Here is a 456989-nt window from a genome sequence, read left to right on the forward strand (position 1 = left end):
GACGTAGTCCGTCCTCAGCCTGCGCATGGCCGGAGCGAAGGCGGAGGTACGCCTAACGCCCGATCCGTGCGCAGGTCGCCCGGCGACGCGCTCGTCCCCGGCGCGGCCTCACCGTCGATTCGCGGCCGTGGTGAGCCCGAAGTGAGCATTCCGCCCGCAGCCGAATCGGGACAGGCGGTCATAATGGACGTGTGACTCTGGTCGAGATCGGGATTCCCGCGGTGCGTTCCGGGCGTCCCTCGCTCGCCGGCCGTCCCGACACCCCCTACTTGCTGGATCGTTTCGGACGCGTCGCCCGCGACCTACGCGTATCCATCACCGAGAAGTGTTCGCTGCGCTGTACCTATTGCATGCCGGAGGAGGGGCTGCCGGAGATTCCCCGGCACGAACTGCTCACGGTGGACGAGATCGTGCGTCTGGTCAGCCTCGCGGTGCGCGAACTGGGGGTGCGTGAGGTCCGCTTCACCGGGGGCGAGCCGCTGATGCGCCGCGAGCTGGAACAGATCATCGCGGGCTGTCACGCCGAGGTGCCGCACATCCCGCTGGCCATGACGACCAACGGCATCGGGCTCGAGCACCGCGCGTTCGGCCTCGCCGCCGCGGGACTGCACCGGGTGAACGTGTCGCTGGACACCGTGGACCGGGCCGGTTTCGCGCGGCTGACGCGCCGCGACCGCCTCGAATCGGTGTTCGCGGGTGTTCGCGCCGCCCGTGCCGCCGGGCTGGCGCCGATCAAGGTCAACGCCGTCTTGATGCGCGAAACCCTCTCCGGTGCATCGGATCTGCTGCGCTGGTGCTTGGACGAGGGTTGCGAACTGCGTTTCATCGAGGAGATGCCGCTCGACGCCGACCACGAGTGGGCTCGCGCCAATATGGTCACCGCCGCCGAGCTGCTCGACGTGCTCGGCGCCCGGTTCGGGCTCACCGAGGCCGGCCGCGCCGATCCGTCGGCTCCCGCGGAGAAGTGGCTGGTCGACGGCGGCCCCGGCACCGTGGGCATCATCGCCACCGTGACTCGCAAGTTCTGCGACACCTGCGACCGCACCCGGCTCACCGCGGACGGCATGCTGCGCTCCTGCCTGTTCAGCGACCAGGAATTCGACCTGCGCCAGGTGCTGCGCTCCGGCGCGGGCGATGACGAGGTCGCGACCCTCTGGCGTGGTGCGATGTGGAACAAATGGGCAGGTCACGGCATCGATGCGGAGGGCTTCGTCCCCCCGGAGCGGACGATGGGAGCCATCGGTGGTTGAGATCCGCTATTTCGCCGCGATCGCCGACGCCGTCGGCAAGGACGGCGAAACCCTCGACCTCCCGGCCGGAGCGACGGTGGCCGACCTGCGCGCCGCCCTGTCCGCCACCTACGGCCCGGACCTGGACAAGATGCTGTCGGTGTGCGCCTATCTGATCGGTGACGAGCTCACCCGTGATCCCGCCGCCGCGCTGAGCCCGCGCGTCGACGTCCTGCCCCCCTTCGCCGGGGGATAGCCTGGCGCGACGCGTCCGCACCGGCGGGCACGCCGCCGGAGCCGATGGCTTCAGGGACGGCGGTTCCCGGCGCGCCGTCTCGCGCCGGGTGAGTCGGAGCCGACGCTCAGCGCCACCAAGTGTCCAGCGGAGTCACCGGGACGGTGCGCTTGTGCCGGGTGTTGCGGAAGATGCCTTCCAGCCGCTCGGCGACCTCGGGGGTCACCTCTTTGCCTTCCAGGTAGTCATCGATCTCGCTGTAGCGCAGGCCGAGCGCCTCCTCGTCGGGCAGGGCGGGGCGGTCGTCCTCCAGGTCGGCGGTGGGCACCTTGGACCAGATGCTGGCGGGTGCGCCCAGCTCCTGGAGCAGGGCGGCGCCCTGGCGCTTGGTGAGACCGGTGAGCGGGGTCAGGTCGACACCGCCGTCGCCGTACTTGGTGAAGAATCCGGTGACCGCCTCGGCCGCGTGGTCGGTGCCGATCACGAGCAGGTTCTCCTGCCCGGCCAGCGCGTACTGGAGCACCATGCGTTCGCGCGCTTTGATGTTGCCGCGCACGAAGTCCCGCAGCTGGTCCACCTGCAACGCCGACGCCGCCTCCGCGGCCGCGGCACTCGCGCTGGGCCGGATGTTCACCACGACCTGCCGGTCGGGCCGGACGAAGGCCATGGCGGTGAGCGCGTCGGCCTCGTCGGCCTGCACGCCGTGGGGCAGCCGGACGGCGAGGAAGATCGCGTCTACACCGTCGGCGCGCAGTTCCTCGACCGCGAGCTGGCACAGCCTGCCCGCGAGAGCGCTGTCCTGTCCACCGCTGATGCCGAGAACGAAACCACGTGCGGGAGTGGCGTTCAGATAATCCTTGAGAAAATCGACCCGGCGGCGGATCTCTTCCTTCGGTTCGATCGTGGGCTGGACGCCCAATTCACTGATGATCTGTTCGCGCAGGTTCCCCATGGCGCCCGAGTGTACTGGCGATTCAGCGGGTGACAACGCGACGGACGACGTCCTCCCAGTTGTCGCCGATCTGCTCGCGGGTGTAACCGAGCACCTGCATCTGGTGCATGACCAGCGCCGCGCCCAGCATCGCCAGCAGCCAGTCGGCGACGAGCGGGACCTCCCCGGGCATGTCGGCCTGCCGCAACAGCATCGCGACGTGAGCGCGCAGCAATCCGTAGGGCGCACCGGAATACCGGTCACCCGCCTCGCCGAGTTCGGCCGCGCGGTGCAGTTCGCCTTCCACTTCGATGTCGAGGAGCCTGGCCCGCCCGAAGGCGACCAGTCGTTCCACCGGAGGTGCGCCAGGGCCGAGCGGCGGCGGGCCGAAGATGAACGACTCCTGGTACTTCTGCTCGGAGTGGTCCAGTAAGGCGAGCATCAGGCCGGATCTGCTGCCGAACCGGCGGAAGACCGTGCCTTTGCCGACCCCGGCGCGTTTCGCCAGCGCGTCCATGGTGAGACTGTCCACGCCGTGCTCGCGCACCAGCTGTTGCGCCGCGTCCAGCAGCAGCCGGCGATTGCGCGCCGCGTCGGCGCGCTCGGCGGGCTCCGAGGTGCCGGGCAGCGGGGCGCCGACATCGAGCAATCGACGGGAGCCGTCGGAGGTCGAGTGGGGTGTGGGGTAGTTCACAGCGCTCACGCAGGCTCCGCGGGAAGTAATCGGACCATGGTCCGGTTAGTGTGTGGTGAACGTACGGACACCATCTAATTCAGTACACCAGGAGTGTTCATGAGCCAGACCCGCATTCTCGCACTCGTCGGCAGCCTGCGCGCGGCCTCGGTCAATCGGCGGCTGGCCGAAGCGGCGGCCCACGCCGCGCCGGAGGGCGTCGAGGTCACCCTCTACGACGGACTCGCCGACATTCCGTTCTACAACGAGGACATCGACGTCCCCGGCTCGGTTCCGGCGGCGGCCCAGGCGCTGCGCGACGCGGTCGCCGAGGCCGACGGCCTGCTGGTGGTCACTCCGGAGTACAACGGCACGCTGTCGGCGGTGCTGAAGAACGCGATCGACTGGGCCTCTCGCCCGTACGGCGCCGGCGCCATCAAGGGCAAGCCCACCGCTGTGGTGAGTGCGTCGATCAGCCCGAACGCGGCGCAGTGGGCGCACGGCGACGCCGTCAAGGCGCTCGGCGTGGCGGGCGCGCGAGTGGTCGAGGCCGCGCACCTGCACTTCGGTGTCATCGGTGAGCGCTTCGGCGCCACGCATCCGCGCGACGACGCCGAGGCGCTCACCCAATTGGCCGGCACCGTGCGCGAACTGGTCGAGGCCACGCGGGGCGAATTCGCGTCGGTGTAAGCTCCATCTCCGGTCTTCGACGAGGGTCATCGCTGCGAGCGCGGCGGTGGCCCTCTTCGTTTGCCAGATAGTTTGCTGAAAGTATGCTGACCTGCTGAACAGTGATCTGCGCCACTGTTTGTTCCGGGGGTGAATCGAGCGTCCTGGTACTTCTCTCGATGGAATTTCATCAATGTGACTCGCTACATGTCGTGTTGTAGGAATCTGTCGGCCACTAGGTGTAGTGTCTTCGCTACTGGAAGACGGTGCGAGGCCCCACCCGGTAGGAGTCGGTCACGAGTGGCTGATCAGGGGATTCGAGTCCGGCTCCAGAAGTTTGCGCAGCATACGTCGATCGTGTATTGCAACGGATCTCAGGCTGTGGATCAGGCACAAGGAGAGAGGGACATCAATGACCGTCACCGTGTACACCAAGCCCGCTTGCGTCCAGTGCAACGCCACCTACAAGGCCCTCGACAAGGCCGGGGTGGACTACGAGGTCATCGACATCTCGGAGAACGACGAGGCGCGTGACTACGTCATGGCCCTGGGCTACCTGCAGGCGCCGGTCGTGGTGGCCGGAGACGATCACTGGTCGGGCTTCCGGCCCGACCGCATCAAGTCGCTCGCGACCGTGGCGGCCTGACCCTCCACCGCATCCGAGGTGCGAGTGCCGGGCGGTCCGCCGCGGCACTCCCGAGAAGAGGAAGGCGACCATGCCGGAGACGACGGCGCTGGTCTACTTCTCCAGCGCTTCGGAGAACACGCATCGTTTCGTCGAGAAGCTGGGGCTCCCGGCGACTCGCATACCACTGCACACCGCCGACTCGCTGCGCGTAGACGAACCGTACGTGCTGATCGTCCCCACCTATGGGGGCGGTCGGCACGTGCTCGGGGGCGATCGTTCCGACAAGGATTTCGTGCCGCGGCAGGTCGCGAAGTTCCTCAACGATCCGCACAACCGGGCGCTGCTGCGCGGCGTCATCGCGGCGGGGAACACGAACTTCGGCGACACCTTCTGCTATGCGGGCGAACTGATCGCGCGCAAGTGCGGCGTGCCGTACCTGTATCGCTTCGAACTCATGGGAACCGCTGAGGACGTCGAACGCGTCCGAGAGGGATTGGGATTGTTTTGGCAACAGCAACGACAGCACCGGCCGGAAAAACAGCTCGCTTAGAGCAGCCCCCGGTCCGTGGCGGCGACGCGGGCAAGGTCCTCGACTACCACGCCCTCAACGCGATGCTGAACCTGTACGGTCCGAACGGGGAGATCCAGTTCGACAAGGACCGTGAGGCCGCCCACCAGTACTTCTTGCAGCACGTCAATCAGAACACCGTCTTCTTCCACAACCTGGACGAGAAGCTGGACTACCTGATCGACGAGAACTACTACGAGGCGGAGGTCCTGGAGCAGTACAGCCGCCCGTTCATCAAGAATCTGTTCAAACAGGCGTACGCCAAGAAGTTCCGGTTCCCCACCTTCCTCGGCGCCTTCAAGTACTACACCTCGTACACGCTGAAGACCTTCGACGGCAAGCGCTACCTGGAGCGGTTCGAGGACCGGGTGTGCATGGTCGCGCTCACCCTCGCCGCCGGTGACGAGGCGCTGGCGGGCCGGTTGGTCGACGAGATCATCGACGGCCGTTTCCAGCCGGCCACCCCGACCTTCCTGAACTCGGGCAAGAAGCAGCGCGGCGAGCCGGTCAGTTGTTTTCTCCTTCGCATCGAGGACAACATGGAGTCCATCGGGCGCTCGATCAACTCCGCGCTGCAGCTGTCCAAGCGCGGCGGCGGTGTCGCGCTGCTGCTGAGCAACATTCGCGAACACGGCGCGCCGATCAAGAAGATCGAGAACCAGAGTTCGGGCGTCATCCCGATCATGAAGCTGCTCGAGGACTCGTTCTCCTACGCCAACCAGCTCGGCGCGCGCCAGGGCGCGGGCGCGGTCTACCTGCACGCCCATCACCCGGATATCTACCGGTTCCTGGACACCAAGCGGGAGAACGCGGACGAGAAGATCCGCATCAAGACGCTCTCGCTCGGCGTGGTCATCCCGGACATCACCTTCGAGCTGGCCAAGAAGAACGAGGACATGTACCTGTTCTCGCCCTATGACGTGGAGCGCATCTACGGCAAGCCGTTCGCCGACATCGACGTCACCGAGAAGTACTACGAGATGGTCGACGACAAGCGCATCCGCAAGTCGAAGATCAAGGCCCGCGAGTTCTTCCAGACCATCGCCGAGCTGCAGTTCGAGTCGGGCTACCCGTACATCATGTTCGAGGACACGGTGAACCGGGCCAACCCGATCGCGGGCAAGATCACCCACTCCAATCTGTGCTCGGAGATCTTGCAGGTCTCCACGCCGTCGGAGTTCAACGACGACCTGTCCTACGCCAAGATCGGCAAGGACATCTCCTGCAACCTCGGGTCGCTGAACATCGCCAAGACGATGGACTCGCCCGACTTCGCGCAGACCATCGAGGTGTCCATCCGGGCGCTGACCGCCGTGTCGGACCAGACCCACATCTACTCGGTGCCGTCCATCGAGCAGGGCAACAACTCCTCGCACGCCATCGGCCTCGGGCAGATGAACCTGCACGGCTACCTGGCGCGTGAACGCATCCACTACGGGTCCGAAGAGGGCATCGACTTCACCAACATCTACTTCTACACCGTGGTCTACCACGCGATCCGGGCGTCGAACCGGATCGCGATCGAGCGAGGCTCGTACTTCGGCGGCTTCCCCGAATCGAAGTACGCCAGCGGCGAGTACTTCGACAAGTACACCGATCAGGCGTGGGAGCCGAAGACCGATCGCGTCCGGCAGTTGTTCGCCGACGCGGGCGTGCACATCCCGACCCAGGACGACTGGCGTGAGCTGAAGGCCTCGGTCATGGAGCACGGCATCTACAACCAGAACCTGCAGGCGGTCCCGCCGACCGGATCGATCTCCTACATCAACCACTCCACCAGCTCCATCCACCCGGTGGCGTCGAAGATCGAGATCCGCAAGGAAGGCAAGATCGGGCGCGTCTACTACCCGGCGCCCTACATGACCAACGACAACCTCGAGTACTACGAGGACGCCTACGAGATCGGCTACGAGAAGATCATCGACACCTACGCCGCGGCCACCCAGCACGTGGACCAGGGCCTGTCGCTGACGCTGTTCTTCAAGGACTCCGCCACCACCCGCGATCTCAACCGCGCCCAGATCTACGCCTGGCGCAAGGGCATCAAGACCCTCTACTACATCCGGCTGCGCCAGATGGCACTGGAGGGAACCGAAGTCGAGGGTTGCGTCTCCTGCATGCTGTGATCCCGTAGCGAACAGGGTGGCTTCCCACTGGGCGGCCACCCTGTTTCGCGTTCTCCGGCCACCGAGGTGTTCCCATGCCGGGCTTCCGTCGCGGTGCGATGCCCAGTCGGCGCCTGGAATATGCTGGCGCAGAGGCGATCCGGTAGTGATGGGAACGACGATGACCGATCTCGGCGGCAACGGTGAGCCGCTCCGTCCGATTCACGACGCGAGCGTGCCGAGCAGCGCGCGAATATACGACTACGTGCTGGGCGGCAAAGACCACTATCAGGTGGATCGAGACGCGGCCGAGAAGGTGATCGCGGCCTTTCCCACCACCCGGGTCGCGGCTCGGCAGAACCGGCTCTTCATGCACCGTGCGGTGAACGCGCTCACCGCGATGGGCGTGACCCAGTTCCTCGACATCGGCACCGGCATCCCCACCGAGCCGAACCTGCACCAGGTGGCGCAGGCGCCGACACCGGAAGCGCGGGTGGTCTACGTGGACAACGACCCGATCGTGTTGTCCCACGCCCGGGCCTTGCTCACCGGTACGCCGGAGGGCCGCACCGCCTACGTCGACGCCGACCTGAAAGATCCCGCGGCGATCCTGTCCGCCCCCGAACTCCTCGACACCCTGGACCTGAAGCGTCCGGTGGCGCTGAGCCTGGTCGCCGTGCTGCATTTCCTGTCCGACGAGCAGGACCCCTACGGAATAGTCCAGACGCTGCTCGGCGCCCTCGCGCCGGGTTCGTTCCTCGTGGTCTCGCACATCACCGCCGACCTCGAACCGGAGATGATGACCGAGGCCCTGAACGTGTACAGGCAGAGCGGGGTCTACGCCCAGACCCGCACGCGAGACGAATTCGCCCGATTCTTCACCGGGCTGGAACTGATGGACCCGGGCATCGTCGTCTCCAACCGATGGCGCACCCACGGTGAGTCACCGTCCTGGCTCGACTCCCAAGTGAACTGCTGGAGCGCGGTCGGCCGGAAGCTGTGATTTCGGCCGTGCCTGCGGCACGGCGTGTTCGCGGCCCTTTATGTCTCGCGCCCGAGCGACCGAGACTCGCGCCTGCGGCGCATGCGCTGTGTTGGTTGGCCGTGCCTGCGGCACGGCGTGTTCGCGGCCCCTCATGTCTCGCGGCCGAGCGACCGAGACTCGCGCCTACGGCGCATGCGCTTCGGTCGCTCGGCCGCGAGACGGCCGCGAACGGTCGCTCGTAAGACTCGCTCCGTTGTGGGCGGGTGTGTGGGGATGCCCAACTTTTGCAGGCGGGGCAGGGGGTTTGTACTCGGTTGGTGGGACTCACCCCAGGCGCAGCGGATCGCTCGGCTGCGGGTAGACCTGCCTCAGTGCACTCAGCTCAGTGCGGGGAGCACTTCGCGTTCGAAGAGTTCGATGCCGGAGGTGTCGTAGGCGGATTCGGGGAAGTTGAAGATGGCGTAGCCGAGGCCGAGGTCGGCGATTCGGCGCAGGTTCTCGGTGATCTGCTCGGGGGTGCCGGTGGCGGCGCCGCTGTTGTACAGCTGTTCGAAGTAGGACTTCGCCGCGTCTTCGCCGATGACGGGTGTGAGGCGGGCTTTCAGCGCCGCGAGGCGATCCTCTACTTCGGCCTGGGTCGAGCCGATGACGACGTTGAAGTTCGAACTGCGGACGATGGCGTCGAAGTCGGTGCCGACGTCGGCGCAGTGGGCGCGCAGCACCTCGGATTTGTGGGTGAACTCCTCGGGGTTACCGCTGAAGTTGGTGTACTGGGCGTATCGCGCGGCGATGCGCAGCGTCTTCTTCTCGCCGCCGCCCGCGATCCACAGCGGAATACCGTTCTCCTGCAACGGGAGCGGACGGACGATGGCGCCGTCGACCTGGTAGTACTTGCCGTCGAGGGTGGCCGAACCCGTGGTCCAGGCCTGCCGGAAGATCTGCACACCCTCGTCCAAGCGGCCCAGCCTTTCGCCCGCGGACGGGAAACCGTAGCCGTAGGCGCGCCACTCGTGTTCGTACCAGCCACCGCCGATGCCCATCTCGACGCGGCCGCCCGAGATCAGGTCGACCGTCGCGGCCACCTTGGCCAGGTAGGCCGGGTTGCGGTAGCTGATCGCGGTACACATCTGGCCGAGGCGGATGCGTGCGGTGGTGGCGGCGAAGGCCGACATCAGCGTCCATGCCTCGTGCGTCGCCTCCTCGGTGGGGACCGGGACGGTGTGGAAGTGGTCGTACACCCACAGCGATTCCCACGCCGGGTTCGCATCGGCGCGCTGGGCGAGGTCTCGCATCACCCCCCACTGGTCCGCCGGGTCGACGCCCACCAGATCGAGCCGCCAACCCTGCGGAATGAAGATGCCGAAGCGCACGAATATCTCCTTCGTGTGTACCCGAACCACCGCGGCGAGCGCCGCGCTTTCCTACCTCACTGTTCCCACTTCGCCGCACTCCGGCAACCGTTCGGCGCTCGACGCACCGAATTCGGCCACGTGCGGCGCTGTCTCGATCGACCTACCACCAGATCGTCGCCAGCCAGGTAGCAACGCCCGCGAGAGCGAGCAGCAGCAATGACGTGGAGCGCGCTGTGCTGGAGACGACGGATCCGCCGCCGGTGTGATCACCGGCCGGAGCGAGGCACGCGAGATCGGCCGACTGCTTGCAGGCAACCGGCCGACCTCGCGTGTCCGGACCCTAGGCGCCGGTGAACTTCTCTCCCGCGATGGCCTTGGACGGCGCACCGTCGACGCCGACGGGAATGTCACCCTCGAGTGTGGTGCGGTACAGCACGCGGGTGACATCGAGGTGGTCGAGGTCGCTCGGTGCGAGGTGCGCGGTGGCGCGGTTGTCCCAGAACGCGATGCTGCCCTTCGCCCAGCGGAACCGGACGGTGTAGGCCGGGTTGGTCACCTCGTCGAACAGCAGCTTCAGCAGTGCCTCGCTCTGGTTCGGCCGGAGCCCGACGATGCGGGTGGTGAAGCCGGGGTTCACGAACAGCGCCCGCTCGCCGGTCACCGGATGCACCCGGACGACCGGATGTTCGGTGATCAGCGGCGCGGCCGCGACCTTCTTCGCGTAGTCGCTGCCGGAGTCCCAGGCCGGCCTGCTGCCGCCGAAGCGGTGCTCGGCGCGCAGACCTTCGACGAATCGCTTGAGCGACTCGGGCAGGTTCTCGTAGGCGGCGACGAGGTTCGTCCAGCCGGTATCGCCACCCTGCGCCGGGGCGATCTCGGCGCGCAGGATCGAGGCGGCGGGCGGGTTGATCAACGCGGAAACATCGGTGTGCCAGTGGTTGGTGTAGCTGAATTTCCGCACACCGAAACGCTTCTCGTACAACCGGCTGTCGACCGCGAGGATCTCCGGGTACTCCGTCGGCGCGTCGTCGTCGTACGGGTGTGACGGCGTGACCGCGCCGAACCGGCGGGAGAAGGCGATCTGCTGTGCGTGATCGATGTGCTGATCGCGGAAGAACAGCACCTTGTAGGTGTGCAACGCGTCGGTGACGGCCGCGACCTGCTGATCGGTCAGCGGCTCGCGGAGATCGACGCCGGAGACGTCGGCGCCGATGTACCCGGCGACGGGCGCGACGTGCACCGGGTTGTCGGTGACGGTCGAGATGGGAGTTTCGTGGACTGCGGTCATCGGAAGAACTCGTTTCGGATCAGAGGATCGGGCCGGTGGCAACCGGAGGGGCGGGACGTGCGGCAAGGCGACAAGCGCTGCCGCACACCCGCATGAAGTCCACGACGCGCCGTTTGGTCAGCGCCCGCACGGCGACTGCCTTCCGAATGTGAGACGGGCGGCCATGGTTCAGGCGTTCGCCGGGGCGCGCCACCGCGACAGGCGGCGTTCCAGGGCGACCAGCACGCCGTTGAAGCCGAGGCCGAGCAGCGAGATGGCGAGGATTCCCGCATACATGTTCGGGATCGCGAAGTTCTGCTGCGCGGCGGTGATCAGATAGCCGAGCCCGGCCCTCGCCCCGAACATCTCGGCGGCCAGCAGCACGAGGATCGAACTGGCGGCGGCCATCCGCAGACCGGTGAAGATGGACGGCAGCGCCGCGGGCAGGATCACCTTCTGGAACAGGCGCAGCGGCGAGAAGCCCAGGGAAGCGGCGGATTTGACCAGCAGCGGGTCGACGGTGCGCACGCCGGTGATGGTGTTCAGCAGAATCGGGAAGAAGCTCGCGTAGACGACGATGGCCACCTTCGAGGTTTCGCCGATCCCCAGGATCAGCAAGAAGACGGGGAGCAACGCCAGCGCCGCGGTGTTGCGGAACAGTTCGAGGATCGGATTCAGGAAGTCCGCCACCGGCTTGTACCAGGCGATCGCGATGCCCACCGGGATACCCGCGACCAGCGCGAGGGAATACCCGGCCAGGGAACGATTCAGGCTCGCGGAGATGTGCGTCCACATCTCTCCGCTCGCCACCAGGTCGGCGAACGCCTGGGCCACCACCGAGAACGGCGGCAGGAACACCTCGTCCACCAGCCCGAGCGTGGGGGCGAGTTGCCACAGCAGCAAGAACAGCACGATCACGACCGTCGGTTTGAACACCCGCCAGGCGAACCGGCCCACCGCCCGCAGGGCCTGCGTCACGGCGGTGGGCGCGGGCTCGGCCCGCTGCACCGGGGCGGGCCGGGTGGGCTGGACCGCACGTTCCCGTACCGGCCGCTCGCTCAGCTGAATGGCACTAGACATGAGCCGTCCTCTCGGTGGTGGATTCGATATCGGCCGGGTCGGTGAGGGATTTGAGTTCCAGGCTCGCGGCCCGTTGGACCTCGCTGTGCAGCAGCGTCCAGATCTCGTGGCGGTAGTCCCGGAAGCGCTGGGAGGAGCGGATGTCGTCGTCGGTGTCCCGGTCGAGCTCGACGTCGACGATGGCCTTGATCCGGCCGGGCCGTGAGGTCAGCACGGCCACACGCTGGCCGAGATATACCGCCTCATCGATGCCGTGGGTGATGAACAGGACGGTCTTGCCGGTGGCGCGCCAGATGCGCAACAGTTCGTCCTGCAACGATTCCCTGGTCTGCGCGTCGAGCGCGGCGAACGGCTCGTCCATCAGCAGCACCTCGGGATCGAACGCGAGACTGCGCGCGATCGCGACGCGCTGTTTCATGCCGCCGGACAATTCGTGCGGGTAGCGGTCGCCGAAACCGGAGAGCCCGACCAGTTCCAAGTAGTGGTCGGCGAGCTCGCGCCGCGTCCTGCGGCGCAAACCCTTGGCCTCCAAACCGAATTCGATATTGGACCGGGCCGTGCGCCAAGGCAGCAGGGCGTACTGCTGAAAGACGATGCCGCGGTCCAGGCCCGGGCCGGTGATCGGCTTCCCGTCCAGCAGGATCTCACCGGAGGTGGGTTTGCTCAATCCGCCGAGCAGGTCCAGCAGCGTCGACTTGCCCGAGCCGCTCGGCCCGACCAGGACCAGGAACTCGCCTTCCCGCAGTGCCAGCGAAATGTCCTCGAGTGCGGTGAACCGCTCCTGGGAGCCGCGCACCGCGAACTGCTTGCGCACTCCGGTGAGCGCTAGTTTCGTAGCCGTGGTCATTTCGCGGCCACCACCTCTCCGGTCGGTCCCGCTTCCGGCGTGAATTTGCCGTTGGCGTACGGGTTGTACTTGTTGGTGAACAGGTCCGCGGCCTTCAACTTGCCGTTGGGCAGTTCGCCGTTGCGCACCAGCCAATCGATCCAGATCTGCAGTTCCTTGTCGGCGACCACCGCGCCGGGCACCGGGATCCCGGAGCTGAGCCAGTACGGCACCAGGCCGGCGTTCTCGTTGCGGCCGCGCTTGCCGATGATCTGGACGAACCGCTCGCGCACCTGATCGCGCGGAGTCACTTGCAGCCAGCGGACAGCGCGCGCGGTGCCCTGCACGAAGTCCTCCACCGCTTCGGGATTCTTGGCGATGTAGTCGTTGCGGAAGACGTAGGTGCCGTAGTCGAACGTGCCGAAGATGGCCTTGTCGGTGTACAGCGGGTGGATACCGCCGCGCTGGAGGGCGTTGTCGCGGAAGACGCTGCCCAAGGCGGCGACGTCGACCTGTCCCTTGCGCAGCGCGTCCTCGGTGTTGGCAGGCGGTACGACGACCAACTGCACCTGCTTGATCTCGTCGTCGGTCAAACCTTGCTGATGCAGCCACTCCCTGGTGATGAATTCGTGGTGCGCGCCCAGCGTGTTGACCGCGACCTTCTTGCCGATCAGATCGCGTGCCGAGGTGATGCCGGAGTCGTCGCGCACGTAGTAACCGGTGAACGACTGCTCGTCCGCGCCATAGGAACTGAGCACCGAGGTGACCTTCGCCCCGCCCGCGATCAGTTTCACCACCGCGCCGTTGAACGCGCTGCCGAACTCGACCTGGTTCGTCGCCGCCGCCTGGATATTGGCAGGCCCGCTGGTGGTGTCGCCTTCCCAGTGCAGGCTGATCTTCGTGAAGTAGCCGAGATCGTCGGCCAGTTCGAAGGGGCTCACCTGTCCGGTGGCGCCTTGGTAGCGCAGCACGGTCTTGCCGTCGGCGGTCTTGGCCGGAGCGGACGCACCGCATCCGGTGAGCACGGACAGGCCGGCGAACACCGCTACCGCGGCGGAGAAAGCGCGGGCGACGCGCCGGGAGGATGGGGAGAGAGGCATTGTTGTTCTTTCGAAGAGAAGACGCCGTGCAGTTCGATGCAGGCATCCGGCGACACCACAGCGGAGCGATGCGGCGGTGGACGACCGCGCGAGCCGGAAAGGAGGCCGCGCCGCCTCAGCGGCAACAGATTCCGTGCGGAACGCGCATGAAGTCGACCGCACGACGGCGGATCAATGCTGTTGCTGTCGACACTTCGAAGACTTCCGTGAGCTGTATATCGGTGCGGGGCAGGCGCGGTGACTTCCGACGCCGCTTCGAAACACTGTCCCGGTTCCCAAGCATGGGAGCAACAGTTCGACGCCGACTGCGTATAACCCTGTCGTCAGGGCGTCGTGCGTTCCGGGGACCGTGGTACCGCGGAAGCCGGAGCCGGTCGACCGCCATTCCGATCGGCGTGGAGCGGCTTGGGTCACAGTGCGCTGTCGTAAGGTGATCATCGTCCCCGAAGCCATGTAAGCTGCACGAGGACGTTTCCTGTCCGCGAGATGTTGATCCGAACGGTGCGGATATCCGAGATCCGCGGCGACGACGAGAGGGAGGTGGGGTAGCGATGCGCAGCGAACCTCCCAGTCGAAGGCCGCGCGGCGCCGCCCCTTCGCATTCCTGATCAGGTCGCGACGGCAGGGGCCGGCGCCCGCGGTGTGAATTTCGCGCTCTCCGTTCACTCACGCATGTGCTGAGGTCCTCTCATGTCGCAGACCGACATCATCGAAGTACGTCCGACGCTGTCCGAATCCCTCCAGGACATCGTCGATACCCGTCGCGTGGACGCCGCGCTGGACTGGCTCGGCAACCATCCGCCGCACGTCATCGCCGATCAGCTCGCCCGCATGGACGCGGTGCGAGCCGGGATGGCGTTCCGCCTGCTCGACAAAGACCTGGCGCTGGCCGTCTTCGAGGAACTCGAGCCGGTGGACCAGCAGCAGATCCTGCAAGGACTGCGCGATCAGAGCTTCCGCGACCTGGTCGAGGGCATGGCGCCCGACGACCGCGCCCGCATGCTGCGCGAGGCGCCCGCCAAGGTGGCCAAGAAGGCGCTGGCCGGGCTGAGCCCGCGGGAGCGGCGGATGACCGCGAGCCTGCTCGGCTACCCGGAGGGTTCCGCCGGTCAGTTCATGACGCCGGAGGTGGTGGCGCTGCCGCGTGACCTCACGGTGGCCGAAGCGCTCGGCATGGTGCGCGCCAAGGGCGGCAACGCCGAGACGGTGTACACGCTGCCGGTGGTCGATACGGGCAGGCGGCTGACCGGCATCGTCGAACTGCGCGAACTGGTGCTCAGCAAGCCCGAGACGATGGTGTCGGAGCTGGTCGTCACCGAACCGGCCTTCGCGCGCGCCACCGATTCCGCGGAGAAGGCCGCTCGCTTGATGCGCGAGACCAACGACATCAATCTGCCGGTGGTGGACAGCGAGGACCGGCTGGTCGGGCTGCTCACCATCGACGACGCGGTCGAGGTGATCGAGGCCGCCGACAGCGAGGACGTGGCGTTGCAGGCGGGATCGGCGCCATGGGAGGGCCACTACATGGCCGCCGGGGTGTTTCAGCTGGCCCGCTATCGCGCGCTGTGGCTGCTGCTGTTGCTCTTCGCCGCGACACTGACGGTGAGCGTGACCGACTTCTTCGAGGGCACCTTGCAGCAGGCGGCGCATCTGGCGCTGTTCATCCCGCTGCTGATCGGCGCGGGCGGGAACGCCGGCGCGCAGGCCGCCACCGCCTGCGTGCGCGCGGTAGCGGTCGGCGAGGTCAAGGCGTCGGACCTGTTGAAGGTGATCTGGCGGGAATGCCGGGTCGGCCTGGTGCTCGGCTCGCTGCTGGCGTCGGTGGGCTTGGCGATCGGCGCCCTGTTCGTGGGTCCGCGCATCGCCTTGGTCGTCGGCATCACCCTTGTGCTGATCTGCGGCTGGGCCGCCACCATCGGCGGCACCATGCCGCTGCTGGCCAAGAAACTGCGCATCGATCCCGCGGTCGTCTCCGCGCCGATGGTCACCACCTTGGTCGACGCCACCGGCCTGATCATCTACTTCACGACGGCCAAGCTGGTCCTGGGGATCTGAGGGTCGGCGAACGCGAGGGGTCGACCACCTCGAGCCCGGCTCCGCGGTCGCGTCGCCGGGCTCGGTGGGCTCAGAACTCCCAGTCCTCGTCCTCGGTGTTGACCGCCTTGCCGATGACGTAGCTCGAGCCCGAACCGGAGAAGAAGTCGTGGTTCTCGTCGGCGTTGGGGGACAGGGCCGAGAGGATGGCGGGGTTGACCTCGGTTTCGTCCTTGGGGAACAGGCCCTCGTAGCCGAGGTTCATCAGCGCCTTGTTGGCGTTGTAGCGCAGGAACTTCTTGACGTCCTCCGTGAGGCCGACCTCGTCGTAGAGATCCTGGGTGTAGTCGACCTCGTTGTCGTAGAGCTCGAACAGCAGCTCGAAGGTGTAGTTCTTGAGTTCGTCCCGCTCGGCCTGGGTGACCAGCTCCAAGCCCTTCTGGTACTTGTAGCCGATGTAGTAGCCGTGCACCGCTTCGTCCCGGATGATCAGGCGGATCATGTCGGCGGTGTTGGTGAGCTTGGCCCGCGACGACCAGTGCATCGGCAGATAGAAACCGGAGTAGAACAGGAAGCTCTCCAGCAGCGTGGAGGCGACCTTGCGCTTGAGCGGATCGTCGCCGTTGTAGTACGACAGCACGATCTCGGCCTTGCGCTGGAGGTTGCGGTTCTCCTCCGACCAGCGGAACGCCTCATCGATCTCGCGGGTGGAGCACAGCGTGGAGAAGATCGAGCTGTAGCTCTTGGCGTGCACCGACTCCATGAACGCGATGTTGGTCAGCACCGCCTCTTCGTGCGGGGTCAGCGCGTCCGGGATGAGGCTCACCGCGCCGACGGTGCCCTGGATGGTGTCCAGCAGGGTCAGGCCGGTGAAGACCCGCATGGTCAGCTGCTTCTCGTCGGCGGTCAGGGTGTTCCACGACGGGATGTCGTTGGAGACCGGCACCTTCTCCGGCAGCCAGAAGTTGCCGGTCAGCCGGTCCCAGACCTCGGCGTCCTTTTCGTCGGGCACCCGATTCCAGTTGATGGCCGACACCCGATCGATCAGTTTCATCCTGCCTCCACGCCTTTCCCGAGCACGCTGCCGTCACGGAATGTCTACCCTCGGAACACTACTCCTAGTGGCTGACATGTCCGCGTAGCACAACACCTTGTGTCGCCGCGACACGCGTCCTACGTGCGGAAGAACGCCAGGGCGCGCCGCGCGCGGCCCCCTATTGTGCGGTACGCGCCTTCCGGCGCCTACATCGGCACCGGCGGGTCCGATTGATCGCTGAAAGTTTGCCAATAGGTGTCACATCAGGCGGGGGCGACGGGCTGACGACGCGGCACACCAGGTGTGGATGCCTGCCTCCGCTCGGCCGCGAAAGCGTTGCCGGGCTCGCTGATCCTTCGTTTCCCCGGTGCGCCGGGACGGCGGCAGTGCCGCAAGTCACCGCCGCCCGGGGACCGAGCCGCTTCGACGCGCGGTGGTCCACCTGTCCCGAATCGATCATCCGAGCGGCTACACCTGGCCCGGCATGGGGGTTCCTGATCGCTACCGGTTCCGGGCGTTGGAGATCGCCGTGGACGTCGTGGTCATCCGGGGCCGACCGACGCCCGGCCGCAGAGCCCGTGGCGGACGGGCGCAGGACCGATCGCTACCGCGGAGGCCTGCCGCCGGGTGCGCCGCCGCCAGGCGGTCGCCCACCGGGCTGCGCGGAACCGTTGCCCGACTGCGTGTTCTGCGATTTCTCGGCGACGCCCACGGTGAGCGAGACGCGCAGCCCGGAGGACGGCGCGCCCGTCACGGTCGCCAGTTCGGCGTCCCAGCCGTCGCCGAAGACGCCGTCCGAGGCGAGCGAGACCTCGGCCAGATTGGTGACGCTGCGCGCGTAACCGGAGTCGTAGGCGAACACCGCCTCGCAGGTGTCCTGGGGCAGCGCGATCTGCGAGGTCAGCCGCGCGTTCTGGCCCGCGACCGCGGTTTCCAGCGAGTCGTAGACCTCGAAATGGATGTGCGGCCACCGGCCCGAGTAGCAGGCCGGGAAGATCGAGGTGAAACTCACCTTGCCGTCGGCACCGGCCACCTGCACGCCGCGCAGGTAGTTCTGCTCGGTGACACCGCTGCTGTAGAGCGAGTAGTTGCCGTCCCGGTCGCAGTGCCACACGTACACCGCCATGCCAGCGCCCGCCGCGCCGCTGTTCGCCAGATCGCGCAGCGTGAGTTCGAGCGTCATCGGAACGCCCTGCGCGACGCCGGAGTACGAGCCGAACGAGCCGGTGATGTCGCTGCGCACCACGCCGGACTCGATGAGGACGTTGGGTCCGTTCGACCCGTCGCCCGGATACGGTCCCTCGGTTTCCTGCGGAGCGGCGGTGACGCCGCCGGATTGCGCGGTGGTCGCCGACGCGGTCCCGGTCGCGGCGGCTGTCGTGTCGTTCGAGCCCGACGCGCAGCCCGCCGCGACCGCTGCCGCGCCCGCGGTCGCTCCGAACAAGAGCAGGGCGCGGCGCCGGGACACCATCACCTTCATATCGTGTGTGAGGCCGAGATCGTGTTCGTGCACCTCATCGCGCCGTGCGCCCACCGTCTGTCCTTTCGTTCGCCGACATCGTTCTGCACGACGTTAGGAACGGGCGCTCGTGTCCGGCTGGGTTCGCGCTGGGAGTTCGCTGTGAGCCCGGGTCAGCGCCTGCTCGCCCGGCGGTAGCCGATGGTCGCGGGCACCGCGAACAGGACGATCGCGCCGATCGACCACACGACGGTGAGGGTGAGCGGGCGGGCGAGCGGTCCGCCGAAGGCGAGCGCGCGCATGGCGTCGACCCCCGCCGACAGGGGTTGGTTGCGCACCACCGGCTGCACCCACTTGGGGAAGGCGGCCAGCGGGACGAAGCCGGTGCTGAAGAACATCATCAGGGATGTGAGGATCGTGATGCCCTCCACCAGCGTCGATTTCGCGGTGAACACGGCGACCGAGGTGACGACGGTGGCGAAGGCCAGGCCGAAGAGCACCGGGACGAACAGGAAGACGATCGCCGCGGCGACGCCCTGGTGGAAGCGGAACCCGAGCACCGAGCCCACCAGCACGACGGCGAGAGTGCAGACGAAGATGCGGCAGCCCTCGGCGAGCACCCGCGAGGCCAGGCCGGAGGCGCGGTGCACGGGCAGTACCCAGAAGCGCGCGAGCAGGCCCGCGTCGCGTTCGCGGCCGAGCAGCACGCCACCCGCCACCGCGCCGGACAGCGCGCCCACCAGGGCGACCATGGGCACCGAGCCGTACAGCGCGCTCTCGCCGGTGAACTTCCGGATCTGCCCGCCGATCACGGTGTTGAGCATGATCAGCAGCAGGCACGGGATGATCAGCGTCTCCAGCAGGGTGACCGGATTGCGTGCCCAGCGCAACAGCAGGCGCTGGGTCTGGATCAGCGTGTGCGCGATCAGCGCAGACACCGACACTTCCGAGCCGGTCCACGACTCGTGCCTGTGATCGGCCAGCAGCGCCATCACGCCCTCCTCGAGCTCAGCCGCAGCGACAGCGGGACGCAGATGATCAGGATGACGAGCGCCCACGCCACCGGCGGCCCCAGCAGCGACAAGCTCACCTGGCCCGCGTTCGGTCCGCGGTCACCGGCGAACGCCCGCAGGCCGATGGCCCACTGCGACACCGGCTGGTTGCGCACGAACGGCTGCACCCATTCCGGGAATTGGTCGGCGGGCGCGATGCCGGTGGACAGCATGCCGAAGATCAACGGCGGCAGTACCAGTGCCTGCGCGGTCGCCTCCGGGTTGCGCGACACGGTGCCGATCACGTCTCCGGCCCAGATCAGCGCGAGCCCGATGAGCATCGAGAACAGCACGAACCCGATCGTGTGCGCGGCGCCGAGGTAGAAGCGGAAGCCGATGACGTGGCCGCAGATCAACGCGGTGATCAACGCGATGACCAAGCGGAAGATGTTGCCGGACAGGCGCGCCGCGACCGGCACCAGCGGGCCGATCGGCATCGCGCCGAAACGCCGGTTGAGCCCGGCGACCGAATCGGTGGCGGCGCGGAAGGCCGCCGAGACGGCGGTGAACGCGGCGGCTTGCAGGATCACCAGCGGCATCATGTACTGCGCGTAACTGCTGAAGCCGGTGCCGATCACGGTCATGATGATCTTCAGCGGAATGTAGAAGCTGGCGGTGAACGTCGCGGGCGCCAGCACCGAGGTGAGCACCTCGCCGCTGCGTACCGAGGGCACGACCAGCCGGCTGGTCAGCACCCACCACTGCTGCGGCCGCAGCGGCGCTGCGCGGGTCTGGCTGAGCCAGGTCGCCGCCGTCACGACACGGCCTCCCGTTGCGCGATCTCCGCCGTCGTCGCCAGATGCCCGGTCAGCTGGAGGAAGACGTCGTCGAGCGAGGGGCGGCGCAGCGCGACGTCCACGAGGTCGACCCCGGCGCTGTCCAGTCGGCGCAGCGCCTCCAGCAGTGTCTTCGCGCCGTCGGGGGCGGGTATGGCGATCCGATCGGAATCCGGACCCAGCGCGTCCCGATTCTCCTGCGGCAGCAGCGGACCCAGGGCCGCGGCGATGGCGGGCAGGTCGCGCAGGTTCAGCGGCACGACCTCGCAGTAGCTGCCGCCGGTGCGCGACTTCAGCTCGTCGGCGGTGCCCTGGGCGATCACCACGCCGTGATCGATGACGATGATCCGGTCGCTGAGCGCGTCGGCTTCCTCCAGGTACTGGGTGGTGAGCAGGGTGGTGATGCCCGCCTTCTTGAAGCCGGAGACCAGATCCCACACGCCTTGCCTGCTGCGCGGATCCAGTCCGGTGGTCGGCTCGTCCAGGAACACCACATCGGGCCGGACGACCAGACCGCAGGCGATGTCGATGCGCCTGCGCATACCGCCGGAGTAGGTGCCCACCCGGCGGCCCGCCGCGCGTTCGAGATCGAACTCGGCCAGCAGTTCGTCCGCGCGGGCGCGGGCGGCCCGCTTGCGCAAGCCCATCAGCCTGCCGAACATCACCAGGTTCTCGTAGCCGCTGAGCATGTCGTCCAGCGCGGCGTACTGCCCGGTAAGCATGATGCTGCGGCGCACCGCCGCGGGATCGTCCACCACGTCGTACCCGGCGACCGTGGCCCGGCCGCGGTCCGGCCGGATCAGTGTCGAGAGGATATTCACCGTGGTGGTCTTGCCCGCGCCGTTCGGTCCGAGGATGCCGAGCACCTCGCCCGGCTCGGCCGCGAAATCGACCCCCCGCAATGCCTTGACCGCGCCGAAGGATTTCTCGATCCCCTCGACGACGACGCCTTGATCGGAATTCATCCTCGGCCTCCCAGATGTGCATCGAGCACGCGCGCGATGACCGGCAGCACCTGCGGCGCCGTCAGTTCGTCGTGGGTGACCTCGATGTCGTGATTGATGATGTCGCCGGTCACGTACGGCCGCCAGCCGTCGGGACCGAAGATGTCGGAGGTGTCGACGGTCGCGCTGAAGTACACGATGTCGCCGTCGTACACGGGTCGGCGGTATCCGGTTCTGGTCCGGGCGGCGGCGTTGTAGGACCCGGCCATCCGCTCCAGCGTGGCGGCGTCGATCAGCGAGACCCCGCCGAGTTTGTCGCGGATCAGCTCGGCCGCCTGTTGCGCGGTCGCGTCCGCGGGCACATCGTGGATGCCGAACACCGCGCCGAAGCTGTTCACGAACGAGCCGGCGGTGAGCCGCTCGATGCTGTCGCCGTCGATGTCGGCGGTGTCGGCGTCCAGCAGCGCGACCACACCGACCTCGGCTCCCGCGGCCTTCAGCCGCACGGCCGCCGCGTGGGCGATCAGGCCGCCGAACGACCAGCCCAGCAGGTGGTACGGCCCTTCGGGTTGCAGCGTCCGGATCTCCCGCACGTAGCGGTCGGCGAACTCCTCGATCGAGTGCGCGGGCGGTTCCTGGCCGCCGAGGTCGGGCGCTTGCAGCCCGTAGATCGGGCGGCCGGGCGCGAGCGCGTCGGCGAATCCCAGGTAGGTCCACGACATTCCGGACGACGGGTGGATGCAGAACAGCGCGGGTTGCTCCCCGCCGAGCCGGATCGGCAGCACCACGTCCAGACCGAGCCCGCCCGCCGCCGGGACGGCCGGCGCCGCCGTGGCCGCCGCTTCCTCCTCGGCGGCGGTGCGTGCCGCCGGGGTCTGGGCGAATCGAGCCGCCGCGCGCAATGCGCCGATCCACAGATCGGCCAGCTCGGCGACGTCGTCCTGATCGAGCAGGGTGGACGGGAAGCCGAAGCTCGCCCGCAGCCGGTCTCCGATGACGACGGCGTTGACGTCGATCGCCGATTGCAGTGGTACGCCGGGATCTTCGGCCACGTGCACGTCGCCGAGTTCGTCGGTCGGCAGCCAGCCCAGCCCCTCGAGCCCGGCCGGGATATCGCCGGTGGAGTATCGGCCGAGATAGTTGAAGCCGACCCGCCCCGGCAGGCGTTCCGGGAGCTGCCGCGCGGTCTCGGCGTTGAGATAGCGCAGCAAGCCGAAGCCGATGCCCTTGTCCGGCACCGCCAGCAGTTGGTGCTTGACGGCGCGGATCGCCGCGCCCAGCGCCGGGCCGCCGGCCAGCGCGTCATCGATGTCGATTCCGGCCAGGTCCAAGCGCACCGGGTAGATGCTGGTGAACCAGCCGATGGTGCGGGAGAGGTCGGCGCCGGGCACCACTTCCTCTTGGCGGCCGTGACCTTCCAGGCGCACCAGCGCCGAGGGGTCACAGGTCCGCCAGCGCACCAGCGCCAGCGCCAAGGTGGCCAGCAGTGCGTCGTTGACGCTGCCCTGGAACAAGCCGGGCAGGGTGGTGAGCAGCGCGTTGGTGACTTCCGCTGACACCTCCCGCTCGACCATGCGCAGTGTGGCGGTCCGGTCCACCGCGGGATCGAGTTCCCGGCCGCCGATCACCGGGTCGGGTGCGGCGAGCACGTCGCGCCAGTAGGCCAGTTCGGCGATCCGCTGCGGTGAGCGCGCCTCGTCGGCCAGCGCGTGGGCCCACCGGCGCATCGAGGTACCGGTATCCGCGAGCACGGGGGTGTTCCCCGCCGACACCTGGGCCCAGGCGGCCACCAGGTCCGGCACCAGGATGCGCCAGGACACGCCGTCGATCGCCAAGTGGTGCGCCAGCACGATCAGCCGGCCCGATCCGGTGCGCGCGCCCGCGTCGCCCACCGGGTCCAGCCAGATGAATTGCAGCACCGTGCCCTCGGCGGGATCGAGCCGGTCGGCGGCGGCGTCCAGCTCGGTCATGGCGAACTCGTGCAGTTCGATCGGGTCGAGGGTGGTGAACTCGATGCGGTGCAGCAGCGCGTCCACGTCGACCGATCCGGGCGGGCCGACCAGCAGGCGCGGCCCGTCCTCGCCGTCGGGCAGCAGCCGGACGCGCAACATGTCGTGCCGGTCCACCGCTGCGGTGAGCACCGCGATGATCTGCGCGCGCTCGATACCCACCGGCAGTTCCAGGACTGCCGTCTGGGCGAAGCGATCGTAGTTCCCGCCGCGCTCCAGCATGTAGTGCGTGATCGGCGGGAGCGGCAGCTCGCCGACACCGCCGCCGGGCAGTTCGTCCAGGGTCACCGCGGTGCCCGCCGCGTCGGCGGCCGCGGCCAATGCCGCCACCGTGCGGTGCTCGAACACCTGCAGCGGGGTGCAGGTGATGCCCTGCTGCTTGGCGCGCGACACCAGCTGGATCGCCAGGATGCTGTCCCCGCCGAGCGCGAAGAACGAATCGTCGGCGCCGACTCGCGCCTCCCCGAGCAGTTCGCCGAAGATCGCGGCCAGCTGCTGTTCGGTCGGCGTTTCCGGCGCGCGGTACGCGGTGCGGTCGGCGAGGAACTCCGGTCCCGGCAGCGCCTTGCGGTCCAGCTTGCCGACCGCGTTGAGCGGGATCTCGTCCAGCACGACGAATGCCGTTGGCAGCATGTAGCCGGGCAGGATGTCGGCGGCGAAGGCGCGCACCTTCGCCACGTCGAGCTCGTATCCGGGTGTGCGGACCAGGTAGGCGGCCAGCGCGGTCGCGCCGGTGGGACCGGGCACGCCGAGCGTCACCGCGAAGTCCACGCCCTCGGCCCGGCCGAGCACCGCGTCGATCTCGCCGAGCTCGATGCGCTGTCCGCGCACCTTGACCTGGAAGTCGGTGCGGCCCAGGTACTCCAGTTCCGGGCCCGCGTCGCCGCGAATCCAGCGCACCAGGTCGCCGGTGCGGTACATCCGTTCACCCGGAGCGCCGAACGGGCCCGCCACGAAGCGGGCGGCGGTCAGGCCCGTCCGCGCGTGGTAGCCGCGTGCCAGCGCCGGTCCGGCGAGATACAGCTCGCCCGCCACGCCGAAGGGGACCGGGCGCAACCGATCGTCGAGAACCAGCACTTCCGCGCCCTGCACCGGCGTGCCGATGGACACCGGGGCGCCCACCTCCAGTGGCGCCGAACCCGTCGCCCAGATGGTCGACTCGGTGGGGCCGTACAGGTTGACCATGCTGCGCCCGGTGGCCCAGCGTTCGACCAGTTCGGCCCCGACCGCCTCGCCTGCCACCGCGAGCACCCGGACGCTGGTCACCTCGGCGGGATCGAGCGTGGCCAGCGCAGACGGGGTGATCACCACGTGGGTGACCTGCTCGGTGTCGATCAGCTCGGCCAGCGCGCTGCCGCCGAACACCTCCGGCGGTGCGACCACCGACGCGCCGCCGGAGCCGAACGCCATGATCGCCTCGAACACCGACGCGTCGAAACTCGGCGACGCCACCTGCAACACCCGGGAGTGTTCGTCCACACCGAGCGAAGCCTGTTGCGCCGCGACGAGATCGGCGATACCGCGATGGGAGACCGAGACGCCTTTCGGCGTGCCGGTGGAGCCGGAGGTGTAGATCATCCATGCCGCGTTGTCCGGCCGGACCGGCGCGGGCAGTTCGCGCTGGCTCAGCGGACGGCTGCTCGCGGCGCTCCAGCGTTCGACGACGGCGAGGTCGTCGAGCACCAGCCACTCCGTGCTGTCGGGCAGCATCGGCCGGAACGCGGCCAGGGTCAGGCCCAGCGCCGCACCGGAGTCGGTGAGCATGTGGTCGATGCGCTCGACCGGGTGCTTCGGATCGACCGGAAGGAACGCCGCGCCCGCCTTCGCCGCGGCCCACATCCCGGTGAGCAGTTCCGCGGAGCGTGGCAGACCCAGCGCGACAACGGTTTCCGGCCCGCCGCCCGATTCGAGCAGGACTCGGGCCAGGCGGTTGGCGTGCGCGTCGATCTCGGCGTAGGTGGTGATGTGCCCGCCGACCACGAGGGCGACGCGATCCGGGTACCGCCGCGCGGTCTCGCTCAGCAGGTCCGGCAGGGTCACGGCCGCGACGGACGCGGGCCCGCGCACGGGCACCAGCGTGGCGAGTTCGGCCTCGTCGAGGATGTCGATATCGGCGATGCGAACGTCCGGCCGGGAAAGCACCGTCGTGAGCACGCGCCGCCACCGGGCGGCGAAGGAGGCCGTCGTCGCCTCGTCGAACAGATCGGTGGCGTAGGTCAGCACGGCGTCGATGCCCGCGGGCCCGCTGTCGGCGAAGCGCTCGCGCAGATCCAGGGTCAGGTCGAACTGGGAGGCGTCGCGCTCGAAGTCCTCCACCTCGAACCGCAGGCCGGGCAGTTCCAGCACCGGTTCGACGAAGTTCTGCAGCGACAGCGAGACCTGGAACAGCGGGTGGTGCGCGGTCGATCGCGCCGGATCCAGCACCTGGACCAGCCGCTCGAACGGCACATCGGCGTTGGCGAAGGCGTCGAGGTCCGCGGACCGCACCGTGTCCAGGAACGTCGCGAAGCCTACTGCCGAATCGACCGGAGTGCGCAGCGCGAGAGTGTTGACGAACATGCCGACGAGCTGGTCGAGCGCCTCCTCGCCGCGTCCGGCGACCGGGGTGCCGATCAGCACGTCGTCGGTGCCGCCGAGGCGCGCGAGCAGGACCGCGAGCGCGGCGTGCACGACCATGAACGGGCTGACGCCGTGCGCGGCGGCGAAATCCACCAGCGCCCGGTGTGTCTCGCCGTCGACGGTGAAGCCGAAGTCGGCGCTGTGCATGGTCTGTACCGCCGGGCGCGGCCGGTCGGCGGGCAGTTCCAGCACATCGGGCGCGCCGGCCAAGGTCTCGCGCCAGAAGCCGATCTGGTGGGCCGCCAGCGAGTCCGGGTCGGTCTCGTCGCCGAGCACCTCGCGATGCCAGAGCGCGAAATCGGCGTATTGCACCGGCAGCGGAACGCGGATGGCGTGGCCGCCGCAGGCCCGCTCGGAGTAGGCCGCGACAAGGTCGGCGGCCAGCGGCGCCATCGACGCGCCGTCCGCGCTGATGTGGTGCACCACCAGCACGACGACGTGCACCGGCGCAGTGGCGGCCGAGATGTCCCCGGGGCCCGCGGTATAGCTCGACGTCACCGGCGCGGTCCCGGCTACGGGCCCGGAGGAGACCGGCGCTTCACCCGTGGCGGGAGCCGACGACACCGGTGCCGCACTCGCGGCGGGCCCGGCGCCCCCGTGGATCCGGAACAGGCCCACCCGCAGCGGCGGCTGGGCGGCGAGGTCGAAGCCGGTTCCCGCCAGCTCGGTGATCCGCCCGCGCAGCGCGTCGCCGTCCTCGGTGTCGACCACCGGCATGGCGGGCACGGCCACGTTCGCACCCACCACCACCTGACGCGGCCCCTCCGCGTCCGCCGGGTACAGCGTGCGCAGGCTCTCGTGCCGGTCGACCACGTCGACGAGCGCGGCGCGCAGCGCCTCGACGTCCAAATCGCCGGTGAGCCGCAGCGCCACCGCGATGTTGTAGGCGGGTGAGGCCGGATCCATCCGGTTGAGCACCCACATGCGCTGCTGCGCGGGGGACAGCGGAACCCGATCCGGCCGGATGCGCGGCGCGAGGGCGAACCGGCCGGGCGCCGCGCCGGTGGCGGGTACCACCCGGGCGGACAGCTGGGCCACGGTCGGCGCGTCGAACAGATCGCGCAGCGCGATCCGCGACCCGAGCGCCGCGTTCACCCGCGCCACCACCTTCGTCGCGCTCAGCGAGTTGCCGCCGAGCTCGAAGAACGACTGGTCGACGCCGACGCGCTCGCGGTCGAGCACCTCGCCGAACACCGCGGCCACCGCCTCCTCGACCGGCGTGCTGGGCGCGAGGTAGGGCCGGTGGCTCTCCGCGAAGTCCGGCACCGGAAGGGCTTTGCGATCGAGTTTGCCGACCGGGGTGAGCGGGATCGAGTCCAGCACGATGAGGTAGCCCGGCACCATGTAGCCGGGCAGCTCGGCGGCCACCTGCGCGCGCAGCCGCTCGACGTCCAGTCGCACGCCCTCGGCGGGCAGTACGTAGGAGACCAGCACGGTGGTTCCGGCCGGGCCGGTGCGCCCGATGGTCACCGCGTACTCGACCTCGTCGTCGTGGGAGAGCACCGCGTCGATCTCGCCCAGCTCGATACGCAGGCCACGGATCTTGACCTGGAAGTCGCTGCGCCCCAGATACTCCAGCTCGTATCCGCCGTCGTCCTCGACCCAGCGCACCATGTCGCCGGTGCGGTACATCCGCTCGCCGGGTTCGCCGAAGGGGTCGGCGACGAACCTGCTCGCGGTCATCTCGAACCGGTTGAAGTAGCCACGCGCCAGCGCCGGGCCCGCCAGGTACAGCTCACCGGGCACCCCCACCGGCACCGGCCGCAGCCACGCGTCCAGCACCACGGTGGCGGCGCCGCGGATGGGTCCGCCGATCGTGATCGGCTCGCCGGTGCGGAGTTCGCCGGGCCCGGTGGCCCAGATGCTGAATTCGGTGGGGCCGTACAGGTTCACCATGCGCCTGCCCGGTGACCACCGCTCGATCAGCTCCGGCGTCGCCGCCTCGCCCGCGACCGCGAGCACGCGCAGGTGCTCCAGGCCGGTGGGTTCCATGGTGGCCAGCGCCGAGGGCGTGATCACCGCGTGGGTGACGCGCTGGGCGCGCAGCAGGGTTTCCAGTTCCGTCCCGCCGTAGACGTCCGGCGGCGACACCACCAGCCTGCCGCCCGCGCCGTGGGCGATGAGCAGCTCGAACACCGAGGCGTCGAAGCTGGGTGAGGCCACCTGGAGCACGCTGGCGGTGGGCTCGAGCCCGAGCGTCTCCCGCTGCGCGGCGACGAGATTCGCGATGCCGCGGTGGCTGAGCAGCACGGCCTTCGGCTTGCCGGTGGAGCCGGAGGTGTAGATCAGGTACGCCGTCTGGTCCAGATCGATCGGCCCGCCGCGCTCCTCGTCGGTGATCGGCGCCTCGGAGACCGTCATCACCCGGCGGATGGTGTTGAGGTCGTCGAGCAGCAGCCAGTCGATCGTGCCGGGCAGCGTCTCGCCGGTGGCGGTGACCGTCACGCCGATCGGGGCCTTGGAGTCGCTGAGCATGTGCTCGATCCGTTCCACCGGGTAGTTCGGGTCCAGCGGCGCGAAGGCCGCGCCGGTCTTGGCCAGCGCCCACACGGCGATCACCGATTCCAGCGAGCGCGTCAGCGCCAGCACGACGAACACCTCGCGCCCGACCCCGCGGCGCAGCAGCACCCGGGCGTAGCGGTTGGACCACGCGTCGAGCTCGCCGTAGGACATGGTGAGTTCACCGGCGGTGATCGCGATCGCGTCCGGATCGATGCTCGCGCCCGCGCTGAGCAGCTCGGGCAGGGTGGCCTGCGGCACCGACTCCGGGCCGCGCACCGGCACCAGCGCGGCGCGCTCGGCGTCGTCGCAGTACTGCAGTTGGGAGACCAGCGCGCGCGGGTTGTCCCCGAGCTGGGTCAGCAGCCGGACGAAGCGATCCAGCAGCGGACGCGCCTGCTGCTCCGGAAGCTGGCCGGCCATGTACTTCAGCGTGATCCGCAGCGAGTCGCGGCCGTCGTCGCCGCGCAGCGGGATCACCATCAGATTCAGCGGATACGGCGTCGCGTCGGTGCCCTCCACGTCGAGCACCCGCATGCCCGCGATGTCCAGCGCCTGCGACAGCGCTTCGCGATCGATGGGGTAGGACTCGAACACCGTGAGTGTGTCGAACAATTCGGCCAAGCCCACCGCCTGATGGATGGCGGCCAGTCCGACGTGCTGATGATCCATCAGGCGCGCCTGCTCGGACTGTACGCGGGCGAGCAGGTCGGCCACCTTCTCGGCCGGATCGAGCCGCACCCGTACCGGCAGCGTGTTGATGAACAGGCCGACCATCTCCTCGACCCCGCCCAGTTCCGGCGGACGCCCCGAGACGGTGCCGCCGAACACCACGTCGGTGCGGCCGGTGAGCATCGCCAGCAGCATCGCCCACGCGGCCTGCACCAGGGTGTTCACCGTCGCGCCCGCCTCCCGGCCCGCGGTCTCCAGCCGGGCCACGGTGTCGCGGGACAGGTCGACGGAGAGCATTCCGGTTTCGGTCGATTCGATCCCGGCGAGGGTGGGCACCGCGCGGGTCGGCGTGTCGATGCCGGCCAGCGAATCGGTCCACGCCGCGAGGGATTCGGCGTCGTCCCTGGTCGCCAGCCAGGTCAGGAACTCGCGGTAGGAGTGCGCGGGCGGCAGGGCCGCGGCGTCACCGTCGGTGACGTAGAGGGTGAGCAGTTCGCGCACGAGCAGCGGCGTCGACCACCCGTCCAGCACCAAGTGGTGGTTGGTGAGCACGAAACGGTAGGTGTCGGGGGCGATCCGGATGAGCGTGCAGCGCAGCAGCGGGGGACGGGTGAGTTCGAACCGGGTGCGGGCATCCAGTGCGACCAACCGGTCGAGTTCCCCGGCGCGTTCCTCCGCGTCGGTGATACCGGTGAGATCCGCTTCCCGCCAGTCGATCTCGGCGTCGGCCAAGACGAGCTGACGGGGGCCGTCCTCGGTCTCGGCGAAGGCGACGCGCAGGTTCTCGTGCCGGGTCACCAAAGCCTGTGCGGCGCGGCGCAACCGGGCCGCGTCGACGGTGCCCGCCAGGGTGAGCAGCGACTGCACCGTGTAGCCGTCGGCGGTGTCGGAGTCGTACAACGCGTGGAACAGCAGCCCGTACTGCAACGGCGAGAGCGGCCACACGTCGACGAGGTCGGGGTAGTCGCGCTCCCAGGTGTCGATCTGCGCCTGGGTGACGGCGATCAGGTCGAAATCCGACGGCGTGCGTCCGCCCGCGTTCGCGGATCCGGCGTGCCCGGCCAGCGCGCCGAGCGCCTGCCCCCACAGCGCGGCGAGTTCGCCGAGATCCGCCTCGTCGAAAAGTCGTCCGGCGTAGGCCCAGGTCACCTCGAGGCCCGCGTCGGTGAGCACGGCGTTGATGTCCACCGCGGCGGCCAGCGGCGCGCCGTCGTCCTGGGTGGCGGCGAACCGGCGCGGCAGCCACGGTTCCGCCTCCCCGCCGGTGGACGCGCGGCCCAGGTAGTTGAAGCTGATCTGCGGGGTGGGCGCGTCCGCGAGCGCCGCCGCCGTCTCCGGGACCAGGTAACGCACCATGCCGTACCCGATGCCCTTGTCCGGCAGGGTGCGCAGCTGTTCCTTGGTCGCCTTGATCGCGGCGCCCGCCGCGGCCCCGCCTGCGAACGCATCCGCCACATCGATGCCGGTCAGGTCGACCGCGGCGGGGTAGACGCTGGTGAACCAGCCCACCGTGCGCGCGACATCGGCGCCCGGCACAACGGTCTCCGAGCGGCCGTGACCCTCCAGTGTGAACAGCGTGGAGGTACGTCCGCGCCACCGCGCGAGCGCCAGCGCGAGTCCGGCCAGCAGCACGTCGTCGGCGCCGCAGTGGAACCGGTCGGGCGCGGTGCTGAGCACCGTGTGCGCGACATCCGGCGGCACGACGGTGGACAGATGCGCCATGGTGCCCACCACATCGAGGGCCGGGTCCATCGGCGCCGACCCGAGCGCGGGGTCGGGGGTGGCCAGAACGCGTTGCCACAGCGGCAATTCGCCCGCGCGGGTTACCGCGTGCTCGCGTTGCCCGTGCGCCCAGCGCCGGAAGGAGGTGCCGACCGGCGCGAGTTCGCCGCCCAGCGCGGCGGTGGCCAGATCCGGCAGCAGGATGCGCCAGGAGACGCCGTCGGTGACCAGATGATGTAGCACCAGCCACAGCAGCGGCGCCGCGCCCGCGCGGTCGATCCACACGAAACGCGCGACCACGCCCGCCTCCGGGTCGAGGTGGTCGGCGGCGCGCTGCAACGCATGCTCGCAGGTTGCCTCGGCATCCGCGCCCACGCTCTCGACCTCCAGCAGGGCGCCCGCGTTCACCGCACCGGCTTCGGCGACCACCCAGCTCCACCCGTCACCGGTGCGGCGCAATGTCGAACGCAACAGGTCGTGCCGGTCGAGCAGTGCTTGGAGCGCCGTGACGAGACCGGCGTGCTCGGTGCCCGGAGGCAGCTCGATCAGTACCGCCTGGGCGAAGCGCCGCCAGGTGTCACCGGCCTCGAGCATCGCGTGCACGATCGGCGTGAGCTCCACCTCGCCCACCCCGCCGCCGGGCAGTTCGTGCACCACCGCGCTCGGGACTTCGGTGGCCACCGCGGCCAGCGCCGCGACGGTCTTGCGTTCGAAGACATCCCGCGCGCCGAATCCGAGTCCGGCCGCCTTCGCCCGCGACACCAGCTGGATCGAGACGATGCTGTCGCCGCCCAGCGCGAAGAAGCTCTCGTCGACACCCACCGATTCCAGGCCGAGCACCTCCGCGAACAGCGCGGCGAGCGTCTCCTCCCTCGGCGTGGACGGCGGCCTGTTCGTCGTCGTGCGCGCGCCGAATTCCGGTGCGGGCAGCGCCTTGCGGTCCACCTTGCCCAGCGGTGTGAGCGGCAGTTCGTCGAGCACCATGACCACGGCGGGAACCATGTAGGCCGGAAGAGATTCCCCGGCGGCGGCTTTCAGCGCCTCGGGATGCAGCTGCGCTCCCGGCTTCGGCAGCACATACGACACCAGCGCGGTGGCGCCCGAACCGGTTTCGACGCCGAGGGTGAGCGCGAAGTCGACGTCCGGATGCCGCTGCAGGGCGGCGTCGATCTCGCCGAGTTCGATGCGGAACCCGCGCACCTTGACTTGGAAGTCGCTGCGTCCCTGATACTCCAGTTCGACGCGCCCGTCGTTGTACACCCAGCGCACGAGGTCGCCGGTGCGGTACATGCGCTCACCGATCGCGTACGGATTCGCGACGAAACGATCGGCGGTCAGCCCGTTGCGCCGGTGGTAGCCGCGGGCCACACGGGGTCCGGCGAGGTAGAGCTCACCGGTGGTGCCCGGCGGCAGTGGACGCAGCCACGGGTCGAGGACCACGGCCGCTACGCCGCCGGCCAGACCGCCGATGGTGACCGGGCCGTCCGGCGTCAGCGGGGCGCTGAGCGTCACGGTGATGGTGGTCTCGGTGGGGCCGTAGCCGTTCAGCAGGGTCCGGCCCGACCACTTCGTGACGAGTTCGGGCGGGCAGGCGTCACCACCGACGATCACGGTGCGCAGGTCGGGCAGGGTCGCCGGATCGAGCGATCCCACGACGGCCGGGGTCACGTTGAGGTGGGTGACGCGGTGGGCGCGCAGCACCCGGGCCAGCTCCTCGCCCGCGTACGCCGCGGGCGGCACGACGGCCAGCGTCGCGCCCGCGGCGAGCGTGACCAGGATTTCCTCGACCGAGATGTCGAAACTCGGCGATACGGCATGGGCGACAACGGAACTCGCGTCGACACCGAATCCGGCGCCGGAACTCGCCACCAGGTCGGCCAGCCCTCGGTGCGGCACGGCCACGCCTTTGGGGAGCCCCGTGGAGCCGGAGGTGTAGATGATGTAGGCGACCTGGTCCGGCCGCACCGCGGTGAGCCGCTCGGCGTCGGTCAACGGCGCCGCGTCCCGCTCGGCCACTTTCCGCTCGGTGTTCTCCTCATCGAGGACCAGCCAGGACACCCTGCCCGGCAACGCCTTTCGGGCGGACGAGATCGTGATGCCCGCGACGACGCCGCTGTCGCCGACCATGTGCTCGATCCGGTCGGACGGATAGGTCGGATCGATCGGCACGAAGGCCGCGCCGGTCTTGACCACCGCGATCGTCGCCAGGACCGACCGGAGGGACCGTGGGATCGAGATCGCCACCGTGCGCTCGGGGCCGGCGCCCGCGGCGATCAGCACCCGGGCCAGCCGGTTGGTGTAGTCGTCCACCTGCCGGTAGGTCAGCGCGGTCTCGTCTTCCACGAGCGCGGTCGCCAGCGGGTCACGGGCCGCGCCCTCGGCGAGGATGCCCGGCAGCGTCCGTGCCGTCTCGCCGAGCGGCCCGCGAGCGGGAGCGAAGTCGGCGCGTTCGTCGTCCGACAGCACCGACACCCCGGCCAGCGGCGCGTCCGGCCCCGCGGCGAGGAAGCGGTGCAGGAACGACAGGAAACGGCGATGCTGCCCGGTCAGCTCGGCGTCGGAGTAGAGGTTGCCGTTGGCCTGGAAGTCGATGTGCGTGCTCTCGCCGCCGACGCCCGGATACAGGTTGACGAACAGGTCGTCGATCAACCCGGAGGTCAGCACGTGCAGCCGTCCGGTGACCGGGCCGAGCTGGATCCTGGTGTCGACCATCATCAGGTTCACCGTGGGGCCGAACGATCCGGCCTCGTCCATCGGCCAGCCCAGATCCCGGAAGATGTCCTCCTGCCGGTAGCGCTGGCGTCGCAGCGCCCCGGTCAGCTCACCCTGGGCCGCCCGGATGACGTCGCCGATCGTGGTGGCCGGCGTCATCCGCAGCCGCAGGGGGACGACATTGGCGATCATGCCGCCGGAACGCCGCAGCGTCGCGGTGGTGCGCGCGGAGACCGGCAGGCTCAGCACGACCTCCGGCGAGCCGGTCATCGCGGACAGATACGCGCCGAACGCGGCGACCACGGTCGGCGCGACACCGGAGGAGAGCTGCTCGGCGACGGCGTCCAGCAGTCGCGCGGTATCGGCTGGCAGCGCGCCCGCGACCCGGCTCGGATGCCCGTTCACGCCCGCGGTGCGGCCGGCCAGGCTCACCGGATCGGCCATCCCGTCCAGGTGCGCGAGCCAGTGCTCCCGGTCCGTGCCGAACCGCTCCGAGCTGCGGTAGGCCAGATCGGCCTCGACGATCTTGCGCAGGTCCTCGGCCTTCGCCGGTGGCGCTTCGCGGCCCTCGACGGCGGCGTTGTACAGCGCGCCGGTGCGCTGCACCATGGTCAGCGCGCCCATGCCGTCGAGCACGATGTGGTGGATGCGCGAGTACCAGAACCAGCGCTGCGCGCCGACGCGCAACATCGCGATCCGCACCAGCCGGTCGCGGGTCAACTCCAGCGGTGCCTCGTACTCCGCGCGCATCCACGCGCGCGCGGCCGCCTCCGGATCGGGCTCGGAGCGGAAGTCGAGCGTTTCCAGGCTGTCGTCGAGGGTGGTGTCGACGAACTGGAACGGATGCCCCTCCACTTCGATCAGGCGGAGGTAGCCGGTGCCGAACTCGCGCCCGGCCTGCCGCGCCGAGCGCGCGAGCAGGTCGAGATCGATCGGTCCGTTCAGTTCGACGTACTGGGCGATGGAGATCGGAGTGTCACCGGCGACGTGCTGGGCGAACCAGATGCCGCGCTGGGCCGCCGACAGGGCGAAGGCCCCGGCGGGAAGCGCTGTGTCCGAATCTTTCACCGAAAGGGAAGGCTGTTGCATGACGTGTCCTACGTTCTGACCGTGGTCGGGCTACCCGGCGAGGACCGCCCGCAGCCACCGCGGTAGCGGTAGTACCTGCCGCCGCACAGCACGCGGCACCTCAATTCTGGACCGGCGTGGTCGGCGCTGCGGGGGTATTGCGCACACTGCGCGACCCGAACATCGCTGTTCGGGTCGCGTTCGGAGGGGTATGCCCGCTCAGGCGGCGGTCGGCAGAAGATCCAGGTCGGCCGCGCGCAGCGGCGCGGCGGAACTGGTCAGGTAGCGCTGCAGGGTGGAGCGCTCGTCCAGCACCAGCCAGGTGATCCGGTCCGCGTGCTCGGGCTGCTGATCCTTGGTGGTGATGCCCACCGGGGTGCCGAGCGCGTAGGAGCCGTCATCGGTGACCGGGACGGTGATGGCGCCGATCTTGGTGGCGGCCCGCTCGGCCACCACGGCCTCGATCGGCTGGTCGATCGCCACCGCGATACGGGTGCCCGGCCCCGCGCCGATGCGCAGCAGCAACCGGGCCAGGCGGTTGGACCAGCGATCGAGCTCGGCGTAGGTGAGGTCGCAATCGGGGGTGGACACCACGACCGCCTGCGGGTCGACCTCGGCGACGGGCTGCGCGATCGGCAGGGCGTACAGGTTGTCGGCGAGCGAATCGGTCAGCGTGTGCATGTCGTGTCCTCGAGAGTCGATTGAGAGGTTCTTGGCGTACCTCTGAATCTCGTCCTCGAAAGGGCTTTCCGACAGCAACCCCAGCGCTGGTCCGCGCACTCCCAGGGTGGGGGAAACCGCACCCAAGGGGGTGGTGGCGGTCAGTCGGTCACGTAGCCGTTCAGCGTGTTGCGCAGATCGGTGAGCAGGGCGCGGGCGGCGGTGAGGCCGTCGCCGTGCCAGACGCTGTCCTCCACGGCGAACACCCGGCGATCGGTGGCGGCGCCGAGTTCCTTCCACTCGTCGGTACGCAGTACGGCTTCGGCGTGCTTCTTGCCCTCCGGGCCCGCGAGGATCACGTAGATCAGGTCGCCATCCACCTTCGTGGCGAACGCGTCTTCGTGCACGTCGAACGAAGCGCCGCGCTGAGCCGCGGGACGCTGCACGCCCGCGTCGGCGAGCACCTGGCCGGAGAAGCTGTCGCCGCCCTGCACCCGCTCGGCGTCGGCGGTGAACCTGACCACCGACGCCTGGGTCTGGCCCGCCGCCAGCGCCACACCGGTGTCGCGCGCCTCGGTGCGGTAGTTCTGCAACGCGGTCTCCGCCGCGCCGCGACGACCCAAACCGGCCGCGAACGCCGCGAATTCGGCCTGCCAACTGTCGTTCGATCCGACCAGCACCGTCGGGGCGATGGCCTGTAGCGCCGCGAAACTCGCCGACTGCGTGGGGATCTCGCCCAGAATCAGGTCGGGGTGCAGGCTTGCGATCCGCGCCGGGTCCGGCTGCGCGGCGGTGCCGACGGCGGGGATCTTCAGCACGCCGGTGCCGAGGTAGTCCGGCTGCGAATGGGGCCCGTCCATCGTCACCGTGCCCACGACTCGCTCCCACAGACCGAGTGCGCAGACCGCGTCCAGCGCGGAAGTGCTGAGCACGACGACGCGCTGCGGGTCGGCGGGCACCTCGGAGACGCCCGCCGCATGGGTGACGCTGCGGGTTGCCTCGCCCGCCGGATCCGGCGCGCTCGGCAGCGCGCATGCCCGGGTGGTGTCGCGCTCGAGTCCCACCACGCCCGCGCCCGCGATATTGGTGGTGGTGCGCACGATGGACGCGGCGTCGTCGGTGGTGCCGCCGCACCCGGCCACGAGGAGCGCGGCGCACCCTGCCACGACCGCCCGGAACCGGTGACCGCCCGCGCTGCTGCGGGACCGGACCGCGCGAATTCGGCCGCGTACATGCAAAACGTCGCTCACCGGCATGCGAGTGAGGGTACATGTCGGCGCCGGTCGTCCCATGGGTGAGGTCGGAGCCGTGAACGTCCGCGCACCGGGGTTCGGCGTGCGCCGGAGTTGGACCGTCCACGGCTCGAAATCGAAGGAATTCAGGCTCGATTGCCGCCGATGCTGAAGCGGGCGCCGGTGGCGTCGGTGACCGCGGACATGCGGCCGTAGGGGGTGTTCTCGGGCGGGGAGAGCACCGAGCCGCCGAGTTCGACGACGCGTTCGACGGACTTGTCCACGTCGTCGGCGCCGAAGTAGACCGTCCACCCGGCGGGGGCGCCCTCGGGCAGGAAGGCCGAGGCGTCCATGACGCCGCCCAGCATCGGGCTCTCGGCGTGGATCGTGGAGTAACGGAATTCCGGAGCGTCGGAGATGGTGAAGACGTCCGACCAGCCGAAGACTTCCCGGTAGAACGCCAGCGAGGCGTCGTAGGCGCGGGTGTGCAGCTCGAACCAGGACGGCGCGCCCGCGTGGTCGCGCCACTGGCCGCCCGACACCAGACCCATGGTCTCGAACCCGGGGAACGTCCCGGCCTGCCAGATGCCGACGCCCGCGCCTCCGACGTCGCCGAGCACGGCCATCGTGCCCAGTTCGCCGACCGCCATCGGCGGCACCACCAGCGACGCCCCCGCCGCGCTCGCCGCATCGGCGGTGGCCTGCGCGTCGGGACGGGCCAGATACACCGTCCACTGCTCCGGGCTGTCGGTGTCGCCGGGCATCCTGGCCATCGCGCCCGCCACCGCGCGCCCGTCCTTGCGGAAGGTGACGTACCCGCCGAACTCCTCGCCCGCGCTCTCGGCGGTCCAGTCGAACAGGTCGCGGTAGAACGCGATACTGCGATCGAGGTCGGAGGTGTACAGATCCACCCAGCAGGGATCGCCGGGCTTGCGGCCATTCGGTGTCGTCATCGCTGATCTCCTGGTCGAGAGGGAAGTCGTGTCACCGATACAGACGGCTGTCGCCCACGGAACTCATCGGTGACATCGAAGGTCCCGGCCCACCGCGTACGCTGTGCATGAGTAAGCGGCGGCCGCTCGAACGCGGCCACGAGAGCGCCGCGAACAGACCGCGCCGCGGGCGCCGCCAAACAAATACGACAGAGAGTAGGACCCGTTCGGTCGGCCCGGGAGGCGCGGGTTTACGATTCGAGGAGCGCAAGCGAACTGTCGTCTGTCCCGACATAGGGATGGATGCGATCAGCGGAGCCTGCGGAGCGAATTGAAGGCACCTTTCAGGAGGATCAGTGACTGCCGTAGAGCCCCAGCCAGTCCCTCAGTTGGAAGCGACTCGGCCTTATCCGGCTCGGACCGGGCCGAAGGGCTCGTTCATCTACAAGATGGTCACCACCACGGACCCCAAGGTCCTGGGTGTCATGTACCTGACCACGTCGATGGGCTTCTTCCTCATCGGTGGCCTGATGGCCCTGCTGATGCGCGGTGAGCTGGCCCGTCCGGGCCTGCAGTTCCTCTCCACCGAGCAGTTCAACCAGCTGTTCACCATGCACGGCACGATCATGCTGCTGTTCTACGCGACCGCGATCGTGTTCGGCTTCGCCAACATCATCCTTCCGCTCCAGATCGGCGCCCCCGACGTCGCCTTCCCGCGGCTGAACGCCTTCAGCTACTGGCTGTACGCGTTCGGCGCCAGCATGGCGACCGCGGGCTTCATCACCCCGGGCGGCGCGGCGGACTTCGGCTGGACGGCGTACGTGCCGCTCACCGACATCCTGCACTCGCCCGGCGTCGGCACCGACCTGTGGATCCTGGGCCTGGCGGTGTCCGGTCTGGGCACCATCCTCGGTGGCGTGAACATGCTGACCACCGTGGTCTGCCTGCGCGCTCCCGGTATGACCATGTTCCGGATGCCGATCTTCACCTGGAACATCGCCGTCACCAGCGTCCTGGTGCTGCTGGCCTTCCCGCTGCTGACCGCCGCGCTGTTCGGTCTGGCCTACGACCGCCACCTGGGCGGCCACATCTACGACCCCGCGACCGGCGGCATCCTGCTCTACCAGCACCTGTTCTGGTTCTTCGGCCACCCCGAGGTGTACATCATCGCGCTGCCGTTCTTCGGCATCGTCTCGGAGATCTTCCCGGTCTTCTCGCGTAAGCCGATCTTCGGTTACACCACGCTGGTCTACGCCACGCTGGGTATCGCCGCGCTGTCCATCGCGGTGTGGGCGCACCACATGTACGCGACCGGCGCGGTGTTGCTGCCGTACTTCTCGTTCATGACCTTCCTCATCGCGGTGCCCACCGGTGTGAAGTTCTTCAACTGGATCGGCACCATGTGGCGCGGTCAGCTCACGTTCGAGTCGCCGATGCTGTTCTCCATCGGCTTCATCGTCACCTTCCTCTTCGGTGGTCTGTCCGGCGTCATCCTGGCCAGCCCGCCGCTGGACTTCCACGTCACCGACTCGTACTTCGTCGTGGCGCACTTCCACTACGTGCTCTTCGGCACCATCGTGTTCGCCACCTACGCGGGCATCTACTTCTGGTTCCCGAAGATGACCGGCCGGATGCTGGACGAGCGCCTGGCGAAGTGGCACTTCTGGACGACCTTCATCGGCTTCCACACCACCTTCCTGGTCCAGCACTGGCTGGGCGCCGAGGGCATGCCGCGCCGCTACGCCGACTACCTGCCCGGCGACGGCTTCACGACGCTGAACACGATCTCCACGATCGGCGCCTTCGTGCTCGGCGCGTCGATGCTGCCGTTCCTGTGGAACGTCTTCAAGAGCTACCGCTACGGCGAGGTGGTCACCGTGGACGACCCGTGGGGCTACGGCAACTCCCTCGAGTGGGCCACCACCTGCCCGCCGCCGCGGCACAACTTCTACGAGCTGCCGCGCATCCGCTCCGAGCGCCCCGCGTTCGAGCTGCACTACCCGCACATGGTCGAGCGCATGCGCGCCGAGGCCCACGTGGGCTGGGGCGCGGGCAAGCACGCGACCGAGCTGCACGAGCCGAACGCCCTGGCGAAGTAGGGCGTTTCCGCGCCGGGGCAACGCACCGGCGACGTCCGGCCCCGCCGTAGGATTCATCGCGACGAGTGTGCACCCGCTGGTCATCAGCGGGTGCACACTCGTTTGTGGAGATCGTTTGTGGAGATCAGTACGCACCGTGCGTTGCGACAACGACGTCCAGCACAGCGACGGCGAACATCGAACATGGAGCGCATCAGTTGGCCGACACCACCGTCCTCGTCACCGTCACCGGACCCGACCGCCCCGGTGTGACCTCCGTGCTGCTCGCGGCCATGTCCCGCCACCACGTGAGCCTGCTGGACGTGGAGCAGGTCGTGATCCGGGGCAGGCTGACCCTGGGCGTCCTGGTCACCTGCCCGACCGACGCCGAGGCGTTGCAGGACGAACTCGAAGAGGCCATGAACACCGTCGGCATGCACGTCGACGTGGAGGTGGACGCGGCGATCGGCAGGCAGCCGATGTCCACGCACGCGGTGGTGATCCTCGGGAGCCCGGTCACCGCGCGGGCGTTCAGCGCGGTGTCACGGCAACTGGCCGTCCTGGGCGCCAATATCGACACCATCCGCGGTATCGCCGACTACCCGGTGACCGGCATGGAGCTGCTGGTCACCGCGACCGACTCCGGCCCGGACACCGACTCGCGGCTGCGCACGGCGCTGGCCGAGGTCGCCGTGGCCGAGCAGGTGGACGTCGCCGTGGAGCGGGCCGGGCTGGCCCGCCGGGGCAAGCGGCTGATCGTGTTCGACGTCGACTCGACGCTGATCCAGGGCGAGGTCATCGAGATGCTCGCGGCGCACGCGGGCGTGGAGGACGAGGTCCGCAAGGTCACCGAGGCCGCGATGCGCGGGGAGATCGACTTCGCCGAATCGCTGCGGCAGCGGGTCGCGACGCTGGCCGGGCTGGACGAGTCGGTGATCGAGGAAGTGGCCGACCGGATCGAGCTGACCCCCGGCGCGCGCACGACCATTCGCACCCTGCGCCGGATCGGTTTCCGCTGCGGCGTGGTGTCGGGCGGCTTCCGGCAGGTGATCGAGCCGCTGGCGCACGAACTCGAGCTGGACTTCGTGCAGGCGAACACGCTGGAGGTCATCGAAGGCAAGCTGACCGGCCGCGTCGTCGGCGAGATCGTCGACCGTGCGGCCAAGGCGACCGCGCTGCGCAAGTTCGCGGCCGAGGCCGGGGTGCCGATGGAACAGACCGTCGCCGTGGGTGACGGCGCCAACGACATCGACATGCTCAACGCCGCCGGGCTCGGGGTCGCCTTCAACGCCAAGCCCGCGCTGCGCGAGGTCGCCGACGCCGCGCTCTCGCATCCGTACCTGGACGCCGTCCTGTTCATCCTCGGGGTAACCCGGCACGAGGTGGAGGCCGCCGACGCCAGGGACGGCCTGCTGCGCCGCGTTCCGCTGGGCTGAGCGGTCCGGAACCGAGCATTCGGACGACTCGCGGCCTGGCCGCCGCGCGGATCGCCGATCGGTAGGCTCGCTGCGAGTTGATCATTCGCCGATCGGAGGACAGGTGCGCAAGTCCCTGCTGGTTCTGCTGCTCTGTTCGACGGTGGTGGGCTGCGGCGACGACTCGCGCGAGGCCCATCCCGCCGAGGACGCGAAACCTGTTGTGCGAGTTGGGGATGCCGACGACGGGCAGCAGCGACGGCTGCTGGTCGGACAGCGTCTCGTGGTCGCCCTGTCTGCCAACCCGTCGACCGGATACTCCTGGAGTGTCGCGCAGATGGATTCGTCCGCGCTGCGGCAGGACGGCGAGGCGGATTACGAACCCGATCCGGCCGCGCCGGTCGCGCCGGGCGCGGGTGGCACCGCCGTATGGAACTTCGTGGGAGTCGCGGCCGGTGCCACGCCGTTGAAGTTGGAGTACACGCGTCCGTGGGACCAGGGCTTGGCGCCGGCACGGACGTTTTCGTTGACGATCGAGGTGCAGTGATGACGCGCATTCCGGAATGCGGCGCCGAAGTCGGGCGCGGCGCGGAGAATTCCACGGCCGCCCCGCCATCGGACCTCGCCGCGGCGCCATCGGATATCGCGACATTCCCTGCCCGGCATGCGGAGCTGGCGCTCGGCTACCACGGTGCGGGCGATCCGGCCGACCCCGCCATGGTGCAAGCGATGCAGATGGTCCTGCACCTGCCCAAGGCCGATCCGCCCCCGCGCAGCGCGCTGCTGGCAGCTGCCGCGGCCGCCGCGGTGGCGCTGTGCCTGGACGAGCGGGTCGGGCCGGGCGGCGCGTGGGAACAGCCGTATCTCGCATGGAAGCGGTCGCGCATTCGCAAGGTGGCCCGGCGGGCGCGCGGCGCTCAGTGGCAGGCGACCTGCGCGGTGCCCGGCGTCACCGTCGAGATCGACGGCGCGCAGGCGCGCGCGTTGGTCCCCGGACCGGTGGGCGAGGTCGATCCGCGGATCAAGCGTCTGCAAATCGGCGGCACCGATCTCGAGCACGACGCTCCCGGGCCGCCCGATCCGCTCCTGCCCGTGCTGTGGGTGAACGCCGCGCTCGGCATGACGCTGGGCAAGACGGCCGCGCAGGTGGGTCACGCGAGCATGCTGCTGGCCGGTGCGCTGCCGGTCGAGCACGCGCTGCGCTGGGCGGAACTGGGCTTCGGGTGCGCGGTGCGCGAAGCCGACCCGCCGCGCTGGGCGTCGCTGACCGGGCAAGTGGCCGAGGGCGGTGCGGTCGCCGTGCGCGACGCCGGATTCACCGAAGTGGCGCCCGGCTCGATGACGGTGATCGCGGTGCCCGCCCGATCCTGGTGAAACCTCCTGCGGCGACCCCGCGGTGGGCGTGTCGGCGCGGCGGCCGACGCGGCCGTGACGGCGGCGTTCCGGCGTAGATCCGACCGACCGGCTCGGTTTTCCCTCCCCGCGTTGGCAAGTGTCCCCTCAGGTGGGCCAAGATGGAGCGCGTGCCGCAACCGGATCCCGATCTGCTCATCGATTTCACCGACGTGACCGTCCGCCGCTCGGGCCATACTCTCGTCGGTCCGGTCACCTGGCAGGTCGAACTCGACGAACGCTGGGTGGTCCTCGGCCCCAACGGCGCGGGCAAGACCTCGCTGCTGCGGATGGCCGCCGCCGAGATGCACCCCACCGCGGGCGTCGCCCATCTGCTCGGGGAGCGGATCGGGAAGGTGGACATCAACGAGTTGCGTCCGCGCATCGGCCTGTCCTCGGCCGCGGTGGCCAGCCGGGTTCCGATCGATGAGAAGGTCAGCGACCTGGTGGTGTCCGCGGGCTACGCGGTGCTCGGCCGCTGGCGGGAGCGCTACGACGAGATGGACACCGACCGCGCCATCGACATGCTGGAAAGCCTCGGGGCCGAACATCTCTCGGACCGCACCTACGGCACGCTGTCGGAGGGCGAGCGCAAACGGGTGCTCATCGCCCGCGCGCTGATGACCGATCCCGAGCTGCTGCTGCTCGACGAACCGGCGGCGGGCCTGGACCTGGGCGGCCGCGAGGAGCTGGTGGAGCGGCTCGGCGATCTCGCCGCCGACCCGGACGCCCCCGCGATCGTGCTCGTCACCCATCACGTGGAGGAGATTCCCCCCGGCTTCACCCACGGCCTGCTGCTCAACGAGGGCGAAGTGGTCGCGCAGGGCCTGCTGTCCGACGTGCTCACCTCGGAGAACCTCAGCGACGCCTTCCGTCAATCGATCGCGCTGGATCGAGTCGACGGACGCTACTTCGCGCGCCGCTCGCGCCGCGCGGGCCGGCACCGCACCCGCTGACTCGGACGGTGTCCGTCGCACACCAAGCGCGCGTTAGGGTGCAGGGGTGAGTGAGAAAGAACCGCAGGCAGACTCTCAGCAACCGATCAAAGACGCGTCGACGGTGATGCTGGTGCGCGACGGCGCCGACGGGCCAGAGATCTTCCTGCAGCGCCGGGTCGGCGCCATGGCGTTCGCCGCGGGCATGACCGTGTTCCCCGGCGGCGGCGTCGACCCGTCCGACGGGACCGCGGACATCGCCTGGTCCGGGCCCGAGCCCGCGTGGTGGGCCGAGCGGTTCGCCACCACCGAGGCCAGGGCCAAGGCGCTGGTCTGCGCGGCCGTCCGGGAGACGTTCGAGGAGTGCGGCGTGCTGCTGGCAGGCCCGACCGCCGACAGCGTCGTCTCCGACACCACCGGTTACCGGCACGCGCGCGGCAGGCTGGAGCGCAGGGAATTGTCGCTGGCGTCCTTCCTCGCCGAGGAGGAACTCGTCCTGCGCGCCGATCTGCTACGGCCGTGGGCGAACTGGATCACCCCGGTCATCGAGCCGCGCCGCTACGACACCCGGTTCTTCGTCGCCATCCTCCCGGAGGGGCAGCTCGCCGACGGCGCCACGTCCGAGGCGGCGGAGGTGCGGTGGAGCACCCCCGCCGAAGCGCTGGCGCGCTGGCGTTCCGGCGCCGACGTGCTGCTGCCGCCGACCTGGACACAACTGGTCGAACTTGGCGAATTCCACTCCACCGCCGATATCCTGGCAGCGCAGCGGGCGATCGATCCGATCCTGCCGGTGCTGGCCGATTCGGACGGCAGGCAGCTGCTCTCCTTCCCGGACAACCACCGCTACTTCGCCGATCTCCCCGACGCCGGGCGTCTCAAGGGTTCCGTGCGGCCCTGACGGGCCAGTTGGGCGTCGGGCCTGACCGCCGGTGCCGGTGCGCACCCGGTAGCGTGGCCTGCCATGGCCGAATTCGTGACCCTGGAGCTGCCCGAGGGCGATGCCGCGCGCGGCGTGGCCGTCCTGCGGTTCGCCCGCCCGCCGATGAATCTGCTGAACGCGCAGCTGGTGCGGGAACTGGCCGAGGCGGCCGACGCCGTCGCCGCCGACCCGGGCGTCGCCGCGGTGGTCGTGTACGGCGACGAACGCGTGTTCTCCGCGGGCGACGATGTGGCCGAATTGTTCGGTCTCGGCAGTGACCAGGCCGCCGCCATGGCGGCCGACCTACAGCAGGACCTCGGTTGCCTGGCCCGGATCCCGCAGCCCACGGTCGCGGCGATCAGCGGTTATTGCCTCGGCGGTGGGCTGGAGCTGGCGCTGGGCGCGGACCGCCGCGTCATCGGTGACAACGTCAAGCTGGGTCTGCCGCAGATCAAGACGGGCTTGATCCCGCTCGCGGGCATCCGTCGGCTCGCCCTGCTGATCGGACCGGGCCCGGCCAAGGACCTCGTCTACACCGGTCGTTTCGTCGAGGCGGACGAGGCGAAGGCGCTCGGCCTCGTCGACGAGGTCGTCGCGCCGGACGACGTGTACACCGCCGCGATGCGGTGGGCGCGCCAGTTCGCCGACGGTCCCGCCCGTGCGCTGGCCGCCGCCAAAGCGGTCTTCGAAGCAGGTCCGCACGGCCTCGATCGCGCCCGTGGCGAGTGGTCGGCCCTGTTCACGACGGAAGATCGCCTGATAGGAACAGGTTCCTATCTGACCGACGGTCCCGGGTCGGCGGAATTCGTGGGGCGATAGCAGGCGTCAACTGCGGATTTGGGTAGGCTTGCCGACCATGACGGTACGTCCCGACGACCCCGCGCCGAACCCGCACGCCACCGAGGCAGAGGTCGAAGCAGCGCTCAAGGATACGAAGCTGGCCCAGGTTCTCTACCACGACTGGGAGGCCGAGACCTACGACGACAAATGGTCCATCTCCTATGACGAGCGCTGTATCGAGTACGCGCGCGGCCGGTTCGACTTGGCCGTGGGTTCCGCGCCACTGCCCTACGGCAAGGCGCTGGAACTGGGTTGCGGTACCGGCTTCTTCCTGCTGAACCTGATGCAGGCGGGCGTGGCGAAGTCCGGCTCGGTCACCGACCTGTCGCCGGGCATGGTCAAGGTCGCGCTGCGCAACGCGCAGCACCTCGGTCTGGACGTGGACGGCCGGGTCGCCGACGCGGAGACCATCCCCTACGACGACGACACCTTCGATCTGGTGGTCGGCCACGCGGTGCTGCACCACATCCCCGACGTCGAGCTGGCGCTCAAGGAGTGCCTGCGCGTGCTCAAGCCGGGCGGCCGCTTCGTGTTCGCCGGTGAGCCGACCACGGTCGGCAACTTCTACGCGCGCTGGCTGGGCCGGATCACCTGGAAGGCCACCACCACGGTCACCAAGCTGCCGATGCTCAGCGACTGGCGGCGTCCGCAGGAGGAGCTGGACGAGTCCTCGCGCGCCGCCGCCCTGGAGGCGGTCGTCGACCTGCACACCTTCGATCCGCGCGCCCTGGAGGCGATGGCCCGCTCGGCGGGAGCCGTCGAGGTGGCCGCCAAGACCGAGGAATTCGCGGCCGCGCTGTGGGGCTGGCCGGTGCGCACCTTCGAGGCGGCCGTGCCCGCCGAGAAGCTCACCTGGCGCTACCGGATGGCGATGTACCGCGCTTGGCTGGGATTGAGCTGGGTGGACGAGAACGTCATGCGCCGTGTGGTGCCGCGCCAGTTCTTCTACAACGCCATGATCACCGGCGTGAAGCCGAGCTCCGCCGGAAAGTAGTGGGCCGCGCCACCTCTCGCGACCGCATCGCCGACCTGGGCAGCGACCATGCTGCCCAGGTGCGTCGGCCCGCGTCGCCGCGCCGGAACCCGGAGATGGAGCGCCACCGAAACGGTGACCGGATCAAGGCTCGCGGCATCGCCACAGAAGTTCGGGAACAGGTCGCCGTCGCGATCACCGGCACCGGCAACCCGAGCCGGGCCGTCGCGACAGCTCAGGTGACGGTCCCGACACGTGGACTCACGCCGGTCGGCATGGTGCGGACAGTTACGGGAGCTCGGTAGTGGGCTACCGGTTCACCCGTGATGATGTCGGGTACCTGGGCAGCGCGATCGGCCGGGACGCGCTGGCCGAGGCGGATCGGCTGGCGCTCACCCCGGCGACGCACCTGCGGGATCTCGAGCTCGTGCGTCGCGCGCACGGCGACCGGGCGGCGGCCCTGATCGAGACCGTGCGATTGCGGCGCAGAGCCGCCGCGAAACTCCTCGACGCCGGGCAGTGGCTCTTCACCGACGACGCGCTGCAGCAGGCCACCCCGACGCTCGTGGCACGGCAGCGGGCCACCCGGCTGGCCGGGCGGACGGTGCACGACGTCACCTGTTCGATCGGAGCCGAACTCGTAGAGCTGGCCCGGGTGTGCCCGGCGGTGCTCGGCAGCGATCTGGACGAGGTGCGGCTGGCGATCGCCGCGCACAACCTGGGGGCGCACCGGCTCGGAGCGGGGGAGCGGGACTCCCGCACGTCCGCCACCTGCCCGTCGGAGCTGACCCGGAATGTGATGCTGATCAGGGCGGATGCGCTGCGTCCGAGCAGTCGCGACGCCGTGATCATCGCCGACCCGGCCCGGCGCGCCGACGGCCGCCGCACGCACGACCCGGCCAAACTCCAACCGCCGCTGCCGGATCTGCTCGCGGCCTACGCCGCCCGTGATATCGCCGTGAAATGCGCTCCCGGTCTGGACTTCGACCGGCTCGACTGGTCCGGTGAGGTCGAGGTGGTCTCGCTCGACGGCTCGGTGCGTGAGGCGTGCCTATGGTCTCCCGGGCTCACCGAGGCCGGGGTAACCCGTCGCGCGAGGGTGCTCTCGTCCAAGGGCGGCGGGTGGACCATCACAGATGCCGAACCCGACGTCATCGAGGAGCGCCCGCCGGGGCAGTGGATCATCGACCCGGACGGCGCCGTCGTGCGCGCCGGACTCGTCCGTAATTACGCCGCGAAACACGGCTTGTGGCAACTGGATCCGCGCATCGCCTATCTCACCGGAGACACCGTCCCCGAGGGGGTGCGTGGCTTCCGCGTCCTCGACCGCATGGACTTCCGCGAGAAATCCCTTCGCGCCGAACTCCATCGCCGCGACTGCGGCGCTCTCGAAATCCTCACGCGAGGTGTGGATATCGACCCCGATGCGCTCCGTTCGCGCCTCAAACTCCGTGGCACTCGACCGCACACGCTGGTGATCACACGAATCGGCCGCGCCGCGACGGTCTTCCTCTGTTCCACCCCGTGACGATCCGGCTGCGTCTCGCTACACCGGGAGTTTCGCGACGACGAGTCGCGCTGCGGCGGCCCACCGTTGGTCTGTCGGCGGGGCGGACAGATTGCTGCCGACGAGAAAGACGCGGACGACGAACCGGTCGGTGAGGATCCAAGCCTGCGGGAACTCGGCTTTCGCTTCGATGAGGACCGATCGCCCGATCCCGGGGAGTTCCCGCGTGGTCGGACTCTTCAGCCGCGCGATGGTCGCCTCGGTCACCGAACCCTGTTGCGGCCGCATCACCTTGACCGATGCGGTGAAGGACAGAATCCCACCGGCGGTGAGGTAGTAGGTGCAGCTTCGGCCGTAGGAACCGTCGTCGCGCTTGGTCTTGGTGTCGTGCCCATCGCCGAGGCTCACCTCCGCCAAGGCACTGATTTCCGCCCCGCTCAGGACACACTCGTCATCGACGGCGTGTTCCTGGAACGGCTCATCGGCGACCGGCGCCGGTGTGGTTGTCGCGGCCCGGCTCTGCGACGCTGCCACCGGACGCCCGTCGACCGTGCCGGCGCATGCCGCGGTAGACATGAGGAGAGCGACAGCGACGACCGTCGCCCTGCCGAGACGCGCAAGAATCCCACTCTTCGTCAAAGTTCCCCCCTCGAACCTGCACACGACAAGATCGAGGCGACTCTACCGCCGACTCGGCCGCGCCGACCAACCGCGGCCCCGAGATCCAATTCGCCACTTCGCGGTCCATGTCAGCCGAAGACCCGCACGACGTGCGAGCGGGGTGAGAGAACTGAAGGTGCTTACTTCTCCGGCGCGAACGCGAAGATCTCGCCGATCCGGGTGGCGACCACGACCTCGCCCTTCGCGCCGACCGAGGTGCCGGTGGTGGTGCCCTTCGCGCCCGGCAGCACATCGGAGTCGAGGGTGGCCCCGGTCTGCGTGTCGAAGGTGACGAGGTTCAGGCCGTCGCCGATCGCCGCGACGGCGTAGCCGGTGTCGCCCGCGGTCTGCGCCGCGGAGCCGCGCAGCGCCAGATCCTTGCGCTCCCAGACGGTTTCCACCGCGTCGCCGTTGTCGCGCAGTCCGAGCAGGTAGCCGTCGTCGCCGGAGGGGATGATCAGGCCGTCGTCCGACACCGAGATGCCCCCGCGCGGCGTCCAGTCCAGCCGGTGCACCCACTTGGTTCGCCCGTCGGCGGTGTCCAGGGCGATCAGGCGGTTGTTGTTGTCGCCCACGTAGAGGGTGGCGCCGTCGGCGGACAGGGCCGGGCTGGTCGCGCTGCCGCCGAGCAGCAGTTCGGCGCTCCACTCCCGCACGAGCTTCTCGCCGGTGTAGCGCAACGCGACCACGGCCGCCGCGGGCCGCCCCGGCTGCCAGAGCGTCACGTAGAAGCGGCCGCTGTCGGCGTCGACGGCGGAGATGGTCGCGACCGGGCACTGCGGCCCGCCGGTGGCGCAGTCGTCCAGGCCCTGGCTCGCGTCGGGCCAGCTGAGGCCCGCGTGCACGAGGAAGTCCGGTTCGCCGAGCAACTGCACGGTCGGCACCGTCCGGTCGCCTGTCTGCCTCGACAGCACGTCGACCTGGCCGGATCGCGTGACGGTCAGCAGCTTTCCGTCACCGGTGAACTGCACCGAGGCCGGTGTTCCCGCGACGGGCGTGGCCCACCGCGGCTGCCCCAGGTAGTTGAACGAGATCACCCGGCTGTCGTCGCCGACGTAGACATTGGTCATCCCGTCGACCGACGAGGGCGCGGTGATCGCGCTCGGGCCCAAGGCGTTGCAGAACCGTTTGCGGCCGGTGGCCATCTGGAAGGAGAAGATCGAGCAGTTCTGCAGGCGGGTGGTGACGAACAGCTGGCTGTCGGGCCCCAGCGTGATCGGCTGGGCGATCGGGCCGCCGACCGGCCGCTGCCAACTCAGCTCGAGCTTCCGCGATCCGGTGACCGGGCCGGTGCCGCTGTTGCGGCCGTCGTGATAGGCGGCGGTCCAGCCCTTGCCGGTGCCGACGGTGATGTCGTCGTAATCGGTGCCGCACCCGGCCAATGCCAGCGCGCCGACCGCGGCCAGCGCGGCCGCGGCACGTTTCCGGGACGGTCGCCACATGGAAGTAGCCAGTACGCCGCCGCTTCGCACCTGCCGCACTCCTGTCGTCGTTGGCGTTCGCCGTCGCCGTCTCCGGCGCACGAGTCACTGTACGGGAGGCCCGCGCGCGGGTGAACGCGTCCCGGCGTTCTCGTCGCGGGTGCTCGTCGTGGTGCTCACCGCGGGCGATAGGCTCTATCCGTCGCCGCCGAGGCGCGCGACGGCCGGTAGGACCACGACAGGAGAACCGTTCGTGACGAGCATGTGGGGCGCACCGTTGCGCTCGCGCTGGCGGGGATCGCGCCGCCGGGATCCGCAGCAGGCGCGTTTTCTGACGCCGGCGTCGCTGCGCTGGGTGCTCGCGAATCGGGCGTACACGCCCTGGTATCTGGTGCGCTACTACCGGCTGTTGAAGTTCCGCCTGGCGAACCCGCACATCGTGCTGCGCGGCATGGTCTTCCTCGGTCGCCGCGTGGAGATCCACGCCACCCCGGAACTGGCCCGCATGGAGATCGGCCGCTGGGTGCACATCGGTGACGGCAACGCGATCCGCTGCCACGAGGGTTCGCTGCGCATCGGTGACAAGGTGGTGTTCGGCAAGGACAACGTCGTGAACACCTACCTCGACATCGAGATCGGGGAATCGACCTTGGTCGCCGACTGGTGCTACATCTGCGACTTCGACCACAAGATGGACGACATCAACGTTCCGATCAAGGACCAGGGGATCGTGAAGAGCCCGGTACGCATCGGCCCCGACACCTGGATCGCCGCCAAGGTGACCGTGCTGCGCGAGACCAGTGTCGGCCGCGGCTGCGTGCTCGGCGCGCACGCCGTGGTCAAGGGTGAGATCCCGGACTACAGCATCGCCGTCGGCGCACCGGCGAAGGTCGTCAAGAACCGCAAGGCGGCCTGGGAGGCGGGCGCCGAACAGCGTGCGGAATACCTCGCCGCGCTCGAGGACATCGCCCGCAAGAAGAACGGGGCCACGCAGACCGCCTGACGGGTACAGCTGGACGAGTCGCGGGGGCCTCACCTCGGGGCCGTCGAGGGTCTACGCAGTCGCGCCCGAGCGCGTCGCGCGTTCATCCGCGGAGTTCGTCGCGCCGAGCCGTGCGCGGCTGTCGCTGGGCGAGTGTCGCCTGCTCGGGTTCCCCGCGCCCGTACCTCCGATCCGAGCGGACACCTGAGGCTGCCCGATCGAGGCCCGGATTCGTCGGCGCGGGCGAGTAGGTTCGGCGCTATGACTGCCTACGCCGCGCTGTTGCGCGGGATCATGCCGAGCAATCCGAACATGAGCAACGCCAAATTACGCGGGGTTTTCGAATCGCTCGGCTTCGAAGGCGTCGGTTCGGTACTGGCCAGCGGCAATATCGTGTTCCATACCGCGGAGTCCGACGTGCCCGAGCTCGAGGATCGCATCCAGCAGGCGCTGATCCGGGAACTGGGAATCGGCGGCGGCACGATCATCCGCAGCCACGACGAACTGCGCGCGCTGCTCGACACCGACCCGTTCCACGGTCTGACCCACGGGCGAGGTACGTACCTGATCGCGACGTTCCTCAAGGACACCGCCGAGCCGCCGCCCAGCCTGCCCGAGCACCCAGACCCGCTCACCCGAGTGGTCGGCTACAACGAGGCCGCGCGCGCCTTCCTGGCGGTCATCGACAACAGCGAGCCGGGCAAGACGCCGGACTTCATGGCGTGGCTGGAGAAGACGTACGGCAAGGACATCACCACTCGCACCTGGCTCACCGTCGAGCGCATCGTCAAGAAGCTCGCGGCCTAGCCGGGCCGGGGTTACTTCGGATCGCGTTCCGGCAGTGGACGTTCCACGATCGAGGGGCGGCCGAGCGGGTTGCGCACCCGCCGCTTGGCCGAGTGGTACACCTGGGCGGTCTCCGCGGCCACCACGTCCCACGCGAAATCGGCGGTGAGCCGTTCCCTGGCGGCGTAGGCCCGCTGCTGCGCGGCGGCGGGGTCGTCGAGGGTGGCGCGGACCGCCTCGACCAAGCCGTCGACGTCCGCGGGCGCGAAGGAGGCGCCGGTGACGCCGTCGATCACCGCCTCGCCCAGGCCGCCCGCCGTCGAGGTGATCAGCGGGGTGCCCGCCGCGGCCGCCTCGAGCGCGACGATGCCGAAGGGTTCGTACCGGCTGGGCAGCACGATCGCGTCGGCGCCGTGCAGCCAGCCGAGCAGTTCGGCGTGGTCGAGCTGACCGGCGAAGGTCACCGCTCGGGCCACGCGGTGCACCCGGGCGCGCTCGCGCAACCACTCGAACTGGGTGCCGACGCCCGCGACGGTCAGGGTGGTGCCGGGATGGGCGCGGCGGATGCGGGGCAGCGCGGCGATCGCGTCCTGCACGCCCTTCTCGTACTCGAGCCTGCCCACGTACAGCAACCGGGGCGGACCGCTGCGCGGCGAGCGCGGGCGGAAAGTCCACGCGCCCACATCGATTCCGTTGCGGATCACCGTCATCGGGATCCGCTCCGGACCGTAGAGCCGTTCGACCTCGTCCTGCATGGACGACGAACAGGTGATCAGCGCGTCGGACTCGTTGGCAAGCCACCACTCCACCGAGTGCACCTGCTTGTTGACCTTGCCCGCGACCCAGCCGCTGTGCCGTCCCGCCTCGGTGGCGTGGATGGTCGACACCAGCGGCACGTCGTAGTACTCGGCCAGGGCGATGCCGGGGTGGGCGACCAGCCAGTCGTGCGCGTGCACCACGTCGGGCGTCCAGCCGTCGCCGATGCCCGGCTTGCCGAGCGCGACGCCCGCGCGCACCATCGCGTGCCCCATGGCCAGCGTCCAGGCGAGCATGTCCTCGCCGAAGTCGAAGACCGGCGGGTCCTCCGCGACCGCCACCACCAGCACGCCGTCGGCGATGTAGGAGTGCGTGGGATGGGTCGCGGCGTCGGTGCCGGAGGGACGCCGGGACAGCACGACCACCTCGTGACCGGCCGCGGCCAGTTCGACGGCGAGGTGATGCACGTGCCTGCCGAGCCCGCCCACCACGACCGGCGGGTACTCCCACGACACCATCAAAATCTTCATGCAAGTCCTTCTGCGGCCGAGCCCGGATCCGCCGGAACCGGCCCGTGGTCCGCGGTGGCGGAGCCCGGTCCTGGCACGGCGGCGGATACTGCCCCGGTGGCGCTGGGTACGGACCCCGCGGAGGTGAGTCGTCGCGCGTCCACGCCGGGGAAGAGTCCGTCAGCTGCCCCCCATCCTGCCGCCAACTGCCGTGCTTTCGCGAGTTGGCCCGCCCCGACGGCCGCGGCGATTTCCCGGACCGCGTGGGCGTGCCGGTGCGCCCGGTCGCGCGCGTAACCCGCGGCGGAGTCCTTGCTCACCATGAACGCCCAGTCGCTGGAGACGGTGAGGATCGCCTCGCGCAGCAGCTGATCGGCGACGTGGTCGCGCAGCCCGGGTGCGCCGCCCTGCGCGGCGCGCATCTTGTCGATGGTGTCCATGGTCAGCCGCACGATGTCGTCGTCGAGTTCGACCAGATCGCGCACCTGCTCGCCTGCCCACACCCGCCAGTCCTTGCCCGAACCCCAGGACGAGTCGGCCAGCGGCACCGGTTCGCCCAGGTAGCCGCGTGTTCGCGCGTCGGCCAGGGTGCCCACCGTGACGCCCGCTTCCGGCAGCGCGCGCAACACCTGCGCCAGCCACTGCGGCCCCTCGTGCCACCAGTGGCCGAACAGTTCGGTGTCGAACGCGGCGACGACAAGGGCGGGGCGGCCGATCCGCTCGGACTCGGCGATCAATCGTTCGCGCACGGTCCGCACGAAGTCGTCCACGTCCCGCGCGACGGCCGCGGCGGCCAGTTCCGGATCGTAGGGAGCCTTGTCCGGGCCCGCCACGGTCTTGCCGGTGACCCGCGCGGGTTTGAGACCCGTCGCGTGGTCATAGTGATGAAAGTCACGGTAGGCGCCGTGGCCCGGGTAGCCGGATTTCGGGGACCAGACCCGGTAACTCACCTGCAGATCGCGGCCGAACGCGACCACGTCGGAATCCCGCACCGGACGTCCGAGCGTCGTGTCGCCGCGCAGCGCGGGACCGTCGACCATGAAATGCGTCACACCGGCGGCGGTGTAGTCGGCCTCCATGCCGGGCGTGTATCCGCATTCCGGCGCCCAGATGCCCGTCGGTGTGTGACCCCAGCGGTGCCGCGCGTCGGCCAAGCCCTCGGTGAGCTGGAACCGGCGCATCCGCGGATCCAGCAGCGGCTGGAACGGGTGGGCCAGCGGGCCGCCGAGCAGTTCGATGGTCTCCGCGTCGATGAGCGTCCGCCAGACCGGCGCCGCGCCGTGCCGCCAGTGCTGCTCGAACTCGGCCAGGGCGGCGGCGGCCAAGCGATGTTCGTGCCTGCCCAGCGCGACATTGCCCGCCATGGCGGCTTCGTCGGCGCGCAGCTGCCAGTTGCCCAGCCAGTGGTGCATGCCCGCCAGGCAGTGCGGGTCGTCCAGCTGGGCCGCGAGCACCGGTGTGATGCCGAGGCTGAGCAGATGCGAACGTCCTTCGGCCGCAAGGGTTCGCAGGACCTCGACGAGGGGCAGGTAGGACGCTGCCCAGGACTGGTAGAGCCATTCCTCGCCGACCGGCCAGCGGCCGTGATGGGCCAGCCAGGGCAGGTGGGAGTGCAGGACCAAGGTGAACTGGCCCGGCACCGGGCTCGCGGCGTGCCCGCCGGGCACGGTACTGCGATCGGTCAAGGCTTCACCGCGATGGCGACCAGATCCAGACTCGCGTCGATGTCCGCGGCGACCAGCGCGAAATCGTCCACCGTGACGCTCGCGACGTCCGCGGTCAGTTCAGCGGGCCACGGTTCGCCCGCCAGCGCCCGTTCGATCTGCGCGTCGATGAACGACCCGCCGTGCTTGGCGTCCAACGCTTTCAGGCCGGGACCGTGGTGCACGCCGATCATCTGCGTGACCTCGAAACCGGCGTCGACCAGCAATTCGGTCAACTCGGCCGCGTTCAGTTCCCTGGTGTGGAACGGGTTGAGCGGAGTGTCGCGGCCGGGGGAGAAGGTGATCCGGTTGGGCGTGCTGATCAGCAGCTCGCCGCCGGGGCGCAGCACCCGCAGGCATTCGCGCAGGAACTGGGACTGGTCCCAGAGATGTTCGATCACTTGGAAGTTCACCACGACGTCGACCGAGGCGTCCTCCAGCGGCAGTTCGGCGAGGTTGCCCTGGATCATCTCCACGCGGGGGTAGCGCGCGCGCACGTGCTCGACGGCGCTGGTGTCGTAATCCACGCCGATCACCTTGGTGGCCACGCCCGCGATCATGTCCGCGCCGTAGCCCTCGCCCGAACCTGCCTCCAGCACGGTCTTTCCGGTGCAGCGGTCCAGCAGGCGGGCGTAGGCGATCTCGTGCCTGCGGAACCAGTAGTTCTCCTCGGCGATGCCGGGAACGGTGCGCTCGCCGGTCAGCGGCAGTGGTTCGACGGCGCCGACGGCGGCCTCGGTGTCCACGGAGATGCCGGACGGGTCGCCCACTGCGGCAGGGATCACAGCCTCGCTCATCACTCCGACGTTACTGGCACCGCGTCCGCGGGAATCACCCCACCCGGTCGGCTCGGAAGTGCGGCTCTGGCAGGCCGGACCCGGGGCCGCCGAACCGGGGCACTGTAACGCGTGGTACCCACTTGTGAGAGAGAAGCCACTAAGTTACCCACGGGTAACTTAACGTAAGGTAATGTCACGGCCTGAGCCACCCACCCGGGCGTACGGCGCAGCTCGTGCGACCACCATTTACGTGTAACCAGAACAGGAGGTCGACGAAGACCGATGCCGAACATCGTCGTACTCATCAAGCAGGTTCCCGACACATGGTCGGAGCGCAAACTCACCGACGGTGACTACACGCTCGATCGTGAGGCCGCCGACGCCGTCCTCGACGAGATCAACGAGCGTGCCGTCGAAGAAGCGCTGCTGATCAAGGAAGCCCAGGGCGGTGAGGTCACCGTGCTGGCCGCCGGTCCCGACCGCGCCACCGAGGCCATCCGCAAGGCGCTGTCCATGGGCGCCGACAAGGCCATCCACATCAACGACCCGGCCATCCACGGCTCCGACGCCGTGCAGACGGCGTGGGTGCTGGCCAGTGCGCTCGGCCAGGTCGAGGGTGTCGAGCTGGTCATCGCGGGCAACGAGGCCACCGACGGTCGCGCGGGCGCGGTGCCCGCGATCATCGCCGAATACCTCGGCCTCCCGCAGCTGACGCACCTGCGCAAGCTGACCGTCGACGGTGACAAGATCACCGGCGAGCGCGAGACCGACGACGGCGTGTTCAAGCTGGAGGCCACCCTCCCGGCCATCGTCAGCGTCACCGAGAAGATCAACGAGCCGCGCTTCCCGTCCTTCAAGGGCATCATGGCCGCGAAGAAGAAGGAAGTGCAGACCTTCACGCTGGCCGACCTGGGCGTCGACCCGTCGACCGTCGGCGTCGCGAACGCGGGCTCCACCGTCACCGCGGCCACGCCGAAGCCTCCGCGCACCGCGGGCGAGAAGATCGCGGACGAGGGCGACGGCGGCAGCAAGATCGCTCAGTACCTGATCGGCCAGAAGATCATCTGATCTCGGTAGCGCCTGCAGACTTCCTAGGAGAGAACAAATGGCTGAAGTACTCGTGCTCGTCGAGCACGCCGAGGGTGCGATCAAGAAGGTCAGCACCGAACTGCTCACCGCGGCTCGCGCCCTGGGTGAGCCCGCCGCCGTCGTGCTCGGCACGGCGGGCACCGGCGAGAAGCTGGCCGACGCGCTGGCCGCCGCGGGCGCCGAGAAGATCTACATCGCCGAGTCCGACGATGTGGAGAACTACCTGGTGACCCCGAAGGTCGACGTGCTGGCCGCGCTGACCGAGTCGGTCTCGCCCGCCGCCGTGATCGTCGCCGCCACCGCCGAGGGCAAGGAGGTGTCGGGTCGCCTGGCCGCCCGCATCGGCTCCGGCCTGCTGGTCGACGTCATCGACGTGAAGTCCGACGGCACCGCGGTGCACTCCATCTTCGGTGGCGCGTTCACCGTCGACGCCAAGGTCACCGGCGATGTTCCGGTGATCTCGGTCCGCCCGGGCGCCGTCGAGGCCTCGGCGCAGGCCGGCGCGGGCGAGAAGGTGACCGTCGAGGTGCCCGCGCAGGAAGACGGCGTGGTCAAGGTGACCTCGCGGGAGCCGGTCGTGGCCGGTGACCGTCCGGAACTCACCGAGGCGGGCATCGTGGTCTCCGGTGGCCGCGGCGTCGGCTCCGCCGACAACTTCTCGGTCGTCGAGGCGCTGGCCGACTCGCTCGGCGCGGCGGTCGGCGCCTCGCGCGCCGCCGTCGACTCGGGCTACTACCCGGGCCAGTTCCAGGTGGGCCAGACCGGTAAGACGGTCTCGCCGCAGCTGTACATCGCCCTCGGCATCTCCGGCGCGATCCAGCACCGCGCGGGCATGCAGACCTCGAAGACCATCGTCGCGGTCAACAAGGACGAAGAGGCGCCGATCTTCGAGATCGCCGACTACGGCATCGTGGGCGACCTGTTCAACGTCGCACCGCAGCTGACCGAAGCGGTCAAGTCGCACAAGGGCTGACGCTCTTCGGCTGGTCGAAAGGCGGCCCCGACCTGAAGGCCGGGGCCGCCTTTCGCTGAGTTGGCACAGCTGCGGTTCTGATGCTCGATCTGCTACAGCAGCGCTTCCACTGCCCGCCCATGTCGCATGTGATCGGCTGAAGTGCAGTGGCATACCCGCCAGATGGCCCGACACTGCTCGTAGTCGGCATGTTTGACGACGCCATCAGCCGATCTCATGCGTTGCCTGCTAGTTTCATTGGCGTCAAGTCCCCCGAAGGGGGGGAGTCATCGACACTAGGGGATCAGAAGTGAAGAAGACGGTTACGGGACTGCTGATGGGTGCGCTGGCCACGGGGGCTTTGATCGCCTCGGCACCTGCGGCGCAGGCAACGGTGTATCCGAACGAAAAGGCATGCTTGGCCGCCGCGAAGCAGGAGGAGGCGCGGCGCGTTTCCGCGGGCGACATCAACGTCCCTCATTACAGCTGCAAGGCAGAAGGAAACGGCTGGCGAATGGGCATCTTCCGCTGATCGAAGTGGTGAGGGCGGGCTGACCTGGTCTGCACCACCCTCGCCGCACGATCTGCCGCACAACCCCAGGACCACCGCGTCGATCGCTGCGCGGTGGTCCTGTTCCGTTTCCACCACCGCCGAAATACTTGCCTCCGACCGTCATTCGGCCCTGGACCAGCCGCCGGAGCTCTCTTGTGAGACCGATGATGGCCTGTCGATGAGCATGTATCGGCGCTGATCTTCGAGCGCTTGGTTCGTTGTGCTCGGTCGGAGAAGGTCGCCGCGACATTGGTGCGAACTCTCGAGGCCAGGTGAGCAAAAATAGTGACCGATGCGAAAGAAATTACGGCGCAGTCGATTCGCGTCGAAGTCGCAGGTTACGGACGTACACTCGCCCGGTGAGCATCCCCACGGAACCGATCGGTAGCATCCCTCGACCTCACGACCTGTTGGCCGCCATGGCCGACGAATCCGGCGACCCCGCGCTCGCCGAACTCCAGCAGCGGGCGGTCGCCGAGACCATCCGACGCTTGGAGGAACTCGGCTCTCCCGTCGTCACCGACGGCGAGCAGTCCAAGCCGAGCTTCGCCACCTATCCGCTCGCCGGGCTGGACAATCTGGCCCCGGACGGGGCGATCATCCCGTTCGCCGACGGGCACCAGCGGCAGTTGCCCCGCCTGAGCACAGGGCCGTTCCGCTACGCGGCGCACGCGGCGGACTATCTGCGCGCCGCGCAGCAGCACGCCACCGTTCCGGTGAAGCAGGCCGTCATCGCGCCGTCGGCACTGAGCCTGCTGTATCCGGCCGAGGGCATCGAGGGTTATCCGCGCGAGCAGTTCCTCGCCGATCTCGCGGACGCGGCCGAGGCCGACATCCGCGGCTGTCTGGAGGCGGGGGCGCACCTGGTGCAGCTCGACTTCACCGAAGGGCGGCTCTCGCTGAAGCTGGACCCCAGCGGCGGCGTGCTCGACCAGTTCATCGAGCTGAACAACACTGTGCTCGAACGCTTCTCGGACGAGGAGCGCGCCAGGATCGGCGTGCACACCTGCCCTGGTGGCGACCAGGACTCGACGCACAGCCTGGACGTGGACTACGTCGATTTGCTGCCGAAGCTGCTGCAACTGCGGGTGGGCGCGTTCTACCTCCAGTTCGCCAGCGAGCCCGACCCGGAGAAGGTGCTGGCCGTGGTCGCCGAACACCTGCCGGCCACGGCGCGCGTGTTCATCGGCGTCACCGACCCGATCGATCCGCGAGTAGAGACACCCGAACAGGTGCGTGACCGCGTGCTGCTCGCCGCTCGCTTCCTGCCCGTCGATCGGCTGGGCACCTGCGACGACTGCGGCTTCTCGCCGTTCGCCGACGACACCTCCACCTCACGGGAGACCGCGTTCGCCAAGATCCGCGCGCGTATCGAGGGCACAGCGCTGGCGGCCACGGAATTGGGCGTCTGATTCGCAATCGGGACTCGAGTGAACAGCCCCGGCAACTCCCGGGGCCGTTCTCGATCGGCTCGGCAGGCTCGTAATGAGATTCCGCTGACGCACAGCGGAGCCGGTGCGCTGTAGCGATATTCGACGGTCGCGGGGGACCGGCCCCGCTCCTGGCCGTGTGGCGGGGCGAGGCCGGTCACGGAGGCGTCGGCGCTCAGCTGCCTGGTGCGGGCGGGCAAACTCGTTCCGCCGGTATCCAGCCCCCGCGAACGCGCCGCCGCCCGTGGCCTGGCGTTCGATCCGCCCGCCGGTCCACTGCCCGTATCGCCCGGCCCCGATCCGAAAACACTGCTGCATGTGCTGGACGCGCTCAGCGACTCCATCGCGGACTTCCGCAGCCCGGCATCCCGTCTCTCGGGCGTCACGCGAAGCGAGCGGGACTGATGTGGACGCACGAGGTCCATCACACCGAAGCCGGCGGCTATCAGGCGATGTGGCGGCTGATCTGCTCCCGCGCCATGGCCTTCCTCGGCTACCGGATCAATCTGAAAACGGAAGAAAACGGATGAGGGAACTATTGCCCGCGTACCTGTCAAGGCGTCTTACTGAATAGAGTCAGGACCAAGCGAGTTCGCGATCCTGGCGCAGCGGAACCATTCCCGCCGTGGCCGAGGAGGTCGCAGGATGTCTACCACTACTTCTCCTTCCGCGGCGCCGACTCTGATCTCGGTCGGCCCGCGTTCCGGTCCGGTTGCCGGTGGCATAACGGTCACCCTGACCGGGACGAACCTGACCAGTGCTACGGCGGTCGAATTCGGCGCCATTCCAGCGATCTCGTTCGCGATCGACTCCGAAACGCAGATCACGGCTGTCTCTCCGGCCGCGACGGGAGTCGTGCGTATCACCGTCACAACGCCGAGCGGGCGGAGTAACGGTGTCCCGTTCACTTATGTCGGCACGCCTCCACCATCCGGGGTGAACTTCGGTCCGGGAACGTCGATCGTCTCCGATGGCGGGCCGCCCCGCGGAAGCTGGGGCACGGTAGGGGCGGTCGGATACGACGAACTCGGCAATCTGGTGGCTCTCACGGCCGGGCACATGATGACCCGGAACACCAGAACTCAGGATGTATTCCTCACGGGGAATCGCAGACTGGGTCCGATCGGGTGTTACGTCACGTGGTGCACGAATTGGCCCGGCTTTCCGTCGATGCGGTTTCCGGCCGACTCATCCAGGGATTACGCGGTCATCAAACTGGACGAAACGAAGATCAATCCGGTCAACACGACGCCGAACGGCACCGTGATCAGCCGGATCGGTGCGCATCCGGTTCCGCTCACGGACATCATGTGCAAGTACGGCCAGGTGTCCGGAACGACATGCGGTCTCGTGATCGAGTACGAGAACAACGTCATCCGGTCCTGGGCTGCGGTCATTCCGGGCGACAGCGGTGGACCGGTGACCACGCGAAGCGGTCTGGTCGGCATCACCTCCGCGATCAATCCGCTCAAACCGTGGGCGCCGTTCCAGTTCACCGGTATCCACGGCATTCTCGACGACATCGCAGCGCAAGGACCGCGCACGATCGGCATCGGATTCACTCCGCTCCCGTGATCGTGGAGCACGAACACGATCGCGCGCTCGACCGACCCGTCGCTGTGAGCGATTGCGGAAGTCCGGTTACCGGTGGCACGGACTGTCTGCGCCGAGTCTCGCAGCGCGGACCTGACCGCCGCCGCACCGCCGTGCTCAGCAGCGGTGCAGCGCCAAGAGCAGGGTGTCCAGGATCGGTGATCGCCTGGCGTCGGCGCGCAGTACCGCCGAGACCGGGATGCGCAACTTGGATTCGGCCAGCCGCAGCACCACCAGTCCCTCGGTGGTGCTCTCGGCGTACAGGACCGTCCACGCGTCGGGCCGGTTGATCAACTCCATCGTCGCCGTGTGATCGGGCGGGATCGGCGGTCCGAACGTCGGGCCGGTGGGCAGTTCGGCGAAGGCGTTGCGGATCACGGTGTGCAGCAGGACCTGTTCCTGCTCCGGCGGCAGAAGCAGCGGATACGAACTCAGGTCCGCCAGGGTCACCGTGTCTCTGGTCGCCAGCGGATGCGCGCTGGAGGTGGCGATCACCAGGTCCTCCACCCACAGTTGTTCCACCACGAGGCCCGGCTGGTCGACGCGGCCGCGGATGAGCGCCAGATCACAGTCCCCGTCGGCCACCGCGGTGATGCGCTGACGGAAGGGTTTGATCACGAACTCGATCTCCGCCTCGGGATGCGCGGCGCGCGCTCCCGCGATGGCCGACAGCGAGCGGGTGGCGAAGGACATGTTCGCGGCCAGCCGGATGCGCGGGCCCACCGTTCGCACGGCGGCCCGGATCGCCGATTCCAGGCTCAGCATTTGTTTCGCCAGGGGAAGTAGCCGGGCGGTCGCGTCGGTGGGGACGACGGAGCGGGTCGAGCGCTCGAACAGTTGCACGCCGAGGTCGCGCTCGAGCCGGGAGATCTGGTGGCTGATCGCCGACTGCGAGATGAAGCACCGCGCCGCGGCGCCGCTGAAGCTGAGCTCCTCGCACACTGCGACGAAGTAGGTGAGCTGCCGAAGTTCCACAGCGACCTCCTATTAATTACGAATCGAGATAAGACTCATCTGAATTATGCGCCCACACACCTGAAATATCCGTCCTCCGGATCGCGGTTGGTAATGAGAGAAGGAGGCTGTCATGCAGTACGTGGAAGCGGGAATCGAAACCGCGGGTGTCGTCATTGTCGGATCGGGGTTCGGCGGGCTCGCCGCCGCCAAGCAGCTGGCCAAGTCGGGGGTGGACTATGTGCTGATCTCCAGCACGCCCGAGCATCTGTTCCAACCGCTGTTGTACCAGGTAGCGACCGGTGTGCTCGCATCGGATGAGATCGCGCCGCCGATCGCGGGGATTCTGCGCCGCCATCGCGAGGCGGACGTGCGCCTTGGCACGGTGGTCGACATCGATCCCGACCGGGCCGTCCTCACCTACGAACACGAGGGCGAGCGCCGCCGCATCCGTTACGGCTCGCTGATCGCGGCCACCGGGGCCAGCCAGTCCTACTTCGGCCGGGACGATTTCGCCGAGAAGACCTTCTCGCTCAAGACCATCGACGACGCGCGGCGGCTGCGCGCGCAGATCCAGCGCGTCTTCACCGAAGCCGCGCAGGCCGACGAGCAGACCAGGCGCAGGCTGCTGAGCTTCGTTGTGGTCGGCGCGGGGGCGACCGGCGTCGAGGTGGCGGGACAGCTGAAGGAACTGGCGAAACGGTATTACCACCAGGAGGTCTCGGTCACGCTCGTGGAGGGCGCGGGCGAGGTGCTCCCGCCGTTCGGGGGCGGGCTGTCGGAATACGCGAAGAAGTCGCTCACCCGCAGCGGCGTGGATGTGCTGCTCGGCACCTTCGTCACCGACATCGAGCACGGCAAGGTCACCGTCAAGAGCGCCGACGGGGTCGAGCACGGCATCGCGGCGGAGACGGTGGTCTGGTCGGCGGGCGTGCAGGCGGGCGGGTTCGCGAAGATCCTGGCCGAGGCCACGGGCGTGGCGACCGACCGGGCGGGCCGGCTGCTGATCAACCCGGACCTCACCGTCGGCGGCTACGCCGATATCTACGCCATCGGCGACATGACCTCGCTCAACGGCTACCCCGGCCAGTCGCCGGTCGCCATGCAGGAGGGCAGGCACGCCGCCGACATCATCCGCCGCAAGAAGCAGCCCGGCACCCCGTTCACCTACTGGGACAAAGGCAGCATGGCGGTGATCAGCCGATTCAGCGCCGTGACGAAGCTCAACGAGCGCATCACCTTCCGTGGCGTCGTCGCCTGGGTCATATGGCTCGCGGTGCACTTGTTCTATCTGGTCGGCTTCCGCAACCGCTTCGCCGCGGTCGCCTCGTGGTTGGTCGCGTTCATCGGCACCGGACGTCCCGGTTTCGCCGAAGAGGAGACGACCGCGCCGACGGTACGCGCGTCGGAAAGCCGAGCGGCCTGAGTACTTCCCGCACCTGACGAATCGCGCGGCTTCCAGCCGGAAGCGGCGCGATGCCCGGTGTGCGGCGTGCCGGCCGAGAACGACGACCCGCGCGACAAACCGCATGTCGGAAGCGTTTGCGATGCTGATGGACGAACACGGTGGAACCGTTCGGTGAACGCTCGGTGTGACCGCCGTCTCGTTAACCCAACCGGCATCGCGGCGACACTTCGAGGTTGCTGAGGCGCATTGTCGGACTGGCTTCATCATGGATATGACTATTTCGTCCGTGTTGACAGCCCCGGCTCGAGCGACGGACTCCGGCGAGGGGCGGTCGCGCTACTCGCTGGTGGTCTCCTCCGACCGCGACCACCGTGTCGCCGCACAGCGCCTGCGCTACAACGTGTTCGCGAACGAGCCGGGCTTCCGGATCCCGGACGCCGGAACCGGCCTGGACGCCGACCGATTCGACGAGCACTGCGACCACCTGCTGGTGCGCGACGACGCCAGCGGCGAGTTCGTCGGCTGCTACCGGATGTTGCCGCCGGACCGAGTCGCCGCCGCGGGCGGGTACTACACGGCGACGGAATTCGATCTCGCCCAATTGGATCCGGAGGGAATGCGGATCGTCGAGATGGGCCGCGCCTGCGTGGTGCCCGACCACCGCAACGGCTCGGTGCTCACCCTCATGTGGGCGGGCATCCTGCACTACATCCAGCTCACCGGCTACGAGTGGGTGATGGGCTGCGTGTCGGTACCGATGCAGGACACCCCGGCCGACCCGCCCGGGGTGAACGTGCGCGGCGTGCGCGACATGCTGCTCGGCAGGCACGCCTCCGACCCGGAGCGGCGGGTGCACCCGCACAACCCGGTGATCGTCGACGGCAAGTCCCTGGACGAACTGACGCCGCCGTCCCGGCCGAAGCTGCCCCCGCTGGTGCGCGGGTACCTGCGGCTGGGCGCGGAGGTATGCGGCGAACCCGCCCACGATCCCGATTTCGCGGTCGCCGACTTCGTCGTGCTGCTCGGGTTGGACACCATCAACACCCGGTACCTCGACCGACTACAAGACGCGGCCGCGTCGCTCGACGGGGGACGGTGAGGACCGTGGTTTTCGACGCGCCGCCCGCGATGTCCACCGCACACGCTTGGATGCCGTCGAGCCCCTGCGGGCCCGGCTGCCTGGATTCGATCGATGGGGTCGGACCGGCGCGGGTGGCCGCCCGGTTGGCCGGGGTCGCCGGACTGCTGCTCAGCTTCCCGTTCGCGAACGCGGTGACACCACGGGGCAAGCGCGTGCCGTTGCAGCGCGGCTACGCTCGCCTGCTGCTCGGTTGCCTGGGCCTGCGGCTGCGGATCGTCGACAACCGAGGGGTCGTGGACGAGCGCGGTGTCGTCGATGAGGGCGACGCCGCGCGCACACCCGCGGGCTTCGGGACGGCGGGTCATGGCGTGCTGGTCGTCACCGGACACATCGGGTGGACCGACATCGTCGCGCTGGCCTCGGTGCAGCCACTCGGCTTCGTGGCCCGCGCGGACATGGTGGACTGGCCGCTGATCGGCAAGCTCGCCAAGTCGATGCGGGTGATCCCGATCGAGCGCGAGAGCCTCCGGCAGCTGCCCGGCGTGGTGGCCGCGGTGGGAGCGCGACTGGCCGCGGGCGAGCGGATCGGCGTCTTCCCCGAGGGCACCACCTGGTGCGGCCGCGCCTACGGCACCATGCGTTCCGCGCTGTTCCAGGCGGCCGTGGACACCGGCACCCCTGTGCAGCCGGTGCGATTGCGGTATTTGGACCGGCACGGCGTGTCGTGCACGGTGCCCGCGTTCGTCGGCGCCGACACCTTCGCCTCCTCCGCGCGGCGGGTGCTGCGCTCGCGCGGGATGGTCGCCGAGGTGGTGCTGGAACCGGTGCTGGAACCCGGCACGGACCGGCGCGAGCTGGCCCGTCGCTGCGAGGCCGTCGTCCGCGGGACCGCGGTGTCGCGCCGTGGCGCAGTCGAAGCCACGGAGTGGATCGAGGCCGGGCACACGCGGGTGCAGGATCCGTCGCTCGCGGCCGACGCCCCCGAAGTACGCAGGCCACGCCGCGCGATGCTGCGCGGCCGCCGGAGCGCCGCCGCGCGGTAGCGACTCGGCGACGCGATGGCCGAGACGCCCTGGTCCGCGACATCGCTCTTCCCGAGACACCGCCCGCCGCTCTTCGAGCCGGGTCCCGCACTCGCGCCCATCCGGATGTACCGGTGCCGCGCCGTGTGCACCCGCGTGCGCCGCGCCGCGGCCACACACGGGAGGCTCGGAGCGGTTACCAGCGGACTACGACCCCCGGTGTCCGGGCCACGCCATTACCGAGACACGCGGTGAGCCGCATTCGCCGCTGGCTCCACACAGTTTCCGGGGCGGGCCGACATCGGCCCGCCCCGGAAACAGGGGAAGAACTCAGAAGCCGCTTCCGGTCGGCGGGCGGAAGCCGTTGTGCCAACCGGGCCTGCCGTGGTCCCAGTCGTCGTGGCGGTCGCGGCCGCGGAACCAGTCGTCGTGACGTCCCCGGTCCCAGTCGTTGTGCCGTCCGTTGTTCCAGCCGTCGTGACGGTGACCGCCGTGGCCGTGCCCGGGGCGGCCGTGGGCCGCGTCGACCTGGTCGGCGGGCTCGAGCACGATCGGGTCGGCGAGCGCGGGCACCGCGACGGCGGTGAGCGGCATCAGGGCGAGTACGGACGCGGCGGCGGCGCGTGCCAGTACACGTCGCGTACGTCCATGGGTGCGTGGGTCCATCGGAACTTCCTCACTGATCGATTCGTCCGGTAGTCGACCGCCCGGCGTCCCGGTCCCGGATCCGGCTTGCGAACGGACCGACCGGCGATCAATACGCTGAACAACGTACCGCTATTCAGCGGCACATTCAATAGGTGAGAACCCTGAGATCCGGCCGGTCACATGGCTTTCGCGGTCCCGTGCGGGCGCGTGAGCAGGGGGGAATAACGGGCAGACGGTGACGGCTATCCTTAACTGGTCATGAAGTCGGCTTTTTCGGGTCCGGTCAACGGTGCTGCGCCCCACACGGTCTACCTCGATCACGCGGCCACCACACCGATGCTGCCCGCGGCCATCGAGGCGATGACGGCTGCCCTGCGCACCACGGGCAATGCCTCATCCCTGCACGGCTCGGGGCGCGCCGCCCGGCGGCTGCTCGAAGAGGCGCGCGAGTCGATCGCCGCCGACCTCGGCGCCCGGCCCTCGGAGGTCATCTTCACCTCCGGCGGCACCGAGAGCGACAACCTGGCGGTGAAGGGCATCTTCTGGGCGCGCCGCGACGCCGATCCGCGCCGCAACCGGATCATCGCCAGTTCGATCGAGCACCACGCGGTGATCGACGCGGTGGAGTGGCTGGAGCGGCACGAGGGCGCCGAGGTCACCTGGCTCCCGGTGGACGCAGAGGGGATGGTCGCGCCCGGCGCGCTGCGTGCCGCGTTCGCCGCGCATCCCGACGACGTCGCGCTGGTTACCGTGATGTGGGCGAACAACGAGGTCGGGGCCATCCAGCCGATCACCGAGCTGGCCGCCGTGGCAGCGGAATTCGGCGTGCCGATGCACAGCGACGCGGTGCAGGCGGCGGCGCAGCTGCCCATCGATTTCGGCGCGAGCGGTCTTTCCGCCGCCAGCTTCGCCGGGCACAAGGTGGGCGGACCGCACGGCGGCGGGGTGCTGCTGCTGGGCAGGCAGGTGCCGTGCGTGCCGCTGCTGCACGGCGGCGGCCACGAGCGTGACCTGCGGTCGGGGACCTCGGACACCGCGGCCGCGATCGGGCTGGCCGCCGCGCTGCGTCAGACCGCGGTCGAACTGCCCGTCCGCACGGCCGAACTCGTCGCCTTGCGGGACGCGTTGATCGACGGAATCCGCGCCACAGCGCCCGACGCGGTGCTCAACGGTCCGGCGGACGAACGGCGTCTGCCGGGCAACGTGCACGTCACATTTCCCGGCTGCGAAGGGGATTCGCTGCTGATGCTGCTGGACGCGGCGGGGATCGAATGCTCGACCGGTTCGGCGTGCACCGCGGGCGTCGCCACGCCGAGTCACGTGCTGATCGCCATGGGCGTCGAGCCGTGGCAGGCGCGCGGCTCGCTGCGCTTCTCGTTGGGGCACACCTCGACGCGCGCCGATGTGGACGCAGTGCTGAAAGTTTTGCCGCAGGTGGTGGAGCGGGCCAAGGCCGCGGGCCTGGCCGGTGCGAAAGGAGGTGTCTGATGCGGGTACTCGCCGCGATGAGCGGTGGTGTGGATTCGGCCGTGGCGGCGGCGCGTGCCGTCGACGCCGGTCACGAGGTGGTCGGCGTGCATCTGGCGCTGTCGGCGACACCGGGCACGCTGCGCACCGGATCGCGCGGCTGCTGCTCGAAGGAGGACGCCGGTGACGCCCGGCGCGCCGCCGACGTGCTGGGCATCCCGTTCTACGTCTGGGATTTCGCCGACCGCTTCAAAGAAGACGTCATCGACGATTTCGTCGCGGCCTACGCGGCGGGTGAGACGCCCAATCCGTGCCTGCGCTGCAACGAGAAGATCAAGTTCTCCGCGCTGGCCGACCGCGCGGTGGCGCTCGGCTTCGACGCCGTGGTCACCGGGCACTACGCGCGGCTCGAGGACGGCGTGCTGCGCCGCGCCGTCGACGCCGACAAGGACCAGTCCTATGTGCTGGCGGTGCTGACCGCGCAGCAGCTTTCGCGCGCGATGTTCCCGGTGGGCGACACTCCCAAGCCGCGGATTCGCGCCGAGGCGGCCGAGCGGGGCCTCGCCGTCGCGAACAAGCCGGACAGCCACGACATCTGCTTCATCCCCTCCGGCGACACCCGCGCGTTCCTCGGCGCGAAGATCGGCATCCGGCCCGGCGCGGTCGTCGACGCCGACGGCCAGGTGCTCGCGCGGCACGAAGGTGTGCACGGATTCACCATCGGCCAGCGCAAGGGATTGGGATTGCCGGGTCCGGCCGCCGACGGCAAACCGCGATACGTCACCGGCATCGATCCCGATTCCGGCACGGTGCACGTCGGCTCGGCCGAGGAGCTGCGGGTCCGGACGATCGAGGCGGAACGCGCGATCTGGACCTCCGGTTCCGCGCCCGCGGGCCCGATCGAGTGCGTGGCGCAGGTACGCGCGCACGGCGGCACCGCGCCCGCGGTCGCCGAGTCGGTCGATGACGGACTGATCGTGCGGCTGCGTGAGCCGCTGACCGGCGTCGCGCGTGGCCAGGCGGTGGTGCTCTATCGTCCGGACCCGCAGGGCGACGAGGTGATCGGCAGTGGGACCATCTCCGGTACCGTGCGGGAATCCGTCGCCAGCGAAACGGGGGCCGAGGCGGCGCGGTGATCCGGCCCGCCCGGCGCCGTCCTCTCCCTCGCAGCCCCCTGTGGTGTGGGGACCGAAAGACCCGGTAGCTGTTGCGGACAACGCAATCCCGGAATGGCGGAATCGAACGGACGGAGTACGGCGACAGTGGACGAGACCGGCACGGATGGCGTGACGCGAGACGGCGGGACGGACGTGGCGATCGAGCCGGTGCGCCTGCGGGGCGGAATCGCCACCGGTGTCGGCTCCTGGCCGGGCGCCGACCCGCGCGAGGCCGCCGCGACGATCGTCGGTGAACTCGGCGAGCTACCGCATCTGGTGGAATTGCCCGCTCGCGGCGCGGGCGCGGACCTGATCGGCCGGGTCTCCGCGCTGCTGGTGGACTTGCGATTCGACACAACGCCCCGGGGCTACCGGCTCGCGCCACGCCCGGGTGCGGTCTCGCGGCGGGCCCATGACCTGCTGCGGACCGATCTGGACGCGCTCGAGGAAGCGTGGGAGAACGCCGGTCTGTCCGGCCGCGGCCATCCGGTGAAGGTGCAGGCGGCGGGCCCGCTGACGTTGGCCGCGCAGGTCGAGCTGCCCGGCGGGCATCGCGTGCTCACCGATTCCGGCGCGGTGCGTGACCTCGCGGAATCCTTGGCCGAGGGGCTGGCCCAGCACGTGGCGGAGGTGCGCAAGCGGCTCGGCGCGCAGGTCGTCTTGCAGTTGGACGAGCCGTCGCTGTCGGCGGTGCTGGACGGCTCGCTGCGCGGGGTGAGCGTGCTGAACACCGTGCGCGCCCTGCCAGAGCCGGAAGCGCTGGCCCTGCTCGACACGGTGATCACCGCCCAGTCCGCGCCGGTGCTGGTGCACAGCTGCGCAGAGCCGCCCGCGCTGGGGCTGTTGCGCCGCAGCGCCGCCGACGCGATCGGTTTCGACCTCAGCGCGATCGGCACCGAGCAGCTCGACGATGTCGGGGAGGCACTCGAAGCGGGCAAGCAACTGATGCTCGGCGTCGTCCCGACCAAGGCACCGGCCACCGAGGTCACTTGGCGGACCTTCGCCGAGCCGGGCGTGCGGCTGATCGATCGGCTCGGCTTCGGCCGCCGCACGCTCGCGCAACGGGTGGCGGTCGGTCCGGCCTGCGGTCTGGCGGGCGTCCCGCTGGAGTGGAGCCGGCGGGCGCTGCGCCTGGCCACGGATGTCGCGCGCGCGTATGCCGAGGAGCCGGAAGAGCTTTCGTTCTCCTGATGTCCGGGGGCGTGCGTCGCTCGATGCGCGGTGGGTTCCTGACGAGCGCAGCCGCCGAGTGACTCCCGCGGGGCGCGGGCGCACCAGGATCCGCAGCGCTGGAACGACTACCTCGCGAGCATCCCGCCGGAGAATCACGGGCCCAGCCCGGCCGTTCGGTCATCGCGATCGGTGCCCCCGCCCGGTGGCGCTGCCGCACCGTTCCGAACGGCATGTCGTGGTCTCGCCCAGAGCGCCATCGATGCCGCCGCTTCGTTGCCGGGCCGGGAAACGGACCGGCCGGAATCCGTGCCCGCGAGTGCGGCGACGTGCGCGAACACGGCGATGTGCTGTCGGTGCCCTCCGCTAATGTGCGTTGGGTGAGTGACAGCGACAGCGCGGCGGCCCCAGCATCGGCAGAGCAGCGGGTGGAGTGGCAGCGACTCGCGGACGAGGTGCGTGAGCATCAGTTCCGCTACTACGTCCGGGACGCGCCGATCATCTCCGACGGCGAGTTCGACGCGATGTTGCGGCGGTTGCAGGCCATGGAGGACGAGCATCCGGACCTGCGCACGCCGGATTCGCCGACCCAGCTCGTCGGCGGCGGCTTCGCGACCGATTTCACCGCCGTCGACCACCTCGAGCGGATGTTGTCGCTGGACAACGTGTTCGACGTCGACGAGCTGCGCGCCTGGGCCGCGCGGGTGGAGGCGGAGACCGGGCCGGACCTGCACTACCTGTGCGAGGTGAAGATCGACGGCGTCGCGCTGAATCTGGTCTATCAGAACGGGCGGCTGGTCCGCGGCGCCACCCGTGGCGACGGACGCACCGGCGAAGACGTGACGCTCAACGCGCGCACCATCGATGACATCCCCGGCGAGCTGACCCCCACCGAGGAATTCCCGATCCCGCGGTTGCTGGAGGTCCGCGGCGAGGTGTACTTCCGGCTGGAGGATTTCGAGACGCTCAACGCCGCCATCGTGGCCGAGGGCAAACCGCCCTACGCCAACCCGCGCAACACCGCGGCCGGGTCGCTGCGGCAGAAGGACCCGTCGGTCACCGCGCGGCGCAGGCTGCGGATGATCTGCCACGGCTTCGGCCGGATCGAGGGCTACACGCCGACCTCGCAGTACGAGGCGTACCGCGCGCTCGCCGCGTGGGGTCTGCCGGTGTCCGAACACACCAGGCGGGTGCAGGGCATCGACGCGGTGATCGAACGGGTCGCCTACTGGGGCGAGCACCGGCACGACATCGAGCACGAGATCGACGGCCAGGTCATCAAGATCGACGAGACCGCGCTGCAACGCCGCCTCGGCTCCACCTCACGCGCCCCGCGCTGGGCGATCGCCTACAAGTACCCGCCCGAGGAGGCGACGACCAAGCTGCTGAACATCCAGGTGAACGTGGGCCGCACCGGCCGGGTGACGCCGTTCGCGGTGATGGAGCCGGTGTCCGTCGCGGGATCCACGGTCGCGATGGCCACCCTGCACAACGCCGCCGAGGTCAAGCGCAAGGGTGTGCTGATCGGCGACACGGTCACCATCCGCAAGGCGGGCGACGTGATCCCCGAGGTGCTGGGGCCGGTGGTGGACGCGCGTCCCGAAGACGCGCGCGAATTCGTCATGCCGACGCACTGCCCCGAATGCGGCACCGAACTGCGCCCGGAGAAGGAGGGCGACGCCGACATCCGCTGCCCGAACCAGCAGTTCTGCCCGGCGCAGTTGCGCGAGCGCGTCTATCACGTGGCCGGCCGCGGCGCCTTCGACATCGAGGCGCTCGGATACGAGGGCGCGATCGACCTGCTGAAGTCCGGCGCCATTACCGACGAGGGCGACCTCTTCGACCTGGACGAGGCGGCGCTGCTGACCACCTCGCTCTACGCCAACAAGAACGGCAGCCTCTCCGCCAACGGCAAGCGGCTGCTGGAGAACCTGGCCGTGGCCAAGGACCGGCCGCTGTGGCGGGTGCTGGTCGGGCTGTCCATCCGGCACGTCGGGCCCACCGCGGCGCGGGCGCTGGCCGCCGAATTCGGCAGTGTGGACCGTATCGAGCAGGCGTCGGGCGAAGAGCTGGCCGCGGCCGACGGCGTGGGCCCGACCATCGCGGCCGCGGTGGCGGAGTGGTTCACGGTGGACTGGCACCGCGCCGTGGTGGCGAAATGGCGGGCCGCGGGTGTGCGGATGGAGGATGAACGCGACGAATCCATCGAGCGCAACCTGGAGGGCCTGTCCATCGTGGTGACCGGCTCGTTGCAGGGCTTCACCCGCGACGGCGCCAAGGAGGCGATCCTGATGCGCGGCGGCAAGGCCGCCGGCTCGGTGTCGAAGAAGACCGCGTTCGTGGTGATCGGTGACGCACCAGGATCCAAGGCCGCCAAAGCGGAAGAACTCGGTGTGCCGATCCTCGACGAGGAGGGGTTCCGGCGGCTGCTGGAGGGCGGCCCCGTAGCGGTCGCGCCGGAGACGGCCGCGGAGGATGCCGAAGCCGAGGAGTGATCGGCGCTTGACCTGAAGGACCGTTGAGGTATGAGGATCGACTGGTAGGCGACTACCAGGAGGTCCATCATGTCTCGTCCTACCGCACTGGTCACCGGCGCGTCGGCCGGATTCGGCGCGGCCCTCGCGCGGGCGCTGATCGAACAGGGGTGGCGGGTGCTGGGGACCGCGCGTCGTGCCGACCGGTTGATGCGGGTGGCCGCCGAACTCGGACCGGAGTTCCGCGCGATCCCCGGTGACGTCACCGATCCCGCGGATCGCGCGCGGCTGGCGGATGCCGCGCGCGCTGCGGGTGAACTGGACTTGGTGGTGAACAACGCCAGCCGCCTCGGTCCGAGTCCGCTGCCTCACCTCGCGGACTATCCGCTCGACGAATTCGAGCGCGTGCTTCGCACGAATGTGCTTTCGCCACTGGCGATTCTGCAATTCACGCTGCCGCTGCTGCGCCAGGGCGGCGCCGTGGTGAACATCAGTTCCGACGCCGCGTCGGAGCCGTATCCCGAATGGGGCGGATACGGGTCGTCGAAGGCGGCGCTCGACCAACTCACCGCGATCCTCGGCGTGGAGCGTCCGGACCTGTCGATCTACGCGTTCGACCCGGGTGACATGCGCACCGAGATGCATCAGGCGGCGTTTCCCGGCGTCGATATCTCCGACCGGCCGGAGCCCGCGACGGTGGTGCCCGCGCTGCTGCGGCTGCTCGCGCAGAGACCCAGGAGCGGGCGGTATGCCGCAGCCGATTTCGTGGCCGGACGGGCGTCATGACGGTGCGCACCACCCTGCCGTCCTTCGACCTGTCCCCGGAACGCAATGCCGCCGTCCCGCCCGAGGCGCGGGGGATCGCGCGCGACGACGTCCGCCTGCTCGTCGCCGATGGGGAACTGACCCACGGCATGTTCCGTGAGCTGCCGGACCGGCTGCGTCCCGGCGATCTCGTGGTGGTGAACAACTCGGCGACCATGTCCTCGGCCCTCGACGCCACGCTGGAGGACGAGCCGGTGGTGCTGCACTTCTCCACCTGGCTGGACGACGGCAGCTGGGTGATCGAGGTACGGACCACGCGGCGCACTCCCTATCCGGCGCAGCGGCTCTCGTCCGGGACCGTCCTGCGACTACCGGGCGCCACGGCGACGCTGCGCACGCCCTGGTTGCCGGGCGGACGACGTCTCTGGAGCGCGGACGTCACTACCGACGTACCTCGGCTACTGGCCGCGCACGGCAGACCGATCACGTATTCGTATGTGCCGCAACGATGGTCGGCGTCCTACTACACGACGGTTTTCGGGCGGGTGCCGGGCAGCGCGGAAATGCCCAGTGCGGCACGCCCTTTCACGGAGCATCTGGTGCTGGATCTGATCGCCGCGGGGGTAGCTCTCGCGCCGATCACCCTGCACACCGGGGTCTCCTCGCCGGAGGCCGGGGAACCGCCGAGCCCCGAGCGGTTCGTCGTGCCGCCCGCTACGGCGCGGCTGGTGAATGCCACGAAAGCCGCGGGTGGACGCGTGGTCGCGGTCGGTACCACGGTGACGCGGGCGCTGGAAACCGCCGCCGACCCCTCTGGTCTGGTGCACGCCTCGCGCGGATGGACGGAGGTGGTGCTCGGAGTGGATCGCCCGGCCCGGGTGGTGGACGGACTGATCACAGGTTGGCACGCGCCCGGCGCGTCACACCTGGACCTCCTGGTCGCGGTGGCGGGGGAGGAAACCGTCGCCGCTGCCTACACCGCAGCCGTGGACACCGGCTATCTGTGGCACGAGTTCGGCGACAGCGCGCTGCTGTTCGGTCCGGGCGGTCGACTCAGCCGACCGTGACCGTGGCGCCCAGCTGACCCGCGATGTCGAATCGTCCGCAGCGGCCGCCGCTCAGGTCGAGCTTCTGGGTGATCAGCTTGCCGCGGCGATTCTTGAACGTCGCTTCGGCGGACACGTCGGCGCTCGCGGTCGAGCACACCTTCGACACCACGCCGGGCGGGTCGTAGCTGACCGTCCCGCCGCCCTGGCAGGTGTTCGTGCTGTTGGCCAGGAATACCCGCGCGGCGCCCTCCGGACACGGCGCGTCCGCCACCGCTTCCGGCGCCACGACCAGCGTGCCGAGCGTGAGCGCGGCGATCACCGAGCTGCCAACCACAAGACGACGAACCGTCGGTTCCATCGATACCCTCATCCCATCGAACATTCCGGCAGTACGCCGCGAAACCACCGCAGCGTGCAGGCATGCTAACCCGCTATCACCGGCCTTGTCCCGGCGACCGCGGCGCGGACAGCGGTGCGTGCGCCCGGCCCCGGGCCTGCTCGCGCGAGGCGGCGTGGGCGCGGATCGCGGGTGTCAGCGGGGTGATGTCGCCCGACACGGGAGCGGACGGAAGTATGGCGGCATGCTGCGCAGTTTTCAGGTGACCAATCACAGATCGCTGGCCGATGAGCAGGAGCTGCGGCTGACCAAGGGGAGCGGGCCGGTGGCCGTACCGGTGACCGCTGTGCACGGCGGCGCCGCTGCGGGAAAGACGAACCTGATCGACGCGCTCGGGCAGATGCGCGACGCGGTGCTGCACTCGGTGACGGGGTGGGATCCGTACGCGGGTCCGGTGCGTGCCCCGCATCTCGGATTCCCGGAGCGGCCCTCGGAATTCGTGGCGGCGTTCGTCGCCGAAGGCGTGCCGTATACCTATGGTTTCCGGCTGGACAACGCCGATGTGACGGCCGAATGGCTGCACACCCACCCGCGCTCGCGCAAGCGAATCGTGTTCGAGCGCAGCGGCGAACAGATCAAGATCGGCCCGATGTTCGAAGCGGCGCGGTACGGGATCACCGCGCTGGCTCCGCTGGTCCGTCCGAACGCCCTGCTGCTCAGCCTCGCGGGCCAGATGTACTCCGACGCGCTGGTGCCCGCCTACCGATGGTTCGAGTCCATGCTCGAGGTGCAGCGCGGTCCCGCCGAACCCGACGCCATCGCCCACCGGCTGGGCAGCCACATCTCCCGCTCCCCGGACAACGCGGTGCGGCTGCTGATGCTGCTGCGTACGGCCGAGCTGGGCATCACCGATCTGCTCGTCGCCGAGCCCGACCCCCTGTACGCCGATTACCTGCGCGAATTGGACGCCGACATCACCGGCCTCGGCAAACAGATCGACCTGTGCGCCACCTCGCCCGGCTATGCCGACCAGTTGCTGCGCGACAACGGCGTGACCGCCGTGCTGCTCGAGCGCGAGCTGACCAACCTGAAGGCCGCGCGCGACGCCCTGTACGCGCGGATGGTGGCGCGGCGCGGGGTCGGCCTGAACCTCGTGCACGACGGCATCGACACCCCGTTCGGGATCGCCGACGAATCCTCCGCCACGCTGTCGTTGCTGCGGGTGCTGCCCGCCATGCTCGACGCGCTGGACGCGGGCCGCGTGCTCGCCGTCGACGACATCGGCGCGTGCCTGTCGGCCGAGGAGACCGATCGGTTGATCCAGCTGTTCCAGAACCCGGAGACGAATGCCCGTGGCGCTCAACTGATCTTCACCACCGACAACCGGATGCTGATCGATCGGGGCAACGGGCGCTCGCAACGCACCCGCATGTCGGTCTGGCAGGTCCGGCGCACCGGCCGGGGCACCAGCGAGCTCGCCCCGGTGTGACGCGCACCTAGCATGGGGACATGCTGGAGTTCGTCGCGCTGGTGACCCTGACCGCGGTGCTCGTGTCGCTGATCGTGTTCGCGATCCGCGGCAGGCGGGGCTATCGACCGGCGAACCCGGAGGAGGGGACGCTCTACATCACCGGTGTGAGCCCGCGCCCCGATGCTCCGGGCGAGCAGTACGTGACCATCACCGGGAACCTGACCGGTCCCTCGGTCTCCGGCAAGGTCGTGTACGGCCGCTTCGTGTGGGACACGAGTTCCTGGCCGGAGACCGGCGATCTGCTCCCGGTCGTCTATCCGCCGGGCAAGCCCGATCGCTGGCAGATCGCGCGGTCCGGCTGAGCGGCCTCCGCGCACCGACGCCACGCCGCACTCGGGGCAGCGCGGTCGCGCGAGGTGGACGTGCCACAGCCCGCGTGACGCGAACCGGGCTACGGATCCGCGGGACGCCGATGCGGCCCGGCGGAGGGGAATGCCGCAGTCGAGTCGCTACGACAGCCAGGTGGCGACCGGTGATCACACGGCGGCGCGGATGGCTCGGTCCCACGGCGATGGCGGCGGCCGGCCTTCTCGCCCAGACCGGGTATGGCAGCGACGAAGTGGACTCGTGCTCGCCGCGGGGCGCGGGCACCCGCTACGGAAAACCCGAGGCGCTCGCCGAAGACGGCGCCTGGCTGCGAGCGACCGTCACCGCGCTGCGCGACGGTGGCTGCGACCCGGATCGTGGTGCTCGGCCCGACACCGCGAATCGTCGATCTGCTCACCGAGGCAGGAGTGCCGGGCATCGCGGCTGTACCGCCGGTGCTCGTGGCATGCACCCTCGCAGGAGGACGTGCCGTAGCCCACGTCATGGTCGATGGCATCATGCCGGGTATGGATGTGCGGGACGCGGGCGTCGTCGTCCGGGAGGCGCGGCCGGACGAGTACGACGCGGTCGGTGAGCTGACGGTGGAGGTCTACGTCGGCGAGGGCTTCGTGCAGGCGGGCAGCTGGTACGCGGGCGAGCTGGCCGACACCGCCCGCCGTGCCGGCTCGGCCCGGATCCTGGTCGCCACGCACGCGGGCCGGATCGTCGGTTCGCTCACGGTCGCACCGGCGGGCAATCCGTACGCGGAGATCGCGCTGCCGGGTGAATTGGAGTTCCGCATGCTCGCCGTCGCGAAGTCCGCGCGCGGACTCGGTGCGGGAACGGCGCTGGTGCGCACGGTGCTCGATCAAGCTCGCGCGGAAGGCCGCGCCGCGGTCGCTCTCACCACCATGCCCGCCATGGTCGACGCCCGCCGGATATACGACCGCTTCGGCTTCCGTCCCGTGCCGAGCCGAGACTGGCGCACCAGCGCGGGAGAGCTGCTGCACGTGCTGCGGCTACCGCTCGACCCTTCCGGCGAATCCGTCTGAGGGAAGTATCGATTTCGAGCCGGAGGCGGCGTTCGCCCAAAGCGCTCGGCCGTGTCGGGCAGCGGCTGCGCCCCGGCGGAACGATTCTGCCCGACTCGACTCGGGCGGCATCCACCGCGCCGGGACCGGAACGAGGTAGGCGGCGAGAGTTCGCATCGGTGTGCGCTCCCGGCGCGAAACCCGCGGCGCTGCTGCGGAATCAGCCGAGGACGGTGGCGACGATCCCGGAGAGGTAACCCAGCCGGGCCACCTCGGACGGCCGGAAGTCGGGGCCGCCCGGCCTGCCGAGCAGCAGTACCTTGCCGGTGTTGCCGAGTGGAGCGGCGGCCAGTTTGGTGTCCATGTCGCGCCAGATCTCCGGCACCCAGTCGGCTTCGGGATCGAGCACCGAGGGCTTCTCCAGCGGCATCCACGGCGCCGAACCCGCTTGCGTCTGCGGCGCGCTCGGGCTGCCCACCACCCGGTAGGCGCCCTGCGGCCCGATGTCGATGATCGTGCTCCAGCCCACCCGCAGTACCCGCGGCACACCGTCCACCAGTACTTGCATCCGGTCGTCGCGAGCGCTGGCGACCTGATCGATGAGTTCGAGCTCACGGTGGGTGTCGAGCACGCCGGAGTACGGGCGGATCGAGTCCACGTGCACGTCGCCGATCGATTCGGCGGCGGTGATGAGGGTGTCGGGGAGCGCTCCGGAAGGCACCTCGACGACCAGATCGTCGACGGCGTAGCCGGCGCCGCGCTCGACCACATCCAGCGAGAGGATGTCGGCGCCGACGGAGCCGAGTGCGAGAGCGAGAGAGCCGAGGCTTCCCGGTCGATCCGGAAGTTGCACGCGGAGCAGATACGACACGTGCGTTTCCTTTCTTAGAGCGGCCGAGGCTCTGAACGAATACCCGGGTCACGCAATACTTACACCCCTTACGGCCGGTTATCGAGTCGAAGACCCGCCAGTGACACACGCCACTCGGCGAATTCGCGCCAAAGCGGCGTGTCGGGCTAGTCCGATCGGACGTGTCGCGGGCGGGAAGGGGTTGCCGAGCGCCGTCCGCGCCGCCGCGCCGACGAAGCGCGGGTGCCGGAAGGCGACCTGGCCGCCGGTGGCTAGGCTGTGTGGGTTGAGCACAGTCGATAGTTGATACCGAAGCCGAAAGGGGTCCCGCGGTGCCCGCCATCTCCCGCGACGAGGTCGCACACCTCGCCCGGCTGTCCCGGCTCGCGCTGTCCGATGCCGAACTGGATCAGTTCGCCGGACAGCTGGATTCGATCCTGAGCCACGTGCGGACCATCTCCGAGGTCACCGCCGCCGACGTCCCGGCCACGGCGTCGCCGAACCCGGCGACCAACGTGACCCGGCCCGACGAGGTGGTGCCCGGCCTGACCCCGCGCGAGGCGTTGTCCGGCGCGCCCGCGGTGGAAGAGCAGCGGTTCATGGTGCCGCAGATCCTGGGAGAGGGCGAATGAACGCAGCATCGCACGGCCGGGAGACGGGTGGGTCCGACCTGACCACGCTGTCCGCGGCCGAGCTGGCCGGCAAGATCCACGGCCGCGAGCTGTCGTCGGTGGAGGTCACCCGGGCGCACCTGGACCGGATCGCCGAGGTCGACGGCGACTACCACGCCTTCCTGCACGTCGCGGGGGAGCAGGCGCTCGAGGCCGCGGCCGCGGTGGACGCCGCGATCGGTTCGGGCGCCGCGCCCGCCTCGCCGCTGGCCGGAGTTCCCTTGGCGCTCAAGGACGTGTTCACCACCACGGACATGCCGACCACCTGTGCGTCGAAGATCCTCGAGGGCTGGGTCTCGCCCTACGACGCGACGGTCACCAGGCGGCTGCGCGAGGCGGGCATCCCGATCCTCGGCAAGACCAACATGGACGAGTTCGCCATGGGCTCCTCCACCGAGAACTCCGCCTACGGCCCGACCCGCAACCCATGGGACACCACCCGCATCCCGGGCGGCTCGGGCGGCGGCTCCGCGGCGGCGCTGGCCTCGAACCAGGCTCCGCTGGCCATCGGCACCGACACCGGCGGGTCGATCCGCCAGCCCGCGGCCGTCACCGCCACCGTCGGCACCAAGCCGACCTACGGCACGGTGTCGCGATTCGGCCTGGTCGCGTGCGCGTCGTCGCTGGACCAGGGCGGCCCGTGCGGCCGGACGGTGCTGGACACCGCGCTGCTGCACGAGGTGATCGCCGGATACGACCCGCGTGACTCCACCTCGCGCGACGTGCCGGTGCCGCCGGTGGTGGCCGCCGCCCGCGAGGGAGCGCAGGGCGATCTGCGCGGCGTCAAGATCGGTGTGGTGAAAGAACTGCACTCCGACAGCTACCAGCCCGGCGTGCTCGCCTCCTTCGACGCCGCCGTGGCGGTACTGAAGGATCTCGGCGCCGAGGTGGTCGAAGTGTCCTGCCCGCACTTCGAGTACGCGCTGTCGTCCTACTACTTGGTGATGCCGTCGGAGGTGTCGTCCAATCTCGCGCGGTTCGACGCCATGCGCTACGGCCTGCGCGTCGCCGACGACGGGCAGCACAGCGCCGAGCAGGTCATGGCGGCCACGCGCGCGGCCGGGTTCGGCCCGGAGGTCAAGCGGCGCATCATGATCGGCACCTACGCGCTGTCGGCGGGCTACTACGACGCCTACTACGGCCAGGCGCTCAAGGTGCGCACCCTCATCGCCCGCGACTTCGACCAGGCCTACGAGCAGGTCGACGTGCTGGTCTCCCCGACCAGCCCGTTCACTCCGTGGAAGCTGGGCGAGAAGGTCGACGATCCGCTGGCCATGTACCTGTCGGACCTGTGCACGCTGCCGACCAACCTGGCGGGCCATCCCGCGATGTCGGTCCCCTCCGGTCTGAGCAAGGACGACGGCATGCCCGTCGGCCTCCAGATCATGGCGCCCGCCCTCGCCGACGACCGCCTCTACCGGGTGGGCGCGGCCTACGAGGCCGCCCGCGGCCCGATCGCCTGACGTTCTTCGCGGGAGCCGCTCGCTCCCCGCACGGGTTGTGCGGAAACCGAGCGGCTCCGCGGGATCGCTATGCGGGCCAGGTGAATTCGGGGTCTTCGGCGTAGTCGCGGCGGCGTTGATCCAATGCGAGCGTGACCATGTGGTGTGCGCCAGGCCCGATGATCTTGCGTAGCGGGGGATTCGGCATGTCCACCAATGCGATCAGGCCTGCCGCGCCGACTTCGGGCGGAGCTTCGGTCCACTCGGATCCATCTTCCGGTGCGGATTCCGCTGTGGGAGATGTGGGTTCGTTCGCCTCCGGCAGGTCCGCGCCGCCCTGGGTGGGTGCCGGATAGTCCGGCATACCGAGGATGGCGGTGCGCAGCTGCGCGTAGGCGGGGATCGCCGAGGCGAACCGCATGCTCGACTTGGCCCACTCGGTGTCGAAGCCGCCCAGCTGCGCGAGCGTGACCCGGATGCCGAAAGGCCGCAGTTCGTCGGCGAGCGCGGCGCTGAATCCCTCCAGGGCCCATTTGCTCGCGTTGTAGAGGCCGAACAGGGGCAGGCTGCCCACGGCGCCGACGGTGGAGATCTGCACGATGTGCCCCGAGCCCTGCGCCCGCAGGTGCGGCGCGGCGGCTTGGGAAACCCAGAGGGCTCCGAAGAAATTCGTCTCCATCTGGTCGCGGATCTGCGCTTCGGTCAGTTCCTCGACGGCGCCGACCAGACCGTAGCCCGCGTTGTTCACGATCACATCGATCGTGCCCATCGCAGCGAACGCTTCGCCCACGGTGGCGAGGACGCTCTCGCGGTCGCGAACGTCCAGGGGGAGCACGGTCAGGCGGTCGTCGGCGAGTTCCGCGAGGGCTTCGGTATCCCGCGCGGTCGCGACGACGCGATCGCCCTGCGCGAGAGCGGCCGTGGTGAATGCGCGGCCGAGTCCCCGGCTGGCGCCGGTGATGAACCATGTTCTGGTCACGGGAGATCCTTTCGTCACGAGACGCTCCGTCTCGTGGGATACCGTGCCAAGTCGAGTCTCGCTTGTCAAGACGAGACGTTGCGTCTCGTTGTGTGCTACCGTCACGGCATGCCCGACACTCCCACTGCCGCGCGCCGTAGCGAGCGCGCCCGTGCGGCGATACTCGCCGCGACAGCCGAGCTGATCCGCGAGGTGTCCTACGCGAAGTTGAGCATCGAGGCGATCGCGGCCCGCGCCGGGGTCGGTAAGCAGACGATCTATCGCTGGTGGCCGTCGAAGGGCGCTGTCGTATTCGATGCCATGCTCGAATCCGACTCGGGTCCAGCGGGTCTCGCGCTACCCGACACCGGCGACATCGCCGCGGACCTGCGCCCGCTGCTGCGCGGTTCGGTCGTCGCGCTGACCGATCCCGGGTTCGAATCCTTCCTCCGCGCGATGTACATCGAGATCCAGCAGGATGCCGAATTGGCCGCCGCCTATCGCGAGCGCCTGCTGTTGCCCCAGCGCGCCGCCGTGGCCGACCGGTTGGCCGCCGCCGTCGCCGCCGGGGACCTGCGCGCGGGGCTGGATCTCGAGCTCGCCGTCGATCTGTTGTTCGGTCCGGCGCAGATGCGGTGGTCGCTGGGGCTCGGCGGGCTCACCGAGGCCTACGCCGACGCCGCGCTCGATGCGGCGCTGGCCTATCTGCGCGGGTGAAGCCGCTCGTGAGTGCGCTTCGACGCCTTCGGGCCGATCGCGCTCAGGAGGCCCGCAGCGATTCGGCCTGCTTCTGGACGCCGTCGGTCATGCCCTCGAAGCCGCGCCGCAGGTTCTTGCCGAGTAGTGCGACGACCACGGGATGCAGCCATCCGCCGAGTTCGAAGTGCGACTCGTAGCGGGTGCGGCCGTCCGGGAGCGGCGTCACCGTGTGCGAGCGCAGGCTGTGCAGCGCGCCGGGAGGCACCGGTTTCATCGAGTAGCTGAGCTCCCGGCCCGGCGTGTGCGAACGAATCCATTCCCGCTGCTTGCGCGGGCTCGACCCGGAGACCCGGACGAGCATGTCGATCGGCTCGCCGGGCACCAGTGAGCTGCGGCACTCGGTGACGAAGGGATTCCACTCCCCGTAGCGGGGGAAGTCGGTGATCACCTGCCAGACCAACTCGGCGGGGGCGTCGATGTCGGTGGCGAGGTCGATGACGAAGGCCATGCAGAAATTAGAACACGTTCTATGACGGTCCCGCGCGGGCGCCGCGCCGAACGGCTCAGCAGGAACCCATGGCGGTGCCCTGATCGGTGCCGTAACGGTGGCCGTGGCCCGGCGGAGCGTGTAACGCGCCCAGCAGATCGGCGGTCGTCTGCGCGAAGCTGATCACCGGAAGCCACTGCGGAATCGGGGCGTCGACGCGGGCCCCGGTGAGGTCGGGCGCGCGCCACAGCTGCGCGAGCGACCAGTGGATCACCGGGTCGGAGGTGTTCGCCAGCACGGTCGCGCCGCCATGGTGGACGCGGTTGGCCGGAGGTCCGGCCCACAGCGCCGCACAGGTCCGGCCGTCCTGCTCGGCGTCGCCGGAGAAGACGGCATTCCCGCCGAGGGCCCCGAGGCTCTGCCCGTACAGGTACAGCTTCGGCGGGTGCGCCATTCCCTGGATATGGCGTTCCACGGCGGTGAACAGCGTGCGAGCGGCGGTGACGGCCGCGTCCCGGCCGAACACGAACGTCGCCCAGCTCGGGAGATAGGAGTACTGCAACCCGACCAGCGCCACGTCGCCGTCGAAGCGCTGATCGAACCCCGCCACGGCGTTCGCGTCGATCCAGCCCGAGCCGGTGGGTACCGTGACGACCAGGTGGGAGCGCGTGAAGCCGCCCGAGCGCTCCAACTCCCGGATCGCCAGCGCGACGCGAGTGTCCAGGTCGGGCGCCGAGGCCACCCCGATGTAGACCCGCACGGCTCGAGTCGGCGAATCGCTGACGAACTTCCGCCCCTCGGCGCCCAGCGACGTCCAGCTCACCGCGGACTCGGCGTCACCGGACCCGGAGTACGAAACCGGGCGCACCAGAGCGGGATCCAGCTCGGCGTTGGCCCGCGCGTACACCGACTCGCGCCATCCGACCATCGCGGGTACGCCGACGAGATACAGCAGAACCGCGACGACGGCGGCCAGCGAAACGCCCCGCGCCCAGCCCAGTTTCCGCGCTGCCCAGGCGATCGAGCGGGTGGCGCAGGCGAACAGTCCGATGATCAACGCGGCGCCGAGCGCGCACCGCAGCCAGTAGCCCGTGCCGATCGGCGGGGTGTTCATCGCCGCGCGAAGCCGGTTCTGCCAGTGCCCCGCGTTCGCCGTCGCGCCCACCACCAGCACCGCCGTCGCGATCAGCAGCGGCAGCCGGGCCCACGCCTGGCGCTCGTCGATGTCGAATCCGCAGCGTCGCAGAGTGATCCGCAATACGCCCGCCACGCCGAGAGCGAGCGCCGCGAGGAGCCCGGTCAGTACGGCTTGCGCGCTCGGCGTGCGAGGAAGCAGTCCGGGTGCCAGCGAGGCCAGGACACCGGTCCCGATGCCGAGCGTCGTGCCGATCCGCGGCGGCGCGACCCGGCCGACCCCGGCGGCGAACCATGCGCGGCGATCCGAAGACTTCAGGACGGACCAGGTCATGGCTGTACCGCGCCCGTGGCGTACGACAGGGCCGTCGCGGGTACGGGGCCTCGCCGCCGGTTGCGCAGCACGAGAACTGCCGTCAGCCCGGCGATCCCGGCGCAGAGCGTGCCCAGTAGCTGCCAACTCGTCGTCGAATCGGCGTCCGCCGCGCCGAGCAGGGGCTCGACCACGGGCGCGCCGTAGTCCTGCCTGCGCGAGTTCAGATCGACGGCGGTGTTCGCGATCGATGCCATCGCGTCGCAGCGGGCGCGGGAGAACGAGTCGACGCGGGCGGCGCATGCCTGGTGCATCTGCCGGTCCAGCGTCGCGTCCAAGGCTTGCCGTGCCCACGGGCCCAGCGGTTCGCCGCGCCGGTCGGCGTAGCGCAACAGGTCGTAGCCGAGGTCATGGGCTTTGCACGCGGTATCGAACTCCGCGGGCAGCGTCACCGGAGAAGAGCAGTCGCCGTTCGGATCGACCAGCAGCCCGTCTATCGTGCTCGGCCGATAGCCGAACGACGCGACGAAATCCGCCGGGATCGCGGTGAGTGCGTCGGGGCCGCCCGCGGCCAGTTCGGCGACAGCGGCGCCGGCCTGCGCGCTCTCGATCGGCGCGGCCGCCGCGGCGGCATGCGGAGCGGGGGCGAGAAACGCCGTCGCCGCGACGGTGGTCAACGCCGACGCGGTGAGCGCCGCGTAGCGTCGCGTCTGCGCGGTGACGGATGATATTGCGGCGGAATGGATTCGGGCTCCTGCGGCCGATGCGTACCGGGTCTCGCGCCCGGCGCTGGTCGGTGTGCTCATGGCGACGACGTTAGGGAATCGCTTCCGGCGGCCGCCTCACGCCCGGGGACGTTTCCCGTGCCGTGCCGCCGGGGGAGCGGTCGCACGGTCTCCCACCGGGGTAGCGGGCCGGAAATCACCCGTGGGTATGAGGCCGCGGTGAACTGCGAGTTCCTAGTGTCGTAGGCATGAACGGAGAAAGTCGCGCCTGGACGCGACGGCTGGACGCGCGGACCTGGTTCGACCTCGGCACGGTGCTGGTCGCGCTGATCTGGTACTCGGTGGCTTGGCCGACCCTGCACCTGACCCACGCCGTCCCCACCGCGGTGCAGCCGTTCATCGCCGCGCTCGCCGCGTTCCCGGTGCTGCTGGTACGGATCAACCCGGCGCTGGGCTGGTCGATCTCGGCGGGCTCCGCGCTGGTGATCGCGCTGGCTATCCCGCATCAACCGAACAACGACCTGCCGTTCCAGGTCGTCCACGTGCTGTGCCTGCTCGTGCTGCTGCTCGCGGTGGCGGTGCGCGCCCCGGGGCAGATCGTGGCGGTGGCGTGGGCGGCGACGGCCCTGCTGTTCGCGACCACCATGCCCGGCGAAGGGGAGGCGTTGGCGAACGCCGCATGGGGCTGGCCGATCGCGCTGGCCGCGCTGGTGCTGTTCGGCCTGCTCATCCGCTGGCTGGCGCTGTCGCGGCGGCAGCTGGTGCGCCAAGAGGAGGCCAACGAACTCGAGCGGGCCCGCCGGGCCATCCTGGAGGAGAAGGCTCGCATCGCCCGCGATCTGCACGACGTCGTGGCCCACCACATGTCCCTGGTGGTGGTACAGGCGCAGACCGCGCCGTACCGGGTGGAGGGCGTCACCCCGGCCGCGCGCGCCGAGTTCGAGTCCATCGGCGCCACGGCCCGGGAAGCGCTCAACGAGATCCGCGGCATGCTCGGTGTCCTGCGCAGCGACGGCCAGCTCCCGGAACACGCGCCCCAGCCGAAGGCGGCCGACGTGATCGCCCTGTTCGAGGGCGCGCGACGCGCGGGCGTCCACATCGAGTGGACCGTCGACGGCGCGCTGGAGACGATCGCGGAGACCACCGGCCTAGCCCTCTATCGCGTCGTGCAGGAATCGCTGTCCAACGCTTCCCGCCACGCCCCGGGCGCCCCGGTCCAGGTGCGCATCACCCACGGCGCGGAACTGCTGCTCGACGTCGAGAACGGCCCGGGAGCAACGCCCGCCCGGCCGGTCGGCAACGGCGGCCACGGCATCGCGGGTATGCAGGCGCGAGCCCTGGCAGTCGGCGGTGAGGTGACGGCGGGGCCGCGGGCGGACGGTGGGTTCGGAGTCCACGCGCGCTTCCCCCGCACCGCGCCGGACGCCGCCGTTGCCGCCGTCGCCGCCGCGCCCGGCGAACCCCAACGCTGAGTGCCGGGCCGCTGGGGCGGACGAGTCGTGGAGCGTACGCGCCGGTCGATGCCGGTGTGGCGTTGTCGGCAGCCGCCGCCCAGATGCCGACGGCCACCCGACAGGTTGCCGTCCGACGTGGCGACGAAGGGACAGCGCCGCCGGGCGAACGGCTCGGCGGGCGGAGGCCAGAGGCAATTAGGGTGAGCGGGTGGCAATTACGGTGTTGATCGCCGACGACCAGGCGATGGTCCGGCAGGGGTTCGGGGCGTTGCTCGCGGCGCAGCCGGATATCAGTGTGGTGGGCGACGCGGCCGACGGGAAGGCCGCGGTGGCCGAGGCGAAGCGGCTGCGCCCGGATGTCGTGCTGATGGACGTGCGCATGCCGGAGATGAACGGGCTGGACGCCGCCCGCGCCATCCTGGCCGCCGGATTCGAGCCGCCGGTGCGCGTGTTGATGCTCACCACCTTCGACATCGACGACTACGTCTACGAGGCGCTCGGTCTCGGCGCCAGCGGGTTCCTGCTCAAGGACGCGCCCGCCGAGGAGCTGGTGCGCGCGGTGCGCGTGGTCGCCGACGGTCAGGCGCTGCTCGCGCCGACGGTCACCCGCAGGCTCATCGCCGACGTCACCCGCCGCCGCGGCGCGGCCCGCGCCAAGCCCGCGCCGCAACTGTCCGCGCTGACTCCCCGCGAGCGGGAAGTGCTGGAACTGATCGCGAAAGGCATGTCGAACTCCGAGATCGCCGAAACCCTTTTCGTGGCCGAGCAGACCGTGAAGACCCATGTCTCCAAGGTCTTCTCGAAACTGAACCTGCGGGACCGGGCGCAAGCGGTGGTCCTGGCCTACGAGACCGGCCTGGTCACCCCTGGCTGAGCCGGATCACAGCGGCGGGCAGGACCCGCCGCGCAGTTCGCCCAGATGACGACCGAGCATCCGCGCCATCCGGCTCAGGATGGTGGTGGAGTCGTCGAAGCTCCCGGAATCGGCCGTCGCCGCCATGGCCACGGCGATCATGCCGGACCGCACCGGCACCAACCCGAACTGGCGGACGGTGTAGACGCCGGTCATGTCGTCGGGGCCCCAGCCGCCTTTGAACGCCGTGCCCTCCAGAACGCCCAGGCCCCACGCCTGCTCGGGGGTGATCTCCGTCATCAGCTCGGTGACGTGGAACGATTCGGGCAGGCAGGGCAGCCGGGAGGCGAAACGGGCCTGGTTGGCCAGCGTCCATTCGGTGCCGCCGAAGGAGTTGTAGTCCAGGGTGGTGCGCGGGCCCGCCACCCCGGTGGTGGCGTCGCCCGCCTCGTCGATCACGTCCTGGACCGCCTTGGCCGCTGCCAGCCCGTCGCCGAGCGATTGCCACAGCGCCTCGGCGGCGTCGTTGTCCGACCAGGTGATGGCGGCCTCCACCTCCTGCCGGATCTCATCCTGGGAGTCGTGCCGCAGCGCCGCGATCGCGAGCGGCACCTTGATGGTCGACCACGCGATGCCGCTGACCCAGTCGCCGTAGACGGTCATCCGGCCACCGCCCACGGGCATGATCGCCATGCCGACCTGTCCGCCCAGCTGCGGCTGCAACTGGGTGAAGTCGGCGGCCAGCGAGTCCGGCACCGACACCGCGAGGTTCGGCCGCCAGGCTCCCGCCGTGTCGACGACCACGGCGGGTGTCTCGGTGGCGGCCCGATCGACGGGGAACAGAGTGCACGAGGTCAACGTGAGCAGCACCACCATCGCTCCGGCGCGTAGCGCCGCACGACACGTCGAAGCGGATCTCGTCGACCTCACCACCGAGTCCTCCCCACCACCGGTGACGCGGTCACACTGTAAATCGGCGGTGCAAAATAGCTCATCGGGCTCGTCCGGCCGGTGACCGGGCGAGAGACATCGCCGCGGCGCGACGGCGTCGACGGCGCGATGTCTCGACCATAGTTTTGCCGATCTTCCCGGAGAATTCGAAACTCCGTGGCCACGGCGTCACCCGGTAGGCTCCAGGATCGGTATGAAAGCGCCCGGACGTGCTGTCCGGTCGCCGCGGTCACCTGAAGGGGGCGTGTTGCTCAACAGCGGTGCGGTGTTCGCCGGGTTCACCATAGAGAGGCTGCTCGGCCAGGGCGGCATGGGATCGGTGTATCTCGCCAGGCACCCCAGGCTGCCACGGCAGACCGCGCTCAAACTGCTCAACCGGGAGTTGTTCACCGACGCGGAGGTCCGTGCCCGGTTCGAGCGGGAGGCGGACCTGGCGGCGCAGCTGGACCATCCGAACATCGTCGCGGTGTACGACCGCGGCACCGAGGACGAACAGCTGTGGATCTCCATGCAGTACGTCGACGGGGTCGACGCGGCGACGGTGAACCCGCAGAGCCTGCCGCCGGAGCGGGCCGTGCAGATCATCGAGGGCGTCGCGTCCGCACTGGATTACGCGCACGGGATGGGCGTGCTGCACCGTGACGTCAAGCCCGCGAACATCATGCTGGCGCGGGCGGTGGGCGGCCAGGGCGAGCGGGTCTTCCTCACCGATTTCGGCATCGCCCGGCTGCGCGAGGATTCCACCCACCTGACCCAGACCGGCATGTTCACCGCGACGCTCGCCTACGCCTCGCCCGAGCAGATGACCGGTGCGCACCTGGACCACCGCTCCGATCAGTACTCACTGGCTTGCGCGCTGTATTGGTTGCTGACCGGCATCGCCCCGTTCGACGCTCCCGCCCCGGCCGACATCATTCGCGGACATCTCCAGTTGCCGCCGCCCTCCGTCGCGGCACGGCGCGCCGGTCTGTCACCCGCGCTCGACGCGGTGATCGCGAGGGCCATGGCGAAGCGGCCCGACGACCGATTCGCCTCCTGCGTCGAATTCGCCTCCGCCGCACGGCGCGCGCTCACCGAGCCCGCTCCGACGGTGGTGGCCGCGCAGTACCAGCCGCAACCTGCGCCCACCGTCCTCGCGCAACCGGCGTACCCCGGGCCGGAGGCGAGTCCGCCGACCTACGTCCCCACGGCCTCCACCCCGAGCTACACCGCGCCGCCGCAGTACCACCCGAATCCGACCGGCGGACAGCAGTTCCCGCCGTCCAACGGCTATGCCGCGCCGGCTCCGCAGCCGAGTTATCCCGTGGCGCCGCCACATTCCGCCCCGCCGCCGATCGGCTACCCGTCGCACCAGCCGCCCGGCTATCCGTCGCAAGGGCGCTCCAACACCGGCCTCATCGTGACGATCGTTCTGGTGATCGTGGCGCTGCTGGTCGGGGCGGGCATCATCGTCGCGAAGGTGGGATTCTCGGATTCCGCGTCGCCGCTGGACCTCGGCACCAAGACGCCCGCGGGACCGTCGGATGCGGACAAGCTCGCCAAGGCGTTTCCCGAACTGCTACCCCAGGGTGTCGACACGAAATACGACATCGGTTCCGGCCCGGGGTATGGCGGTAAGACCTGTTTCCTCGGCACCGCCAAACCGGGTGGCAAGGTGTCCAGTGCCAACGGCGTACCCGACTTCCCGAACTGGGCGAGGGCCTGGAACTGCTGGGGCACGCCGATCGCCGACCCCGATTACGTCCTCATCGGCTTCAAGTCGCCGCAGGACGCCCAGGCCGCGGTGCGGGACCTGCCGTCGAACACGGCGGCCACCGAACGCAACGGCGGCAAGTCGTATTCGACCTACCGCTGGCAGGAGAAGACCAGCGGGTTTCCGGACGGCTATCTCGTCGTCGACTTCGACGACGATCCGGCCCGGTCGAGCTACCTGCTGTTCGCCACGGTGACCCTCACCGACAGCAACCCGGGCTCCGGCTTCGGCATCACCGCGGCGAAATTCAAGACGTGGTTCGCCGACCTGCCGCTGTGAACGCTCAGTCGACCGCGAGCGCCTCCACGATGGGCAGCCGGGCCGCGCGCAACGCGGGCGGGATCGACCCGAGCAACGCCAGCGCCAGCGCGATCATGCCGTAGACCAGCAGCATCGGGCTCGGCCGGTAGGCGACGTCGATGGTCAGGGCGTGCCCGATGGCGACCGTACCCAGGAACTGCACCGCCGCGCCGAGCGCCAGACCCAGCACCGCGCCGACGATCCCGATTCCGGCGGCCTCGGCCAGCACCGAACGCATCAGGAATTTGCGCCCGGTGCCCATGGCGCGCAACACGCCGAGTTCCCTGCGGCGCTCCAGCACCGAGAGCATCAACGTGTTGAGCAGTGCCACCGTGGCCACGAGCACCACGATCCACAGGATGGCGTTGCTCATCGCCATGCCCTGCTCGATGCTCGACGACGCGGCAACCACGGTGTCCGCGCCGGTGTCCACGTTCAGCTCCGGCGGCACCACCCGCCGGATCGCAGCGAGCACCGCCGCGCGATCGGCGCCGGGCGCGATGTCGGCGGCGATCACCGTCTCGCCGGGCCGCTCGTACCAGGTGCGCAGCAGGTTCAGGTCCATCATCACCACGCCGGCGATGGCGGAGAAATACGGGATCACCTGCAGCACCCGCACCGTGTGCGGGCCGGTGGGCGTCGGCAGGGTGAGTTCCGCGCCCACACCGACGCCCAGCGAGCGCGCCACGTCGCGGGAGATCGCCACGCCCTCTCCGGCCGACAACCGGGCGACCGAATCGTCGGTGAGCATGCGCATCCGGGTCTCGCGCGCATCCGGCGGAAACCCTTGCAGCATCACGCGAGTGCCGCCGAGGGTGGCGAAGGCCATCTGGGCCGGGCTCAGATGTGCGACGCCGGGCACCGCCGCGAGCTTGTCCCGCAGATCCGCGGGCAGCAGCGGTCCGGTGGGGAACTGCGCCATCGAGGCGGGGCTGATGTAGACGTCGTTGCGCGCCAGATCCGTGAAAGTGACCGTGGCCGAGTCGATCATGTTGCTCGAGGCGCCGCTCATGCCGACGGTGGCCCCGACGCCGATCATCACCGTCATCGCCGTGGCCCACACCCGCCGCGGCGCGCGTTCCAGGGTGGTCGCGCCCAGTGCGCCGGGAGCGCGGAACCAGCGCGCGATGCCCGCGGCGGCCCGCACGATGGGACCGGTGGCGGCGAAGCAGAGCAGGATCGCGGCGATGAACGAGATCGAGATGGCGGTCAGCGAATAGCGGCCGAGATCGCTGCTCGCGATCAGCACCGCGGCCCCGGCCAGCCCGCCGCCCGCCATGACGGCCAGCCAGCGCAACAGCGGGCTCGCCGTATCGGTCCGCCCGGCCCCGACCGGTGCCAGCGCCTCGATGGGCTGGACCTTGTACACCTGGCGGGCGGCCAGCGACGCCGCGAGCACACTGGTGAACACACAGGCCGCGACGGCGAACGGAATCACGTACCAGGGCACCGAGTATTCGGTGCGCGCCTCCACCGACTCCACGATCGCGGTGGGCAGCGTGCCGATCGCGACGCTGCCCATGAACACGCCCAGCGCCGCGCCGACCGCGCCGCCGAGCACGCCGAGCAGCGCGGCCTCGGCCAGCAGATCGCGCACCATCGGTCCGCGTTTGCCGCCGATCGCGCGCAACAGCGAGAGCATCGGTCTGCGCTGGGCGATCGCCATGCTCATCGCGTTGTAGATGAGGAACGCCGAGACGATCAGCGCGGCGGCCGACGCCATGGTGGTGGAGTAGCGGACCATTTGAATCGCCCCGCCCGCCTGCGCGGTGCGCAGGCTCGGCTCGGCCACCACCGCGCGGCCGTCCACCGCCTCGGTGAGCGCCGCGCGCACCTGCGCGAGGTCGGTCCCCTCGGCGGGAATGATCTGCACGGAATCCAGCCGTCCCGCGCGATCGGTGACCTTCTGCGCGAGCCCGAGCGGAGCGGCGATGAGGTGACCGCCGTTGAGCTTGCCGGAAGTCTCCTCATCGAGGACGCCCGCGACGGTGACCGTCGTAGCGCCCAGCGTGAACTGCTCGCCCTCGGCGCGACCCAGTCCCGTGCCCACCAGCACCCCGTTGGGCACCGAGAGCAGCTTTCCCGTGAAAGCGCTCATCGGCGTGGTCAATTCGCTGCCCAGCGCGCCGATATTCGAATCGGCGCCGATCAGCAGCGCGCGGTCGGCGCCGGTGCCGATCTGCGTCCGCAGCATCGGCACCGCCACCGCGACGCCGGGTGTGGTCGCGATCCGCCGCAGCAGTTGCTGGTCGAAGCCCGCGTCGGTGATACCGCTGACCTCCAGCTGCGCCTTGCCGCCGAGGCCGCGGGTCAGCTTGTCCACCGAACCGGTGACCGAGCCGGAGATGCTCAGCACCGCGACCAGCAGCGATGCCGAGACGCCCATCACGATCAGCGACATCAGGGTGCGGCCGCGATGGGCGAGCAGTTCGCCGATATTGAACAGCCGCAGACGATCCCACGCCGCGCCGATCACGCGGTGACCTTCCCGCTTCGCTGCCGCCTCCGGCCCTGACCGCTCAGGCGGTGTTGGTTTGTCGCCTGAGCGGGGTCCTGCGTGGTCACGCTTCGCTGCCGCCTCCGGCCCTGACCGCTCAGGCTCATGCGTTGACCGTCCGCTCGACCTTGTCATTGGACCCGATCCGGCCGTCGCGCAGCGTGATCACCCGGTCGCAGTAGGTCACCGCGCCCATGTCGTGGGTCACCATCACCACCGAACTGCCGGCTCCGGCGATCTCCCCGAGCAATTCGAGGATGGCGGCGCCGGTCTTGGAGTCGAGGTTGCCGGTGGGCTCGTCGGCCAGGATCAGCGGCGGGTCCATGATCAGCGCCCGCGCCACCGCCACTCGCTGCATCTGCCCGCCGGACAATTCGGCGGGACGGTGTTCGGCCCGCTCGGCGAGCCCGACCCGGTCGAGCAATTCCAGAGCGCGCGGCTTGGCCTTACGCAAACCCGTGCCGTCCAGCAATTTCGGTATCGCCACGTTCTCCCACGCCGAGAGCGTCGGCAGCAAATTGAAGAACTGGAACACGAAACCGACCTGGTGGCGCCGGAATGCCGACTGCTGTTCCTCGTCCAGCGCGCCGATCTCCTCGCCGCGGAACCGGATCGAGCCCGCGTCGGGACTGTCCAGCGCGCCGAGCAAATGCAACAGAGTGCTCTTGCCGGAACCGGAAGGCCCGATGATCGAGGTGAATTCCCCCGTCTCGATACGCAATCCGACGTCGTCGAGCGCGCGGACCGCCTGGCCGCCGACCCGATACTCCTTCGTCACGCCCGATAGTTCCAGCATCGCCGGTTCCGGCATCGTTGTCCCCCGCTCCGTACGGTCGATCAATTCTTCGTTCCTCGTCGCGCGTTACCGCGCCATGGCCTCCGACGCGAGTTTGCGGCGACGATACTGCGCGTCGAGCACCGCGCGCAGCACCGGCTGTTCGGCCGACAGTTCCAGATAGGCCTCCATCGCCGTCAGCCCTTGGTCGAGTTTCGTGGCGAAATGCAGGTTCCACCGGTAGCGCAGCGTGAGCAGGAGCCCCTCCGCGCCGCCGAACAGCCGATCCAGGTCATCGAACCCCTCGAACAGGTCGGGATCGGCCGGGTCGAGCGCCGCGCGGGTGAGCACGGTGTGCACGATGTCGGTTCGAGCGTGCTGATCCGTCCAGGACATGGCCATCGCCTTCCTCTGTGAACTATCGCCCACGCTACGGACGCGGCGGTCTTGTTGTCGTCGTGCCAGGGACCCGAATGCGTCTCCGCCCACGGTAGGAGCGGCGGCCCGCTCGCGGGACGATGTACCGGCCCGGATGCGGCGGCTAGCCTTACAGAATGGGTTCGATCGGCGTAGCCGAAGCACCGCCCGGTACGCCTCGCGCGGGCCGCGTGCGGGCCTCGATGCGGCGTGTGCTGGAGCGGTGCGCCGAGTTCGCGCGCGATCCGATCGCCGCGTTCCGGCGCAGCGTGGAAGAGCTGCCCTACGACTATCCGCCGTCGGTCATCGTCAGCGTCGATATCGCGGTCTTCGCCGTGGCGGTCGCGGCGGCGGTGCAGCGGCACAGCTACTTCCCGACCCCGCTCCCGATCATCGCGGTCCTGTTGACCTGTGCCTTCGGTCCGTTGCACGCGTTGCTCGGCGTGCTGCCGCGCCCGGTGCTGCTCGGCGTGCTGGCCATGGCGGCCGAGGCGCTGTTCCTCGCCCAACCGGTCGCGGCCGACTTCGCTCCGTTCGTCCTGGTGGCCGCCGCGGGGGAGATCGCGGCGATCGCGCCGAAACGGGTGAGCATCCCGGTCACGGTCGCGATGATGCTGCAACTAATCGCCTTCGATGCGATCGGCCACGTCCCGGAGGGGTTGCCCACCTACCTGGTCGGCATCGCGTTCGGCTGGATGGCCGGGCTGATGCTGCAATATCAGCGCCGCTTCCTCTACCAGGAACGCGGCTACCAGGACATCCGCGCGGCGCAGGCCGCCGACGAGGAGCGCCACCGGATCGCCAGGGAAGTGCACGACGTGATCGCGCACTCGCTGAGCGTCACGCTGCTGCATCTCACCGCAGCCCGCCACGCGTTGCAGACCGACCGCGACGTGGACGAAGCCGTGGAAGCGCTGACCGATGCCGAGCGGCTCGGGCGGCAGGCGATGGCCGACATCCGCCGCACCGTGGGCCTGCTCGACGCGCGACCTTGGAAGCAGGTGCCGGAACCGGGCGTGGAGGACATCGAGGACTTGGTCGGCGATTTCGTGCGGGCGGGTCTGGACGTGCGTTACGACCGCGACGGCGATGTGGGCGCGGTGTCACCCGCGGTCGGGCTCGCGCTGTACCGGATCTGCCAGGAGTCGCTGGCGAACGTCGTCAAGCACGCGCACGGCGCGTCCGCCAGCGTCCGGCTCGCGGTCGACGCGACGATGGTGACCCTCACGGTGGACAACACGGTGCCCGGCGAACTGCCCGCCCACCGCGGCGCGGGCATGGGACTTTCCGGCATGCGCCAGCGCGCCGAACTGCTCGGCGGCCGCATGACCGCGGGCCCGTCGGACCGCGGCTGGTCGGTGCGCGCCGGTATTCCGCTCGCGCCCGGTAGGGGCGGGCTGTCGTGTCCGGTGCTGCCCGGGTCCACGACGAACGGACGGGAGGGGTCGTGAGCGAGCGTCAGCGAGTCGACCGGGAATACGGCGTGTCGTCGTCGCGAACGATGGAGCCGGGCTTCGGTGAGGTGGTTGTGAGTGAGCGCCGGTGGGTGAGCCGAGGAGGCGGTGTGCCGTCGGGCACGGTCGAGCGGGGCGTGGGTGAGGTGGTTGTGGCTGAGCGTCGGTGGGTGAGCCGAGGAGGCGGTGTGCCGTCGCGCACGGTCGAGCCGGGCGTCGGCGAGGTGCGGTCGTGAGCCTGACCTCGCCCGCGAGTGGCGAAGAGGCCGTGACGGTGCTGGTGGTGGACGACCAGGAGCTCGTGCGCGGCGGGCTGCGGCGAATCCTGCGCAGGCGGGACGGATTCGTGGTCAGCGAGTGCGCCGACGGGGACGAGGTCCCGGCTGCCGTGGCCCAGGCCCGCCCCGACGTGGTGCTGATGGACCTGCGGATGAAACGGGTCGGCGGCATCGACGCGACCAGGATGCTGCGGGCGCGCGAGGGTGCTCCGCCGGTTCTCGTGCTCACCACCTTCGACGACGATCAGCTGCTGTCCGGGGCGCTGCGCGCGGGCGCGGCCGGATTCATCCTGAAGGACTCGCCCGCCGAGGACCTCATCCGCGCGGTGCGGATGGTCGCGGGCGGCGGAGCCTGGCTCGACCCCGCGGTGACCGGCCGCGTGCTGTCGGCCTATCGCACGGTGCGCCCGGTGCGCACCAACACCGATGCCCGCCTGTCCGACCTGACCGCCCGCGAGTACGAGGTGCTCGAACTGATCGGGCGCGGCCGGGTGAACGCTGAGATCGCTCGCGAGCTCGGCATCTCGGAAGTGACCGTGAAAAGTCATGTGGGACATATCTTCGGGAAGCTCGAACTCCGGGATCGCGCCGCGGCGATCGTGTTCGCGTTTGACCACGGGGTGGTGACACCCGGAGAATCCACTGTGTGACGGGTGGGCTCCGGTCGCGTACCGCGTGATCTCGGTGTGCGATCCCCGCCCGGGATGCGGAGGATGACGGGTGCAGGAACCTGGGCCGAGAACCGGCACGCGTTTCGGGCCGTACGAACTGCGGTCGCTGCTGGGCAAGGGGGGAATGGGGGAGGTCTACGAGGCATACGACACGGTCAAGGACCGCGCGGTCGCGGTCAAGCTGCTGTCGGAAGAACTCGCCAAAGACCCGATGTACCAGTTGCGTTTCCGGCGCGAATCGCAGGCCGCCGCCCGGCTGGCCGAACCGCACGTCATCCCGATCCACGACTGGGGCGTGATCGACGGCGTGCTGTTCATCGACATGCGGCTGGTCCGGGGCGCCGACCTGCGCACCATGTTGCGCGGTCAGGGGCCGCTGAGCCCCGCCCGCGCCGTCGGCATCATCGAGCAGATCGCCTCCGCGCTGGACGTCGCGCACGCGAGCAATCTGGTGCACCGCGACGTGAAACCGGCGAACATTCTGGTCACCGACGCGGATTTCGCGTATCTCGCCGATTTCGGCATCGCGCACACCGAGGGCGACAGCGCGGTGACCTTGGTCGGCATGGCGGTCGGCTCCTACATCTACATGGCCCCGGAACGCTTCGACGTCGGACCGGTGACCGGCCGCGCCGACGTCTACTCACTGGCCTGCGTGCTGCACGAATGCCTGACCGGAGCGACGCCGTTCCCGTCGGCCAGCATGAACGTGCTGATCAAATCGCACATGTCCGATCCGCCGCCGCGGCCGAGCGCACAGGCCGCCGGCATTCCCGCCGCGTTGGACGAGGTGGTGAGCCGCGGTATGGCCAAGGACCCCGCCGACCGCTTCCCGACCGCGACCGCGTTGGCCAGGGCGGCGCGCACCGCGCTCACCTCGGCGCCTGCCACCGGGCCGATGCTGGTGGTGCGGGCACCCGACCGGTCCCAGCGCCCCGGTGCGGCGGCCGCGCCGGAATCGACGGGCGAACTCTCGCTTCCCGCGGTGATCCATCCGAGCGCGCCGACGGTGATCCGGCCGGCGGAATTCCAGTTCACGCCGCTTCCGCCCGCGGAAACGACCCCGCCCCCCTCGGGGCCGCGAGCGCCGTCGACGCCGGAGGTGGAATTGCCTCCGATGCGCCCCTTCCCGGACGCGCACCTGTACCCGGCAACCCAGGCATATCTGGAATCCGCGGGATACCCGCAGGCACCGGAGCATCCGGCCCCGCCGACGCAGGTGTATCCGCAGAATTTCACCGATCCGGCCGCGCGGGACTACTTCGATTCCGGGCACGCCTATCCGGGACAGCCGGATGACTTCGCGCAGGCCGATCCGGATGCCACGCGAAGCTATGCGGAGCCGACCGCGGTTCGGGCGTATTCCGATATGCCGCCGCAGGCCTACTCCCAGGCGCCTGGTTACGCCTTCGCCGAGGGACCGCATCCGGGAGTCGAGAACTACCCGGAGGCCGCGACGTATCCGGATCGAGGACCCGGCTCGGTCGCCCCGCAGGGCACGTCCGGTTATCTTCCCGCACCGGACGCGGCGCCGACCCAGTATCTGGAACCGGCAGGGCAGGACGGCTACGCGGCGCGTACCGACTATCCGCCACACGGCGACTACCCCGCGCGCACCGGCCATCCGGTGGGCCGCGACGAGCCGGAGTACGGCTACGACGATTACGACGAGTCCGATTACTCCTCGTCGCGTGCGGGTCGCTCGATAGCGCTGCCCATCATGGTGGCCGTCTTCGCCATCGTCGCGCTGACCGTCGGCGGCGCGATCGCCTGGCAGTCGTTCGGCTCCCGCGAGGTCGAGCCGACCTCCGCCGCCGCCCTTTCCGAGGCGCCCGCGCCGGCCGCGCGGCCCAGCACCCAGGCGCCGACCCGCACGTCGTCCTCGCCCGCGACGTCCACCTCGGCGAAGACGACTCCGGTGACGCTGCCCCCCGGCGCGAAACCGTGCGGCCAGGGGCAAGCCGCCTCCGGGACGTTCACCCAGTCGGCGACGGGTACCCCGGTGACCAGTTGCGCGTTCGCGGAAGCGGTGCGCAGCGCCTATGCCGCGAACGGTGCGGCGCAGAACGCGACTCGCGACGCACCACGCACGGTCGTCGCGACCAGCCCGGTCACCGGCCGGTCGTACACGATGAACTGCCTGCCCGAGGGGCCGCTCGTCACTTGCAGCGGCGGTGAGAACGCGGTCGTCTACGTCTACTGAGGGCTGCCCGATTGATGCCGCGTCGCCCGGAGTGGGGGACCGGCTAGGGCACTGCCGGGGTTCCGCCCGCGACCACCGGCAGGCCCGCCGCCTTCCACGCCCGGAAACCGCCCACGAGGTCGGTCACCCGCCGCAGCCCGAGGCGTAACCCGTCGGCCGCCGCGAGACTCGAGGCGTAGCCCTCGTTGCACACGATCACCACGGGAGTGTCCGCGGTGAGGCTCGGTAGCCGGTGATCGCCGTTCGGATCCAAGCGCCACTCCAGGACGATCCGTTCGACCACCACCGCGCCGGGTATCTCGCCCTCGGCGATCCGGTTCGCGTGCGGCCGGATGTCCACGATCAGTCCACCCCGGGACTGCACCGCGGCGGCCTGCTCCGGTGTCACCCGCTCCAGTCGCGCCCTGGCGCGCGCGACCATGTCCTCGGCGCCTGTACTCATCGTGCTCCCACTCCGCTCACCGACGTTCCTGCGAAGTCCGCCAGCGTACGGTATTCGCGGACCGGACGGAGCGGCGGCGAGTACGCGTGCACCGACGCGGCCGGCCACAGCTTGTCGTTGCGCAGCTGGTGCGCTCGATCGGGGCCGAAGCCGACCGTGTCGCCCGCTCGCCGTTCCGCCTTCCGGATCGAACCGCCGAGATGCAGATACTCCTCGCTGAGTTCCCCCACGGTCATGGTGAACGCGCCGGAGGCGCCGCCGTGGTCGTGCGGTTCGGTGCCCTGTCCCGGCGCCCAGGACAGCAGCCACAACTCGACGCCCATGGTCAACGCCAGGCGGGTCCACCAGCGCTGATCGGCATCGAAGCGCACGATGTCCAGCAGCGGCGTCGCCAATTCTGCGGCCACCAGGCTGGTCAGCCGGTGTAGTTCCGCAGCCGACCACAGCGCCCGCTCCGGGTGGATGGCGTCTCGAACCAGCGGCACGTCGATGTCGGGATGGATGTCGCGCGCGTGCTTGAGGTTCACCGGAAGGGAAGTGGTCACATGTGCTCCTGACGGGATCGGTCGGATGAGCGCTTCGCGGCTGCCGCGTGGATTCTGCGCCGTCGCGGCGCGTTTGACACCAATCACGATCAGCGCGAACAAAATTCGATCGATCGCGGTCAGGGCGCGGTCGTACGGCCCGGGGGCGGCGCCCCGGCGAGCGCGGTTCGCTACCCGAACGTGGGCATCGGCGGGGATTCGGGGAACACGACGGGCAACGACACGAGGGCCCGGTGGAACGGACCCGGTCGCCAGGTCAGCTCCTCCGCCTGGACCGCGAGCCGCATCTCGGGCAGCGCGTCGAGAAGCTGGTCGATAGCGTCCTGCGCGATCAGGTAGGCCATCGATCGGGCGGGGCAGGCGTGCGGTCCGGCTCCCCAGGCGAGGTGCGCACGGCTGTCGGTGTACTCGCCGGTGTGGATCGCCGGGTCGTGGTTACAACCGGCCATGCTGATCACGACCGGCTGGTGCGCGGGCAACCAGACGTCGTCGATCAGGATCGGCTGCTTCGGGTAGCTGAAGCAGTAGTTGGCCCCCGGCGGGTCGTCGAACAGCACCTCGTCGAGCGCGTCGCGGGTGGAAAGACTACCGCCGAATATCCCGCCCGCGAACCGGCGGTCGGTGAGCATCAATCGCAAAGTGTTGGCGATCAGGTTCTGCTGGGGTTCGATGCCCGCCCCGTACAAGGTGACCAGCTGGTGGATCATCTCCATGTCGTCGAGCGCGGCGGGGTGGCGCAGCAGTCGCGAGGTGATGTCGTCGCCCGGACTTCTCCGCTTCATCTGCACCAGGTCGTACAGCGCGTCGGCGAGCATCGCGTTGCCCTTGTCCGCGTTGACGCCTTCGAAGATGGCGGCCATGCCCATCGCGACTTGCTGCCCGATCTCCGGCGGGCAGCCGAGCACCGAGTTGAGCACCGCGAACGTCAGCGGAAACGCATACTGGCTGATCAGGTCCGCAGCGCCGTCCTGGCAGAAGGCATTGATCAGCGGGCCCGCGATCTGCTCGGTCGTCGCATGCAACGCGTGCAGATCCACGTCGCCGATACTCGCGACATTCACCTGCCGGTAGCGCTGGTGCTCGAAACCGGTGCTGCGCAACGCGTTCGGTCGCCACTCCATCATCGGCAGGATCGGGCAACCCGCGGGAATGTCCTGCTGCCAAGTCCGCGGGTCAGCGGGAAAATGCACAGGGTCGTTGAGGATTCGCAACGCGGTGTAATAGCCGATCACCAACGTGGCGGGCACGTTCGGCGCCAGTTCGATCGGCACGAGCGAGCCGTATCGGTGGCGCATCTCTCGATAGGCGCGATGGGGATCGGCGGCGAATGCCTCCGTATACAGCGGGAACCGGGGCCCGTCGGAGTCGAGTGGCGAACCGTGCTGTACGGGGCAGCTTTTCGTGCTCTCGGAGGCGGATTGCGGGGACTGTGGCGTGGACAAAGGTCATGACTCCAGGGGGAGGCACTTCACCGACGCGTACTGTCACGCGGTCGGTTTCGCGCCGAGCAGGTGCATGTTTCGCGATGTGCTACGGGATCGTAAGCAGTCGGCACCCGGTGGTGGGGTCGTTTGAGCCGCTCGATCAGTGAATGCGGAGCTATCCGCTGGGCACGCGGCGCGGTGATCGAGCCGCGGCGGCCGAATCCGGCCGGGGCGCGGCCGCCGGATCACTTTGCCGAGAATGCACCGGCCGCGCGAATCGCCCTTCGTGCGAGATGGATTCGCGGGCCGGTGACGGTCGGGGATGCGGTTGCAGGTTCAGGCGATGGGCCTGCTCATTCGCGGAGGTCCGCCGCGTACCGCTCGGCCAGCACGGCGACGCGCTCGGCGGGCCAAGGGCAACGGATGTCCCCTCGGGTGGCGGCGAAGAAGAGTTCCAGGTGTACCTGCCAGGCGGCCAGCAGTTCCGGCCGTAGCGCGGCGAGTTCGGCGGGCAGGGTCTGGGTGAGCACCACCCGCACGCCCAGGTCGGAATCGGCTTCGAAGGCCCAGCGCACCGTGCCCGCGACGGCGCCGTCGTGCCGCCACCGGTACTCCATCGACCGGGGCGGCTCGACATCGAGCAGTTCGCCCGCCTCGACATGCGGGTTTGTCGCCCGGACGGGCGGGTGGGCGCCCACCGACGGAGTGTCCCGTTCGACGAGCAACGACCACACCCGTTCCAGCGGCTGCCACACCAGGTCGCGGGCGAACCGCAGCACGTAGCCGTCGGCGACCTCTTCGCAGTCGCCCGTGTCGAGCCCGAAATCCGCGATGTAGCCCTCGATGTCGGCGAGCCAGGTCGCGTCCGGCTCGGTGCGCGTGCCGTCGAGTGCGGCCGTGAGGGCCGACAGGCAACGGTCCCAGCCGACCGCGGACCTCGCCGCGCCGAGTCGCGCCTCCGGTCCGCCGCCGAGGACGTGGGTGAAGATCAGCAGCGTCCCGTCGCCGTCGGCCACGAGTTCGAATCGCAGCACATCCCGGTTCCATCGGAACATGTAGACCTTGGGCGGATCGAATTCGAGCACCTCGCCGCCGGAGGTGCTATCGATCGTCTCGGGGGCGTCGGCGAAGGTGAAGCGCATCGCGGCGCCGGGCCGCGGTTCGGTCGTGACGGCGGCCGGGAACCAAGCGGCCATCTCGCCCGGCTCGCTGATCGCGCGCCACACCTTCTCCGGGGGATGGGCCAGCCTGCGTTCGAACCGCAGTGTGGGGGCTCCGTCGACGGTGCGCAGTTGTGCTCGGGAATCGCTCATGGCTGTCCTTCCTCGTCGGGTATGGCGTCGAGATGACGTTCCAGGGCGTCCAGACTCGATTCCCACATCCGCCGGTACGGCGCGAGCCAGGCCTCGATCTCGGTCAGCGGTTCGGGCCGCAACCGGTACCAGCGGCGCTGCGCGTCCTGGCGCACGTCCACCAGGCCCGCGCCCCGCAGGGCCTTCAGGTGCTTGGACACCGTGGGCTGAGCCAAGCGCAGCTCGGCGACCAAATCGCCGACCAGTCGTTCCCGTTCGCGCAACAGGTCGAGGATCTCCCGGCGGCGAGGCTCGGCCAGCGCCTCGAACGTAGATGCCATATCGGCAATATAGCCGAAATGGAATATAATCGCCATCGGCTACGAGCGCTCGCGCGGTGTGCGGGAAACGCATGTGGCTGCGGACTCCTCGGCCAGCGCCTACACGATGGCGGTCGGTCCGGTGTGTGTCGGCCGTCCGATCCTCGGATTCGCGGGCGCGTGCCGGCAGTGGCGCACGCGGGTGGGTCCGAGGCGCCATCTCGTGAAGCCCGCCGAACGTGCTCCCCGAAAATCGGACCAGCGAATCCCTCCTCTCGGCACCCGATAAATCCTGCGGTAATACTTCAATGCTATTGAGCGGGACCGGTGTGCGGCGCGCGGTTCGGCAGTGCGGGTGGCGGTCAGGAGTTTTCGGCGAACTGGGGCGTAATCAATTCATCTAGTACGTTCTCCGGGATAACGAGAAGCAGTTCTCGGGTGAGGTCGCGGCGAGCAGCGCCGCTGCCGACCCCGGCCGCTCGGCGACATCGGGCGGGTAGGTGGAGGTGTCCATGCTTGTTGACCACGCCGTCGTCACCTGGCGGGGCCACAAGGATCAGCCGACCCGTGGCCGCGCCCCCGCCGTCGCGGCCGACGGCCGGCGAGCCGGGCAAGTACGGTATCGGGACGCCGTGCCAGTGGCGCGGCCCGGCGGAGCTCGCGAAAAGAATGTGTCGAGAATGTCTATTGATCTATTCCGCAGAACTCGAACCGTCCTGGGTTGTGCGGCACTTGTCGTAACTCTGGTAGCCGGATGCGGAACCAACCGCGCGGAAGATCCGGCGTCGACCGAACCCAGCATCACCGAGGCCGCGGCGCGTACCGACCAGAAGGGCTTGTCACTCATCGTGCCGGGCACGCTGGCCGCGAGCTACGCCGAACTGGCGGCGGGTGTGCGCGGGAAGCTCGGCATGGCCATCATGCCGGTCGGCGGCGAGCAGGTGGTCACCTTCGGCGAATGGACCAGTGGCCCGGCCTGGTCGACGATGAAGGTCCCGCTGACCATCGCCGCGCTCCGGCGCAGTTCGAGCAGCTCCAGCTACGCCGCGTCGGCGGCGATCATGCAGTCCGACAACGCCGCCGCCGACGCCCTCTGGCAGTCGCTGGGCACCGCGCAGGAGGCGGCGCAGGCCGTGCAGGCGGTGTTGCGCGAGGGCGGCGACAACAGGACCGTCGTCCCCGCGACCCGTGCCCGTGCCGAGCATTCGGCCTTCGGGCAGGCGGAATGGTCGCTGACCGACCAGGTGCGGTTCGCCTCGCGGCTGCCCTGTCTGCCCCAGGCCGATCGGGTGACCTCGCTGATGGAACAGGTCATAGCAAGCCAGCGCTGGGGTCTCGGCGAGTTCGGTGGCGCCGAGTTCAAGGGCGGCTGGGGGCCGGACACCTCGGGCGCCTATCTCGTGCGCCAGTTCGGGGTCATCGACATCCCCTCGGGCAAGATCGCGATCGCGATCGCGGTGCAGCCCGAGTCCGGATCGTTCAGCGACGGCATGAACATCCTGGACAAACTGGCCACGGTCGTCTCCGAGCATCTCGACGAGCTGGCCGGGGGGCGCTGCCCGGCCGCATGAGGCCATCCGTCCAGGTCAGTGTTACACGCCGTTCACGGGGGCGGGGCTGCCCAGATCGGACATGAAGGGCAAGATAGCGGCCATGCGCATCGGAGTTCTGACCGGAGGCGGAGACTGCCCAGGACTGAACGCGGTCATCCGCGCCATCGTTCGTACCGCGAACGGCCGCTACGGAGACGCGATCGTCGGCTTCGAGGACGGTTGGCGCGGTCTATTGGAGGATCGCAAGATCCAGATCCGCAATGACGACCGCACCGACCGGATCCTCACCAAGGGCGGCACCATCCTCGGCACCGCTCGCACCAACCCCGACGTGCTGCGCGCAGGCCTGGGCCGGATCAAACAAACCCTGGACGACAACGGCATCGAAGCGCTGATCCCGATCGGCGGCGAGGGCACGCTGACGGCCGCGAGCTGGCTGTCCGACGAGGGCGTGCCGGTGGTCGGCGTGCCGAAGACCATCGACAACGACATCGACTGCACCGACGTCACTTTCGGCCACGACACCGCCCTGAACATCGCCACCGAGGCGATCGACCGGCTGCACACCACCGCCGAGTCACACCAGCGCGTCATGCTCATCGAGGTGATGGGCCGGCACGCGGGCTGGATCGCGATCGGCGCGGGCATGGCGGCCGGCGCGCACCTGACTCTGGTGCCCGAGGTCCCGTTCGAGGTGGACGAGGTGTGCGCGATGATCAAGCGGCGCTTCCAGCGCGGCGACAAACACTTCATCTGCGTGGTCGCCGAGGGGTCGCACCCGGCGCCGGACTCCGGATTCACCTTGCGCGAGGGCGGTATCGACGAGTTCGGCCACGAGCGGTTCACCGGCGTCGCCCAGCAACTGGGCGTGGAGATCGAGCGGCGCATCGGCAAAGAGGTACGCACCACCGTGCTCGGCCACGTGCAGCGCGGCGGCAGCCCCACGCCCTACGACCGGGTGCTGGCCACCCGCTTCGGCCTGCACGCGGCCGAGGCGGTGCACGCGGGCAAGTTCGGTCAGATGGTCGCGCTGCACGGCACCAGCATCGACCTGGTTCCGCTGTCGGAGGCCACCAAGCAGCTCAAGCGGGTGCCGCCGGAACGCCACCGCGAGGCGGAAGCGTTCTTCGGGTAGGCGCGGTACGCGCGCGGCGAGTAGCCGGAGACGGTCCGGATCGTCGGTACTGTGAGTCGCATGCGCAGTGGACGACTGATCGCGTTGGCTCTGTTGGTCATCGCGGCGTTGGTGGCAGGGTGTTCGGAGTCGAATCCGCCCGAGCCGACCACCGGTGACTGGCACGGCGCCATCGAGGTCCCCGGTCAGCCCCTGCAAGTCGGAGTGAGCTTCCGCGACGACGGTACGGCCACCATCGACATTCCTTTGCAAGGTGTGGCGGACAAACAGCTGAAGGACGTCAGCACCGACCGCAACGGCGTGTCGTTCGCGATCCCCGATTTCCCGGGCGACCCGGTGTTCCGCGGCGAGTACGAGTCCGGAAGCGACCGGATCACCGGCGATTTCACCCAGGCGGGCCAGAGCTTCCGGCTCACGCTGAGCCGAGGCAAGGTGACGCCGCCCGCCCGCCCACAGGAACCGAAGCCGCCGTTCCCCTACAAGACCGAGGACGTCACCTACCGCGACGGCGACATCACCATCGCGGGCACATTGACCGAACCGCAGGGGCCGGGCCCGTTCCCCGCCATCCTCATGATCTCCGGGAGCGGCCCCCAGGACCGCAACGAAGACCTCATGGGCCACAAGCCGTTCCTGCTGCTGGCCGACACCTTCACCCGCGCGGGCTACGCCGTGCTGCGCACCGACGACCGGGGCGTCGGCGGCACCGGCGGCAAACTGGACGCCGCGAGCTACGCCGACTTGGCCGAGGACGCCGCCGCGGGTGTCCGCTTCCTGCGCGCCCGCTCCGAGGTCGATCCGGCCCGGGTGGGGCTCTTCGGGCACAGCGAAGGCGGCTACCTCGCACCGTTGGTCGCCGCGCGCCCCGACAGCGGAGTCGCGTTCGCCGTCCTGATGGCCGGGCCCGGTGTCCCCGGTGCGGATGTGCTCATCGAGCAGACCCGCTTGCTCGCCGCCGCGAACGGCACTCCTGCGGACCAGGTGCAGACCCGGGTGCGCGACACCACCGAACTGGCCGCCCTGCTGAAAGCGGGTGACCTGGACGGCGCTCGGCAGTTGGCCATCCGGCAGAACCAGTCGCTGCCCGCCGACCAGCGCGTGCCCGACGACCAGGCGGCCGCGCAGATCACGCCGTATCTGGCCGCCCTGGTCGCCTACGATCCGGCGCCCGCCCTGGCCGCCCTGCGCGTTCCGGTGCTCGCGTTCTTCGGCGGCAAGGATCTCCAGGTGCCCCCGGCGCAGAGCGAGCAGCCGATGCGCGACCACCTCGCCGCCGACCCCGATGCGACCGTCCACGTCTTCCCGGGGCTCAATCACCTGATGCAGCCCACCGAGACCGGCCGTCCCAGCGAGTACAGCACCATCGAGACGACCATCGCCCCCGAGGTGCTCGACTACGTCACCGGCTGGCTGCGTCAGCGGGTCCCGGTGAAGTAGCGCGCCGCCACACGACGCGAGAGCCGCTGCGCTGCGGCGGGAGCGTTTACCTAAACTGATGGCCATGAGCGCACCCACGGTCGACCTGATGGATTACTCGGATGTCCTCGCCCGGTTCGAGCCGGTGCTCGGCATGGAGGTCCACGTCGAGCTGAACACCGCGACGAAGATGTTCTGCGGTTGCCCGACCGAGTTCGGCGCCGAGCCGAACACCCAGGTGTGCCCGGTGTGCCTCGGTCTGCCGGGCTCGCTGCCGGTGGTGAACCAGAAGGCCGTCGAGTCCGCGATCCGGATCGGGCTGGCGCTGAACTGTTCGATCACCCCGTGGGGCCGGTTCGCGCGCAAGAACTACTTCTACCCCGATCAGCCGAAGAACTATCAGATCAGCCAGTACGACGAGCCGATCGCCACGAACGGGCACCTGGACGTGCTGCTCGACGACGGCAGCACCTTCCGCGTGGACATCGAGCGCGCCCACATGGAGGAGGACACCGGCAAGTCGGTGCACGTCGGCGGCGCGACCGGTCGCATCCACGGTGCCAGCCACTCCCTGCTGGACTACAACCGGGCGGGCGTGCCGTTGATCGAGATCGTCACCAAGCCGATCACCGGCGCGGGGGAGCGGGCGCCGGAGGTGGCGCGGGCCTACGTGACGGCGCTGCGGGATCTGCTGAAGTCGCTCGGCGTGTCCGACGTGAAGATGGAGCAGGGCTCGCTGCGCTGCGACGCGAACGTCTCCCTGATGCCGGTCGGCGCAACCGAATTCGGCACCCGCACCGAGACCAAGAACGTCAACTCGCTGCGCAGCGTCGAGGTCGCGGTGCGCTACGAGATGCGCAGGCAGGCGGCGGTGCTCGCGAGCGGCGGCACGATCGTGCAGGAGACCCGCCACTTCCACGAGACCGACGGCACCACCTCGCCCGGCCGCCGCAAGGAGACCGCCGAGGACTACCGCTACTTCCCCGAGCCCGACCTCGAGCCGGTCGCGCCCGACGCGGAGTGGGTGGAGCGGTTGCGCGACACCATCCCCGAGTACCCCTGGCTGCGCCGCGCGCGCATCCAGTCCGACTGGGGCCTGTCCGACGAGGTGATGCGCGACCTGGTCAACGCGGGTGCGCTGGACCTGATCATCGCCACCGTCGACGCGGGCGCCCCGGCCAACGAGGCGCGCTCCTGGTGGGTCGCCTACCTCACCGAGAAGGCCAAGGAGCGCGAGGTCGCGCTGGACGAGCTGCCGATCACCCCGGCCCAGGTCGCCGAGGTGATCAAGCTGGTCGACGCGAAGACGATCAACAACAAGGTGGCCAAGCAGGTCGTCGACCACGTGCTGGCCGGCGAGGGCGACCCGGCGCAGATCGTCGAAACCAAGGGCCTCGGCATGGTCAGCGACGACAGCGCCTTGCAGTCGGAGGTGGAGAAGGCCCTGGCCGCCAACCCGGACATCGCCGACAAGATCCGCTCCGGCAAGGTGCAGGCGGCGGGCAAGATCGTCGGCGACGTCATGAAGGCGACCCGGGGGCAGGCCGACGCGGCCCGCGTCCGGGAACTCGTGCTCGCTGCTTGCAGCTGACTCCCTATCGGGGTCGATCGACCCCGATAGAGGTGTAGAGCGTGCTCGAGGTCGGCGGCGTGGTGTAGCGGGCGTTCGGCAGGTACAGGTATTCGCCGAACGCGGCCACGGTCGTCGGTACGTCGAAACGCGGGTCGGTGACCCGCCGTTCGATCGTGCCCGTCGTGCCCGCGGGATCGAGCGCGACGACGGCGATCGCGTTGGACCGGTTCTGGACGACGAACAATGTGCTGCCGCACAACAGCAGTCCGTCGCCGTCGGGCAGCGACTCGGCGCCGAGATCGATCCGCCGCGTCGTACCGGTCGCGGGGTCGACACGGAACAGCCGGCCGGTCACCGACTGCATGATGATCAGCCCGGTACCGTCCGGCGTGCGCACGATCCCGTTGGCGTTGATCGCTCCGGGCTCGTAGCGGATGTCGCCGGTCAGCGGGCGGCGCACCACCGCCGTGGGTGGCGGCAGGGCAGCGTCGTCGCCGATGGGTAGGTGGTACAGCACGGGCGTCCGCGAGTCGGTGAACCACGCGCCCGCGGGCGTGAGTACGACGTCGTTGACGAACGTGTCCGGCGGCGTCGCGAGCCGGTAGTTCGCCTGCACCGCGCCGGTGCGGGTGTCGATGACGCGGGCGTCGCCTCCGGTGCCTCCGGCGACGAACAGCCGGTCGCGGTGGTCGAGCCGCATCCCCAGTGCCGGGGTGCCCGGCCCGGGGCTCAGGATGTCGCCGCGACCGGTCACCAGGTCGGCGCGGTAGATGGAGCCGTCTGTCCGCGAACCGAAGTAGGCCACCGGCCGCGACCCGACCGCGATGCCCTCCGGCTGGAATCCGGCGGGCAGGTCGATCGCGGTGCGGACCGGGCGGTGTGCCGCTGTTCGATCGGTGGATACCAGCGCGGTAGCGCCGAGACAGGCCAGTGCGGCCGAGATCACGAGGATTCGCCTCATCCCATCGTCCCTCCGTCCCGGGGCCGCCGATCGCGGATGACGTGCGGCAGTCCCGGAGTCCGCGCTCAGTAGCCGACAGTGAAATGCCTGCTCTCACCTGGGTTCTCGAGTTCGTCCAGCACGGCAACGGCGAAGTCTTCCGCCGAGATCCGGGACGCGCCGTCGGCGCCGGTGATCAGGGTGGTGGTGCCGCGTCGATACTTGCCGGTGCGCTGGCCGGGTTCGAGGAGGGCGGGCGGGCTGAGATAGACCCAGTCGGCCGGATGCGCTCGACAGGTTTCCCATTGCGTGACGCTGGCGGCGGCGATCGGGCGGATCGCGGGCGGTACGTACTCCGGACTGTCGAGGACCAGCCGATCGGGACGCTCCGGATTCCGGAGCGGGGCGGCGCCGCCGATAACGAGGATGCGCGTCCGGGTAGCCGTGGCCGCGTCCAGCAGGGCGGTCGTCGTCGCCGCGACGGTGTGTTCCTGGCCGGGGCCCGGGCGGGTCGCGGCCACGATCACGTCGGTGGCGTGGAACAGGTCACCCATCCGGGCGGGGTCGTTCGCGTCGCCCTCGACCGCGGTCACCCCGGGAGGCAGAGCGCTCGGCGGCTGTTTGCGGAACACGGCGACAACCTCATGGCCCCGGCTCGAGGCTTCGCCGGCGACGCGGGAGCCGACCATGCCGCTTGCTCCGACGACGGTGATCTTCATTTCAGTACTCCTTCGGGTGTCGAGACAATGTGGGATGAGCGGCTGGGCGCGGGGAGCTGTCCCGCGACGATCGCGGCGAGCGCGAGCCCGAACCCGGCGAGCTGGATCGGGCCGAGCGTCTGGCTGAGCAGGATCGCGCCGAGAACCGCGGCGACCAGCGGCGAGAGCAGGACGAGAACCGCGACCGAGGTGACCGGAAGTGTCCCGATCCCGCGGAACCAGAGGACATAGGCGAGCAGACCGCCGACCAGGCCCAGCCAGAGGTAGCCGAGGGCAGCGGGCGGGTCGATCGCGGGAGGCGAACCCTCGACGAGGAACGTGAGGGGCAGCAGGAACAGGCCTCCCGCGGTGAGTTGCCAGCCTGCGAAAGCGGTGGGGCTCGCCTCGGCGGGGCGTCCCCACTTCTTCGTCAGCGTCAGGCCCAGCGCCATCGACGCCGCGGCGGCGAGGCCCGCCACGATCCCCGGGAGGTCGAGGGCCGCGTGCGGCCCGATCACCACCATGCCGACGCCGACGACGCCCACCGCGCCCCAGACCAGGCGCCATGCCGATGGGCTCTCGTGCAGGACCACCACGGCCAGGACGGCCACGACCAGCGGCTGGGCCGCCGCCAACGTCGCGGCCACCCCGCCCGGTAGGCGTTCGGCGGCGAGGAACAACAGTGGGAACAGCAGCCCGATGTTGAGCACGCCCAACACCGCGGCTTTGCCCCACCAGGCTCCGCGCGGCAGGGTCCGCGTGAACGCCAGCGCGAGCACACCCGCGGGCAACGCGCGCAGGAGCCCTGCGAAAAGCGGGTGCCCCGGGGGAAGAAGCTCGGTGGTGACGACATATGTCGTGCCCCAGGACACGGGGGCGAGCGCCGTCAGGACGGTGCGAGGGAGACTTCCGTCTCTGCCGGAAACCCTCTGTGCTGCTGAACTTTCCACATTCGCAGTCTCGCCCGCTGCGATCAATGAGTCCAACACATGTTTGTCACTTCATCGATCTCGATACACGATTGATCCATGGAGCTTCAGCAGATGCGGTACGTCCTCGCCGTCGCCGAGACGAACAGCTTCACTCGGGCCGCCGAGCGATGCCTGGTCGTCCAGTCCGCGCTGAGTCATCAGATCGCGCGCTTGGAAAGGGAATTGGGCGCGAGGCTCTTCGAGCGCACCAGCCGCCGGGTGCGATTGACTGCGGCCGGTGCGGCGTTCCTTCCGGCCGCCCGCCAATGCCTGGATGCCGCCGAGCGCGCGGCCGCCGAGGTCGCCGCGGCGGTCGGCGAGGTACGGGGAAGGCTCGCCGTCGGCCTGATCCCCACCGTCGCCGCGGTCGACATCCCGGAGGCGCTGCGTGATTTCCGGCAGCGGTACCCGCACGTGCGCATCAGCCTGCGGGTGGGCGCGAGCGAGGAACTCGTCGAGCGCGTCACCCAGGGGGCCCTCGACGTGGCTTTTCTCGGATTGCCCACCACGGCCCGGCCACGGGGTGTCGCCGCCCACGAACTCGCCCGTGACCGGCTCGTCGCCGTGGTCGCCCCCGACCATCCCCTCGCCGGTGCGCCCACGGTCGATCTGCGCAGACTCTCCTCCGAGGTTTTCGTGGACCTTCCGGCCGGAACCGCCGGACGCCTCCAATCCGACCAGGCCTTCGCGGCCGCAGGCCTGGACCGCGACGTCGCCTTCGAAGTGACCAGCGCCGACTACATCGCCCGCCTCGTCCGCCCCGGCCTCGCCGTAGCCATGCTGCCGTCGGCCTACGCGCCGCAACTCGACGGCGTGGTCACCATCGAGGTCTCCGACGCCCCGGCGCGCGTCGAATACATCATCTGGAGCCGCAGCCGCCTACCAGCGGCCACCGCCTTCCTCACCGTCCTCGGCGTCCCGGTAGATCGTGACGACTCCTGACAAATCGCCGAGGAATCGGGCTGCGTCCGACGGCCGGGACCGGCAGCACCACCCTGAAAGGGTGAGCTGCGGGGTCGTGCCATCACCGCCTCACGCACCCCACCAGCTCAACCACCTGTTTCGAGCGAAGCGAGACCGAGCATGCGCCGTTCGCGGCCCGGTTCGCGTCCGAGTGGCCACTGCGTCCGCGACGAAGTCGCCAGCGGTGGCCACTCGGACGCGAACCATGAAGGGGCCGCGAACACGCCGCGACGGAGTCGCGGCAGAACAAACACAGCTCAGTCCGGGCCGCCGCCTCCGGCCTGCGGGGGCGGGATGCGGACGACGCGGTCGTCGAACGGGCCGGGCTGGCCGTCGGTCTTGTTCACCGTGGTCACCCAGATGGTGCCGTCGGCGCCGACCGCCGCGCCGCCGAGCTGCCCGTACTTGTCCTGCGCCATCAGGGTCGGCGCCGCGGTGACCGCGTGGGTGTTGGGGTCGGCGGCGGCGATGGCGAGGGCCTTCGCGCCGGTCAGCGAGATCGCGACACCGTCGGTCGCCGCGGCGCAGCCCGCGACGCCGGGCCGGTCCGGCCAGGTCCACGTGGTCGTGACCACGCCGTCGCCGCCGAGCCGTTGCAGCCGGTCCTCGGCGGGGGTGCGGTCGGTGATCCAGATGCTGTCCTTGCTGTCGCGGCACACGTCCCCCGCGGTGCCGATGCCCGAGACGGCGATTTCCGGCGCGGGCGTGCGGCCGGGCACCGGAGACTTCACGCGCAGCAGTTTGCCCGCGAGCGAGCCCGCCGAGGCCGCCGCGCCGGGGTTGCCCGCGTCGCCGGTCAGCACCAGCATCTGGTCGGGCGCGGCGAAGTCGATCGCGCCGTGATTCCCGGTGGCGCCCTTCGGGATACCGGTGAGGACGTCCTTGGGGGAGCCGCCTTCGGCGATGCGGACCACCCGGTTGTCGCTGCCGGTGGTGATGTAGGCGTACATCAGGCCGTCTTCGTGGTAGGTGGGCGACAGCGCGATGTCGCTGAGGCCGCCGTCGCCGGAGCCGTCCACGTCCAGCTTGGCGATCTCGACCGGCGGTTGCTCCGGAGCCACCTTCATGATCCGCCCGGTCCTGCGCTCGGCCACCAGCGCGCCGTCGGCGAGCGTGACCAGGCCGCCGGTGGTGTCCAGGCAGGTGGCGACCACCGCCGGATCCGGATCGATGCACGGGCCGCTCGGCCGGGTGGTCGAGGTGGGCGACTGGCTCGGTTTCTTCGGGTCGATGTTGGCTCCGCGCAGGGTCGGTTCCGGGGTGAACGGACTGGACGCCGAATCGTCGAACCGGGCGCACCCGACCAGCAGGACGGAGCCGAGCGCCAAGCTCGCCGCGACGCGGCCCACGACAACCAAACTCATAGCTCAGACGTTACGGAAATACCGTTGCCCGCGCCCCCTCCGGGTGCGTGTTGCGCGCGCACTGACACGCCGTGCGGTACTTGCCCGCCGTGGCACGGTGCGGCATAGGGTATTGGCCGTGACCGACAAGCCGAAAGACACGCCGGAATCCAAGGCCGGGGAGGCCACTGCCGCTACGGCCGAGCAGTCGGCGGTGTCGTCCACCGGTCGAGGGGTGACCAGCCCGTACGACTCGCCGACCGAGCAATTCGCGCGGGTGGATGAGGCCCAGCGTCCGCGGATGTCCAAGGACGTCCCGCGCACCGACGACGAACTCGGGCTCGACCCGGAGGTGCCGACCACCGCCGAGAGCAAAGCCGCCGGGGGCAAGGGGTCCACCTACGAGTACGCCAGCATCCCGCCCGCCCCCACTCCACCGAACGACACCGGCCGCCTGCGCAGGCGCACCGGCGAGACCAGGCGCGGCACACTCGATCTCGGTTTGTTGCTGTTGCGCTGGGTGGTCGGCGGCACCTTCCTCTACCACGGTCTGCAGAAGCTCACCGGTTGGTTCCACGGCCCCGGCCTGGACGGCACCCGCGACATGATGGAGCGCGGCGGCTGGGATCACCCGAGCGTGTCCGCCATGCTGGTCACGGCGGGCGAGGTGGGCGGCGGCGCGCTACTGATCCTCGGGCTGGCCACCCCGCTGGCCGCGGGCGCGGTGCTCGCGGTGATCCTCGACGCCTGGGCCTGGAAGCAGGGGATGGCCCCGGGGTTCCAGTACAAAGCCGGGCCGGGCGCTGTGGAGTTGGAAAGCATCCTCGCCGGCACCGCCGCAGCGATCATCCTGACCGGTCCGGGCCGCTTGTCCTTCGACCGCAACCGGGGTTGGGCCGTTCGCCCCGCCGCAGGGTCCTTCGTCGTCCTTCTCCTCGCCGTGGCGGCCGCGGTCGGCGCTTACTGGTACCTGCACGGCGGCAACCCGCTCACCGGCATCGGCCCCTTCGACTGAATGCGGACGCCCACGCAAAACGCTCGGCTGGGGTACCCCAGCCGAGCGCCTACGTGATCTACTCACCATCTGAGAAACCAGGCAGTGTTGCGACAACCCCTGGAATCCAAAATCTCTCCTGGGGAGGGGGCTTTTTGCGTTTACGGGTTCTTGCGCCTGAGCCGATGCTTCAAGCGCCACAGCGCGTTTTGGATGCGGACCGGTCCCCAGAACTTCACCCGGTGCCAGAGGCCGGGATCTTCATACTCCGCGTACCTGCCGTTGAACGTCGGCATGGGGCTCATCCTCTCGGGCATTCGTCGGACGAGACCTTCTTGGTGTCGCCGACTTCGGTGTAGTCGAACGGACGTCCTTGCAGCTTGCCATAGACGTGCACCGTGTGCCTCCAGTCACCGGTCGCACACTCCGCGCTGACACGGACCTCATGCCCTGAGCGGGAAGGGATCTTGGAGTCCACCTGGATCGCCCAGCGCACCCACTGGTCAGTCTGGTAGTGCTCCAGGCTCAACTCCAACGTATGCGACTCCGGAGGCGCATCGCAGGAGACCTTCGCTTCGGTGTAGATGACCGGATGCAGCACGGTCGGCTTGCGGAAGAAGGTGGTGAAGTCACACGACTTGGCCGCGGCCGGTGTCGGTGCGGCAGCCGCAGGCACGGCACCTGTGAGAGCGAGAGCACCCGCAGAACCGAGGATGGTCGCGAATCGAAATGCGCTGTTCTTCATAGGATTCCCCTTTCTGCCTGAGCGACGACGACGCTCAGTACTCCCTTGACGTGTCCGGCTTCATGCGTCCGGCTTTGATCAGCGTTTGGCGAGCCGCGTCCTTACGCGGGCACTCGGCGGCGCGGCAGCCTCGATGCTGCTGCATGGTCACGTGGGCTTCTTCGACGCTCAGTGGCATCTGTGGGGCGACGTGGGACCATCCGGACAGACCCTGCTGGCTCGCCCTCCACTCGGCCTGCACGCGGTCCACGATGTCTTGGACGCTGGTCCCCCGTTGGGCGTCCTCTTCCTGCCACCAATTGAAACCCATTGCGGCATCGATCCTCACCTGAATTGCGCACGATTTCGCGGCTGGAAGACAGTTCGGCGAAGCTGACGTTGGAAGACGCCGTCCAGATTTCCGAAGCCTGTCAAATCTCGCTCACTGAGCTGTCCGGTCGGAAGTCGTCGGTGCTGGACCTGTCCGGCGATTGGTGGGCCGCCTGGCAAACGCTCGAGGACGACATTCCGCGTGTCGACATCCACGAGCTTCACGTCAAGCAGGAGGGTGTGTTCTTCGAGTTCCTCGGCGATCGAGCGCGGTCGGTTGAGGAAGGTTCGTACGCCTGGGTTGGGGAAATGCAGCTGTGGGATTCCGACCTGCTGATGGGCTGGTATCGCGCCACCGACGGCGCAGTCCGCTCGAAGGGCGTCATGTTCATGACGTTGCACCCGCACGGCACGCACATGATGGGCGGCTGGATCGGACTCAGCTACCAGGGTCCAGCGGTCCGAGGATGGGCCGCGATCGACCGGGATCGCGACCACCTGGAGGTCATCATGGATGACATCGGCAACCAGAGTAGGCGAGACTGGCTCACATGGCCGACCATGATCTCGTAGACGTGAGCATTTCCGCCGACGACGCCGACTGGCTGGCAGATTTCACCCGCAGCCTCGTAGAAGACAAGCTGGCGGCGTGCGGCAACCTGATCCCAGGTGTCCGTTCCGTCTACCGGTGGGACGGTGCAATCCACGACGACCAGCAGACACTCGTCATCCTCCACACCAGAGCCGACCTCGTGCCCGCGATCATCGAACGGGCCAACACGGACCACCCCGACACCACGCCCCAGGTTCTTGCCGTCCCCGTGCTCGACGCACACCCCGGTTATAGACAGTGGGTCATCGACTCGACCAGTTGAACGCGAAGAACCCCCTGGAATCCAAGATCCAAGAGTGGGACGAGGGGGCCTTCGCGTTCGGTCGGCGGGGAGACGCGGGAGCTACGGCACGTGCCGCACGGCGCCCTTGTCCGCGGAGGTGGCCATGGCGGCGTAGGCGCGCAGCGCGGTCGTCACCGGACGATCCCGGTTGACCGGCTGCCAGGGCCGTTCGGAGGCTTCCATCTTCGCGCGGCGCTCGGCCAGGACGGCGTCGTCGACGAGGACCTCGAGCGTGCGGGTGGCCACGTCGATGCGGATCTGGTCGCCGTTCTCCACCAGGCCGATGACACCGCCGCTGGCCGCCTCGGGCGAGATGTGCCCGATCGACAGGCCCGAGGTGCCGCCGGAGAACCGGCCGTCGGTGATCAGCGCGCACTGCTTGCCGAGTCCGGAACCCTTCAGGAACGCGGTCGGGTGCAGCATCTCCTGCATGCCCGGGCCGCCCGCGGGACCTTCGTAGCGGACCACGATCACGTCGCCGGGCTTGATCTTCTTGCCGAGGATGACCGACACGGCCTCCTCCTGCGAGTCCACCACCACCGCTGGCCCCTGGAAGGTGAACAGTTCCTCATCGATTCCCGCGGTCTTGAGCACCGCGCCGTCGGGCGCGATGTTGCCGCGCAGCACGACGAGGCCGCCTTCGGTGGTGTAGGCGTGCTCGAGGTCGCGGATGCAACCGCCCTCGGCGTCGGTGTCCAGCGACGACCAGCGGTTGTCGGTGGAGAACGGCTCGGTGGTGCGCACTCCGCCCGGCGCGGCGTGGAAGAGTTCGACGGCTTCCTGGGAAGCCTTGCCGGAACGGATGTCCCAGGTGTCGAGCCACTCGTCGAAGCTCGCGGTGTGCACGGTGGTGACGTCGGTCTCCAGCAGGCCCGCGCGGCGCAATTCGCCGAGGATGGCGGGGATGCCGCCCGCGCGGTGCACGTCCTCCATGTGGTAGTCGGAGTTCGGCGACACCTTCGACAGGGTGGGCACCCGGCGGCTGGTCTCCTCGATGGTGTGCAGATCGAAGTCGATCTCACCTTCCTGCGCGGCGGCCAGGGTGTGCAGCACGGTGTTGGTCGAGCCGCCCATCGCGACGTCCAGCGCCATCGCGTTGCGGAAAGCCTTGGCGTTGGCGACGTTGCGCGGCAGCACGGACGCGTCGTCCTCGCGATACCAGCGGTTGGCGATGTCGACCACGACGGTGCCGGCCCGCTCGAACAGCGCTCGGCGCGCGGCATGCGTGGCGAGGGTGGAGCCGTTGCCGGGCAGCGCGAGGCCGAGCGCCTCGGTGAGGCAGTTCATCGAGTTCGCGGTGAACATGCCCGAGCACGAGCCGCAGGTCGGGCACGCCGACCGCTCCACCTCCGACAGCCCCTCCTCCGACACCGCCTGGTTCGCGCTCGCGGAGATCGCCGTGATCAGGTCGGTGGGCGCCTGTGCGACGCCGTCGACGACCACCGCCTTGCCCGCCTCCATCGGCCCGCCGGAGACGAAGACCGCCGGAATGTTCAGCCGCATGGCCGCATTGAGCATGCCCGGGGTGATCTTGTCGCAGTTGGAGATGCAGACCAGCGCGTCGGCGGTGTGCGCGTTCACCATGTACTCGACGGAGTCGGCGATGATCTCGCGCGAGGGCAGCGAGTAAAGCATGCCCCCGTGGCCCATGGCGATGCCGTCGTCGACGGCGATGGTGTGGAATTCGCGCGGCACGCCGCCTGCGGCGCGCACCGCGTCGGCCACGATGTCGCCGACGTTCTTCAGGTGCACGTGCCCGGGCACGAACTGGGTGTAGGAGTTCGCGATGGCGACGATCGGCTTGCCGAAGTCGGAGTCGGTCATGCCGGTGGCGCGCCAGAGTGCGCGTGCGCCTGCGGCATTGCGGCCGATGGTCGTGGTTCGTGAACGAAGCGGTGGCATGTGGATGGTCCTCGGGTCGCGGGGGCTGACGTGCGACGGCGCAGAGCCTGCTCGGCGGTCCACCACGTTACTCCCGGTGGGCGTGTCCACCGGTCGGTGGTGCGCCGGGCGCGGCGGCCATGGCTGTCGGCCGGATCGGGTTTGTCGCTGTGCGTGGTGTCGCAGGCGACGACGGGTCGCCGGAGGTGCCGGACCGTCGAGGGGTGGGGACGAGAAGGAGGATCACTGCTCCGGAGAAATCATCCCATCACTCGGCCGCAACAACCTAACCGCGGTGGATGTTCCGCGCATCGCTCGAGCCGGTCGGGGACACGACCGACTTCTAGCGCGTGTCTTCGCCGGTGGCGTCCTCGCCGGACTTCGCGACCCCGTCGGTCGGCGCGCTGTCCTCGCCGCTCGGGCCCGCGTCGTGCCCGGTCGTCTCGGTGCGGGACTCTTCGGCCGCGGGCTCCGCGAACGGGTCCGGAATCCGTCCGCCGGAGAACGCCGCCAGATCGCGCAGCCGGTCATAGCTCACCGCGGGCAACTTCACCTCGGTGCCATCGGTCAGGTCGGCGCGCACGTATCCGCGCTTGGGGATCCGCACACCCTTCACCTGCGCCCAGTCGAGATGGCGCGATCCGAACAGCGTCCGCAGCTCCAGCCCCGCGTCCGAGACGGCGGTCTGCGTCCGCAGCACCCACGCCAGCACGGCGACCGGGACGAGCAGCAGCCACCACAGTCCGGCGGGCCAGCCGACGAACGGGAAGAACACGCACATCAGCAGGATGAACACGCCCAGGAAGGCCAGCCGTGGGATGCGGATCACACGGGCGTCTGAGGCGCTACCCGTATCCGTCGCCGCCGCGGGCGTGTGGGACGATTCAGAAGGTGGCACGGACTGATGCGGTGATGACACACCACCATCCTCGCATCCTGGTGAACGGACACAAGCAACCGCACTGTCCCACATAATGGGACGCACGGGGTCATCTGTTTGACTCTTCGGTTCACACCCGCTTAACGTCGTGCGCGTGAATCGAAACGAGTTGCTCGTAATCGGCCGGCGCGTCCAGCGTTGAGCCTGACACACTGAGTCGAATACGTCAGCTCGCGTTGCGACGCGCCACCCTCGATCAGCCCTGTGCTGTCGGGGGCTTTTTTATGTTCGGACTAACCTCCAGCATGGCGAAGCGCAAGACACCGCTGGCACAAAAATCCGGGGTCAGAACGACAACCAGTAAGGAACGAAGACGGTGAGCGCACCTACCGCACGGCCCGGGCCTTCCGCCCGTAGGCCAGCGCCTTCGGCGAATCAGCAGGCCACGCCCGCTGCCAACGCGATCTCCGCGGCCAACCGCCGTCCGGTCCCGCCCGAGCGGGTCACCGGCGCGCAGTCGGTCGTCCGGTCGCTCGAGGAGCTGGGCGTCGACACCGTATTCGGCATTCCGGGTGGCGCGATTCTCCCGGTGTACGACCCGCTGTTCGATTCCACCAAGGTGCGCCACGTCCTGGTCCGGCACGAGCAGGGCGCGGGTCACGCGGCCACCGGTTACGCGCAGGCGACCGGCAAGGTCGGTGTGTGTATGGCCACATCCGGCCCCGGCGCCACCAACCTGGTGACCCCGATCGCCGACGCGCAGATGGACTCGGTCCCGATCGTGGCCATCACCGGCCAGGTCGGCCGGAGCCTGATCGGCACCGACGCGTTCCAGGAAGCCGACATCTCCGGCATCACCATGCCGATCACCAAGCACAACTTCCTGATCACCGACGGCATCGACATCCCGCGGATCATCGCCGAGGCGTTCTACCTCGCCGCGTCCGGCCGCCCGGGCGCCGTGCTCGTCGACATCCCCAAGGACGTGTTGCAGGCGCAGACCACCTTCAGCTGGCCGCCGGAGATGCGGCTGCCCGGCTACCGTCCGGTCACCAAGCCGCACGGCAAGCAGGTGCGCGAGGCCGCGCGGATGATCATGGAGGCCAAGGCCCCCGTGCTCTACGTCGGCGGCGGTGTGATCAAGGCCGACGCCTCGGCCGAGCTGCTGCAGCTGGCCGAGCTGACCGGCATCCCCGTGGTCACCACGCTGATGGCGCGCGGCGCGTTCCCCGACAGCCACACACTGAACATGGGCATGCCCGGCATGCACGGCACCGTGGGCGCCGTCGCCGCGTTGCAGCGCTCGGACCTGCTGATCACCCTCGGCGCGCGGTTCGACGACCGCGTCACCGGCCAGCTGGACTCCTTCGCGCCGGGCGCCAAGGTCATCCACGCCGACATCGACCCGGCCGAGATCGGCAAGAACCGGCACGCCGACGTCCCGATCGTGGGCGACTGCCGCGAGGTGATCGTCGAGCTCATCGAGACGCTGAAGGCGGATCCGGCCGCGGGTGACGCTCTGCCGCTGGCGCTGACCGACTGGTGGACCTACCTCGGCGGCGTGCGCGACTCCTACCCGCTGGGCTGGACCCCGCCCGCCGACGGGTCGCTGTCGCCGGAGTTCGTCATCGAGGCGCTCGGCCGGCTGGCCGGACCCGACGCGATCTACTGCGCGGGCGTCGGCCAGCACCAGATGTGGGCCGCCCAGTTCATCAAGTACGAGAAGCCGCGCACCTGGCTGAACTCCGGTGGCCTCGGCACCATGGGCTACGCCGTCCCGGCGGCCATGGGCGCCAAGATGGGCGCGCCGGACAAAGAGGTGTGGGCGGTCGACGGTGACGGCTGCTTCCAGATGACCAACCAGGAGCTGGCCACCTGCGCCGTCGAGGGCGTCCCGATCAAGGTCGCGCTGATCAACAACGGCAACCTCGGCATGGTGCGCCAGTGGCAGACGCTCTTCTACCAGGAGCGCTACTCCAACACCGACCTGGGCACGCACTCACTGCGCATCCCCGACTTCGTGAAGCTCGCCGAAGCCCTCGGCTGCCACGGCATCCGGGTGGAGCGCGAGGAGGACGTGGAAGCCGCCATCCGCGAGGCGCAGTCCATCACCGACCGCCCCGTGGTGATCGACTTCATCGTCGGCAAGGACGCGCAGGTGTGGCCGATGGTCGCGGCGGGCACCAGCAACGACGAGATCATGGCCGCGCGCGGCATCCGCCCGCTGTTCGACGAGGACGAGCAGGCCGCCGAGCCGGCGGTCATCCACGCGGCGATGTCGCAGGAACAGAACAGGGTGAACAACGGATGAGTACCACGCATACCCTCAGCGTTCTCGTCGAGGACAAACCGGGCGTGCTGGCCAGGGTCGCGGCGCTGTTCTCCCGCCGCGGCTTCAATATCGAATCCCTGGCGGTCGGCGGCACCGAACTGCCCGAGATCTCGCGCATGACCATCGTGGTCACCGTCGAGGACCTGCCGCTCGAGCAGGTCACCAAGCAGCTCAACAAGCTGGTGAACGTCATCAAGATCGTGGAGCAGGACTCCGACAGCTCGGTGGCCCGCGAACTGATCCTGGTGAAGGTGCGCGCCGACGCCAGTGTGCGGACCCAGGTGATCGAGGCGGTCGGGCTGTTCCGCGCGAAGGTCATCGACGTGTCGCCGGACGCGCTCACCGTCGAGGCGACCGGAACCCGGTCCAAGCTCGACGCGCTGCTGCGGATGCTCGAACCGTATGGCATCCGGGAGATCGTGCAGTCCGGTGTCGTCGCGGTGGGACGTGGACCGAAGTCCATCACCGCCACTCGATGAGGTAGCGAGCGGCACACCGATGGGGCCGACCGGCCGAAGGCGGCCACGCGCTAGTCTTTCTGCGATCGACGGTTGGCGTGCCGCCCTCCCCGCCTACGCGGGAATGATCCCCTCCCGCTGCTGCGGGGGTTGATCCGATCCAGAACAACGAAAATCAACACCGGCGCAAGCACGGTGTGCCCCGCCTCGCGCGGGGATGATCCCGGAAGGAACCACAGTGGCAGTCGAGATGTTCTACGACGACGATGCCGACCTGTCGATCATCCAGGGCCGCAAGGTCGCTGTCATCGGCTACGGCAGCCAGGGTCACGCGCACTCGCTGAGCCTGCGCGACTCGGGCGTCGAGGTCCGCGTCGGTCTGGCCGAGGGTTCGAAGTCGCGTCCGAAGGCCGAGGAGGCCGGCCTGACCGTCGGCACGCCCGCGGAGGTCTCGGAGTGGGCGGACCTCATCATGGTGCTGGCGCCGGACACCGCGCAGGCGTCGATCTTCACCAATGACATCGAGCCGAACCTGAAGGACGGCGACGCGCTGTTCTTCGGCCACGGCCTCAACATCCACTTCGGCCTGATCAAGCCGCCCGCCAACGTCACCATCGGCATGGTGGCGCCGAAGGGCCCCGGTCACCTGGTGCGTCGTCAGTTCGTCGACGGCAAGGGCGTTCCGGCTCTGATCGCGATCGACCAGGACCCGAAGGGCGAGGGCCAGGCGCTGGCGCTGTCCTACGCCAAGGGAATCGGCGGCACCCGCGCGGGCGTCATCAAGACCACCTTCAAGGAAGAGACCGAGACCGACCTGTTCGGTGAGCAGGCCGTGCTGTGCGGTGGCACCGAGGAACTGGTCAAGACCGGTTTCGAGGTCATGGTCGAGGCCGGTTACGCGCCGGAGATGGCCTACTTCGAGGTGCTGCACGAGCTGAAGCTGATCGTCGACCTGATGTACGAGGGCGGCATCGCGCGGATGAACTACTCGGTCTCCGACACCGCCGAGTTCGGTGGTTACCTGTCGGGCCCGCGGGTCATCGACGCCGACACCAAGAAGCGCATGCAGGACATCCTCAAGGACATCCAGGACGGCAGCTTCGTCAAGCGTCTGGTCGCCAACGTCGAGGGCGGCAACAAGGAGCTCGAGGCGCTGCGCAAGCAGAACGCCGAGCACCCCATCGAGGTCACCGGCGCCAAGCTGCGCGGCCTGATGAGCTGGGTCGATCGTCCGATCACCGAAACCGCCTGACACATCTCCTGATTCACGGGTGGCCCGCTCCGGATTCCGGAGCGGGCCACCCGCGTCTTCACGGCTTCCCAACTGCTGCCGAACATCTCCCGTTGCGGGTCTGCCCACGGCCTACCCCCGCGACACCCCCATTCGCGTTGCTCATCGATCGCCGAAGACCATTCGCGGGTCGGCCGATGCGGCCGTTTCGCATGGCTGGTGATTCGTTACTCGCTCGTACCGATGTCGGGGCCTAAGGTTCTCCCGGACAACGAGGTCAGGTAGCCGAAGATTCTCTGACCGAACGGATGGTGAGCCTTGCCCAACCCGACCGATACCGACCCTCGCGCGACCGTCTCGCATCCGGCCTCGGCCGGTCGGCGTCCCGAGGCGATCCACCGCTTCCTCGTTCAACCCGCCGACGCGGGCATCGTGGGGGCGGTCGACGGCGGCAAGCTCCTCGAGTGGATCGACAAGGTCGCCTACGCGGCGGCGGCCCAGTGGAGCGGTCGATACTGCGTCACCGCCTACGTCGGGAACATCCATCTCGACCGGCCCATCGCGGTCGGTGAGCTGGTCGAATTGCATGCCAATCTGGTCCACACCGGCCGCACCAGCATGCACATCCTCGTCACGGTCTATTCGACCGATCCCACCCGGGTGAAGCCGGTGCAGTCGGCGCAATGCCTGACGATCTTCGTCGCGGTGGACGACGATCGGCGCACCGTCGAAGTCCCGCAATGGAATCCGACAACGCTGCTCGAATCGCAGCGGCACCGGCAGGCCCGCGCCCGCGTCTCGGTGCGCAAGCACATCGAGGAGGCGATGGCCGCGCAGCGCTACACCTCCGCGGGCACCGCGCCGAGCGCCACGCTGCGTTTCCTCGCCGCGCCCTCGGACATCAACTGGGGCGGCAAGGTGCACGGCGGCCGGACCATGCGGTGGATCGACGAGGCCGCGTACGTGTGCGGCGCGGACTGGGCCGGGCAGCGCGTCCTCACCTCCTACTTCGGCGGGATCCGCTTCTATCGGCCGATCGTGATCGGCCACGTCGTCGAGGTCACCGCGCGACTGATCCACACCGGTCCGCGCAGCATGCACGTCAGCGTGCACGTCACCTCCACCGACACCCATTCCGACGAACCCGCGCTGGCGGCGCACGGCCTCGCCGTGGTCGTCGCGATCGACGACGACGGAAAGGCGCGAGCCGTGCGGCAGTGGGAGCCGGTCTCCGAGGAGGATCGGGCGCTCGACGCGCACGCCCGGCACCTGATCGAGCTGCGGTCGCTGGTCGAACCGTTCACCACGGCAGGCGCCGTGCCGTCCGACGCCGAGCCCAGTCATTTCCGGATACCGACACCGAGCTGACCCCGGCTAGACTAGTTACCGATGAGTAAGTTCTTCGCGTCGGTGGACGAGGTGACCGAGCGCCTGACCGAGGCCGGGTATCTCCCGTCTCTCGATATCGCCACCGCCGTGTTCCTCGCAGGCCACCTCGGCAAGCCCCTGCTGGTCGAGGGTCCGGCGGGCGTCGGCAAGACCGAGCTGGCCAAGGCCGTCGCCACCGCGACCACCTCCGACCTGGTGCGCTTGCAGTGCTACGAGGGCATCGACGAGGCCCGCGCGCTCTACGAGTGGAATCACGCCAAGCAACTGCTCCGCATCACCGCCGCGGACGACGAAGGCTGGGACAGCACCCGCGACCACGTCTTCACCGAAGAGTTCCTCCTCGCCCGCCCGTTGCTGGCCGCCATCCGCAACCCGCGTCCGACGGTGCTGCTCATCGACGAACTCGACAAGGCCGACGTCGAGCTGGAAGGGCTGCTGCTGGAGGTGCTCGGCGACTACCAGGTCAGCATCCCCGAACTCGGCACCGTCACCGCGGTGCGCAAGCCGTTCGTCATCGTGACGTCCAACGCGCACCGTGAGCTGTCCGAAGCGCTCAAGCGGCGCTGCCTCTATCTGCACATCGATTACCCGACGGCGGAGCTGGAACGGGCGATCGTGCGGATGCGGGTTCCGGAGCTGGACGAGGCGCTGGGGGAGCCGGTGGTCCGCGTGGTCGGCGCGTTGCGTCAGCTCTCGTTGCGGAAGGCGCCTTCTATCGCCGAGACCGTCGACTGGGCGAAGACATTGGTCGCGCTCGGTGCGCGGAACCTCAGCGGAAGCGTCGTCCGGTCGACGCTGGGAGTGCTGTTGAAATATGAATCCGACCACCGCCTAGCGGTAAAGCGGCTCGGACTCGATCCGGATGCCGAGCAAGGGGGGTCGGCGAGATGAAGTTCGGACTCGGTCAACTCCCTTCGTGCCCACCACCGGGCCGTGCGGCAGGTTCGGCCTGCCCTCCAGCGGATGCCGCAGCGCCGCCGCGCAATCCGGCCTCGCATGCGCCCACCGGCTGCTCCGGTGTTGCGAAGCCTCTGCCGGGCAGCACCGTCAGGCCTACGCACCCTCGCACGCCGTCGCTTCTGGCATCCGCCATTCGACTGCCGTTCGGGCCGGTCACCGTGCCGACTGCGAGGCGGAGCTACCGGAGTCGGGCATGAGCCTCGCTGAAGACCGCGCCGGTGAGGCGGGGCGCGACCTCTCCGGTTCGCTGACCGATCGGCTCGTCGAATTCGTCGGCCTGCTCCGCGATCACGGCATCAACGCGGGGCCGAGCGAGACCATCGATGCGGCTGAGGCGATGCTTGCCCTCGGTATCGAGGATCGCGCTCGCCTGCGCTCCGGCATGGCCGCCTGCCTGCTGCGGCGCAATGGTCAACGCGCCGTGTTCGATCAACTCTTCGACCTCTATTTCTCGACCGCTCGGCAGCCACAGCCTGTTGATCCGTCGACGCCCGAATCCATCGAAGCCCTGCGTGATCGCCTCGCCTCGGCACTGGCACAGGACGATTCGGAGTCGGTCGCCGAGCTGGCCCGTCAAGCGCTGACCGAACTCGGCGCCTACGGCGGGGCGGGAACCGGGCAGTCCTCCGCGCCGGTCACCACCGCATCCGGCGCGGGCTGGTCCTCCTACCTGACCATGAAAGCCCTACGCGCGGAAGACCTCATCGATCGCATCGTCGCGGGCATGAACGGCTCCTCCCAACTCGACACGACCGTTCACACCATCGAAGCCAATCGCCGCCTCGCCGCCTTCCGCACCGCCGTCCAGACCGAGGCCCGGCTGCGTTCGGCGCAACTGCGCGGCACCGAATACATCGCCCGCCGCGGCGTCGAATCCAGCACCGACCAGATCGATTTCCTCGGCGCCCGCGAACAAGACCTGGCCGAAATGCGCCGCCTCGTGCACCCTTTGGCTCGCAAACTCGCCACCCGACTGGCCGTCCGCCGCCGCAAAGCCGTTCGCGGCCGAATCGATCTCCGCCGCACCCTGCGCCGCTCCATGTCCACCGGCGGCGTCCCCATCGACCCGGTCCTGCGCGCCCGCAAACACGGCCGCCCCGACCTGGTCGTCCTCGCCGACATCTCCGGCTCGGTCACAGGCTTCGCCGAATTCACGTTGCAGCTGATCCAGGCCCTGCAAGACCAGTTCAGCAGGGTCCGCAGCTTCGGCTTCGTCGACACCTGCGACGAGATCACCCACTTCTTCACCCCCGGCGAACCACCGACCCCCGGCACCGCCGCCCGAATCGTTCGCTCCACCAAGGTCGCCCGCTTCGGCAGCTCCAATTACGGCGAAGCGTTCCAAGGATTTCTCGACAACTACGCCGACGCCCTCGGGCCGCGCACCTCCGTACTCATCCTCGGTGACGGGCGAACCAACCGCACGGACCCGAATCTCGCTGCGGTGCAAACCATTGTCGACCGCGCGAAACACACCTACTGGCTGAATCCGGAGCCGTCGCGGTCCTGGTCGACGGGGGATTCCGCCGCCCACGTGTACGCGGACTGTGTGACGATGCACGAGTGCCGGAACGTCAAGCAGCTGGCCGAGGTCATCGCGCGGCTGCTGCCTGCGTGACTCGGCCGCCGGAATGGTGCCTCAGCGGGATGCCCGCTCACTGCCCGCAGGGCGCAACTTGTGGACCACGGCGGCCGTCGCGGTGGCGATGACGTCATCGACCCAGTCCGGAATGGGCGCCGCGCCCGCGATGTACTCGCGAACGAGCCCGTAGGGAATAGCCTTGACGGCAGCCACCGCGATCGCCATGCGATGCTCGTCGGCTTCGCCGAACTCCGTCGCGACGGCGGCGCGTAGCGCGTCGTTCATGCGGTCGTTGACCGCGGCGATGTCGGCGCGCAACTCGGCAGAGCCCACCTGGAGCAGTTCCTCACGCCGGAACATCTTCATCGCACGAGCTTCGGTGGGATGTGCACGGCAGTATCGCGGCAGGTGCATCGCGGCGGCGAGCAGCGGGTCGGCTCCCGACAGCGCGGCGACGAATCCGGTGTGGAAGCGCTGGATCGAGCGCAGCCACAGTCGTGCGAGCAATTCTTCGCGGGAGGCGAAGCGCACGTAGATCGATCCGGTGTGGACGCCGGAGGCAGCGGTGATCGCGGCGATGGTCGGCCTGGTCGTCGCCGGATCGGCGAGCAAGTCGCGCGCGGCATCCAGGATCTGGTCATCGGTGAATCGCCGGGGTCTTGCCATAGGGGAGAGCCTAGGGCAATGTTTAGGAATATGGATTCAAAAACTCCGTTCCCGGTGACGGGCAGCCTGCTCGCGTTCATCGGGTCGGCGCATACCGCACTCGGCGTCGTCATCTGGGCGACCGGCCGAGAGCAGACCGAACTCGCCTTCTGGTTCACCGCGTTCGGAGTCGCCGCCGTCGGCTTCGGTATCGCCGTGATCGAGACGGAGCGAACGCGCGGCTACGTTCCAGCGCCGATCCTCGCCGCGATCGCTGTGCTCACCGCGTTCGGCCTCGCATTCGAGCCGGTCTCCGGGTTTCTCACCGTCCTGCTGCCGCTGGCCATCGGCCTCCGCGGATGGTTACGCCATCGCCGCATCGCCGCGGTTCCGGCAGGGTAGTACGGCCACGCGTCACCGGAGGTGAGCCGACTCTGTATCCGCCGCAGCGAGCCCGACCGAAATCGCTGTCGCGATCGGCTACAGGTCGACTACGAGCCGACGCCGCCGATGTCGGGTCGACCCCGGCCGAGCACGCCGCGCTGGATTGTGCCGCCCGTGGTCGGAACGCCTCGGTCGTGGACTTCGGTTCCGCTCGGGCGCAGGAAGGTCCCGGCGGCGAGGGCCACCGCGGCGCCGACCGCGGGGTATATGAGGGCATCGGCGTGCCGGTACCAGAAGGTGGCGTAGCGGCTGTCGGTGGTGTCGCACAGGTCATCGATCGACCGGGTATTCGTTGTCTGGTCGACACAGATCCCGACGTAGATCGGTTGCGCGGTGTCGGTGGTCGGCGTGGTCGAGGGGATCCGAGAAGTGGTCGTCACCGGTGGGGTAGTCGTGGTGGTCACCGGCGGAGTTGTGCGAACCGGAGGCTTCGAGGTGGTGGTATAGACCGTGGTGACGATCGGGCGAGGAGCGGCGGCGCCACCAGCCCCGCACCCACTCGACACCAGCGTCATGGCCACCAAAGCGGGCAGTGTGTACGAGACACGGCGCGACGCCATGACCCGCTTCTGCCGACGACCGCAGCCCGATGTGCCGCTCATGCATCCCCTCCCAGGTCCATACGAACCACTGTCACGAACCGCCCGATGCTAGCAACGCGCCAGCGCGCGCACCGTCGATCCACGGTTCGTGAAATGCCGATTGCCAGAATGTTTTTCCCCCTCGAGCCCCGGATTCGTTCCAATATCGACGTACGCGCTTAACCACCGGGAGAACTCATCGACGCGGAGCGCGTGATGATGCGCGCGTGCCGGAACGCTACGCAGTTGACCGAGGTCACCGCGCGGTTGTGGCCGACGTAGAGCCGCAGAAACTTCGCACGGTAATTCGCAAATTCGTCCGGCCGGTCTTCACTGCCACCCGCGCCCATGCGGTCAGACGGCGCACTCTTTGTCGGCGATCAGTCGGTTGCTTCCCGTCGACCTCGCTCGAGACCACGCATCAGAACATCGAATCGCGGGGCTTCCGGCCAGCTCGGTCGCAAAGTGCCGACGCGGTACCACCCCCACCGGCGATAGTTGTCATATGCCCGATGATTATCCGGGCGGACCAGCAGTGTCGCGCGCTGCTCGGGCCGACCCGCGAGCAATTCGTCGTGCAGGGCCCGCGCGATACCCCTCCCGGTGAACTGCTTGCGCACCATGATCTCGCTGAAGGCGAATGTGCGCGAACCGTTCTCGGCGGTGAACGCCGCGTGGTCGCCTTCGTCGAGCCGCAACCCGTCCCACCACGCGGTCTCGGCGGTGAGCGGCCAACCCCACGCCTGCCCGCAGAGTTCGCCGTCGAGCCGAGCGATCACCAACTCGAACGCGCCGGCGCGGGAGGGGTCGGTGTAGGCATCGAACCGGCGCATGAACGCCTCGGGCGACTCGAATTCCTCACCGGACTCGATCGCATCGACGTAGGAGTCTCGGAAGATAAGCTCGACTTCGTCGCGGAGGTCGCGAGCCTGTGCGGCGGTGTAGTGCTGAAAGTCGATGCCCTCTATCGAGCCGGACTGCCCAGGACTCACGCGGTAGCCGCCCGTCTTGCCAGTTCATCGAATCGGGTCGTGAACTCTTCGGATCGGCCTTCGGCGGCGGCGCGCACCGATTCGAGCCTCCGCAGTATGCGAGTAGAGGACACCGATCCTTCCAGGTCTGCAAGGACCGATAATCCCTGATCGACCGCAGCATCGACGTCGCCGACCTTCGCCAGCGCCGTGGCCGATCCTGCACGATAACCTGCGGAATTGCGGGCTCCAGCATGTTCCAGAGCTAGGCCGGCATACAGATCAGCTGACTTTGCTTGATCGCCCAAACGTCCGTGGGCTCGAGCTTCGTGGTACCTGATTTCGGTGGCGCTGACGAAGCGCAGCCATGGCGGGCAATCATCGAGTGACTCGTGGTCCACCGCAAAGTCGAATTCCCGCCATGCGGTCGCAATAGCTTTCCGGTACGCGGCCCGATCGCCGAGTACTCCGTATGCCTGCGCCTCGCGGGTGGCGATGAGCGCATGGATACGGCTAGGGCCGTGGGCGTGGCCGCGTGCGAGTTGTCGAGCGCGGCCGGCGAGGTTCAGCGCGCGATGTGGGTTCGGCTCCTCGTTGCGTACGCGTGAGACCGCGAGCAATGCGGCGTTCATGCACACATGCACGGTGAGCGGGTCGTCACCTGCCTGGTTCGCCAAGCTGAAAGCGTCGGCGTAGCAGCGGCGAGCGAGTGGGTACAGGTCGGAGTCGTAGGCGAGCCATCCGGCGATCGTCGCGAGATCCCCAGTGGCCCTCATGAATGCGCGGCCCGCCTCTTCGGAGAATGCGCATGTGTCGAGCAGGTGCTTCGCAGTTCCGAGGGCTTGAACGGCGGATTCGACAAGCGAAACACCGCCGATGTGTTGTTCGCGGCATTCGAGGTAGGCAACGAACTCGTTGAGCCTCCGCGCGTCGGCGATGCCGATAAGGGTGGGGCCGGTGTCGCCGCCTGCCGTCAGGACGAAGGCCCCCGCTAGCATTCCGAATTCGCGTCGCTTCACATCAACCTCGACTTCCGCCGCGCTATGTTGGTCGCCCACAACCAGGCTATCCCTCGCCGCTTCGGCGGGTTGGCGAGCCAGCGACATCGCAGCCTCGCGCACCTCGTCGATCTCTGCGCGGAAGCGGGCACGCTGTTCGTCGGTGAGTCTGGCGAGTTCGGTGTCCAACGCCTCCGCAGACTCGTTGCGCACCGGTTTTCCCGGTGTGGCGCGCTCCCATTTGCGAATTGTCGCGACCTGGAAGCCGATTCGTTCTGCAAACTGTTCCTGTGTCAGCCGGAGGGCTGCCAAGCGCAGCGCCTTGACCTCTACCTTCGTCCATCTGCTGACAATCATCCGCACCCCCTGATCAACCCTGCAATGCATGGCGGCGCAAGCGTATTACTTCTATGCGAGTCCTGTGTCTGGGATCGCGCACCCGGCCCGGCGAAGCTGGATGAGGCCCCGCCGCCGGGTTGAGATCGAATCTTCACGGAGTCCCCGGCGGTGGGCGCCCACCACGTTGATCAGGCGGAGGGGACCCAAATGAGTTCATCGAACGACACAGGGGATACACCGTTGTCGGTGTGCCACTTCTATCGCAAGGTCTGTGATCTGCCCGCGGTGGTCGACCCGCCGCATATGGGACGGATCGTGATCCGCACCGGTGTCGTGTGCGGGTTGATGATGCCTGCCTTCATCGGTTCTGAGGTGAAAGCGCGACTGGGGAGTCTGGGGCAGGAGGCGGGGCCGATTCTGACGCACCCGCGCTCGCAACGCTGGGCATTCCTCACACGTACCGACTACCCGGACGACATCGGTTTGTATGCGGAGATGTCGCGGGTGCAGGTCTCCATCATCCGGGGCGGAGGGCTCATCGCCTTGCCCGGCCCAGGACAGCGACGAGGTCTGTTCCGCGCGTGGGTGCAGCCGCCACGCAACTCGTTCCGGCCGTCCGGCCGCGTCGTGATCGATGCGATTCGGGGATGCGTCGTGCAGCACACGAGCAAGCGAAGGGGACTGGTGAACTATGTCTGATGGCGCGCACGGCTGCGGCCCGGAATGCGAGCCGTGGATCACCGCAACGCACTGCGGTCTGACGAAAGTCGATCATGCGACCGGTGAACTGCTGGCGGTCCGCTGCCCATCGAAGTTCTGCTGTGATCTCGTTGTGCCGCTCGTAGCGGGCCGGATCGCGCCACATGCCGCCCCAGCCGGATCGGCTCGCGGTCGCTGCCCATGGATCGGCACCCGGGTGGTCGATGACTGCCCCCGTCCGGTGGCGAACTCGCCGAGCTTCTGGGCACCCCCGATGACCGGCGGTCCGGATCATGAACTACGACGCACGGGCCGTGGCGGAAATCGACGTCCTAACGGACGTGCTGACCGCACTCGGCGCAACTACCAGTACCGCTTGCCGCAAAATAGGCGACGCCGACTGTGTGCGCCTCTTTGCCGTGGTGCTATACGAGCTGATCGTCAGTGCGCGTAGCGTTGCCGGCCCTGATGCGGGCCGGTTGTACGCCGCGCCGATCCTTGATCCGATTATCGAAGGTGTCACGATCGCGGACGAGGTATCACCGTTGGACCTGCTGATACCGGCACTCTTCATCCACCGGGCCCCGCCTTGAGGTAGCGGTCGCGCTGGACCTGCCGTGGAGGCCCACCAGAAACTGCGGTGCGCTGCTTTCGGTGTGACCGCATCGGTGAAAGGACGTGAGACGAGAGTTCATCTCTACTCACCGAATACACGCTGTGCGCGGTTACCGGCTTCCTCGAGCGACATCCGGCCGCCTGCGGACAGTGCACCGATGACGGTTTCCTTCGCGATCTCGACGAGTTCCTCGTCCAACGCTGCTTCGTCCATTGCCTCGAAGACGACGAACGGTGCCAAGCGCAGCAGTCGCTTGAGAAAGTCCCGCAATATTTCTCGCTCTGTCATACCTCGGAGATCCATGCGTCGCCACACTCGCAGGATCGACTTGATCAAGTGTGGACTGCCACCCAAGGCCGCGCGCCGCGCGTAGATCTGATCGAAAGCCGCTTCACCTAGGACATGCAGCGCCGCATACGGGTCGGAATCGGCCGGGGAATACACCAGATGCGCTCGCCACCACATCCGGCCGAAGGCATGACGAGTGAGATCGGAACCGACGACGCGGTCGGCCGGCGGTTTCGGGTAGCGCCAGTGAGCGACGTCGGGGAGAACGATCAAGGCGAAAAAAGCCCAGACGTCGCCGGCGGCAGCTTCTGCCGGGGCGATGCGCATTTCCTTGTGCAACGCAACGGCGAGGCTGAGGTCGAAGGAAACCTTCTGGCGCGCGTCAGGTGGCTCCGGAAAGCCGGATTCCTTGGCCAGGTCGATGACCACGTCGCGAAGGAACTGCAATTTGTCACGGTCGACACGGGTACCGCCGGTCGCGACGAACACCGCGGATTCGTCAGCGATGGCCCAACGGTTGTGCAGGTCGAGCGGGCTGAGTTCCTTGTATTCGGCCGCCAATAGTTTTGCACGGTGGCGCAGCAACCGAGGGTACAGAAGTGTCACGCGACCCCCTCGAAGATTTTTACGGCCGCCTGCAGTTCGGAGGCGAACAAGTTCGGGGCTTCCTGTGCTGCCAGTCGGATATCCGTGATGGACCGGCCCGGGAAGAGTCGGCCGAACAGTTCCTGCAGCGTGGCACCCAAGGTTTCATCGACGTAGTGTGAGTCGTCATCGAACTCACTCAGGCGCAGGGCGTGGTCCACCATAGTGCGGGCTACGTCGGCGTAGAGCGCCGACAGTGCGACCTTGTCTTCTATACGCGGACTGCTCGCGCGTTGGAGGGCTTCGGTGACGACGGTCTTCTTCTCATTGACGAGCAGGAGGAGAGAGCCCATCGTCGCCGCATCGAGGTTTGTGCCGATCTCCAAGTGCCACGCCGCGTCACCGGGATAGTCGGTTCGGTCGAAATCGACTATGGCGATCGGGAACTGCGGAGCGTCACCTTGTAAGCGAATCTGCCTTCGATCACTCCACAGGACCGAGCCACCACGGCGGGGGGCTACCGGACGACCACCGCCGTGTCGACGCCGAGCGAGTACCAGGGCGGTGTCCAATAGCACGACACCACCGAGATCCGCACCTGGAAGATCGGCGCGTAATTCGACTTCGCCGCTGCCGGGGACCACCGCGCGCATCACTGTTCCCCTAAGTTTCGATCCCGTCGATGTCCAGATCGCGGCCAGAGTGAGTTCGGTACCCGGGTCCAGGGTCGATTCCGCCAGGGCGCGGCGCAGATCGACCTTGATAGTGCGGCGCAGACTCAGTGTCGTCTGATAGTCCCAGTGGGGGTAGGACTCCGGCAGCGGCATTTCGTTGCCGTCGACCGACAACAACCACTCACCTGCCTGTATGACAGCCTGCGACGGCTTCTTGTAGGGAAGAACGCGATGGGCCATCAGCCGACCGCCTCGGTGTAGAGCACGATGTCGGTCATGGTGTCGGCGGCAGGCTTCACCACGGCCTTCCAGATCTGGCCGTCGCCGCCCTCGATGACATACGACGGTACCTGGTGGATCTCGCCGTGCGGATCCTGCCAACCGACGAGGCCAGGCATATCGGCACCGGCGGGTGGGTCCATCTCCAGGCCGCCGTCACTGTTCAGGGCAACGGCCAAATCGACGGTGACTCGTTGCGGAATGCCGACCGGCACACGGAAGCGCTGCACCACCACGGCATTCCCCCACAATTCCTCTGGCTCCGGATCCCCGATGTATTCGATCTTCGGGCGTCGCCGTCGCTGTTTGACCGGCTTCACGGCCTCGGCGTACGGATCGGTGTCGGTCGAGTTCGTGCTCTGCCCATACTCGAGCGATCCGGGAAGCTCGTGTCCCGCTATGCCCGCAGTGTCGGGAATTTCCACCTCTTCTATTTCATCGACCTCTTGTCGTCGACCACTCGGGCGACGTGCGGGTGTCGGCCGAGCGGGCGGTGCTGTGTCGCCTGGCTTGCCGTAGTCTGTGGCCGCACCGATACCCCACGCGCCGCCCACCAGAGGCGAAAGGCGTTCGCTGGCTGCCCCGAGCGACACTTGTGCAACCTCGACCCCACTGCTGCCACGCGGGCCGAACATCTGCTCGATGGCCTCCTTCATGCGTATGAAGGTCATCTTCACGAAGGAGTAGTCAGGATAGTCCAGCGATTGGTAGTTCCAGTTGTCGTGGGTCGGCGGCTCGGCTGCCGCATACGCTTCGTCCATCGCAGTATCGGCTCGGAAGACACCCGCATACGCGGAGTACTCGCTAGCGGGCTTGGGTCCGGGCCAATACGTCACCACAAGTTCGGCCGGGCGCATCAGGCAGACATGATGCACCATTCCATGTTCGAACCCGGCCATCCGCTCGGCGTCGGTCGGCTCGAACCGCTGCGCCATCGACTGGTGTACGGCAAAGCGCCCGAGTAGCTTCTTCGGCCTGCGGCAATGCAATTCTTGTGCCTCGTTGCCCACCATTTTGCGATAGGCAGAGACGAACAAGCGCAGAGACTTCATCTCGGCGGGTTGCGGCACTTTGTATTCGATACCGTCGCAGGTCACGGAGAATCGCATGGGAACAACGCCGTTGCCGTCGGGCATCATCTTCGGCCACAACTGGCATGTGATCGTCTCGGCGAGATATCGGGCTACGGCGGCAGGCTCTGCCCCTTCCAGATCGGGGTCGAGGATGGCGATCGTCGTACCTGTTTCGGTGTCTTCGAACGGTCGAAGTCCGAGCTTCCGCGCCATCGCATCGGCCTCGGCGCCGACGAGCGGCTCGATCACGTCCCCGGAAGTGTCTCCCCACCAGTGCCTGCCGGTATAGCGGCGATCGCGGTCGGACTCTCTCGCGTCATAGCTCTTCCACAGCGCCGCCCCCATCAATCGGGTCTCGTAGCGCCCCTCGTACTGGCACCGGGTGTGCACCAGGATCGTTCCCGGTCTCGAGACGAGATAAAGAATGCCTTTGCCGAAACCGTAGGTGCCTCCGCCCAACGCTTGGTCACGTGGTTCACCGATATTGCGAAGGAATGCAACGAAGTCGCGGCGGTTCTCGGTGACCGCATCGGCTCGGGTCGGTCCGCCCAGCCCCCGAGTGCCCCGATCCGAGATCGACAACACCCGGATAGTGGGATGCGCCAATGAGTCGCGGAGGGGAAGAACCTGCTTGACAGGAGCCCGCCGCAGTAAATTGTCCCTCCATGCCGGCGCGTCGGCGGCGCTGACTGTCTGCAGATCGATGTGGTAGTCCACCGAAACGCCATCACTGCTACGAGCATCCCAGCTGTTCTGCGCCGATTCGCGGACCAGGATGGTCAGATGATCGAGTTCGGGCTTGCCGAGTTGATTTCTTATTCCCTCCGCAGCGCTGGCGCCTTCCGGAGGAAAGGGCTGGGAAACCCAAGCAGGCGCAGTCACACATGCTCCTCGATCATCATCCGAATATGTCGCTCCACTTGGCTGTCCTCCATCGGGTCTGGCGTGTCCCCTGACAGGTCGATCGTGTAGTTGACCTCGCGCACGTTCGAGGAGATCGCGGCCGCTGCCAGGTCGACGGTGGTCAGTCGTGGAAACGCGACATCGACGTTGTACCAGCGTTGTTCGTCGACTGCGTACCGGGCGTGGCGATAATGGTCGTCGTCGGCTTTGCGGTAGCCGATCGATGCCAGCTTGTTGAGTACGGCCGTCTCGTCGTCGGAAAGCTCGAGTACGCGATCGATCAGGTCGAGGAAGCCGATGCCCTCGCGCACGGTCGGTTCCAGCCGAAGCCAGACCAGCCCCAATACACCGTTGATCGGCGGCTCCAACTGATCGAGGCCGTGGATGCGAATCCGGCGACCGTTTGGACTTGTCGAGGTTTTCACCTCGAGAGCTCCCGCGTCGGTCGCGAAGTCATGACGATAGCCTGACGGCCCTCGCCACAACAGGTGAGCGCTGCTGTCCTGCTCGAGTAGCCGCGCCAACACGATCAGTTCACCGAACAGTCCGGCTCGTTGCTCCGGGCCCAACGGCGGACCGGGATTTTGAAACAGCGCCTTCCACCGATCGAGTACTCGGTTGAGAACCTTCAGCGGATTTTCGGGGGCTGCCTCGGTTGCGATGAGGACATCAGCGCATAACGTCGTGAAGATATCGCTGAGATCGGATCGAAGACAGGCCAGATCGGCATAGTCGTGCCTGGTCCTGTCGTCATCGAGGGTCCGCTTGTTCAGCATCAGGACCGGGCCGTTGAGCCCCTTGCGTACATTCTGATGCGCGCCGACCGGCACCAGCAGGTGCCGATTCCGCCCGCTGTCGATCGCGGCTGCCAGCGATCCATTCGGTGTAGGCACGGGTAGCTCGGAGACGGCAACGACCGACGACATCGAGGGTGGGCAATTTTCGAGGCGTCGCCAGTGATCGTCCAGAACATCCCTGATCTCTGTCGACATCAGACGTCCTCTGCTTCGAGGGCGCTGAAGTCCTCCTCCTCCATCTCGACGCCGGACAGGTCTGCCGAGATGTAGTTGGCTTCCCATGCGACGGTGCTGTCGTCGTCCTTGGGCTTCGGGAACACCAGCCCTACGCCGATGACATGCTCCGGTGCGTTCAGCGGTTGACGCTTGTCTTTCGAAGGCTCTGGCTCCGAAACCTTGTCGATCGGGTACAGCACCAACAGGCCGGCGTCGGCTTGTTGTGCAGCACGAGCCTTCTGAATATCTCCTTCGGTCGTGCTGGTCGTGATGCCCTCGAGGTCCAAACCTGCATCACGCCGGCTCATCAGCGTCTTGATATCGGAATAATCCGATCCCGAGGAGAACTGCGAGCGAACGATTGTCCCGACGCGAATCCCTGGCGCGAAGTCGAACTGCTCTGAACTGTTCTCGGCTGGTTTCCCGACCACCGCGACGTTCCAACGCCGCAGTGTCCCCGCGTTTCGGATACGCTTCTCGATGTATCCCGCCATCAGTTTCGCATCGCACTCCTGCGACCGCTCGTGAAACTGGTAATTTCGCAGGAACTCCAGTACGGCATCACTGAGGACATCTCGAATGAGGAAGCGTCCATCTGTAGGGCTTCCCTCGACGCTACCGATCCGGATACCCTCGTTCACGAGCTTGCGTGCTGCCGATTGATTCTGCCGCAGCCACTCGGATTCCAAACGGAAGTATCTGGTCTGGACGCGTTGTCCACCATAGGACGACGACGCCGATACCGCGTCCTTCATTTTCGCGGCTGCCGTCACACGCAGCGCTGGGTGTGTTCGAAGGCGTACCGCGAAGTTCATCGGTGTCTTACCTTCGGTCATATAGACATCGATGTCGCGCCGCATCTCGGTCTCGACCGTCGCCAGGTGGCGGAACCAGTCCTCGAGTTCCTTGGTCATCCAGATGCGCGGCAGGTCGGCGTAGCCCTTGCGATAGCCGAACCAGCGGCCCATCTGTAGCAACGTGTCATACGTCGAGACCGAACGCACGAAGTAACTGACGGACAGACCTTCGAGCGTCAGACCGCGCGACAGTGTGTTGCCACCCACCGCGATAGCGACCACAGGGCCATTCTCGTAGTCGAGGCGGTCGGTGCTCTCCGAGTTGTCCATCACCACACGGCAATCACGCAGTACGCCGGGCAGTTCTGCCTCGAGTTCCTGGAAGGAGACGAACTCCTCATCGAACTTGGCAGCAGGCACGCGAGAGGTCTCCTCGTCCCACAGCGCACGCAACTCGCTCTGTAGCGCGATATCCCCCAGGTTGCGGCCGATCTTGGCTCGTAAAGACAGCAGGGGGTCCCGGAAACTGTTGTGCACGGCGGTGCGAACGCTGGTGTGGATCAGCATCGTGCAGTGCGGATTTCCCCCGCCGCGCACGCGCCGCGCAGCAGTCGTCAGCCAGAAATACAGCACCGCCCGACGCAGGGTGTCCGTAATAGTCGGGTAGAAGCCTTCGGCGTCTGCCCTCGTCTTCGGTCGAACGAGTTCCACATCGCCGTCGGGCACGGTGCGGATCATGTCGTAACCGTCATCGACGTCGTTGGGATCTTCGCCATCCAACGCGTACCGGCCGAACAGCACCTCCGTACCGAAATGCTCCTGCGGCTGAGGAAGATTCACGATGAAGTGTTCGGGATACAGATCCTCAGCGGCAGGATTGATCAGCAAGTTGGCGAACGGGGACGCCGTGTAGCCGACATAGGCCGACTTCGGCAGAGTGTTGAGGATCTGGCGGATCAACGGGTTGATCGACTTCGTCGCGACAGTCGCTTGGTCGGCCTCGTCATCGATGATCAGCGCCGGGCAATCTGCCAGATACTCCGAAGCGTCCCCGAGCCACTTCACCAGTTTGCGCAGCACGGTGGCGTTCTTCTTGACGACACAAAGGACGTGGGTCTTATTCGACTTGCCGAAGAAGCTGGCGGGGTTCGCGGTCGGTCGGAAATCATGATCCAGGTCGGTGATCTGAGACCACAGCGTGGGATTCGGCTCTACGAGCTGCTGAACCAAGCGGGCTTGGGTCTGCCTGCGGAGACCGTTGTGAATTCCCGCGAGCACGATGAACAGCTTGTAGCCGCGGTCGGCCGCCTTGGCCATCACGGCCGTGAAGTTGGTGGTTTTGCCGGACTGCACGTAACCGACGACGAGACCACGCGTCGAGAAGGAACTCTGTCTCGGATGCTGTAGAAGTGAGACGACTCGCGTCGAGGATCCGTCCAAGCTATCGATGGATGTCTGCGGCCAGCCATCCTTGGCCAGTCCGGCGGTGATGGATGGCCACAGCTTGTCATCGGGGTGAGGCCCGGCGTACCAGGTCTCGTAGTTGTCGATCACGACAGACGGTGGCTCACGCATCTCTTTGATGCGCACTACTTCCCGCTCGTGACGGTCCACAATCCGCTTGATGACGTCATCGGGCGTGGAGAACAGTCGGAGCTTCTTGATCGCCTCGGCCGGTGTGTACGTATCGAGCAACAACCTGAATACATCGAACAGTTCGTCTTGCTCGTCAATCACATCGCTCACCGGCATCTCCCACTGCGTGCTACCCCTACGTCGACGATGGGAGGTTTGGCTCCCCCGTGTTGCGGGTAACAGTATCGGCTCGATCCGATGATTTTTGGCTAAGTGGATGAAGTGTTACCCCGCTGATGTCAGGTATCGGACGCTGACGCGGGATCGCTACAGGCCCCGGTGGATCCGATGGGTTCGACACAGAAGTTGCGGCGAGGACGCCAGGTTCACCGTGAGGACGGTCAGACGAACAGCTGGCCGACTCGCGCGAAGTGGTCAAGGGGCGCTGAGTCACGCGTGTCGATCCATGGACGATCGACAACCTTTCGCGCATCCTCATGACTCACTTGCTTCCCGAGGGCAGCCGACAGCACGTGCAGAGCCAGTACGGGCGGAATTGCGTTGCCGATCTGCTGGGCGATGTCGTTACCCGACCATGGATAGTCGAGCGGGAATGTTTGGAGTCGGCCGGCCTCCGCCAGGCTGAACCGCGGACTTTCGATCCCGGCGCCGTCGACGATCTTATTTCGCGACACTTTGCCAGTGATAGTCGCCGACGGTTCTCGAGAACCGCGACGCCCTCGTAATTTGGGATCGCCACCGGTGCCGTAGTTCGAGATGACGTGGAAGTCGTAGCCGCGATCGAGCGCGCTGCCCATCGTCTCCCAGGGAAGGAGATCGGAATCACCCGCCGCACGTTCGACGCCCTTGCGATAAGGGCGGTGCGTTGGTGCCGGGAGTTCGCGCGCACCATCGAGGCTGGCGATCAGGATCGCACGGCGACGGGTTTGCGGGACGCCGAACTGTTCGGTACGCAGGATGCCGCAGCGGACGTGATACCCGATCTCCTCTAGGACGGTGCGTATCTTTTGCCAGATAGGCAGAACTGCTGGAACCTGCTCCAGCACAATCACTTTGAAAGGGTCGTCGCGTCGGTGTGCGGCCAACGCCCATCGCAGGGGCTCCAGAACGAGACCGGTTCGCTCGTCCTTCAGCGTAGCGAGGTCTTCAGAGACGTCCTCGCCCTGACCCATCCGGGCGACGTAACGCAAAACCTCGTCGAGGGCCTTGCGGCCGGCTCCCGAACCAGCGACAGTAAACGTCTGGCAGGGTGGCCCACCGGCTAGTATCCAGGCGCTCGGTGCTGTCCCAGGTCCGAAATCACGTACATCGTGCGGGCGATCGTTCAGGCCGGCAGCCGACCTTGTCGCGCATGCATTCCGGTCCCACTCGAATCCATAAACGCTCAACCCCAACCACCGCGCGGCCACATCGAGCCCACCGGGCCCGGCGAACAGGTCGATCATGTCGACTCGGCGCGGTCGGGGTTGCTCGTGCAGATCGGAGGGCATGACTCGCGATCTTAGCGGCGTGACACCGCGTCGCTATAGTGCGTTCAACAGCCGGTCAACGCTGCCCGCAGGGCAAGGCCGACCGCGCACGCGGCGGGTGGCGGGGTCGCATTTCCTACCTGGCGATATCGCGCGGTTTTGCGGCCTTCGATACGCCAGTGCGCGGGAAACCCCTGCAATACCGCGACCTGTTCGATGGTGAGTTTCACCATGTGTTCCGGCCCGAGAGCGGGGTTCCACACGAAGTCGACGGATGGTAGGTCGTCGTTGATCGACCGAGCGTTGACGCCGATTCTCGCCCAAGCTTTGACAGAACCCTTTGGCCCGAGGTCCCCACCGCCGCGGTCCCATGAACCACCGACGATCGTGGGCGCGACCTCGTTGGCCTGTGCCGCCCACTCGTCGGCCTGAGGCCAGCCGCGTGCACCCATGGAAGGCCGCAACACCGTGCCGACTGTCAGGGTCAGGCTGGGCGGCAGAGCCGTCAAGTTCATCTCGAAGCGTGTGATGTCGCCGCCGCGCAAGGCGACGAGAATGCCCAGAAGTCGGTGCTGCGGTACCCCGAAGTCGCGCGCATCGATCACCAGCCATCGGTACTCGTAACCAGCACTATCGAGGTACTTCTCGACCCGGGACCGGCTGTCACCGTACTCGGGTCGAGTGACCATGTCGGGCACGTTCTCGATCAGCAAGGCACGGGGTCGCAGTTCCGACGCCAACCGGCCTGTGGTCTCGAGCAACTCCAACTCCCAGCCGCTGCCACGGCGTCTCGATGCCGTTGCCGCAGACTTCACTCTCGGGAGGCCTGCGGCTAAGAGATCGATATCGATCGACTGTGGTAGATCCCACCGCGGTTCGAACTTCAGCAGGTCTGTGTTGAGCACATTCCAGTGAGGCCGATTCGTCCGTAGCGTCGCGCACGCGACGTCACGATTGTCGAGGAGCAGGATGGGATCGAAGCCCGCCTGCTCGAGACCGAGAGCGAGTCCACCGGCACCTGCGCAGAGTTCCACAGAACGCATTCGCCGACCTGTCGGCACCACTCGCCGGTCAGTGTGTTCTGGATTGGACAATTCCTACCTCCCCACCTGGTAGACGTTCTTATTCATGATAGTGCGCGGCTTTTCACGTATGGCGCTGCTCGTCCAAGGGTCGCCTTCCGCTGATCGGGCGGACGACCCAGGTGTCCGACCGGCGGCGCGGCCAGGGTGTGTGCGGTACTGCTGACCATCGCTTCGTGATGTGGTTGGGAGCGGACCTCGCCGCCGCGGCTCGGTAGCGATGGATGGAATCTCCGCAACGATAGGTTGGTGTTCAGGCCGACGGTGCGTTCTGCGCCGCACCACGCAGCCGCACCCTCACCGGAAGGTGGTTCACCTCCAGCGTGGCCCGCGCGACCTCGTGCACTCCGGCTCCCGGAGCCAGCTCCAAACGCGCCCGTGCGACGACCGTGGCCAGGATGGTGACCGCTTCGTACCACGCGAATGGCTCGCCGATGCAGTTTCGGTTGCCGATGCCGAATGGCTGATATATCCCGGACCGGGTGACGGTCTTGCGGTATTCCGGCGTCCACCGGTCCGGGTCGAACCGTGCCGGATCGTCGAAGTACTTCGGGTTGTTGTGCAGCGTGTACGGCGAGTAGAAGAGCGTGGTGCCCGGGGGCAGCGTGACTCCGGCGAGGTCGATCTCCTCGATCGTCTCGCGCGTGCCGAGCCAGGTGGGAGCGTAGCGGCGCAGTGTCTCCGCCATCACTCGCTCGGTGTACTCGAGACGCTGGATGTTGTCCGCGGTGACCGGACCGCCGCCTAACACCTCGGCGACTTCCTCTTCGACGCGCTCCCGCACATCCGCCCGCCGCGCCAACTCGTAGAAGGCGAAAGCCAAGGTGTTGGCGGTGGTTGCGAACCCTGCGGCATAGAGCGTCATCACCTCGTCGTGGAGCTCGCGGTCGGTGAGTCCGGTGCCGTCGTCGAAGCGCGCCGCGAGCAGCATCGACACCAGGTCGCCGTAATCGGTGTCGCTCGAACGGTATTCGGCGATGATGCGGTCGATCGCGTCGGAGAGTCTGCGCACCGCGGCGTCGAACGTGCGGTTGCGCAGCGGTATGCGCGCCAGCCAAGGCATCATGGTGCGTTTCGGTAGCTCGTCGACGATGATCGGGAACGAACGCAGCGACTCGGCGACCACCTCTTCGCCGAGTTCACTGGCGAACAACGCCTTTGCGACGATTCGCATGGCCAGCACCCGCAACCGGTCGTCCAGTTCCAATCGGGCGCCGTCGCTCCAACTGTCGACCATGGCATCGGCTTCCTGCTGCATGATTCGCACGTAGTCGGCGATCTTCTCGTAGTGAAAGGCTGGTGCCATCAGGCGGCGGTGCCGCAGATGCTTGGGTTCGGCCGACACCGACAGACCATCGCCCAGCAGCACCCGCATGGCTTCGAAGAACGCCCCCTTCTCGACGCTGTGCGCCGCCTTGCCGCGCAGTACCGAATCGATCAGCTCAGGGGCAGTCAGCAGGTATGCGTCTCTACTGCCCAATCGGATCAGCGCCAAGGGTTCCGGCATCCGGTGCAATTCCGCGAAGAACTCCAGTGGCCTACGGCGGAGGGCTAGTCCGTGACCGACGACCGGCCACGCTCGCTGGACAGGGCGGGCAACAGCCGTACGCGCACTCATGGAGGCCCCTCGTAAGTTCTTGTGCCATCTTCGCTTAGCCGTTCGGGTTTGTCGCGCTCCTCGGCGAATCTCGATCGGCGGATATCGGATAGGTTCGGGATGAGTTTCAGACCGGCGGCGTATGCCGTAAGCCGTCGAGGACGGGGAGGATCCGCTCGACGCGGTGACCCATCTCGGCGACTCCTCAGCGCCGAACCTCAGCTATCTCGACAGCCCGGCCCTCACGCCGCGAAAGCTCGCACGCCTCGGCGACGTAGAACGCCTCCAGCGCTTCGTCCGGTGTGCAGGGACTGTCGAGCTGCCCCGTGGCGACATCGACGAACGCCGCCAGTTCATCGGCATACGCCGCACGGAACCGTTCCATGAACCCCGCGTAGGGAGGAGAGGGGGAGGGGCTGTGGTCGGGCTCGACGGAAGTCAGGGGCGCGCGGTCGTCCAGTCCGGCGATCGCGTTCCCTTCAGAGCCCAACGCCTCCAATCGCACGTCGTACCCCGCCCCGTTGTAGCGGGTCAGCGACACGGTCGCGAGGGTCCCGTCGTCCAGGCGTAGCAGCACCGCCGCTGTGTCGACGTCGCCCGCTTCGGCGAAGAACGACGCGCCACGGTTCGCCCCGGTCGCGTAGACGGAGGTGATCTCGCGCCCGGTCACCCACCGGATGATGTCGAAATCATGCACTCCGCAGTCGCGGAAGATGCCGCCGGAGCGGGCGATGTATTCGGCGGGCGGGGGAGCCGGGTCGAGGGTCGTCGCGCGCAAGGTGTGCAGCCGGCCGAGGCGGCCGGAACGGATCGCTTCGCGGGCCGCGCGGTAGCCCGCGTCGAAGCGGCGTTGGAAGCCGATCTGGACGGGGACGCGAGAGTGGCGGGTGCGGTCGATGACGGCGAGGGTGCCGGTGATGTCGGCGGCGACCGGCTTTTCGCAGAAGACGGGGATGCGCGCGTCGACGGCGCGGATGATGAGGTCGGGGTGGGAGGCGGTGGTGGTGGCGATGATCAGGCCGTCAAGGTCGGCGGCGAAGAGGGTGTCGAGGTCGGGGGCGAATTCGACGCCGAGGTCGGTGGCGGTGGCGCGGGCGCGGGCGGGGTCGGCGTCGGCGACCAGGACGGTGGCCACGTTCGGGAGTTTGCTCAGGATTTCGGCGTGTGCGGTGCCGATGCGGCCGGTTCCGGCGAGGCCGAGGGTGACGGCTCGGTGGGAGGACATCGGCTCTCCTTCGTAGGGGATCGCGACGGGCGGTGCGGCTCAGCGCCCCGGTGCGGTCGTGGTCGAGCGGACGACGAGCGTGGGTTCCAACCGGCGGCGGACCGGTCTCGTGCGGCCGTCGCGAAGTCGTTCGGCGATGGCCTCGATCGCGAGGCTGCCCATTCGGATACGCGGTTGATCGATGGTGGTCAGCGCGACGTGACGCAGGGCGGCCAGCGAGGTGTTGTCGTAGCCGATCACCGAGACGTCCTCCGGCACCCGCAATCCCGCTTCCTCGAGCGCGGACATCGCCCCGACGGCGTTGAAGTCGTTGCCGCACACCAGTGCGGTGGGAAAAGTGTCGCGGGAGAAGAGGTTCAGCAGTTTGCGCACCGCGGCCATGCCCGCGGAGTCGGTGTGCTCGCTCGGCACGACCATCGGTTCCAGGCCGTGGCGTCGCATGGCGGCCCGGTAGCCCTTGCGTCGCGGCGCGGAGGTGAACGCGCCGCCGCCGTCGAGGTGGACGATGCGCCGGTGCCCGAGCGAGACCAGATGATCGACGGCGAGGGTGGCGCCCGCCTCGCCGTCGTCGTTGACCGTGTCGATGCCTGCGACGGTGGAGGTGCGCGAGACCAGCACCAGCGGAGCCTGTTGCGCCGCCGCGCGGATGGCGGCGGCGGGCAGGATGGGAGACAGCAGGATGACCCCTCCCGGCCGGAACGAGAGCAGGCTCTCCAACGCGGTGTGTTCACGTGCGGCGCTGCGCCGGCCGGTATTGAGGATCAGTTCGAGGCCGGACTCCTGCGCGGCGGCGTCCATGCCTTCGACGACGTCGGCGAAGAAGGCGTTGCGCAGGTCGGAGACGAGGACACCGACGATGTTGGAGGTCCGGCTGGCCAGCGAGCGGGCCAGGATGTGCGGTTGGTAGCCGAGGTCTTCGGCCGCGTCCAGCACGGCGCGGCGGCGGTGCTCGCTGACCTTCGGGGAGTCGCGCATGACCAGCGAGACGAGGGCGCGGGAGACGCCCGCGCGCGCGGCGACGTCCTCCATGGTCGGTCGTGCCACGGCGCCTCCGTTCCGCGTCCACCAGCCCTGCCGGGACGGACGATACGCGGTGCGCCAGAAGGGATCAATAGAGCGCTCCAATCCGACTTCGGCGCACCGCAGTCTTCTATGAAAGACCGAATAATCGCTGGTAGAGCGGCTTTGACCGGCACGCCGCAGGCCCTTGACACGCTATGACCCACGTTACATAGTTGGAGCGCTCCAACTACGGCGGCGTCAACTCGATATCGAAGGTCGGAGAAGTGCCGATGCCCGAATCCCTGCACCCGCTGCGCCTCGCGGCCGCGCCGATCTCCTGGGGAGTCTGTGAGGTCCCCGGCTGGGGTCACCTGCTCGGCGCACGCACCGTTCTGTCGGAGATGGCCGCGCTCGGCCTGTCCGCCACCGAACTCGGGCCACCCGGCTATCTGCCGCGCGACCCGAGCGAACTGCGACGACTCCTCGCGGACTTCGACATCACCGCGGTCGGCGGCTTCCTCGCCGTCGTGTTGCATCGCGACCGGCACGCCGCCCTCGCTCGGGCGCAGGAGACCGCCGCGCTGTTGGCCGCCACGGGCGCGGAAGTGCTCGTGCTCGCCGCCGCGACCGGACTCGGCGGATACGACGAGCGCCCGCCACTCGACGACGCGCACTGGCGCGCCGTGATCGACACCGCTGCCGAGATCCGCGCTATCGCCGCCGCGTACGGCCTGCGCACGGTGCTGCATCCGCATGTCGGCACGCATGTGGAGAGCGAGGCCGAGGTCGAGCGGTTCCTCGCCGATTCCGATCTCGACCTCTGCTTGGACACCGGGCATCTGCTCGTCGGCGGCACCGACCCGGTTCGGCTCGCCCGGCGGCACGCCGAGCGGATCGGGCACGTTCATCTCAAGGACGTCCGAGGCTCGCTGGCCGATCAGGTCCGTGACGGGACGCTCGAGTACAGCGAGGCGGTGCGCCGTGGGCTGTACGTCCCGCTGGGCGAGGGGGACGTCGACATCGCGGCACTCGTGCACACCATGCGCGGCGCGGGGTATCGGGGCTGGTACGTCCTGGAGCAGGACGCCGCGCTGCGACCGTCCGACTCGGCGGAGAAGCCGAGCGGCGACACCGCGCGCAGCCTCCGGTTCCTCAGCGACATCGCGCTCGCCGCGGCCGGAATCTAGGCGATGCGGATGCTTTTGCGAGCACGACGCGGCGCGACCGCTCGGCACCGGACCCGCCTGCTGCCGTGGATCGCCACCGCCGCTCTCCTGGCGGCATGCAGCGGCCCCGGCGCCGACGCGCCCGCTCCGTCACAGGCACCGACCGAGGTCGGCACGGTGCGATCGGTAGCGGTGGTGACCCACGGCAGCCCCGGTGACGCGTTCTGGAACGTCGTCAAGAACGGCGCGGAGGCCGCGGGCAAGGATTTGGGGATCCGTGTGGAGTACAACGCCTCCGGTGATCCCGGTCAGCAGGCGAAGCTGATCGACAACGCCGTTGCGCAAGGCGTCGACGGCATCGTCGTGTCCATGGCCAATCCCGAGGCGCTTCGGCGCTCGGTCGAAAAGGCTGTCGCCGCGGGGATTCCGGTGGTGACGATCAATTCGGGGGAGTCGGAGAGCGCGCGGTTCGGCGCGTTCGTCCATGTGGGGCAGAGTGAATCGCTGGCCGGGCAGGCCGCGGGCAGACGGCTCGCGGAGGCCGGGCGCGGGAAGATGCTGTGCGTCATCCACGAGGCGGGCAATATCGGCGCGAACGAGCGTTGCGCAGGCGCGACGAGGGCGTTCGGCACCGCGACCACGCTTCAGGTGGACATCAACAATCCGACCGACGCGCAATCGAGGATCAAGGGCGCGCTGGAGGCCGACCGGTCCATCGACGCGGTCCTGACGCTCAACTCCCAGGTCGCCGCACGCGCTGTCGACGCCGTCCGGGAGGCCGGGTCGCCCGCCACCGTCGCGACCTTCGACCTGAATGCCGATGTGGTGGAGGCGATCAGGGCGGGAAAGCTGCTGTTCGCGGTGGATCAGCAACAGTACGAGCAGGGTTATCTTCCGATCGTGTTGCTGAAGCTGTATCGGACGAACCTGAACACCGTCGGAGGCGGCGCGCCGGTGCAGACCGGACCCGGTTTCGTCGACAAGAACAATGTGGACGCCGTCGCCGCGCTCGTCGCGCAGGGTACGCGCTGAGGTGGATGAAATGACCGTTGCCACACGAGCCTCCGACTCGACACAGGACCGTCCTGGCCTCTCGCCGCTGCAACGTCTGGCCGTGCGGCCGGAGATCGGCGCTGCGCTCGGCGCGTTGCTGGTGTTCGTGTTCTTCTCGCTGGTCACCGACCGGTTCCTGAGCCCGCTCGGCGTCGCGACCTGGCTCGACGACGCCTCCACGCTGGGCATCATGGCGGTGGCCGTGGCGATGCTGATGATCGGCGGCGAGTTCGATCTGTCGGCGGGCGTGATGACTGCCTCCACGGCGCTGGTCACCGCGTTGCTGGCGGTGCACGCCGGATGGAACGTCTGGCTCGCGCTGCTGGCCTCGCTGGTCTTCGCGCTGGCCGTCGGCGCGTTCAACGGCTGGGTGGTGATGCGCACCGGCCTGCCGAGTTTCATCGTCACGCTGGGCACCTTCCTGGCCCTGCAAGGGTTGAACCTGGGCGTGACGCGCCTGGTGACCGACACGGTGCAGGTGTCGGGCGTGCGGAGCGCGGGCGGCTACCAATCGGCGGGCTGGGTCTTCGCCTCGACCCTCGACATCGGCGAAGCGCACATCCAGGCTTCGGTGGTCTGGTGGATCGTGCTCACCGCCATCGCGGCGACGATCCTGGTTCGCACGAGGTTCGGCAATTGGATCTTCGCCGTCGGCGGTGCGCTGCCGAGCGCCCGCGCGGTCGGTGTGCCCGCCGACCGCACCAAGATCCTGCTGTTCATGGGCACCGCGTTCGCGGGCTGGGTGGTGGGCTCCTGCGACATCCTGAGGTTCGCCAGCGTGCAGGCCAACCAGGGCGTCGGGCTCGAATTGCACTACATCATCGCCGCCGTGGTCGGCGGGTGCCTGCTCACCGGCGGCTTCGGCTCGGCGGTCGGCGCCGCCATCGGTGCGTTGATCTTCGGCATGGCGCGCCAGGGCATCGTGTTCGCGCGCTGGGACAGCGACTGGTTCATGCTGTTCCTCGGTGTGCTGCTGCTGGCGGCGGTGCTGGTCAACAATAGATTCCAGAAACGAGCCGAAAGGGTGCGCCGATGACTTCCCTCATCGAGGCGGTCGATCTCGGCAAGAGCTACGGCGGCGTCGTCGCCCTGCGCGAGGTGTCCACGGTGGTGAACGCAGGCGAGGTGACCTGCGTGCTCGGCGACAACGGCGCGGGCAAATCGACGCTGATCAAGATCCTGGCCGGGGTGCACCAGCACGACCGCGGCGAACTGCGTGTGGAGGGCGAAGCGGTCCGGTTCGCCTCGCCGCGGGCGGCGCTGGATCGCGGCATCGCCACGGTCTACCAAGATCTCGCGGTGGTGCCGCTGATGAGCGTGTGGCGCAACTTCGTGCTCGGGTCCGAGCCCACCTTCGGATACGGTCCCTTCCGGCTGCTGGACCGCAAGAAAGGCTGTGAGATCGCGCGGACGGCGTTGGCCGACATGGGTATCGAGATCCGGGATATGGAACAGCCGGTCGGCACGCTGTCGGGCGGCCAGCGGCAGTGCGTCGCTATCGCGCGTGCCGTGCACTACGGCGCGAAAGTGCTGATCCTCGACGAGCCGACCGCGGCGCTGGGCGTCAAACAGGCCGGGGTGGTGCTGAAGTACGTCGTGCAGGCGCGCGAACGCGGGCTCGGCGTCGTGCTCATCACGCACAACCCGCACCACGCCTATCCGGTGGGCGACCGGTTCCTGCTGCTGAAGCGGGGCGCGATGCTCGGCGCGTACGAGAAATCGGAGATCGACCTGCCGGAGCTGACCCGCCAGATGGCAGGCGGGGCGGAATTGGAGGCATTGCAGCACGAATTGCAGCGTGTGGTGACGCCGTGAACAAGCGAGCAGGCGAGCTGGAAGCGTTGACGATCGGTCGCGTCGGGGTGGATCTGTATCCCGAACAGAGCGGCGTCGCCTTGGCGCAGGTGCGCAGTTTCGCCAAGTTCCTCGGCGGCACCGCCACCAACGTCGCCGTGGCCGCCGCCCGGCTCGGCCGTCGCTCCGCGGTGCTGACCAAGGTGGGCCCCGACGGCTTCGGCGACTTCGTGCGCGCGGCGCTGGAGGACTTCGGCGTCTCATCGCGCTACGTGACGACCGCGCCGGACCTTCAGACACCCGTCGTCTTCTGCGAGCTGACGCCGCCGTCGGATCCGCCGCTGTTGTTCTACCGTGCGCCGATCGCGCCGGACCTCACCCTCACCCCGGTCGAAGTGCCCTGGGATGTCGTGGATGCCGTGCCGCTGCTGTGGGTGACGGGCACCGGAGTGAGCGCGGAACCCGGCCGCAGTACACAGCGGGAGATTCTGCTTCGTCGCGCACGACGTGGGCACACGGTGCTGGATCTGGATTACCGGCCGATGTTCTGGCCCGACGTGGACACCGCGCGGGCCGAGATCGGATGGATGGTCGACCACGTGAACGTGGTGGTCGGCAACCGTACCGAGGTCGAGGTGGCGGTGGGCACCGCCGACCCGGAGACGGCGGCGGATCGGCTGCTCGCGCGGGGGGTGCGCCTCGCGGTGATCAAGCAGGGCGGTGACGGCGTTTTGGTGGCCACCGCCCAGGAACGCTGGACGGTGCCGCCGTGCCGCGTGGAAGTGGTCTGCGGGCTCGGCGCGGGCGACGGATTCGGTGGAGCGCTGATCCACGGCCTGCTCTCGGACTGGGACCCACGGCGCGTCGCCACCTATGCCAACGCGGCGGGCGCGCTGGTCGCTTCGCGTCTCGCCTGCGCCGACGCGATGCCCACCGGCGCGGAGATCGAGGAACTGCTGTGCGGCTGAGCCGGCGCATGCATTTGACCGACGAGCGCTGGCGCGAGCTGCTGCACACGCGGGCGACGGACTCCGCCGCGGTCGAGCGGGCCTACGCGAAACGGCTGCGCCGCGCCGACCTGCTGGCGGGTAAGCAGACCTTGTTCCTGGTCGCCGCCGATCATCCTGCTCGCGGCGCGCTCGGTGTCGGCGAGGACCGTACCGCCATGGCGGATCGGCGCGCGTTGCTGGAACGGCTGCTGATCGCGCTGGCCGACCCGGATGTCGACGGTGTGCTCGGCTCGCCGGATGTGGTCGAGGAACTGTTGCTGCTGGACGCCCTGGACGACAAGGTCGTGATCGGGTCGATGAACCGGGGCGGACTGGCGGGCGCGGAGTGGGAGATCGACGACCGCTTCACCGGATACGACGCCGACTCTCTGGCGCGGTTCCGGCTCGACGGCGGCAAGATGCTGCTGCGCCTGGTCGATTCCGACGCGGGAACCGTCCCGACCCTGCAAGCCTGCGCGCGGGCGGTCTCGGAACTGGCGGCGCACGAGCTGATGGCGATGGTCGAACCGTTGCCCTACCACCGGGACGAATCCGGTGCGCTGGTGATGAGCAAGGACGCCGTCTCGCTGTCGCGGGCGATCACGGTGGCCTCGGGGCTCGGCGTCACCTCGGCCTATACCTGGCTGAAGATCCCCGCACCACAGGACATCTCGGTGCTGGACGCCACCACGCTGCCGGTTCTCGTGCTGGGCGGAGCGCCGTCCGGAGACTCGGCGGTGGATCGCGCGCTGTGGGGCGGGGCGCTCGGCCACGACGTGGTCCGCGGTCTCGTCGTCGGGCGCACCCTGCTGTACCCGCCGGACGGCGATGTCGCCCGGGCGGTCGAGAGCGCCGCCCGCCTGTTGAAGGAAGCCCGATGACGCGCGGACCCCGTCGGGTACGTCTGGGCGTCGGCACGGCCGCGAGCAAGAAGTGCCGCTCGGCGGTCGAATTCGTCTGCCGACGGAGCGATCGGATCGAAGGTATCCGGGGAATCTGTATCGAGGAGGTGTGATGACCCTGCATCGTCCCGAAGGAACATTGCGCCATGACGGTGACCCGATCCTGCTGACCCCGGAGGACGCCGGATGGACCTACGCGGGCCTGCGGGTGCTGCGGATCGGCGTGGGCGAATCGCGGATCGTTCGGACGGGCGAGTTCGAGGCGTTCGTCCTGCCGCTGGCCGGAGCGTGCACGGTGCGCGTGGACGGCGCGACCTTCATGCTGGCCGGGCGGGATTCGGTCTTCACCCGGGTCACGGATTTCGCCTACGTCCCGCGAGACGCCGAGGTGTGGCTGACGGCCGAGGATGTCGACCTGGAGGTGGCGCTTCCGATGGCCCGTTGCACGAAACGGCTGGAGCCGCGATACGGCCCCGCCGAGCAGGTGCCGGTCGAAGTGCGCGGGGCTGGACGCGCGACGCGCCAGGTCACCAACTTCGGGATACCCGGCGTGTGGGAGCACGCGGACAAACTCAACGCCTGCGAGCTGATCACCCCGGACGGCAACTGGTCGTCCTACCCGCCGCACAAGCACGACTCGGCCGGTGCCTGCGAAGTCGTCAACGAGGAGATCTACTACTTCCGCATCGCCGGACGGGACGGGATCACGCCATCGCGCGAGGGATTCGGCCTGCACCGCACCTATACGGCCGACGGCACGGTCGACGAGAATGTGGCGGTCCGCGACGGTGACGTCTTCCTGATCCCGCGCGGCTATCACGGCCCGTGCGTCGCTGCGCCCGGTTACCCCATGTACTACCTCAACGTATTGGCCGGTCCCGCGCCGGAGCGATCGATGGCGTTCTGCGACGACCCCGCCCACAGCTGGGTGCGGGCGCGCTGGGCCGCCGAGCCGCTCGATCCGCGCTGCCCGGTCACCTCGCACGAAGGACGGACGGGATGCGACTGACCACGGCGCAGGCGCTGGTGGCCTGGCTGATCGCCCAGCGCTCCGAGACGCTCGACGGCCGCGCGGCGCCATTGTTCCCCGCCGTGTTCGCGATCTTCGGCCACGGCAACGTGCTCGGCCTCGGCACCGCGCTGCACGAGCGGCGCGCCGAACTCCCGGTCTGGCGCGGGCACACCGAAGAGGGAATGGCGCTCGCGGCCGTCGGCTACGCGAAGGCTGCCCACCGGCGTCAGGTGGGCGTCGTGACCTCGTCGATCGGTCCCGGCGCGCTCAACATGGTGACGGCGGCGGGCGTCGCGCACGCGAATCGGCTGCCGTTGCTGCTGCTGCCCGGCGACACCTTCACCGGCCGGGCGCCGGACCCGGTCTTGCAACAGGTCGAGCACTTCGGCGACCCGACCGTCACGGTGAACGACGCGTTCCGGCCGGTGAGCAGGTACTTCGACCGCATCACCCGCCCGGAGCAGCTGATCTCGACCCTGCCGCAGGCGGTCGGCGTGCTCACCGATCCGGCCGATGCCGGTCCGGTCGTGCTCGCGCTCCCACAGGACGTCCAGGCCGAGAGCTACGACTTCCCCGACGCGCTCTTCGAGCCGGTGGTGCACCGTCTCGCGCGGCCGCGCCCCGATCGGCGAGCGCTCGCCGACGCCGTGGCCGCACTGCGCGCGGCGCGCCGTCCGCTGCTGGTGCTCGGTGGCGGCGTCCGCTATTCGGGCGCGGGGCCCACCGTGCTCGAATTCGCCGAGCGCCACGGCCTCCCGGTGGTGGAGACCACCGCGGGCCGCACCCTCGTGCCGCACGAGCATCCGCTGTTCGCGGGACCGCTCGGCATCACCGGCTCGGCGTCGGCGAACGAGATGGCGGCCGAAGCCGACCTGATCCTCGCGGTCGGAACCCGCTTACAGGACTTCACCACCGCGTCCTGGACGGTATTCGCGCCGGACGTTCGCCTGGTCACGATCAACGTGGCACGCTTCGACGCGGTCAAGCACGGCGCCCGCGCGGTGGTCGGTGACGCCGAGGCCACCGTGCGCGAGCTGGCCGCGCAGGTGGGGCAATGGCGAGCCGACCCCGACTGGACCGCGCGAGCCGCCGAATTACGCGGCTCTTGGGACGCGCGCATCGACGAATCGCGCGCACCGACACCGGGCGCGCCGAGCTATGCCCAGGTGGTGGGCGCGGTGAACGACCTGAGCGAGCCGAGCGATTACGTGATGACGGCCTCCGGCGGCTTGCCCGGTGAACTCGTCGGCGGCTGGCGGGCGACCGGCGGCGCACCGACGATGGACGTGGAGTACGGCTTCTCCTGCATGGGCTACGAACTCGCGGGCGCGTGGGGCGCGGCCATGGCGCGGGACGAAGGCGTGGTGACCACCCTGCTCGGCGACGGCTCGTATCTGATGCTGAACTCGGAACTGTTCTCCGCGGCGTTCGCCGGGCATCCGTTCGTCGCCGTGGTCTGCGACAACGACGGGTACGCCGTGATCGCCCGGCTGCAAGAGGGGCAAGGCGGCGAGCCGTTCAACAATTTCTACGCCCACTGCCACACCACACACGAACATCCGCCCCGTGTCGATTTCGCCGCCCACGCCGCCGCGCTGGGATGTTCGGTTTTCACGGCGTCCGGCCTGGACGAATTCCGTGCCGCCTACCCGCGGGCGCGGGCGGCGGCGAAGGACGAGCGCCGGCCGGCGGTGCTCGTCGTGCGTACGCAGCCGTCGGCGTGGACCGACGCGGGCGCCTGGTGGGAGGTCGGAGTGCCGGAGCATCTGCCCGGCCGCGCCGCGTACGACGAGACGAAACCGCGCCAGGTGCGCTACCTCCGGCCGTGAACAGAACTTAAAGAACGGTGCGGCCGGTGCACCCCGGACGTAGGCTGACTTGTCGTATTCTGTGTCCGGTACACTGAAATCAATTGTGGCACAACACAATTGGTAGCCGATGTGCATCGGTGCCGAGCCGCGTCGAAGAAGGAGTCCCATGATGCCGGGCGCGGTGGTCCCCTGCGCGTGGGGTGTGCTCGACCGGGCGCGGCGGCGGACGTTATTCGAGGCGAAGTGCGGGTATCCGCCTGATGGGCCCGGCGAAATCGCACGGACCGGGACCCGACCGAACGTGGGAGGTGACAGACCCAGCCCCCTGGGCGAGCGTCGCGCACGACGGAGCCGAGCGTCGTCGTGAGCGTTAGCTCACAGTTGGTGGTGCGGAACGTGAGTAATTCGTCGGATCGTGGCATCGTTGATCTACGAGGCCAGGGCATCTCATAACACCTACCTGGCTCGTCTACAGAAAGTATGAAATGGCTCAAGGCATTGTGAAGTGGTTCAACAGCGAGAAGGGCTTCGGCTTCATCGCACAGGACGGCGGGGGGCCCGACGTCTTCGTGCATTACTCGGCTGTGAGCGGCTCGGGTTTCCGGTCCCTCGATGAGGGGCAGCGCGTGGAGTTCGAGATCGGCCAGGGACAGAAGGGTCCGCAGGCCCAGGACGTCCGCGTTCTCTGATCGCGACTTTAGCTTCGAAAGGCCCCGCACCGGGATGGGTGCGGGGCCTTTCCCCTGTTCAGGACATTTTCACGCTGCGGAGCGGGTGAGGTCACGTGGATGAATCCGGCCCCTGGTTCGGGCCGGCGACGTAGCCGTCCAGTGCGATCGCGAGGTTGTGTACGCGCAGCTCGGGCATCGGTTCGCTCATTCCACTAAGTGATTGCAATTCGCAACTGGTTGTGTGCAGCGTCCGGCTTACCGGTTGTATATTGCAAGCAGTGGTTGTCGGACCGAGAGGAGTGCCGGGTGCGCGAGGACGGACGTTCGGGGTGCCCGATCAACGCGACGATCGAGGTGATCGGCGATCGGTGGACGCTGCTCGTGCTGCGCGACGTGATGTTCGGCGACCGGCGGCACTTCCGCGAGCTGCTGGCGGGCTCGGAAGAAGGCATCGCCTCCAACATCCTGTCCGATCGGCTCAAGCGCCTGGTGGCGGCGGGGCTGCTCAGCCGCGCGGATACCCGGCCCGGTCAGAAAGCCGAATACCGGCTCACCGAACCGGCCATCCAGTTGGTGCCGATCATGGCGCAGCTCGGCGCGTGGGGATTGCGGCACCGCCCGACCACCCGGACTCTTCGGGTGCGGGCCGAATTGCTCGAGGCGGGCGGTCCGCGGCTGTGGGCGGACTTCATGGACGAGCTACGGGAGAGCCACCTCGGCATCCCGCGCCCGGACCCGGATCGTCCGACCGCGACGCGACGACTCGCTCAGGCCTACGCCGACGCGGTCGCCGAGTCGAGCGAAGCCGACGAGCCGAAAGCCGCCTCGTAGACCTCTTCGGGCCGCTCAGCCCGCCAGCGCCTCGGAGCGGAAGAACTCCGCGGTGATCGCGCGGGCCCGCGTGTGGTCGCGGCCCCCGGACCTGCGGAACACTTCGGCGGCGCAGGCGAATTCGGCGGCGATGAACCCGGTGATCGGCGCGGGCACCGACCCGCTGCCCATCTCCCTTGTCCGCGACTTCAGGTCGGTCAGCTCGGTCACCGCCGCCGTCAACTCGGCAGGCAGCTCGCACTGCCGCAACAGCGTCGGCAGATGCATCGGCGCCACCGCCGCCGCGGGATGCTCGCGCAGCCACCGCAGCGCCATCGCGGGGCGCAGCGCGTAGAACACCTTCTTCAACGATCCGGTGCGCTCGTACAGCGCCCACTGCTTGGCGCCCAGGTGCAGATAGTGCCGCGCGACCTTGTCCCGGTCGGCGACCTCGTCGGCCACCGCGCGCAATCGGTCGCGGAAATCCTCGTCGCCGCGATAGACGATCGGCGACATCAGCCACTCGATGAGCACCGCGTTGCCCTGCACCAGCAGCCGCAGCGCCTTGGCCAGATCCCAGCCGTTCACGTCGAGCAAGTCCGTCAGCGGCGTCTCCACCACGTCGCGGGTGCGCCACGGGGACAGGTAGGTCTCCAGTGTCGCGACATAGACGAACCGGCAGTCGTAGTCCGAATCCGGAGACGGGAATCCCCAAGCGCGACTACCGCTCTCGATCGCCAACCGGATCGACACCCGGTGCTCCCGCTCGATCCGGTCCAGCTCACGATCGATGGACCCGACCACCGCCGGGTCCATCGAAGCCGGAATCGCGCGCAAAGACATGAGCGTGATGGTAGGTGCCGAAAAAGGTTGTCGCAGCTGCTTTTCACCGCCACTCACGGGCGAGGCGCGACGGGCCCGAACGAAGCGACGAGTACGGCGACGACGGCCAGCGCGCCACCCAGCCACAGGGCGGCGGCGAGGCCGATCCCGTCCGCGGCCAGGCCGCCGATCAGCGACCCCAATGCGATGGCGGCGTTGAAAACTCCGGCGAATAGAGCGGACGCGCCTTCCCTGTGCTGAGGCGACGCGGCGAAGACCCAGCTCTGCGTGCTCACCGAGACGCCACCGTAGGACAGCCCCCACACGATCATCAGCGCGGCGGCCTGCGGCGGCGAGACGCCCAGCATGGGCAAGGCGATCGCCGCCCCGGCCAGGATCGATCCGATCACGATCAGCGTCTTCCGTGGTGTGCGCGCCGCCGCCGCTCCCGCAGCGAAATTGCCCGCGACTCCGGCGATCCCGTAGACCAGCAGTAGCGCGCCGATCGTCCGCGCGCCGACGCCGGTCACCTCCTCGAGCACCGGCCGCACGTAGGTGTAGGCGGCGAAGTGGCCGGTGACCAGGAACGCGACCACGAGCAGGGCGACGCGCAAGCCCGGCTGCCCGGTCAGCCGCAACACGCCACCCAGCGCCATGGTCTCGATCGCGGGTAACGGCGGGAGCAACGCCGCCATGGCCACGAGCACCAGCAGCGCCACAGCGGCGGCGGCTACGAACGTGATCCGCCACCCGGCCAGCGCGCCCAGGAACGTTCCCGCGGGGATGCCGAGCACCGAGGCGACCGCGACGCCGGAGAAAACCAGCGACGTCGCGGCGGCGACCGATCGCGCGGGCACCAGCCGCGCCGCCAGGCTCGCCGCGATCGCCCACACACCCCCCATGCCGACGCCGACCAGCACCCGCGCCCCGATCAGCACACCGAACGTGGGCGCCGCCGCCGCGCCGAGATTGCCCAGCGCGAGCACCGCCATCAACCCGCACAGCACCAGCTTGCGCTCGAGCCGGCCCAGCGCCGCGGTGACCACGGGCGCCGACACCGCGGCGACCAGGCCGGTCACCGTCAACGCGAGACCGGCGCGGCCCTCGCTCACCCGCAGCGCCGAGCCGATCGGAGTGAGCAGACCGACCGGCAGCATCTCGGAGGTGACCACCGTGAACGTGCCCGCTGTCACCGCGCCGACGCCCAGCCAGCCGCGCAGCACCGAAACCGGTCGCACCGCAACGATTTCCCGAACCTCTGTCATGTCTTCCAGCCAAGGGTTCGTGGCCGGAGGAAACAACGGCGAAGGTCTCATAGTTCTATGAGCTGAACTCATCGACCGTGGAAGGGAGTCTGATGGGCGGCTTGGAGATCCGGGAACTGGAGGCGTTTCTCGCGCTCGCCGAGGAGCTCCATTTCGGGCGGGCCGGTGCCCGGCTGTATGTGTCGCAGAGCCGGGTGAGCCAGCTGCTGCGTGCGCTGGAGCGGCGCGTCGGCGGGGCTCTGGTGGAACGGACCAGCCGCACCGTCCGGCTGACCCCGCTCGGCGCGGATTTCCTCGCCGAGCTGCGGCCCGCCTATGCCGCGTTACGCGCGACAGTCGACGCCGCCCGTGCCGCCGCCCGGGGTATGGACGGGATTTTGCGCATCGGGTTCCAGGGTGCGGGCAACGATCACCTGATGGCCGCGGTCGAGTTCTTTCAGCGGCGGCACCCGGACTGCTCGGTCGAGTTGACGGAGATCCCGCTCGCCGATCCGTTCGGGGCGGTGCGACGCGCCGAGGTCGACGCCGCGGTGGTGCTGCTGCCGATGGGTGAGCGTGATCTGGTGCTCGGATCGGTATTCGCGGGACAGCCGCAGACGCTCGCGGTGCCCAGTTCTCATCCGTTCGCGGGACGCCCCGCACTGTCGGTCGAGGACATCGCCGAGGTCTCCTTGGTCGGAGTGCGCGCTCCCGCGCCGGAGTACTGGCGCAGGGCGCAGACGCTGGATGTGACGCCGGAGGGCCGGACGGTGCGCCCCGGTCCGGAGGTCGGCACGTTGGAGGAGGGCCTCGCCGCGGTGGCGGCCGGCCGTGGCGCGATGTTGCTGTGCCATCCGACCGCGGAGTCGCACCGCAGGCGGCCGGTGACCTTCGTGCCGGTGACCGGGATCGCCGAGTCCCGGCTCGGGTTGGTGTGGCACCGCTACCGGGAGACGCCGCGGGTGCGTGCGTTCTCCCGCGCGGTGGCCGCCACGAAGGCTACCGAGGGTGTGCCGTTGGTCACCGTGGACGCTCCCTGACCTCCCCGGCGATCGAGATCGCGTCGGTCACCGAATCCCGTGCCGACAGGGCGCGGCTGTTTTCGGAGCCGCCGAAAAGGGATACGGAGAGTTATTCGGAAGCTCTATCGGTCAGCTCGGAAAGGTGTGCCGGGGTAGGTGTTCGTGCGCCCCTATTGCCGGGGTGGCGAAAACTCGCTTCGACTTTGTTTCGAGTTTCGTCTACGCATCCGTTAGCGGGGGAAATTAGCGGTGCAGATTCGGCTCTCGACCTGGACGTATGACTAGAACAGCAGCTCAAAGCCGCTATTCCAGGTGTCGTGGACCACATATCGTGCTTATATGTGGTCTGCATCTCCATATTATCGAAATTTGTAACCGCCACCGAGTCGCCGCCGATGTCCCCCGTGTCAGCCAGTTCGACTGGATAATGTTTCGAGGAAGAGGTATTTCCATGATCCCCGTTATCATCGACACCGGCAGCGCTGCTCTGAACGGTCTTTTCGACACGCTCGGCGCCGCACTGCACGGCCTCGTCGACACCCTGTGGACGGGTTCCTTCGGCGGCCGCTGACCGACGTGACGGTCGAGGAGATCGACCGGGTTCCACGCCGACCCGAGGCGTGACCGAGCGGGCCCCCGCACCGAATGGTGTGGGGGCCCGCCGCTGTGCGGGCCCGCTCGCACGGCGAAACGAACTGTCCGGCCCCCGTAGCGCGGGCGACCTCGGGCGGCGGCGACGCCGCGGGGCAGTCCGGGCCGCCGGTAGCGCGGGCGACGTCGGGCGGCGGCGACGCCGAGGCAGTCCGGGCCGCCGTAGCGCGGGCGATGTCGGGCGACGCCGTGGCAGTCCGGCCCTCAGTAACGCAGGCGACCCCGGTGCGGGCCCTATCAGTGCAGCGCCCCGACGGCGCGGACTCGGGCGATCTCGGCCGCGAGCCGCGCGGGATGGGTCAACTGCGGGTAGTGGCCCGTGTCGGGTATCGCGATCGAGTCGCGAGCGGTCGCGACCGTCAGCGGATCGGCCGAACCGGTGACGATCCGCACCGGCACCTCGATCCGCGCGAGCAGGGCACGCAACTCCTCGCGCCGCGCGGGGGCGCTCGCGCGGCGCAGCGCGGCGACGGTTCGTGCGGCGACGCCAGGCCTGCGCAGGTTCGCCGCGGCGCTCGCGAGCGCGGCGCTCTCCGGCACGCCGAGCCGATCGGCGAGGGAACCGGCCGACATCCGGCGCATCGCCACCGCGGCCAATGGTGAGCGCAGCAGCGGGCCGGACCGCGGTTGCAGGAACGCGGGAGCCACCAGCACCACCCCGGAGACCCGCTCGGGATGCCGCGCCGCGTACCGCAGCACCGGACCGCAGCCGAGCGAATGGCCGACCAGCACGGGACGGCTACGGACGGGGGCGAGCAGTTTCGGTAACACCGCATCGGCATCGCCGGGCGCCGAGCGCCCCAAGTCCGGCAGGTCGACGACCAGACTCGGCCCGTCCAACTCGGCGCGCACCTCGTTCCACGACTCCCCGTCGAGCGGAAGGCCGTGCACCAGAACGTAGTCCGGACGGCTCCGTTCGCCACTCACCCATACGCCGTCGACGAACCCGGCGGTCGGATCGTCGGCCACCGCGCCGAACCGGCTGGCCACCAGATGGTCGGCCCACGTGAGCAAGGTCGCCTCGGTCGGAGGCATGGTGAGCCCGGCGCGGCGGGCCACGTCCTGCGCCGCCGAGGTGTCGTAGCGGTCCTCGGCGATGAAGGTCATCGTTTCCGGATCGGTGCCGGTCAGCGCGCGCGGAAGTTTCGCGATGACGCCGACCGGAATGGACAAGCGCGGAGCGCGGACGCCGAGGTGCCCGGCCAGCAGGCGAATCAGCTTCGGCAGCTCGGGTGTTCGATCGTCCAGAACCGTGTAGGAGCGACCCGCGGTATCCGGCAGGGCGGGCAGGCTGATCAAGAAATCGGTGAAGTAGTCGAGGTCGACGATCGGCACGAAGGTCGCGGGGCCGCCGGGGACGGCGGGGAGCCGTCCGTTCCACAGGTCCTCGACGACGCTCGACAGCCCGACGTATTGACCGGGTCCGATCACGCTGCTCGGATTCGCGATGGTCAGCGCGACGCCGAGCTCCGCCGCCCGGCTGCGCAGCAGCGGGTCCGATTCGAACTTCGAAGCGCCGTAGGCGCCCCTCTCGTAATGCTGCTCCTCGGATTCCTCGACGGTGATCCGATATCCGGTGATGTGCACGACGCGTCGAAGCTCGGGCCGGGCGGCGGCCCACTCCAGCACCCGCAGCGCGCCGGTGACATTGACCGCGTACGCGTCATCACGAGCGAGCCCGAAGGCGAAGCGGGCGGCGCAGTTGTACACGTCGCGAATGCCGGAGGGGTCGAACCCCGCGGGCAGGCCGAGGTCAGGGGCGGTGACATCACACGAGACGATCTCCAGTCCGCTCGCGTCGACGCCGCGGCGGCGCAACCACCCGGTCAGCCGCTCCTCGCTGCCCGGCCGCAAGGCGGCGGTGACGGAATGCCCCTGCTCGAGTAAACGGGCGACCGCGTTGCGGCCGAGGAACCCGGCGGCTCCGAAGACGATGCTGTCGGACATGACTTCTCCTTACTAGACCGGTCTACATATTTTGTGGACACGTCGAAAATGCGCAGCGGGACATCCGCCGTCAGATCAGGGTGCGCAGGGTGCGTTCCACCCGTTCCAGGGGTTCACGACTGCGTTGGGCGCGGGCAAGCAACAACGCGCCCTCGACCATCGCCAGCACCGTGGCGGCCAAATCGTCGGCGTTCGCGCGGCCGTCGGCGCGCAGCCGCAGCCGCAACGCCTGTTCCCATGCGGCGTACGCGGCGGCGCACTCCGCTTGGATCGGGTCGTTCCCTGCCGCGACGTCCAAGGCCACCGTGGCTACCGGGCAGCCCTGTTGCCAACCGGACGCTTCCAGCCGGTCGCCGAACGCGCGCAGCAGCATGCTCGCGGCCGCGCCGGCGTCGCCGGGCTCGATCGTGTCGATCAACGCCGTGATCTCCTTGCCCGCCTGGGCGATCGCCGCCGCGACCAATTCGTCCTTGCCGCCGGGGAAGTGGAAATACAACGACCCACGCGGTGCGCCGCTGGCCGCCAGGATCTGGTTGAGTCCCGCACCGTAGTAGCCGTGCCGCTCCACCAGCGTGCGGGCCGCGTCGACGAGTTTGCCGCGGGTTTCGGTGCCTTTGACGCCCATGCGTCGACTGTAGACCGGTCTTCATATTTTTACCAGGAGGGTGACTGAGGACGCCCGCCTACCAGGTGGTAGCGGGGATGGAAATCGCGCGCACTAAGCTGTTCGGCGGTAATTGCCGACCCCATTCCCCAGGAGTACTCCACGTGAGCCAAGCAGGCCGTCCTGTAGTTCTGATCGCCGACAAGCTCGCCCAGTCGACCGTCGACGCGCTCGGTGACGGTGTCGAGGTCCGGTGGGTCGACGGACCCGACCGCCCGGCCCTGCTGGCCGCGGTGCCCGAGGCCGACGCGCTGCTCGTGCGCTCGGCGACCACGGTCGACGCCGAGGTCCTGGAAGCCGGGAAGAACCTGAAGATCGTCGCCCGCGCGGGCGTCGGCCTGGACAACGTCGACGTGCCCGCCGCCACCGAGCGCGGTGTCATGGTCGTGAACGCGCCCACCTCGAACATCCACACCGCCGCCGAGCACGCGGTCACCCTGCTGCTGGCCGCCGCCCGCCAGGTTCCCGCCGCCGACGCCACCCTGCGCGAGCGCACCTGGCAGCGCAGCAAGTTCAACGGCGTCGAGATCTTCGACAAGACCGTCGGCGTCGTCGGTCTGGGCCGCATCGGCCAGCTGTTCGCCGCGCGCCTGGCCGCCTTCGAGACCAAGATCGTCGCCTACGACCCGTACGTGTCGCCCGCGCGCGCCGCGCAGCTCGGCATCGAGCTGCTGACCCTCGACGAGCTGCTCGAGCGCGCCGACCTGATCTCGATCCACCTGCCGAAGACCCCGGAGACCAAGGGCCTCATCGGCAAGGAGGCCATCGCCAAGACCAAGCCGGGCGTGATCATCGTCAACGCCGCCCGCGGTGGCCTGGTCGACGAGGCCGCCCTGGCCGAGGCGATCAAGTCCGGCCACGTGCGCGCCGCCGGCCTGGACGTGTTCGAGACCGAGCCGTGCACCGACAGCCCGCTGTTCGATCTGCCGCAGGTCGTGGTGACCCCGCACCTGGGCGCCTCCACCTCCGAGGCCCAGGACCGCGCGGGCACCGACGTGGCCAAGTCGGTGCTGCTGGCGCTGGCGGGTGAGTTCGTGCCCGGCGCGGTGAACGTCACCGGCGGCACCGTCGGCGAAGAGGTCGCCCCCTGGCTGGACATCGTCCGCAAGCAGGGCGCCCTGCTCGGCGCGCTGTCCAACGAACTGCCGGTGAGCGTGGAGATCCAGGTGCGCGGCGAGCTGGCCGCCCAAGAGGTCGGCGTGCTGGAGCTGTCCGCGCTGCGCGGCATCTTCTCCGCGCTGGTCGAAGACCAGGTCACCTTCGTCAACGCGCCCGCGCTGGCCAAGGACCGCGGGATCACCGCCGAGGTCACCACGGCCTCGGAGAGCCCGAGCCACCGCAGCGTCGTCGACCTGCGCGCCGTGTTCGGCGACGGCAGCACCCTGAACGTGGCGGGCACGCTGACCGAGCCGCAGCTGGTGGAGAAGATCGTCAACATCAACGGCCGCAACTACGACATGCGCGCCGAGGGCCTCAACCTGGCCATCCTGAACTACGAGGACCGGCCGGGCGCGCTGGGCCGGATCGGCACCAAGCTCGGCGAGGCCGAGGTCGACATCCTGGCCGCGCAGCTGACCCAGGACGTCGACAAGGAAGGCGCCACCGTCGTGCTGCGCGTGGCCCGCGAGGTGCCCGCCGACGTGCAGGCCGCGATCGCCGAGTCCGTCGGCGCGGCCAAGGTCGTCCAGGTCGACCTGTCCTGATTCCACCGGGGCGCGATGCCCCGGCCGAAGCGGAATCGGCGCCGCGCGCGAAGCACTCGTGCGCGGCGCCGGTCGCTCGTCCGGCGCGCCACCGGCGCGGATCGGGACGAGTTCGCGGTGCGCCGCGTGCTCGCGCCCGGTGCTCGGCGATCCGGCCGCGCCGAGTACCGTGACGGTGCTGCGGTCACCCGGCCGGAATGTCGTGCGCACCCGACGGTCACCTCTGGGCCGCATGATGCGGCGGCCGCGACCGGCAACATCGAACGGAGCATTTGTCATGAAGCTTGCTGTCATCCCGGGTGACGGGATCGGGCCCGAGGTCATCGCCGAGGCGCTCAAGGTGCTCGACGTGGTCGTGCCCGGCGTCGAGAAGACCGAGTACGACCTCGGTGCGCGCCGCTACCACGCGACCGGCGAGATCCTGCCGGACTCGGTGCTGCCCGAGCTGAAGCAGCACGACGCCATCCTGCTCGGCGCGATCGGCGACCCGTCGGTGCCCAGCGGCGTGCTCGAACGCGGCCTGCTGCTGCGTACCCGGTTCGCGCTGGACCACCACGTGAACCTCCGGCCGTCCAAGCTGTTCCCCGGGGTGACCAGCCCGCTGGCGGGCAACCCCGACATCGACTTCGTGGTCGTGCGCGAGGGCACCGAAGGGCCCTACACCGGCACCGGCGGCGCGATCCGCGTGGACACTCCGCACGAGGTGGCGACCGAGGTCAGCACCAACACCCGCTTCGGCATCGAGCGCGTGGTGCGCTACGCCTTCGCCAAGGCGCAGGCCCGGCGCAAGCACCTGACGCTGGTGCACAAGAACAACGTGCTCACCTTCGCGGGCTCGCTCTGGCAGCGCACCGTTGACGAGGTCGCGGCCGAATTCCCCGACGTCAGCACGGCCTACCAGCACATCGATGCCGCCACCATCCACATGGTCAACGACCCGGGCCGGTTCGATGTGATCGTCACCGACAACCTCTTCGGCGACATCATCACCGACCTCGCCGCGGCCGTGAGCGGCGGCATCGGGTTGGCCGCCAGTGGCAACATCGACGCGTCCGGGACGAACCCCAGCATGTTCGAGCCGGTGCACGGCAGTGCCCCCGACATCGCGGGCCAGTCCAAGGCCGACCCCACCGCCGCGATCCTCTCGGTCTCCCTGCTGCTCAACCACCTGGGCCACACCGAGGAGGCCACGCGCATCGAGTCGGCGGTCGCCAAGGACCTCGAGTCGCGCTCCGGGGCCGCGTCGACCGTGGAAATCGGCGACCGGATCGCCGCCACCCTCTGACCGTTCCTCACGAAGGCCCCGTTTCCCATGGGAAACGGGGCCTTCCTGCCTTCAGCCTGTGTATACGCACCCACTGTCTCGGACATCAGCGTCGCCGGTGTGAGACCGATCGCCGCGCGAAGCGGCCCCGGGTGGGGCCACGACATCGCGGGAGTCCGCCTGCTACATACTCCGGCGGCTGGGCTTTGTCCGCGGTTCGACTTCGGCCGCGCGACGGAACTCCTGGTAGATCAATGGCGCCGACATCGAGACCCGAACATGACCGGACTACTGGGAACTTCGGGATTGCTCGTCCGCCTTTGCAGTTCGCCTACTGCTGTGTCGTCGAGTTCCGGCTAATCGGTGGGCCGAGGTCGAGGCGCGGTGAGGACGCTCGGCAGGAGAATCCGGTGCGGTTCGGTCGTCCTTGCGGCTCGGTCGCGGCTGGGCTGTCGGGTTCCGGTAGATCGCTGGTGCCGAGGTCGAGAGCGTCTCGTGCGCTTGGGCGCCCTTCGGCCGGGACGGGCGAAAGTTCGGGGCGCTGGCCTAGTCGGCGTCTCGGGGGACGAGGGGGACTGCCGCGACAGCCGTGACGGCGGCCAGCAGGAAGGCGGCGGGGAAGCCGCTCGCGGTGATCAGAGCGCCGAACACCGGCGGGACGGCGGCCATGGCCAGGTTCTGGCCGGTGTTCTGGATGCCGAGGCCCCGGCCGCTCCAGTACGGGCCCGCGATCTCGGCGACCGCCGTGAAGGCCAAACCGTTGTCGGAGACGGTGATCACGGACGCGGCGATCAGCAGCGGGATGGCCGCCCACCACCACTCGGTCCATGCGGTCAGCGCCAGCGCGGCCATCGAGAGCACGGCGGCCACGGCGACGGTACGCAGCGGCCCCATCCGGCTGCCGACCCGATCCGACCACGCACCCGCGCCGATGCGGCCCAGCGCACCGAGAATCTGGGTGACCGTCACCAGCGCGCCGGCGGCGGCCAGGGACCAGCCGATGTCGCGGTGCAGCCACAGCAGCGCGAAGGTCCACACCGTGCCCTGCGGGACGACCAGCAGCACCGAGACCAGATGGATGCGCCACAGTGTGGCGTCGTCGCGATAGGGATTGGCGCGCAACGCCGGATCGGCGGCGGAACCGGCGGGGCGCGGCGGATCGACGATGCCTGCCAGACAACCCACGGCCGCCACGCCCGCCATGAGCGCGGGAACGAGGATGGCCGCGGGCACGCCGTGGGCGGCGGCGACGGCCGGAATCGCCAGCGCGCCGACGCCCACGCCCAGCGGCTGCGCGGTCTGCCGGATCCCCATCGCCAGCCCGCGCCGGTGCGGCGGGAACCAGCCGACGATCACCCGGCCGCTGGCGCCATTGGTGCTCGCCGCCCCGACGCCGCCGAGGAAGAGCAGCGCACCCAACGCGATGTCGTCGGTCGTGGCGGCCGCGGCGCACCCGGCCGCCAGCATCAGCAGCGGACCGCCGATCAGCACTTTGCGTTCGCCGATCCGGTCGACCAGGTAACCCCACGCGATCAGGGTGCACACCAGGCCGACGGTGGGCATCGCCACCAGCAGGCCTGCCGTCGCCAGCGGCATGCCGCGATCGGTCAGCGCGGGCAGCAGGAACGGGACACCGTGGATGAAGACCGCGCTGGAGGCCTGGGCGAATACCCCGAGACCGAGCATGGACCAGCGCCGAACCTCGTCGATCTGCGTAACGGTCGCCATCGGCCCCACCTCAAATCTCATTATTTGGGATAATCTTCCCACTTTATGAACTGCTTCGCTCACGGTACACCCCGGTGGCCGCTCGATTCGACGACAGCGGCTGTCGAACTCCTCACAGCGCGGGCACGGCCGCGTCCGCATGGGATCCGACCACTCGGTCGGGCGCGTTCGGGCTGGTGACGGCGGGTCGATAGACTCCGGGCATGCGTCTAGGTCGAGTTGCCAGTCCCGATGGAGTCGCCTTCGTCAGCATCGAGGGTGACGGAAGCGACAGCGTGGCCAAGGAGATCGCGGAACACCCGTTCGGCACACCGACGTTCACCGGCCGGAGCTGGCCGCTGGCCGATGTGCGGCTGCTCGCGCCGATCCTGGCCAGCAAGGTGGTCTGCATCGGCAAGAACTACGCCGCCCACGCCGCCGAGATGGGCGGGCCCGCCCCCGCCGACCCGGTGATCTTCCTCAAGCCGAACACCGCGATCGTGGGCCCGAACGCCCCGATCATCCTGCCGCCCAGTTCATCTCAGGTCGACTACGAAGGGGAGTTGGCGATCGTCATCGGCCGCCCCTGTAAGGATGTGCCCGCCGCCCGCGCGCTGGACGTGGTGCTGGGTTACACCGCCGCAAACGACGTGACCGCCCGCGACCAGCAGCGCCACGACGGCCAGTGGACCAGGGGCAAGGGCTACGACACCTTCTGCCCGCTCGGTCCCTGGATCGAAACGTCTTTGGACCCTTCGGATCTGGAGATCGTCACCGAGCTCGACGGCGAGGTGCGCCAGCGCAGTCGGACTTCGCTTCTGCTGCACGACATTCCGAAACTCATCGAGTGGGTCACCACCGTGATGACGCTGCTGCCCGGTGACGTCATCCTCACCGGCACCCCCGAGGGCGTCGGCCCGATGCGCGAGGGTCAGCAGGTGTCGGTGGCCGTCGAGGGCATCGGAACCCTCACCAATCCCGTTGCCGCCAAACGCTGATACGAAAGAGAGCCATGACTGAAGTACGGGTCCGATTCTGCCCGTCACCGACCGGAACGCCGCACGTCGGCCTGATCCGGACGGCGCTGTTCAACTGGGCCTACGCCCGCCACCACGGTGGCACATTCGTCTTTCGGATCGAAGACACCGATGCCGCACGCGATTCCGAGGAATCCTACCGCGCGATTATCGACGCGCTGCGCTGGCTCGGGCTCACCTGGGACGAGGGGCCGGAGGTCGGCGGCCCTTACGAACCATATCGCCAGTCGTTGCGAAAAGATCTGCACCTGGACGTGGTTCGGCGTTTGCTGGAGGCCGGTGAGGCGTATGAATCGTTCTCCACGCCGGAGGAAGTCGAAGCTCGCCATCGTGCCGCCGGACGCGATCCGAAGCTCGGTTACGACAACTACGATCGCGATCTGACGCCCGAGCGGATCGAGGCGTACCGGGCCGAGGGCCGCCCTGCCGTTATCCGGCTGCGGATGCCCGACGAAGACCTCTCCTGGAACGATCTGGTGCGCGGCGAGACCACCTTCAAGGCGGGCAGCGTGCCGGACTTCGCGCTCACCCGTGGCAACGGCGATCCGCTGTACACCCTGGTCAACCCGGTCGACGACGCGCTGATGCGGATCACCCACGTGCTGCGCGGCGAGGACCTGCTCTCCTCGACACCGCGCCAGCTCGCGCTGTACGCCGCGCTGCGCCGGATCGGGGTCGCCGATTTCACTCCCGAGTTCGGTCACCTGCCCTTCGTCATGGGTCAGGGCAACAAGAAGTTGTCCAAGCGTGATCCGGAGTCGAATCTGTTCGCCCACCGCGACCGCGGCTTCGTTCCTGAAGGTTTGCTGAATTATCTCGCGCTACTCGGCTGGGGACTGTCCGAGGACCGCGACGTTTTCTCCATGGCGGAGATGGTCGAGGCCTTCGATATCTCGAAAGTAAATTCGAATCCGGCCCGTTTCGACCAGAAGAAGGCGGACGCGCTCAACGCCGAGCACATCCGATTGCTGGCGCCGGGTGATTTCGCTCACCGGCTGCGGGAGTATCTCACCGAACACGGTCATATCGGCGCGGAAATCGACGAGAAGGTGTTCGCAGAGGCGGCGGAACTCGTACAGACCAGGATCGTCGTGTTGTCCGACGCCTGGGAACTGTTGCGTTTCCTGTTCGCGCCCGCGGACGAGTTCGCGATCGACCCCGCCGCGGGTGCCAAGAATCTCGGTTCCGGCGCCGCAGAGGTATTGCAGTCCGCTATTACCGTGTTGGAGCCGTTGACCGACTGGACCGCCGAAGCGATCGAAGAGGCGCTGAAAAAGGCGCTGATCGATGATCTGGGTCTGAAACCGCGCAAAGCCTTCGCACCGGTGCGGGTCGCGGTCACCGGGTCGCATATCAGCCCGCCGCTGTACGAATCGCTGGAACTGCTCGGCCGCGGCGTCACCCTGGACCGGTTGCGCTCGGCGTTGCACTGGAAGGAAGCGGGCCCGGACTCGTCCGAAGGCTGAAAACATGGCTTTGACCAGGCGATTTGTAGTTCCCCCTCACCCGTTTGGTACTCTTCTTCTCGGCCCGGAACACGGTCTCGAGTCATCCAGACGCGAGGCTGAACGCCTGGTCATTGGGGTATGGTGTAATTGGCAACACAGCTGATTCTGGTTCAGCCATTCTAGGTTCGAGTCCTGGTACCCCAGCGGAGTGGGTTGTTCGACTTCGGTTCGCGGCCGAAATCAATCAACACCTGGCGATTTGGTCGCCGGGCCTCGGCCGGTTAAGCTAGCCGAGCCTCCTGATCGAAAGATCACCACGGCGCTCCTCGCGACAGCGAGAAGCAGTCCTGGCCCCGTCGTCTAGCGGCCTAGGACGCCGCCCTCTCAAGGCGGTAGCGCGGGTTCGAATCCCGTCGGGGCTACGCGAGTGAAAGGCCCATGCTCATAGAGCATGGGCCTTTCTCGTTTCACTATGTCTTGTGGGGTGCGATCCGGACCCCCAGCCGGAGGGCTTCGCCCCCGGACCCTGGCGAGGGCCGCCCCCGCCTGCGAACTCTGGCCCATGGATCAACTCCGTGCCCCGAGAGCCAGGTATCCGCTGCGCCGCGACGGCAGCGTGGATGCCGGATGGTCAGGCCGAGGCCAGGGCGCTCCGAGATGCGGCGCACCCTTTGGGGCATCTCGTGAACAGGAGCAGACCGGGCTCGCGGACACGGCGTGCGCCGGTCAGGTCGCGCTCATGGCTTGCGCCGTACTCGAGGTCGAAGTGCGCATCGCTCACGGTCGCGCGGTCCAGTAGTGAGCGGTGTAACCCTCGCGCTCACAGACCTCGGCGCCGGCCCGGACTCGCTCGGGTGGGGTGCGTTGCCACGTCTCGTGGTTCCGCCCCGCGACTGTTCGCGCTACTCCGGATATCGGGCTGCTGTCGGCGCGCCGCTGGCATGACGCCTTCGCCGGTCCCGATACCGCGCTGCCGGAGAAGCCGAGCCGGGGTGGTTCGCCGAGAACCGGGTGCCCCTCGGCTCGTCCGGCCCGAACCGGCGCAAAAGTAAGGCCCTCCAGCGATCTTGCTGGAGGGCCTTCGCCGTCTGCGCGGACTATCCGCTCTTGCGCCGGAATTCCCGCTTGTGGCCGACCGCGGTGTGCGCCCCGGACGCCTTGGACCGCCCGTCGAGGTGGTCTGCCGCGCGGGCGTTCTGCTGGTTCTTGCGCTCCAGTGCCTCCCGGAACTTGCGCTTCACCTCGTCGGCGCCATTGGACTTACCCGAATCCGCCATCGCTGCTCCTCGTCGTCGCGGTCGCGCAGCGCGTCCTCGCGGGCGGCGCTGCCCGGCCGATTCCTGTCGAACACCCCGACGCTAGCCCGTGCGGGGCGGTTGTGTCAGTTGGATTTCGGGCGCGTCGCGCGATCCGGGCGCGGGCGGGTCAGTCCAGCGCCCGCGCGGTGCTGCCGCCGAGGGGCATGGCCGGGAGGCCGAGCTTGCGGTGATCCCAGCTGCGCGTGCGCTCGGGCACGACGCGCACGGCGACCCGCTTGTGCAGCATGGCCTCGACCATCGGCCGCACCTCCTCGCTGTAGGGGCCGGTGTAGCGCTCCCAGACGCTCACACCGACGGCGAAGAGTTTCTCGGCGTCCTCGATGATCTCGGCGCGGCCCTCGATGGCCACGCCCCTGAGCTGGTCGTAGGTGTCGCCCGCTTCGACCATGCAAGTGACCCGGGCATCGCGGCGCAGGTTCACCGCCTTCTGCGACTTGGCCTTGGTCTCGAACCAGATCTCCCCGTCGATGAGCGCGTACCACATCGCGGTGAGGTGCGGCGTGCCCATCGGGCCGATGGTCGCCAGCGTCGCGATCCGGCTGCGCTGCAAGAAATCGGTGATCTCGGTATCGGACATCACGATCTGTGCCCGTTGGTTGACTCCCATGGGCCCACTGTAGATAGCCCGATGTGAAACGGGTTACAGGCGCTTGTGCAGGGCCTCGGCCGCCGCGACCAGATCCGCCGCCCACCGGGCGCCCGGCCTGCGGCCCATCCGATCGATCGGCCCCGACACCGACACGGCCGCGACCACGGTGCCGCCGGCGTCCCGCACCGGTGCGGAAACACTGGCCACGCCTGCCGCGCGCTCGGCCGCGCTCTGCGCCCACCCGCGCTTGCGCACCTCGGCCAGCGCACGCTCGCCGAACACCGCGTCCGTCAGGATGGTGCGCTGCAGTTCCGGGTCGGCCCACGCCAGCAGCACTTTGGCCGCCGAACCCGCGGTGAGCGGCAGTCGGGCACCGATCGGCACGGTGTCGCGCAGTCCGACGGGGGGTTCCAGCGCCGCGACACAGACGCGGGCGTTGCCGTCGCGGCAATAGAGCTGGACGCTCTCGCCGGTGATCTCGCGCAACCGGGGCAGGATGGCCGAGGCGGCCTCGAGCAGCGGGTCATCGGCGCTGGTCGCGAGCTCGGCGAGCGCCGGACCCGGCCGCCAGGTGCCGTTGCTGTCGCGAGCGAGCAGGCGATGCACCTCCAGGCCGACGGCCAATCGGTGTGCGGTGGCGCGGGGCAGGCCGGTGCGCGCGCAGAGCTCGTTGAGACCCGAGGGATGCTCGGCTACGGCGTACAGGACCGCCACTGCTTTGTCGAGGACGCCGATGCCGCTATGCTGTCTCATAGAACGATACTAGCGTCTCGAATGTTGAGAAATCCACCTTCACCGGTACGTGCCCTCGGCGTTCGGACCAGGCGCAGCTATCCCAACTCGTGCAACCGTCGCCGCGTCGGAGTCCAGATCGCGGAACGGCTGCTTCGTCCGAAAGGTGATCGACAATGGCCGAACCGCGCACGCTGGCCGAGAAGGTATGGGACCAGCATGTCGTCGCTCGCGGAGAGGGTGCGGGTGCCTCGCGCGAGCCGGACCTGATCTACATCGACCTGCATCTCGTCCACGAGGTGACCAGTCCGCAGGCCTTCGACGGGCTGCGCGCCGCGGGCCGGCCGGTGCGGCGGCCGGACCTCACCATCGCGACCGAGGACCACAATGTCCCGACGATCGATATCGACAAGCCGATCGCCGACCCGGTTTCGCGCACCCAGGTGGAGACGCTGCGGCGCAACTGCGCGGAATTCGGTGTGCGGCTGCACCCGATGGGCGACCTCGATCAGGGCATCGTGCACGTGGTCGGGCCGCAGCTGGGCCTGACCCAGCCGGGCATGACCGTGGTCTGCGGCGACAGTCACACCTCGACGCACGGCGCGTTCGGGGCGCTGGCGATGGGCATCGGTACCTCCGAGGTCGAGCATGTGCTTGCCACCCAGACCCTCTCGCTGCGCCCGTTCAAGACGATGGCGATCACGGTGGACGGCACCATGCCCCCCGGCGTGACGAGCAAGGACCTGATCCTGGCCGTCATCGCGAAGATCGGCACCGGCGGCGGCCAGGGCTATGTCCTGGAGTACCGCGGCGAGGCGATCCGGGCCATGTCGATGGAGGCCCGAATGACGATCTGCAACATGTCCATCGAGGCGGGCGCGCGGGCGGGCATGATCGCCCCGGACGAAACGACCTATGAATTCCTCAAAGGACGGCCGCACGCCCCGCAGGGGGCCGATTGGGACGCGGCGGTGGCCGCCTGGGAGGCGCTGAAGACCGACGAGGGCGCCGTTTTCGATGCCGAGGTGCACATCGACGCCACCGAGCTGACCCCGTTCGTCACCTGGGGCACCAACCCGGGCCAGGGCGCCCCGCTGGGCGAGACGGTGCCCGACCCCACCGCCTTCGCCGACGAGGTGGCCCGCGAGTCCGCGGAGAAAGCTCTGCGTTACATGGACTTGGAGCCGGGTACTCCGCTTCGACAAGTACCGATCGACACAGTATTCGTCGGTTCATGCACCAACGGACGCATTGAGGATTTGCGTGCGGTGGCCGGGATTTTGAAGGGACGCCATGTCGCCGACGGCGTGCGAATGCTGGTTGTACCGGGGTCGATGCGGGTTCGCGCACAGGCGGAAAAAGAAGGACTCGGCGAGATTTTCACCGCGGCGGGCGCCGAATGGCGGCAAGCGGGCTGCTCAATGTGCCTGGGAATGAATCCGGACCAGCTCGAGCCCGGCCAGCGTTGCGCGTCCACCTCGAACCGCAACTTCGAGGGCAGGCAGGGTAAAGGCGGCCGTACGCACCTCGTTTCCCCCCTCGTAGCGGCCGCGACAGCGGTCCGCGGAACACTGTCGTCGCCTGCGGATCTGGACTGACCGGCCCCGATTCCCTCGAACAAACCCAGGAGATTCGTAATGGAAGCCTTCACCGTGCACAAGGGCATCGGAGTGCCGCTGCGCCGCTCCAATGTCGATACCGATCAGATCATCCCGGCGGTCTACCTCAAGCGGGTCACGCGGACCGGATTCGAAGACGGCTTGTTCGCCGCGTGGCGGTCGGATCCGGACTTCATTCTGAACATCGCGCCTTACAACAGCGGTAGTGTGCTGGTGGCGGGTCCGGATTTCGGTACCGGGTCGTCTCGTGAGCACGCTGTTTGGGCGCTGGCGGACTACGGCTTTCGGGTGGTCATCTCATCCCGGTTCGCCGACATCTTCCGCGGCAATGCGGGCAAGGGCGGTGTGCTCGCCGCTCAGATGTCACAGAACGATGTCGAAATGCTCTGGAAGTTGCTCGAGGAACAGCCCGGCTTGGAATTGGTTGTGGATCTCGGGGCGCGCACGGTGACGGCCGGAACCGTCGTGTTGCCGTTCGATATTGATGACTACACCAGGTGGCGTCTGCTGGAGGGATTGGATGACATCGGGCTGACGCTGCGCCAGGAGGACGCGATCACCCGGTTCGAAAAGGCAAGGCCAACATGGAAACCCACTACCCTCCCGGCACATATTTCGCAGACGTAATCACCCCGGTCGGTTAGCTGGACAGCCGGAGTTGCGGTAGCTGGACGTGTGCTAAACCACATGAATTTTGGCGTGGCACATAGACTCTTGCCCAAAGTGGGTTTACCGTGGTACCTAGTCGGTCCGACGACGGGCCATTAGTCTGCGGAGGATTCAATGAACAAGGCGGAACTGATCGACGTTCTGACCGAAAAGTTGGGTACGGACAGGCGCACGGCCACCGCGGCAGTCGAGCATGTGGTCGACACCATCGTGCGCGCGGTGCACAAGGGTCAGAGCGTCACTATCACCGGTTTCGGTGTGTTCGAACAGCGTAAGCGCGCGGCTCGCGTCGCACGGAACCCGCGTACCGGCGAAACCGTCAAGGTCAAGCCCACTTCGGTGCCCGCGTTCCGCCCCGGCGCTCAGTTCAAGGCGGTGATCGCGGGTAAGCAGAAACTGGCCGCGACCGGGCCCGCCGTCAAGCGTGGGGTGAATGCGCCGGTGGCCGCGAAGAAGGCGGCGGCGAAGAAGACGGCGGCGAAGAAGACCGCCGCCAAGAAGTCGACGCCGACCAAGGCTCCGGCCAAGAGCACGGCCCGTAAGGCCGCCGCCAAGGCCCCGGCGAAGACCACCGCGCGCAAGACGACCGCTACCAAGACCGCTGCGAAGAAGGCGCCCGCGAAGAAGACCGCGGTCGCGAAGAAGGCTCCGGCCAAGAAGACGGCCACCAAGGCCACGGCGGCCAAGAAGACCACCACCGCCGCCAAGAAGACCCCAGCGAAGAAGACCGCGGCCAAGAAGGCCTCGGCTCGCGGAACCCGCTGATCTCGAGCCACCGCCGGATCGGCGCTGAATGCGCGGCCCCACCACCGGGCCCATTCGCCTCAACGTCGAGACGGCCCCGGGAGACACCCGGGGCCGTTTTCGGCTGTCCGCCTACCGTGGCCTCATCCTCGCGGCGCCGTTGTCGTCATCGGCGCCCGCCGACCCGCGCGGTGACGGGGAAGTTGCCGTCGTATCAGGACTCCGCGTCGTAGGCTGACAGCGATCGATCCAGATGGTCGGCGGCCACCAAGCGGTGGCCGACGAACGACAGCACCCACACACTGCCCTTGCGATTGCGCGCCGACGGCAGCGCGATCCCGTCGCGTTCGGCCAACCAGCCCAGCAGATCCGGAATCACCTTGCCCTGACTGCAGACGACGCGAACGGCCTTGTCCGATACCAGGGCTCGAAGACATTCCCGGGCCTCGTCCGGGTGTTCGGCGTACCCGGTCTCGGAAAACACTGGCTCCTCGATGATTTCGGCGCCGAGCTTCTCCGCCAGCGGCGCCACGGTCTGCACGCAACGCAGGGGAGGGGCCGAATAGACCTGAGATGCGCCGAATGCCAAGAGATTCGGCGTGAGCGCGCGCGCCTGCGTCTCACCCTCGCGATCGAGCGGACGCTGCTCGTCGGGACCGTTGTAGCGGTCCCTGCGGCCTGCTTTGGCATGCCGGACCAGAAGGAGGGTGTCGGTGCGTGCGGGCAGCCGGGTGAAGGCGCGCACCACTTGCCGATCCATCGGATAGGACAACTGGTCCATCACCCGATCCAGCGGGTGCCAGCTGAGCACGTCCACTTCGGAGTTGGCGGTGAACTCCCCGCCCGCCTGCTCGGCGGCCCAATAGTCGACCCGCTTGAGCTTGCGATGGCCCGGAATCGGATAGGTCACGTGGCCGAGGTAGCGCCCGAGCCTGCACTCGAGCCCGGTCTCCTCGCGGACCTCGCGAACCGCGGCCAGCACCGGGGTCTCACCCGGATCGAGCTTGCCCTTGGGCAGCGACCAATCCTCGTACTTGGGGCGATGGACGAGCGCGATCTCGATCGTCCCCGCCGACGATTCACGCCACAGCACCGCCCCGGCGGCGTAGATATTGGCAGTCACCCGGGGATCCCAGATCGGGCCCCCCTCCTGCTCGAACCCCGTTTTGGCGTTCACTGCTGTTCTGGCCTCCGCAGCCGCATCAAGAACTCCTGATGATCTCTGATCTTGTCCCCGTCGCCGGACGTCCCCGGCGATGCCCGCCAGGTGCCGTCCGGTTGCAACACCCAGCAGCGCGTGGTCGGCGACAGCGCGGAGTCGAACACCCCGTGCAGTTGCTCGGTCAACCGCGGGTCCTTCACCTGCGCCATCACCTCGACCCGTCGATCCAGGTTGCGGTGCATCATGTCGGCACTGCCGATCCAGTACTCGTCCTGCGCCTGGAAGTGCAGGACCCGGGAATGCTCCAGGAACCGGCCGAGGATGGAGCGGACTTCGATGTTCTCGCTCATACCGGCCACGCCGGGGCGCAGCCCGCAGATGCCGCGCACCACGATCCGCACCGGCACGCCCGCCTGCGAGGCCCGGTACAGCGCGTCGATGATCTCCTCGTCGACGATCGCGTTGGCCTTGATCAGGATCCGGGCGTCCTCGCCCTGACTCGCCAGTTCGGTCTCGCGCTGGATGCGCTCGATGATGCCGGAGCGCACGCCGTGCGGGGCGACCAGCAGATTGCGGTAATTCTCTTTTCGCGAGTAACCGGTCAGCGAATTGAACAGGTCGGTCAGGTCGGCGCCGATTTCCGGTGCCGCGGTGAGCAATCCGACGTCCTCGTAGAGGCGAGCGGTCTTCGGGTTGTAGTTGCCGGTCCCGATGTGGCAGTAGCGGCGGATTGTCGCGCCCTCGCGGCGCACCACCAGGCAGGTCTTGCAGTGCGTCTTCAGGCCGATCAGGCCGTACACCACATGCACGCCGGCCTGTTCCAGCGCGCGGGCCCATTTGATGTTGGCCTGCTCGTCGAAGCGCGCCTTGATCTCCACCAGGGCGACCACCTGCTTGCCCGCCTCGGCCGCGTCGATGAGCGCGTTGACGATCGGGGAGTCGCCGGAGGTGCGGTAGAGGGTCTGCTTGATGGCCAGCACCTGCGGGTCGGCGGCGGCCTGTTCGATGAAACGCTGCACGCTGGTGGAGAACGAGTCGTACGGATGGTGCACGAGCACGTCGCCCTCGCGCAGCGCGGCGAAGACGTTGCGCGGCGTCTCGCGCTCGCCGAACGCGGGTGGTGTCGCGGGGACGTAGGGTGTGTCCTTCAGATTCGGCCGGTCCACGCCGTACACCTGCCAGAGGCAGGACAGGTCGAGCAGGCCGGGCACCTCGATGACGTCGCCGGGGTCCACGTCCAACTCCCGCAGGAGCAGATCGAGCATGTGCTCGGTCATGTCGTCGGACACCTCCAGCCGCACCGGCGAACCGAACCGCCGCCGGGCCAGCTCGCGCTCCAGCGCCTGCAGCAGGTCCTCGTCACGATCCTCGTCGACCTCGAAGTCGGCGTTGCGGGTGATCCGGAACGAGTGGTGCTCGACCACCTCCATGCCGGGGAACAGCAGATCCAGGTGCGCGGCGATGAGCGCTTCCATCGGCAGGAAAGCGGCGATCGGGGAGCCGGATTCGGTGCGGCGCACGCGGACGAACCGGTCGACGTTGTCGGGCACCTTGACGCGGGCGAAATGCTCGCCGCCGGTCGAGTAATCCTTCACCGTCACCGCGAGGTTGAGACTCAGCCCGCTGATATAGGGGAAGGGATGCGCGGGGTCCACCGCGAGCGGGGTGAGGACCGGGAACACCTGATCCTGGAAGTAACCCGAGAGGCGCTGGCGCTCGCTGTCGTCCAGGTCGCTCCAGTGGATGATCGCGATGCCCTCGGCCGTCAGCGCGGGCAGCACGCTGTCGAGGAAGACACGGGCATGCCGCACCGCGATCTCCTGCGTACGCGCGGCGATCAGTTCCAACTGCTCGCCGGGAGACCGGCCGTCGGCCGAGCGCACCAGCAGACCGGTCTCGGCGCGGCGTTTCAGTCCCGCGACCCGCACCATGTAGAACTCGTCGAGATTGGACGCGAAGATCGCCAGGAACTTCGCACGCTCCAGCAACGGGAGCGACGCGTCCTCGGCGAGGGCGAGCACGCGGGCGTTGAAGTCCAGCCAGCTCAATTCACGATTGAGGTAGCGATCGCGTGGCAACCGCGCAGCCGACTCGTCGGCGGACAGGGGTGTCGCCGCCGGGGGTGGCGTGGGAAGCAACGGCTGCTGCTTGACGGTTTCCGTATCGCTCACGCCAACGATCATCCCCTACCGGAGAGCACCCGCGCATCCCGCGAGCACGATCGACGTGTGTCTCACACCACCATGGCGACCGGCTAGCACACGTGTGGAACGGGTTCGTGAACGCCGCCCGGCCAGCCGATGTCGTGCAGGACAGCACGGGTCGCGTTTCCGGCCCCGAGCGCCACCGCGCGGTCCAAGTCGGCGGCGGTGTCGACGTCCAGGCGCAGCCCCGGCCAGTCCCCGGCGAGATCGACCGCCCCCGCCTCGATGTGGCTGCGCGCCGAACCGGGGCCGAAGCGGGGGTCGAGCGCGGCGACCGGGTCGCGAACCACCAGCGCGGCGGTACCGCTGCCCTCGTGGTCGACCACGATCGAGCGCAGTCCGCGCGGGGCGGCGGCGAGCATGTCCGAGAGTTCTTCCGGGCGCAGCGCGGGCAGATCGGCTTGCAGCGCGAGCAGATCGATCGGCCCGTGCGCACCGCGCAACGCGGCGGCGGTGGCGGCCAGCGCGGCGTTCAGCCCGTCGGCGTGCGGTCCGCGCGGTTCCGGATGGACGTCGGCGCCCAGCGCGCGGGCCCGGTCCGCCACCTCGGGATCCGGCGTGACCACGGTGACCGACACGACCTCCCCGACCGCCGCGGTGGCGGTCACGGTGTCCGCGAGCATGGCCAGCACAAGGCGTGCCCGGTGCTCCGGGCGCAGCCGGTCGGCCAGTCGGCTCTTGGCCTGATCGAGGCTCTTGACCGCGATCACGGCATGCACGGCGTGCGGGCGCATGCGAGCAATCCTTCCATGGCATATTGGGCTGATGACGAGGGTGGCAGTGCTGGGCGCGGGATCGTGGGGCACCGCGTTCGCGAAGGTGTTGGCGGACGCGGGAACCGAGGTCACGATCTGGGCCAGGCGCCCCGAGGTCGCCGCGGCGCTGGCCTCCGAACATCGCAATCCCGATTACCTGTCGGATATTCCGCTGCCGCCGATCGCGGCGACCCACGACCCGGCGGTGGCGCTGGACGGAGCCGACATCGTCGTGCTGGCGGTGCCGTCGCAGTCGCTGCGCGCGAACCTCGCGGCGTGGAAGGGACTGATCGGGGCCGACGCCACCCTGCTGAGCCTGGCGAAAGGGATCGAGACCGGCACGCTGCTGCGGATGAGTCAGGTGATCGAGGAGGTCACCGAGGCGGATCCGAGCCGGATCGCGGTGCTGTCCGGGCCGAACCTGGCGCGCGAGATCGCGGTGGGCCAGCCCGCCGCGACCGTGATCGCCTGCTCGGACAACGACCGCGCCGTGGCGGTGCAGCTCGCCAGCGCGACCGGATACTTCCGGCCCTACACCAACACCGACGTGGTCGGTTGCGAGATCGGCGGCGCCTGCAAGAACGTCATCGCGCTGGCCTGCGGTATCGCGTCCGGAATGGGCCTGGGCGACAACTCGATCGCCAGCCTGATCACCCGCGGTCTTGCCGAGATCATCCGGCTCGGGGTGGCCCTCGGCGCCGAGCCGGTGACGCTGGCGGGCCTGGCCGGAGTCGGTGACCTGGTCGCCACCTGCACCTCCCCGCTGTCGCGCAACCGGTCGTTCGGTCATGTGCTCGGCGCGGGCGGGTCCATGGAGGCCGCGCAGTCGGCCACTCATGGCCAAGTCGCCGAGGGTGTGAAGTCCTGCACATCGGTGCGCGCGCTGGCCGAGCGGCAGGGCGTGGAGATGCCGCTGACCACCGCCGTGCATCAGGTCTGCCATGAAGGACTCTCCGTGCGCGAAGCGGTCGGCAACCTGCTCGGGCGGCGGATGAAGCCGGAGTGATTCCGGCTGCGCCCCGCGCGAACGGAGGCCGGAGTGTCCGGGACGGTCAGCGGTGGGAGCGCGTACCGAAACGGGTACGGTTCGGAGCATGACGAACCGGATCAGGGTGGCAGTGGTCTTCGGCGGGCGCAGCAACGAGCACGCCGTGTCCTGCGTATCGGCCGGTAGCGTGCTGCGTCATCTGGATCCGGAGAAGTACGAGGCCGTGCCGATCGGCATCACCACGGAGGGCCGCTGGGTACTCGGCGGTGCGGAGGTGGCCGCGCTCGGCATCCACGATCGCGCCCTGCCCTCGGTGGACGCCGCGGGCACGGCACTCACGCTGGCCGCGGACCCGAGCCGCCCGGGGGCGCTGATCGCGCTCGACGATCCGAGCGCCGCGCTCGGCGCGGTCGACGTGGTCTTCCCGATCCTGCACGGACCGTTCGGCGAGGACGGCACATTGCAAGGAATGCTGGAACTCGCCGGAGTCCCCTATGTCGGCCCCGGTGTGCTGGCCAGCGCGGCGGGCATGGACAAAGAGTTCACCAAGAAACTGCTCGCGGCCGAGGGACTGCCCGTCGGCACCCAGGTGGTGCTGCGGCCCGGCACCGCGACGGTCGCCGAGGAGGACCGGCTGCGCCTCGGCCTGCCGGTGTTCGTCAAGCCCGCCCGCGGCGGTTCGTCGATCGGCATCACCCGGGTCGGCGAGTGGAACGACCTCGATGCCGCCATCGCGGCGGCGCGCCGGCACGACCCGAAGGTGATCGTCGAAGCGGGCATCGTGGGGCGCGAAGTGGAGTGCGGGGTCCTGGAATACCCGGACGGCCGGGTCGCGGCGAGCGTGGTCGCGGAGATCCGGATGCCGGAGACCGGCACCATCACCGACGCGCCCGCCTTCTACGACTTCGACACCAAGTACCTCGACGACGTCTGCGAATTCGACGTCCCCGCCAAGCTGGACGACGAGGTCTCCGACCAGATCCGGGAACTGGCCGTGCGAGCCTTCCGCGCGCTCGACTGCCAGGGCCTGGCGCGGGTCGATTTCTTCGTCACCGAGCAGGGACCGGTGATCAACGAGATCAACACGATGCCGGGATTCACCGCCATCTCCATGTACCCGCGCATGTGGGAGGCCACCGGCGTCGACTTCGCCGGACTGATCTCCTCGCTCATCGACACCGCGCTCGCCCGCGGCACCGGCCTGCGTTGAGCTCGCTCCCCTCGGAACTCGGTCCCACTCCGGTTCGCGTTCGGCACTGATCGCCTGCGCTGTGCGCCACCGGACGAGTGGTTCGCCCAGGCTTTCGCGGACGGATCGGCGCACGTTGCTCGCCGTCAGTTGGGCAGCGGTCCCGGGTCGATCGGCTGCGCCGGGAGGTGGGCGGTGATGGTGTCGGAGACTTCTTGCAGCGGCGTGGGGCCGGAGCCGTCGGGGACGGTGAGAGCGACGTAGGTCCCCCGGTCGACGGCGAACCAGGTGCTCGCCGCGGCGGCCTGGTCGCGGACCTCGAACCACTGCACGCCGTCGACGATCTGCAACGGCGAGGCGCGGTTGAATTCCAGCGGGCGATCCAACCCGCAGCGCAGGACGATGGCGTCGCCGCCTTCGGCGCGCTGCCAGGCGCGGGTGGCGGGCGGGGCGGGCTCGACCAGGGTCGATTTGGTGAACTCGCCCAGGTTCGCGGGCAGGGCGGGCAGCAGCTCGGCGCAGGCCGGACCCTCCGCCGCCGGGGCCGGAACGGGGCCGAGCACCAGCGGTTCACGCTCGACGGGCGCGCGGCGCGCGAGCACGGCGGCCACGATCACGGCGACGACCAGCACGACCGGAAGCGCCACGGCGGTGGCGATGAGCGCGGGCGAGTACTGGTGCGCGGGGGCAGGCGGGTTGTCCGGTTCGCCCGCTGCCGCGGAGTCTTCGGCGTCGCTCTCGTCTGCTGGGGCGGGCGAGTCCTCGGTGCCGTTGTCCGGTGTCGCGGCGTCGGAGGAAGCGGCGTCGGCGCTACCCACCGCATCGTCCGTGTGCTTGCGGGATTCGGTAGCGGCTTCCGGGTGTTCGTCCCGCTGCTCCGAATCACGGTCCGGCGAATCCGCCGCCATGGTCACCGATCCTTTCTGGTGCGCGTCGCCCTGGTCGGCAGCCGCGCAGCGGTGGACCGGGCCGGAAGTACTCGAATGCCTCCGAAAGGGTACCGTCGGGCTCGTTCCAGCAAGCACCGCGCCGGAGAGGATCGGTCATCAGCGCCAGCAGGGCCCCGAGGACAGTGCGTGAACTGGGGGAGTTCGCGCTGATCGACCGCATCAACGCGGGCCGGGTGCAGGTGCCGGGTGTGCTGCTCGGCCCCGGCGACGACGCGGCGCTGATCGCGGCTCCCGACGGCCGGTTCGTGGTGACCACCGACATGCTCGTGCAGGACCGGCATTTCCGGCTGGACTGGTCCAGCCCCGAGGACGTGGGCCGCAAAGCGATCGCGCAGAACGCCGCCGACGTGGTCGCCATGGGCGCCACGCCGACCGCGTTCGTCGTCGCGCTCGGCTGCCCCGCCGACACCCCGCTCGAGGTGGTCGACGGACTCGCCGACGGCATGTGGGCCGAGGCGGCCAGGGCGGGGGCGTCCATCGCGGGCGGCGACCTGGTTCGCAGCCGGGAACTGGTCGTCTCCGTCACCGCCTTCGGCGATCCGGGCGGTGGCGCGCCGATCACCAGAGCGGGTGCGCGCGTGGGGGATGTCGTCGCGGTGGCGGGCCGGCTCGGCTGGTCGGCCGCGGGCCTGGCCGCCTTCACCGCCGGGGTGACCGGCCCCGAGGTCGCCGAAGCGCTTGCCGCGCACCGTATCCCGCAGCCGCCGTACGCCCTCGTCCTGGACGCACTGCGCGGTGGTTCTCCCGCCGGAGCGGAACTCGGTGCGGCTGAGTCATTTTCGGATCGCGTCGCATCCGGTGTGGCCGCGCGGGATTCCGCGACTGTCTCGCTCGAAGCCCGAGACCCGGAATCGTCGTCCCCGCCCGCGCCGCTCGGTGCCGAACCGGAAACGCGCACCGCGTCCGGAAGTCCAGCGCCGGGAGTGCCCGGCCTCGGGCTGCACGCGCTGACCGACGTGTCCGACGGGTTGCTCGCGGATCTGGGGCACATCGCATCGGCCTCGGGCGTGGCCATCGACCTGGATTCGGCCGCCCTGCGCGATCCGGCGCTGGAGCTTGTCGCCGCTCGGCTGGACGCCGATGCGGCGCAATGGATCCTGACCGGCGGTGAGGATCATGCCTTCGCGGGCGCGTGGGCGCCGGGCCGCGCGCTGCCACCCGGATGGGTCGTGATCGGGCGAGTCGTGGCCGGTCGCGGGCTTACCGTCGACGGCGTCGCGCACACGGGCGGCGGTGGGTGGGAATCGTTCCGTGGGGCGGAATCGCCGTCCGGCGGCGAGCCACGCTAAGTTGTGCGGTCATGGGCGCGAAACCACTGTCGGAAATCATGGATCCGGGCTGGGCGAAGGCACTCGAGCCGGTGGCGGATCGGATTTCCGCCATGGGCGAATTCCTTCGTGCCGAGAACGCCGCGGGCCGTGGCTACCTACCGTCCGGTGAGAACGTCCTGCGCGCCTTCCAGCGTCCGTTCGACGCGGTGCGCGTGCTCGTGGTCGGCCAGGATCCCTACCCGACGCCCGGCCACCCGATGGGGCTGAGTTTCTCCGTGGCGCCGGATGTTTCGCCGATCCCGCGCAGCCTGGCCAATATCTTCGCCGAATACAGCAAGGATCTCGGCCACCCCACGCCCTCCTGTGGCGATCTGAGCCCGTGGTCGGACCAGGGTGTGCTGATGCTGAACCGCGTGCTCACCGTATCGCCGGGTAAGCCCGCTTCGCACCGGGGCAAGGGCTGGGAGGAGGTCACCGATCAGGCGATCCGCTCCCTGGTCGCCAGGGACGAGCCGTTGGTGGCGATCCTGTGGGGCCGCGACGCGGCGACGCTGAAGCCGCTGCTGGCCGAAGCCGAGGTCCCGTACATCGAGTCCGCGCATCCGTCGCCGCTGTCGGCGTCTCGTGGGTTCTTCGGTTCCCGCCCCTTCTCTCGAGTGAACGAACTACTCGACGAACTGGGTGCCGAACCGGTTGACTGGCGCCTGCCCTGAATCGGGCGTCTGTGTGTGATCGACCGAGAGTTAACGAGTGAGGAGCTGTTCCATGCACAACACCACCGTTCGCGGCGCGCTGCGCGGCACCACCGCGACCTTGGCCTTCTGTGCCGCTTTGACCAGCGGCGCGGCCATCGCGGGAGCGGCCCCCCTGCGGCTCGAGCCCGCCACGGAGACCACGACGGCTCCGGTCGCCGAGGAATACACCTCCAGCGGCTCCTCCACCCTGTCCGCGTCGGTGAACGCCAAGATCGCGTGCCTGTTCTTCGTGGGCAATCTCGGCTGCTGAACCCTCGATTCGCCGGGTTCGCGCCGGCGCGGAACAGCGTTGTGCGATCCTACAGATCGTGAGTAATGCGAACAATCTTCTCGAACCGTCCCGGCTCCGGCTGCGCGGTTCGGGCGGAATCGAGCTGGCCGCCGATCAGTTCGGCCCGGTCGACGGCCCGCTCGTCGTCTTCTTGCACGGTGGTGGGCAAACCCGGCATTCGTGGAAGAAGACCGGCGCCCGGCTGGGCGCGTCGGGGATGCGGGTCGTCACGGTCGACGCCCGCGGCCACGGCGACAGCCAGTGGGCGCCGGATCGCGACTACCGGCGCCAGACCATGGTCGACGACCTGTTGCTGGTGCTGGAACAGCTGGGCGCCCCCGCGGTGGTCGTCGGGGCCAGCATGGGCGGAATCACCGGGCTGCTCACCACCGCGCGGCCCGGCGGAGCGGCGATCAGCGCCCTGGTGCTCGTCGACATCGTGACCCGGCCCGAGCCGGAAGGGGTCGCCCGGGTGATCGACTTCCTCGGCAAGCACCGCGATGGCTTCGACAGCATCGAACAGGCGGCCGACGCGGTCGCCGAGTACCTGCCGCACCGCCCGCGGCCCAAGAGCGCCGAAGGCCTGCTGCGCAACCTGCGCGAGCGCGACGGTCGCTGGTACTGGCACTGGGATCCCGAGATGCTCGGCGACCGGCCGGAGGACCCGTCCGCGATGATCGAGCCGATGGAGGACGCGGCGCGGGCGCTGCGCATTCCGGTGCTGCTGGTCCGCGGCATGCGCTCGGATGTGGTGAGCGCCGAAGGAGCCGAGGCGTTCCAGCGGCTGGTGCCGCACGCCCAGCTCGTGGAGATCGGCGGCGCCGCGCACACCGCCGCCGGTGACGACAACGACTCGTTCACCGACGCGGTGGCGAAATTCGTCCTCTCGACCCTCGAGTGACGGCCGATCAGGCCGTTGCGGCGTAGTCGGGCTTGCGCTTGGCGACGAAGGCGTCGACGCCCTCCCGTCCGGCGGGGGAACTCGCGGCCGCGGCGATTCCGTCGCGCTCGCTGTCGAGCTGATCGCTCAGCGTCGCGGTATCCGACTGCCGCAGCAGCGTTTTGATGCTCGCGTGGGTGGAACGCGGTCCGGCGGCGATGGTGCGTGCGAGGCGCTGCGCCTCCTCGGCGATCTCGCCGTCGGGGACCAGCCTGCTCAGCACGCCGAGGCGCACCGCCTCGTCGGCGTCCAAGACGGCGTCGGTGAGCAGGATCTCGCGGGCGCGCGCCCGCCCGACGACGCGCGGCAGCGTCCAGGACATGCCGCCGTCGGGGCTCAGGCCGATGCCCGGATACGCCGGGCGCAGCTTGGTGCCGGGTCCGCCGAGGGCTATGTCGGCCAGGCAGACCAGGCTCATGCCCGCCCCGGCCGCCCAGCCCTGGACGGCGGCCACCACCGGGACCGTGACCGCGTCCAGCGCGCGGACGAATTCGTGCAGGTCGGTGGCCAGACCGTGGATGTGCGCCGAGCGATCCCGCGCGGCGGCGAAGCCGCGCACGTCGCCGCCCGCGCAGAAGTTGGCGCCGGAGCCCCGCAGCAGTACCGCGCCCACCTCGGAACCGAGCGAGTGCAGTGCGGCGGTGCCTGCGTTGATGCCCGCGAAGTCCATGGACGTGCCGTTGGCGGAGGTGGCGATGGTGATCTGGAGGACGCCGTCGACGGTTGTCACGTACCCTGCTTGCTCGCTGGAGGTCATGATCTGCACCTTAACGGGCACGGTAGGACACGTCCGTGGGTGGCCGACGCGGAGGTGAGGTCGCGGATAGTGGGGGATGCGGGCGCCGGGCGCAGCTGCGCAGCACGTACGTGTGAGCGGAGGCGTAGGTGTGCCTAGTGGATGTCATCCCGGGTGAAGTCCGCGTGCTTCGTCGGGGTGCGCACCATGCGCACTTCCATCGCGGCGGTGAACGGCTCGACCTTGCGCGTGCCGTCGAGCACGAACCCGTGCTTGCGGTAGAACGCCTGGGCCCGCGCGTTCAGCTCGAACACCCACAGCGAGCACGGGGCGGCCGGATCGAGGGCGGCGCGGATCAGGTCGTCGGCGACTCCGCTGCCGTGCCAGCGGGACCGCACATAGAGGGCGTGCAGCTCGAGCGGGGTCACCGCGTCCGCATCGTCGGGCGGGCCCGCGCTGGAGAATCCGATGACCAGGTCCTCGACGACAGCGACATGTGTGCGGCCCGGATAGCGCACCCGGTCGCGCTCCCACAGCTCGGCCCGGCGCTCGATGTCGAACGCGTCGAGCACGTGCGCGGGCACCAGCCCCCGATACGCCTCGCGCCAACAGTCGATGTGGCATTCGGCCAGGCTGTAGACGTATTCGCCGGCCAGCGGCTGGACCCGCCACGGATGCTCGGTCACCGCTGCCGCGCTCGTCGGAGCGCCGCAGTCACGACAACGCCCCGGACCACCCGATACGGGTGCCGGGGCGTGTGCCGACGGTATTGGTCAGCCGGGAAGCGGATCAGCCGCGGACGACCTTGCCCGCCTTCAGGCAGGAGGTGCACACGTTCATGCGGCGGGTGTTGCCCGGAGCGACCTGTGCACGCACGGTCTGGATGTTCGGGTTCCAACGACGGTTGGTGCGCCGGTGCGAGTGCGAGACCGACTTCCCGAAGCCGGGGCCCTTGGCGCAGACGTCGCAGACGGCAGCCATAGTCGCGAACTCCTTCATGTCAATGGTGGGGACCGCCGCTTTCGCGGTGCGACGCGTCCTCGTTGCAATGTCGAGTGTGCCCTGCCGACGGAGAGCCGACCAGCGCAGACCGGCGACGGCCACGCGAGGCAACCCTGCAAGGGTAGCTGTGCAGGCGCCGATCCACCAAACCGGTCCGCACGGACGAGTGCCGGATCCGTTGCCGGGCATCCCCAGTGTAGGAGCGCGGTCTTGCCGGTCGCCTGTCGGGACCGCCCGCTAACCTGGCGGACGGCGAGGGTGGGCAGGTGGCGGAAGGGAGTGCGGTGACGGTGTCCGGAGTGCGGGATGTAGTGGACGGCACGGCATTGCTGCGCTGGGGCCGTACCTGTCTCGCGGGCCTGGAACACCGGCGCGAGGAGATCAACGCACTCAATGTCTTTCCTGTCCCGGACGCGGATACCGGTACGAATCTGCTGGCCACCATGCGCGCCGCGGTGGAGGCAGGGGAGGCGGCGGCGAACGCGGACGGGAGCGCGGCCCGCGCCGTAGCCGTCGCCATGGCGCACGGCGCGACGGTAGGCGCCAGGGGCAACTCCGGGATCATCTTGTCCCAGGTGCTGCGTGGCGTCGCGGACGCGGTGGACGGTGGCCCGTTCACGGCCGACAGCCTGCGCGCCGCGCTGGCGCGGGCCTCCGGACTGGTCCGCGAAGCGCTGAGCGTGCCGATCGAGGGGACCATTCTCACCGTGCTGGACCGCGCGGCCGCGGCGGCCGCGCAGTGCCCGGACCAGGAGCTGGCGAACGTGGCGCTGGCGGCGGCCGACGGCGCGGCCAAGGCGCTCGGCGACACGCCGTTCCAATTGGGTGTGCTGCGTCGGGCCGGTGTCGTCGACGCGGGAGCTCGCGGATTGGTGGTGCTGCTGGACAGCTTGGTCACCGTGACCCGGGGTGAGGCGCCCGCGCGACCGGAGTACCCACGGCCCGCGGCGGCGCGATCGGCGGCCGCCGACGACGCCCAGCCGCAGTACGAGGTGATGTACCTGCTGGCAGGCTCCGACGAGCGGAAGGTGGCCGCCCTGCGCGCCCGGCTCGGCGAACTCGGCGACTCGGTCGTGGTGGTCGGTGACGGCGGCGGGTCCTGGTCGGCGCATGTGCACTGCGCCGACGCCGGAGCGGCGGTGGAGGCGGGCATCGCGGCGGGCGAACTCAGCCGGATCCGCATCGAGAATGTCGTTCGCACGCCGCAGCGAGACACCCCGGCCGGGTCCGGCGAACGCGTGGAAGCGGCGAATCCCCTCGCCGGTGACGGTATCTCGGACTCGCGGCCCCGGCCCGTCCGAACCGGGGGTATCGCGTCGTCCGCACCGGCTGCCGATTCGACCCAGGTGGTGGCCGGTGGGCTCTCCTCGAGCGAGGGGGCGACGCCCGAACTTCCGGCCGATCGGGGGATTCTGGCGGTGGTCGCCGGCGCCGGTGCCGCGACGCTGTTCGAGGACGCAGGCGCCGTGGTGCTGGCGGGCGACGAGCCGGTCACCGCGACGACGCTGCTGACCGCGATCCGGCGGATGCCGAACCGCGAGGTACTGGTGCTGCCCAACGGCGCCCTGCCCGCGCATGAACTGGTCGCGGTCGGCGTCGCCGCGCGTGACGCCCATCGGGACGTGCTGCTGCTGCCGAGTGCGTCGATGGTGCAGGGTCTGGCCGCCCTGGCCGTGCACGACCGAGGACGATTCGCGGTGGACGACGCCTTTGCCATGTCGGAGGCGGCCGCCACGACTCGGTGGGGCTCGCTGCGCCCGGCGACCGAGCGCGCGCTCACCATGGTCGGCACCTGCGAGCCGGGCGACGGTCTCGGACTGGCCGGGCACGATGTCGTCGTGATCGAGCCCGACGTGCGCGCGGCGGGGCGGACGCTGTTGGATCGGCTGCTCGCCTTCGGCGGCGAGCTGGTCACCCTGCTGATGGGAGCGGCGGCGCCGGACGCTCTCGGCGACGAACTCGCCGCTCATATCGCGCAGAACTTCCCCGGGGTCGAGGTGATCGTGTATTCCGGTGGGCAGCAAGGCGATTCGGTGCAGATCGGAGTGGAGTAGCGCATGGCGGCACTGAGCGATCGGCTCGACCACATTCTCGGCGCGAAGGCGGCGGACTCGCTGGCGGACGCGTTCGACATGCGGACCGTCGAGGATCTGCTGCGGCACTACCCCCTCCGGTACGCGACGCAGGGGCAGCCGCTCACCGAGGAGGCGCCCGAGGACGGTTCGCACATCACCGTCATCGGACGGATCACCAAGGCCGAACTGCGGCCGATGCGCAACCGCCGCGGATCGCTGCTGAAGGTGGTTCTCGACACCGGTTCCGGGCGCGGCGTCGACGTCACCTTCTTCAACGGCGACAAGGTGAAATACGTGGTCCGCGAAGGTCTGCGCGCGATGATGTCGGGCACGGTGAACTACTGGCGCCCCGGCCAGTGGAACCTCAGTCATCCCGGCTACCTGATCCTGCCGGAGGCCGAGGGCGACGACGATTCGGTCGGCGCGCTGACGAAGGTGCGCGGCGGCGGAGACCTGCGGGGTCTGGCGCAGAGCGCCGCGGGCGCGGGGGGAGTGGACACGTCGTTCATGGAACGCGAGTTCATCCCGGTCTACCCGGCGACCGCCAAGGTGCAGAGCTGGGACGTGCTCGCCTGTGTGCGGCAGGTGCTCGACCAGCTCGATCCGCTCGATGATCCGCTGCCGGAGGATGTGCGCGCCGAACGGGCGCTGCCGAACCTCTCCGACGCGTTGCGGCTGATCCATCTGCCCGAACGCAAGTCCGATATCGATCAGGCCAAGGATCGGCTGCGCTTCGACGAGGCGCTGGCCCTGCAACTGGTGCTGGCCGAGCGCAGGCACGAGGTCTCCGGCCGCCGGGCGCGTGCCTGCGCGCCGCGCGCCGACGGCATCGCCGCCGCGTTCGACCAGCGGCTACCCTTCGAACTCACGGCGGGGCAGAAGCAGGTCGTGGCGGAGATCTCCGCCGATCTGGGCCGCGAGCAACCGATGCACCGGTTGCTGCAAGGCGAGGTGGGCTCCGGCAAGACGATCGTCGCCCTGCACGCCATGTTGCAGGTGGTGGACGCGGGATTGCAGTGCGCGCTGCTCGCCCCGACGGAGGTGCTCGCCGCGCAGCACTATCGGTCGCTGCGCGCCATGCTCGGTGAGCTGGGGGCGGCGGGCGAACTGGGCGCGGCCGACCACGCCACCCGCGTGGTGCTGGTGACCGGGTCGATGTCGGCCGCGGCCAAGAAGGCCGCGCTGCTGGAAGCGGTGACCGGCGAGGCGGGCATCGTGATCGGCACGCACGCGCTGATCCAGGACAACGTCGAGTTCTTCGATCTCGGCATGGTGGTGGTCGACGAGCAGCATCGTTTCGGCGTGGAGCAGCGAGATGCCCTGCGCGCCAAGGCCAAAACCGGTGTCAGCCCGCATCTGCTGGTGATGACCGCGACGCCGATTCCGCGCACCATCGCCATGACCACGCTCGGCGATCTGGAGACCTCCACACTGACCGAGCTGCCGAAAGGGCGCTCGCCGATCGTCTCCAAGGTGGTGCCGCGCAGGCAGCATCCGAACTGGGTGGATCGCGCGTGGGAGCGGATCGTGGAGGAGGTCGCCGCCGGGCGTCAGGCGTACGTGGTGTGTTCGCGCATCGGCGACGACGAGGAGACGACGGGCAAATCCCGCAACGGGCGCTCGAAGTCCGGCGACGGCGAGAAGGAGGGCCCGACCACCCAGGCCGCGCTGGACGTATACGAGATGCTGCGCGGCGGCCCGCTGGCCGGCGTACGGGTGGGCCTGTTGCACGGCAGGCTGCCCGCCGACGAAAAAGACCAGGTGATGCGTGCGTTCAACGACGGATCGGTGGACGTACTGGTGTGCACCACCGTGGTCGAGGTCGGCGTGGACGTGCCCAACGCGACGGTGATGGTCATCGTCGACGCCGACCGGTTCGGCGTCAGTCAGTTGCATCAGCTGCGCGGCCGGATCGGCCGGGGACGCCACCCCGGGTTGTGCCTGCTGGTCACCGATGCCGCGCCGGGCGGGTCGGCGATGGCGCGGCTGGACGCCGTCGCCGCCACCACCGACGGCTTCGAACTCTCGGTGCTCGACCTGCGTACCCGCCGCGAGGGCGACGTGCTCGGCGCCGCCCAGTCCGGCACGGCCCGCTCGTTGCGCCTGCTGTCGCTGCTGGACGACCTCGAGGTCATCACCGCCGCCCAGGAATTCGCGCGCGCCGTGGTGGCGTCCGACCCGGGCTTGCGCAAGCATCCCGGTCTGGCAGGGATGATGCACGCGGCCGTCGATTCCGAGCGGCTGGAGTACCTGGCCAAGTCCTGATGCCCCGGCGAAGTCAGTGCCCCAGCCGTGGGTAGGGCAGGTCGGTGCTGGTGTGCTCGGCGACCGCCAATGGGCTGCCGATGTGCGGGAAGGCGCGCTGCGGGCACGCGGGGCGCTCGCACACTTTGCAGCCCGCGCCGATCTGCACCGAGGCCGCCGGGTCGTCCAGCTGCAACCCGGCCGAATACACCAGACGGTCGGCGTATTCCACATCGCAGCCGAGGCCGATCGCGAAATTCTTCGCCGCGCTCCCGAACCCGTGCGGGGCGATCGCGGCGGTGCGCGCGACCCACAGATAGCGGCGGCCGTCGGGCATCTCGGCCACCTGGGTCAGGATGCGGCCGGGGTTGGAGAAGGCCTCGTGCACCACCCACAGCGGGCAACTGCCGCCCACCCGGGAGAAGTGGAAGGCGGTGGCGGACTGCCGTTTGGAGATGTTGCCCGCCCGGTCGGTGCGCACGAAGAAGAACGGGACGCCACGCTGGCCCTGCCGTTGCAGGGTGCTGAGCCGATGACAGATGGTCTCGAAGCCGACCTCGAACCGCAGACCGAGCAGATCGATGTCGTAGTGCAGCTCCTCGGCCGACCGCAGGAATCGGCCGTACGGCAGCACCAGTGCGCCCGCGAAGTAATTGGCCAGCCCGATCCGCGCCAGGGTGCGGGATTCGCCGTTGAGCGCCGGGCTCTCGGCCAAGACCGCGTCCAGCTCGGCTCCGTAGAGCAGAAGGCCGAGCGTGGTGGCGATCTGGAAGGCGCGCTGGCCGGGCCGCAACCGGCGAGCCAGCGTGAGCGTCCGGGTCTCGGGGTCGTAGTGGCGCTTGGGGACGGTGGGGTCGGCGCCGTCACCGCGGACCAGAACGGTGACTCCGGCGCGTTCCTCGGCGATGCGGGCGAGCTGACGATCGAGCGAGCCGATGGTGAGCCCGGAGTTCTCGAACAGCTGCTCGGCGGCGATGTCGAGCTGCGCGATGTGGTTGTGATGGTCGTAGAAGAAGTCGCGCACGTCCTCGTAGGGCATGGGCACGCCCGGCGCGCCCGCGGGCGCGGACACCCGCGCGGAGAGCAGGTCCAGCTGATCGGTGGCGGCGCGTAGTCGCCGATGCATCGCGACGACGATCCTGGCGACCTCCGGCTGGCGGGTTGCCAGTTCCTCCACCTCGGTCAGCGGCGCGGTGTGCCCGCCCGCGGCGTCGATGAGCACCTCGTGCAGGTCCGACACGAGCCGCGCGTCGGAATCGGCGGCGAAGAACTGGACGTCGAGATCGAAGGTGGAATTGAGTTTCAGCAGTACGGGAATGGTGAGTGGGCGCTGGTCGCGCTCGAGCTGATTGAGATAACTCGGCGACAGGTCCAGCGATTTCGCCAGAGCCGCCTGGGTCATCCTCCGTTCTTCACGCAATCGCCGAAGCCGGGCGCCCGCATACATCTTGCGCACGTGCACGATGGTAGCTGCGATGATTCGCAATCATCGCAAGAACGCGCGTTCTTACCCGCATGAATATGCTTTTGCGAGGTATCCAGCAATGCCTTCGATCTGCGTAGCGTGCGAAGAGAGGTTTGCCGTCGCATTGTGGATCGGGCATGAAAATGGCCATCGATCCCCTTCCCTACCGAGCGATTGCTTGGTTGAATCGAGAGGTCCGGCACCCGCCTTCCGGCAGCAGGAAAGTGAGCAGAACGAATGCCCGATCCCGACGAACTCGTGCGTGCGATGTGCCGAAGCTGGTCCGACCCCGATCCGGATCGGATCAGCGCGTATTTCGCCGAGGACGCCGTCTACCACAACATCCCGATGGAACCCATCGTCGGCCGCACCGCCATCCGTGACTTCATCGCAGGTTTCCTGACCACCTTCGAGGCCATCGATTTCGATATCCATCACCAGATCGCCTCCGGCAATGTGGTGATGAACGAGCGCACCGACACCCTCCGATCCGCGGGCCGCGAGACACCGCTGCCGGTCATGGGCTTCTTCGAGGTCGCCGACGGCGAAATCACCACGTGGCGAGACTACTTCGACATGGCCGCGATCAACCGGGCCTTCGGACTGTAGCGCGGGACTCGATCGAACAGGTCGTCCCCGAATTCGGCTGTGGGTGACCGAGTTCGACCGGCCTCGGTGGCGGCGATGATTTCCGGATCGGATGGAACCGAATCGAGGGGTGGGCACGTCGAAGTAGGTAAGAGGGGAACGATTGTCCGGTGGTCGACATGCGAGGAGGGGTAGCCGATGGAGCGTTGTTCCGGGTGTCATACGGCGTGGCGGCGGGGGATGCGGGCGCGGGCGCGGGAGTTGCCGGTGACGCGGCGGGAGGAACCGTGCGATCGGTACACGCTGCGCCGCAGGCAACCACCGCGGCCGGAGCCGGAAACGGACTGCGGCTCTTGACCGTTCGGTGCCCCCTTCGGGAAGGAAGGGGGCACCGAACGCCGATGTGCGGGAGAGGGTTACCGGACGGCGGCCGCCGCGGTGACCATGTTGCGCAGTGCGGCTTCCACCTCGGCGCGTCCCCTGGTCTTCAGCCCGCAGTCGGGATTGACCCAGAGCCGTTCGGCCGGAACAGCTTTCAGTGCCGCACGCAACGAAGTGGTGATCTCGTCCACGCTGGGCACCCGCGGAGAGTGGATGTCGTACACGCCGGGGCCGACGCCGAGGTCGAATCCCGCCGCGTTCAAATCGTCGAGCACCTCCATGTGGGAGCGCGCCGCCTCGATCGACGTGACGTCGGCGTCCAGCCCGGCGATCGCATCGATCACCTCGCCGAATTCCGAGTAGCACAGGTGCGTGTGGATCTGCGTCGCGTCGGACACTCCGGAGGTCGCGATCCGGAACGATTGCACCGACCACTCCAGGTACCCGGGCTGGTCGGCCGCGCGCAGCGGAAGCAGTTCACGCAGGGCAGGCTCGTCCACCTGGATGATCCGGATGCCCGCCGACTCGAGGTCGACGGTCTCGTCGCGGATCGCCAGCGCCACCTGGCGGGCGGACTCGCCCAACGGCTGGTCGTCGCGCACGAACGACCACGCCAGAATGGTGACCGGTCCGGTCAGCATGCCTTTCACGGGCTTGTCGGTGAGCGACTGCGCGTACGCGATCCACTCGACGGTCATCGGGTCCCGCCGCGCGACGTCACCGAACAGGATCGGCGGCCGCACGCAGCGGGTCCCGTAGGACTGCACCCATCCCTGCTCGGTCGCCGCGAACCCGTCGAGTTGCTCGGCGAAGTACTGCACCATGTCGTTGCGCTCCGGCTCGCCGTGTACCAGCACGTCCAGCCCCAACCGCTCCTGTAGCGCGATGACCTCCGCGATCTCGGCGCGCATCCGGCGGACGTATTCCGCCTGGTCGATCTCGCCCTTGCGCAGCGCGGCGCGCGCAAGCCGGATGGCCGAGGTCTGCGGGTAGGAACCGATCGTCGTGGTCGGCAGCGCGGGCAGCCGCAACCGGTCCCTTTGCAGTTCCCGGCGTTGTTCGGCGGGTGCGCGGGGGACGGCGCCGGGCCCGAGCGCGGCCAGTCCGGCCCGCACCCGCGGATCGTTCAGCCGCGGATCGGACCTCCGCGACGCCAGCGCCGCACGCACCTCGGCCAACTCGGCGCCGATCGCTTGCGCACCGTCGCTCAGCGCGGTCGCGAGCAGGCGGATTTCGGTTACCTTCTCCGCGCCGAACGCCAGCCAGGAGCGCAGCCGCTCGTCCAAGCTCGTCTCCGCGGCCAACGTGTAGGGCACGTGCAGCAGCGAGCACGAACTCGAAACAGCCACCTGCGCAGCGGATCCCCGCAACGTATCGAGGGTGGCCAGAGCGCGGTCGAGATCGGTGCGCCAGACGTTGCGACCGTCCACGACCCCCGCGACGATCAGCTTCCCGGTCAGCGCGGGCACGTCGGCCACCGCGGCGACATCGGCGCCGGAGGTGAAGTCCAGGGCCACTCCTTCTATACCGGTGCTCGCCAGCGCAGGCAGCGCGGCGTCCGGCTGCCCGAAGTAGGTCGCGACGAGGATCGCCGGACGCTCGGCGGCGTCGGCGAGTTCGGCGTAGGTGACCTGCACCAGGCCGATCTCCTCCGCCGTGAGGTCGGTGACCAGCACCGGCTCGTCGATCTGCACCCACTGGGCCCCGGCGAGCCTGCGCAGCAGTTCCCGATACAGCGGCAGCAGTTCGATCAGCCGGGCCAGGGCCGAGCCGCCACTCGCCTTGGCCAGTTTCAGGAAGGTGATCGGGCCGATCACCACCGGTCGCGCAGGCACGCCCAGCTCGAGCGCCTCCCGCAGTTGCGCCAGCAGCTTCTCCGGGTGCAGCGAGAACGCGGTCTCGGGGCCGATTTCCGGCACCAGGTAGTGGTAGTTGGTGTCGTACCACTTGGTCATCTCCAAGGGCTCCACCGTTTCGGTGCCGCGCGCGGCGGCGAAATACCGATCCAGTGGGTCGGCGATCCCGGCGACCCGGGGCGGCAGCGCGCCCAGCAGTTCGGCGGTGTCGAGCATCTGGTCGTAGTAGGAAAAGGTGCCGACCGGAATCGAGTCGAGGCCCGCGGCTCGCAAATCGATGAGCTGGGCCCGCCGCAGGTCGCGCGCCACGCCGTGCAACCGGCCCGCGTCGATCTCGCCTGCCCAATAGGCTTCGGTGGCCCGCTTCAGTTCACGCCGGGGCCCTACTCGCGGAAGCCCGAGAACCGTCGCGGTGAACGGCTTCTGCTGTGCAACAGTCACGATGTTTCTCCATTGCTGTGGACGAAAGCCATCGCCGTACGGGCAGGCGGAGAACCCTGTGACATGCCGGTGAAATCTCGGCCGAGGAGCCCGACACGTCAGCTGGTGATCCGCACGCCCAATCCACGAGGCGATGGCCGCCGGGTACGGCGTACCCGGCACGACTGGCAGGTCTTCGGACTCGCGGGCACCGGCCGTGCGGGCCGGCGTACGCCGGAGTGCTCCCGATGGCCGACCTACTGGCCGTCGCTTCCCGGGTCGCGTAGCCTTCCGGCTCGCTGAAACCCAGTGCCTGGTGACGGCGGTCGTTCCTGCATACCGCTGCGGGACAGTCCCGGATTCCCACCGGGTTCCCTCTCGCCCGCCGTAACGTCGCCGCACGGGCGGGCTCGACTCCGTCGCGCGACGTCGGGGCTCCATCTCGTCGTGCTGCGGTGAACCAGCTGCACTCTCAGCATAGGACGCGGTGCGGCCGCCGGGAACGACCGACCCGCGATCGGGAGCCGCTGCCGCGGCCACCTGCGGTCGGATAGGGGCCGCACCGGTCGGCCCCGCGGACGCGAAGTTGTCCGGTGGCGCGCCACGAGCGGCCTCGCATTTGCCCGAGACGATCGCCGCGTACCGATTCGGCGCCGGCTTGCGTTCCGGCTATCGGCAGGACCGGGCACGCCGATTCGTATCGACCGTTCACGGAATTCCCCGAGTCGTGCGCGGAATCGGATCGGATCTTCGCCGATACCCGCAGCGGCTACCGGTGATCCGCCTCCCGAACTCGTCGTGCGCGTGGTTCGCTTCGTGCGTGGCCGCGGCCGCGTGTCGAGGTATCGAGGCCGAGCCCGGTCGTCGGTCGACCGCACGGCGGCCACCCGCACCCCACCTCGCACCGGCTCCGGCCGCCGGGCAGCACACCGGTTGCTGCGGCGCCGCCCATGTGTCGGCGCTGTGAACGCAACTTCGCAACGATGCTAGGCGGTCTTGTGAAGAGGTTTGCGAAGGGGGATTCCATGTCGGTGCGGTTCACGCGGCCGGGTACCTTAGGTCAATGTTCTCGAAAGTCTTGGTTGCCAACCGTGGCGAGATCGCCATCCGAGCCTTCCGCGCGGCTTACGAACTCGGCATCGGGACGGTCGCCGTGTTTCCCTACGAGGACCGCAATTCGGTCCATCGGTTGAAGGCGGCGGAGTCGTACCAGATCGGCGAGCCCGGTCATCCGGTGCGGGCCTACCTGTCGATCGAGGCGATCATCGAGGCGGCCAAGTCGGCGGGCGCGGACGCGATCTACCCGGGATACGGGTTCCTGTCGGAGAACCCCGATCTGGCGGCGGCGTGCGCCCGCGAGGGCATCACGTTCATCGGCCCGTCGGCAGAAGTGCTCGAACTCGCTGGTAACAAGGCGCGCGCCATCGAGGCGGCCAAGGCGGCCGGTCTGCCGGTGCTGCGTTCGAGCGCGCCGTCGTCGGACGTGGAAGAGTTGCTGGCCGCGTCGCGCGAGCTGGAGTACCCGATCTTCGTCAAGGCGGTCGCCGGTGGTGGCGGTCGCGGAATGCGCCGGGTCGCCGCGCCGGAGCAGTTGCGCGAGTCGATCGAGGCGGCCTCCAGGGAGGCGGAGTCGGCGTTCGGTGACCCGACGGTGTTCCTCGAGCAGGCGGTGGTGAACCCTCGCCATATCGAGGTGCAGATCCTGGCCGATCAGCAGGGCAATGTGATGCACCTGTTCGAGCGGGACTGCTCGGTGCAGCGTCGGCATCAGAAGGTGATCGAGCTGGCGCCCGCGCCGAATCTGGACCCCGCGCTGCGTGAACGGATCTGCGCCGACGCGGTCGCCTTCGCCAGGCAGATCGGTTACTCGTGTGCGGGCACCGTGGAGTTCCTGCTGGACGAGCGCGGCAACCACGTCTTCATCGAGATGAACCCGCGCATCCAGGTGGAGCACACGGTGACCGAGGAGATCACCGACGTGGACCTGGTGCAGTCGCAGCTGCGCATCGCAGGCGGGGAGACGCTCGAGCAGTTGGGTTTGAGCCAGGACGCCGTGACGATCAGGGGCGCGGCCTTGCAGTGCCGGATCACCACCGAGGACCCGGCCAACGGGTTCCGTCCCGACACCGGCCGCATCACCGCCTACCGCACCCCCGGCGGCGCGGGCATCCGGCTGGACGGCGGTGCGAACCTGGGCGCCGAGATCGGCGCCTACTTCGACTCGATGCTGGTCAAGCTCACCTGCCGCGGTCGCGACTTCGGCGCGGCGGTGGCGCGGGCGAGCCGGGCGCTCGCGGAATTCCGCATCCGCGGTGTGGCCACCAACATCCCGTTCCTGCTCGCGGTGCTGGACGATCCCGACTTCAAGGCGGGCCTGGTCACCACCTCGTTCATCGAGGAGCGTCCGCAGCTGCTGACCCTGCGTCAATCCGCCGACCGGGGCACCAAGATCCTCGACTACCTGGCCGACGTCACAGTGAACAAGCCGCACGGCGAGCGGCCGACCACGGTGTACCCGCACGACAAGCTGCCCGCGATCGATCTGAGCGTGCCGCCGCCGGACGGCTCGCGCCAGCGGCTGCTGCGGCTGGGACCGGAGGGCTTCGCGCAGGCGCTGCGTGCGCAGAAGGCGGTCGGCGTCACCGACACCACCTTCCGCGACGCGCACCAGTCGCTGCTGGCCACCCGCGTGCGCACCAACGGCCTGCTGGGAGTGGCGGGGCATGTGGCGCGGTTGACGCCGGAGCTGCTGTCGGTGGAGTGCTGGGGTGGCGCGACCTACGACGTGGGATTGCGATTCCTGTACGAGGATCCGTGGGAGCGGCTGGCCGCATTGCGGGAAGCGATCCCGAATATCTGCTTGCAGATGCTGCTGCGTGGCCGCAACACCGTCGGCTACACCCCGTATCCGGAAGCGGTGACCCGCGCGTTCGTCTCCGAGGCGACTGCCACCGGTATCGACATCTTCCGTATCTTCGACGCCCTCAACAACGTCGACCAGATGCGCCCGGCCATCGACGCGGTCCGCGAGACCGGCACCGCGGTCGCCGAGGTCGCGATCAGCTACACCGGCGATCTGGCGAATCCGGACGAGACGCTCTACACCCTGGACTACTACCTGAAGCTGGCCGAGCAGATCGTGGACGCGGGCGCGCACGTGCTCGCGATCAAGGACATGGCCGGACTGTTGCGCGCTCCCGCCGCGACCAAGCTGGTCACCGCGTTGCGCAGCAATTTCGATCTGCCGGTGCACGTGCACACCCACGACACCCCCGGCGGGCAGTTGGCCACCTACCTGGCCGCCTGGCAGGCCGGCGCCGACGCCGTGGACGGCGCGAGTGCCGCGATGGCCGGTACCACGAGCCAGCCCGCGCTCTCGGCGATCGTCGCCGCGGCGGCGCACAGTGAGTACGACACCGGGTTGAACCTGCAGAACGTCTGCGACATGGAACCGTACTGGGAGGCGCTGCGGAAGGTGTACGCGCCGTTCGAGTCCGGGCTGCCCGCGCCGACGGGGCGCGTCTACACCCACGAGATCCCCGGCGGGCAGTTGTCGAACCTGCGTCAGCAGGCCATCGCGCTCGGGTTGGGTGACCGGTTCGAGGAGGTCGAGGCGAAATACGCCGCCGCCGACCGGCTGCTCGGGCGTCTGGTGAAGGTCACCCCGTCCTCGAAGGTCGTCGGCGATCTGGCGCTGGCGCTGGTCGGCACCGGCGTCGAGGTCGAGGACTTCGCCGCCGACCCCGGCCGCTACGACATCCCGGACTCGGTGATCGGGTTCCTGCGCGGCGAACTGGGCACCCCCGCCGGTGGCTGGCCCGAACCGTTCCGCAGCAAGGCACTCGCCGGGCGCGGTGCGGCCAAGCCCGAGACACCGTTGACGCCCGCGGAGGAGAAGGCCCTGGCCGGTAGCTCCGAGGAGCGGCGGGCGACGTTGAACCGGCTGCTGTTCCCCGGCCCCACCGCCGAATTCCTCGCCCACCGCGAGAAGTACGGCGACACCTCCGGGTTGTCGGCCAACCAGTTCTTCTACGGCCTGCGCCGCGGCGAGGAGCACCGGGTGCAGCTGGAGAAGGGCGTCACTCTGCTCATCGGCCTGGAAGCCATCTCCGAACCCGACGAGCGCGGTATGCGCACGGTGATGTGCATCCTCAACGGGCAGTTGCGGCCCATCTCGGTGCGCGACCGGTCGATCGCCAGCGAGATCCCCGCGGCGGAGAAGGCCGACAAGACCAATCCCGGCCATGTCGCGGCGCCGTTCGCTGGTGTCGTCACTCTCGCGGTGTCCGAAGGCGATTCGGTGGCGGCGGGTGACACCATCGGCACCATCGAGGCCATGAAGATGGAAGCCGCGATCACCGCGCCCCGCGCGGGCACCGTCGGCCGCGTCGCCATCGGCGCCGTGCAGCAGGTCGAAGGCGGTGACCTGCTGATCGAACTGGCGGTCCGGGAGTCGTCCGCCGGATGACGCGGATCGTCGCGGGAACGGCGGGTGGGCGGCGCCTGCGGGTGCCGCCGTCGGGCACCCGCCCCACCTCCGACCGCGTGCGGGAGGCGCTGTTCAGCGCGCTGGACGCCCGGCTGGATTTCGCGGGCGCGCGCGTGCTGGACCTGTACGCGGGTTCCGGCGCGCTCGGGCTGGAGGCGCTGTCGCGCGGCGCCGAGCACGCGCTGCTCGTCGAGTCCGACCGCAAGGCCGCGGCCGTGGTCCGCGGCAATATCGCCGACCTCGGGCTGCCGGGCGCCGAACTGCGGGTCGCGACGGTGGCCGGCGTACTGCGACAGGGCGGGGCGGGCCGCTTCGACGTGGTCTTCTCCGACCCGCCCTACGCGGTGGACAACGCCGCGGTGCTGGCCGATCTGCGGGCGCTGACCGAGCACGGTTGGCTGAGTCCCGGGGCGTCGGTGGTACTGGAGCGTTCGGCGCGTTCGCCCGAAACAGCCTGGCCCGCAGGCTTCGTCCCGGCCAAATCGCGACGGTACGGCGAAACACGCATCGATCTCGCCGAGTTCGAGCCGGACGGGTAGGCGCGGATCCGGCCGCGCGTGCCCGCCTGCGGTCGCCCTGCTAGCGTCGCCTCATGGCAGGAGCACTGTGCCCCGGGTCGTTCGACCCCGTGACCTACGGACACCTCGACGTCTTCACCCGGGCCGCGGCCCAGTTCGACGAGGTCGTCGTCACCGTCTTGATCAACCCGAAGAAGCAGGGCATGTTCACCGTCGAGGAGCGCATCGAGTTGCTGCGCGAATCGACCGCGCACCTGGCCAACGTGCGGGTGGAGTCGTGGCAGGGCCTGCTGGTCGACTTCGCCCGCGAGCAGGGCGTCACCGCGATCGTGAAGGGCCTGCGCGACGCGGGCGACTTCGGCTACGAACTGCAGATGGCGCAGATGAACAAGAAGCTGTCCGGGGTGGACACCTTCTTCATCGCCACCAACCCGTCGCTCAGCTTCCTGTCCAGCTCCCTGGTCAAGGAGGTCGCGGCGTACGGCGGCGACGTCGCCGACATGCTGCCGCCTTCGGTGCACAAGCGCCTCCTCGACCGCTTGGCCGAGCGCGAGAACTGACGGAGAAACAAGCCCTGAACATGGCCGAGTCCCGCCACACCGGTACGCCCTGAGCGCTCCAGAAGAGGCGGACCGGCTCAGAACACCAGGCCGCGCAGGGCCAGGAAGCGCATGCCGCCGACGGCGGCGGTGATGGCGAGGATCGCGGCGGCCTGGGCGGTGTCCCCGAGGCCGGGGGCCCACACGCCGAGTGCGGCGAGCGCGGCTGTCGTGACCCCGAGGCCGACCATCGCCAGCCCGCCGCCTTCCCACTGTGCCGTGAACCAGCCGACCCGTCCCGCCGCGTGGAAGGTGAGCTGACGGTGCAGCTCGTTGGCGATCATGGTGCTGACGACGGAGCCGGCGACATTGGCGAGCAGCGGCCCGGCACCGTGCATGGCGAAGAACAGCAGGACGTAGGCGATATTGCTGGACCCGCCGACCAGCGCGAACCGGATCAGCTGAGCGAAGGCGCGATCGCCGCGCAGGTACTGGGCGAGCTGTCCGAACTTGCTCGCGACCGCGGTGGCCGGCAACGCGGGGTAGGGGCCGCCCCATGGCACGAAGAAGCTGGTGGCGCTCACTCCCGCCGGTCGCGGTAGTTCCAGAACAGTCATCGTCTTTCCGATCGAACACAAGGTCTTGGTCGGCCTTCCAGAAAAATGTAACACGAAGCGGAGAGGAGGTCTCCACTTGATTTCTGTGGCGTGCGAGACACTGGCACGACACACCGGAAAGTGACTCGGCACGAGCCGTGACGACGGGCACACTGGGCTGGGCGGAGAGTTTCGCCGTGAGTCCGCAGGAGGGTAGTGAGCATGTATCGCGTATTCGAAGCGCTCGACGAACTTGTCGCCATCGTCGAAGAGGCGCGTGGTATCCCCCCGACCCGAAGCTGCATCGTGCCGCGTGGCGACGTACTCGAACTACTCGACGACGTCCGCGACGCGCTGCCCGGCGAACTCGACGACGCCCAGGACGTGCTCGACCATCGGGACAAGATCGTGTCCGATGCCAGGACCGCGGCCGAGACCGCCGTGACCGGAGCGAACGAGCAGGCCGACCACACCATCACTTCGGCGCGCGAGGAAGCCGATCGCATCCTCGCCGACGCCAAGGCGCACGCCGACCGGATGGTCGCCGAGGCGAGTGCGCACGCCGATCACCTGGTCGCCTCCGCTCAGGAGGAGGCCGCTCGGGTGGTGGCCGACGGCAACGCCGAATACGAGGCGGTGACCGGCCGGGCGCGCGCCGAGTCGGACCGGATGATCGAGGCGGGCAAGGCCGCCTACGACCGCTCCGTGGCAGAGGGCCTCGCCGAGCAGGAGCGGCTGGTCACGCAGACCGAGGTGGTCCGGGCCGCGCACGCCGAGTCGGCCAGGGTGATCGACGCCGCGCACGCCGAAGCCGATCGCCTGCGCGAGGAATGCGATCACTACGTCGACTCCCGGCTGGCCGATTTCGAGGAGACGCTGACCAGCACGCTGCGCACGGTCGGACGGGGACGTCATCAGCTGCGCAGTGGCACGGGCGTACCCGACTACGCCAGCGAATTTCGCAGGTAGCGGCGCCGAGCGTGCGGGGCTGCGTTTGGGAGCGCTCCGCCTGATCGCGTATTGTGGAGTGGTTGCCCATACCCCTCGAGCGTGAGTGAGTTCGTGATGTCCGCCGGTTCCGGTTCCGCGTCGCGTCCCAAATCGGCCAAGCGCCGGTTGCCGGACGCCGGTTTCGTGCTGGACGCCCGCAGCCTCGGCCGCAGGCCGGGGACCATGCGCGAGCTGCGCCGGACCGTCACCACCGAGGATCGGATCGGTCTGGATCTGATCGCCGTCCCCGTGGGCGCGCAGGTGGAACTCGACCTGCAGCTGCAGGCGGTATCCGAAGGTGTGCTGGTCACCGGCACGGTCACCGCGCCGATCGAAGGGGAGTGCTCGCGCTGCCTGGAGCCGTTCGGCGACGAGGTCACCCTGCGGGTGACCGAGCTGTTCGCCTACCCGGACAGCGCCACCGAGCAGACCACCGAGGACGACGAGATCCACCGCCTGATCGACGACACGATCGATCTGGAGCCCGTGGTGATCGACGCCGTCGGCCTCGAGCTGCCGCTGCAGCCGCTGTGCTCGCCGGATTGCGCGGGACTGTGCCCGGAATGCGGCGTGCGGATGGCGATTGCGGGATCCGACCACGGGCATGAGATACTTGACCCTCGCTGGGCCGGACTGGCTAAGTTCGCCTCCGGATCGCCCGGCACAGGCAGCCCCGGCAGCCCCGATCAGGGTGCGGCCGACCGAGACCACTGAGCAAGACCGATCAGCCGAACCGGCAGAGCAATTAGACAGAGGAGAAGTAGTCGTGGCCGTTCCCAAGCGCCGGATGTCCCGTTCCAACACCAGGTCGCGGCGCAGCCAGTGGAAGGCCACCGCGCCGACCCTGATCACCTGCCCGAACCGCGCCTGCGGCGAGAAGACCCTGCCGCACATCGCCTGCCCGTCCTGCGGCACCTACAAGGGCCGCCAGGTCACCGCCGCGGTCTGATCGTTAGACCTGTCGTAGCGACGTGACCGACGAACCCGACTCGTCCGGTGAACACGCGAGCCTGCTCGCCGCCCTAGGCGTCGATCTGCAGCCGGATCTTCTGCGTCTCGCGCTGACCCATCGGTCGTACGCGTATGAGAACGGCGGTCTGCCGACGAACGAGCGTCTCGAGTTCCTCGGCGACTCCGTGCTCGGGCTGAGCATCACCGAACGGCTGTATCACGAGCATCCCTCGAAGTCCGAGGGTGAACTGGCCAAGCTGCGCGCGAGCGTGGTGAACATGCGCGCGCTTGCGGAGGTAGCCCGTGGGCTCGGCGATGGCGGCCTCGGTGTGCACCTGTTACTGGGCAAAGGCGAAGAACTCACCGGCGGCCGGGACAAGGAGAGCATCCTCGCCGACGGCATGGAGTCACTGCTCGGCGCCGTGCACCTGGAGCACGGCATCGAGGTGGCTCGTGCCGTGGTGTTGCGGCTGTTCGCCGAGCTGCTCGAGCGCGGACCGCGAATGGGCGCCGGACTGGACTGGAAGACGAGCCTGCAGGAACTCACCGCGGAGCGTGGTCTCGGCGTGCCCAGCTACGAGATCACCTCGACCGGGCCCGACCACGACAAGGAATTCACCGCAACCACGGTGATCGGTGGGCGGGCCTACGGGCAGGGTGTCGGCCGGTCCAAGAAGGAAGCCGAGCAGAAGGCCGCGGGGGCCGCCTACGAGGCGCTGACCGCCGAAACCTGACGTGCCCGAACTACCCGAGGTCGAGGTCGTGCGACGCGGCCTCGCCGAGCATGTGGTCGGCCGGGTCGTGGAATCGGTGGCGATCACCCATCCTCGCTCGGTGCGCCGCCATCTCGAAGGCGCCGCCGATCTCGCCGCGCGGTTGACCGGCCTGCGGGTCGAGTCGGCCGAGCGGCGCGGCAAATTCCTCTGGCTCACCTTCGACGACCCGGAAGCCGCCTTGGTCGTGCATCTGGGCATGAGCGGTCAGATGCTGGTTCAGCGCGCCGACGCGCCGCTGGAGAAGCACGCCCACATCCGCGCCACCTTCGGCGACGGTACCCAGCTGCGTTTCGTCGACCAGCGCACCTTCGGTGGCTGGGCGCTCGCGCCGCTGGTCGAGGTGGACGGCACCCTGGTGCCGCAGCCGGTCGCGCACATCGCCCGCGACCCGCTGGATCCGCGTTTCGACCCCGAGTCCGTGGTCGCCGTCGTCCGGGGCAAGCAGAGTGAGATCAAGCGCGTCCTGCTCGATCAGGGCGTCGTCTCCGGGATCGGCAACATCTACGCCGACGAGGCGCTGTGGCGGTCGAAGATCCACGGTGGCCGGCTCGCCTCGGGACTGTCCAGGCCTGCGGTGCGCGGACTGCTCGCCGACGTGGCCACGGTGATGGGCGAAGCGCTCGACGCGGGCGGTACCTCGTTCGACGCGCTCTATGTGAACGTCAACGGCCAGTCGGGCTACTTCGAACGCGCCTTGGCCGTATACGGTCGGGAGAACGAGCCGTGTCGCCGGTGTGGAGCGCCGATCATCCGGGAGCGGTTCATGAACCGCTCGTCCTACTCCTGCCCGCGCTGCCAGCCGAAGCCTCGCCGTCGCTAGCGCGGGCGGGCTACCGTTTCCTCAGGGCGGTTCGGAATGTCAGCCGGCCGTGAGGAAGGGAAGCATGCGCAAGCTCACCTATTACGTCGCGTCGACGATCGATGGATTCATCGCCACCGAGGACGGCTCGGTCGACTTCTTCCCGGTCGGCGGCGACCACGGTCCGTCGATCAATGCGCAGTACCCCGAGACGCTGCCCACCAAGGTCCGCGAGGCGCTCGGGGTGGAGGAGCACAATCGCTATTTCGACACCGTGCTGATGGGGCGCAAGACGCACGACTTCGGCGTCCGCACCGGCACCTCCACGCCGTACGCGCACCTGCGGCAGTTCGTGGTCTCGACCACGCTGCCCGAGAGCCCCGATCCGGCTGTCGAGCTGATCTCGCAGAACCCGGTCGAGAAGGTTCGTGAACTCAAACGGGAGAGCGGGCTGGGCATCTGGTTGTGCGGTGGCGGCGAACTGGCGCAGGTGCTGCTGCCGGAGATCGACCAGATCTTCCTCAAGCTCTACCCGATCGTGCTCGGCTGCGGCCGCCCGCTGTTCGGCGCCGGGTCGCGGCTGCCCGAACCCGCCAAGTTCCGGGTGATCACCAGCACCGTGTTCGAGGACGGCGTGGCCTTCGTCAAATACAGCCGGGTGCGCTAGCACGGTGCCCGACCAGGATCCGAGCGGGCTGCCGGACCGGGCCGCGGTGCCCGGTCCGGAGGCGGCGCTGCGGGAGATCGGCTTCTGGCTGGAGCGCTCCCGTGCGGAGACCCACCGGGTGAAGGCCTATCGGCGCGCCGCCGACGTCGTCGCGGGATTGCCCGCCGACGAGCGCGCGGCGCGCCGAGCGGCCGGCAGCTGGACCGAACTGGCAGGCATCGGGCCCAAGACCGCCGCCGTCATCGAGCAGGCGTACGCCGGTGTGGTGCCGCGATACCTGGCCGAGTTGCGCGCGGCCGCCCAGCCGATCGGGGCGCCGGGCAAACCGTTGCGCGAACAGTTGCGCGGCGATCTGCACACGCACTCGAACTGGTCCGACGGTGGCAGCCCGATCGAGGAGATGATGCGCGTCGCGGCGGCGCTCGGGCACGAGTACTGCGCCCTGACCGACCATTCGCCGCGCCTGACCGTGGCCAACGGCCTGTCCGCCGACCGACTGCGCAAGCAACTCGACGTGGTCGCCGAACTCAACGACCGGATGGCGCCGTTCCGTATCCTCACCGGCATCGAAGTGGACATCCTCGACGACGGCACGCTCGACCAGCAGGCGGATCTGCTCGCTCGCCTGGACATCGTCGTGGCCAGCGTGCATTCGCACCTGCGCGACGACAGCGCGACGATGACCAAGCGCATGGCGTACGCGGTCGCCGACCCCAACGTCGACGTGCTGGGCCACTGCACCGGCCGCCTGGTCGCGGGTGGACGCGGCACCAGGCCGGAGTCGACGTTCGACGCCGAGGTGGTGTTCGAGGCGTGCCGCACCTACGGCACCGCCGTGGAGATCAACAGCAGGCCCGAACGACTCGATCCGCCTTCGCGATTGCTGCGACTGGCCGCCGAGATGGGGTGCTACTTCTCGATCGACACCGACGCGCACGCTCCGGGACAGCTCGACTTGCAGGGCTACGGTTGTGAGCGCGCGGTCGCGAACGGTGTCGCGCCGGAACGGGTGATCAACACCTGGCCGCTGGCGGATCTCTCGGCTTGGACTCGCGCGCGAGCGTGACCGCCGGGTTAACTGTTGCCGAACACTTCGACTTCGCCTGGGTCGGTAGGCGATCGCCGCCGAGAATGAGGGCCACACGGATTGCTGGGGGGATCGACTGGTGGGCGACTTTCCGCTCGAAATCGTACTGGCGCTCATCGGTATCGCGGTGCCGATCGGCGCGTTCCTGTGGGAGTTCGTCTTCGCGGGCCGCAGGCGGCTCGGCTATCGAGTGCAGATGGACACGCCGGTCACCGGCGAGATCGAGTCGGTGTTCCCCGGTGTGCTTCCGCAGCTGCGCCCCTCGGCCGACGGCGCCAGCCCGGACCTGAAGGACATCTCGGTCGTGCTGGTGCGCATCGAGAACAGCGGCGTCACGACCATCGACAGTCATGACTACAAGGCGCCGGAAGCCGCGCGGATCGGTCTGCACCTGCGCTTTCCGCAGCGCCGCGTAATCGGCATGGCGGTCAACGAACTCAGCGATCCCGCGTTGGCCGACAACCTCGACGCCGACTCCGGCATCGCGGTACGCGAGGACACCGACGGGCACATCGGTGTGATCGACCTGCCGAAGGTGCCGCTCGGCCCCGGCGATCACTACAAGATCCTGGCGATCCTGCAGCGTTCCGAAGGTGTGGGCGAATACCCGCAACCGGTGCTGCGCGGCGGCATCAAAGCCGGCCGGATCACCGAGACCCGCAGCCGCACTGGAATTCCGCTGATGATGGTCGCGCTCACGATATTCCTGGTGCTGGTGATCGTCGTCCAACTGGTAGTGGCCGCGCTGGAGCCGTCGCCGACGCCACTGGAGTGCGCCTCGGGCAAACTGACCGTGACCGGGTCGTCGGCGTTCGGCCCGGTGGTCAGGGAAGCCGCCGAGCAGTATCGGAAGCGTTGCACCGGTGCGGAATTCGCGTTCGGTTTCGAGGGCACCGAGCGTGGACTGGACCGGCTCGCCGAGGAGGGTGCGGGCAACTCCGGATTGCTCGCCATCACCGACGGCGCGAAGGGCAGCGGTTATCCGTCGTTGGTGCACCGTCCGCTCGCCTTGTCGTTGTTCACCATGATCGTGCATCCCGGCGTCGGCGTCCGGGATCTCACCGTCGCCCAGATCCGGGATCTGTACCGGGGCGGCATCGGTAACTGGCGCGAGGTGGGCGGACCCGACCTGCCGGTGGTGCTGGTCAACCGCACCCCGGGTTCCGGTTCGCGCAACACCTTCGAACGCAGGCTGCTCGACGGCACTCAGCCGGATCGCCCGCACGTGAGCTGCACGGCGCTGAAGGGCACCGTCACCACCGCGCCCGCGCACTGCGAGGTCCAGGTCACGTCCGACATGCGCAAGGCGGTGGCCGAGATACCCGGAGCCATCGGCTATACGGAGTTCTCCGAGGCCGTCGACGCGGGTCTGCCGACCCTGGTGATCGAGGGCGTCGGCGCAGGCCGCGACGCCGCGGTGCGCCGCGCCTACCCCTTCTGGGGGGTCGAGTACGCCTACAGCAACGGCGAGTTGCCCGGCGACTCGCTCGCCGCGAGCTTTCTGCACTTCCTGACCGATCAGACCGGCAAGGAGGTGCTGCGCGCGCACGGCAACGCGCCGTGCGCCGACTTGCCCGATCCCGGCCGCTGCCTACCGGATCAGTGAACCCCGGACGCCGTCGCGGGCAACCCGTGGCACGGTGCGCACGCTTCGCGAGGAGCGTCGAGATGTCGGTGGGCTCGGCGAAGATGGGCGCATGACGGAACTATCACTGCGCGAGCTGAATCGGACGCTGCTGGTGCGCCAGAAGCTGGTGGAGCGGGTGGCGCTGCCCCCGCTCGAACTGGTCCGGCATCTGGTCGCGGTGCAGGGCCAGGAGCCGAACTGGCCCTATGTGGGGCTGTGGTCGCGCCTCGCGGAGTTCCGGCACGACGATTTGGCCGCGCTGCTGCGTGACCGCAGGCTGGTGCGCTCCACCATGATCCGCCGGACCGTCCATCTGGCCGACGCCGCGGACTACCGCTGGCTGCGGCCTACGGTGCAACCGGTGGTCGACGCCGCGCTGAAAGCGCCGTATTTTCGCGACGAGATCGACGGCGTCGACCTGGGAGCACTCGCGGCCGCCGGACGTGAACTGCTGGCCGGACAGCGGCTGCGCCGCCGCGAACTGGGTGACCTGCTCGCCCGGCGTTTCCCGGACCGGCACACGCGCAGGCTCGCCGAAACCGTCGAGTTGCTGGTCCCGTTGACGCACGGCCCCGAGACCGGCGCGTGGGGGCGGTGGCGCAATCGGCAGGTCACGGTCGGTCTGGCCGAGGAATGGACGGGCCTGCCCATGGCCGAGGTGGCCCAGCCCGAGACGCTGATCCTGCGCTATCTCGCCGCGTTCGGTCCGGCCACGGTAGCGGACATGCAGGCGTGGGCGGGTATCACCCGGCTGGCCGAGGTCGTCGACGACCTGCGCACCCGGCTGCGCGTGTTCACCGACGACCAGCACCGCGTGTTGTTCGATCTGCCGGACGCGCCGTTGGCCGAGCCGGATCTGCCCGTGCCCGTACGCTTTCTGCCCGCCTTCGACAACGCGCTGCTGGGCCACAGGGACCGCCGCAGGATCATCAGCGAGGAAGACCGGAAGCGCACCGCCAGGGAGGCTTCCGCGGGCGTGCCCATGTATCTGGTCGACGGTTTCGTGCACGGCCGCTGGGCACTGGACGGCACCACGCTGCGCATCATGCCCTGGCATCCGCTGTCCGCGACCGAGGAGGCGGCGGTGCGCGCGGAAGCGGAGGATTTGCTGTCGTTCATCGTGGCGGGTGGCGACGCCACCGCCGCCGACCGCGATCCGCAGGTCGTCCTCGAAGGGTGAGACACGCGGCGACCGGCTGTCGGAGAAGGCGGGCCACCGGACTACCCATCGGTAGCTGAACAATCGCTGGGCGACGGGATTTTTCCCCAACTGTGGTTTGAACCACACCGCCTGAGGTACCTCCCACTCGGCCCCCCTGATCATGCCGAAAGCGTGACCAGGCCAACCAAGCCCCATGGACGGCGGTGCAGCTAGGTCTTCACCTCCGCCGCGGGGGCCACTTAGTTCAGTTCGGCGCCCGGTACTCCGAGTGCTGGGTGAATGCGAGTGCTACTTGGTTGTCCCTGGAAGGAGGGTCATGAGCGCGCTTTCCGTGCCGATTTCCGCGCAGGCGTCGTCCGATCTGGAGATGCCGTCGTGCGACTACGTGTCGACAGATCGCTCCAGCGGTCCGTTCCGGATCGCGATGGTCGTGCCGCCGTACTTCGACGTCCCGCCCAAGGCATACGGCGGTGTCGAGGCCGTGGTGGCCGATCTGGTCGACGCACTGGTGGCCCGTGGCCACGACGTGACTCTGCTTGGCGCGGGGGAACCGGGGACGAAGGCCAAGTTCGTGCCGGTGTGGGATCGGGCGCTGCCCGAGCGCCTCGGGGAGCCGTTTCCCGAGGTCGTGCACGCGTTGCGGGTGCGCCGCGCCATCGAGAAGCTCGTGGCCACATCGGGTGTCGACCTGGTGCACGACCACACCTTCGCAGGCCCGCTCAACGCGTCCGTCTTCCAGAGCATGGGCCTGCCGACGGTACTGACCGTGCACGGGCCGGTGGAGGACGACATCTACCGCTATTACCAGGATCTGGGCGACGAGGTGGCGCTGGTCGCGATCAGCGACCGGCAGCGCGAGCTGGCGCCGGGCCTGAATTGGTCCGGGCGCGTGCACAACGCGCTGCACGTCGACGACTGGCCGTTCCGTGTCGAGAAGGACGACTACGCGCTGTTCCTCGGCCGGTTCAACGAGTGCAAGGCCCCGCACTTGGCGCTGGAGGCGGCGCACGCGGCGGGCATCCCGCTGGTGCTGGCCGGTAAGTGCAGCGAACGTCCGGAACAGGCGTACTTCGAGGAGAAGGTGCGGCCGATGTTGACGGACAACGATCACGTGTTCGGACTCGCCGACGCGGCTGCCAAGCGTAAGCTGCTTGCGAATGCGCGTTGCCTGTTGTTCCCAATCCGCTGGGAGGAACCGTTCGGCATGGTGATGATCGAATCCATGGTTTGTGGCACGCCGGTGGTCGCGTTGCGCGGCGGGGCGGTGTCCGAGGTGATCGTCGACGGCGTGACCGGCCGCATCTGTGCGGATCCCGCCGAATTGCCCGCGGCCATCGAAGAGGTCCGCGGCATCGACCCGTATGCCTGCCGAGCCCACGTGCAGGCCAATTTCGGGTCCGACACGCTCGGCTTCGGGTACGAGCAGGTGTATCGCCGTCTGCTGCGTTCCAAGCAGCGGTTCGGCGCCGCGCCGCTCGATATCGCGGCGCCCGCGGCCGCGCCGCTCGACGCCACGGCGACCGGCTCCGCGCCCGTCCGGATCGCGGCGAGCGGATTGGCGTGAGCGGTGCCACCCCGTTGACCCCGGCCCCCCTGATTTCCGGTGAGTCCACCGGGTTCGGGGGGTGCGGTTCGGTGACCCTGGTCGAAGGCGGCACGTTCTGCCTGTCCAATCGGCTCGGTGACGTCGAACCGGGCAAGCCGCACGGCTTGTTCTTCCGGGACGCACGCGTGCTGTCGCGCTGGGAGTTGCTGGTGAACGGCAAACCCGCCGAGTCGCTTTCGGTGCTCAGTCCGGAGGCGTTCGCCGCCAGGTTCGTGTTGCGCAGGCCCCCGCAGGCGGGCCTGGCCGACAGCACGCTGCTGGTGGTGCGCGAACGGATCGTGGCCGACGGCATGCACGAGCTGATCACGCTGGAGAACATGGGCCGCGAGCCCACCGCGGTGCTGCTGGAGCTGCACGTGGACGCCGACTTCGTCGACCTCTTCGCGGTGAAGGAAGGCCGGGCGGGGCACGCACGGGCCGACGTGACGGTCGCCGACGGCGAACTGGTGCTGCACGACCACGCCGACCGCAGCCGGGGAATATCGATCTCCGCCACGGTGGAACCCGAGGTTCTTCCAGGTTCACTGCTGTGGCGGGTGATCGTGCCGGTCGGCGAATGCTGGCAGACCGAGATCATCGCCCAGCCGACGGTGGGAAACCAGCGATTCCAAGCCGTGTCGCCGGGGGAGCACTACAACGTCAGCGCGCCGGGCCGCAAGATCGAGGCGTGGCGCGACACCGCCACCGACATCGCCGCGTCCGACCCGGCGCTCACCCGCGTGCTGCGCCGCACCGAGAGCGACTTGGGCGCGTTGCAGATGCACGACGAATCCGGCAACGCCCGCCCCTTCGTCGCCGCGGGTGCGCCGTGGTTCATGACCCTGTTCGGCCGCGACAGCCTGCTCACCGCGTGGATGGCGCTACCGCTGGAGGTCGATCTGGCGCTGGGCACCCTCGAGCAGCTGGCGGAACTGCAAGGGCAGGACGTGAACCCGCTCACCGAGGAGGAACCCGGACGCATCATGCACGAGATGCGCCGCGGCCCGGCGGGCGGGCAGGTGTTCGGTGGCAACATCTATTACGGATCCGCCGACGCCACGCCGCTGTTCGTGATGCTGCTGGCCGAATGCCATCGCTGGGGCGCCGACTCCGAGGTGATCCGGCAACTGCTGCCCGCCGCCGACGCCGCGTTGCGCTGGATCACCGACTACGGCGACCGGGACGGCGACGGCTTCGTCGAGTACCGCCGCGCCACCGACCGCGGCCTGATCAACCAGGGGTGGAAGGACAGTTTCGACGGAATCAACTACGCCACCGGCCATATCGCCGAGGCGCCCATCGCGCTGTGCGAGGTGCAGGGCTATGTGCACGCCGCGATGCTGGCCCGGGCCGAGCTGGCCGAGGCGTTCGACGACCCGCGCCTGGCCGGCCTGCTGCGCGAACGAGCCGCGGAGTTGCGGGTCAAGTTCGCCGAGCAGTTCTGGCTGCCCGACCGTGGCTGGTACGCCGTGGCGCTGGACGGTGGCAAGCGGCAGGTCGACGCGCTGACCAGCAATGTGGCGCACTGTCTCTGGTCGGGTATCGCCACCGACGAGCACGCGGCCGAGCTGGTGGCGCGCATGGCGGCTCCCGAGATGGACTCCGGCTTCGGGCTGCGCACCTTGGCCTCGAATATGGGCGCCTACAACCCGATGAGCTATCACTGCGGTTCGATCTGGCCGCACGACACGGCGATCGCGGTGGCGGGGCTGCTGCGCTACCGGCACGTGCCCGGTGCGGTGAAGCTGGCAACCCGGCTGGCCACGGGCCTGCTGGACGCGGCGGCGGCGTTCGAGGGGCGCCTGCCGGAGCTGTTCTGTGGTTTCCCCCGGTCCCGATTCGCTACGCCCGTGCCGTATCCGACGTCCTGCTCGCCGCAGGCGTGGGCGAGCGCGGCGCCGCTGTTGCTGGTGCGCTCGTTCCTCGGACTCGACCCGCACACGCCGAGCAGGACGCTCACCGTCCGGCCGCAGCTACCGGCGCGGTGGGGCAAGGTCTCGCTGCGCGCGCTGCGGCTCGGTGCGACCACCGTCGACCTGGAGGCCGAGGGCGCGCAGATCACCGCGGCACGCCTGCCCGACGACTGGCGGCTGGTGACCCGGTGAGCCACACCGGTTGCCGAGAGGCCCGAGCGGGTATGCCTCCGGCGTAGGGACATTGCAAGCCTTCTCGCACTGATACGCGGCACGGGAGGTGCACGATGCAGACATCGCTGGATACGCAGGACCTCTGGCGGAGCCGATACCGGGACTGTTCCGCGGACCCGACAGATCTCGACCTCGATCGCGCGCTGTTCGTCCGCGGTGTGCACGCCGGTCACGGTCCGGAGTGCCGCCAGTACCTCGCCGCGGCGGCGTACTGTCTCGACCACGGAGACGCGCACTGACCCGCGGCCGCGCCGCTGCGAGGGATGTCGGGTCGGTGCCGGACGCGGGGCCCGATGAGTTCGCGGATACGCCTAGAGGATCGCGAAGGCGACGACCAAGCCGAGCGCGAAATGCGCGGCCGCCACCACGAGTACCTCGGTGGTGTAGGTGTCGGCGTGCAGCGCGGTGCCGATGTCGATGCCGAGCGCCCGCTCGATCACGCGCACCGAGATGACCTGGGCGACAATGCCGACCAGGCCGAACACCAGCGCGGCGATCAGTCCCTCGGACAGCTTGCCTCCGCCGCCGACGGCGAAGATGGCGAGCACGACGATGAACGCCATGCTGATCATGCCCGCGGCAGTGACGATGACGGCGTTCGGCTTGCCCGCCACCACCAGTTTGCGCAGCTTGCCCGGCGTGGTCAGGTCGATGGCGTAGAAGCCGACGAGCATGAGCACCAAGCCGACGAGGGCGTAGAGGATGATCGCTCCCACACCCTCGCCCAGCGAACTCCAGTACCCCGATTCCAGGGCGACTGCGGTCATCTTGATCCTTCCGAGAGGGATTGGCGGGCGGCCGAGATTATTTCGTGCTTGCCGGTGACGAGGTTCAATCGGTGATGCGGTGCGGGACGAAGGCGGAGCCGTCGTCGGTGATCAGTCCCGCGGTCTCGCGGATGCCGAGTCCCGCCGCGGCATCGCCGACGATCCACGCGCCGAGCACCGGACGCATGTCGTCGAATTCCGGCAGCGGGTCCAGCAACTGGTACACGTAACCTTCCTCGCCGTAGACGCCACCGGTCGCGGTCTCCAAACCCGCGCCGACGATCGTCATATTGGCGCCCTCGCGTCCCAGCTTCGGTTTACGGATGTACTCGGTGAGCTCGTTGGGCTGGTCGAGATAGGCGGGCAGCAGATTCGGGTGGCCCGGATACATCTCCCACAGCACCGCCAGGATCGCCTTGTTGCTCAGCAGCGTCTTCCACAGCGGCTCGATCCACATGGTCTCCGGCAGGCTGTCCACGACGCGCTTGCCGAAATCGTCGTCGAGCGCCCACTCCCACGGGTAGAGCTTGAAGATCGCCTCGATCGGAGCCTCCGCCAGATCGACGAAGCGTTCCAGCGCGGAATCGAAGCCGATCTCCTCGATCGGCAGCGCGATGGTGTCGAACCCGGCCTCGGCCGCGGTCTCCTGCATGTAGGCGGTGGTGACGTTGTCCTCACCGGTGGCGTCCGCGCCGGACCAGGTGAAATGCAATTGCGCGCTGGGCAGCACGTCGCGCAGCTCGCCCCACCGCTCGACCAGCTTCTCGTGCAACGAGTTCCACTGGTCGCCGCCGGGGTAGCGGTCGGTCAGCCAGTGCCACTGCACGATCGCCGCCTCCAGCAGCGAAGTCGGCGTGTCTGCGTTGTACTCCAGCAGTTTCGCCGGGCGCCGCGCGTCGTAACGCAGGTCGAAGCGCCCGTACACGTGCGGGTCGGAGCGCCGCCAGGATTCGGCGATCGGGCCCCAGCTCCATTCGGGCAGGCCGAAATCGGCGTACCGCTCGGTCAACACGATGTGCTCCACCGCGTTCAGGCACATCGAGTGCAGCAGTTCGACGTCGGCCTCCAAGGCGAGGATCTCCGGCATCTCGAACTCGTAGTGCACCGACTCGTCCCAGTACGGCCGCGGCTGACCGCTCGCGTCCCGTCCCGGCGAACCGTAGACCAGGCCCTGGCCCTCGATGATCTGCTGCCAGCCCGCCCGGGGCGTATCCCGCACGCGCCGCATCTACGACCCTCCGCCGGTGCTCTTGCTGCCCAGGCCGCCGCGCTGGATCGTGGTGCCGCTCTTGGTCTTGATCTCGGCGCCTTTCGGTTTGATGGTGGTGCCGCCGGTCGGCGGTCTGCCGACGGTGCCGGTGCCGCCGTAGTAGTAGCGGTACTGCGGTCCGCCGCCGAGGATGATCAGACCGGGACCGACGCCGGTGTCGCCGATGAAACCGGGACGACCGTCGCCGCAGTAGGAGTCGTCCACCACGACCTCTTGGCCGTTCTCGACTTTCACGCACTGAGCGGTGACCCGGTCCGGCGCGGTCAAGGCGCGATAGGTCAGGTAGCCGCCGCCGACCAGCGCGGCTACGCCGACAATGGCGGCACCGCCGATCATGACGCGCTTGCGGGTGCGCTTCTTGGCCTCCTCGGCCGCCGCGGCCGCGCGCTGCGCTTCCTCGGCGCGCTTGCGGGCCTTGTCCCTCGCTCGCAGCTCGGCCACCGTGGGCGGGCGGGGCTGGGTCACGCCGGCTTCTTGCCGCTGGATACTGCCGGGACGCGGCGGGTGCTCGGCGGGTGGTTGCTGGTCGGTGGGACCGCTCGGGCTGCCGGCCGGCACCGAAGTGGGCGTGGACCAGTCGGTCTCGGACTGCTCGGGGCCACCCGGTGTGGAAGCGGGTTCGGTGCCACCGGAGACGGGCGTCGACCAGTCCTGTTCGTCGCCGGACCCGGGCGCGGCGGGATCGTTCTCGCCGGGGCGTGGCGTCCCGGGCGGCCGCTGGGGATCGTCCCGGCGCTCGTCGTCACCCGGATGCCGCGTGCTCACCGCTGTTCCCCCCTCGTCGCCCGAACCACCACTACCGCTCCTCGAAACCGGTCAAATCGCCCCGCGCGGGCTCCCAGCTTTCCACAACCAACCTGACCTGACCAGGAGTATCGCCGGAACGCAGCTGTGCGAGCAACCGCTCGCAGGCCGGTCGCGGCCCCTCGGCGACCACGTGCACCCGGCCGTCCCTGGCATTCCTCGCCTGCCCGACCAGCCCCAGCTCCAGCGCCCGCGACCGAGTCCACCAGCGGAAACCCACGCCCTGAACCAGGCCGTGCACCCAGGCGCTCAACCGAACGGCCTCGTCCATCAGGCCTCGATGTCGAACGACAGCGTCACCTTCGATCCCGCCTTCAGCGTCCGTCCCACCGTGCAGACCTTGTCGATCGCACGCTGCACGGTGACCAGCAACCGCTCACGGGCCTCGTCGTCGAGTTCGCTGAGATCGAGTTCGAACACTTCGTCCAGCTGCGGGTAGACCTCGTTCTCCCGGTCGGCGTCACCGGAGACGCGGATGGTCGCGTCGAAGTTGTCGCCGAGTTTGCGCGACAGCGGGAAGTCCGCGCTCAAGCCGGAGCAGGCGGCCAGCGCGATCTTCAGCAGCTCGCCGGGGGTGAACACACCGGGGACGCCCTGCGAACCGATCAGGACCTCGGCGCCACGGGAGCTGCGTCCGGTGTAGGCCCTGGTTCCGGTGCGCTCGACCCACAGCGTGGTGGGCTCCGGCGCGCTCGGCGCCGCGGTGGCGGTGGCGGGTGTAGCGGTGTGTTCAGCCATGGGTTCGATCCTGCCATTGTCGTCGCAATCAACTCGCGCGCCTGGCAACGCCGCGACCCGTCGCGCCATTCCACGCCGCCGGTGGCCCGTGGCCGGGATTACTCCTGGAACCGATAACCCATGCCCGCCTCGGTGAGCAGATGCTTCGGGTGCGACGGATCGTCTTCCAGTTTGCGGCGCAATTGCGCAAGATAGACCCGCAGGTAGTGGGTCTCGGTGGCGTAGGAGGGGCCCCAGACCTCGCGCAGCAGTTCGCGCCGCCCGACCAGCTTGCCGCGATTGCGGACCAGCATCTCGAGCATGCCCCACTCGGTGGGCGTGAGGTGCACGGTATGTCCTCGCTTGGTGACCCTCTTGGCTGCCAGGTCGACGGTGAACGAGTCGGTGGTCACCACCGGGGCGGAGGCGTCGGAGTCGGTGGCGCCGCGCCGGACGGCGGCCCGCAGCCGAGCCAGCAGCTCGTCCATGCCGAACGGTTTGGTCACGTAGTCGTCGGCGCCCGCATCCAGCGCTTCGACCTTGTCGGCGGAATCCGTCCGCGCCGACAGCACGATCACCGGCGCCGAGGTCCAGCCGCGCAATCCCGCGAGCACCTCGATGCCGTCCATATCCGGCAGGCCGAGGTCGAGGATCACGACGTCCGGGTGCCGGTCGGCGGCCGCACGCAGACCCGCGCCACCGGTCGCGGCGGTGATCACCTCGTAGCCGCGGACCGACAGGTTGATTCGCAGCGCGCGCACGATCTGCGGTTCGTCGTCGACCACGAGTACCTTCGTCGCCATCGCCTCGGGCGTCTTCGTCACAACCGCCGCCTCCTGTGTCGTCACGGACACCTCACTCACCCGCGTTCGTCGTCTCGTGCGCCACGGCCGCGCCGCCGGCATCCGGCGGCTCCCCGCTGGGCAAGTCGACCAGCATGGTCAATCCTCCCCCCGGGGTGGGCTCGGCATGCACTGTGCCGCCCATCGCTTCGACGAACCCGCGCACCACCGACAGACCCAGGCCGACGCCGGTGGTGTTGTCGCGGTCGCCGAGGCGCTGGAAGGGTTCGAACAGCTGCTCCTCGGTGCCGTGCGGCACACCGGGGCCGGTGTCGACGACCGCGATCGCGACCCGGTCGCCCGCGCGTTCCGCAGTGATCCGGACCGTGTCCGCGCGGGGCGCGTGCCGCAACGCGTTGTCGATCAGGTTCGCCAGCACCCGTTCCAGCAGGCCGCTGTCGGCGCGCACCGAGACGTCGCCGACCTCCACCCGGATCCGGTCCACTGCCGCGCGCCGCAATCCCCGCGCGCCCATCCCGACGCTCACCAGCGCGCGGTGCACCGCCTCGTCCAGGTAGACCCGCCGGACCTGCGGCGTGACCACGCCGACCGCGAGCCGGGAGGAGTCGAGCAGATTACCGACCAGCGCAGTGAGTTGATCGACCGATTCCTCGATCGTCTCCAGGAGTTCGGCGGTGTCGTCGGGGGAGAATTCGATGTCGTCGCTGCGCAGGCTGGACACCGCAGCTTTGGCGCCTGCCAGCGGGGTGCGCAGGTCGTGGCTGACCGCCGAAAGCAGCGCACGCCGCAGGCGATCGGCCTCCAGCAGGGCCGCGGCGGCGCTGGCTTCCTCGGCGAGGCGCGCCTGCCGCACCAGGGCAACGGCCTGGTTGGTGACCGCGTTGAGCACCGGGCGGTCGGCGGCGGCCAGCGGGCGGCCGGACAGCAGCAGCCAGTGGCGGGCATCGCCGGCTTCCACCACGGTGTCCGCGTCAGAAGGCTGCCGTGGCGGGTCGACGCCCACCTCAGCGAGTATTCGGTCGCCCGCCACCAAGCCGACCGCGCGCTGCGCGAAGACCTCCCTGATCTGGTCGAGCAGCCGGGGCAGATCCGCGCCGTGCAGGATCGCGCCGGAGAACATGGTCAGCAGCTCGGCCTGCCGGGACGCCTTGCGCGCCTGAGCTGTTCGCTTCGCGGCCAGATCGACCAGCGCGGCCACCGCGACGGCGACGATGAGCAGCACCACCACGGTGATGAAGCTGTTCGGCTCGGCGATGGTGAGGCTGTAGCGCGGCGGTGCGAAGAACCAGTTCAGCAACAGCCCCGACAGCAGCGCCGAGAACGACGCGGGCACGACGCCGCCGAGCAGCGCCACCGCGACCACACCCACGACGAAGACGGCGCTGATGCCGCCGAGGTCCAGCACGTCGTCGAGGTACGCGGCGCCCAGCGCGCAGACCAGCGCCGGCACCAGCACGGCCGCGAGCCAGGCGGCCACGGGGCGGCGCGGGTGTAGCGCCGAGTACCGCAGCCCGCGGTGGGCCTCCTCGTGCGTCACCATGTGCACGTCGATCTTGCCGGAGCGCTGCACGACGGCGGAGCCGATGCCCTCGTCGAAGATTCGTGCCCAACGGGAGCGGCGGGACGTGCCGAGCACGAGCTGGGTCGCGTTCGCCTCGTGGGCGAACTCGAGCAACGCGGTGGGCACGTCCTCGCCGGTGACGGTGTGCAGCGAGGCACCCAGACCGGCCGCCAGTTCACGCAGCCGCGCCAGCCGCTCGGTGGACACCCCGGCCAAGCCGTCGCCGCGTACCACATGCACGACCACGAGGTCGGCACTGGATTTGGCGGCGATCCGGCCGGCCCGTCGCACGACGGTCTCCGATTCCGGACCACCGGTCACCGCCACCACGACCCGCTCGCGTGCCTCCCACAGCTCGGTGATGTGGTGGTCGGTGCGGTAGGCCGCCAGTGCGGCGTCCACCTGGTCGGCCAGCCAGAGCAACGCCAATTCGCGCAGCGCCGTGAGGTTTCCCGCGCGGAAATAGTTGCGCAACGCCGCGTCGATCTTCTCGGCGGCGTACACGTTGCCGTGCGAAAGTCTGCGCCGCAGCGCTTCCGGGGTGATATCGACCAGCTCGACCTGATCCGCCCCGCGCACCACCGCGTCCGGCACGGTTTCGCGCTGCTGGATGCCGGTGATCCGCTCCACGACGTCGTTGAGGCTGTCCAGATGCTGCACGTTGACCGTGGAAATCACGTCGATGCCCGCGTCGAGCAGTTCCGCCACGTCCTGCCAGCGCTTCTTGTGCTTGCTTCCGGGGGCGTTGGTGTGCGCCAGCTCGTCGACCAGCACCACCGCGGGCGCGCGCCGTAGTACCGCCTCGACGTCGAGTTCCGCGAACGTGCTGCCGCGATACTCGATCGACTTCGGCGGTATACGTTCGATGCCGTCGAGCAACCTCGCGGTCTTCTCCCTGCCGTGGGTTTCGACCACCCCGGCCACCACATCGCGGCCGCGTTCCAGTCGCCGGTGCGCCTCGCCGAGCATGGCGTAGGTCTTGCCGACTCCCGGCGCGGCGCCGAGGTAGATACGCAGCTGACCGCGTTTCACGTGTTCATCATCGCGCGTCGCGCTGCCGGGGCCGCACAAGGCTCGATCACCACGGCGTGCTGCCACGGGCACGGTGCTGCCGCGCCGCGTCGCCGGTCCCCGTCACCGGCGCGCATCGTCCGCCTCGATCATGACCGGTAGCGGCCGCCGCGTCTGTTCACGAGTTCCGAGCGCGCGGATGACCAGCGCGCAGCAGACGAAGGTGGCGACGAGGACGACTACCGACATTGTGATCCCTCTCTTCTCTCCCAGCCGTTCGGCGCCGGTCGCGCTGGAATGGTCCGCGTGGTCCGGCTCTCCACTTCTACCGCCGACGGACCCGCCGACCTCGATCTTTACGGTGTGCTGACGGTTCACCGGGATTCCTTGACGGGTTACTTGCGGGACGTCGCGCGGCCGTCAACGAAGCGCAAATGCCCGGCAGCGGAGCATCAAGAAGTCGTCAGGAACCGGTCGGCGGGGCCGGACGGGCGGTTCACTCGCTCTGATGCGCCGCGTCCCGGCGCGTAGAGGGAGGTTGTGGAGTCATGTCGGTCGTCGTGTTCGCCGCGCTCACCGTGGCGGCGTTCGCGCTGCTGGGGTTGGTCCAGCGCGGGGTGGAGAAATTGTGACCGCGAATTCGATCGGTCTGGTCCTCGCTGTCGGCGTGGCGATCTACCTGATCGCGGCGCTGCTGTTTCCCGAGAGGTTCTGAGTGAGCACGACAACCGCCGGGGCCGTTTTCGTGGCGGCCCTGATCCTGGCGCTCGCGCTGGTGCACGTGCCGCTGGGGGATTACATGTACCGGGTGTACGAGGGGCGAAGACACTCTCGTGTCGAACGCCTCGTCTACCGCGCGATCGGCGCGCAACCGGAAGTCGAGCAGCCGTGGCCGGTGTACGCACGCAGTGTGCTGGCCTTCTCGGCGGTCGGCATTCTCTTCCTGTTCTTTTTCCAACTCCTGCAAGGTCGATTGCCGCTGCACCTGAACGATTCGGGCACCACGATGACGCCCGCGCTCGCCTGGAACACCGCGGTCAGTTTCGTGACGAACACCAACTGGCAGAACTACTCCGGTGAGTCCACCCAGGGGCACCTGGTGCAGATGGCCGGGCTCGCCGTACAGAACTTCGTCTCGGCGGCGGTCGGCATGGCCGTGGCGGTTGCGCTCGTGCGTGGGTTCGCCCGCAGGCACACCGGCGACCTCGGCAACTTCTGGGTGGATCTGGTGCGCGGCACGCTGCGCATTCTGCTGCCGATCGCGTTCGTGTTCGCGGTCGTGCTGGTGGCGGGCGGTGTGATCCAGAACTTCCACCTGCACGATCAGGTGGCGCAGACTCTGAACGGCACGGAGCAGACGATCCCCGGTGGGCCGGTCGCCAGCCAAGAGGTGATCAAGGAACTGGGCACCAACGGCGGTGGGTTCTACAACGCCAACTCCGCGCACCCCTTCGAGAACCCGGCTGCCTGGACCAACTGGGTGGAGATCTTCCTGCTGCTGGTGATCAGCTTTTCGCTGCCGCGCACCTTCGGCCGGATGGTGGGCAGCCGCAAGCAGGGCTACGCGATCGTCGCGGTGATGGGGACGATCGCACTGATCAGTGTCATGTCGACCAATCTTTTCCAGCTCCAGCACCACGGCACTGTGCCGTCCGCGATCGGCGCGTCCATGGAGGGCGCCGAACAGCGCTTCGGCGTGGCGAATTCGGCGACCTTCGCCGCCTCGACGACACTGACCTCCACCGGAGCCGTCGACTCGTTCCACGACTCCTACACCAGCCTCGGCGGATTGATGACGATGTTCGATATGCAGCTGGGGGAGGTCGCACCGGGCGGCACCGGATCGGGTCTGTACGGCATGCTGATACTCGCGGTGATCACCGTGTTCGTCGCGGGCCTGATGGTCGGGCGCACCCCGGAATACTTGGGCAAGAAGATCACGCCGCGCGAGATCAAGCTCGCGGCATCCTATTTCCTGATCAGTCCGCTGATCGTGCTGGTCGGCACCGCCGCCGCTATGGCAATGCCGGGCCCGCGCGCGAGCATGCTGAATACCGGGCCGCACGGTCTGTCGGAGGTGTTGTACGCGTTCACCTCAGCCGCCAACAACAACGGCTCCGCCTTCGCGGGCCTGACCGGCAACACCGAGTGGTACAACACCGCACTCGGTCTCGCCATGCTCTTCGGCCGCTTCCTGCCGATCATCTTCGTGCTCGCGCTGGCCGGTTCACTGGCCCGGCAGGGCACCACCCCCGCGTCGATCGGCACGCTGCCGACGCACCGGCCGCAGTTCGTCGGCATGGTCGTCGGCGTGACGGTGATCCTGGTCGCGCTCACCTTCTTGCCCGCGCTGGCGCTCGGGCCGCTCGCCGAAGGAATCCACTGACATGTCCAGTTCTGTGATGGAGGGGAAGGTTTCGGCCCATGCCGAGCCCGAGCGGCGGCGGCGGGGCGAGAGCGTCCCGAGGGGAGTGCTCGATCCGAGGATGCTGCTGACCTCGTTGCCGGACGCGTTCCGCAAGCTCGATCCGCGCACCCTCTGGCGCAACCCGGTGATGCTCATCGTCGAGCTGGGCGCGGTGTGGGCGACCGTTCTCACACTGGCGGATCCGTCCTTTTTCGCCTGGGCGATCGTCGTGTGGCTGTGGCTCACGGTGATCTTCGCGAATCTGGCCGAGGCGGTCGCGGAGGGGCGCGGCAAGGCGCAAGCCGACACACTGCGCAAGGCGAAGACCGACACCGTCGCACGGCGACTGGTCGAATGGTCATCTGGCGCGCGGGTGGTCGAGGAGCGCGTCGCCGCTGCAGGACTGTGCCGCGGCGATCACGTCGTGGTCGAAGCCGGGCAGGTGATCCCGGGCGACGGCGACGTCGTGGAAGGCATCGCCTCGGTCGACGAGTCGGCGATCACCGGTGAATCAGCGCCGGTGATCCGGGAATCCGGCGGTGACCGGTCGGCGGTGACCGGCGGCACCACGGTGCTGTCGGACCGGATCGTCGTGCGGATCACCCAGGAGCCGGGGCGCAGCTTCATCGACAAGATGATCGCGCTGGTGGAGGGCGCGAGCAGGCAGAAGACCCCGAACGAGATCGCGCTGAACATCCTGCTGGCGGCGCTGACGATCATCTTCGTCTTCGCGGTCGTCACCCTGCAGCCGATGGCGATCTTCAGCAAGTCGAACAATCCGGGGGTGCCGGACAGCGCGGCGCTGGACACGCATGGTGTCACCGGCATCGTGCTGGTCTCGCTGCTGGTGTGCCTGATCCCCACGACCATCGGCGCGCTGCTCTCGGCGATCGGCATCGCGGGCATGGATCGCCTGGTGCAGCGCAATGTGCTCGCCATGTCCGGTCGTGCCGTCGAGGCCGCGGGTGATGTGAACACGCTGCTGCTGGACAAGACCGGCACCATCACCCTCGGTAATCGACAGGCCACGAACTTCGTCCCGGCGCCGGGCGTGAGCGAGGACGAAGTGGCCGACGCCGCACAGCTTTCCAGCCTGGCCGACGAGACGCCGGAAGGCCGCTCCATCGTCGTCTACGCCAAGCAGGCCCATGGGTTGCGGGAGCGGACGGCAGGCGAGCTGGCCCACGCGCGGTGGGTCGAGTTCACCGCGCAGACTCGGATGTCGGGTGTCGACCTGGACGGCCGCCGGTTGCGCAAGGGCGCGGCGGGCGCGGTCACCGACTGGGTGCGGGCCGAGGGCGGTGCGGTGCCCGGCGAACTCGGCGCGACCGTCGACGGGATCTCCGCGGCGGGCGGCACGCCGCTGGTCGTGGGCCGGGTAGCCGATGGTGTCGCGCGGGTGCTGGGTGTGATCCAGCTGGAGGACGTGGTGAAGCAGGGGATGCGTGAACGGTTCGACGAGATGCGCCGGATGGGCATCCGGACCGTGATGATCACCGGTGACAATCCGTTGACGGCCCGGGCGATCGCCGACGCGGCCGGCGTCGACGACTTCCTCGCCGAGGCGACGCCGGAGGACAAGCTGGCCCTGATCAAACGGGAACAGGAGGGCGGACGGCTGGTCGCGATGACCGGCGACGGCACCAACGACGCGCCCGCGCTGGCGCAGGCCGACGTGGGCGTCGCGATGAACACCGGCACCTCGGCCGCCAAGGAGGCGGGCAACATGGTCGATCTGGACTCCGATCCGACCAAGCTGATCGAGATCGTGGAGATCGGCAAACAGTTGCTCATCACCCGCGGTGCACTGACCACGTTCTCCATCGCCAACGACATCGCCAAGTACTTCGCCATCATTCCGGCGCTGTTCGTGACGCTGTTCCCCGGTCTGGACCGGCTCAACGTGATGCGCCTGGCCAGTCCGCAGTCGGCGATCCTGTCGGCGGTGATCTTCAACGCCCTCGTCATCGTGGCGCTCATCCCGCTCGCGCTGCGCGGGGTGCGCTACCGGCCGTCCCACGCGTCGAAGTTGCTCAGCCGCAATCTCACCGTCTACGGGCTCGGCGGCGTCATCGCGCCGTTCCTCGGCATCAAACTCATCGACCTCGTTGTCCACTTCCTCCCCGGGATGTCCTGAGATGCGCCTTTCGACCTGGATCCGACAGCATCTCGCCGCGTTGCGCGCCCTGCTCGTGCTCACGGCGATCACCGGAATCGGCTATCCCTCGGCGGTACTCGCTGCGGCGCAGCTACCCGGGCTGCACGACAAGGCGGGCGGTTCACTGCTCGAGGCGAACGGATCGGTCGTGGGCTCCGCGCTCATCGGTCAATCATTCGCCGACGCCGACGGCGCCGCCCTCGCGCAGTATTTCCAGAGCCGCCCGTCGGCCGCTGGTCACGGCTACGACCCGATGACCACGGCGGCGAGCAATCTCGGACCGGAGGACATCGTGGACACCGCATCGCGGCCGAGCTTGCTCACCACCGTGTGCGCGCGTAGCAAGGCGGTCGGCGACCGTGAGGGGGTCGACGGCAGTCGCCCGTTCTGCACGAAAGACGGCGTTGGCGCGGTCCTCTCGGTGATCGGTGCGCGCGGCGCCGACGGCGACGTGGCGCATCCGGTGCAGGTCGTCAGCGTCAACCAGGTCTGCCCCGCGCGGCCGTTCCTCGCCACCTATCGCGGAGTGCGTGTCGAATGTGCCGAACCCGGACGGGACTACACCCTCGGCCGTATCGTGCCGATTCGCGGTGACGCCCCCGATTCCCCGGCGGTGCCCGCGGACGCCGTATCCGCGAGCGGCAGTGGGCTGGACCCCCATATCTCACCGGAGTACGCGACCATTCAGGTGGCGCGTGTCGCGAAGGCACGCGGGATCACCGAGGGGCAGGTGCGGGCACTGGTCGACGAACACACCCGCGGCCGGACCCTGGGTTTCCTGGGTGAGCCGCGGGTCGACGTCCTGCGCTTGAATCTGGATCTGGATCAGCGCTACCCGTACCGCGGCTGAGCGGGATCGCGGGCGGCCGCGCTCGATCCACCCGCGATCCTCGAGGTCTCAGTGACCGCGGGCGATCCACTCGGCCAGGAACGGTTTCTCCGCGCCGATGGTGGTGGAATCGCCGTGCCCGGTGTGCACCGCGGTTTCCTCCGGCAGCGTCAGCAGGCGTTCGCGAATCGACTCGATGATCGTTCCGAAATCGGAGAACGAGCGACCGGTCGCGCCGGGGCCGCCCGCGAACAGCGTGTCGCCCGTGAACACGGCTTTCGCGTCCGGCAGGTGCAGGGCGACCGATCCGGGGGAATGCCCGGGCGTGTGCAGCACCTGGATCTCGGTGTCCGCCACGGCGATCCGATCACCGTCCGTGAGCGGCTGGTAGCCGGCGTCCGGGTGGGTCATGCGCCACAGCGGCTCGTCGCCGGGATGCAGCAGGACCGGTGCGTTCAAGCGTTCGGCGAGTTCGGGCGCCACCGTCACGTGATCGTTGTGCCCGTGGGTGCACACGATCGCGCGGACGGCGCGGCCCGCGACCGCCGCGACGATCGGGCCCGCGTCGTGGGCGGCATCGATGACGACCACCTCGTCGTCATCACCGACCAGCCAGATGTTGTTGTCCACCGCCCAGGTGCCGCCGTCCAGGCAGAAGTCACCGGAGGTGACGACGCGGTCGATGCGCGCGGTCACCAGACCACCACCGAGCGCAGCACATCGCCGGTGTGCATCTCGGCGAAGGCCCGCTCCACCTGGTCGAGCCCGATGCGTTCGGTGACGAAGCGGTCCAGCGGCAGCCGTCCCTGGCGGTGCAGGCCGATCAGGGTGGGGAAGTCGCGTTCCGGCAGGCAGTCGCCGTACCAGGAGGACTTCAGCGCGCCGCCGCGGGAGAACAGGTCCAGCAGCGGCATCTCGATGGTCATCTCCGGAGTCGGCACGCCGACGAGCACCACCGTGCCTGCCAGGTCGCGGCCGTAGAACGCCTGCTTCCAGGTCTCCGGTCGCCCGACGGCCTCGATGACGACGTCGGCGCCCCACCCGCCGGTGTACTCCTGGATCTTCTCGACCACGTCCTCGGTGGTGGCGTCGATCGTGTGGGTGGCGCCGAAGTCCGTAGCCCAGCGCAGTTTCCGGGCGTCGCGGTCGACCGCGATGATGGTTTGGGCCCCCGCCAGCCGGGCTCCGGCGATCGCCGCGTCCCCGACGCCGCCGCAGCCGATCACCGCGACGGTGTCGCCGATCGAGACGTTGCCGGTGTGCAGCGCCGCGCCGATGCCTGCCATCACGCCGCAGCCGAGCAGACCTGCCACCGCGGGGTCGGCCGCCGGATCGACCTTGGTGCACTGGCCCTCGTGCACCAAGGTCTTGTCGGCGAACGCTCCGATGCCCAGCGCGGGGGTCAGTTCGGTGCCGTCGGCGAGCGTCATCTTCTTGCTCGCGTTGCGGCTGTCGAAGCAGTACCAGGGACGGCCCCGTTTGCACGCCCGGCACTCGCCGCAGACCGCGCGCCAGTTGAGGATCACGTAGTCACCCTCCGTCACGTGGGTGACCGCGGCGCCCACGGTTTCCACCACACCCGCCGCCTCGTGACCGAGCAGGAACGGGAAGTCGTCGGTGATACCGCCTTCGCGATAGTGCAGGTCGGTGTGGCAGACACCGCAAGCCTGCACCCGCACCACCACGTCGTGTGGTCCGGGATCCGGGATCACCACCTCGACGATCTCGACCGGTGCGCCTTTGCTGCGGGCCACGACCCCGCGGACGGTTTCCGACACCTGTTCCTCCTCCAGCGAGTTGGTCGGGACGCGGAGCCGGCCGTTCGGCGGGCCCGCGAGCCGAACACCTGTCCATACAGTTGTTCTCGTCCATCCGAACATTACCGCTGCCGGGTGTGAAGTCCCCGGTTTCGGACGGTGAACGCCATGGGGTTGACATTCCACTTTGGAGGGTTATGCTGAAACCATATTCCACTATGGAGTGTGGAACCGTCGATAGGACCAGGCATGGACATCTCCACCGGTACCCGCGCCTCGAATGCCGAACGCGACGCCGTGGTGCACCTGCTCGGCAGGCATATGGCAGACGGGCGGCTCGATCTGCCCGAATACGACCAGCGCGTCGCTCAGGTGTACGCCACCACCGATCGTGAGGACCTGCGCTCGGTGCTGTCGGATCTGCCCGAACTCGGCAAGGATGCCGTCGCACCGGCTTCCGCGCGCCCGCGTATCCCGATCTGGCAGCGCATCGAGGGCAGCACCTGGCTCGCCGTGAGCCTGCTGGTGCTCGTCATCTGGGGTGCGATCTCGCTGAGCGTCGGCGCCTTGACCTACTTCTGGCCGATCTGGGTGATCGGCCCGTGGGGCGCTGTCCTCGCCTTTCGTATGGTGGCCGGCTTCGAGAACGGCCGGTTCACCCACCGCGCGAACTGAGTTCCGCTTCTCGGCGCTGTCACCCGGAGCACCGGGTGACAGCGCCGATTTCGTGTCCTACCACCCGCGCCGTGAGGTGGACTCGTGCGAGGGGGACGGGGTTTCGCGCCGTGAGCGCTGATGGCGGCGGTCGGGTGGCGGTTGGTCGTAGGTCCGTTCCGGGACTCGTTCGGACGGTATGGGCCGGTCTCGTCGGCTGGTCCTCGGCTCGAAGTCCGGAGGCGGCTGAAGGTTGCGCCCTGGCTGGCGACCCGGTCGTGAACGAGGGGAATCGGTCTCGTCGGGGTGGCGATCCGGCTGCCGGGCGACGTGCTGGTCGTCGTCGGCGAGGTCGCGGTGTCGACGTCTCGGGAGGTCGGGACGGCCGGGGGTGGGCCGGGTGGGCACTTGCGGATCTTCCGCACCGGGCCACCGATCGCCGCGCTGCGCCAATTCGGGTTCGCCGCGTCGACGGCGCGCCGGGGGCGTTCGCGCGCCCGAGCCGTGGTCGTCGGACCGGAGGTTCTGTTGCCCCACGTCGTCGCGTGATCGTCGATCGGCGCCGGAGCGGCGGGATGAGGGCCGGGCGGCGCTTGGTGGGGAGCGGTGCTCGGAGGGTCTCGGAGCGGCCGGAGGTCGTTCGCGACCGGACGAGAGCCGGGCATGGTCGTCGTCCACGGCTTTGGCCGACCGGCGTGCGATCCCGGTCCCGGACGCGTCATCGGGCAGCTTACGGAGGGACTTGCCCCCGCGCGGCGGCTGCGGTGGACGGCCCGGCTGGAGGACGGGTAGTTCGCGGGTGGTCTGCGCGGCGTTGACGCCCTTCTCCCGGTAGGTCGCGGGAATGTCGTGGGCGCGCAGCCATGCGCCGGGGTCTAGGCGGGCGCCTGCGTCCAGCCAGGGAATGGTGTCCTCGAGCAGATTGAGGAGGTCGCCGGGCCCGTCGCCGAGGGCGCCGCGAATGGCGTGGAAGGCGTCGGGGTGGAACGTCCACTTCCATTCGGAGGGCGGATGCGCGCCACCGTGCCACCGGCCGTGCACGACGAGGTCGCCGGAGCGGCCGAATCTGGCTCGCACCGTTCGCCTGCTCGATTCGATGACGAGTTCGCCCGCCTCGGTGCGGGTGATCTGCTCTGTCTCGTCCTGGTCGTCGAGTTCGCCGGGGTCGGCTTCGTCGTCGGGGTCGACGCGGCGAATCCATTTCGTCATCGCGTTCAGGGCCGGCAGGGGCAGCCGTTCGCCCGAAGCGCCGAGGCGGGTGATCCGCAATGTCCGCGCAATCCCGGCGACGAGATCGGCGCGCCCTGCGGATTCCTCGGGTTCGAGCTGGTCGTCGTCTTCGAGGTCGGCCAGGGGAGCAGGCCTGGCGGCCGCATCCGTGCGCCGCGCTCGCTCGCCCCTGCCGTACGCCGTGTCCGCCCGACGCCCGGTTCGACCGGGAAAATTCCCAGGACTGGGAGTTTCGTACCGCTCGGCGTCGTCCCACGGCGGATCGGCGTCCTGCTCCAGCCCCCGCAGCTTGATCTCGAACCATGCCGCGGCCAGGGCGGCCGCACCGAGAGCGGCCGCGAACGCCACCTCCACCCGCACATCGCCGAGCAGCGCGCTCTTGCTGCGCTCGCAGGCGTGCAGGAACACCAGGCTGCCGAGTACCAGCCCCGTGATCCGGGCAAGGCGCAGCCGCGTGCTCGTCCCTGGTGAGGGGGCAGACATCGTGGTGCGCTCCCGAACGTTCCGCTGGCGAATCAGAGGGATCGTATGTGGCCGGAGCGCGCGGCGTCAGTGCCAGTTCGAGACCGCCCGGAATCGGCGGGTCGACGAGCCCGGAAGCGGACCGGCGATCGAGCGAACACGCAGGGGCGTCGCGCCGTCGCGGGTGAGAGCCCAGTGGTTCGCGGTGCGCGCGCCACCGGTCTCGACCGGGTGCCACGAACCGTGCGGCGCGCCGTCCGGGCAAACCCCGGGCACATCGAAATGCGCGCGAAGCGGCGGCGAGTCGATAACCTACGGATATCGCCGAACCGCCACTCGGCGGCGTGCGCCCTCGGGGCCCGGGAGCGCCCGGCACGCGACGGATACCATGACTGGTCGCCGGATGCGCTGCCTCGACCGCGCGGAACGCCGACCGGGCAGAACACGGAAAGGTCGTCGAACTTGCACCTGAAGAGTCTGACGTTGAAGGGCTTCAAGTCCTTCGCGTCCGCGACGACGCTGCGGTTGGAGCCGGGCATCACGTGCGTGGTCGGTCCGAATGGATCGGGCAAGTCGAACGTCGTCGACGCGCTCACCTGGGTGATGGGCGAGCAGGGTGCGAAGGCGCTGCGGGGCGGCAAGATGCAGGACGTCATCTTCGCGGGCACGGCGGGGCGCGCGCCGCTCGGCCGCGCCGAGGTCACGTTGACCATCGACAATTCCGACGGCGCACTGCCGATCGACTACGCCGAGGTCTCCATCACCCGCCGCATGTTCCGCGACGGGGCGGGCGAATACGAGATCAACGGCAACTCCTGCCGCCTGATGGACGTGCAGGAACTGCTCAGCGACTCCGGTATCGGCCGCGAGATGCACGTCATCGTGGGGCAGGGGCAGCTGTCGGCGATCCTGGAGTCGCGCCCGGAGGACCGCCGCGCGTTCGTCGAAGAGGCCGCCGGTGTGCTCAAGCACCGCAAGCGCAAGGAGAAGGCGGTCCGCAAGCTGGAGGCCATGCAGGCCAATCTGGCCCGGCTCACCGACCTCACCACCGAACTGCGCAGGCAACTCAAACCGCTGGGCAGGCAGGCCGAGGTGGCCCGAAGGGCGCAGACCGTGCAGGCCGATCTGCGTGACGCGCGGCTGCGCCTGGCCGCCGACGACCTGGTCACCCGCCGCGCGGAGCTGGCTGGCCAGCAGAGCAAGGAGGCCTACGCGCGCGAGCAGCAGATCACCGTGCAGTCCGAGCTGGACGCCGCCAACGCGGCGCTGGCGCAGCAGGAATTCCAGCTGTCCCGGTTGACGCCCAGCGCCGAGGCCGCCGCGCAGATCTGGTTCCAGCTCTCCGCGCTGGCCGAGCGGGTCAACGCGACCATCCGCATCGCGGGCGACCGGGCGCGGCACCTGGACACCACCGCTCCGGTCGGCGCGGGCCGCGATCCCGAGCAGCTCGAGGCCGAGGCCGATCGTGTCGAGGCAGAGGAAGCCGAGCTGCGCGAGGCGGTCGAGATGGCCACCGAGACGCTGGAGGCGGCCCGAGACCAGCTGGCCGAACGCGAACACGCCGCCAAGGCCGCCGAGCAGGCGCACCTGGCCGCGGTGCGGGCGATCGCCGACCGGCGCGAGGGCGTGGCCCGGTTGGCGGGCAAGGTGGACACCTTGCGGGCCAGAGCGCAGTCGGTGGACGCGGAGATCGCGCGCCTGTCGGTCGCCATCGCCGACGCCCGCCATCGCGGCGAGTCCGCCCAGGCCGAATTCGACACGGTGCAGACCGAACTCGACGAACTCGACGCGGGCGAGGCCGGTCTGGACGCCCAGCACGAGCACGCGGTACAAGCTCTGGAACTGGCCGATCAGCGCGTCACCGAACTGCGCGAACAGGACCGCGACGCGAGCAAGCGGGTCGCCTCGCTCGGCGCGCGCATCGAGGCGCTCGGGATGAACCTGGCGCGCCGCGACGGAGTCGCCTGGCTGGTGGAGCACCGCGAACAGGGCTTGCTCGGTCCACTCTCGGCGTTGCTGCGCGTGCACGGTGGGTATGAGGCCGCCGTCGCCGCCGCGCTCGGCCCGCTGGCCGACGCCGTCGCCGCCGACACCGGCGAGTCCGCGCATGCCGCCATCCAGGCGCTCAAGGACGCCGACGGTGGTCGCGCCGCGGTCGTCTTCGGCACCGAGAGCGCCGAGGGGCCGCACCCGGGCGCATTGCCCGGCGGCGCCCGCTGGCTGGTCGACGTGGTGGAGTGCCCCGACACCGTGCGCGGCGCGATCGCGGCGCTGACCGCGGGAATCGCCGTGGCCGAGGATCTGCCCGCCGCCCGCGCGCTGGTCGCCTCCCGGCCCGGCCTGCGCGTGGTCACCCGCGACGGCGACCTCGCCGGAAACGGCTGGCTGCTCGGCGGTTCCGATCGGGCGCCCAGCCAGCTGGAGATCCAGGCCGACATCGATGCCGCCCAGGCCGAGCTGGTGTCCGCGCAGCGGCGCGCCGAGGAACTCGAGGCCGCGCTGTCCGGTGCGCTCGAGGAACAGGCCGACCGCAAGGACGCCGTCGATCAGGCACTGCTCGCCCTGCACGAATCCGATCAGGCGCTGGTGGCGATCTACGAGCGGCTGGGCAGGCTCGGCCAGACCGCCCGCACCGCGCACGCGGAGAGCGAACGGCTGCTCGGCCAGCGCGACGACGCCGAGGCCAACCGGGAAGAGGCGCTGGCCGCGCTGGCCGACCTGGAGGATCGCCTGCGGCACGCGGAATTCGAACAGTCCGAGGTGGATGCCGACGGCGCGGGCGCCGCGGGTACCGAAGCCGCGGGCCGCGCGCGCGAGGAGGCGGCGTCCGCGCTGGCCGAGGCGCGCGCGATGGAGGTCGAGGCCCGGCTCGCCGTGCGCACCGCCGAGGAACGCGCGGAATCGGTACGCGGCAAGGCGGAGTCGCTACGCCGCGCCGCCCGTGCCGAGCGGGAGAACCGCGCCCGCGCCGAACGCGCGGCGGCCGCGCGCAAGAAGGCGGCCGAGGTGGCCGCCGCTGTCGCCGAATCCGGTGCGAAGATCGCCGCCGAGCTCGAACGGGTGGTCGCGGAGGCGGGCGCCCGCAGGGACGAGCTGGTGCGCAAGCGCTCGGAGTGCGCGGCGCAGGTCGAGCAGATCAAGGAGCGGGTGCGCGCGCTCACCGCGCAGCTGTCCCAGCTCACCGACGCCGTGCACCGCGACGAGGTCGCGAAGGCGCAAGCGGCGCTGCGCATCGAGCAACTGGAGGCGACGATCGCCGAGCAGTTCGGCATCGCGCTGAACGATCTGATCGCCGAGTACGGTCCGGACGTGCCGCTGCCGCCCTCGGCGCTGGAACTACAGGAGTACGAGCAGGCCAAGGAGCGGGGCGAGCAGATCAGCGAGCCCGCACCGATGCCCTACGACCGGCAGACCCAGGAGCGTCGCGCCAAGCGCGCGGAGAAGGATCTGGCCACCCTCGGCAAGGTGAATCCGCTGGCGCTGGAGGAATTCGCGGCGCTGGAGGAGCGCTACAACTTCCTGGCCACCCAGCTCGAGGACGTCAAGAGCGCGCGCAAGGATCTGCTCGACGTGGTCGCCGAGGTCGACGCCCGCATCCTCCAGGTCTTCACCGAGGCATACGCCGACGTGGAGCGCGAGTTCGTCGGGGTGTTCGCGAAACTGTTCCCCGGCGGCGAGGGCAGGCTGTTGCTCACCGACCCCTCGGACATGCTCACCACCGGCATCGAGGTGGAGGCCAGGCCGCCGGGCAAGAAGGTCAAGCGGCTCTCGCTGCTGTCCGGCGGCGAGAAATCGCTCACCGCGGTCGCGTTGCTGGTGGCCATCTTCCGCGCCAGGCCCTCGCCGTTCTATGTGATGGACGAGGTCGAAGCCGCGCTCGACGACACCAACCTGCGCCGCCTGATCGGCTTGTTCGAGCAGCTGCGGGAGAAGAGCCAGCTGATCGTCATCACCCACCAGAAGCCGACGATGGAGATCGCCGACGCGCTCTACGGCGTCAGCATGCGCGGCGACGGCATCACCCAGGTGATCTCCCAGCGGCTGCGCGGGGAGAATCTGGCGCCGGTCGGCGCGGCGGGCTGAGCCGCCGCACGGTCACCCGCCGGTCGCGGGGAGGGTGACCGTGCCGGCGTCCAGGTCGACCAGCGGATCGTCACCGGAGACGCGGTCGTCGAGCTTCGCGACCGCCACCCATTCCTTGCGCTCGTGGATGTGCTTGCGCGACGGGCCGAATATCTCGTCGACTTCCGCGCTCACCGGGTCGCGCCGGGGACGGCGGGATGCTCGGCGCATGCGTAACACCGTGCCGAGGGTACGCCTGGCGGGGCGATCACCCCGGCGAGCTGGGCGGCGGCCGAGCAGACGTCTGCGGCATCGTCCGCCGACCGGTCACGCCGTCACATACGGATCGGCCGTGCCCTTGTCAGCTGACCGCGGCGGTGGCCTTTTCGCCGTCCAGCAGCGCTTTGATCTGCGCCGCACCGGTTTCGGCGAGCCAGGTGTCGAATGTCCGCAGGCCGGGATGGATTTCGCGGGTCTCGTCGACGTCGGCGCGCCAGCCGCCGGTGTGGCGCATCGAACGCCAGGTATTGCCGATCTCCGCGCCGATCGCGTCCGCCTCGGCCTCGCCGACCTCCTGATACCGGACGGAGTGGCCGGTGGCCGCGCTGATCGCCGCGGCGGCCGCGGGCGGGGCGAGCAGGTCGCCCGCGAGTTCGAGGACGCGGCCGTGGAATCGATCCGGGTCGGCGAAGACGAGACCGGCGATATCGCCGATATCCGCCAGGGCGATCACCTTCATCGGCCCTTCGGCCGGGAAGAGATGCCGGTGTACACCGTCGAAGATGCCGTCGACCGGTGAGGTGCGCAGCAGGTAGTTCTCCATGAACCGCACCGGGCGCAGCAGGGTGTAGCGGGCGCCGCTGGCGATGACGGCGTCTTCGATGCGCTTCTTGCCCGTCACGCCCCACGACGCGTTGTCGCCCATCGAGGCGATGCCGGTGAACACGATCTGCCGAACGCCCGCGTCGCGCGCCGCGTCCACGACCGCTCGTCCGCGCGCGGCTTCCAGATCGACATCCCAGCCCTGCGGGCTGTATGCGGCCGGCGGGACCAGGAACAGCCCGGTGACACCGGCCAGCGCCGCGGGCAAGGTCTCCGGGGCGTCGAAGTCGCCGACGACGAGTTCGGCGCCCGCCGCGGCCAAGTCCTGTGCGGCCGGTGCCTGCGGGTTGCGGACCAGCGCGCGCACCGCCCTGCCATCCGCCAGCAGCCTGCGGGCGGTCACGCCGCCCTGCTTGCCGGTGGCGCCGGTGACCAGGATGAGGTTGTGCTGAGGGGACATGCTCCGCCTTCTCTGTTCGTTAGAATCGGGTCGGTCAACCCGGATTCGGACGATACGGGTGGCTCGACCCGATTCACCAGGTCGCTTCCCGGAAGGCCGTAACGAAATGACCACCTCGCTCGCCCCGGACGGGCTGTCCCGAGCCGATGCCCGGCGCAACCGCGCCCTCGTACTGGCGGCCGCGCAGCGGGCCTTCGCGGAGCAGGGCGCGTCGGTGTCGCTCGCCGAGGTCGCCCGCCGTGCCGGCGTCGGCGCGGGCACCGTCTACCGCCACTTCCCGACGAAAGCCGCTCTGCTGGAAGCCGTAATGCAGCAGCGCATCGACCGCTTGGCGAAAATGGCCGCCGACCGTCTCGGCGCGGCCGATCCCGGCGCCGCCTTCTTCGACCTGTGCACCGCCGTGATCGCCACGACCCCCGGTAACCAGGCGCTGTGCGATCTGGTCCAGTCCGACGACGGGTGGCCGCGTGCGCTGTTGCAGGGCGCGGGCGTGCGTTTCCATCGAGCGCTGGGCGCACTGCTGGCCGCGGCCCAGCGCGAGGGGGCGGTCCGGGCCGACATCGAACTCGACGACGTGCTGGCGATCTTCACCGGATGCGTTGCGATTCAACAACTCCGCAAGGCGCGGGGCGAAGTGGACCGCACCGCGGCGCTCGTGCTCGACGCGCTGCGCGCCCGGCCGGGTGGTCCGGCAGTGACGAAACGGGATGCCGGGATCGAAAACCGTAACGAATCAGGCGAACGTAACGAAACCGCGGACGGTCGCTGCCCGGTGTGCCACGCGGCGGTGCCGCGGGCCGGAACGGGCCGCCGGGCCAGGTATTGCTCCGCGGCATGCCGCCAGAAGGCGCATCGACGGCGTGTCGCGGCGGCCCGGTAGGAGAATGGCGCATCTGTGCCATTCGGTGCTCTGCTGCGCCACCCATCCGATCGGACGCCGGTTCGCCGTCAGGGGCGGTGGTTCATCGCGGCGACCCGCCGCGGGCCGAGGAGGAAAATTCCCCCTCGCTCAGAGCAGGTCGCTGACGTCGTCGGGTACGTCGACGGCGTACTTGCGCAGAATGTCCATCGAGATCACTTCCAGGGCGTTCTCGTGGGTGGCCGCCAGCACCACGGGCGCGGCTACGCCGTCCTCGTGTGCGTGCAGCCACCGCACGGCCACCACGCACCACCGATCGCCGGGCTGGAGGCCAGGAAAATTGTTCTCCGGACGCGGAGTGCTCAAATCATTTCCGATGGAAGCTTGATGCTCCAGGAATTCTGCCGTGACGACGGTGCACACGGTGTGGCTGCCCAGATCCTCCGGCCCGGTACTGCAGCAGCCGTCCCGGTAGAAGCCGGTGAGAGGATCGGTGCCGCACTCTTCCAGCGGCCCCCCAAGCACGTTTCGATCGGTCACGTCGCCGATCCTATTGTCCCTTCGCGAGAAGTTCCGCAGGACAAGAAATCTCGGGGGCTGTGTCGGTGCCGGGCCGGGCTCGCGCACGGCCCGGTACCTGCGGTGTTCCCCGAGGTCACGCCGTCGCCCCGGTGGTGCGACTCGCGCGGCGGGTGCGGCTCGGGGCCCGGCACGTGACGGTCGGTCTGCAAGGATGGTCCGCGTGAGTCCCGAAGTCTGGATCCTGATCGCCGCGGTCGCCGCACTGCTGCTCGTCGTGCTCGTCGCCGGGTTCGTCCGGTACCGGCGCGGCCGCGTGTCGCTGACACCGCCCACGCAGGACAAGGAGGTGACCGATCGGTCCGGCGGTTACACCGCGTCCGGCGGATTCACCTTCAGCCGGGGCGGCACGGCGACCGAGCCGCAACCGGTCGAGCGCACCGACACCGAAGGACAGCCGCACGTCGGCGACGACGCCGCGATCCCGCGCGACGCGCCCAGACGCGGCATCACTAACGTTCCGTTGCCGGAAGCGGACGTCGCCGAGGCCCCGCCCGCGTCCGGTGCCGCCGCTCCTGCCGAACCGGAGACGGCGGAGCCCGCCACCGGCGAGGCGGCAGCGCCGGAGAGCCCCGTGACCGGTACCGCGCCGGTCACCGCCGACGCGACCGAGGTCGCGGACGCGACCGCCGAGCCGGTCGCCGACACCGCCGCCCCGGATGCCACCGCCACCGGAGTCGTCGCTCCCGACACGCCCGCCGGCGTCGAGGCGCCCGTCGCGCTGGAGGAGATCGAGCCCACCGCCGGACGCCTGGTCCGGCTGCGCGGACGGCTGTCGCGTTCGCAGAACGCCGTCGGCAAGAGCCTGCTCGGCCTGCTCGGCGGCGGTGACCTGGACGACGACTCGTGGGAAGAGGTCGAGGACACCCTCGTGCTGGCCGACCTCGGCACCGCCAGCACCACGGCCGTCGTCTCCCGGCTGCGTGCGGAGATGGCGGCGCGCAGCGTGCGCACCACCGACGAGGCGCGTGCGGTACTGCGCGACGTGCTTGTCGAGCAGTTGCGACCGGAGCTGGACCGCGCGGTGCGCGCGCTGCCGCACCCGGACCACCCGTCGATCCTGCTTGTGGTCGGCGTGAACGGCACCGGCAAGACCACCACCACCGGCAAGCTCGCGCGTGTGCTCGTCGCCGACGGCCGCCGGGTGCTGCTCGGCGCGGCCGACACCTTCCGCGCCGCGGCCGCGGACCAGTTGCAGACCTGGGGTGAGCGGGTCGGCGCCGACACCGTCCGCGGCCGCGAGGGCGCCGATCCGGCCGCGGTCGCGTTCGACGCGGTGGCCGCGGGTGTCGAGCGCGGCGTCGATGTGGTGCTGATCGACACCGCGGGGCGGCTGCACACCAAGACGGGGCTGATGGACGAGCTGGGCAAGGTCAAGCGGGTCGTGGAGAAGAAGGCCGCCGTGGACGAGGTCCTCCTCGTGCTGGACGCGACGGTCGGGCAGAACGGACTGACCCAGGCCAGAGTGTTCGCCGAAGTGGTGGATATCACCGGCGTCGTGCTGACCAAGCTGGACGGCACGGCCAAGGGCGGCATCGTCTTCCAGGTCCAGCACGAACTGGGCGTGCCGGTGAAGCTGGTCGGACTCGGTGAGGGCGCCGACGATCTGGCTCCGTTCGAGCCGGCCGCGTTCGTGGACGCGCTGCTGGGCTGATCCTTCCGCTTCGAAAGGGGCTGCGGCTCGTGGCGTTCCGGTCGGCGGTGCGCCGCGAGCCGCTCCCCGCCGGGATGCGAGGCCGATCACACCCCGGATGTTTGCCGAGTCCTCCTCCGCTGTAACGAATGTCCGATTCCCCGGCGCGGGCCTCACAACGCCGCGAAACGCCCGGTGTAGGTGACGAAACGTAGTGGCAACACGGCTGCGCCATCCGTTCACGTAGGTGAAACACATCAGCTCTACGGATGAAACACCGAGTAAGGACCCTTCTGTTCAGGTCCATTTGCCGGAATCGGCGGGGCCCGAGATGAGGAGGACATTAAGGTGGCTTTTCCACTTACCGGTGCACCGGATACCGGTGACACCGCCTGGATGCTGGCGAGCTCGGCGCTGGTGTTGCTGATGACGCCGGGCCTTGCTTTCTTCTACGGTGGCATGGTCCGGTCGAAGTACGTGCTCAACATGATCATGATGAGCATCAGCGCCATGGGCCTGGTCGGCGTGCTGTGGTCGCTGTACGGATACTCGACGGCTTTCGGCGACAACAAATTCGGCGTGATCGGTGACCCGACGCAGTTCTTCGGCCTGAAGGGCTTGATCGGGGGCAACTCGGTCGCCGAGGTCAAGGACGCGGCGGGCGCGGTCACCACCGAAGCGGTGAACATCCCGCTCGCGGGCACGATTCCGGCCACCGTCTTCGTCGCCTTCCAATTGATGTTCGCCATCATCACGGTTGCCCTCATCTCGGGCGCGGTCGCCGACCGCTTGAAGTTCGGCGCGTGGCTGCTGTTCGCGGGCATCTGGTCCACGGTGGTCTACTTCCCGGTCGCGCACTGGGTGTTCGACTTCGACGTCAAGGACGCCGACGGCAACGTCGTGCACGAGGGCGGCTGGATCGCGAACAAACTGCTCGCGGTCGACTTCGCGGGTGGCACGGCGGTGCACATCAACGCAGGTGCCGCCGGTCTGGCCCTGGTGCTGGTGCTCGGCAAGCGCAAGGGCTGGCCGACGACCCCGTTCCGTCCGCACAACCTGCCGTTCGTCATGCTCGGCGCCGGTCTGCTGTGGTTCGGCTGGTTCGGCTTCAACGCCGGTTCCGCGGTGACCTCCGGCGGCCTCGCCGGCTCGACCTTCGTCACCACCACCGTCGCGACCTGCGCCGCCATGCTGGCCTGGCTACTGGTGGAGAAGATCCGCGACGGCAAGCCCACCTCGCTCGGCGCGGCCTCGGGCATCGTGGCGGGCCTGGTCGCCATCACCCCGTCGTGTTCCTCGGTGAACGTGCTCGGCGCGCTGGCCATCGGCGCGGTCGCGGGCGCGTTGTGCGCCCTCGCGGTCGGCCTGAAGTTCAAGTTCGGTTTCGACGACTCGCTCGACGTGGTCGGCGTGCACCTGGTCGGCGGCATCGTCGGCACCCTGATGGTCGGTTTCGTCGCGGCGCCCGAGGCGGGTGCGGGCAAGACCGGTCTGCTCTACGGCGGTGGCGTCGATCAGTTGTGGCGGCAAGCGGTCGGCGCCGGTGTGGTACTTGCGTTCTCCTTCGTCGCGACGCTGATCATTGCCTATATCGTGAAGTTCACCATTGGGCTGCGCGTGAGCGAGGAAGCAGAGTCGGTGGGCTTGGACGAGTCCGAGCACGCGGAAACCGCCTACGACTTCGCCGCTCTGGGTAGCACGGCACGTTCGGCCGTCAAGGAGGCATGACGACATGAAACTGATCACCGCAATCGTCAAACCGTTCACGCTCGAGGACGTCAAGTCCGGGCTCGAGCAGGCGGGTGTGCTGGGCATGACCGTCAGCGAGGTCCAAGGGTACGGCAGGCAGAAGGGCCACACCGAGGTGTACCGCGGCGCGGAGTACTCCGTCGACTTCGTGCCGAAGGTCCGCGTGGAGGTCGTCGTGGACGACGCGTCCGTCGACAAGGTCGTGGAAGTGATCGTGGAGGCCTCCCGCACCGGCAAGATCGGCGACGGCAAGGTCTGGGTCACCCCGGTGGAGTCCATCATCCGGGTCCGGACCGGCGAACGCGGCACCGACGCGCTGTAGCGGGATATCGATCGAGCGGCGGCCCCGCTCCCGCCGGAGCTCCGGCCGGGGCGGGGCCGCGCGCATGAACTGGGCGGTGGGTTGTGGGTAGTCAGTACGAGCACGACGGTGAGCCGAAGGTCACCGAAGGCAGCGGCAAGGTGTCCAACGGGGCGGCCGACCTGGTCCGCGCGCGAACCCAACTGCTCGACGGCGGCCAGCCGCGCAATCCCCGGCTGGACGCCGAGTCGCTGCGCCAGGCCTTGGTCGACCTCTACGAACTGTGGCTCACGAGCAAAGGCGCCGAACTGGGCATCGCCCCCGACAGCGGCTTGGCCGTGGTGGCCGTCGGCGGTCTGGGCCGCGGCGAGATGCTGCCGTACTCCGATCTGGATCTGGTGCTGCTGCACGACGACGTCGACCCGGCCCGGGTCGCCGAGGTCGCCGATCAGCTCTGGTATCCGCTGTGGGACGCGCACATCAAACTCGACCACAGTGTGCGGACCGTTCCGCAGGCGTTGCGGGTGGCCGCGGACGACCTCATCGCCGCGCTGGGCATGCTCGAGGCCAGGCATATCGTCGGCGACCAGGACTTGAGCAATCTGCTGATCGGCGGGGTGCGCCGGGAATGGCGCACCGGAATCCGCTCCCGCTTCGACGAGCTCATCGCCCAGGCGCAGACCCGATGGGAGCGCAACGGCGAGATCGCCCACCGCGCCGAGCCCGATCTGAAGAACGGGCGCGGCGGCCTGCGCGACATCCAGCTGCTCGACGCGCTGGCCATCGCCCAGCTGACCGACGCCATGCCCGGCCTCGGTCCGGACGTGCCCGGCGGCGGATTGAAACAGGCGCATCGGCGCCTGCTCGACGTGCGCACCGAGCTGCACCGGGTGGCGGGCCGGGCCCGCGACCAGCTGCGGGCGCAGGACGCCGACGAGATCGGCGCGGCCCTGCGCGTCGGCGATCGGTTCGATCTGGCTCGTACCCTGAGCGATTCGGCCCGGACGGTCAGTTACTCCGTGGACGTCGGGTTGCGCACCGCGGCCAACGCGCTGCCGCGCCGGGGCTTGGCGCGCCTGCGCCGGATGCCGGTGCGCAGGCCGCTGGACGAGGGAGTGGTCGAGCACGCGGGCGAGGTCGTGCTGGCCCGGGATGCCCGCCCGCAGCGCGATCCCGGCCTCATCCTGCGCGTGGCGGCGGCGTCCGCGCAGACCGGCCTGCCGATGTCGGCCACCACCCTCAACCGGCTCTCCGAGGACGCCCCCGAGCTACGCGAGCCGTGGCCCAAGGACGCCCTCAACGACCTGCTGGTCCTGTTGGGCGCGGGCCGCGGCACCATCGACGCGGTCGAGGCGCTCGACCGGACCGGACTGTGGGGCAGGCTGCTGCCGGAATGGGGAGCCGTGCGCGACCTGCCGCCGCGCGATGTCCAGCACATCTGGACCGTCGACCGCCACCTCATGGAGACGGTCGCCTACGCGGGCGGGCTGAGCACCCGGGTGGCCCGCCCGGACCTGCTCGCCCTCGGCGCGCTGCTGCACGACATCGGCAAGGGCCGCGCGGGCGATCACAGCCTCGTCGGCGCGGAACTCGCCACGCACATCGGCCGCCGCCTCGGTTTGTGGCCCTCGGACGTGCGGACGCTCAGCGCGATCGTCCGCCACCACCTGCTGCTGCCGGAAACCGCCACCCGGCGCGACCTGTCCGATCCGGAGACGGTGCGCTCCGTCGTCGACACCCTCGACGGCGATCCGCAGCTGCTGGAACTGCTGCACACGCTGGCCGAGGCGGACTCGCTGGCCACCGGCCCCGGTGTGTGGGGCGACTGGAAGGCCTCGCTGATCGGCGAGCTGGTCCGCCGCTGCCGACTGGTCATGGCGGGCGACCAGCTGCCGACGCCGGAGCCGATCGCACCGGAACTGATCGAGAAGGCCCGAGCGGGTGGGGTGCATGTGGACCTGAAGCCCGGTGAGAGCAAACACACCTACACGGTGACCGTCATCGCGCCGGACAGCCCAGGGCTGCTCTCCGACGCCGCCGGCGTCCTCGCGCTGCACTCGCTGCGCGTGCTGTCGGCCGCGCTGGGGGTCGAAGGCGCCTCCGCGGTGGACACTTTCGTCGTCGCTCCCAAGTTCGGTGATCCGCCGGACCCGGGCCTGCTGCGCCAGGAACTGATCCGCGCCACGGCCGGCGATCTGGATGTGCCCGGGGCGCTGGCCAAACGCGAGCGGGAGGCGAGCACCATCGGCCGGAGCCGGTACGCGCAGGCTCGGCCCCGAGTGATCTGGTCGGACACCTCCGCACCCGGCCAGGTGATCCTGGAGTTGCGCGCCGAGGACCGGGTGGGCCTGCTCAGCCGCCTGGCCGCCGAACTGGCCGCGTGCGGAGCCGACGTCCGCTGGGCCAAGGTCGTCACGATGGGATCGGCGGTGGTCGACAGCTTCTGCCTGGATCTGGGATCCGAGGACGGCGCCGCCCGCCGGGAAGCGATCGAGAAAGCGCTCCTCGCGGTGGTTCCCAAAACTGCGCCCAAACCGCCCGAAGCGACTGCTTCCGACCCGGAAAGTAGCCGCTAGCTGCGCATAATCCGGTGATCAATCTGTTGCAGGATATTTGCTGCATCCGAACTCCCGCTCGGCGGCCGGACCATACGATCTAGGGCGTCCGGCTATCGCGAGCACGAGGGGAGCAGGTCGATGGCAATCGAAGTCGTTTCGGCGTCCACGATGACGAGTGACGAGACCACGCATATGGCACGCTGCGTCGGCGGCGACCGCTGGGTGGTCTCCTGGCTTCCGGGTCGCACGTTGACCGGGCGACAGGCGGTGACCGCGATGACGATCGCGTCCAGGGTCGCCACCTCGCCCATCCCGAGCACGGCGGAGTGGGCCGTCCTCGACGACCTGGCCCTGGAACTGGGCCTGACCGCCAACGAGGCGGTCTTCATGGTGGCCGAGGAGAACCACGACTACCGCAAAACCGCCAAGCCGCGCCGCCGCGTGCTCGACTAGCAGGCCGCGCTCGGCCCGGAAGGACGCACCGCCTGCGCGAACACGCGGGTGATCCCATTACCCTGGGAGAGAATGTGACGTCCCCCGAGATCAGGAGCGCGATCGGTGTTCGAATCCCTGTCCGACCGGCTTACCGGTGCCCTCAAGGATCTGCGCGGTAAGGGGCGTCTGTCACCGGCCGACATCGACGCCACCTGCCGCGAGATCCGCCTCGCGCTGCTGGAGGCCGACGTCGCGCTGCCCGTCGTCCGCGGCTTCATCGGACGGATCAAGGAGCGCGCCAAGGGCGCGGAGGTCAGCGCGGCGCTGAACCCGGCCCAGCAGGTCGTGAAGATCGTCAACGAGGAACTCGTCGGCATCCTCGGCGGCGAGACCAGGCGGCTCAACCTGGCCAAGAACCCGCCGACGGTGGTCATGCTGGCCGGTCTGCAGGGTTCCGGTAAGACCACGCTCGCGGGCAAGCTGGCGAAATTGCTGAAGGGGCAGGGCCATCAGCCGCTGCTGGTGGCGTGCGACCTGCAGCGTCCCGGCGCCGTCACCCAGCTGCAAGTGGTCGGCGAGCGCGCGGGCGTGCCCGTCTACGCGCCGCACCCCGGCACGTCCGTCGGCGGCGGGGAGAACCCGCTGGGCATCTCGGCCGCCGATCCGGTGAACGTGGCGCGCGGTGGTGTCGAGGAGGCGCGCCAGAAGCAGTACGACGTCGTCATCGTCGACACCGCCGGCCGCCTCGGCATCGACGAGGAACTCATGCGCCAGGCGGCGGGTATCCGCGACGCCGTGCAACCGGACGAGACCTTGTTCGTGCTCGACGCGATGATCGGCCAGGACGCGGTCAACACCGCCGAGGCGTTCCGCGACGGCGTCGGCTTCACCGGTGTGGTGCTCACCAAGCTCGACGGCGACGCCCGCGGTGGCGCGGCGCTGAGTGTCCGCGAGGTCACCGGTGTGCCGATCCTGTACGCCTCGACCGGTGAGAAGCTCGAGGACTTCGACGTCTTCCACCCGGACCGTATGGCCAGCCGCATCCTCGGTATGGGTGACGTGCTCACCCTGATCGAGCAGGCCGAGCAGGTCTACGACGCCAAACAGGCCGAGGAGGCCGCGCGCAAGATCGGCAGCGGCGAGCTCACCCTCGAGGACTTCCTCGACCAGATGCTGGCCATCCGCAAGATGGGCCCGATCGGCAACCTGCTCGGCATGCTGCCGGGCGCGGGCCAGATGAAGGACGTGCTCGCGCAGGTCGACGACAAGCAACTCGATCGCGTGCAGGCGATCATCCGCGGCATGACCCCGGCCGAACGGGCGAATCCGAAGATCATCAACGCCTCCCGCCGCCTGCGCATCGCCAACGGTTCCGGCGTCCAGGTCTCCGACGTCAATCAGCTCGTCGACCGCTTCTTCGAGGCCAAGAAGATGATGGCGATGATGGGCCGCCAGATGGGGCTGCCCGGCAGCCGCCGGGGCAACGCGAAGAAGGGCAAGAAGGGCAAGAAGGGTGGGCGCGGCCCCACGCCGCCGAAGGTGCGCGGCGGCTTCCCGGGAATGGGCGGCATGCCCGGCCTGCCTGCCGGAATGCCCGACCTGTCGAACATGCCCGCCGGCTTGGACGAGTTGCCGCCCGGGCTGGAGGGGTTCGACCTCAGCAAGCTGAAGTTCCCGAAGAAGTAGGGCACTTCGCCGCGGCAGGCCCCTTCGGTCGAATGGGCGTCGCCGTCCCGCGGTCACTCGGTGCGTGGGTGACCATCGCGGGAATCGCCCAGTAGGTCGGAGGCGGCCGGTGACATCCAGGAGGTTGTTCGTGCATCTGCGAGGTGTGGTTCTCCCCGAAGGTGAGGTGCGCGATCTCTGGGTGCGCGACGGCCTGGTGTCCTTCGAACGCGTACCGGGCGCCGAAACGCTGTGCGACGCGGGGTGGATCGTGCCGGGACTGGTCGACGCGCACTGCCACGTCGGGATCCGGTACGGCGGCGGCCACGAGGACCGCGCGGGCGCCGTCGCGCAGGCCGAGACCGAGCGTGACGCCGGGGCGCTGCTGCTGCGCGACGCGGGCTCGCCGATCGACACCCGTTTCATCGACGACCACGAGGACCTGCCGCGGATCATCCGCGCAGGCCGTCACATCGCCCGCCCGAAGCGCTACATCCGCGAACTGGGCATCGAACTCGACGACGAACGCGATCTGCCGGAGATCGTCGCCGAGCAGGCCCGCCTCGGCGACGGCTGGGTCAAGATCGTCGGCGACTGGATCGACCGCTCCGTGGGCGACCTGCGCCCACTGTGGAGCGACGCGATCCTGAAGGAGGCCATCGACGCGGCGCACGCCAACGGCGCCCGGGTCACCGCGCACGTCTTCGGCGAGGACGCGCTACCCGGCTTGATCAACGCCGGTATCGACTGCCTGGAGCACGGCACCGGCCTCACCGAGGAAACCATCGAGATGATGGTCGAGCACGGCACCGCTCTGGTCCCCACCCTGGTCAACATCGACACCTTCCCCGACATCGCCGACAGCGCGGGCAAATTCCCCGTCTACGCCTCGCACATGCGCGATCTGCACCGCCGGGTGCGCGGCACGGTCGCCGCCGCGCACGAGGCGGGCGTGCCGATCTTCGCGGGCACCGACGCGGGCGGCTCCATCCGCCACGGGCGCATCGCCGACGAGATCGCCGCGCTCGGCGCCGCGGGCCTGTCCGCGCACGACGCGCTCGGTGCGGCCTCCTGGAATGCCCGCGACTGGCTCGGGCGGCCCGGCATCCAAGACGGTGCGCCCGCGGATTTCGTCGTCTATCAAGAGGATCCGCGCACCCATCCGGAAACGCTCGGCACGCCGTACGCCGTCGTCCTGCGCGGGCGGGTGTACGGCGCGCACGGCCCGGTCACCGGCCATCGATAACTCGTCATCGCGGCTCACCCGCGCGTTCGCCGACGCGGCGTAAGGTCGGATTCCGTGACAATTCGCCTCGGTTATCAGATGCCCAACTTCAGCTACGGCAAGTCGGTGCGCGAACTCTTCCCCACGGTTGTCGCGCAGGCCGGAGAGGCCGAAGCCGCCGGTTTCGACACGGCCTTCGTAATGGACCACTTCTATCAGCTGCCCGGCATCGGCACGCCCGACGAGCCGATGCTCGAGGCGTACACCGCGCTCGGCGGTCTGGCCACGGCGACGGAGCGAATCCAGTTGTCGGCGTTGGTCACCGGCAACACCTACCGCAACCCGGCCATGCTCGCCAAGACCGTCACGACGCTGGACGTGGTCAGCGGTGGCCGCGCGGTGCTCGGCATCGGCGCGGGCTGGTTCGAACTCGAGCACCGCTCCTTCGGCTACGAATTCGGGACCTTCACCGACCGCTTCGAGCGGCTGGAGGAGGCCCTGCGGATCATCCAGCCGATGCTGCGCGGGGAACGCCCCACGTTCCAGGGCAAGTGGTACCAGGTCGAGCAGGCCATGAACGAGCCGCGCGTCCGCGACGATCTGCCGATCCTGCTCGGCGGCAGCGGCGAGAAGAAGACCTTCGGCCTGGCCGCCCGCTTCGCCGACCACCTCAACATCATCTGCAACGCCTCCGAACTGCCGCGCAAGATCGAGGCGCTGCGGGCACGCTGCGCCGAAGCCGGCCGGGACCCGCAGACCCTGGAGACCAGCTACCTGTGCTTCGTGATGATGGACGAGGACGGCGATCTGGTACGCAAGCAGCAGCGGGATTACCTGAGCCGCATGGGTATCGACCTGTCGGCGGTGTCGGACTCCGAGCGCGCGCAGAGTCCGGCCGACCGTCAATTCGTCGGCACACCGGACGATGTTGCCGAACAGCTGCGGACCCGCGTGCTCGACCAGGGCGTCGACGGACTGATCATCAACATGGTGTTCAACGGGCACGAGGCGGGCGCGGTCGAACTCGCCGGACGCACTTTTGCTCCGCTGGTGCGCTGACGAGCCAGAACCGGGTCCGAATGCCGTTGGCGCTGGATACAATCGGCCGATGATAGCCCCTCCGTGGCGCGCGTCGTACGGTATCGACGCGCCGTCGGTGCTGCTGTTGCTGGGAGTTCTCGCGGTCGGGTATCTCGCCGCCGCCCTGGTGGTGGCGCTGTTCGGGCAGCTGCGCCCGAGTCTGCTGCTGCTGCTCATCGGCGTCGTGCTGGCGGCGCAGTTCGGGTTGTTCCTGCACGCCACCCGCCGGGGCAAGTTCCGGGTCTGGGCGGGTCTGCTCGACGACCTCGACCTGCGCGGCGACGAACGACTACTGGACATGGGATGCGGCCGCGGGGCGGTGCTGCTCGCCGCCGCGCGGCGGCTGCCCGCCGGGCGCGCGGTGGGCCTGGACCTGTGGTGCTCGGCCGACCACTGCGGGAACATCCCGGCCACCGCCGAGCAGAACGCGCTCGCCGAGAACGTCGCCGACCGGATCGAACTGCGCACCGGCGACATGACCCGCATGCCCTTTCCGGACGGCGCGTTCGACGTCGTCGTCTCCAGCTTGGCGATTCACACCATCAAGACCGCCGAGGGCCGCGCGAGCGCGGTCCGGGAGGCGTGCCGCGTGCTGCGTCCCGGCGGCAAGCTGGTCATCGTGGATATCGGCAGGACCCGCGATTACCGCGCTGTCGTGGCGGCGCACGGCGCGACAGCGCTCACCCTGCGCCCCGTGGGATGGCAGATGTGGTGGGGCGGTCCCTGGGTGCCCACCCGCGCGCTCACCGCCACCGCTGCGGCCTAGCCGCGCCGAGGAGACGCGATTTCCGGCGTGATCATGCGGTCTGGCACAATGGACCACCGTCCTTCCGGACAAGTGGCAGCCCGTCTCCGGTTCCGTACCGCGCGGCGGTCACACACTCGAAAGCGCAAAACCGGGCTCGCAGACCATGCGGGTCGCCGAATTGCGTCGTGACCAACCAACGAAAGGCAGATCAGCAGTGGCTGTTCGCATCAAGCTCACCCGCCTGGGCAAGATCCGCAACCCGCAGTACCGCGTCGTCGTCGCCGACGCCCGCACCCGCCGCGACGGCCGGGCCATCGAGTCCATCGGCAAGTACCACCCGAAGGAAGAGCCCTCGCTGATCGAGATCAACTCCGAGCGCGTGCAGTACTGGCTCGGCGTCGGCGCGCAGCCGACCGAGCCGGTCCTCCAGCTGCTGAAGATCACCGGCGACTGGCAGAAGTTCAAGGGCATCGAGGGCGCCGAGGGCACCCTGAAGGCCAAGCCGTCCAAGCCGTCCAAGCTGGACCTTTTCAACGCCGCGCTGGCCGCCGCCGACAACGAGCCCGTCGCCGAGGCGGTCACCCCCAAGAAGAAGGGCAAGAAGGACGCCGAAGAGGGCGCCGAGTCCGCCGAGGCCGCCGAGTAATGAGCCGGCCTCACCCGTCCACCCGATACCCGTCCCGAGCCGTGCACAGACCGGCCCCGGCGACGGGTGAGTCGCGTCTCGAGGTGATGGAACAGTGAGCGCCGTCGTCGCCGATGCCGTCGAGCACTTGGTGCGCGGCATCGTCGCCAACCCCGACGACGTCCGCGTCGAGCTGATCACCGGCCGCCGCGGGCGCACCGTCGAGGTGCACGTCCATCCCGATGACCTGGGTAAGGTGATCGGCCGCGGCGGACGTACCGCCACCGCGCTGCGCACCCTCGTGGCCGGTATCGGCGGCCGGGGCATCCGGGTCGACGTGGTCGACACCGACCAGTAGATGGAACTCGTCGTCGGACGGGTCGCCAAGTCGCACGGCGTGCGCGGCGAACTCGTCGTCGAGGTACGCACCGACGAGCCCGAGGCTCGTTTCGCGCCGGGCACGACATTGCGCGGCCGGCTGCCCCGAGCGGCGGAGGTCCGCGAGTTCACCGTGGAGTCGGCCCGAGAGCACTCGGGCCGGCTTCTGGTGTGCCTGGTCGGCGTGACCGACCGCACCGGGTCCGACGCGCTGCGCGGCATGCTGTTCGTGGTCGACAGCGCCGACCTCCCGCCTTCCGAGGACCCGGACGAGTTCTACGACCACGAGCTGGAGGGGCTGGAGGTCCGGCTCCTCGACGGCACCGTGGTCGGCTCCGTGCGTGAGGTGCTGCATTCCGCCGCCGGGGAGCTGCTCGACGTGCGCGCCGCCGAGGACGGACGGGAGATCTTGATCCCGTTCGTCACCGCCATCGTGCCCACGGTGTCGCTCGCCGACGGTGTGATCGTGATCGATCCGCCCGAGGGTCTGCTCGACCCCGAATGATGCGGTGCGAGCCCCGATCGCGCGTCGCTCACCCGGCCGGTGCGGGGCGGCCCGGCGGCGAGAGGAGACAGGGATGAGAATCGACGTCGTCACGATCTTCCCGGAGTATCTCGAGCCGCTGCGCACGGCACTGCTCGGTAAGGCGATCGACAAGGGCCTGATCTCCGTCACCGTGCACGACCTGCGCCGCTGGACCCACGACGTGCACAAGTCGGTCGACGACGCGCCCTACGGGGGCGGGCCCGGCATGGTGATGAAGCCGACCGTGTGGGGTGACGCGCTCGACGAGGTCTGTCCCGATGACGCGCTGCTCGTGGTTCCCACTCCGGCGGGCGTGCCGTTCACGCAGGCGACCGCGCACCGCTGGGCCGCGCAGCGGCATCTCGTGTTCGCCTGCGGCCGCTACGAGGGCATCGACCAGCGCGTTTTCGACGACGCCGCTCGCCGCGTGCGGGTGGAGGAGGTCAGCATCGGCGACTACGTGCTGATCGGCGGCGAGGCGGCCGTGCTGGTGATGACCGAGGCCGTGGTCCGGCTGCTGCCCGGCGTGCTCGGCAATCAGCAGTCCCATCAAGAGGATTCGTTCTCCGACGGGTTGCTCGAAGGCCCCAGTTACACCCGCCCGGTCACCTGGCGCGGCCTCGACGTCCCGCCGATCCTGCTGTCCGGCGATCATGCGAAAGTGGCCGCCTGGCGGCGCGAACAAGCTCTCGCCAGGACCCGCGAACGCCGCCCGGATCTGCTTCCGGACCAGGACACGGTGCGCGAGCCCGGACGATAGGCCGGAAGCGCCCGCTGGGCGGATCAGTGTCACATGCCGAACGCGTCCTCCGTGGCGTGGGCTGCGTAGTCCGAAAGGACGCGCATCGCGTTCCGCGATTCCCGGTCGCCGGTTCGATCAGCGGGACGGCTGCGGGTGATCCTGCTGTCCGTTCACCAGATCGGGGAATCGGTCGAGGCATGACGGGGGCGCGGGTCGCTCACGGCAGTAAACCGTGGCGGCGGGCCGCTGCCACCGCCTCGTGCCGGGAGTGGGCGTCGAGTTTGACCATCGCGTTGCGCAGATAGCTCTTCACGGTTTCCGGACCGAGCGAAAGACGTTGCGCCGTCTCCTGATTGGTGCAACCCAAGGCGATCTGGGAGAGCACGTCGAGTTCGCGGCGGGACAGTTTCGGGCTGTCGGGGTGTGGCTCGCCGGTCAGGACCCGGGTGAGTCGTTCGCACACCGCGTGCAGGCGTCCGCGCATCCGGTCGTCCTCGGTGGAGCGCGCCATACCGCGCAGTTCGGCGTGGATGTCGCGCAGTTCCTCGGTGATGGCCGGTGCCGTCGCGGCCGACGGCGCGGCCACCTCCAGCATCCGCAGCCGACGGTCGACCTCGTCGCGCACCGCGATCTCGGTGGCGAGGCGACGACCGGCCTGGACGACGAGATCCGCGGTGCGGTCGCCCAGCGGGCTCGCGCCACGGGTCGCGGCATAGAGCACCGCGCGGGGGCATCGGTCCACCACCACGGGCACGGCGAGCACGGAGCGGATGCCCTCGCCGGAGACCGGCCCGTCGTAGTCGTGGGTGATCGAGGACGCGCGGCGATAGTCGGTGACCGCGGCGGGCCGTCCCGAGTCCATCACCCGGCCGCCCAGCCCCGAAGTCCGCACGACGGCCAGGCCGCGCAGGCCGTTGGTCAGCGTGCCAACGAATTCCGACAGCAGCAGCGCGTCACCGTGCACTTCGCCACCGAACGCCACCGGCACGCCCGCAGCGCTCGCCACCCAGCGGATCTCGGCACGCAGAGCGTCGCTGTCGCGCGGACGCAGCAGAGCGGTGTGGGTCACGAGACTCACCCCTTTTCGGGGGTAGTGGGCAGCGGGATGTGACCCACATCCTATTGCACACCCGGGTTGCGCTGGATCACAGAACGAGGAGAACCGAAGATGGGCACCGACCTGAATCAGCGGGTGCGCGAACTGCTGGACTGTTACGACCGCGCCGACGCGTCGGCGGCGGACCTGCTGTGCGATCGGCATCCGGCCGACCGGGTCGCCTTCACGATCGTCGAAGCCGACCTGTCCTCGATCGATCTCACCTATGGCGAACTGCGCGAACGCTCCGCCCGCTTCGCCGCCGCACTGGCCGAACTGGGCGTCGAACCCGGCCACCGCGTGGCCACGCTGATGGCGAAGTCGGCGGACCTGGTGGTCGCACTGCTCGGCATCTGGCGCCGCGGCGCGGTGCACGTTCCGCTGTTCACCGCCTTCGCGCCGCCCGCCATCGCCCTGCGGTTGAACGCCGCCCGTGCCACGGTCGTCATCGCCGATGCCGACCAGGCGCGGAAACTGGCGGCCGGGCCGGATCTGCCCGCGGACCCGCCCTGGCGATTGATCATCGCCGGAGGGGAGGTTCCCGAGGGGGCCCTGTGCATGGGCGAACTGCTCGAGACTCGTTCGGCGACCCACCCGAGCGCCCGCCCCGTCGCGGTGGGCGGGGACGGCCTGCTGGTCCAGCTGTTCACCAGCGGTACAACGGGCACGCCGAAAGGCGTCCCGATCCCGCTGCGCGCGCTCGCCTCCTTCCACGCGTACCAGGAATTCGCGCTGGACGTCCGGCCCGACGACGTCTTCTGGAACGCCGCCGATCCGGGCTGGGCCTACGGCCTCTACTACGCCATCCTCGGCCCGCTGGCCACCGGCATTCGCAGCATCCTGCTGCACGCGGGTTTCTCCGCCCCGCTCACCTGGCAGGTGCTGGAAACCTTCGGCGTCACGAACTTCGCGGCCGCCCCGACTGTCTATCGCGCGCTGCGCGCCGACAGCGCCACGCCTCCGGTGCACTCGCTGCTGCGCCGCGCGTCGTCGGCGGGGGAGCCGCTCACTCCCGAGGTCGTCGCCTGGTCCGTGGAGCATCTGGGTGTCGCGGTGCGCGATCACTACGGCCAGACCGAGCACGGGATGGTCATCTGCAACGCCTGGCACGAAGACCTCGACACCGAGACTCCCGCGGGATCGATGGGCCGCTCGTTGCCCGGATGGACCTGCGCCGTGCTCGCCGAAGACGCCGACACCCTCGCGCCCGCAGGTGAACTGGGCCGCGTCGCGATCGACACCGAACACAGCCCGCTGCTGTGGTTCCTCGGCTACCTCGACGCCCCGGAACGCACCGCCCAGCGCTACACCGCCGACGGCCGCTGGTATCTGACCGGCGACGCGGGCTCGCAGGACGCCGATGGGTTCTTCCGTTTCTCGGCCCGCGACGACGACGTGATCATCATGGCGGGCTACCGCATCGGCCCGTTCGAGGTGGAGAGCGTGCTGGTGCTGCACGAGCAGGTCGCGGAAGCGGCCGTGGTCGGCATGCCGGACGAACTGCGCGGCGAAGTGCTCGAGGCGTTCGTGGTGCTGCGCGAGGGCGCCGCGGGCGGCCCGGAGCTGGAAGCCGAATTGCAGAGCCTGGTGAAGAGGAAGTTCGCCGCGCACGCCTACCCGCGCAGGGTCCACTTCGTGCCGAGCCTGCCGAAGACGCCCAGTGGCAAGGTGCAGCGATTCGTGCTGCGGCAGGGGGGTGCCCGATGACGCAGGTGTCCCTGCCCAGTTACGCCTCCGGAGTCTCGGACGTCCCGCTGCTCGGTGACACCATCGGCGGCAATCTCGATCGCACGGTGGCGGCGTTCCCGGACCGGGAAGCGCTGGTGGACCGGCCGACCGGGCGGCGCTGGACCTACCGTGCGCTCGGCGCCGCGGTCGACGCCCTCGCGTGCGGCCTGGCGGGCCGCGGCATCGGCAAGGGCGACCGGGTCGGCATCTGGGCGCCGAACTGCGCGGAATGGTTCATCGCGCAGTACGCCACGGCGAAGATCGGCGCGATCCTGGTCAACATCAATCCGGCGTATCGCACCAGCGAACTGGAGTACGTGCTGCGCCAGGCCGGCGTCCGGATGCTCCTCGCGGCCGAGCGGTTCAAGTCCTCGGATTACGTCGCGATGATCGAGCAGGTCCGCCCGAACTGCCCGGAGTTGACGCAGGTGCTCGTCCTCGGCACACCCGAGTGGGACGCGCTGGCCCGCACCGAGGTCGACGCCCAACGGCTCGCCACGCTCGGCGCGCTGCTGTCGGCCGATGACCCGATCAACATCCAGTACACCTCGGGCACCACGGGTTTCCCGAAGGGCGCCACGCTCAGCCACCACAACATCCTGAACAACGGCTATTTCGTCGGCGAGCTGTGCGGATACACCGAACACGACCGCATCTGCGTCCCGACTCCCTTCTACCACTGTTTCGGCATGGTCATGGGCAATCTCGCGAGCACGAGCCACGGTGCGGCGGTTGTGATCCCGGCGCCGTCGTTCGATCCGAAGGCGACGCTGGCCGCGGTCGAGGCCGAGCGCTGCACCTCGCTCTACGGCGTGCCGACGATGTTCATCGACATGCTCGCCGAACTGGATTCGGCCACCGTGGAGTTGTCCACGCTGCGCACCGGGATCATGGCGGGCTCACCGTGCCCCGTCGAGGTGATGAAGCGGGTGATCGACCGGATGGGCATGCGCGAGGTGTGCATCTGCTACGGCATGACGGAGACATCCCCGGTCTCCACCCAGACCCGGCGCGACGACGGCATCGACCGGCGCACCGCCACGGTCGGCCGGGTCGGCCCGCATCTGGAGGTCAAGATCGTCGATCCCGCAACGGGTCTCACGGTGCCGCGTGGCGAACCCGGCGAACTGTGCACCCGCGGCTACTCGGTAATGCTCGGGTACTGGAACGATCCGGACAAGACCGCCGAGGCCATCGATGCCGCCCGGTGGATGCACACCGGCGATATCGGCGTGATGGACGACGAGGGCTATCTGGCCGTCACCGGCCGGATCAAGGACATGGTCATCCGCGGCGGTGAGAACGTCTATCCGCGTGAGATCGAGGAATTCCTCTACACCCATCCCGACATCCTGGACGCGCAGGTGATCGGCGTGCCGGATCCGAAGTACGGCGAGGAGCTGATGGCCTGGGTCCGGATGCGCGAGGGCGCACCGCCGTTGGACGCCGCGGCCGTGCGCGAGTTCGCCACCGGCAAGCTGGCGCACTTCAAGATTCCCCGCTACGTGCATGTGGTCGAGGAATTCCCGATGACGGTCACCGGCAAGGTCCGCAAGGCCGAAATGCGGGAAATAGCCCGAGCGATCCTCGCGTCGTCGAAGGAGGCCCCGTAGAAATCGGCCCGTCGTGCCGCCGCCGGCGCGCAGCGCAGCGGCCGGGTACCCGCGACCGGCGAAAGACGCGGAGAGGCGGGGGAGCGGTAGTGTCTCCGACGTGACGACAGCGCCCGAGACTGCCAGTGCAGAGTCCACACCCGCCGTGCCACGCTCCGACACCGCGGGCCCAGCCAGCGTGAACCGTCGCATCGCCGAGGAACTCGCGGTGCGCGAGACCCAGGTGCGCGCCGCCGTCGAGTTGCTCGACGCGGGCTCGACGGTGCCGTTCATCGCCCGGTACCGCAAGGAGGTCACCGGCGGGTTGGACGACGCGCAGCTGCGCATGCTCGACGAACGTCTGCATTACCTGCGCGAACTCGACGAGCGCCGGGCCGCGATCCTCGAATCGATCCGCGACCAGGGCAAACTCGACGACGCCCTGCACCGGCAGATCCTGCTCGCCGAGACCAAGGCGCGGCTCGAGGACATCTACCTGCCGTACAAGCCGAAGCGGCGCACCAAGGCGCAGATCGCGCGCGAGGCCGGGCACGAACCGGTGGCCGACGCCCTGATCGAGGACCCGAACACCGATCCGGCGCAGTACACCGCCGAGCAGCTCGACGGCGCGCGCGCCATCCTGGTGGAACGCTTCGCCGAGGACGCCGACCTGGTCGGCGAACTGCGCGAACTGATGTGGAACCGCGGGCAGGTCACCTCGACCGTGCGCGCGGGCAAGGAGGAGGCGGGCGCGAAGTTCGCCGACTACTTCGAGTTCAGCGAGCCGTTCGACAAGCTGCCCTCCCACCGCATCCTCGCGCTGCTGCGCGGGGAGAAGGAGGAGGTGCTCACACTGCACCTCGAGCCCGACACCGAGGAGCCGCAGCCGGGTGAGCGCACCATCTACGAGGGTCGCATCGCCGCCCGCTTCGGCATCGCCGACCGCGGCCGCCGCGCCGACTCCTGGCTGCTGGACACCGTGCGCTGGGCGTGGCGTACCAAGTTGCAGGTCAGCCTGGGTATCGACACCAGGATGCGGCTGCGGCAGGCGGCGGAGAAGGACGCGGTCGACGTGTTCGCCGCGAATCTGCGCGATCTGCTGCTGGCCGCCCCCGCCGGCACCCGCACGACCATGGGGCTGGATCCCGGCTACCGCACGGGGGTGAAGGTCGCGGTGGTCGACGCCACCGGCAAGGTGGTCGCCACCGAGGTGATCTACCCGCACAAACCGCAGGGCCAGACCGAGAAGTCGCTGGCGGTGCTCGGCGCGCTGGTCGCCCGCTTCGGCGTGGAGCTCATCGCCATCGGCAACGGCACCGCCTCGCGCGAGACCGACGCCCTCGCCGCCGAGCTGATCGCGCGCATCCCGGAGAACAAGCCCACCAAGATCGTGGTCTCCGAGGCGGGCGCCTCGGTGTACTCCGCCTCCGCCTACGCCTCGCAGGAACTTCCCGACCTGGACGTCTCGCTGCGCGGGGCGGTGTCGATCGCGCGGCGGTTGCAGGACCCGCTGGCCGAGCTGGTGAAGATCGATCCGAAGTCCATCGGCGTCGGTCAGTACCAGCACGACGTGTCCGAATCGCTGTTGGCCCGCTCGCTGGGCGCGGTGGTCGAGGACGCGGTGAACGCGGTCGGCGTCGACGTGAACACGGCCTCGGTGCCGCTGCTGTCGCGGGTATCCGGCATCGCCGGTTCGGTGGCGGAAAGCATTGTGGCGCATCGGGACCAGAACGGCCCGTTCCGCAGCAGGACCGCGCTGCTCGACGTCCCGCGCCTGGGGCCGAAGGCGTTCGAACAGTGCGCGGGCTTCCTGCGCATCCGCGGCGGCGACGATCCGCTGGACACCTCCGCGGTGCACCCCGAGGCGTATCCGGTGGTGCGGCGCATCCTGGCATCGACAGGTCGCCCCATCGCGGAGGTCATCGGCAACACCACGGTGCTGCGCTCGCTGCGCGCCGGTGAGTTCACCGACGAACGCTTCGGTGTCCCCACGGTCACCGACATCATCGCCGAGCTGGAGAAGCCGGGCCGCGACCCGCGTCCGGAATTCAAGACCGCCGAGTTCGCCGCGGGCGTGGAGAAGGTCGCCGACCTGAAACCGGGCATGGTGCTCGAGGGCGTGGTGACGAATGTGGCCGCGTTCGGCGCGTTCGTCGACGTGGGGGTACACCAGGACGGCCTGGTGCACGTCTCGGCCATGTCGCACAACTTCGTCAAGGACCCGCGCGAAGTGGTCAAGTCCGGAGACGTGGTCAAGGTGAAGGTGCTCGAGGTGGACGTGGCGCGTCAGCGCATCGGGCTGTCCCTGCGCCTGGACGACGAGCCGGGCACACCCGCCAAAGGCGGCGACAACCGGCAGCGCGGCCAGGGCGGCCGACCCGCGGGCGGGGAGCAGCGGCAGCGGCAGAATGGCCAGAACAAGCAGCAGAGCCAGAACCGCAATCAAGGTCAGGGTCGCGGAGGCAACCAACGCCGCAACGCTCCCGCGCCGAGCGGCTCGATGGCGGACGCGCTGCGCAGGGCGGGTTTCGGCCAGTAGCCCGACGCGCGGGAGGGAGTAACGGCCATGCGACGGTGGCTCCAGGAGGACGTGATCGCCCAAGGGCGGCTGCCGTTGCTGTGCTTCCTGCTCGGATTCATCGTCGGATTCCTGGTCATCCGCGTCAGCGTCCGGCTGATCCGCGCGCGGGTGCGCTGGTGGCCGGGCAATCTGCGCGCCGGTGACACGCATATCCACCACATGGTGTTCGGGGTGATCCTGGTGCTGTCCTCCGGGGTCGGCATGGTCGCCCAGTACCAGAGCGCCGGCATGACCACCGCGGGCATCCTCGCCGCGCTCTTCGGTGTGGGCGCCGCGCTGGTTCTCGACGAATTCGCGCTGATCTTCTATCTGCGCGACGTGTACTGGGAGAAACAGGGACGCACGTCGGTGGACGCGGTGTTCGTCGCGCTCGCCGTGACCGGATTGCTGCTACTGGGCTTCCACCCGCTGTGGATGCTGGACATCAACGACTTCCGGCGCGACCCGAGCGTCGAGGTCCGCGCTTTCGTCGTCGTGTTCGCGGTGGTCAACCTCGCTCTCGCCGCGATCGTGATCGCCAAAGGGAAGATCTGGACCGGCCTGTTCGGCATGTTCTTCCTGCCGCTGCTGTTCGTCGGTGCGCTGCGCCTGAGCCGCCCCGGTGCGCCATGGGCGCGCTGGCGTTACGCCGACCGCAGACGCATGATGTACCGGGCCATCGTCCGGGAACGGCGCTATCGCCGTCCGGTCATCCGCGCCAAGATCTTCGTGCAGGATCTGGTCGCGGGGAAACCGGACGTCGAGCACGTCCGCACGGCGGCGGAAGCGGAACTCACCCGCACGGTCGTGCCCGCTCCGCCCGCCCCGCATCGGCACCACTCGCTGTGGCATTCCGACCACGGTTCGCTGCACACGTCCGGCTCGCCGCCCGCCCAGGACGCGATCTCCGGCGAACAGAACCACTGAGCGCAGCATCTGCCGAGACGACCTGCCGCTTCACGTCGGTGCGCGAGGGTTGCTCCTTGGCTTGCCGCCGTCTCCCAGGGGCGGCCGGGTTCGGATGCCGCCATTCGTGGAACCCGAGGCTATGCGTATACGTATACTGTGACCGTGTTGGATCCCTTCAGTCTCGCGGTCGGCGCCGGCTTGGTCGGTGTCGGCTGGGCATGTGGCAGGTTCGGGCATCGGCGGCGAGCCCGGCCGGGAGGAAGCCTTCCCGCGCGCTGCGGTTGCGGTCACGACCTCGCGCTGCACGACCGCGCCACCGGCACTTGTCACGCCGAGATCTCCCGTAAGGGCACGCACGGCCTGCGGGAATGGGTCGGTTGCCAGTGTCGCCGCTACACCGGCCCGACCCCGCTGGAGGAAGTGTTCGCGTCGCCGATCCTCCCGCCCGAGTCCTGAACGGGCAGGAGTTCACGCACGGCCGGTCGCCGCACTGAGTTCACCACCGTCGCGCTGTCTCGCACCCCGCGCGGGCCGTAGCGTGAGAGGGCGCCGCCGCGCGGTCGCCCGGGCCGATTTCTTCCGTGGCGCGCCGATCTGGCACAATGCTCAGGTTGCCCTGGGTGGTAGTCGACCAGGCGCACCCCCCTAATTCGGAGCATGAACCGGCCGAGCACATGGAGTGCCGCCAGGGTCCTCTGTTCGCGCGAAACCATAAGGATGGAAATGAACACCCTTGACTTCGTCGACGAAAAGTCGCTGCGTAGCGACGTCCCCGACTTCCGCCCGGGCGACACGCTGAACGTGCACGTGAAGGTCATCGAAGGCTCGAAGGAGCGCATCCAGGTCTTCAAGGGCGTCGTGATCCGCCGCCAGGGTGGTGGCATCCGCGAGACCTTCACGGTGCGCAAGGTGTCGTTCGGTGTCGGCGTGGAGCGCACCTTCCCGGTGCACAGCCCGAACATCGACCACATCGATGTCGTGACCCGCGGTGATGTCCGCCGCGCCAAGCTGTACTACCTGCGCGAGCTGCGCGGCAAGGCCGCCAAGATCAAGGAAAAGCGCTGAGCTAGCTTCTCGGCACAGCAGATCTTCCTCAGCCCGGCATCGGACTTCGGTTTCGCTGCCGGGCTAATCTGTTCGGCGTGGCAGACGAAAGTGGGTCGGTGTCGGTGTCCGAGTCGGGCGACGAGAATTCGCGGGTAGGTCGCGCCAAGCGGCGACCGAAGAAGAAGCAGCGGCCGTTCTGGCAGGAATTGCCGATCCTCATCGTGATCGCCGCGGTGATCGCCGCGTTGATGGTCACGTTCGTCGGTCGGCCGTACGTGATTCCGTCGGAGTCGATGGAAACCACGTTGCACGGCTGCGCCGGTTGCACCGGTGACCGCATCTATGTGCAGAAGCTGAGCTACTACTGGGGTGATCCGCAGCCGGGCGACGTGGTCGTGTTCGTCGGCCCGCCCTCGTGGAACACCACCTACAAGTCGATCCGCTCCGACAACGCCGCCGTCCGTGGCGTGCAGAACTTCTTCTCGTTCTTCGGCCTGGTGCCGCCGGACGAGAACGATCTGGTGAAGCGTGTGATCGCGGTAGGCGGCCAGACCGTGCAGTGCTGCGACGCGCAGGGCCGGGTCATCGTGGACGGCAAGCCCCTGGACGAGCCGTATGCCCGCTACCTGGCCCCGTACGTGCCGGGCCAGCCCTACGGCCCGGGGGGAGGACGCGAATTCAAGCCCGTGAAAGTGCCCGAGGGGCATCTGTGGGTGATGGGCGACAACCGCAACCAGAGCGCCGATTCCCGCGCCCATATCACCGACGAACTGCAGGGCACCATCCCCGTGGAGAACGTGCGCGGCAAGGCGGTGTTCAAGATCTGGCCGCCCGGCCGGATCGGACCGGTGCGTGCGGAGAATCCGCAGGAGAACTGACCGCTCGGACGCAGGATAATCGGATGGTGGGGCAAGGTCGAGTGCCGGTGGGTAACGGTTGGCCGCCGCGTGTGGTGATGCGCAGGGCCGGAGGTTTGCGCACGCTCGAGGCGGCTTTGATCCGCAGTGGCCTCGGCCCCGTCGCCGGCGTCGACGAAGCGGGGCGCGGTCCGTGCGCGGGACCGCTGGTGGTGGCGGCATGCCTGCTCGCTCCGAAGGCATATGACAAGCTGGCCGGCCTCGACGACTCCAAAAAGCTCACCGAGGCCACCCGGGAAGAGCTGTATCCGGTGATCGTCCGGCTGGCGCTGGCCTACTGGGTGGTCGTCATCCCCGCCTGGGAGATCGACTCGATCGGCATCCACGTCGCCAATATCGAGGGCATGCGCCGCGCCGTGGCCGGGCTCGGGCGCACGCCTGGCTACGTGCTCACCGACGGATTCCGGGTACCCGGAATCCCCGTGCCCTCGCTGCCGGTGATCGGGGGCGACGGTGCGGCGGCCTGCATCGCGGCGGCCAGCATTCTGGCCAAGGTCACCAGGGACCGCATCATGGTCGAGCTGGACCAGCGATTCCCCGGCTACGGCTTCGCCGCCCACAAGGGTTACAACACGCCCGAGCACACCGCCGCATTGCACCGCCTCGGACCCAGCAGCGAGCACCGCCGCTCCTGGCGCAATGTGCGCGAAGCCGCCGGGCTGCGGCCGGTCGCGACGGCGGCCGACGTCGCGGACGCCGTACTGGCCGAAGGGCTGGACGAAGCCCTGTCAGAGCAGTTTCCGAACGAGCGTACGGCTGGCCGAGTGGCTACCGACGCAGCGCATGCGCGATGATGTGACCATACGACGCGATGCGGCGAGAAGGAGGACGTCCCACCCGATGAGTGCCGAGGACCTCGAGAAGTACGAAACCGAGATGGAGCTCTCGCTGTATCGCGAGTACAAGGACATCGTCGGTCAGTTTTCGTACGTGGTGGAGACCGAGCGCCGCTTCTACCTCGCCAACTCCGTGGAGCTGCGGCCGCAGAACGCGGATGGCGAGGTGTACTTCGAGGTGCGGATGAGCGACGCGTGGGTGTGGGACATGTATCGCCCGGCCCGCTTCGTCAAGCACGTCCGGGTCATCACCTTCAAGGACGTCAACATCGAGGAGCTGGAGAAGCCGGACCTGCGGCTGCCCGAGTGAGCAGGCCGGGAGTTCTGCACAGCGACTCGGTTATCAACAGGTTTTCCGATTCCCCAGGTCGGCGTCGCTGAGCTGATTCGGTCCCCGCGCACGCTGGCCGGGTGACGGACAAACAGGCGCTCGGCGCGCACGGGGAGGAACTGGCGGCAGAGTTTCTGCGCGCCGCGGGGATGGAGATCATCGCCAGGAACTGGCGTTGCCGATACGGCGAACTCGATCTCATCGCCAAAGACGGGGATGTGACCGCGTTCGTCGAGGTCAAAACACGTTCGGGTCTGGGTTACGGCACTCCTGCGGAGTCGGTCACCTTCGCCAAGCGGCAACGGATCCGACGGCTGGCCCTGCTGTGGCTGGCCGAGCAGGACGGACCGTGGCGGCGCATCCGGTTCGACGTGGTGTCGGTGCTGGCGCAGCGTGGTCGGACACCGGTGATCGATCATCTCGAGGCGGTGTTCTGAATGGCCCTCGGCCGGGCGCACTCGGTCGCGGTCACCGGCGTGGACGGCCTGCTCGTCGAAATCGAAGCCGATATCGGCCAGGGCCTGCCCTCGGTCCATCTGGTCGGGCTCCCCGACACCGCGTTGCAGGAATCGCGCGACCGGGTCCGCTCCGCGGTGGCGAACTCCGGGGAGAAGTGGCCCGACGGCCGTGTGGTGCTCGCGCTGTCGCCGGCGACCTTGCCGAAACTGGGCAGCGTTTACGACCTGGCACTCGCGGCCGCGGTGCTGGACGCGTCCGGTTCGGTCCCCTCCGAACGGCTCGCGAAGACGGTGCTGCTCGGCGAACTCGCGCTGGACGGGCGGGTGCGGCGAGTGCGCGGCATCCTGCCCGCCGTGCTCGCGGCGCGCAAGGCAGGCTGGTCGACCGTCGTGGTGCCCGCGGTGACCATGGCCGAGGCCGGACTGGTCGAGGGCATCGAGGTGCTCGGAGCGCGCAGTTTGCGCGGGGTGGTGGCGTGGCTGCGCGGGGAAGGCGCGCTCGACGAGCCGGACGGTGACCTGCCGGATACGGTGCGGCAGGGCGGCGATCTCAGCGAGGTGGTCGGCCAGGACGAAGCCCGCTGGGCCTTGGAGGTCGCCGCGGCGGGCGGGCACCACTTGCTGCTCACCGGACCACCGGGCATCGGCAAAACCATGCTGGCGCAACGTCTTCCGAGCCTGCTGCCACCGCTCACGGAGACCGAGGCGCTGGAGGTGACGGCGATCCACTCCATGGCGGGCACGCTCGGGGGTGATCACCCATTGATCACCGCGCCACCGTTCGTCGCCCCGCACCACTCGACCTCGGTGACCGCGATGATCGGCGGCGGTTCGGGGACCGCCCGCCCCGGCGCGGTCAGCCGCGCCCACCGCGGCGTGCTGTTCCTCGACGAATGCGCCGAACTCGGCACGAAGGTGCTGGAGGCGATGCGGACGCCGCTGGAGGAAGGGGAAGTGCGCATCGCCCGGCGCGACGGTGTGGCACGCTACCCGGCCCGCTTCCAGCTCGTCTTGGCCGCCAACCCCTGTCCCTGCGCCCCGGCCCGCGACGTCGACTGCATCTGCGCGCCGTTGGCTCGCCGCCGCTACCTCGGCAAACTGTCCGGGCCGCTGATGGATCGGATCGACATCTGGGTGCGGATGCACGGGCAGTCCGGCGCGGCGTTCAGTACCGACGCGGCCGAGAGCAGCGAGGTCGTTCGCGCCCGAGTCACCTCGGCGCGCCGCGCCGCCGCCGAGCGCTGGCGTGAGTACGGATGGCTCACCAACGCAGAGGTTCCCGGTCACATCCTGCGCCAGCGTTTCCGTCTACCGCGTGAATCGCTCGCTCCCGTCGAGGCCGCGCTGCGTCTCGGCCGCATGTCCGCGCGCGGTGCGGACCGGGCCATTCGTGTCGCCTGGACTATCTGCGATCTGCGCGGCGGCGATCGGCCCTCGGCACAGGACGTTCTAGCCGCATTGAACTTTCGTCAGCGGGACGCGCAATGAGCGCGCGAGAGCCGACCGCGGACACGCCAGCGGAGGTTTTCGCGGCGGATACGCCTGCCGCAGTGGGCGCGCCTGTGGCTGCGGATGCGCCCGCGGCGCGGAACGTGCCTCCAGCGCTCCAAACGGAGCACGTGGCTGTGGCGGTCGAAGCGCCCACGGCCGCGAGTGTGCCTAGAGCGGTCGATGTCCCTGTGGCCGCGAGGGTAATCGGGGCGGGTGTGCCGGGGGTCGAAATCGGGGAGGGGGCAACGGATGTCCCTAGGGCGGCGGATGTGCTGGCAGCGCGGGACTCGCCTCCAGTGGTGGGCGGGCTCCAGCTGGAGCACGTGGCTGTGGTGGTCGAAGCGCCCACGGATGCGAGTGTGTCCAGGCCAGCCGTTGTGCCGGTGGCCGCGAAGGCGACCGGGACGGGTGTGCCGGGGGTCGCAATCGTGCAGGGGGCAACGGATGTCCCTAGGGCGGCGGATGTGCTGGCAGCGCGGGACTCGCCTCCAGTGGCGGGCGTGCCCCAGATGGAGCACGTGGCAGTGGTGGTCGAAGCGCCCACGGCCGCGAGTGTGCCGAGGGCAGAGGATGTCCCTGTGGCGGCGCATGCGGCCGGGGCGATTGACGTTCGCGCGGCCGCGAGTGCGCGTGCGGCGGTGAACAAGCCTGCGGTGCTCGATGTGCCCTCTGCATCCAGTGCGCTCGGGGCGGTAGATGGGCACGCGGCGGCAGACCGGGCTGGGTTGGACGAAGTGCCCACAGCCGCGAGTGTGCCTGGGGCGGTGAGTGTGGCTGGGGCGGTGAGTGCGTCTGTGGCCGCGAGTGCGCGTGCGAGTGCGCTTACGGATGCGGCGGTGCCTGCGGTGGTGGACGTGGCGGGGCTCGTAAGTGTGCCTGGGGGAGGGGATGTGCTTGCGGTGGCGAATGTGCCTGGAGTCGTCGCGCCCGCGTGCGGGTCGAATTCCGTGGCCGGTGAATCCGATGCCCGGAGGCTCGCGTGGGTGTACCTGTCGCGGGTGGTGCAGGGGCCGTGCGCGCCGCTGTCGGCGCTCATCGAGTCGGTGGGGGTGGTCGAGGCGGCGCGGGCCGTGCGGGAGTGTGCGCTACCCGAACCGCTGCGCGGGCCGACGGCGCAGCGGCGCGATGTCGACGTTGCGGCGCGGGATCTGGAGGCCATCGACCGGATCGGCGGGCGTGTGGTGACGCCGGACGATCCGGAATGGCCCGCTTGGCGCATGCTCGGTCTCGCGCAGCTCGAGCCGGGACGGGATCGGGACGGCGCCGTGCCACTGGTGCTGTGGGTGCGCGGCCCGCGCTCGCTGCTGGAGTCCAGCGAGCGCGCTGTGGCGGTGGTGGGCGCGCGGTGCAGCACCGGGTACGGCAACCGGGTGACGGGGGAGATCGCGGGTGACCTCGCCGCGCAGGGATGGACCATTGTCTCCGGAGCGGCGTTCGGGATAGACGCCATGGCGCACCGGGCGGCGCTGGCGGTGGAAGGTCTCACCATCGCGGTGCTGGCGTGCGGCATCGACCGGCCTTATCCAGCGCAGCACGCGCGCCTGCTGGCCGACATCGCCGAATCCGGCTTGGTGGTCAGCGAATACCCGCCCGGTGTCACCGCGCAGAAACACCAATTCCTCGCCCGGAACCGCTTGATCGCCGCCTTGGCCGATGGCGTGCTCGTCGTCGAGGCCGGGCTGCGCAGCGGCGCGCGCAACACCGTCAAATGGGCACGCCGTCTCGGCCGTCCCGCCCTGGCCGTGCCGGGCCCGGTGACCTCGGCCGCTTCGGTGGGCTGCCACCGTATGATCCGCGACGGCGAAGCCCTCCTGGTGACCAGGGCCGAGGAAGTCGCCGACGAGGCGGGGCCGTTGCGGCTGTCGATTCCCGGGGTGGGGGCAGGCGGCAATCCGGAGGACCAGTTGAACGAAGACGAGGCCGCGGTCTTCGCCACGCTGCCGAGAATCGGTGCGCGATTGCCACTGGAGGTGTCCCGGCAGTGCGGATTGCCACTTCCGGTGGTGCGTGCGACGTTGTCCGCCCTCGAATTGGCAGGACTGGCGGCCAATGACGAAAGCGGTTGGCACCGAACGGCGCGTCGCGGATGAACGCGATCGGCGCGGTCGCTTGCCATCCGGACCGCCGGTCGGGACGGTGGAAGCATGGAGGAACTGCCCGAAGATCTGGAAGCGCTGCTGCTCGAGTACGGCAGGCATCTGCGGCTCGGGCGCAACCGGTCGGAGCACACCGTACGCGCTTACCTGGGCGACGCCCGGTCCCTGCTGGAGCATCTGTACACGCGGTCGGCCGATTCGGCGATCCGCGAGCTGGACCTGCTGTTGCTGCGTTCATGGCTGGCGCAGCAAGCGGCGGCGGGCGCGGCGCGAACGACCGTGGCCCGAAGGGCGTCGTCGGCGCGCACGTTCACCGCCTGGCTCACCCGGACCGGCCGGTTGCCCGCCGATCCGGGGCTGCGGTTGGGGTCGCCGAAGGCGCATCGCGTCCTTCCCGCCGTACTCGGCAGGCAACAGGCGCTGGGTGCCATGGACGCCGCGGAATCCGGCGCCGCGCAGCGCGATCCGATGGCCTTGCGAGATCGGGCGATCGTGGAATTGCTGTACGCCACCGGCATCCGGGTCAGCGAGCTGTGTGGACTGGACATCGAGGACGTGGACCGCGAGCGGCGGGTGGTGCGGGTACTCGGCAAAGGCAACAAAGAGCGATCCGCGCCGTTCGGCACGCCCGCCGACGAGGCGGTCGGCAATTGGCTGCGCTATGGCCGCCCCGATTTCGCCACCGCCGCGTCCGGCCGGGCGCTGCTGCTCGGCCGCCGCGGCAGGCGTCTGGATCAGCGCCAGGCCAGAACCGTTGTGCACGAAGTGGTCTCGGCCATCCCCGGCGCACCGGACCTCGGCCCGCACGGTCTGCGGCACACCGCCGCGACCCACCTCCTCGAGGGCGGCGCCGACCTGCGTGTGGTTCAGGAACTCCTCGGCCACGCCAGCATGGCCACCACTCAGCTCTACACCCACGTCTCCATCGATCGGCTCAAGAAAGTGCACGACCAAGCCCACCCCCGGGCTTGACGGCGCGGTCGCGGTCGCCGACACCGGGCCTGGGTACGCCGTCCCCGGCGCGAGTAAGCGCATCGCCGGACGAACGAACATCTGCAACCGGTCGGCTCACCGGCTCACGTAACAGTGCGCCCAAGCCTCCCGCCCATCCCCGCCCATCCGCGGTACGCCAGCCGCCGGGCCTGGTGTGCACCTGCCGCCAACCGCGTCGTTGGTACATCGCTATCGCCGGTACAGGGCTATCGCCGCCGCTCGGTCGGACGAGACCGTGCGCACGGCGCGCTGCCCCGATCGGCGGCCATGCGCGCAGCCGCGGTCAGTAGTTGTGACCCCACGCCCACTCGACGCGCGGCCGGAGGAACATACAACCGGATCACCGAGACGACGGACTCCGTACCCGCCGATCGGCGCACGATCTCCGGCAGCACGCCGCCTGCGCCGAGTCCGACGTGTACGACCACGGTCTGGTCGCGCTCCGCGACGACCGCCGCGAGGAACTCGGGGCGGTGATAGCCACCCCACCGGATCAGCAGGCCAGACCTCTGGACACCGGTCCCGGTCGCGGACGTGCCGCAGCGCCGTGATGCAGGCGTCGAGATCCCCTCGCTTCGCGGTCGAATGATCACGTTCATCCGACCATTCCGAGCCGCTCACCCGCCGAGCCGCCCACTATCAGACCGATTAGTCGGTTTTGACGCTTTTGTCGTGCCCGAAGGTTCGCTTCAATCCCCGCTCACGCAGGGAAGTAGGCGAATCCGTATGTGATCGGCCCCGAGAAAGCGCACCCTTAAAGTAGCGAATCAGTGCCCGCAGTTCACGACGTACTTCGAGTGGAAAGACGAACGATGTCCACGGTCAGCGGACCACAGGCCCTGCGTCGCGGACTATACCCACTGACGGGGCAGTCCGCGTGGCCACGTTCTGCCGTTCCTTCCACTTCGCCCCGGCCCGTTGTGCAGGAGAGGGTACGCGAGATTTCTCTCGACGGCGGCGCGTCGAGAATGACGATCGGGCGGTCCGGCGCGGCCGATATCGCCGTGCCTTCCGACCCGACCGTATCCCGGTTGCACGCCATTATCGAGCGTGTCGGCGGATGCTGGGTCATCGTCGACGACGGTCTGTCCAAGAATGGGACATTCGTCAATGGCGAACGCGTCGGTGGGCGGCGGAAACTCGGCTCCGGCGACACGATTCGCGTCGGCCGTTCGGTATTCGTCTTCCGGGCCGCCGACTCCTTCGACGAGGAAATGACGCTTGCCCATTCGCCGCTGCCGACCCGTAATTCGCTCACCCCGGCCCAGTATCTCGTTCTGGAGGCGCTGTGCCGCCCTTACGACGCACACGACGGCTATTCCTACCCCGCCGCCAACCGTCAGATCGCGGACGATCTGTGCCTGAGTCTCTCGACCGTCAAGACGCACATGCGGGCGCTGTTCCGGATATTCCAGGTCGAAGCCCTACCGCCGCATCAGAAACGGCTTTTCCTGGTCGAACGCGCGGTCGAATTGGGCATCGTCAGCGACCAGGAAAGGTAAGACTCCGGCCGGGATCCTCAGCGGCGGTCCGGGACGAATCAGATCGGTTGGAAACCCGCGCCCGCGCCGCCGCGCGCGTTGACGTCGGCGACGACCGCGGTGAAGTCGGTGCCGAGTTGCGGTCCCAGGCACGGGATCGCCAAGTAGCCGCTGACCATGCCGACGAGGGTGGTCCCGACGACCAGCGGCGCGCCCGAATCGCCCTCGACGACGCACGTCTGGGTCCACGTCCTGTCGCCGCCGGTGAACACGTCACCGTAGGCTGCACCGCAGGTCCGGCCGGTTGTCCGGCCTTCCTTGCATACCGTGTCCGGCGGTCGGGCGGGGCCGCCGATGGCGGTGATAGTGGTTCCGCCCACCTGGTTGACCGGCGCGACCTTCGCCGGGTCGAACTCGATCACGGCATAGTCCATGGTCTCGTTGGAGTAGGCGATGGTGCCGACGGTACCGGCGTCGCGATTGCCCTCGGCGACGATGGCGGCGTTCGCGTCCCCGCAGTGCCCCGCGGTGAACCCGACCAGCCGGCCACCGGAGTCGCGCCCGATCGTGGTGAGGGTGCAGATGTTCTGACCGCCGACGACGATGCCGGAGCCGCCACCCAGAACGGATGGAGTCTCGGCTTGCGCGGTCCCGGGTGCCCCGAACAGCGCTGTGGTCGCGGTCAGAGCCGCTGCAGCGCCCACGAGTTTCCTGAACTTGGTCATCCGGTAATTCAACCGCACTCAACGGTGCGTCACGATTGATTCGCGGATGTTTCCCGGTCAGGGCGCCTCGGTGCGGTATGGATCGAAATTATCTACTCGCCTCTCGACGCATAGCCCGCTCGGAGAGCGGCCGACACAAACGAGACGCCTCGGGTGTGCGACACAGCCCGAGGCGCACTCGTCTTCGAGGCGCTGCCTACGAATGCGATCAAGCGGCGCAGACGAACACGGCCACCGCGTTGACCACCGGCGGAAGCAGCAACAAAGGAGCGCAGAAAATACCCAGCGGCCAAATCAGGCCCAATGTCGCGGGCTCGACCTGAACCGGTACCGGTTGATCCGCCACTTGCCCAGGTCCCGGGGTTACTTCCGGGGCGGCGGAAGCAAGACCTGAACCCAGGGCGATGATCGGTGTGAGCGCTACCGCCGCTGCCGTTGCGCGCATTTTGTTCGTGATCATGATGTCTCCATCGATTGGTTGCTTCACCAGCCCTCGTTGGTTGAAGGCCGTTATTGTGAACACACCATCAACTCTTGTCGGCGGGCGCGCGTGAGACCATCAGCCCCGGGGTCGGAATCATTCATACCGGGTGAGCCGACGAGACACCTGAGTCGTTATTCTGCGCGGCCCGCGAGTCGTCGGCGTAGCGCCGGACCGGTGGATTTTCACCGGTCCGGCGCCGGTCGCCGACATGATCAGCCGTGCGCGACCGGAGCGGTTTCCGGCTGCTGGGCCGGTTGCGGCCGCCGCGCCCGCAGCAGGACCGCGCCGAGCAGGGCGGCGGCGACACTGAATCCGGCGCTGATCCAGGCCCCGGCGGACATGGCAGCGGTGAAGGCGTCCTTGGCGGGCTCGATGTAGCCCAGTTGGAAGGCGGCGCCGATGGATTCGCGCGCCGCGTCGGGAACGTCGGCGGGCATGTTCGAGGTGAACACGCCGGCCAGCACGCTACCGAGGACGGCGATGCTGATCGCCATGCCGACCTGCTGGATCGTGTCGTTCATCGCGGAGCCCACACCGGCGTGCTGGAGCGGGATCGCGCTCATGATCGCCGCGTAGGCGGCCGGACCCGCCAGACCGCCGCCGATGCCCATCACCAGCATGCTGACCAGAACCCACAGGTATCCGCTCCCGGCCGCGAGGATGCCGAAGGCCACGCCCATGACGAGCAGTCCCGACACGATGAGCGTCTTGTTGCTCAGAGTCTTGCCCAGTGTCGCGCCGAGGCCGTTGCAGACCGCCGCCGCCACGGCGTACGGCAGCAGCGCCAGCCCGGCTTTCATCGGACCGTAACCGAGCACGAACTGCAGGTACTGGGTGAGCATGAGCATGACCGCGCCCATGCCGAAGACCATCAGCAGCAGAGTGAGAGAGGTGCCGGTGAAATCCCGGCTGCGGAATACCGCCAACGGCAACATGGGATGTGCCGAGCGGCTCTCCCAGACGACGAAGCCGGCCGCCGCGAGGACGGCCAGCACGATCACCCCGATGTTCCACTCCCGCTCGATGATCACGTAGACCGTCGCGCTCAGCGCTACGACGGACAGGGCAACGCCGACGAGGTCGACCGGCCGTTGTTCACCGGTGGTCTCGGGCATCAGCACGACGGCGGCGATGATCGCGAGCGCCGCCACCGGGATATTGAGCAGGAACACCGACCCCCACCAGTAGTGCTGGAGCAGGAATCCGCCCAGTGTGGGCCCGGCGACGATGCCGACCATGGAGACCGTCGACCAGGCCGCCATCGCCGTGCGCCGTTCGTCCTCGGCGAAGGTGGTCATGAGGATGGACAGGGTCGACGGCATCAACAGCGACCCGCCGACGCCCATCGCGACGCGGGCGGCCACGACCTGCCACGGTTCGGTCGCCAGCACGGCCGCCAGCGACGCAGCCCCGAACACGGCCAGGCCGGTGATCAGCGCTCGCCGCCTGCCGAACCGGTCGGACAGGCTTCCCGCGGTGAGCAGGAGCCCGGCGAAGACCAGCACGTAGGCGTCCAGAATCCACTGCACGTCCGCCGGTGTGGCGCCTAGCTCCCGGATCAGCGACGGGATCGCGAGATTGAGCACGGTGCTGTCGAGCATCAGCACGAGCAAGGACAGACAGAGGACCCCCAGGACCCACCAGCGGCGGGGGTCTCGTACAACGTTCGATTCCACCCGCACAGCGTACGAGAAACTCGAACGCTGTGCGAGGGATTATAAGATCGTGTCGTGACCAAGCAGTTCGCCTCGGTATGGACCAAGCAACCCCGCCAGCCCAAGACATCCGGGTTGCACCGGGAGCAGATCATCGCCGCGGCGTTCGAAATTCTCGACGCCGAAGGGCTGGAGTCGCTGAGTATGCGCAAGCTCGGCGCGAAGCTCGGCGCGGGCGCGACCAGTCTCTACTGGCACGTCTCCAACAAGGAAGAACTGCTGGAATTGGTGCTCGACCAGTTCTGGGGGGTGGTGCGGATTCCGGAGCCCGAAGAGGCTTCCTGGCGCGAATTGCTCACCACTTTCGCCTACAGCTTCCGCGCCTCCATTCGCGAGCATCCGTGGAGCGTCTCGTTGGTCGGGCAGTTGCCCAGTATCGGTCCCAACTCGCTGCGGCTGAGTGATCGGCTGCGCCGCGCCTTCGTGCGGGCGGGCTTCGAGGGGGTGGACATCTACCTGGCCAGTGGAACGGTGATGTGTTTCGTCCTCGGCCAGGTGACTCCCGAGATCGCCTGGGAGAAGGCGTCGAAGGGGGCCGAGGTCGACACCGACGGCATACTGCGCGTGATGGACGAGGTGGCGGGCGGCTATCCCGAGATGCTCGCGGACTACCGGGCGACCGTGCCGTCCGATCAGGAGGCGGGGCGAGCCATGGCGTTCGACTTCGGCTTGCTCTGCGTCCTGGATGGTTTGCAGGCGCGCCTGCGCGCGAAGTCGGAATTTCCGGGGTCGGCCCGGATGGGGGTATCGGGCGAGTGACCTGGACGAGACTGGAACTGGTTACTCTTGGTATAAACCGTGCGGATCGACGGTATTGTGCGAACAAACTGATACCTGTTCTATAGATCTTCTGGCGGCGGGTGCGTGCCGACGCGGCGCAGTCCGCCGCAGTCGCGCAGAAAGGCGTCTCCGTGAGTACGCACACCGTTCTCGGCCGAGAGGTGCGCATGCCGGTCCGCATCCGGCTCGCCCACGCGTTCATGGCTACCTATCTGGTGCCCGCCGAGCCGGCGCAGCGCCTCATCGACTACTCCGGCCTCCAGCTGCTCCGGCTGCCGGGCGGGCGGGCGATGTGCACGCTGGTCTTCGTCGACTACGTCGACGGCGATCTGGGCCCCTACAACGAGTTCGGCGTCTCGTTCATGGTGCGCCACCACACCGCGGGCGCGGCCTCGGGATTCGGGGATCTGCGGGCGCTGGTGACCGGGCAGGCCGGCGTATTGATCCACCGGCTGCCGGTCGACGGTGATTTCACCCTCGCCGCGGGACGCGGTATCTGGGGATTTCCCAAAGAACTCGCCGAATTCGCCGTCGACCACGGTGGCCGGACGCGTACCGGCGCACTGCACCAGAACGGGCAGCTCATCGCCGATCTCGCGATTCGGCCCGGGTTCGCGACTCCGAACCGCGCCACCGGGTCCTCGTTCGACGCCTACTCGCACATCGATGGCGTCACCCGCTGCACGCGCTGGGAGATGCGCCCTTCGGGCATGCGGGCGCGCTTCGGCGGGGCCGAGCTGACTCTCGGGGACCACGAGATCGCCGCGGAACTCCGGTCGATCGGCCTGCCGAAACGCGCGGTGATGTCCTCGTCCGTCTCGCGACTGGCCATGACGTTCGAGGACGCGATCGCGGTCTGACGCCGCTGGGTAACCACCCGGTCACGGGCGGGCGGGGAGCGTGGACGGTGCTCGCGGCGCCGGTTACGCTGACGTAGCTGATCATTTGCCAATACTCTCGGTTATGGAGTGTGCCCGTGATCGTCACCGACCGGATCTGCGCGCCTGAAGTGGACTTCGAGCTGCGACGACCATCCGAGTACCGGCGACTTCCGGGAGCTGACCGTCCTGTCGGCTGCCTTCGGCAGACATGGTTGCTGACTGGCATAGGAGCCCTCGGGGCGGCAGCCGGTCCTCCGAGTGATGCGAGGGTCGGCGCGCACGCCATGGCGAACGTTCCGGTGCGCGTGCCGTCACCGATCGCGTTCTCACGGCCGGTGCGGACCAGCCGCGAGCTTCCACTCCTCCCGCTAGCGTGGTGTGGTGTGACCACCGTGCGGTCCGGCGTGAAGCTGCGCGCCGGAAGAACACTTTGCGGCGAGAGCCGCCCCTTCTCGCGGCACGCATGTGCCGGCCGAGCGACCCCCGCGTGGGCGGATGCCGCAGGACGCTCGATCCGAACCGAGGCGGCGTGACGCTGCCGAATCCGGAAGCCGAATCGGAAGAGGGCGACGAGGAACTCGACTACCGCTTCACGCTCGCGAACGAGCGCACCTTCCTGGCCTGGATGCGGACCGCGCTGGGGCTGCTGGCCGGCGGCGTCGCGGTGCACACACTGGTCCAGTCGTTCCGGATCGCAGGGCTGCGGCGCGCGATCGCGTTGAGCTGCCTGGTCTTGGCGGCGGTCGTCGCGGTCGGCGCGTACGCGCACTGGCGGCGCATCGGCGTGGCCATGCGGCGCGGCGATCCGCTGCCGGAGACGGTGCTGGTGCCGATCCTGTCGGCGGGCATCGCGATCGTCTCGGTGCTGGCGGGTGTGGCGGTGCTGCTGCGATGAGCGCGCCGCATCTGTCCGCCGAACGCACCGCGCTGGCGTGGCGGCGCACCGCCGTGTCGGCGATGGTCGTCGGCACGTTGTTCGTGCATCAGGCGCTCGGCAGCGGGTGGCGCGCGGCCGCCGTCGCGCCCATCGGCGCAGCGATCGCGATGGCAGCGCTGGCCGGAGGCTGCTACCTGCGCAATCGCGGGCTTCACCGAGGCCACTACGCCCATGGCGGCCGCGTCATCGCCGGGACGGCGATGGCGGTGGTCGTGGTCGCGCTGGCCGCCGCGGCGGCCGGTTCTCTCGAACCGCTGCCCTGAAGGGCTTGCGGCCCAGCAAGGTTGGCCGAGACGACAGGAGGACGACAATGAGCACAGCGAGCGAGCCGAGCCACTTCATCGTCGCGGAGCACGAGCGCGCGACCGCCGCCTTGCCCTTCGCCGACACGACCGATCCGGCCGACTCCGAGCGCGGTTTCATCGCCGCGCTGGAACCCGGCGTGGTCACCTCCGAAGACGGAACCGTCGTGTGGGACAACGACTCCTATGCGTTCCTGCGGGATCCCTGCCCGGCCTCGGTGCATCCCAGCCTGTGGCGGCAGTCGGGCCTCGCGATGCGACAAGGGTTGTTCGAGGTGACCGAGGGCATCTATCAGATCCGCGGTTTCGACATCTCCAATATGACGCTGGTCGAAGGCGAAACCGGCGTCCTCGTGATCGATCCGCTGATCTCGGCCGAGACCGCGGCGGCCGGTCTCGCGCTCTACCGCGCCCATCGGGGCGACCGGCCGGTGACCGGTCTGATCTATACGCATTCGCACATCGACCACTTCGGCGGGGCGTGCGGGGTCACCACCGCGGCGGCGGTCGAGGAAGGGCGCTGTCCGGTGCTGGCGCCGGCCGGCTTCCTGGAACACGCGGTGGCCGAGAACATCTACGCGGGAACGGCGATGGCGCGCCGCGCCGGGTACATGTACGGCGCGGTGCTGCCGCGCGGACCGCTGGGCGCGGTGGGCTCCGGGCTCGGTCAGACCACGTCGGTCGGCACGGTCACGCTGATCCCGCCGACCGTCGACATCACCGCCACCGGCCAAGAGGAGACGATCGACGGCGTACGGATGGTCTTCCAGCTCACCCCCGGCACCGAGGCGCCCGCGGAGATGAACTTCCACTTCCCCGACCGCCGTGCCCTGTGCATGGCGGAGAACGCGACCCACACGCTGCACAACGTGCTCACGTTGCGCGGCGCGCTGGTACGCGATGCTCATATCTGGGCGAAATATCTGACCGAGGCGATCAACCTGTTCGCCCGCGATTCCGACGTCGTCTTCGCCTCGCACCATTGGCCGACCTGGGGCACCGAACGCCTGGTGGAATTCCTCTCCCTGCAACGCGACCTGTACGGGTACCTGCACGACCAAACCGTCCGCCTGCTGAATCAGGGCTACGTGGGCGCGGAGATCGCCGAGCTGGTCACTCTTCCGCCCGCGATCGAGCAGGCCTGGCACACGCGCGGATACTACGGTTCGGTCAGCCACAACGTGAAGGCCGTCTACCAGCGCTACATGGGCTGGTTCGACGGCAACCCCGCCCACCTGTGGGAGCACCCGCCGGTCGAATCCGCCCGGCGGCATGTGGAATTCATGGGCGGCGCGGACGAAGTGCTGCGCAAGGCACGGGCCTCCTACGACGCCGGGGACTACCGCTGGGTGGCGCAGGTGCTCAACTACGTCATCTTCGCCGAGCCGGACAACGACGACGCGAAGCAATTGCAGGCCGCGACGTTCGAGCAACTGGGCTACGGGGCGGAGAACGCGACCTGGCGCAACTTCTATCTCAGCGGAGCCTACGAGCTGCGCTACGGTTCGTTCGGCACGCCGACCAAGAGTGAATCGCCGACCATGGTGGCGGCGCTGAGCATCGACCAGATCTTCGACGCCTTGGCGTTGCGCGTCGACGGCCCCAAGGCGTGGGACCATCGGCTCGTGACGGACTGGAAACTCACCGATCAGGACCGCACCCACCGGCTCGAATTGCGCAACGGCCGCCTCACCCACTTCGACGTCGCGCCCGGCATGACCCTCCCGGAACCCGATGCCTCGTTCACGCTGGCCAAGTCCACCCTGATCCGAGTGTTGCTGGCCGGCGAGGACTTCGGCGTCGCGGCGGCCGCGGGCGACATCGTCATCGAGGGAGACGTCACCAAGCTCGCCGAATTGGTCGGCATCTTCGACGCTCCCGATCCCGATTTCGCGATCGTCACCCCATAGCCCTCGGCCCGCGACGGTGTTCGGGTCAGACCGACGTCGGCAATGTCGCGAGGTACCGGCCCGCGGCGAAGCGCTGGATCAGCCGCACCACGGGTCCACCGAGCCGGGTGTACCAGGTCGCGGGGCGGGAGAACGCGACGATCAGTCCGTACACCCCGTCATCGGAGGGGTCGTACTCGACGGCGAACAGTTCTTCGCCGGACGCCGGATGTCCGGGCAAGGTTCCGTACGCGAAACCCCGCCGGTCCGGTTCGTCGAGTATGTACACCACGCGGCACGGCGCGGTGATCCCTAATGGGCCGAGTCCCAGCCGCACGGTGATGGCGGTGCCCGGTTCGGCCGTCGGGGTGTCGGCGGATCGAAAGATTCCGGTCCCTTTTTGGACCCTATAGGCCAGGATTTCCGCACCGGCCCGCTCGAACAGCTCGCGTCCCCGACCGATGCGTCGCCGCAGCCGTAAACCGCGATAACCCTCCGGCACCGCGTCTCGTGTCGCGCCGACCTGGGAATACGTGAACGACGATCCTGCGCGTCCATCCGCCATACCCCGATCTTCACCCCACCGCCGACGGCCTCGCCACCCCCACTCGCCGACACGCCGGTTTCGATCGTTCCGGGCTCCTCGAAGAAGCGACTCGAGCGCCACGAAACAGCGAGTCGTCCGGTGCGGGGGCTCAGAGGCGCGGAGTCGCGCCGCGACGGGAGGGGAGACGCGATCCGATGCGTGAGGCGAGGCCGGTCGCTGGTGCTGGGTCGAGGGCGGCCCAGTGCGATTCGGGCTCAGGAAGGCACTGGTTTCAGCCGCAGGGGAGTGAGGTGGAGGAGCCCGAGGGGGTCGAGATACTCGCGCGTGCGGCGCCGACCGCCCTCGGCGCGCGCGCCCCAGTGCAGACATGCCGTCACACACCCAGGGTGCCCGGACTCGAGTGTCCCGATCCGGGTGCCGCGGCCGACCCGCCTGCCCACGGCAATCTCGGCGCGGACGGGCTCGTATGTCGTGCGCAGGCCGCCGGGGTGATCGATGGAGATGACCGGCTTGTCTGCCACGGTTCCGGCGAACACGACGATCCCTTCTCCTGCGGCTAGTACGGCCTGACCCTCGATGCCTGCCAGATCGACTCCGCGATGCCCCGGTAGCCAGTTCTGCGCGGGTTTGTCGAAGTGCCGTTCGACCGCGGGGCGCGGTTGCAGGGGCCAGCCGAACCGTCCTTCGGGGCCTGCTGTCGCGGTCGGCGCCGTCGCGACGATCGCGGTCATACCGAGAGCCAAGGCCGAAGAGATACACCGACGAGGCCGCATCGCATTCCAGTTGGTCATCGGGCCGGTCCGGAGGTCGGATCACGCTCCGCAGAGGGGTGCGGGCGGCGCGCACAGGTCGCCACCGGAGGCGGAAGCCGTCTCGAGATGGTCGTGCCCACCCGCACCGAGCCCGGATTGCCGGAACGGCAGCGGCGCGCGCCGCAGCAGATCGGAGAGAGACGGCAGGCAAACGGACCCCGTGCACGCCCCGCGCACAGGGTCCGCGGCAGGAGTCTCGGCGCCGACCGGCGGAGCGGCGACGATGCCGAGCACGAAGAACAGGGGGACGAGGAAGGTGGTCGCGGTGGAGAACGGTTTCATGGCTCCAGCCTTGCGCGGTTGCGGCGGCTCCCAGGGCTCGATCCGTGGAATGTGGATAACTCACTCGCTTGTGGAAAGCCGACGTTCCGGCTGGTCAAGGCTTCGGATCGAACCGATTTAGGTCTGGGTGCCACGAGGCCGTAAACTGATCGGGCGGTCTGTGCCTGCATGGACCGACTTCGCGCGCCACCCGTGCTTGTTCATAGCGGCGCTGTTCGGATCGAACTCGACATATGTGAGTTCGCGGCAGCGTGTTCGGAACAGGGAATCGCCGGCTGGTCCCACCCTCGCGGTCGGGTCCGACGATTCGGCGGCGCCAGGGCAGTGGATCGCCGATTCACTGCGTCAACCGGCAAATGAAAGAGAGATACGGGAGCTATGGCTGTCGTAACCATGAAGCAGCTGCTCGACAGCGGCGCGCACTTCGGACACCAGACCCGGCGCTGGAACCCGAAGATGAAGCGGTTCATCTTCACCGACCGCAACGGCATCTACATCATCGACCTGCAGCAGACGCTGACCTACATCGACAAGGCCTACGAGTTCGTCAAGGAGACCGTCGCCCACGGTGGCACCGTCCTCTTCGTCGGCACCAAGAAGCAGGCCCAGGAGTCGATCGCGGCCGAGGCGACTCGCGTCGGGATGCCCTACGTCAACCAGCGCTGGCTGGGCGGCATGCTCACCAACTTCTCCACCGTGCACAAGCGCCTGCAGCGCCTCAAGGAGCTCGAGGCCATGGAGCAGACCGGTGGCTTCGAGGGTCGCACCAAGAAGGAAATCCTCATGCTGACGCGTGAGATGAACAAGCTGGAGCGCACCCTCGGCGGTATCCGCGACATGCAGAAGGTGCCCTCGGCCATCTGGGTCGTCGACACCAACAAGGAGCACATCGCCGTCGGCGAGGCGCGCAAGCTGAACATCCCGGTCATCGCGATCCTGGACACCAACTGCGACCCCGACCTGGTCGACTACCCGATCCCGGGTAACGACGACGCGATCCGCTCCGCCGCCCTGCTGACCAAGGTCGTCGCCTCCGCGGTGGCCGAGGGTGTGCAGGCGCGCGCAGGCGCGTCCTCGGGCGACGAGAAGCCGGAGGCGGGCGCGGGCGAGCCGCTGGCCGAGTGGGAGCAGGAGCTGCTCGCGCAGGCCGCCCCCGGCGCCGAGGCCGCCGAGACCTCGGCCGAGGCCTGAGTCTCGTCGTAACGCACAGTTTCGGCGGCGATCACGAGCGAGTGCCATCGTGATCGCCGCTGCCAACACTCATACTTCTCCAAAGGAGGCTCGCCGAGAATGGCGAACTACACCGCTGCCGATGTGAAGCGGCTCCGGGAGCTGACCGGCTCCGGCATGATGGACTGCAAGAACGCGCTGGCCGAGACCGACGGTGATTTCGACAAGGCCGTCGAGCTGCTGCGCATCAAGGGCGCGAAGGACGTCGGCAAGCGTGCCGAGCGGACCACCGCCGAAGGCCTGGTCGCCGCCAAGGACGGCGTCATGGTCGAGATCAACTCCGAGACCGACTTCGTCGCGAAGAACGCGGAGTTCCAGCAGCTGGCCGAGCAGGTCGTCGCCGCGGCGGCGGCCGCCAAGCCCGGCGACCTGGAGACGCTGAAGGCGCTGGACCTGGGCGGCAAGACCGTCGACGAGGCGGTGCAGGCGCTGGCCGCGAAGATCGGCGAGAAGCTCGAGCTGCGCCGTGTCATCTCGCTGGACGGCCCGGTCGCCACCTACCTGCACAAGCGTGCCTCCGACCTGCCGCCCGCCGTCGGCGTGCTGGTCGAGTACACCGGCGAAGGTGACGCCGCGGCCGAGGCCGCCCGCTCCGCCGCCATGCAGGTCGCCGCGCTCAAGGCCAAGTACGTGACCCGCGACGAGGTTCCTGCCGACATCGTGGAGAACGAGCGCCGCATCGCCGAGCAGACCGCTCGCGAGGAGGGCAAGCCCGAGGCCGCGCTGCCGAAGATCACCGAGGGCCGGGTCAACGGCTTCTTCAAGGACGTCGTGCTGCTGGAGCAGCCGTCGGTCACCGATTCGAAGAAGACCGTCAAGGCGTTGCTGGACGAGGCCGGTGTCACCGTCACCCGCTTCGCCCGCTTCGAGGTCGGCGCGAACTGAGTCTCGCCGCACCCCCAGCGTGCAGGCCCCCCGCCGACCGAACGAACGCCGGTTGACGGGGGGCCTTCTGCTGCCGCTCCAACCGAATAAGGCAGGATGGATGCCGCTCTGCCTTGCTCTACGTCACAGGCGCCTGCCGCGCGCAACGAATCGCCGCAAGAACGACAATCCCTCGCCGAAGGAGACTGGAGACCCATGACGGACCCGGGGACCGATCGCCCAGGATATCGCCGGGTACTGCTGAAACTCGGCGGGGAGATGTTCGGCGGCGGGAAGGTCGGGCTCGACCCGGACGTCGTGCAGACGGTGGCCGAGCAGATCGCCGAGGTGGTCGCCACCGGCATGCAGGTGGCCGTCGTGATCGGCGGCGGGAACTTCTTCCGCGGCGCCGAACTCGAGGAACGCGGCATGGAACGCGCGCGTTCCGACTACATGGGCATGCTCGGCACGGTGATGAACAGCCTTGCCCTGCAAGACTTCCTGCAGCAGCAGGGCGTGGACACCAGGGTGCAGACCGCGATCACCATGGGCCAGGTCGCAGAGCCCTACCTCCCGCTGCGCGCCAAGCGTCACCTGGAGAAGGGCCGCGTGGTCATCTTCGGCGCCGGGATGGGCATGCCGTACTTCTCCACCGACACCACCGCCGCACAGCGCGCGCTGGAGATCGGCGCGGACGTGGTGTTGATGGCCAAGGCGGTCGACGGGGTGTTCACCGCCGACCCACGCGTCGACGAGACCGCGACCATGTACTCCGAGATCACTCACAAAGAGGTCATCGAGCGCGACCTCAAGGTCGCGGACGCGACCGCCTTCAGCTTGTGCATGGACAACCAGATGCCGATTCTGGTGTTCAATTTGTTGACCAAGGGCAATATCGCCCGCGCGGTCGCCGGTGAGAAGATCGGCACACTGGTTCGGTCCTGACACCCGCGGACCGCGGATCATGACATGACGACGCTGTGGAGGAAACGGTCGTGATTGAAGAAGCGCTCTTCGACGCCGAGGAGAAGATGGAAAAGGCCGTCTCGGTAGCGAAGGACGATCTCGGAACCATTCGTACCGGGCGGGCGAATCCGGGCATGTTCTCCCGGGTCGTGGTCGACTATTACGGGTCGCCGACCCCGATCACCCAGATGTCCAGCATCACGGTGCCGGAGCCGCGCATGGTCGTGATCAAACCTTACGAGGCAGGCCAGCTCGGCCCGATCGAGACGGCGATCCGCAACTCGGATCTCGGGGTCAACCCCACCAACAACGGCGACATCATCCGGATCTCGGTGCCGCAGCTGACCGAGGAGCGCCGCCGTGAACTCGCAAAGCAGGCGAGGGGCAAGGGCGAGGACGCCAAGGTCGCCATCCGCAATGTCCGTCGCAAGGCGATGGACGAACTGTCTCGTATCCAGAAGGATGGCGAGGCGGGCGAGGACGAGGTCGGGCGCGCCGAGAAGGAACTCGACAAGACCACCGCCAAGTATGTCGGCCAGGTCGACGAATTGGTCAAGCACAAGGAAGCCGAACTGCTCGAGGTCTGACGCGGATCGGTCGGCAGGCGGGACCGGTCCGGAGGAGGCCGGATCACCGCGATTGCCGGCGGAACAGCGCCAAGGCCCGCCCGGGCGGGGGACGAACGGAACGACGAGTTGAGCGACGGGACAATCGTGGCCGAGAACGCCGCCGCGACCGGTGCGGCAGAGGAGCCGCCGGTGAACGGGACAGCCGATGCGAGGCGACAGCACCCGCACGACGCTGGTGCGTCCGGTCATGAACCGTTACGCGGCCCCGCGGCATCCGAACCCGCTCCCGCGTCGAAAGGTTCGCGCGCGGGCCGGAATCTGCCCGCCGCGCTGACCGTCGGCTTCGGTCTGGGGCTTTCGCTGATCGCGATCCTGCTGTTCGTGCCGAAAGTGTTCATCGGCGTCGCGGCGGCCGGGGTCGGCGTGGCCACCTGGGAGGTCGCCAAGCGGCTGCGCGAGGCCGACGTGCTCGTTCCGCGGGTTCCGCTGATCGCGGGTGGCCAGGCGGTGTTCTGGCTGGGCTGGCCGTACGGGGCCAGCGGCGTCGCGGGCGCGTTCGCCGCCACCACGCTGATCTGCATGGTGTGGCGGCTGTTCGATCACGGCTTGCGGACCGCGCCGCGAAACTTCCTGCGCGACACGGCCATCACGGTGTTCACGCTGGCCTGGATCCCCTTGCTGGCCTCGTTCGCCACGCTGCTGTTGCTCGAGCCGGACGGCAACCTGCGGGTGCTGACCTTCATGATCCTGGTGGTCTGCTCCGATGTCGGCGGTTACGTGGCGGGCGTGCTGTTCGGCAAGCATCCGATGGTGCCCTCGATCAGCCCGAAGAAGTCCTGGGAGGGTTTCGCCGGTTCGCTGGTGTTCAGCGTGATCGGCGGTCTGCTCACGGTGACGCTGCTGCTGGAGGCCAACTCGATGATCGGCGTCGTGCTCGGCGTCGGCCTGGTGCTGGTGGCCACCTGCGGCGATCTGATCGAATCGCAGATCAAGCGTGAACTCGGCATCAAGGACATGGGCACCTTGCTGCCGGGTCACGGGGGCATCATGGACCGCCTCGACTCGATGCTTCCTTCGGCGTTCGTCTCCTGGTTGGTGCTGTCGACGCTGCTGTGATCGGGCGCGTCAGCCCTTCTTGGCCGCTTTGCGCAACTGCAGGATGCGAACGCCGCCCACCGAGGCCATGACGAGTGCCCCGCCGATCACCGACAGCAGCACGGTGACGCCGAGCGGCAGCGAGAAGTCCCAGAAGAAGAAGTGCACCTGGATCTGCTCCAAGTTCTGCAGGATGAAGATCAGCAACAGGACCAGGATCAAGACGCCGGTGACCAGCCCGCTCCAGGCGTAACCGGTGCGCGAGGACAGTGATTTCTTGACAGGGGCGACAGGCGGGGCGCCGGGCGGCGTCGCGCGTTGGCGCTGCGACAGGTCCGGGTCCGGCTCCGTCGGGTATTCGGGGTGCGTGGACATATCTCGATCATGGCCGACAGCTATCGTGGCCGCGAGTATTTCCCGGCGACCAACCGGGTATGTCGGGCCCGACTGTGGTCGAGTGCCCGGGTAGTTCCGGCGGATGGGAGAATGGAGCAACTATGACCATCTCCCTGCCCCTGGTTTTCGACGCTCCGCGCCGTGGCATGCCGCCTCGGCATCTCGCCGACCTCGATGCCGAGGGCAGGCGCGCGGCCGTCGAGGAACTGGGCCTGCCGAAATTCCGCGCCGATCAGATCGCGCGCCAGTACTACGCGAGATTGCAGGCCGATCCGGCCGGAATGACCGATCTGCCCGCCGCGGTGCGGGAGAAGATCGGCGAGGCGCTGTTCCCGCCGCTGTTGAGCGTGGTCAAGCACGTGGCGTGCGATGCGGGGGAGACCCGCAAGACGTTGTGGCGCGCGGGCGACGGGACGCTGCTGGAAAGCGTCCTGATGCGCTACCCGGACCGCGCGACCTTGTGCATCTCCAGCCAGGCCGGTTGCGGCATGGCGTGCCCGTTCTGCGCCACCGGTCAGGGCGGGCTCAACCGCAACCTGTCCACCGCCGAGATCGTCGACCAGGTGCGCGCCGCGGCCGCGGCGCTGCGGGACGGCGAAGTGGCGGGTGGGCCCGGCAGGCTGTCCAACATCGTCTTCATGGGTATGGGCGAGCCGCTGGCCAACTACAAGCGGGTGGTCGCGGCGGTGCGCCGGATCACCTCGCCCGCGCCGGACGGCCTGGGCATTTCCCAGCGCAACGTCGTGGTCTCGACCGTCGGGCTCGCTCCGGCCATCCGCAAGCTGGCCGACGAGGGATTGTCGGTCACGCTCGCGGTCTCCCTGCACACGCCCGACGACGAACTGCGCGACACCCTCGTCCCGGTGAACAATCGCTGGCCGATCGCCGAGGTGCTCGACGCGGCCCGCTACTACGCGGACAAGACCGGCCGCCGCGTCTCGGTCGAGTACGCCCTCATCCGCGACATCAACGACCACCCGTGGCGCGCGGACATGCTGGGCGAGAAGCTGCACAAGGCGCTCGGCTCGCGCGTGCACGTCAACGTCATCCCGCTCAACCCCACGCCCGGCTCGAAGTGGGACGCCAGCCCCAAACCGGTCGAGCAGGAGTTCGTCCGTCGCGTCAACGCCCAGGGCGTGCCCTGCACGGTCCGCGACACCCGCGGCCAGGAAATCGCCGCCGCCTGTGGTCAGCTGGCCGCGGAGAACTGAGACGCCAGAGGCCGATGTGACCGCTCGAGCGGCCGCGTCGGCCGAAGCCGCGCACACGCTTGCGCTGCCCGGTAACGGGATTCGGAGCGTCCTTCTCGACCGCCGGTGCCGGACGACCCGCTAGCCGCGGTTCTTCGCCGGGCGGTTGGTGGCGGCGCGGCGTTCGGCCTCTTTCGCCTTGATGCGGGCATCCTCCGCGCGGACCGCCGCGTAGTTCTCGCGCTCGCGCACGAGCCATTCCGGCGGGTCGGCGAGCAGCACGTCGATCTCGTCGGCGGTGAGGTGGTCGGAGACCTCGGCGCGGGTCAAGCCGGTGTTGGAGACGCCGAGTTTGCGGGCCACCACATCGCGGGGAAACGGGCCGGTGCGGCGCAGTTCGGTGAGCCACTCGGGGGGATCGTTGCGCAGCGCGTCCAGCTGAGCGCGAGAGATCGGCGCGTTGCGGAACTCCTCGGGCGCGGCCGGAAGGTAGATGCCGAGTTTGTTCGCCGCCGTCAACGGCTTCATCGTCTGCGGGTTCTTGTCCGGGCTCACCGGAACAGCCTAACGGGCGCCGCCGGACGGATTCGTCCGCAGCCCCGCGTCGCCTTTGCGGAGGGGGGCGGCCGCCGGCCGGGCGCCGCCGCGTATGCGGGGCAGCCGGCTATCCGGCGGCGCGAGCGGCCCACATCGCCTGGTGGCATACGCTTCCACGAATGAGCCGGTTGGAGTCGATCGATGTCGTGCGCCTGCGCTGGTTCGTCGCGGTCGCGCAGGAGTTGCACTTCGCGCGCGCGGCGAAATCGCTGCACATCTCGCGTCAGAAGCTGAGCCATACCGTCATCGACTTGGAGAACGAACTCGGCACGAAGCTTTTCGTGCCCGGCGCGCAACCGACCCGGCTCACCGACGACGGACGCGAGTTACTGGAGCAGGCGCGCGAGATCATCGGCCGGACCGAGTCCGCGGCACGACCGCCGGAGGCTCCGGCCGCCCTGCGGGTGGGTTTCGTGCCGGGCGTCACGGTATCCAAATGGACCCGGATATGGGCCGAGCGCTTCCCCGACACCCCGCTCGAGGTGATCGCGCTGGCGCAGGCGGAACAGGAGACGGCCCTGCGGGAGGGGCGCGTCGACATGTGCTTCGTCCGGCTGCCGATCGATCGCGAAGGCATGAGCGCGATCCCGCTCTACCGGGAGGTTCCCGTCGTCGTGGTGCAGAAGGATCACCCGCTCTCGGTGTTCGACGAGGTACGCGTGAACGACCTGGCCGACGAGCATGTGCAGGACACCTCGGACCTCGACGCGGTCGGCGGCGCGCTGGAACTCGTCGCCGCGGCCGGGGGCGCGGCCATCGTGCCGCACTCGCTGGCTCGCCTGCACCATCGCCGCGACCTCGTCTATCGCACGATGCTCGACGTCCCGGATACCGAGATCGCACTGGCCTGGCCCGCCGATCGCACCACCGATCCGGTCGAGGACTTCATCGGCGTCGTGCGCGGCCGCTCCGAGCGAAGCTCACGGGCCGCCCGCCCCGACCAGAACGAGCCACGGAAGAAGCCCCCGGCCAAGAAGACGGGCGCTCGTCCGGGTCCTGCCGCGAAGAAATCCGCGCGGCGGCGCGGACGCTAGCCGATTCGTGCTCAGGGGTGGCGGCGCGAACCCCGGCCGGTCCGCGCCGCCCGGCGATCAGCCCTTACAAACCCGGTTCAGTTCGTCGGTCGCGGCGTCCATGTTCGCGACCTTGTCATCCGTGAGGGCCTGGGCGTAGGCGGCGATGGCGGCCTTCTCCGCGCCTTCGGCCTCGATGGCCGAGAGCTTGGTCGCCAGCGACTGCTGCACGGTCGGGTCCAGATTCCCGCCCGACTCGTCGATGGCGGCGTTGATCGCGTCGATGGCCGCGCCGCACGCCGGTGACTGGGCGTGCGCGGGCGCGGCGGGCAGCAACAGCAGCGAACCGAACGCGCTCGCGGCGAGCAGGGCGGCCGAACAGGTCTTGATCATTGCGTCCTAAGGGTTGTGCGGACAGAGAACAGAGGTCCGCGACCCGGCTGGGACGCGGACCTCGGACGCACACGGTACCGGCTGACTGCGCGCGGTACAGGACGAATGAAGTTGTGCGAGAAGACTTTCCGGATGGAGAACTAGCGCGGCTTGCGCTGCAGCAGCGAGTCGCGGATCAGGATGCCCGCGATCAAGGCGGCGAAGCCGACCAGGAAGATGTCCTCGATCTTGCCGCTGTGGTTGCCGACCAGCATGGCCAGCAGGATCAGCGCGACGATCCAGCCCGCGATCCGGAAGGTGCGGCGCGACTCGCCGCTCCAACCCCAGGCGGCGGAGGGAACTTCGGCGGGATCCACGCGAGTGACGACGCGCTCGGTGTCGGCGTGTTCGAGTTCCGTGGCGGCCACGATCGCTCCTTAGCTGTTCTTTGTACGGTGATTCCGGTACGCACTCGATGAGCTGCTGCCGCATATCGTGACATACGACGGCGCGTCGTTGTAAGTCGGCCCGCGCCCCGTCGGACGCGTTCCGGCGGTAGGACACAATGAAGTCGTGTCCGACATCGTGAGAGTCCTGCTCCTGGGCAGCACCGGATCCATTGGCACCCAAGCGCTCGAGGTGATCGCCGCCAATCCCGACCGCTTCGAGGTGGTCGGACTCGCCGCGCGCGGCGGCAACACCGAGTTGCTCGCCGCCCAGATGGCCGCGACGGGCACGCGCAATGTGGCCGTCGCCGATCCGGCCGCGGCCCAGCGGCTGGACCTGCCGCTGGGCGGCCCGGGGGCGGTGACCGAGCTGGTGCGACGCACCGAGGCGGACGTGGTGCTCAACGCCCTGGTCGGTTCGCTCGGGCTGGAACCGACGCTGGCCACCCTCCAGTCGGGCACCCGCCTCGCCCTGGCCAACAAGGAATCCCTGGTGGCGGGCGGTTCCTTGGTCACACGCGCCGCCGCCCCCGGGCAGATCGTCCCGGTGGATTCGGAACATTCCGCGCTGGCGCAGTGCCTGCGCGGCGGCCGCGCCGACGAGGTCGACCGGCTGGTGCTGACCGCGTCCGGCGGCCCGTTCCGCGGCTGGACCGCCGACATGCTCGAGTCGGTGGGTCCGGCCGAGGCCAAGGCCCATCCCACCTGGTCGATGGGCTTGATGAACACCCTGAACTCGGCCTCGCTGGTGAACAAGGGGCTCGAGCTGATCGAGACCCACCTGCTGTTCGGGATTCCTTACGACCGCATCGACGTCACCGTGCACCCCCAGTCGATCGTGCACTCGATGGTCACCTTCACCGATGGCTCCACGCTCGCCCAGGCCAGCCCGCCGGACATGAAGCTGCCCATCGCGCTGGCGCTCGGCTGGCCGGACCGGGTGCCGGGCGCGGCCGCCGCCTGCGATTTCGGCACCGCCTCCACCTGGACGTTCGAACCGGTCGACAACGGTGTCTTCCCCGCGGTCGAGCTGGCCCGTGCGGCCGGGCAGGCTGGAGGCAGCGTCACCGCGGTCTACAACGCCGCCAACGAGGTCGCGGTGCAGGCTTTCCTGGACGGAGCTATCCGCTTCCCGCAGATCGTCGGCACGGTGGCCGCCGCGGTGGAGGCCGCCGAGCAGTGGCGCGCCGAGCCGGATTCGCTCGAGGAGGTGCTCGCCGCGGACACCTGGGCGCGGGAGTTCGCCGCCGCCCGGGTACGCGGCTGACACCGTCGCGCGCCGGATCGGACGCGCGAAGCGGCGGCGTCCTGGCACACTGAACACAGGACACGACTTTGTCCGGTCAGGCGTACCTCCGCCTTCGCTCCGGCCATTCGCGGGCTGAAGACGGACTACGTCCGACAGCACCCATTAGGGTGATCAGAGTGCTCGCGGCCAGGAGCGGACGCGTGCGTGCGGGATATTCGAGCTGCGCAAACGCAGGAGGGCTGTAGAGCAAATGGTGTTCGCGTTGGGGTTCGTGCTGTTCGCGCTGGGCATCACCGTGTCGATCGCGCTGCACGAATGTGGGCACATGTGGACCGCCCAGGCGACCGGCATGAAGGTGCGGCGGTATTTCATCGGATTCGGACCGAAGATCTTCTCGTTCCGCCGCGGTGAGACCGAGTACGGCCTCAAGGCGCTTCCGCTCGGCGGTTTCTGCGACATCGCGGGTATGACGGCGCTCGACGAACTGCGCCCGGAAGAACTCGACCGCGCCATGTACCGCCAGGCCACCTGGAAGCGGCTGGTCGTGATGTCCGGCGGCATCGCGATGAACTTCGTCCTCGGCTTCATCCTGATCGTGGTGCTCGCCATCGGCTGGGGACTGCCGAACCTGAAGGAACCCCCGGCCACCGCGCTGGGCGAGATGAGCTGCGTGCCGCAGGGCAAGCCGGACGGCACCAGCGAACCGTGCACCGGCCCCGGCCCCGCGCAGCGCGCCGGGTTGCAGCGCGGCGACATCGTCAAAGAGGTGAACGGCGTCAAGGTGGACACCTGGCGTCAGTTCCAGGCCGAGACGCAGAAGCAGACCGGCCCGTTCACCTACCTCGTCGAGCGGGACGGCCGCACCCTCAGCATTCCCGTCACCCCGGAGCGGGTCATCCGCTACCCCGAGGGCGGTGGCGCGGGCCGCGAGGTCGGAGCCATCGGCGTGGCGCCGGAACGCTACGAACCCGTGCAATACGACGTTCTGGGCGCCGTTCCCGCCGCGGCCACATTCACCGGGGACATGTTCGTGCGCACGGTGGACTCGCTGACCGAGATGCCCGCGAAGGTGTCCTCGCTGTGGGACGCGGTCACCGGCGGTGAGCGGGATCCGGAAACCCCGGTCAGCGTGTACGGCGCCAGCAAGATCGGTGGCGAGACCGCGGAACGCGGCCTGTGGAACATGTTCATCCTGGTGCTGGCCAGCCTGAACTTCTTCCTCGGCATCTTCAACCTGCTGCCGTTGCTGCCGCTGGACGGCGGCCACATCGCGGTGGTGATCTACGAGAAGATCCGCAACACCATCCGCGGCTGGAAGGGGCTCGCGCCCGGTGCGCCGGTGAACTACCTGAAGTTGCTGCCCGCCACGTACGTGGTCGTGGTGATCGGCGGCGCCTACATGCTGCTCACCCTGGCCGCCGACATCGTCAACCCGATCAAGCTGTTCTGACCGGGGCCGCCGGGCGTGCGGTGCGGCTCGCGACGTAGTCTGGCGCGGTCAACCGGGGAAGCCTTGTCGTTGCTGTCACAGGGTGGGCGTCGTGCGCCAAGGCTAGACTCGGCACCAACCGGCCGGACACGACGAAAGTAGGCAGCCGAAGGTGACCAGCACAATCGGATTGGGGATGCCGACCGCGCCCGCTGCGGTGCTCGCTCCCCGGCGTAAGACCCGCCAGTTGATGGTGGGCAACGTCGGGGTGGGCAGTGATCACCCGATCTCGGTGCAGTCCATGACCACGACCAAGACGCACGATGTGAACGCCACCCTGCAGCAGATCGCGGAACTCACCGCGTCGGGGTGCGACATCGTGCGGGTGGCCTGCCCGCGTCAGGAGGACGCGGACGCGCTGGCCACGATCGCGGCGAAATCCCAGATTCCGGTGATCGCCGACATCCACTTCCAGCCGCGCTACATCTTCGCGGCGATCGACGCCGGATGCGCGGCGGTGCGCGTCAACCCCGGCAACATCAAGGAGTTCGACGGCCGGGTCGCGGAGGTCGCCAAGGCCGCGGGCGCCGCCGGGATTCCCATCCGGATCGGTGTCAACGCCGGTTCGCTGGACAAGCGGATGATGGAGAAGTACGGCAAGGCCACTCCGGAGGCGCTGGTGGAGTCGGCGCTGTGGGAGGCGAGCCTGTTCGAGGAGCACGGGTTCGGCGACATCAAGATCTCGGTCAAGCACAACGACCCGGTGATCATGGTGGAGGCCTATCGTCAGCTGGCCGCGCAGTGCGATTACCCGCTGCACCTCGGCGTCACCGAGGCGGGCCCGGCGTTCCAGGGCACGATCAAGTCGGCGGTCGCGTTCGGCGCGCTGTTGTCGGAGGGCATCGGCGACACGATCCGGGTGTCGCTGTCCGCGCCGCCTGCCGAGGAGGTCAAGGTCGGTGGGCAGATCCTGCAATCGCTGAACCTGCGCCCGCGCAAGCTGGAGATCGTGTCCTGCCCGTCTTGCGGGCGCGCGCAGGTCGACGTGTACACGCTCGCCAACGAGGTGACCGCGGGCTTGGAGGGCATGACGGTGCCGCTGCGGGTGGCCGTCATGGGCTGCGTGGTGAACGGACCCGGCGAGGCGCGCGAGGCCGATCTGGGTGTGGCCTCCGGCAACGGCAAGGGCCAGATCTTCGTCAAGGGCGAGGTCATCAAGACCGTCCCGGAGGCGAAGATCGTCGAGACGCTCATCGAAGAGGCGCTGCGCATCGCCGAGGAGATGGGCGAGGACGCGGTCGCAGGCGAACCGGTCGTCACCGTCAGCTGAGCGCCGCTCACCAGGGCTTTCGGCATAGCCATACCGCATCGCGCCGGTTCGTGGCAGGCTGTCATCGTGCGGAGTCTGCTGGAGCCGGCGCGACGGGCCAAATACGCCCCTGCGCGGCAGCTCGCTAATCGAGATCTTGCTCAGGTGCTGCGTGTGCTGGATGCCGATCCGGTGGCCTCGTGCATGGTCGCCGCCCGGTTGCAGGAGTTCGGCCTGGACAACCGGTGCGGGCAGGGTGAGCTCTGGAGCAGAGGCGGTCCCGCCGAGTCGCTGTGTTTCTCGGGGGCGAACCTGGTGCCGTTGCTGGGTGATCGTGACGCGTTGCGCGCGTTCGCCGATCGGGCGATCCGCTGGCCTCGGATCTGTTCCTCGGTGGTGGGGCGCAGAGAACTGGCGTTGCCGCTGTGGGAGATGCTGTCCGGACACTGGGGCCCGGAGCGGGAGCTACGCGGGGAACAGCCGCTGCTGGCGCTGGCCCAGCCGCCGTTGTCCACGCCCGACCAAGAGGTCCGCCGGGTGCGTCGCGACGAGCTCGATCGCTACCTCTCGGCCGCGATCGCGATGTTCATCGAGGAGGTCGGCGTCGATCCGCGCGCGGGGGACGGCGGCCGCGGCTATCGCCGCCGCATCCAGAGCCTGATCGAATCCGGCCGTGCCTGGGCCCGTTTCGAGGACGGGGAAGTGGTCTTCAAAGCCGAGGTCGGCTCACTGTCCCGGCGCACGGGCCAGATCCAGGGGGTCTGGGTGCATCCGGATCATCGGGGGAAGGGCCGTGGCACCGCGGGCACCTCGGCGGTCGCCAACGCGGTGGTCGCTTCCGGCCGCACCGCGAGCCTGTACGTGAACGATTACAACGCGATCGCCCGCCGCGCCTACAGCAGGGTCGGGTTTCGCCAGATCGCGACCTTCGCCACCGTCCTCGTCGACTGAACACGCCCGTTGGCACGGCGAATTCCGGAGTGCCGCAGGCATTTGCCTGTCGGTGACTATTACGATCGGTGCCGATGTCGACTCGGACGCTCCTCTCGCTCGCCGTCGCGGCCTGCACGGTGGCCGCCGCCGGTTGTGCGAGCGAGCCGCAGGGGCCTGTTCCCGCCGCCGACGCCTTCGTCAAAGCGTTCGCCGAGCATCGGGTGACCGCTGCCGCGCAGCTCACCAATCTGCCGGAGAAGGCGAGCGACGCGTTGCGTTCCGCGTGGGATCAGCTTCAGGCCGAACAGCTCACCGCGCGCACCGGGGCGGCGCGCGTGACCGGTGACACCGCGACCGTCGACTACACCTACGAGTGGCGGTTGCCCAAGAACCGGATGTGGAAGTACTCGGGCCAGCTGCAGATGGGCCGCAGCAACGGGCGCTGGATGGTCCGTTGGACCTCCTCCGACATCCACCCCAAACTCGGCGACACCCAGACCATGGCGTTACGGACCAACCCGCCGCCGCGGGCGCGGGTCAACGAGCAGTCCGGCAGCGACGTCATGGTGCCCGGCAAGGTTTCCCGGGTCACGTTCGTCGCGGCCGACGCCGCCGATCCCGCGTCCGTGGCCACCACGCTGGCCGCCGCGCTGCACCGCTTCGACAAGTCGCTCACACCGCAGTCGATCCTCGACGAGGCGAAGGCGGCCAAGGGCGCTTACACGGTCGCGCTGCTCAACGAGACCGAATCCGGCCAGGTGACCACCGATCTCATCGGGCTGCCCGGTGTCACGCTGACCCAGCAGTGGGATCTGGTCGCCACCGATCGGGAATTCGCGCCCGATCTGCTCACCCAGGTGCGCAAGACGGTGATCGCGGAGGTGGACGGCAAGGCGGGGTGGAGCGTGGTCACCATGAACTCCAACGGCGCCGACACCGATGTGCTGATGGAAGTGCCCTCCCAGCCCGCGCCGTCGTTCTCGCTCAGCATCGACCGCAATGTGCAGAACGCCGCCCAGCTCGCCGTGCGGCCGCGTACCGAGCAGACCATGATGGTGGTGCTGCGCCCGTCCACCGGTGCGATCCTCGCGGTCGCGCAGAACAGGGCCGCCGACCGGGACGGTCCCCTCGCGACGATCGGCCAGTACCCGCCCGGTTCGGTGTTCAAGACGGTGACCGCGGCCGCGGCCATGTCGAACGGCCTCGCGACGCCGGATACGGTGCTGCCGTGTCCGAGCCGCATCGTCATCGGCGAGCGGACCATCCCCAACTACAACTTGTTCACCGTCGGCGATGTGCCGATGTCGACGGCCTACGAGAGGTCCTGCAACACCTCGTTCGCCGAACTCGCCAGCGAGCTGCCCGGCCCCGCGTTGCACGAGGCCGCGGCGAAGCTCGGTGTCGGGCCCGTCTATTCGGTGGTGGGGCTGCCGACGGCCTCGGGCTCGGTGCCGCCCTCCGACGACCTGATCCAGCGCACCGAGGACGGCATCGGTCAGGGCAGAGTGGTGGTCAGCCCGTTCGGCATGGCGCTCATGGCGGCGACCATCGCGCACGGCTCTGCGCCCGTGCCGTACCTCATCGCGGGGCGCCTCACACAGATCGACGGTGATCGCCCGGCGCTGGCTCCCGACGTCATCGAAGGATTGCGCGCGATGATGCGCAAGGTGGTCGTCGGCGGCACGGCGGAGCGGATCGCCGATCAAGGAACGGTCTACGGCAAGACCGGCGAGGCCGAAGTGGACGGCGGCTCGCACTCCTGGTTCGTCGGTTACCGTGGCGACATCGCCTTCGCCACGCTGCTGGTCAAAGGTGGCAGTTCCGATAACGCCGTCGCCGTGACACGGGACATGCTGGCGGCGTTGCCCGCCGGTTACTGACAGGGTTTCGCGCCCAGACGGGAAGGACCCAGATCAGGACTTCGCGGTGCCGCGGCACGGGAGAGCGTACCGCCCGAATCGATATCGGCCGATGGTTCAACGGTGTCCTCCTGCCTCGTGCTCGGCCGCACGCGGGAGCCGATGCGTCCGCGGCCCGGACAGTCGTTGTCGGGACTGTCCGGGCCGACGGGTGTGCGTGCCTTTCATTTCCTCTCGGGCGCAGCGATCAGCAAATGCTCCAAACTGGTCGTCCGGTCCGAATATTCGTCCACGCCGATGACCGCGACGAATTCGCGATCCCCGACACGGTGCTGGAGGGAAAGCCACGAGTTGGCGAGATACCAGCCCGCTCCGGCGGTGCCGCGTGGCCGCAGGCCGCCGCAATAGATCCAATAACGGTCGGGATGGTGATCCGCGCTCGGACGTACTCGCGCGACGATGCCGATATTCCGGTCGTCGTTCGAGTCGTACCGGCTGCCGTCGGTCAACTCCAGACGCACCGCCGCGGAGCCGTCGTCGGTGCCGCTGTCATGGATGGTGAACAGCGGGTTGTCGACGAGGTGCGGATACAACCGGGTGCAGTTGTTACCGCTCAGCCCGAAGCTGATGTACGGACGGTCGTAATGGGTGACCATGTAGCGGTCGCTGCGGACCTCGGCCCGAATACTGGTGTGGCGCGCAAGCAACGAGAACATGTACAGCAGCCCCCGGAAATCGTTCTCCGCCACCACGGAGGGGATATCGACGGGACGATCCGGGAAACCGCCCTCCTGCTTCCCGAATACTCGCCGCCGGGAGATCCCCGCCGCCCGCAGTGCGTCCACGGACGACCTGGTCAGCTCGAACGACGGGTACACCAGAGTGGTTCCCCTGGTGCTCGTCTCCATCCCGAGAAAAGCCTCGAGCCGGACATCGGTGCCGGAATAACCCGGCCCGAGCGATCCCATGCCGTCCGGTGTCGAGTTGGCCATCTGGAACAATCCTTCAACCGTCCAGCCGGGAAACATCCGTTCGAGCACCCGGCAGTGATAGTCGCGCGGAAGGCCGATCATGCGACCGGACAACCACTGGTAGTACTGCGCTTTCGCCGGCCCATGCCCTGGGGGAATGGGCGGGTCCAGCTGCGCCGCGCATCGGTCGTACGCGACGAGAAAATCTGGATGACTTTTGAGATGCCGCTCCGCTAGCAGCATCTTCAGTACGGTCGCCAACGGAAACCCCCTTACCCCTGCAGCCTTCGTCGACGGTGACGGAGACTCTGTGTATTGGCTCAACCGCAACGAAACTGGGCCGCCGGCAAAAGCGCGCCGACGGCCCAGCCGCATCAGCCGTCAGATGTAGATGAATGGGAGACCATTACTGGTTCCTCCGGAGCTGGTCGCGGTGATTTGCACTGTTCCCGTTCCGGCGGGAGTGACTGCGGTGATCTGCGTTGCGGAATCGACGGTGAACGAAGTTGCCGGTGTGCCTCCGAAATCGACGGAGGTGGTGCCTGTCAGGTTCGTCCCGGTGAGGACGACTGTCGTTCCACCGGCCGCCGGTCCTACATTCGGAAGCACGACCGCGAGGGCCGGAACCGCGAGGTAGGTGTAGGCGAGGCCGTTGCTGGTTCCGCCGGAGGTGGTGGCGGTGACTTGCACCGTACCGGTCCCGGCGGGCGCTACGGCGGTGATCTGGGTTGGCGAGTTGATCGTGAACGAGGTCGCCGGCGTGCCGCCGAAATCGACCGCCGTGGTGCCTGTCAGATCCGTACCCGTGATGACGACAACGGTTCCGCCCGCTTCCAGGCCGACGCTCGGAAGCAAGGTGGTCAGGCTGGGCGCCGCGACGTAGGTGTAGGCCACGCCGTTGCTGGTTCCGCCCCCGGTGGTCGCGGTGACCAGCACGGTCCCGGTTCCCGCCGGTGCGACGGCGGTGATCTGGGTGGCGGAGTCGACGGTGAACGAGGTCGCCGGTGTGGCACCGAAGTTGACCGCCGTGGTGCCGCTCAGATCTGTTCCGGTGAGGACGACGGTCGTGCCGCCGGAGACCGAACCCAGATTCGGAACCGCCGTGACGAGGGTGGGAAGCGCGACGTAGGTGTAGGCCACGCCGTTGCTGGTTCCGCCCGCGGTGGTCGCGGTGACCAGCACGGTCCCGGATCCCGCCGGTGCGACGGCGGTGATCTGGGTTGCGGAGTCGACGATGAACGAGGTCGCCGGTGTAGCACCGAAGTTCACCGCGGTAGCGGTAGAGAGCCCCGTCCCGGTGAGGACGACGATCGTCCCTCCCGACACCGGGCCCACATTCGGCACCAGTGTGGTCAGCGCGGGTACCGGAACGTAGGTGTAGGCGAGGCCGTTGCTGGTTCCACCGGCCGTGGTCGCGGTGATCACCACGGTCCCGGTTCCCGCCGGTGCGACGGCGGTGATCTGGGTGGCGGAGTCGACGGTGAACGAGGTCGCCGGTGTGGCGCCGAAGTTCACCGCGGTTGTTCCGGTCAGCCCCGTGCCGGTGAGGACGACGGTTGTGCCGCCCGCTTCCGTCCCCACATTCGGCACCGCCGCGACGAGGGTGGGCACCGCGATGTAGGTGTAGGCGACGCCGCTGCTGGTTCCGCCGGGGGTGGTGACGGTGAGCTGCACGGTGCCGGTTCCCGCTGGTGCGACGGCGGTGATCTGGGTTGCGGAGTTGACGGTGAACGAGGTCGCCGGTGTGGCGCCGAAGTTCACCGCGGTCGCTCCGGTCAATCCGGTGCCGGTGATGATCACCGTCGTGCCACCGGTCGCCGGGCCCACATTCGGCACCACCGCGGTGACGGCGGGTACTGGAATGTAGGTGTAGGCGACGCCGCTGCTGGTTCCGCCGGGGGTGGTGACGGTGAGCTGCACGGTGCCGGTTCCCGCCGGTGCGACGGCGGTGATCTGGGTATCGGAATTGACGGTGAACGAGGTCGCCGCTGTGGCGCCGAAATTCACCGCGGTGGTTCCGGTCAGACCTGTTCCGGTGATGACGACCGTCGTGCCGCCTGCTTCCACGCCCACGTTCGGCACCACCGCGGTGACAGTGGGCAGTGCGACGTAGGTGTAGGCGACGCTGTTGCTGGTTCCGCCACCGGTGGTGACGGTCACTCCCACGGTCCCCGTTCCCGCCGGTGCGACGGCGACGACTTGGGTGTCGGAGACGACGACGAACGAGGTCGCCGGTGTGGCGCCGAAGTTCACCGCGGTCGCTCCGGTGAATCCGGTTCCGGTGATGACGACCGTCGTCCCGCCGGTGACCGGTCCCACGCTCGGAACCACCGTGGTGATGGCGGGCACCGCGACGTAGATGTAGGCGACGCCGTTACTGGTCCCGCCCGCGGTCGTTACGGTGACCAGCACCGTCCCGGTCCCCGCCGGTGCGACGGCGGTGATCTGGGTGTCGGAGACGACGGTGAACGAGGCTGCCGGTGTGGCACCGAAGTTCACCGCGGTCGCTCCGGTGAGCCCGATTCCGGTGATGACGACCGTAGTGCCGCCGGTGACCGGTCCTATGTTCGGGACCACCGTGGTCAGCGCGGGGATCGGGATGTAGGTGTAGGCGAGGCCGTTACTGGTTCCGCCCGCAGTCGTGACGGTGACCTGCACGGTCCCGGTCCCGGCCGGCGCGACCGCCGTGATCTGGGTAGCCGAGTTGACGGTGAACGAGCTCGCCGGTGTGCCACCGAAACTGACCGCCGTCGCACCCGTCAGATTCGTTCCCGTGATGATGACCGTCGTCCCCCCGGTGACCGGACCGGTGTTGGGCACCAACGTGGTGATCGCGGGCACCGCGACGTAGGTGAAGGGGAGGCCGTTGCTGGTTCCGCCGGGTGTCGTGACGGTGACCTGCACGGTCCCGGTTCCGGCCGGTGCGACGGCGGTGATCTGGGTATCGGAGTTGACGATGAACGAGGTCGCCGGTGTGCCACCGAAACTGACCGATGTGGCAGTCGACAGGCCCGTTCCGGTGATGACGACCGTGGTTCCGCCGGTTGTCGGTCCGGTGTTGGGTGCGAGGCTGGTCAGCGCGGGAACACCGGCGTAGGTGTAGGTGACGCCGTTGCTGGTTCCGCCCGAGCCGGTGACCGTCACCTGCACGCTGCCCGTTCCGGGCGGTGCGACGGCGGTGATCTGAGTGGGGGAATTGACCGTGAAGATGGTTGCGGTATTGCCGAACCGGACAGTCAACGGGCCGGTGAACCCGGTGCCGGTGATCGTGACGGTGTTGCCGCCCGAGGCGGGCCCGGCGGTCGGCGAGATGGCGGTGATGGTCGGTACGACGACGTAGATGAACGGCACCGCACCGCTGGTGCCACCCGGGCCGGTCACCGTGACCGGCACGATCCCCGTTCCGGCAGGCGTGACGGCCGTGATCTGCGTGTCGGAGTTGACGGTGAACGAAGTCGCCGGTGTGCTACCGAAGTTGACCGCGGTGGCGCCCGTGAAGCCCGACCCGGTGAGGGTGACCGTCGTACCGCCCCCGGTGGAGCCCTGGTTGGGGCTGATGCTGTTCAGCGTGGGAACCGGCACATAGGTGTAGGCGACCCCATTGCTCGTTCCGCTCGAGTTGCTCACGGTGACCTGCACCGTACCCACCGATCCGGCGGGAGCGATCGCCGTGATCTGCGTAGGGGAGTTGATGGTGAAAGTGGTCGCGGTGCTACCGAACCGGACGGTCATGGGGCCGGTGAATCCGGTACCCGTGATCGTGACGTTGGTTCCCCCCGTGGTCGGTCCTGATGTCGGGGAGAGGGAAGTGATGGTAGGCATGACGCTGCCTCCTTGTCGCCGTGGTGATAATTCCTCTGCACCGGGGGGCGCCCGCCGCTGTTCAGCAGCCCGGCTATCTCCATTAACTCCTTTGGATCGGTGCCTGGCAACGTGTCTGACGATCCGTTTTGGTCCGTTTTCGGATTGGTAACGGCGCGTCGCGTTGTGACGTGAACGTCCTGGCAGGCGTTGTGGCAGCGTTGTTTTCGGCAGGGCTGCCGGAGGGGGCGCCAACGGTGAGCCCGCCGAGAGTCGCGGTGCTGGCGAACGATTGGCGACCAACCGGGACATCCGTCAGCGTTCCGCCCGGAAAGCGCCTTCTCGCGCTACAGGAACAGCTCCGGTGGGTCGTCGAATTCGATGCCGGCCTGCCGTGCCCGGGTCACCATCTTGCGATCCCACTCGCGGTGCACCCGCAGCGCCATGCGGAACTCGCCCATCTGCTCGGACATCTGCTGGGTCTGCGAAATGGCAAGGTCGCTCAAGACTTTCGCCGCGTCGGCCTTCGTCTTCGTCATGTGAGCGTCGACGTCGCCGCGCTTGAACCACGCGGTGACCGCCGCGGACAGCACCGACGAGCTGGCGATGAGCACAAGTGCCGCGAAGATCGGCGACTGCTGGATGATGTTCATGGCGCCTCCCGCATCTTCACCAGGCGCAGCGCCCGGACGTCCTGCAGTACCTGTCGGCGCTTCCACAGAAACGCGATACCCAACGCGATGGGCAGCGGTCCTCCGAGAACCGTGGCCGGACCGATGGTTCGGTGCTGGATCTGCAACAGCAGCAGTTGCGCACCGAAGGCCACCAGTGACCAGCCGAGCGCCCCCAGGCCGACCTGCTCGACCAGATAGCCCCAGACGCGCCGGGCGAACAGACCGACCAGCGTCGCGACGCAGCCGATCAACATGAGGACGAGCCACAGCGTGCGGAATCCGGATGGCATGGCCGTGGTCGCCGATGCCGGCGGCGGGCCGTAGATGCACTGCAACAGCATCGAGACGCCGAATACGGCGCACAGCACCACCTCGAAGGGGTCGTGGCGCGTCCTTTCCTTCGGGGTCCTCATGCTGGTTCACCGCTGTCCGGTGGCGCCGGGCTGACCCGGTGGCGCGCCGACTCGACCGCGGGCAGGCCCAGAGCCGCCGCGACGATGGCGAGGACGAAACCCGAGAGGTCCGACGAGAGGACGCCCTTGGTGACCCCGTAGCCGATCAGCGCCGCCAGCAGCGGGTACAGCAAGGCGCGGACGGGCTCACTGTGCAGGATGGTGATTACTTTGTTCATCGGTTCTTCCCTTTCTTTCTTGTTGTGGCACCGACGGTGCCGTCGGCCGATCGCGGACTCCGCCGCCCGAAAGCTGTGCGTTCGTGAGGTTGGTCGGATTCCGGCGATCCGAGGGTTCGGATCGCGTTGTCGCAAGCCCGCCCGCGTTGTGGGGTCTAGTTGAACCCGTGTGCGGTGGAGGAGGGTTCGTGGTGCGGCGCTGCGGCCCGTGCCCGAGCGGTGCCGTCCACTGGAATGCCGGTTGCCGCCGTGCCGCGAGGACCTCGCGAGTTCTGTCCCGAGGACGGGGAGAGGAATGTAGGCATCAGGCTGCCTCTCTGTTTGCTGGTTCCTCCGTGCCGGGGGTGGCCGACGGTAGTCGTAAACCGGTTAACTCCGTTATGCCCCAGGATCTGCGGGTCGGCAACGCGTCGGATGATCCGTTTTTGTCCGTTTTTCAGATCGTTGCCAGGTGTTGACCAGCGCTGGGGCTCCAGCGGGAACGCATCGTTCGGCCTTGCCGCAGCGCCGATCTCGTCGGTGTGGCCAAGCGGGGTGGTCTACCGGGATTTCGGCTGTCGCCCTTTTGAGCGAAATGCTCTCGAGCGCAATGACTTTCGCTGTTACCGCGTCCGTCTACGCGGCAAGGGATCGTGTCCGCTCCTCGGCGCCGGTGTGCGGAGGGCTCCAGATGATGCTGGTCGGTCTGTTCAATGTCGACTCGGGAGTGTTTCGGAGCCGATCGGAGCCACTCGGACCCAACGCGATTGGGCCGCCGCCGGAACCCCGGCGACGGCCCGTGAGCTGTCTCGATCAGACGTAGGTGTAGGTCAGGCCACTACTGGTGCCGCCGGAGCCGGTGACGGTCACCTGAACGCTTCCGGCCACGTGGGCCGGAGCGACGGCGGTGATCTGCGTCGACGAGTCGATCGTGAATGTCGTCGCGGTGCTGCCGAACCGTACCGTCAGCGGACCGGTGAACCCGGTGCCGGAGATCGTGACGCTGTTCCCGCCCGAGGTGGGACCCGACGCCGGGGCGATCGCCGTAATGGTGGGCACCACGACGTAGATGAAGGAAATCCCGTTGCTGGTGCCACCCGGAGCGGTGACGGTGACCGCCACGATCCCCGTACCCGCCGGGGCGACGGCCGTGATCTGCGTGTCCGAGTCGACGGTGAACGAAGTCGCCGGTGTGGTGCCGAAAGTGACCGCGGTTGCCCCCGTCAGTCCCGAGCCGGTGAGAGTGACCGATGTCCCGGCGGGCCCTTGGCCGGGGGCGATGGAGTTCAAGGCAGGCACAGCGAGATAGGTGTAGGTGGCTCCGTTGCTGGTACCGCTCGAGTCGGAGACCGTCACCTGTACCGGTCCGGCCGTCCCCGCGGGCGCGACGGCCGTGATCTGGATCGCGGAGTCGATGGTGAAAGTCGTTGCGGTGGAGCCGAAGCGCACCGTCAGCGGGCCGGTGAATCCCGTACCGGCAATGGTGACGCTGGTGCCGCCCGTCGTGGGGCCCGAGGTCGGGGTGATAGCAGTGATAGTGGGCACGGCGATGCCTCCTGGTTTTCGTGGAGATCGATTATCTGTACCGGGCGGTGCCCCGACTCACTCTGTGGCCCGGCGTATTCCATAGCACTCCGCCGCGGCTACCTCGGCAATACGTCGACCACTCCGTTTTTGTCCGGTTTGTTTCCGGTGCCGAGAATGGGTCTGACGCGGTTGGCGTCTCGTGGATGAGGTGGCAACTCGGAGGGTGCGCCGGATGTGCCGAAACACCGACGGATTCCGCCGCCTGCTGGAGAGCGTTATCGTGGACCAGGTCGTGCTGTCGAGCACATTGCGTCTGAGGGGGATTCGTCGTTTGTTGATCGATATCGGAATCGGGGTACGGGGGAGACCGGACGGACTCGGCTGGTCTCCCATCGATGCACGGGTGGGCGGCGCCCGCCGAACTGCTCGGGGAGGCATCGGAGCGTGAACGGTCAGCCGCCCCTGCTCCCCGCCGGTCCGGGTCGGGTCCTCGACGTCAAGGCGATCCTCGACGGAACCGTGGACATGCGCACCTATTCCCGAAAATATCTGGTCATCTGCGCGCAGCCCCGGCGGGGTCTCGCCTGGGACTCAGGCCTGCTGAAGGCCGACCATCACGGGAACTTGTCACGTCTGACATCGTGCATCGAATGGTTGGACGTCCACTTCGGCTGGGAACTGGTGAGCGTCTTCACCCGCCAGGTCGACAAGTACTACATCCACCACGCGATGCTTCGCCGTCGAGACTCGAATTAGAGCCTCGCTTCACCGATGCGGCTGCGCAGTTCGGCGACAATGGTCGGGTCGAAGAAGGCACAGCCGTCGGGCCCTACGCCCGTCGGTCGGCAACGGTTCGCTTGGCGGCGATCCAGCGGCCGGTCGGTTTCGTCGCGGCGAGGACAAGAGCGATCAGCACGGGCGTCGCAAGGGTGAGCAAGGCCGGTTCCCCCGTGTGCACGACCATGGCGACGACGTAGATCACTCCGAGCCCGGAATCGATGATCACCAGCACATGACCGGCTGTGGTACGCGTCGTCGCTGCACGTGCCAAGCGAGAGCGATCAACCCTTCAGTGTGCGGATCATGTTCACCAGGGCTTGCGCGCCCTCTCGTGTCGATTTGTCATCTCGCGTCGTTTGGTCTTCGGTGGCTCTGAAGCGGAGTTCGCCCTTCCAGCCGTCGACTGTGGCGAGGAGGTTGACATCGAGCAGTGTGGTGGCGTGATCGCCCCCCTTTGGCAGTGGCTCAACAGCTACCTTGACAGTCACGCCGTCTACAGTCATGACCTCGGTCGGGTAGTTCTCTGTCGTCGAGGGAGATTCGGACAGGGTGTTACCGCTGACGACGCGAAATAGCGATACATATCCGAGGGGAGACGGCCATGCGGATCCGTCGGCCTTCTCATAGAAGCACCCATTACCGGTGCCGATCTCATCGGTCAGCGCTTTTCCGCCGGCACCGGCGCTGACCTTCAAATTCTCGGCGCCCGCTCGCGTGACGAAAAACTGCTCCGTAGAGTCACACAACTCCTGGATGGTGTGGTTGCTCGTCGGTATCTCATACCTGTCGGGATGAGTGCGTGGAAACAGATTGCAGGCCGAGAGCAGCACCGCCAGGGCCGGAATCGCAAGCAGCTTTCTCGGGTTCATGTCGCCTGCCATTCAGGGCTGGGGGAGTTGATGTTGAAGTCATCGGAAGCGCTACGCGGCCAATGATTGTTATGGAATCCTTTCTGACTTTCTGTCGACTCCTTTATCTTGTTGATGGCCTGCCTTTGCGAAAGGAGGGCATCTATAAGATCTTCCGTATACTTGACAGTGCTGCTGATGACTTTTCCAAGAATATCAATCGCATCGGAGACTCCGAGAGGAGTGGCGACAAAGGTGGCCATCTTGGTAAGAGCTTTTCCGAGCCCTATGAGCAGGTCCGCGATATCTGTTACGATTTTGGAATAGAAGTCCCAAGCGATGTCCGACACCTTGGCAAGTGCTTCGGCCACCTTGTCGCAGGTGGATTTAGCGGAATCCATCGCGGTGTCCTGGAGTGTCCGAGCCGCTGTGTACTTGAGTGCTGCCGCTCCTGCCCAGTAGCCGGTTATGTTCCCGTTGTTCACTTCGTTGTTCTGCGCTGCGCCGATTTTCCCCTTCAGCGTCGTCCAGGCCTGGCTCGTCTGCAGGAAGGCGATGGGCGCCTTCGAGCTGCCGACCGCACCCTGCAGTTTGTCCAAAAGTTCTTGGATCTTCTTCTTGACCGCTTCCTTGTGGTCCTGCATGTAGCCGGTGAAATCATCTTCGGTCATCGCGCCGTAGATGGCGCCGGCCACCGCGCCGGCCGCTCCGAAGAAGGTCGCCGCCTCGACCTCGGCGGCGGCGATCGCCGCCTTCCGGAACGCCTCATCCACCTCGGCGGGCTGGTTCCTGATCTCCGCGATCTGGTCGGAGAACCGGTCGAGTACGGTGTTGATCTCGTCCAGAGACTTCGTGGCACCCATCAGTAATCTTCCTCCAGCTCGATCAGAACGTTCGCGAAGTTCTGGTCCTGTTCCTGAATTGCCTTGGCGACATGATCCAGAACCGTGGCGATGGAATCCGTTTCGTCTCTGCCTTCGACTAATCTGTCGTACATATACCTTGCAGCGGCCATCTGAGCGTCCCAAGTTTCTCGGAACAGCCCCCAGGCGACGTCCTGGTGACTGAAATGGATGCTCTGCGCCTCGGTAGCGGCGACGGTGAGGGCGTCCGACGCCTGATCCCACGCTCTGGCCGCCTTGACCAGTTGGTTCAGATCCGCTGAGAAATTGACCATTACGAGTTCCTCATCAGGTAGCGCTTGTATTCCGCGAGTTCGTGTTCGAGTTCATCGTCGGTGCGGTCGGCCCATGTCCCGTCTTCGTGGAAGCGTGGGCGCTGTTGCCGGATCTGATTCGCGCAGTCGAGGATATCGTGTGAAATATAGGACGGGCTGGCCGTGGCCGCCCACCGCGGATCGATCTCGATGCTGCCGATGCGCGAGATGTTCGCGACCACAGTGATCGAGGGCGCTCCGAAGTCGGTCACCGGCCCTTGCCCTACGAATTCATCACTCAGCCGCAATGATCGTTCAACCATCTCGAATTCGGCGAGTGATCGGGTGTCGAGAAGTGTGATCAGTTCCGCGCGACGAGTGGGGGATACAGTCAATTCGGTCCATCTGCCCGTTGCGATTACCGGCGCATCATGCCGCCACAGCGCCACATAATAGCCGGTCATCGCCGCCGCGGAGAGGTCCGCGGATTCCAGGCGGTCGTGGATATTCCGGCTCACATCGACATCTACCGGAAGGCGCCCTTCGTCGAGATTCATTGTGATCAGGCCGACTCCGATCAAGCCAGTCGTCACTCTTTCCCCTTCTGTCTTCACTGCAGTGTCATCGTTTCGCCGATGGCCGCTGTCGAATCAAGTGACAGCGAGCTGCAATTCACCGCAGACTGCGAAAATCACCAGCCCCCTCACGGCCCGCCGTGGTGCACCAGCAATCCAGTGATTCGTTCCCCTCATGCTGTTGCGGACAGACACTACCGTTCCTTTTGCCGCCCCGACAAGGGTGAAGCCACGGCTTGGGCGGTAGGTTCTTCCACTGCGTACTTCGACGCGAAAACCACACTCCAGCAATACATGAGCCACGCGGCTTCGCTTGGTCCCGTGCGGACGCACCGCCGCTGGAGCCGGGACCCGGCGCGGCGGGCGAGCAGTGACCCACGCCTACCAACTTTCGGGGTGGGTGGCTGCGAGGCGTTCGAGGGCTTGGGTGATCCAGGTTGTGAAGTGGGTGGTCAGGTCGGTGGGGGTGGTGGGGCGGACGGTGATGTGGTCGGTGCGGTGTTCGGTGTAGCGGCCGTCGTCGGAGATGTCGTGCCATTGGAGGACTTTGGCGGGTTTTGTGCGGGTGTGCAGGGGAGCGGTGAGGAGGACGGCGGTGCCGCCGCCGTCGATGGGGCGGCCGAGGAGGCGCTGGTATTGCTCGCGGGGAGTGTTGCGAGCGTTGTCCTGGAGGTAGGTGTCGCGGCGGGGGGTCAGGTCGTGGGGGTGGAAGGTGGCCGGTCGCTCGGCTCCGGGGGCGCAGGGAGGGATGGCGTTCACGAGGCGGGCCGGGAGTTGGTCGGCGGGGAACATGCGTGCGCGAATCGGGCCGTGCTCGGTGTGATTGCCCGCTTGGCTCAGGACGACGGCGCGGTAGCTGTCGCGCGCGCCGAGGATCCGGTACTCGCGGATGTCGTCGGGACCGGTGCTGTTCTTGTGCTTGCAGGTGCCGCCGAGGATCTCGATGCGAAGGTCGGAGTCGCCCAAGGTGCGGAAGGCCGCGGCGATCTCGTCGCGTTCGTCGGCGCAGTAGCGCTGCCACACGGCGGTGCGGTGGGCGGCGAAGTCGTCGCGGAAGGCGAAACGACTGGTGTAGCGCAGGGGGCCGGGGATGCGATCGTGGGCGTCGCCGTACCAGAGAGCGGCGAAGTCGTCGGGATCCCAGGTCCATTCAGCCATGTGAGGTCCAATCCGGCCGCGTGAAGGCGGCCAATGTCCACGCGCGCACGCCCGCCACCGATACGCGATGCGGGCGCGCGCGAAATCGAGAAGGGTGTGGCCCGATCAGTCGGGCGTACCGCCGATGACGCCGCCGGGCAGCGTTCTCGGGACTTCACCGAGCAGCTCGTCGGTGTTCTCCTGGGTGATCAGGTAGTCCGGTGTCTTGTGCTCGGATTCGTCGTCCTTGCCGCCGCCGCGAGCGCCGGGGGCCATCATTCCCGGCGTGCCGCTCGTGCCACGGACCGAGGTGTTCGTTGTCGCGGCCGGATTCACCGATGTGCTCGGCGTGCCCGGTGCGCCCGCGATGCTGCGGCCCGGTTGCGGCTGGTTCGTGGTGCCGGGAGTTCCGGGACTGCCCGGGGAGCCCGGGCTGTGCGGAGTCGGAGTTCCGGCCGGCACGGTCTTGGTCGGGTCCGTGGTACCGGCGGGAGTCGTCGACGTGGGGTCCACGCCCGCGGGTGTGGTCGAGGTGTCCGTCGCTGTCGTGTCGGAGGATTGTTCGTCCTGCGTCGACTCGTCGGTGGACTGCGGCTCCTCGGTGCTCGTCTCGTCGGGCTTGCCGTCGCCGTCCTTGTCGCCGGGAGTGCCGGTGTCGGTAGGGCTGGTGCCCGGGTCGTCCGTCGTGGGGCTGCCGCTGTCGTCGCTGTGGTATCCACCCGGCGGGGGTGCTGGAATGTCCACCGATGCGGTCGGGCCGACCGGAGTGGGCAGCACCGGGATCTTGCCGTCCATCTCGCTGAAGGGCTGTACGTAGAACTCCTTCATCGCGACCCGCGCGGACTGCTCGGCCTCGGACCGGTCGTCCGACAGAATCCAGCGCGTCGGATGAAAGATCCGCTCTCCGAAGGAGAATTCAACGAGGTCCGGGAGAGCCTTCTTCGTATCGGCGATCGCGGTGGCGGCGTCGCGGACCCGGTAGTACAACTCCTCCAGGGACGCCGTCAGGTTCTGCGCGTCGCTGGTGTACTTGGCGATAGCGCTCTTGGACTGCTCCGCTGCGGGGCCGGACCAGGCTTGAGCTATGGAGGTCTGGATGGAGCGAGCGAAAGTTTCGACACCCCGCTCCCACTCGTTACGAGCTTGCCAGTACGTATCGGCTTGGCTGAACGCGTCGGTGGGATCGAGTGGCTTGAACGTGTCGTTGATCCGCGAGTGTTCCCAACTGTCGGCGTGCTCACCCCCGCTCGGGATGCGCTTGTTCTCGTAGCCGCTCATTCGTTCGTTCCATTCGGAAGCCTAGGCGGTGAGAATTGGACTCCAACGGGCGGGCGCTCAGGCAGGGTGGTGTTCAGTCTGTTGAAAGCTTCGGCAAAGTCGCTGTCCGCCTGCATGATTCGATCCCGGGCGAGCCGGTGCACTTCTTGGATGTCCTCGACGATGCGATAGTGATCTTCCATGATCTGATGGACGCTGTTTAGGTCCTCGGCTCCGCGAGCCTTCTTCTTGAATCTATCGACCAAGGTTCCCGCCGAGACCATGTCACTGCTGCCCTCGCCGAGCCCCCAGTGAGACTGCCGTGAAACGAAGTCCATCGTCCTCTGGATCTTTTGAATAGCGTTCTTGAAATACTCGCAATCGCGGTCAATGTAGATGAAGTCCTCAGGGGACATCTGCATTCCTAGCTGTCCCTCTCGCGCAGCGTTCAGGATGTTCCCCATCGGCCGAGGTGGCTGTGCGCTGTCGTCACCCATGTGCTACTCCCTCCCGGTTGGCTCGATCGCTTCAGCGAATCTCATGCAGTGACGGGCATTGTGGGCACTACCTTCTCTGCCAGGGTCCGTGCCAGTGTGCATGTGTCCAGGGCCCCGGTATTCTTCCGCGACGGCGGATTGCTGAGGAAGAATTCGAGGCTTCCACCCTTCATCTCCACGTTGATCGTGCATACCCCTTCGGGATGCTCTTCTACCTGCCGTGTTGAGATCGCGCGGCGTCCGTTGATCGTGTACTCATGCGTATCTGCAAATTTCTTGTCTCGCACCATATCCACGGTGATGTTTGTCGTGGTGATGACCGGTGCATATCCGTCAGTCTGGATCCAGGCGCAACCACGCCATTTGACACCCCCCGACGCATTAGAGTCCTGTTTGTCCTTGCTTCGCAGGTTCTCGGAATCGAGAACGGGCTGGGGAATGTCGGTGCACGGGTCATAGCCGGTGGGCACGTCGGGCGCTAAGGTTTTGCTTGCGGAAGAGCCCGCAGTTGGCGTCAGATCACCATCGGTCGAGGAGTCGCAGCCTGTCAGCGCGAGCGCAGCACCGGCAAAGAGGATGGCCAGTCGCCGAAAATTCCGCCCTGATGTCATCGTTCCCCTTGCACACCGGTTAGTGTCCTGGCTCTTCGAGGCCGGACCGGCTTCCCCGCCCCCCGCAGCGAATGTCGACGCTACCGGCGGGTTTCGTCGGGTGCAAGCGGTCTGGTGAGCCAATTGACGGCTCGGCAGTGTCGGGCCGGGCGCGCGGACCCGGAACCGCTGGCGAGGGAGGTTCCGGGGTCGCGAATAGAAGCTTCCTCAGGACTCCGACCGATAGCGTCCTCCGCTTGTCACGCGAGTCGTGAACGAGTGCCACTCGCACGTTGTGAATACGAGTGCTGGGCCGGCGGGGTTCTTCGAGTCTCGTACCCCCACCAAGCCTTCACGCAGAAACGCGACCTGCACGCAGTCTCTGTCAGCGCTGCTGTAGCTGCTCTTGAACCAGGTGGCGTCGGATAGGCTGGCGCTCATTCGGCATACTCCTTGGCGATCTCGCGGAGGAGGGCTCGGCTTCTCTCCTGATCGAGGGCCGATCGCAAGAGGTCGGCGAACGCCTGGCGGTGAGCCCGGACCTCGTCAGGCTTCTCAAGATACAGGTCACCGGTGAATCCCTGCATGTAGACGACCGGTGGCTCGGTGAGATGGGCGATCGGGTGCTGCGGGAAGTCGAGAATCACGAACGAGCCGACGTTCAGCCCGGCGTATGCCTCTGCGGCAAGGGGCACCACACGTACCGAAACATTCGGTTGTTCACCGACTCGCACCAGGTGTTCGAGCTGGCCCTCCATGACCGAGTGCCCACCGATCGCCCGGCGCAGCGCGGATTCATCGATGACGGCTTCGAAGCGTACCGGGTCGGAGTCGTTGTTCAAGCGCGATTTCCGCTGCCTGAATGCCTCCATCTTTCGCTCGACCTCCGCCCCGGACATCGCCGCGAAGCGGACCCAGATCAAGGCACGCCGATACTCGTCGGTTTGCAGCAGTCCGGGGAGGAGGGTTGTTTGATAGGAGCCGATGCGTTTGGCTGTCGCCTCCAACTCCACGAAGAGGTTGAAGTCCTCGAGGATGGTGTCATTGAACGCATGCCACCATCCGGTGCGCTTGGTCTCCTCGACCAGGTTGAGCAGGATGGCGGTGCGCTCTTCGGATGCCCCGTATAGCTTGCACAGCCCCTCCACGAACAGGGGATGGAGCCGGACCGGCTGTCCGGTCTCCATCCGCCACAGTGTTTGTTTGCTGACGTCGATCGCGTCGCGGGCGTACTCCGCGCTGATGCCCGCGCTGATCCGCATCGCCCGCAGCTGCCGCCCCAGCATCCGACGGGGCAGGGTGGAACCTGTTGGAGTCACGACGAATCCCTTTCGTAGCCGAACTAGCGGCCGGGTACCTAACTGGAACCTTGTGGCGGGGGGCCTTGGAACCTGGGCGGATTCCGCCCGATTCCACCACTGAGAACGTTCCCGCCCAGCAATTTCCGGTGCTCTACTGATCGCGACCGGTCCGAATCGAAGAAGTGCTGAAACCTTAACCGTCCCAACGGTTACAGGTCCAGCGACCGGGATTTCTCGCGTACCGAACTATGTGAATCGAGGTTGGCGAATGAATCATGCGGCATTCGCGGACACCCCGGCGTCCCGCTGCGCTTTTTACCGCCGCACCTGTGGGCTGCCCGCCGGTATACATCCGGAGATCGGCCGGATCGTGGTGAAGGCGGGTGTGGTGGGCGGGATCACGATGCCCGACGGGCTGGGGCAGTGCGTGCGTGACGACATGCTTTTCCGTGGCAGGCCGCTCGGCCCGGTCATCGCGCATATTCGTTCCCGCCGATGGACCTTTCTGTGCCGGCCCGATCTACCCGACGACATGCGGCTGTTCGCGGCCTTGTTCCGGCTCGATGTCTCGGTCGTGCCGTTCGGCAGCGAAATCGCGCTGCCCTCGCCCGCCGACGCGAGCGACGTATTCCGCCGATGGGTGGTGGCGCCGCGTGACACGTTCCGTCCGTCCGGCCTGGTGATCGTGAATTGCGTGCTGGCCCGCGCGGGCGGGAAAGGCGCGCCGTGAGCGAGGGCTTGCCGACGCGGAGTGAGCTGCTGCGAGCCTGCCGGGAGGGCACGCCGCCGCCGGGACACCCGGTGCTGCTGCGGGCACGCACTCTCGCGGAGCTGCACATGCGCAGGTTGCGCGAGGGAGAGGTACGCGACATCGATGAGCGCCGGACCCGGCTGATCCGGGACGTCGACCGCTGGGTCGAGGTTCGGTTGCCCGCGGCGCGCGGCGGGGCCTATCTGCACACCGAATCGGTCGGCTCGGTGGTCGACCGCCTCGCTCGGCTGAGCGCGTGCGCGTACGCGGCCATGGCCGACGATCAGGAGTGGGACCTGTGGTTCGCCTGGGAGCGGCTGGCCGAGCTGGCGATCGCCTACGAGGATCTGGTCACCGAGTTGAGCAGAGGCCGGCGCCGGTTGCCGAGCGCTTTCTAGCAAGCGCCCGACGAGGTTCAGTTGCGCAGCAGGGTGGCGGCGAGGTGATGTTGCAGTGGTTCGCCGACCGCCGCCATCCGCAGTGTGTAGTCGATGGTGTCGCCGGACAGGCGCAGCGAGCGGCCGAGGGCCGTGACGAGTTTCGCGGTGCTGCTGCGACCGATGGCGGTGGAGTCCAATTCCATGCGCAGTGTGCCGTCCTCGACGGCGAGCGAGCCCTCGCAGATTTCGGTGATCCCGGTGGGATGGGCGAGGATCAATTCGACGCGGTCCGGGCGCGGGCAACGCAGATAGCCGGTCTCGGCGTGCAGCGGCCGGCCGTCGTCGGCGGCGCGGGTCTTCTGCCGGTAGGTGAGGAAGGGGCGGCCGAGATGGCCGAACCGGATTTCCTCGACATAACCGAACGGCTGAATGGTCGGGTATTCCCCCTGCCCGTTGCCGCGCCAGGTGCCGAGCAGCGGAGCGAGCGGAGCGATATCGGGATGGAGAGCAATAGGAGGCTGGGGTTCGACCACGGCGAACAGCCTAACCCGACCTCGTTCAACCGTTCGGGTACTCCCGAATTTGCTCCACGCTAAGGTTAGCTTCGCCTTATCACCAATGTGGTGTGGTCGGAAAGGAAACAAGAAGTTGAACGGACGTTGGAATGAGTCGCACCGTGGCGGTCTGCCTCGGTCGCGGACCCGGAGTGGTCTGCTGCGCGCGTCGGCGCTCGGTGTCGCCTTGATCGTGGCGGCGGGCTGCTCGGACTCGAAGTCGGACGACGTGCCCGCGCTCGACGGCAACAAATACGTCCAGACCAATCTCGCGGCCAATAGCGCGGAGTACAAGGCGCAGTTCACTTTTCCCGACCTGGTGAACGCCTGGGGGCTGGCCGACCGGCCCAAGGGCGCCGGTGGGCACTTCTGGGTCGGTGCGGGCGGTAAATCGTTCCAGTTCGTCGGCGATGTGACCAAGTCCTCGGACGGGAAGGTGCAGAAGCTCTTCCAGGACGATTTGAAGATCGTCACCATTCCCGGCGCCGATGCCGACACTTCGGACAAGAGCGTGGGCAAGACCACCGGCGTGGTGTTCAATCCGGCGCCGATCACCTCCGATCTGTTCGTCGTGCGCGATCAGCCGGTGGAGGCGGAAGGTGGGCCGCTGAACGGGTCGGCGCGGTTCATCTTCGCCACCGACTCCGGCAAGATCTCCGCCTGGACCGAGCTGGGCTTCGAGGGCCGGATCGTGCGCCACGACGGGCCCGCGAACCTGGTCTTCGACGGCCAGCCGCAGGGGATGCAGTTCTTCGGTCTCGCGCTCGCCCCGTCCGGTGACAAGCTGCTGGCCGCCGATTTCGGCGCCGATCCGCAGGTCCGGACGTTCGACCGCAACTGGCAGCTGATCCCGACCGCAGGCTTCGCCAACCCGTTCGCGACCGGCGACGCGATCGACCCGGCCGCGCCGGAGAAGGGCAAGAAGGCCAAGCCCGGCGATCCGGCGCCGTTCAACGTCTCGACCGTCGGTAACCGGGTGTTCGTCGCCTACGCCACCACGCAGCCGGACGAGAAGGACGCGGCCGCGTTCGACGCCGGCGAAGAGGATTCGCTGGACAAGGACGAAGAGCAGGACGCGGGCGGCAAGCCGGACAAGGGCAAGCTCGCCGAGTTCGACGCCAACGGCAAGCTGGTGCGCATCATCGACGACGGCAAGCGCCTCAACGCGCCATGGGCGGTGACGATCGCGCCGGACGGGTTCGGGCCGCTCAGCGGCAAACTGCTGGTCGGCAACTTCGGCGGCGCCGGGCACGTGCTGGCCTACGACGACACCACCGGCAAGTTCGCCGACTACCTGCGCGACGCCGACGGCAAGCCGGTCGCCATCGAGGGACTGTGGGCGTTGATGTTCGGCAACGGCGAGAGCCTCGGTGACGCGGACTCGCTGTACTTCACCGCCGGGCCCGACGACGAGAAGGACGGTCTGTTCGGCAAGCTGCGCTTGAAGTAGGTCCGTTCCCGAGCAGCCCGCACCGGATCGGTGCGGGCTGCTCGCGCGTTATCGGCCCCCGGTCGGCGCCGAGTCCCGGCGTTCGGTGCGCCGTTCGCGGATCGCCGACTCGACTTCGTCGACCGCCGTTCGGATCGTCGTGCCGTAGCCGTCGTCGGCGAGCGTGTGCAGACACGCGCGGGCGGCGTCGATTTCGCGCTGCGCGGCATCGAACGAGCCGAGCCTGCGGTAGTCGTCGGCGAGGTTGAGGTGCAGTGACGGGTAGAACGCGGCCACCCGTAGCGATTCGTCGTAGGTCCGCGCGCGATCGTCGGTAAGGCTGTCGGCGGCGTCCAGCGCGCGGATGTCCCAGGTGAGCGCTTCGGCGGCGTCGTCGTACAGGTCGGCGAGATAGTGGGCGAGTGTGCACCGGTGCAGCGGGTCGCCTTGCGGGCCGAGCGCGGCCCACGCGGTGAGCAGAGCGTTCCGCGCGTCGTCCGGACGGCCCTCGCGGCCGAGCGCGACAGCGCTGGTGATGGCGTTCATGGTGGGGTCGGTTGCCGAGTTCATGCGGGTCTCCTTCGGACAGTGTGTGCATGGATGAGGTGGTGCTCGTGGGCGCATCCTGACGGCCGACTCGAGTGCGGGGTGGACGGCAATCGAAGTCGATGACATGCGGCTGCGAATTGGGTGCTTGCGGTCGCTCGACCGAGGGGCCGGGGCTGACGATCAGCGGTAACTGTGCCGGGGACCGCGAGGTGGGAAGACCGATTGCGGCGCCGGTTGACAAGAGATGGTGCGGTTGGGCGTGGTCCGACTGGGGGATGCGGGTGCTCGATGGTCGTCCGCGCGTCTGTCACGGGATGTTGTGGTCGGAGGGACGGACCGGCATAGCCAGGGTGGTCAGGTCTCCGTCGGTCGCGGAGCGCAGGATCACCGGCTGATCGGCCGCGATGATATCGAGCATGAGATCGGGGCCGAGCGCGGTGTGGACGGCGGGCAGCAGCGTCGTGGGGTCGAACGACAGGGTGACTGCGCAGCCGGTGACCGTCCCGGGCAGGCGATGCGCTGCGCCGGGTGCGGACGCCATGATTCCGGCCGGGTGTATCACGAATCGTACTGGCGTATCCGATCTTTCGAGCAAGTCCAGCATCCCGTCCCGGGCGACGATCGCCCTGGTGCGGACCGCGCCCAGCCCCGACAGCACAGCGCGGTGATCCGGAAAGGATTCGTCGATGACACCGAACCGATGTGTGACGCCGTCTCCGGTCAGAATCAGTCCGTCGTCGGCCGGTGCGGCGACGACCTCGTCCATGCCGCGCAGCCGTTCGGCGATCGACTCGAGTCCGTTCGGATCGAGCACTACGGACCATTCGCCGCCGTGCTGCCGCTTAGCCACCACCGTGCGGGTGGATAGACGGTAGCGGTCGGTCGCCGTGAGGGTGACGGCGTTCGCGCCCGCTTCCAGCAGAACGCCCGCCAGCACGGGAATCTCCCGGGTCCGGGCAGCGGCGGTGCGCACCTGCTCGAGCGCCTGCGCCAGCGCCGCGGCGTCGACCGCCACGTGAGCGCCGAGCGACTGTTTGACCGTCGCGGCGACGTGCGCGGCTTCGCGCGCTCTGCGCGTCAGTTCCGCCACGTGACGATCGAGCAGGCGGTGCGCGCGCTCGGCGTCACCGGCGAGAATCTCCGCGATCGCCTCCAGCGGCAGCTCGATCGCCCGCAGCTGCCGGATGAGCGTCGCCCGTTCCCGCTGCGCCTCGGCGTAATAGCGGTATCCGGTCAGCGGGTCGACCCGGGCCGGAACGAGCAGGCCACAGTCGTCGTAGAACCGCAGCGCGCTCGCCGTGAGCCCGCTGGCCCGCGCGAGCACACCGATCGTGATCAACCCCGCGGGCTCCGAACTCGTCACCCGGCCATCATGGAGCCTCAACCAACTCGAAGGTCAACCCCGCCCTCCCGGTGCGACTCACCAGCACACACATTTCGCCGAAAAGTCTCGGGCTCGCATGCGGAGCCAGGCCCGCTGATTCGACCAGCACAATCGCCCTGATTCGTGGACGTTGCGCAGGCGCATGAGCCGCTCAGTCGGTACCGGCGTCGGTCGGAGTCACCCGCCAGCGGCGCGACCAGTCCCAAACCGGCCCCAACGCCGTGCCGAGTTCGATGCCCGCGGTGGTCAATTCATACGACTTGTCGGGATTCTTCGCGATCAGACCTGCGGACTGCAGGTGCTGCAAGCGCACCGACAGCATGCTGGAGGAGCAATTGCCCATGCGTCTGCGCAGTTCGAGGAAGCCGAGGCGATCGGGTTCCAGTTCCCACAGGATGCGCAGGATCCAGCGCTGGCCGAGCATGTCCATGGTGGCCAGCAGCGGCGCGTTCGCCGGGTCGTCCCGGCCGCGCGGCGGCTTGGGTTCGTTTGCGCTTCTCATTTAGAACCAGCATAGTGATTCTGAAATAGAAGCACTGGCCCGGGCCGCCGGGCGGACCGAGAGGGTGACAGTGGACGACACGACCGGACGGCGAATCGTTCTGATCACGGGCGCCTCCCGCGGTATCGGCGCGGAGACCGCCCGGGTGCTCGCGGCTCAGGGCGACCACGTGGTGATCAACTACCGGGAGAAGGCCAAGCGGGCCGACGCGCTGGCGGAGGCGATCCGGCAGGCGGGCGGCAGTGCGTCCACGGCGGGCGCGGACATCGCCGACGCGGATTCGGCAGGCGCGCTGGTCGCCGGGGTGGTCGAGGAGTTCGGCCGGTTGGATGTGCTGATCCTCAACGCCTCCGGTGGGCTGGAGCGCAACGCCTCACCCGGTTACGCGATGGCCCTCAACCGTGACGCGCAGGAACGGCTCGTCCGACTCGCCGTGCCGCATATGCCTTCCGGTTCGCGGATCGTATTCGTGACCAGCCATCAGGCCCACTTCCACGGCCGTAAACCGGTGCCCGCCGACTACGAACCCATCGCCGCCAGCAAGCGCGCCGGCGAGGACGCGCTGCGCGCCATGATCCCGTAACTCTCCGCCGAGGGCATCGCCTTGCACGTCGTCTCCGGCGACATGATCGACGGCACGATCATCGTCCAGCTGCTGGAGCGCCGAAACCCCGACGCGGTCGCCGCGCGCCGCGACCAGGGCACGTTGCCCACCGTCGCGGAGTTCGCCACCGCCGTCGCCCTGGCCACCACCACTTCCGCGGATTCGGGCCACACAACATACATCGGTGGCCAGGACTACCTCGACACCTGCGCGGCCACTTCCTGAGCGGTCGTGCGAAGACGAATAATTCGTTGGCGAGTCGCGGGTAAGGCTCGGACGATGGGTCGATGGTGAATTACCTGGGCACTGCGTCGCGGACCGGGTGGGGCGAGGTGCCGCAGCCGGTGCGACTGGAAGTGGAGCGCCTGCTCGGGGATGTCGTGTGCGCGGCCGTCGATCAGCGCGGCGGGTTCAGCCACGGCGTAGCGGCGCGCGTGCGCACCGTCGGAGGCGAGTCGGCCTTCGTCAAGGCGATCGAGGCGGGAGACGAACTCGCGCAGATGTATCGGCAGGAGGCGCACATCGCGTCGCGTCTGCCCGCGACGGCGCCAGCGCCGCGATGCCGGTTCGTCAGCGAGACAGCGGGGTGGTTCATCGTCGGGTTCGACGATGTCGAAGGGGCGTTTCCCCGACTCGACGAGCCGGAGGAGTTGCAGGACACCCTCGACTTGCTGACGCGACTGGCCGCGGAGCTGACACCGAGCCCGCTGTCGGATGTGCCGACGGTGGCGGACGCCTATGGGCCGCAACTGGTCGGCTGGCGAACGTTCGTCGCCGAGGGGCCGCCCGCGGACCTGGACAGCTGGTCGGTTCGTCACCTGACGGAATTAGCCGCCCTCGAAGCGACCTGGGTGGTGGCCGCGGGAGGAGACACCCTGCTGCACACCGATCTTCGTCCGGACAACCTGCTGCGGCGAGCGGACGGTGCGGTGCTGGCGGTCGATTGGGCGTGGGCCTGCCGGGGCGCCGCGTGGATCGACCTCGTCGCCCTCGCCCCGTCGATCGCGGCGGCGGGTGTCGACCCGGATCCGATCATCGCCGCCCATCCGGTGACCCGCGATGTCGACCCCGCGGCCGTCGATGCCTTCGCCTGTGCGCTCGCCGGCTACTGGGCCGCGGCCTGCCGGAAGCCGGGCCCGCCGCGTTCGCCCTGTTTGCGACAGCATCAATCGGCGTTTGCCCGGCTCGCTCGTGAGTGGCTGGCGTGTCGGATCGGATGGCAATAGTCGCAGGAAAGATGGCTCTATCCTCGAAAAACGCAAGGTCACTGGATGTTTGCCACAGCAGAGGGGCCGGGCGGGGACCGCAAAATCGGGGTGATGGGCGTGTCGCGTGCGCGGAACTCGCCGAATCCGAGGCGGCAGAAGCGACTCTCGGTCACGCTAGGCACATGTGGATGTTCGGGCAGTGCCGGGACACCGGCGAGGCAAGGCATCGAGGACGTGGCCCAGACGCGTCCCTCCTGGTCGGAAGGGGAGTTCCGGAAATGGACCAGGTATCCGAGGCCCGGGTGATTCCCGGCAAAGAACTGCTGCTGGCCGCCTTCCGTGGGTTACCGCACATGGATCATCCGATGCTGGATGCGGCAGGCGAACTGGCTCAGCTGCACCAGACGCGCGAACGCACGCCCGCGAACCGATGCGACAAACTCGACCGGCGCCGGGCGCAACTCGTGCGCGGCATCGACCGCTGGGTCACCCTGGCGACGCCGATCCCGCCGCCCGCGGCTCCCGAGCACGCGGAGACCGTGGGCCGCATGGTGGACCGGCTGGCCATGTTGGCCGCCCAGGCATTCGTCGCGCTCACGCACGCGCCGGAATCGGTCGTCTACGACGCGTGGGTCCGGATCGACGAATTGGCCGACGGCTATCAGGATCTCGTCGACGATCTGCGCGCCGGGGCCAGGCGACTACCCGAGGGGCGCTACGACCGCTGGTAGCTATCGGTTACGCCCGAACAGCCACGACCGTTTGCGCCGGCGCGGCAGGGTCGAGTACACCATGGTCATGTCGGCGAAGACTTCGGCTTCCCGCTCGCGATCGGCGCCGAAATCCGCACGGCCGAGTACGTGTTCGATCGAGTGCGGCGAGATCGAGGGCAGGATGACGGCCAAGGAGGGCGGCAGCGGATCGCCGCGTTCCTGGTCTTTGTGGTGACCGAGCAGCATGTGACCGATCTCGTGCAGGATGACGTGATCGGCGTTGCGGCCGGTCGCCGCGGCGTCGTACACGATGATGTCGTCGTGCTTGCGTGCCACCCACAGGCCGCCTCCGCCGCAGCCCGTGTCGGCCAGCATTGCCTTGGGCACGGGGTGCAGGCTGATCGAACGTCCGCGATGGGCCGCCACCGCAGCCAGATAAGCGGTCAGATTCCACGGGTTGGGGAGGGGCACGGTCCGGGTGGCATCCCCGAAACGGGCTTCCATGCTGGTCATCGGCGCCCACCTTACCTATCGGGCGGCGACTAGTCATCTACGGATTTCCGGCACATCGAGGGAGGTGATCCGCAGCGGCACAAGCCGATCGGTCACTCCGCGGGCGGCTCGCTGTCCAAGGGTTGCGCCCGCATGGCGCGGATGGCCAGGTAGTTCAGGCCCCACAGCGCGATTCCGATGGCCAGCAGCACACCGGCGATGGCGTATTGCGCCGGGTTGCGGTCGGTGAACGGTGTGACCAGAAAGCCACAGCTGAGCGCACCCACGACCGGCAGCGGCGTCGGCGTCTTGAAGTGTTTGTGCGGCACCGGGTCTCGGCGCAACACCAGTACGGCGACGTTGACCACGGTGAACACCGCGAGCAGCAGCAGCGCCGTGGTCCCGCCGAGTTCGGGCACTTCACCGACGAACAGGATCAGCCCGAGCGCGAGCAGCGTGGTGAAGATGATGGCGTTGTAGGGCGTTCGGCGCCGCTCGTGTACTCGGCCGAAGGGCCGGGGCAAGACCCCCTGCCGGGCCATGCCGTAGATCAAGCGGCTGGCCATCAGCATGTTGATCAGCGCCGAATTGGCGACGGCGAACATGGTGATGTAGGCGAAGACGTGAGTCGGGAAGCTCGGCGCGCCGACCTCGACCACCTTCAGCAGGGGCGTGTCGCCTTCACCGAGCTGGTCGGCGGGGACGAGCGCGACCGCGCTGATCGACACCAGAACATAGATCAGCCCGGTGATGAGCAGTCCGGCGAGCAGGACCTTCGGGAAGATGCGGGTGGGCTCCTTGCACTCCTCGGCCATGTTCACCGAGTCCTCGAAACCGACCATCGCGTAGAACGCGAGCGTGGTGGCCACGATGACGCCGCCCACCGCGTTGCGCTCCCCGGTGTCGAACTCGACGATGCGCGAGAAGTCGCCGTCACCCACGCCCAAGGCCCAGCAGCCGATCGCGATGACGATCAGCAGACCGGTCAGCTCCACACAGGTGAGCACCACGTTGAGCTTCACGCCCTCGCTCACACCGCGCAGATTGATCGCCGCCACCACGGCCATGAACAGCAGCGCGATCACCGTCACCGCGGCCCCGCTGCCGAGTTCCAGGTCGAAGGCCTCGGCGAAGTTGGCCGCGAAGGCCCGCGAGGCGGTGGAAGCGGAGGTGATACCCGAACTCATCACCGCGAACGCGACCATGAAGGTGAGGAAGTGGATGCCGAACGCCTTGTGCGTGTACAGGGCGGCGCCTGCGGCGTGCGGATATTTGGTGACCAGCTCGAGATAGCTCAAACCGGTGATGAGCGCGACCAGGAACGCTACGAGGAACGGCACCCACACGGCCCCGCCGACCTCGTTGGCCACCTTGCCGGTCAACGCGTAGATGCCGGTGCCGAGGATGTCGCCGACCACGAACAGCAAGAGCAGCCCCGGCCCCATCACCCGGTTGAGTTCCGGCCCCGATTCCGATGTCGGATTCGCGGTGACTTCGGACATGCGTCCTCCCCTCGGCAGTAAGGGCGAGGGTACCCATTCGGCCGCGGAATAGTCGGTCACCGGGCCGTCCGCCGCCGTGTTTCGCGGGGAGCGGACGCCTACTCCATCCGGTCCATCCGGCGCGCGGCCTCCACGATCATGGCCGCGGAGTCGCGCGGGCTCAGCGCCATAGCCCGCAGCTGATCGAAAATGACGCCGAAACGGCGGATTTCGGTGTGGCCCTCGATCAGCTCGTCGCCCGCGATGCCCTCCACGTAGACCAGTTCGGGATCGGCGGGATCGGGGAAATCCAGCAGGGTGAAGGAGCCCGCCATGCCGGGGTGCGCGCCCGCGTCGAACGGCAGGATCTGCAGGATCACGTTCTTGCGCTTGATCTCTTGCATGAGCCGGTCGAGCTGACCGCGCATCACGGCGGGTCCGCCGACGGTACGACGGATCGCGGCCTCGTCCATGACCACCCACAGCTCGAGCGGGTTCTCCTTGGTCAGGTTGACGGCGCGGTCCATCCTGGCCTTCGCCCTGCTCTCCATGACCGCCGCCTCCAGCTTCGGCATCGAGGTGTCGATCACCGCCGTCGCGTACTCATAGGTCTGCAAAAGCCCTGGGATGATGGAGGTTTGGTAGTGCCGGGCCGACAACGCCTCGGACTCGAAGTTGATGTAGGCGGCGTAGACCTCCGACACGCTGCCCTCGTAGGCGCGCGACATGCCGGGCTTCAGCGCGTCGGACAGGAGCTCCAGTGCATCCTCGCGCTGCTCGTCCGCGATGCGGTAGAGGTCGAGCATCGCCATGAGGGTGCGTCGCTGCGGACGGGCCTGGGCGGTCTCGATCCGGTACAGCGTGGTGACGTTGATGCCGGTCTTCGCGCTGACCTCTTCCTTGCTGAGCTGGGCATTCTCGCGCATCTCGTGCAGCATCGCGGCCAGCCGCCGCAACCGGACGGTCAGTACGGTGCGCTTGCCTGCCATCAGTACAACCCCTTCGGTCTGCGCACTTGCTGGAACGTGTTATGACGTTCGCCCTCGAATGCGGCCTATGTGCAGCGGATCTGTGCCGAGTGTGGGCACAGCAACAGAGACTACCTCCAGTGATCCACGTTATGGTCAGTGTTTTCGCGGGCGCTGCGTTCGGCGGCCGAGATCGAGGGGTGAACCGAACCGGCTACTCGGTTGAGCCGGTGTGCGGATACTCGCGGACCCGCTCCGCGCCGGCATGCGGGCGGCGAGAAGGCCGTGCGGCCGGAAAGCGACCGCCGGATGCCGCCCCCGGCGTCTGCTTCGTCCGCCGGAGGGTGGAGTGGGCTGGTGCGCTGCCTTGCAGGCAAGGCGGCGCTTCCGCGTGGATTCCGGCTCACGGGCGTCACGAACCCGCTATTGCAGCTTAATTGCTATTGCTTTCATAGCTAATCAAACGGGTTCTTCCATGCAGGTAGATAGATCTTTCTGGAGAATGCTGAGAGTTAGCCACAATTTGATTTCATCTCGTGTTCCGGACCGTGGGCCGCGGGCGCCGATGGATAATGGCCGCGTGACGAGGATGGATGACCTCGCGCTGAGAAGCGCCTCCGCGATAGCGAGCGTCATCGCGGGCACGCCGCAGAGCGTGGGCAGCTTCCGCTTCTGGTTCGAGGATCAGCGATGGGAATGGTCGGACGAAGCGGCCGCGATATACGGCTACGCCGCGGGGGAAGCGCAACCCGGTACGGAGTTGCTGCTGGCGCACAAGCACCCCGACGACCGCGCCCTGGTCGCCCAGTCCATCGCCACCGCGGTGCGAACCGGTGAGCCGTTCTGTGGCCGCCACCGCGTCATCGACACCGCAGGGCGAACCCACCACGTCATCGTCGTCGCCGATCGCCTGCTCGACGACCGGGGGCTGGTGGTGGGCACCGCGGGCTACTTCATCGACGTGTCCGGCACCCTCGAGGAGAACCGGCAGGAGATCCTCGACGACACCCTGCCCGAACTGGTCGAATCACGGGCGGTGATCGAGCAGGCCAAGGGCGTGCTCATGGTGGTGTACGGCATCAACGCCGAACAGGCGTTCCGGGTATTGCAGTGGCGCTCCCAGGAAACCAACATCAAGCTGCGAACGCTGGCGCGCCAACTGGTCGGCGAGGTCCCCGCGCTGGGCGGCGGCCCGGCCTCGCAACGAGCCTGCTTCGACCATCTGTTGCTGACCATGCACGACTTGCTCGCGTCGAAGTGAGCGCCCGGTTCGGTGACTGCCGGCCGATAGATCGAGCGTAGGTCGCGCGCCGGGGGACTCCGATCGCTGCCGCGCGTCCGGAACCGGTCACTTGCCTGCATGCGCCACCGCGACCCTCCCGCCGCGGGCCGAACCCGCCGTTTGCCGCGGCGTCGCCGTCGAATGCCCGGCGTCCCAACGCTATCCGGGGCGAGAGCGTTGCGTGATCTTCGCCCTTCGACCGATCCCACTCCCGATAAGTCGGAGACAATTCATTAGAAGTAACCATAGTGGGAGGGAGTCCGTTGTGGTCAGTGAGTACACATCGGCACTCGAGCGGGAAATCCTCGACATGCGCGGGCAACACCAGGTGTTGCTGCGGACCGGGCGGCAGTGGTCGTTGCGCGCGATGTTCGGCACACCCGACTGGGACATCGTCGATTACTGCCGCGACTTCCGGCCCAACCGGTTCGGCGAGCAAGCGTGCGCGGAGGTGGAACGTTTCTGCCGGGAGCACGGCATCTGGCTCGAGCGCGCGGGACCGCACTACAACAGCATGACGCCCTACCTGCACCCCGGCGCCGTCAGCGCCGAGCGGATGACGATCATCGGTCTCTACAACGCGATTCTGTTCTGGCTCAACGACACCGTCGGCCGGGAGAAGTTCGGGCACCTCCGCGACGACGAACAGCGCGAGGCGCGGGTGGCGATCGAGCGGCTGTGCGTGCTCCTGCGCACCCGGTCGGTCCCCGAGGACGCCACCGCTCTGGAGACCTCGACGTCGGCGTTCCTCGCGATGCTGTCCGCCCTCGCTGACCCGGCCTGGCTCGACCGGTTCGTCGAATCCACCATCGAGCACCTGCGGCCCGCGATCCAGGACCAGAACGCCCGGGCTCGCGGCGGGTTGCTCGGCGTCGCGGAGTACATCGATCTGCGCGCACAGGTATCCGGCATGTATCCGGCCATCGCGCTGTGCGAGTTCGGCCGGGACGACTACCTGCCGTGGGAGCGCATCCGGCACGCCGGGCTGGCCGAGGATCTGCACCGGTTGCGGATATTGACCGTCGAGATCGGCGCGCTGATGAATGACGTGTTCTCGTTCGAGAAGGAGTGCATCGTCGATCTGGCGGATTTCAATTTGATCCCGGCGGTCCTGCTGAACCATCCCGGATGGTCACTGGAGGACGCCGTGCAGGGCGCCACCGAGATCGTGCGCGCACGGCTCGCCGAGTTCCGTGAGCTGGGCGCGGTGGCCGCCGAACGGTGCGACCACCTGGCCGCGCAGGATGCCGCCCTGGCGGCGACGGTCTCGACGCATCTCGCCGATCTGGCCGCGTGCGTCCAGGCGACCTGGGTCTGGCAGATCACGACCCTGCGGTATAAAGGCGCGTCGATCTTCAGGGAGAACGGGTTGCAATAATCCCGCTATCTCGCCATTGCTGGGAATGCTTCCAGGCGGCAGTACTCGACGGTCTCGAACATCTGTGGATACGATGCGTCGGGGGCTATCTCCGGCCTGAATGGTGAGGGGGTTGCGGTGGAACAGATCGAACTCGCCAGGATGGCGAACTTGTGGTGGCGCGCCCTGCAGGCCGTCGCCGGTGGGTCCGCGTCGGTACCGGACCCCGAGGTCGTGCTGCTCGGGATGGTCGAGGAGTTGGCTGCCGGCCTGGAGGCCGAACCCTTCGACGCGGGCGTCGGTCTCCGCGTGGGCTCGGCGCTGGTCTCCGCGGGGCTGCTCGGCCCGGCCGTGCCCAGTACGTCCGCCCAGGTCCTGTACGAGCTGGCCGAACACCGGGCGGCTCCGGAGACCGGACGGCGGCTCGCGGCGCTGCTCGCGGCGGTCGGGCAGGGATACGAAGCTCAGGCGCAGGCGCACGAGGAAGCGGTCCGCGAGGCCCGCCGATCCGACGACGCGCGGTTCCGCGTGGTGTTCGACAACGCCGCGATCGCGATCGCCATCGGCGACACCGACGGCACCTTGCTGGACGTCAACCGCGGCTTGGCGGAGATGATCGGGGTGCCGGCGGAAGCCCTGCGCGGGGTGTCCGTCTACGACTTCGCGCACCCCAGCGACCGCGAAGGCATCCGCACGCTGGTGTACGAGAAGCTGGTCCCGGCCGGGCAAGGCACGGTGCGACTGGAACAGCGGATCCGCCGCGCCGACGACAGCTACGGGTGGGCGTCGTTCGCCATCACCTTCGTCAAGGGCGTCGACGGGCAGAGCGATTACCTGCTCGCGGTCGGCGAGGACGTCACCGAGCAGCACCGGATGCGCGAGGAGTTGCACCGGCAGGCCCGGCACGACCCGCTGACCGGGCTGCCGAACCGGCGTCATCTCATCGAACGGATCGACGCGATGATCGCCGACGCCCGCAACGGGGATCGCGCGGGATTGTGTTTCGTCGACATCGACCGCTTCAAACACATCAACGATCGCTACGGCCACGGCACCGGTGACCAGATCTTGACCGCAGTCGCCGGGCGCCTGCAGGACAGTGTGCGTGAATCGGGGTGCCTGGTCGCCCGCATCGGCGGTGACGAGTTCGTCGCGCTGATCCCGCCACCGGCCAGCGATCACCGAGTGGCCACCGTGGCGAACAGGCTGCTCGAGGCGCTTGTCGATCCCATCACGGCGGGCGACCGGCGACTACGCATGTCGATCAGCATCGGCGCGGTCGTCACCGCGGTCGCGGGCGCGGATGCCGAATCGCTGCTCGACGCCGCCGACACCGGCCTCTACCGGGCGAAGGCCGACGGTAAGGGGCGCTGGGTATTGCACATCCTGGACACCGATACCTCACGCGGGCCGCAACCGGTGTTGTGAGCCGCGCGAACGATCCGCCGGCGTGATCCTCGCGCTGGGCGATTCCGGTCGGTGATGTCGCGTGGCCGACGCCCGGAGCCGGAGTGACGGCCGTGGACTCCGGCAGCCGTCCGCGCGGGCGTTCAGCGCGCCAGCAGCCTGTGCAGGAACCTCGGCGGGACCATCGGCCGCTCGCCGTCCCAATGCCCTTCGCGCAGGTCATAGTCCAAGCTGTGCAACAGCGACATGATCCAGGGCCCCTCGTCGAGCAACGGACGGATGAGCCCGGCGTCGGCGTACCGGATCACTACCGGGACCAACTCGTCCTTCGCCGATTCGGTCTTTCCCGCCGCCGCGAGGCAGGAGGCGAGCAATAGTGACGCCTGGGCGGCGGCCCGGGGGCGTCGATCGGCGTCGATGGAATCCCGCAACTGCCGGGCGCGCGCGGACGCGGCGGCGACTCTCTTGGCGGCTCCGGAACGCAGCAGCATCCGGATCGCGGAATCCTCGCGCATTTCCGCGGTCATCGTCGCGATACCGCTTTCCCCGGCCGGTGGCTCGGTGACGTAGGTGGCCGTCAGGCCGAGCCGGACCTGCTCGTTGGCGATGCGGGTGGCCAGCCGCGGCAGCTTGAGCGCGCGCGCCACTTCGGCGCCTTCGTCCAGTCGGCGCGCGGCGGCCGCCAGGTCACCGCGCAGGGCTTTGATCCGCGCGCCGGTGGCGTAGTTGGCCATCAGGAAGTCGACCGGCCCGCCCTCGGTGCCGAGCCGTCCCGCTTCGTCCAGCAGGCGCTCGGCGGCGGCGAGTTGGTCGCGTTCGTAGAGCAGCTCGCCGAGCATGGCGCCTGCCAGGCGAGCGGCGTAGGACCGCGGGCCCGATGACTTGGCGATGTCGAGCGCGGTCTGGAAGCTGCGCTCCGCCTCACCCATATCGAGCTGTTCGCGTGCCGCGACGCCGACCAGGCTGTGGCTGTACATCAAGATGAACGTGCTGCGGGTCTGCCGGTAGAACGGTGTGGCCCAGTCGTGCCATTCCCGGGCCCGATCGAAGTCGAACCGGCTGAACGCCGTGTACGCGGCCAGGTTCGCGGCTTCGCACAGCACCCACGGCCCCAGCGTGTCGGCCCGGCCCAGGCATTTGCTCACCACGGCGTCCACACCTTCCGGATGGTCGGAGAACGCGCGTTCCACACACTCGATGAGGTCGGCTTCGAGTGCCAGATCGGGGTCGGGGTCCGGAGCCTTCTCCAGCCCGGCCCGTACCAGCCGTAACGCGGCGTGCGATTCGGTGGGCCTGCGCAGCACCGCGTGGGCCCAGGCGATCGCGATCTGCAGCCGAGGACGCGCGGCGGCGGCCGCGGGCGGAAGCTTGGCGACCAGTCCGAGAAACGTCGCGAGTTGCGCGTCTTCCACCAGCTCGCGGGATTTCGCCTCGAGGATGTCGACGGCCATCTCCCCGTCGTCGCCGGCCAGCGCGTGGTCGATGGCCTCGCTGAGCAGCCCGTGGCCACCGAACCAGGCGGCCGCCGCGCGGTGGAGTCCGGCGACCTGCTCGGGATGGTCTCGTTCGAGTCGCCTGCGCAGGAACTGCGCGAACAGATGGTGGTAGCGGAACCAGTCGCCGCTCTCGTCGACGCGGCGCAGGAACAGATTGCGGCGTTCGAGGTTCTCCAGCAGGTCCTGCCCGTGCGGCCGCCCGGTCAGGGCGGTGGCCAGGCTGCCCGAGACCCGTTCCGGCAGTGAGGTTTTGAGCAGCACGTCGAGTAGCTCGGGTTCGACGGTGTCCAGCACGTTCTCGGCCAAGTATTCGGCGATGGCATGGTCGCGCCCGGACAGGTGGGAGATCAGCGAAGCCGGGTCGGGGTGCTCGCGCAGCGACAGCGACGCCAGCTGCAATGCCGCCGCCCAGCCCTCGGTGTAGTCGCGCAGCTCGGCGCTCTCGGTGTCCGCCAGGGTGAGCCCGGTCTGCTCGGCGAGGAACGTCCGTGCCTCCTCGGCGTCGAAACGCAATGCGGCCGCGTCGATCTCGACCAGCTGGTGGCGCACGCGCATGGTGCCGAGCGGCAGGCCCTGGAGCGATCGGCTGGTCAGGATGATCTGCAGATGCTGCGGGCCCTCCTCGATCAGGTAGTGCAGGGCGTCGACGGCGGCCGGATCGGTGATCCGATCCCAGTCGTCGATCACCAGGGCGAACCGCTCGTCGCGTTTGTCGATGGCGTCGACCAGCGTGGTGAGCACGTAGCGCGCGGCGGCCGCGTCGCCCTCCTCCAAGACCGGCGCCAGGTCGGGCGCCAGCGCCGGGCTCACGCGGTTGAACGCCTCGATCAGATGCGTCAGCAACCAGACGACGTTGTTGTCGTCACGGTCGACGTTCAACCAGGCCACCACCACCTTCTCGGTCTCGGCGAGACGCTTGGCCCACTGGGCGGCCAGGGTGCTCTTACCGAACCCGGCCGGGGCATGGATGACGGCCAAGCGCGGCCGCGGCTCGGTCTGCAACGCGTCGATCAGCCGCTCGCGCTGGACCAGCGGCCGGGTGGACATCGCAGGGCGGAACTTGGTCTCGGGTGTCGGCGGTGTCTTGGGGGGCGGAGTGGAGAACCGCGCGGTAGCGGTCAACGGACGCGTGCTGAGGTCTTCGGGCGCGAGCCGATCGCCTGCGGGCAGGGTCATGTGCTCGACCGTCATGTCGTTGCCGCGCTGGATGTCGCGCAAGATCTCGCCGAACGCTGCGGCCGAGGCCGGACGGTCGGCGGGGTTGTGCGCCATGCTGACCTCGATGGCGGTGGCCACCTCGTCGGGGATGCCGTCGAGCCGCAGATTCGGCAGCGGTTCGGCGGCGATGCGCAGGAACTGGGCGACGATCTGCTCGCCGGAGCGGCGCTCGTACGCCGCGTGACCGGTGATCATGGCGAACAGCGTCGCGCCGAGCCCGTAGATGTCCGAGGCGACCGAGGGAACGCCGGAACGCAGCACCTCCGGCGCGGTGAACGCGGGGGAGCCGGTCACCACTCCCGTGGTGGTCTCGAATCCGCCTTCCACCCGGGCGATCCCGAAATCGGTGAGTTGCGGCTCGCTGTAATCGGTCAGCAGGACATTCCCCGGCTTGATGTCGCGGTGCAGGATTCCGGCACGGTGCGCGGTCTCCAGAGCGCCGGCCAATTTCACCGTGATCCCGATCGCCTCGGGCACGGGTAGAAAACCTTCCCGGCGGATACGGTCCTCCAGCGAACCGCGCGAGTGATACGGCATCACGAGGTAGGGCCGCCCGCTGCGAGTGGTCCCCACTTGCAGGATCGGCACGATATTCGGGTGACCGGACAGCGCGCCCATCGCCTGCTGCTCGCGGAGGAATCGTTCGACGTTCTCCGGTTCCAGCTCCGGCCGTGCGGTGAGGACCTTGACCGCGACGCTGCGATTCAACGCCCGCTGCCTGCAGCGGTAGACGACGCCGAACCCGCCCTTGCCGATCACTTCGGGGTCGTCGAGGCCCGCGCCCTCCAGTTCCCGCTCGATACCTGGAGGCCGATCGTGCTGTGTGGCGAACGGGTCCGAACCGGCCATGGTCCTGCTCTGCGTCGGATGGCTGTAGTCCTGCGGTAGATACCCAGTTTATGCCCAGCGAACCCCGTCCCCGATTATTACGTCCGATATAGAAGATCAGGTGGAGGGGATGCTGCGGAAGTGGGCGCCGGTGGGCACGAGGTCCTGCGTTTCGGCAGGGCAACATGCCTTCGAGACGCGGAAGTCGCTGTCCGGCGGCCGGTGTCACCCCGGAAAACCTCCCATAGCGGACGTCGGCGCAGGACTGTCGAGCAGCTAGGACGTGTGTCAGAATCCGCGCATGACCATCGACGTCTGGGCGCAACATCCGACCCGGCGATTCCTCGCCCACGACATGTTCGCCTCGCTACGGCGGTGGACCGGAGCCGTGATACCGACCGACGAGATCCCGCTCGAGGTCACTCTCGACGCGATGGACGCCGCGGGCGTCGACCGAGCCCTCATCTCGGCGTGGCACGCGCCGGAAGGCATCCTCATCTCCAACGACGAGGTCGCGGCGTGGGTTGCCGAGGCGCCGGAGCGCCTGCTCGCGATCGCGTCGGTGGATCTGCGCAGGCCGATGGAGGCGGTCCGGGAGCTGCGCCGCCGGGTGGAGCAGGGGTTCAAGGGCCTGCGGGTGCTGCCGTGGCTATGGGAACTACCGCCGACCGATCGGCGCTTCTACCCGTTGTTCGCGGCCTGCGTGGAGTTGGGTGTCCCGTTCTGTACCCAGGTGGGGCACACCGGTCCGCTGCGGCCGTCGGAGACCGGGCGCCCCATCCCGTACATCGATCAGGTGGCGCTCGACTTCCCGGAGCTGACCATCGTCTGCGGGCACATCGGTTACCCGTGGACCGAGGAGATGATCGCCGTCGCGCGCAAGCACGAGAACGTCGTCATCGACACCTCGGCGTACACCACGAAACGCCTTCCGGCCGAACTGGTCTCCTATCTGAAGTCCCGTAGCGGCCGCCGCAAGGTGCTGTTCGGTACGAACTATCCGATGATCTTCCCGCAGCACGCGCTCGACGGCCTCGCCGCCCTCGGCCTGGACGACGAGACGCGCTCGCTGTACCTCGACGGCAATGCGCGGCGTGTTTTCGGACTGGCCGGTTGACCGAATCGTATGGCGGCGTGTCGGGTAGGTGCCGCGCGCTGCTCGGGCCATAAGATGCCTCGGCACGCCGGAGTCGACCGGGCCCTCGCGCGGATCTCCGGGGGATCCATCGTCGGCGTCACCGGTCGGCGCGCATCGTGAGGAGGTCGAATGCTCTGGGTGGTGCAGGTGTTCGCCGTCGCGGCCGCTGTGCTCCATGTCGGCATCTTCGTCACGGAGTCGGTACGGTTCGGCGACCCGAAGGTTCACCAGGGGGTCTTCCGGGTTTCCGAGGCCGAGCTGCCCTCGGCGCGGCCATGGGCGTTCAATCAGGGCTTCTACAACCTGTTTCTCGCGGTGACGACACTGGTGGGCGTGGCGATCCTGCGGTCGGAGCCGGAAGCGGGATGGGCGCTGGTGCTCAGCGGCTGCGGGTCGATGCTGGCCGCCGCGGTGGTGCTGGTGGCGCACGACCGCCGGTTCGCCAGAGGTGCGGTGGTGCAGGGCACGCTACCGGTGTTGACGTTGCTGGCCGCGGCGACCCAGCTCTGAACGCGGCTCACGAGCCGAGGGTCGGTGCGTCGCATCGGTATCGGGTGATCGCGCGAAGGATTCTCATCGCCCCGCCGGGGCCGGCGGGCACGATCGGCCCACCGGTGCCGACCGAAGGTTCGCGGAGGCGGCCGAATTTCGTACTCGCGGGCGGGTGAGCAGCCCGCGAAGGTGACCACGAGTCGGGAACGAGTGGCGGTGCGCACCCTCGCCGACGGGTGTGGAGTGGACTCGACCCAGGAAGCCGAAAAGGGTTGCGGCCGGTCTGCTCTGGGCGTTCACGCGCCGTCAGGAGCCCTTGACCGCAGAATGCGGACGCAATCTTGCGTTCTTGCATCTGTACGTGCATGATCCAGCTAGCCTAGTTGTGACAACCGATCCGATGGCCGGGATAACGGAATCGAGAGCCAATTATGTTGGTACAAAGAGCGTTGGTGTCGGGTGAACTCGGGGGGCGCCGATGAGCGCGCCGACGGTGGGCGTCTTACCGACCGCACCACAATTGCTGTGTGCTTTCCAGGGGCGACGTTTCCAGGACAGGGAACTGCTGCGGTCCGCGCACGCACTCGCCGAGCTGCATCAGCACCGGGTGCAGGTGGTGGACGGCGCGCTGCTCGCCGAAATCGACTGTCGGCGACGCGAACTCGTCGACGAGATCAACGACTGGGTCGCGCAGGAGATCCCGCAGCATCGCAACGGGGCCTCGCTGCACACCGAAAGCCTCGGCGCCGTGGTGGACCGGATGGCGCGTAGCTGGGTGAACGCGAATCGGGTCATTCACACCGAGGGCGGGCGCAGCGACAATACCCATAAACATTGGTATCAACTGGCCGAACTGGTGGACGGGTACACTGATCTGGTAACCGACGTGGCCGGTGGCCGCCGCCGTTTGCCCGAACAATGATTTCGTCGCGACGGTGGTCTCGTCCGCGGTAGTGACACTGCCCCGCAGCGTCACTCGTCCGAATGGCGACGTCCCGGTTCCGAGTCATCCGACCAGTGGCTTCGGCCGGGCGATTTTGTCGCCGGCACAGTGACGGCGGGCGCAATGGGGCGCCCCGCCCGGCGTGCCGCGTGGTCGACTGGCGCGGCACGCCCGCCACCTATTCCGCTGCGTGGCAATTATTCCGTGACTTGTACGCGGTCGCCCGCGCGCGCTGCGCGGCGGGCGCGCCGCCGTCGGAGATAACGACGTATTCGGCTCGCGCAGAAATACACCAGCGCCAGACCGAGGACGAGCAGAATCGCCGCGATCACCGCCGCGGCCACAGGGTGGAAAACAGCGAGGGAGACGACTCCGGCGACGGTGACGTCCTCGGCGGTGCTGACCACGATGTTGCTGGCGGGCTCCGGGGAGGTGTTGACGGCCATCCGCGTTCCGGCTTTCACCAGGTGGCTCATCAGCGCGGCGGTGCCGCCGACCGCACCCGCGGCGAGTTCCGGCAGCGATCCGTCCTGTCCGGCCAGCAGCGCGGCGACCACGGCCCCCGCGATCGGCCGCACCACCGTGTGCACCGCGTCCCAGAACGAGTCGAGATAGGGGATCTTGTCCGCCACGGCCTCGATCAGGAACAACAACGCCGCCGCGATCAGGACATCGGTGCGCTGCAACGCTTCCGGCACGGAATCGGTGAATCCGAACCGGCCGAAGAGCCCGAGCAACAGGACCACCGCGTAGGCGTTCACACCACTGGCCCAGCCTGCGGTGAAGATCAGAGGTAGTACGGACACCTCGGCCATGGTATGGCGAGCGGGCGTTCGGTGCCGGAGGCGTGATGAGTCGGCACGGATGCGGGGCCGAGCGAGGGCTGCGATCCGAGAACCCGGGCTGGGCCGCGGCCGATGTCGTGTACTTTCCGATGCAGGGAAGATAGTGCTTATCAAGCATTCTTCGGCCGAGTTCGGACACGGTGGGGACCGAAATAGCGGCCATGAACTCGGGTTATCCGCTGGCTGAAATCTCCCGTGCCGGAGCGGATCCCTCGAAGTTGTCCACGCGTGGGAATCCGGCCGACAACTCCGCCTGCGCTGTGAGAGCGAAAGCGCTGCGGGGAAATCCACGGTATGCCTCTGTACGATTTTTCAGTGTCACCTGTACCGATAGCGGCCGCTTTTCGCGACCGGCCTTGTCGACCGACATAAACGGCCGCGGACGCGAAGCTTGGGACGAGTGCGGCACACAGGGGCTTTATCGGCGTAGATATGGTCACTGATCGCGCGGGCAATCCCCGAAGGGTGCGTGCGACGAAAATGGTCGATCGGTGTCACGGCGGGCGGACGGCGACCGCCGCCGATGGTGGGGCGATTCGAGGCCGCGCGCACCGGACCGGAACCGGACCGGGGTCCGAGCCTGTTCCCGCTGGCCCTCGGCAGCGGCGCGGCCGGTTGATTACGCTGTTCGCTATGTCTGTCCGCACTCGCAAGCCCCTCGTCCCCGGTACGTTGTCGCCCACCCGTGAAGTCCCGCGCGCCATCGAGCGCCCGGAGTACGCGTGGAAGAAGACCGCCGACGAGGGACGCGAGCCCTGGGTGCAGACCGCGGAGACGATCGAGAAGATGCGCATCGCGGGCAAGATCGCCGCGCAGGCGCTGGAAGAGGCGGGCAAGGCGGTCGCGCCCGGTGTCACCACCGACGAGTTGGACCGCATCGCGCACGAGTACATGTGCGATCACGGCGCCTACCCGTCGACCCTGGGATACAAGGGTTTCCCGAAGTCGTGTTGCACCTCGCTGAACGAGGTGATCTGCCACGGCATCCCCGACTCCACCGTGATCGAGGACGGCGACATCGTCAACATCGACGTCACCGCCTACATCAACGGCGTGCACGGCGACACCAACAAGACCTTCCTCGCCGGTGAGGTCGACGAGGAGGTGCGCCTGCTGGTCGAGCGGACCGAGGAGGCCACCATGCGGGCGATCAAAGCCGTGCGGCCCGGCCGGGCGCTGAACGTGATCGGCCGCGTCATCGAGTCCTACGCCAACCGGTTCGGCTACGGCGTGGTGCGCGACTTCACCGGCCACGGTGTCGGCCCGACGTTCCACAGTGGGCTGGTCGTGCTGCACTACGACCAGCCCGCGGTGGAGACCGTCATCGAACCGGGCATGACGTTCACCATCGAGCCGATGATCAACCTCGGCGGCATCGACTACGAGATCTGGGACGACGGCTGGACCGTGGTCACCAAGGACCGCAAGTGGACCGCGCAGTTCGAGCACACCCTGGTGGTCACCGAGTCGGGGACCGAGATCCTGACCCTCCCGTGACCGGCCGCGATCCGGCCGCCCGGGTGGCCGCCCACCGGATGACCGGACGGCGATGAAGGGCGCGCTGCTCGTCGCGGGCACGACCTCGGATGCGGGGAAGAGCGTCGTCGTGGCCGGGATCTGCCGGCTGCTGGCACGGCGCGGCGTGCGCGTCGCCCCGTTCAAGGCGCAGAACATGTCCAACAACTCCGTGGTCACGCTCGACGGCGGGGAGATCGGGCGGGCGCAGGCGTTGCAGGCGGAGGCGTGCGGGCTGGAGCCCAGCGTGCGGTTCAATCCGGTCCTGCTCAAGCCGGGCAGTGACCGTCGTTCCCAGCTGGTGGTGCGGGGGAGGGCGATCGGCACCGTGGGCGCGGAAGATTACTTCCGGCATCGCCGGGAGTTGCGCGACGTGGTGGCCGCCGATCTCGCCGCGCTGCGCGCCGAATTCGACGTGGTCGTCTGCGAGGGTGCCGGTTCGCCCGCCGAGATCAACCTGCGCGCGACGGATCTGGCGAACATGGGGCTCGCGCGCGCCGCGGAACTACCCGTGCTGCTCGTCGGAGACATCGATCGCGGTGGCGTGCTCGCCCACCTGTTCGGCACCGTCGCCATCCTCGAGCCCGAGGATCAGCGACTCATCTCGGGTTTCATCGTCAACAAGTTCCGCGGCGCGGTCGAGCTGCTGCGACCGGGGCTGGAGCGTCTCACCGAACTCACCGGCCGCCCCACTCTCGGAGTGCTGCCGTACGCCGAGGACCTCTGGATGGATGCGGAGGACTCGCTGAGCACCCTCGCCGACGCGCCGGTCGGCCGCCCTCGGCCCCCGCTGGGCGCCGACTGGCTGACCGTCGCCGCGATCCGGCTGCCGCGCATCTCCAACTCCACCGACGTCGAGGCGCTTGCCTGCGAACCCGGCGTGGCGGTGCGCTGGGTGACCGAGCCGTCCCGGCTGGCCGGTGCCGATCTGGTGGTCCTGCCCGGCAGCAAGGCGACGGTGTCGGATCTGCTGTGGCTGCGGCGTACCGGCCTCGCCGACGCCCTGCGGGCACGCGCCGCCGCCGGCGGGCCGATCCTGGGCGTCTGTGGCGGCTACCAGATGCTCGGCACTCGCATCCTGGACCGTGTCGAATCCGGCGCGGGCGAGGTCGACGGGCTGGGATTGCTCGATCTGACCGTCGAGTTCGCCGAATCCAAGGTATTGCGCCGTAGCGAAGGGCGCGCCGCGGGAATCGCCGTGCGCGGCTACGAGATCCACCACGGCCGCGTCACGCACCGTGGCGACCCGGCGTGGCTCACGGTCGACGGCGAGCCGGAGGGCAGCGTTCGCGGCGCGGTGTGGGGCACCCATCTGCACGGGCTGCTGGAGTCCGACGAGTTGCGCCGCGCCTGGCTCCGCGCGGTCGCCACGGCAGCGCGCCGCACGGGTTTCGTTGTGGCCGAAGATGTCTCGGTGTCGGCGGTGCGTGCCGCACAGCTCGATCTGCTGGCCGATCTGATCGAAGACCACCTCGACATCGCCGCGCTGGAGCGGCTGCTGTCCGAGGGCGCGCCCGCCGGGTTGCCCATCCTGGCCACCGACGCGGTGCTCGCGGGCGATCGTATCGGTTGACGTGGGCCACCCAGCGCCTTACCTTGCAGTAAGGAATTCGGCTCCAGGTAAGGCTTGGGGTCGGTCGGCACGGTCGGGTGTGAGGATGATGGCGGCGGACAAGAGGCCCAGCGGCCGAGGGACGAATGTGGTGTCGGCGACGGTGACCAGTAAGGGACAGATCACGATTCCGATCGATGTGCGCGTGGCGATGGGGTTGCGCGCGGGCGTGCGCGTCGCGTTCGTGCCCACGCCCAACGGCACCTACGAGCTGGTGCCCGAGACGCGCACGATCAAGGCGCTCAAAGGCATCCTCGGCTGGTCCGGCTCGCCCATCGGCCTCGCGGAGATGAACGAGGCGATCGCGGGCAACGTCGTGGAAGGCAAGCGCGGATGATCGGACTGGACGCGAATGTGCTGATCCGCTACCTCACCCAGGACGACCCGGAGCAGTCCGCCCGGGCCAACCAGGTGATCGACGGGCTCAGCGAGACCGAACCCGGCTACGTCACGATGATCGTGCTCGCCGAGATCCACTGGGTGCTGCGCCGTGGCTACAAACAGGATCCCGAGGCCGTCACCGATGTGCTGCTCGGACTGCTCGACTCGAGCGAAATCGTGGTGGAGCGCGCCGACACCGTGCGCCAAGCGCTGCGGCGAGCCGCCGACGGCGCGGACTTCGCCGACGCGCTGATCCAGCAGCTCGGCCAGGAGGCCGGCTGTGAACTGACCGTCACCTTCGATCACAACGCGGGTGAACGGGCCGGGATGCGCCTGCTCGCCTGATTCCGCCACCCCCGACCCGCCGCCGTAAGGCCCTGATCCGTGTAGCGTGATTCGGCATGGAATCTCGGCAGATCACGGTGGGTGACCGGGCGTGGACCGTGCGGATCGACGGGCCGGAATCCCGGCACAGCGTGCTGCTGCTGCCCGACGCGGGTGATTCGGCGGACGTCTTCGATCAGGTGTGCGCCCGTCTGCACACCTCGGATCTGCGCACCTTCGCGGTGGAGTCGATCGAGGGTCTCGACGCGGCCGCCGTGACCGCGATCCTGGACGAACTCGCCCTGCCGTGGGTGAACGTGGCCGGTTGCGGCGCGGGCGCGGTGCTGGCATGGCAGGCGTGCGCCCGCGGATTCGGCCGCTTCCAGAGCCTGATCGTGGCCGATCGCGGTCACCCGGCCACGCCGGGGCCCGACGGAGTGGTGGCGGACGCGTCGACCGGCCCGGTCGAGGTGCCGACCACGCTGCTGGTCACCAAGAATCTGCCGCGCTCGGTGGCCGACGCGTCGGGACGGTTCGTCTACGGCGAGTTCCGGGTGGTCGAGGTAGACGTCACCGACGTGGCCACCGAAGCAGGCAACGAGCTGGCCACCGAGATCGTGCTACGCACCAGCCTCTGGTGACTTCGCGCCCTGGTAGTCCGCGAGCCATTCGAGCCAGTTGTCGAGTTCGCGGAAGGCCTGGGCCAGCGGTTCGGGGCCGGAGAGGAACACGTCGTGCTTGGCGCCGTCGATCGGCACCATGTTCGTGCGGTCGCCCAGGCAGCCCGACCAGCGCTGGATCTGCTTGACGTCGAGCACGGCGTCGGCCACGTCCACGGCGGGGCCGTACTCCTTGGCGAACTTCGTCATCCGGGAGCGCAGGATCAGCGAGGGCACGCCGATGTCGAGGCCCTGGTGCAGCCGCGCGTGGCCGTTGCGGATCGCGCGCAGCCAGCCGAGCCGCACCGGGAAGCCGTGCAGCGGTTTCCAGTCCAGGTTGTAATCCCACTCACCGGACGCGGAGCGGTGCAGGCTGTCGCCATAGGTGCTGATCTTTGCGCCGGGCAGCTGGACCATCCTCCGGAAGCGTCCGACCGCTTTGATGATCGGCGTTCCGACGGTCCGGTAGTACGCGGGACCCTGCAGGTCGAACCACGGGCTGTTGAGCACTACGCCGGTGATGCCCGCGGCGGCCGTACCCTGCGCGCGGTTGAGCCGATCCAGCCACAGCGACACGACCAGGCCGCCGGTGGAGTGGGCGTTGACAACCACGGGGGCGCCGGTCTCGGCCCGGACGATTCGCAGCGACTCCGCGAGCTCGCGGTCGTAGAAAGCGAGATCCGTCACATAGTGCGGGGTGTGTCCGTCGCGCAGCGAGCGGCCGCACTTGCGCAGGTCGAGCGCGTAGAACTGGAATCCGCGTGCGGCGAAGTGCTCGGCGAGGTGTTCCTGGAAGAAGTAGTCGGTGAATCCGTGGACGTAGAGCACCGCGCCCGCGGTCTGCTCGACGGCGCCGGAGGGCACGTAGCGCACCAGCGTGGCCACCACCTCGCCTTCGCCGTCGGGATCGGGGCCGAGGGCCAGCGTGCGCTGCTGGTACCGCGGGCCCAGGACGTCGGGGCGCCAGCCTTCACCCTCCGGAGAAGTGCTGACCGGCTCGGCAAGCGACTGTTCGTTCGTCACGCGACCAATGTATTGGACGGTGTCACGCGCCGACAGACCACGGCGGGCCAACGGCCGCCGAAGTGACGACGATCTCTGTCGCATTCCGCACATTCCGCAGGCTCGTTGCCGGGCGGCGGCGTGGTGAGGTGCACAATTGGGCTTAGGTGAACGGCGGGTAACCTGACTCCCGCCATGCCGTTCGGGACCGGCGGACGCCGGAACCGAGCCACAACTACACCGTGCCCAGGCAGGTCCACCCGCCCGGTGGGCCCGCGCAGAAGGACAAGGAAGTCGATCTACCCGTGCCGAACGCTGCCATGACTGAAAAGACCGATGTAGTACTCATCGGTGCCGGCATCATGAGTGCCACTCTCGGCGCGCTGCTGCGGCAGCTGCAGCCGGAGTGGTCGATCTCCCTGTTCGAGCGGCTCGACGCCGCCGCGGCCGAGAGCAGCGATCCGTGGAACAACGCGGGTACCGGACACTCCGCGCTCTGCGAGCTGAACTACAGCCCGCAGCTACCCGACGGCTCGGTGGACATCACCAAGGCCGTCGACATCAACGAGCGGTTCCAGGTCTCCCGCCAGTTCTGGTCCTACGGCGTGGAGAACGGCATCCTGCGCGATCCGTCCGCCTTCATCAACCCGATCCCGCACGTCAGCTTCGTGCACGGCGCCGAAAACGTGGAATACCTGCGCAAGCGGTACGAAGCGCTGGCGCCGCACCCGCTGTTCGAGGGCATGGAGTTCATCGACGCTCCCGACGAGTTCGCCCGGCGGTTGCCGTTGATGGCACGCGGTCGGGACTTCTCCGACCCGATCGCGCTGAACTGGACCGACGGCGGCACCGATATCGACTTCGGCTCCCTCACCCAGGAACTGCTCGCCTACCTCGGCTCCTCCGGCGCGGACCTGGCCTTCGGGCACGAGGTGCGCGACCTGTCCAAGCAGTCCGACGGGTCCTGGCTGGTCACGGTGCGCAACGTCCGCACCCGCGAGACGCGCACGCTGATCAGCAAATTCGTCTTCGTCGGCGCGGGCGGCGGCGCTCTGCCGCTGCTGCAGAAGGCAGGCATCAAGGAGGCGAAGGGATTCGGCGGGTTCCCGGTCAGCGGCCAGTTCTTCCGCTGCGTCAACCCGGCGCTGATCAACCAGCACGAGGCCAAGGTGTACGGCAAGGCGGCGGTCGGCGCTCCGCCGATGTCGGTGCCGCATCTGGACACCCGCGTGATCAAGGGCAAGCCGGGCCTGTTGTTCGGCCCGTACGCGGGCTGGACGCCGAAGTTCCTCAAGGACGGCAAGAACACCGACCTGTTCAAGTCGGTGCGGCCGAACAACATCTTCTCGCTGCTCGGCGTCGGCGTCACCGAGCTCGGTCTGACCAAGTACCTGGTCAGCGAGCTGCTGAAGTCTGAGGCGGGCAAGGTCATCACGCTGTCGGAGTTCATCCCGCGCGCCGAGGCCAAGGACTGGGAGTTGATCACCGCGGGCCAGCGCGTGCAGGTCATCCGCCGTAAGGGCGCCGGCGGCGTGCTCGAGTTCGGCACCGCCGTGATCTCCGCGCAGGACGGCACCATCGCCGGTCTGCTCGGCGCGTCCCCCGGCGCCTCCACCTGCGTCACCGCCATGCTGGACGTCATGCAGCGGTGCTTCCCGCAGGAGTACGCCACGTGGACGCCGAAGCTGAAGGAGATGGTGCCCTCGCTGGGCATCAAGCTGTCCGAGGACCCGGCGCTGTTCCACGAGGTGTGGGATTGGACCTCCAAGACGTTGAACCTCGTCGACGGCGGCGACAACACGCCGCGACATGCAGGGGTCGCGGCGAACGCCTAGGTTGTGATAGCAAGGCGCGATGATGTCAACGGTTGCTCTCAAACGCTCCTGGGCGCAGGATCTCGATACCGCGACGCTCTACCAGCTGTTGAAACTTCGCGTCGAAGTGTTCGTCGTCGAGCAGAAGTGCGCGTACCCCGAACTGGACGGCAACGACCTCCTCCCGGAGACCCGGCACTTTTGGCTCGATGACGAGGGCGAGGTCATCGCCACGCTGCGGCTGTGCGAGGAGCACCACGACGGCGTGAAGAGCTTCCGGATCGGCAGGCTCTGCACGGCGGCGCCCGCCCGCGGGCACGGCTACACCACTCGACTGCTGCAGGCGGCGCTGGCCGAGGTCGGTTCGGCGACGGTTCGCCTGAGCGCCCAGAGCTACCTGATCGACCTGTACACCAAACACGGCTTCAAGGTCGACGGGCCGGAATTCGAAGAAGACGGCATCCCGCACGTGCCCATGCGCAGAGGTTGATGTCTTCCAGCGCCTGAGGCGCTGGGTGTTCGCGGTCCCTTCATGGTTCGCGTCCGAGCGGCCACCGTCGGCGACTTCGTCGCGGCGGCGACCGCTCGGACGCGAACCGGGGCCGTGACGGCGCGTGCTCGGTCTCGCTTCGTTCGGAGAACGTGGTGGAGGCGAGCGGGCTGGCGCCCCTGCGGAGCCATGAGTGGATCCGCGGTGGGTGCGGTTCAGGGGGCACGCGCATCGGTTCTGAATCGAAGGGCACTGTGGGGCCGGTGTGGCCCCGCGCTTAGAGTTGGGGCGTGTCCGTGTCCCATGCCGAAACAGTGCCGACGTCCGACCAGCGCAGCCGAACGATGCCGGGTTCGGACGGTGAAGCGGGATTTCCCTTCTCGGCGGTGGTCGGCCAGGAACGGCTGCAACTGGCGCTGATCCTCTGCGCGGTGCATCCGGGCATCGGCGGCGTCCTGGTGCGTGGCGAGAAGGGCACCGCGAAGTCGACCGTGGTGCGCGCGCTGGCGCAGCTGCTGCCGCCCGTGGTGGACGAGACCGGCGCGCGGCCCGCCCGCTTGGTGGAGCTGCCGGTGGGCGCGACCGAGGACCGGGTGGTCGGCTCGCTGGACCTGGAGCGCGTGCTGCGCGACGGGGAGCAGGCGTTCCGCCCCGGCCTGCTGGCCGCCGCCCATCACGGTGTGCTGTACGTCGACGAGGTCAACCTGCTGCACGACCATCTGGTGGACGTGCTGCTGGACGCCGCGGCGATGGGGCGGGTGCACATCGAACGCGACGGCGTCTCGCACTCGCATCCGGCGCGTTTCGTGCTGGTCGGCACCATGAACCCGGAGGAGGGCGAACTGCGTCCGCAGCTACTGGACCGGTTCGGCCTGACCGTGGACGTGGCCGCTTCCCGGGACGTGGACGTGCGCATGGCGGTGGTGCGCCGCAGGCTGGACTACGAGGCCGACCCGGCCGGATTCGCGGCCCGGTACGCCGCGGCGGACCACGAGGTGGCCGAGCAGATCCTCGCCGCCCGCGACCGGCTGGGGCAGGTGGTGCTCGACGACGTGGAGCTGCGCCGCATCGCCGCGCTGTGCGCCGCGTTCGACGTGGACGGGATGCGGGCCGATCTGGTCGTCGCGCGCACCGCGACCGCGCACGCCGCCTGGCGCGGTGCCGACGCGGTGACCGAGGACGACGTGCGGGTGGCCGCCGAACTGGCGCTGCCGCACCGGCGCAGGCGCGATCCGTTCGACGAGCCCGGCATCAGCGACCAGCAGCTCGACGACGCCATGCGCGACGCGGCCGAGCAGGCGCGGCCCGAGGAGGAGACCTCCACGCCGAACGGTCCGGACGGCACGCCCCGGGAGGCCGATGAGCCGGGCGACGATCCGGACGGTGGCCCGGACAACCCGTCGCCGCCCGAAGGTCCGGGTGGTGGGCAATCGCGTGAAGGGCGCAGTGGCGCACCGACTTCCGCCGGTTCGCGAACACCGCGCTGGGAGGTGCCCGGCGTCGGCGAAGGCGCTCCGGGGCGGCGCTCGCGCGCGGAATCACGGCACGGGCGGGTGGTGCGTCCGAGTGCCGACACGTCCTCGGGCCTGCATCTGCTCGGCACCGTCTTCGCGGCCGCGCCGCATCAGCGTTCCCGCGGCCGCGGCAACGGGCCGTTGCGGCTGGCCGCCGAAGACCTCCGCGGCGCGTATCGGGAAGGGCGCGAAGGGAATCTGGTCGTCTTCGTGGTCGACGCCTCCGGTTCCATGGCCGCCCGCGACCGGCTGTCCGCCGTCACCGGCGCGGTGGTGACCTTGCTGCGGGACGCGTATCAGCGCCGCGACAAAGTCGCTGTCGTCAGCGTGCGCGGCGCGGAGGCCGAACTCGTCCTGCCGCCCACTTCGTCGGTCGACATCGCGGTGCGCCGGTTGTCCGGAATGCGCACGGGCGGGAAGACCCCGTTGGCGGCGGGCCTGCTGAAGGCCAGGGAGATCGTGCTGCGCGAGCGTGTGCGCGATCCGCGCCGCAGGCCGATGCTGGTGCTGCTGACCGACGGTCGCGCGACGGGCGGAACCGACCCGGTTCCTCGCGCCCGCGCCGCGGCCCGCCTACTCGCCAGGGACACGGTCACCTCGATCGTCGTCGACTGCGAACGCGGCATGATCCGCCTCGGCCTCGCCCTGGATCTGGCCCGCGACCTGCGCGGCGGTTACCTGAGGCTGGCCGAGCTGACCGGTGCGGCAGTCGCGGACGCCGTCCGCGCGAGTTCCGGGAACGGTAGTTCGGCGCGAGCGGCGTGAGCACGACTTTCGAACCGTGTGCCCGGTGGAGGCCGCTCGGCCGCCCCTTCGGAGACGGTGGGGAGACCCGGTGAGTCGGCGTCCAGCGGTGGTGGGCGGTTCGCGCGGCTTCCGGTCCGGACGCGGTGCACAGGTTCGGAGTGATCCGAGGACGAGCAAGGAGATTCGATGCCCAAGGGTGTTCCGGAGACAGTTCCCGACGACGGGCTGACCACGCGGCAGCGGCGCAATCAGCCGGTGCTCGCGGTGCACACCGGGCCGGGCAAGGGAAAGTCGACGGCCGCGTTCGGGATGGCGCTGCGGGCGTGGAACCAAGGCTTCGACGTCGCGGTGTTCCAATTCGTGAAGAGCGCCAAGTGGAAGGTCGGGGAGGAAGCCGCCTTCCGCGCCCTCGGCGCGCTGCACGAGCAGACCGGCGCGGGCGCGCCGGTCGAGTGGCACAAGATGGGCGAGGGCTGGTCCTGGACCCGCAAACAGGGCACCGAGCAGGACCACGCCGCCGCCGCGCTGGCGGGCTGGCAGGAGATCGCCCGTCGCCTGCGGGCCGAACAGCACCGCTTCTACGTCCTGGACGAGTTCACCTACCCCCTGAAATGGGGCTGGGTCGACGTGGACGAGGTGGTCGAGACCCTCAACGCCCGCCCCGGCAACCAGCACGTCGTCATCACCGGCCGCGACGCCCCCCAACCCCTCCTGGAAGCCGCCGACCTGGTCACCGAGATGACCAAGCTCAAGCACCCCATGGACGCGGGCCGCAAAGGCCAACGAGGCATCGAATGGTGATCCCCGCGAGTGGCACATCGCTGCGGCGAATCGCGAGCGGGCCGCACGACGGTGTGCCAGTGGCGGGGCGGGAGCGGCGATGAGGGCGGTGGTGGTGGCGGCGCCTGCGTCGGGGAGCGGGAAGACGACGGTGGCGACCGGGCTGGTGGGGGCATTGCGGAAGGTGGGGCATCGGGTGGCGCCGTTCAAGGTGGGGCCCGACTACATCGATCCGGGGTATCACGGGCTGGCGGCGGGGCGGCCGGGGAGAAACCTGGATCCTGTGCTGGTGGGGGTGGAGCGGGTTGTGCCGCTGTTCCGGCACGGGGCGCGGGGGTGCGATCTCGCGGTGGTCGAGGGCGTGATGGGGTTGTTCGACGGGCGGATCGATGACGAGTACGCCGGACCGGTGGCGGAGGGATCGACGGCGCAGGTCGCGGCCTTGCTGGGGGCGCCGGTGGTGCTGGTGGTGGACGCGCGAGGACACAGCCAGAGCCTGGCGGCGCTGCTGCACGGATTCGCGACCTTCGACAGCGGCGTCCGGCTCGGCGGGGTGATCCTGAACCGGGTCGGCAGCGAACGGCACGATCAGGTGCTGCGCGCCGCCTGCGAGCGAGTCGGGCTGCCGGTGCTCGGGTCGTTGCCGCGCCTGGCCGAACTCGAAGTCCCGTCCAGGCATCTCGGCCTGATCCCCGCCGTGGAACACGGGTCGGCCGCGACGGCGGCGGTGGCGGCGATGACGGATCTCGTCGCCGCGCACGTGGACCTGCACGCCATCGCGGCGCTCGCTCGCTCGTCGGTCACCGGACCCGCGTGGGATCCCGCCGCCGCCATGCGCGGTCTGGAAGCAGAAGAGGCGTCCACCGCGGCGTTTCCGGTCGACGCTCGCTTCCCGGCCGATCGGGAGGGTCCGCTGATCGCCGTCGCCGGTGGCCCGGCATTCACGTTCGGCTACGCCGAGCATCGTGAGTTGCTGGTGGCCGCGGGGGCGCAGGTGGTCGTCTTCGACCCGTTGCACGACGAATTGCCCACCGGGACGGCGGCATTGGTGCTGCCGGGTGGGTTTCCCGAGGAACACGCCGCGGACCTGGCGGCCAATTCCGTCCTGTTGCGGGCGGTGGCCGATGCCGCTCGGCACGGGATGCCGGTGCACGCCGAGTGCGCCGGGCTGCTGTATCTGACTCGATCGCTGGACGGCCACCCGATGGCGGGGGTGGTGGATGCCGACGCCGCGTTCGGACCGCGTCTGACACTCGGCTACCGGGACGCCGTCGCACTGGCCGACTCGCCGCTGTGGCGGGCAGGCGAACGGGTCAGGGGGCACGAGTTCCACCGCACCCGTCTGGTGTCGGCGCCGCCGAATCCGGCGTGGGGCTGGCGCGGCAGCGCGGGAGAGGCCGTCCGGGAGGGGACGCTGAGCGGCAATGTGCACGCGTCGTACCTGCACACCCACCCGGCCGGGAATCCCGCGGCGGTGCGTCGATTCGTCACCGCGGCAAGGCAATTCGCGAGTTCCGGTGCCAACCGCTGATGTTGTCGTCGGCATCGGACTACGACCGGGCACATCGGCGGTCGTGATCCGCGCCGCGCTGTGCGAGGGTGTGAATGGCTACCGGATAGCGTGCCTGGCCACCATCACACAGCGCTTCGCCGAGCCCGGCCTGCGCGCCGTCGCCGCGGAGTTCCAGGTGCCGCTGCGGTCCTACTCCGCCGCGGAACTGGCGAACGTCGCCGTCCCCAACCCGGGAAGCCGCACACAGGCCGCCGTCGGCACGGCGAGCGTCGCGGAGGCCGCGGCGCTGCTCGCCGCCGGGGGCGGGCCGCTGGTGATACCGAAGCGCGTCGTGCAGGGCGTGGTGCTCGCGGCAGCGCAGCTCGAGCGGTAGAACCATCGACCGAACGCGGGCTGGGCCACGAGCGCTGCGCTGTCCGCGAGAATCGCGGTGTCGCGACGTTCGGCGACTGTCGCCACGCCGTCGCCGCCGCGCAACTGGCCCGGACCGCAGGCTCCGGACGTGCTGTTGTGCCCGGCCTGTGGTGGTATCCGAGCACATCGCGAAGCTCCGATCGCAGCTCGGGCGGAGCCGTTCGGCCCGCGGGTACGACGGCGGTGCGCCGTTGGCGCTGATGCTCAGCTGCTGCTGGACGCGCCGTCGCCGGAATTCGGCCCCGCTCGGCGTCCGGGCACGCATGTCTTTCGGGAACTGGTCACGGACGCCCGTGTCGGCGGCGGTGCGGCGCTGGGTTCAGGGTGCGACCGAGCCCCAGTCGGCGAAGCCGGTGGGGTCGTGACGGCCGATGCTGGCGTGTTCGAACAGGCCCCATCCCTCGGCATCGCCGCAGCGGGCACGGGCGACGTGGTCGGTCACCCCGTACGGGGTGCGGGCGACGATCGCCGGATCGGTGAGATCGTAGCGGCTGGAGGAGGACCAGTCGCGACCCTTCCACTGGCCGTGCTGCCAGTCGGGATCGCCGCCGTAACCGCAGCCGACGTGCAGCGGGACGCCGACGCCCGGCGTGATCTCGATCTCCAGTGGCTTGCCGTCCGGCGTGGTCAGCTCCAGTCGCGCGCCGACGGGATGCCTTGTGCCGGAGCGATAGTCGATGGATATGCGGGGCCAGCCGAGTTGTTCGGTGCGCCCGTCCGGCCAGATCCGGGTCGCGTCGTTGAGCGTGCGCCTGCCGTCCGGCTCCTCCTGCACGATGATCACGACCGCGAAGTCCTCGAACCGCAGCGGCACGTACAGCCACCAGAACCCGCCCGAGGGCTCGGTGGCCGCGCGTCCGGGCGGCTCGGTTTCCCCGACCGGGCGGATGCCCCAGGAGCGGTCCCTGGTCCCGGTCCACAGCGCCGGGTCGACGGTGATGTCGTCGCCGTCCACGTGCAGCGTCCCCGCCCACGAGCCGACCTGCGCGAACCGGGACGCGTCGATGATCGGCCGGTTGCCCGCGAGAATCAGGTGCGGTTGTTCCTGGACGGCGGGAAAGGCGCCGGTCCAGGTGAGGTCGAAGCTCAGATCGTCGTGTTCGCAGACCACCCGCAGGCGCCGCAGCGGCTCCAGCACCTCGACGCGGTAGCCGCCGACGCGCTGGTCGAGGCCCCGGTCGCCGAGTGCGTCGGAGAAGCGCACCGCGCGCACCGCGTCGCCACGACGGACGGCGGCGTAGGCGTCGGTCACCCCGAGGTTGGGATACACGCCGAAACCGGTGATCAGAAACGTGCCGCCGTCGCGGTCGTGGGCGTTGAAGTAGCTGCGGTCGTAGAAGTTCCGATCGCTGGAGGCCACCCGGGCCAGCGACAGCGGGGTCTGATGGATGGGGTACTCGTCCAAAGGCACAGGCATGGTCAGTCCCATTCGTAGGTTCCGTCGAGCAGCGCTTCCAGGCTTGCCCGGTGCATGACGTAGTCGTCGCGATCCGGCGTGTCGGTGTCCTCGCCGAAGTGGATCATCCTGCGCTTCACCCGCGCCATGACGATCGCGTGCCGCAACGCGGCGTAGACGATGTAGAAGTCGAGATCGCGCACCGAGTGACCGGTCAGCTGCTCGTATTTCGACACCACGTCGTCGCGGCGCAGGAAATCGGGCAGCCCGGGTTGCCCGAAGCGAGTGGCCAGATCCTGGAAGAACCGATGGATGAAGATCAGCCAGCCCAGATCCAGCTCGCGCGGCGCCAGCGCGGCCATCTCCCAGTCCAGCACCGCCACCGGGTCGAAATCGCGGTAGATGATGTTGCCCGGGCGGGCGTCGCCCCAGCTGAGCACGTCCGGACCGGTTTCGGCGGGCCAGTGGTCGTCCAGCCACGCGAAACTCCGCTCGATCAGCGGGATCTCGAAGCCGTCGTCCGCGAGCGCCCACCGGTACCACGAGCGCTGGGCGGCGACGTGCCTGCGCAGCGCCTCGCCCGGCCCGCTCAGCATCGGGAACAGCGCCGCGGGATCGGGGATGCCGTGGATCTCGGCGATCACCTCGACGGTGTTGTGCGTGAGCCGCAGGCGATCGGCCGGGTCGGCATCGAACAGCCAGCCGACGAACACGTATGGCGGGTTGTCCGTCGGCACCCGTCCGTCGACGCGGCGCATCACGAAGAACGGCGCGCCGAGCGGCTTCTCGTCGTTCTCCAGCCAGCACAGGCCCGGCACCGGCACGTCGGTGGCCGCGGCCACGCCCGCCATCACCTGGTACTGGGTGGCCAGGTCGTAGGTCTCGAAGACCGGGAACGACCCGGCCTCCGGCGCCATCCGCGCGACGAACGATCCGCGCTCCGGTCGCCCCGCAACGCTCCACTCGGCGTCGAACAGGATCGATGTGCTGGACATGCCGCCGGACTGTGGACGCGACAATTCGGAGATCCGCGGCAGATCGTCCGCGGTGACCTTCGTGTGCAGCCAGCGCGCCAAGTCGCCGGCGAGTGCCTCCAGGTCGCGTTCGCTGACGGTCAGCTGATGTCGCTGTGCCGGGTCCGGATCGTCGGTCATCAATGTCCTCCTGACACGTGCGGCCCGGACGCACCGCCCGCGGTGCTCCGGGATACGCGACTGTAACGCGTTCTAGTTGTCGGCGGGCCGGAACCGGAGACGAATCCCGCTGAGCGGGGTGGGGCAGGCACGTAGGCCGAAAGAGGTACCCGGAAATCGGGGGTTTTCCCGGAGGTCATCCCATGACCTGGTCGGATACGTTCGGCAAGCCAGAGTGTCGACCGGCGAGGGGAGCGGTGTGCGTACCGTCGAAACGGATGTGGTGAAGCCCCGCGGTGGCCGAACGCGGGCCGATGACGAGCGTCGTCCATGGAGCCCGCAGGCCCGGATCGCGTTCCGCTTCGCCTTCGCCTACTTCGGGCTGTTCTGCGTGCTGTTCGCGCAGATCCTCTTCGTGTTCACCGGCATCCTGAGCAAGTGGCTGCCGGAGAGCGCCATCATCTGGCAGATGCGCGCGACGAGCCCGCTCGTCGGCTGGGTCGGCGACCACGTCTTCGGTGTGGACGCCGTCTTGCACGAGGATTCCGGCAGCGGCGACCAAGCCGCCATCTGGCTGCTGATCTTCTGCGAACTCGTCGCGGCGGCGCTGATCACGCTCGTCTGGTCGATCCTGGATAGACGCCGCCGGGACTACATCACCCTGCGCGCCTGGTTCGTGTTGTTCGTCCGGCTGTGCCTGGGCGGCCAGATGCTCTTCTACGGCCTGGCCAAGGCGATCCCGTCGCAGATGCCGGCGCCGTCGCTCACCGCGCTGCTGCAACCGTACGGGACGATGAGCCCGGCATCGGTGCTCTGGAACCAGGTCGGCGCCGCGCCCGCCTACGAGGTCCTGCTCGGCACGGCGGAAGTGCTCGGCGGCCTGCTGCTGTTCGTGCCGCGCACCGCGACGGCGGGCGCGCTGGTCAGCCTGGTCAGCATGGCGCAGGTGTTCGTGCTGAACATGACCTACGACGTGCCGGTGAAGATCCTCTCGTTCCACTTGCTGCTGCTGTCGCTGGTCGTGCTGGCGCCGCAGGCGGGGCGGTTGGCGAATGTGCTCGTGCTCGAACGCCCGGCCGAACCGGCCACGCAGCCCGCGCTGTTCGCTTCCCGCCGCGCGAACCGGGTCGCGGCGGCGCTGCAAGTGGCTCTGGGAGTGTGGGTTCTACTCGGTGGGGTGCACATCGGCTGGCAGACCTGGCGCGAGGCGGGCGACGGAGCACCGAAACCTCCGCTCTACGGCATCTGGACCGTCGGCGAGTTCAGCAGGGACGGCCATCCCGCGCCGCCGCTGATCACCGACGAGGGCCGCTGGCGCCGGCTGATCGTCGACCGCCGGGGTACGACGGTGCAGAAGATGGACGACTCGTTCCTGCCCGTCGTAGCCGTGGTCGACGAGGCCGCGCACACCATCGCGCTGTCCGCGGCTCCACCGGACACACCGCCGACCCGCGTGGGTGCCTTCACCTTCACTCAGCCCACCCCGGACACGTTGCGGCTCACCGGTGAGTTGAACGGAACGCCGGTGACGCTGTCGCTGGACCGGATGGACCCGAACTCCTTCCCGTTGCGCAGCCGGGGCTTCCACTTCGTCCAGGAATACCCGTACTTCCGCTGACCCCCTGATCCGGCGGCAGCGGGTGATCGAGCCGAAACGCGCTACGGCCGCGGCGCTTTTCGATACCTTCGGTCTGCATCGACCGAACTGGAGGGACCGCCGTGACCGAAGCGATCCTCGATCGAACAGACGCCGCGGACGCGGCGGGTTCCGATACCAGGCCGTGGCGCGGGGCGACCCGGGTGGCGTTCCGTTTCGGCTTTCTGTACTTCGGGCTGTTCTGCCTGGTGTATCCGTCGGTTGTCCCCGAGTTCCTCGGACTGGCGCGCGAGTGGCTGCCGGACTCGGTGAACTCCGGCGTCGCCCGTGCCCTGCGCCCGGTGATCGAGGGGACCGGAACACGGGTGTTCGGCACGTCCGTGGCGGCGAACACGGCTTCGATCAGTGGCGACCAGGCCTACTTCTGGGTGCTGGTGTTCGTCGTCCTCGTCATCGCGGCACTCGGCACAGCGGTCTGGAGTGTGCTGGATCGGAACCGGCCGCACTACCGGGCCGTGCTGCCCTGGTTCCTGTTGTTCGCGCGCCTGTGCCTGGCCGGGCAGATGATCGCCTACGGCATGGCGAAGGCGATTCCGACCCAGATGCCGCCGACACCGCTGAGCCGGTTGCTCGAGCCCTACGGGAATTTCAGTCCGATGGCGGTGCTCTGGAACCACATCGGGGTGTCGCCGCAGTACGAGATCCTGCTCGGCTGCGCGGAACTGCTCGGCGGCGTGCTGCTGTTCGTGCCGCGCACCGCGCTGGTGGGCGCGATGTTGAGCCTGGTGTGCACGACACAGGTGTTCGTGCTGGACATGACCTACGACGTACCCGCGAAGATCCTGTCGTTCCACCTGATGCTGCTGTGCCTGGTGCTGCTCGCCCCGGAGGCCGGGCGCCTGGCGAACGTGCTCGTGCTGAACCGCCCGGCCGGACCGTCGAGCACGCCGCCGCTGCTGCGCACGCCGCGAGCCGAGCGGATCGCGGCGGCGGCGCAGATCGCGCTCGGGGTGTGGTTGCTGTTCTCGAACGCGTACACGGGTTGGGAAAGGTGGACCGAGCAGGGCGCGGGGCGGCCGGAACCGCCGCTGTACGGCATCTGGGCGGTCACCGAATTCAGTGTCGACGGCACACCGCTTCCGCCACTGACCACCGACGAACGGCGTTGGCAGCGACTGGTCTTCGACCGGGACGGCGCCACCGTGCAGCGGATGGACGGCCAGTTGGTTCCGGTGCTCGCGATGGTCGATCCGGCGGCGCGCACCCTGGTCGTGGTCGCGCCGCCGCGAACGGAACCCTTGGGCAGCTTCGGTTTCGACCGGCCCGCGCCGGAGCGGCTGACCCTGACGGGCACGCTCGCCGGGCAGCCGGTCTCGGTCGCGCTGACCTCGGTCCCGATCGACGACTTCCCGTTGCGCGGCCGTGGATTCCATTGGGTGCAGGAGTATCCGTACTTCCGCTGAGCCGCCCGGCCGGACGGCGCGGTTCATGCCTCGAGATCGTCGGCGACTCCGATGTCCTCGTGCCACAGCGCGGGATGCTCGGCGATGAACCGGGTCATCAGATCGATGCAGCGCCGGTCTTCCAGGACGGTGACGGCCACGCCGTGCCCGGCCAGCCACTCGTGCCCGCCGGCGAAGGTCCGCGATTCCCCGACCACCACCGAACCGATGCCGAACTGGCGGATCAGGCCGCTGCAATACCAGCACGGCGAGAGCGTGGTGACCATGACGGTGTCGCGATAGTCGCGCCGCCGCCCCGCCGCGCGGAAGGCGTCGGTCTCGGCGTGCATGCTGGGGTCGCCGGACTGCACCCGGCGGTTGTGCCCGCGCCCGAGCAGCGTGCCGTCCGCGTCGAAGAGGGCGGCGCCGATGGGGATCCCCCCTTCGGCGAGCCCGCGCAGCGCCTCGTCGTAGGCCACGTCGAGCAGTCGTGCCGGTGTCAGCCGTTTCATCGGTCCGCCTTTCCGAACGAGACGCCTGCACGGCAACCTACCGTCGCCGACTGTCGAAACACTTGTTACCGCTGGTCACAGTAGGTGTGGCTGTCGCTGTGGACGACTTGGGCGCCTTCGCCGACCCGGGCGGTTCGGTGCACATCGCCAGGTGTCCTGCGAGCACATCGGCTACCGGCGGAGGTCGTCGAGGTGCTCGGTACCGCCGGATGCGCAGCGCGCCCGAGGGCAGCGCAGTCGCCCACCGAGTCCCGCGACCGCCACCGTCCGGCCGCACGGCGCCGGGACGACCGACCCGATCCGGGTGCCGAGGGCTCTGCCTGCGTCGCCCTGAGCCCGGGTCGACGCAGGCCCGTGGTGATCGTCGCGCCTGCTCGCCGGAACGTGGGCGGGCGGGCGTGCCGGGCGATTGCCGGTGCCGGAGGGCCACGCCGTAGGCTCGAAACTTGTGCCGAACACGTCAGACGCAACGCAAGACCAGCCCACCGGCGACCCGAACTACCTGGTCGGGCTCGATCTGCACGGACGGCGTGTCGTCGTGGTCGGCGGCGGGTCGGTGGCGCAGCGCAGACTGGGACTGCTGATCGCCTCCGGCGCGGACGTCCATGTGGTGAGTCGCGCGGTGACCCCCGCGGTCGAGGGAATGGCCACCTCCGGGCAGATCACCGTCACGCTGCGGGAATACGCCGACGGCGACCTCGACGGCGCCTGGTACGCGATCGCCTGCACCGACGAGCCCGAAACCAACGCCGCGGTGGTCGACGAGGCGACCCGGCGGCGGATCTTCTGCGTCCGCGCCGACACCGCACGGCTGGGCACCGCGGTCACCCCCGCCACCGCGCGCTACGACGGACTGACCCTCGGCGTGCTGGCGAGCGGGCAGCACCGTCGGTCGGCCGCCGTGCGCAACGCGTTGCTGGAGGCCCTGCAATCCGGTGTGGTGAGCGACGACTCGACCTCGATCGCGCCCGGTGTCGCTTTGGTGGGCGGGGGGCCCGGCGATCCCGACCTGATCACCGTGCGCGGACGGCGGTTGCTGGCCAGGGCGGATCTGGTCGTCGCCGACCGGCTCGCGCCGCCGGAACTGCTCGCCGAACTCGGGCCCGAGGTCGAGGTGGTCGACGCCGCCAAGATCCCGTACGGACGGGCGATGGCGCAGGAAGCGATCAACAACGCGCTGATCGAAGGCGCGAAAGCGGGCAAGTTCGTGGTGCGGCTCAAGGGCGGCGACCCGTACGTCTTCGGGCGCGGCTACGAAGAGGTGGAGGCCTGTGTGGCCGCCGGGGTTCCGGTCACGGTGGTGCCGGGTGTCACCAGTCCCATCTCGGTGCCCGCCGCCGCCGGCATCCCGGTCACCCATCGCGGTGTCACCCACGAGTTCGTCGTGGTGAGTGGGCACGTCGCGCCGGATCACCCGGATTCGCTGGTGGACTGGCCCGCGCTGGCGCGGCTGCGCGGCACCTTGGTGCTGATGATGGCGGTGGAGCGGATCGAGCAGTTCGCCACCGCGCTGCTGGAGGGCGGGCGACCGGCGGGCACACCCGCCACCGTCATCCAGGAGGGCACGCTGCGCACCCAGCGCGTGCTGCGCGCCGATCTCGGCACGGTGGCCGCCCGGGTGCGCGCCGAAGGCATCCGCCCACCCGCGATCGTGGTGATCGGCCCGACCGCCGGATTCTCCGCCGACGCGATCGTCCCGCACGCCGACTCCGCGGCCGGATGACGCTCGTGGCCACCGCGGCGATTCGAACAGATTCGCGCGGTGGCGGCGGCGCCCGAGTCGACCAGGACGCCTACTCGTCCTGAGTGGGAAGGAGCACCAGGCGATGGCATATCACCTCGACCCGATACCGCTGGTGGCGCGCGACGCCGCCCACCCGCGGGATCGGCGGGGCCGGTGCTCGTCGCGGGTCCGGCCGGATCGGTGGGCGGGCGAAGCGGGGCCCGGCATCAATTACAGTGACTCACTGTGCTTCGGAACCCCGCTGCGACGATGCAGTATCCAGTAACGCAGCGGGCCTTCGGGCTCGCGATCCTAGTCCTGAGCGGATTGCAGCTCATGGTCGTGCTCGACGGCACGGTGGTGATCTTCGCGCTGCCACGGCTGCAAGAGGAGATGGGGTTGTCCAGCGCGGGTAGCGCGTGGACGGTGACCTCCTACGGACTCACCTTCGCAGGCCTGATGCTGCTCGGCGGCCGGCTCGGCGACGCTTTCGGCCGCAAGCGCATGCTGGTCGTCGGTGTCGCGGTGTTCACCATGGCCTCGCTGTTGTGCGGGCTCGCGCAGAATCAGGCGATGCTGCTCGCGGCGCGGGCCATCCAGGGTGCGGGCGCCGCGATCGCGGCGCCGACCGCTTTCGCGCTCGTGGCGACGACCTTCGCACCGGGCAAGGCGCGCAACCAGGCGATCGCGATCCTCGGCTCGATGGTCGGCATCGGCTCCGTGGGCGGGCTCGTGGTCGGCGGCGCGCTGACCCAGCTGTCCTGGCGGTGGATCTTCCTGATCAACGTCCCGATCGGCGCGCTGATCATCCTCGGCGCGGCCTACAAACTGGCCGACACCGAACACCACCGCTCGGCGCTTGACCTCCCCGGCGCGGTGCTGGGCACCATCGCCTGCGCGGCGATCGTGTTCGGCGCGACCGAGGGGCCGGAGATCGGCTGGGGACACCCGGCGATCATCGGTTCGCTGATCGCGGGCGTGGTGCTGCTGATCGTCTTCATCGCGCTGGAACGACGGGTGGACGACCCGCTGCTGCCCTGGTCGCTGTTCGACAGCCGCGACCGCGTGGCCACCTTCCTGCTGATCTTCCTCGCCGGTGGGGTGCTGGGCGCGATGACCTTCTTCGTCGCCCAGTTCATGCAGAACGTCATCGGATACGGTCCGCTCAAGGCGGGTGTGGCGGCCATTCCGTTCACCGTCGGCATCGGCGTCGGCGGCGCGGTGGCTTCCAAGGCGGCGCTGTACATCGCGCCGCGCTGGCTGCTGGCGGGCTCAGCGGTGGTGCTCGGCGTCGGCCTGCTGTTCGGTTCGACCCTCGACGGCGAGGTGATGTACTTCGCGACGCTGCTGCCCCTGCTGGTGGTGATCGGCTTCGGCGTCGGCATCGCCATGGTGCTCTCGCCGCTGTGCGTGCTGGTCGGTGTGCCGCCGGCGAATATCGGCCCGCTGGCCGCGGTCGGGCAGATGTTCATGAACCTCGCCACGCCCGTGGCCATCGGCCTGCTCACCCCGATCGCCGCCTCCCGCACGCTGTCGCTCGGCGGCCGCACCGAGAAGGTGGCCGGGATGACGCCCGCGGAGATCGCCGCGCTGGGCGACGGCTACACCCTGGTGCTGTTCGTCTGCGCCCTGATCGCGTTCGCGGCCGGACTGGTCGCCCTGACATTGCGCTTCACCCCGCAGCAACTGGCCATGGCCCAGCACGCCCAGGAGGAAGCCCAGCAGGTGTGAGCCGCGCCTAGAAGCGGCCGGCCACCCGCCGGGGTGTCACGCGCACGATGACGCGCGGTCCGTCGTCGACCGAGGCCGGGTTGAAATCCGCGTACTTCTGTCCGGTGTACTTCGCCGAGAGTTCGTCGGGCAGTGTCTTGTCCGGGTCCGGGGTGATCGTCGCGGTGCCCCGGATCTCCGCGTAGACGTACGGGTTGTCCGGCGGGTTGATCAGCACGGTGATGCGCGGGTCGCGGGCCAGGTTCTTGCCCTGCTGCCGGTCGGTCGTGGTGGAGAACAGCAGATCGTCGCCGTCGCGCTTGAGCCAGATCACGGTCAGGTGCGGTTGCCCGTTGCCCCCGATCGTGGCCGCGGTGGCGAACACCTTCTCTTCGTCCAGGTACTTCTTGAGGGCATCGGAAAGCTCTGCGGTGGAGGTCACGTTCTGAGCGAACAACGCGGCCCGGCGCGACATTCCCGCGGTCCCTTCGCCGCGTACTCGGTGAACGCCGCCTATTTGTTCTGGGGGAAACCGAGATTCAGTCCGCCGTGGCTGGGATCGAGCCAGCGGGTGGTGACCGCCTTGGTGCGGGTGAAGAACCGCACGCCGTCGGCGCCGTGCGCGTGCGCGTCACCGAACAGCGAGTTCTTCCAGCCGCCGAAGCTGTAGTACGACATGGGGACCGGGATCGGTACGTTGATGCCGACCATCCCGACCTCGACCTCGTTGTGGAAGCGGCGGGCGGCGCCGCCGTCGTTGGTGAACAGGGCGGTGCCGTTGCCGTAGGGATTGGCGTTGACCAGCGCCAGCGCGTCTTCGTAGCTGCCGACGCGCACCACCGACAGCACGGGTCCGAAGATCTCGTCGGTGTAGACGCTCATGTCGGTGGCGACATGGTCGAGAATCGTCGGCCCGAGCCAGAAGCCCTCGGCCGCGCCATCGGCCTCGACGTCCCGGCCGTCGAGAACCACGGTGGCCCCGGCGGATTCGCCCGCGGCGATGTACCCGGCGACTCGGTCGCGGTGCGCCCGGGTGACCAGCGGACCCATATCGGCGCCCCGGGTGCCGTCGCCGGTCCGGATGGTCCCGGCCCGCTCGGCGATCTTGCCGACCAGTTCGTCGGCCGACCCGCCCACCGCGACCACCACGCTGATCGCCATGCACCGCTCGCCCGCCGAGCCGAACCCGGCGTTCACCGCGGCGTCGGCGGCCAGGTCCAGGTCCGCGTCCGGTAGCACCACCATGTGGTTCTTCGCGCCGCCGAGCGCCTGCACCCGCTTGCCCGCGGCGGTGCCGCGCTGATAGACGTACCGGGCGATCGGCGTCGAGCCGACGAAAGAGACCGCCTTGACGCCCGGGTTGTCGAGCAATTCGTCGACCGCGACCTTGTCGCCCTGCAGCACCGTGAAGACGCCCGCGGGCAGTTCGGCTTCGGCCCACAGCCGCGCCAGCCACAGCGACGCGGACGGATCCTTCTCGCTCGGTTTGAGTACCACCGTGTTGCCCGCGGCGATGGCGAGCGGGAAGAACCACATCGGCACCATCGCCGGAAAGTTGAACGGCGAGATTATCGCGACCGGGCCGAGCGGTTGGCGGACGGCGAAGATGTCGACCTTGGTCGAGGCGTTCTCGGTGTAGCCGCCCTGGAGCAGATGCGGTATGCCGCAGGCGAACTCGACGACTTCCAGGCCGCGGCTCACCTCGCCGATCGCGTCGGCGAGCACCTTGCCGTGTTCGGCGGTGATCAGCCGGGCCAGCTCCTCTCCGCGCTCGTTCAGCAGCTCACGGAAGCGGAACAGGATCTGGGTGCGCCGGGTCAGCGAGGTGTCCCGCCACGCCGGGAACGCCTTCGCGGCGGAGTCGATCGCCGCGCGGGTGTCGGCGACACCGGCGAGCGCGACCTGCCCGGTCACCGCGCCGGTCGCCGGGTTGGTCACCGGCGCCGTCGCCTCGCTGGTGCCCGCGAAGGCTTTGCCGTCGAGCCAGTGCGCGATGGTGTGCATGTCTCCTCGATTCGCTCGGTGAGCATCGGCGGTGCCGCGGGTTCCACCGCTTACGGTCGTGACATCGCCGGAACGCCGCCTGACCACCACTGTCCGGCATACACCCTTCCCGGTCTTCCGGCGAACGGTGCGGAATCGGGCACCCGAGCTGCCGATCCGTGATCCGACGGCGGGGGCGCGCTCAGCCGTACTTGTCCGGACACCCACCGCTCGCCGCCGCTACGAGACCGCGGCGCGGGCCGACCTCGATGCCGAGATCACCGCGCTCACCGCCGAACGGCCGGACGAAGTCAGGTGATGATCAGAAGCTCTGTGGGCGAGGCTATCTCGGCGCGCAGCCCCGCCTTGGCCGCCACTCGCGCGACGCCGCGGACGTCGGCCGGTTCGGCTCTGGTGAGCACCAAGGCGCGGGCGAGCAGGCCCTTGTGGTGCTTGTTGAAGTGACTCACCACCGTGCGCGACCCGTCCGGGTGCTCGGTGAGCACGTTGGCGGTGATCGCGCCGGGCACCCGGCCCAGCTGCTGGTAGGTGCCCGAGCGCAGGTCGACGACCAGCTCGCCCGCCGCCTCGGCGAGCAGCGCGGTGGCCAGCTCGTCGCGCCAGACGGCCGAGAGGGTCGGCAGTCCGGGCAGCTTGGCGCCGCCGGAGAGCCGGTAGGCGGGGATCGGATCGCAGGCGCGGACCGCGCCGAACAGGGCGGAGCCGATGCCGAGGCGGGCATACGCCTTGGCCCGCTGCGCCTTGGTGAACGAGCGGGCGTCGAGGGCGTCGTAGAGGACGCCGGTGTAGCGCTCCAGCGCGGGACGGGTCGGGGAGGTGCGCAGCGTGGCGTTGCGGGCGATCTCGCCGTCGGCCCCCTTGCCGAGCCCCAGGACGGTCCTGGAGCGTTCGGGGTCGGCCGCCAACCGCTCCACTTCCTCGATCAGCCGTGCGCGGATCGCCGTGAGCTGCGGCATCGCCAGCGAGTCCAGGGTGAGCGGAGCCCCGGCGCCGCCATCGGACTTGGTTTCGGAAGGAGGCAGCAGCACCAGCACGAACGAATACGGTAATGCGCTGGGAACGGCGTCCGGCCAGCGACTACCCTGTGCTTCCGTGATCACCCGCCTCTCCCGCCTGTTCCTGCGAACCCTCCGCGACGATCCCGCCGACGCCGAGGTGCCGAGCCACAAACTCTTGGTCCGTGCCGGCTACGTGCGCCGCGTCGCCCCGGGTGTCTACTCGTGGCTGCCGCTGGGCCTGCGCGTGCTGCGCAAGGTCGAGGACGTGGTGCGCGCGGAGATGGACGCGATCGGCGGCCAGGAGATCTCGCTACCCGCGCTGCTGCCGCGCGAACCGTACGAGACCACCAACCGGTGGACCGAGTACGGCGACGGCCTGTTCCGGCTGCGCGACCGCAAGGGCGCGGACTACCTGCTCGGCCCCACCCACGAGGAACTCTTCGCGCTCACCGTGAAGGGCGAGTACAGCTCCTACAAGGACCTGCCGGTCACGCTGTACCAGATCCAGACCAAGTACCGCGACGAGGAGCGTCCCCGCGCGGGCATCCTGCGCGGGCGCGAGTTCGTGATGAAGGACTCCTACTCGTTCGACCTGGACGAGGACGGCCTCAAGGCCAGCTACGACGCGCACCGCCAGGCCTACCAGCGCATCTTCGACCGGCTGCGGGTCAAGTACGTCATCGTGGCCGCCACCTCGGGTGCGATGGGCGGCAGCGCGTCGGAGGAATTCCTGGCCGACAGCCCGGTCGGCGAGGACACCTACGTGCGCTGCCCGGAATCCGGCTACGCGGCGAATGTGGAGGCGGTGGTCACGCCCGCTCCCGAACCGCTGCCGATCGAAGGACAGCCGGAGGCCGTGGTGCACGACACCCCGGACACACCGACCATCGCGACGCTGGTGGACTGGGCCAACGGCGCCGGTATCGCCGAGCGCTACGGTCGTCCGGTCACCGCGGCCGACACCTTGAAGAACGTCATGGTCAAGCTGCGTCACCCGGACGGGAAGACCGAAATCCTCGGCATCGGCATTCCCGGTGACCGCGAGGTGGACGACAAGCGCCTCGGCGCCTCGGTCGAACCGGCCGAGGTCGAGCTGCTCACCGAAGCCGACTTCGCCGAGAATCCGTTCCTGGTCAAGGGCTACATCGGCCCGAAGGCGCTGCAGGCCAACGGTGTTCGCTATCTGGTCGATCCGCGGGTCGGCACCGGCACCAGCTGGATCACCGGCGCCGACGAACCGGGGAAGCACGTCGTCGGCTTGGTCGCGGGCCGCGACTTCACGCCCGACGGCACCATCGAGGCCGCCGAGGTCCGCGACGGCGACCCCTCGCCCGACGGCCGGGGCACGCTGGTGGCGGCCCGCGGCATCGAGATCGGCCACATCTTCCAGCTCGGCAACAAGTACACCGACGCGTTCGAGGTGGACGTGCTCGGCGAGAACGGCAAGCCGGTGCGGCTGACCATGGGCTCCTACGGGGTCGGCGTCTCCCGCATGGTGGCGGTGATCGCCGAGCAGCAGCACGACGACAAGGGGCTGCGCTGGCCCGCCGCGGTCGCGCCCTACGACGTGCACGTCGTCATCGCCAACAAGGACGACGCCGCTCGCGCGGGTGCCGAAGAGGTGGTATCCGGCCTGCACGCTCAGGGCCTGGACGTGCTCTTCGACGACCGCACCGCCTCGCCGGGGGTGAAGTTCAAGGACGCCGAACTGCTCGGCATGCCGCTGGTGCTGGTAATCGGCCGCGGCTGGGCCGAGGGCAAGGTCGAACTGCGCGACCGCTTCACCGGCGAGACCGAGGAACTGCCCGCCGCGTCCGCGGTGGACGCTGTGGTGGCCAAAGTTCGCGGCTGACCGACGTGAACGGCCCCGGCGGAATCCGCCGGGGCACGTTCGCCGTCGATGGCGAGACCGAGGTGAAGACGTTCGCGGCCCGGCGACAGGGCGGTGGTTACCTACGCGACCGTAACCTGAATTCGCTGGTCACAGATCCGCGGACCGTGTCCTGACTGCTGTTACCCGCTGGTAAGTTAACCGGCATGACAAACACCGACGCGCGGTTGTTCAACCCCGCCAGCTATGACCCGCAGCAGTTCGACGCGGAGACGCGGCGTCTGTTGCGTGCCACCATCGAGTGGTTCGAGGGCCGGGGTAAACAGCGTCTGCTCGCCGACGACGCGAACGCGGTGTGGACGGCCGACTTCCTCGACTTCGTGAAGAAGGAGAAGCTGTTCGCCACCTTCCTGACCCCGGCGGCCTACGCCGACGGGGACCCGAATCGTCGCTGGGACGCCGCCCGCAACGCGGCGCTGTCGGAGATCTTCGGCTTCTACGGTCTGGCGTACTGGTACGCCGAGCAGGTGACCATTCTCGGCCTCGGCCCGATCTGGCAGAGCGACAACGAAGCGGCCAAGAAGCGTGCCGCCGCCGACCTGCTCGCCGGTGAGGTGATGGCGTTCGGTCTGTCCGAGCAGACCCACGGCGCCGACATCTACAACACCGACCTGGTGCTGACCCCGACCGAACCGGGCAGCGCGGACGCCGAGGCGGGCATCCTGTTCCGCGCCAACGGCGAGAAGTACTACATCGGCAACGGCAACGTGGCCAGCATGGTGTCGGTGTTCTCCCGCCGCGCCGATCTCGAGGGCGCCGACGCGTACGTCTGGTTCGCCGCCGACTCCCGGCACGAGAACTACCGCCTGCTCGGCAACGTCGTGCACCAGCAGATGTACGTCAGCACCTTCCGCTTGGAGAACTACCCGGTGCGCGCCGAGGACATCCTGCACACCGGGCCCGAGGCATTCTCCGCGGCGCTCAACACCGTGAACGTGGGCAAGTTCAACCTCTGCCACGGCGGGATCGGCATGGTCGAGCACTCGTTCTACGAGGCGATCACGCACGCGGGCAATCGCATCCTCTACGGCAACCCGGTCACCGACTTCCCGCACGTGCGGGCGAACTTCGTCGACGCCTACGCGCGCATCCTCGCGATGAAGCTGTTCAGCGACCGCGCCGTCGACTACTTCCGCAGCGCGAGCCTGGAGGACCGCCGGTACCTGCTGTTCAACCCGATGACGAAGTCCAAGGTGACCTCCGAGGGCGAGACCGTCATGACGTTGCTGCTGGATGTGCTGGCCGCCAAGGGGTTCGAGAAGAACACCTACTTCGCCGAGGTGCAGCGGCTGATCAGCACGCTGCCCCGGCTGGAGGGCACGGTGCACGTGAACGTCGGGCAGATCCTGAAGTTCATGCCCAACTACCTGTTCGACCCGCAGGACTACCCGGAGATCGGAACCCGGCAGGACGCGGCCGACGACGCGTTCTTCTGGCGGCAGGGCCCGGCGCGGGGCGCGGGCAAGGTGCGCTTCGCCGACTGGACGCCGATCTACGACAAGCATGCCGACATCCCGAACGTGGGCCGGTTCTACGAGCAGGCGCAGGCGCTGCGGACGCTGCTGACCACCGCGGCGCCGGACGCCGGGCAGCAGAAGGACCTGGACTTCATGCTGACCGTCGGCCACCTGTTCTCACTGGTGGTCTACGGCCAGCTGATCCTGGAGCAGGCCGCGATCACCGGCCTGGATCGCGACCTGATCGACCAGATCTTCGACTTCCAGGTCCGCGATTTCAACGCCTACGCCACAGCCCTGTACGGCAAGCCGTCGGCCAGCCCCGCCCAGCAGGGCTGGGCGGCGTCGGCGCTGCGGCCGCCGGTCGCCGACCGCCCGCGCTTCGACCGGGTGTGGGCCGAGGTGGCCTCCTACAACGGCGCCTACGAGATGCGGCCGTAGGTCGCGCGTCGAGCCGACGGCGGCCGGGTACCGCACCGGGCCGCCGTTCTCCGCGAGAACGCCTGCGGCGCTTCGGATCAAGCCTTGCCGGGGAACGCGATGGTGGGCGGGTCGGCGCCGAGGATCGACTGCCACGTGGCCAGCCGGACAGCGGCTTCGGTGAGTGCCTCGACACCGGCGCGCCGGATCGCCATGGACGCACCGCGTTCGACCACCGACCGCCAGGCGACGGCGGTGTCGGACTCGACCGTCACGGCCAGCCGCGCGGCCGAGATCGGATCGGTGACCGGGAACGGCGCCGTGTAGGCCGCGTCGGGCGGCGGCACCGTCGCGCCGCCCAACGCGAGGGCGTCCACGGTGGCGTCGCGCCGGGCGCGATGCGCGGCGGTGTGCTCGGCGACCAGCCTGGCGCGCTCCGGTGAGGCGTAGGCGGCGATCACACCGTAGGCGTACACCGCGCCGTATTCGGCGTTCAACGCGTCGGTGAGGGCCCGGCGTTCGTCTTCGGTCATCTCAGCAGCACCCCCGCCTGCACCGCGCAGGCCGCGCTGATCGAGGCGAGCAGGCCTGCCCGATAGCCGTCGAGGGCGCGGGCCAGATCGGCAGCCGATTTCCGCGACTCGGCCAGCCGCGCCCGCAGCGTCTCGACGCTCGGCGGGGTATTGGGCGGCACCGCGCTGCCCGAGGCCACGGCCGACGGGCCGGATTCGCTCGCGCGGGTGCGGTGCACCGGTTTGGTGCCGTCGGCGTAAACGCCGATGACGCGGTCGATTTCGGAGCGCAAGGCGTCGGCGTGCGCGGTGCGTTCGGCCGCGATCGCCGTCAACGCGGCGTGCCGGTCGGGTGCGACGGCGATGGCCGCGGTCGCCGCCGCGGCGTCGGCGCGAGCCGCGACCTCCTGTGCGGCAAGGGGATCCGGTTCGTGGACCACGTCGTCGCCGGTGCAGCCCGCCGCGGCGCCGAGGGCGAGCACGCCCACCGTCGCACCGCCCGCGAGACGGATCGCGCTGCGACGATCCAGGGCGTCGGCGCGGGGCTCGTGCCGGTCGGAGGGCATGCCGGTAGTGCGCCCGGCACGCGGCGGGGCGGGAAGGCGGATGGGCACGGCACCATCGTGCCAGACTCACGGGGCGCCGCCGGACGAGCGGTGGTCGTGGCGTGCGTACACCTCGACCACTGGTCCTTTACACTCTCGTGGCGCGTTACGCTAGACCTTTGGTAGAGAATTTTCCCACCGCGTCACAACTGAACCAGGAGCCGCCCACATGCCGATGCCGACCGAGGAAAGGGTGAGCCAGCTCTTAGCTGGTCTCGTCGAACGCCGAGGATTCGACCTCGAGGGCGTCGAGATCTCGACGGCGGGCACGCGCGTGGACGCGCAGGCTCGGGTGCAGGTGACCGTGGATCGCGACACCTCCGATCTGGACGCGCTCGCGAGCCTCAGCACGGAGCTGTCGGAGTTGCTGGACGACGCGGGGGAGTTCGGCGAGACGCCCTACCTGCTGGAAGTCACCACCCCCGGCATCGATCGCCCGCTGACCGCCGACCGGCACTGGCGGCGGGCGCGCGGGCGGAAGGTGCGCGTCACGCTGCGCGAAGGCGCGCAGCCGCCGGAGCGATCGGCGACCTTCGAGGCCAGGGTCGGCGCGCTCGCCGGTGACTCGGTGGCGCTGGTGCTCGGCGGCAAACGCGACCCGCACCGCGTGACCGTCCCGCTCGCCGACATCGCCACCGCCGTCGTCCAAGTCGAGTTCTCCCCGCCCGGCGCGCGGGAGCTGGAGCTCGCCGGCGGAGTCGTTCCGGGGCGGCCCGCTCCGGGCCAAGAAGACGCGGTGGCGGTCGACGACGCCACCCAGCACCCGGGAACACCGAATGCACTGTCCGAATCCGTAACAGCGTCCGATTCGCCGACCGAAGGGATCGTGGAATGAACATCGAAATCGAAGCCCTGCGCGCGATCGTCGCCGACAAGGGGATCTCGATCGAGACCGTGATCTCCGCGATCGAGTCGGCGCTGCTCACCGCGTACCGCCACACCGAGGGCCACCAGCCCAACGCGCGTATCGACATCAACCAGCGGACCGGCGTGGTCCGGGTGATGGCGCGAGAATTGGACGCCGACGGCAACGTGATCTCCGAATGGGACGACACCCCGGAGGGGTTCGGCCGGATCGCGGCGACCACCGCCAGGCAGGTGGTGCTCCAGCGGCTGCGCGACGCCGAGAACGAGAAGTCCTTCGGCGAGTTCTCCACCCATGAGGGCGACATCGTCGGTGGTGTGGTGCAGCGCGACGCGCGCGCCAACGCCCGCGGCACCGTCGTGGTGCGCATCGGCAGCGAGCTGCACGGCACGGAGGGACTGATCCCGCCCGCCGAGCAGGTGCCCGGCGAGACCTACGAGCACGGCGACCGGATCAAGTGCTACGTGGTCGGGGTCTCCCGTGGTCCGCGCGGGCCGCAGATCACGCTGTCGCGCACCCACCCGAATCTGGTGCGGCGCCTGTTCGCGCTGGAGGTGCCGGAGATCGCCGACGGCTCGGTGGAGATCGTTGCCGTCGCGCGCGAGGCGGGCCACCGCTCCAAGATCGCCGTGCGCACCACGGTGCCCGGTGTCAACGCCAAGGGCGCCTGTATCGGGCCGATGGGGCAACGCGTGCGCAACGTGATGAGTGAACTGGCCGGCGAGAAGATCGACATCATCGACTACGCCGAGGATCCGGCGACCTTCGTGGGCAACGCGCTCTCGCCGTCGAAAGTGGTTTCGGTCACAATTGTCGACGCCGAGGCGAGGGCGGCCCGCGTCGTTGTGCCCGATTTCCAGCTTTCCCTGGCGATCGGCAAGGAGGGACAGAACGCCCGCCTGGCCGCGCGGCTGACCGGCTGGCGCATCGATATCCGCAGCGACGCCGCCCCCGACATGGGCGGATCCGTGCGAACGGAGGCGCATCGGAGTTGACCGGAGCCCCCTCGCGGAGTGCTCGGGATGACATGTTCGTAACTTCCGCGGGGGAGGGGTTCGGCGTTCCGAGCGTGGCAGCGGTAGAGTGGTCCAAGGTTCAGTCCGAGCCCTCGGCTCCAATGCCCGACCGCACCACCCAGCAGCACCCGGCGCCCCAGCGCCGAGCCGCTCCGGTGCGGACGTGTATCGGGTGCCGGAAGCGCGAACTGGCCGGCGATCTGTTGCGGATCGTGGCTCGGGACCTCGAGGCCGGCGACGGCTCTCAGGTCATCGAGATCGTTCCCGATCCGCGGCGCAGACTTCCCGGACGGGGTGCCTGGCTGCACCCCCTTTCGGCTTGTCTGCGCGCGGCAGAGCGGCGCCGAGCGATCGGCAGAGCACTACGAGTGTCCGGACATCTGGATATCTCAGCCCTGGAGCATTACCTCGAGAACAGGCACGAGCACTCATGAGCACACCGTGAAGTACCAACGATGAACGTCCATCGGAGATAACCCGAGGTCGTGCGGGCCGCCGTCCCCAGAACGGTGGAGCTGCTCGACCTCTCAGTGAGGAGAGCAGTGGCAGGCAAGGCCCGCGTGCACGAGTTGGCCAAAGAACTCGGTGTCACGAGCAAGGAACTACTCGCAACGCTCAAGGAGCAAGGCGAGTTCGTGAAGTCGGCGTCCTCGACGGTGGAAGCTCCCGTCGCGCGCCGGCTGCGTGAGTCGTTCGCGACCAAATCCGCCCCGTCGAACGGCAACAAGTCGGGTGCGCGTCCCGGCCCGTCCGGCCGTCCGGCCCCCAAGCCCGCGGGCGGTGGCCCGCGTCCCGGTCCCCGTCCGTCGACGCCCACGCCGGCGCCGACCGCGCAGGAGACCGTCGTTCCCGCCGCGCGTACCGGCGAATCCCCGGCCGTGAAGCCGGGCCCCGCCGCGCGTCCGGGGCCCGCGCCGTCGCCCAAGCCGCCCGTCCAGGAGTCGGTCGCCCCCCAGGCCGCCGCGGCCTCCGGTGCGACCGCGAGTTCCGCCCCCGCTCCGGCCGGTCCACGGCCGACGCCGGGCGGCCCGCGTCCCGGGCAGCAGCAGCAGCGTCCCGGCGCCCCCTCCCAGGGCGGCCAGCGCCAGGGTGGCGCCGCGTCCGGTCCGCGTCCGGGGCCGAAGACCCCGCGCGTCGGTAACAACCCCTATTCGTCGGCTCCCGAGCGTCCCGCGCCGCGTCCGGCCCCCGGTCAGGGTGGTCCGCGTCCGGGTCCGGCTCAGGGTGGCCCGCGTCCGGGTCCGGCTCAGGGCGGTCCCCGTCCCGGTCCGGCTCAGGGTGGCCCGCGTCCGGGTCCGGCTCAGGGCGGTCCCCGTCCGGCCCCCGGTCAGGGTGGCCCGCGTCCCGGTGGCCCGCGGCCGAGCCCCGGCTCGATGCCGCCCCGCCCGAATCCCGGTGCGATGCCGTCGCGTGCGGCGCGTCCGGGTGGCGCCGGAGGCCCCGGCGCCGGTCGTCCCGGGCGCCCCGGTGGCGCCGGTGCGGGTCGTCCCGGTGGTGGCGGCGGCGGTGGCTACCGCGGTGGTGGCGGCGGCGCCCCTGGTGCGGGTGCCGGTGCGCCCGGTGCCGGTGGCGGCGCGGCCGGTGGTTTCCGCGGTCGTCCCGGTGGCGGCGGTGGTGGCGGCGGCCGTCCGGGTGGTCCCGGTGGCCGCGGTGGCGCGGCAGGCGCGTTCGGCCGTCCCGGTGGCGCTCCCCGTCGTGGCCGCAAGTCCAAGCGGCAGAAGCGGCAAGAGTACGACTCGATGCAGGCGCCCGCCGTCGGCGGCGTGCGGCTGCCGCGCGGCAACGGCGAGATCATCCGGCTCGCCCGCGGCGCGTCGCTGTCGGACTTCGCGGAGAAGATCGACGCGAACCCGGCCGCGCTGGTCCAGGCCCTGTTCAACCTCGGTGAGATGGTCACCGCGACCCAGTCGGTGAACGACGAGACCCTCGAGCTGCTCGGCAGCGAGATGAACTACGTCGTCCACGTGGTCAGCCCCGAGGACGAGGACCGCGAGCTGCTGGAGTCGTTCGACCTCACCTACGGCGAGGACGAGGGTGGCGAGGAAGACCTCGAACAGCGTCCGCCGGTGGTGACCGTCATGGGTCACGTCGACCACGGTAAGACCCGACTGCTGGACACCATCCGCAAGGCGAACGTCCGCGAGGGCGAGGCCGGTGGCATCACCCAGCACATCGGCGCCTACCAGGTGCTCACCCATCTGGGCGACGAGGACCGGCTCATCACCTTCATCGACACCCCCGGTCACGAGGCGTTCACCGCCATGCGTGCCCGCGGTGCGAAGGCCACCGACATCGCGATCCTGGTGGTCGCCGCCGACGACGGCGTCATGCCGCAGACGGTGGAGGCGATCAACCACGCGCAGGCGGCCGACGTGCCGATCGTGGTGGCGGTCAACAAGATCGACAAGGAAGGCGCGAACCCGCAGAAGGTTCGTCAGCAGCTCACCGAGTACGGCTTGGTCGCCGAGGAATACGGCGGCGAGACCATGTTCGTGGACATCTCCGCCAGGCAGAACATCAACATCGATGCGCTGCTCGAGGCGGTGCTACTGACCGCGGACGCGGCGCTGGATCTGCGGGCCAACCCGGACATGGACGCGCAGGGTGTGGCCATCGAGGCGCACCTCGACCGTGGTCGGGGCCCGGTGGCGACCGTGCTGATCCAGCGCGGCACCCTGCGGGTCGGCGACTCGATCGTGGCGGGAGACGCCTACGGCCGCGTGCGCCGGATGGTCGACGAGCACGGCGACGACGTCGAGGCGGCCCTGCCGTCGCGGCCCGTCCAGGTGGTCGGCTTCACGTCGGTGCCCGGCGCCGGTGACAACCTGCTCGTCGTCGACGAGGACCGGATCGCCCGGCAGATCGCCGACCGGCGCAATGCGCGCAAGCGCAACGCGCTGGCCGCACGCAGCCGCAAGCGGATCAGCCTGGAAGATCTGGATGCCGCGCTGAAGGAGACCAGCGAGCTGAACCTGATCCTCAAGGGCGACAACTCGGGTACGGTCGAGGCCCTCGAGGAGGCGCTGCTCCAGATCCAGGTGGGCGACGAGGTGCGTCTGAGGGTGATCGACCGCGGCGTCGGTGGCGTCACCGAGACCAACGTCAACCTGGCTTCGGCGTCGAACGCGATCATCATCGGATTCAACGTCCGCGCCGAGGGCAAGGCCACCGAGCTGGCCAACCGCGAGGGTGTCGACATCCGGTACTACTCGGTGATCTACCAGGCCATCGACGAGATCGAGAAGGCCCTCAAGGGCATGCTCAAGCCGATCTACGAAGAGGTCGAGCTGGGCCGGGCCGAGATCAGGGCGATCTTCCGTTCGTCGAAGATCGGCAACATCGCCGGTTGCATGGTCACGTCGGGTTCGGTCAAGCGCAATGCCAAGGCGCGCCTGCTCCGCGACAACGTGGTGATCGCCGAGACGACGACGATCTCGTCGCTGCGCCGGGAGAAGGACGACGTCACCGAGGTCCGCGAGGGCTTCGAATGCGGTATGACGGTCACCTACTCCGATATCAAGGAAGGCGACATCATCGAGGCCTACGAGCTGCGCGAAAAGCCGCGCGACTGATAGACCGAGACGAATCCGGACGCCGCGCGACGTGCGCGGCGTCCGGCCGGTCTTCCTGACAGTGGAGGGTGTGGGTGTACCTGGGTGCACTGGAGTTCGACCTGCTGCTCGGCGATGTGCATTCACTGAAACAGAAGCGCTCGGTGATCCGGCCGATTCTGGCCGAATTGCAGCGTTTCGGTGTGAGTGCCGCCGAAGGTGGGGAACACGATCTATACCGTCGCTCGCTGCTGGGCGTGGCCATGGTCAGCGCAGGCATGGATCACCTGACCGAGGTGCTGGACAAATGTGAACGGCACGTCGCGTCCCGTCCGGAGTTACAGTTGCTGGCGGTGCGCCGCCGGATCTTCGGGCCCGAAGACTGACCGGCGCAGCGACGGCGCGGAGGACGGAGCTCCGGTGGCGACACCGGTCCGCGCTCCGACCGCCATCGAACAGAGTTGATAGTGAGGAGGAAACGGCCATGGTGGACCAAGCCAGGGCACGCCGACTCGCCAAGCGGATCTCCTCGATCGTCGCGACCGCGATCGAATACGAGGTGAAGGACCCGCGGCTGCGTTTCGTGACCATCACCGACGCCAAGGTCACCGGCGATCTCCGGGAGGCGACGGTGTACTACACCGTGATGGGCGAAACCCTCGACGCCGAGCCCGATTACGAAGGCGCGGCGATCGGCCTGGAGAAGGCCAAGGGTGTCCTGCGCTCCAAGGTGGGCGCGGGAACGGGGGTCAAGTTCACCCCGACGCTGGCATTCGTACTGGACACCGTGCCCGACGCGGCACGGCAGATGGAGGAACTGCTCGCGAGGGCGCGGGCCGCGGACGACGAGGTCGCCAAGGTGGCCGCCACGGCCAGGCCCGCGGGTGACGCCGACCCCTACAAGGTCGAACGCGACACCGACGAGTGACATGCGGTAGTCGATGACGACGATGCGGGAAACGGCCGGTCTGGATGTGGCCGTGGCGGCGTTGGATGCCGCGCGCTCGGTGACCATCGTCTGCCATGTGCAGCCCGATGCGGACACCGTGGGAAGTGGTCTCGCGCTGGCGCTGGTGCTGCACCGGCGCGGGATCCCGGTGCAGGTGTCCTTCGCCGAACCGGCGGAGTTACCCGTGTCGATGCGGTCGCTGCCCGGCTTGCGGCATCTGGTGGCGCCCGCCGAGGTGCGTGCGGAGGTGGACCTGCTGATCGCGGTCGACTGCGGCAGCGCGACCCGGTTGGGCGCGCTCGCCGACCGATTGCCCGGCGCCGCAACGACGATGGTGATCGATCACCATCGGTCGAACACCTCCTTCGGCGCGATCAACGTGGTCGATCCCGGCGCCGAGTCCACCACGAGCCTCGTCGCGCGGGTGCTCGATGCGTGGGGCGTGCCGATCGACGCGGATGTCGCACATTGCCTCTATGCCGGTCTGGTCACCGACACCGGCTCGTTCCGGTGGGTGCGGCCGGGTACCCACGAACTCGCGGAACGGCTGCTGGCCACCGGAATCGACGGCGCGGACATCGCTCGCACCTTGATGGACACCCACCCGTTCGGGTGGCTGCCCATGTTGTCGCGGGTGCTGGGCACGGCGCAGCTCGTTCCGGAGGTCCGCGGCGGTGTTGGGCTGGTGTACGCGTTCGTGCGTCGCGACGACATCGACGACGTGCGGTCGGAGGAAGTCGAGAGCGTGATCGATATCGTGCGCACGACCGCCGAAGCCGGAATCGCCGCGGTGTTCAAGCAATCCCGCGTCGTGCCGGACCGGTGGACGGTGTCGCTGCGCTCGCGCGACAGCGGATCGTTCGCGGGCGACGGAGTGGACGTCGCGGAGGTGGCGACAGCGCTGGGCGGCGGCGGTCACCGTTTCGCCGCCGGATACACCGCGTACGGCACGCCCGGCGATCTGGTCGGTGCGCTGCTGACCGCGCTCGGATGAGGCGTGGCCGTCGGTAGCGGCGCCGTGTCGGGGCGCCGGCGCGGTGGCCGTGACGTCGTCGGCGCGTCGCCGCGCCCGTCCGGGAGCGCGGGTCGGGTGAGGCCTGCCGCACGTTGCTGTGGTTGTCAGTGGGACGTGCCGAGGTGCAGCGCGAGCGGAACGACGGTGGTCCCCGGGAGGTGTTCGTGAACGCGCAGGGTTGCAGCGGCGCGGAGATCGGTGACCCGGCTTCGCTCGTGGATGGGACGGAGCCCGCGCGCGTGGACCGTGCCGCCGCCGCTGCCGGACCGAAGCGCATTCTCGGCATCGCGTTGCCTACCCTCGGTGTGCTGGTGGCCGAACCGATCTACCTGCTGTTCGATCTGGCCGTGGTGGGCAGGCTCGGGGCGCTCGCGCTGGCCGGTCTGGCCGTCGGCGGGCTGATTCTGGCGCAGACGAGTTCGCAGCTGACCTTCCTCTCCTACGGCACTACCGCGCGTTCGGCACGTCGCCACGGCGCGGGCGACCACCGGGGAGCCGTCGCCGAGGGTGTGCAGGCCAGCTGGATCGCGGTCGCCGTCGGCGTCGCGATCCTCGTACTGGTCCAGGCGTTCGCCGTACCGGTGACCAGCGCCATCGCGGGTGGTGCGCAGATCGCGGAAGAAGCGCTGGGCTGGGTGCGGATCGCCCTGTTCGGCGTGCCGCTGATCCTGCTGTCCATGGCCGGGAACGGGTGGATGCGTGGCGTCCAGGAGACGCGCAGGCCGTTGGTCTTCGTGGTCGCAGGACTCGCGGTGTCGGGCGTGCTCTGCCCCGCGCTGGTGCACGGACTGTTCGGCGCGCCGCACCTTGGCCTGCCCGGCTCTGCCGTGGCGAACGTGGCGGGGCAGATCGTCACCGCCGTCCTGTTCCTCGACGCGCTGATCCGCGAACGGGTTCCGCTCGCCCCACATCGGTCGGTCATGCGGGCCCAACTCGTGCTCGGGCGCGACCTCATCGCCCGCAGCTTCGCCTTCCAGGCGTGCTTCGTCTCGGCGGCGGCGGTCGCCGCGCGTTTCGGCGCCGCGTCGGTAGCGGCCCACCAGTTGGTGCTGCAACTGTGGAACTTCCTGGCGCTGGCCCTGGACGCGCTGGCCATCGCCGCGCAGACGCTCACCGGCGCCGCTCTCGGCGCGGGTGACGCCGGCGGCGCCCGCGGGATCGCGCGGCGCGTGACCCGCTGGTCGGAGATCTTCAGTCTCGGGCTCGCCGCCTGCTTCGCGGCGGGAGCGGTGGCGATTCCGGCGCTGTTCACCGAAGACGCCGAAGTGCTCGAGCGCGCGCACGTGGTGTGGTGGTTTTTCGTCGCGCTCATTCCGGTGGCGGGCATCGTCTTCGCCCTCGACGGCGTGCTGCTCGGTGCCGGTGACGCGGCGTACCTACGTACCACGACGCTCGGTGCGGCAATGCTCGGTTTCCTGCCCGCCATCTGGTTGTCGCTGGCCTTCGACTGGGGTGTCGCCGGAATCTGGTCCGGTCTCGGGGCGTTCATGCTGTTGCGGCTGATCGCCGTCGCGTGGCGGACGCTGTCGGGCCGGTGGGCCTCGATCGGCGCCGAGATGCCGAGGTGACCGACACCCGGCTCGGCCGGTGCGCGCGAATCCGGACGGATGTGCCAAGGTAGGTGTGGTGATACCCAAGTTGATGGCGGTGAGCGACATTCATGTCGGGCACCAGGGGAATCGGCCGGTCGTCGAGCAGATCAAGGCGGACTCGCCGGAGGACTGGCTCATCGTGGCCGGCGACGTGGGGGAGAAGACCGAGGACATCCGGTGGGCGCTGGAGCTGCTGCGCCGCCGCTTCGCCAAGGTGATCTGGGTGCCGGGCAATCACGAGCTGTGGACGACGGCCAAGGACCCGGTGCAGATGTCCGGGGTGGCGCGCTACGACTACTTGGTGTCGATGTGCCGTGACCTCGACGTCCTCACGCCGGAGGACCCCTTTCCGGTCTGGCGGGGCGCGGGCGCCGAGGAGCACGGCGGCGCGGTGACGCTGGCGCCGATGTTCCTGCTGTACGACTACTCGTTCCTGCCGGAGGGAGCCACCACCAAGGCGGAGGGTCTGGCGATCGCCCGCGAGCGCAACGTGGTGGCGACCGACGAATTCCTGCTCTCGCCGGAGCCGTATCTGACCAGGGACGCGTGGTGCCACGCCCGGGTGCAGGTGACCAAGCGCAAGCTCGACGCGCTCGCCCCCGATACCCCGGTCGTCCTGATCAATCACTTCCCCTTGGTCCGGCAGCCGACGGACGTGCTGTTCTACCCCGAGTTCGCGCTGTGGTGCGGCACCGAGCTGACCGCGGACTGGCACACCCGCTACAACGTGGTCTGCTCGGTCTACGGCCATCTGCACATCCCGCGCACCTCGCACTACGACGGTGTCCGGTTCGAGGAGGTCTCGCTGGGCTACCCGCGCGAATGGCAGCGCCGCGGCCTGCCCGACCGGTTGCTGCGCCAGATCCTGCCGACCCCGCAGTACCCGCCGGACACGCTGAACAAGTGGGGCGGGCACTTCCAGGTGACTCCCGAGATGGAAGCCGCCGCCGCGGAGATGCGCAGCAAAGCGCAGCAGCGGCGCGGACTGGCATAGCCGCGCGGCCCATGGCGCTGCGATCCCGTGCGGTGGGGCTCGACTACGCTCGTCGGTGATGATCGAGAACATTCTGCCCACGGGTGTGGCCTCGGCCGAACTGCTGGCGTACCCGGAGGATCTGCGGCCGCATCCGGCGGAGGAGCATCTCATCGCGAAGTCGGTGGAGAAGCGGCGCCGTGACTTCATCGGCGCGCGGCACTGCGCCCGGCTGGCGCTCACGCAGCTCGGCGAGACGCCGGTCGCCATCGGCAAAGGCGAGCGCGGCGCTCCGGTCTTTCCGCGCGGGATCGTCGGCAGCCTGACCCACTGTGACGGCTACCAGGCCGCCGCGCTGGGCCACAAGCTGCGGTTCCGTTCCATCGGCATAGACGCCGAGCCGCACGCCACGTTGCCGGACGGTGTGCTGGACTCGGTCAGTCTGCCCCAGGAGCGGGACTGGCTGAAGACCACCGACTCCGAGCTGCATTTGGACCGGTTGCTGTTCTGCGCCAAGGAGGCCACCTACAAGGCGTGGTTCCCCCTGACGGTGCGCTGGCTGGGCTTCGAGGACGCGCACATCACCTTCGAGATCGAGGACAGCTCCGCCGATTCCGGGCGCGGCAGCTTCCGCTCCGAATTGCTGGTGCCGGGGCAGACCACCGACGGTGGGCCGCCGCTGCACTCGTTCGACGGCCGTTGGCTGATCACCGACGGGTACATCCTGACCGCGATCGCGCACGTCTGATGGACGGACTCGGCGGGCTGCTCGTCATCGACAAGGCCGGTGGCTGGACCAGCCACGACGTCGTGGCGAAATGCCGGAAGCTGCTGCGCACCAAGAAGATCGGCCACGCGGGCACCCTCGACCCGATGGCGACCGGTGTGCTCGTGCTCGGTGTGGAGCGCGCGACCAAACTGCTCGGCCTGCTCACCCTGACGACCAAGGCGTACACCGCGACCATCCGGCTCGGGCAGGCGACCAGCACCGACGACGCCGAGGGCGAGGTGCTCACGACCACCTCGTCCGTTCACCTCACCGACGACGACATCGCCGCGCGCACAGCCGAACTCACCGGGGACATCGACCAGGTGCCTGCGACCGTGAGCGCGATCAAGGTGAACGGTGAGCGCGCCTATGCCCGTCACCGCGCGGGCGAAGACGTGCAGCTGGCCGCCCGCCCGGTCACGGTGTCGCGGTTCGACGTGCTGGCCCGGCGCGATATCGGCGATTTCGCCGACCTGGACGTGGTGGTCGAGTGCTCCTCGGGCACCTATGTGCGGGCACTGGCCCGCGATCTCGGCGCAGCCCTCGGCGTCGGCGGCCATCTGACCGCGTTGCGCCGAACGAGGGTCGGGCCGTTCACCCTCGAGCACGCCCGCACCCTGGACGAGCTGGCCGCCGCCGCGGAATCGGGCGCGCCGCCGCTGAGCCTCGACATGGACGCCGCGGTCCGGACCGCCTTTCCGCACCGGGACATCGACGATACGCAAGCCGACGACCTGCGCAACGGCCGCTGGCTCGCCCCGGCCGGGCTTTCCGGCGTCTACGCCGCCATCGACCCGGCAGGCCGTGCCATCGCCCTGCTGCGGGAGTCCGGTAATCGCGCGTCCTCGGTGATGGTCGTCCGTCCGGCCAACCTTTGATCCATGCCGGTGTCGTATCGACAGATCCCGGCGCAGTTCCGGTAAGCCCTGTCGCTCAGGAGAATCCGTACAGTGTGGGGTGGTCGTCTGCGGCGGCCGTGATCGGGTAACGGCGGCGAAGGTGGCGGACGTGGGTGACGGACAGGTGGATACGTTCGAGCTGTGGGACAGCGACGGGGACGGGCTGGTCTCGGTGCGGGACATCACGGCGGGTATCCGGGCGCTCGGTCTGGAGGTTGACGACGCGGCGGTGGAACGGCTGGTCGCGGCCGCCGACACCGACGGCGACTTCCTGGTGTCGCGAGCCGAATTCGACGCCGCGCTGGCCGGCGGGCGCATCGAGGTGACCGACGCCGACGCCGCGTTCAAGGTCTTCGACGTCAACCGGGACGGCCGCATCTCCGTCGAGGAACTCGAATCGCTCATCCGTCACTGCGGCGCGGGCCGGATCGACGAACCGGCGGACGCCTTGCTGGCCGCCGCCGACATCGATGGCGACGGCTATCTCTCGCTGTCGGAATTCCGCGCGCTGCTGGAATTCCTCTCCCGATAGCGACGCGGGAGCCGCGTGGCCGCGCAGCCGGACGTAGGTCCGTCGAACCTCCGCGCGTTTGAGCGAAGGCGCGGCAGCCGGGTCTAGCCGCCGATCTGGTGGCGCAGGCGCTGCACGGCGTCGTCCATGTGCTCCACGAGCAGGGCCCGGGCGCGCGCGGGGTCGGCGGTGCCGATCGCCTCGCGCAGCTCGACGTGTTCACGGGCCTGTTCCCGCAGGTCCGGGTAGGTGGTCTGCAATGCGCCCAGGCACATTCGCGTCTCGATCAGCAAGGTGCGGGCCGCGCGCACCAGCCGCGGACTGGCGGCGCTCTCCACCAGCGCCTCGTGGAAGGCCTGGTCGGCCTCGGATACCCCCACGGCGTCACCGCGTTCGGCGCAGGTGACCATCTCCTCGACGCTGGGCCCGAGCGCCTCGTAGGCGATCGGGCGGCGGCTGTCGAGGATCAGATCCAGCGCACCGCCCTCCAGCGCCGTCCTGGCGCGGTAGATGTCGACGACGTCGTCGAGGCTCAGTTCGATGACGAAGATGCCGCGGTGGCGGATGCTGTGCAGCAGGCCCTCGGACACCAAGCGCTGCATCGCCTCGCGCACCGGCCCACGTGAGACCGCGAATTGCGCGGCCAGGTCGGCTTCGCCGAGCTGCGAGCCGGGCGCGAGACTGCCGCGCATGATCGCCTCGCGGAGCCGATCGGCGATCATCTCCGCGGTCGACTGCCGATTCACCGGCTCGAAATCAACGACGGACATCGATCTGCCTTTCCGCGAACAACGTGCCGAGACCGGGAACGACCGGCTCGGCGCCGGCCAGCCGCAGACCCGCCCAGATGGTGACCTGATTGGCTGTGAGCACCGGTTTGCCCAGCGTAGCCTCCAGGTCCGGCAGCACCGCCATGGTGTGCATCGCGGTGTCGGGGATGAGCAGCGCCTGCGCACCCGGGTGGTCGTTGTCCGCGGCCAGCCGCAGCACCTGGGCGGGGGTGAGGGTGCCGACCTCGGCGGCGGTGTCGATGCCCGCGCTGGACATCGAGACGACATCGATCCCCGCGTCGGCGAGGAATTCCACGAACAGCCGGGCGACTTCGTCGGGATAGCTGGCGGCGACGGCGACGGTGCGCAGCCCGAGCGCGTGCACGGCGTCGGCGAACGCGATGCTGGTGCTGGTCGCGGGCACGCCCGCGACTTCGGCCAGCGCGCGCACCTGGTCGCGGGCGCCCTCGGGCCCGTAGACGAAACTGCCTGACGTGCAGGCCCACACGATCGCGTGGGGGCGGTGCCGGGCGAGCAAGGAGGCGCCGAGGCGCAGTTTCCCGGGACTGCCCAGCTCGAGCAGTTCGGGCACGGCGTGCAGATCGGTGCCGTAGATGTGGGCCACCGGAAGGTGCGCGCCGATCGCCGCCGCCGCGAGCGGGTAGTCGTCCTCGGCGGCGTGGTCGGGGTAGATGAAACCGACGGTGGGTGCGTCCATGCGATGTTCTTCCTTCAGAAAACGTTGAGCAGCCACTTGCCGGGGCCCATCATCGGCAGCTTCATCCGGCCGAGACAGGCCCACATGGTGAGCTGGTTGGCGGTGAGCACCGGTTTGCCGAGTGCCTTCTCCAGCGGCTCTATCACGTCGTAGGTCGGCAGGTTGGTGCAGCTGACGAAGACGGCCTGGGCCTCGGGATCATCGGCGCCGACGATGCGTTCGGCGATCGTGCGGTAGCTGACCTTCCAGATGCCGCCGCCGAGCCCGAGGTGGTCGGAGCGCACCACCGAACACCCGGCCTCGGCGAGGAATTCGTGCAGCCGGTGGGTCAGGATCTCGTCGTAGGGGGTGAGCACCGAGATCCGGGTGAGGTCCAGATGGCGGATCGCTTCGAGCAACGCGCCCGAGGTGGTGACCGCGTCCTGCGCCCCGGCCCGGCAGATGGTGTCGCGCAGCGACTTCTCGTAGGCGAGGCCTTTGATGAAACTGCCCGACGTGCACAGGTACGCCACGACTTCGGGTTCCACGTGCAGCACGTTGTGCGTGGCCGCGGTGAGATGCGCCGCGTCGGACACCAATTCGGCCATCTCCAGCGAAACCGGGACCGGCTCGTAGGGGGTGCGCGCCAGATGCAGACTCACATCCAGTGGCGCCCAGCGCCAGAGCTCTCGTTCGAGTGCGAGATCGAACGGTGCGATGATCCCGATGCCTCGTTGGGCCACGGGCCCCTCGAGGTCGGGAAAGCTCAGATCCACTACGGCCCCTCTCGCGCTCAGCCGGGACGACCTCCGAACACGATCGGATTGTTGACAATCATACGATGTGATCTTAGTGTGTCAATGTGGAACAGGGCCCGATTGTCGTCGTCCTGCACAGTGACAGTGTGCCCGACGCCGAGCGAATGGACCGCGTAGCAGGCCGCGCCACCATCAGGTACACCGAGGCGCCCGGATTGGCGGACGCCCTGCGCGGAGCGGAGGTCTTGTTCGTCTACGACTTCCGCACGCGGGCGCTGCCCGGCGCCTGGCACGCCGCCGACCGCTTGCGCTGGGTGCACATGGGCTCGACCGGCGTCGACCCGGCGATGTTTCCCGAGCTGCGCGCGAGTGACGTGGTGGTGACCAACACCCGAGGCGTCTTCGACGCCGCGATCGCCGAATACGTGCTCGGCCAGATCCTCGGTTTCGCCAAGGACCTGTCCGGCTCGCTGCTGCTGCAACAGCGGCACGAGTGGCGGCATCGGGAATCCGAACGAGTCGCGGGGGCGACGGCGCTGATCGTCGGCACCGGCTCGATCGGACGCCATATCGCCCGGTTGCTGCGCGCGGTCGGGATGACCGTGCGCGCGGTGGGCAGGCGCGAGCGCGCGGCGGATCCGGATTTCGGTGAGATCGCCACCGATCTGCACGCCGAACTGGCCGGTGCCGATTACGTCGTCGCGATCGCCCCGCTCACCGAGCGGACCAGGAACATGTTCGACGCCGCCGCCTTCGCCGCGATGAAACCGCACGCCAGGTTTGTCAACGTCGGCCGTGGGGAACTCGTTGTGACCGACGATCTCGTTGCCGCGCTGCGCACCGGATCGATCGCCGCGGCGGCGCTCGATGTGGTGGACCCCGAGCCGCTCCCCGCCGATCACCCCCTGTGGGAACTGCCGAACGTCCGGATCACCCCGCACAACTCCGGTGATTTCATCGGATGGCGCACCGAGATCGTCGACGCGTTCACCGAGAACTTCGACAACTGGATCGCCGGACGTCCGCTGGACAACGTGGTCGACAAAAGGCTGGGGTACGTGCCCGGCTGAAGGAGCCCATCCATGAGCTACCCCGACAAGAACCAACCCACCGACCCGACCGCCATGACCGCGGTCGAGCTGGTCTCCGCCTACGCGGCGGGCGCGTTGTCGCCCGTGGAGGCGACCGAGGCGATCCTGCGCGCGATCGCCGACCGTGACGGCGCGCTCAACGCCTTCTGTCTCGTCGACCCCGATCGCGCCCTGGTGCAGGCGAAGGATTCCGAGGCCCGCTGGCAGTCCGGTCATGCCCGCGGCCTGCTCGACGGTGTGCCGATCTCGATCAAAGACGTGTTCCTGACCGAGGGCTGGCCCACCCGGCGCGGGTCGGCGTCGATCGATCCGGCCGGACCGTGGCCGGTGGACAGCCCGGTGGCCGCGCGGCTGCGTGAGGACGGCATGGTCTTCCTCGGCAAGACCACCACCCCGGAGATCGCGTGGAAGGCGGTCACCGACAGTCCGCTGTCCGGCGTCACCCGCAATCCGGCCGACCCGTCCACCACGGCGGGCGGCTCCTCCGGCGGCAGCGCCGCGGCCGTCGCCGCGGGCATGGGCCCGGTCTCGGTGGGCACGGACGGTGGTGGCAGCGTGCGCATCCCGGCCGCCTTCTGCGGCATCGTCGGGTTCAAGCCCACCTACGGCCGGATTCCGCTGTTCCCAGCCAGCCCGTTCGGTCCGCTGGCGCATGCGGGCCCGATGACGCGCACCGTCGAGGACGCGGCGCTGCTGATGGACATCCTGTCGCTGCCGGATCCACGCGATCCGACCGCGCTGGCTCCCACACTCACCGCGTTTCGGGCGGAGATGCAGCGCGACGTGCGGGGATTGCGCGTGGCGTACTCGCCGACGCTCGGCTACGCCGAGGTGGACGCCGAGGTCGCCGCGATCGTGGACGCGGCGGTGGCTCGCCTGGCCGAGGCCGAGCTCACGGTCGGTGCCGCCGATCCAGGCTTCGAGGATCCGCGCGAGGCGTTCGAACTGCTGTGGGCGGCCGGCGCGGCCACCATGCTGTCCGGCTTCCCGGAAGGCACGCGCGACCGGGTTGACCCAGGGTTGCGTGCGGTCTGGGAGCGCGGTGAGACCGTCACCGCCGTCGACTATCTCGCCGCGCGCAACGTGGCAGCCGGAACCGGCATCACGATGGGCGCGTTCCACACCGACTACGACGTCCTGATCACACCGACGGTGCCGATTCCCGCGTTCGAAGCGGGACACGACGTGCCGCCCGGCAGCGGCCTGCGCAGCTGGCCCGAATGGACCCCGTTCACCTACCCGTTCAATCTCACCCAGCAGCCCGCGATCAGCATCCCGGCGGGTACCACGCGCGCGGGCCTGCCGGTCGGGCTCCAGATCGTCGGTCCGCGTCACTCCGACGATCTGGTCCTGGCGGTGGCCCGGTACGCCGAATTCGTGCTGGCTTCCTGAACGCGAGTGGCCCCGCGGCATGCCGCGGGGCCACTGCAAGGGCGAGTCTCAGGCGCGGGCGAAGGCGAGCGTTTCGCCCTGCACGCCGTGCAACCACAACGTGTTGCACGCCGCGGCGATATCGGCGAGTCCCTCCTCGATGGTGGCGAAGACGTTCCCCGGCACCCACCCGAGGTCGCCGTTGATCAGCAGATTGTTGCGGCCGTAGAACAGTGCCAGATCGGTGGCGCCGCGCTCGTGCTCGGCCGCGGAGCCGGGCTCGTAGCCGTAGGCGGGATTGCCGATCTCCCACGGCTCGAAGTCGAACAGGCAGACGTCGCCGGGGATCGGCGTGACCGTCGGATTCTCCCGGTGCGGGGCCGCGTCGATCCGGGGGAGTAGGGTGTACACCTCGTTGCGGGCGTACTTGGCGTGGAAAGCGTCGCCTTCCTGCGGCAGCGCGTTCCACACCGCCGCGCAGGTGCGCGGCGCCTCCTCGTCCAGCAAACGGGCGCGGCAGGTGACCGCCGCCTTCGTGAGTGTGATCGTGATATAGCGGGCCATGCGGTTGCTTCCTGATCGGTGCCCGGCGGGCGGGCGCGACGGACGGATTGTTCGCGAGCTACAACTCGGCGAGCACCTCGGACCAGATCGCCAGAGCGTCCTCGATCTGGGTATCGGTGACGATCAGCGGCGGGATCATCCGCACCACGTTCATGTGCGCGCCGCAGGTCAGCAAAAGCAGGCCCTTGTCCACCGCGGCGCGCTGGGCGGCCGCGGCGGTCGCCGGATCGGGTTCGCCGGTGGCTGTGGTGAACTCGGCGCCCGCGAGCAGTCCGAGACCACGGACGTCACCGATCGCCTTGACGGCGCTGTCGCGCAGACCGCGCAACAGCTGTGCGCCGCGCGCGGCGGCGTTGTCCACCAGCCCTTCGGATTCGATGACGTCGAGCGTGGCGATCGCCGCCGCGCACGCCACCGCGTTCCCGCCGTAGGTGCCGCCCTGCGAACCCGGCCACGCCCGCCCCATCAATTCGCGCGAGGCCGCGATGCCGGACAGCGGGAACCCGCTGGCCAGGCCCTTCGCGATGGTGATCACGTCGGGCCGAACGTCGAAGTGCTGGTGGCCGAAGAACTTCCCGGTCCGCCCGAAGCCGGTCTGGATCTCGTCGAAGACCAGCAGGATGCCGTGCCGGTCCGCGCGTTCGCGCAGGCCGCGGAAGAACTCGGTGTTACCGGGGACGTAACCGCCTTCGCCGAGCACCGGCTCCACGATGAACGCTGCGGTCTCGGCGGGGGAGGTGAGCGTGGCGAACAGATAGTCGAGTTCGCGCAGCGCGAAGGCGGTCGCTTCCCGCTCGCTCCAGCCGTAGCGGTACGCGGTGGGGAACGGCGCGACGTGCACCCCCGGCATGAGCGGGCTGAACCCGGCCGAGAAACGAGTGCCGGAGGTCGTCATGGTCGCGGCGGCCACGGTGCGGCCGTGGAAACCGCCGTGGAAGACGACGACGTTCGGGCGTCCGGTGGCCTGGCGCGCCAGCCGCAGCGCGGCCTCGACCGCCTCGCTGCCGGAGTTGGCGAAGAACAGCGTGTCCAACCCCTCGGGAAGCACCGCGCCGAGCCGTTCGGTGAGTTCCAGCAGCGGTCGATGCAGCACGGTCGTGTACTGGCCGTGGATCAGCGAGGCCACCTGCGCCTGCGCGGCCGCGACCACCTTCGGGTGGCAGTGACCGGTGCTGGTCACACCGATACCGGCGGTGAAGTCCAGGTAGCGGCGTCCGTCGGTGCCGTAGAGATAGCACCCCGCGCCGTGGTCGACGGTCACCGGAGTGGCCTGTTTCAGGATGGGCGAGAGCTCGGTCATGGTGATTCGCCTCCCGGAGCGGATGGGGAGAGATTGTCTATTGTCTGATTGTCGACAATATGCATAACATGGCCGCACGGGTCGCAGCAATGGCCGAGCGCTGCGCGGTGCCGAAAGGAGCCACCGAACCATGCTCACCGAAAGCACGTTGAGCGCCGCGGAACGCGCCGCGATCGACACCGTGCCGCGCGGCTTGTTCATCGACGGCCGGTGGCGGACGGCGGCCCGGACGCTGCCGGTATTCGACCCGGCGACCGGTGAGCTGCTGTGCGCGGTGGCCGACGCCGATCCGGCCGACGGTCTCGCCGCGCTGGACGCCGCGTGCGCGGCGCAGCGGGAATGGGCGGCCACGCCGCCGCGAGCGCGCAGCGACCTGCTGATGCGCGTGCACCGCGCCTTGCTGGACGAGACCGACCGCCTCGGGTTGATCGCGACGCTGGAGATGGGCAAACCGCTGGCCGAGGCGCGCGGCGAGATCGCCTACGCCGCGGAGTTCTTCCGGTGGTTCGCCGAGGAAGCCGTGCGCCTGGACGGCGGGTACATGCCCGCGCCCGCCGGCGGCTCGCGTTTTCTCGTGGCACGGCAGCCGGTCGGCCCCAGCCTGCTCATCACGCCGTGGAACTTCCCCGTGGCTATGGGCGCGCGCAAGATCGCGCCCGCCCTCGCCGCGGGCTGCACCTGCGTGGTGAAACCGGCCGAGCAGACGCCGCTGTCGATGCTGGCGCTTGCCGAGGTGATGGCGGGCGCGGGGCTGCCCGCCGGGGTGGTCAACGTCATCACGACGGCCGATCCCGCGGCGGTGATGACGCCGCTGATCCTCGACGACCGCTCGCGCAAGCTGTCTTTCACCGGCTCGACGGCGGTCGGCAAGCAGTTGCTCGCGCAGTGCGCGCGGACGGTGATGCGCACCTCGATGGAACTCGGCGGCAACGCGCCGCTGCTGGTCTTCGACGACGCCGATCTGGACGAGGCGGTCGAGGGCGCGGTGGCGGCGAAGATGCGCAACATCGGCCAGGCGTGCACCGCCGCCAATCGCATCCTCGTCCAGCGCGGCGTCGCCGAGGTCTTCGCCCGCAGGCTCGCCGCCCGGCTGGCGGACCTGCCGATGGGCCGGGGCACCGAGCCGGACGTGGTGGTCGGTCCGCTCATCGACGCCGAGGCCGTCGCCAAGGTGCAGCGCCTCGTCGATGACGCACGCGCCCGCGGGGCCACGGTGCTCACCGGCGGCTGCGCGCCGGACGGGCCGGGCACCTTCTATCCCGCGACCGTTCTGGTCGACGTGCCCGACGCCGCCGAGCTGTGCCACACCGAGATCTTCGGACCGGTCGCCGCGATCGGTGTCTTCGACACCGAAGACGAGGCGGTGCGCCGAGCCAACGACACCCCGTACGGACTGGTGAGCTACGTCTTCACCGAGAACCTCCGGCGCGGACTGCGGGTGTGCGAGGCGCTGGAAACCGGCATGGTGGGCCTCAACCAGGGCGTGGTGTCGAACCCGGCCGCACCGTTCGGCGGCGTCAAGGAGTCCGGGCTCGGACGCGAGGGCGGGCTGACCGGGATCGATGAATTCCTGGAGACCAAGTACATCGGAGTGCGACTGTGAAGGAGCATCAGTGAGCGGGTACCGCATCGCCACCATCCCGGGCGACGGAATCGGAGTCGACGTCACCGAGGCGGCGGTGCGGGTGCTCGACGCCGTGCTGCCGGGACTGGAATGGACCGAATTCGACTGGTCCTGCGAGAACTACCTGCGCACGGGGGAGATGATGCCGCCCGACGGCCCGGCGCGACTCGCGGGCTTCGACGCGATCCTGCTCGGCGCCGTCGGCTTTCCCGGTGTGCCCGACCACGTTTCGCTGTGGGGTCTACTGATCCCGCTGCGCCGCGCCTTCGGTCAGTACGTCAACCTGCGCCCGGTGCGCCTGCTGCCCGGCACGGAGTCGGCGCTGCGCGGCCGGACCGCCGACGAGTTGGACATCCTCATCGTGCGGGAGAACTCCGAGGGCGAATACTCCCGGATCGGCGGCATCCACAACGAGGGCCGTCCCGACGAATTCGTGCTCCAGGAGTCGGTGTTCACCCGCACCGGATGCGAGCGGATCATCCGCTACGCGTTCGAGCGGGCCGCCGAACGGTCCGGGCGGTTGTGCTCGGCGACGAAGTCGAACGGGATCATCCACTCGATGCCGTACTGGGACAGCGTCTTCGAGCGTGTCTCGACCGAGTATCCCCGGGTGGAGACGCGGCAGATGCACGTCGACGCGCTGGCCGCCGAACTCGTGCTGCACCCGGACCGGCTGGACGTCATCGTGGGCTCGAACCTGTTCGGCGACATCCTCTCCGATCTGGCCGCAGCCGTGACCGGCGGGCTCGGCCTGGCGCCGTCGGGCAATATCAACCCCGACCGCACCGGCCCCTCGATGTTCGAGGCGGTGCACGGCAGCGCCCCCGACATCGCGGGCCAGGGCATCGCGAACCCGGTGGCGCAGATACTCGCGGGTGCGATGCTGCTCGATCACCTCGGTGAGTCCGCCGCGGCCGCCGCGATCGATCGAGCGGTGTGCGACGTCCTCGCCGCCGGGGAGGTCCGGACGCCCGACCTCGGCGGCACGGGCACCACCGCCGAACTCGCCGATGCCATCGCCGCGCGGGCGGCCGAGTCGGCCCGACGAGGCGCCACGGCCGAAATCGGCTGACCGCTTCGCCGTGCGCACCGTCGGGCCTCGGGCTTCGCTGATCGCGAACCGTCGTGCGTGCCGACAGCATTCAGGGCGTTGCGGCGGCCGGGTGTCGGCGTCAGCCCTGGACAGTCCGCGACCGGCTGTGTGCGCACGCGCCGTGCCGACTGTCGGCGCGATCGACTGTCGGCGCGCAGGCTCGCCGCAGCCGCGACCGACGGGATGGGAGAACAAGCCTGCAGGTTCCAGGCGGTTTCGCCCCAGCCTCCGGTGGTACCGGGTCCGAGCGGAAGCGTCCGCCCGATACCGCGCGCCAACCGCGGACCGCGTCGTCCGCGGCGTGAACCGGTCAGGCGGTGAGCCAGATGGCCTCGGCCGCGGGACGCCCGAGGTCGGTGGCGGACTCGGTGGCGCCGATGCGGATGGCGATGGTACCCGCGAAGTCGCGGCGTTCCACGACCGCGATGGAGGTGTCCAGGGCGATGCCGACGGAGTCGAAATAGCGCAGCATGTCCGGATCGGCGTCGGAGATGCGCGCGACCCGGCCGGATTCGCCCGCGTGGAAGTCGCTGAGCTGGCGCGCGGGCGGAGTGGGAACCGCGCCGTCCACCGAGGGGATCGGATCACCGTGCGGATCGCGGTCCGGGTATCCGAGTTTGGCGTCGATCCGGGCCATCAGCAGCTCGGAGACCGCGTGTTCGAGTACCTCGGCCTCGTCGTGCACCTCGTCCCAGCCGTAACCGAGTTCGTTCACCAAGAACGTCTCGATGAGCCGGTGCCTGCGCACCATCGCGACGGCGGCGCGGCGCCCCTCGGGAGTCAAGGCGATCGCACCGTAGCGTGCGTGTTCGACCAGTCCCTGGTCGGCGAGTTTGCGGACCGCTTCGGACACGGTGGAGGCCGAGACCCCGATCCGCTCGGCGAGCAACTTGGTGGTCACCTTCTCCTGTGACCACTCCTGGGCGGTCCAGATGACCTTCAGGTAGTCCTGGGCGACCGACGAGAGCACCGGCGCGATCGTCGCGGTACCGCCCTGCGCATCGCCCGGCGCCGGGGCGTCGGCCAACTCGCGTCGAGTGGCGATATCTCGTTTACCTGGCACACCCCGAGCTTAGGCACTGGCGTGCCGATACACACATCCTCGACCCCGCCGTCGCCCGATCGCGAACGAAACGCGATTCGCCGTTCACTCTCCGGTGTGCGCCGCGAGGCCTCGCTCGACCGTGCCGTCCGCGGCAGACGATCACACGGTTCCCGAGCGATCCAGCGCACGGCGATGCGCGGCCACGCCGTCGAATCGCGCACCGGTCAGCCGGGCCATCGCCGGTGGGCCGATCGGCGCACCGGCCAGTTCGTAGAACGTCGCCGTGGCGAATCCGGCGAACCGGTCGCCGGTCACGTCGAGTTCGAAGGCGACGACTCCCTTGCGCACGACGGAGGGGTCGGCTCGATCCACGGTGAACTCCAGGAACGCGCCGGTGACGCGAGAGCCGTCGGCTCGCCAACTGCCCATGCCGTTGCTGTCGCTGGTGGCACGGTTGCCGTGATCGGGGTTCGACTGCAGCATCGTGCCGCCCGGGTGGAACTGCATGACGTGGTAGCCGAACGGAGCGCCGTCGGCGACGACCTCCCAGGTGCCCAGTATCGGATGTCGATCGCCCATGACGTGCCCGGTGTCGGCGCGCCTGGGGCCCTGTGTGGTCATGCCGCGCCTCCGCAGACGGCCCCGAGCAGCGCGATGCCCCGGTCGATGTCGTCGAGCGGCACGTTTGCGAAGCTCAAGCGCATCGTGTTGCGGTGGCCGGCGACGTCGTCGGCGTAGAAGGCGCTTCCCGGCAGGAACGCGACCCCCAGCCGCAGGGCCTCCGTCAGGGCCGCGTCGGCATCGAAACCCGCCGGGCCCTCGACCCACAGGAACATCCCGCCCTCGGGTTCGGTCCACCGGAACCCGGCAGGGAGATGCCGCCCGACCGCTGCGGTCAAGGCGTCCAACTTCGCCGAGTAGGCGCCGACGACGTGCGCGAGGTGCGTGGAGCAGGCCGGACTGGCGAGGAATTCGGCGGCAATCGCCTGGCAGTACGTCGATGTCTGCATATCGATGCCCTGCTTCAACGCGAGCACGGTTTCCAGCAGATCCGCGGGCATGACGGTGATTCCGACACGAATCGCCGGAGCGAGAGTTTTCGACAGGGACGTGATGTAGACCGAGTTGTCCGGCGCGAAAGACGACAGCGCGGGCGGCGCGACGCCGCGGTAACGCAGGTCAGTGTAGACGTCGTCCTCGACGATCAGTGTGCCGTGCCGGACGACAATCTCCGCTATTCGTTCACGCCGCCCGGCAGGCATCGTCCGCCCGGTCGGATTCTGGAACGTTGGCAGCAGGTAGACGAAAGTCGCGTCGTATCGGGACAGGGCCTCCTCGAGCGCTTCCGGCACGATGCCGAATTCGTCGCACGGCACCGCGACGATGGTCGCGCCGTGGCTGCGGAATTCCTTCACAGCCGGGCCGTAGGTCGGTGTTTCGACGAGCACCACGTCCAGCGGATCGAGCAGCGCCAAACACACGTTGTGCAAAGCGCCGGATCCGCCGGTCGAGATATGCAAGCGATCGTGCGGGCACCGAATATCGCGACTGCGCAAAAGGTTTCGCGCTTCGTCCAGGAGTGGGGCGAATCCTCGGGTCATGCCGTACTGGAGGACGGCGCTGCCGTATCGGTCGATGACGTTCTGCGAGAGCGTCGCGACGAGCTCGCCGGGGAGCAGGGTGGGATCGGGTGCTCCGACGGCGAACGAGACGACCTCGGGGCGGCGGGCCAGCGCCGCGAAGATGTCGTCGATGGGTCCGCTGCGCACCGAGGCCGCGCCGCGGCTGCGTAGGCGGGGCGCCACGTCAGGAACCGACCGGGTCGCGGCGCCGGAGGCGGGCAACGACTTCGGGCACCTGGGCGTCGTATTCCGGCGTCAGCACCACGTCGTCGTTGAAAAGGGGATCGGTCCGCATTTCCACCGCGACCAGGTCCTCGGTCTCGTCGAGGTTCACCGCCACGTGCACCACGCCGTCCGGGATGTAGATGAACTCGCCCGGACCGTGGAAATGCGGAATCAGCTCCGGCCCGATCAGGGTGACCGCCCGCCCGCGCAGGCAGACGACGACGATCTCGCTGTGCGCGTGATAATGCGCCTTGGACACGGCGCCGGGGTTCATGTTGACCATGCCCGCCGAGATACCGGTAGCGCCGCACGTTTCGGTGGTGACGCAGGGGATGAGGCGTTGTCGTTGCCTCCCGATTGTTTCGGCCGCATCGGACGGTTTGATCACACGCACGTGCTTGACTGCACTTTTCATGGCTACTCCGGAGCACTTCTATCGCCGACGATTTGGACGCTAGACCATTCCCGCTGTTGGCGAGAGGAGCCTGGAAGCCCGCGGAAAACCAGGGATGTATCGGCTCTTTCGCCAAAATGTCGGCTTCGTTTCCGGCGGGCGAAGTTTCCCGGAGATGTCGGCGAACCCGACGTCCCGGCACGGTGGCACGCAAGCGCACGGGTAGCCGAGCCACCTCCCCGCTACGCCGGGGACGTGCCTTACCGCCGTCGGCCGCGAGCGGCTCGGTCACGATCACGACCCGCGTAGCCGCACCGCGGAGCAGGCAGACAGCGTCCGTGCCGTATCCGTCCCGGTGACGTGCGGCCTACTCGCGCCGGGCGCACCTCGAGCGCTCGAAGCCTGCCGTCGGCTCACGGCACCGGAAGCGTTGTGTGAGATCGGCACGCCCGAATACTGTTCGCTACCTGATTTGCGTAGGCTGCGCACTGTGCAGAGATGGCGAAGTCTCGACGAGGTGCCCGCGGACTGGGGGCGCTGTGTCCTCACGATCGGTGTGTTCGACGGTGTGCACCGCGGCCACGCGCAGCTGATCAGCCGGGCCGTGAAGTCCGCCGCCGCGCGCGGCGTGCCCGCCGTGCTGATGACGTTCGATCCGCACCCGATGGAAGTGGTCCGCCCCGGCTCGCACCCCGCGCAGCTGACCACCCTCACCCGCCGCGCCGAATTGGCCGAGGAACTGGGCGTGGACGTGTTCTGCGTCATGCCCTTCACCCACGAGTTCATGAAGCTGACTCCCGCGCGTTATGTGCACGACCTGCTGGTGGAGCGGTTGCACGTGGTCGAGGTCGTGGTCGGGGACAACTTCACCTTCGGCAAGAAGGCCACGGGCACCGTCGAGACCATGCGCGAACTCGGTAAGCGCTTCGGCTTCGAGGTCGACGGCGTGACGCTGCTCGCCGAACACGCCGTGACCTTCTCCTCGACCTACATCCGCGCGTGCGTCGACGCAGGTGACATGGCGGCGGCAGCCGAGGCGCTGGGACGCCCCCATCGGGTGGAGGGCGTCGTCGTGCACGGTGACGGCCGCGGCAAGCAACTCGGTTTCCCCACCGCGAACGTCGCGCCGCCGATGCACGCCGCGATTCCGGCCGACGGCGTGTACGCCGGATGGTTCACCGTGCTCGGCCCCGGCCCCACCATCGGGACCGTCACCCCCGGCGAGCGGGCCATGGCCGCCATCTCGGTGGGCACCAACCCGACCTTCTCCGGCCGCGCCCGCACCGTCGAGGCCTATGTGCTCGACGGCGAGGCCGATCTCTACGGTCAGCACGTCGCGGTTGATTTCGTCGAGCACATCCGCGGCCAGCGCAAGTTCGAGTCGGTGGAGGAGCTCGTCGAGTGCATGGGCCGCGACGTGGAGACCGCGCGCAAGATCCTCATCGCCGTCGACGCCGGGTGAGCGTCAGGACTTCATGAAGTCGAGCAGGTCGTCGTTGAGCTGCGCGGCATGCGTGATGTACAGGCCGTGCCCGGCGGTCGGGTACTCCTTGTAGACGCAGTCCGGAACGAGTTCCGCGGTGCGCCTGCTGCTGGCGTCGATCGGGATGGACTGATCCGGCACCCCGTGCACGACCAGCGCGGGTATCGGCAGTTTCCGCAGGGTCTCGCGGTGGTCGGACGGGAAGGTCGACTCCCAGACCGCGATGGTGGCCCACGGCGCGGCGGACAGGCAGCGGCGCGTCTCGTGCTCGATCAGCGCGGGGGAGACGTCGTTGCCGAGGTGGGTGGCGAAGTATCCTTGCGCGCGGTCGGCGAACCATTTGGGCCGGTCGGTGCGCCACTGCGCGACGGAGGCCAGGGCCGCCTCGTCCGGCAGGCCGTGGGGGTTGTCCTCGGTCTGCCGCAGGAACGGCAGTGTGGTGGCGAACAGCGCGATGCGCGCGACCCGCGCGGTGCCGTGCCTGGCCAGGTAGCGCGCGACTTCCGCGCCGCCGGCGGAGTGGGCGACCAGGGTGAGCTCGCGCAGGTCCAGGTGTTCGATCAGCTCGGCCACGTCGTCGGCGCGGGTGTCCAGGTCGTATCCGGTCGACGGCCGGTCGGAGCGGCCGTGCCCGCGCCGGTCGAGCAGCACGCAGCGGTAACCCCGCTCGACGAAGAACGGGACCTGGTACTCCCACATCTCCGTGTTCAGCGCCCACCCGGCGATGAACACGATCGGTGCTCCGGTTCCGTAGTCCTCGTAGGCCAGGCGGGTGCCGTCGGTCGTCTCCAGATAGGGCATCGTCTTCTCCTCGTATTCGGCAGTACGACAAGAAGATTCGCAGCCGGACCGCGCGGAGTCGATTACCCGGAAGGTAATGCCGGTGCTTCCCTGCCGCGCGCGGCCGGAACCGGGGGCGAGATCCGCGGGCCGCGATTTCGGCGTGCGGCGCCCGGTCCGGTAGGGTGGTCCCTCGGGTTTGCTGCGGTCCGCGGTGGCGCCCATACCCGGGTAACCGGACCTTCGAGCGCGGAACTGAGAAACAGGAGTGGATGCCCCATGGCGCTGACCACCGAGCAGAAGTCGGCGATTCTCGCCGAGTACGGCCTGCACGAGAAGGACACCGGTTCGCCGGAGGCGCAGATCGCGCTGCTGTCCAAGCGGATCGCCGACATCACCGAGCACCTGAAGAAGCACAAGCACGACCACCACACCCGGCACGGTCTGATGGCGCTGATCGGTCGTCGCAAGCGGCTGTCGAAGTACCTGCAGGACAACGACATCAACCGCTACCGTTCGCTGATCGAGCGCCTCGGGCTGCGTCGATAGTTCTTTCCGGCGCTTTCGGCGCCGAGGTTCGCGGCCCCTCATGGTTCGCGTCCGAGCGACCGCTGCCTGCGACTTCGTCGCGGACGCAGCGATCCCTCGACGCGAGCCGGGCCGCGAACGGCGCGCGACCCTGCGGTGGTATGGCCGCCGTGGTGGACTTGCGCGCTTCAGTGTGTGGGGTGAGTTCGGACCCGCCCGCCGCGGGCCGAGGCGTGCCCGGCCCGGTGTGCCGATATGACAGAAGCCGTTCGGCGACCGCGAGGGCCGGTGGGTTCGGTCGACTCCCGGGAGTCGGGTCCGCACCTCGTGAACCGCGGTGGCGATAACAGGCGGTCCGACATGGAGTGCCCGAGGCGGTCGCTGGTCCAGCCGACGGGGAGACGTACAATCGCTCCGTTGGCTATTTGTGTATAGGGGTGGATCGCCCCCCTGCGCACGACAACATTGCACAGCCGTATGCACCCGCCCGCGTGGCGTCGGTCTTCGGTAGTGGCCTATCGGCAGCGAGTTGACGCCGTCGGGCTTCGATCGATGACCGCCTCCGCGTCGCCGTTTCCAAGGGGATTCGGCCGGGTGCGCGCGTCGCAGCCAGGAGGGTTGCCGCGCGTCCGTACCCGGTACGGCTGACGACAGCCGGATCGCGCCACCGTGCGCTCGAGCCGGCGAAGACGAGAGGTTGAGAGAGAAGAATGACCGAAACAACTGAACGCAAGAGCACCGCCGTCGAGGTCGAACCGGGCGTGTACGAATCCGTCGCGCTGATCGACAACGGCAGCTACGGCACCCGCACCATCCGGTTCGAGACCGGACGCCTCGCCCGGCAGGCCGCGGGCTCGGTCGCCGCCTACCTGGACGACGAGACCATGCTGCTGTCGGCCACCACCGCGGGCAAGCAGCCCAAGGACCAGTTCGACTTCTTCCCGCTGACGGTCGACGTCGAGGAGCGGATGTACGCCGCGGGTCGCATCCCGGGATCGTTCTTCCGCCGTGAGGGCCGTCCCTCCACCGACGCGATCCTGACCTGCCGCCTGATCGACCGGCCGCTGCGCCCGTCGTTCGTCGAAGGCCTGCGTAACGAGATCCAGGTCGTGGTCACGGTGCTGAGCCTGGACCCGAAGGACCTCTACGACGTGGTGGCGATCAACGCCGCGTCCGCGTCCACCCAGATCGCGGGCCTGCCGTTCTCCGGGCCGGTCGGCGGCGTGCGCGTCGCGCTGATCCACGACGGGGCCGGGTCCCAGTGGGTCGCCTTCCCGACCACCGAGCAGCTCGAGGGCGCCGTGTTCGACATGGTCGTCGCGGGCCGTGTGGTCGACTCCGGCGATGTCGCGATCATGATGGTCGAGGCGGAGGCGACGGAGAACGTCATCGCGCTGGTCGAGAGCGGTGCGCAGGCGCCGACCGAGGCCGTCGTCGCGGAGGGCCTCGAGGCCGCCAAGCCGTTCATCGCCCGCCTGTGCCGCGCTCAGCAGGACCTGGCCGAGCTGGCCGCCAAGCCCACCGAGGAGTTCCCGCTCTTCCCGCCGTACGGGCAGGACGTGTACGAGGCCGTCGAGGGCACCGCCAAGCGTGAGCTGAGCGAGGCGCTGAGTATCTCCGGCAAGCAGGAGCGCGAGGAGAAGATCGACCAGATCAAGCTCGCCGTGCTCGAGCGGCTCGTCGACGACTTCGCCGGACGCGAGAAGGAATTGGGCGCGGCGTTCCGCTCGGTCACCAAGAAGCTGGTGCGTCAGCGGATCCTGTCCGACGGCTTCCGCATCGACGGCCGCGGCCTGGCCGACATTCGCGCACTGTCCGCCGAGGTGGCGGTGGTGCCCCGGGCGCACGGCTCGGCCCTGTTCGAGCGTGGCGAGACCCAGATCCTCGGCGTCACCACCCTGGACATGGTGAAGATGGCCCAGCAGGTCGACTCGCTCGGCCCGGAGACCAGCAAGCGCTACATGCACCACTACAACTTCCCGCCGTTCTCCACCGGTGAGACCGGCCGCGTCGGTTCGCCCAAGCGCCGCGAGATCGGCCACGGCGCGCTGGCCGAGCGGGCACTGATCCCGGTGCTGCCCAGCCAGGAGGAGTTCCCGTACGCCATCCGCCAGGTCTCGGAGGCGCTGAGTTCCAACGGTTCCACCTCGATGGGCTCGGTGTGCGCCTCCACCCTGTCGCTGCTGAACGCGGGCGTCCCGCTGAAGGCGCCGGTCGCCGGTATCGCGATGGGCCTGGTCTCGGACACCATCACCAACGACCAGGGTGAGGAAGAGGTCCGCTACGTCGCGCTGACCGACATCCTCGGCGCCGAGGACGCCTTCGGCGACATGGACTTCAAGGTCGCGGGCACCCCCCAGTTCGTCACCGCGCTGCAGCTGGACACCAAGCTGGACGGCATCCCCTCGCAGGTGCTGGCCGGTGCGCTGAGCCAGGCCCACGACGCGCGCGCCACGATCCTGGACGTGATGGCCGAGGCCATCGCCACCCCGGACGAGATGAGCCCGTACGCGCCGCGCGTCACCGCGATCAAGATCCCGGTCGACAAGATCGGCGAGGTGATCGGCCCCAAGGGCAAGGTGATCAACCAGATCACCGAGGAGACCGGCGCCAACATCTCCATCGAGGACGACGGCACCGTGTTCGTCGGCGCGACCGACGGCCCGTCGGCGCAGGCCGCGATCGACGCGATCAACGCCATCGCCAACCCGCAGCTGCCGAAGGTCGGCGAGCGCTTCCTCGGCACGGTCGTCAAGACCACCGCCTTCGGCGCGTTCGTCTCGCTGCTGCCGGGCCGCGACGGTCTGGTGCACATCTCCAAGCTGGGCAACGGCAAGCGGGTGGCCAAGGTCGAGGACGTGGTGAACGTCGGCGACAAGCTGCGGGTGGAGATCGCCGACATCGACAACCGCGGCAAGATCTCGCTCGTGCCGGTCGAGGAGAACACCGAGGAGCCCGGCGACGACGCGGCCGATGCGGGTTCGGCCGGGACCGAGTAGTACTTGTCCCTGTGACGAAGAAGAAGACGACAACCCCTCTGCTCAGCACCGGGCAGGGGGGTTCGTCACTCGAGCTGCGGGCGGACTCGGACAGCGGAGTACGGCGCACCGTGCTGCCCGGCGGATTGCGCGTGGTCACCGAGCATCTGCCCGGCGTCCGCTCGGCGTCCGTCGGCGTCTGGGTCGGCGTCGGGTCGCGTGACGAAGGCCCCACCGTCGCGGGCGCAGCGCACTTCCTGGAGCACCTGCTGTTCAAGGCGACGCCGACGCGCTCGGCCCTGGACATCGCCGAGGCGATGGACGCGGTCGGCGGTGAACTCAACGCGTTCACCGCGAAGGAGCAGACCTGCTACTACGCGCACGTCCTGGACGAGGACCTGCCCCTGGCCGTCGATCTGGTCTCGGACGTGGTGCTCAACGGTTTGTGCCGGGCGTCGGACGTGGACGTGGAGCGGCAGGTGGTGCTCGAGGAGATCGCCATGCGCGACGACGATCCCGAGGACCTGGTCGGTGACTCCTTCCTGGCCGCGCTGTTCGGTGATCATCCGATCGGGCGTCCGGTGATCGGTTCCGTCGAATCCATCGAGGGGATGCGGGCCGCGCAACTGCGGTCGTTCCACCTGCGGCGTTACCGGCCGGACCGGATGGTGATCGCGGTCGCGGGCAACGTGGAGCACGACCACACCGTGGAATTGGTGCACCGTGCTTTCGAGAACCGGCTGGAACCCGCGGCGACGCCCGCACCGCGGCGCGAGGGCAGGTTCCGGCCGCACGGCGCTCCGCAACTGCACTGGAGTCATCGCGACAGTGAGCAGGCGCATCTGGCATTCGGCGTGCGCGCCTTCGGGCGGCACGAAGGGGAGCGGCGCTGGCCGCTGTCGGTGCTGAACACCGTGGTCGGTGGTGGGCTGAGTTCGCGTCTGTTCCAACGCATCCGGGAAGAACGCGGGCTGGCCTACTCGGTGTATTCCAGCGTCGACACCTTCGCCGACACCGGCGCGTTCTCGGTCTACATCGGCTGCCAGCCGGAGAACCTGGGCGAGGTGGCGGCATTGGCCCGAGGCGTCCTGGAGGAAGTCGCCGCCGACGGCATCAGCGACGCCGAGTGCGCACGCGCCAAGGGCTCGTTGCGCGGTGGGCTCGTGCTCGGCCTGGAGGACTCCGCCTCGCGCATGAATCGTCTGGGGCGCAGCGAACTCAGCTACGGCAACCACCGCAGCGTGTCGGAGACCCTGGCCCGCATCGACGCCGTCACCACCGAGGAGGTGTCCGCAGTCGCGCGCACGCTGCTCGCGCGGCCCTTCGCCGCGTCGGTCGCCGGGCCGTACAAGCGCACCCGTGAGCTACCGGCCGCCGTCCGGCGGTTGGTGCCGAGCTGATCGTCGCGAGCGAGGGGACCGCGGCTTGGCGGGGAATCCGTTACCGCGATACTGTTTCCGCCGCCCGGCCCTCGGTCCCCGTTGGAGGGCGCTGAACTCGATTGTCCGGGTATGAGATCCGGCGATCTCTGGCAAGGAGTCGAGATGAACCGAACGAATCGTGCCCTTCGCGCGCTGGTGACGGTATCGCTGCCCGTCCTCGTGCTGTCCGGGTGCGGCGGAACGGACGCGGAGGCGGGCAAGGCGGACGAGCCGACCGAGTCCGCACTGCGCGCGGAAGCCACGAAGATGACCGACGCGCTGGCGAGTCACGACTACGCCGCCGCGTACCGGTTCCGTTCCGCGCGGTGCAAGCTCACGCTCAACGAGGACGACTACGTGGCGTCCATGGCGCAGCTCTACGACGGCCGGGACCTGAAGTCCGAGCCCGCGCGGATCACCGTCACCACCTCCGGCTCGACCGGCACGGTCACGGCCGAGCACTCCGACGCCCGCGCGGGGCAGGACGACACGAAGCCGAAGACCTGGACGTTCATCGACGGGCAGTGGCGCTTCGACAACTGCTGAGCGCGCACTGCCTCGGCAGGGTCACTCCCCGCGGGCGCGATTGGCGGCCGCGACGATCGTCGGCACCAGCCCCGGCAGGGCGGCCTCGAGGTCGTCGACGCGCAGGCGCTGGCAGGTGTGACCGTCGATGATCAGGCGCTCGATCACGCCCGCGTCACGCAGGATCTTGAAATGGTGGGTGGCGGTCGATTTGTTGATCACCTCGTAGAGCGCGCCGCAGCGGACCGCCGCTCCCGCGTTGCCGAGCCGGCGCACCATCTCCAGGCGCACCGGGTCCTGCAGCGCGCTGAGCACCGCGGGCAACGCGGCCACCGGGGGCGCCTGCTGGTCCGCGTCTCGCGTATCGGGCATGATCCGGCTCACTCTCAGGTTTGATGATCGTCGTACTGGATGTATCGTCGACTGCGGTTCGATCATCATCAAACTTACCTGATCGGAGTTCCGATGGCAGCGACAATGGCGGTGGCCGTCGATGAGCAGACCGCACAGCCCTGGGCCTATGCCCTGGTCCTTGCGGCCAGTGGCGTAGCGCTGGGGGTTTCGGGCGTTCCGGCGCCGCTCTACGGCATCTATCAGAAGCAGTGGCATCTCTCCCCACTCACCACGACCATCGTGTTCGCGGTGTACGCGGTGGCCGCCCTTGGCGCGGTGCTGGTGTCCGGGCGGATTTCCGACGTGGTCGGCCGGAAACCGGTGCTGCTCGGCGCTTTCGCCACGATGGTCGCCGGGCTGCTGGTGTTCGTGCTCGCCGACAGCGTGCCGATGCTGCTGCTGGCGCGTGCGCTGCACGGCATCGCGGTCGGCTCGACCGTGGTCGCGGGGGCCGCCGCGCTGCTGGATCTACGTCCGCACCGCGGCGCGCGGTCCGGGCAACTCAGCGGTGTCGCCTTCAACGTGGGGATGGCGGTGGCGATCCTGGGCTCGGCGCTGCTGGCGCAGTACGCACCGCATCCGCTGCGCACGCCTTACGTCGTGATCACCGTCGTCTGCCTGGCGATCGGCGCCGGAGTGCTCGCGCTGCGCGAACCGCACTCGGCCCGGGTGGCCGGACGCATCCGGATCGCGAAACCCGCTGTACCGCAGGAGATTCGCGGCGACTTCTGGTTCTCCGCCATCGGCGTGATGGCGGCCTGGTCGGTGCTGGGCGTGCTGCTGTCGCTGTACCCCTCGCTGGCCACGCAGCAGACCGGCATTCACAACCTGGTCTTCGGCGGCGCCGTCGTCGCCTCGACCGCGCTCTCCGGCGCCACGGTTCAACTGTTCGCGACCGGCGTACCCGCCCGGTGGGCCGCGATCCTCGGCGACACCGGCATGGCGCTGGCGCTGCTGCTGACGGTGCCCGCGCTGGCCACGCACAACTGGATCGCCGTGCTCGCCGCGGGTGTCGCGCTGGGTGCGACCTTCGGTCTCGGCTTCGGCGGATCGCTGCGCCACCTGTCGGAGGTCGTGCCGCAGCACAAGCGCGGCGAGACGATGTCGGCGTACTACTTGCTCGCCTACTCGGCGATGGCCCTGCCCACCATCCTGGCCGGTTGGGCGGCCACCACCTGGGGTCTGAGCACGGTGTTCCCCTGGTTCGTCGGAGTGGTCGCCCTCGCCTGCCTGCTCGCGGCCGGTCTCGGCCTGCGCCGCGACCGGGCGCAGGTCCAGCGGGCATGAGCGGCGATTGGCTTTTTGCCATGAGTGTCCGCTAATGTTCTGTGTCGCATCACGGTCACAGCGATGCGAATGCGGATGTAGCGCAGCTGGTAGCGCATCACCTTGCCAAGGTGAGGGTCGCGGGTTCGAATCCCGTCATCCGCTCCACGAAGTCCCCCGACCCGCTTCCGGAGTCGCCCGGAACGAGCAGGTCATTCCAGGTTCCGGTGTTGTTCGAGCGCATCCGGCTCACACGTCGTTCGATATTCCCGCTCAGAGCCGACCGCGGTAGTGCGGTGACCGACGAGCGCGGTCCGGTATCGCGCCCTCAAAAGGGGTGCACTCGTGGCTTGCTCCGGAACCGCGTCATGCCGAAGCCGAGAAGTACCGGCATCGCCGGGCGGCCGACATGCGGCGGGCGAAACGGCGCCGCTCCGTCACGGTTGTACCGCGAACTCCGAAGTTTGCCTACCACGACCTCTTGCATCCATTTTTGGATAGTGCTATAAGAAATCTATCTGATTCAACACAGGTTATCTCGGTACCACGAGGTAGATGGAGTGAGTTGGAGGTGGCGACCATGTTGATGCGTACCGACCCGTTCCGCGACCTGGAGCGGTTCACGCAACAAGTGCTCGGCACGGCAGCACACCCGGCCGTCATGCCGATCGACGCTTGGCGCGAGGGCGAGGAATTCGTGGTCGAGCTCGATCTACCCGGTATCGATCCCGGCTCCCTGGACCTGGACATGGAACGCAATGTCCTCACCGTGCGCGCACAGCGCCCCGAATTGGACGTCGGCCGGGAGATGATCGCCGCGGAGCGCACGCGTGGAGTGTTCAGCCGTCAGATATTCCTCGGAGAGGGACTCGACACCGAGCGCATCGGCGCCGACTACACCGATGGCGTACTCCGGCTGCGAATCCCGGTCGCCGAACGGGCCAAACCACGCAAGATCGAGGTCGCCCGCGGTAACGGCCACCAGGTGATCGACGCCTGATCGCCGCGGGGCCCAGCACATTCCGGTAGGAGGTGAAGGGTCGTGACCATGCTCGACACGTGGGATGACGTCTGCGAGCCACCGCTGCTGGATGCCGAACTCGAGCTGCTGTTCGCCGAGGTGGACGAAATCCTTTGCGAAGCTCTGGCTCCCGCGCGATGTCCGCCTGCGCCGCCGCGCCTGGCTTCTGCCCACGAGGGGGTGCCGGGGCTGCGGCGCTCCCCGGAAGTGGCCGCCCTGCACGGCCGAATCCCCGCGCACCGTCAGCACCCGCGCGAGCGCGGACCTCCGCGAGGGAAGAGGCTCAGCCGGTGCCAATGGAAAGACGAGCACAGCGAAAGGCAGGTGATGCTCCGGACCGATCGAACCGTCACGTCACTCTCTTCCGACGCGGGCCCGGTACCCGGTGTCCCGGGCCCGCAGCTCCCGCTCCCCGCGACACGCTTTCCCATGACAATCGCCACGCATGCCCCTGTTCGATCCCGGCCGCCACGCAGGCATCGCGAGACCGTCGTGCCCGCCACGGCCGGCGAATGGCGCCACGGCACCGTCGCCTGGTTCAACACCGAGAAGGGCTTCGGCTACCTCGAGCCCGATGACCGCACGAGCCCGGTGTTCGTCGACTTCCGCGCCATCGACACCCGCGGATACAAAACCCTCCGCCCGGGGCAAGCCGTCGTCTTCACCACCACGATCACCGACCGCGGACCCGAAGCGGCGACGGTGCGTCCCTACCCACGCCCCGGTACCTCCGGGCGGTAGTTCCCGCCGCATCGGGACCGCGCGTCCGTCGTCCCCGGATTCGTTCGGGCACAGCCGACGTACCGGAAGCTGTGCGCTGATCGGCGCAGTTCAGGGTGCGATTCGGGCGGTATCTCGGCTTCGCATGTTTCGTCCCGATCGGGCCGGGCATGTCAGCACCTGCGGGCTTCGCCGTGAGGCCCGGATCGGTTACTGCTATTCGACCCAGTCGTCCGCGGCGAACGGAGCCGGCAGTGCAGATCGCCATGGTGTCCGAGCACGCAGGCCCGCTGAGCGGGGCCGCAGCGACAGGGTCGGAGACCGGTCCGCCACCGCCCGCCGCGCCCGGAACAGGCGCGAGTCGGTGCGCGGCGTCGGAAGACGCGTTGGAGCGGGATTGATGGCGGCGGCCGATCCGCTCGTCGTGATCGGCGACGCGCTGCTCGACATCGACGTCGACGGTCGCGCCGACCGGTGCAGCCCGAATTCCGCGGCTCCTGTCGTCGACGTCGCACACCGGACGTTCCGTCCCGGTGGGGCAGGACTGGCAGCCCGGCTCGCCGCGACGGGAGAGCGGGAAGTCGTCCTCATCGCGGGCTTCGCCTCCGACGAGGCGGCTATCCGGCTGCGCGGACTGCTGGACGGCCACGTCCGGGTCATCGCGCTGCCCTTGCGCGGTTCGACGGTATGCAAGCAGCGGGTGCGAGCGATCGGTCCGTGGGCGGCCCCGAACGGGCACGCCAGGACCAAGGAGCCCGGGCGGCCGGTCCTGATCACCAGGATCGATTCCGGCACGGGACGGCTCGGCACCGACCAGCTGCCCGAGGCGGCGCACGCCGCTCTCGCGGCGGCGCACGCCGTCGTGGTCTCGGACTACGGTCGCGGCACCGCGACCCACCCGCAGATCCGCGCGCTGCTGCGCGCCCACGCCGCGCACGTCCCGGTCGTCTGGGATCCCCATCCGCGCGGATCCGTCCCGATCCCGGGTGCGGCGCTGGTCACCCCGAGTCGCGAGGAAGCGCTCGCCCTGCTGTCCGGTCGGCTCGATGACGGTCCGGACCTGTGGAGACTCGCCAAAGGGTGGGCCGTGCAGGCGATCGCGGTGACCCTCGGATCGGAGGGCGCCCTGATGTGCCTGCGCGCGTCGGGCAAACGCCTGCGCATCCCGCTTCCGGCCGCGGCCAAGGCGCCCGACGGCAGCGACGCCTGCGGTGCCGGCGACAGTTTCGCCATCGCCGCGGCAGCCCACCTGGGCGAGGGCAGCGGACCCGAAAGCGCGGTGCGCCGTGCGGTACTCGCGGCGGCCGAGTTCGTCGGCTCCGGTGCCGCCGCGGCGTTCTCGGAATCGGAGCAGGCCACGGTTTCCGGAGTGCCTGCCGCCTGGGGCGAACCGAGGATGTGACATGCGAAAGCTCTGGATGCCAGGCGATTACCGAGGATTGAGAATTCCTGGGTGGGCTCGTTTGCCGGGCGTTGTTCCGGGCTTATCGCACCCGGGCGGGACACGGATGACATACTGGCTCGTGGGTCCCCGGTTGCCGCCACGATGTGCGCGTGCGCCGGCCGTTGAGTCAACAGCGGATTCTCGGCCCGACGCGCCCGCGTCCGCGTGATCCCGTCGAGGGATGGCAGCGGCCCGCGGACCCGTTGCGGCCGCAAGCCCCTTGTACCTCGGAGAGGCACTGCATCCATGACTCGGCATATGGAGCCCCGCACGTCCGTCTTGCCCCCCACCGGTTCGGCACCGTCCGAGCCCCCTGCGGTCGGAAGCTTCCGGTTCTGGTTCGCCACCCGCCGGTGGGAATGGTCCGCGGAGGTCTATCGCATGCACGGCTACCGGCCCGGCGAGATCGAGCCCACCACAGAGCTGTTGCTCGCGCACAAACACCCCGACGACCGCACGCACGTGGCCGAGACCATCACACGCGCCATCGATCACGGCGAACCCTTCTCGAGCAGGCATCGGTTCATCGACCTGTCCGGCCAGGAACACACCGTGCTCGTCGTCGCCGACCGGATCCTGGACGACACGGGCACCGCGGTCGGTACCTCCGGCTTCTACGTCGACCTCTCCGACACCCTCGCCGAGGCGCACGAAGCCATGCTGGCCGCGACGCTGCCCGGACTCTATGAGAACCGCGCCGTGATCGAGCAGGCCAAAGGCGTGCTCATGCGCATCTATCGGATCAGCGCCGAGCAAGCGTTCCAGGTCCTGCGCTGGCGTTCGCAGGAAACCAATACCAAGCTGCGGGCGCTCGCCCAGCAGTTGATCACGGAGCTGCTCCTCGTGCCGCCGCCACCGCCGGACCTGGTCGCCGCCTTCGACCACATCCTGCTCACCGTCCACCACCGCATGCCCCGCGACTGATCATCGAGCGACCGGCGGCCGGAACGCCGCGGGGCATTTCGTTTTCCGGACCGATGCCCCGAGAGACTTCGTATATCGCACTGACACCACCGGCGCTCACTGCCAGGCTCGAAGTTGCGGTCTTGTGCCGATCCCGGCCGCCGGAGGTGCGCATGACCTGTCAGAACGGCGTGGAAGGCGTCCGAACCGGCGACGGCCTGATCCTCGTCACACACGGTGAACTCGATGCGGCGACGGCCGAGGGATGCTTCACGTCGATGACCGAGATCGTCGAAACATACTGCGACACAACGCCGAACCCTCTTCTGGTGGTCATCGACCTGTGCGAGGTGCGTTTTCTGTCATGCGCGGGCGTGCGCGTGCTGCTGAAGCTGGCGCAATGGGGTGCGCGAGCGGGCGTACCGGTCGGCATGACCGTGCCGGACGAGGTACCGGTGCGGCGCATCCTGGACCTGCTGGCGGTGCGGCAGAGCGTACCGGCCATGGCGTGCCCGGCGCCCGCGATGCACGGAAGCGACCGGCCGCGCGTGTGCCGGTCCTCCGCGGCTGCCCGGGCGGACGAGGCGGCGGGGCGTACGGACGGGGAGCAGCGGCCGCATCCCGCAAACGCACATTCACACCGCTCGGCCGTTCGAAATACGAACAAGACCGCCCACGAGCGCTTGACGCAACGGTAGGGCGGTACTCGGCGACCGTCGCCTCGTCGGCCATCGCACGAGCGCGTCGACCGCTGGAAAAGGGGAATCGAGGAAGCTCATGTCACTGGCGACCGCGAACCACAGGACCGCCACGCCCCGCCGGGCCCGGCGAGGAACCGACAGCTACGACGGAATCGAACCGTGGCTCGAGAAGTTGCACGCGATGGCCGAGAACGACCCCGGACGTCCGCGGCTGCGGGAAGAGATCATGCGCCGGTGCCTGCCGCTGGCCGAGCATATCGCCCGTCGCTTCGTCGGCCGCGGAGAGAATTACGACGATCTGTACCAGATCGCCGCCGTGGGATTGGTGCTCGCGGTGGACCGGTTCGACCCGGGACGGGGACCGTCGTTCCTGTCGTTCGCGGTCCCCACCATCATGGGGGAGGTGCGCCGCCACTTCCGGGACCACAGCTGGGCGGTGCGGGTCCCGCGCCGGATCAAGGAGATCCAGCTCTCCATCGGCCCTGCTGTGGAGCGGCTGTCCCAGCGTCTGGGACGAATGCCCACCGCGCTCGAGATCGCCGTGGAGCTGAACATCGACCTGACCGAGGTCACGCAAGCGCTGCTGGCGGGTAACGCCTACTCCACGAACTCCATCGATGCCGTCATCGATGACGACGACACCGGCAGCGCCGCCGTTCGGGTCGCGGAGACGTTCGGCGAGGAGGACCCCTCCTACGACCTGACCGACGAAGCGCTCGCGGTCGCCCCGTTGCTGGCCGAACTGCCCGAACGCGAGCGGCGCGTACTGCGCATGCGTTTCTTCGAAGGATGTACGCAAGCCCAGATCGCCGCCGCGCTCGGCGTCTCGCAGATGCACATCTCGCGCGTCCTGTCGAGGACGCTCGCCGAACTCCGAGAGCGCGCTCTGCGCGACTGATCGCGACTGCCCCCGCGCCGCGCGCGGCCGGGATCGCCGCAGGCCAGGGCGCGCGGGATCACGCTTGAAGCGTCGTATGGGGGAATCGGCCGTACGCGTCGCGGTAGGCGGTCGCGAATCGTCCCGGATGGGCGAAGCTCCACTCCGCGGCGATCGATGTCACGGTGTGGCCGTCCTCGGGTGAGCAGTCGCGCAGCTGTTCGTGCGCCCCGCGTAACCGAAGGCGCCGCAGGTACGCCATGGGCGTGCTGTCGAGATGGCGACGGAACGCCAATTGCAGCGCGCGCACGGTGACGTAGGCGGCCGCGGCGATGTCGGCGACGGTGATGTCGTCGCGGACGTGCGATTCGAGGTACGCCAGCGCGCGCCGCACCGTGTCGGGATGGGCGTCGTTGCGGTCGCGCGCGGTCGGATCGGTGTGTGCCGTACTGGGGAGGGCGTGCAGCACGCTGGCGGCGAGGTACTGCGCGGCAGTGGACGCGACCAGCGGTTGTTCACTCACCGTGCGGTCGACGGCGAGAGCGCGCATGTGCTCGAGCACATTCGACAGGTGCCGCGCGGCGGCCGGGGAGACCGGCCGATGACCTGTCAGCCGGATCGGTTCCAGGTCGTGGTCCGCGGCCGAGGCCGCGACCTGGGTCAGCAGAGCGGGATCGAACATCGTGATGCTGTAACGGGCGTGGTGGACCACCCCGGAATACGGCAGGTCCGGTGGCGTGAGCAGCCCGATGTCGCCCGCCTGGAAGAAGTCGGTTGTGCCGTCGAGGTAGTTCTCTTCGATCATCCCCGTGGACACCTGGCACAGGCATATCTTGCCCAGCGGCTGGGCGTCGTACTTCATGTCGAAGCTCAACTCGAGCTCGTCCAAGCTGACCGGGCCGAGCAGTTTCCGGGTGATGTCGGTCCGGACCGGTGCCCCCGTGCTGCTGCCTATCCGCATCTTGGTGTAGTTCAGATTGAGGAAGTCCTCGGTCGCACCCAGACTGTCGCTGTGGAAGGTGAGTGATTCCATCGATGCGACGCTCCTGCTCTCTCGAATACGGCATCCCGTCCGGCACGTCGTAAGGGTCTGTCGAGCCACTTTGCTCGGCGTACGGACTGGTCACAACCGTTTCATTCGGTGGCAGGTCATCGGCTGCGGTCGGTACCACAGAGGCGAAAGCCGATCCGCGCATACCGCTACGGCGGGTACCCGCTTCGTCGAGGTTCAATCGGCGGAGCATCTTCCACTCTACGGGGCGCGATCGCGTCGAGCCGGGTCCAGCGGCGCAGCCTGTGTCCACCACCGGCCCGCACGAGTCCCGGATGTGTTTCGTCCGTGCCCGAGCGGCCACCCTGAACACGAGGGGCGCGGTTCGCCCCTGCACTGGAAACGTCCGAAGAGACGAGGAGGTCCTATGGTTTCGCGGGACACGATCGCGCAATTGCGTCAAGACATCACCACCGCCGAGGACACCGGCGACGAAGCCAGCGCCGAACGTCTGCGTGGCGAACTCGCCGAAGCGATCCGGGAAGCAGGCAAGGACACCGAAACCGATCAGCGGTGACGAATCCGGACCCGCGCGGGCCGGTGGCGCACTGTGCCGCCGGCCCGCGCGCCGGTCACCCGGCGCTCTCCCGGTTCTCCAGCCCGACGGCCTCGGCGAGTTCCCTGCGGTGACGCAGCAGTTCGGGATGATCGGCGCTCAGCTCGCTCATCAGGTCGGCCAGTCCGTCGGCGATCGCGTTGAGTTTCTGCTGGATGGCGGCGTCGGAGCGGCTCTGCGTGTTCTGTAGCAGTGCGACGAGCAGGAACGTGATGATCGTCGTCGCGGTGTTGATGACCAATTGCCAGGTGTCGACGCTGGGCAGGACGAAGATCGTCGGCGCCCACACCAGGACCAGAATCACGCAGAAGACGAAGAATCCCGCCTTGGAGGACACCGCGCTGGCCGTCGTCGCGAAACGGTCGAAGACCGACAACTTGCCGGTGACCTCCGATGGCATGGTCGGTGTTTGTCCTGCGCCGGAGTGTTCAGCACGTCGAGTCATCCGAAATCCTCTCGAAACTGTTGCCGCCGTTTGTCATTCGTCGGGATCGTCGCGCGGCGGCAGATAGGGTTCGGCGTCTGCCGGATGGCCGTGGGCGATGTTGCGCGCGCGTGCCAGTTCGGCATCCAGCTCCGCGCCCAGCAGGACCGCGATATTCGATATCCACAGCCATACGAGGAAGACCACGACGCCACCCAGGGAGCCGTAGACCCGGTTGTAGGAACCGAAGTGGCCGACGTAGAAAGCGAATCCCCAGGACGCCCCGGCCCACAGCAGGACGGCCAGCGCGCTGCCGGGGGTCAGCCATCGGAATCCCGGTTGCCGCACATTCGGCGCCGCCCAGTACAGCAGGGCGAAGACCAGGCTGATCAGTGCCATCATCACCGGCCACTTGACGATGCCCCAGACGGCGATCGTGGCCCGCGCGAGTCCGAGCCACCCGCCGATCCGGTCGGCGAGCGAGCCGCTGACGACGACGCCCACCGTGCAGACGCCGAGCAGGATCACCACCGCCGCGGTCAGGGCTACCCGCACCGGCACGGTCTTCCAGATCGGGCGTCCTTCCTGGATGTCGTAGATGGCGTTGGTCGCGCGCATGAACGCGCCGATGTAGGCCGACGCGGTCCACAGCGCCGACGCCAACCCGAGCAACGCCAACGGGCCCGCCGGGGCTTGCGCTTCCTGGATCTCGTTCACCGCGTCGACGAGCAGATCCGTTCCGCTACCCGGCCCGATCTCGCGGATGGTGTCGACCAGTGCTCGTGTGTCGCTGCGTCCGAGCATGCCGAGCCCGGCGGTCATGACGATCAGTCCCGGAAACAGTGACAGCACACTGTAATACGTCAGCGCCGCGGCCCAGTCGGTCAGATTGTCCCGCTGGAATTCGCCGACCGACCGCTTGATCACGCCCCACCACGACCGTCCCGGCAGATCCGCCGGCCCGCGCAGCCTGCGTCGCGCGGCGAACCCCTTCTTCAAGTCTTGCACCTGACCGGTCACCTCCCGACGCCAACCACCTCCCGCTGGCGCGCGGATACCCGCCGTACGGGCCGCGAAACCGCCTCCACGCCCGAGGTGTTCGCGGCGCCCGGCTGGTTCCGGGGCGGCGCGCAGTGCCCGCGACGCCGGAAAACCCGTTGTTCCCGGCACCGCGGGACCGTAACGTCGCTTCCGTTTGCCCACCGATCGATCGAAGGAGATTCCATCGTGGAACCCCTCACCGAACGCGACATCAGGTCGTCGTTCGTCAACTGTTCGAAAGGAGACGCCAAGCGGTTGCCCGTGCCCAGGAACCTGGACGAGCGGCCATGGGCGGATCTGGACTTCCTGGGCTGGAGCGATCCGTCCTTTCCCGGGCGCGGCTACCTGGTCGTCCCACAGGACGACCGCCTGGTCGGCGTCGCCCTGCGGTATTCCACCGGGGGCACCGGACGCGCGCAGATGTGCGCGATCTGCCTGACCACCCACACCGGCGGCGGGGTCTCGCTGATGACCGCGCACAAAGCAGGTGAGTCCGGGCGCAGGGGTAACTCGATCGGCACCTACATGTGCACCGATCTCGCCTGCTCGCTGTACGCGCGGAACAAGAAGCGCCCCGCACTCGGAAGCAGGTACCGCGAGGACCTCACTCCCGAGGAAAAGGTCGAGCGAGTCCGCGACAACCTGAACACGTTCCTCGCGAAGCTCTACGCCTGATCCCTCAGCCCATCCCGGCAGCCGACGCGCTGCCCGTCCGAACGGAGGTAGATGCCATGTGCCGACACTCGAGGACCGCACGCTCGAGCCACCCGAACCAGCCCACAGCGCAACGGATCTCGGGATGGCCGTGATTCCTCGCCGGTCGAGTCGGCCCGAATCGGCCGGACCGTCTCGTCCGGCGAGGAGTCGCGGCTTCGGTACCGAGTTCGCTAGCCGGTCGAGTCGTGGTCCGTGGGTTCCCACACCGCACGCAGGCTGGGTGCGCCGGGGACCAGATCGGGCAGGTCGGGTACCGCTTCGGCTTCGGCGACGAGCGGGGCGATGATCGCCGCGTGCCGGCCTCGGGCCAGCCGCGCCGCCTGCCTGCCCGCCTCGGTGACCGAACGGCCGAGCTGTTCCGGTGTGCTCCGCAGTGCCGCCGGGGCGAAGCGCACATCGACGAGGACGCCCGCCGCGTCCACGGTCACCTCCACCAGTTTGTCCGCCGACTCGGCCGTGCAGCGTACGGCGGCCAGCTTCTCGTGCACGTCCGACAGGTGGGTGCGCTGCTCGGCGAGCGCGTCCAGAATGCGGTCGACCTGGTTGCGGATTCCGCTGTTGGCGGAGCGCAGCCCGTCGCGTTCCCAGCGATCCACCGGCACCGACCTCCTCGGGTTCACCTCTCTCCCGAACCGCGGCTCCGCGATTCGAGCCGTCACCGGGACGACGCGCGGCCGGGAACGAGGCAAGGAATTGTCCGGCACTCCGGTCGCCACCGCAGCGCGCACATCCCCGTGCTGGGAATGGTCAGGCGGGCGTGGAGTCGGTTTCGTGCACTGTCAGCCAGCGAATGCCACCGGGATCCTCGGTTGTCAGCACGGCGGTCACCCGGCGATGCGTGGTGTCGCCGGCCGCCCGGTGCGTCTCCAGGAACCGCACGACCGCGATGCCGCCGGACCGCTGGAGTTCTTCGACCTCGGACACCTCGATGATGAGGCCGGGCACGGCGTTGCGCGCGCCACGCAGACCCGCGAGCAACGCGTCGCGCCCCAGCACTTCACCACCGGTGGTCACCATGCTGAATCGCTCGTGCTGCGCCGCCGCGAACCGTTCGAACACCTCGTCCGGCGCCGCCGAGCCGAGCCACGCAGCGAGGTCGGCATGCAAGCGTTCGACCACATAGGTCAGATCCACACCCATTCGTGCATCGTAGGCACCCCGCGATCGCCGCCTCAGCGAGCCGCATCGCGCTCCGCGGGTCGACCGGTGCACGGGGCCGTGGGCGAAGCCCGGTCTCGCGGCCGTCATCGGTGGGCTCGGACCGCCGCGAGCGGTAGCGTCGGCGGAATGAAGATTCGTGGAGCGGTCCTGGAGCGGATCGCGGCGCCCGCGCCGTTCGCCGAGTCGGCGCCGATCACCGTGTGTGATCTGGAGCTGCGCGAGCCGGGGCCGGGAGAACTGCTGGTCCGGATCGAGGCGGCGGGGCTGTGTCATTCGGACCTGTCGGTGGTGGACGGCAACCGGGTCCGCCCGGTGCCCATGCTGCTGGGCCACGAGGCCGCCGGGAAGGTGGAAGCGGTCGGTCCCGGCGACGGCGATATCACGGTCGGGCAGCGCGTGGTCATGACCTTCCTGCCGCGGTGTGGCGAGTGCGCCGGGTGCGCGACCGACGGCCGCACGCCCTGTGTGCCCGGCAGCATCGCCAACAACGCGGGCGAGCTGCTCAACGGCGGGCGGCGATTGTCCCGCGCCGGCGCCGAGGTGCACCACCACCTGGGTGTTTCCGCTTTCGCCACGCACGCGGTGGTGGATCGCAGGTCGGTGGTGCCGGTGGACGACGACGTGCCCGCCGAGGTCGCCGCCGTCCTCGGCTGCGCGGTGCTGACCGGCGGTGGCGCCCTGCTGAATTCGGCGCGACCGGGTACCGGGGACCGGATCATGGTCGTCGGTCTGGGTGGCGTCGGCATGGCGGCGGTGCTGGTCGCGGTGTCGCTCGCCGCGGAAGGGCACGAGGTGATCGCGGTCGACACCGTGCCGGACAAGCTCGCTCTCGCCCGGGAGTTGGGTGCGCACGCGGCCTATACCCCGGCCGAGATCGCCGAACTCGGGGTGCAGGCCGAGGTGGTGGTGGAGGCGGCGGGCAACGTCCGCGCCTTCGAGACCGCCGTCGCCGCGACCGCGCCCGGCGGTACGACCGTCACCGTCGGGCTGCCCGCCCCGGACGCCCGTGCCGCCATTTCTCCGCTGGCCTTGGTCGCCCAAGGCCGTTCCATCGTCGGCAGCTACCTCGGCTCCGCGGTGCCGTCCCGGGATATTCCCGAGTACGTCCGCATGTGGCGGGCGGGGCGCCTGCCGGTGGAGCGGCTCGTCTCGGCGCACGTCGGGCTCGACGAAATCAACCGCGCCATGGACGAACTCGCCGCGGGGCACGCCTTGCGCCAAGTCATCGTCTTCGACTGACCCGGTCTGCCGCCGCACGGCGATCGTTCAGCCGGCGGGCCGGTCCATCGCGTCGACGAATCGTTCGAGCAGACGGGCGAAGTCGGCGCGCTCCGCGGGCGTCCAGTCCGCCATGGCGGCGGCCATGGTCGTGCGCCTGCCCTTTCTGGCTTCGGCCACAGCCCGGTTACCGGCGGCGGTGAGGCGAAGGACCGAACGCCGTCCGTCGCGCTGATCGGCGACGCGTTCCAGCAGGCCGGCGGAAACCGCCTGCGCCACCAGGCGACTCGCCCTGGGCTGATCGACGCCGAGCGCCGGAGCGAGTGCGCCCACCGTGTCGGCCGAGCCGTCGGCGACGGCGTCCAGCACACGGAACACGGCGACGGGAATCGCGCCGTCGCTCAGCGCACCGCGCGTCTGCCTGCGCCGGATCCGGACCATCGCCGTCTCCACGGCGACGGTGATCGCGTCGTGGTCGTCCATTACTCCACTCTGTCATGCGCGCAATTCATATGTACTATTACATCTAGTTGTTTTGATGTATACATAGGAGTGATGATGGCCATCCAGCGCGGTATCGGTTACTGGCTCGTGGAGCTCGATCGGTTGATAAACCAGCGCTTCGACGAAGACCTCGCATCGGGCGGGCTGAGTCGCAGACGCTGGCAGAGCCTGCATTCGCTGGCCGACGGACCGCAGCGCGCCGACGACGTCCGCGACGCGCTCGACACCTTCTGGACCGACGATTCCGAATGGCCCACCGAGCTGGCACAACTCGTGGCCGCCGGACTGGTCTCCGACGACGCGGGTGTGCTGTCACTGACCGAGCGGGGCCGCGCCACGCACGAGGCGGCCTTCGTCCGGATCGGCCGGCGCAGGCGGCAGATGGCGGAGGGCATCACCGACGAGCAATTCGCCGAGGTGCTGCGGTTGCTGCAGAGGATGGCCGTGAACCTCGCGGGTCCGCCGAGCCGGGAGGCCGGTGAACCGCAGGCGGTGCGATGAACGCCGGGCGGCGGAGGGATCGCGCCCGACCGGGCCCATTAGGCTGATCCCGACCGGAAACGGAACGAGGAGGTGCGGTGACCATTCGGGTCGGAGTGCTCGGAGCGCGCGGCAAAGTCGGACAGGCGATCTGCGCGGCGGTGACAGCGGCGGAGGACCTGGAACTGGTCGCCGCCGTCGACAAGGACGATTCGCTCGAGGCGTTCACCGCGGCGGACACCCAGGTGGTCGTCGACTTCACCCATCCGGACGTGGTGATGGGGAACCTGGAGTTCCTGGTGGCCCACGGCATCCACGCGGTGGTCGGCACCACCGGGTTCGACGAGGCCCGGTTGACGCAGGTGCGTGGCTGGCTGGCCGCCCGCCCTGATGTCGGTGTGCTGATCGCGCCGAACTTCGCCATCGGCGCGGTGCTGTCCATGCGATTCGCCGAGCAGGCCGCCCGCTTCTTCGAATCGGTGGAGGTCATCGAACTGCACCACCCCAACAAAGCGGACGCGCCCTCCGGCACCGCCTACCGCACGGCAGGCCTGATCGCCGCCGCCCGGGACAAGGCGGGCATCAACCGCAGTCCCGACGCGACGACGACCGAACTGGAGGGTGCGCGCGGCGCCGACGTGGACGGAGTGCGGGTGCATTCGGTGCGCCTGGCCGGTCTGGTCGCCCACCAGGAGGTGCTGTTCGGCACCCAGGGCGAGACGCTCACCATCCGGCACGACTCCATCGACCGCTCGTCGTTCGCCCCCGGCGTGCTGCTCGGCGTGCGGGAGATCGCCGACCGCCCCGGCCTCACCGTCGGACTCGACCCGTTCCTGGACCTGTGATCGCGCGGCGGGCGCACCCGGCGCCCGAAGGAGCGCGATCGTGAGCGGCTCGGATCAGGCCGACCGGAAGGGCGGCGGGGAAGTCCTCAAGGTCGTCGCACTGATCGCGGCCCTCATCCTGGTGCTCGGCTTCTACTTCCTGCTGCTCGGCCGGATCGCGTTCGGCTTGATCGGTTCCGGCGACGTGGCGGCGATCGTGATCGGCGTCGGCGTGCTGATCCTGCCGCTGCTGGGCGTCTGGATCGTCGTGGCCACCGTGCGCGCGGCCCTGGCGCATCAGCACCTGGCGCGGCGCATCCACGACGAGGGCCTCGAGCTCGACACCACCGATCTGCCGCGCCTGCCCTCCGGTCGCATCGAACGCGGGGCGGCCGACGAGCTGTTCGCCACGGTCAAGGCGGAGTGGGAGGCCGACCCGGACAACTGGCGTGTCTCCTACCGCCTCGCGCGCGCCTACGACTACGCGGGCGACCGCACCAGGGCCCGCGAGACCATGCGCCGCGCGGTCGCCCTGGAACGGCACGAGCGCGACACCGCCTGACCGCCGCGCGGGCCGATACCATCGCAGGGTGGCCCGGTTGCTGATCATCCATCACACGCCGTCCCCGCATATGCAGGCGATGTTCGAGGCGGTCGTCTCCGGGGCCACCGACCCCGAGATCGAAGGCGTGGAGGTCGTGCGCCGCGCCGCGCTGGCCGTCACCGCCTCCGACGTGCTCGCCGCCGACGGCTACCTGCTGGGCAGTCCGGCGAACCTCGGTTACATGAGCGGCGCGCTCAAGCACGCGTTCGACACGTTCTACTATCCGTGCCTCGATTCCACGCGCGGTCGTCCGTACGGCTTGTACCTGCACGGCAACGAAGGCACCGAAGGCGCCGAGCGCGGGGTGGTGAGCGTCACGACCGGACTGGGCTGGGAACAGGCCGCCGCCACTGTGGTGATCTCCGGTCCGCCCGCCAAGGAAGACCTCCAGCGGTGCTGGGAGCTGGGGGCCACCGTGGCGGCCGGGCTCATGGCCTGAGCATCCCCCGAATTCTGGTGTCTGACCACGGCGCACCATCGACCGGCATACTGTCTGCGGTTGTTGTCGCGGTGGGGATGTGAACGAGTAGCTCGGGATGGGAGAGCCAGGTGACCTGGGCCGAAAGGAACGAGAACGCCCCGCGCCGAATCGGATTGGTCGAGGACCACGAGTCGGTCGCCATCGGTCTCGCCGCGATGCTCGCGCCGGAAGCAGATCTCGATCTGGTGCTGACCGCAGGCACGGTGCCGGAACTGCTCGCCGCCGCCGACGGCGCGCCGAAGCTGGACCTGGTGGTGCTGGACCTGCGGCTGGCCGACGGGTCCTCGCCCGAGGACAACGTGCGCGCCCTGCGTAACCGCGGTATCGAGGTGCTGGTCTTCACCGGCGCGGACAACGCCTTCCTGGTGCGCGCCGCCGCGCGCGCGGGGGTGCTGGGCGTGGTGCGCAAATCCGAGGACGTACCCACCGTCGTCGCCGCCGTGCGCCGTGCGGCCGGCGGCGAGCAGGTGGTGACCACCGATTGGGCTGCCGCCATCGACGGCGATCCGCAACTGTCCCATGTGGGCCTGAGCCCGCGTCAGGAGGAAGTGCTCACCCTGTACGCGTCCGGGGAGAAAGCCTCCCGGGTCGCGCGGTTGACCGGTCTGTCCGAGCAGACGGTCAACGACTATCTCGGCCGCATCCGCCAGAAGTACGCCGACGCCGGTCGTCCCGCGCCGACCAAGACCGACCTGTACAAGCGAGCGGTCGAGGACGGCTGGCTACCGGTTCCCGAGCGGCATCCGCGCGGATGATCGCGTCCAGCATGCTGGACACCGACTCGCGCTCTCGCTCGCTCCCGCTCGTCCGGTTCCGAGTGAACCGCTGGCGTCGCGGAGTCGTCGCGCTGTCCAGGGAGAAGGCCTCCGAGGGCGCCGCCGACCGCATCTTGCGCAGGTTCGCCCTGGCCATCGGCATCGCCGGGGTGATCGCCGCGGTCGTCGAGTTGCCCGAGATCGCCGACCAGAGCCGCTTCGTGCCGGTCCGGTGGACGGTGGTCGAGGTGGTGCTGGCGTTCGGGCTGTTCCCGGTGCTCGCGATCGTCTCGGTCGGCATGAGCAGGCGGATGATCCAGCGGGTCGCCGGTGCTGCGGCGGTGAGTTTCCTCGCGGCCATGGCGGTGGTTCCGCTGGCGTATGCGGTGCCGGATACCCAAGGGCCGGCGTCGGTGTGGTTGTACCGGGTGCTGGCGCTGGGCGTCCTCGCGGCGGTGCTCGCTTGGCGTCCGCCGCTCGCCGTGGCGTACCTGGTGGTGGGCGCGGCGTTCAGCGCGCTGGCGAATCTGGTCGTGCTGCGGGAGACCACCGCGCTCGCGCTGCTCGGCGACTTCGCCAGGGCCGCCGGATTGAGCGCGCTGTTCCTGTGGTGCGTGATCTATGCCAGGGCGGCGGCTGTGCGAGTGGATCGCGAGTCGGCGATCGAGAGCAGCCGGGCGGCGGCGGTCGCGGGCGCGGCGGCCCGGGAGCGCGAACGTGCGCGCTTCGCGGCGCTGATCCACGACGCGGTGCTGTCCACCTTGCTGGACGCCTCGCGAGCGGGGACCGAATCACCGGTACTGCGCCGCCAGGCCGAACGGACCCTGGAGCAACTCGACGAGTGCCGGGTGGCCGGGTACGAACCCGACCGCCTGGACGCGCAATCCGCGATCGGGTTCCTCCGCTCCGCGGTGCACGAGGTGAACCCCGGCATCCGGTTCACCACGCGACGCTGGCCCGGATTCGACGATCTGCATCTGCCGGTGGACGCCGCGAGCACGATCGCGGCCGCACTCGCCGAGGCCGTACGCAACAGTCTGCGGCACGCCACCGTCGCCGGGCGCGAAGTGCGCCGGACCGTCACAGTGACGATCAGCGCGGGTGGGATTCGTGTGGTATTCCGGGACGACGGAGCGGGTTTCGACCTGAGTGAGGTGCCGGTCGACCGGCTCGGCATCTCGGTGAGCATCCTTGGCCGCATGCGTCAGCTGGCAGGCGGCGCGGGCTTCGTGGAATCGCAGCCCGGTGAGGGAACGACCGTGACGCTGGTGTGGGGCGGAAATGGCTGAGCCGGAGACCGAATTCGGGCTGCGGGATCTGCTCGGACTGCGGGACCGCGCGGCCTGGCTGTTCCTGGTCGTTCTCGAAGCGACCATCGTGCTGTACATGATCCGGAACTTCTCCGAATCGCCGGTGGCCGCCGCCGTCGCGGCACTGGTCGTGCTCGCGCTGGCCGGTGTGGTGGTGCTGGTGGCGCCGACCGATCCGCTGCCATGGCCCGCGACCGTGTTCGTCGCCGCCTCCGGGCCGCTGGCCACGACCCTGACCTCGTTCGATGTCGAACACGGCTGGTCGAAGCAGGTCTGGACGGCGTTCGCCGCCTCCTATGTGCTCGCCGTGCTGGTGCTGCGCGGCCGCTCGGCCGCGGCCTGGCTCGGCGTCGCGGGCATCGGCGTGGTGATCGCCGTGGTCGGTGTGGTGGCAGGCCTGCGGGTGGGCGTCGTCGTCGGCTCGATCGTGCCGGTCGCGACGGTCGCGGGGGTCTCCCTGTTCGCGGCGATCATGCGGCCCACCCAGCGTTCGCTGCGGCTGCTGCGCGAGGAGGCGGCCATGCGTGCCGCCGCGGAGGCCTCGATGGCCGCGGAGAACTCCGAACGCACGCGTCAACTGGCTCGGCTGGACGCGGTGGCGCGCCCGATCCTGGAACGCATCGCCGACGGGGAGGAACTCACCGCCGCGGAACGGGAACAGTGCAGGCTCCTGGAAGCCGAACTGCGCGACGGTCTGCGGGCCCCGCAGCTGGCCACCGATCAGCTCAGCAGCGCCGCCCGCGGAGCCCGCTCCCGCGGCGTCGAGGTGATCCTGCTCGACGACGGCGGTTTCACCGGCGTCCCGCATCGAGTGCGCAGGCAAGTGATCGACGCCGCCACCCGGGAACTGGACGCCGCGAACGACGGTTCGGTCACCGTCCGCATCCTCCCGACCGGCCGCCGCATTCTGGCCACCGTGCTGGCCACCGCGTCGGACCGGGACCGCCGCACCGAGATCGACACCACCGGCGCGGTGACCGTCTCGACCTGACGGCGCGATCCTGTCGGTGCCTCGTGGCATGGTTGCCAGTCATGCGGAAGATGGGTGCGGCGGCGGCGCGGCGAACGGCGTTGGCGGCGCAGGGTTTCGGGGTGCGCAGGCCAGGGCGGGCGACGCGGCGGACGGTGCTCGGGGTCCTGGACAGGACCCAGTTGCTGCAACTGGATTCGGTGTCGGCGGTGGTGCGGGCGCATTACGCGCCGGTGTTCAGCCGGATCGGGCCCTACGATCGCACCCTGCTGGATCAGGCCGCGTGGAGCAACGGCGCGCGGCGGCCGCGGGCGCTCGTCGAGTACTGGGCGCACGAGGCCGCGCTCATCCCGGTCGAGGACTGGCCGCTGTTGCGCTGGCGGATGCGGCGCTACGAGCAGGGGCGTTGGTCCGGCATGCGCAAGGTGGTCGAGCGCAATCCGACCCTGGGCAAAGACATCCTGGACGTGATCACCGCGGTGGGCCCGGCCACCGCGGGTGAGGTGGAGCGCCATCTGGAGCTGGACAAGCCGCGGCCGAAGGGCTCGTGGTGGAACCTCAGCGATACGAAGATGATCTGCGAGCAACTGTTCGCGGCGGGCGCGCTGTCGGTAGCGACCAGGGTGGGCTTCGCCAGGCACTACGACCTGACCGAGCGGGTGCTGCCCGCGGAGGTGCTGGCGCGCGACGTCGCCGAACCGGACGCCGTCCGTGAGCTGGTGCTTCGCGCGGCCACCGCGCACGGCATCGGCACGGAAGCGGACCTGCGCGACTATTACCGTCTTCATCGCACCCAGACCGAACCCGCCATCGCCGACCTGGTCGACGCTGGTGAGCTGATCCCGGTGGAGGTACCGGGCTGGGGGAAACCGGCCTATCTGCGGGCGGGCGCCGCGACCCCGCGGCGTGTCGAAGGCGCGGCGCTGCTGTGCCCGTTCGACCCGCTGATCTTCTTCCGCGCCCGCACGGAACGGATTTTCGACTTCCACTACCGCATCGAGATCTACACCCCGGAACACAAACGGGTGCACGGCTATTACGTCTTCCCGTTCCTGCTCGACGGTGAACTCGTCGGTCGGGTCGACCTGCGCGCGGAACGCGCGAACGGACGGTTGTGGGTGCCCGCCGCGTTCGCCGAACCCGGATACGACACCGCGGCCACCGCGCACGCCCTCGGTGGCGCGCTGCGCGAACTGGCCGATTGGCTCGAACTGGACGAGGTCGCCATCGGCGGCCGCGGCAACCTGGCCGCGTTGCTGTAGCGCGACTGGGTCAGATGTCGCGTTTGGGCCCGTAGCCGCGCATCTGGTCGCGCAAGGCCCCGTGCACAGCGCTGGACAGCCACGAGTTCAGGGACTGACCGCTCTGTGCGGCAGCCTCTTCCGCGCGCGCTTTCATCTGCTCCACCAGCCGCAGCGTGACCCGGCTGATGTCCCCGGTCATCTCCTCGAAGGTGGGGTGCTCATCGCCCACCGTGCTCTTGCGCACATCGATGGAAGCGTCCGTGCCGTCGATCGACACGTGCACCGTCCGATCACCCAGCGCGGCGCTGACCTCGGCGGCGAGGTCCGACAGCGCGGCGAGCAGGACCAGGCGGGCCGAGCCTTCCGTGGCCGCGGCCAAGGCCGCCGCCGTGGCCTGCGTCTTCTCGTCGCCGAGCGCCGCGGCCGCGATCAGGTCCTCGCGCAGCCGACTGGTGTACTTGTTCAAATCCATGACATCAGTCTGACGTCATATGTGATGTCCAGCAAGGGCGGGTATGACATCAGCGCGCCGCCGTCGATATGGATTCGCGTCTGTGTTGCGGCCTGATCGCCGACGACGGTGTCGAGGGCGTGTCCCAGACCGGGTAGCCTTTCTGACCATGACGAACGGTGAATCGACGCCAACGGAGCTGCGTGCGTCCGGCACGGTAGGTGTCGCGATGGTGACCCCCTTCAGTGCCGACGGCAAGCTCGACGTCGATGCCGGGGTCGCGCTCGCGGCCCGCCTGATCGACCGCGGTGTCGACCTGCTCGCGATCTCGGGAACCACTGGTGAATCGCCGACCACCACCGAATCGGAGAAAGCGGACCTGCTGCGCGCCGTCGTCGATGCCGTGGGCGCGCGCGCGACCGTGATCGCGGGTGCGGGCACCTACGACACCGCGCACTCGATCGAACTCGCGCGCAACGCGCAGCGCGCGGGTGCACACGGTTTGCTCGTGGTGACGCCGTACTACTCCCGGCCCTCCCAGGAGGGGCTGATCGCTCATTTCACCGCCGTCGCGGATGCCACCGACCTGCCGGTGACCTTGTACGACATTCCCGGGCGTTCGGTGGTGCCGATCGCCAGTGACACCATCCGCAAGCTGGCCGAGCATCCGCGCATCGTCGCGGTCAAGGACGCCAAGGGCGACCTGAACATGGGCGCCGAACTCATCGCGAGCACCGGCCTGACCTTCTACTCCGGCGACGACGCGCTCAACCTGCCGTGGCTGTCGGTCGGCGCGGCCGGATTCATCAGCGTCATCGGACATCTCGCGCCAGAACGGTTGCGCGCCCTGCTGGAAGCGTATACAGCGGGCGAGGTCGTGCGCGCCCGCGAGATCAACACCACGCTGCTGCCGTTGCACGCCGCGATGGCCAGGCTGGGCGGTGTCGCGATGAGTAAGGGTGGCCTGCGGCTGCTCGGCGTGGAGGTCGGGGAGCCCCGGTTGCCCCAGTTGATGCCCACCGGTGAGCAATTGGAATCGCTCGCCGCCGACCTGCGCTCGGCGGGGGTGCTCTCGTGAGCGAGTCCCTACCCCGTCGCCGCCGCAGCGCCTCCCGCCCCGCCGGAGCGCCCGCCCCGGCAGCGGCACCGGCCGAGCAGCCGGCGCCTGCCGCGCCGCCTCGGCCCGCGTCGGAGGAGACCACGGTGGACGTCGCTCCGGTCGTCTCCGCCAAGGAGAACGCTGCTGCGGTCGTCTCCGCGAAGGAGGCCGCGCCCGCGCAGTCGCGCAGGGAGCCCAAGGCGCAGAACGCGGCGCCCCGGCGAGCCGCCCGCGGCCGCGGCCAGTCCGGCGCTCGGCGGGCCGAAGCTTCGCAGCCCCATGCGGCTCCGGTCGCCGCGCACGACCGTCTCGGCGCCCCGCCCGCCCTGCCCGAGAACGGCCTGCGCGTGTTCGCCCTCGGCGGCATCGGCGAAATCGGCCGCAACATGACGGTCTTCGAGTACGGCGGCAAACTGCTGATCGTCGACTGCGGTGTGCTGTTCCCGGAGGACCAGCAGCCGGGTGTCGACCTGATCCTGCCGGACTTCCGCCCCATCGAGGGCCGGATCGACGACGTGGTCGCCGTCGTGCTCACCCACGGTCACGAGGACCACATCGGCGCGGTGCCGTTCCTGCTGCGGCTGCGGCCCGACATCCCGGTCGTCGGCTCGAAGTTCACCCTCGCGCTGGTCGCCGCGAAATGCCGGGAGCATCGCCTGCACCCGAAGTTGGTCGAAGTGACCGAGGGGCAGCACACCACGCACGGCCCGTTCGGCTGCGAGTACTTCGCGGTCAACCACTCCATTCCCGACGCGCTCGCCGTCGCCATCCGCACGCCGGCCGGCGTCGCGCTGCACACCGGTGACATCAAGCTCGACCAACTCCCGCTGGACGGGCGGCTCACCGATCTGGCCGGCTTCTCCCGGCTCGGTGACGAGGGCGTCGACCTGTTCCTGGTGGACTCCACCAACGCCGAGGTCCCCGGCTTCGTCACGCCGGAACGCGAGATCGGCGGCGTGCTGGACTCGGTCATCGGCAAGGCCCGCGGCCGGGTCATCGTCGCGTCCTTCGCCAGTCACGTGCACCGCATCCAGCAGGTCGTCGACGTGGCCCAGCAGTACGGGCGGCGGGTGTGCTTCGTCGGGCGCTCGATGGTCCGCAATATGCAGATCGCCCAGGATCTGGGCTATCTCACCGTGCCCGACGGCGTGGTCGTCGACCTCGACGCCGCCGCGACCCTGCCCAGCCACCGTCTGGTGCTGATCTCCACGGGTTCGCAGGGCGAGCCGCTGTCGGCGCTGTCGCGGATGGCGCGCGGCGACCACCGGCAGATCAACATCCGGCCCGACGACCTGGTGGTGCTGGCCTCCTCGCTGATCCCCGGCAACGAGAACTCGGTGTTCGCGGTGGTCAACGGCCTGGCCAGGCTCGGAGCCACGGTGGTGACCCAGCAGAACGCCAAGGTGCACGTCTCCGGGCACGCCTCGGCGGGAGAGCTGCTGTACCTGTACAACGCGGTACGTCCGACCAACGCGATGCCGGTGCACGGCGAGTGGCGTCACCTGCGCGCGAACGCGGCGCTGGCGGTCGCGACCGGCGTGCCGGAGGAGCGGGTGGTGCTCGCCGAGGACGGCGTGGTGGTCGACCTGGTCGACGGCATCGCCTCGATTGTCGGCCGGGTCCCGGTGGGCCACGTCTACGTCGACGGACTGTCGGTGGGCGATGTCGGGGAGTCGACGTTGTCCGACCGGCTGGTGCTCGGTGAGGGCGGTTTCATCGCGATCACCGTGGCCATCGACGAGACCACCGGCAAGGCGGTGAGCACACCCGAGATCAGTGGGCGCGGCTTCTCCGACGATCCCACCGCCCTGCTCGGCGCGGCGGAACTGGTGGAAGCCGAACTGCTGCGGCTGGCGGGCGAGGGTGTGACCGACATCCACCGGATCGCCCAGGGTGTGCGCCGCGTGGTGGGCCGCTGGGTGGCCGACACCTATCGTCGTCGGCCGATGATCGTGCCGACCGTCATCGGCGTCTGATCTTCCGGAAATCGAAAAGCGCCGGACAGCTCGGCTGTCCGGCGCTTTTCGCTGGTTGCGGACCGGTTACTCCTGGCAGGCGGCGGATTCGATCTTCGCGCTCTTGACGATGTTGCAGGCGAAGGTGTGGTCGACCTTCCATTGGCCGCCCTCGGACACGAACTGGATGAACGCGTCGTCCACCGGGGTGCCGTCGATGGTGACCTTGGCGTCGGCCTTGAGCTTGTTGTCCTTCGGGTCGCCCACGTTGGTGACCTCGACGGCGACCTTCTGCTTCTTCGCGGCCTCGACGAGGTTTGCGACCAGATAGGGATCCTGCTCGGCGGCCTGGATCCAGCTGATCTTCTCCTCGTTGGGCACGTTCGGGTCGAACGCCTTCTGCAGCCGCTCGTTCAGTTGCTGCACGGAGGGCTTGGGCAATGCGGGTGAGGACGGCGTGGTCGGCGCGGAGCCGGCCTCCTTGTCGCCCTTGTCCGAGCCACCCTCCAATTCACCCGCCGCGTGGCTGGGGTTGGCGCTGGTGCTCGGGGACGAGGAGTCGTCATTGGAGGCGCAGGCGGTCAGCGAGCAGGCGGCTGCGGTGAGGACGACGGCCACGGTGGTCCGGAAAATGCGGTGCTTCACGATGTTTCCTTCGACTCGAAGTCCGGGCGTCAGCCGTGGTTGGACGTGCAGTTCCAGTGCACGATGTAGGCGTCGGAATCGTTGTGCGCCAAGGCTTGGCCCTGGGCGCTGCGGCGCGACGACGCGTACCCCCAGCTCCAGGTGCCGGTGTCACCGGAGTACGCCACGGCGCCGCAGCCGTTGCGGAACCAGACCACCGACTGGCAGTCCGCCGCGCCGCAGGAGTTCACAGCGCGCTGCTCCGCGGCAGCCGAGTTCGGGTAGTCGTAGGAGTACCCGATCAAACCGGTGGAGGTGGACAGCGCGATCGCGCCGTAGTTGTTGGTGTAGGCGTTCGCGGCGGGTGCGCTGACAGCCAGCGCGGCACCTACCGCCGCGAGCGCGGCCACACCGGTAGCAACCTTCTTCACGAGGATTTGCCCCTTCTTGTCATATGGCCCACGACCCGATGGACCGAGTGACAAGGTACAGAGCCGACTCTCATTGCGCTAGCCGGAGATTTCCCGGCATAGGGAGCGCGAACGCCGAGAACCCGCGGGGTGGCACCGCGCTCCCGGTGCCCCGCGGGGCGTCGCGTCGTGCGGCGGTGCGGCCGGGTGGTCGGTATGTTCGGGGGTGTGACTATGGCACAGCGGGAACGCCGGGGACTCGTCGAAGCGATGGAGGCGGCGGGCCCGGACGCACGCACGCTCTGCGGCGCGTGGACGGTGCGGGACCTGGCCGCGCACTTGGTGGTTCGCGAACGGCGTCCCGACGCCGCCGGGGGCATCATGGTGAAGCCGCTCGCGGCGTATCTCGACCGCGTGCAGGCGAAGGCGGCGAACAAGCCGTTTGCCGAACTGCTGGAGCAGGTGCGGACCGGTCCGCCGTGGTGGTCGCCGCTGCGTCCGCTCGACGCGGTGGTCAATCTGTCGGAGATGTTCGTGCATCACGAGGACGTGCGCCGCGCCGAGCCCGGTTGGCAGCCACGCGAACTGCCCGCCGCCGACGAGGACCGGCTGTGGTCGATGCTGCGCAAGACGGCCAGGATGGCCTACCGCAAGGCGCCGGTCACGGTCGAGCTGGCGACGCCGGACGGCAGGCGCACGGTGGTGCGCTCGGCGTCCGAGGACGTCGTCACGCTGACCGGTAGGCCCTCGGAACTGGTGCTGCACGCCTTCGGGCGGGACGAGGTCCGGCTGGCGACCGCCGGATCCCCGGAGGCCGTCCGGGCAGTGCTCGAGGCAGACCGATCGGTCTGATCGGAGCGTCGTCGCTCGGTCGCGGAGGTCCCGGTGACCGCGGAAAGCAGCGCGCGGCGCGACGGTACCAGTGTTGCGGATGGTCCGGATGGGGCGATTGCGGCTAGCCTGGGGCCATGGCAGGTAAGTCCCGCAGCACCCCGACGACTCGGGCGCGGGCGGGATCGGCGCGGGGGAGGACCACCACGGCACGGTCTCGCGCGGCCACGCCCCGCGCGGCGACGCCCCGCGCGGCAACGCCCAGAACGACCGCCGCGCCCCGCAGGCGTAGCTCCGCGGCCCGGCGTCCGGCGCGCCGCCCGTCGAACACGGCTCCGCTCGCGGTGTTCACGCGCGGTATCGGCAGCGGCTGGACGATGCTGGCCCGCGGGCTCGGCGCGACCACGCGCACGCTGAGCCGCGCGGGCGAGATCGAACACGGACATCGGCGCGACGGCGCGGCGCTGGCGCTGATCGCACTGAGCGCCGTGATCGCGGCGGCGGTCTGGTTGTCGGCAGGGGGGCCGATCGGCCACTGGGTGGAGGATGTGATCCGCGCGATCGCCGGGTCGGCCTCCGCCGCACTGCCGTTCGTCGCCTCCGGGATCGCGGTCGTCCTGATGCGTACCGAACCGCGCCCCGAGATCCGGCCGCGGCTGGTGCTCGGCGGCTTGCTGATCGGCTTGCCGCTCCTCGGGCTGTGGCATATCGCCGCGGGCGCGCCCACCGACGCGCACGGGCGTTCCCGGGCCGCCGGCTTCGTCGGTTTAGTCACCGGCGGGCCCATGACCAACGGCCTCACCGCCTGGCTCTCGGTCCCGATCCTGTTGCTGGCCATCGTCTTCGGCGCGCTGCTGGTGACCGGGACGACGGTGCGCGAGGTGCCGGAGAAGCTGCGGCGATACTTCGGCACCGACACCGGTGGCGACGACTACGGCGAATTCGACGGCGAATACCGGGATTACGACCCGGCCGACTACGACGCCGACGGCTTCCCGGTGCATCGCACCACCGCCAAGCGGCGCGGTCGCACGCCCGCGGAGAACTACCCGCCCGACGAGTTCGGCGACCCCGACGCGGTCACCGAGGCGCTCGGCGAACCACCGCTGCGCGACGCCAAGCAGATTCCGGGCGAGGAACCCGCGCCGAAACCGAAGCCGAGGAAGCAGCGTCCCGCCGCGGTGGTGCAGGATCAGACGCCACCGCCGCCGCAACCGCAGCAACTGGAGTTCGTCCCCGATCGCGAGGTCGAAGGCGATTACACCCTGCCGCCGTTGTCGTTGCTGACCGACGGGGATCCGCCCAAGAAGCGCAGCGCCGCCAACGAATCGATGATCGAGGCGATCACCGAGGTGCTGGTGCAGTTCAAGATCGACGCCGCGGTCACCGGCTTCGTCCGCGGCCCCACGGTCACGCGCTATGAGGTAGAGCTCGGGCCCGGCGTGAAGGTCGAGAAGATCACCGCGCTGGCGCGCAATATCGCCTACGCCGTCGCGACGGAGAACGTCCGGCTGCTCGCGCCGATCCCCGGCAAGTCCGCCGTCGGCATCGAGGTGCCGAACGCCGACCGCGAGCTGGTCCGACTGGCCGACGTGCTGAAGGCGCCCAGCACCCGCACCGACCACCACCCGCTGGTGATCGGTCTGGGCAAGAACATCGAGGGCGAGTTCGTCTCGGCGAACCTGGCCAAGATGCCGCACCTGCTGGTCGCGGGCTCCACCGGTTCGGGTAAGTCGAGCTTCGTGAACTCGATGCTGGTGTCGCTGCTGCAGCGGGCGACGCCCGACGAGGTCCGCATGATCCTGATCGACCCGAAGATGGTGGAACTGACGCCCTACGAGGGCATCCCGCACTTGATCACGCCGATCATCACCCAGCCGAAGAAGGCCGCGGCCGCGCTGGCCTGGCTGGTGGAGGAGATGGAGCAGCGCTACCAGGACATGCAGGCCAACAAGGTGCGCCACATCGACGACTTCAACAAGAAGGTGAAGTCGGGAGCGATCACCGCGCCGCTGGGTAGCGAGCGGGTGTACCGGCCCTACCCGTACATTCTGGCCATCGTCGACGAGCTGGCCGATCTGATGATGACCGCTCCGCGCGACGTGGAGGACGCCATCGTCCGCATCACCCAGAAGGCCCGTGCGGCGGGCATTCACCTCGTGCTGGCCACGCAGCGGCCGTCGGTGGACGTGGTGACGGGTCTGATCAAGACCAACGTGCCCTCCCGGCTGGCCTTCGCCACCTCGTCGCTGACCGATTCCCGCGTCATCCTCGACCAGCCGGGTGCGGAGAAGCTGATCGGCATGGGTGACGGCCTGTTCCTGCCGATGGGCGCGGGCAAGCCCACTCGGTTGCAGGGTGCGTTCATCAGCGACGAGGAGATCCACGCCGTCGTCGAGTTCACCAAGAACCAGGCCGAGCCGGAATACCAAGAGGGCGTGACCGCTGCGAAGGCCGGGGAGAAGAAGGACGTCGACCCCGACATCGGCGACGATCTCGACGTCTTCCTGCAGGCGGTGGAACTCGTGGTCACTTCGCAGTTCGGGTCCACCTCCATGCTGCAGCGCAAGCTGCGCGTCGGTTTCGCCAAGGCGGGGCGGCTGATGGACCTCATGGAGACCCGCGGCGTGGTCGGTCCGAGCGAGGGTTCCAAGGCGCGTGATGTGCTCGTGAAACCCGATGAGCTGGAAGGGTTGCTGTGGTCGATCCGCGGCGGCGGGGACGACGGCGATGCGGAGCCGCCGGAGTGATCCGGCTGGTTCCCTCGGCGAGATTCGAACTCGCATCTCCCGGAATCTAGGTCCGGCGCCTCTACCGATTGGGCTACGAGGGATGGGTCGGAAAAAAAAGGGGCCACTCCTCGGCGGTCGGCCGCGGAGTGACCCCTTCGTACGGGTCTGCGAAAGACACGTTCAGGGGCGGCTCCGCGCGCTCATCCGCCACGCAGATAAGGCCGATAGCACGGCGCGGGCATACGACTCGCGGGCACCGCTCGGCAACTCCTGCCGCCGCACCGTCCCGGTCATCGTCTCGCCTTCCTGTGGTCTGATCTTCGCCGCTCAGAAACTAACATCGGATGCCGCTGGCGCGAACCGATTTTGCTTCGCCGACGACCCTACCTGGTTCAGTTCTCCCGGGCCTGAAGGGTATAGCTCGACGGGGGTCTCTCCGGATGCCGGGTCGGCCGTCGTTCGCCGCCCGGGCCGCTGGAATCAGGCTGGGCAACACGGATCGTCGGGGCGACGAACCCGCGCAAGCGAGAGCGTGTCGCTGCCCATGTGGCATCGCAGGTGTCCACCGCGCAGTCCGGCGATGTCGCCGACGCGGGGCGCAGATCGAAGTGCGCCACGACGCCGAAGACGGGCGGGTCCCGTTGTGACGCGATACATGGTCTGGTCGGCAAATCCCGCGTGTGCGGGCGCGCGTTCGTCCCGGTCCGCGCGGTTCAGGCTGCGGTTCGTCGGTCACGCTGGAGGACTGCGGCGCGAAACCCTCGGCTGAACACATGTGGAATTATGGGCGGCAATCACCCCGCTACCGAGCCTTATCGGACAAAGCGGGCATTATGGACATCATGATCTTCGCTACCGATCGGCATGCCGCATGCACGTAACCGCACTCGAATGGGCCATCACCGTCGTGGTGATCCTCGGATTGTTCGTCTTCGACTTCTTCGCCCACGTCCGTACGCCGCACGAGCCGTCGTTCCGCGAATCCGGATTCTGGTCCGCGGTCTACATCGGGCTGGCGCTGCTGTTCGGCGGCGTGGTCGCCTGGCAGTGGGGCTCCACCTACGCGGGGGAGTACTACGCGGGCTTCGTCACCGAGAAGGCGCTCTCGGTGGACAACCTGTTCGTGTTCCTGATCATCATGTCCACCTTCGCCGTGCCGCGGATCTACCAGCAGAAGGTTCTGCTGATCGGCATCGTGCTCGCCCTGGCCATGCGCGGTGCGTTCATCGCCGTCGGCGCGGCCGCGATCAGCGCGTTCAGCTGGGTCTTCTACCTGTTCGGACTCTTCCTCGTCTACACGGCGGTCAAGCTGCTGCGCGAAAGCGGCCACGAGGTCGAGGTCGAGGAGAAACGCGACAGCCGGATCGTCGCGCTGGCCAAGCGCGTGCTGCCGACCACCGACGAATACGACGGCGACAAGCTGGTGACCAGGATCGACGGACGCCGGGCGGTCACGCCGCTGTTGCTGGCGTTGCTGGCGATCGGATTCACCGATCTGCTCTTCGCGCTGGACTCGATCCCGGCGATCTACGGCCTGACCGAGCAGCCCTACCTCGTCTTCACCGCGAACGCGTTCGCGCTCATGGGCTTGCGACAGCTGTACTTCCTGATCGGCGGGCTGCTCGACCGGCTGGTCTACCTGTCCTACGGACTGGCCGCGATCCTCGCGTTCATCGGCGTGAAGCTGATGCTGCACGCCCTGCACGAGAACACGCTGCCGTTTGTCAACGGCGGCGAGCACGTCGCGGTCCCGGAGATCTCCACGCCCGTCTCGCTGGGCGTCATCCTGGGGATCCTGGTGGTCGCGACGGTCGCCAGCCTGCTGCGGACGCGCGTGCGCGCCGACCGTTAGCCGGTCAGGAGGCGAAGGCGCCGAAGACCGGAGCCCACTCCACGGCGCGGACGTCGTCGATCAGGTTCTCCCTGGCGAACGGATCCCGGGCGAGCAGGTCCTTCAGTTGCCCCGAGTCCTCCGAGCGGAAGATCAGCAGCGCTCCGGACCCGTCCGGGTACGGACCGCTGCTGAGCAGGGCGCCCGACTCGAGCAGGCCGGCCAGCCAGGCCCGGTGCTCGGGACGGTGCGCGTCCCGGCCCGCGATGGTGGATTCGGAGTAGACGTAGTGGACGGCGTAGATCGGCACGGGTATCGCTTTCCTGTGGGGACGGACTCAGAGCGTCAGCAGCATCCGAGTATTGCCGAGAGTGTTCGGCTTCACATAGCTCAGATCGAGGAACTCGGCCACGCCGGTGTCGTAGGAGCGGCACATCTCGGCGTACACCTCGGCGGTGACCGGGGTGCCGTCGATCTCGACGAAGCCGTGCCTGCCGAAGAACTCCACCTCGAAGGTCAGCACGAACAGCCGCTGCAACTCGAGTTCGCGGGCCACCGCGACCAGTCGCTGCACGATGAGCTTGCCCACACCGGAGCCCTTGACGTCGGGGTGCACCGCGACCGTGCGCACCTCCCCGAGGTCGGCCCACAACACGTGCAGCGCGCCGCAGCCGACCACGCGGCCGTCCAATTCGGCGACCCAGAACTCCTGCACCGCCTCGTAGAGGGTGACCAGGTTCTTCTCCAGCAGGATCCGGCCCGCGTAGACGTCGATGAGGCGCTTGATCTCGGGCACATCGGAGGTTCGCGCGCGTCGGACGACCGGGAGGGAGCTCTGCGCGGCAGAAGCCGCGCCCGGATACGCGTCGCTGGTCGAACCACCTAATGGTCCCCGAGAGGTCATGGGGTGCACAGTAGTCGGCCCGGCTACCGATACTCTGAACGTGTGCCGCGGATCAACTCGTTCAGCTCATCGCGTCGCGCCGGGTGGCGCGCCGTGATGACGAGGCGGCCGTGACCGAGCCTGTCGCCGGTGAGGCGAAGGCATGAGCGTACAACCCGACGAGACGGACCGCCCCTGGAGCGCGCCCGCCCCGCTCCGTCCCGGCTTCGCACCCGCGCAGGCCGAGACCGGGCCGCCGCTGCTGAACATCGCGAACGTGCTCACCATGCTGCGCATCGCGATCGTGCCGCTGTTCGTCGCGGCGCTGTTCGTCGGGGATGGCCACCAGACCGGCTGGCGAATCGCCGCCGCGGCGCTGTTCGGCCTCGCCGCGATCACCGACCGATTCGACGGGCAATTGGCCCGCAAATACGGCCTGGTGACCGATTTCGGCAAACTGGCCGATCCCATCGCGGACAAGGCGCTGATCGGGTCCGCGGTGATCGGGCTGTCCCTGCTCGGTGATCTGGCCTGGTGGATCACCCTGGTGATCTGCGGACGTGAGATCGGCGTCACACTGCTGCGTTTGATCGTGGTGCGGCGCGGCGTGATCCCGGCCGGCCGCGGCGGCAAGCTCAAGACGCTGGTCCAGTCCCTGGCGATCGCCATGGTGCTGTTGCCGCTGTCGGGCTGGTCGGCCGGGATCGGCATGCCGCTGATGTACCTGGCGGTCGCGCTGACCGTCGGCACCGGACTGGACTACGTCGGTCAGGCGGCCCGGGTGTGGTTCGCGGGCGGCCCGGGGCGGACGCGCGGCGTATGAGCGATCCGCTGATCGCCGACGTGCCCGCCATCGATCTCGTGCGTGCGCTGGTGACCGTGCGGCAAACCGTGGCCACCGCCGAATCCCTGACCGCGGGCCTGCTCGCGGCGACCATCGCCGGGGTGCCCGGCGCCAGCGCGGTGCTGCGCGGCGGTCTGGTGGTGTACGCCACGGACCTCAAGCACAGCCTCGCCGGTGTCGACGCGGAGGTCCTCGCGACCGAGGGGCCGGTGGCGGCGAGCACCGCCGAACAGTTGGCCGTCGGCGCCCGCACGCGCTGCGGCGCGGACTGGGGGGTCGGCCTGACCGGCGTCGCGGGCCCCGATTCGCAGGACGGGCATCCGGTCGGCACGGTCTTCCTCGGACTGGCCGGTCCCGGGCATACCGAAGTGATGCGGTTGAAACTCCCCGGCGACCGGTGGACGATCAGAATCGGTGCGACGCGCACGGCGGTGTCGGAATTGCTGCGGTGTGTGCGGGAGGCGGGCTCGGGCCCGGCCGACCGCGTCGGGCGGAGCGGCTGAGGTGTCCTGGACGGGAACCAACCGCCCCGGCTCCGACGTTGTGCCAGAAAGAACGGCATGCGTGGGGTCGAGAATCTGTCGGCCCGGCGACCGGGAGCGAAGGAGAACGAGATGACGCTGCTGCGAGAGGCCATCGGGGACAGTCTGCGGCGTGCGCGTCTCGCCCAGAATCGGACCTTGCGCGAGGTGTCGACCTCGGCGCGGGTCAGCTTGGGCTATCTCTCCGAAGTCGAGCGCGGTCGCAAGGAGGCCTCCAGCGAACTGCTGGCCGCCATCTGCGAAGCGCTGGACGTCCCGCTGTCACGGGTGCTGTGGGATGTGAGCACGCTCATGGCGGGGGCCGACGGACCGGCGGCCGGTGCGCCCGCGGACGACGCGGCGGCCGCGGCCGCCGTCGAGTCGGAGCGGACCGCGGCCGAGCCCGCGGCGCAGGACGAATCCGCGCCCGCTCCGGCGACGGCGAGCATGTCGGCGGCCGACGCGGCCGCGCGGCCGCTGCCGCTGGCGGAGGACACGCGGATCGTCATCCCCGCTCCGCGGTCGGACATGCTGGTCCTGGTGAAGGGCGTGTGACGCACTACGAGACGTGGCCACGGCGGCAACACTGCGGGCCGCCGCGGAAAGCGGATAGATTCTCCCTAGGCGTCGATCGGGCCGGGTTCGCCCGGCCCGGGTGCCGCATGATGGAGGATAGGCACATATCGGGTGCGTGACGGTCGCGCACTGGAGTCGCGCCGGAGCGCGGCATGTCAGATGGAGGCGGGATCAATCGATGGCTAGTCCGTTCGTCAAGGCCTGGAAATACCTGATGGCCCTCTTCGATTCGAAGATCGAGGAGCACGCGGATCCGAAGGTCCAGATTCAGCAGGCTATCGAGGAAGCCCAGCGGCAGCACCAGGCCCTCTCCCAGCAGGCCGCGTCGGTCATCGGCAACCAGCGTCAGCTGGAGATGAAGCTGAACCGGCAACTGGACGAAGTCGAGAAGCTCAACGCCAACGCGCGCCAGGCCGTCCTGCTGGCCGATCAGGCCACGGCGGCGGGCGACACCGAGAAGGCGATCCAGTACACCAACGCCGCCGAGGCGTTCGCCGCGCAGCTGGTCACCGCCGAGCAGTCCGTCGAGGACCTGAAGGTGCTGCACGACCAGTCGCTACAGGCGGCGGCCCAGGCCAAGAAGGCCGTGGAGCAGAACGCGATGCTGCTGCAGCAGAAGGTCGCCGAGCGCACCAAGCTGCTCAGCCAGCTGGAACAGGCGAAGATGCAGGAGCAGGTCTCCGCCTCGCTGCAGCAGATGGATTCGACGCTGTCGGCGCCGGGCAGCACGCCGAGCCTGGACGCGGTCCGCGAGAAGATCGAGCGCCGCTACGCCAACGCGCTGGGTGCCGCCGAACTCGCGCAGAACTCGGTGCAGGGCCGGATGCTCGAGGTGCAGCAGGCCAGCATCCAGATGGCCGGGCACAGCAAGCTGGAGCAGATCCGCGCGTCCATGCGCGGCGACCAGCTGCCGGCCGGTGGCGCCCAGCCCGCCATCAATCCGGCGCAGGCGAATTCGGCACAACCGCAGATGAACAAGGGGCAGGCCGCGCAGCAGTAACCGCCGCGACCGGGCGTTCGGCCAACGCGTGTCGGTGGGGGCTGGTTCACTGGAAGACAAGGCGCGGGGACCCGACCGGCCGGCCGTCGGCCGAGTCGGGTCTCGGCCTGTCCGATGTGTGCAACCGGTGGGAGAGAAGGTATGAGCGGCAGTGTATTTCGCGAGCGGCAGCTCGACGCGCGGCGCCTGCGCGGGTCGGCGATGATCCGGGCACAAGCCGCGCTCGCGCCACAGCCGGGCAGCCTGCCGGACAGTCTTCGCGAAGTCGGTGAGAACGCGCTCGTCGCCGTGCGGCGCTGGGCCGATCCGCGGGAGCGTGAGCTGCGCCGCCGCCGCAGGGCTCGCAGGCGCAGCTTCCAGCTGGGCACCGTGTCCGGCCTCACCACGGCGGGAACCGTTGGCCTCGTGGTCGTTTCCGCGCCGGTGTGGGCCGTGGTCATGGTCGGCGGCGGCGCGGTCGCGCTGGTCACCGGTGCGGCGCTGAGCACGCGCCGCTATCTGCGGCTGCGGGGCGCACCGCTGCCGCAGGCGGCGTTCATTCCGCGCAAGCAGCCTCCGTTGTGGTCGATCGCGCGCCCGTCGATCGCGCGTCTGGTGCGCGCGGAGAAGGCCTTGCACGGGATGGGCGTTCACATCGCTCGCTCGCATCGGCTGCCCACCGACGAACTGGCCGACATGCTCGAGACGGCCGGCTCGGGCGCGGCGGCGCTGCACGCGCTGGCCGCCGACATCACGGCGATGGAACAGGGCCTCGGCGCCATGGGAAGCGCGAATTCGCCCGCGGCGGTGGCACTCACCGAGAACCTGCGGCTGACCGCGGCCAGGCTGGACGCGGGCGTCGCGGAGTACGAGCAGGTCGTCGCCGCGGCGGGCCGGATTCTCGCGGTTCCGGAGAACACCGTGGTGCGCCACCACTTCGACACCATTGTCGCGGATCTGCGCCACGCCTCCGACCGGCTGGACGGGTGGGCCCAGGCCCTCATCGAGGTGGCCGACAAATCGGTGCCCGCGTCGCCGCGGCCACCGATCTGATCGCACCCGTTTCAGTTCTGCCGGTCCCGGCGGCGGAGTTCCTCGGCCCGGGCGCGAAACGCCGCGCCCATCAGTTCCCGGCTCTCGGCCATGAGATCGAGTACCTCCCAGGACGCCTTACGGGCGGCCGATCCGACGATCCCCGCGATCGCCGAACCGTGCCGCCGTGCCGCGGCCGCGAGTTCCTGCGCCAGCTCGTTCGTGTTTTCCATCGAGTCCCGGCCGTTACCCGAGATTCGGTGCATGACTGTGTGCTGATTGGGGTGTCTGCGTCATTCGATCATCCCTTCCCTGTTGTCGCGCAACGCCACTGTGCGTTCGAGATCAGAGTACATCCGTGCACTGAAATGGCGTACTAGCCGGTTTGTGACAGCGCCGACAGCGTCCGCCAACACCTGGGCGCGCGGCCGCGGGCGCAGCGGTAGCCCCGACGCGGCGCCCACGCGGTCGGTAGGCTGCGGCGATGCGGTTTCTCTCGACTCGCGGGCGCGACGGTGGGGTGGTCGGACTGACGAGCAGCCTGGATCGCTGGCTGGTCGGCCGCAGTGCGCGCGTGCGGCCGACCCCGGCGGACCGGGTGCTGAAGGCGTTGAGCACCTCCGCTGACAAGAATCGCTTGTGGATCGCGCTCGGGGCGGTCCTGTTCGTGGCCGGGGATCGCTCGACCCGGCGCGGCGCGGTGCGCGGGCTGCTCGCGCTGAGCATCGCCAGCGGCGTGGCCAACGGCGTGGCCAAGCCGCTGTTTCCGCGCCGCCGTCCGCCGGACGAGTCCGTCCCGTTCGTGCGCAGGCTGGTCACACCGCCGGTCTCGTCGTCGTTCCCGTCCGGGCATTCGGCTTCCGCGGCCGCCTTCGCGACGGGCTTGGCGCTGGAATCTCCCGTGGCGGCCGCCGCGGTGGCCCCGGTCGCCGCCGCAGTCGGCTATTCGCGCGTGCACATCGGCGTGCACTGGCCGTCCGACGTGGTCGCGGGCGCGCTGTTCGGCGGCGCGGTCGCGCTGGGCACCCGGCGGTGGTGGGCGGTGCGCGACGACGGGCCCGCCACCCTGGGGCGGGTCGAGCACGTGGATCCGCTGCCGGGCGGCGCCGGGCTGCTGCTGATCGGCAATCCGCACGCGGGATCGGGCGGCGGCGACGACGCGCTCGCCGCCCTGCGTGACCGGCTGCCCGCCGCCGAGGTGCTCGAGCTCGGCGGCGACGAGGATGTCGAGGCGCGGGCAGGCGAACTGCTGCGGCGCGACGACATCGTCGCGCTCGGCGTCGTGGGCGGAGACGGGACGGTGTCCGCGGTCGCGGAGTACGCGGTGCGCCACCGGTTGCCGCTGGCGGTCTTCGCGGGCGGCACGCTCAACCACTTCGCGAGGGATGCCGGAGTCGAGGACGCCGAAGTGACCCTCGCCGGGCTGGAAACGGGCGAAGCGGTTCGTGTGGACGTGGCCGAGGTGTGCTTCGACGACGCCGAGCGGCGCGTCTTCGTCAACACCGCCAGTCTCGGCGGTTATCCCGACTTCGTGCGCGTCCGCGAGCGCTGGGAGCGCCGGATCGGTAAATGGCCGGCCGCGGGAATGGCCATGGTGCGCGTGTTGTTCCGGGCTCAGCCGCTGCACGTCACCATCGACGGCGCCCGCGCCGCGCTGTGGATGCTGTTCGTCGGCAACGGCACCTACCACCCCGCCGACCAGATCCCGATGTCGCGCCCTGAGCTGCACGGCGGCACCCTCGACGTCCGCTACCTGCGCGCCGACGTCCCCTTCTCGCGGCTGCGGCTGGTCTTCGCGACGTTCACCGGCACGCTGGAGTATTCGCCCACCTACCGGCACCGCCGGGTCTCCCGCGTGGAGGTGCGGGTGGCCGAGCAGCCGGTCTCCTTGGCTACCGACGGCGAGGTGGACCACCGCGGCAAGGACTTCCGGTTCACCAGCGGGCCCTCGGCGCTGATGCTGCTCAAGGGGGCTTCCGCTTCCGATACCGCCCGGCGCGGGCTGCAGTGATCAGCTAGATAGCTGCTTGATTGCTATCTAGCCCTATCGGTCGCGACTGGTCGGCGAATTGCGGCTTTTCCTGTTTGATCGTGCCACGCCGGGGTAGTTGCCACCCTGTAGCTGATCTCTTCCGGCTTCGTCTGGGGCCGGGAACATGCACTACTGGGCAGGAGCACGTCATGCTTGATGTTTCCTACCGTCGATCGCTGCTCGACCAGGACACGCAGCGGCTGGATGTCAGCCGGTATCTGTCGTGTGAGACCGCCGAGGACCCGGTGCGGCTGTCGCGCAGAGCGCAGCGCGTCGCAGGCCCCGACGTCACCGATCGACCCACAAGCGATTGAACCCCTTTTCTCAGCACGTGCGGTGGTCGGCCGCGTTCTGCCGGGCTGCCCGTCGCACGGCCGAACTGCGGAGGAACCCATGACTGAAATGCTGGAAACGCTCATCGGAAGCTCGGTGTACGGTCCCGAAGGCGAGAAGATCGGCAAGGTCAAGCGGGTCTACGTCGACAACAATTCCGGGTCACCCACCTGGATCGCGGTGTCCACCGGCCTGTTCAGTGCCGACGCCCTGGTCCCGCTGGCCGGGGCCGAGCACCGCCCCGAGTCGGCCACGTTGCAGGTGCGGGTCGGCAAGGACGCGGTGAAGGCCTCGCCCCAGCTCGACCACAACGGGCAGATCAGCCCGCAGGCCGAGCAGGAACTGTTCGATCATTACCAGATCGACCCGGAGCAGGCCGCCTGGGACGTCTACGGCAGGCAGCCGGTGCCGCAGCCGCGGCGAGCCCGCCCCGAGATGACTCGCCCGCCGCAGGAGCGCGCCGGACAACCGGGAGACGCCGCCCCGGCCCGGATGCGGACCTATCCGGGAAGCGAGGAGGAGACGCTGCGGATGCCGCCCGCGGGCGAACGGGCTCGTGTGGGACGCGACCCGATGATCGACTCCTACGCCGTCGACACGGCAGATCTCGGTATGCGGGAACCGGACGGCATGGCGCACGACGACCCCCTGACCGGAGACCTCCCGGACGCCGAGCGCCGACGGGGCTGATCTGGCGGGTGGGACCCGGCGCGCCGACCGCGTGGCCGGGTCCCGTTTCCGTTCGCCCGCGCCACAGGCCTGGAGAAAACCCCGATCGGCACGCCACAGGCGAGCGACCCGCGTCCGGAGGAACCCTGATTTCCACCCCCATATCCCGCCTCACCTGGTGATTCACCCTCATTCGGATGCCATGCTCGAAGCGTAAACGGACTTCGGAAGGCATCGAAATGTTGTGGAAGATCATCGGTATCGTCGCGGTCGTCTGGATCGCGCTGGCGGTCATCGGCGCGCTGATCAAGGGCCTGTTCCCCATCTTGGTGATCAGCGCCATCGTGTTCGGGCTGTACCTGCTGTACAAGGCGGTGTCGGGCTCGGACAACTCGACGGTGAGCAAGCTGTAGCGGGAGAGGCGGCGGCGCCTTCGACTCCGCGCCGCCGCGACGCGGGTGTGATCGGCTCGTACGCGGGTGTGGCAGGCTAGGCGAATGCGAGTAGCCGTCGTCGCAGGGCCCGATCCCGGTCACGCGTTCCCCGCTATCGCGTTGTGCCTGCGGTTCTTGGCGGCCGGTGACGAGCCTGTCTTGTTCACCGGTCCGCGCTGGTTCGACGCCGCCCTCGCCGCGGGCATCGGTGTGCGCAGACTCAAGGGCCTGGCGCCCCGGCCGGTGGACGACGACGCCGACGCGGGGCAGCGCATCCACGAGCGGGCCGCGCACATCTCCACCGAGATCCTGCCCGAACTGAGCGCCATGCTGCCCGAACTGGTGATCTCCGACGTGCTGACCGCGGGCGGCGGGATGGCCGCGGAGCGGCTCGGCGTCCCGTGGGTGGAACTGTCCCCGCATCCGCTGTATCTGCCGTCGAAGGGTTTGCCGCCCATCGGAAGCGGGCTCGCCCCCGGCGCGGGTCTGCGCGGGCGGATGCGCGACGGTGTACTGCGCGGCATGACCGCGCGTGCCCTCCGGAACGGGCTCCGCCAGCGCGAGCGGGCCCGCGAGAGCGTCGGTCTCCCGGCCGCCGACCCCGGTCCCGCTGCTCGCCTGATCGCCACCCTGCCCGCACTCGAGGTGCCGCGCCCCGACTGGCCGGAATCCACCCACGTGATCGGCCCGCTGCTGTGGGAGCCCACCGACACGATTCTGGACCTTCCGCCCGGTGACGGACCGCTGGTCATGGTCGCCCCATCGACCGCGCACACCGGCGTGGCGGGCATGGCGGAGACCGTGCTCGAGGCTCTGGAGGGAACCGGTGTCCGCGTGGCGATTTCGATGCTGGACGCGCCGCCCGCCGACCTGCCGTCGTGGGCCACGGCGGGGCTGGGGCGGCAAGACGAACTGCTGACCCACGCGTCCGTCGTCGTGGGCGGCGGCGGTCACGGCCTGCTCGCCAAGACACTGTCCGCGGGTGTCCCGATCGTCACCGTTCCCGGCGGCGGCGACCAGTGGGAGCTGGCCAATCGGGCTGCGCGGCAGGGCAGTTCGATCGTCGTCCGGCCGCTGTCGTCCGATGCCGTCCGCGCCGCGGTTCAGGAAGTCCTCGCCGACCCCGGCTACACCGCGGCGGCCCGGCAAGCCGCGGCCACGACCGAGTTCCCGGATCCCGTCGGCCTGTGCCACCAGGTCCGCCACGCCGTGCACTACTGATCGACGCGGGTGCCGGGTGTGCCACTGACCTGGCGACGCGCGGAATGGGAGTAAGTTCGGGACGGTGCGGTTGACCGAGTTCCAGGAACTGTTGCACACCGAGTTCGGTGTGGCCCGGGGCGACGCCCTGCTGGCCGACCATGTGATCCCCAAGCTGGGCGGGCGCACCGGCGCCGACGCCATCGAGGCGGGGATCGACCCCCGCGACGTATGGCGCGCCCTGTGCGCCGAATTCGACGTGCCAAGGGCGCGCTGGTGAGCGCCCCGGGGCAGGTGGAGCGGGACGAGCCGCTGTACCGGTTCGACGAGCGGCAGCGGATGATCCCGCACGACCCGCAGCGCCTGGCCGCCCGGGTGGCGCAGGCCCGCCCCGACGACTTCGCCGGCTACCGGCAGACCGGCATCGAGCTGATGTTGCTCGGCCGCTACGACGAGGCGCTCGATCACCTCGATCGCGCGCTGGAACTGGTGGACACCGAGCGGCGCAGGATCAGTGTCTGGATCAACCTGGGTGACGTCTACCGCTACCGCGGCGACGTCGGCACCGCCGAGACGTTGTACCGCCGCGCCGTGGCGCACGCGCGAGCGGCCGCTCCGGAAGTGCTCTCCTTCGCCGTGCAGCACTTGGGCAAGGCGCTCGCCGAGCGCAATCACCTGACCGAGGCGCGCGCGCTGCTGACCGAGGCGATGCGGCTGCGCGTCGCCGAAGGCGATCCCGAGGAGATCGAGGCCACCCGCGCCGCGCTGGACACGCTGGGCGAGCTGCCGATCCCGTTGCCGCCCACCGTCGCGGCGCTGTTCGGCGAGGCGTCGAGCTGGTCGGACGAACACGAGGGCCTCAGCGGTGGGGTGGTGTCGGTCGACGGCGCCTACTGGCTCAAACGCGGACCGAAGGCGGTCGCCGAGTACGAGCGGCTCACCTGGTTGCGCGAGCACGGGATCGCCGTACCGGAGGTCGCGGCGTTCGAAGACGACGTCCTGGTGCTCACGGACGCGGGCGCGCCCAGCCTGGCGGCGCGAGCGAACTCCGGCAGCACGCCCGCGGCGCCGATCGGCGCCGTGCTGGGCGGGCTACTGCGACGGCTGCACAGCATTCCGGTGACCGAGTGCCCGTTCGACGGCCGCCTCGACGTCGTTCTGGCACAGGCGCGCCGCAACGTCGTCGAAGGGCTCGTGGACGCGGAGGATTTCGACGAGGACAACCGCGGAATCACCCCGGCGGACGTGCTCACCCGGTTGCTCCGGCAGCGGCCGACGGGGGAGGACCTGGTGGTGGCGCACGGTGATTTCACCCCGCCGAACATGCTGGAGAACGAGATCCTGCTCGACGTGGGCGCACTCGGCGTGGCCGACCGTTACCGCGATCTGGCACTGGCCGTCCGCGATCTGCGCGCGGACTTCGGCGACGCGGAAGTGACGGCCTTCTTCGCGGCCTACGGGTTGGCCGAGCCGGACGAGAGCCGCTTGGGGTACTACCGCCTGCTCGACGAATTGTTCTGAGCTTCACCCTTTGCGCGCGTAGTGGCGAGCCGCTTTGGTGCGGTTGCCGCAGGTGGCCATGGAGTGCCAGCGGCGGGTTCCGTTCTTCGAGGTGTCGTAGAAGAACAGCACGCACTCCGGGTGCGCGCACTGACGGATCCGGTCGGGCGCGGCGCGCAGCAGTTCCAGCAGGTTGTCGGCGGCCAGCCAGGCGGGCAGCCAGGCTTGTTCCGGCACGTCCGCCAGGTCGGCGGGTCCGGTCTCGGTGAGTGCGCGGCGGATGCGGCCGTGTGCCAGCACGTCGTTGAGCCCCGCGGGGGAGGCGTGCACCACCACGTCGTAGATGGCTGTGCGCGCGGCCAGTACGGCGTGCAAGGTGGCCTCGTCGGCGGTCGCGCGATCGGTGAGGCCGGCGGTCGTCAGCCAAGTGCGTAGGCCGGCGACCTCGGTGAGCAGGTCCTGTGGTTCGTGCTCGATCCATCTCGTGTTCAGCAGATCGAGCGCCAGGGGTTCACCGAGGTGGGGGCGTGGATCGGGCATGCCCGAGGGTATCGAGTGCGCGTCGCGGTCCAAGGCGGCCACCTCCTGTCTAACTGGTCAAACCATTTTCAGTGGTTGACGCAAGTGGTGTCGGGCAGTATGTTCTAACTGTCAAAACCGTAATGAGCAGTTAATCATTCCGAGGAGGAACTTATGACCGCGGTCGCCGCACCTCAGCTCGCCACCGGGCACATCGGCCTGAACGTTTCCGATCTGGATCGTTCGGTGGACTTCTATCGCCGGGCCCTCGGCTTCGAGCAGCTCGCCGCGAGCGCCGACGACCAGCGTCGCTGGGCCTTCCTCGGGGCGGACGGCAAGCTGGTCGTCACGCTGTGGGAACAGAGCGATGGCGCTTTCTCCACCGAAACGCCCGGCCTGCATCACCTTTCCTTCCAGGTCGACAGCATCGACCAAGTGCGCGCGGTGGAGCGGGTGTTGCGTGAGCTGTCGGTGGCCTTCGCGCACGACGGGGTGGTGGCGCACGGCGAGGGCGTCGCCTCGGGCGGGATTTTCTTCACCGATCCCGACGGCATTCGCCTGGAGGTCTACGCGCCCAGCGGCGCGGAATCCGCGCCCGCGCCCAGCGGCGCCGCCCCGACCTGCGGCTTCTTCTGATCCGGTCGTCCGCGTAGCGAAGGGAGCATCGTGGCTGAGCCGTTTCATCGCGGAGAGGTCGCCGTCCAGCGCCGGATGGCTCAGGCGGACATCGCCGAACGGGTCGGCCGCATGATCCGTCCCGATATCCCCGCGGTTGCCGCGGGATTCCTGGCCGAACAGCGGATGGTCGTGCTCGCCGCCGCCGACACGGCGGGCAGGCTGTGGGCGAGCGAGCTGGTCGGGCAGCCGGGTTTCGTCCGGGCGGTGGACGACCGGACGATATCGGTCGGCGTCCGGCCCGCGGCCACCGATCCGTTGCACGAAGCGTTGACTCATCGCTGTGGCGTCGGCATGATCGCCCTGCAACCGCAGCGGCGCAGGCGGATGCGGGTCAACGGCAGATCGACGCCGGAGGGCGCGGGCCTGCGCATCGTCACCGACCAGGTGTACTCGAACTGTCCCAAGTACATCTCCCGGCGTGAGGTCGAGAGCTATACGCCCGCTGCCGAGGCGCTGGCGGTGCGTCACAGTGCCGAACTCGATGCCGACCAACGGGCCGCGATAGCGGTGGCCGACACGTTCTTCGTCGCGACCGCGGACACCGACGGCAACGCCGACGCCTCGCATCGTGGCGGGAATCCGGGTTTCCTCCAAGTGCTTTCGCCCACGCGGCTGCGCTGGCCGGATTACCGGGGCAATTCGATGTTCATGACGCTCGGCAACATCGAGGTCAACCCCCGGTGCGGGATCCTGATCCCCGATTGGTCCACGGGCGCCACATTGCAACTCACCGGCACCGCCGAGTTGATCTGGTCCTCCGAGACTTTCGCGGCAGGCGCACAGTGCTCCCTCGACTTCACCGTCGAGGAGGTACTCGAGCGGCCCGGGGGAGCACTGCGGTGGGGACCTGCCGAACTGTCGCCCGTCAACCCCTGAACCTCATGAGAAAGGAGCCGTCCCATGCGACCTCCCCTGCCACCGTTCGACGCGGAATCAGCGAAAGCCAAAGTGCGGGCCGCCGAGAACGCCTGGAACACCCGTGATCCGGAGCGGGTCGCCGCCGCTTACACCGAGGACTCGGTGTGGCGCAATCGTGCGGAATTCTTCACCGGCCGCGCCGCCATCGTGGAGTTCCTCACCAGGAAGTGGTCCATCGAGAACGGCTACGCGCTGCGCAAGGATCTGTGGGCCTTCGAAGGCAACCGCATCGCGGTGCGCTTCCAGTACGAATGGCACGACGAGTCCGGCCGGTGGTTCCGCAGCTACGGTAACGAGCAGTGGGAGTTCGCGCCGGACGGGCTGATGTCCCGGCGGGAGGCCAGCATCAACGACGTCCGCATCGAGGAATCCGAGCGGCGCATCTTCGGGCCGCGCGATCCGGGCGACGAGACGGTGCTGCCCCAGCACTGAGGAAGCCCTCCGGACCACGCGGGCACAGGAGACGGCGGCGCCCACGCGCCGCCGCCGTCTCGTCGTCTCGGTTCGTGGTCAGGCGGCGACGGCCTGCCGCTGGGCCTCGGATGGCTCGGCGTCCGCGCGCTGCCGGTGGAACAGGGCGAAGGCGACCAGCCCGAATCCGACGCCCACCGCGGCCGCGACGCCGAACGCCGCGTCGAGCCCGGCGACGAAGCGCGACAACGTCATCGGCTGCTCGGCGGTCGCCACACCGCGGAACACGGTGCCGAGTACCGCGACGCCGAGGGCCAAGCCCAGTTGCCGCGCGGTGTTCACCGCCCCCGCGGCCGTGCCGGCCTGCTCCGGGGCGACGGCCGCCATGCCGACCGACACCAGGGCGGGCGCGTTGACGCCGATCCCGAGGCCGATCACCACGAAGCCGGGGATCAAGGCGAGCCAGGAGGACTCGGGGCCGACGAGCATGAGCAGCCAGGCACCCAGGCCGACCACTACCAACCCCGCTCCGATGGTCCACTTCGGTGCGACATCGTGCAGCAGCCGGCCGAACGCGCCCGCCACCACGAACGCGGTGGCGGCCATCGGAAGCATCGCCAGGCCCGCGTGCAGTGGTGACATGTGCAGTTGCTGCTGCAGCCACAGCGAGATCAGGGGGCTGCTCGCGAACGCGGCGAACGTCTGCCCGGACGCGCCGAACAGGGTCGCGGCGAAGTCGCGGTTGCGCAGCAGCGCCAGGGGGAACATCGGGGCGGCACCGCGCGCCTCGACGAAACCGAAGACCAGCGCCGCCGCGGCGCCGACGGCGAACGCGATCACCGCGGCCGTGTCGGTCCAGCCGTGCTCGCCACCGCGGATGACGCCGTAGGTGACCGCCGTCGCGGCGGTCGCGAACGACAGCATGCCCCGCACATCCACCACTCGGTCGATCCGCCGCGGGGAGGGTGGGAACACCGTGGCGGTCAGGCCGATCGCCAGCACGGCGATGGGCAGGTTGACGAAGAAGATCCAACGCCACGACAGCGCCTCGGTGAGGACCCCGCCGAGCACCACGCCGATTCCCGCCGCCGCTCCGGACACCGCGCCCCAGACGCCGAAGGCGACGCCGCGGTCGCGGCCGGTGTAGGTGGCGTGCAGCAGCGACAGCGTGGTGGCGAACATGGCCGCGCCGCCGACACCTTGCAGCGCCCGCGCCGCGACGAGGACCGCCGCGGAGCCGGCGACGCCGCAGCCGAGCGACGCGACCGCGAAGACGACCAGTCCGGCCAGGTACGCGCGCTTCGCACCGGCCCGGTCGGCGAGCGAGCCCAGCACCAGGAGCAATGCCGCCAATGCCAAGGCATAGCCGTCCACCACCCACTGCAAGCCGGACAATCCGGTGTCCAGATCGGCGGCGATGTCGGGCAGGGCGACGTTCACGATGGTGACGTCGATCAGCAGCATCAGCGTGCCGAGGCACGCGGCGAACAAGGGGAGCCATTTCCTCACGGGAGCCTCCACGGCGGATTCGAATGATTTCGACGCCAAGCGTGCGGTATTCGGAGAGATACCCCTAGCCACCCGGGCGCGGACGTTAGATTCTTCCAGTGTTCGACGAAACCTCGACGGAATCCTCCGAATTGGATGTCCTGGACAAACAGATCATGCAGGCGCTGGTGCACGATGCCCGGATCCCGTTCGCCCGGCTCGGCGGCATCCTCGGGGTCTCCGAGCAGACGGTGGCGCGGCGCTATCGCGCGCTGCGTCAGCGCGGCATCCTGCACGTGTCCGGGCAGGTGAACGCGGTGCCGCTCGGACAAGCGCGCTGGGTGCTGCGCCTGAGATCGACGCCGGACAAAGCGCTGCGGCTGGCCGAAGCGCTGGCGCGGTTCCCGGACCTGAGCTGGGTGACACTGCTGTCCACCGGTTCCGAGGTGACCTGTGTGGGCAGGCCGCGTTCGATCCAGCGGCGCGACGCGCTGCTGCTGCACATCCTGCCGCGCGCCCCGCAAGTGCTGGAACTGACCGCGCACGAGGTCATCCACCGTTTTCCGCTCGACGAGGAGTGGCCGCGCCATCGGCACCTGCTGACCGCCGCCCAGCTCGACGAGCTCGGCGCCGCCCGGCCCCGGCCCGCGGACGCGGGGCCGGAGACGCCGGTGGATTTGTCCGCGGCCGACGAGGCGATGCTCGCGCTGCTCGGCCGGGACGGGCGCGCTCCGTACGCCCGACTCGCCGCCGAAACCGGGTGGACCGCGCCGCGGGTCGCGCGGCGGATGGCCGAGCTGACGGCGGCGGGAGTGCTGTACTTCGACGTCGATTTCGCGATCGAGCGGATGGGCTACGGGGTACGCGGCGCGCTGTGGCTGCGCGTGCGTCCCGCCGATCTGGACGCGGTGGGGCACGCGATGGCGACCCATCCGGAGATCGTCTTCGTCGCCGCCACCACCGGGCCGTCCAATATGTTCGCCTCGATCATCTGCCGCGACACCGCGGACCTCTACCGGTACGTGACCGGGCGGCTCGGCGCGCTGGACGGGATCACCGGCCTCGAGGTGACGCCGTCGCTGCGCGTACTCAAGCAGGCGCAGACGCTGCTGGACACCGACCGGATCGCGCTGATGCCCTGATCGCACGGCGTTTGCCGAGGACGGCGCCGGCGGTGCGGAGGGTGCCGGGCGCGTCACTTGACTCGAACACCTGTTCGTCTAGTCTGGTCGCCAGAACTTGTCGGTGCCGGGCTCTACTGTAGGCGCCAACCACAGAACGAGACTCACCCGTCGAAAAGGGGATCAGGACATGGCACCACAGGCGTACGACCGGGACAAGGCGCTCGAACTCGCGCTGGCCCAGGTGGAGAAGAGCTTCGGCAAGGGCGCCGTCATGCGCCTGGGCGAGGAGGCGCGCCAGCCCATCTCGGTGATCCCCACCGGCTCCATCGCGCTCGACGTGGCGCTGGGCATCGGCGGCCTGCCGCGCGGCCGCGTCGTCGAGATCTACGGTCCGGAATCCTCGGGTAAGACCACCGTGGCGTTGCACGCGGTGGCCAACGCGCAGGCGGCGGGCGGGGTGGCGGCGTTCATCGACGCCGAGCACGCGCTCGATCCGGACTACGCCCGCAAGCTGGGCGTCGACACCGACGCGCTGCTGGTCTCCCAGCCCGACACCGGTGAGCAGGCGCTGGAGATCGCCGACATGCTGGTGCGCTCCGGCGCCATCGACATCATCGTCATCGACTCGGTGGCCGCGTTGGTGCCGCGCGCCGAGATCGAGGGCGAGATGGGCGACAGCCACGTCGGTCTGCAGGCGCGTCTGATGAGCCAGGCGCTGCGCAAGATGACCAGCGCGCTGAACAATTCCGGCACCACCGCGATCTTCATCAACCAGCTGCGCGAGAAGATCGGCGTGATGTTCGGCTCGCCGGAGACCACCACCGGCGGTAAGGCGCTGAAGTTCTACGCGTCGGTGCGCCTGGATGTGCGCCGCATCGAGACGCTCAAGGACGGTAGCGACGCGGTGGGCAACCGCACCCGCGTGAAGGTCGTGAAGAACAAGGTCTCCCCGCCGTTCAAGCAGGCCGAGTTCGACATCCTCTACGGGCACGGCATCTCCAAGGAGGGCTCGCTCATCGACATGGGCGTCGAGCAGGGCTTCATCCGCAAGTCCGGCTCCTGGTACACCTACGAGGGCGATCAGCTCGGTCAGGGCAAGGAGAACGCCCGCAAGTTCCTGCTGGAGAACATCGACGTCCGCGACGAGATCGAGAAGAAGATCAAGGAGAAGCTCGGCATCGGCGCCGACGTGACGGCCGACGCGGCCGCGGAGGTGCCCGCCGATTTCTGAGCCGACGAACCGCCGCCGCTCACCCGGGGCGTCTTCGGCCGACCCGGGGGCCGACGTCGTGCAGAACATGCGGCGTCGGCTGGAAGAACTCCTGTCCGCCTCCGGCTCGCCGAGCGGTGGCCGGCCGCGCGGACAGGATTCCGAACTCGTCCGGAGTACCGAAGGTGGTTCGGTTGCGCCGGACACCATGGGAACTCGGCCGGACGCGTCCGATCCGCAGCGGGCGCGTCCGGCTGGGTCCCGTCGCGGTCACCACGGCATGCGGGGGCGTGCCGGCTCATCCTCGACCGACTCCGACCGGCCCGAGGGCCGATCGGCGGATCCGGTGGCGGCCGGATCCGAGGGCGGGACGGTCGAGCAGGCGAAGGAGGCGTGTCTCCGCTTGCTCGCCGTCCGCGCCCGCAGTCGTGCCGAACTGGCCCAGCGCCTCGCCGCCAAGGGGTATTCGCCCGAGGTGAGCGAACAGGCGCTCGATCGCCTCACCGAAGTGGGCCTCATCGATGATGCCGCTTTCGCCGAGCAATGGGTGCACTCCCGCCACGCCTTCTCCGGTAAAGGCAAGCAGGCGCTCGCTCAGGAACTCCGGCGCAAGGGTGTCGCGCAGTCGGATGCCGCCGCCGCCCTCGACGCCATCACCACCGACGACGAGGAGACACGGGCCGGTGAGCTGGTCCGCCGCAAATTGCGCTCCTTGCCGCGAGACCTGGACCGGGACAAGATGATTCGTCGTCTCGTCGGCATGCTCGCCCGGCGCGGATACAGCCAGGCCACGGCCTATCGGGTGGTCAAAGCCGAATTGGCCGATCGAGGGGTCGAGGGCGACCTCGACGAGCCCGTCGACTGAGCTGCCGGCTCCTGGTCGCCGCTCGCGGTAATGGCGCGCCGCGCTTCACCGACTCGATAAGACAGCCGCTCGGCACCATTGCGCGAAGCCGTATCCCGCTCACAACTGCGTTCCACGCCGGTCGGATACGCGGGATACAGATGGTAGATGCGGCTCGGTGCCGCGCTCCGCGGTTAGCGGAATCTGGGGCGGCTGCGGCGTTTTCGATCACTGCGCTGATTGTCGCTGCTCGGACAGCCGATCGGGGCGCGGCCCGCGGCGGTCGAGGTCAGCACCCTTCGTACCGCCGCCGCGGAGGTGCATCGCTGCGTAGGTTTCGGCTGCGGCATCGCCGGTCTACCCCGCTCCGCTGTCGGCGGATGGACCGGCGGCCTCGATACCCGCCTCGGCGGCGCGTTCGTCCTCCGAGGATGTGGCGATCCCGGTCACCCCGACCGCGCCGAGCATCCCCCCGGCCGCGTGCCGGAGAAAGACGCCGACCCGCGCGGGGCCGGCGCGGCGCAGTTCGCCAGGGAAGGAGAACGACTCGTCGAACAGTAGGTCGGAGGTACGGCTGGTCATCGATCATCAACTCCCGCAGGTACGAAGCACTGATGACCGTCCCACCGGTCGAATACCGGGGATCGGCGTATGCCTACGAGATTGGCGGGACGCCGCCGAGTGCACGAGTGTTGCGCTCAGCTCGAGCACAACACCCCGGCGCCTCCACCGGTGCCGCCCGGTATCGCCGCGCAGTAGCCGGTTCGCTTGCGCGGCAACGACTCCGCCGGTCGGCTCAGGGCTTCTTGCCGATGTCGACGCCGGGTGCCGCGTCGGTGATGATCGAGTCCGCGGCGACGACGGCGCCGCCGCCCTTGCCACGTTTGCGTGCCCGCAGCCGTCGTTCCAGCCTGGTGGCAACGAGCGTCAACGCGCTGTTGAGGGCGATCATGATGATCGCGATGATGATCAGCGCCGGAATCGTGTTCTGTTCGGCCGCGCCGAGTTGCTGGCCCGAGCGCACCACTTCGACGTAGGTGATCTGGTAGCCCAGCGCCGAGTCCTTCAGCGCGACCACCATCTGCGAGATCAGCGCGGGCAGCATCGCCGTGACCGCCTGCGGCAGCAGGATCAATCGCATCAGCTGGCTCTTGCGCATGCCGAGCGCGACCGCCGCCTCGGTCTGTCCTTTCGGCAGCGAGCGGATGCCCGCTCGCACGATCTCCGCGATGACCGAGCCGTTGTAGACGGTCAAGGCGGTGACCACCGCGGCGAGCGCGAGATCATCGGACTTGAACACGTCGTACTCGGAGTACACGGCGAACAGGAAGATCATCAGAATCAGCACCGGGATGGCACGCGCCACCTCGACGATCGCCCCCGCGACCCAGCGCACGACGCGATGATCCGACAGCCGCAGGACGCCGAAGATCATGCCGAGGATCAACGCGAACACGATGGACAGCAGCGCGGCCACGATCGTGCCGCGCAGACCGGGCAGCAGATAGGTCGACCAGACCTCGGCCTCCAGGAACGGCTTCCACTTCTCCGCGGTGAACTGCCCCTTGTCGGCGAAACCGCGGTAGAGCAGCCAGCCTGCCGCGGCCACCACGGCCAGTACCAGCACCGAGTAGAGGTTGTTGCGCAGTCTCGCCTTCGGGCCCGGCGCGTCGAACAGGACCGAAGCGCCCGCGCTCATACCCGCGCCTCGCTGACGCTCATCGAGCCACCTCGTACTTCTTGGCCAGCCAGCCGAAGAACAGGCCGGTCGGCAGGGTCAGGATCACGAAGCCGAGCGCGAAGATCGCGCCGATCGCCAGCACCGCGGCTTCGGTCTCGGTCATCTCCGCCATCAACGTCGCCGCTTCGGCGACACCGATGGCCGAGGCGATGGTGGAGTTCTTGGTCAGCGCGATCAGAACGCTGCCCAGGGGGGCGATGACCGAGCGGAATGCCTGCGGCAGCACGACCAGCCGCAGGTTCTGCAGGAAGCCGAGGCCGAGCGAGCGCCCCGCCTCGGACTGGCCCATCGGTACGGTGTTGATGCCCGCGCGCAGCGACTCGCAGACGAAGGCGGCGGTGTAGATGCTCAAGCCGACGACCGCGAAGCGGAAGTTGTTCCGCGCCAGAGAGTCCGGCCCCTCACCTGCGAGGCGCCAGCCCATCGTGGTGTAGAGACCCAGCGACATGAACACGATGATGAGCGTGAGCGGGGTGTTGCGGAAGATGGTGACGTAGGCCGTGCCGACCCAGCGGGCGACGGGCACGGGAGACACGCGCAAGCCCGCGACGACAGTGCCCAGGATCAGCGCGCCGACCGCGGAGAGCACGGTCAGTTGGATTGTCACCCAGAAGGCTTCGAGGATTTGGTCGTCATACCTCGAGATCAGGTCGAACACGGCGGACGCGTCCCTCCGATCAGGTCTCGATGGTCAGGGAAGTGCGGCGGGTGGCCCGCGCCGGGCCGGGGCCAGGGCCACCCCTCCGTATGCGGTGAGGTCAGTACCGATTCACGGTCGGCGGCTGCGGGGCCTGGTAGCCGGACGCGCCGACGGTCGAATCGAAGGCCTTCTTCCAGGAGCCGTCGGCGATCATCGCCTCGATGGCGTCGTTGATCTTGTCCCGCAGTTCCTTGTCGCCCTTCTTCAACCCGATGCCGTAGTTCTCCGTGGTGAACGGCTTGCCGACCACCTTGAACGCGCCGCTGCTCTGCGCGGCGTAACCGGCCAGGATGATGTCGTCGGTGGTCACCGCGTCCCAGGAGCCGGCGCGCAGGCCCTCGAGGCAGAGCGAGTAGGTGTCGTTCGTCTGCAGTTGGGTGTCGGGGAAGTTCTTCTCGATGTTCTGGGCCGGCGTGGAGCCCTTCACCGAGCAGACCTTCTTGCCCTTGAGGTTGTCCGGGCCGTTGATGTCGGCGTTGTCGGCCCGCACCAGCAGCGATTGCCCTGCGGTGTAGTACGGACCGGCGAAGTCGACCTTGTCCTTGCGCTTGTCGTTGATCGAGTAGGTGGCGACGATGTAGTCGACCTGCCCGTTCTCGATCAGCGTCTCACGCTGCGGCGACGGCGCCTCCTTGAACGTGATCTGGTCCGGTTGCACGCCCAGTTTCCCCGCGACGTACTTCGCCACCTCGATATCGAAGCCGCTGTAGGACCCGTCCTTGTTCCGCAGGCCCAGACCGGGCTGATCGAACTTGATGCCGATGGTGAGTTTGCCGTCCTTGGCGTTGTCCAGGGCGGACTTGTCGTCGCCGCCGCCGCACGCGGTGGCTGTGGCGGCGGCGAGTGTCAGGGCGATCGCTCCGACGCCGATGCGCAGAGCGCGATTGATCCTCATCGAGTTCCTTCTCCCTCTCCGTGGGTGCTGGCCGCTGTCCGGCAGATCAGTGGCTCAAAATCTTGCCCAGGAAGTCTTTGGCCCGCTCCGACTTCGGGGCGGTGAAGAACGCCTCCGGCGGCGCGTCCTCCACCACCCGGCCGTCGGCCATGAAGAGCACCCGGTTCCCGGCGCGGCGCGCGAAGCCCATCTCATGGGTGACGACCAGCATCGTCATCCCCTCCTTGGCCAGCGACACCATCACCTCGAGCACTTCGTTGACCATCTCCGGGTCCAGCGCGGAGGTCGGCTCGTCGAACAGCATCACCTTCGGGTTCATCGCCAGCGCCCGGGCGATGGCGACGCGTTGCTGCTGCCCGCCGGACAGCTGCGCGGGGTACTTGTCGGCCTGATCGGCGATGCCGACCCGGTCGAGCAGTTGCATCGCGCGGGCGCGGGCGTCGTCCTTCTTCACCTTGCGGACCTTGACCGGCGCGAGCATGACGTTCTCGACGATCGTCTTGTGCGCGAACAGGTTGAACGACTGGAAGACCATGCCTACGTCGGCGCGCAGGGCGGCCAGCGCGCGGCCCTCGGCGGGCAGTGCGACACCATCGATGGCGATGTCCCCGGAGTCGATCGGTTCCAGCCGGTTGATGGTGCGGCACAGCGTCGATTTACCAGAGCCCGACGGGCCCAGAACGATGACGACCTGCCCTTTCGGGACCTCCAGGGTGATGTCCTTGAGTACGTGCAGGTCGCCGAAGTGCTTGTCCACATTGCGCATCAAGATCATCGGCGGCGCGCTGGTGGCGGCGCTGACGTCCCCGGCAGAGGCGTCCCCGGTCGTGCCGGGAGCGGCGGCGTCGTCGGTCATGGTCATGACCTTAGGCAAAAATCGGGGATTTGCCCGGCTTTCCGCGACACACCGTCTCGCCGCGCCGATTCGACATGTGCGCGTAACCTCACAGTCCCTGCGGCGTCGGCGGCAGACGCCCGGAGCCAGCGCCGATGCGCGCGAAAACCGCCGGAGGCCGCCCCGTACCCTGGATGGGTGGATTCGATCGGAAAGGCACTGTCGGCTCCCCCCGAGGGCACAGCACGCAGTTACGAGGTCCGCACCTTCGGCTGCCAGATGAACGTGCACGATTCCGAACGCTTGTCGGGTTTGCTGGAGGACGCGGGATATGTGAAGGCCGCGCCCGGCGCGACGGCCGACCTCGTCGTCTTCAACACCTGCGCGGTGCGCGAGAACGCCGACAACAAGCTCTACGGCACGCTCGGTCACCTGGCGCCGACCAAGGCGAGCCGTCCGGGCATGCAGATCGCCGTCGGCGGCTGCCTGGCGCAGAAGGATCGCGACGTCGTCGTGCGCAAGGCTCCGTGGGTGGACGTGGTCTTCGGCACCCACAACATCGGTTCGCTGCCGGTGCTGCTGGAGCGGGCCCGGCACAACCGGGAAGCCCAGGTGGAGATCCTGGAGTCGCTGGAGGCGTTCCCGTCCTCGCTGCCCGCCAAGCGCGAATCCGCCTACGCGGGCTGGGTTTCCATCTCGGTCGGCTGCAACAACACCTGCACCTTCTGCATCGTGCCCGCCCTGCGCGGCAAGGAGGTCGACCGCCGCCCCGGTGACGTGCTCGCCGAGGTGCAGGCGCTGGTGGACCAAGGCGTGCTCGAGGTGACGCTGCTCGGCCAGAACGTGAACTCCTACGGCGCGTCGTTCGCCGACCCGAGCGAGCCGCGCGACCGCGGCGCGTTCGCCAAGCTGCTGCGCGCGTGCGGGCACATCGACGGCCTGGAGCGGGTCCGCTTCACCTCACCGCACCCGGCCGAGTTCACCGACGACGTGATCGAGGCCATGGCCGAGACCCCCAACATCTGCCCACAGCTGCACATGCCGCTGCAGTCCGGCTCGGATCGGGTGCTCAAGGCGATGCGCCGCTCCTACCGCAAGGCCCGCTACCTCGGGATCATCGACAAGGTTCGCGCCGCGATGCCGCACGCCGCGATCACCACCGACATCATCGTGGGCTTCCCCGGCGAGACCGAAGAGGATTTCCAGGAGACCCTCGATGTCGTGCGGCAGGCGCGTTTCACCAGCGCCTACACCTTCCAGTACTCCAAGCGGCCCGGTACCCCCGCGGCGGACATGCCCGACCAGCTGCCCAAGGCCGTAGTGCAGGAGCGCTACGACCGCCTCATCGCGCTGCAGGAGGAGATCTCCTTGGCCGCCAACCGGCAACTGATCGGCACCGAGGTGGAGTTGCTCGTGGCCGAGGGCGCGGGCAAGAAGAACGCCGCGACCGCGCGCATGAGCGGCCGCGCCCGCGACGGCAGGCTGGTGCACTTCCGGCCGGGCGGCACCGCCGAGCCGATTCGCCCCGGCGACCTGGTCACGGTCGACATCACCGCCGCGGCGCCGCACCACCTCGTCGCCGATGCCGCGATCAAGACGCACCGCCGCACGCGCGCCGGTGACGCGCACGAACGCGGCGTCACGCCGAAGACCGCGCCGATCGGAGTGGGGCTCGGGCTGCCCCGCATCGGCGCGCCCACCCCGGAACCCGCGGCCGCGGGTTGCTCGACCGGCTGCGGCGCATGACCACCGGCCCGGACGACGACGCCACCCGCGATCGCGACGGGGCGGTTCCCCCGTCCGGTGACGACGCGTCCGCGGCGCGGCACCGGCCCGGCAGCCGCGACGCAGACGAACGAAACGAGGACTCAGTGAGCTCGGTCGAGAGCACCGGCGATTTCGAACAGTTCCGCGACGATCTCGACGCCGTCGAGCGCAAGATCGCCGGTGAGATCGATCCCGGCATCCGCGCCATGGTCGTGGCGGGTGCGGTGTTCCTGCTGCTGGCCTCGCTGGTCCTGTCGCACGCGGGCGCCGCGCGCGGCTTCGACGTGCTGTTGAACACCGACGTCGCGCGGACCGAGCACATCGGGCTTCCCTCGCGGGTCTTCGTCTGGTTCCTCGTGGTCTTCGGCATCGGGTTCTCGATGCTGGCGCTGATGACCCGCCGCTGGGTGCTGGCCTGGATCGCCGTCGCGGGCAGTGCCGTGGCAAGCGTGTTCGGTGTGCTCTCGATCTGGCACCGCCAGACCCCCGGCGTGGGCAACTACATCGGCGCGGGCCCCGGCATCGGGCTGATCCTGGGCGCCATCGTGACCGTCGTGCTCACCTTCCACTGGGTCCGCGTGGTGTGGAGCCGCACCACGCTGCACCTGGCCGCCGAGGAGCAGCGTCGCAACGCCGCCGCGGCCGCGGAGGAACGCGACCGGCGGCGCCTCATGGGCGACTCCTGACCTGATCGCACGCACGAGCGGCCCTTCCCGATGGGAAGGGCCGCAATCGTCGATCGAGCGAACTCAGCGGTTGCTGACGGCGCCTTCGGCGGCCTCGGCCCACTCCCGCCACTGCTTGGCCTGTTCCAGCGCCTTCTCCGCGTCGCGCGCGTTGCCCGCGGCCTGCGCTTTCGCCGCCTGCTCCTCGAACTGCGCCACGCGTTCGCGGAACTGGGCGGCGCGGGCCATCGCCTCGGGGTCGGTGCGCCGCCACTGCGCGTCCACGGCGTCGCGCACGCGCTTCTCGATCGCCCGCAGCTTGCCTTCCAGCTCCTGCATGCGCTCGCGCGGAACCTTGCCGATGGCGTCCCACTTCTCCTGGAGCTCGCGCAGCGCGCTGCGGGCCGCTTCCAGATCGGCGGACGGATCGATGAAGGCGTAGGCGCTCAGCAGTTCCTCTTTGGCGGTCGCGTGCTGTTCGAACTCGGCGTCGCGCTCGGAGACGGCGGCGTTGCGGGCGGCGAAGAAGACATCCTGCGCGCTCTTGAAGCGCCGCCACAGCGCCTCGTCGGCCTCGCGTGGCGCGCGCCCGGCGGCCTTCCACTCGGCGAGCAGATCGCGGAAGACGCCCGCGGTGGCCACCCATTCGGTGGAGCCGGACAGCTCCTCGGCCTGCACGCACAGTTCTTCCTTGCGTGACTTCGCGGCGGCGCGTTCGCGATCCAGTTCGGCGAAATGCGCGCCGCGGCGGCGGTTGAACGCCTCACGGGCCTTGGAGTAGCGCTTCCACAACGCGTCGTCCACCTTGCGGTCCACCCCCCGGATGGACTTCCACTCGTCGAGGATCTCGCGCAGCCGATCGCCCGCGGCCTTCCACTGGGTGGACTCGGCGGCGATCTTCTCCGCCTCGGCGGCCAGCGCCTCCTTGCGCTCGGTGTGCTCGTGCCGGGCGCGTTCCTTCTCTTCCTTGGCGTGCGCGGCGGCTTCTTCGGAGTGCTCGGCGATGGCCTGCAAGCGCCGGCCCAGCCCCTCGATGTCGCCGATCACCGCGGCGGTCGGCAGCGATTCGGCCAGCGCCACGGCGGCGGCCTTCGTCTTGCGCGCGTCCGCACCCGCGGCCAGCCGCGCCTCCAGCAGGGCGACCTCGGTGGCCAGGTCGTCGAACCGGCGGCCGAAGTGGGCCAGACCCTCCGTGGCGTCACCGGCCTGCCACGAGCCGACCTGGCGTTCGCCCTCGGGAGTCTTCACCCAGGCGGTGCCGTCCTCGTCGACCCGGCCCCACAGGCTCGGATCGGAGACGGTGGGGACCACGACGGGATGGGGATGCTGCTGGGCGGGGCCCGGGGCGGGTTTGACCGCGTGCGGCTTGGGCGGTGGAATCGAGCGGCCCGGTTTCGGGGCACCGGAAGAACGGGGCATCTTGCCGGGGCCGGCTTTCGCGGTTCCGTTGCTGTCGGTCATGTTTCCTCGTCCCTGCCGCGCGTCACGGCTGCCTGGTTACGCCCTAGCTCATCCCATTCAACCCGGTCCGAGCCCTTGTGACCATCGACCCATGCCTTCCCGAGGAGGAATCCCGGGGGTTTCCAACCCCTGATGACCTGGGTTGTAGCTCCTCGAACACTATCAATCCCGGCGGTATTTCCGGCAGAGACACTCGAAGCCGGGCGGTACCGGTGGTCCCGGCAACGACTACGGTTACGACGTGTTCTCCGTCGCCGCTCTCGTTCCGTCGCCACCCGTGCTGGTCCCCGAGCTGTGCGGCGGCGTGGCGGACGCGGTGGGAGCGGGCGATCCGGACCCGCGCGCGGTGCTGCGGTCCGCCGTGCTCGACACCGTACGCGCCTTCGCCGCCGTGGCGCAGCGCTGGACGGTGCTCGGCGTCGGCGCAGGTGAGAGCACGTTCGGTCCGGAGACCGCAGGCACGTTCCGTGGATTCGGCGCGGACGTGCGCGTCGGGCTCTCCGGCGCGGCGGTCGCCGCGGCGCAGCGGGCCGATGCCGGCCTGCCGTTGGCCGTGCTGATCGGGGGATGGCTACGCGGGCAGGTCGCCCCGGGCGCAACCGCCGAGGCGCGCATCGTCCCCGCCGACGCGACGGCGGAGCACTGCCGCGAGGCCGGGGCGAAGCTGCGCGCCGATCTGGACGGCGATGCCGCGCCGCGCGGTGTGCTGGTCGTCGCGGACGGCGCCGCGACGCTGTCCACCAAGGCGCCCGGTTACCTCGACGAACGGGCCCGGCCGGTGCAGGACCGGCTGGACCACGCCCTGAGCACGGGGGATCGCGCCGCGCTGCGGGCACTCGATCCCGGCCTGTGCGCCGAACTGAGCCTCTCGGGACGCGCCGCCTACCAGGTGCTGGCCGGGCTGTTCCTGACCGACCCGCTGGTCGAGACGCGGTACTGCGATGCCCCCTTCGGGGTCGGTTACCACGTGAGCATCTGGCGGCCCGCGCAAGGCGAGGCGCCGTGACCGATTCCGGCATCGCTCCGATCGCGGTGGTCGGTCCCACCGCCACCGGTAAATCCGATCTCGCCCTCGATCTGGCCGAACGGCTCGGTGGCGAGATCGTGAACATCGACGCCATGCAGCTCTACCGCGGCATGGACATCGGCACCGCGAAGCTGCCGCTCGCGCAGCGCCGGGGCATTCCACATCACCAGCTCGACGTGCTCGACGTGACGGATACCGCGTCCGTGGCCGCCTATCAGGCGGCGGCCAGCGCGGATGTCGTCGCGATCATGGGGCGTGGCCGGGTGCCCGTCATCGTGGGCGGTTCGATGATGTACGTCCAGGCGCTGCTGGACGAGTGGGAGTTCCCGGCCACCGATCCGGCCGTCCGGGCGCGCTGGGAGGCGGTGCTCGCCGAGCGTGGTGTCGCGGCCGTGCACGCGGCGCTGCGCGAAGCCGATCCGGTGGCCGCGGCCACCATCCTGCCCACCGACGGCCGCCGCATGGTGCGTGCGCTCGAGGTCGTCGAACTCACCGGACGGCCGTTCGCCGCCTCGGCGCCGACCATCGGGCCGCCGCGCTGGGGCACCGTCATCATCGGTGTGGACCGGGAGACCGCGGCCTTGGACGAGCGCATCGAGCGGCGCACCGCGGCGATGTTCGAGGGCGGGCTGGTCGAGGAGGTGCGCGGCCTCATCGAGCACGGCCTGCGCGAGGGCGTCACGGCTCGGCGCGCCATCGGCTACGCACAAGTCCTGGCCTATCTGGACAACGAATACGACCTGAACCACGCTCAGGAACGCACCCTGATCGGTACCCGGCGCTACGTGCGCAGGCAACGCTCCTGGTTCCGGCGCGATCCTCGGGTGCGGTGGGTGGACGGCGCCGCGCCGGAACCGGCCGCGAGGGCGCTGGCCCTGCTCGAAGAGAAAGAACGGACTCCGCAGTGACCCGACGTGTGAGCACGCGCAACGCCTCCGTCCAGGTGTGGCAGGCATATCTCAACAATCGCACCAAGCGTCATCGCGATGGTCGTTTCCTGGTGCAGGGGGTGCGTCCGATCACGCAGGCCGTGGCCAACGACTGGCCGCTGGAGACGTTGTTGTACCGCCTCGGCGGCCCGGAGCTGTCGGGCTGGGCGCGCGAAGTGCTGGACACCAGCAGCGTGCCGCAGGTCGGCCTGGTGCCCGAGCTGATGGCCGAACTCGGCGAGAAGTCCGGGGGGATACCGGAACTGGTGGCGGTCGCGGAGTCGCGGCAGCCCGAGCTGGAAACCTTCGAGCCGGGTGAGCCCGGGGAGGACGCGCCGGTGGTCGTGGTGTTCGACCGGCCCAACTCGCCGGGCAATCTCGGCACCCTGATCCGCTCGGCCGACGCGTTCGGGGCCTGCGGCGTCATCGTCACCGGGCACGGCGCCGACCAGTACGACCCGCAGGCCGTACGAGCCTCGACCGGTTCGCTGTTCGCCGTGCCGGTGATCCGCGCCGCCGGGCCCCCGCAGGTGCTGGAGTTCCGCAACCGGCAGGTGCGCCGCGGCATTCCGACCCGCATCGTGGGCACCGACGAGCACGCCGCGCACGCCGCCTACGACTACGACTTCACCGACGCGACCATCCTGGTCGTCGGCAACGAGACCAGCGGGATGAGCGCCGCTTGGCAATCGGCCTGCGACGACATGGTGTACATCCCGATGGGCGGCACGGCCAGCTCGCTGGGGGCGCCCTCGGCGGCCGCGGTGGCGCTCTACGAAATTTCCCGGCAGCGCCGGACGTTTGCCAAGTGACGACGAGATAGGGAGACATCGCACGTGCCGGATATCGAGTTCACCAAGGGCCACGGCACCCAGAACGATTTCGTGGTGCTGCCGGACCAGGGTGCCGACCTGGCGCTGACGGCCGCGCGGGTCGGCGCGCTCTGCGATCGCCGCCGCGGCCTCGGCGCTGACGGCGTGCTGCGGGTCGCGCGCGCCGGTGCGCTGCTGGACGCCGGGGTACTCGCGGAGATCCCGGACGGCATCGGCGCCGACGATTGGTTCATGGACTACCGCAACGCCGACGGTTCGATCGCCGAGATGTGCGGCAACGGCGTGCGCGTGTTCGCCCACTACCTGAACGTGTCGGGACTGGAGACCCGCGACAGTTTCGTCGTCGGCAGCCGTGCGGGCGCGCGCCCGGTGACGGTGCATGCCGGGAACTCGGTCACCGGCGATGTCACCGTCGGTATGGGGCCGGTGCGCGAACTCGGCGCGTCCACCGCGACCCTCGCGGGCTGGGCGCTGCCCGGCATCGGCATCGACGTCGGCAATCCGCATCTGGCCTGCGTCGATCCGGGGATGTCCGCGGACGCGCTCGGGAAGCTCGACCTGACCGTGGCGCCCGGCTTCGATCCGGACCTCTTCCCGCACGGGGTCAACGTCGAGATCGTCACCGCGCTGGACGCCGACGGTTCGGTCGACATGCGGGTCTACGAGCGCGGTGTGGGCGAAACCCGTTCCTGCGGAACGGGAACCGTCGCCGCGGCCGCCGCGGCGCTGGCCGCCGACGGCTTCCGGATCGCCGCGGACACCGGCCGGGTGACGGTTCGGGTGCCCGGCGGTGAGCTGACCGTCGGGCTGGAGCGCGGCTCGGCATGGCTGCGCGGGCCGTCGGTTCTGGTGGCCGCGGGCCGCCTCGCCGGATCGTGGTGGGACGGGCTGTGAGCGCCGCCCGCCGATAACCGCGTGCGTGCTGCGGTGATGTCGTGGCAGCATGGATGGTGTATGAGGAAATCAGAGACGTATGAATTCACTCCGGCGGACGCGAACGATCGCGCTGCCGAGGCGGCCGACGACGCCGTGACCGGCGACGACGCGGTGACCGGCGACGTGGTCGCCGAGCACGCCGCGCGAATGCGCCGGTCCGGCTGGTCGGCCGATCCCACCGTGGGCGAGCTGCAACTGGAGGACCGCAGCTCGCTGCGGCGTGTAGCGGGCCTGTCCACCGAGCTCGCCGACATCACCGAGGTCGAGTACCGGCAGCTGCGCTTGGAGCGCGTCGTGCTGGTCGGTGTCTGGACCGCGGGTACCGCCGCGCAGGCCGAGGCGAGCATGGCCGAACTGGCGGCGCTCGCCGAGACCGCGGGTTCCGAGGTGCTCGAAGCGCTGATCCAGCGCCGCGACCGGCCGGATCCGGCCACCTACATCGGCTCCGGCAAGGCCGAGGAGTTGCGCTCGGTCGTGCTGGAGACCGGCGCCGACACCGTCATCTGCGACGGCGAGCTCACTCCGGCGCAGCTGACCGCCCTGGAGAAGGTGGTCAAGGTCAAGGTGGTCGACCGGACCGCGTTGATCCTGGACATCTTCGCCCAGCACGCCACCTCCCGGGAGGGCAAGGCGCAGGTCTCGCTGGCCCAGATGGAGTACATGCTGCCCAGGTTGCGCGGTTGGGGCGAGTCGATGTCCCGGCAGGCCGGTGGCCGCGCGGGCAGCAACGGCGGCGTGGGTCTGCGTGGTCCCGGTGAGACCAAGATCGAAACAGACCGTCGTCGGATCCGCGAGCGCATGGCCAAGCTGCGCCGGGAGATCCGGGAGATGAAGACCGCGCGCGACACGATGCGGGCGCGCCGCAACTCCAGCGGCATCCCGTCCGTCGCGATCGTCGGCTACACCAACGCGGGCAAGTCGAGCCTGATGAACAAGCTCACCGGCGCGGGCCTGCTGGTCCAGGACGCGCTGTTCGCCACCCTCGACCCGACCACCCGCCGGGCGGAGCTGGACGACGGGCGCGAGGTCGTCTTCACCGACACCGTCGGCTTCGTGCGGCACCTGCCCACGCAACTGGTCGAGGCGTTCCGTTCCACCTTGGAGGAGGTGACCGGCGCCGATCTGCTGCTGCACGTGGTGGACGGTTCCGACGCACTGCCGGCCGAGCAGATCAAGGCCGTCCGCGAGGTGATCACGGACGTGATCAAGGAATCCGGCACGCCCGCCCCGCCGGAACTGCTGGTGGTGAACAAGACCGACGCGATGGGGCCGACCGAGCTCACCAACCTGCGCGCGCTGCTGCCGGACGCGTCGTTCGTGTCCGCGCACACCGGTCGCGGCATCGACGCGCTGCGCGAGCGGCTCGCCGAAATGCTCGGCGGGCTGGACGTGGAGATCAGCGTGCTGCTGCCGTACACGCGCGGCGACCTGCTCGCCCGCATCCATGCCGACGGCCGCATCTTCGACTCCCGCCATGAGGAAGGCGGGACCCGCGTTCACGCGCGCGTCCCGCACGCCCTGGCGGCCGCCCTGTCGGAGTACGCGCACGCGGGCACGGGGGAGTCCGGCGAGTAAGCCACTCTGAGTGGCGACTCGGTCCAGCGTCAGCGGGCGGTGGTGGGGGCGCCGCCGGTGGTCTCCCGTGCCTCGTCATGTGTGCACACGTCGGCCCGGGGCGCTCCGGCCGCAGTTGTGCGCGGGTCGATCCGCTGACTCCCGCCTTGCCGGCGCTGTAGGCCGCCGGAGGTAGCCTGGCTGCCATATGGCTTCCTGCGGGGGAGAGTGCCTCGGTATGGATGCCCCGGCGGGGCGATGACTTGCGAGTTCGCGACGGGCTTGCCGGGACGGAGGAACGAGCTGGTCGCTCGACCAAATGGGCGTGTCGCGGTATGACGCGCACATCCGGTGCGACGCAGTCGATTTCGTTGCGCTATCGTCATCGAATCGACACCAGGAGGGTTCATGTCGGACGCCCGCTCCGATTCCCGCACCCGGCGCTCCGGCGCCGCGAGCAGCGCCGATCCGGCGCTCACCGACGGTGCGCCGCTGTCGGTCGCGCTGACCGACACCGATCTGCGGGTGATCGACACCCTGCTCGCGCCGCTGCGCGCGTGGACCAGTCCGCGTTTCTACGGCTTGGAAAACATCCCCGCCGATGGCCCCGTGCTGCTGGTCGGTAACCACAACTTGCTGGGCGGCATCGACGCGCCGATGCTGCTGCCCGAGGTGCTGCGCCGCCGCGGCCGCCTGATCCGCGGTCTCGCCGAGAACGTGCTGATCAATGTGCCCGGCGTACGTCACCTGCTGCACCACTACGGCGCGGTGCGCGGGACTCGGTCCAACTGCCTGGCCCTGCTGCGGCGCGGTGAGGCCGTGATGGTGTTCCCCGGCGGCGGCCGGGAGGCGGTGCGCCGCAAGAACGAGAAGTACCTGCTGAAGTGGGAGGGCCGCAGCGGCTTCGCGCGCATGGCCATCGAAGCGGGCGCGCCCATCGTCCCGGTCGCGATGATCGGCGTCGACGACGCCTACGACATCGTGGTGGACGGCGACCATCCGATCCTGCGCCCGCTGCGCTGGACCGTGGAAGCGCTCGGCCTCAGCCGCGACCTCACCCCGCCGCTCATCCGCGGAGTCGGTCCCACCGTGATCCCGCGGCCGGAGCGCTTCTATTTCTCCGCGGGCGCGCCCATCGACCCGGCGCCCTGGCGCGACGCGGGCGACATGCACGCCGCCGCGGTCGAATTCCGCGATGTGGTGCGCAAGGCGCTGGAGGAGGAGATGAACTTCCTCTTCGCCGAACGGGCGCGGGACCAAGGCCGCACCCTGGTGGGTCGTGTGCGGGGTTGGCTGAACCTCTGACGGTTCTCCTGTCCGGCCTACCCCGGCTCTCGATCCGGTGACTACCGATCGGACCGAGCGGGGGTACGGGGTCGCTCCGGTGTAGTCGCCGCCGAGCGGGGACGAAGTCGACGTCGGATGCACTCCGAGTCCGGTCGGTACGACCGGTTCGCGGCGCCGAAGCCATAAGTGCAGCGAGTTCGATCGGCAGGTCGGCCCGTCGGACGCACCTGGATGTGATTGCGCCGCGTGATGGCGCCGGAGTGGGTGGTCCGCGCCTCCCTGATGCACCAGTTGTCGCGCGGGTCGCATGGCGCAGAAGGCGGCGGTGAAGGCTGGGTGGCCGTGGTGAACCGGTTGCGCGTCAGAGCGCCCACCCACGTAGGTCTTCCGCATGGGTGGGCTGGCTCGAGCGTTCGCCGCCCACCGGCGCGGGTTCTGGCACTACCAGCGGAAAGGACCGGTAGCGGACAGGCTCGAGCTGCCCGGTAGTGGCCACCGGACCGGCGATCGGCCGACCTCGCCGAAGAATCGGGGTGGAATCAAGCGATGCCCGGCGTTGTCGTCCCCCCGCCGCTCCCGAGTTCCCGATCGTTTGCGGGGAATCTCGCCTA

At 69.0% G+C, this 456989-nt stretch carries 427 protein-coding genes, 4 tRNA genes, 3 pseudogenes and 1 riboswitch; of the genes and pseudogenes, 262 read left to right on the forward strand and 172 right to left on the reverse strand.

Annotated elements, in window-relative coordinates; translation table 11 throughout:
- Nucleotides 1–191 precede the first annotated feature (191 nt).
- On the forward strand, nucleotides 192–1250 hold the full coding sequence (gene moaA, locus ABZ803_RS05700) for a GTP 3',8-cyclase MoaA (protein ID WP_357033411.1): 1059 nt from the start codon (nucleotides 192–194) through the stop codon (nucleotides 1248–1250).
- Entirely contained in the window at nucleotides 1243–1485 is a 243-nt protein-coding gene (locus tag ABZ803_RS05705; RefSeq protein WP_357033414.1) for a MoaD/ThiS family protein, read from the forward strand. Before moaA ends, ABZ803_RS05705 begins: the two co-directional genes overlap by 8 nt.
- Before the next feature lie 106 nt (nucleotides 1486–1591).
- Here the strand turns inward: ABZ803_RS05705 and nadE are convergent, their stop codons facing one another.
- Together nadE and ABZ803_RS05715 are read right to left on the reverse strand one after the other, a co-directional pair.
- A complete protein-coding gene (gene nadE / locus ABZ803_RS05710; protein WP_357033417.1) occupies nucleotides 1592–2416 on the reverse strand; it encodes an ammonia-dependent NAD(+) synthetase in 825 nt (274 codons plus the stop codon).
- 22 nt (nucleotides 2417–2438) lie between these two features.
- The gene (locus tag ABZ803_RS05715; RefSeq protein WP_357034299.1) at nucleotides 2439–3044 is read right to left on the reverse strand and encodes a TetR/AcrR family transcriptional regulator; all 606 of its coding nucleotides are present in this window, start codon (nucleotides 3042–3044) and stop codon (nucleotides 2439–2441) included.
- Nucleotides 3045–3188: 144 nt separating this feature from the next.
- On the opposite strand from ABZ803_RS05715, the gene ABZ803_RS05720 reads away from it, so the two are divergent.
- The 5 genes from ABZ803_RS05720 to ABZ803_RS05740 all read left to right on the forward strand — a co-directional run bounded on the left by ABZ803_RS05720 (nucleotide 3189) and on the right by ABZ803_RS05740 (nucleotide 8041).
- Entirely contained in the window at nucleotides 3189–3758 is a 570-nt protein-coding gene (locus ABZ803_RS05720) for an NAD(P)H-dependent oxidoreductase (protein ID WP_357033420.1), read from the forward strand.
- Nucleotides 3759–4149: 391 nt separating this feature from the next.
- Nucleotides 4150–4383: a redoxin NrdH gene (locus ABZ803_RS05725; RefSeq protein WP_039799742.1), complete on the forward strand. Its 234-nt coding sequence runs from the start codon at nucleotides 4150–4152 to the stop codon at nucleotides 4381–4383.
- Between the two features lie 70 nt (nucleotides 4384–4453).
- Nucleotides 4454–4915 carry a class Ib ribonucleoside-diphosphate reductase assembly flavoprotein NrdI gene (nrdI, locus tag ABZ803_RS05730; RefSeq protein ID WP_040868730.1) on the forward strand — a complete coding sequence of 154 codons (462 nt, stop codon included), beginning with the start codon at nucleotides 4454–4456 and terminating at the stop codon, nucleotides 4913–4915.
- 62 nt (nucleotides 4916–4977) lie between these two features.
- Entirely contained in the window at nucleotides 4978–7059 is a 2082-nt protein-coding gene (gene nrdE, locus ABZ803_RS05735; protein WP_357034301.1) for a class 1b ribonucleoside-diphosphate reductase subunit alpha, read from the forward strand.
- Between the two features lie 160 nt (nucleotides 7060–7219).
- Entirely contained in the window at nucleotides 7220–8041 is an 822-nt protein-coding gene (locus tag ABZ803_RS05740) for an SAM-dependent methyltransferase (protein WP_357033425.1), read from the forward strand.
- A 359-nt stretch (nucleotides 8042–8400) separates the two neighbouring features.
- On the opposite strand, the gene ABZ803_RS05745 is transcribed toward ABZ803_RS05740, so the two are convergent.
- The 5 genes from ABZ803_RS05745 to ABZ803_RS05765 form a co-directional block, all read right to left on the reverse strand.
- On the reverse strand, nucleotides 8401–9393 hold the full coding sequence (locus ABZ803_RS05745) for an LLM class F420-dependent oxidoreductase (RefSeq protein ID WP_357033428.1): 993 nt from the start codon (nucleotides 9391–9393) through the stop codon (nucleotides 8401–8403).
- Between the two features lie 322 nt (nucleotides 9394–9715).
- Complete coding sequence (locus ABZ803_RS05750) at nucleotides 9716–10663, reverse strand: TauD/TfdA family dioxygenase (protein WP_357033431.1); 948 nt, start codon at nucleotides 10661–10663, stop codon at nucleotides 9716–9718.
- A gap of 168 nt (nucleotides 10664–10831) precedes the next feature.
- Entirely contained in the window at nucleotides 10832–11722 is an 891-nt protein-coding gene (locus ABZ803_RS05755; protein ID WP_357033433.1) for an ABC transporter permease, read from the reverse strand.
- Nucleotides 11715–12569: an ABC transporter ATP-binding protein gene (locus tag ABZ803_RS05760; protein ID WP_357033436.1), complete on the reverse strand. Its 855-nt coding sequence runs from the start codon at nucleotides 12567–12569 to the stop codon at nucleotides 11715–11717. Before ABZ803_RS05760 ends, ABZ803_RS05755 begins: the two co-directional genes overlap by 8 nt.
- Nucleotides 12566–13648, reverse strand: a complete 1083-nt coding sequence (locus ABZ803_RS05765; RefSeq protein ID WP_357033439.1) for an ABC transporter substrate-binding protein — start codon at nucleotides 13646–13648, stop codon at nucleotides 12566–12568. The genes ABZ803_RS05760 and ABZ803_RS05765 overlap by 4 nt, the downstream gene beginning before the upstream one ends.
- 690 nt (nucleotides 13649–14338) lie before the next feature.
- Here ABZ803_RS05765 and mgtE point away from each other — a divergent pair.
- A complete protein-coding gene (mgtE, locus tag ABZ803_RS05770; protein WP_040868714.1) occupies nucleotides 14339–15703 on the forward strand; it encodes a magnesium transporter in 1365 nt (454 codons plus the stop codon).
- A 70-nt stretch (nucleotides 15704–15773) separates the two neighbouring features.
- Here mgtE and nrdF read toward each other — a convergent pair whose 3' ends face one another.
- The 9 genes from nrdF to ABZ803_RS05815 all read right to left on the reverse strand — a co-directional run bounded on the left by nrdF (nucleotide 15774) and on the right by ABZ803_RS05815 (nucleotide 37095).
- Nucleotides 15774–16736, reverse strand: a complete 963-nt coding sequence (gene nrdF, locus ABZ803_RS05775) for a class 1b ribonucleoside-diphosphate reductase subunit beta (RefSeq protein ID WP_062969550.1) — start codon at nucleotides 16734–16736, stop codon at nucleotides 15774–15776.
- A gap of 586 nt (nucleotides 16737–17322) precedes the next feature.
- Complete coding sequence (locus ABZ803_RS05780; RefSeq protein WP_357034303.1) at nucleotides 17323–18198, reverse strand: intradiol ring-cleavage dioxygenase; 876 nt, start codon at nucleotides 18196–18198, stop codon at nucleotides 17323–17325.
- Between the two features lie 152 nt (nucleotides 18199–18350).
- On the reverse strand, nucleotides 18351–19169 hold the full coding sequence (locus tag ABZ803_RS05785; protein ID WP_357033444.1) for an ABC transporter permease: 819 nt from the start codon (nucleotides 19167–19169) through the stop codon (nucleotides 18351–18353).
- Nucleotides 19169–19987, reverse strand: coding sequence for an antibiotic transporter (locus ABZ803_RS05790; RefSeq protein ID WP_357033447.1), 819 nt, complete (start codon nucleotides 19985–19987; stop codon nucleotides 19169–19171). Before ABZ803_RS05790 ends, ABZ803_RS05785 begins: the two co-directional genes overlap by 1 nt.
- Nucleotides 19984–20970: an ATP-binding cassette domain-containing protein gene (locus ABZ803_RS05795; protein ID WP_357033450.1), complete on the reverse strand. Its 987-nt coding sequence runs from the start codon at nucleotides 20968–20970 to the stop codon at nucleotides 19984–19986. The genes ABZ803_RS05790 and ABZ803_RS05795 overlap by 4 nt, the downstream gene beginning before the upstream one ends.
- Nucleotides 20967–34271, reverse strand: a complete 13305-nt coding sequence (locus ABZ803_RS05800) for an amino acid adenylation domain-containing protein (protein WP_357033453.1) — start codon at nucleotides 34269–34271, stop codon at nucleotides 20967–20969. Before ABZ803_RS05800 ends, ABZ803_RS05795 begins: the two co-directional genes overlap by 4 nt.
- 198 nt (nucleotides 34272–34469) lie before the next feature.
- The gene (locus ABZ803_RS05805; RefSeq protein WP_357033455.1) at nucleotides 34470–34931 is read right to left on the reverse strand and encodes an AMP-binding protein; all 462 of its coding nucleotides are present in this window, start codon (nucleotides 34929–34931) and stop codon (nucleotides 34470–34472) included.
- A gap of 140 nt (nucleotides 34932–35071) precedes the next feature.
- Nucleotides 35072–36076, reverse strand: a complete 1005-nt coding sequence (locus tag ABZ803_RS05810; protein ID WP_357034305.1) for an ABC transporter substrate-binding protein — start codon at nucleotides 36074–36076, stop codon at nucleotides 35072–35074.
- Nucleotides 36077–36288: 212 nt separating this feature from the next.
- On the reverse strand, nucleotides 36289–37095 hold the full coding sequence (locus tag ABZ803_RS05815; RefSeq protein WP_357033460.1) for a VOC family protein: 807 nt from the start codon (nucleotides 37093–37095) through the stop codon (nucleotides 36289–36291).
- A gap of 335 nt (nucleotides 37096–37430) precedes the next feature.
- Here ABZ803_RS05815 and ctaD point away from each other — a divergent pair, with 335 nt between their 5' ends.
- The 9 genes from ctaD (at nucleotide 37431) to ABZ803_RS05860 (ending at nucleotide 47154) form a co-directional block, all read left to right on the forward strand.
- Nucleotides 37431–39173 (forward strand): cytochrome c oxidase subunit I, encoded by a 1743-nt coding sequence (gene ctaD, locus ABZ803_RS05820; protein ID WP_083863925.1) that lies wholly within the window; start codon nucleotides 37431–37433, stop codon nucleotides 39171–39173.
- Between the two features lie 197 nt (nucleotides 39174–39370).
- Nucleotides 39371–40588, forward strand: coding sequence for a phosphoserine phosphatase SerB (serB, locus tag ABZ803_RS05825; protein WP_357033463.1), 1218 nt, complete (start codon nucleotides 39371–39373; stop codon nucleotides 40586–40588).
- A gap of 103 nt (nucleotides 40589–40691) precedes the next feature.
- The gene (locus ABZ803_RS05830; protein ID WP_357033466.1) at nucleotides 40692–41114 is read left to right on the forward strand and encodes a protease inhibitor I42 family protein; all 423 of its coding nucleotides are present in this window, start codon (nucleotides 40692–40694) and stop codon (nucleotides 41112–41114) included.
- Nucleotides 41114–41941: a peptidyl-tRNA hydrolase gene (locus tag ABZ803_RS05835; protein WP_357033468.1), complete on the forward strand. Its 828-nt coding sequence runs from the start codon at nucleotides 41114–41116 to the stop codon at nucleotides 41939–41941. Before ABZ803_RS05830 ends, ABZ803_RS05835 begins: the two co-directional genes overlap by 1 nt.
- A gap of 140 nt (nucleotides 41942–42081) precedes the next feature.
- Complete coding sequence (locus tag ABZ803_RS05840) at nucleotides 42082–42915, forward strand: ABC transporter ATP-binding protein (RefSeq protein ID WP_040868647.1); 834 nt, start codon at nucleotides 42082–42084, stop codon at nucleotides 42913–42915.
- Nucleotides 42916–43021: 106 nt separating this feature from the next.
- The gene (locus ABZ803_RS05845) at nucleotides 43022–43792 is read left to right on the forward strand and encodes an NUDIX hydrolase (protein WP_357034307.1); all 771 of its coding nucleotides are present in this window, start codon (nucleotides 43022–43024) and stop codon (nucleotides 43790–43792) included.
- Between the two features lie 63 nt (nucleotides 43793–43855).
- Nucleotides 43856–44632 (forward strand): enoyl-CoA hydratase-related protein, encoded by a 777-nt coding sequence (locus ABZ803_RS05850; protein WP_357033472.1) that lies wholly within the window; start codon nucleotides 43856–43858, stop codon nucleotides 44630–44632.
- 37 nt (nucleotides 44633–44669) lie between these two features.
- Nucleotides 44670–45647 (forward strand): class I SAM-dependent methyltransferase, encoded by a 978-nt coding sequence (locus ABZ803_RS05855; protein WP_040868643.1) that lies wholly within the window; start codon nucleotides 44670–44672, stop codon nucleotides 45645–45647.
- 283 nt (nucleotides 45648–45930) lie between these two features.
- Nucleotides 45931–47154 carry a class I SAM-dependent methyltransferase gene (locus ABZ803_RS05860; protein ID WP_357033476.1) on the forward strand — a complete coding sequence of 408 codons (1224 nt, stop codon included), beginning with the start codon at nucleotides 45931–45933 and terminating at the stop codon, nucleotides 47152–47154.
- An 18-nt stretch (nucleotides 47155–47172) separates the two neighbouring features.
- Here ABZ803_RS05860 and ABZ803_RS05865 read toward each other — a convergent pair whose 3' ends face one another.
- Nucleotides 47173–47709 carry a hypothetical protein gene (locus tag ABZ803_RS05865; protein WP_357033479.1) on the reverse strand — a complete coding sequence of 179 codons (537 nt, stop codon included), beginning with the start codon at nucleotides 47707–47709 and terminating at the stop codon, nucleotides 47173–47175.
- A 224-nt stretch (nucleotides 47710–47933) separates the two neighbouring features.
- Nucleotides 47934–49235, reverse strand: a complete 1302-nt coding sequence (locus ABZ803_RS05870) for a PQQ-binding-like beta-propeller repeat protein (protein WP_357033482.1) — start codon at nucleotides 49233–49235, stop codon at nucleotides 47934–47936.
- A gap of 232 nt (nucleotides 49236–49467) precedes the next feature.
- On the opposite strand from ABZ803_RS05870, the gene ABZ803_RS05875 reads away from it, so the two are divergent.
- The gene (locus tag ABZ803_RS05875) at nucleotides 49468–50217 is read left to right on the forward strand and encodes an acyltransferase (RefSeq protein WP_062969608.1); all 750 of its coding nucleotides are present in this window, start codon (nucleotides 49468–49470) and stop codon (nucleotides 50215–50217) included.
- Nucleotides 50218–50457: 240 nt separating this feature from the next.
- On the forward strand, nucleotides 50458–51003 hold the full coding sequence (locus tag ABZ803_RS05880) for a DUF1697 domain-containing protein (RefSeq protein ID WP_357033486.1): 546 nt from the start codon (nucleotides 50458–50460) through the stop codon (nucleotides 51001–51003).
- An 11-nt stretch (nucleotides 51004–51014) separates the two neighbouring features.
- Here the strand turns inward: ABZ803_RS05880 and ABZ803_RS05885 are convergent, their stop codons facing one another.
- Genes ABZ803_RS05885 through ABZ803_RS05895 form a run of 3 tightly spaced genes read right to left on the reverse strand, consistent with a single transcriptional unit; the run spans nucleotide 51015 to nucleotide 54747 of the window.
- A complete protein-coding gene (locus ABZ803_RS05885; protein WP_040868618.1) occupies nucleotides 51015–52268 on the reverse strand; it encodes a glycosyltransferase family 4 protein in 1254 nt (417 codons plus the stop codon).
- Complete coding sequence (locus ABZ803_RS05890) at nucleotides 52265–53932, reverse strand: glycoside hydrolase family 57 protein (RefSeq protein ID WP_357033489.1); 1668 nt, start codon at nucleotides 53930–53932, stop codon at nucleotides 52265–52267. Before ABZ803_RS05890 ends, ABZ803_RS05885 begins: the two co-directional genes overlap by 4 nt.
- Nucleotides 53929–54747: a class I SAM-dependent methyltransferase gene (locus tag ABZ803_RS05895; RefSeq protein ID WP_357033492.1), complete on the reverse strand. Its 819-nt coding sequence runs from the start codon at nucleotides 54745–54747 to the stop codon at nucleotides 53929–53931. The genes ABZ803_RS05890 and ABZ803_RS05895 overlap by 4 nt, the downstream gene beginning before the upstream one ends.
- Nucleotides 54748–55011: 264 nt before the next feature.
- Between ABZ803_RS05895 and ABZ803_RS05900 the strand changes: the two genes are divergently transcribed.
- From ABZ803_RS05900 to ABZ803_RS05930, 7 genes are all read left to right on the forward strand, one after another.
- A complete protein-coding gene (locus tag ABZ803_RS05900) occupies nucleotides 55012–55797 on the forward strand; it encodes an electron transfer flavoprotein subunit beta/FixA family protein (protein WP_062969571.1) in 786 nt (261 codons plus the stop codon).
- 37 nt (nucleotides 55798–55834) lie between these two features.
- Nucleotides 55835–56791, forward strand: a complete 957-nt coding sequence (locus ABZ803_RS05905) for an electron transfer flavoprotein subunit alpha/FixB family protein (RefSeq protein WP_040868613.1) — start codon at nucleotides 55835–55837, stop codon at nucleotides 56789–56791.
- Nucleotides 56792–57080: 289 nt separating this feature from the next.
- Entirely contained in the window at nucleotides 57081–57302 is a 222-nt protein-coding gene (locus ABZ803_RS05910) for a hypothetical protein (RefSeq protein ID WP_357033497.1), read from the forward strand.
- Nucleotides 57303–57682: 380 nt separating this feature from the next.
- Complete coding sequence (locus ABZ803_RS05915) at nucleotides 57683–58735, forward strand: cobalamin-independent methionine synthase II family protein (RefSeq protein ID WP_357033500.1); 1053 nt, start codon at nucleotides 57683–57685, stop codon at nucleotides 58733–58735.
- Nucleotides 58736–58939: 204 nt separating this feature from the next.
- Nucleotides 58940–59158, forward strand: a complete 219-nt coding sequence (locus ABZ803_RS05920) for a hypothetical protein (protein WP_357033502.1) — start codon at nucleotides 58940–58942, stop codon at nucleotides 59156–59158.
- Nucleotides 59158–59283, forward strand: coding sequence for a hypothetical protein (locus tag ABZ803_RS05925; RefSeq protein ID WP_357033505.1), 126 nt, complete (start codon nucleotides 59158–59160; stop codon nucleotides 59281–59283). Before ABZ803_RS05920 ends, ABZ803_RS05925 begins: the two co-directional genes overlap by 1 nt.
- A gap of 115 nt (nucleotides 59284–59398) precedes the next feature.
- The gene (locus ABZ803_RS05930) at nucleotides 59399–60328 is read left to right on the forward strand and encodes an IPT/TIG domain-containing protein (RefSeq protein ID WP_357033508.1); all 930 of its coding nucleotides are present in this window, start codon (nucleotides 59399–59401) and stop codon (nucleotides 60326–60328) included.
- 135 nt (nucleotides 60329–60463) lie between these two features.
- On the opposite strand, the gene ABZ803_RS05935 is transcribed toward ABZ803_RS05930, so the two are convergent.
- Nucleotides 60464–61321 carry a LysR family transcriptional regulator gene (locus tag ABZ803_RS05935; protein WP_040868605.1) on the reverse strand — a complete coding sequence of 286 codons (858 nt, stop codon included), beginning with the start codon at nucleotides 61319–61321 and terminating at the stop codon, nucleotides 60464–60466.
- A 112-nt stretch (nucleotides 61322–61433) separates the two neighbouring features.
- Between ABZ803_RS05935 and ABZ803_RS05940 the strand changes: the two genes are divergently transcribed.
- The 3 genes from ABZ803_RS05940 to ABZ803_RS05950 all read left to right on the forward strand — a co-directional run bounded on the left by ABZ803_RS05940 (nucleotide 61434) and on the right by ABZ803_RS05950 (nucleotide 64832).
- Complete coding sequence (locus ABZ803_RS05940; protein ID WP_357033511.1) at nucleotides 61434–62726, forward strand: NAD(P)/FAD-dependent oxidoreductase; 1293 nt, start codon at nucleotides 61434–61436, stop codon at nucleotides 62724–62726.
- Nucleotides 62727–62979: 253 nt separating this feature from the next.
- Nucleotides 62980–63807, forward strand: a complete 828-nt coding sequence (locus ABZ803_RS05945; RefSeq protein WP_357033514.1) for a GNAT family N-acyltransferase — start codon at nucleotides 62980–62982, stop codon at nucleotides 63805–63807.
- A gap of 5 nt (nucleotides 63808–63812) precedes the next feature.
- A complete protein-coding gene (locus ABZ803_RS05950; protein WP_357033517.1) occupies nucleotides 63813–64832 on the forward strand; it encodes a lysophospholipid acyltransferase family protein in 1020 nt (339 codons plus the stop codon).
- 309 nt (nucleotides 64833–65141) lie between these two features.
- On the opposite strand, the gene ABZ803_RS05955 is transcribed toward ABZ803_RS05950, so the two are convergent.
- On the reverse strand, nucleotides 65142–65477 hold the full coding sequence (locus ABZ803_RS05955; protein ID WP_357033520.1) for a hypothetical protein: 336 nt from the start codon (nucleotides 65475–65477) through the stop codon (nucleotides 65142–65144).
- Nucleotides 65478–65717: 240 nt separating this feature from the next.
- Here ABZ803_RS05955 and ABZ803_RS05960 point away from each other — a divergent pair, with 240 nt between their 5' ends.
- The 6 genes from ABZ803_RS05960 to ABZ803_RS05985 all read left to right on the forward strand — a co-directional run bounded on the left by ABZ803_RS05960 (nucleotide 65718) and on the right by ABZ803_RS05985 (nucleotide 73559).
- A complete protein-coding gene (locus tag ABZ803_RS05960) occupies nucleotides 65718–66947 on the forward strand; it encodes a cysteine desulfurase family protein (RefSeq protein WP_357033523.1) in 1230 nt (409 codons plus the stop codon).
- On the forward strand, nucleotides 66947–68062 hold the full coding sequence (mnmA, locus tag ABZ803_RS05965) for a tRNA 2-thiouridine(34) synthase MnmA (protein ID WP_357033526.1): 1116 nt from the start codon (nucleotides 66947–66949) through the stop codon (nucleotides 68060–68062). Before ABZ803_RS05960 ends, mnmA begins: the two co-directional genes overlap by 1 nt.
- Before the next feature lie 180 nt (nucleotides 68063–68242).
- Nucleotides 68243–69274: a methionine synthase gene (locus ABZ803_RS05970; RefSeq protein WP_357034309.1), complete on the forward strand. Its 1032-nt coding sequence runs from the start codon at nucleotides 68243–68245 to the stop codon at nucleotides 69272–69274.
- A gap of 407 nt (nucleotides 69275–69681) precedes the next feature.
- Nucleotides 69682–71748, forward strand: a complete 2067-nt coding sequence (gene ligA, locus ABZ803_RS05975) for an NAD-dependent DNA ligase LigA (RefSeq protein WP_357034311.1) — start codon at nucleotides 69682–69684, stop codon at nucleotides 71746–71748.
- A 69-nt stretch (nucleotides 71749–71817) separates the two neighbouring features.
- On the forward strand, nucleotides 71818–72513 hold the full coding sequence (locus ABZ803_RS05980; protein ID WP_357033529.1) for an SDR family oxidoreductase: 696 nt from the start codon (nucleotides 71818–71820) through the stop codon (nucleotides 72511–72513).
- Complete coding sequence (locus ABZ803_RS05985) at nucleotides 72510–73559, forward strand: S-adenosylmethionine:tRNA ribosyltransferase-isomerase (RefSeq protein ID WP_357033531.1); 1050 nt, start codon at nucleotides 72510–72512, stop codon at nucleotides 73557–73559. Before ABZ803_RS05980 ends, ABZ803_RS05985 begins: the two co-directional genes overlap by 4 nt.
- Here the strand turns inward: ABZ803_RS05985 and ABZ803_RS05990 are convergent.
- On the reverse strand, nucleotides 73546–73899 hold the full coding sequence (locus ABZ803_RS05990) for a hypothetical protein (protein WP_357033534.1): 354 nt from the start codon (nucleotides 73897–73899) through the stop codon (nucleotides 73546–73548). The two genes, ABZ803_RS05985 and ABZ803_RS05990, sit on opposite strands and share 14 nt — an antisense overlap.
- A gap of 223 nt (nucleotides 73900–74122) precedes the next feature.
- Here ABZ803_RS05990 and ABZ803_RS05995 point away from each other — a divergent pair, with 223 nt between their 5' ends.
- The 4 genes and pseudogenes from ABZ803_RS05995 (at nucleotide 74123) to ABZ803_RS06010 (ending at nucleotide 76767) form a co-directional block, all read left to right on the forward strand.
- Nucleotides 74123–75367 (forward strand): ATP-binding protein, encoded by a 1245-nt coding sequence (locus ABZ803_RS05995; RefSeq protein WP_357033537.1) that lies wholly within the window; start codon nucleotides 74123–74125, stop codon nucleotides 75365–75367.
- A gap of 20 nt (nucleotides 75368–75387) precedes the next feature.
- Nucleotides 75388–75711, forward strand: a complete 324-nt coding sequence (locus ABZ803_RS06000; RefSeq protein ID WP_357033540.1) for a hypothetical protein — start codon at nucleotides 75388–75390, stop codon at nucleotides 75709–75711.
- Nucleotides 75712–75976: 265 nt separating this feature from the next.
- Nucleotides 75977–76082, forward strand: a pseudogene (locus tag ABZ803_RS06005) (nucleotidyltransferase family protein); the annotation flags it as partial.
- A gap of 151 nt (nucleotides 76083–76233) precedes the next feature.
- Nucleotides 76234–76767, forward strand: coding sequence for a GNAT family N-acetyltransferase (locus tag ABZ803_RS06010; RefSeq protein WP_357033543.1), 534 nt, complete (start codon nucleotides 76234–76236; stop codon nucleotides 76765–76767).
- A gap of 199 nt (nucleotides 76768–76966) precedes the next feature.
- Here the strand turns inward: ABZ803_RS06010 and ABZ803_RS06015 are convergent, their stop codons facing one another.
- A complete protein-coding gene (locus tag ABZ803_RS06015; protein ID WP_062977055.1) occupies nucleotides 76967–77617 on the reverse strand; it encodes a hypothetical protein in 651 nt (216 codons plus the stop codon).
- A gap of 311 nt (nucleotides 77618–77928) precedes the next feature.
- On the opposite strand from ABZ803_RS06015, the gene gatC reads away from it, so the two are divergent.
- Both gatC and gatA read left to right on the forward strand, forming a co-directional pair.
- Entirely contained in the window at nucleotides 77929–78228 is a 300-nt protein-coding gene (gatC, locus tag ABZ803_RS06020) for an Asp-tRNA(Asn)/Glu-tRNA(Gln) amidotransferase subunit GatC (protein WP_040868555.1), read from the forward strand.
- The gene (gene gatA, locus ABZ803_RS06025; RefSeq protein WP_357033547.1) at nucleotides 78225–79730 is read left to right on the forward strand and encodes an Asp-tRNA(Asn)/Glu-tRNA(Gln) amidotransferase subunit GatA; all 1506 of its coding nucleotides are present in this window, start codon (nucleotides 78225–78227) and stop codon (nucleotides 79728–79730) included. The genes gatC and gatA overlap by 4 nt, the downstream gene beginning before the upstream one ends.
- Nucleotides 79731–79797: 67 nt before the next feature.
- On the opposite strand, the gene ABZ803_RS06030 is transcribed toward gatA, so the two are convergent.
- A complete protein-coding gene (locus ABZ803_RS06030) occupies nucleotides 79798–80688 on the reverse strand; it encodes an SDR family NAD(P)-dependent oxidoreductase (RefSeq protein WP_357033550.1) in 891 nt (296 codons plus the stop codon).
- A 108-nt stretch (nucleotides 80689–80796) separates the two neighbouring features.
- Here ABZ803_RS06030 and ABZ803_RS06035 point away from each other — a divergent pair, with 108 nt between their 5' ends.
- Entirely contained in the window at nucleotides 80797–81384 is a 588-nt protein-coding gene (locus ABZ803_RS06035) for a TetR/AcrR family transcriptional regulator (RefSeq protein WP_357033552.1), read from the forward strand.
- Between the two features lie 43 nt (nucleotides 81385–81427).
- Here ABZ803_RS06035 and ABZ803_RS06040 read toward each other — a convergent pair whose 3' ends face one another.
- From ABZ803_RS06040 to ABZ803_RS06050, 3 genes are read right to left on the reverse strand one after another with little or no spacing between them, the layout of a single operon-like run.
- Nucleotides 81428–81874, reverse strand: a complete 447-nt coding sequence (locus ABZ803_RS06040; RefSeq protein WP_357033554.1) for an SRPBCC domain-containing protein — start codon at nucleotides 81872–81874, stop codon at nucleotides 81428–81430.
- Between the two features lie 55 nt (nucleotides 81875–81929).
- On the reverse strand, nucleotides 81930–83321 hold the full coding sequence (locus ABZ803_RS06045; RefSeq protein ID WP_357033556.1) for an alpha/beta-hydrolase family protein: 1392 nt from the start codon (nucleotides 83319–83321) through the stop codon (nucleotides 81930–81932).
- Entirely contained in the window at nucleotides 83318–84106 is a 789-nt protein-coding gene (locus ABZ803_RS06050; RefSeq protein ID WP_357033558.1) for a hypothetical protein, read from the reverse strand. Before ABZ803_RS06050 ends, ABZ803_RS06045 begins: the two co-directional genes overlap by 4 nt.
- Nucleotides 84107–84273: 167 nt before the next feature.
- Here ABZ803_RS06050 and ABZ803_RS06055 point away from each other — a divergent pair, with 167 nt between their 5' ends.
- Together ABZ803_RS06055 and ABZ803_RS06060 are read left to right on the forward strand one after the other, a co-directional pair.
- Complete coding sequence (locus ABZ803_RS06055; RefSeq protein ID WP_357033560.1) at nucleotides 84274–85497, forward strand: histidine kinase; 1224 nt, start codon at nucleotides 84274–84276, stop codon at nucleotides 85495–85497.
- Nucleotides 85498–85687: 190 nt separating this feature from the next.
- Nucleotides 85688–86353, forward strand: a complete 666-nt coding sequence (locus tag ABZ803_RS06060; RefSeq protein WP_040868547.1) for a response regulator transcription factor — start codon at nucleotides 85688–85690, stop codon at nucleotides 86351–86353.
- A gap of 6 nt (nucleotides 86354–86359) precedes the next feature.
- On the opposite strand, the gene ABZ803_RS06065 is transcribed toward ABZ803_RS06060, so the two are convergent.
- On the reverse strand, nucleotides 86360–87208 hold the full coding sequence (locus ABZ803_RS06065) for a hypothetical protein (RefSeq protein ID WP_357033562.1): 849 nt from the start codon (nucleotides 87206–87208) through the stop codon (nucleotides 86360–86362).
- 319 nt (nucleotides 87209–87527) lie between these two features.
- Here ABZ803_RS06065 and ABZ803_RS06070 point away from each other — a divergent pair, with 319 nt between their 5' ends.
- On the forward strand, nucleotides 87528–89315 hold the full coding sequence (locus tag ABZ803_RS06070) for a protein kinase (protein ID WP_357033564.1): 1788 nt from the start codon (nucleotides 87528–87530) through the stop codon (nucleotides 89313–89315).
- 4 nt (nucleotides 89316–89319) lie between these two features.
- Here ABZ803_RS06070 and ABZ803_RS06075 read toward each other — a convergent pair whose 3' ends face one another.
- From ABZ803_RS06075 to ABZ803_RS06085, 3 genes are all read right to left on the reverse strand, one after another.
- Nucleotides 89320–91812 (reverse strand): FtsX-like permease family protein, encoded by a 2493-nt coding sequence (locus ABZ803_RS06075; RefSeq protein ID WP_357033566.1) that lies wholly within the window; start codon nucleotides 91810–91812, stop codon nucleotides 89320–89322.
- 124 nt (nucleotides 91813–91936) lie between these two features.
- Complete coding sequence (locus ABZ803_RS06080) at nucleotides 91937–92644, reverse strand: ABC transporter ATP-binding protein (protein WP_357034313.1); 708 nt, start codon at nucleotides 92642–92644, stop codon at nucleotides 91937–91939.
- A gap of 51 nt (nucleotides 92645–92695) precedes the next feature.
- Nucleotides 92696–93004 (reverse strand): hypothetical protein, encoded by a 309-nt coding sequence (locus tag ABZ803_RS06085; RefSeq protein WP_357033567.1) that lies wholly within the window; start codon nucleotides 93002–93004, stop codon nucleotides 92696–92698.
- 158 nt (nucleotides 93005–93162) lie between these two features.
- Here ABZ803_RS06085 and ABZ803_RS06090 point away from each other — a divergent pair, with 158 nt between their 5' ends.
- The 3 genes and pseudogenes from ABZ803_RS06090 to ABZ803_RS06100 all read left to right on the forward strand — a co-directional run.
- Nucleotides 93163–94476, forward strand: a complete 1314-nt coding sequence (locus tag ABZ803_RS06090; protein ID WP_357033569.1) for a histidine kinase — start codon at nucleotides 93163–93165, stop codon at nucleotides 94474–94476.
- A gap of 277 nt (nucleotides 94477–94753) precedes the next feature.
- Nucleotides 94754–95407: a response regulator transcription factor gene (locus ABZ803_RS06095; RefSeq protein ID WP_357034315.1), complete on the forward strand. Its 654-nt coding sequence runs from the start codon at nucleotides 94754–94756 to the stop codon at nucleotides 95405–95407.
- Nucleotides 95408–95477: 70 nt separating this feature from the next.
- Nucleotides 95478–96305: pseudogene (locus tag ABZ803_RS06100) on the forward strand (serine/threonine-protein kinase); the annotation flags it as partial.
- 1369 nt (nucleotides 96306–97674) lie between these two features.
- Here the strand turns inward: ABZ803_RS06100 and ABZ803_RS06105 are convergent.
- The 5 genes from ABZ803_RS06105 to ABZ803_RS06125 form a co-directional block, all read right to left on the reverse strand.
- Entirely contained in the window at nucleotides 97675–98073 is a 399-nt protein-coding gene (locus ABZ803_RS06105) for a rhodanese-like domain-containing protein (RefSeq protein WP_357033571.1), read from the reverse strand.
- Nucleotides 98070–98618 carry a cysteine dioxygenase family protein gene (locus ABZ803_RS06110; protein WP_040868563.1) on the reverse strand — a complete coding sequence of 183 codons (549 nt, stop codon included), beginning with the start codon at nucleotides 98616–98618 and terminating at the stop codon, nucleotides 98070–98072. Before ABZ803_RS06110 ends, ABZ803_RS06105 begins: the two co-directional genes overlap by 4 nt.
- Before the next feature lie 170 nt (nucleotides 98619–98788).
- Nucleotides 98789–99889: a cytochrome P450 gene (locus ABZ803_RS06115; protein WP_357033574.1), complete on the reverse strand. Its 1101-nt coding sequence runs from the start codon at nucleotides 99887–99889 to the stop codon at nucleotides 98789–98791.
- Nucleotides 99890–100395: 506 nt separating this feature from the next.
- Nucleotides 100396–101355, reverse strand: a complete 960-nt coding sequence (locus ABZ803_RS06120; RefSeq protein WP_357033576.1) for an SRPBCC family protein — start codon at nucleotides 101353–101355, stop codon at nucleotides 100396–100398.
- Nucleotides 101352–101675 (reverse strand): metalloregulator ArsR/SmtB family transcription factor, encoded by a 324-nt coding sequence (locus ABZ803_RS06125; protein WP_357033577.1) that lies wholly within the window; start codon nucleotides 101673–101675, stop codon nucleotides 101352–101354. The genes ABZ803_RS06120 and ABZ803_RS06125 overlap by 4 nt, the downstream gene beginning before the upstream one ends.
- Before the next feature lie 659 nt (nucleotides 101676–102334).
- On the opposite strand from ABZ803_RS06125, the gene ABZ803_RS06130 reads away from it, so the two are divergent.
- The 4 genes from ABZ803_RS06130 to gatB all read left to right on the forward strand — a co-directional run bounded on the left by ABZ803_RS06130 (nucleotide 102335) and on the right by gatB (nucleotide 107349).
- Complete coding sequence (locus ABZ803_RS06130) at nucleotides 102335–103225, forward strand: hypothetical protein (protein ID WP_357033579.1); 891 nt, start codon at nucleotides 102335–102337, stop codon at nucleotides 103223–103225.
- Nucleotides 103226–103307: 82 nt separating this feature from the next.
- Nucleotides 103308–104342 (forward strand): ATP-dependent 6-phosphofructokinase, encoded by a 1035-nt coding sequence (locus tag ABZ803_RS06135; protein WP_062969957.1) that lies wholly within the window; start codon nucleotides 103308–103310, stop codon nucleotides 104340–104342.
- A 60-nt stretch (nucleotides 104343–104402) separates the two neighbouring features.
- Nucleotides 104403–105779: an alpha/beta fold hydrolase gene (locus ABZ803_RS06140; RefSeq protein WP_357033581.1), complete on the forward strand. Its 1377-nt coding sequence runs from the start codon at nucleotides 104403–104405 to the stop codon at nucleotides 105777–105779.
- A gap of 64 nt (nucleotides 105780–105843) precedes the next feature.
- Complete coding sequence (gatB, locus tag ABZ803_RS06145) at nucleotides 105844–107349, forward strand: Asp-tRNA(Asn)/Glu-tRNA(Gln) amidotransferase subunit GatB (RefSeq protein ID WP_357033583.1); 1506 nt, start codon at nucleotides 105844–105846, stop codon at nucleotides 107347–107349.
- 4 nt (nucleotides 107350–107353) lie between these two features.
- On the opposite strand, the gene ABZ803_RS06150 is transcribed toward gatB, so the two are convergent.
- From ABZ803_RS06150 to ABZ803_RS06160, 3 genes are all read right to left on the reverse strand, one after another.
- Nucleotides 107354–108292, reverse strand: coding sequence for a superoxide dismutase (locus ABZ803_RS06150; protein WP_357033585.1), 939 nt, complete (start codon nucleotides 108290–108292; stop codon nucleotides 107354–107356).
- A 65-nt stretch (nucleotides 108293–108357) separates the two neighbouring features.
- Entirely contained in the window at nucleotides 108358–108990 is a 633-nt protein-coding gene (locus ABZ803_RS06155) for an NAD(P)H-binding protein (RefSeq protein WP_357033587.1), read from the reverse strand.
- Nucleotides 108987–109859 (reverse strand): EamA family transporter, encoded by an 873-nt coding sequence (locus ABZ803_RS06160; RefSeq protein ID WP_357034317.1) that lies wholly within the window; start codon nucleotides 109857–109859, stop codon nucleotides 108987–108989. The genes ABZ803_RS06155 and ABZ803_RS06160 overlap by 4 nt, the downstream gene beginning before the upstream one ends.
- Before the next feature lie 138 nt (nucleotides 109860–109997).
- Between ABZ803_RS06160 and ABZ803_RS06165 the strand changes: the two genes are divergently transcribed.
- Nucleotides 109998–110882: a LysR family transcriptional regulator gene (locus ABZ803_RS06165; protein WP_357033588.1), complete on the forward strand. Its 885-nt coding sequence runs from the start codon at nucleotides 109998–110000 to the stop codon at nucleotides 110880–110882.
- Between the two features lie 278 nt (nucleotides 110883–111160).
- On the opposite strand, the gene ABZ803_RS06170 is transcribed toward ABZ803_RS06165, so the two are convergent.
- A complete protein-coding gene (locus ABZ803_RS06170) occupies nucleotides 111161–112267 on the reverse strand; it encodes a PQQ-dependent sugar dehydrogenase (protein WP_357033590.1) in 1107 nt (368 codons plus the stop codon).
- 118 nt (nucleotides 112268–112385) lie between these two features.
- Here ABZ803_RS06170 and ABZ803_RS06175 point away from each other — a divergent pair, with 118 nt between their 5' ends.
- A complete protein-coding gene (locus ABZ803_RS06175; RefSeq protein WP_357033592.1) occupies nucleotides 112386–113261 on the forward strand; it encodes a DoxX family protein in 876 nt (291 codons plus the stop codon).
- Between the two features lie 280 nt (nucleotides 113262–113541).
- On the opposite strand, the gene ABZ803_RS06180 is transcribed toward ABZ803_RS06175, so the two are convergent.
- Nucleotides 113542–113985: a hypothetical protein gene (locus tag ABZ803_RS06180; protein WP_357033594.1), complete on the reverse strand. Its 444-nt coding sequence runs from the start codon at nucleotides 113983–113985 to the stop codon at nucleotides 113542–113544.
- Between the two features lie 34 nt (nucleotides 113986–114019).
- Nucleotides 114020–114295 carry a hypothetical protein gene (locus ABZ803_RS06185; protein ID WP_357033596.1) on the reverse strand — a complete coding sequence of 92 codons (276 nt, stop codon included), beginning with the start codon at nucleotides 114293–114295 and terminating at the stop codon, nucleotides 114020–114022.
- A 23-nt stretch (nucleotides 114296–114318) separates the two neighbouring features.
- On the opposite strand from ABZ803_RS06185, the gene ABZ803_RS06190 reads away from it, so the two are divergent.
- On the forward strand, nucleotides 114319–114867 hold the full coding sequence (locus tag ABZ803_RS06190; protein ID WP_357033598.1) for a hypothetical protein: 549 nt from the start codon (nucleotides 114319–114321) through the stop codon (nucleotides 114865–114867).
- Nucleotides 114846–115169 (forward strand): divalent-cation tolerance protein CutA, encoded by a 324-nt coding sequence (gene cutA / locus ABZ803_RS06195; RefSeq protein ID WP_357033600.1) that lies wholly within the window; start codon nucleotides 114846–114848, stop codon nucleotides 115167–115169. Before ABZ803_RS06190 ends, cutA begins: the two co-directional genes overlap by 22 nt.
- Before the next feature lie 81 nt (nucleotides 115170–115250).
- On the opposite strand, the gene ilvD is transcribed toward cutA, so the two are convergent.
- The gene (gene ilvD, locus ABZ803_RS06200) at nucleotides 115251–117092 is read right to left on the reverse strand and encodes a dihydroxy-acid dehydratase (RefSeq protein WP_357033602.1); all 1842 of its coding nucleotides are present in this window, start codon (nucleotides 117090–117092) and stop codon (nucleotides 115251–115253) included.
- Between the two features lie 322 nt (nucleotides 117093–117414).
- Nucleotides 117415–117900: a PH domain-containing protein gene (locus ABZ803_RS06205; protein WP_357033604.1), complete on the reverse strand. Its 486-nt coding sequence runs from the start codon at nucleotides 117898–117900 to the stop codon at nucleotides 117415–117417.
- Nucleotides 117901–118327: 427 nt separating this feature from the next.
- On the opposite strand from ABZ803_RS06205, the gene ABZ803_RS06210 reads away from it, so the two are divergent.
- The 6 genes from ABZ803_RS06210 (at nucleotide 118328) to ABZ803_RS06235 (ending at nucleotide 125939) form a co-directional block, all read left to right on the forward strand.
- Nucleotides 118328–120262 (forward strand): acetolactate synthase large subunit, encoded by a 1935-nt coding sequence (locus ABZ803_RS06210; RefSeq protein WP_357033606.1) that lies wholly within the window; start codon nucleotides 118328–118330, stop codon nucleotides 120260–120262.
- Nucleotides 120259–120762: an acetolactate synthase small subunit gene (gene ilvN / locus ABZ803_RS06215; RefSeq protein ID WP_039799659.1), complete on the forward strand. Its 504-nt coding sequence runs from the start codon at nucleotides 120259–120261 to the stop codon at nucleotides 120760–120762. The genes ABZ803_RS06210 and ilvN overlap by 4 nt, the downstream gene beginning before the upstream one ends.
- 229 nt (nucleotides 120763–120991) lie before the next feature.
- The gene (gene ilvC / locus ABZ803_RS06220; protein ID WP_174550026.1) at nucleotides 120992–121993 is read left to right on the forward strand and encodes a ketol-acid reductoisomerase; all 1002 of its coding nucleotides are present in this window, start codon (nucleotides 120992–120994) and stop codon (nucleotides 121991–121993) included.
- A gap of 297 nt (nucleotides 121994–122290) precedes the next feature.
- Nucleotides 122291–123340, forward strand: a complete 1050-nt coding sequence (locus ABZ803_RS06225) for an acyl-CoA thioesterase (RefSeq protein ID WP_357033608.1) — start codon at nucleotides 122291–122293, stop codon at nucleotides 123338–123340.
- A 21-nt stretch (nucleotides 123341–123361) separates the two neighbouring features.
- The gene (locus ABZ803_RS06230) at nucleotides 123362–124252 is read left to right on the forward strand and encodes a MoxR family ATPase (protein WP_357033610.1); all 891 of its coding nucleotides are present in this window, start codon (nucleotides 123362–123364) and stop codon (nucleotides 124250–124252) included.
- A 262-nt stretch (nucleotides 124253–124514) separates the two neighbouring features.
- The gene (locus tag ABZ803_RS06235; protein ID WP_357033611.1) at nucleotides 124515–125939 is read left to right on the forward strand and encodes a VWA domain-containing protein; all 1425 of its coding nucleotides are present in this window, start codon (nucleotides 124515–124517) and stop codon (nucleotides 125937–125939) included.
- 21 nt (nucleotides 125940–125960) lie between these two features.
- Here ABZ803_RS06235 and ABZ803_RS06240 read toward each other — a convergent pair whose 3' ends face one another.
- Complete coding sequence (locus tag ABZ803_RS06240) at nucleotides 125961–126569, reverse strand: TetR/AcrR family transcriptional regulator (RefSeq protein ID WP_357033613.1); 609 nt, start codon at nucleotides 126567–126569, stop codon at nucleotides 125961–125963.
- A gap of 30 nt (nucleotides 126570–126599) precedes the next feature.
- Here ABZ803_RS06240 and ABZ803_RS06245 point away from each other — a divergent pair, with 30 nt between their 5' ends.
- Nucleotides 126600–126950, forward strand: a complete 351-nt coding sequence (locus ABZ803_RS06245) for a DUF6463 family protein (RefSeq protein ID WP_357033615.1) — start codon at nucleotides 126600–126602, stop codon at nucleotides 126948–126950.
- Between the two features lie 89 nt (nucleotides 126951–127039).
- Here the strand turns inward: ABZ803_RS06245 and ABZ803_RS06250 are convergent, their stop codons facing one another.
- The 3 genes from ABZ803_RS06250 to ABZ803_RS06260 form a co-directional block, all read right to left on the reverse strand.
- Complete coding sequence (locus ABZ803_RS06250; RefSeq protein WP_357033617.1) at nucleotides 127040–127396, reverse strand: hypothetical protein; 357 nt, start codon at nucleotides 127394–127396, stop codon at nucleotides 127040–127042.
- Nucleotides 127397–127953: 557 nt separating this feature from the next.
- Nucleotides 127954–128565, reverse strand: a complete 612-nt coding sequence (locus tag ABZ803_RS06255; protein ID WP_357033619.1) for a GNAT family N-acetyltransferase — start codon at nucleotides 128563–128565, stop codon at nucleotides 127954–127956.
- A complete protein-coding gene (locus ABZ803_RS06260) occupies nucleotides 128562–129899 on the reverse strand; it encodes a helix-turn-helix domain-containing protein (protein ID WP_357033621.1) in 1338 nt (445 codons plus the stop codon). Before ABZ803_RS06260 ends, ABZ803_RS06255 begins: the two co-directional genes overlap by 4 nt.
- A 150-nt stretch (nucleotides 129900–130049) precedes the next feature.
- On the opposite strand from ABZ803_RS06260, the gene ABZ803_RS06265 reads away from it, so the two are divergent.
- Together ABZ803_RS06265 and ABZ803_RS06270 are read left to right on the forward strand one after the other, a co-directional pair.
- Complete coding sequence (locus ABZ803_RS06265) at nucleotides 130050–130580, forward strand: DNA-directed RNA polymerase subunit beta (RefSeq protein ID WP_357033623.1); 531 nt, start codon at nucleotides 130050–130052, stop codon at nucleotides 130578–130580.
- A gap of 293 nt (nucleotides 130581–130873) precedes the next feature.
- On the forward strand, nucleotides 130874–131173 hold the full coding sequence (locus ABZ803_RS06270) for a hypothetical protein (RefSeq protein ID WP_357033625.1): 300 nt from the start codon (nucleotides 130874–130876) through the stop codon (nucleotides 131171–131173).
- Nucleotides 131174–131277: 104 nt separating this feature from the next.
- Here ABZ803_RS06270 and ABZ803_RS06275 read toward each other — a convergent pair whose 3' ends face one another.
- The 10 genes from ABZ803_RS06275 to ABZ803_RS06320 all read right to left on the reverse strand — a co-directional run bounded on the left by ABZ803_RS06275 (nucleotide 131278) and on the right by ABZ803_RS06320 (nucleotide 144821).
- Nucleotides 131278–132090 carry a DUF6339 family protein gene (locus ABZ803_RS06275; RefSeq protein WP_357033627.1) on the reverse strand — a complete coding sequence of 271 codons (813 nt, stop codon included), beginning with the start codon at nucleotides 132088–132090 and terminating at the stop codon, nucleotides 131278–131280.
- Nucleotides 132087–132983: a hypothetical protein gene (locus ABZ803_RS06280; protein ID WP_357033629.1), complete on the reverse strand. Its 897-nt coding sequence runs from the start codon at nucleotides 132981–132983 to the stop codon at nucleotides 132087–132089. Before ABZ803_RS06280 ends, ABZ803_RS06275 begins: the two co-directional genes overlap by 4 nt.
- A complete protein-coding gene (locus ABZ803_RS06285) occupies nucleotides 132983–134977 on the reverse strand; it encodes a hypothetical protein (protein WP_357033630.1) in 1995 nt (664 codons plus the stop codon). Before ABZ803_RS06285 ends, ABZ803_RS06280 begins: the two co-directional genes overlap by 1 nt.
- On the reverse strand, nucleotides 134974–135990 hold the full coding sequence (locus tag ABZ803_RS06290) for a PD-(D/E)XK motif protein (RefSeq protein ID WP_357033632.1): 1017 nt from the start codon (nucleotides 135988–135990) through the stop codon (nucleotides 134974–134976). Before ABZ803_RS06290 ends, ABZ803_RS06285 begins: the two co-directional genes overlap by 4 nt.
- On the reverse strand, nucleotides 135990–138554 hold the full coding sequence (locus ABZ803_RS06295) for a Z1 domain-containing protein (protein ID WP_357033634.1): 2565 nt from the start codon (nucleotides 138552–138554) through the stop codon (nucleotides 135990–135992). The genes ABZ803_RS06290 and ABZ803_RS06295 overlap by 1 nt, the downstream gene beginning before the upstream one ends.
- A gap of 230 nt (nucleotides 138555–138784) precedes the next feature.
- Nucleotides 138785–139894, reverse strand: a complete 1110-nt coding sequence (locus ABZ803_RS06300; RefSeq protein WP_357033636.1) for a DNA cytosine methyltransferase — start codon at nucleotides 139892–139894, stop codon at nucleotides 138785–138787.
- Between the two features lie 44 nt (nucleotides 139895–139938).
- Nucleotides 139939–140967 carry a DNA cytosine methyltransferase gene (locus ABZ803_RS06305; protein ID WP_357033638.1) on the reverse strand — a complete coding sequence of 343 codons (1029 nt, stop codon included), beginning with the start codon at nucleotides 140965–140967 and terminating at the stop codon, nucleotides 139939–139941.
- A 241-nt stretch (nucleotides 140968–141208) separates the two neighbouring features.
- Entirely contained in the window at nucleotides 141209–142573 is a 1365-nt protein-coding gene (locus ABZ803_RS06310; protein WP_357033640.1) for a cytochrome P450, read from the reverse strand.
- Nucleotides 142574–142757: 184 nt separating this feature from the next.
- Nucleotides 142758–143777, reverse strand: a complete 1020-nt coding sequence (locus ABZ803_RS06315; protein ID WP_357033642.1) for a Gfo/Idh/MocA family oxidoreductase — start codon at nucleotides 143775–143777, stop codon at nucleotides 142758–142760.
- Between the two features lie 39 nt (nucleotides 143778–143816).
- Complete coding sequence (locus ABZ803_RS06320) at nucleotides 143817–144821, reverse strand: LacI family DNA-binding transcriptional regulator (protein ID WP_357033644.1); 1005 nt, start codon at nucleotides 144819–144821, stop codon at nucleotides 143817–143819.
- A 248-nt stretch (nucleotides 144822–145069) separates the two neighbouring features.
- On the opposite strand from ABZ803_RS06320, the gene ABZ803_RS06325 reads away from it, so the two are divergent.
- The 10 genes from ABZ803_RS06325 to ABZ803_RS06370 all read left to right on the forward strand — a co-directional run bounded on the left by ABZ803_RS06325 (nucleotide 145070) and on the right by ABZ803_RS06370 (nucleotide 155008).
- Nucleotides 145070–145966 carry a TIM barrel protein gene (locus ABZ803_RS06325; RefSeq protein ID WP_357033646.1) on the forward strand — a complete coding sequence of 299 codons (897 nt, stop codon included), beginning with the start codon at nucleotides 145070–145072 and terminating at the stop codon, nucleotides 145964–145966.
- 9 nt (nucleotides 145967–145975) lie between these two features.
- Nucleotides 145976–146977 (forward strand): sugar ABC transporter substrate-binding protein, encoded by a 1002-nt coding sequence (locus ABZ803_RS06330; RefSeq protein ID WP_357033648.1) that lies wholly within the window; start codon nucleotides 145976–145978, stop codon nucleotides 146975–146977.
- A 10-nt stretch (nucleotides 146978–146987) separates the two neighbouring features.
- A complete protein-coding gene (locus ABZ803_RS06335) occupies nucleotides 146988–148034 on the forward strand; it encodes an ABC transporter permease (RefSeq protein WP_357033650.1) in 1047 nt (348 codons plus the stop codon).
- Nucleotides 148031–148813 carry an ATP-binding cassette domain-containing protein gene (locus ABZ803_RS06340; protein ID WP_357033653.1) on the forward strand — a complete coding sequence of 261 codons (783 nt, stop codon included), beginning with the start codon at nucleotides 148031–148033 and terminating at the stop codon, nucleotides 148811–148813. Before ABZ803_RS06335 ends, ABZ803_RS06340 begins: the two co-directional genes overlap by 4 nt.
- The gene (gene iolC / locus ABZ803_RS06345; protein ID WP_357033655.1) at nucleotides 148810–149760 is read left to right on the forward strand and encodes a 5-dehydro-2-deoxygluconokinase; all 951 of its coding nucleotides are present in this window, start codon (nucleotides 148810–148812) and stop codon (nucleotides 149758–149760) included. Before ABZ803_RS06340 ends, iolC begins: the two co-directional genes overlap by 4 nt.
- Complete coding sequence (locus ABZ803_RS06350) at nucleotides 149751–150662, forward strand: aldolase (RefSeq protein ID WP_357033657.1); 912 nt, start codon at nucleotides 149751–149753, stop codon at nucleotides 150660–150662. The genes iolC and ABZ803_RS06350 overlap by 10 nt, the downstream gene beginning before the upstream one ends.
- Before the next feature lie 133 nt (nucleotides 150663–150795).
- On the forward strand, nucleotides 150796–151692 hold the full coding sequence (gene iolB, locus ABZ803_RS06355; protein WP_357033658.1) for a 5-deoxy-glucuronate isomerase: 897 nt from the start codon (nucleotides 150796–150798) through the stop codon (nucleotides 151690–151692).
- Nucleotides 151683–153524 carry a 3D-(3,5/4)-trihydroxycyclohexane-1,2-dione acylhydrolase (decyclizing) gene (gene iolD / locus ABZ803_RS06360; protein WP_357033660.1) on the forward strand — a complete coding sequence of 614 codons (1842 nt, stop codon included), beginning with the start codon at nucleotides 151683–151685 and terminating at the stop codon, nucleotides 153522–153524. Before iolB ends, iolD begins: the two co-directional genes overlap by 10 nt.
- A 467-nt stretch (nucleotides 153525–153991) precedes the next feature.
- Nucleotides 153992–154195, forward strand: coding sequence for a cold-shock protein (locus tag ABZ803_RS06365; protein WP_014987157.1), 204 nt, complete (start codon nucleotides 153992–153994; stop codon nucleotides 154193–154195).
- A 288-nt stretch (nucleotides 154196–154483) separates the two neighbouring features.
- Nucleotides 154484–155008 (forward strand): helix-turn-helix domain-containing protein, encoded by a 525-nt coding sequence (locus tag ABZ803_RS06370; protein WP_357033662.1) that lies wholly within the window; start codon nucleotides 154484–154486, stop codon nucleotides 155006–155008.
- 15 nt (nucleotides 155009–155023) lie between these two features.
- On the opposite strand, the gene ABZ803_RS06375 is transcribed toward ABZ803_RS06370, so the two are convergent.
- Together ABZ803_RS06375 and ABZ803_RS06380 are read right to left on the reverse strand one after the other, a co-directional pair.
- Nucleotides 155024–155830, reverse strand: a complete 807-nt coding sequence (locus ABZ803_RS06375; protein WP_357033664.1) for a nucleotidyltransferase domain-containing protein — start codon at nucleotides 155828–155830, stop codon at nucleotides 155024–155026.
- Between the two features lie 53 nt (nucleotides 155831–155883).
- Nucleotides 155884–157074 carry an MFS transporter gene (locus ABZ803_RS06380; protein WP_357033666.1) on the reverse strand — a complete coding sequence of 397 codons (1191 nt, stop codon included), beginning with the start codon at nucleotides 157072–157074 and terminating at the stop codon, nucleotides 155884–155886.
- A gap of 77 nt (nucleotides 157075–157151) precedes the next feature.
- On the opposite strand from ABZ803_RS06380, the gene ABZ803_RS06385 reads away from it, so the two are divergent.
- On the forward strand, nucleotides 157152–158093 hold the full coding sequence (locus ABZ803_RS06385) for a LysR family transcriptional regulator (protein ID WP_357033668.1): 942 nt from the start codon (nucleotides 157152–157154) through the stop codon (nucleotides 158091–158093).
- Between the two features lie 870 nt (nucleotides 158094–158963).
- Here ABZ803_RS06385 and ABZ803_RS06390 read toward each other — a convergent pair.
- Both ABZ803_RS06390 and ABZ803_RS06395 read right to left on the reverse strand, forming a co-directional pair.
- Complete coding sequence (locus ABZ803_RS06390) at nucleotides 158964–160673, reverse strand: alpha/beta fold hydrolase (protein ID WP_357033670.1); 1710 nt, start codon at nucleotides 160671–160673, stop codon at nucleotides 158964–158966.
- Nucleotides 160674–160743: 70 nt separating this feature from the next.
- A complete protein-coding gene (locus ABZ803_RS06395) occupies nucleotides 160744–161298 on the reverse strand; it encodes a TetR/AcrR family transcriptional regulator (protein WP_040868433.1) in 555 nt (184 codons plus the stop codon).
- 143 nt (nucleotides 161299–161441) lie between these two features.
- Between ABZ803_RS06395 and serA the strand changes: the two genes are divergently transcribed.
- Complete coding sequence (gene serA, locus ABZ803_RS06400) at nucleotides 161442–163040, forward strand: phosphoglycerate dehydrogenase (protein WP_357033672.1); 1599 nt, start codon at nucleotides 161442–161444, stop codon at nucleotides 163038–163040.
- A gap of 277 nt (nucleotides 163041–163317) precedes the next feature.
- The gene (locus tag ABZ803_RS06405) at nucleotides 163318–164325 is read left to right on the forward strand and encodes a 3-isopropylmalate dehydrogenase (RefSeq protein ID WP_357033674.1); all 1008 of its coding nucleotides are present in this window, start codon (nucleotides 163318–163320) and stop codon (nucleotides 164323–164325) included.
- A gap of 525 nt (nucleotides 164326–164850) precedes the next feature.
- Here the strand turns inward: ABZ803_RS06405 and ABZ803_RS06410 are convergent.
- Nucleotides 164851–166032 carry an MFS transporter gene (locus ABZ803_RS06410; RefSeq protein ID WP_357033676.1) on the reverse strand — a complete coding sequence of 394 codons (1182 nt, stop codon included), beginning with the start codon at nucleotides 166030–166032 and terminating at the stop codon, nucleotides 164851–164853.
- Between the two features lie 203 nt (nucleotides 166033–166235).
- Here ABZ803_RS06410 and ABZ803_RS06415 point away from each other — a divergent pair, with 203 nt between their 5' ends.
- The 4 genes from ABZ803_RS06415 (at nucleotide 166236) to ABZ803_RS06430 (ending at nucleotide 168918) form a co-directional block, all read left to right on the forward strand.
- Nucleotides 166236–167009, forward strand: coding sequence for a fumarylacetoacetate hydrolase family protein (locus ABZ803_RS06415; protein ID WP_357033678.1), 774 nt, complete (start codon nucleotides 166236–166238; stop codon nucleotides 167007–167009).
- Nucleotides 167010–167023: 14 nt separating this feature from the next.
- Entirely contained in the window at nucleotides 167024–168514 is a 1491-nt protein-coding gene (gltX, locus tag ABZ803_RS06420) for a glutamate--tRNA ligase (RefSeq protein ID WP_357033680.1), read from the forward strand.
- 114 nt (nucleotides 168515–168628) lie between these two features.
- A tRNA-Gln gene (locus tag ABZ803_RS06425) sits at nucleotides 168629–168700 on the forward strand.
- 145 nt (nucleotides 168701–168845) lie between these two features.
- Nucleotides 168846–168918, forward strand: a tRNA-Glu gene (locus ABZ803_RS06430).
- A 675-nt stretch (nucleotides 168919–169593) separates the two neighbouring features.
- Here the strand turns inward: ABZ803_RS06430 and ABZ803_RS06435 are convergent.
- From ABZ803_RS06435 to ABZ803_RS06445, 3 genes are all read right to left on the reverse strand, one after another.
- Nucleotides 169594–169773, reverse strand: coding sequence for a DUF5302 domain-containing protein (locus ABZ803_RS06435; RefSeq protein WP_357033682.1), 180 nt, complete (start codon nucleotides 169771–169773; stop codon nucleotides 169594–169596).
- A 148-nt stretch (nucleotides 169774–169921) separates the two neighbouring features.
- On the reverse strand, nucleotides 169922–170422 hold the full coding sequence (locus ABZ803_RS06440) for a PPOX class F420-dependent oxidoreductase (protein ID WP_357033684.1): 501 nt from the start codon (nucleotides 170420–170422) through the stop codon (nucleotides 169922–169924).
- Between the two features lie 33 nt (nucleotides 170423–170455).
- The gene (locus ABZ803_RS06445; protein ID WP_040868418.1) at nucleotides 170456–171157 is read right to left on the reverse strand and encodes an IclR family transcriptional regulator; all 702 of its coding nucleotides are present in this window, start codon (nucleotides 171155–171157) and stop codon (nucleotides 170456–170458) included.
- 155 nt (nucleotides 171158–171312) lie between these two features.
- On the opposite strand from ABZ803_RS06445, the gene leuC reads away from it, so the two are divergent.
- From leuC to ABZ803_RS06460, 3 genes are all read left to right on the forward strand, one after another.
- Nucleotides 171313–172734, forward strand: coding sequence for a 3-isopropylmalate dehydratase large subunit (gene leuC, locus ABZ803_RS06450; protein WP_357033686.1), 1422 nt, complete (start codon nucleotides 171313–171315; stop codon nucleotides 172732–172734).
- A 39-nt stretch (nucleotides 172735–172773) separates the two neighbouring features.
- Nucleotides 172774–173382 (forward strand): 3-isopropylmalate dehydratase small subunit, encoded by a 609-nt coding sequence (leuD, locus tag ABZ803_RS06455; RefSeq protein WP_040868414.1) that lies wholly within the window; start codon nucleotides 172774–172776, stop codon nucleotides 173380–173382.
- A 156-nt stretch (nucleotides 173383–173538) separates the two neighbouring features.
- Nucleotides 173539–174189 carry an HU family DNA-binding protein gene (locus tag ABZ803_RS06460; RefSeq protein ID WP_062969880.1) on the forward strand — a complete coding sequence of 217 codons (651 nt, stop codon included), beginning with the start codon at nucleotides 173539–173541 and terminating at the stop codon, nucleotides 174187–174189.
- 193 nt (nucleotides 174190–174382) lie between these two features.
- On the opposite strand, the gene ABZ803_RS06465 is transcribed toward ABZ803_RS06460, so the two are convergent.
- From ABZ803_RS06465 to cofC, 3 genes are all read right to left on the reverse strand, one after another.
- The gene (locus ABZ803_RS06465) at nucleotides 174383–175291 is read right to left on the reverse strand and encodes a bifunctional NUDIX hydrolase/histidine phosphatase family protein (protein WP_357033689.1); all 909 of its coding nucleotides are present in this window, start codon (nucleotides 175289–175291) and stop codon (nucleotides 174383–174385) included.
- 50 nt (nucleotides 175292–175341) lie between these two features.
- Nucleotides 175342–177513 carry an RNA degradosome polyphosphate kinase gene (locus ABZ803_RS06470; protein ID WP_357033691.1) on the reverse strand — a complete coding sequence of 724 codons (2172 nt, stop codon included), beginning with the start codon at nucleotides 177511–177513 and terminating at the stop codon, nucleotides 175342–175344.
- A gap of 71 nt (nucleotides 177514–177584) precedes the next feature.
- Nucleotides 177585–178268, reverse strand: a complete 684-nt coding sequence (gene cofC / locus ABZ803_RS06475; RefSeq protein WP_357033693.1) for a 2-phospho-L-lactate guanylyltransferase — start codon at nucleotides 178266–178268, stop codon at nucleotides 177585–177587.
- 31 nt (nucleotides 178269–178299) lie between these two features.
- On the opposite strand from cofC, the gene ABZ803_RS06480 reads away from it, so the two are divergent.
- On the forward strand, nucleotides 178300–179295 hold the full coding sequence (locus ABZ803_RS06480) for an NAD(P)H-dependent glycerol-3-phosphate dehydrogenase (RefSeq protein WP_357033695.1): 996 nt from the start codon (nucleotides 178300–178302) through the stop codon (nucleotides 179293–179295).
- An 88-nt stretch (nucleotides 179296–179383) separates the two neighbouring features.
- A complete protein-coding gene (locus tag ABZ803_RS06485; RefSeq protein ID WP_357033697.1) occupies nucleotides 179384–180487 on the forward strand; it encodes a D-alanine--D-alanine ligase family protein in 1104 nt (367 codons plus the stop codon).
- A gap of 125 nt (nucleotides 180488–180612) precedes the next feature.
- Here the strand turns inward: ABZ803_RS06485 and ABZ803_RS06490 are convergent, their stop codons facing one another.
- The gene (locus ABZ803_RS06490) at nucleotides 180613–181374 is read right to left on the reverse strand and encodes a DUF3515 domain-containing protein (RefSeq protein WP_357033699.1); all 762 of its coding nucleotides are present in this window, start codon (nucleotides 181372–181374) and stop codon (nucleotides 180613–180615) included.
- A 164-nt stretch (nucleotides 181375–181538) separates the two neighbouring features.
- Between ABZ803_RS06490 and thiL the strand changes: the two genes are divergently transcribed.
- From thiL to ABZ803_RS06510, 4 genes are read left to right on the forward strand one after another with little or no spacing between them, the layout of a single operon-like run.
- Nucleotides 181539–182705: a thiamine-phosphate kinase gene (gene thiL, locus ABZ803_RS06495; RefSeq protein WP_357033701.1), complete on the forward strand. Its 1167-nt coding sequence runs from the start codon at nucleotides 181539–181541 to the stop codon at nucleotides 182703–182705.
- Nucleotides 182706–182716: 11 nt separating this feature from the next.
- Nucleotides 182717–183400 (forward strand): uracil-DNA glycosylase, encoded by a 684-nt coding sequence (locus ABZ803_RS06500; protein WP_040868400.1) that lies wholly within the window; start codon nucleotides 182717–182719, stop codon nucleotides 183398–183400.
- 52 nt (nucleotides 183401–183452) lie between these two features.
- Nucleotides 183453–183692 (forward strand): hypothetical protein, encoded by a 240-nt coding sequence (locus ABZ803_RS06505; protein WP_357033703.1) that lies wholly within the window; start codon nucleotides 183453–183455, stop codon nucleotides 183690–183692.
- A 58-nt stretch (nucleotides 183693–183750) separates the two neighbouring features.
- Nucleotides 183751–184614, forward strand: a complete 864-nt coding sequence (locus ABZ803_RS06510) for an alpha/beta hydrolase (RefSeq protein ID WP_357033705.1) — start codon at nucleotides 183751–183753, stop codon at nucleotides 184612–184614.
- A gap of 7 nt (nucleotides 184615–184621) precedes the next feature.
- On the opposite strand, the gene ABZ803_RS06515 is transcribed toward ABZ803_RS06510, so the two are convergent.
- The 3 genes from ABZ803_RS06515 to rpmB all read right to left on the reverse strand — a co-directional run bounded on the left by ABZ803_RS06515 (nucleotide 184622) and on the right by rpmB (nucleotide 186370).
- Nucleotides 184622–185410, reverse strand: coding sequence for an enoyl-CoA hydratase-related protein (locus ABZ803_RS06515; protein ID WP_357033707.1), 789 nt, complete (start codon nucleotides 185408–185410; stop codon nucleotides 184622–184624).
- 134 nt (nucleotides 185411–185544) lie between these two features.
- Nucleotides 185545–186075, reverse strand: coding sequence for a GNAT family N-acetyltransferase (locus tag ABZ803_RS06520; protein ID WP_357033709.1), 531 nt, complete (start codon nucleotides 186073–186075; stop codon nucleotides 185545–185547).
- 103 nt (nucleotides 186076–186178) lie between these two features.
- Entirely contained in the window at nucleotides 186179–186370 is a 192-nt protein-coding gene (rpmB, locus tag ABZ803_RS06525) for a 50S ribosomal protein L28 (RefSeq protein WP_011210730.1), read from the reverse strand.
- A gap of 287 nt (nucleotides 186371–186657) precedes the next feature.
- Here rpmB and ABZ803_RS06530 point away from each other — a divergent pair, with 287 nt between their 5' ends.
- On the forward strand, nucleotides 186658–188445 hold the full coding sequence (locus ABZ803_RS06530; protein ID WP_357033711.1) for a DAK2 domain-containing protein: 1788 nt from the start codon (nucleotides 186658–186660) through the stop codon (nucleotides 188443–188445).
- A 3-nt stretch (nucleotides 188446–188448) separates the two neighbouring features.
- Nucleotides 188449–190731 (forward strand): ATP-dependent DNA helicase RecG, encoded by a 2283-nt coding sequence (gene recG / locus ABZ803_RS06535; RefSeq protein WP_357033713.1) that lies wholly within the window; start codon nucleotides 188449–188451, stop codon nucleotides 190729–190731.
- Nucleotides 190732–190744: 13 nt separating this feature from the next.
- Here recG and ABZ803_RS06540 read toward each other — a convergent pair whose 3' ends face one another.
- Entirely contained in the window at nucleotides 190745–192157 is a 1413-nt protein-coding gene (locus ABZ803_RS06540; RefSeq protein WP_357034319.1) for a short-chain fatty acyl-CoA regulator family protein, read from the reverse strand.
- 255 nt (nucleotides 192158–192412) lie between these two features.
- Here ABZ803_RS06540 and ABZ803_RS06545 point away from each other — a divergent pair, with 255 nt between their 5' ends.
- Nucleotides 192413–192784, forward strand: coding sequence for a limonene-1,2-epoxide hydrolase family protein (locus ABZ803_RS06545; RefSeq protein ID WP_357033715.1), 372 nt, complete (start codon nucleotides 192413–192415; stop codon nucleotides 192782–192784).
- 395 nt (nucleotides 192785–193179) lie between these two features.
- Here ABZ803_RS06545 and metE read toward each other — a convergent pair whose 3' ends face one another.
- Complete coding sequence (gene metE / locus ABZ803_RS06550; protein WP_357034321.1) at nucleotides 193180–195444, reverse strand: 5-methyltetrahydropteroyltriglutamate--homocysteine S-methyltransferase; 2265 nt, start codon at nucleotides 195442–195444, stop codon at nucleotides 193180–193182.
- Between the two features lie 166 nt (nucleotides 195445–195610).
- Nucleotides 195611–195799: riboswitch (cobalamin riboswitch) on the reverse strand.
- A 684-nt stretch (nucleotides 195800–196483) separates the two neighbouring features.
- On the opposite strand from metE, the gene ABZ803_RS06555 reads away from it, so the two are divergent.
- Genes ABZ803_RS06555 through coaD form a run of 3 tightly spaced genes read left to right on the forward strand, consistent with a single transcriptional unit; the run spans nucleotide 196484 to nucleotide 200987 of the window.
- The gene (locus ABZ803_RS06555; protein ID WP_357033717.1) at nucleotides 196484–199888 is read left to right on the forward strand and encodes a pyruvate carboxylase; all 3405 of its coding nucleotides are present in this window, start codon (nucleotides 196484–196486) and stop codon (nucleotides 199886–199888) included.
- Nucleotides 199885–200448 (forward strand): 16S rRNA (guanine(966)-N(2))-methyltransferase RsmD, encoded by a 564-nt coding sequence (rsmD, locus tag ABZ803_RS06560; protein WP_357033719.1) that lies wholly within the window; start codon nucleotides 199885–199887, stop codon nucleotides 200446–200448. The genes ABZ803_RS06555 and rsmD overlap by 4 nt, the downstream gene beginning before the upstream one ends.
- A gap of 53 nt (nucleotides 200449–200501) precedes the next feature.
- Complete coding sequence (coaD, locus tag ABZ803_RS06565; RefSeq protein WP_062969864.1) at nucleotides 200502–200987, forward strand: pantetheine-phosphate adenylyltransferase; 486 nt, start codon at nucleotides 200502–200504, stop codon at nucleotides 200985–200987.
- Nucleotides 200988–201064: 77 nt separating this feature from the next.
- On the opposite strand, the gene ABZ803_RS06570 is transcribed toward coaD, so the two are convergent.
- A complete protein-coding gene (locus ABZ803_RS06570; RefSeq protein ID WP_357033721.1) occupies nucleotides 201065–201583 on the reverse strand; it encodes a GtrA family protein in 519 nt (172 codons plus the stop codon).
- Nucleotides 201584–201784: 201 nt separating this feature from the next.
- Between ABZ803_RS06570 and ABZ803_RS06575 the strand changes: the two genes are divergently transcribed.
- From ABZ803_RS06575 to ABZ803_RS06630, 12 genes are all read left to right on the forward strand, one after another.
- Nucleotides 201785–202531: a DivIVA domain-containing protein gene (locus ABZ803_RS06575; protein ID WP_357034323.1), complete on the forward strand. Its 747-nt coding sequence runs from the start codon at nucleotides 201785–201787 to the stop codon at nucleotides 202529–202531.
- A gap of 96 nt (nucleotides 202532–202627) precedes the next feature.
- A complete protein-coding gene (locus tag ABZ803_RS06580) occupies nucleotides 202628–203266 on the forward strand; it encodes a DUF177 domain-containing protein (protein ID WP_357034325.1) in 639 nt (212 codons plus the stop codon).
- Nucleotides 203267–203318: 52 nt separating this feature from the next.
- On the forward strand, nucleotides 203319–203501 hold the full coding sequence (gene rpmF / locus ABZ803_RS06585; protein WP_014987105.1) for a 50S ribosomal protein L32: 183 nt from the start codon (nucleotides 203319–203321) through the stop codon (nucleotides 203499–203501).
- A 22-nt stretch (nucleotides 203502–203523) separates the two neighbouring features.
- Nucleotides 203524–204237, forward strand: a complete 714-nt coding sequence (gene rnc / locus ABZ803_RS06590; RefSeq protein ID WP_357033723.1) for a ribonuclease III — start codon at nucleotides 203524–203526, stop codon at nucleotides 204235–204237.
- A 1-nt stretch (nucleotide 204238) separates the two neighbouring features.
- Entirely contained in the window at nucleotides 204239–205099 is an 861-nt protein-coding gene (mutM, locus tag ABZ803_RS06595; protein WP_357033725.1) for a bifunctional DNA-formamidopyrimidine glycosylase/DNA-(apurinic or apyrimidinic site) lyase, read from the forward strand.
- A gap of 64 nt (nucleotides 205100–205163) precedes the next feature.
- The gene (locus ABZ803_RS06600) at nucleotides 205164–205745 is read left to right on the forward strand and encodes a dihydrofolate reductase family protein (protein WP_357033727.1); all 582 of its coding nucleotides are present in this window, start codon (nucleotides 205164–205166) and stop codon (nucleotides 205743–205745) included.
- 4 nt (nucleotides 205746–205749) lie between these two features.
- Nucleotides 205750–206811: a PHP domain-containing protein gene (locus ABZ803_RS06605; RefSeq protein WP_357033729.1), complete on the forward strand. Its 1062-nt coding sequence runs from the start codon at nucleotides 205750–205752 to the stop codon at nucleotides 206809–206811.
- Between the two features lie 100 nt (nucleotides 206812–206911).
- A complete protein-coding gene (locus tag ABZ803_RS06610; RefSeq protein WP_357033731.1) occupies nucleotides 206912–208438 on the forward strand; it encodes a substrate-binding domain-containing protein in 1527 nt (508 codons plus the stop codon).
- Nucleotides 208439–208529: 91 nt separating this feature from the next.
- On the forward strand, nucleotides 208530–209639 hold the full coding sequence (locus tag ABZ803_RS06615; RefSeq protein ID WP_357033733.1) for a winged helix DNA-binding domain-containing protein: 1110 nt from the start codon (nucleotides 208530–208532) through the stop codon (nucleotides 209637–209639).
- Nucleotides 209640–209988: 349 nt separating this feature from the next.
- The gene (locus ABZ803_RS06620; protein ID WP_357034327.1) at nucleotides 209989–211185 is read left to right on the forward strand and encodes a glycosyltransferase family 4 protein; all 1197 of its coding nucleotides are present in this window, start codon (nucleotides 209989–209991) and stop codon (nucleotides 211183–211185) included.
- 14 nt (nucleotides 211186–211199) lie between these two features.
- Entirely contained in the window at nucleotides 211200–213311 is a 2112-nt protein-coding gene (locus ABZ803_RS06625) for a glycogen debranching N-terminal domain-containing protein (protein WP_357034329.1), read from the forward strand.
- A 95-nt stretch (nucleotides 213312–213406) separates the two neighbouring features.
- Nucleotides 213407–213592, forward strand: coding sequence for a hypothetical protein (locus ABZ803_RS06630; protein WP_357033735.1), 186 nt, complete (start codon nucleotides 213407–213409; stop codon nucleotides 213590–213592).
- A gap of 72 nt (nucleotides 213593–213664) precedes the next feature.
- Here the strand turns inward: ABZ803_RS06630 and ABZ803_RS06635 are convergent, their stop codons facing one another.
- The 8 genes from ABZ803_RS06635 to ABZ803_RS06670 form a co-directional block, all read right to left on the reverse strand.
- Nucleotides 213665–214120 carry a DUF350 domain-containing protein gene (locus tag ABZ803_RS06635; RefSeq protein ID WP_062969855.1) on the reverse strand — a complete coding sequence of 152 codons (456 nt, stop codon included), beginning with the start codon at nucleotides 214118–214120 and terminating at the stop codon, nucleotides 213665–213667.
- 64 nt (nucleotides 214121–214184) lie between these two features.
- On the reverse strand, nucleotides 214185–215348 hold the full coding sequence (locus ABZ803_RS06640; protein ID WP_357033737.1) for a glutathionylspermidine synthase family protein: 1164 nt from the start codon (nucleotides 215346–215348) through the stop codon (nucleotides 214185–214187).
- The gene (locus tag ABZ803_RS06645) at nucleotides 215349–216155 is read right to left on the reverse strand and encodes a hypothetical protein (protein WP_357033739.1); all 807 of its coding nucleotides are present in this window, start codon (nucleotides 216153–216155) and stop codon (nucleotides 215349–215351) included.
- A 31-nt stretch (nucleotides 216156–216186) separates the two neighbouring features.
- Nucleotides 216187–216465 carry an acylphosphatase gene (locus ABZ803_RS06650; RefSeq protein ID WP_357033741.1) on the reverse strand — a complete coding sequence of 93 codons (279 nt, stop codon included), beginning with the start codon at nucleotides 216463–216465 and terminating at the stop codon, nucleotides 216187–216189.
- Nucleotides 216465–216932, reverse strand: a complete 468-nt coding sequence (locus ABZ803_RS06655) for an OsmC family protein (RefSeq protein WP_357033743.1) — start codon at nucleotides 216930–216932, stop codon at nucleotides 216465–216467. Before ABZ803_RS06655 ends, ABZ803_RS06650 begins: the two co-directional genes overlap by 1 nt.
- 98 nt (nucleotides 216933–217030) lie before the next feature.
- Nucleotides 217031–217714 (reverse strand): response regulator, encoded by a 684-nt coding sequence (locus ABZ803_RS06660; protein WP_040868444.1) that lies wholly within the window; start codon nucleotides 217712–217714, stop codon nucleotides 217031–217033.
- A gap of 52 nt (nucleotides 217715–217766) precedes the next feature.
- The gene (locus ABZ803_RS06665) at nucleotides 217767–220307 is read right to left on the reverse strand and encodes a sensor histidine kinase KdpD (RefSeq protein ID WP_357033745.1); all 2541 of its coding nucleotides are present in this window, start codon (nucleotides 220305–220307) and stop codon (nucleotides 217767–217769) included.
- Between the two features lie 102 nt (nucleotides 220308–220409).
- Nucleotides 220410–220664, reverse strand: coding sequence for a hypothetical protein (locus ABZ803_RS06670; protein WP_357033747.1), 255 nt, complete (start codon nucleotides 220662–220664; stop codon nucleotides 220410–220412).
- Between the two features lie 130 nt (nucleotides 220665–220794).
- On the opposite strand from ABZ803_RS06670, the gene kdpF reads away from it, so the two are divergent.
- The 4 genes from kdpF to ABZ803_RS06690 all read left to right on the forward strand — a co-directional run bounded on the left by kdpF (nucleotide 220795) and on the right by ABZ803_RS06690 (nucleotide 225701).
- The gene (gene kdpF, locus ABZ803_RS06675) at nucleotides 220795–221001 is read left to right on the forward strand and encodes a K(+)-transporting ATPase subunit F (protein ID WP_357033749.1); all 207 of its coding nucleotides are present in this window, start codon (nucleotides 220795–220797) and stop codon (nucleotides 220999–221001) included.
- Nucleotides 221002–222672 carry a potassium-transporting ATPase subunit KdpA gene (gene kdpA / locus ABZ803_RS06680; protein ID WP_357033751.1) on the forward strand — a complete coding sequence of 557 codons (1671 nt, stop codon included), beginning with the start codon at nucleotides 221002–221004 and terminating at the stop codon, nucleotides 222670–222672.
- A gap of 100 nt (nucleotides 222673–222772) precedes the next feature.
- A complete protein-coding gene (kdpB, locus tag ABZ803_RS06685; RefSeq protein WP_357034331.1) occupies nucleotides 222773–224830 on the forward strand; it encodes a potassium-transporting ATPase subunit KdpB in 2058 nt (685 codons plus the stop codon).
- 1 nt (nucleotide 224831) lies between these two features.
- Nucleotides 224832–225701, forward strand: a complete 870-nt coding sequence (locus ABZ803_RS06690) for a potassium-transporting ATPase subunit C (protein ID WP_357033753.1) — start codon at nucleotides 224832–224834, stop codon at nucleotides 225699–225701.
- A 48-nt stretch (nucleotides 225702–225749) separates the two neighbouring features.
- Here ABZ803_RS06690 and ABZ803_RS06695 read toward each other — a convergent pair whose 3' ends face one another.
- Both ABZ803_RS06695 and ABZ803_RS06700 read right to left on the reverse strand, forming a co-directional pair.
- Nucleotides 225750–226379, reverse strand: coding sequence for an MBL fold metallo-hydrolase (locus tag ABZ803_RS06695; RefSeq protein WP_357034333.1), 630 nt, complete (start codon nucleotides 226377–226379; stop codon nucleotides 225750–225752).
- A complete protein-coding gene (locus tag ABZ803_RS06700; protein WP_357033754.1) occupies nucleotides 226373–227458 on the reverse strand; it encodes an S-(hydroxymethyl)mycothiol dehydrogenase in 1086 nt (361 codons plus the stop codon). Before ABZ803_RS06700 ends, ABZ803_RS06695 begins: the two co-directional genes overlap by 7 nt.
- Nucleotides 227459–227686: 228 nt before the next feature.
- On the opposite strand from ABZ803_RS06700, the gene ABZ803_RS06705 reads away from it, so the two are divergent.
- Complete coding sequence (locus tag ABZ803_RS06705) at nucleotides 227687–228112, forward strand: DUF1707 domain-containing protein (RefSeq protein WP_357033756.1); 426 nt, start codon at nucleotides 227687–227689, stop codon at nucleotides 228110–228112.
- 57 nt (nucleotides 228113–228169) lie between these two features.
- On the opposite strand, the gene ABZ803_RS06710 is transcribed toward ABZ803_RS06705, so the two are convergent.
- Nucleotides 228170–229804, reverse strand: a complete 1635-nt coding sequence (locus ABZ803_RS06710; protein WP_357033758.1) for a hypothetical protein — start codon at nucleotides 229802–229804, stop codon at nucleotides 228170–228172.
- Between the two features lie 441 nt (nucleotides 229805–230245).
- Between ABZ803_RS06710 and smc the strand changes: the two genes are divergently transcribed.
- Nucleotides 230246–233866, forward strand: a complete 3621-nt coding sequence (gene smc, locus ABZ803_RS06715) for a chromosome segregation protein SMC (protein ID WP_357033760.1) — start codon at nucleotides 230246–230248, stop codon at nucleotides 233864–233866.
- Between the two features lie 12 nt (nucleotides 233867–233878).
- Here the strand turns inward: smc and ABZ803_RS06720 are convergent, their stop codons facing one another.
- Together ABZ803_RS06720 and ABZ803_RS06725 are read right to left on the reverse strand one after the other, a co-directional pair.
- Nucleotides 233879–234076 carry a hypothetical protein gene (locus tag ABZ803_RS06720; RefSeq protein WP_357033762.1) on the reverse strand — a complete coding sequence of 66 codons (198 nt, stop codon included), beginning with the start codon at nucleotides 234074–234076 and terminating at the stop codon, nucleotides 233879–233881.
- Nucleotides 234077–234206: 130 nt separating this feature from the next.
- On the reverse strand, nucleotides 234207–235127 hold the full coding sequence (locus ABZ803_RS06725) for an NmrA family NAD(P)-binding protein (protein WP_357033764.1): 921 nt from the start codon (nucleotides 235125–235127) through the stop codon (nucleotides 234207–234209).
- Nucleotides 235128–235233: 106 nt separating this feature from the next.
- Between ABZ803_RS06725 and ABZ803_RS06730 the strand changes: the two genes are divergently transcribed.
- Entirely contained in the window at nucleotides 235234–236007 is a 774-nt protein-coding gene (locus tag ABZ803_RS06730; RefSeq protein WP_357033766.1) for a helix-turn-helix domain-containing protein, read from the forward strand.
- Nucleotides 236008–236136: 129 nt separating this feature from the next.
- Here the strand turns inward: ABZ803_RS06730 and ABZ803_RS06735 are convergent, their stop codons facing one another.
- Nucleotides 236137–236526 (reverse strand): DUF2237 domain-containing protein, encoded by a 390-nt coding sequence (locus tag ABZ803_RS06735; RefSeq protein ID WP_019048221.1) that lies wholly within the window; start codon nucleotides 236524–236526, stop codon nucleotides 236137–236139.
- 202 nt (nucleotides 236527–236728) lie between these two features.
- On the opposite strand from ABZ803_RS06735, the gene ftsY reads away from it, so the two are divergent.
- The 13 genes from ftsY (at nucleotide 236729) to trmD (ending at nucleotide 250248) form a co-directional block, all read left to right on the forward strand.
- The gene (gene ftsY, locus ABZ803_RS06740; RefSeq protein ID WP_357033768.1) at nucleotides 236729–238219 is read left to right on the forward strand and encodes a signal recognition particle-docking protein FtsY; all 1491 of its coding nucleotides are present in this window, start codon (nucleotides 236729–236731) and stop codon (nucleotides 238217–238219) included.
- 327 nt (nucleotides 238220–238546) lie between these two features.
- Nucleotides 238547–239926, forward strand: coding sequence for an ammonium transporter (locus tag ABZ803_RS06745; RefSeq protein ID WP_357033770.1), 1380 nt, complete (start codon nucleotides 238547–238549; stop codon nucleotides 239924–239926).
- Nucleotides 239927–239930: 4 nt separating this feature from the next.
- On the forward strand, nucleotides 239931–240269 hold the full coding sequence (locus tag ABZ803_RS06750; RefSeq protein ID WP_040868325.1) for a P-II family nitrogen regulator: 339 nt from the start codon (nucleotides 239931–239933) through the stop codon (nucleotides 240267–240269).
- A 140-nt stretch (nucleotides 240270–240409) separates the two neighbouring features.
- Entirely contained in the window at nucleotides 240410–242824 is a 2415-nt protein-coding gene (locus tag ABZ803_RS06755; RefSeq protein WP_357034335.1) for a [protein-PII] uridylyltransferase, read from the forward strand.
- Nucleotides 242825–242944: 120 nt separating this feature from the next.
- Complete coding sequence (locus ABZ803_RS06760) at nucleotides 242945–243259, forward strand: hypothetical protein (RefSeq protein ID WP_040868323.1); 315 nt, start codon at nucleotides 242945–242947, stop codon at nucleotides 243257–243259.
- Nucleotides 243260–243364: 105 nt separating this feature from the next.
- The gene (ffh, locus tag ABZ803_RS06765; protein WP_357033772.1) at nucleotides 243365–244927 is read left to right on the forward strand and encodes a signal recognition particle protein; all 1563 of its coding nucleotides are present in this window, start codon (nucleotides 243365–243367) and stop codon (nucleotides 244925–244927) included.
- Nucleotides 244928–245057: 130 nt separating this feature from the next.
- Nucleotides 245058–246152 (forward strand): amidohydrolase family protein, encoded by a 1095-nt coding sequence (locus tag ABZ803_RS06770; protein WP_357033774.1) that lies wholly within the window; start codon nucleotides 245058–245060, stop codon nucleotides 246150–246152.
- A 54-nt stretch (nucleotides 246153–246206) separates the two neighbouring features.
- Nucleotides 246207–247190 (forward strand): LLM class F420-dependent oxidoreductase, encoded by a 984-nt coding sequence (locus ABZ803_RS06775; RefSeq protein ID WP_357033776.1) that lies wholly within the window; start codon nucleotides 246207–246209, stop codon nucleotides 247188–247190.
- A gap of 49 nt (nucleotides 247191–247239) precedes the next feature.
- Nucleotides 247240–247977: a class I SAM-dependent methyltransferase gene (locus ABZ803_RS06780; RefSeq protein WP_357033778.1), complete on the forward strand. Its 738-nt coding sequence runs from the start codon at nucleotides 247240–247242 to the stop codon at nucleotides 247975–247977.
- A 196-nt stretch (nucleotides 247978–248173) separates the two neighbouring features.
- The gene (rpsP, locus tag ABZ803_RS06785; protein ID WP_357033780.1) at nucleotides 248174–248605 is read left to right on the forward strand and encodes a 30S ribosomal protein S16; all 432 of its coding nucleotides are present in this window, start codon (nucleotides 248174–248176) and stop codon (nucleotides 248603–248605) included.
- 94 nt (nucleotides 248606–248699) lie between these two features.
- Complete coding sequence (locus ABZ803_RS06790; protein ID WP_011210690.1) at nucleotides 248700–248942, forward strand: RNA-binding protein; 243 nt, start codon at nucleotides 248700–248702, stop codon at nucleotides 248940–248942.
- Nucleotides 248943–249467: a ribosome maturation factor RimM gene (rimM, locus tag ABZ803_RS06795; protein WP_062969833.1), complete on the forward strand. Its 525-nt coding sequence runs from the start codon at nucleotides 248943–248945 to the stop codon at nucleotides 249465–249467. It begins immediately after the preceding gene.
- A gap of 73 nt (nucleotides 249468–249540) precedes the next feature.
- Nucleotides 249541–250248 carry a tRNA (guanosine(37)-N1)-methyltransferase TrmD gene (gene trmD / locus ABZ803_RS06800; RefSeq protein WP_357033783.1) on the forward strand — a complete coding sequence of 236 codons (708 nt, stop codon included), beginning with the start codon at nucleotides 249541–249543 and terminating at the stop codon, nucleotides 250246–250248.
- 199 nt (nucleotides 250249–250447) lie between these two features.
- Here the strand turns inward: trmD and ABZ803_RS06805 are convergent, their stop codons facing one another.
- Nucleotides 250448–251299: a LuxR C-terminal-related transcriptional regulator gene (locus ABZ803_RS06805; RefSeq protein WP_357033785.1), complete on the reverse strand. Its 852-nt coding sequence runs from the start codon at nucleotides 251297–251299 to the stop codon at nucleotides 250448–250450.
- Nucleotides 251300–251398: 99 nt separating this feature from the next.
- Here ABZ803_RS06805 and ABZ803_RS06810 point away from each other — a divergent pair, with 99 nt between their 5' ends.
- The 13 genes from ABZ803_RS06810 to ABZ803_RS06870 all read left to right on the forward strand — a co-directional run bounded on the left by ABZ803_RS06810 (nucleotide 251399) and on the right by ABZ803_RS06870 (nucleotide 266263).
- The gene (locus tag ABZ803_RS06810) at nucleotides 251399–253033 is read left to right on the forward strand and encodes an AMP-binding protein (RefSeq protein WP_357033787.1); all 1635 of its coding nucleotides are present in this window, start codon (nucleotides 251399–251401) and stop codon (nucleotides 253031–253033) included.
- Nucleotides 253030–254667, forward strand: coding sequence for an AMP-binding protein (locus ABZ803_RS06815; protein WP_357033789.1), 1638 nt, complete (start codon nucleotides 253030–253032; stop codon nucleotides 254665–254667). The genes ABZ803_RS06810 and ABZ803_RS06815 overlap by 4 nt, the downstream gene beginning before the upstream one ends.
- Nucleotides 254668–254812: 145 nt before the next feature.
- On the forward strand, nucleotides 254813–257185 hold the full coding sequence (locus ABZ803_RS06820) for a Tex family protein (protein WP_357034337.1): 2373 nt from the start codon (nucleotides 254813–254815) through the stop codon (nucleotides 257183–257185).
- 27 nt (nucleotides 257186–257212) lie between these two features.
- Nucleotides 257213–258133: a hypothetical protein gene (locus ABZ803_RS06825; RefSeq protein WP_357033791.1), complete on the forward strand. Its 921-nt coding sequence runs from the start codon at nucleotides 257213–257215 to the stop codon at nucleotides 258131–258133.
- Between the two features lie 144 nt (nucleotides 258134–258277).
- Nucleotides 258278–258571: a hypothetical protein gene (locus ABZ803_RS06830; RefSeq protein WP_040868301.1), complete on the forward strand. Its 294-nt coding sequence runs from the start codon at nucleotides 258278–258280 to the stop codon at nucleotides 258569–258571.
- A gap of 267 nt (nucleotides 258572–258838) precedes the next feature.
- The gene (gene rplS, locus ABZ803_RS06835) at nucleotides 258839–259180 is read left to right on the forward strand and encodes a 50S ribosomal protein L19 (RefSeq protein WP_067514127.1); all 342 of its coding nucleotides are present in this window, start codon (nucleotides 258839–258841) and stop codon (nucleotides 259178–259180) included.
- Nucleotides 259181–259257: 77 nt separating this feature from the next.
- Entirely contained in the window at nucleotides 259258–260040 is a 783-nt protein-coding gene (gene lepB / locus ABZ803_RS06840; protein WP_040868300.1) for a signal peptidase I, read from the forward strand.
- Between the two features lie 47 nt (nucleotides 260041–260087).
- Complete coding sequence (locus ABZ803_RS06845; RefSeq protein ID WP_357034339.1) at nucleotides 260088–260873, forward strand: ribonuclease HII; 786 nt, start codon at nucleotides 260088–260090, stop codon at nucleotides 260871–260873.
- A 46-nt stretch (nucleotides 260874–260919) separates the two neighbouring features.
- Nucleotides 260920–261225, forward strand: a complete 306-nt coding sequence (locus tag ABZ803_RS06850; RefSeq protein ID WP_011210678.1) for a DUF2469 domain-containing protein — start codon at nucleotides 260920–260922, stop codon at nucleotides 261223–261225.
- 101 nt (nucleotides 261226–261326) lie between these two features.
- A complete protein-coding gene (locus ABZ803_RS06855) occupies nucleotides 261327–261683 on the forward strand; it encodes a YraN family protein (protein WP_062969827.1) in 357 nt (118 codons plus the stop codon).
- Nucleotides 261684–263192, forward strand: a complete 1509-nt coding sequence (locus tag ABZ803_RS06860) for a YifB family Mg chelatase-like AAA ATPase (RefSeq protein WP_357033794.1) — start codon at nucleotides 261684–261686, stop codon at nucleotides 263190–263192. It begins immediately after the preceding gene.
- A gap of 911 nt (nucleotides 263193–264103) precedes the next feature.
- Nucleotides 264104–265285 (forward strand): DNA-processing protein DprA, encoded by a 1182-nt coding sequence (gene dprA, locus ABZ803_RS06865; RefSeq protein ID WP_357034341.1) that lies wholly within the window; start codon nucleotides 264104–264106, stop codon nucleotides 265283–265285.
- 54 nt (nucleotides 265286–265339) lie between these two features.
- On the forward strand, nucleotides 265340–266263 hold the full coding sequence (locus tag ABZ803_RS06870) for a tyrosine-type recombinase/integrase (RefSeq protein ID WP_357033796.1): 924 nt from the start codon (nucleotides 265340–265342) through the stop codon (nucleotides 266261–266263).
- Between the two features lie 227 nt (nucleotides 266264–266490).
- Here ABZ803_RS06870 and ABZ803_RS06875 read toward each other — a convergent pair whose 3' ends face one another.
- A complete protein-coding gene (locus ABZ803_RS06875) occupies nucleotides 266491–266883 on the reverse strand; it encodes a GNAT family N-acetyltransferase (protein ID WP_357033798.1) in 393 nt (130 codons plus the stop codon).
- A gap of 213 nt (nucleotides 266884–267096) precedes the next feature.
- On the opposite strand from ABZ803_RS06875, the gene ABZ803_RS06880 reads away from it, so the two are divergent.
- The gene (locus tag ABZ803_RS06880) at nucleotides 267097–267786 is read left to right on the forward strand and encodes an FHA domain-containing protein (RefSeq protein WP_357033800.1); all 690 of its coding nucleotides are present in this window, start codon (nucleotides 267097–267099) and stop codon (nucleotides 267784–267786) included.
- 38 nt (nucleotides 267787–267824) lie between these two features.
- On the opposite strand, the gene ABZ803_RS06885 is transcribed toward ABZ803_RS06880, so the two are convergent.
- The 3 genes from ABZ803_RS06885 to ABZ803_RS06895 all read right to left on the reverse strand — a co-directional run bounded on the left by ABZ803_RS06885 (nucleotide 267825) and on the right by ABZ803_RS06895 (nucleotide 270650).
- Nucleotides 267825–268490 carry a serine protease gene (locus ABZ803_RS06885; protein WP_357033802.1) on the reverse strand — a complete coding sequence of 222 codons (666 nt, stop codon included), beginning with the start codon at nucleotides 268488–268490 and terminating at the stop codon, nucleotides 267825–267827.
- A gap of 208 nt (nucleotides 268491–268698) precedes the next feature.
- Nucleotides 268699–268977 (reverse strand): hypothetical protein, encoded by a 279-nt coding sequence (locus ABZ803_RS06890; RefSeq protein ID WP_357033804.1) that lies wholly within the window; start codon nucleotides 268975–268977, stop codon nucleotides 268699–268701.
- Between the two features lie 209 nt (nucleotides 268978–269186).
- A complete protein-coding gene (locus ABZ803_RS06895) occupies nucleotides 269187–270650 on the reverse strand; it encodes an MFS transporter (RefSeq protein WP_357033806.1) in 1464 nt (487 codons plus the stop codon).
- Between the two features lie 54 nt (nucleotides 270651–270704).
- On the opposite strand from ABZ803_RS06895, the gene ABZ803_RS06900 reads away from it, so the two are divergent.
- The 5 genes from ABZ803_RS06900 to ABZ803_RS06920 all read left to right on the forward strand — a co-directional run bounded on the left by ABZ803_RS06900 (nucleotide 270705) and on the right by ABZ803_RS06920 (nucleotide 275499).
- Nucleotides 270705–271448, forward strand: coding sequence for a TetR/AcrR family transcriptional regulator C-terminal domain-containing protein (locus ABZ803_RS06900; RefSeq protein WP_357033808.1), 744 nt, complete (start codon nucleotides 270705–270707; stop codon nucleotides 271446–271448).
- 152 nt (nucleotides 271449–271600) lie between these two features.
- Nucleotides 271601–272329, forward strand: a complete 729-nt coding sequence (locus ABZ803_RS06905) for an acetoacetate decarboxylase family protein (protein ID WP_357033810.1) — start codon at nucleotides 271601–271603, stop codon at nucleotides 272327–272329.
- Nucleotides 272330–272879: 550 nt separating this feature from the next.
- A complete protein-coding gene (locus ABZ803_RS06910; protein ID WP_040868283.1) occupies nucleotides 272880–273245 on the forward strand; it encodes a DUF202 domain-containing protein in 366 nt (121 codons plus the stop codon).
- The gene (locus ABZ803_RS06915) at nucleotides 273242–273550 is read left to right on the forward strand and encodes a DUF202 domain-containing protein (RefSeq protein WP_357033812.1); all 309 of its coding nucleotides are present in this window, start codon (nucleotides 273242–273244) and stop codon (nucleotides 273548–273550) included. The genes ABZ803_RS06910 and ABZ803_RS06915 overlap by 4 nt, the downstream gene beginning before the upstream one ends.
- Before the next feature lie 47 nt (nucleotides 273551–273597).
- Nucleotides 273598–275499, forward strand: coding sequence for an alkyl sulfatase dimerization domain-containing protein (locus ABZ803_RS06920; protein ID WP_357033814.1), 1902 nt, complete (start codon nucleotides 273598–273600; stop codon nucleotides 275497–275499).
- Nucleotides 275500–275524: 25 nt separating this feature from the next.
- Here ABZ803_RS06920 and ABZ803_RS06925 read toward each other — a convergent pair whose 3' ends face one another.
- From ABZ803_RS06925 to ABZ803_RS06935, 3 genes are all read right to left on the reverse strand, one after another.
- On the reverse strand, nucleotides 275525–276043 hold the full coding sequence (locus ABZ803_RS06925; RefSeq protein ID WP_357033816.1) for a DUF1990 domain-containing protein: 519 nt from the start codon (nucleotides 276041–276043) through the stop codon (nucleotides 275525–275527).
- A 236-nt stretch (nucleotides 276044–276279) separates the two neighbouring features.
- Complete coding sequence (locus tag ABZ803_RS06930; RefSeq protein WP_357033818.1) at nucleotides 276280–276756, reverse strand: M23 family metallopeptidase; 477 nt, start codon at nucleotides 276754–276756, stop codon at nucleotides 276280–276282.
- 81 nt (nucleotides 276757–276837) lie between these two features.
- Nucleotides 276838–277119, reverse strand: coding sequence for a hypothetical protein (locus ABZ803_RS06935; RefSeq protein ID WP_357033820.1), 282 nt, complete (start codon nucleotides 277117–277119; stop codon nucleotides 276838–276840).
- Between the two features lie 378 nt (nucleotides 277120–277497).
- Here ABZ803_RS06935 and rpsB point away from each other — a divergent pair, with 378 nt between their 5' ends.
- From rpsB to ABZ803_RS06960, 5 genes are all read left to right on the forward strand, one after another.
- Nucleotides 277498–278310 carry a 30S ribosomal protein S2 gene (rpsB, locus tag ABZ803_RS06940; protein WP_062969814.1) on the forward strand — a complete coding sequence of 271 codons (813 nt, stop codon included), beginning with the start codon at nucleotides 277498–277500 and terminating at the stop codon, nucleotides 278308–278310.
- A 99-nt stretch (nucleotides 278311–278409) separates the two neighbouring features.
- Nucleotides 278410–279234 carry a translation elongation factor Ts gene (tsf, locus tag ABZ803_RS06945; protein WP_040868273.1) on the forward strand — a complete coding sequence of 275 codons (825 nt, stop codon included), beginning with the start codon at nucleotides 278410–278412 and terminating at the stop codon, nucleotides 279232–279234.
- Between the two features lie 195 nt (nucleotides 279235–279429).
- Nucleotides 279430–280158: a UMP kinase gene (gene pyrH, locus ABZ803_RS06950; protein WP_040868271.1), complete on the forward strand. Its 729-nt coding sequence runs from the start codon at nucleotides 279430–279432 to the stop codon at nucleotides 280156–280158.
- 50 nt (nucleotides 280159–280208) lie between these two features.
- Entirely contained in the window at nucleotides 280209–280766 is a 558-nt protein-coding gene (frr, locus tag ABZ803_RS06955; RefSeq protein WP_357033822.1) for a ribosome recycling factor, read from the forward strand.
- 300 nt (nucleotides 280767–281066) lie between these two features.
- On the forward strand, nucleotides 281067–281864 hold the full coding sequence (locus ABZ803_RS06960; RefSeq protein WP_357034343.1) for a phosphatidate cytidylyltransferase: 798 nt from the start codon (nucleotides 281067–281069) through the stop codon (nucleotides 281862–281864).
- A gap of 9 nt (nucleotides 281865–281873) precedes the next feature.
- On the opposite strand, the gene ABZ803_RS06965 is transcribed toward ABZ803_RS06960, so the two are convergent.
- Nucleotides 281874–282218, reverse strand: coding sequence for a lipopolysaccharide assembly protein LapA domain-containing protein (locus tag ABZ803_RS06965; RefSeq protein ID WP_357033824.1), 345 nt, complete (start codon nucleotides 282216–282218; stop codon nucleotides 281874–281876).
- A 122-nt stretch (nucleotides 282219–282340) separates the two neighbouring features.
- Here ABZ803_RS06965 and rlmN point away from each other — a divergent pair, with 122 nt between their 5' ends.
- Nucleotides 282341–283450, forward strand: a complete 1110-nt coding sequence (rlmN, locus tag ABZ803_RS06970) for a 23S rRNA (adenine(2503)-C(2))-methyltransferase RlmN (RefSeq protein WP_357033826.1) — start codon at nucleotides 282341–282343, stop codon at nucleotides 283448–283450.
- A 120-nt stretch (nucleotides 283451–283570) separates the two neighbouring features.
- Here the strand turns inward: rlmN and ABZ803_RS06975 are convergent, their stop codons facing one another.
- Entirely contained in the window at nucleotides 283571–283984 is a 414-nt protein-coding gene (locus tag ABZ803_RS06975; protein WP_357033828.1) for a DUF5997 family protein, read from the reverse strand.
- 161 nt (nucleotides 283985–284145) lie between these two features.
- Here ABZ803_RS06975 and ABZ803_RS06980 point away from each other — a divergent pair, with 161 nt between their 5' ends.
- Nucleotides 284146–285060: a LysR substrate-binding domain-containing protein gene (locus tag ABZ803_RS06980; protein WP_357033830.1), complete on the forward strand. Its 915-nt coding sequence runs from the start codon at nucleotides 284146–284148 to the stop codon at nucleotides 285058–285060.
- A gap of 57 nt (nucleotides 285061–285117) precedes the next feature.
- Here ABZ803_RS06980 and ABZ803_RS06985 read toward each other — a convergent pair whose 3' ends face one another.
- The gene (locus tag ABZ803_RS06985) at nucleotides 285118–285432 is read right to left on the reverse strand and encodes a hypothetical protein (RefSeq protein ID WP_357033832.1); all 315 of its coding nucleotides are present in this window, start codon (nucleotides 285430–285432) and stop codon (nucleotides 285118–285120) included.
- Nucleotides 285433–285572: 140 nt separating this feature from the next.
- Nucleotides 285573–285839 (reverse strand): DUF2631 domain-containing protein, encoded by a 267-nt coding sequence (locus tag ABZ803_RS06990; RefSeq protein WP_040868261.1) that lies wholly within the window; start codon nucleotides 285837–285839, stop codon nucleotides 285573–285575.
- Between the two features lie 145 nt (nucleotides 285840–285984).
- Between ABZ803_RS06990 and dxr the strand changes: the two genes are divergently transcribed.
- The 5 genes from dxr to ABZ803_RS07015 all read left to right on the forward strand — a co-directional run bounded on the left by dxr (nucleotide 285985) and on the right by ABZ803_RS07015 (nucleotide 292657).
- Nucleotides 285985–287124, forward strand: a complete 1140-nt coding sequence (dxr, locus tag ABZ803_RS06995; RefSeq protein WP_357033835.1) for a 1-deoxy-D-xylulose-5-phosphate reductoisomerase — start codon at nucleotides 285985–285987, stop codon at nucleotides 287122–287124.
- 232 nt (nucleotides 287125–287356) lie between these two features.
- Nucleotides 287357–288556: a M50 family metallopeptidase gene (locus ABZ803_RS07000; RefSeq protein ID WP_357033837.1), complete on the forward strand. Its 1200-nt coding sequence runs from the start codon at nucleotides 287357–287359 to the stop codon at nucleotides 288554–288556.
- 151 nt (nucleotides 288557–288707) lie between these two features.
- Nucleotides 288708–289865 (forward strand): flavodoxin-dependent (E)-4-hydroxy-3-methylbut-2-enyl-diphosphate synthase, encoded by a 1158-nt coding sequence (gene ispG / locus ABZ803_RS07005; protein ID WP_062969808.1) that lies wholly within the window; start codon nucleotides 288708–288710, stop codon nucleotides 289863–289865.
- Between the two features lie 66 nt (nucleotides 289866–289931).
- Nucleotides 289932–290795: a GNAT family N-acetyltransferase gene (locus ABZ803_RS07010; protein ID WP_084498823.1), complete on the forward strand. Its 864-nt coding sequence runs from the start codon at nucleotides 289932–289934 to the stop codon at nucleotides 290793–290795.
- Between the two features lie 74 nt (nucleotides 290796–290869).
- A complete protein-coding gene (locus ABZ803_RS07015; protein WP_357033839.1) occupies nucleotides 290870–292657 on the forward strand; it encodes a penicillin-binding transpeptidase domain-containing protein in 1788 nt (595 codons plus the stop codon).
- 203 nt (nucleotides 292658–292860) lie between these two features.
- Here the strand turns inward: ABZ803_RS07015 and ABZ803_RS07020 are convergent, their stop codons facing one another.
- From ABZ803_RS07020 to ABZ803_RS07045, 6 genes are all read right to left on the reverse strand, one after another.
- On the reverse strand, nucleotides 292861–293982 hold the full coding sequence (locus ABZ803_RS07020; RefSeq protein ID WP_357033841.1) for a hypothetical protein: 1122 nt from the start codon (nucleotides 293980–293982) through the stop codon (nucleotides 292861–292863).
- A gap of 6 nt (nucleotides 293983–293988) precedes the next feature.
- Nucleotides 293989–297429: an IPT/TIG domain-containing protein gene (locus ABZ803_RS07025; RefSeq protein ID WP_357033843.1), complete on the reverse strand. Its 3441-nt coding sequence runs from the start codon at nucleotides 297427–297429 to the stop codon at nucleotides 293989–293991.
- 326 nt (nucleotides 297430–297755) lie between these two features.
- Nucleotides 297756–298061 (reverse strand): hypothetical protein, encoded by a 306-nt coding sequence (locus tag ABZ803_RS07030; protein ID WP_040868226.1) that lies wholly within the window; start codon nucleotides 298059–298061, stop codon nucleotides 297756–297758.
- On the reverse strand, nucleotides 298058–298495 hold the full coding sequence (locus tag ABZ803_RS07035; protein ID WP_357033845.1) for a hypothetical protein: 438 nt from the start codon (nucleotides 298493–298495) through the stop codon (nucleotides 298058–298060). The genes ABZ803_RS07030 and ABZ803_RS07035 overlap by 4 nt, the downstream gene beginning before the upstream one ends.
- The gene (locus ABZ803_RS07040) at nucleotides 298492–298713 is read right to left on the reverse strand and encodes a hypothetical protein (protein WP_040868217.1); all 222 of its coding nucleotides are present in this window, start codon (nucleotides 298711–298713) and stop codon (nucleotides 298492–298494) included. The genes ABZ803_RS07035 and ABZ803_RS07040 overlap by 4 nt, the downstream gene beginning before the upstream one ends.
- 792 nt (nucleotides 298714–299505) lie before the next feature.
- Nucleotides 299506–300237, reverse strand: a complete 732-nt coding sequence (locus tag ABZ803_RS07045; RefSeq protein WP_357033847.1) for an IPT/TIG domain-containing protein — start codon at nucleotides 300235–300237, stop codon at nucleotides 299506–299508.
- Between the two features lie 426 nt (nucleotides 300238–300663).
- Here ABZ803_RS07045 and ABZ803_RS07050 point away from each other — a divergent pair, with 426 nt between their 5' ends.
- Entirely contained in the window at nucleotides 300664–300975 is a 312-nt protein-coding gene (locus ABZ803_RS07050) for a hypothetical protein (RefSeq protein ID WP_357033849.1), read from the forward strand.
- Between the two features lie 73 nt (nucleotides 300976–301048).
- Here the strand turns inward: ABZ803_RS07050 and ABZ803_RS07055 are convergent, their stop codons facing one another.
- From ABZ803_RS07055 to ABZ803_RS07105, 11 genes are all read right to left on the reverse strand, one after another.
- Nucleotides 301049–301270 carry a hypothetical protein gene (locus tag ABZ803_RS07055; protein WP_357033851.1) on the reverse strand — a complete coding sequence of 74 codons (222 nt, stop codon included), beginning with the start codon at nucleotides 301268–301270 and terminating at the stop codon, nucleotides 301049–301051.
- A gap of 10 nt (nucleotides 301271–301280) precedes the next feature.
- On the reverse strand, nucleotides 301281–301868 hold the full coding sequence (locus ABZ803_RS07060; RefSeq protein ID WP_357033853.1) for a hypothetical protein: 588 nt from the start codon (nucleotides 301866–301868) through the stop codon (nucleotides 301281–301283).
- Complete coding sequence (locus tag ABZ803_RS07065; RefSeq protein ID WP_357033855.1) at nucleotides 301865–302710, reverse strand: hypothetical protein; 846 nt, start codon at nucleotides 302708–302710, stop codon at nucleotides 301865–301867. The genes ABZ803_RS07060 and ABZ803_RS07065 overlap by 4 nt, the downstream gene beginning before the upstream one ends.
- A complete protein-coding gene (locus tag ABZ803_RS07070) occupies nucleotides 302710–303024 on the reverse strand; it encodes a hypothetical protein (protein ID WP_357033857.1) in 315 nt (104 codons plus the stop codon). Before ABZ803_RS07070 ends, ABZ803_RS07065 begins: the two co-directional genes overlap by 1 nt.
- Complete coding sequence (locus ABZ803_RS07075; protein WP_357033859.1) at nucleotides 303024–303596, reverse strand: hypothetical protein; 573 nt, start codon at nucleotides 303594–303596, stop codon at nucleotides 303024–303026. Before ABZ803_RS07075 ends, ABZ803_RS07070 begins: the two co-directional genes overlap by 1 nt.
- 363 nt (nucleotides 303597–303959) lie before the next feature.
- A complete protein-coding gene (locus ABZ803_RS07080) occupies nucleotides 303960–304736 on the reverse strand; it encodes an ESX secretion-associated protein EspG (RefSeq protein WP_357033861.1) in 777 nt (258 codons plus the stop codon).
- A gap of 105 nt (nucleotides 304737–304841) precedes the next feature.
- Nucleotides 304842–305993 (reverse strand): hypothetical protein, encoded by a 1152-nt coding sequence (locus ABZ803_RS07085; protein WP_357033863.1) that lies wholly within the window; start codon nucleotides 305991–305993, stop codon nucleotides 304842–304844.
- Nucleotides 305990–306469, reverse strand: a complete 480-nt coding sequence (locus ABZ803_RS07090; protein WP_357033865.1) for a hypothetical protein — start codon at nucleotides 306467–306469, stop codon at nucleotides 305990–305992. The genes ABZ803_RS07085 and ABZ803_RS07090 overlap by 4 nt, the downstream gene beginning before the upstream one ends.
- 41 nt (nucleotides 306470–306510) lie before the next feature.
- Nucleotides 306511–307080: a DUF3558 domain-containing protein gene (locus tag ABZ803_RS07095; protein WP_357033867.1), complete on the reverse strand. Its 570-nt coding sequence runs from the start codon at nucleotides 307078–307080 to the stop codon at nucleotides 306511–306513.
- Nucleotides 307081–307287: 207 nt separating this feature from the next.
- Nucleotides 307288–307500 (reverse strand): DUF397 domain-containing protein, encoded by a 213-nt coding sequence (locus ABZ803_RS07100; protein ID WP_357033869.1) that lies wholly within the window; start codon nucleotides 307498–307500, stop codon nucleotides 307288–307290.
- Nucleotides 307497–308378 (reverse strand): helix-turn-helix transcriptional regulator, encoded by an 882-nt coding sequence (locus tag ABZ803_RS07105; protein ID WP_357033871.1) that lies wholly within the window; start codon nucleotides 308376–308378, stop codon nucleotides 307497–307499. Before ABZ803_RS07105 ends, ABZ803_RS07100 begins: the two co-directional genes overlap by 4 nt.
- Before the next feature lie 250 nt (nucleotides 308379–308628).
- Between ABZ803_RS07105 and ABZ803_RS07110 the strand changes: the two genes are divergently transcribed.
- Both ABZ803_RS07110 and ABZ803_RS07115 read left to right on the forward strand, forming a co-directional pair.
- Nucleotides 308629–309090 carry a DNA-directed RNA polymerase subunit beta gene (locus ABZ803_RS07110; protein WP_357033873.1) on the forward strand — a complete coding sequence of 154 codons (462 nt, stop codon included), beginning with the start codon at nucleotides 308629–308631 and terminating at the stop codon, nucleotides 309088–309090.
- Nucleotides 309087–309509 carry a DUF4254 domain-containing protein gene (locus tag ABZ803_RS07115; RefSeq protein WP_357033875.1) on the forward strand — a complete coding sequence of 141 codons (423 nt, stop codon included), beginning with the start codon at nucleotides 309087–309089 and terminating at the stop codon, nucleotides 309507–309509. Before ABZ803_RS07110 ends, ABZ803_RS07115 begins: the two co-directional genes overlap by 4 nt.
- A 17-nt stretch (nucleotides 309510–309526) precedes the next feature.
- Here the strand turns inward: ABZ803_RS07115 and ABZ803_RS07120 are convergent, their stop codons facing one another.
- On the reverse strand, nucleotides 309527–310024 hold the full coding sequence (locus tag ABZ803_RS07120; RefSeq protein ID WP_084499217.1) for a peroxynitrite isomerase: 498 nt from the start codon (nucleotides 310022–310024) through the stop codon (nucleotides 309527–309529).
- A gap of 178 nt (nucleotides 310025–310202) precedes the next feature.
- Between ABZ803_RS07120 and ABZ803_RS07125 the strand changes: the two genes are divergently transcribed.
- On the forward strand, nucleotides 310203–311495 hold the full coding sequence (locus ABZ803_RS07125) for a TIGR03118 family protein (RefSeq protein WP_357034345.1): 1293 nt from the start codon (nucleotides 310203–310205) through the stop codon (nucleotides 311493–311495).
- Nucleotides 311496–311543: 48 nt separating this feature from the next.
- On the opposite strand, the gene ABZ803_RS07130 is transcribed toward ABZ803_RS07125, so the two are convergent.
- The 3 genes from ABZ803_RS07130 to ABZ803_RS07140 form a co-directional block, all read right to left on the reverse strand.
- On the reverse strand, nucleotides 311544–312044 hold the full coding sequence (locus ABZ803_RS07130) for a hypothetical protein (protein ID WP_357033877.1): 501 nt from the start codon (nucleotides 312042–312044) through the stop codon (nucleotides 311544–311546).
- A 286-nt stretch (nucleotides 312045–312330) separates the two neighbouring features.
- A complete protein-coding gene (locus ABZ803_RS07135) occupies nucleotides 312331–313386 on the reverse strand; it encodes a MerR family transcriptional regulator (RefSeq protein WP_357033879.1) in 1056 nt (351 codons plus the stop codon).
- Nucleotides 313387–313558: 172 nt separating this feature from the next.
- Nucleotides 313559–313909, reverse strand: a complete 351-nt coding sequence (locus ABZ803_RS07140) for a helix-turn-helix domain-containing protein (protein ID WP_357033881.1) — start codon at nucleotides 313907–313909, stop codon at nucleotides 313559–313561.
- Between the two features lie 64 nt (nucleotides 313910–313973).
- On the opposite strand from ABZ803_RS07140, the pseudogene ABZ803_RS07145 reads away from it, so the two are divergent.
- The 3 genes and pseudogenes from ABZ803_RS07145 to ABZ803_RS07155 all read left to right on the forward strand — a co-directional run bounded on the left by ABZ803_RS07145 (nucleotide 313974) and on the right by ABZ803_RS07155 (nucleotide 316452).
- Nucleotides 313974–314738: pseudogene (locus ABZ803_RS07145) on the forward strand (SDR family oxidoreductase).
- 62 nt (nucleotides 314739–314800) lie between these two features.
- Complete coding sequence (locus ABZ803_RS07150; protein WP_357033883.1) at nucleotides 314801–315739, forward strand: phosphotransferase; 939 nt, start codon at nucleotides 314801–314803, stop codon at nucleotides 315737–315739.
- Nucleotides 315740–315999: 260 nt separating this feature from the next.
- The gene (locus tag ABZ803_RS07155; protein ID WP_357033885.1) at nucleotides 316000–316452 is read left to right on the forward strand and encodes a DUF4254 domain-containing protein; all 453 of its coding nucleotides are present in this window, start codon (nucleotides 316000–316002) and stop codon (nucleotides 316450–316452) included.
- On the opposite strand, the gene ABZ803_RS07160 is transcribed toward ABZ803_RS07155, so the two are convergent.
- The 3 genes from ABZ803_RS07160 to ABZ803_RS07170 all read right to left on the reverse strand — a co-directional run bounded on the left by ABZ803_RS07160 (nucleotide 316453) and on the right by ABZ803_RS07170 (nucleotide 319396).
- A complete protein-coding gene (locus tag ABZ803_RS07160) occupies nucleotides 316453–316947 on the reverse strand; it encodes a hypothetical protein (RefSeq protein WP_357033887.1) in 495 nt (164 codons plus the stop codon).
- 92 nt (nucleotides 316948–317039) lie between these two features.
- Nucleotides 317040–318428, reverse strand: coding sequence for an APC family permease (locus tag ABZ803_RS07165; RefSeq protein WP_357033889.1), 1389 nt, complete (start codon nucleotides 318426–318428; stop codon nucleotides 317040–317042).
- Nucleotides 318429–318526: 98 nt separating this feature from the next.
- Complete coding sequence (locus tag ABZ803_RS07170; RefSeq protein WP_040868182.1) at nucleotides 318527–319396, reverse strand: helix-turn-helix transcriptional regulator; 870 nt, start codon at nucleotides 319394–319396, stop codon at nucleotides 318527–318529.
- Nucleotides 319397–319964: 568 nt separating this feature from the next.
- Here ABZ803_RS07170 and ABZ803_RS07175 point away from each other — a divergent pair.
- The 3 genes from ABZ803_RS07175 to ABZ803_RS07185 all read left to right on the forward strand — a co-directional run bounded on the left by ABZ803_RS07175 (nucleotide 319965) and on the right by ABZ803_RS07185 (nucleotide 323442).
- Nucleotides 319965–320636, forward strand: a complete 672-nt coding sequence (locus ABZ803_RS07175; RefSeq protein ID WP_357034346.1) for an ANTAR domain-containing protein — start codon at nucleotides 319965–319967, stop codon at nucleotides 320634–320636.
- A gap of 286 nt (nucleotides 320637–320922) precedes the next feature.
- A complete protein-coding gene (locus ABZ803_RS07180; protein ID WP_357033891.1) occupies nucleotides 320923–322035 on the forward strand; it encodes a terpene synthase family protein in 1113 nt (370 codons plus the stop codon).
- Between the two features lie 117 nt (nucleotides 322036–322152).
- The gene (locus ABZ803_RS07185) at nucleotides 322153–323442 is read left to right on the forward strand and encodes a diguanylate cyclase (RefSeq protein WP_357033893.1); all 1290 of its coding nucleotides are present in this window, start codon (nucleotides 322153–322155) and stop codon (nucleotides 323440–323442) included.
- 122 nt (nucleotides 323443–323564) lie between these two features.
- Here ABZ803_RS07185 and ABZ803_RS07190 read toward each other — a convergent pair whose 3' ends face one another.
- The gene (locus ABZ803_RS07190) at nucleotides 323565–326984 is read right to left on the reverse strand and encodes a protein kinase (protein WP_357033895.1); all 3420 of its coding nucleotides are present in this window, start codon (nucleotides 326982–326984) and stop codon (nucleotides 323565–323567) included.
- Nucleotides 326985–327264: 280 nt separating this feature from the next.
- Here ABZ803_RS07190 and ABZ803_RS07195 point away from each other — a divergent pair, with 280 nt between their 5' ends.
- The 3 genes from ABZ803_RS07195 (at nucleotide 327265) to ABZ803_RS07205 (ending at nucleotide 329515) form a co-directional block, all read left to right on the forward strand.
- Complete coding sequence (locus tag ABZ803_RS07195) at nucleotides 327265–328080, forward strand: amidohydrolase family protein (RefSeq protein WP_357033897.1); 816 nt, start codon at nucleotides 327265–327267, stop codon at nucleotides 328078–328080.
- 150 nt (nucleotides 328081–328230) lie between these two features.
- Nucleotides 328231–328611 carry a DUF1304 domain-containing protein gene (locus ABZ803_RS07200; RefSeq protein ID WP_357033899.1) on the forward strand — a complete coding sequence of 127 codons (381 nt, stop codon included), beginning with the start codon at nucleotides 328231–328233 and terminating at the stop codon, nucleotides 328609–328611.
- 544 nt (nucleotides 328612–329155) lie between these two features.
- A complete protein-coding gene (locus tag ABZ803_RS07205; protein ID WP_357034348.1) occupies nucleotides 329156–329515 on the forward strand; it encodes a DUF4254 domain-containing protein in 360 nt (119 codons plus the stop codon).
- Between the two features lie 218 nt (nucleotides 329516–329733).
- Here the strand turns inward: ABZ803_RS07205 and ABZ803_RS07210 are convergent, their stop codons facing one another.
- Complete coding sequence (locus ABZ803_RS07210; RefSeq protein ID WP_357033901.1) at nucleotides 329734–330342, reverse strand: DUF4126 domain-containing protein; 609 nt, start codon at nucleotides 330340–330342, stop codon at nucleotides 329734–329736.
- Nucleotides 330343–331014: 672 nt separating this feature from the next.
- Between ABZ803_RS07210 and map the strand changes: the two genes are divergently transcribed.
- The 5 genes from map to ABZ803_RS07235 all read left to right on the forward strand — a co-directional run bounded on the left by map (nucleotide 331015) and on the right by ABZ803_RS07235 (nucleotide 334854).
- The gene (gene map / locus ABZ803_RS07215) at nucleotides 331015–331878 is read left to right on the forward strand and encodes a type I methionyl aminopeptidase (RefSeq protein ID WP_357033903.1); all 864 of its coding nucleotides are present in this window, start codon (nucleotides 331015–331017) and stop codon (nucleotides 331876–331878) included.
- A gap of 52 nt (nucleotides 331879–331930) precedes the next feature.
- Nucleotides 331931–333469: a cobyric acid synthase gene (locus ABZ803_RS07220; RefSeq protein WP_357033905.1), complete on the forward strand. Its 1539-nt coding sequence runs from the start codon at nucleotides 331931–331933 to the stop codon at nucleotides 333467–333469.
- Between the two features lie 142 nt (nucleotides 333470–333611).
- Complete coding sequence (locus ABZ803_RS07225; protein ID WP_245660075.1) at nucleotides 333612–333845, forward strand: AbrB/MazE/SpoVT family DNA-binding domain-containing protein; 234 nt, start codon at nucleotides 333612–333614, stop codon at nucleotides 333843–333845.
- Nucleotides 333842–334234: a type II toxin-antitoxin system VapC family toxin gene (locus ABZ803_RS07230; RefSeq protein ID WP_062975416.1), complete on the forward strand. Its 393-nt coding sequence runs from the start codon at nucleotides 333842–333844 to the stop codon at nucleotides 334232–334234. The genes ABZ803_RS07225 and ABZ803_RS07230 overlap by 4 nt, the downstream gene beginning before the upstream one ends.
- Before the next feature lie 56 nt (nucleotides 334235–334290).
- Complete coding sequence (locus ABZ803_RS07235) at nucleotides 334291–334854, forward strand: alpha/beta hydrolase (RefSeq protein WP_357033907.1); 564 nt, start codon at nucleotides 334291–334293, stop codon at nucleotides 334852–334854.
- On the opposite strand, the gene ABZ803_RS07240 is transcribed toward ABZ803_RS07235, so the two are convergent.
- Complete coding sequence (locus ABZ803_RS07240) at nucleotides 334834–335895, reverse strand: alpha/beta hydrolase (RefSeq protein WP_357033909.1); 1062 nt, start codon at nucleotides 335893–335895, stop codon at nucleotides 334834–334836. The two genes, ABZ803_RS07235 and ABZ803_RS07240, sit on opposite strands and share 21 nt — an antisense overlap.
- A 299-nt stretch (nucleotides 335896–336194) precedes the next feature.
- On the opposite strand from ABZ803_RS07240, the gene mqo reads away from it, so the two are divergent.
- From mqo to ABZ803_RS07270, 6 genes are all read left to right on the forward strand, one after another.
- Nucleotides 336195–337709 carry a malate dehydrogenase (quinone) gene (mqo, locus tag ABZ803_RS07245; protein WP_357034350.1) on the forward strand — a complete coding sequence of 505 codons (1515 nt, stop codon included), beginning with the start codon at nucleotides 336195–336197 and terminating at the stop codon, nucleotides 337707–337709.
- Between the two features lie 19 nt (nucleotides 337710–337728).
- Entirely contained in the window at nucleotides 337729–338178 is a 450-nt protein-coding gene (locus ABZ803_RS07250) for a GNAT family N-acetyltransferase (RefSeq protein ID WP_062975424.1), read from the forward strand.
- A 344-nt stretch (nucleotides 338179–338522) separates the two neighbouring features.
- Nucleotides 338523–340457, forward strand: coding sequence for a magnesium chelatase subunit D family protein (locus ABZ803_RS07255; RefSeq protein WP_357034352.1), 1935 nt, complete (start codon nucleotides 338523–338525; stop codon nucleotides 340455–340457).
- Between the two features lie 168 nt (nucleotides 340458–340625).
- Entirely contained in the window at nucleotides 340626–341240 is a 615-nt protein-coding gene (cobO, locus tag ABZ803_RS07260; RefSeq protein WP_357033911.1) for a cob(I)yrinic acid a,c-diamide adenosyltransferase, read from the forward strand.
- A 79-nt stretch (nucleotides 341241–341319) separates the two neighbouring features.
- Complete coding sequence (locus tag ABZ803_RS07265; protein ID WP_357033913.1) at nucleotides 341320–342750, forward strand: cobyrinate a,c-diamide synthase; 1431 nt, start codon at nucleotides 341320–341322, stop codon at nucleotides 342748–342750.
- Nucleotides 342737–343105 (forward strand): cobalamin biosynthesis protein, encoded by a 369-nt coding sequence (locus tag ABZ803_RS07270; protein ID WP_357033915.1) that lies wholly within the window; start codon nucleotides 342737–342739, stop codon nucleotides 343103–343105. The genes ABZ803_RS07265 and ABZ803_RS07270 overlap by 14 nt, the downstream gene beginning before the upstream one ends.
- Before the next feature lie 360 nt (nucleotides 343106–343465).
- Here the strand turns inward: ABZ803_RS07270 and ABZ803_RS07275 are convergent, their stop codons facing one another.
- Together ABZ803_RS07275 and ABZ803_RS07280 are read right to left on the reverse strand one after the other, a co-directional pair.
- Complete coding sequence (locus ABZ803_RS07275; protein WP_357033917.1) at nucleotides 343466–344563, reverse strand: hypothetical protein; 1098 nt, start codon at nucleotides 344561–344563, stop codon at nucleotides 343466–343468.
- Between the two features lie 2 nt (nucleotides 344564–344565).
- A complete protein-coding gene (locus ABZ803_RS07280; protein WP_357033919.1) occupies nucleotides 344566–345696 on the reverse strand; it encodes a phosphotransferase family protein in 1131 nt (376 codons plus the stop codon).
- A gap of 238 nt (nucleotides 345697–345934) precedes the next feature.
- Between ABZ803_RS07280 and ABZ803_RS07285 the strand changes: the two genes are divergently transcribed.
- Both ABZ803_RS07285 and ABZ803_RS07290 read left to right on the forward strand, forming a co-directional pair.
- On the forward strand, nucleotides 345935–347293 hold the full coding sequence (locus tag ABZ803_RS07285; protein WP_357033921.1) for a DoxX family protein: 1359 nt from the start codon (nucleotides 345935–345937) through the stop codon (nucleotides 347291–347293).
- A gap of 101 nt (nucleotides 347294–347394) precedes the next feature.
- The gene (locus ABZ803_RS07290; protein WP_357033923.1) at nucleotides 347395–348735 is read left to right on the forward strand and encodes a DoxX family protein; all 1341 of its coding nucleotides are present in this window, start codon (nucleotides 347395–347397) and stop codon (nucleotides 348733–348735) included.
- 23 nt (nucleotides 348736–348758) lie between these two features.
- Here ABZ803_RS07290 and ABZ803_RS07295 read toward each other — a convergent pair whose 3' ends face one another.
- Nucleotides 348759–349202, reverse strand: coding sequence for a nucleoside deaminase (locus ABZ803_RS07295; protein ID WP_357034354.1), 444 nt, complete (start codon nucleotides 349200–349202; stop codon nucleotides 348759–348761).
- A gap of 472 nt (nucleotides 349203–349674) precedes the next feature.
- On the opposite strand from ABZ803_RS07295, the gene cobA reads away from it, so the two are divergent.
- Complete coding sequence (gene cobA, locus ABZ803_RS07300) at nucleotides 349675–350949, forward strand: uroporphyrinogen-III C-methyltransferase (RefSeq protein ID WP_357033925.1); 1275 nt, start codon at nucleotides 349675–349677, stop codon at nucleotides 350947–350949.
- A gap of 270 nt (nucleotides 350950–351219) precedes the next feature.
- Nucleotides 351220–352680 carry an MFS transporter gene (locus ABZ803_RS07305; RefSeq protein ID WP_357033927.1) on the forward strand — a complete coding sequence of 487 codons (1461 nt, stop codon included), beginning with the start codon at nucleotides 351220–351222 and terminating at the stop codon, nucleotides 352678–352680.
- A 7-nt stretch (nucleotides 352681–352687) separates the two neighbouring features.
- On the opposite strand, the gene ABZ803_RS07310 is transcribed toward ABZ803_RS07305, so the two are convergent.
- Together ABZ803_RS07310 and ABZ803_RS07315 are read right to left on the reverse strand one after the other, a co-directional pair.
- Nucleotides 352688–353101 carry a PPOX class F420-dependent oxidoreductase gene (locus ABZ803_RS07310; protein WP_357033929.1) on the reverse strand — a complete coding sequence of 138 codons (414 nt, stop codon included), beginning with the start codon at nucleotides 353099–353101 and terminating at the stop codon, nucleotides 352688–352690.
- A 71-nt stretch (nucleotides 353102–353172) separates the two neighbouring features.
- A complete protein-coding gene (locus tag ABZ803_RS07315) occupies nucleotides 353173–354663 on the reverse strand; it encodes a CoA-acylating methylmalonate-semialdehyde dehydrogenase (protein WP_357033931.1) in 1491 nt (496 codons plus the stop codon).
- A gap of 58 nt (nucleotides 354664–354721) precedes the next feature.
- On the opposite strand from ABZ803_RS07315, the gene ABZ803_RS07320 reads away from it, so the two are divergent.
- A complete protein-coding gene (locus ABZ803_RS07320; protein WP_357033933.1) occupies nucleotides 354722–354961 on the forward strand; it encodes a hypothetical protein in 240 nt (79 codons plus the stop codon).
- Here ABZ803_RS07320 and yaaA read toward each other — a convergent pair.
- Nucleotides 354954–355697 carry a peroxide stress protein YaaA gene (gene yaaA / locus ABZ803_RS07325; RefSeq protein ID WP_357034356.1) on the reverse strand — a complete coding sequence of 248 codons (744 nt, stop codon included), beginning with the start codon at nucleotides 355695–355697 and terminating at the stop codon, nucleotides 354954–354956. The two genes, ABZ803_RS07320 and yaaA, sit on opposite strands and share 8 nt — an antisense overlap.
- Nucleotides 355698–355755: 58 nt before the next feature.
- Between yaaA and ABZ803_RS07330 the strand changes: the two genes are divergently transcribed.
- Both ABZ803_RS07330 and ABZ803_RS07335 read left to right on the forward strand, forming a co-directional pair.
- Nucleotides 355756–357513, forward strand: coding sequence for a proline--tRNA ligase (locus ABZ803_RS07330; RefSeq protein WP_357033935.1), 1758 nt, complete (start codon nucleotides 355756–355758; stop codon nucleotides 357511–357513).
- Between the two features lie 185 nt (nucleotides 357514–357698).
- Nucleotides 357699–359450, forward strand: a complete 1752-nt coding sequence (locus ABZ803_RS07335; RefSeq protein ID WP_062975450.1) for an acyl-CoA dehydrogenase family protein — start codon at nucleotides 357699–357701, stop codon at nucleotides 359448–359450.
- 77 nt (nucleotides 359451–359527) lie between these two features.
- Here the strand turns inward: ABZ803_RS07335 and ABZ803_RS07340 are convergent, their stop codons facing one another.
- Both ABZ803_RS07340 and ABZ803_RS07345 read right to left on the reverse strand, forming a co-directional pair.
- A complete protein-coding gene (locus ABZ803_RS07340) occupies nucleotides 359528–359962 on the reverse strand; it encodes a ferritin-like domain-containing protein (RefSeq protein WP_357033937.1) in 435 nt (144 codons plus the stop codon).
- A complete protein-coding gene (locus tag ABZ803_RS07345; protein ID WP_357033939.1) occupies nucleotides 359959–360555 on the reverse strand; it encodes a hypothetical protein in 597 nt (198 codons plus the stop codon). The genes ABZ803_RS07340 and ABZ803_RS07345 overlap by 4 nt, the downstream gene beginning before the upstream one ends.
- 160 nt (nucleotides 360556–360715) lie before the next feature.
- Between ABZ803_RS07345 and rimP the strand changes: the two genes are divergently transcribed.
- From rimP to ABZ803_RS07405, 12 genes are all read left to right on the forward strand, one after another.
- Nucleotides 360716–361381 carry a ribosome maturation factor RimP gene (rimP, locus tag ABZ803_RS07350; protein WP_357033941.1) on the forward strand — a complete coding sequence of 222 codons (666 nt, stop codon included), beginning with the start codon at nucleotides 360716–360718 and terminating at the stop codon, nucleotides 361379–361381.
- The gene (nusA, locus tag ABZ803_RS07355) at nucleotides 361378–362406 is read left to right on the forward strand and encodes a transcription termination factor NusA (RefSeq protein WP_040868142.1); all 1029 of its coding nucleotides are present in this window, start codon (nucleotides 361378–361380) and stop codon (nucleotides 362404–362406) included. Before rimP ends, nusA begins: the two co-directional genes overlap by 4 nt.
- 122 nt (nucleotides 362407–362528) lie before the next feature.
- Nucleotides 362529–362861, forward strand: a complete 333-nt coding sequence (locus tag ABZ803_RS07360; RefSeq protein ID WP_357033943.1) for a YlxR family protein — start codon at nucleotides 362529–362531, stop codon at nucleotides 362859–362861.
- 108 nt (nucleotides 362862–362969) lie between these two features.
- A complete protein-coding gene (gene infB / locus ABZ803_RS07365) occupies nucleotides 362970–365999 on the forward strand; it encodes a translation initiation factor IF-2 (protein WP_357033945.1) in 3030 nt (1009 codons plus the stop codon).
- A gap of 74 nt (nucleotides 366000–366073) precedes the next feature.
- Nucleotides 366074–366364 (forward strand): DUF503 domain-containing protein, encoded by a 291-nt coding sequence (locus tag ABZ803_RS07370; protein WP_040868135.1) that lies wholly within the window; start codon nucleotides 366074–366076, stop codon nucleotides 366362–366364.
- Nucleotides 366365–366462: 98 nt separating this feature from the next.
- Nucleotides 366463–366906, forward strand: coding sequence for a 30S ribosome-binding factor RbfA (rbfA, locus tag ABZ803_RS07375; RefSeq protein WP_040868103.1), 444 nt, complete (start codon nucleotides 366463–366465; stop codon nucleotides 366904–366906).
- A 13-nt stretch (nucleotides 366907–366919) separates the two neighbouring features.
- Nucleotides 366920–367921, forward strand: coding sequence for a bifunctional oligoribonuclease/PAP phosphatase NrnA (locus ABZ803_RS07380; RefSeq protein WP_357033948.1), 1002 nt, complete (start codon nucleotides 366920–366922; stop codon nucleotides 367919–367921).
- A 260-nt stretch (nucleotides 367922–368181) separates the two neighbouring features.
- A complete protein-coding gene (locus ABZ803_RS07385; protein ID WP_357034358.1) occupies nucleotides 368182–369510 on the forward strand; it encodes an MATE family efflux transporter in 1329 nt (442 codons plus the stop codon).
- A 58-nt stretch (nucleotides 369511–369568) separates the two neighbouring features.
- Nucleotides 369569–370528, forward strand: coding sequence for a metallophosphoesterase (locus tag ABZ803_RS07390; protein ID WP_357033950.1), 960 nt, complete (start codon nucleotides 369569–369571; stop codon nucleotides 370526–370528).
- A 58-nt stretch (nucleotides 370529–370586) separates the two neighbouring features.
- Nucleotides 370587–371255, forward strand: coding sequence for a 4'-phosphopantetheinyl transferase Npt (gene npt / locus ABZ803_RS07395; RefSeq protein WP_357033952.1), 669 nt, complete (start codon nucleotides 370587–370589; stop codon nucleotides 371253–371255).
- Nucleotides 371255–372154, forward strand: coding sequence for a tRNA pseudouridine(55) synthase TruB (gene truB, locus ABZ803_RS07400; RefSeq protein ID WP_357033954.1), 900 nt, complete (start codon nucleotides 371255–371257; stop codon nucleotides 372152–372154). The genes npt and truB overlap by 1 nt, the downstream gene beginning before the upstream one ends.
- Before the next feature lie 130 nt (nucleotides 372155–372284).
- The gene (locus ABZ803_RS07405; RefSeq protein ID WP_357033956.1) at nucleotides 372285–372707 is read left to right on the forward strand and encodes an EF-hand domain-containing protein; all 423 of its coding nucleotides are present in this window, start codon (nucleotides 372285–372287) and stop codon (nucleotides 372705–372707) included.
- Between the two features lie 83 nt (nucleotides 372708–372790).
- Here ABZ803_RS07405 and ABZ803_RS07410 read toward each other — a convergent pair whose 3' ends face one another.
- Genes ABZ803_RS07410 through ABZ803_RS07420 form a run of 3 tightly spaced genes read right to left on the reverse strand, consistent with a single transcriptional unit; the run spans nucleotide 372791 to nucleotide 374929 of the window.
- Nucleotides 372791–373456, reverse strand: coding sequence for a GntR family transcriptional regulator (locus ABZ803_RS07410; protein ID WP_357033958.1), 666 nt, complete (start codon nucleotides 373454–373456; stop codon nucleotides 372791–372793).
- Complete coding sequence (locus tag ABZ803_RS07415; protein WP_357033960.1) at nucleotides 373443–374174, reverse strand: maleate cis-trans isomerase; 732 nt, start codon at nucleotides 374172–374174, stop codon at nucleotides 373443–373445. The genes ABZ803_RS07410 and ABZ803_RS07415 overlap by 14 nt, the downstream gene beginning before the upstream one ends.
- 14 nt (nucleotides 374175–374188) lie before the next feature.
- The gene (locus ABZ803_RS07420) at nucleotides 374189–374929 is read right to left on the reverse strand and encodes an Asp/Glu/hydantoin racemase (protein ID WP_040868092.1); all 741 of its coding nucleotides are present in this window, start codon (nucleotides 374927–374929) and stop codon (nucleotides 374189–374191) included.
- Between the two features lie 86 nt (nucleotides 374930–375015).
- Between ABZ803_RS07420 and ABZ803_RS07425 the strand changes: the two genes are divergently transcribed.
- Nucleotides 375016–375981 (forward strand): D-2-hydroxyacid dehydrogenase, encoded by a 966-nt coding sequence (locus ABZ803_RS07425; RefSeq protein ID WP_357033962.1) that lies wholly within the window; start codon nucleotides 375016–375018, stop codon nucleotides 375979–375981.
- A gap of 12 nt (nucleotides 375982–375993) precedes the next feature.
- Nucleotides 375994–377394: an amidase gene (locus tag ABZ803_RS07430; RefSeq protein WP_357033964.1), complete on the forward strand. Its 1401-nt coding sequence runs from the start codon at nucleotides 375994–375996 to the stop codon at nucleotides 377392–377394.
- A 48-nt stretch (nucleotides 377395–377442) separates the two neighbouring features.
- Here ABZ803_RS07430 and ABZ803_RS07435 read toward each other — a convergent pair whose 3' ends face one another.
- Nucleotides 377443–377937, reverse strand: coding sequence for a DUF3830 family protein (locus ABZ803_RS07435; protein WP_357033966.1), 495 nt, complete (start codon nucleotides 377935–377937; stop codon nucleotides 377443–377445).
- Nucleotides 377938–377995: 58 nt separating this feature from the next.
- Nucleotides 377996–379237, reverse strand: coding sequence for an aminotransferase class III-fold pyridoxal phosphate-dependent enzyme (locus tag ABZ803_RS07440; protein ID WP_357033968.1), 1242 nt, complete (start codon nucleotides 379235–379237; stop codon nucleotides 377996–377998).
- A gap of 130 nt (nucleotides 379238–379367) precedes the next feature.
- Between ABZ803_RS07440 and ABZ803_RS07445 the strand changes: the two genes are divergently transcribed.
- Entirely contained in the window at nucleotides 379368–380840 is a 1473-nt protein-coding gene (locus tag ABZ803_RS07445; protein ID WP_357033970.1) for an NAD-dependent succinate-semialdehyde dehydrogenase, read from the forward strand.
- On the forward strand, nucleotides 380800–381933 hold the full coding sequence (locus tag ABZ803_RS07450; protein WP_357033972.1) for a tartrate dehydrogenase: 1134 nt from the start codon (nucleotides 380800–380802) through the stop codon (nucleotides 381931–381933). The genes ABZ803_RS07445 and ABZ803_RS07450 overlap by 41 nt, the downstream gene beginning before the upstream one ends.
- Nucleotides 381934–382264: 331 nt before the next feature.
- Here the strand turns inward: ABZ803_RS07450 and ABZ803_RS07455 are convergent, their stop codons facing one another.
- The 4 genes from ABZ803_RS07455 to ABZ803_RS07470 all read right to left on the reverse strand — a co-directional run bounded on the left by ABZ803_RS07455 (nucleotide 382265) and on the right by ABZ803_RS07470 (nucleotide 385261).
- Complete coding sequence (locus ABZ803_RS07455) at nucleotides 382265–382933, reverse strand: metal-dependent transcriptional regulator (protein WP_357034360.1); 669 nt, start codon at nucleotides 382931–382933, stop codon at nucleotides 382265–382267.
- A gap of 225 nt (nucleotides 382934–383158) precedes the next feature.
- The gene (locus ABZ803_RS07460) at nucleotides 383159–383620 is read right to left on the reverse strand and encodes a hypothetical protein (protein WP_357033974.1); all 462 of its coding nucleotides are present in this window, start codon (nucleotides 383618–383620) and stop codon (nucleotides 383159–383161) included.
- Nucleotides 383617–384804 carry a PLP-dependent aminotransferase family protein gene (locus ABZ803_RS07465; protein WP_357033975.1) on the reverse strand — a complete coding sequence of 396 codons (1188 nt, stop codon included), beginning with the start codon at nucleotides 384802–384804 and terminating at the stop codon, nucleotides 383617–383619. The genes ABZ803_RS07460 and ABZ803_RS07465 overlap by 4 nt, the downstream gene beginning before the upstream one ends.
- 1 nt (nucleotide 384805) lies before the next feature.
- Nucleotides 384806–385261: a cupin domain-containing protein gene (locus tag ABZ803_RS07470; RefSeq protein WP_051175377.1), complete on the reverse strand. Its 456-nt coding sequence runs from the start codon at nucleotides 385259–385261 to the stop codon at nucleotides 384806–384808.
- Between the two features lie 469 nt (nucleotides 385262–385730).
- On the opposite strand from ABZ803_RS07470, the gene ABZ803_RS07475 reads away from it, so the two are divergent.
- Entirely contained in the window at nucleotides 385731–386702 is a 972-nt protein-coding gene (locus ABZ803_RS07475; RefSeq protein ID WP_051175376.1) for a bifunctional riboflavin kinase/FAD synthetase, read from the forward strand.
- Between the two features lie 3 nt (nucleotides 386703–386705).
- On the opposite strand, the gene ABZ803_RS07480 is transcribed toward ABZ803_RS07475, so the two are convergent.
- On the reverse strand, nucleotides 386706–387524 hold the full coding sequence (locus ABZ803_RS07480; protein ID WP_357033978.1) for an alpha/beta hydrolase: 819 nt from the start codon (nucleotides 387522–387524) through the stop codon (nucleotides 386706–386708).
- A 258-nt stretch (nucleotides 387525–387782) separates the two neighbouring features.
- Here ABZ803_RS07480 and rpsO point away from each other — a divergent pair, with 258 nt between their 5' ends.
- The 4 genes from rpsO to ABZ803_RS07500 all read left to right on the forward strand — a co-directional run bounded on the left by rpsO (nucleotide 387783) and on the right by ABZ803_RS07500 (nucleotide 392976).
- Nucleotides 387783–388052 (forward strand): 30S ribosomal protein S15, encoded by a 270-nt coding sequence (rpsO, locus tag ABZ803_RS07485; protein ID WP_039799352.1) that lies wholly within the window; start codon nucleotides 387783–387785, stop codon nucleotides 388050–388052.
- 689 nt (nucleotides 388053–388741) lie between these two features.
- Nucleotides 388742–391030, forward strand: a complete 2289-nt coding sequence (locus ABZ803_RS07490; protein WP_357033980.1) for a polyribonucleotide nucleotidyltransferase — start codon at nucleotides 388742–388744, stop codon at nucleotides 391028–391030.
- Between the two features lie 38 nt (nucleotides 391031–391068).
- The gene (locus ABZ803_RS07495; protein WP_062976337.1) at nucleotides 391069–392409 is read left to right on the forward strand and encodes a pitrilysin family protein; all 1341 of its coding nucleotides are present in this window, start codon (nucleotides 391069–391071) and stop codon (nucleotides 392407–392409) included.
- 144 nt (nucleotides 392410–392553) lie between these two features.
- A complete protein-coding gene (locus ABZ803_RS07500; RefSeq protein WP_357033982.1) occupies nucleotides 392554–392976 on the forward strand; it encodes a hypothetical protein in 423 nt (140 codons plus the stop codon).
- A gap of 21 nt (nucleotides 392977–392997) precedes the next feature.
- Here the strand turns inward: ABZ803_RS07500 and ABZ803_RS07505 are convergent, their stop codons facing one another.
- Entirely contained in the window at nucleotides 392998–393327 is a 330-nt protein-coding gene (locus ABZ803_RS07505) for a helix-turn-helix domain-containing protein (protein ID WP_357033984.1), read from the reverse strand.
- A 93-nt stretch (nucleotides 393328–393420) separates the two neighbouring features.
- Between ABZ803_RS07505 and ABZ803_RS07510 the strand changes: the two genes are divergently transcribed.
- The 8 genes from ABZ803_RS07510 (at nucleotide 393421) to ABZ803_RS07545 (ending at nucleotide 400301) form a co-directional block, all read left to right on the forward strand.
- Nucleotides 393421–394635 carry an MFS transporter gene (locus ABZ803_RS07510; protein ID WP_357033986.1) on the forward strand — a complete coding sequence of 405 codons (1215 nt, stop codon included), beginning with the start codon at nucleotides 393421–393423 and terminating at the stop codon, nucleotides 394633–394635.
- A 71-nt stretch (nucleotides 394636–394706) separates the two neighbouring features.
- A tRNA-Gly gene (locus ABZ803_RS07515) sits at nucleotides 394707–394782 on the forward strand.
- Nucleotides 394783–395179: 397 nt separating this feature from the next.
- Nucleotides 395180–395614, forward strand: coding sequence for an Hsp20 family protein (locus ABZ803_RS07520; RefSeq protein WP_357033988.1), 435 nt, complete (start codon nucleotides 395180–395182; stop codon nucleotides 395612–395614).
- A gap of 450 nt (nucleotides 395615–396064) precedes the next feature.
- Nucleotides 396065–396376 (forward strand): cold shock domain-containing protein, encoded by a 312-nt coding sequence (locus ABZ803_RS07525; protein ID WP_357033990.1) that lies wholly within the window; start codon nucleotides 396065–396067, stop codon nucleotides 396374–396376.
- A 379-nt stretch (nucleotides 396377–396755) separates the two neighbouring features.
- Entirely contained in the window at nucleotides 396756–397757 is a 1002-nt protein-coding gene (locus ABZ803_RS07530) for a PfkB family carbohydrate kinase (RefSeq protein ID WP_357033992.1), read from the forward strand.
- Nucleotides 397758–398057: 300 nt separating this feature from the next.
- Complete coding sequence (locus ABZ803_RS07535) at nucleotides 398058–398723, forward strand: PAS and ANTAR domain-containing protein (protein WP_357034363.1); 666 nt, start codon at nucleotides 398058–398060, stop codon at nucleotides 398721–398723.
- Nucleotides 398724–398875: 152 nt separating this feature from the next.
- A complete protein-coding gene (locus ABZ803_RS07540) occupies nucleotides 398876–399400 on the forward strand; it encodes an STAS domain-containing protein (RefSeq protein ID WP_357033993.1) in 525 nt (174 codons plus the stop codon).
- Between the two features lie 79 nt (nucleotides 399401–399479).
- Nucleotides 399480–400301 carry an RNA polymerase sigma factor SigF gene (locus ABZ803_RS07545; RefSeq protein ID WP_357033995.1) on the forward strand — a complete coding sequence of 274 codons (822 nt, stop codon included), beginning with the start codon at nucleotides 399480–399482 and terminating at the stop codon, nucleotides 400299–400301.
- Nucleotides 400302–400359: 58 nt separating this feature from the next.
- Here ABZ803_RS07545 and ABZ803_RS07550 read toward each other — a convergent pair whose 3' ends face one another.
- A complete protein-coding gene (locus ABZ803_RS07550; protein WP_357033997.1) occupies nucleotides 400360–401313 on the reverse strand; it encodes a helix-turn-helix transcriptional regulator in 954 nt (317 codons plus the stop codon).
- 385 nt (nucleotides 401314–401698) lie between these two features.
- On the opposite strand from ABZ803_RS07550, the gene ABZ803_RS07555 reads away from it, so the two are divergent.
- The gene (locus tag ABZ803_RS07555; RefSeq protein WP_357033999.1) at nucleotides 401699–401848 is read left to right on the forward strand and encodes a hypothetical protein; all 150 of its coding nucleotides are present in this window, start codon (nucleotides 401699–401701) and stop codon (nucleotides 401846–401848) included.
- 55 nt (nucleotides 401849–401903) lie between these two features.
- Here the strand turns inward: ABZ803_RS07555 and ABZ803_RS07560 are convergent, their stop codons facing one another.
- Nucleotides 401904–402332: a low affinity iron permease family protein gene (locus ABZ803_RS07560; RefSeq protein ID WP_357034001.1), complete on the reverse strand. Its 429-nt coding sequence runs from the start codon at nucleotides 402330–402332 to the stop codon at nucleotides 401904–401906.
- Nucleotides 402333–402365: 33 nt separating this feature from the next.
- Complete coding sequence (locus ABZ803_RS07565; protein WP_357034003.1) at nucleotides 402366–403319, reverse strand: YihY/virulence factor BrkB family protein; 954 nt, start codon at nucleotides 403317–403319, stop codon at nucleotides 402366–402368.
- A gap of 219 nt (nucleotides 403320–403538) precedes the next feature.
- On the opposite strand from ABZ803_RS07565, the gene ABZ803_RS07570 reads away from it, so the two are divergent.
- Entirely contained in the window at nucleotides 403539–404027 is a 489-nt protein-coding gene (locus tag ABZ803_RS07570; RefSeq protein ID WP_357034005.1) for an FBP domain-containing protein, read from the forward strand.
- Between the two features lie 212 nt (nucleotides 404028–404239).
- Here ABZ803_RS07570 and ABZ803_RS07575 read toward each other — a convergent pair whose 3' ends face one another.
- Both ABZ803_RS07575 and ABZ803_RS07580 read right to left on the reverse strand, forming a co-directional pair.
- Nucleotides 404240–404671, reverse strand: coding sequence for a YbaB/EbfC family nucleoid-associated protein (locus ABZ803_RS07575; protein ID WP_357034007.1), 432 nt, complete (start codon nucleotides 404669–404671; stop codon nucleotides 404240–404242).
- A gap of 145 nt (nucleotides 404672–404816) precedes the next feature.
- Nucleotides 404817–405209 (reverse strand): DUF4440 domain-containing protein, encoded by a 393-nt coding sequence (locus tag ABZ803_RS07580; RefSeq protein ID WP_357034009.1) that lies wholly within the window; start codon nucleotides 405207–405209, stop codon nucleotides 404817–404819.
- A gap of 147 nt (nucleotides 405210–405356) precedes the next feature.
- On the opposite strand from ABZ803_RS07580, the gene ABZ803_RS07585 reads away from it, so the two are divergent.
- On the forward strand, nucleotides 405357–406469 hold the full coding sequence (locus ABZ803_RS07585) for an alcohol dehydrogenase catalytic domain-containing protein (protein ID WP_357034011.1): 1113 nt from the start codon (nucleotides 405357–405359) through the stop codon (nucleotides 406467–406469).
- Between the two features lie 27 nt (nucleotides 406470–406496).
- Here ABZ803_RS07585 and ABZ803_RS07590 read toward each other — a convergent pair whose 3' ends face one another.
- Complete coding sequence (locus tag ABZ803_RS07590) at nucleotides 406497–406931, reverse strand: MarR family winged helix-turn-helix transcriptional regulator (RefSeq protein ID WP_357034013.1); 435 nt, start codon at nucleotides 406929–406931, stop codon at nucleotides 406497–406499.
- A gap of 75 nt (nucleotides 406932–407006) precedes the next feature.
- Here ABZ803_RS07590 and ABZ803_RS07595 point away from each other — a divergent pair, with 75 nt between their 5' ends.
- From ABZ803_RS07595 to ABZ803_RS07630, 8 genes are all read left to right on the forward strand, one after another.
- Complete coding sequence (locus ABZ803_RS07595; RefSeq protein WP_357034015.1) at nucleotides 407007–407453, forward strand: hypothetical protein; 447 nt, start codon at nucleotides 407007–407009, stop codon at nucleotides 407451–407453.
- 77 nt (nucleotides 407454–407530) lie between these two features.
- A complete protein-coding gene (dapB, locus tag ABZ803_RS07600) occupies nucleotides 407531–408277 on the forward strand; it encodes a 4-hydroxy-tetrahydrodipicolinate reductase (protein WP_357034017.1) in 747 nt (248 codons plus the stop codon).
- Between the two features lie 40 nt (nucleotides 408278–408317).
- Nucleotides 408318–408818 (forward strand): hypothetical protein, encoded by a 501-nt coding sequence (locus ABZ803_RS07605; RefSeq protein WP_357034019.1) that lies wholly within the window; start codon nucleotides 408318–408320, stop codon nucleotides 408816–408818.
- Nucleotides 408819–408846: 28 nt separating this feature from the next.
- Nucleotides 408847–409299 carry a flavodoxin family protein gene (locus ABZ803_RS07610; RefSeq protein WP_357034020.1) on the forward strand — a complete coding sequence of 151 codons (453 nt, stop codon included), beginning with the start codon at nucleotides 408847–408849 and terminating at the stop codon, nucleotides 409297–409299.
- A gap of 110 nt (nucleotides 409300–409409) precedes the next feature.
- Complete coding sequence (locus tag ABZ803_RS07615; RefSeq protein WP_357034022.1) at nucleotides 409410–410096, forward strand: response regulator transcription factor; 687 nt, start codon at nucleotides 409410–409412, stop codon at nucleotides 410094–410096.
- Nucleotides 410097–410158: 62 nt separating this feature from the next.
- Nucleotides 410159–411385, forward strand: a complete 1227-nt coding sequence (locus ABZ803_RS07620; protein ID WP_357034024.1) for an ATP-binding protein — start codon at nucleotides 410159–410161, stop codon at nucleotides 411383–411385.
- On the forward strand, nucleotides 411378–412397 hold the full coding sequence (locus tag ABZ803_RS07625; RefSeq protein ID WP_357034026.1) for a hypothetical protein: 1020 nt from the start codon (nucleotides 411378–411380) through the stop codon (nucleotides 412395–412397). Before ABZ803_RS07620 ends, ABZ803_RS07625 begins: the two co-directional genes overlap by 8 nt.
- A gap of 41 nt (nucleotides 412398–412438) precedes the next feature.
- Nucleotides 412439–413638 (forward strand): crosslink repair DNA glycosylase YcaQ family protein, encoded by a 1200-nt coding sequence (locus ABZ803_RS07630; protein WP_357034028.1) that lies wholly within the window; start codon nucleotides 412439–412441, stop codon nucleotides 413636–413638.
- A gap of 10 nt (nucleotides 413639–413648) precedes the next feature.
- Here the strand turns inward: ABZ803_RS07630 and ABZ803_RS07635 are convergent, their stop codons facing one another.
- A complete protein-coding gene (locus ABZ803_RS07635) occupies nucleotides 413649–414092 on the reverse strand; it encodes a hypothetical protein (protein WP_063053393.1) in 444 nt (147 codons plus the stop codon).
- A gap of 148 nt (nucleotides 414093–414240) precedes the next feature.
- Between ABZ803_RS07635 and dapA the strand changes: the two genes are divergently transcribed.
- Both dapA and ABZ803_RS07645 read left to right on the forward strand, forming a co-directional pair.
- Complete coding sequence (dapA, locus tag ABZ803_RS07640; RefSeq protein ID WP_357034030.1) at nucleotides 414241–415149, forward strand: 4-hydroxy-tetrahydrodipicolinate synthase; 909 nt, start codon at nucleotides 414241–414243, stop codon at nucleotides 415147–415149.
- Nucleotides 415146–417146 carry a ribonuclease J gene (locus tag ABZ803_RS07645; RefSeq protein WP_357034032.1) on the forward strand — a complete coding sequence of 667 codons (2001 nt, stop codon included), beginning with the start codon at nucleotides 415146–415148 and terminating at the stop codon, nucleotides 417144–417146. Before dapA ends, ABZ803_RS07645 begins: the two co-directional genes overlap by 4 nt.
- A 66-nt stretch (nucleotides 417147–417212) precedes the next feature.
- On the opposite strand, the gene ABZ803_RS07650 is transcribed toward ABZ803_RS07645, so the two are convergent.
- Both ABZ803_RS07650 and ABZ803_RS07655 read right to left on the reverse strand, forming a co-directional pair.
- Complete coding sequence (locus tag ABZ803_RS07650; RefSeq protein WP_357034034.1) at nucleotides 417213–417770, reverse strand: hypothetical protein; 558 nt, start codon at nucleotides 417768–417770, stop codon at nucleotides 417213–417215.
- A gap of 29 nt (nucleotides 417771–417799) precedes the next feature.
- Nucleotides 417800–418180, reverse strand: coding sequence for a DUF4189 domain-containing protein (locus ABZ803_RS07655; protein ID WP_357034036.1), 381 nt, complete (start codon nucleotides 418178–418180; stop codon nucleotides 417800–417802).
- Nucleotides 418181–418387: 207 nt separating this feature from the next.
- Between ABZ803_RS07655 and ABZ803_RS07660 the strand changes: the two genes are divergently transcribed.
- Nucleotides 418388–419011, forward strand: a complete 624-nt coding sequence (locus ABZ803_RS07660) for a TIGR03085 family metal-binding protein (RefSeq protein ID WP_357034038.1) — start codon at nucleotides 418388–418390, stop codon at nucleotides 419009–419011.
- A gap of 103 nt (nucleotides 419012–419114) precedes the next feature.
- Here ABZ803_RS07660 and ABZ803_RS07665 read toward each other — a convergent pair whose 3' ends face one another.
- The gene (locus tag ABZ803_RS07665) at nucleotides 419115–419342 is read right to left on the reverse strand and encodes a hypothetical protein (RefSeq protein WP_357034040.1); all 228 of its coding nucleotides are present in this window, start codon (nucleotides 419340–419342) and stop codon (nucleotides 419115–419117) included.
- Here ABZ803_RS07665 and ABZ803_RS07670 point away from each other — a divergent pair.
- Nucleotides 419335–421740: a DNA translocase FtsK gene (locus ABZ803_RS07670; protein ID WP_357034042.1), complete on the forward strand. Its 2406-nt coding sequence runs from the start codon at nucleotides 419335–419337 to the stop codon at nucleotides 421738–421740. The two genes, ABZ803_RS07665 and ABZ803_RS07670, sit on opposite strands and share 8 nt — an antisense overlap.
- Nucleotides 421741–421746: 6 nt before the next feature.
- Here the strand turns inward: ABZ803_RS07670 and ABZ803_RS07675 are convergent.
- Nucleotides 421747–421823 (reverse strand) — tRNA-Leu (locus ABZ803_RS07675).
- Between the two features lie 770 nt (nucleotides 421824–422593).
- Between ABZ803_RS07675 and ABZ803_RS07680 the strand changes: the two genes are divergently transcribed.
- Nucleotides 422594–423574 (forward strand): TerC family protein, encoded by a 981-nt coding sequence (locus ABZ803_RS07680; RefSeq protein WP_357034044.1) that lies wholly within the window; start codon nucleotides 422594–422596, stop codon nucleotides 423572–423574.
- Between the two features lie 4 nt (nucleotides 423575–423578).
- Here ABZ803_RS07680 and ABZ803_RS07685 read toward each other — a convergent pair whose 3' ends face one another.
- On the reverse strand, nucleotides 423579–423863 hold the full coding sequence (locus ABZ803_RS07685; RefSeq protein WP_357034046.1) for a YciI family protein: 285 nt from the start codon (nucleotides 423861–423863) through the stop codon (nucleotides 423579–423581).
- A 27-nt stretch (nucleotides 423864–423890) separates the two neighbouring features.
- Nucleotides 423891–424457 carry an amino-acid N-acetyltransferase gene (locus tag ABZ803_RS07690; protein ID WP_040867957.1) on the reverse strand — a complete coding sequence of 189 codons (567 nt, stop codon included), beginning with the start codon at nucleotides 424455–424457 and terminating at the stop codon, nucleotides 423891–423893.
- A gap of 142 nt (nucleotides 424458–424599) precedes the next feature.
- On the opposite strand from ABZ803_RS07690, the gene pgsA reads away from it, so the two are divergent.
- The 5 genes from pgsA (at nucleotide 424600) to ABZ803_RS07715 (ending at nucleotide 428409) form a co-directional block, all read left to right on the forward strand.
- On the forward strand, nucleotides 424600–425259 hold the full coding sequence (gene pgsA, locus ABZ803_RS07695; RefSeq protein ID WP_357034048.1) for a CDP-diacylglycerol--glycerol-3-phosphate 3-phosphatidyltransferase: 660 nt from the start codon (nucleotides 424600–424602) through the stop codon (nucleotides 425257–425259).
- Complete coding sequence (locus ABZ803_RS07700; protein ID WP_062974110.1) at nucleotides 425256–425783, forward strand: nicotinamide-nucleotide amidohydrolase family protein; 528 nt, start codon at nucleotides 425256–425258, stop codon at nucleotides 425781–425783. Before pgsA ends, ABZ803_RS07700 begins: the two co-directional genes overlap by 4 nt.
- A 111-nt stretch (nucleotides 425784–425894) precedes the next feature.
- Nucleotides 425895–426356 (forward strand): helix-turn-helix transcriptional regulator, encoded by a 462-nt coding sequence (locus ABZ803_RS07705; RefSeq protein ID WP_357034050.1) that lies wholly within the window; start codon nucleotides 425895–425897, stop codon nucleotides 426354–426356.
- Between the two features lie 199 nt (nucleotides 426357–426555).
- On the forward strand, nucleotides 426556–427377 hold the full coding sequence (gene pspA, locus ABZ803_RS07710) for a phage shock protein PspA (protein ID WP_062974061.1): 822 nt from the start codon (nucleotides 426556–426558) through the stop codon (nucleotides 427375–427377).
- 141 nt (nucleotides 427378–427518) lie between these two features.
- Nucleotides 427519–428409, forward strand: a complete 891-nt coding sequence (locus ABZ803_RS07715; protein WP_357034052.1) for a hypothetical protein — start codon at nucleotides 427519–427521, stop codon at nucleotides 428407–428409.
- 11 nt (nucleotides 428410–428420) lie between these two features.
- Here ABZ803_RS07715 and ABZ803_RS07720 read toward each other — a convergent pair whose 3' ends face one another.
- Nucleotides 428421–428621 (reverse strand): hypothetical protein, encoded by a 201-nt coding sequence (locus ABZ803_RS07720; RefSeq protein ID WP_062974059.1) that lies wholly within the window; start codon nucleotides 428619–428621, stop codon nucleotides 428421–428423.
- Nucleotides 428622–428872: 251 nt separating this feature from the next.
- Here ABZ803_RS07720 and ABZ803_RS07725 point away from each other — a divergent pair, with 251 nt between their 5' ends.
- The 7 genes from ABZ803_RS07725 (at nucleotide 428873) to ABZ803_RS07755 (ending at nucleotide 434577) form a co-directional block, all read left to right on the forward strand.
- The gene (locus tag ABZ803_RS07725; RefSeq protein WP_357034054.1) at nucleotides 428873–430399 is read left to right on the forward strand and encodes a phosphatase PAP2 family protein; all 1527 of its coding nucleotides are present in this window, start codon (nucleotides 428873–428875) and stop codon (nucleotides 430397–430399) included.
- A gap of 170 nt (nucleotides 430400–430569) precedes the next feature.
- The gene (locus ABZ803_RS07730; RefSeq protein WP_357034056.1) at nucleotides 430570–430734 is read left to right on the forward strand and encodes a hypothetical protein; all 165 of its coding nucleotides are present in this window, start codon (nucleotides 430570–430572) and stop codon (nucleotides 430732–430734) included.
- 79 nt (nucleotides 430735–430813) lie between these two features.
- Nucleotides 430814–431443, forward strand: coding sequence for a PRC-barrel domain-containing protein (locus ABZ803_RS07735; RefSeq protein ID WP_357034058.1), 630 nt, complete (start codon nucleotides 430814–430816; stop codon nucleotides 431441–431443).
- Between the two features lie 218 nt (nucleotides 431444–431661).
- Nucleotides 431662–431835, forward strand: a complete 174-nt coding sequence (locus tag ABZ803_RS07740) for a hypothetical protein (protein WP_039799283.1) — start codon at nucleotides 431662–431664, stop codon at nucleotides 431833–431835.
- 84 nt (nucleotides 431836–431919) lie between these two features.
- Entirely contained in the window at nucleotides 431920–433077 is a 1158-nt protein-coding gene (locus ABZ803_RS07745) for a nucleotide disphospho-sugar-binding domain-containing protein (protein WP_357034060.1), read from the forward strand.
- 64 nt (nucleotides 433078–433141) lie between these two features.
- The gene (locus ABZ803_RS07750; protein WP_357034062.1) at nucleotides 433142–433336 is read left to right on the forward strand and encodes a DUF3046 domain-containing protein; all 195 of its coding nucleotides are present in this window, start codon (nucleotides 433142–433144) and stop codon (nucleotides 433334–433336) included.
- Nucleotides 433333–434577 (forward strand): phosphotransferase, encoded by a 1245-nt coding sequence (locus ABZ803_RS07755; RefSeq protein ID WP_357034064.1) that lies wholly within the window; start codon nucleotides 433333–433335, stop codon nucleotides 434575–434577. The genes ABZ803_RS07750 and ABZ803_RS07755 overlap by 4 nt, the downstream gene beginning before the upstream one ends.
- A 3-nt stretch (nucleotides 434578–434580) precedes the next feature.
- On the opposite strand, the gene ABZ803_RS07760 is transcribed toward ABZ803_RS07755, so the two are convergent.
- Nucleotides 434581–435096, reverse strand: a complete 516-nt coding sequence (locus tag ABZ803_RS07760; protein ID WP_357034066.1) for a CGNR zinc finger domain-containing protein — start codon at nucleotides 435094–435096, stop codon at nucleotides 434581–434583.
- 153 nt (nucleotides 435097–435249) lie between these two features.
- Between ABZ803_RS07760 and ABZ803_RS07765 the strand changes: the two genes are divergently transcribed.
- The 3 genes from ABZ803_RS07765 (at nucleotide 435250) to ABZ803_RS07775 (ending at nucleotide 437103) form a co-directional block, all read left to right on the forward strand.
- Complete coding sequence (locus tag ABZ803_RS07765) at nucleotides 435250–435711, forward strand: VOC family protein (protein ID WP_062974049.1); 462 nt, start codon at nucleotides 435250–435252, stop codon at nucleotides 435709–435711.
- A gap of 75 nt (nucleotides 435712–435786) precedes the next feature.
- The gene (locus tag ABZ803_RS07770) at nucleotides 435787–436629 is read left to right on the forward strand and encodes a pyridoxamine 5'-phosphate oxidase family protein (protein WP_357034365.1); all 843 of its coding nucleotides are present in this window, start codon (nucleotides 435787–435789) and stop codon (nucleotides 436627–436629) included.
- A 24-nt stretch (nucleotides 436630–436653) separates the two neighbouring features.
- Nucleotides 436654–437103, forward strand: a complete 450-nt coding sequence (locus ABZ803_RS07775) for a nuclear transport factor 2 family protein (RefSeq protein ID WP_357034068.1) — start codon at nucleotides 436654–436656, stop codon at nucleotides 437101–437103.
- 78 nt (nucleotides 437104–437181) lie between these two features.
- Here ABZ803_RS07775 and ABZ803_RS07780 read toward each other — a convergent pair whose 3' ends face one another.
- Complete coding sequence (locus ABZ803_RS07780; protein ID WP_357034069.1) at nucleotides 437182–438591, reverse strand: MFS transporter; 1410 nt, start codon at nucleotides 438589–438591, stop codon at nucleotides 437182–437184.
- A 98-nt stretch (nucleotides 438592–438689) separates the two neighbouring features.
- Here ABZ803_RS07780 and ABZ803_RS07785 point away from each other — a divergent pair, with 98 nt between their 5' ends.
- The 3 genes from ABZ803_RS07785 (at nucleotide 438690) to recX (ending at nucleotide 441769) form a co-directional block, all read left to right on the forward strand.
- Nucleotides 438690–439712 (forward strand): Lrp/AsnC family transcriptional regulator, encoded by a 1023-nt coding sequence (locus tag ABZ803_RS07785; protein ID WP_357034071.1) that lies wholly within the window; start codon nucleotides 438690–438692, stop codon nucleotides 439710–439712.
- A gap of 169 nt (nucleotides 439713–439881) precedes the next feature.
- The gene (gene recA / locus ABZ803_RS07790; RefSeq protein WP_040867937.1) at nucleotides 439882–440925 is read left to right on the forward strand and encodes a recombinase RecA; all 1044 of its coding nucleotides are present in this window, start codon (nucleotides 439882–439884) and stop codon (nucleotides 440923–440925) included.
- A 325-nt stretch (nucleotides 440926–441250) separates the two neighbouring features.
- The gene (gene recX / locus ABZ803_RS07795; protein ID WP_357034073.1) at nucleotides 441251–441769 is read left to right on the forward strand and encodes a recombination regulator RecX; all 519 of its coding nucleotides are present in this window, start codon (nucleotides 441251–441253) and stop codon (nucleotides 441767–441769) included.
- 336 nt (nucleotides 441770–442105) lie between these two features.
- On the opposite strand, the gene ABZ803_RS07800 is transcribed toward recX, so the two are convergent.
- The 5 genes from ABZ803_RS07800 to ABZ803_RS07820 all read right to left on the reverse strand — a co-directional run bounded on the left by ABZ803_RS07800 (nucleotide 442106) and on the right by ABZ803_RS07820 (nucleotide 445859).
- Nucleotides 442106–442330, reverse strand: coding sequence for a hypothetical protein (locus ABZ803_RS07800; RefSeq protein ID WP_357034075.1), 225 nt, complete (start codon nucleotides 442328–442330; stop codon nucleotides 442106–442108).
- A gap of 214 nt (nucleotides 442331–442544) precedes the next feature.
- Complete coding sequence (locus ABZ803_RS07805; protein WP_357034077.1) at nucleotides 442545–443447, reverse strand: amino acid ABC transporter permease; 903 nt, start codon at nucleotides 443445–443447, stop codon at nucleotides 442545–442547.
- A gap of 19 nt (nucleotides 443448–443466) precedes the next feature.
- Nucleotides 443467–444147 carry an amino acid ABC transporter permease gene (locus ABZ803_RS07810; protein ID WP_357034079.1) on the reverse strand — a complete coding sequence of 227 codons (681 nt, stop codon included), beginning with the start codon at nucleotides 444145–444147 and terminating at the stop codon, nucleotides 443467–443469.
- A 100-nt stretch (nucleotides 444148–444247) separates the two neighbouring features.
- Nucleotides 444248–445084, reverse strand: a complete 837-nt coding sequence (locus ABZ803_RS07815; RefSeq protein WP_062974033.1) for a glutamate ABC transporter substrate-binding protein — start codon at nucleotides 445082–445084, stop codon at nucleotides 444248–444250.
- A gap of 46 nt (nucleotides 445085–445130) precedes the next feature.
- Nucleotides 445131–445859: an amino acid ABC transporter ATP-binding protein gene (locus ABZ803_RS07820; RefSeq protein ID WP_357034367.1), complete on the reverse strand. Its 729-nt coding sequence runs from the start codon at nucleotides 445857–445859 to the stop codon at nucleotides 445131–445133.
- 258 nt (nucleotides 445860–446117) lie between these two features.
- Here ABZ803_RS07820 and miaB point away from each other — a divergent pair, with 258 nt between their 5' ends.
- The gene (miaB, locus tag ABZ803_RS07825; RefSeq protein WP_357034081.1) at nucleotides 446118–447665 is read left to right on the forward strand and encodes a tRNA (N6-isopentenyl adenosine(37)-C2)-methylthiotransferase MiaB; all 1548 of its coding nucleotides are present in this window, start codon (nucleotides 446118–446120) and stop codon (nucleotides 447663–447665) included.
- A complete protein-coding gene (locus tag ABZ803_RS07830; RefSeq protein WP_357034082.1) occupies nucleotides 447662–448372 on the forward strand; it encodes a hypothetical protein in 711 nt (236 codons plus the stop codon). Before miaB ends, ABZ803_RS07830 begins: the two co-directional genes overlap by 4 nt.
- 63 nt (nucleotides 448373–448435) lie before the next feature.
- On the opposite strand, the gene ABZ803_RS07835 is transcribed toward ABZ803_RS07830, so the two are convergent.
- Entirely contained in the window at nucleotides 448436–449812 is a 1377-nt protein-coding gene (locus ABZ803_RS07835) for a DUF349 domain-containing protein (protein ID WP_357034084.1), read from the reverse strand.
- Between the two features lie 241 nt (nucleotides 449813–450053).
- On the opposite strand from ABZ803_RS07835, the gene ABZ803_RS07840 reads away from it, so the two are divergent.
- The 6 genes from ABZ803_RS07840 to ABZ803_RS07865 all read left to right on the forward strand — a co-directional run bounded on the left by ABZ803_RS07840 (nucleotide 450054) and on the right by ABZ803_RS07865 (nucleotide 456396).
- A complete protein-coding gene (locus tag ABZ803_RS07840) occupies nucleotides 450054–450818 on the forward strand; it encodes a hypothetical protein (protein WP_357034086.1) in 765 nt (254 codons plus the stop codon).
- A complete protein-coding gene (gene miaA, locus ABZ803_RS07845) occupies nucleotides 450815–451747 on the forward strand; it encodes a tRNA (adenosine(37)-N6)-dimethylallyltransferase MiaA (RefSeq protein ID WP_357034088.1) in 933 nt (310 codons plus the stop codon). Before ABZ803_RS07840 ends, miaA begins: the two co-directional genes overlap by 4 nt.
- Nucleotides 451744–452580 carry a TrmH family RNA methyltransferase gene (locus ABZ803_RS07850; RefSeq protein ID WP_357034090.1) on the forward strand — a complete coding sequence of 279 codons (837 nt, stop codon included), beginning with the start codon at nucleotides 451744–451746 and terminating at the stop codon, nucleotides 452578–452580. Before miaA ends, ABZ803_RS07850 begins: the two co-directional genes overlap by 4 nt.
- A gap of 33 nt (nucleotides 452581–452613) precedes the next feature.
- The gene (gene dapF / locus ABZ803_RS07855) at nucleotides 452614–453495 is read left to right on the forward strand and encodes a diaminopimelate epimerase (protein ID WP_357034369.1); all 882 of its coding nucleotides are present in this window, start codon (nucleotides 452614–452616) and stop codon (nucleotides 453493–453495) included.
- Nucleotides 453496–453684: 189 nt separating this feature from the next.
- Nucleotides 453685–455112: a GTPase HflX gene (gene hflX, locus ABZ803_RS07860; RefSeq protein ID WP_357034371.1), complete on the forward strand. Its 1428-nt coding sequence runs from the start codon at nucleotides 453685–453687 to the stop codon at nucleotides 455110–455112.
- A gap of 387 nt (nucleotides 455113–455499) precedes the next feature.
- Complete coding sequence (locus ABZ803_RS07865; protein ID WP_357034092.1) at nucleotides 455500–456396, forward strand: lysophospholipid acyltransferase family protein; 897 nt, start codon at nucleotides 455500–455502, stop codon at nucleotides 456394–456396.
- The last annotated feature ends 593 nt before the right edge of the window (nucleotides 456397–456989 follow it).

The sequence above is a fragment of the Nocardia sp. NPDC047648 genome, from assembly GCF_040642815.1.
Lineage (GTDB): Bacteria > Actinomycetota > Actinomycetes > Mycobacteriales > Mycobacteriaceae > Nocardia > Nocardia gamkensis.

Excerpts from the sequence above, each read along its gene's own strand:
- nadE (WP_357033417.1), bottom strand. The coding sequence starts at position 2,416 with ATGGGGAACCTGCGCGAACAGATCATCAGTGAATTGGGCGTCCAGCCC.
- ABZ803_RS05720 (WP_357033420.1), top strand. The coding sequence starts at position 3,189 with ATGAGCCAGACCCGCATTCTCGCACTCGTCGGCAGCCTGCGCGCGGCC.
- ABZ803_RS05725 (WP_039799742.1), top strand. The coding sequence starts at position 4,150 with ATGACCGTCACCGTGTACACCAAGCCCGCTTGCGTCCAGTGCAACGCC.
- nrdI (WP_040868730.1), top strand. The coding sequence starts at position 4,454 with ATGCCGGAGACGACGGCGCTGGTCTACTTCTCCAGCGCTTCGGAGAAC.
- nrdE (WP_357034301.1), top strand. The coding sequence starts at position 4,978 with ATGCTGAACCTGTACGGTCCGAACGGGGAGATCCAGTTCGACAAGGAC.
- ABZ803_RS05740 (WP_357033425.1), top strand. The coding sequence starts at position 7,220 with ATGACCGATCTCGGCGGCAACGGTGAGCCGCTCCGTCCGATTCACGAC.
- ABZ803_RS05750 (WP_357033431.1), bottom strand. The coding sequence starts at position 10,663 with ATGACCGCAGTCCACGAAACTCCCATCTCGACCGTCACCGACAACCCG.
- ABZ803_RS05755 (WP_357033433.1), bottom strand. The coding sequence starts at position 11,722 with ATGTCTAGTGCCATTCAGCTGAGCGAGCGGCCGGTACGGGAACGTGCG.
- ABZ803_RS05760 (WP_357033436.1), bottom strand. The coding sequence starts at position 12,569 with ATGACCACGGCTACGAAACTAGCGCTCACCGGAGTGCGCAAGCAGTTC.
- ABZ803_RS05765 (WP_357033439.1), bottom strand. The coding sequence starts at position 13,648 with ATGCCTCTCTCCCCATCCTCCCGGCGCGTCGCCCGCGCTTTCTCCGCC.
- mgtE (WP_040868714.1), top strand. The coding sequence starts at position 14,339 with ATGTCGCAGACCGACATCATCGAAGTACGTCCGACGCTGTCCGAATCC.
- nrdF (WP_062969550.1), bottom strand. The coding sequence starts at position 16,736 with ATGAAACTGATCGATCGGGTGTCGGCCATCAACTGGAATCGGGTGCCC.
- ABZ803_RS05780 (WP_357034303.1), bottom strand. The coding sequence starts at position 18,198 with ATGAAGGTGATGGTGTCCCGGCGCCGCGCCCTGCTCTTGTTCGGAGCG.
- ABZ803_RS05785 (WP_357033444.1), bottom strand. The coding sequence starts at position 19,169 with ATGGCGCTGCTGGCCGATCACAGGCACGAGTCGTGGACCGGCTCGGAA.
- ABZ803_RS05795 (WP_357033450.1), bottom strand. The coding sequence starts at position 20,970 with ATGAATTCCGATCAAGGCGTCGTCGTCGAGGGGATCGAGAAATCCTTC.
- ABZ803_RS05800 (WP_357033453.1), bottom strand. The coding sequence starts at position 34,271 with ATGCAACAGCCTTCCCTTTCGGTGAAAGATTCGGACACAGCGCTTCCC.
- ABZ803_RS05805 (WP_357033455.1), bottom strand. The coding sequence starts at position 34,931 with ATGCACACGCTGACCGATTCGCTCGCCGACAACCTGTACGCCCTGCCG.
- ABZ803_RS05815 (WP_357033460.1), bottom strand. The coding sequence starts at position 37,095 with ATGACGACACCGAATGGCCGCAAGCCCGGCGATCCCTGCTGGGTGGAT.
- ABZ803_RS05835 (WP_357033468.1), top strand. The coding sequence starts at position 41,114 with ATGACGCGCATTCCGGAATGCGGCGCCGAAGTCGGGCGCGGCGCGGAG.
- ABZ803_RS05840 (WP_040868647.1), top strand. The coding sequence starts at position 42,082 with ATGGAGCGCGTGCCGCAACCGGATCCCGATCTGCTCATCGATTTCACC.
- ABZ803_RS05845 (WP_357034307.1), top strand. The coding sequence starts at position 43,022 with ATGCTGGTGCGCGACGGCGCCGACGGGCCAGAGATCTTCCTGCAGCGC.
- ABZ803_RS05850 (WP_357033472.1), top strand. The coding sequence starts at position 43,856 with ATGGCCGAATTCGTGACCCTGGAGCTGCCCGAGGGCGATGCCGCGCGC.
- ABZ803_RS05855 (WP_040868643.1), top strand. The coding sequence starts at position 44,670 with ATGACGGTACGTCCCGACGACCCCGCGCCGAACCCGCACGCCACCGAG.
- ABZ803_RS05865 (WP_357033479.1), bottom strand. The coding sequence starts at position 47,709 with ATGTCTACCGCGGCATGCGCCGGCACGGTCGACGGGCGTCCGGTGGCA.
- ABZ803_RS05870 (WP_357033482.1), bottom strand. The coding sequence starts at position 49,235 with ATGTGGCGACCGTCCCGGAAACGTGCCGCGGCCGCGCTGGCCGCGGTC.
- ABZ803_RS05880 (WP_357033486.1), top strand. The coding sequence starts at position 50,458 with ATGACTGCCTACGCCGCGCTGTTGCGCGGGATCATGCCGAGCAATCCG.
- ABZ803_RS05885 (WP_040868618.1), bottom strand. The coding sequence starts at position 52,268 with ATGAAGATTTTGATGGTGTCGTGGGAGTACCCGCCGGTCGTGGTGGGC.
- ABZ803_RS05895 (WP_357033492.1), bottom strand. The coding sequence starts at position 54,747 with ATGAGCGAGGCTGTGATCCCTGCCGCAGTGGGCGACCCGTCCGGCATC.
- ABZ803_RS05900 (WP_062969571.1), top strand. The coding sequence starts at position 55,012 with ATGCCGAACATCGTCGTACTCATCAAGCAGGTTCCCGACACATGGTCG.
- ABZ803_RS05905 (WP_040868613.1), top strand. The coding sequence starts at position 55,835 with ATGGCTGAAGTACTCGTGCTCGTCGAGCACGCCGAGGGTGCGATCAAG.
- ABZ803_RS05925 (WP_357033505.1), top strand. The coding sequence starts at position 59,158 with ATGTGGACGCACGAGGTCCATCACACCGAAGCCGGCGGCTATCAGGCG.
- ABZ803_RS05930 (WP_357033508.1), top strand. The coding sequence starts at position 59,399 with ATGTCTACCACTACTTCTCCTTCCGCGGCGCCGACTCTGATCTCGGTC.
- ABZ803_RS05940 (WP_357033511.1), top strand. The coding sequence starts at position 61,434 with ATGCAGTACGTGGAAGCGGGAATCGAAACCGCGGGTGTCGTCATTGTC.
- ABZ803_RS05945 (WP_357033514.1), top strand. The coding sequence starts at position 62,980 with ATGACTATTTCGTCCGTGTTGACAGCCCCGGCTCGAGCGACGGACTCC.
- ABZ803_RS05955 (WP_357033520.1), bottom strand. The coding sequence starts at position 65,477 with ATGGACCCACGCACCCATGGACGTACGCGACGTGTACTGGCACGCGCC.
- ABZ803_RS05960 (WP_357033523.1), top strand. The coding sequence starts at position 65,718 with ATGAAGTCGGCTTTTTCGGGTCCGGTCAACGGTGCTGCGCCCCACACG.
- mnmA (WP_357033526.1), top strand. The coding sequence starts at position 66,947 with ATGCGGGTACTCGCCGCGATGAGCGGTGGTGTGGATTCGGCCGTGGCG.
- ABZ803_RS05980 (WP_357033529.1), top strand. The coding sequence starts at position 71,818 with ATGTCTCGTCCTACCGCACTGGTCACCGGCGCGTCGGCCGGATTCGGC.
- ABZ803_RS05985 (WP_357033531.1), top strand. The coding sequence starts at position 72,510 with ATGACGGTGCGCACCACCCTGCCGTCCTTCGACCTGTCCCCGGAACGC.
- ABZ803_RS05990 (WP_357033534.1), bottom strand. The coding sequence starts at position 73,899 with ATGGAACCGACGGTTCGTCGTCTTGTGGTTGGCAGCTCGGTGATCGCC.
- ABZ803_RS05995 (WP_357033537.1), top strand. The coding sequence starts at position 74,123 with ATGCTGCGCAGTTTTCAGGTGACCAATCACAGATCGCTGGCCGATGAG.
- ABZ803_RS06000 (WP_357033540.1), top strand. The coding sequence starts at position 75,388 with ATGCTGGAGTTCGTCGCGCTGGTGACCCTGACCGCGGTGCTCGTGTCG.
- ABZ803_RS06010 (WP_357033543.1), top strand. The coding sequence starts at position 76,234 with ATGCCGGGTATGGATGTGCGGGACGCGGGCGTCGTCGTCCGGGAGGCG.
- gatA (WP_357033547.1), top strand. The coding sequence starts at position 78,225 with ATGAACGCAGCATCGCACGGCCGGGAGACGGGTGGGTCCGACCTGACC.
- ABZ803_RS06035 (WP_357033552.1), top strand. The coding sequence starts at position 80,797 with ATGCCCGACACTCCCACTGCCGCGCGCCGTAGCGAGCGCGCCCGTGCG.
- ABZ803_RS06040 (WP_357033554.1), bottom strand. The coding sequence starts at position 81,874 with ATGGCCTTCGTCATCGACCTCGCCACCGACATCGACGCCCCCGCCGAG.
- ABZ803_RS06045 (WP_357033556.1), bottom strand. The coding sequence starts at position 83,321 with ATGACCTGGTCCGTCCTGAAGTCTTCGGATCGCCGCGCATGGTTCGCC.
- ABZ803_RS06050 (WP_357033558.1), bottom strand. The coding sequence starts at position 84,106 with ATGAGCACACCGACCAGCGCCGGGCGCGAGACCCGGTACGCATCGGCC.
- ABZ803_RS06055 (WP_357033560.1), top strand. The coding sequence starts at position 84,274 with ATGAACGGAGAAAGTCGCGCCTGGACGCGACGGCTGGACGCGCGGACC.
- ABZ803_RS06065 (WP_357033562.1), bottom strand. The coding sequence starts at position 87,208 with ATGGTGGTGCTGCTCACGTTGACCTCGTGCACTCTGTTCCCCGTCGAT.
- ABZ803_RS06080 (WP_357034313.1), bottom strand. The coding sequence starts at position 92,644 with ATGCCGGAACCGGCGATGCTGGAACTATCGGGCGTGACGAAGGAGTAT.
- ABZ803_RS06085 (WP_357033567.1), bottom strand. The coding sequence starts at position 93,004 with ATGTCCTGGACGGATCAGCACGCTCGAACCGACATCGTGCACACCGTG.
- ABZ803_RS06090 (WP_357033569.1), top strand. The coding sequence starts at position 93,163 with ATGGGTTCGATCGGCGTAGCCGAAGCACCGCCCGGTACGCCTCGCGCG.
- ABZ803_RS06105 (WP_357033571.1), bottom strand. The coding sequence starts at position 98,073 with ATGAGTACAGGCGCCGAGGACATGGTCGCGCGCGCCAGGGCGCGACTG.
- ABZ803_RS06120 (WP_357033576.1), bottom strand. The coding sequence starts at position 101,355 with ATGAGCGATTCCCGAGCACAACTGCGCACCGTCGACGGAGCCCCCACA.
- ABZ803_RS06125 (WP_357033577.1), bottom strand. The coding sequence starts at position 101,675 with ATGGCATCTACGTTCGAGGCGCTGGCCGAGCCTCGCCGCCGGGAGATC.
- ABZ803_RS06130 (WP_357033579.1), top strand. The coding sequence starts at position 102,335 with ATGTCTATTGATCTATTCCGCAGAACTCGAACCGTCCTGGGTTGTGCG.
- ABZ803_RS06135 (WP_062969957.1), top strand. The coding sequence starts at position 103,308 with ATGCGCATCGGAGTTCTGACCGGAGGCGGAGACTGCCCAGGACTGAAC.
- ABZ803_RS06140 (WP_357033581.1), top strand. The coding sequence starts at position 104,403 with ATGCGCAGTGGACGACTGATCGCGTTGGCTCTGTTGGTCATCGCGGCG.
- gatB (WP_357033583.1), top strand. The coding sequence starts at position 105,844 with ATGAGCGCACCCACGGTCGACCTGATGGATTACTCGGATGTCCTCGCC.
- ABZ803_RS06150 (WP_357033585.1), bottom strand. The coding sequence starts at position 108,292 with ATGAGGCGAATCCTCGTGATCTCGGCCGCACTGGCCTGTCTCGGCGCT.
- ABZ803_RS06155 (WP_357033587.1), bottom strand. The coding sequence starts at position 108,990 with ATGAAGATCACCGTCGTCGGAGCAAGCGGCATGGTCGGCTCCCGCGTC.
- ABZ803_RS06165 (WP_357033588.1), top strand. The coding sequence starts at position 109,998 with ATGGAGCTTCAGCAGATGCGGTACGTCCTCGCCGTCGCCGAGACGAAC.
- ABZ803_RS06170 (WP_357033590.1), bottom strand. The coding sequence starts at position 112,267 with ATGAGTTTGGTTGTCGTGGGCCGCGTCGCGGCGAGCTTGGCGCTCGGC.
- ABZ803_RS06180 (WP_357033594.1), bottom strand. The coding sequence starts at position 113,985 with ATGAAGAACAGCGCATTTCGATTCGCGACCATCCTCGGTTCTGCGGGT.
- ABZ803_RS06185 (WP_357033596.1), bottom strand. The coding sequence starts at position 114,295 with ATGGGTTTCAATTGGTGGCAGGAAGAGGACGCCCAACGGGGGACCAGC.
- cutA (WP_357033600.1), top strand. The coding sequence starts at position 114,846 with ATGGCCGACCATGATCTCGTAGACGTGAGCATTTCCGCCGACGACGCC.
- ilvD (WP_357033602.1), bottom strand. The coding sequence starts at position 117,092 with ATGCCACCGCTTCGTTCACGAACCACGACCATCGGCCGCAATGCCGCA.
- ilvN (WP_039799659.1), top strand. The coding sequence starts at position 120,259 with ATGAGTACCACGCATACCCTCAGCGTTCTCGTCGAGGACAAACCGGGC.
- ilvC (WP_174550026.1), top strand. The coding sequence starts at position 120,992 with ATGTTCTACGACGACGATGCCGACCTGTCGATCATCCAGGGCCGCAAG.
- ABZ803_RS06230 (WP_357033610.1), top strand. The coding sequence starts at position 123,362 with ATGAGTAAGTTCTTCGCGTCGGTGGACGAGGTGACCGAGCGCCTGACC.
- ABZ803_RS06235 (WP_357033611.1), top strand. The coding sequence starts at position 124,515 with ATGAGCCTCGCTGAAGACCGCGCCGGTGAGGCGGGGCGCGACCTCTCC.
- ABZ803_RS06240 (WP_357033613.1), bottom strand. The coding sequence starts at position 126,569 with ATGGCAAGACCCCGGCGATTCACCGATGACCAGATCCTGGATGCCGCG.
- ABZ803_RS06245 (WP_357033615.1), top strand. The coding sequence starts at position 126,600 with ATGGATTCAAAAACTCCGTTCCCGGTGACGGGCAGCCTGCTCGCGTTC.
- ABZ803_RS06260 (WP_357033621.1), bottom strand. The coding sequence starts at position 129,899 with ATGATTGTCAGCAGATGGACGAAGGTAGAGGTCAAGGCGCTGCGCTTG.
- ABZ803_RS06270 (WP_357033625.1), top strand. The coding sequence starts at position 130,874 with ATGAACTACGACGCACGGGCCGTGGCGGAAATCGACGTCCTAACGGAC.
- ABZ803_RS06280 (WP_357033629.1), bottom strand. The coding sequence starts at position 132,983 with ATGGCCCATCGCGTTCTTCCCTACAAGAAGCCGTCGCAGGCTGTCATA.
- ABZ803_RS06290 (WP_357033632.1), bottom strand. The coding sequence starts at position 135,990 with ATGTCGACAGAGATCAGGGATGTTCTGGACGATCACTGGCGACGCCTC.
- ABZ803_RS06300 (WP_357033636.1), bottom strand. The coding sequence starts at position 139,894 with ATGCCCTCCGATCTGCACGAGCAACCCCGACCGCGCCGAGTCGACATG.
- ABZ803_RS06310 (WP_357033640.1), bottom strand. The coding sequence starts at position 142,573 with ATGAGTGCGCGTACGGCTGTTGCCCGCCCTGTCCAGCGAGCGTGGCCG.
- ABZ803_RS06315 (WP_357033642.1), bottom strand. The coding sequence starts at position 143,777 with ATGTCCTCCCACCGAGCCGTCACCCTCGGCCTCGCCGGAACCGGCCGC.
- ABZ803_RS06325 (WP_357033646.1), top strand. The coding sequence starts at position 145,070 with ATGCCCGAATCCCTGCACCCGCTGCGCCTCGCGGCCGCGCCGATCTCC.
- ABZ803_RS06330 (WP_357033648.1), top strand. The coding sequence starts at position 145,976 with ATGCTTTTGCGAGCACGACGCGGCGCGACCGCTCGGCACCGGACCCGC.
- ABZ803_RS06335 (WP_357033650.1), top strand. The coding sequence starts at position 146,988 with ATGACCGTTGCCACACGAGCCTCCGACTCGACACAGGACCGTCCTGGC.
- ABZ803_RS06340 (WP_357033653.1), top strand. The coding sequence starts at position 148,031 with ATGACTTCCCTCATCGAGGCGGTCGATCTCGGCAAGAGCTACGGCGGC.
- iolB (WP_357033658.1), top strand. The coding sequence starts at position 150,796 with ATGACCCTGCATCGTCCCGAAGGAACATTGCGCCATGACGGTGACCCG.
- iolD (WP_357033660.1), top strand. The coding sequence starts at position 151,683 with ATGCGACTGACCACGGCGCAGGCGCTGGTGGCCTGGCTGATCGCCCAG.
- ABZ803_RS06365 (WP_014987157.1), top strand. The coding sequence starts at position 153,992 with ATGGCTCAAGGCATTGTGAAGTGGTTCAACAGCGAGAAGGGCTTCGGC.
- ABZ803_RS06375 (WP_357033664.1), bottom strand. The coding sequence starts at position 155,830 with ATGTCTTTGCGCGCGATTCCGGCTTCGATGGACCCGGCGGTGGTCGGG.
- ABZ803_RS06380 (WP_357033666.1), bottom strand. The coding sequence starts at position 157,074 with ATGACAGAGGTTCGGGAAATCGTTGCGGTGCGACCGGTTTCGGTGCTG.
- ABZ803_RS06390 (WP_357033670.1), bottom strand. The coding sequence starts at position 160,673 with ATGTCCGACAGCATCGTCTTCGGAGCCGCCGGGTTCCTCGGCCGCAAC.
- ABZ803_RS06395 (WP_040868433.1), bottom strand. The coding sequence starts at position 161,298 with ATGGGCGTCAAAGGCACCGAAACCCGCGGCAAACTCGTCGACGCGGCC.
- ABZ803_RS06405 (WP_357033674.1), top strand. The coding sequence starts at position 163,318 with ATGAAGCTTGCTGTCATCCCGGGTGACGGGATCGGGCCCGAGGTCATC.
- ABZ803_RS06410 (WP_357033676.1), bottom strand. The coding sequence starts at position 166,032 with ATGGCGACCGTTACGCAGATCGACGAGGTTCGGCGCTGGTCCATGCTC.
- ABZ803_RS06415 (WP_357033678.1), top strand. The coding sequence starts at position 166,236 with ATGCGTCTAGGTCGAGTTGCCAGTCCCGATGGAGTCGCCTTCGTCAGC.
- gltX (WP_357033680.1), top strand. The coding sequence starts at position 167,024 with ATGACTGAAGTACGGGTCCGATTCTGCCCGTCACCGACCGGAACGCCG.
- ABZ803_RS06435 (WP_357033682.1), bottom strand. The coding sequence starts at position 169,773 with ATGGCGGATTCGGGTAAGTCCAATGGCGCCGACGAGGTGAAGCGCAAG.
- ABZ803_RS06440 (WP_357033684.1), bottom strand. The coding sequence starts at position 170,422 with ATGGGAGTCAACCAACGGGCACAGATCGTGATGTCCGATACCGAGATC.
- ABZ803_RS06445 (WP_040868418.1), bottom strand. The coding sequence starts at position 171,157 with ATGAGACAGCATAGCGGCATCGGCGTCCTCGACAAAGCAGTGGCGGTC.
- leuC (WP_357033686.1), top strand. The coding sequence starts at position 171,313 with ATGGCCGAACCGCGCACGCTGGCCGAGAAGGTATGGGACCAGCATGTC.
- leuD (WP_040868414.1), top strand. The coding sequence starts at position 172,774 with ATGGAAGCCTTCACCGTGCACAAGGGCATCGGAGTGCCGCTGCGCCGC.
- ABZ803_RS06460 (WP_062969880.1), top strand. The coding sequence starts at position 173,539 with ATGAACAAGGCGGAACTGATCGACGTTCTGACCGAAAAGTTGGGTACG.
- ABZ803_RS06470 (WP_357033691.1), bottom strand. The coding sequence starts at position 177,513 with ATGATCGTTGGCGTGAGCGATACGGAAACCGTCAAGCAGCAGCCGTTG.
- cofC (WP_357033693.1), bottom strand. The coding sequence starts at position 178,268 with ATGCGCCCGCACGCCGTGCATGCCGTGATCGCGGTCAAGAGCCTCGAT.
- ABZ803_RS06480 (WP_357033695.1), top strand. The coding sequence starts at position 178,300 with ATGACGAGGGTGGCAGTGCTGGGCGCGGGATCGTGGGGCACCGCGTTC.
- ABZ803_RS06485 (WP_357033697.1), top strand. The coding sequence starts at position 179,384 with ATGACGAACCGGATCAGGGTGGCAGTGGTCTTCGGCGGGCGCAGCAAC.
- ABZ803_RS06490 (WP_357033699.1), bottom strand. The coding sequence starts at position 181,374 with ATGGCGGCGGATTCGCCGGACCGTGATTCGGAGCAGCGGGACGAACAC.
- ABZ803_RS06500 (WP_040868400.1), top strand. The coding sequence starts at position 182,717 with ATGGGCGCGAAACCACTGTCGGAAATCATGGATCCGGGCTGGGCGAAG.
- ABZ803_RS06505 (WP_357033703.1), top strand. The coding sequence starts at position 183,453 with ATGCACAACACCACCGTTCGCGGCGCGCTGCGCGGCACCACCGCGACC.
- ABZ803_RS06515 (WP_357033707.1), bottom strand. The coding sequence starts at position 185,410 with ATGACCTCCAGCGAGCAAGCAGGGTACGTGACAACCGTCGACGGCGTC.
- rpmB (WP_011210730.1), bottom strand. The coding sequence starts at position 186,370 with ATGGCTGCCGTCTGCGACGTCTGCGCCAAGGGCCCCGGCTTCGGGAAG.
- recG (WP_357033713.1), top strand. The coding sequence starts at position 188,449 with ATGGCGGCACTGAGCGATCGGCTCGACCACATTCTCGGCGCGAAGGCG.
- ABZ803_RS06540 (WP_357034319.1), bottom strand. The coding sequence starts at position 192,157 with ATGTATGCGGGCGCCCGGCTTCGGCGATTGCGTGAAGAACGGAGGATG.
- ABZ803_RS06545 (WP_357033715.1), top strand. The coding sequence starts at position 192,413 with ATGCCCGATCCCGACGAACTCGTGCGTGCGATGTGCCGAAGCTGGTCC.
- ABZ803_RS06555 (WP_357033717.1), top strand. The coding sequence starts at position 196,484 with ATGTTCTCGAAAGTCTTGGTTGCCAACCGTGGCGAGATCGCCATCCGA.
- rsmD (WP_357033719.1), top strand. The coding sequence starts at position 199,885 with ATGACGCGGATCGTCGCGGGAACGGCGGGTGGGCGGCGCCTGCGGGTG.
- coaD (WP_062969864.1), top strand. The coding sequence starts at position 200,502 with ATGGCAGGAGCACTGTGCCCCGGGTCGTTCGACCCCGTGACCTACGGA.
- ABZ803_RS06570 (WP_357033721.1), bottom strand. The coding sequence starts at position 201,583 with ATGACTGTTCTGGAACTACCGCGACCGGCGGGAGTGAGCGCCACCAGC.
- ABZ803_RS06575 (WP_357034323.1), top strand. The coding sequence starts at position 201,785 with ATGTATCGCGTATTCGAAGCGCTCGACGAACTTGTCGCCATCGTCGAA.
- ABZ803_RS06580 (WP_357034325.1), top strand. The coding sequence starts at position 202,628 with ATGTCCGCCGGTTCCGGTTCCGCGTCGCGTCCCAAATCGGCCAAGCGC.
- ABZ803_RS06600 (WP_357033727.1), top strand. The coding sequence starts at position 205,164 with ATGCGCAAGCTCACCTATTACGTCGCGTCGACGATCGATGGATTCATC.
- ABZ803_RS06615 (WP_357033733.1), top strand. The coding sequence starts at position 208,530 with ATGACGGAACTATCACTGCGCGAGCTGAATCGGACGCTGCTGGTGCGC.
- ABZ803_RS06620 (WP_357034327.1), top strand. The coding sequence starts at position 209,989 with ATGCCGTCGTGCGACTACGTGTCGACAGATCGCTCCAGCGGTCCGTTC.
- ABZ803_RS06630 (WP_357033735.1), top strand. The coding sequence starts at position 213,407 with ATGCAGACATCGCTGGATACGCAGGACCTCTGGCGGAGCCGATACCGG.
- ABZ803_RS06635 (WP_062969855.1), bottom strand. The coding sequence starts at position 214,120 with ATGACCGCAGTCGCCCTGGAATCGGGGTACTGGAGTTCGCTGGGCGAG.
- ABZ803_RS06640 (WP_357033737.1), bottom strand. The coding sequence starts at position 215,348 with ATGCGGCGCGTGCGGGATACGCCCCGGGCGGGCTGGCAGCAGATCATC.
- ABZ803_RS06650 (WP_357033741.1), bottom strand. The coding sequence starts at position 216,465 with ATGGACGAGGCCGTTCGGTTGAGCGCCTGGGTGCACGGCCTGGTTCAG.
- ABZ803_RS06655 (WP_357033743.1), bottom strand. The coding sequence starts at position 216,932 with ATGGCTGAACACACCGCTACACCCGCCACCGCCACCGCGGCGCCGAGC.
- ABZ803_RS06660 (WP_040868444.1), bottom strand. The coding sequence starts at position 217,714 with ATGGCGACGAAGGTACTCGTGGTCGACGACGAACCGCAGATCGTGCGC.
- kdpF (WP_357033749.1), top strand. The coding sequence starts at position 220,795 with ATGCGCCGCGTCCCGGCGCGTAGAGGGAGGTTGTGGAGTCATGTCGGT.
- kdpB (WP_357034331.1), top strand. The coding sequence starts at position 222,773 with ATGCTGCTGACCTCGTTGCCGGACGCGTTCCGCAAGCTCGATCCGCGC.
- ABZ803_RS06690 (WP_357033753.1), top strand. The coding sequence starts at position 224,832 with ATGCGCCTTTCGACCTGGATCCGACAGCATCTCGCCGCGTTGCGCGCC.
- ABZ803_RS06705 (WP_357033756.1), top strand. The coding sequence starts at position 227,687 with ATGGACATCTCCACCGGTACCCGCGCCTCGAATGCCGAACGCGACGCC.
- ABZ803_RS06710 (WP_357033758.1), bottom strand. The coding sequence starts at position 229,804 with ATGTCTGCCCCCTCACCAGGGACGAGCACGCGGCTGCGCCTTGCCCGG.
- ABZ803_RS06720 (WP_357033762.1), bottom strand. The coding sequence starts at position 234,076 with ATGCGCCGAGCATCCCGCCGTCCCCGGCGCGACCCGGTGAGCGCGGAA.
- ABZ803_RS06725 (WP_357033764.1), bottom strand. The coding sequence starts at position 235,127 with ATGTCCCCTCAGCACAACCTCATCCTGGTCACCGGCGCCACCGGCAAG.
- ABZ803_RS06730 (WP_357033766.1), top strand. The coding sequence starts at position 235,234 with ATGACCACCTCGCTCGCCCCGGACGGGCTGTCCCGAGCCGATGCCCGG.
- ABZ803_RS06750 (WP_040868325.1), top strand. The coding sequence starts at position 239,931 with ATGAAACTGATCACCGCAATCGTCAAACCGTTCACGCTCGAGGACGTC.
- ABZ803_RS06760 (WP_040868323.1), top strand. The coding sequence starts at position 242,945 with ATGGCAATCGAAGTCGTTTCGGCGTCCACGATGACGAGTGACGAGACC.
- ABZ803_RS06780 (WP_357033778.1), top strand. The coding sequence starts at position 247,240 with ATGATAGCCCCTCCGTGGCGCGCGTCGTACGGTATCGACGCGCCGTCG.
- rimM (WP_062969833.1), top strand. The coding sequence starts at position 248,943 with ATGGAACTCGTCGTCGGACGGGTCGCCAAGTCGCACGGCGTGCGCGGC.
- trmD (WP_357033783.1), top strand. The coding sequence starts at position 249,541 with ATGAGAATCGACGTCGTCACGATCTTCCCGGAGTATCTCGAGCCGCTG.
- ABZ803_RS06810 (WP_357033787.1), top strand. The coding sequence starts at position 251,399 with ATGGGCACCGACCTGAATCAGCGGGTGCGCGAACTGCTGGACTGTTAC.
- ABZ803_RS06815 (WP_357033789.1), top strand. The coding sequence starts at position 253,030 with ATGACGCAGGTGTCCCTGCCCAGTTACGCCTCCGGAGTCTCGGACGTC.
- ABZ803_RS06825 (WP_357033791.1), top strand. The coding sequence starts at position 257,213 with ATGCGACGGTGGCTCCAGGAGGACGTGATCGCCCAAGGGCGGCTGCCG.
- rplS (WP_067514127.1), top strand. The coding sequence starts at position 258,839 with ATGAACACCCTTGACTTCGTCGACGAAAAGTCGCTGCGTAGCGACGTC.
- ABZ803_RS06850 (WP_011210678.1), top strand. The coding sequence starts at position 260,920 with ATGAGTGCCGAGGACCTCGAGAAGTACGAAACCGAGATGGAGCTCTCG.
- ABZ803_RS06860 (WP_357033794.1), top strand. The coding sequence starts at position 261,684 with ATGGCCCTCGGCCGGGCGCACTCGGTCGCGGTCACCGGCGTGGACGGC.
- ABZ803_RS06870 (WP_357033796.1), top strand. The coding sequence starts at position 265,340 with ATGGAGGAACTGCCCGAAGATCTGGAAGCGCTGCTGCTCGAGTACGGC.
- ABZ803_RS06875 (WP_357033798.1), bottom strand. The coding sequence starts at position 266,883 with ATGAACGTGATCATTCGACCGCGAAGCGAGGGGATCTCGACGCCTGCA.
- ABZ803_RS06880 (WP_357033800.1), top strand. The coding sequence starts at position 267,097 with ATGTCCACGGTCAGCGGACCACAGGCCCTGCGTCGCGGACTATACCCA.
- ABZ803_RS06885 (WP_357033802.1), bottom strand. The coding sequence starts at position 268,490 with ATGACCAAGTTCAGGAAACTCGTGGGCGCTGCAGCGGCTCTGACCGCG.
- ABZ803_RS06915 (WP_357033812.1), top strand. The coding sequence starts at position 273,242 with ATGAGCGCGCCGCATCTGTCCGCCGAACGCACCGCGCTGGCGTGGCGG.
- ABZ803_RS06920 (WP_357033814.1), top strand. The coding sequence starts at position 273,598 with ATGAGCACAGCGAGCGAGCCGAGCCACTTCATCGTCGCGGAGCACGAG.
- ABZ803_RS06925 (WP_357033816.1), bottom strand. The coding sequence starts at position 276,043 with ATGGCGGATGGACGCGCAGGATCGTCGTTCACGTATTCCCAGGTCGGC.
- ABZ803_RS06930 (WP_357033818.1), bottom strand. The coding sequence starts at position 276,756 with ATGACCGCGATCGTCGCGACGGCGCCGACCGCGACAGCAGGCCCCGAA.
- ABZ803_RS06935 (WP_357033820.1), bottom strand. The coding sequence starts at position 277,119 with ATGAAACCGTTCTCCACCGCGACCACCTTCCTCGTCCCCCTGTTCTTC.
- rpsB (WP_062969814.1), top strand. The coding sequence starts at position 277,498 with ATGGCTGTCGTAACCATGAAGCAGCTGCTCGACAGCGGCGCGCACTTC.
- tsf (WP_040868273.1), top strand. The coding sequence starts at position 278,410 with ATGGCGAACTACACCGCTGCCGATGTGAAGCGGCTCCGGGAGCTGACC.
- pyrH (WP_040868271.1), top strand. The coding sequence starts at position 279,430 with ATGACGGACCCGGGGACCGATCGCCCAGGATATCGCCGGGTACTGCTG.
- ABZ803_RS06965 (WP_357033824.1), bottom strand. The coding sequence starts at position 282,218 with ATGTCCACGCACCCCGAATACCCGACGGAGCCGGACCCGGACCTGTCG.
- rlmN (WP_357033826.1), top strand. The coding sequence starts at position 282,341 with ATGACCATCTCCCTGCCCCTGGTTTTCGACGCTCCGCGCCGTGGCATG.
- ABZ803_RS06980 (WP_357033830.1), top strand. The coding sequence starts at position 284,146 with ATGAGCCGGTTGGAGTCGATCGATGTCGTGCGCCTGCGCTGGTTCGTC.
- ABZ803_RS06985 (WP_357033832.1), bottom strand. The coding sequence starts at position 285,432 with ATGATCAAGACCTGTTCGGCCGCCCTGCTCGCCGCGAGCGCGTTCGGT.
- ABZ803_RS07000 (WP_357033837.1), top strand. The coding sequence starts at position 287,357 with ATGGTGTTCGCGTTGGGGTTCGTGCTGTTCGCGCTGGGCATCACCGTG.
- ABZ803_RS07015 (WP_357033839.1), top strand. The coding sequence starts at position 290,870 with ATGTCGACTCGGACGCTCCTCTCGCTCGCCGTCGCGGCCTGCACGGTG.
- ABZ803_RS07020 (WP_357033841.1), bottom strand. The coding sequence starts at position 293,982 with ATGCGGCTGGGCCGTCGGCGCGCTTTTGCCGGCGGCCCAGTTTCGTTG.
- ABZ803_RS07025 (WP_357033843.1), bottom strand. The coding sequence starts at position 297,429 with ATGCCTACCATCACTTCCCTCTCCCCGACATCAGGACCGACCACGGGG.
- ABZ803_RS07030 (WP_040868226.1), bottom strand. The coding sequence starts at position 298,061 with ATGAACATCATCCAGCAGTCGCCGATCTTCGCGGCACTTGTGCTCATC.
- ABZ803_RS07035 (WP_357033845.1), bottom strand. The coding sequence starts at position 298,495 with ATGAGGACCCCGAAGGAAAGGACGCGCCACGACCCCTTCGAGGTGGTG.
- ABZ803_RS07040 (WP_040868217.1), bottom strand. The coding sequence starts at position 298,713 with ATGAACAAAGTAATCACCATCCTGCACAGTGAGCCCGTCCGCGCCTTG.
- ABZ803_RS07060 (WP_357033853.1), bottom strand. The coding sequence starts at position 301,868 with ATGAACCCGAGAAAGCTGCTTGCGATTCCGGCCCTGGCGGTGCTGCTC.
- ABZ803_RS07065 (WP_357033855.1), bottom strand. The coding sequence starts at position 302,710 with ATGGGTGCCACGAAGTCTCTGGACGAGATCAACACCGTACTCGACCGG.
- ABZ803_RS07070 (WP_357033857.1), bottom strand. The coding sequence starts at position 303,024 with ATGGTCAATTTCTCAGCGGATCTGAACCAACTGGTCAAGGCGGCCAGA.
- ABZ803_RS07080 (WP_357033861.1), bottom strand. The coding sequence starts at position 304,736 with ATGGCTGAATGGACCTGGGATCCCGACGACTTCGCCGCTCTCTGGTAC.
- ABZ803_RS07085 (WP_357033863.1), bottom strand. The coding sequence starts at position 305,993 with ATGAGCGGCTACGAGAACAAGCGCATCCCGAGCGGGGGTGAGCACGCC.
- ABZ803_RS07090 (WP_357033865.1), bottom strand. The coding sequence starts at position 306,469 with ATGGGTGACGACAGCGCACAGCCACCTCGGCCGATGGGGAACATCCTG.
- ABZ803_RS07095 (WP_357033867.1), bottom strand. The coding sequence starts at position 307,080 with ATGACATCAGGGCGGAATTTTCGGCGACTGGCCATCCTCTTTGCCGGT.
- ABZ803_RS07100 (WP_357033869.1), bottom strand. The coding sequence starts at position 307,500 with ATGAGCGCCAGCCTATCCGACGCCACCTGGTTCAAGAGCAGCTACAGC.
- ABZ803_RS07110 (WP_357033873.1), top strand. The coding sequence starts at position 308,629 with ATGAATCATGCGGCATTCGCGGACACCCCGGCGTCCCGCTGCGCTTTT.
- ABZ803_RS07130 (WP_357033877.1), bottom strand. The coding sequence starts at position 312,044 with ATGAACTCGGCAACCGACCCCACCATGAACGCCATCACCAGCGCTGTC.
- ABZ803_RS07140 (WP_357033881.1), bottom strand. The coding sequence starts at position 313,909 with ATGAGAAGCGCAAACGAACCCAAGCCGCCGCGCGGCCGGGACGACCCG.
- ABZ803_RS07150 (WP_357033883.1), top strand. The coding sequence starts at position 314,801 with ATGGTGAATTACCTGGGCACTGCGTCGCGGACCGGGTGGGGCGAGGTG.
- ABZ803_RS07155 (WP_357033885.1), top strand. The coding sequence starts at position 316,000 with ATGGACCAGGTATCCGAGGCCCGGGTGATTCCCGGCAAAGAACTGCTG.
- ABZ803_RS07160 (WP_357033887.1), bottom strand. The coding sequence starts at position 316,947 with ATGACCAGCATGGAAGCCCGTTTCGGGGATGCCACCCGGACCGTGCCC.
- ABZ803_RS07165 (WP_357033889.1), bottom strand. The coding sequence starts at position 318,428 with ATGTCCGAAGTCACCGCGAATCCGACATCGGAATCGGGGCCGGAACTC.
- ABZ803_RS07170 (WP_040868182.1), bottom strand. The coding sequence starts at position 319,396 with ATGGCAGGCAAGCGCACCGTACTGACCGTCCGGTTGCGGCGGCTGGCC.
- ABZ803_RS07175 (WP_357034346.1), top strand. The coding sequence starts at position 319,965 with ATGGATGACCTCGCGCTGAGAAGCGCCTCCGCGATAGCGAGCGTCATC.
- ABZ803_RS07190 (WP_357033895.1), bottom strand. The coding sequence starts at position 326,984 with ATGGCCGGTTCGGACCCGTTCGCCACACAGCACGATCGGCCTCCAGGT.
- ABZ803_RS07195 (WP_357033897.1), top strand. The coding sequence starts at position 327,265 with ATGACCATCGACGTCTGGGCGCAACATCCGACCCGGCGATTCCTCGCC.
- ABZ803_RS07200 (WP_357033899.1), top strand. The coding sequence starts at position 328,231 with ATGCTCTGGGTGGTGCAGGTGTTCGCCGTCGCGGCCGCTGTGCTCCAT.
- map (WP_357033903.1), top strand. The coding sequence starts at position 331,015 with ATGTCTGTCCGCACTCGCAAGCCCCTCGTCCCCGGTACGTTGTCGCCC.
- ABZ803_RS07220 (WP_357033905.1), top strand. The coding sequence starts at position 331,931 with ATGAAGGGCGCGCTGCTCGTCGCGGGCACGACCTCGGATGCGGGGAAG.
- ABZ803_RS07230 (WP_062975416.1), top strand. The coding sequence starts at position 333,842 with ATGATCGGACTGGACGCGAATGTGCTGATCCGCTACCTCACCCAGGAC.
- ABZ803_RS07235 (WP_357033907.1), top strand. The coding sequence starts at position 334,291 with ATGGAATCTCGGCAGATCACGGTGGGTGACCGGGCGTGGACCGTGCGG.
- mqo (WP_357034350.1), top strand. The coding sequence starts at position 336,195 with ATGACTGAAAAGACCGATGTAGTACTCATCGGTGCCGGCATCATGAGT.
- ABZ803_RS07250 (WP_062975424.1), top strand. The coding sequence starts at position 337,729 with ATGATGTCAACGGTTGCTCTCAAACGCTCCTGGGCGCAGGATCTCGAT.
- ABZ803_RS07255 (WP_357034352.1), top strand. The coding sequence starts at position 338,523 with ATGCCGGGTTCGGACGGTGAAGCGGGATTTCCCTTCTCGGCGGTGGTC.
- cobO (WP_357033911.1), top strand. The coding sequence starts at position 340,626 with ATGCCCAAGGGTGTTCCGGAGACAGTTCCCGACGACGGGCTGACCACG.
- ABZ803_RS07265 (WP_357033913.1), top strand. The coding sequence starts at position 341,320 with ATGAGGGCGGTGGTGGTGGCGGCGCCTGCGTCGGGGAGCGGGAAGACG.
- ABZ803_RS07275 (WP_357033917.1), bottom strand. The coding sequence starts at position 344,563 with ATGCCTGTGCCTTTGGACGAGTACCCCATCCATCAGACCCCGCTGTCG.
- ABZ803_RS07280 (WP_357033919.1), bottom strand. The coding sequence starts at position 345,696 with ATGACCGACGATCCGGACCCGGCACAGCGACATCAGCTGACCGTCAGC.
- ABZ803_RS07305 (WP_357033927.1), top strand. The coding sequence starts at position 351,220 with ATGCAGTATCCAGTAACGCAGCGGGCCTTCGGGCTCGCGATCCTAGTC.
- ABZ803_RS07315 (WP_357033931.1), bottom strand. The coding sequence starts at position 354,663 with ATGCACACCATCGCGCACTGGCTCGACGGCAAAGCCTTCGCGGGCACC.
- ABZ803_RS07335 (WP_062975450.1), top strand. The coding sequence starts at position 357,699 with ATGACAAACACCGACGCGCGGTTGTTCAACCCCGCCAGCTATGACCCG.
- ABZ803_RS07340 (WP_357033937.1), bottom strand. The coding sequence starts at position 359,962 with ATGACCGAAGACGAACGCCGGGCCCTCACCGACGCGTTGAACGCCGAA.
- rimP (WP_357033941.1), top strand. The coding sequence starts at position 360,716 with ATGCCGATGCCGACCGAGGAAAGGGTGAGCCAGCTCTTAGCTGGTCTC.
- nusA (WP_040868142.1), top strand. The coding sequence starts at position 361,378 with ATGAACATCGAAATCGAAGCCCTGCGCGCGATCGTCGCCGACAAGGGG.
- ABZ803_RS07360 (WP_357033943.1), top strand. The coding sequence starts at position 362,529 with ATGCCCGACCGCACCACCCAGCAGCACCCGGCGCCCCAGCGCCGAGCC.
- rbfA (WP_040868103.1), top strand. The coding sequence starts at position 366,463 with ATGGTGGACCAAGCCAGGGCACGCCGACTCGCCAAGCGGATCTCCTCG.
- ABZ803_RS07380 (WP_357033948.1), top strand. The coding sequence starts at position 366,920 with ATGACGACGATGCGGGAAACGGCCGGTCTGGATGTGGCCGTGGCGGCG.
- npt (WP_357033952.1), top strand. The coding sequence starts at position 370,587 with ATGATCGAGAACATTCTGCCCACGGGTGTGGCCTCGGCCGAACTGCTG.
- truB (WP_357033954.1), top strand. The coding sequence starts at position 371,255 with ATGGACGGACTCGGCGGGCTGCTCGTCATCGACAAGGCCGGTGGCTGG.
- ABZ803_RS07410 (WP_357033958.1), bottom strand. The coding sequence starts at position 373,456 with ATGTCCGTCGTTGATTTCGAGCCGGTGAATCGGCAGTCGACCGCGGAG.
- ABZ803_RS07415 (WP_357033960.1), bottom strand. The coding sequence starts at position 374,174 with ATGGACGCACCCACCGTCGGTTTCATCTACCCCGACCACGCCGCCGAG.
- ABZ803_RS07430 (WP_357033964.1), top strand. The coding sequence starts at position 375,994 with ATGAGCTACCCCGACAAGAACCAACCCACCGACCCGACCGCCATGACC.
- ABZ803_RS07435 (WP_357033966.1), bottom strand. The coding sequence starts at position 377,937 with ATGGCCCGCTATATCACGATCACACTCACGAAGGCGGCGGTCACCTGC.
- ABZ803_RS07440 (WP_357033968.1), bottom strand. The coding sequence starts at position 379,237 with ATGACCGAGCTCTCGCCCATCCTGAAACAGGCCACTCCGGTGACCGTC.
- ABZ803_RS07445 (WP_357033970.1), top strand. The coding sequence starts at position 379,368 with ATGCTCACCGAAAGCACGTTGAGCGCCGCGGAACGCGCCGCGATCGAC.
- ABZ803_RS07450 (WP_357033972.1), top strand. The coding sequence starts at position 380,800 with ATGAATTCCTGGAGACCAAGTACATCGGAGTGCGACTGTGAAGGAGCA.
- ABZ803_RS07460 (WP_357033974.1), bottom strand. The coding sequence starts at position 383,620 with ATGACCACACAGGGCCCCAGGCGCGCCGACACCGGGCACGTCATGGGC.
- ABZ803_RS07470 (WP_051175377.1), bottom strand. The coding sequence starts at position 385,261 with ATGAAAAGTGCAGTCAAGCACGTGCGTGTGATCAAACCGTCCGATGCG.
- ABZ803_RS07480 (WP_357033978.1), bottom strand. The coding sequence starts at position 387,524 with ATGCCCTATCTGGAGACGACCGACGGCACCCGCCTGGCCTACGAGGAC.
- rpsO (WP_039799352.1), top strand. The coding sequence starts at position 387,783 with ATGGCGCTGACCACCGAGCAGAAGTCGGCGATTCTCGCCGAGTACGGC.
- ABZ803_RS07490 (WP_357033980.1), top strand. The coding sequence starts at position 388,742 with ATGACCGAAACAACTGAACGCAAGAGCACCGCCGTCGAGGTCGAACCG.
- ABZ803_RS07500 (WP_357033982.1), top strand. The coding sequence starts at position 392,554 with ATGAACCGAACGAATCGTGCCCTTCGCGCGCTGGTGACGGTATCGCTG.
- ABZ803_RS07505 (WP_357033984.1), bottom strand. The coding sequence starts at position 393,327 with ATGCCCGATACGCGAGACGCGGACCAGCAGGCGCCCCCGGTGGCCGCG.
- ABZ803_RS07510 (WP_357033986.1), top strand. The coding sequence starts at position 393,421 with ATGGCAGCGACAATGGCGGTGGCCGTCGATGAGCAGACCGCACAGCCC.
- ABZ803_RS07525 (WP_357033990.1), top strand. The coding sequence starts at position 396,065 with ATGACAATCGCCACGCATGCCCCTGTTCGATCCCGGCCGCCACGCAGG.
- ABZ803_RS07530 (WP_357033992.1), top strand. The coding sequence starts at position 396,756 with ATGGCGGCGGCCGATCCGCTCGTCGTGATCGGCGACGCGCTGCTCGAC.
- ABZ803_RS07535 (WP_357034363.1), top strand. The coding sequence starts at position 398,058 with ATGGAGCCCCGCACGTCCGTCTTGCCCCCCACCGGTTCGGCACCGTCC.
- ABZ803_RS07540 (WP_357033993.1), top strand. The coding sequence starts at position 398,876 with ATGACCTGTCAGAACGGCGTGGAAGGCGTCCGAACCGGCGACGGCCTG.
- ABZ803_RS07545 (WP_357033995.1), top strand. The coding sequence starts at position 399,480 with ATGTCACTGGCGACCGCGAACCACAGGACCGCCACGCCCCGCCGGGCC.
- ABZ803_RS07550 (WP_357033997.1), bottom strand. The coding sequence starts at position 401,313 with ATGGAATCACTCACCTTCCACAGCGACAGTCTGGGTGCGACCGAGGAC.
- ABZ803_RS07555 (WP_357033999.1), top strand. The coding sequence starts at position 401,699 with ATGGTTTCGCGGGACACGATCGCGCAATTGCGTCAAGACATCACCACC.
- ABZ803_RS07560 (WP_357034001.1), bottom strand. The coding sequence starts at position 402,332 with ATGACTCGACGTGCTGAACACTCCGGCGCAGGACAAACACCGACCATG.
- ABZ803_RS07580 (WP_357034009.1), bottom strand. The coding sequence starts at position 405,209 with ATGGGTGTGGATCTGACCTATGTGGTCGAACGCTTGCATGCCGACCTC.
- ABZ803_RS07585 (WP_357034011.1), top strand. The coding sequence starts at position 405,357 with ATGAAGATTCGTGGAGCGGTCCTGGAGCGGATCGCGGCGCCCGCGCCG.
- ABZ803_RS07590 (WP_357034013.1), bottom strand. The coding sequence starts at position 406,931 with ATGGACGACCACGACGCGATCACCGTCGCCGTGGAGACGGCGATGGTC.
- ABZ803_RS07595 (WP_357034015.1), top strand. The coding sequence starts at position 407,007 with ATGGCCATCCAGCGCGGTATCGGTTACTGGCTCGTGGAGCTCGATCGG.
- ABZ803_RS07625 (WP_357034026.1), top strand. The coding sequence starts at position 411,378 with ATGGCTGAGCCGGAGACCGAATTCGGGCTGCGGGATCTGCTCGGACTG.
- ABZ803_RS07630 (WP_357034028.1), top strand. The coding sequence starts at position 412,439 with ATGCGGAAGATGGGTGCGGCGGCGGCGCGGCGAACGGCGTTGGCGGCG.
- ABZ803_RS07635 (WP_063053393.1), bottom strand. The coding sequence starts at position 414,092 with ATGGATTTGAACAAGTACACCAGTCGGCTGCGCGAGGACCTGATCGCG.
- dapA (WP_357034030.1), top strand. The coding sequence starts at position 414,241 with ATGACGAACGGTGAATCGACGCCAACGGAGCTGCGTGCGTCCGGCACG.
- ABZ803_RS07680 (WP_357034044.1), top strand. The coding sequence starts at position 422,594 with ATGCACGTAACCGCACTCGAATGGGCCATCACCGTCGTGGTGATCCTC.
- ABZ803_RS07690 (WP_040867957.1), bottom strand. The coding sequence starts at position 424,457 with ATGACCTCTCGGGGACCATTAGGTGGTTCGACCAGCGACGCGTATCCG.
- pgsA (WP_357034048.1), top strand. The coding sequence starts at position 424,600 with ATGAGCGTACAACCCGACGAGACGGACCGCCCCTGGAGCGCGCCCGCC.
- ABZ803_RS07700 (WP_062974110.1), top strand. The coding sequence starts at position 425,256 with ATGAGCGATCCGCTGATCGCCGACGTGCCCGCCATCGATCTCGTGCGT.
- ABZ803_RS07705 (WP_357034050.1), top strand. The coding sequence starts at position 425,895 with ATGACGCTGCTGCGAGAGGCCATCGGGGACAGTCTGCGGCGTGCGCGT.
- pspA (WP_062974061.1), top strand. The coding sequence starts at position 426,556 with ATGGCTAGTCCGTTCGTCAAGGCCTGGAAATACCTGATGGCCCTCTTC.
- ABZ803_RS07715 (WP_357034052.1), top strand. The coding sequence starts at position 427,519 with ATGAGCGGCAGTGTATTTCGCGAGCGGCAGCTCGACGCGCGGCGCCTG.
- ABZ803_RS07720 (WP_062974059.1), bottom strand. The coding sequence starts at position 428,621 with ATGGAAAACACGAACGAGCTGGCGCAGGAACTCGCGGCCGCGGCACGG.
- ABZ803_RS07725 (WP_357034054.1), top strand. The coding sequence starts at position 428,873 with ATGCGGTTTCTCTCGACTCGCGGGCGCGACGGTGGGGTGGTCGGACTG.
- ABZ803_RS07730 (WP_357034056.1), top strand. The coding sequence starts at position 430,570 with ATGCTTGATGTTTCCTACCGTCGATCGCTGCTCGACCAGGACACGCAG.
- ABZ803_RS07735 (WP_357034058.1), top strand. The coding sequence starts at position 430,814 with ATGACTGAAATGCTGGAAACGCTCATCGGAAGCTCGGTGTACGGTCCC.
- ABZ803_RS07740 (WP_039799283.1), top strand. The coding sequence starts at position 431,662 with ATGTTGTGGAAGATCATCGGTATCGTCGCGGTCGTCTGGATCGCGCTG.
- ABZ803_RS07745 (WP_357034060.1), top strand. The coding sequence starts at position 431,920 with ATGCGAGTAGCCGTCGTCGCAGGGCCCGATCCCGGTCACGCGTTCCCC.
- ABZ803_RS07760 (WP_357034066.1), bottom strand. The coding sequence starts at position 435,096 with ATGCCCGATCCACGCCCCCACCTCGGTGAACCCCTGGCGCTCGATCTG.
- ABZ803_RS07765 (WP_062974049.1), top strand. The coding sequence starts at position 435,250 with ATGACCGCGGTCGCCGCACCTCAGCTCGCCACCGGGCACATCGGCCTG.
- ABZ803_RS07770 (WP_357034365.1), top strand. The coding sequence starts at position 435,787 with ATGGCTCAGGCGGACATCGCCGAACGGGTCGGCCGCATGATCCGTCCC.
- ABZ803_RS07775 (WP_357034068.1), top strand. The coding sequence starts at position 436,654 with ATGCGACCTCCCCTGCCACCGTTCGACGCGGAATCAGCGAAAGCCAAA.
- recA (WP_040867937.1), top strand. The coding sequence starts at position 439,882 with ATGGCACCACAGGCGTACGACCGGGACAAGGCGCTCGAACTCGCGCTG.
- ABZ803_RS07800 (WP_357034075.1), bottom strand. The coding sequence starts at position 442,330 with ATGACCAGCCGTACCTCCGACCTACTGTTCGACGAGTCGTTCTCCTTC.
- ABZ803_RS07805 (WP_357034077.1), bottom strand. The coding sequence starts at position 443,447 with ATGAGCGCGGGCGCTTCGGTCCTGTTCGACGCGCCGGGCCCGAAGGCG.
- ABZ803_RS07815 (WP_062974033.1), bottom strand. The coding sequence starts at position 445,084 with ATGAGGATCAATCGCGCTCTGCGCATCGGCGTCGGAGCGATCGCCCTG.
- ABZ803_RS07820 (WP_357034367.1), bottom strand. The coding sequence starts at position 445,859 with ATGATCTTGATGCGCAATGTGGACAAGCACTTCGGCGACCTGCACGTA.
- ABZ803_RS07830 (WP_357034082.1), top strand. The coding sequence starts at position 447,662 with ATGACCACCGGCCCGGACGACGACGCCACCCGCGATCGCGACGGGGCG.
- ABZ803_RS07835 (WP_357034084.1), bottom strand. The coding sequence starts at position 449,812 with ATGACCGACAGCAACGGAACCGCGAAAGCCGGCCCCGGCAAGATGCCC.
- hflX (WP_357034371.1), top strand. The coding sequence starts at position 453,685 with ATGCGCCGGTCCGGCTGGTCGGCCGATCCCACCGTGGGCGAGCTGCAA.
- ABZ803_RS07865 (WP_357034092.1), top strand. The coding sequence starts at position 455,500 with ATGTCGGACGCCCGCTCCGATTCCCGCACCCGGCGCTCCGGCGCCGCG.